Genomic DNA, 461373 nt, shown 5'->3' with positions numbered 1-461373 from the left:
GAGGATCAAGAAGGACTTCAAAGACAATTCTCCCAGGTGCTGAAGCCCTTTATGACGAACGTTCCCGATCCAGAGCTCTCAATCTATCTAATGGGAATTGCGGCCCATGCAATAATCCACACGGTGACGGCAGATAAGCCTGACTTGCTTGGCAATCCAACGTTTGTCAAGGAGGTGGTGACTTTGCTTGAAAATTACCTTTGTAGAACTCAGCTCGAAATTTTGTAGGTGGGGTGAAGCGACGCGATGGCCATTGAGGGCGGAAGGAGTTCAGGATTTGGCGCCGGAGTCTCCTATTCAGGAAAATTGGTGAGCAGCTTGAGAGGAGCGTGACTGGTCGGGCCAAGGAAAGAGGGGGCACCCACAATGAGCACTTTCCGCTCCAATCAATGAGCCTTGAAAACAAGTTCAGAATGGATCAACAGCCCCAATTTTGTATATTTTAGTACACCAATTCGTCCCTTGGTAAATCAGTTTTTAGAGCTGCTTGGCACTCCGAAAACGGTACAACCCTCCTTCATCCATATGAGTGGAGTTAGTCCAATGGTCCTTACCAATACGGCGGTCCGACACGCCAGGCCTCGCGCCAAAAACTACACCCTTCCTGACTTTGATGGCCTTGCGCTTTTCGTGAACACGAAGGGCACCAAGAGCTGGCACTTCCGTTTTTCTTGGGCGGGCAAACAGCCTCGTATTTCACTCGGTACTTATCCTGAAATAGGTCTACGCGATGCTCGCGCTCTGCGTGATATCGCCAGGGCGCTGGTCGCGAAGGGGATCGATCCCCGCGATCAGCGACGCCTTGAGCGCAATGCCAAACTGTTGGCCGAGAAAACACCTTCTTAGGCCGATGTGATGCAGATATTCAGCCCTAGGGGGGTAGGGGCGGGACCGCCCGATCTGACGTCGTGGGCCGCTGGGAATTCAAGCAGCGCTGAACTGGGTTATGCCAACTCTCGGTCCGCCATTGCTGGTCTTGAGCTCGCTCGCATAACTGAAAAAGCCAAGATCGTATCCTTAGGCTTTTCGTCCCAGAGTCACCGTGCTGATCGACGGCATGGTGTGCTCCACTCAAACCTACCTATGTATCCGGATGAATGGAGCTTAGGCTAGAGTTTGGGTTATCAAGATTATGCTAGGATTAGATAGCGCAGATAACTGGTGAGGAGATTTCCATGAGCGTTACAGAGCAGTCGGGCGTCTCCACCTTGGTCGGTACGCCTAAGGAGGCTCGGGCCAGCTTAAGCCGCTCGCATGCGGACCGAGTGCTGGTCGTGTCTTTTGATCAGGTCAACCTCAGCGTATTTGAGGCCTTGGCGGAAAACTTCGCCAACGTGGCCTCCTCAATGTATGAGGTGCTGCAGGAGCGTCAGGACCCTAAGTCGCTCGAGCGACTGGCCGAGGTGTTTGTGACACGTAAGCCGCCTTCGCCTCGCCTGCTCAAGGAAGCGGCAATGCTGGTCCAAGCCCGCAAAGCGGTGTTGGAAAGCGGTGACTGGCTGACCGCCGCGGATATCGCCCAGGTTGCACAGTTGAGTACACGAAACCCGAGTGCCCAGCCCAACAAATGGAAAAAGCAGGGGCAGATCTTTGCCATCAGTCACGGTGGGGTCGATTATTTCCCGGGTTACGGCTTGGATCCGGATGCGGGCTATCGGCCGTTCAAGGCATTAGCCAAAGTCATTGAGGCTTTCGCTGGCCACAAGGACGGCTGGGGTATGGCTTACTGGTTCCGCTCAGATAACAGTTTTCTGGGCGGCAAAAGGCCCCAGGACTTGCTGGCGTCGGCGCCTGATCGGGTGATTGCTGCCGCACTGGATGAGATCCAGGGCATTGTCCATGGCTAAGCAGCGTACCGAGACCAGTGAGGGTAGGGCGACGCCTCCCACGGATTTGGCGGCGTCCGTTACCCCAGCGCCTGCGGCTACGTTGCACGTCACTTTTACCGTGATCGCCAAAGGCGATGTACTTCATCGTGTGCACCAGGATACGTATCAGCCTGATCAATTCAATCCTGGTGTGCACGGCAACGCACGCTTCAGCCCGATCCAGGATGATCAGGGGCGGGCGATTCCCACCTTGTATGGAGGCACGACAGTCGATTGCGCCTTGATGGAGACCGTCTTCCACGACGTTCCCCATACGGCTGGGTTTAAGAGCTTCGACAAAGGCAAGCTGACTCGACAGGTGCATTCTGCCGTCCAGGTTAGCCAACCGCTGCACCTGGTTGATCTGTCCAGCGTGCCCCTGCGGAAACTGGGCATCACTCGCAAACAACTGATCGACACTGAAAAAGATCAATACCCTGCGACGCGCAAATGGGCCGAGGCAATCCACCGTCAGTGTCCAGATGCCCAAGGGCTGTCTTGGGTGTCGCGACAAGATGATTTGGCACGTGCGGTGGTGCTCTTTGGTGACCGGATTCCTGACGGCGCACTCCATCCGCAGGGGGCGTCACGCAGCTTGACCGGCGACTCGACTATATTCGACACGGTGCTCAATCTGGCAGAGCGGATTGGGGTCGTTATCATCGCGGGAAAAAGCTGAGTCAAAATGACCGAACAGTGGCCCCTGGAATCCGCTCTCTGAGGCTGGAATTGCCATTCCCTCAGTCATTAGATCTTGCCGGAAACGGCGAGTTTTTCAATGGGGGTATTAATGGTAATTTCCGTACAAGTTTCACGTAGTGTCTATCGCCAGACTCGTTTCGCGTATATCCCAAGGAAGGGGAGGTGCCTGCCACAGAGCGCAGCAACAACGGTGGCTGGTTCCGTGCTGGCCTAGAAATGCGGAGCTCGTTATGGACGTCAACCCGATGTTAAATGATGAACTGGTGAGCCGGCTGGAAGAGAAAATTCCAGCCATGGCGAAAGGCGCGATTAAGGCGGCCTATATCAATACGTTGGCGGCCGGACTCAGTGTGATGGAAGTCAGGGATGGCATGCTCGTTGAAACAACGGCCGATGGCCTGCACACGGTTATTCGGATGGCCAAGCCCAAGCATAAGGTAGCTTCGGGCAGGATTATCAAGGTGCGCCACCTTTCATAGCGAGAGGTTGAGCGCTGTATCTTAACGACGTCGCCGCGGGGGGGGGGCGGGAAAGAGTGTAGGGCGGACGGAGACGCTAACTCTGTATTGTTGATATTTCTTTAGGGGACACGATAGAAACTGCAATAATATGTAAATTAATGCTATGCAAAGCGAACGCCAGTGCAGAGACGCTCGCTTTACGAGCGTGGTTATTTCCTTGGTTTTGCAACACTCAATGGGTAGACGCCATAACGACCATTTACTGGGTAATAATCACCTTTCGGGTTTTTTGATACAAAGAAAAGATAAGATTTTCCGGCCTCGCAACAGTTGGGTTGGGCTTCAGGGATCGTTCCATTGTATGCGATTTTGATGTTATCCGAGGGGTTGCTTTTTAGCACCTCTATCGGCTGAGTAATGGCTAAGTCGTAGCCAAAATCCTGGTTTTTTTTTTTGAGATTTAGTGACAAATCTAATGAATACGAGATCCGATGAGGAAACTTTATCCTCAAGCGACATTTTCTTTAGCTCCAAGCAAAAAGCAGAGCTCGTCATAAAGCTCATTGCTGCAAAGGCTGTACTGACTGATATAATTTTAGATATTCATATTTCACTCCCTGTGGCCAAGATCTTGAGCTCTTAAAGGCTCTTTCTTTATCTCGGCTCTGACTTTATTCTCATTGGAAACTGCATTGCCTGTGTCGGAGCCAACCATTCTTGGAATCGCATGCCCAACCATCTCGTGCATTAATGCGCCTCCTTGATCTGGGTTTACGCTTCCTCCATCTTGTGCTCCACAACTTGTTATTTCTTTGCCGACAACGACAAGATGGGCAGATCCGACGCCAAATGAAGTAGTTGCAGCGCCTCCATAATCTGAAATACTAACATCTCTTCCCTCTTGGGCGCTATACAATGAATCAGCAAGCTTAATGTATACGGAGTTCTTGCTCGCGATTGCTTGTTCCAGCCTAGCGCTATAATTTTGAGCCTCCAGAAGGGTTGTTGTCTCCGGTAACCTCTAGTCGGTTGGAACTATTAAAGCCAAATATTTTTGATGTGTGGCTATTAATCATGCTTGCAATGATTTTATTATTTCGGCTATCGGCAGATACCGCTTCTCTACCATCTGATCATGGAGCGGGCGTCTGGATCGGTCAGTGAGGCCTGTTTATCCGGCGATTCGTTGAGCTGGATTTCGATCGCTTTAAGCTCTTTCATTTGCGTCTTCAGCTTGGCAATTTTCTCCTCCAGCCGCACGGCGCTGGGCTCGGAGGCTGTTGGCTCTTGCCGATCGGCGGCATCGAGTGCTGTCAGGTAACGGTTGATGCTCGATTCAATTTCTTCCGTTCGCCGCTTCAGTTTGGCGCTGGTGAAATTGCGGTCGCGGTTGTTGACTGCTTTGAATTTACTGCCATCGATGGCGACCAGATGTTCTCCGAACAGTCCCAACTGCTGACAGAGCACAACGAACTGGCGACAGACGCCTCGAATGGCCTTGCTGTTGTCTTTTCGGAAGTTGGCGATGGTCTTGAAATCCGGCATCAAATGCCCGGTCAACCACATCAGCTCGACGTTGCGTTGAGCTTCCCGCTCCAGGCGTCGGCTTGACTGGATGCGGTTGAGATCCGTAGATGTAGATCTTCAACAAGACCGAGGGATTGTAAGCAGGTCGGCCAGTGTCGGCTGGAATGGCACCTTCAAAACCCAGACCCTCTTCGCTGGGCGCGGAGCTCGAAGAGGTTAAGGCTAAACACAAGCGTACGACGTCATGGTTTGCAACGCAGATGGTCAGAGTAGGCCGAGTCGAGTTGACCGTAGTTCATTGCGGGAAGGGGTTCACAACCTCCTTTACGATTCTAATCGCTCATTGGCATTTGGGATCCGGTCGGCCTTCCATCGAACGCTGGCATCGGATCAACCTGAACGCTGCTAGCTAGTAGGGCGGCCCATGCATCACAAGCGAGTTGGTGACGCGCTGCCGCTTCGGCCCAGCGAACGCCCGAAACCTCTCCTGCTGTCACTAGCATCATGAGATGATTCGTTGCTGCATCGACATCCAACAAATGCCTATGCGCTCTGAAGCGGAAATCATCATTGGTGCTCATCGGAGTACTCCACCTAGGATGGGCAGCCATTCCCTTTAGAATCCTGCTTGGAAGTATCGCATACCGCTTTTCATCTGATGAGCCTAATTTTGCCCCCAAATCAAGCAAACGGACGGCCGGAGGATATGGCTTTTTTCGGGATGCAGCTGGCTGAGCCTAGTCCCATCTTCGGTGGGTTCACCGCTGTGTTGCTTCCACCCACTTGCACTCACGGGAGCTCATTCGATGGAAGGTATGGAGCGATTCAGGGAAGAAAGAGTAATTAGCAGCTTGCTTGGCAGAGGTGGCATAAACCCGGTTCTGCCATCTCCTTTCTCTTAATTCATGCGGTAAAAAATAACCCTAACTCGAATGGCACTTACTTAACCTTCTTTGGGTGTCCATTCTTCCTGACCTCGGCCCTTGCTGATCGACGTGTTTTCATCAGCGTGGGGTAAGGCTTGGGCCTTCGTTTTATAGCGCGCGGCTCAATCCTGCCAGGACGTTGACCGACCCGTTTCTGAGCAATCAGCTCAAGCAAATTCAGCAGCCGATCCTTTGCTCTTGAGCCCCATACTGCCTCAACGCCAGGCACAGCTGAAGGCAATGCTTGAAGCTCAGTTCGCGAGGCAGACAGTCGGCTAGCAGAGCTGATTTCGTCATGAGCATCCGTATCAGGTTGTGGGCCAGCAAGTAGACCCACAACTCTTTGACGGCCATGCCCGGTGTCTTGCAGCTCAGTACCTCAAGCCCCAGGGTAGTCTTGAGGTTGCGCGGATCCAATTCCACATGCCATCGGTCCTTGAACAGTGATTTGAGGGCGCTTTTGGCACCTGCTGTGGGCAATTCAAAGTAGTGACCAGGATTTTCCCACCGGCCTTCAACTCACGTACTGTCAGCGTTTCAGGTGCCTCGTCGTAATAGGCCTGACTCATCCAGGACGGCTTTGCCTTGGGCTTTTTCAACTCAACCAAATGATCTTCCGACCCCAAGGGCTTTCCCAACTGAAAGTCCGTGCTACGCCGTCGAGCGCCATATTGTTCGAACACCCCGTCCACGCCTCGATGTTGCAATTCACACAACAAAAAGTAGGTTGCGTAGTAGGCATCGCCCAGCACAATGTCACCTCGTTCCAGAGTATCGAGCATGGTCCTGAGCAGCGTCTGCTCATCATCTCCTTTACCGCGGAAACGTCCCAACGAGGCATCCAAAACAGCACCGCTGGCGAGGCAAACAATTCCCACCACCCGGCAGATGGGAAAGCTCAGTCCGGCTTTCTGCCCACGAGATTGCGGATAGGCCTCTTGGTTGGCCGGCGTATCCGGCAGGGTAACTGTAGTGCCATCCACGAGGCGCACAGGTCGCCCTTTCCAACGCCACGATGACGGAGCCCGGTTGCTCATCGATGACCCCGTGGAGCGCAACAGGGTTGAAACCATCTCCACCGGCAGCCGCGCTCTGGCTTTGCAGTAAGCACCGGTATGAATGCTGTTGGGTTTCAACCCTTCGCAGGAGCGTTTGATAGACAAATCATTCACGGCATTCTGGCAGGAGCGATCGGCGCTCATCGCCTGGGACAAAAACAGGGACAGTGTTTCGGTCGGGGCGAATAGCCGCTGGCGATGCTTGGGTATCGACGACTCGACACCCCGCAATAGCTCTGGATCGGTGAGCAGCTTGAAGAAAGCATGAGCATTGCTGTTCGTGGCGTGCTGGCGTATACGGTGCTGTTGATGACGGACGATTTGGCGTCTACGATTCACTCGGGCTGTGTCCTTGCTTGATCGGTGTGTGTTCGCAACTATCACCGTAGACCAAGGCCAGCCTTTTTTCATTTTTTGCAGGCGTATCAGCTAGTTAGCCGTTAAGTAAGCGATTTAACCCTAACTCTAATTTCCTTGTAGTCCAGGCGAATGGGGGGCGGGGGTTATATTAGTTGCTACTTATAGAGATCAGCCTGAGTAACGGTAGATAGAGCAGCCGTGCTCATGTTTTTGGCTGTCGCTCGCGGGTATTGCCACTAATGTTGCTTCGATTTACTTTAACCCGGACGGTTTTGCAGCGCTTTGGCCATCGGGACTTGGCGCAGTCGGGCTGCTTGCTTGGTATATCTGGGGAATGTTCGTACCCAAACAATGCGTTAGTTTTGGTAAGCATGCAGTTCGCTGCATGAGTATCAATCGATACGGTGATAGGCGTAAGTACTGAGCAACGTAGTGTGACTAACCTAAGCGCTCGTCAGTCAGAGTGGGCCCGGGTAACTGTCAGTGATATGGAAAAACGTTCAGCTTTTCAGTGTGTAGTATGCAAGCATGACTGGGTGGAAGTAGATCAATACAAGAAGAAAGGAGGTTGTTTTCTAATAGATGCAGGGCGAAAAGACTAAAAAGGTCGAATTGAGCTTAAGTAAATTTTACCTGATAATTCTATAGAGTTAAGTGTGATTGTCGGTGCTTCATTGGTTACGTGCTTATTCGAGCTTCGCAGTTATAGGGGGGGGGTCGCTAGATTGGTTTTTATGCTTTCAGCAAGCGTCGTCCATTACATTATAAATTGACACTTAGGCTGTTTCAGGTGGTCGGAACTTAGTGTTGTCGGCCAGCTTGGCATTCATCACTTAGGCCGCCATCTAATTTTTGGCCCCTAGTTTTGCCAGCTCTTGCTTACTGTCCGGCATTTTCTCCGATATTCCATAAAGCGCCACGGACGTTGTTGGCAGCGTCTACAAGCCCTTGCTTTTCCGCTTGTAACGTGAGCTCCATAATGGCGGACTTTAGCCCGAGCTGATTCTCGTTCATTCGTTCCAGCAAGCCTGATAGGGAATATTCATTGGGCATCGGCGTTAGCTCCAATTGGGAGAAACTGAGCATAGCAGCTCCGCCGAAGGTGAGCGGGGCGCAGCTACCGACGCATTTCTGATGATATTGAAGAAGCGGATCGCAACGAACTAGGGCGGTGAGCCGAGCGTCCCTGGTTTCGTTGGGGTAGCCGAACAAAAAAAGCGGACGCATAGCGCTGGTCGGTCTAGCATTAAGTGACGAGCCGCACACCACCCAGCATAATGCTACGGAAGTCGAATCGACTTGTTTCACTGCGTAGTGATATCATTTGGCCTTCAGTTGGCAGGGTTAGGCTCAGCTAGCGTTCATATAATCACAGCTCGTGCGTCGCTAGCGAACGCCAACCGCGCCACACTTGGAGAGGGAATTGTTAAGACATCGCGTTGCGACGACTAAGGCAGCTTTGATCGCTGTATCGGCTCTGCTGGTTACAGTGGTTCCTATGTGGGTGGCTCTTGATACATGGCTTGATCACGAGCTAGCCATGGTGGAACAAGCGGCTGGCAACGATGCCTCGAATTTAACAATAGCATTTGAAGAGCACGTTCAGAGCGTGGTTCGTTATGCTGACGCTTTGCTCCTAGATATACGTGAAGACGTCCTAGAGGATCCTGAAGGGCTAGATGAGGTAGTTAAGGAGGAGCTGGAAGTCTATGGGGACATGTTTGCGCAGGTCGCAATAATAAGAGCGGATGGACAACTGGTATACTCCTCGTTGGGTCCCATATCTGAAGAAATAAATCTAAGCTCCCGTGAGCATTTTCAGGTGCACCGGAATAACCCTTCTCAAGATAAGCTTTTTATTAGTAAGCCGGTGCTTGGCAAGATTTCTGGTGTTTGGTCTATACAATTCACCAGACCAATACTGTCTCTGAATGGATTCGCCGGGGTTATCGTTCTGTCAATTCCCATAAAATTCTTCACGGATTTTTATGAGAAAATAAACATCGGTCAGAATGGTCTTATAGCACTGGTCGGATTGGATAGAGTACCTCGGGCTGCTGCGTCGAAGAATCTTTTGAATGTAAAATTGGAAGGGTTAGTTCTTCCAAAGGATAAGCTATATTTTTACGGCTCGAATCCTAGGGAGGGGGTCATCCGGGAGGCGAGCGCATTTACTGCTATGGATAGTTTGGTTGCGTATCGCAGGTTGAAACAAACAGAGTTAATTGTAATGGTTGAACTTTCGCCAGCAGATTACCTCGCCCCCTATGCTGAGCGCAGGGATTTTTTAGTTTACAGTGCGGGGATAAGTTCAGCGCTTCTGGTTGCCTTTGTTGTGTTTGTTTTTTTTGCCACCAAACAGCATTTAGGAAATGCCGCTGCCCTTAAGCAAGCGCATCAGGCTCTCCAGCATCTCGTTAGCGTCGATCTTTTAACAGGGGCAAGGAGCAGGGGAGATTTTTACGAGGCGCTTACCGTAGAATTCAACCGTGCAAAACGACACAATACAGAGCTCAGTTTAATATGGTTTGACCTTGATCATTTCAAGAAAGTGAACGACACATACGGCCATCCGGTTGGTGATGTCGTGCTGAAACAAATAGCGCGTGTTTGTAGTAACGTGCTCCGGGGACACGACGTGTTTGGTCGTCTCGGTGGCGAGGAGTTTGGTGTCATATTGCCCCATACGGATAGTAAGGAGGCCCTCAACGTGGCCGAGAAATTACGTTTAGCTGTAGAGAACACCAGTATCGGTACGGAACGTGGGACGATCCAGGTCACGATAAGTTTAGGTGTTAGTTCTGCTCTGCCTAGTGGAGATAGTCCTGGTCAACTCGTCGTGCGGGCGGATGATGCTCTCTATAGCGCTAAGCGCGCCGGGCGGAACACGGTGGCCGCTGCCCCTGTCAGTCCGCTAAATAAAAATATTGCTTGAGAGATTAATAAGGGGACGCACAGCAGTGAGTAGAGAGTTCATACTCTAGGCCTCCTGTAGGAATTGCGTTGGGTCTGAGATCATCTGGGTAAACGCCTTTTAAAAATAATGCGACCCCGGCCCTTGGTTGCGTTCAGCTTCCGTTTTTTCCTCGACCATTCTGCTAACGCTCTTGAATGCTGTCGTCAGGTCCAGTGTTTTGTCAGCATCCGTGGTGCTGGCCTCTTTACCTATCGGCTAAGCAACAATCGCCGCATCGTCGATTACCTTCGGTGTGCCCAACTGCTTGTCCTGCGCTCTGGCTCGCTCAACCTATGCCATCGTACGGGCTCGACGTTGGCCCGCTCCAATCTTTGCTGCAGCTGCAAGGCACGGTTAGCAGCGCCTTGCCTACTAATTGCCCGGTTTAAATCTCCGCTAGGCATTTCAGTGGCGCACGTAGTTTAGGCTGCTCTTCCGTCTCCTAGTAGCCGACGCCAAGGGAAACGGAGGTGGTATTTTCTCCTTACGGCTCCGATTGCCGCTGGCTTGATTGTTAAGATCGGCCTATATGGGAATGCCATCCGTTCGATTTGGAAAAACTTACACTAAGTAGGTTGCGGCCTCCTGAATCTAGGCTCTTGAATTACCAAGGCGCTCATTTTAGTTGGTTTGCAAATCGTTCTACTGCACTGACGACTTGCTTCGCTCCCTCTTGAATTTGCACAATCACTGAGCCAGCTTGGTTGGCAAGCGCTAAGCCCTGCTCTGCTTGTTGCTTGCCACCGGCCATATCCTGCACGGCTTTATTTACTAAATCTTGATTTCTGCTCACAACGCCAACAATTTCCTCCGTAGCAGCACTGGTGCGCCCCGCCAACTGCCGTACCTCATCCGCGACCACCGCAAAGCCACGTCCTTGCTCACCGGCCCTGGCTGCTTCAATTGCTGCATTCAGCGCTAGAAGATTGGTTTGTTGAGCGATGCTGCCTATTGTCTGCACCATTGAGCTGATCAGATGCGATTGCTTACCCAAGTCCTCAATGCTCAGGGATGCGGACTGCATCTCCACCGATATACGGCGCATAATATCAACCGTTTCCCGGACAACCGACGCGCCTTCTTGAGCGGTAGAATCCGTGTTTTGAGAGACTTCGTAAGCGATACTTGCCGCTTCGTTCACTTCGGACTCTCTATCTACTTGTTCCGTGATGACAGTGGCAAACTTAACGAATTTATATAACTTGTTTTGCTCATCATAAACTGGGTTGTAGGAAGCTTCGAGCCATATTGTGCGCCCGTGACTATCAACCCGCTTAAATCGTCCGGCGACAAACTCGCCCTTATTGAGAGTCTCCCAAAATGCGGCGTAGGCCGGTGACGACGCTTCATCGTGCCCGCAGAATATTCGGTGATGTTTACCTTTAATCTGATCTAGGGTGTAACCCACTGCTCGAAGAAAGGACTCATTCGCCGTGAGGATTATGCCGTTGGGGTCAAATTCAATTATTGCGGTAGATCGCGAAAGCGCCTTTATAAAGGCTTCGTTCTCTCGGGCGAGGTTCATTGAATCTGTTATATCTCTACCGAAAAATTTGATGCTTATTAACTTGCCGGCATCATTTTTTACCGGTTGCCATAATCCCCATAACCATACCAAGCTTCCGTCGGCGTGCAGGTAACGATAATTATCGCTGACCGAGTGCCCCTTGTCCACCGCCTCACGTAAATTTCGGTAGCAAGGTAAGTTCACAACATAACCGGGGACAATCTCTCTTAAAGGGCGTTTGATAGAGGAGCTTTCATACCCCAGCGCCTTTAGAAATTTTGAATTTGCGTCCACGATGTTAAAATTTTCATCAAGTGTGAGAGTTAATGTCTCTTCAGTCAAACCGGTGAGTAGCTGTTGAAGTACTGCTAGATGTTGCTTTGCTTCTTGCAATTCTTGCTTTAGATGATTGTTAAACATTTCAGGCTCCTGAGGATTCGCCGGTCGTTTCCAAGGTATCGGCCTCTGCGACGCTAGCTTGACTGAGGCTAGCCGTGGGGGGACAAATACAAGGGAGACTGAGGAAATTTTCCGATGAGTGGATAGACGGCTACCAATAACGTCTGTCCCGGGTGTGACAGGCAATACTCAACGAGGCTGAGCCAGTGGGTTTGGTCGCCTTTGGCTGAACAATTTCTCAGAGAGTCCAGGCATCCGCTTGTGCTCAGAGGTCAAAGGCTGGCCTGAGCGTTTAATCCCCAGCCCGTTCTATCCTGTATTTGCGATTAATTTCTATTCAAACTCAGCGAGGCGGTAGAAATATCAAGGTGCTTCGATGCGACAGTCCGGTTTTTGCGATTGGCAGCCGAACGCAAGAATCACTGAAATTGACGGTCGGAACTTTAATGCAGAGGTTTGTGGGTTTCTGGAATGGCCACACAATCGGAATGATCCTTCGCTTTTGTTTCGGTTAGCAAACCATTAAGCCTTTTGAAGATTACGCGAGCATCTTAATCGTGCCCCACAGGCGGAGCGATTCGATCAGGCCTTCATACTTAGCCAATTCAAATGCTAATGGGCGAGTTTCTGGCTATGCGGATTTCGTTGGCAGCAACACGGCCTATCGCACACGGTATGGAATTGAAGACGTGCAATATTAGAAGGTGACGATAGTATATGGCGACGTCGAAGCCGCGTCGTGCCCGTACAGTTGTAGCTGGGCTCTGCCACCAGTAATACTGGCGGCCCCAGGAGCGTACAGCGCTTATTAACTCAGAGACTCCCTTATGTTGCATTGCGCATCGGCCAGTCTTCATGGAAGGGCAGGACAAGACGTTTGTCGGCGACGTACACGAAGCGGTAATGCTTGCAAAGCTTTTGCCCAACCCTTCGGGGGAACCAATGAAATTTGTCGATATCAGCATGCCGGTACAGGATAAAGCCGGACGCTTTATCGGCGTACTGGCCACCCACCTTTCCTGGCAATGGCCCGCAGAAATAGGCCGAACGATGTTCGAGCCTCTGAAAAATAGCCTTCCGGGTTTAGAGTTTCTGGTTGTTAGCAAAGACGGGACTGTCCTGCTCGGCCCCAAGCACCTGATCGGCAAGCCAAGTGAGGCCGGCATAGCTCATAACAGTCAGATCCGATGGTCGGTGAATAAATGGCAGGATGGAAAAACCTATGTGGTGGGATCGGCTGAAAGCAAAGGACTTGATGGTTACCCTGGTTTGGGCTGGACTGTTTTAACGCGTCAGCCGGCAGAAGTCGCCTTTGCTGAGGCAAACGGACTCCGCGCAGAAATACTTCTTTGGGGAGGCATGTTATCCATCGCTTTTGCTGTGCTTGGATGGTTCGTAGCCGGTGTCATTATTGGACCGCCAAACCGAATAGCTGAGGCTGCTACGCTTCTCTCCGAAGGGGCCGATGTAGACATTCCGCTGGTGAAGGGGAGTATTGAAGTAGAAAAGCTGAGCATGGTCATTTTCGACACTTGGTTGAAAGCCTGACGCAAAAGAAGGGGCAATTGGCGCTCATTAAGGGGGTAGCCTATCGCGACAACCCACAACGAGCAGGCCAAGTGAGAGCATCAGCAAGCGACCAGGCGCTATTGCACGCAAAATCGCGAATGAATGCATAACCGATCCTTTTTTTGTTTTGCTATTCGCGCACGTTAAAACACGTGCCCGCTTGAAACATAGCTTACTCATTGGAGTTGCGCCCGAGCTGAAGGTTGATGCTGTTTACGTCTCATCAGGGATGTCACCGGCGGCGTAAAGCGTCCTCTAGTCTAGCGCCTGAAAGACTACCCCTATGGTTTCGCCTAACAGTTTTCCTAGCGCTGGCATGGCGTACATTTCATCTGTGCCGTGTTGACCACCGGCTTCATAAATCTGGCGCCGCCGAATTAAGCACCGGCTTCGGGCGCGCGCACTCTTGGAGCCTTGTGAGCGAATCAACTTGCATCTTCTGCATGTTGAGCGAAAAGAGGGATGTGCTTAGACAGGGCTTTTTGCGCGGCATCGTCCCAGTGATCGAGGTGCATATGAGTGACGAAAACTGCGTCGACGCCGGCGATAACTTCATGAATCAGGCGCTACCGAAGAAACTGTGGGACCAGCTCGGACTGGTCTCCATACTGGATACGATCAACGGCTTATCTGCATGATCTGAACCGCCGTATACGGAACCGTACGTACGGTGGTGTGAGAGGACGGCGGATGTAAATCCGCCTCCTACCCGATCCAGGCAAGGTGTGTCGCTCTATCGCGCTCAAGAGTGGGTGCTGCAGGCTACGGGTTCCACCAGGTGGGTTCGCCCGAGCCTTCCAGGTACTGGCCTTGCTTGGTGATGAAGGTGCGTTTTTGATAGCCAGAGGTGAAGGTGTTCTTCAGGGCCTGGTCCAGCCAGTCCAGCGAGGCTGTCAGCCATTCATCCGACTGAGCGCCAATCGGGTGAAACTCGTACTGGTAGATCCACAGTTCCTTGGGACCGTTGAGTTTTTCATATACGTCCACGGTTGATTCCAAGGTCGTGAGTTCATCGTTTTCGCCCGTGATGATCAGGTACGGAATCTCGACTTTCGGGGCGATGTCATCCAAGGTCATCTTCTGGGACAGCATTTGGATTTGCTCGGTTTCGGTGATGCCCGTCATGAACATCAGGTTCGCCATGAAACTGGGTTGCGCCTGGTTGAGCAAGACGTATTTGTCCCCGAGGTTGGACATGTTGGCGGCGATTGCGCGGATACGAGGCTCTACCGCAGCCGCCCGGGTGGCCCACCAGGATCCCATGCTCGACCCCATGATCACGATTCGGCTGGCATCGATGGCGGGGTGGTCGCTCAGGTAATCGATGACGTGGCTGATGGCGCGGTCGTAGTTGTCCAGCGTCATCTTCAGGCCTTTGGTCAGGCTTTCTCCTTGACCCGGTCCATCCAGCGCGAAGCCGGCCCAGCCACGTGGCAGGATGCGTTGCTCGATTAGCTTATGCCAGTCCTCTTTGAACATATCCATGCCAGGTAGCATGATCACGCAGGGAACTTGTTGAGCGCCGAGAGGCGTTTCCAAAATACCGTGCAAGTGCTTATCCTCGAAAGGCAGGATAACGCGCTCAATCGGATGCTTGGAGTGCTCAATGACCTTTTCAAACGATGAAATGACTTTAGCCAGATAGCGCAGCCGGCGAGGGTCTTCACCGAGAATCGAATAGTGGGTGCGTGCATACAGCAGCGTGGCACGCTCGTAAAGGCGCTTGGCTGTGTAGGCGTATCCGCGACGCTCCCAATGTTGTGCGCGCCCCTCGATCTCACGTGCCGCAGCGGCCCAAGCCGAGGGCAACATGGAGCCTGCTTTCACGGGGTCGAAGACTCGTTTCAAATCGTTGGAGTCATAGCCAATTTGCTCGAAGATCGCGCCCGCGTCGGGGTGCAAAACGTCCAAGCCACCAATTGCCAGGAATGAGTCTAATACCCACCGCTGGCCTTTACGCATGCTGTCCATGATTCGCCTCATTTTGTTGTGTCAAGAAAGTTGGCAAATCGACTATAACAATGAAAAATGTGATCACGCAATAAGCCATCGCTTAGCGATATGGCTAGGTTTCGCTCAAAAACAAGCATTTATCTTAGGAGATGTGATCACAGAGCGCGCCGTTCATCGACACGTTCTACCTTGCGCCTCTATACTCGCGGAAAAGCAATGGCCCCGTCCGGGCGACGGCGGAAATTTAGAATAGGAAGAGGTTCGGAAATGGTAAACCGCAGTACCGAAGCGCCAGGTTTGGGAGACGACACAGATGCGGATTCACCGGCTGCCCGAGTGACCATTGCCGGATTGCGCGACCAGGCTTATCTGGAGTTGGCGACAGCTTTGCGTTCCGGTCGGTTTGCGCCTGGAACCTCTGTCACCATTCGTGGGCTGGCGGCGCAGCTCGGCACCAGTACCATGCCAGTGCGCGAAGCGGTCAGCCGGCTGGTGACGGAAGGGGGGCTGGAGATGCTGCTCAATCGCACGTTGTGCGTACCGACCGTGTCGGTGGAGCGGCTTGATGATCTGATCGAGGCGCGGGCAACGGTTGAGGCGCGTGCTGCCTGGCTCGCTGCCGAGCGGATGGATGCGGCTGCGTTTACCCGGATAAAACGGGCTGCCGAAGCGTACAGCCACGCAGTGGACGAAGAACAGATCATGGCGGCGGTGGCTGCCAACGAGCAGATGCATTTCACAATCTACCGGGCGGCGGCCTCTGAATCACTGTTGTCGATCATCGAGCGGCTCTGGTTGCAAAGCGGGCCTTATATCGCTGCTGTCATGAAGCATATGCACACCGCCAGCAAAAGCCTTCACGATCGTGGTATCGCTCACCACTTCAATATCCTGGCGGCGCTCGCCAAGCGTGATCCTGCTGCAGCGAGCGAGGCGGTCAGGGCGGATATCGTCGACGCGGCGCGCTGGTACAAGGAGCAGATATTTGCCGAGGATGGCTCGTTGCTCGAGCCCATCACCATCAAGCGGGTTCGTCGGGGGCGCAAGCCAGCGGTACATTGACAAGGCTGCAGGCCATCGTTCGACGGATGGCCCGCAGCCCTCTGCCTCAGGTTTTCATATGTTCAGCGAAATCATGGGCCAAGTGCAGGTATTCCATCGCGCCCCAGCCCAACGAGTCGACTTCGTCATCGGTCAGTTGACGAATCACTTTGCCTGGCGTGCCCATGACCAATGATCGCGGAGCAATGCGTTTGCCGGGTGGGATGAGCGAACCGGCACCAATCAACGATTGCCTCCCGATCACGGCACCATCCAGGACGATGGCGCCGATGCCGATCAGTGCGCCGTCTTCGACGGTACAGCCATGAAGTATTGCGCCGTGACCAACTGTCACGCCAACCCCGACGATGACTGGATGGCCCGGATCGGCGTGAATCACGACATGGTCCTGTAGATTGCTGTCCGCCCCGATTTCAATGCGTTCAACGTCTCCTCTTAGTGTGGCGTTGAACCACACTGAGCTTCGCTCGGCCAATTTGACCGAGCCGATCAGCGTGGCATTGGGCGCCACGAAGCAATCGGCGCCCAAGGTCGGTGAAGCGTTTTTATAGGCGAGGATCATGAGGCCTCCGACCGAGCTTCGGTATCACGCAGCAATCGGGTAAGTCGTGTGTCGATGTGCCGCCCACCATCGGTGACCTCTACTGCAAATACCCGGCGCGCCTTTTCCACACTCAGATAACCCTCCTGGACATCCTGGCGGACCTGCTCCGGATCCCGGGTACGCGGATCGCCGTAGCCTCCGCCGCCGCACGAGTAGGAAAGCACGCTTTCACCATCCTTGAGTTTGAGCAGCGCGCCTCCGGCAAGCGCTTCAAGTTCCCCGTTGAGATGGCGCTTGAACTGTTTTGAACTGGCTCCGGGAAGGCCTCCGCGCACGCCCTTAGGACCATTGATGTGGCCGTCGCTGACATAACCCAACTCGATGTCGCAACCCCGGGGACCGAACTCTACAAACATGCTGCGCGCGCCGTTGAAGCGCCCGGAGCCTTCGCTATCGGCGACAAAGCTGCGAGAGCGAACGAAGAGGGGTTGGCGCATTTCATCCAGCTCGACGCTGTCCTGGAAACATAGGCCGGCATTGCCGACATGCCCAATGGTTTGCCAGGCATCGGCGCGTGGGGCTCCAGCGCCTCCGGTAAAGCCCAGGAACAGTTGGTTGATGAATGCTCGGCCAGTCGTCGGGTGAACGCCCGAGATCACGCCGATGGATGGCGGAATGACCGCTCCGCATTCGGCCAGGCCGATCCCGTCTTCCATCTGCGCCAGCGCGGTTTGCACCGAGTTGGCGACGCGGTCGGCCAGGTTGGTCGTGGCCACCGAGCAGGAGGTGGGATGGACGGGAATGCCGACGACACAACCCTCTCGCAGCCGGATGTCGATGCGGCGGAATGAGCCGGCATTTTTCGGAACACTGTGTTCGATGCTGTTGAACAGGCCCACCATGGCGGCGGTGCGTGCGCAGGACTCGCTCAGGTTGAGCCCGCAGGCAATGGTGTCCGGGTTGTCCGTGAGATCGATCACTACTTTGCCTTGTTCGCTATCGACGTTCACTTTGACGTTGATCTGCAGTCCTTCCTCTGGCATGCCGGCGAACAGGGGGTCGTGAGTACTGGTGCTGATCGCTTCGCCGCTGGGCAGCTTCGAAAGGGCGCCGATCATCCGTTGTTCCGAATAATTGAGATAATCGCGGGAGTAGTTCTCCAGCGCGTCCCAGCCCAATTCCTCACCGAGCGCCAGCAGCTCGCGCTCGCCGATGCGCGCCGCGCCCATCATTGCCAGATAATCTCCCCACCACTGCTCGGGGACACGAATGCGCATTTTGCACATGCGAATGACGTCATCGACGTTCTGATAGTTTTCCTGGATCTTGACCGCTGGAAAGATCAGCGCGCCCTCGTGATAGACATCGCGCGCAGAGCCCATATAAGTGGTGGGCTCCGAGTTTCCGCAGTCGGCCTGGTGCGCTTTGGCGACGACGGTAAACCGATGGATTCCTGCGGCGTCCATGACAGGCACCAGGATCGTATGGTCAGCGGGGTGGGAGCAGCCGTGATAAGGCGAGTTATGCAGGAAAGCATCACCACGGTGAAGCTGCGGATGAAAGGCCTTCATGGATTCGCTCATGAGGTCCGGCCCGCACAACACGTGGATAGGCAGGCTTTCAGCGGCAGCCAAGAGTTGGCAGTCGGATGTCACGATGCAGCAGGAAAAATCCCGGGCGATATTGAGCACTCCGGATCGGCCGCTGCGCAACAATGTGTTGGCCATCTTGCGGGCGACACCTTCCAGTCGGTTGGTGATGACAGCCAATTGAACGCCATCGGTGGAAGAGGCGGTTGAGTTCATGGGATTCACTCCTTAGCAGTCACGAGCGGGGATGATTGAGAGGCTGCCGCTAGGGCGGCGCTCGGCGGTGTCACCGGGGTTGAGGACCACGGTGGTGAAGGACGACTCGATGATTGCCGGTCCTTGGATGATCGTGCCCGGCTGCAATGCTTCGAAGCGCTCGACACGGGTGTCGGTGTAGCCGTGGCCGGCAAAGTAGGCGCGGCGCATCGGTTGATGGATCGCACCGGCAACGGAATTCGCCAGGCTCGCACCTTCTACGCGGCGAATTCTGCAGGCAGCGGTAGCACGCCAGCCGACAATCTCGATGGGGGAACCGTCGTCGCGAATGGCAAAGATTTCTTCATGTACCTTATGAAACCGCTCGACCAGATCTGCCAGGTCTCCCGAGTTGGTGACTCGCAGGCCGCGCAACGGAACGTCCAGTTCCCAGACCTGATCCTGATAGCGTGCTTCGGCCCAGAAACTTATCTCCTGCTCCAGGGATGCACGGCCCGGCCCCTTGATAAACCCATCGCATTCATCATGCAGGCCGCTTAGTACCTTGTTCACTCTGTCGTAATCAAAGCGGTCGGTGCGCGTGAAGCAGATGGCCTGGAAGTGTGATGTCAGCTCCGACATCATGGCGCCGGCCGCGCTCATCGTGGCGCCTACCTGCGGAATCACCAGGCGTGGGGACTCCAGACGACGGGCGATGAGCGCGGAATTCAAGCCTGCCGCTCCGCCACCGCCAATCAGTACCGCTTCGCGTGGATTGATGCCTTGGTTGATCGTGATGTCATTGATGGCTTGGACCATGTTTTCCGTGGCGATGGTGATAATGGCCGCTGCCGCGTCTTCGATGCTCATGCCCAATAGATTGGCGACGTGGCTGGAAATGGCGTCACGCGATGCTTGCGCGTCCAGCTTCATGGTGCCTCCCAGGAAGTAGTCCGGATCGATGTATCCCAAGGCCAACGATGCATCGGTAACGGTGGGCTGGACGCCTCCGCGGCGATAGCAGGCCGGTCCAGGCGCGGCGCCGGCGCTTTGAGGGCCGACATGCAACATGCCGCCATCGTCGACCCAGGCAATCGAGCCGCCGCCTGCGCCGACACTCTTCACATCCACCGAGGCGAAGCCGGTCATGATTCCGCGGTAGGGCGGACCGATCCACGTTTCCTGAGAGCGTGGCACCACGCCTCGTCGCACCAGGCTGACGTCGTAAGTAGTGCCGCCGGTATCAGCAATGATGGCGGTGTGCGCGCCTTCGTCGGCCATCGCAAAATAGCGCCCGGCGATGGGCGCCATCGAAGGCCCCGAGTTGATCAAGTGGATCGGTGCTTCCGCCACATGCTCGGCGTCCATCACGCCACCTTGAGAGGTGACAACGACGACGCGGCCAGGGAAACCGGCGTCCTTCAACCGCTGAACCAGGGTATGCATGTAGGCACGCATCATCGGCTTGAGCGACGCGTCGATGCACGCCGATGACGCACGACGGAATTCTCTTGGAATCGGGTTCAGCTGGTGAGACAGGGTGTAGGGCACACCCGGCAAATGAGCATCCAACAGCTCACCGATGCGCCGCTCGTGGCTCGGGTTGACGATCGACCACAGCAGGCAGACGGCAACGGCTTCGACTTCCGCTTGGCGAAGCTTGCCTAGCGTTTCAATCAGTTCGGCTTCATCAAGCGGTTCCAGCTCGGAGCCGTCGGCCAAGAGACGGCCTTGGACTTCCCAAGTAATAGCTCGTGGAACGAATGGCTCCGGGTAAGGGACGGTGAAGTTGAACGGCTCGAGTCGACCTCCTTCACGCAGGGTGAGGATGTCGCGATGACCGCGAGGTACCAGCAACGCGGTGCGTGCGGTATTCGACGTGATGATCGCGTTGATGGCATGCGTGGTGCCGTAGATGAACATTTCGCCTTGCCCGAGCATGGCCTGTCGGTCCATTCCGAGGCCTTGTGCGGCAACTTCCAGGGCGGCGAGTACGCCGCTTATGGGATCGGAAGGAACGGTGGGGGACTTGAACATGTTCAGCTGACCGGTTGGGTCTTCGATGATCAGGTCCGTGAAGGTGCCGCCTGTATCCACTGCAAAACGCATGGGGTGTCTCCTGTAAACGTCCAATCCGGCTCGATGCGCGAGCGTGCTGGGCAGTAAAGGTGAACCAGCTTGTTTATTTTTGTGATCACTGCTAGCCAATCAACTTTGGCGCTTGCGTTCGGCGATCCCCTTTTAATCTAACGTTTTTTTGTCGATAGGGAAGGTCAGCCAGAAAAATATCTTTGTAAAGTGATCACAAATAAGCGTAGGGTAAATGGGTCGAGCCTATTCGCTCGATATCTACCTAATCGAGCGAGGTGCTGAAGATGGCGGTGAAAAAAAAGGTTGCGATTGTGACGGGGGGCTCACAGGGAATTGGCGAGGCGGCAGCGCGCAGGCTGGCGAAGGAGGGATATCACGTGGCGGTCGTGGCCAGCGGCAGCCTGGAGAAGGCGGAGCATGTCGCGGCGTCGATTCGCAACGACGGGGGCGAAGCCCAAGGGTTCGTATGCGACGTGCGCGACGCTGGCGCCGCAACTCGATTGGTTGCCGACGTCATCGAGCGGTATGCGCGTGTGGACCTGCTGGTCAATGCCGCTGGCGTATTCAAGCCGACGCCGGCGGGAGCGGGGGCGTTGGCCGATGCGTACCAGATGATCGACATCAATCTGAAGGGGACATGGAACATGGTCGATGCGGTGGTCCCTACGCTCAAGGCCGCTGGCGGGGGCGGCATCGTCAACATTGCTTCGGTTGCCGGTGTGACCGGGTTTGGGGGGTATGCGATTTATTGCGCCACCAAGGCCGGGATCATTTTGATGACGCGTGCGCTGGCCTGTGAACTGGGGCGTGAAAACATCAATATCAATTGCGTTGCGCCCGGTAATACCGAGACCGCCATCAACGATGACATTCGCAACGACCCCTCCATGCAAGCGGTACGTGACTTCATGACCGCCCGCACGCCCAGCCCACGCACCTTCTCATCTCCGGACGATATTGCCGCGGCGATTTCGTTTCTCGCCTCTGACCAGGCACGGGCCATGCGAGGCAGTTGCTTGTTGATGGACGAAGGTATCTCGGCGGGACTTTAGCGCCCACGGGTGGATCTGTTCGGAGCGGGCAAATGATGGGCATTGGGTCAGAAAACAAGAGAGATGACATGAGCGTGAAAGTCATAGTGACCGGCGGCGCGGACAGCGTAGGGCGGGTAATCGCCGAGGAGTTCCTGCGGCGTGGCGCACGTGTACACATCTGCGACGTGCGCGGCGATGCATTGCGCGAAACGCTGGCGGCCAATCCGGAAATGACCGGTACCTTGGCTAACGTGGGTAACGGTGACGATGTGTTGAAGGTGATCTACGAGTCGCAACGGGCCTTCGGTGACGCAACGATATTGGTCAACAACGTGGGGATAGCCGGACCACGCGCCGCACTCGAGGATATCAGCGACGCTGACTGGCAACAGACGATGGACATAAACCTGGGGGGCATGTTTCGTTTGATGCGTGGGGTCGTCCCCGCGATGAAGCGCAATCGTCATGGCGTGATCATCAATTTTTCGACCGGTTCGACCCGGACTCGGCTACCCATGCGCACGGCCTATGTTGTTTCCAAGGCCGCTGTGGAGTCGCTCACCCTCAATGCTGCGCGAGAACTGGGACCCTTCAATGTCCGTTGTAACGCGATTCTCCCCGGAATGATCGACAACGATCGAATGAAGGGGATCGTTGCGCGGATTGCCGAAGAATCAGGCAGGAGCGTGGCGCAGGTGGAAGAGGACTACCTCAAATACATTTCTTTGCGCAGCAAGGTTCAGCCGCAGGACCTGGCCCAGACCGTCTTGTTCCTGGCGTCTGATGCCGCCTCGAAGATAACCGGAGAGCTGCTCGCGGTGAGCGGCAACGTCGAGTGGGAAATCTGAAAATGACACGTAAAGTAATCCTTACTTGTGCAGTAACAGGCAACGCGCCTTTCAATCCGAAACACCCGGCGATGCCCATCACGCCCGTGCAAATTGCCGACGCATGCATTGAAGCGGCGCGAGCAGGGGCTTCAGTGGCGCACATTCACGTGCGAAATCCAGAGACCGGTGGAGGTAGTCGCGATCCGGCGCTTTTCAAGGAGGTGGTGGACCGTGTGCGTTCCAGCGGAACCGATATCGTCTTGAACCTCACCTGTGGCTTGGGCGCTTTTTTTCTGCCTGATCCTGAAGACGAGGCCCGTGGGCTTCCTGAAAGCGATGTCATCTCCGTTTCCGAACGGGTCAAGCACTTGGAGGAGTGCCTACCTGAAATCGCTTCCCTGGATATCACCACCGGCAACCAGGTGGAGGGGAGCCTGGAGTTCGTCTACCTCAACACAACACGCACGCTGCGGGCGATGGCCAAGCGTTTCCAGGCGCTGGGCATCAAGCCCGAGCTGGAAGTATTTGGAGCGGGGGACATCCTGTTCGGCAAGCAATTGATCGAAGAAGGACTGATCGACGGAACACCGCTGTTTCAAATGGTGTTGGGTGTGTTGTGGGGGGCGCCTGCGACGGCGGAAACGATGATCTACCAGCGCAGCCTGATCCCGGCGAATGCGCAATGGGCGGCATTCGGTATTGCGCGGGATGAGATGCCGATGGTCGCCCAGAGCGCATTGCTCGGTGGCAACGTCCGCGTAGGCCTGGAAGATAACCTTTACCTCAGTCGCGGTGTCTTCGCCACCAACGGTCAACTGGTTGAACGGGCGCGCACGATCATTGAATGCCTTGGCATGTCAGTCGCGACGCCGGCGCAAGCGCGAGAGATCATGGGGCTTCGCGCGCCTCGGTAACTGACCGTGGGCGACAAAAAAGGGCGTGTAGACACGCCCTTTTTTGTGGGTGGAATTCAGTATCAGGGTTGCTGAACGGAATGAGTGATCAAATCGAGACAGGCGCGCTGCCAAGCAACGCGCCCCAGGCATAAGGTTCAGGCGTGGGTCTTGAATTTTGGCAAATTGGCAAAGGCGACGATCGAGCCTGTGAGCAGCAGCGTGCAAATACCCAGCGCGCTGGAATAGCTGCCTGTGGCGTCGTGAAACTTGCCAAGCATCAGCGGGCTCAAGCCGATGCCGGCAATGAAGGCTGCGTATTGCCAGCCAAAGACTTTTCCATACGAGCGACTGCCAAAGTAGCGTGCAACCAGGTAGCCCATCAAGTCGGCCTCGGCCCCCAGCGAAAAACCAATGGCCAAGGCGGCAGGCACGGCGGCCGGCGCCCCCACGAGCGCTAGCAACGTGCAGCCGACAGCGGCTGCCGTAGCCACGCCGATCAGCACGTAGGGCGCAAAGATCCTGTCCGCCAGCGCGCCACCCACCAGGCGCCCGACGATGCCTGAGAGGCCGATCAGGCCGGCGATCGAAGCCGCTTTTAGCGGTTCCATGCCGGCGTCTATCAGCATGGGCACCAAGTGCACGATCAAGCCGCCGATTCCTAGGGAAAAAAGCGCAAGGCCGCACAGTAGCGTGAAAAAAATTGTCTTGCGCTGTGCTGGGTCATGGCCCGATTGAACGGTGGTCGCCGTGCCACCGTCGGAGTTCCGCGAATCCGCAGCCTTTATCAGCACCAGAAAGGGCAGCATGGCGGCTGTAAGTCCGGCAAGCGCTATATATCCAGTTGCCCACCCTGCCTGAGCGATAATCTGTGAAAGCGCTGCGGGGGCAAACGTGGCGGCAAGGCTGGGACCGAGCAACGTAATGCCCAGGGCCAGCCCCTTGGATTGATGAAAATGTGCGGTAATGATGCGGGTATAAGCGACCGGGGCCGCCGCCGCGCCCAGGGCCGCAATGGTTGCATGCAGCGCGTAATAGCCCCACAGGCTACTTAAATGGGTGCCCAAGGCTAAATAGCAAACCGAGGCCGCGACTATCGAAGACGCTGCCGCACGACGCACGCCGATTCGGTCGACCAGTCGCCCCACAACCGGAGAAGCGGCAGCCAGCGTCAGGGTAAAGATGAGGATGGCGGTGGACAGTTCGCCACGACTCCAGCCGAACTGCGCCTGCAGTTTCGGCATGAAGGTTCCAGCGGTGTAGAGGGGCAGCGAAGAGACACCCAAACCGCACCCGAGCAGGCAGGCCAGAAGGATCGGCCATCCGTTTCGAAATTCGTCGAGTTTGCTGGCGGTGGTGACAGGGTGGACAGCGGTTGCTTTGGACATGCGCATGACTCCCGTGAAAGAGAACGGATTCGTCCCGTGAGGACGTCAGTTGTATGGATCAGCTAGAAGAGTTGGAACGGGATGGTGGTCACCAAGCGGGTTTCCGTCATGGTGCCGTCCACTTGGTTTTCACTGGCTCGGTTGATGCCGTACAGGAAAAAGAACTGGGTGTCCTTGAGTGTTCCGCTTTGCACGGTGTAAGTCGCGACCAGCCCGGTTTCGACGTGTTTCTCGTTATCCATCGCGCGAACGTCATATCCAGAGCCGGTGTAATGGGTGCCGTCAATTCCCCAGCCCCAGGCGGTGTAGACCATCAACGTCATACCCGGTACGGCATATTGCGCCATGTCCACGCCATAGCTCACCGCGATGGACTTCTCGTTGGGCCCGTTGAAGTCGGTCAATAACGTATTGGCGAGATAGATCGCGTCGGTTTCGCCGAGATAATCAAAGAACTCGTTGCCACCGACTTCCTGATAGCCGAGCTTCAGCGTGTGTCCAAGATGGTTGAGGCTGAACTCAAGGCTGTAGGTATCGTTGTCGATCGGGCCGAGCTTGCTGGCACCTGTGTCGCGGGTGCGGTAATAGCTCAAGGTGCTGGTCAGTTCGAGTGCCGAAGCGTCGCCCATGTGGTACTCGGCGCTCAGGTAGTGTTGGTTCCATAGATCACGCACGCGAGAGGTATAGAGGCTGGTCTTGAGATGACTGGTGGGTTGATAAACCAGGCCTGCCATGTCGACATGGCTTGCGTCAACGCTCGGATCGCCGTACTCGGTCCGGAAGCGTCTAAGGCTCTGTTGAGTGTAAGGCGAGATGCGGTCGTAAGTGCCGAGGTCAAAGGCTAGGTTACTCAGCTCTTCGCTGTGCAGGGTGACGCCCTGGAAGCTTGAAGGAAGCGACAATACTTCGTTCACGGTGAGCACGGGCGTATAGACATTTTGTCGACCCAGGGTGAGCACCGTATTGGAAATACGCGCTTTGAAGTTGCCCAGACCCAGTTTGCTCCACTGCCCGACAGCATCGCCATCACTGTCTACCAAGGTTCGATTGACTCCCCCGGCAATGCGGTCATGTCGGCGTTCGAGGGCCAGTTGGTTGTAGACCGCGGCTTGTAGTGAAAAACCGACGATGCCCTGGGTAAATCCCGAGCTGTATTCCAGTATCGTGCCTTGTACCCAGGTGTCGGCTCGGCGGGTCGGCTTAAAGGTGCCGCCTGGTTTGGGAATGGCGAAGTAAGTGTTGCGGTCGGAACGCACGTTGGCCCAGAAATTTCGCGTGGTCCCTTTCAGGCTCTGTCCCTCAAAAAAACCTTGTGCACTGTCTTGGGCACTTCCCGAGGCGAGCGTAGTGGGCAAGAAAATCTGCGAGTCGGGTGCGGCTTGCCCGAGTGGGCTGATCAAGCCGGCGATCAATAGGGTTGCGGTAGCCTTGCGACGATTCAAGATGGCGCTCCTCCTGGCGAACTGCGGTGGTAATCGGTACTCGACGAGTGCCGAGACCGACGATTACGGTGGCGCACACGTATGGGACGACTCGGAAGACGTCTTTGTGTGATCACATTAGTGCAGTTGTTATGCCGGAAACTGAGAATTGCGAAGGAGTGTCGTGTTTCGATTTATTTGCTTATAACTGGTCGCTTATAGAACAATTCTTCGAAAATAATGGCAGTTACAGTGCTTCCATCGGTATCGTTGGGCTCGTCAATGGGCCTTTCATTGAGTAAAAATGTAATAAGGTGATCACATATAACGCGCTCTCAGTATTCGGCGCGGGGCCGGCGAAAACCCTTGTACCAGGCGTCGAGGCGCGGATGATTGGCCCCGAAGGGTTGTTCGAGTTGGCGAAGCTATCGCATCAACATTCTTATCTCCAAGGACAGGCCTGGCCTTCGCATCGCCTTCTACGATGAAGAAATATAAAGCGGTCAGCCTTGCAGGCTCCAGGCGCCAATACCTAAAGCCACCGCGCACGCCGCCGATACACCCGATCATGAATCCGCGGACCGCGTCTGCATCGGCATTGACTGTGCCGCGATGCGATGCTTTGCTTGCCGACCGCGTCAATTAAGGAAAAGTGACAGTGATCATAGGTATCGATCTGGGCACCACGAACAGCCTCGTGGCGGCCTGGGACGGCGAACATGCCCGGCTATTGCCCAATGCCCTGGGCAATCTTCTTACCCCGAGCGTCGTTGGCCTCGACGACGATGGCCAGTTGATCGCCGGCGATATCGCTCGGGAACGGCTGCACACTCACCCGCACCTCACCGCTTCATTGTTCAAGCGCTACATGGGCAGTGCCCGTGAAACGTTGCTGGGCGGGCGGGCCTACCGCGCGGAAGAGCTTTCGGCGATGCTGCTGCGCAGTCTCAAGGCTGACGCCGAGCGTGCCTTGGGCGTGCCTGTGCTCGAAGCGGTGATCAGCGTGCCGGCGTATTTCAGCGATGCCCAGCGCAAGGCCACGCGTATAGCTGGCGAGCTGGCGGGCCTGAAGGTCGAAAAACTGATCAACGAACCCACCGCCGCAGCTTTGGCCTACGGCCTGCAACAGCGGGACGAGGCCACTTTCCTGGTGTTCGACTTGGGTGGCGGCACCTTCGACGTCTCCATTCTGGAACTGTTCGAAGGGGTCATGGAAGTGCGCGCCAGTGCCGGCGACAACTTCCTCGGTGGCGAAGATTTCGATGATCGACTTGTCGAGCACTTCATCGCCAGCATCGGCGCCGCCGACCTCCCTGATACTTCACAGCCAGGCATGGCACAGCGATTGCGGCGTGAGGCGCAGCGTGTTCGCCATGCCTTGGGTCAGGCGCCGGTTGCGCGCTTTGTGCTGCGCGAGCAGGCACGTGAGTGGAATCTGGAAGTGACCCAGAGCGATCTGGCGAACATCGCCCAGCCGTTGATGGATCGCCTGCGTGCGCCGATCGAACGCGCGCTGCGTGATGCCCGGATCAAAGTCGCGGACCTGGACGAAATACTTCTGGTTGGCGGCACCACGCGCATGCCGCTGGTGCGCAAATTGGTGGCGACGCTGTTCGGGCGGATCCCGGCGATGCAGCTCAATCCGGACGAGGTCGTGGCGCAGGGCGCGGCTATCCAGGCGGCAATGAAAGCACGCCATGCTTCCCTGGAAGAAGTGGTGCTGACCGATGTCTGCCCCTACACGCTGGGCATCGAAACCTCGGTACAGCTGGGCAACCAATATCAAAGCGGTCACTACTTGCCCATCATCGAGCGCAACACGGTGGTGCCGGTGAGTCGCTCCCGTAACGTGTCGACCCTCAGCGACAACCAGAAAGTGGTCAGGCTGGGCATCTACCAGGGCGAGAGCCGCTTGGTGGCCAACAATATTTTTCTCGGTGAGCTGGAAATCCCGGTGCCGCCGCGCAAGGCCGGGGAGATCACCCTGGACGTGCGCTTCACTTACGATAACAACGGCCTGCTCGAAGCCCAGGTGCATCTGCCCATCAACGGCGAAACCCGCCGGTTGGTCATCGAGAACAACCCTGGCGTGCTGGCCCCGGAAGAAATCGCCCGACGGCTGGCCGCCCTTGAAGCATTGAAAGTGCATCCGCGGGACCAGCAGGTCAATACGTTGCTGCTGGCTCGGCTGGACCGCCTGTATCAGGAAAGCCTTGGCGACGGACGAGATCATATTGCCGCGCTGGCGAACCACTTCCAGCAAATGCTCGACACCCAGGACGAACACCGGATCCGCGAAGCCCGTGGCGACATCAACCTGCGCCTTGCCCACTTCGAGATGGAGAGGTAAGTCATGAGCCATTGGCAAATGATGGGCCTTGCCCCCGATGCGGACGAACGCAGTATCAAGCGCGCCTATGCACGGCTGCTCAAAGTCCATCGTCCTGACGAAAATCCTGATGAGTTTCAGCGCCTGCGCCAAGCGTACGAGGCGACCCTGGCCGAGGCACAGTGTCGCGCGCAGGCTGATGATGAAGGCAGCTATGTTTCGCTAGACGTCAGCGGGTCAACCCCGGACTCTCCCACTGTTGTGCAGGCGCCTGCTCTCGCCATTTCTTTGGACAATATCGACGCCTCAACGCCCATCAGCCCGCCCGAACCGCCCCTTGAACAGATGCAGCAATGGTTGGTCGAGGGCCTGGACCGCCAGGTCATGGACGCGCTTCGCGTTTGGCTGGCAAGTGACTGGCTGTTGCCGTTCGAGCGCCGTCAGCAGTTCGAGCTGAGCGTCCTGGACTGGCTCGAATCCGCGGAAGGCTGGTCGCCGGCCTTTTTCGATGGGGTGTGCAAGGTCATGGGGTGGGATGAAGCCCAGGCCACGCTGCCTTGTGAATATTGGCGTTGGGACCGCCTGATCAGACGGTGCGAGGCGCAAGCCTTTGCCGAGTCTGTGCGGGCGGACCTTGCCAGGTTTGACACCGATAAATTCCACGGGCGGCCGGCCGCTCTGCTGCTGAAACCCTTGGCTGACGGTGACCGCCGTGAATTGGCCGATGGCTTTGACAGCGTTGACTGGCAACGTTTTGCCCAGCTCGCTCAAACGATCGAATATCAGTATCCAGAGGTGCCCGAGCAGCTTGGGTTGCAACCGGTCGATAACTGGCGGGATTGGCTACCCCCGACAAGCTATCGAGGCATCTACCTGTTCCTGTGGGTCGCGCTGTCTGTGGTGCTGATCACGTCGGTGTTCACCGGTCTGATAAGAAAGGATGGGCTGAGTTCGGCGGTTATCATGCCGGTGCTGATGATCGCAGTGAACTGGGTCGGTATGAAGGCCTACGGAATATGGGCGCTGGTGGCTGTGGCAGCGGCCCGGTTGGATGTGCTGCTCAGCCAGTGGTTGGTCCCGCGCCGTTGGTACCGACAGGGCGCCGGGCTGCTGTTGCTGCGCCACATCCTTCCCAGCGCAGCGCCCGCTTTCTTGGCGTACATATGGTCGGGCGGCCCTGCATGGTTGCGGTGGGGAAGCGCGGTCGCTGTGTTCCTTGGTGTCCTCTATTTCACCAACCAAGCGCTGAGCGGCGGTAAGGTTTCCATCTGGGCCCGAGCATGGCGCACCGTTAAACTTCGGGTTGGGCGGCTGCCTTGGCACACGCTGCAACACCCAGGTCTTGTGGTCGTGATTGTTGTGCTGGGGATGGCGGCGACGGTGTACTGGCGTATGAAAGGTGTCGCTTAGGAAAGATTGTTTCAACGTCAGGTGTGCTGACCGGGGGTATCGATAAAGGGGCGTTGATGACATGAAACCAATAGAACGAACCTCGCCCCAAGGACTGGAGACTTACATTCGCGGCGAGCGCCTGGCGGCTTCGGATGATTTGGCCGGCCGCGACGTGTTGGTGCAGATATTCAACCGCGAGCCCCAGGAAGAAAGCTTTATCGTCCCGGCCGTCGCTGAGCCCTTGCTGGTATGGATCATGTCGGGAACCGCGGCGGTGCAGGAACGTACCCTGGGCGGTGAGTGGCAAACCAGCGTCGTGTCCAAGGGCGATTTCTTTTTGACCACATCGGCTGAGCCCTACGAAATGCGCTGGAGCGTGTCTGGCGCAGACGCTTTTGTCGTGATGCATATCTACCTGGGCATCGCGCTGCTGGAGAAAGCCATCGAGGAGACGCTCGGCGGCCCTGGTGCTGTCCGTTTGCGCGAGGTGTCGGGTGGCCGTGATGAGGTGCTGTCCATGCTGTTGGAACAGTTCCGCACGGAACTGACCATTCGCCATGGCAGCAGCGCGCTCTTTCTGCAAGGCCTCGCGCAATGCCTCGCCGTTCACCTTGCCCGTGAGTACCTGGACAATTCGGCGGACGATATCGCCCGTCGCAATGCCTTGCCCGCTTATAAATTGCGGCGCGTATTGACGGACATGGAAGGCAATCTGCAAAAAGAGTTCAGCTTGCGGGCGTTAGCCGAAGCCGCTGACATGAGCGAGTTCCACTTCAGCCGGCTGTTCAAGAAAGCTACGGGGCATTCGCCTTCGCAGTTTTTTATCCGATTGAGAATGGCCCGTGCCCGGCAGCTTCTGTTAGAGACGGATCGCAGCATTATCGATATCGGCCTGGACGTGGGGTACGGCAGCCCAAGCCATTTCTCCCAAGTCTTCAAACGCCAAGTGGGCGTGACGCCGAGCCACTATCGCAAGTGAGCCCGGTCCCGATGAGTTTGTAATCGCGGTCTCCATAAAAAACGCGGTGCAGACAACGCCGCACCGCGTGGATCAAAACAAACATCAGCCGACGGGAATGCTCATGCCGCCGTCCGCCATGACCACCGAACCGACGATGAAACTGGCGCGTTCGGAGTCGAGGAAGCAGACGATTTCAGCAATTTCCTCTGGCGCCGCCGCCCGGCCGATGGGTGCCGATTTACCGTGCTCTTCCAGGAAACCGCGGCCGTCGTCCATGAAATGGTTCAGCAGGTTGGTCACCACGTCGCCGACGCCGATGGCGTTTACCCGGATGCCGTGCTCGATTGCTTCAAGTGCCTGGGTGCGCGTCAGTTGGGCGAGGGCGCCTTTGGAGGCGGTGTAGGCGGCGGTGCCGGGGAAGGCAAAATACGAGGCGTAGGAGGCGATGTTCACGATCGCCCCGGATTTTTTCTTCATCATTGCCTTCATCGCTTCGCGAGAACGATATCCCGGCTGACCTGCTGGAGTTGGAGCTGACAGAGACGTCGTTGATGGCGAACACCGAGCGCACGATCGGGACCTTACGCAATCTGAAGCATCTAGGTGTACAGATTTCCATTGATGATTTCGGGACTGGCTATTCCAGCCTGGCTTATCTACGGCGTTTCCCTATCGACAAATTGAAAATTGACATCGCCTTCATCCGTGACGTAGCGACTAATCCAGACGATGCGGCCATTGTGCTGGCCATTATCCAGATGGCCCATAGCCTGAAGCTCGATGTGGTCGCCGAGGGTGTCGAGACGGATGCACAAATGATGTATTTGCGACGCCACCATTGCGACTATATCCAGGGCTTCTATTTCAGCCCGCCGCTGCCGGTGACGCAAATGGAGAAAATGCTACGGGACGAACAGCATTTGCTGCTACCTGCTGGCACACGGAGGACTCGGCACAAGACATTGCTGCTGGTAGACAATGAACCCCACATGCTGGCTCCCTTGCAACGCTTGCTGCGCCAGGATGGCTACCGTATTTTGACCGCGCAGTCGGCCGCCGAGGGGTTTGAATTGCTGGCACTTAACGAGGTGCAGATCCTTCTGTGCAATCAGCGCTTACCGATCCAGAACGGTAACTGTGGGGTGTTCCTCGACAGCGTCAAGGAACTGTATCCCGATACCTTCCGAATATTGTCTGGAGACACCTGCCGGGAATCAATTGTGGAGGCAATGAATCGTGGTGCGATTTATCGCGTCTATACCAAGCCGTGGGACAACATATTGTTGCGCAACAATGTGCGTGAAGCATTCCGCAGTTATTGCTTGTTGCATAATGTTCGCGCTGATGAGCTGGATGGATGAGTGGCGTTCGCTGTGCTGAGACTTGGCTTGACGGCCCATCGTTACCGCTTACGGCGGGCGCTGGCTCAGAGTCGGAAACGTCATCGCCCAGATGATCCTCAAAAGATGCGTTTGAATCTGGTTTTCTGCTGCGGTTGCCGCAGATGCTGAGCATGCGGCGCGAGGTCAGCCTGCTTTGTGAGCCAATCAAGCCGTCACGCAGCTTGACCGGCGACTCGACTGTGTTCGACACGGTGCTCAATCTGGCAGAGCGGATTCGAGTTGTCGTCATCGCGGGGAAACCAGTGCGGTTGAGATGCTTTTTCCTTCTTTCCGATTTTTGTGGTAAACACTCTCGCCTCAGGAGCGCATCCCCCTGATGTGTCGTTTCGCGAAATTTCTGGCCAGACGGCTGGAACAATGGAGAAAAGAGGTCCGGCATGGAGCCACAGTCGACACATACGCTCATCGCCATGAGCGATGTCTGCCAGTCTTATCCTATGGCGGGGCAAAAAATGCCCGTTCTGCGCGATGTGACGCTCAATATTCGACGTGGGCAAACGTGCGCTATTCTCGGTACATCCGGCTCCGGTAAAAGCACATTGCTGAATATCCTAGGACTCCTTGACCGTCCGGCATCCGGCCAGTTCTGGTTCGCTGGCCGCAACATGATCGAGGCGACGGCTGACGAGCGCGCTCATCTACGCAACCGTGAGATCGGTTTCGTGTTCCAGAGTTTCAATCTGCTTCCTCGCCTAACTGCGCTCGATAACGTTGCCCTGCCTCTTTTCTACCGGGGCTTTACGCGCAGCGAAGCGCGTGAATGCGCGCGGGTCCAAATAGCGCGTGTGGGGTTGGGCGATCGAGCTCATCATCGGCCCGCCGACCTATCCGGTGGGCAGCGTCAGCGTGTGGCGATTGCGCGAGCCTTAGTGGGCAGTCCTTCATTAGTTCTTGCCGACGAGCCGACGGGTAACTTGGACCGTTCAACGGCCCATGACGTGATAAATCTGCTGCTCGGCCTCAACGATGAGAAAGCTGTGACACTAGTCATGGTGACTCACCATGCGCAGTTGGCCGAACGCCTTGAGCGCTGTTTTCAGGTACAGGACGGGATTCTGAAAGAATCTGCGAGCAGACGAGCGATGACGGATGTTTGAAGGTTCGCTTCATCGTCAAGGTCCGGGCCATCTGCAAACACTGATTGAGTCCCTAGACAGCCTGCGCCTCTTGGGACGGCGTTCGTGGTTGGCGATGCTGGGCATTGCAGTTGGCTGCGCGGCGATTGTTGCGCTGCTGAACATCGGTCAGAGCGCCGCGAATGAAGCGATGACGGCTTTCAAGGGGATGGGGGCTGAGAGCATTGTGGCATCGTTTCCATTCTCGCCGCTCAACAGTCGAGCGTTGCCGCCCACGCTTGACACTCGCTTGCTGCTGAAAAAACTCCCTGCCATCGCCCAAGTGGCCCCAACGACATTTCATTCTGGTCAAGTTCGTTACGCAGGGCGAACAGTCGACGCGGTGGTTTTGGGGACGACGGGTGGATTGGCCAGAACCCTGGATCTCAAACTCGCTCAAGGACGCTTTATTTCCGATTTCGATCAACAGGCCACCTACATCGTCGCAGGGGCCAAGGTTGCTCATGAGTTGGGAATCGGTGTACCGGGCAGGCCGCTGATCGCGGGTATGCAGCTTCAGATCGAAGGGTATCTGTTTGAAGTGATTGGTATTGCACGACCTCAGGCTCCGAACCCCTTGATCCCGATTCAGATAGATGAAGCGTTGTTTATACCGATAGAGAGCATGAGGCGGCTTCAGCCGTCTCCACAACTCAGCAGTGTGATTGCCAAGGTGCGCGATGGAGCAGTGATCGCGGAAAGCGCACAGGACTTACGTACTTATCTGGAAGAAGTGCTCAAGGGTCATGACGTTGAGGTTCTCGTGCCACAACAGTTGATCGACAGCCTTACCCATCAATCCAACACATTCTCCTATTTGCTGGCCGGTCTTGGGGGGATTTCCCTCCTGGTCGGAGGGGCGGGCGTGATGAATGTGATGCTCATGAATGTCTCTGAGCGTCGTCGCGAGATTGGCGTGCGAATGGCCCTCGGTGCCCGGGCACGCGACATTCGGATGTTGTTCCTTCTGGAGGCGGCCTGTTTGTCAGTAACGGGCTCACTAGTCGGGGCGGCTGTCGGACTGCTTTCAGCTTTTTTGTTCGTATGGTTTTCAGGGTGGCGATTTACCTTGGCCATTGAGTCTCTGCCGTTGGGAGTGGGAAGCTCCTTGTTGATCGGCCTGTTCTTCGGCCTCTATCCCGCCGTTACCGCGTCTCGCCTGCAACCGGTTCAGGCCTTGCGAGATGATTGAGCACAAGAGATTTTCGATCTTGCTGGGGCTGCTGTGGACGCTATCTGCGTCGACGGTGTTCGCCGCGCTCACGCCGTCTCAGGCATCGATGCCAGGTATCCCTGTGTCGTTGCGAGCTGAAACAATCAATCTGACGTTGGCCGATGCTGTCTATCTGGGGTTGCGAAGCAACCGCTCCATCCGTAGTGCCTACCTTGAGCGTGTAGCGCAGAAGTTCGATTTGCGCGTTGCTGAGGACCTGTTCACACCCAAGTTGGTATTAAGGGGCGACTATCGGGGTGAGCGCAGTGAAAGCGATGGTTCACGCTACCGGCAATTGTCGCCAACGACAACTCTGTTGGGGGAGTTCGGTACACGGCTAAGCCTCTCTTGGGCCAACCAGTCGACCGATAGCAATAATGACGGGCGTACCCGCAGCGATGGTGCGACGTTTACGCTCATACAGCCCTTGCTTCGGGGGGCTGGAGTGGAGGTCACGACAGCGCCGATGCGTTCAGCAAGGCTTTCCGAGTTGACGAACCGTCTTGCCTTGAAAGCGGCGGTGGCGCAAACCGTCACGCAAATCATCACGTCTTACCGTGATGTACTTCGCGCGCAAGAGCAGTTGCATATCGCGACAGAGGCGTTAAGCCGTTCACAGCAGTTACTGGACGTAAACAGAGCCATGATTAATGCCGGCCGTATGGCTCAGTTTGAGATTGTGCAAACCGAGGCTGATTACGCCACTCAGGAGCTGGGAGTTCAAGAATCCCAAAATCAATTGGATGCCTATCGCCTGGAGTTGCTTCAGCTTTTGGCATTAGATCTGGAGTCGCGTATCCAGGCGGTAGAAACGCTGGATGCAACGCCTGTTCAGCTCAGTCGAGTGCAGGCGCTCGATACCGCATTGGAGCAACAGCCTGCTTACCTTGGGCAGTTGATCGCAAATGAGCAGGCCGGCATCAACCTGGCGGTTGCCCGCAATAACCAGCTGTGGGATGTCTCATTGGTCGGCGGAGCAAGCCAGGTCAGTGATCGTTACCCTGATAGAGAAGGGCGCCGTTCGGATCGTCGCTGGGAGGGCTATGCGGGGATCCAGGTCGAAATTCCGATTGGCGATCTCAATCGTCGACAGGAGGTGGTTCGTGCTCAGGTGAATTTGGAGAACCAGGGGATTGAGGCAGTCGAGGCTCGACAGACTCTTGAGCGAGATGTCACGAACGCGGTTCGCACGGTAGGCACGCGCTGGCGCCAGTATGAAATTTCATTGCGTGCGCGGGATCTATCGCGCCGAAAGCTTGATATCGAACGACAGAAGTTACAGGTCGGTCGCTCCAGCAATTTTCAAGTCATCAGTTATGAGACAGATTTTCGTAACGCACAAAATACGAGCCTTGATGCGCTCATAGCCTACCTGAATGCGCGAACGCTGCTGGATCAGGCATTGGGCACCACATTGTCGAGCTGGGATATTGCCCTTAATGATTAAAGAAATCGGATTGGCTTGTCGGCGCAACGTACGTTTGCTCCTAATGGCGGCTTGTATGGTGATGGCGGTCGTTGCGGTGGTGATTGCAATATCTCGGCTTCCTCGGGAGCAAGTCGCGGCGGTCAGTTGGTTCAAGGTGGACTATCAGCCTTTGGAAAATCGACTGGGGCTTGTCGGACGTATCGAGGCTGCGATGCAACAAACCATGTCGTCGCCTTTCGAGGGAATTGTCGCGGACGTTGCGGTAAAGGAAGGTCAACGTGTCGAGCGTGGACAACGCTTGCTGAGCCTGGAGACGACGCAACTGGATATCCAGTTGCGTTCCGCCTTGGCCGAGCAGCTGATCGCCAGGCGCAATGTATTGGAAGTCGAGAGCTGGTCTCAGGGGCAGGATGTCGCTCGGGCAAAACGAACGCTTTCCAGCGTCCAGTCCACCTTGGCTGATAACGAACGCCGATTGGCAGAAACCAGAGTTCTTCTGGACCAGGGGATTGTGCCGCGGATGGAGCTGGAGGCAGTCGAGCAGCAGGTCAGGTCGCAACGTCTAGATCTGTCCGCTGCCCAGTCGGAACTCGGCGAAGTCCTGAAAAAAGGTGGCGAAGAACACCTTCAGATAGTCCAGATGCAATGGGCCAACGCCCAATCACGTTATCAATCGCTGCTTGAGCAGCAGGCACAGCGAGAAGTGCTCGCACCGTTCGCTGGCGTGGTGATCCGTTCTCGTACGCCTCAGGGAAGTGGCGCTAATCTACCGTTTGTACAAAAAGGCCAACGTGTCGGTCAAGGCGTTCCCTTGTTCGAGTTGATCAATATCGAGCAGATGCAGGTTGTTGCACGGGTCGAGGAAAGCGATGTTCACCAACTCCGTGCGGGGCTGCCGGTGGAAATTACCGGTGATGGTTTCGGTGGCATGGTGCTGCATGGTCAGATTGAGAGCGTAGGTGTACAGGGGGTCGATGCGCAGGCCACGTCTGGTGGCGCATTTTATGAGGTGATCGCCTCCATACAGGATATCGCGAGTGAGCAATTGCAGCGATTGCGACTTGGTATGAGTGCGAGGCTGCAAATTGTCACCTATCACCGTGATCGTGGTCTGGTGGTGCCGCTTGAGGCACTGTCTAGCGACAGCCATGGACAATCGATTGTGAACTATCGCCTCACCTTGTCTGAGAAAGTAAGTCAGGTGGTCGTAACGACAGGGCGGGCCATGCCTGGTGGCATTGAGGTAGAAAATCTAGCGCCGGGATATGTTGAGTTGAGATCCTCGTTGTTTTAACAAAATTGCTGGGATTAGTGTTTGCAAACATAAAGTTTATGATACAGTCTTGCTGTTGATAGGGATATCGTAGTATGTGTCACTAAGATTTGTCGTATTTGCGGGATGCAAGAGCACGTCATACGCCTTGAGCATTATTTCTCTCATCATCTAGATGGCTGAGCTGATCTTCTTCGGTGGAAAGGCGCGACTGGACTTTCATATTTCTATAATATGCGAGTTTTTGCTTTTCATCGAGTTGTTGTGGTGTGGAGGGGTTTCGCTGCGCCATGAAAATGTATGTATGGAATTTAAACCAAAAGGAATAAGTGCATGAAGATGTCGAAATCTGTTTTGTCGGTGGTGACTGTTGGTATGTTGGCGGCAGGTTCAGCGCTGGCAGGTCCTCCAGTAGCTGTTACTTTCAAAAATCTTGGAGCCGCCGATGCTACGTACACGATTATTACAAATAATGAAGCCACGACTAATGTAAATTCGGTCCCGAAGCCAGTGACTACTGTCAAGGCGGGTGGTGCTGATACCTATACTGTTCAGAGCAATCTTTCGCCTATTGCCAACTATGCGAACCTGCGCTACACCATTGGCGGGAAGACTTGCACGTTCCTGGCAACCTATGTTGGGACAGTCGGCTCAGGAGGTTCGACTATTCCAAAATGGAACAATACAGCAACGCCTAGCGGTGGCGCAGTGTGTACGGCGAAAGTAACGTCGACCAATATCTCCACCTACGCCTGGTCTGTTGAATTTACCATGAAGTAAGGCCCAAGCCGGGCCTGGCGGTTTGGCTGCTTGCGCAAAGGCTGCCCATGCCGCTGGGCCTGCGCCGGTTTTGTTCGTCCATTCATCGTGAAGCACTACAGTTTTTTTGAGTGCTGCCGATAATAAATTTACTAGCCACGTTTTCAGGAATGGCTGATAACAGGGAGGACATTATCTTGGTCGGTTCAATTAATTCAAATGCGTTTTCTGGTTCGCAGGTTTCCAATGTGACGGCTAGCCAAAATGAATCGCTGACGAAAACTCAGGTGGCAACTGAAAGCGCTGGTATTGGTAGTCATAAGGATACCAGTCGCCTTTCTTCACTCTCTCTACAGTTGAGTGAGAGTGCCGCCCGTGCAACGGCTAGAGATTCGAGTATGAGCAGGAAAGAGCTTGGCGCGAAAGCGAATGAGCTTTTGAGCAAGATTTCCGGTGATGGTTATTTTATCAACAAAAAAGCTAATGATGCTGAGGTGCCTGACACTCAGGATCCTGTGTTATTGGCTCGTGCGGCCAATGCAACGCAGTTTGTCAATGGCAGTGGCAAAAATCCATTTGCGGGCATGTCGAGCGATCAGCTCTCATTGATTATCTATGATGACAGTGGAAGTTTTACGATTAACGAGCGTCGCGCGGCGTGGAGTGAATCGTCCGATCAGGAATATGCCTGGCGCCAAAAGATTGTTGCCAATTCGATCGCTGAATATAATGAAACCGGAAAGCTGACGAAATTCTTTACTGCAGCTCTTGAGCACTATAAGGAGTTGCCCGCTATTGAGCAGGCACAGTACCCAAATAGTTATGAGGCAAAGTTGCAGGGTTGGATAGCACTCGATTTCAACTACAAGACCCATACCGTTGAGGGTAAGGGGAGTCCTCAAGAGGTGATGGACAAGGTCTTGAATCTCGACAAGCAACTGTTTGATGACGCTGGAGCAGATACGGTTTGAGTGCGGCACTCACCCAAGATTGGGCTGTCCAAACAAAATGCGCCGCATCGTCGTAATGCTGGTCACTTAAGCGGAGCAGTTTTATGATCCGCCGGAAACCGGGTCGTTGAAATCTTCACCGTCCTTGGCCCTAAGGCCTTGGACGGTGACCCAGAAATATCCCTCCAATCCTCGATCTTAACTCCGCCCAACGTCTGCCCATTGCTGATATCGGGTTCGCCGCTGCCATGACGATTAACTGAGCGGCGATGTGCCTTGATACCCTCAAAAAACAAGTCCAGAATCAAGTCTTTTCCTGCTCTGGCAAGAAAAGAAACCCCTTAGATTTCAACGAGTCGGACGCCAGATACGAGTCTCGTTTCCCGCTCCAATTATTTTTCTATAGACTTCCATTGAAGTATGTAGAGATCAAAAAAAGAGGCTTTGGTCTCTTTTTTCGTTCCAGTAAAGTCCATTCTGATACATCAACAACCACGATTTTTTAGTACATTTTTTAGTACATCAATTCGACGCTTGGTAAATCAGTTTTCAGAGCTGCTTGGCACTCCGAAAACGGTACAACACTTCTTCATTCATATGAGTGGAGTTAGTAAAATGGTCCTTACCAATACGGCGATCCGGCACGCCAAACCTCGCGCAAAAAACTACACCCTTTCTGACTTTGATGGCCTTGCGCTTTTCGTGAATACGAAAGGCACCAAGAGCTGGCACTTCCGTTTTTCTTGGGCGGGCAAACAGCCTCGTATTTCGCTCGGTACTTATCCTGAAATAGGTCTACGCGATGCTCGCGCTCTGCGTGATATCGCCAGGGCGCTGGTCGCGAAGGGTATCGATCCCCGCGATCAGCGACGCCTTGAGCGCAATGCCAAACGATGTGATGCAGATCTTCAGCCCTAGGGGGGTAGGGACTGAACCGCCCGATCTGACGTCGTGGACTGCTGGGAATTCAAGCAGTGCTGAACTGGGTTATGCCAACTCTCGGTTTACCATTACTGGTCTTGAGCTCGCTCGCATAATTGAAGAGCCAAGATCGTATCCTGAGGCTTTTCGTCCCAGAGTCACCGTGCTGATCGACAGCATGGTGTGCTCCACTCAAACCTACCTATGCATCCGGATGAATGGAGCTTAGGCTGGAGCTAGGGTTATCAAGACTATGCTAGAATTAGATAGCTTAGATAACTGGCGAGGAGATTTCCATGAGCGTTACAGAGCAGTCGGGCGTCTCCACCTTGGTCGGTACGCCTAAGGAGGCTCGGGCTAGCTTAAGCCGCTCGCATGCGGACCGAGTGCTGGTCGTGTCTTTTGATCAGGTCAACCTCAGCGTATTTGAGGCGTTGGCGGAGAACTTCGCCAATGTGGCCTCCTCGATGTATGAGGTGCTGCAGGAGCGTCAGGATCCGAAGTCGCTGGAGCGACTGGCCGAGGTGTTTGTGACGCATAAGCCGCCTTCGCCTCGCCTGCTCAAGGAAGCGGCAATGCTGGTCCAAGCCCGCAAAGCGGTGTTGGAAAGCGGTGACTGGCTGGCCGCCTCAGACATCGCGCAGGTGGCCCAACTGAGTACCCGCAACCCCAGTGCTCAGCCAAATAAGTGGAAGAAACAAGGACAGATTTTTGCCATCCATCACGGAGGGGTCGACTACTTCCCGGGTTACGGCTTGGATCCGGATGCGGGCTATCGGCCGTTCAAGCCATTAGCCAAAGTTATTGAGGCTTTCGCTGGCCATAAGGACGGCTGGGGTATGGCTTACTGGTTCCGCTCAGATAACAGCTTTCTGGGCGGCAAAAGGCCTCAGGACCTGTTGGCATCGGCGCCTGATCGGGTGATTGCTGCCGCACAGGATGAAATCCAGGGCGTTGTCCATGGCTAAGCAGCGTACCGAGTCCAGTGAGGGTAGGGCGACGCCTCCCAGGGATTTGGCGGCGTCCGTTACCCCAGTGCCTGCGGCTACGTTGCACGTCACTTTTACCGTGATCGCCAAAGGCGATGTACTTCATCGTGTGCATCAGGATAAGTATCAGCCTGTTCAATTCAATCCTGGTGTGCACGGCAACGCACGCTTCAGCCCGATTCAGGATGATCAGGGGCGGGCGATTCCCACCTTGTATGGGGGCACGACAGTCGATTGCGCCTTGATGGAGACCGTCTTCCACGACGTTCCCCATACGGCTGGGTTTAAGAGCTTCGACAAAGGCAAGCTGACTGGACAGGTGCATTCTGCCGTCCAGGTTAGCCAACCGCTGCACCTGGTTGATCTGTCCAACGTGTCCCTGCGGAGACCAAACAGTGACCTCTGGAAGCCGCTCTCTGAGGCTGGAGTTGCCATTCATTCGATCTTGCTGAGGAGGGCGGGCTTTTATGGGGGGCGATGGTTCCGTGGACGGTTTATGCAGTGTCGATGGCCAAATACGTCTTGCGTGCACTCCAACGAAGGGACAGTGCTTGTCCCGGAGCGCAGCAATAACACGATGGCTGGCTCCGTGCTGGCCTAGGATGTGGAGCCCATTATGAATGCCAACGAACCGCTGTGTGATGAACTGGTCAGCCGGCTGGAAGAGAAAATTCAAGCGATGGCGAAAGGGGCGATTAATGCGGCCTATATCAATACGCTAGCTGCCGGACTCAGTGTGATGGAAATCAGGGATGGCATGCTCGTTGAAACAACGGCTGATGGTCAGCACAAGGTTATTCGAGTGGCCAAGCCCAAGCATAAGGTAGCTTCGGGCAGGATTATCAAGGTGCGCCGCTTTTCATAACGAGCGGCGAGAGCGCCCGTATCTCCACGATGTCGCCGCGCAGCGCGCGGGAATCTGACACTTCGGCGAGTCCAGCCTTTCTGCTGTGTAGTATAACCGCCAAGCTCGTCGGCGCGTTGGATCCGCTAATCAGTGACCCTGGGCTCTCAGCTTAGCCAAGCCCTGTTTGATATGTCCGGCGTTCTCTCCGATCATTTGCAGCGCACCGCGGACATTCTCGCCGGTGTCTGTCGTACCTTGGCCTTCTACCTTCAAGGTCAGCTCCATTATCGCGGCCTCCAAGGCGAGTTGATTTTGGTACAGCCGCTCAAGGACATCAGAAGTGAATATTCGGTGGGCATTGTTTCGACTCCAAATCGAGGAGACGAAAGCGTAGCAGCGGGAAGGGCGGAAACCAAAGGTTGGCGGGGGCGGCTGAGTATTTTCGGGACCGGGTGGCCCATTCAGCCAAAAGTAGCTATCGAAACTATCCGAAATACCCTATCAGACAGCCAAGCTGACAATCAAACCAAGTATTTTTTGCGAGTGATACGCTCCCGCTCATTGGCGGTATTCCATTGTTTTCCGAGCGCCGTTCTGTCACCAACAAAGCCATAACCTCGGCTGTGGCAGCGGTCAAATTCATGCGAGCCTGGCGAAACTTCTTCAGATGGGCATACGGATTATGCCTGTCATACGCGTCGATGGGGCCAGACTCATAACCATCACCGCCGGTTACCGCTGCGAAGCGACCCGGCAAACAACCCAGTCTGAGCGCCAAAAATGCCCTTGACCGGATCTGGTTCTCCACTGGGTGTTAATGATTGTCTTCCGTCTGGGTGGTCTCCGGCGGCGACTGCAACGGTCGAGATTCCTGCGGGCACCGGCAAGACCGATGCCATGCTGGCTCGCTTATCGCAAAGCGATTGGCAAGGACGTCGGTGCCCGTCCCGTCAGACGCCTTTGGTTCCCAGTTTGATAAGAGATACTTCGCGCAGAGAAACCTCCAAAGGTCGGCGCTATTTCTGTCATAGGACTTAGCCCGATGGTGAGAGCAATCAGCATCAGGGTTGTCGGTTGATACGAATGGGTTCTTCTTTTGATGGTGGTTTGGGCGCGCAGGCTTTGAATTGAGATCGATGGTCTAAAATACTGATCAAGCTACCCGCCACTGCAATCACAACCAGCATCAACATACCGATATCCGAAGATTGCATCGTCTGCTCCTGAGCGATATACCCATTAGGAAAGCGAATTCGTTACGCCATACGCCGCAATGCGAAAACCATTCCCGCACCGACGAAACCCATGCACATGATCAGTACAGGAAAGGACATCCACCAGGGAACGCCGGACGTCATCATGCTGAACTCCGACATTCCGCCGATACTGGCGATAAGGTTCAGAGGAAGGAAAACCACGTTGATCAGCGTGAGCTTACGAAGGGCCCGATTCATGCTGTTGTTCGCAAGGTTGCCGTGCGACTCGATCAGGTTGGCGAACACCTTCGCGTGAATTTTGGCCTGCTGATAGCTTTGTTCGTTTTCAACAATCAGATCGTTAAGCAAATTCAGCTGGCTGTCACTGAAGCCTTGTCGCTGGCCATAGTTTCGCAGCAGCGTCAGAACCGCTCCGTTACTTTGAATCGCATTCACGTAGTACACGAGGCTTTCGCTCAGGTTGTACATTTGAGCCAGCTGCTGGTTGTCCATCGCTCGGGTGAATTGGTGCTGAATCTCTCGAGCAATTTGTTTCACTACCCTCAAATGCCCGAGGTAGTGATGAACGCTTTCAGCGAGTAGCGCCATCAACACATCCACTGGGCCAGTCATTTGCAGATTGTGCTCAAGACTGGACAGCAGCGAGTTGCTCGCACAAATCACCGCCAGCCGCTTTTCACTCAACACCACGCCGAACGATGAGACATTGAATGCTCGCCCATCAAAGCTTTCCGGGCGCTTCCAGATCAGGAACAGGTGATCTGGTTTGATCTCGATTCGAGCCACCTCATCAGGATCGAGGGACGATTCCATCGCTTGAGCGCCAATGCCCAAGCGCCTCTGTAACTCGGATTGCTCGGCTGCGTCCGGGGCGACAGACAGCCAGATACTCGCATCCTCTTCTGATGCGCAGCACAGGGAGCCAGACTGAATGGCGTAACCTTCAATCATCGGTCACCACGCCTGGCCACGGTGTTTCAGTTCCAGCCTTTGCGTGAAGGCCTGCAGTACGCGCCGATAGAGTTCGTCACCCAGCACGGCGTCTTCGATGCCGGCGTCCAGGTTAGGGTTATCGTTCACTTCGATCACCAATACCCGATCACCCGCTTGCTTGAGGTCGACGCCGTAGAGGCCATCACCGATGAGGCGGGCCGTTTTTACGGCAAGCTGCACAACTTCGGGTGGGGCCTGATCCACGGGCACCGCCTCGCACATCCCGTTGATTTCCCCAGGCAATGCCTTGTGGTTGTAAATCTGCCAATGGCCCTTGGACATGAAGTATCTGCAAGCGTAAAGCGCCTCGCCGTTCAGCACGCCGACGCGCCAATCGTATTCGGTGTAGCAATATTCCTGGGCAAGCAGCAGCACGGAATGCTCGAACAACTCCTGGGCAGCAGTGGCCAATGCTTGCGCGTCGATGACTTTGATGACGCCTCGTGAGAAACAACCATCGGGAATCTTCAGCACCAAAGGGAAACCCAGACGACGCCCGACATTCTCGAGCTCTTTAGGACGATCCTTGTAGAGTATTTCCGTTGCCGGCATGCCCAGGCCCCGACGCTTCAACAGATCGGCGAGGTAAACCTTGTTGGTACAGCGAAGAATTGACGACGGATCGTCAATGACCACAAGTCCTTCGCTTTCAGCCTTCTTCGCAAACCGATAGGTGTGATCATCCACTCGTGTCGTTTCGCGGATGAACAGCGCGTCGAATTCAGCGAGGCGCGCATAATCCTTTTTCTCGATCAGCTCGACATCGATACCCAGTTGTTTGCCGGCGTCGATGAAGCGCTCCAATGCCATCGGATTGGAAGGTGGTAGCGCCTCAGCAGGATCATGCAGGATGGCCAGGTCGTATCGGGCAACGCGTTTGGATGCAGGCTGTCGCCAAGTCCTGCGGTTGAAGGCATCCAGCGCGTCAGCGAAGACATGCTGTTGTTCGTCTCGAAGCTTGTGCAATGCCCCAGCTTTGATACCTGCGATCTGCCACGTCTCGCCCCTGCGAAATTCCACCAGCAGGATGGGGCAGGGGAAGGCCTCGAACAGCTGGCGACCGATCTCTTGCAGCGGTTCAATCGATGCCTTGCCGAAGTACAGCGACAGCGTGAAAGCTTCGGTTTCCCCATAGGGGTGGTTGGCCAGCGCTCCCTCCAGCGTGCGCTCAAGATCATTCAGCCCGACGCCGTAAAGCGCTTTGCGTGCCAGCTCGCTGACGGTGCGTATCGAGGGGAAAACCTTGTGCCCGCGGGCCTCGGCCAGCAATGAGCAGTAGTAACCCTGGCCGAGGTATTTGTAGTTGCGGCAGAGGTTGATGACTTGGGTACGGTGAGGAAAATCATCACTGTGTTCAAGGTAATCCTGAGCGAGCATCAGGCTCTCGCTGGGTAGGTAATCGGCCCAGTCATCCTTACGCTCGACGAGGATCAGCAGTCGACTCCCTGAGTGTTTGAGACTGGGAGGTTCCTCACTGAGGGAGATTGTCGAATGCTCGGTTTTGTCTAATACTTCGTTCACGTTGGCTTGCACCGCTGACATGAGTAATGGATCCCTGTTGAAGAAGACGCCGCTTCAATAAATCACGGGCTTCTCGGCCTGTCCCGGTTCGTTACTCAAAAATTACGGTGTTGCCATGTCTTTTGATTTTCGCTTTGCATCGATGGACGATGTCGACGATCTGGTCGAATTGGAGCAGGAATGTTTTACGCTTGACCGATTCAATCAGCGCAACTTCAGCTGGATGCTCAGTCGAGCCAATGCATCTCTGATCGTCGCCACCTCGGGCGAAAAACTTGCCGGATATGCCCTGGTGCTTTTTCACCGAGGCACTTCGCTTGGACGCTTGTATTCCATTGCCGTCAGCCCCGCATGGCGAGGGCATAACCTTGGCCAGCGTCTGCTGGATGAGGCCCAGGCCTGCGCGTTAGCGCGCAATTGCGCATGGCTGCGGTTGGAGGTGCGCGCTGATAACCTCGCCGCCATTCGACTCTATGAAGCGAATGGGTTCCATCGATTCGCAATCGTTGAGAACTACTACGAAGACCACGCTGAGGCGTTGCGCTACGAGAAACGCATCCTGTGTAATGCTCCATCGCCCGCACGCCAGGTGCCCTATTACCAGCAGACCACCGATTTCACCTGCGGCGCTGCGTGTTTGCTAATGGCCATGGCAGCGATCGACGTGAGCCGTCCTATGAGTCGCTCGGAGGAGATACAACTGTGGCGCGAGGCAACCACCGTCTTCATGACAGCAGGGCACGGTGGCTGCAGCCCCCAAGGAATGGCATTGGCGGCATGGCGACGCGGTTATGATGTGCGTCTGGAAGTTAGTCATTTGGGCTCGCTTTTTTTGCACGGCGTACGTAGCCCGCAGAAGAAGTCCATCATGAAGCTGGTTGAGGAAGGGTTTGCCCAAGACTTGACTGAAACAAGTGTTAAACAGGTTCTGGCCTCTACTCTGGATGTCGGCGCTGCATTAGAGGCCGGATTCAAGCCAGTGGTACTGATTAGCAGCTATCGATTCACCCGTTTGAAAGCCCCGCACTGGGTGATCATTACGGGCTGCGACGATGAGTTCGTGTACCTGCATGACCCAGATATTGACCATAGCAAGCTGAAACGCAGCTTGGATTGCCAGCACTTGCCGGTTAGCCATGAAGAATTCCTTCGTATGACTGTGTTTGGTATTCAGCGCGTTCGTGCTGCCGTTATGCTGCGCGCACGCTGAATAGGGGGCATTGAGCGCATTTAGTGGAGCGATGGCACTGGATTCGGACAGGGGCGCGGTGTTTTGGGAGCGTTCAGCGGCACCGGTAAACCAATTATTTTGAGTTATGGCTCAGCCATAACGGTTGCCGATCCATAATTTTTGATTCCGACTTCTACAAGCCGGGCGCGAGCCCTAGATCTGCAATACAATCTTAGGTAATTATCAAAACGAGACCTACCATGTCCAAACTCGCAGAATTCCGTCAGCTCGAAAAACACCTTGCCGAGCAGCTCCAGGCCCTAGAGGCCCTGAAAGGCGATGCAGGCCTGAAGAAAGAAATTGAGTTTGAAACGAAGCTCCGCGATTTGCTCGCAAAATACAGCTACAGCTTAAAAGACGTGATCAATCTGCTTGATCCGCAGGTGGGGCGACGCGCTCCAGCGGCGACTCCAAAAGGTGGCGCGCGCAAAGCTCGTCAGGTGAAGGTCTATAAAAACCCGCACACCGGTGAGATCATTGAAACTAAAGGTGGCAATCATAAAGGTTTGAAAGAGTGGAAGGCCGAACATGGCTCAGACACAGTTGAGTCTTGGCTGACCAAGTGATCGGATATTGAATACAAAGGAGCCCTGCGGGCTCTTTTGGTTCTCGATTTTTTCCCGCTAGCCGCCTGAATCAGTTTCAGATGTTGGTTTGAATAACGCTCCGTGAGCTTTTTCACCGGTCATCTGTTTTCAGTAGGGGGGGCTGAGGTTGGTATTGGCCTCCGTACCATCACCTGCATCTTCGACTGCTTAACGCTGTTGACCAGATATTATGGTCGCATCGGGAGCAATGTACGCCTTGTTGTTCCTGAAGATGCGTAGCGAAACCGCAATTCACACAGCAATAGAGTGCAGGAGTAGGTGCTATTTTGAATTCTGCACGATGTTCCACAGGAAGAACGGATAACCCCGGGCGTAGGTCTTCCTGGTCGAAAAAATAAAGGCTGATATCGCCGTCAGTCTCCACTAGCCCCAACCTCACCTGGCCTAGGTGTTCAACGCCTTGTTGCCGCAACTCCATCAGCAGTTCGCTCGATGAAATGTTCAGCTTCTCTAACGATTTGAGCACGTATTGGCCTTCGCTGATTACTGTCACAGGCAAACCATCAATCCACGCTTCAAATTTCTTGCTCTTCGTCATGATCAGCACGGTAGTGCGGTAAAGGAGCAGAAGCGTTAGAAAAACCACAGCTACTGGCAACAGCGGGACGTCATGGTAAAAGGACACGTCCCCGGCAGCGGAGCCCAGAGTCAGAATAACTACGAGCTCAAAGAGGGATAGCTGTCTTATGCCCCGCCGACCGCTTGATTTTAAGAATAGAAAAACAGCGAGAAAGGCAAAGGTTGCTCGGAAGCCAACCTCTAACAAGAACGACAAAGGGAACTCATCTATCAACATCCGCTGTAGATCGAAGGGTGACATTATTGCCTCTGTAAATCTAGAACGGCCAAGGGTTAGCTGTGTATTCCGTCGCTAGAGTCCAGCGATTCGGAGCACATCTTTTCGTAAATAGAATGCAAGAACGCGTTCAGCATGATGAGGCTAGTCTCACAATGCCTAACGGATTAGGCACCTGCCTAGTTTGAGACGTAGCTGTCCGCCAAAAGACTGATAATCCAGATGGCGTCAGGATTGAAGCCTGAAGCTACTGAGCTCCGCTCGCTCGCCATGTGACATCAGTGACGCCGTACTTTTCAGCTTGAGGCTTTGAGACCAATTTCATTGGCGGACGGCCTGGCTTAGGGATAGGGGTAATGCCTACATCGCAGCTTGCCCAATGCCATGCGTCTGCGTTTCGCATCGTTTTGCTGCGGATGATGAAGGATTTTGGCTCGCCGTGAAGCTTGTAGGCGATGACGAACAGGCTGTTATCCATGAGTGGCTCCTTTTGCTCATAGCTAACGGACTTATCAGGTCGGGAAAAATTCAAATGATTTGTGAATCTCAGATGAGGCGCACAGCGGCGAAAGCCAAACCTTTATCCACGGTTAATCGGTCTGAGAGAACGCTTAACGGCGTGAACCAAAAGGGTAGCTAATGCTCTAGCTTTGACTAACGCGTCCGGGTCATCCTTAACGATGGCTTCAACAGGCATACTCGCTACGTCAGCCTCGTTCGGGTCTTGAACGAGGTTCAAACCACCCACCGCCCCAACCGCAATCGCTCCGTCTGCTCCGTCAGTCCCGTTGCCGGACATGATCACGCTGATCACTCGGGGGCCAAAGACATCAGCAGCAGTCTGAAACAGACGATCAACTGCAGGCCTACTAAAATTCACTTTCGGCCCGTCACTTAAAAAAACCAAGCCAGGAGCCAAAACCTCAAGGTGTTTGTCCGGCGGAGCCAGGTATATACGGCTAGGGAGAATAGCATCATCATTTGCGCCATAAGCTACCGGCATAGATGAGGACTGCTGAAGAATGGTCGCCATCATCTTTGGGCTTGAAGAGTGAGTATGCAAAACGATCAAAATTGCGGCAGGGAATTCCGGTGGCAAACCACCGAGAATTTCTTTCAATGGCTCAATACTTCCCTCTGACCCGCCGATAACTACGATGTCCCTGTACTGGACGATATCGTCTGACATCATTTTCTCTCCTGCTTGGGGGATCGCTACTCTTTATCATGAGAATGTGGCGGGCAAGAAATCGTCCTGCTGAATCCTCGCCATCGAGTGTAGCCTGCCAGCCCAATAACGGCGGTCACCAGAAGACGTCTACAGTCTGTACATGATCTGATGCTTGAGCCACCTTCATCGGGGCATGACGATACTAGCTCGCGTAGCGGATGTGACGAGGCATTAGTGCAACTGGTGCGCAAGCGTCATCCTATGGGTTCAGGCCCCGATGAGCGTGCGTCTCAGGTTTTGGTGATGGGGAAGCCCGGTTGAATGAGCCCGGCCACGGCAACGACCATATCGTCCAGTGACCAAGGTTTGTGCATGAAGACCGTCTCTGTCGGCACAGCGGTAGGGTCGATAAGGTATCCCGAGGTCAGAATTGCCGCGATATGCGGCCATCTGCCCCTGATCATTTCAATAAATTCGGTGCCCTGAACCTGCCCTGGGACGCCATGATCTGCAATGACGAGGAGGCATTTACTGTGTGCTTCTAGCAGGTAGGTTAACGCGTCATCCGCCATATCAAATGCGACTGTCGTAGCGCCTATCTCTGCCAGGATGTCGGTCAGTAGCGATTGTAAGGTTGGGTCATCTTCTATGACGATAACCTCACCTCTAATCGGCAATATTCCTTCCCAATTGACGTTCACGCCCTCACTCCTTAGCTGGACAAATTCAACCTGACTTCGGTGCAGGGTAAGTGTCTGGGCAACACACCTTCCTGACCCCGACGCCAAAGGCGATGGTGTCCACCTAATTTAAGTGGACACCATTTCTAGCCTTTTTAGCGGGTCTTTCCATGCAGCCACAACGCCGTTCCTATTCCAAATCCTTTAAGGCCCAGGTTGTCCAAGAGTGCGCCCAGCCCGGCGCTTCGATTGCTAGCGTCGCGCAGCACCACAACCTCAACGCGAACCTCGTCCATAAATGGATTCGAGTGCAAACGAACAAAGCCATGGCGCTGCAACCTGCTTTCATTCCGCTGCCCTTGCAGCTAGCCGGAGGGCATTCGCAAGCGGCGTCATCGAGCATCTGCGTTGAAATCCAGCACCCGCGTGGCACCGTCAAAGTGAACTGGCCGGCTGAAAGCGCTGCCGCCTGTGCCACCTTTCTGCGAGACCTGTTGCGATGATTCGCATCGACGCCATCTGGCTTGCCACTGAACCGATGGACATGCGTGCCGGTACCGAGACCGCGTTAGCCCGGGTCATTGCTGTGTTCGGTGCGGCGAAGCCGCACTGTGCTTATCTCTTTGCCAATCGCCGTGCCAATCGGATGAAAGTTCTGGTGCATGACGGCGTGGGTATCTGGCTTGCGGCGCGAAGGCTGAATCAGGGCAAGTTTCACTGGCCAGGTACTCGGTACGGCTCGGAAGTCGAACTCGACAGCGAGCAACTTCAGGCCTTGGTGTTAGGGGTGCCTTGGCAACGAGTTGGCGCGGGCGGCGCGATCACAGTGCTTTAGCACCTGCCATTAGCCCATCGGTTTATCGCCGCTGATCGCCTGCTCTGGCACAATCAGCGGCATGAATTCCTCGCCCAACCTCGACCAGATGACACCGGAACAGCTTCGCGCCTTAGCTGAACAAGCTATGCAGTTACTGTCCCAGGTCGACGCAATGGGCCAGAAGATCCAACGCCTTGAAACGGTCAACGAGCAACTTGCTCACGAGATCGCCATCCTCAAGCGACACAAGTTCGCCAAGCGCAGCGAGCAACTGAGCCCCGACCAAGGCAGTCTGCTCGACGATCTGCTCGATACCGATATCGCAGCTATCGAAGCCGAGCTGAAGGCAGCCAATCCGCCGACCGCACCGGCCGAGCCACGTCAGAAGCCCAAGCGTGCACCACTGCCACCGCAGTTCCCACGTACAGTGATCCGTCACGAGCCAGAAAACACCCAGTGCGTCTGCGGCTGCCAACTTCAGCGCATTGGCGAAGACGTCAGCGAGAAGCTCGATTACACACTCGGCGTGTTCACCGTCGAGCAGCATGTGCGTGGAAAATGGGCCTGCCGCCAGTGCGAAACACTGATCCAGGCGCCTGTACCGGCCCAAGTGATCGACAAGGGCATCCCGACCGCAGGCCTGTTGGCCCATGTGATGGTGGCGAAGTTCGCCGACCATTTACCGCTGTACCGGCAGGAGAAGATCTTCGGTCGTGCCGGTCTGGCTATCCCGCGTTCGACACTGGCGCAGTGGGTGGGCCAAACTGGCGTGCAGCTTCAGCCCCTGGTCGATGCGCTGCGTGAACAAGTGTTGGCCCAGGGCGTGATCCACGCCGATGAGACTCCGGTTCAGATGCTTGCGCCAGGCGAGAAGAAAACTCACCGCGCTTACGTCTGGGCCTACTGCACCACGCCGTTTTCGGCTCTCAAAGCTGTGGTTTATGACTTCAGTCCCAGCCGTGCAGGCGAGCATGCGCGCAACTTCCTTGGGCAGTGGAACGGCAAGCTGGTATGCGACGATTTCGCTGGCTACAAAGCCGGTTTCGAGAAAGGCATCACCGAAATTGGCTGCATGGCCCACGCCCGCCGCAAATTCTTCGATCTGCACGTGGCGAACAAAAGCCAACTGGCTGAACAAGTGCTGTGCTCGATTGGCGGCTTGTACGAAGTCGAACGTCAAGCTCGGGACATGAGCGATGAGGATCGCTGGCGAATACGCCAGGACAAGGCAGCTCCAATCATCAAAACGCTGCAGGACTGGATGCTGACCCAGCGCGATCTTGTGCCCAATGGCTCAGCAACGGCCAAGGCCCTGGATTACAGCCTTAAACGCTGGGCAGCGCTCACGCGCTACCTCGAAGATGGGGCCGTGCCCATCGACAACAATCAGGTGGAGAACCAGATCCGACCATGGGCGCTTGGACGCTCAAACTGGTTGTTTGCCGGCTCGCTTCGCAGTGGAAAACGGGCGGCGGCGATCATGAGTTTGATCCAGTCTGCGCGCATGAATGGGCATGATCCGTATGCCTACCTGAAGGACGTCCTCACTCGCCTTCCGACGCAGCGGTCGAGTGAAATTGGTCGATTGTTACCCGATCACTGGCGACCGACGTAGTGGCCAAAAGGTGTGTCACTACAGGTGGGGAATTGCACTCCTCTTGACCAAGCATTTGCGTTGCACTTGCCCATCTCTTCGCATCTTCAACGAAATCGGCCAATAGCGGTCGGTCGACTGATTGGACTGGGACGGTTACGCTGGCGCTTCTCACCTGCACGGAACAGCCTATGACACAGGTATACCAAGGAAGCTGCTTATGCGCTGCCGTCAGTTACGAGCTACTCGTCTCACCAAAAGCAGTGAGTCATTGTCATTGCAGCCAGTGTCGCAAAGGTCACGGGGCAGCATTCGCTTCGTACGGCAGCATTCCGCGTAGCGCGCTTCGAATACTTCGCGGTTCCACCAGCATCAAAACCTATGCTTCGTCAGAGACGGTATTACGCGAGTTCTGCATGGACTGCGGTTCGACTCTGTTCTGGTCACGATCTGAAGGTAAGTTTGCCGACTGGGTCTCGATAGCGTTGGGCACGCTTGATACGCCCTTCCTGCCTCAAAAGCAGAAGCATGTTCATGTCGACTCCGCAGTCCTCTGGTTCAAATCATCTAACCTATGCCCTCAGGTCGACTGACGGCTTTGGGTCGCTTTCTGCCGGTCTAAGTCACCAAGTGTGCTGGTTAAGTCCGATGCAAACGACAGGTCAAGTCGAATACAAATGGTGGGCAAGCCTGTGCAATACCCAGTTGAGAACAATATGAAAGTTCGAAAAGCCTTACTAACCGATGCAAAATCGGTGTCCAAACTCCTGGGCCAGTTAGGCTACCAAGCCTCGCCAAAGCTAATCCGAGATAAGCTTGAGGCGTTAGAATTTAGCGCTCGCGATACCGTGCTGCTGGCACAAGACGGTAAAAACATTATCGGTGTCATAAGTTTACACGTACTTGAACTGTTTCATCAGCCGGGTAGGCTCGGACGCATTACCTCCCTTGTCATTGATGATGACTTCCGAGGACAAGGAGTAGGGGCAATGCTAGTTTCCGCTGCTGACGCGTTTTTTACAGAGCAACTTTGCGTCCGGGCTGAGGTGACTAGCAGTGACCACCGAATACAGGCTCACACTTTTTATCAGCAGCAAGGTTACGCGGTCGACGAGCGTCGGTTTGTCAAACGGTATGATTCTTCAGGGGTATAGTAAGTTTAAATTCGGCGAGCACGTCACCTTGATCAAAATATAAAACTGGTGAGCAGCGTGTATTGCCCGAACGCTTACAGATAACGGCAATGGCCAGTCAGTTTTTTCAAGGTAAAACAGCCTCGCTGAAGATCCACAAAGAGGACGGAACAATCCAGGAGGAACGCACAGTCCGCGTGCAGCAGATCCAAGGAAGTCCAAAAATTAGTTTGGTGATCCGCGGACGCGATGAGTGGCTGTGCAGAGCTTAATCTTGGGCCGTCTTCGCTTGGCAACCGCCATCGCCCCAGTGACACAGAGAAAGCAGTTAGCAATAGCATAGGTTCTCTTATAGCGCGATCTCATTACGATGAGTTAATAGTGAACTGAGCGTAGCGCACGCTACCGGTGTTGCTTGGCGTTCTACGCTCCTTACAGTGGCAGAAGATGGCTCGTGCGTTGGTTGATGTAGGTCAAGATATGTACCCATTCCCGTGCCATTGGAGTATTATGGAGGATTATAGGTATTATCTGTGGCACGAAACTTCGGGTTACACTCTGCGGATACAGACTGAACCGCCCTCTCAGCAAGCACCAGGGCGGGGGAACGTACGTCCAGCAGAGCCGATTGCGGAAATCGCGCCAGCTCCCCTTCGTAAAGCAGGGCGCCTAACCCACCTCTACAGCATGACGTGAATGCCTGCCTCTGTGCTGTGCAGGATCTGAACTCGAGTCTCCGGCGCCGCGCTGTACCGGTTGATCGACTCCACATCGTATTCTCCGAACGATGGCAGCTGACGCCCCGACCCTTCATAAACACCGCAATCCCTCATACTTTACGAATCTCCCGCAGCACGGGGGACTCGCCTATCAGGGATTTTCCTATAAAAATCGGCCCGGAAATTTTTAGAAGTTTAATTGAATGTCCGTACAGGTATTTCGAAAGTCCTGCAGTCCTGCGTTTCAAATTCTTGTACCTATTTCCATGGTGCTTGGTCAAATATGACGTTTTGCTATTGTGGGAATGGGCGAATCCGGGTGCGTCGTCTTTGGAGGCATCCAGCCCCCCCCCCGGGCCCCGGGGAAAAATGCAGATCACCACGAGGCAGCTTTATGAAACCACCTACTTGGCCTTGGTTAGCTTACTGACTAGACGTAAACTTATGGAAAGCCATCAACGTTCTGGCGGCTGAAGATAGTCTGTCAAATCACTTTCACAGCGCGGCCAATGAACTGCACCGGTCCCGTGGGTTTCCCCGTCGGCGAGCCATTGGGATTTTCCAGCGTCAGTTCAAACAGTTGATGGGGCTCCAGCGGCGGTAGTTTATCGAGCGGGACCGACAGCGTTTGTCCAGGCCGGACCAAACCCAGGGATACCGGCGCTTTCCAGTCATCCGCCTTGGTCCAGAATTGCAATGCTTTATCGCTGGGGACCTGAGCCACCGCCAGCGGTATAAGTTGAATTTCCTTGGAGTCGGTCGCTTGAATGACCCATCCAGGTGCCTGGTTTTGCGGCGCTACCAGCACCACCAGGTAAGTGGTTGGGCTGACCGCGTTCGTGCGCGTCAGTAGCAGCGTTCCCAGTAGCAATGTTGCAACGATGCCTGCCCCGGCGAGCCCGCGCCATAACGGAAGAAAATCCCACAATGATCTCGACCGTGGGGCATTCGGCGCTCGCTGACCATGGCTGTCCAGGCTGTTCTGGATACGCCTCCAGACAAGGGGCCCAGGTGTTTGCGGTTCTGCCTGCTCAGTCAAGGCAGCCAGGCGCTGCTCCCAGGCATCGACCGCGTCGCGCAAGGCGGGTTCGTGCGCCAGACGCTGTCGAACCTGCTTGCGCTGATCGGCCGGCAGTGTCCCCAGCACATATTCGCTCGCCAGTTCTTCGATGTTTTCGGGAAGATCATCCTCTGCGCTCGTCGTCATCCCATGCACTCCCGCAACGCCACCAGACTACGTTTGATCCACGCCTTTACGGTTCCCAGCGGTGCGCCCACTTTTTTCGATATTTCGGAATGTGAATAACCGTCCACGTACGCATGAAGTATGCAGTTGCGCCGGGCCGGCTCCAATCGTTCAAGGCAGGTATAGATACGGCCTGAACGAGCCAAGTACTCAAACGTGTCGCTGTTCGACGCGTCAACGGACGCCAACGCGTCCGAGGCCATTTCACTGTGCTCGACGAGCTGAATTTGCCTGGCGTTGTCGCGCACGACATTGAGGGCCAGATGTCGGGTTATGCTGAATATCCAGCCACGGGCCGAGCCTCTGGTCGGATCGAAACTGGCGGCGCGAGTCCATATTTTGATGAAGACGTCATGGAGGATGTCCTCCGCCAACGCCTTATGGCGCACGATTCGCTGAGCAACGCCCATCACGCGTGCGCTTTCCTGATCGTACAAGGCGCGCAACGCCTGTTGGTCGCCTTGGGCGCATGCCGCAAGGTGGGCTTCATAGTCAAAGTAAGGTTCGGGCAAGGACAGGTTTCCAGCCATTGGCAGCAACATGACCCCAAGCCCGGAGGCAAGGGGGTATTCATGGGAGAAGAGTAGCCGACTTTGCCCTGACCACTGGCCGTCGATCGTGCTCTATTGGGCAGCCCAGAATATATAGTCGGCCTGATATTTCACTACCTCACGCTTGCCTTTGTTGGCGCTGGAGCATTCGGTCATCGGCGCTACGCCACCCTTGACGGCCAGCCGCTGGATGTAACTGACCCCGCTCATTGCGCCTTCCCCTTCGGCGGGGTTGGCCTTGACCAGCTGCAAGGGGAGGTCTTTGGGGCTGACCGATGCGACCGCCAATTGGGTTCCGGTGATTTTCGAACCGTCGTTGGCTTGCCATGTTGCAGGTGGTCCGAAATAAGTACCGATAGCCTTGCCGCTTCGATCGTTCAGCAGCGCTTTCGGGCCGATGAAAAACCATTCTGTCTGCCCTGCGGCATTGGCCTTGTCACGGCATTCATAAGTGATTTCTCCGACTCCTGCAGTTTCGAGCGCGACCTTATGCCCGGCCGGGACCTTGATGCTTTCAGGCAAGCCTGCTTGCGCGTAAGCAGCAGGCATCGCGACGAACAGGCAACTGGCAGTCAATGCAGTACCGACAATGCAGAACAATCGTTTAGCGTTCATACAAGCTTCTCCTGAGAATCTGATCAGCGCAGCGGTTCATGGCCGCTACATGTACTACCCTCTGGAACGCGGACTGGATGCACTTGGCTGAATAAAAATATCAACGACCGTTTCAGCGGGGCTCGCAAGGCCGGCAGTCGGTCATGTCGGGCCTGCCTGTTCAGGTTTTTGCTACGCGGTCGATACCTAGGTAAATGGGCGATCAGTGCGTGACTGCCGATGCCGCCATCAGGAGTCTCGTCACCAGGACGATTCACCCTCGTTTTCAATGGAATGGGCATGTCCAGGAATAACCCGCTTTTTGCACTGCTGTTACTGTTCGCGTGCCCTGTCGGGTGGGCGGGGGTGGCCAAGCTTGATGTGGCGATGCACGAAGGCACAGGCCAGCGGCTGCCCGACGCGGTGGTCACGCTGCAAGGCCCGATCGGTGCGCCGTTGGCGCCTCCCGCCGCCAATATGGATCAGCGCAACCAGCAATTTGCGCCCCATGTGCTGGCGGTGCACACCGGCACCCCGATCAAATTCCCCAACAGCGACAACATCCGCCACCAGGTCTACTCGTTTTCGCCGGCGAAGCGCTTTGAGTTGCGCTTGTACGAGGGCACCCCCTCCGAGCCGGTGCTGTTCGATAAGCCCGGCGTGGTGGTATTGGGCTGCAACATCCATGACCGGATGCTCGGCTACGTCTTTGTCACCGACGATCCGCGTTTTGCCGTCAGCGATGCCCAAGGCAATGTGGTGCTGAACGATTTGCCAGTCGGCGAGTACCGCGTGACGCTTTGGCATCCTCGGCTCAAGGGGATGCAACCGATCGATGCCGGTTCTGTGAAACTTCCTGCGGCCGGCCTCAAGCAGAACTACACCCTGACGCTGGAGCCTTTACCTGAGCAGCCCGCAACCGCTCCGGCTTCGACTGCCTTCGGCGATACATTCAAGCGAGCGGCTCGTGAAACTGCGCAATAGTTTCCAGGCGCAAGTCGCAGCGGTGATGATCCTGTTGTCGCTGGGGGTGATCGCCGTGTTGTATTTCAGCGTCAATGCGGCGACCCGTTCTGCGGTGCGTAGCCAGTCCGAGGCGCAGTTGGACGTCGGTACGCGCGTCTTCGAGCGGCTGCTGGAAGTGCAGGGCCGACGCTTGGCCGATGGCGTGCAGTTATTGGCGGCCGACTTCGGCTTTCGCGAAGCGGTGGCCAGCCGGGATGCTGCAACCATCCGTTCAGTGCTGGTCAACCATGGCAAGCGCATCAATGCCAGCGACATGATTCTGCTGAGCATGGACGGCGAGGTGCTCGCCAGTACCCTCGACAACATGCCGGAAGGTTCATTGTTCCAGTACAATGGCGCGCTGCGCCTGGCACAACGTGCGCGCCAGGCCATGGTAATCGTACCGTTGCAGGGTAAACCGCATCTGTTGGTGGAAACGCCCGTACTCGCACCCCTGCCTGTTGCTAGGGTGGTGATGGGTTTCAGCATGGACAAGGCCTTTGCCAGTGAGTTGCGCTCACTCACCAACCTTGAGGTTTCGTTTCTTGCCGTTGATCAACAACGGCCTGGTGAGCTTGTCAGCACGCAACCAGACGTTCTGCGCGGGCCTGTCTCCAGCTTGATGCTCAACTCGTCCAACCGCAACAGCGCGGTACTGACGGAGCACCTGGATCGCAATTTCCTCAGTCAGTTTCTGTTGCTGGCTGACGGTTCGAGCGAATACGATGGGCAAGTAATAGCACTCTTGCAGAGTCCGCTGGACGTGGCCATGCAAGCGTTTGCTCCGCTGGACGAAAAAATCCTGGCGATTACCCTGGTCGCACTGATCGCCTCGTTGGTCGGCGCTTTGCTGTTGGCACGAGGTGTGTCGCGTCCGGTCAAGTCACTGGCCCTGGCGGCGGAGCGCATCGGTCAAGGCGATTACCAGACCCCCGTGGTATTGGAGCGGGAGGATGAACTCGGGGTGTTGGCCAAAGCCGTCAATTCGATGCAAAGCGGCATTGCCGAGCGGGAGCAGCAGCTGGCCCACAACGCCCTCCATGACCCCGTCACTGGCTTGCCCAACCGCGCATTGGCCATGGAGCGCCTGGGCAGTGCAATTGCCGCCAACCGGCCGATTGCCCTGATCTGCATGGGCATCCATAACCTGCGGGCCATCAACGAAACGGTCGACCCCGAAACGGTCGACCGGCTGCTCCGTCAGACCGGCCAGCAAACCCAAGCCCTGTTGCACCCTGGCGACACCGTGGCGCATCTGATCGCCGAGGAGTTCCTGGTTCTGCTCGATGGGATGGACAGCGATGCGGCGGTCGCCTTGGCGGACAGGTTGCAGCAAGTATTGCTCAAGCCCCAGCACATCAACGGCCACGACCTGGCCCTGGACTGCAGGCTTGGAATAGCGGCCTTCCCGGCGGATGGGCAAAACGCGCAGACCCTGCTGGAACGCGCCTCCATCGCCATGAAAGACGCGGCGCAGATGCCAGGTCATCTACAGATTTATCAGCACGGGCGTGATTTGGCCCACCGCCGCCAGATCGCCCTGATTCGAGACTTGCGCCACGCGGCAAACAACGGTGAGCTGCTCCTTCATTACCAGCCCAAGATGGACATTCTGAAGAGTCATGTCCGCCAGGCTGAAGGCCTGTTGCGCTGGCAGCATCCGCAACTGGGCCCGATCTCTCCAGCCGAATTCATTCCCTTGGCAGAACGGACCGGAAGCATTCAGGCACTGACCCATTGGGTAATCAACGAGGGCATGCGCCAGCTCTCGGAGTGGAATGGGCGAGGGTTACGCTTGCAACTGTCATTGAATATATCCGCCGAAGACCTGATCAGCGACGATCTGCCTGTTCGGGTCGTGGCGTTGCTGCGCACGCATCGGCTGCCAGCCGAGCAGCTGGTATTTGAAGTCACCGAAAGCGCTGTCATGCGCGAGCCCGAGCGGGCCTTGAAGAATCTCCATCTGTTGCGCGATTGCGGCATCAGTCTGTCGGTGGATGACTTCGGTACCGGCTATTCGTCCTTGGCGCACCTCAAGCGACTGCCGGTGCAAGAGTTGAAAATCGACCAGTCGTTCGTCCGAGACCTGCATGACACCAGTGAAGATGCGGTAATTGTCCGCTCGACCATCGAAATGAGTCATAACCTGGGGCTCAAGGTCGTTGCCGAAGGCGTTGAATATGAACACAGCCTGAGGTTACTCGAACGTTGGCATTGCGATACCGCGCAGGGCTACCTGATCAGCCGTCCGCTGACCGCCGCGGCGTTCGAGGCCTGGGTGGCGTTGCCTTTGAATCTTCATTCTTCGCTGGTTCATTGAACATCATGACTTTACGTTTGTGGCTATCGATCGCCTGTTGCACAGGACTTGCCCTTCAGGTCGTTTCTGCCGACGACGGGCGTTTGATCGCGACCGGTGGCGCCGCCAGCCTGGAGGGTGCCGCCGGCGGCGGAATTACGCCGTGGGCAGTGCTGGCCGGTTACGGCGAAAAAAACGAGTGGGGGGCGACTGCGTTCGCGACCTCGGTCAATCTGCCGGATTATCGGCTGGATGTCGCCGGGCTGGCCGTGGCCTACGACAACCGGGTCGAGCTGTCTTTTGCCCGGCAGCGTTTCGACCTGGGTTCGCTGGTGAACAAGCTGAACCTGCCCGACGATAACCTCGGCCAAGACATCTTTGCCATGAAGGTGCGTTTGTTCGGTGACGTGATCTACGACGATTTGCCGCAGGTTTCCCTTGGTCTGGAGTACAAACACCAGAACAACTTCCTGATCCCGAGCCTGGTCGGCGCCAGGCGGGACAGCGACACCGAAGGCTATCTGGCTGCCAGTCGGTTATTCATGGGCGGGGCGTTTGGCTACAACCTGCTGCTCAATGGCAGCCTGCGCTACAGCCGTGCCAATGAGCTGGGGTTGCTCGGGTTCGGCGGTGACCGTCGCGATACTCGTAGCGTGCTGAAGGAGGGCTCCCTGGCGGTGCTGCTCAATCCGCGCTGGGCACTGGGCGTCGAGTATCGGCAGAAACCGGACAACCTGTCCTTTGCCGGGGAAAGTGACTGGGCTGATCTGTTCGTCGGTTACTTTCCCAATAAACATCTGTCGGTGGTGCTGGCCTACGCGCGGCTGGGCGAAATCGCGACGCTCGACCGCCAGAACGGCACATATCTTTCGGTGCAGGGGAGTTTTTGATGCGCATTGTCCTGCTGGTGCTGATCGGGCTGTTGAGCGCCTGCTCACAACCCTTGTCCAGGGACGACTCGCTCTATCAAGACCTCGGTGCACAGGCCGGGATCACCCGGATCGTCGAGGGCATGCTGCTGAATATCGCGCGTGATGAACGTATCGTAGAGCGCTTTCGCAAGATTGATATCGAGCGGCTGCGCGACAAGTTGATCGAGCAATTTTGCCTAGAAACCGGCGGCCCCTGCACCTACACCGGTGACAGCATGGCCGAGAGTCACAAAGGGCAGAACATCAGCCGCAGTGATTTTAATGCCTTGGTTGAAGACCTGATTGCTGCGATGGATGAACAGCGTGTTCCGGTGCCGGTGCAAAATCGGCTGATCGCGCGGCTGGTACCGATGCGCGGCGAGATTATCGAGAAGTGAGGGATTCGACCCGTGGTTTAAGCCAGCCCTGTCTCAGGCCTTCACTGGCTCAATCTCGCTGACTGGGTTATTTGTAAGTCCTGCCGGCTCATGGAATTGCGCTTGGGATTTGCCGGCACGCTTAGCTCCATATAACGCTTCATCGGCCTTACCCAACGCGTCAGCAAAGTCGCCCTCGGTCCACAGTGCACCCCCGATACTACAGCCCACTCTGATCACCTCGCCTGCAAGCGGGACCGGTTCTGCGAGCTTTGTAATGATGCGTTGAGCAGCGCTTTGCACGTTTGCCATTGATTCACCCGCCCTCAACCGCAGCAGCAGGACGAACTCGTCACCGCCGTGGCGTACCGCAATGTCACCGTCGCGCACGGTTGCTAAAAGACGTAGGCCAACTGCATGAAGCAGGGCATCACCAACGGCATGTCCAAAACGATCGTTCACTGGCTTGAAGCCATCCAGGTCCAGGCATAACACGCCAAAAGCAGGCTGCTGACCGAGCTCATTTTCTATATTCTTGACGTAGTTCTCCAACGCAGCGCGGTTGGGCAAACCTGTCACCGTATCGCGATAGGCTACCCCCTTGATGAGAGCCAATTGGCCCTTTTTTTGCGTCAGGCTTTCAACCAGGTGCCGAATGATCATGCTTAGCTTTTCTACTTCAATGCTGCCCTTCACCAGCGGAATGTCTGCATCGGCCCCTTCGGAGAGAAGCGTAGCAGCCTCAGCTATTCGATTTAGTGGTCCAGTAATGACACCGGCTACGAACCATCCAAGCACAGCAAAAGCGATGGATAACATGCCTCCCCAAAGAAGTATTTCGGCGCGGAGGCCATTTGCCTCAGCAAAGGCGACTTCTGCCGGCTGACGTGTCACAACGGTCCAGCCCAAACCAGGGTAGCCATCAAGTCCTGTGCTTTCAGCAGCTCCTACCACATAGGTTTTTCCATCCTGCCATTGGCTGACTGACCAGCGAGTTTCACTGTTGTGGTGAATGCCCGCCTCACTAGGTTTGCCGATCAGGTGTTTGGGGCCGAGCAGGACTATACCGTCTTTGCTGATGACCAGAAATTCCAAGCCGGGAAGGCTGTTCTTCAGAGGCTCGAACATGGTTCGACCTATTTCCGCAGCCCATTGCCAGGAAAGATGAGTGGCCAGTACGCCGATAAAGCTTCCGGCTTTATCCTGTACGGGCATGCTGATGTCGACGAACTTCATTGCTTCTCCCGAAGGGTTCGGCAAAAGCTTTGCGAGCATTACCGCTTCGTGTACGTCGCCGACAAACGTTTTGTCCTGCCCCTCCATGAACACAGGCCGATGCGCAATGCTGACGCCTTCAAGCAAACGGCCGGTTGAAGCAACGACAGTGCCTTGGGCGTCGGTGAGCCCGATCCATGAATAGCTCGGAAACTGGGTATTGAGGTGGTTGAGCAGCCTTCTTGCTTCGCCTATGTTCGTAGGGTCGCGCAGTGCCTCCAGTGCGCTCAGGACGCCGAGCTCCTTGGAGCGGCTGTGCATGTCACGATCGAGCCGGTCGATCATTGAGGCGGCATATTCAGCGAGCTGATGCCCTGTCTGTTCTTTATGCCTAGAAATCGCGGATGCGCCAATGACACTGCCAAAGATGCAAGTGAGTACCAGCACGGCGAGGGCGACAATAACCGCAATTTTCGCCCTCAGGCTCTGAAAGGGGAGGAGCTGCATGATAGGTTGATCCAGTAGATCAAACGCCTACGATCCCTGGCATTCTTGCATGGATTATCGGCCAGCATCGCCCTTGCTTTAGCTTCTACGTAATGGTGCTTCGCATGTATCCGAGACTTAAGAGCGCAGCGGCAAGATTGCTCAACCATCGTTCTTCGCCAAGAAGCCATCCAGGTCCAGGCATAACACGCCAAGACTGGCGGCTGGTCGGGTCCATTTTGTGTGTTCAGTCCACGCTGCTGGTGCCCCCTGTGTTGGAAATAGGCCATTAGCGCTTACCATTGAGCGTACACCGCTAGCTTTAAGGCGATCCATCTTCACTGACAGATTCAGGCGCCGTAAACGCTTGTCACCACATGAGGTAAATGAAATATCGACCGCCTCTTGGCCCTATCAGGTGTTCTGGAAGAACAAGGTTTATGCGTGACCATGTTCAGTTGTAGGGCTACTAGGAGGTTGCGCAGCTTTCGGTTGGAAGCTGCGTAGCAATTAGGTCCGCTGCAAAGGTCTTTGGCCGAAGCCATTTCGCTGGTTGACCATCAATGCTAATGCGTACCCAATTATTTGCTTTCCCTAGAGCTGAACCTTGTCTCCAAGCTTCGGCTTGGAGAACGATTTCCGCCAAGTTGATCACGGATTACTAAGCTCGTTTACGGTCACGTACGGATTGGCCGACTGGGCTGGTGGAAGCCTCCCGTCCAAACCTTCAGTCCTGGAACGCTTTATATCCTTTACTGTTGATGCTATCCCGCACTAAACCAGCTTGAGTGGGCAAACAGGTGACCGCGCTCGCGATGAGGGCAGGCAGATCGCTGAACGGATCGATACGCCGTACCGTCGTGAAATCGTAAACAACCCTGGGGGGCAGTGAGGGGAGAGGACAGCGCCTGGGCAGTTTTGAGTAAGACCGAGCAGCGCGAATTTTACGTTTTTTTTACGGAGGCTGTTCCCCGCCGCCGGGATACTAAGCGCGTTTCTGGCGCCCTGGCCCTTATTCATCTTGCGATGATAAGTCCCACGGAAGCCATGTACTTACTCCCGCCGTCAGAGAGAAGCCCCCCGTGAGTGAAACGGCGACCCTTGCACACGAAAACTCACCCTCCAGAACATCCGGCGTCGGCTTGGTCATTGCCGCCGTCGGCGTGGTCTATGGCGATATCGGCACCAGTCCTCTCTATACGCTGAAAGAGGTGTTTTCCGGTCACTACGGTATCCAAGCGAATCACGACGGGGTGCTGGGTATCCTGTCGCTGATTTTCTGGTCGCTGGTCTGGGTTGTCTCGATCAAATACGTGCTGTTCATTCTGAGGGCCGACAACCAGGGGGAAGGCGGCATCATGGCGTTGACGGCCCTGGCCCGTCGCGCGTCGGCACCTTATCCGAACATGAGCAGGATACTGGTGCTGCTAGGCCTGTTTGGCGCGGCCCTGTTCTACGGGGACAGCATGATTACCCCGGCTATTTCAGTGCTTTCGGCGGTTGAAGGGCTCCAGCTTGCCTTTGATGGCGTAGAGAAGTGGGTGGTGCCGCTGTCCGTCATCGTGTTGGTGGCGCTGTTCCTGATACAGAAACACGGCACGGCGCGGATCGGCACCCTATTCGGGCCGGTGATGGTGTTGTGGTTTGTCGTGTTGGGTGTCCTTGGGGTCTACGGTATCGTGCAGCGACCTGAAGTGCTCCAGGCGCTGAACCCGGTCTGGGCAATACGCTTCTTCGTTGTTCACCCAGGTGTCGGCGTGGCGATCCTGGGCGCAGTCGTACTGGCCTTGACCGGTGCGGAGGCGCTTTATGCGGACATGGGCCACTTCGGTCGCCGGCCGATCTCTCGTGCATGGTTCATGTTGGTGCTGCCGGGGTTGGCGCTCAACTATTTTGGCCAGGGTGCCCTGATCCTGGAAAACCCCGAGGCCGTTCGTAATCCTTTTTATCTGCTGGCACCGGGCTGGGCATTGCTGCCCATGGTCGCGTTGTCGACGCTGGCGACCATCATCGCCTCCCAGGCCGTGATCTCCGGTGCTTTTTCCCTGACGCGGCAGGCTATCCAGCTAGGGTATGTCCCGCGCATGTTCATCCAGCACACGTCCAGCCATGAACAGGGGCAAATCTACATCGGCACGGTCAACTGGGCACTCATGGTCGGTGTGGTGTTGCTGGTCATCGGCTTCGAGTCGTCCAGTGCTCTGGCTGCCGCTTATGGTGTTGCAGTCACCGGTACGATGCTGATTACGACGATTTTGGCATCGGCGGTCGTGCTCCTGCTTTGGAAAATACCACGCTGGCTGGCCATTCCGTTGCTGCTAGGTTTCTTGCTGGTAGACAGCCTGTATTTTGCCGCGAACGCGCCGAAGATCTTTCAAGGTGGCGCGTTCCCAGTGATTGCCGGCATCGGTCTGTTCATCTTGATGACGACCTGGAAGCGGGGCCGTAAGATCATCGTCGAGCGGCTGGATGAGACTGCGCTCCCTCTGCCTTTGTTTATTGCCAGCGTTCGTACGCAGCCACCCCATCGGGTGCAAGGTACCGCCGTTTTCCTCACCGCGCGGGCCGATGCCGTTCCGCACGCGCTCTTGCACAACCTGCTGCATAACCAAGTGCTTCATGAACAGGTGGTGTTGCTAACCGTGGTGTCTGAAGACAGCCCCCGGGTGGCCGCTGGCCGACGCTTTGAGGTCGAGGCCCATGGAGAAGGGTTCTTCCGCGTCAGCCTCCATTTTGGTTTCATGGAAGAACCTGACGTGCCGCTGGCATTGAGAGAATGCCATCTCAACGAGCTTGATTTCAGCCCCATGCGGACCACTTACTTTCTCAGCCGCGAGACGGTGATCCCAACCAAGCGCATTGGCATGGCTCGATGGCGCGAAAATCTGTTCGCGTTTCTGTTGAAGAACGCCAACAGCAATCTGAAGTATTTTAAATTGCCGTTGAACCGGGTGATAGAGCTTGGTACGCAGGTTGAGATGTAGGGGACCATATCCTGGGAGACGGGCGAATCAACAAATTTAAGCCAGGCGGGCAGGATCGGAATGCTCTTTTCAGCGCTTACTCGGACCACCAACCTTTTTCCACTTGGCCGTACTGTAAGCCACTGAACCAGCTTTCCAGCTGCACGTCAAAATTGGTGATCTGCGCGAGATTCTCCTGGAGTGGGTCTAAGAGGTCAGCCTGCTTGTGAGCCCAATCAATCCATCTCTGGGCCATTTCGGGATCTGCTAGAGAGGCAAATTTAAGGCTGTCTTCAACACTCTTTATGAACGCCCGTAAGCGCTCGGCGCGTTCCCAGCACTCCGTATGCTTAACGAGTGACCGCCTGAGACGACGCTGTGTTTCCAGATCCTTGTTCCCCCGCCAGTTGCCTCTCCCTGGGTAGCCCCAGGTACGGGGGAATCAGCCTCACTTTTGTCTTTTCCAGCATTTGTGTTCTGTTCATTGTGGGCCCGCCCAGCGGACCAAGTATCGGGACTGCCAAAATCCGAAGCTGAAGAGCCCCCAAAGCTAAAATCATCGCCCGATTTTCCACCGCCGCCGTTGAGCATTGTGTTTACTGGCAGCGCGCCCGCAAGCGCAGTTTTAACGGCTTAAAGTATGAGTTGCAAGGCAGTGTAGCTCGAACGCCTATCTTTTAGTTGTTGTTGTAATAGGTGCGTCACCTCCTCCTGTAAGGAGGAGGTGTGTTAATTGCTTTATTCAGTTTTCAAAGGTTAGGTCATGTAGCTTTATCGCCTCTTCTAGAGATGGCAGCCATTCACAGCGAGATAAAGGACTCTCCTCCATAAAAAGCTCCATTGTGTTTTTTAGAGCGTTTAATTGGTATTCATGCGTTAAAGGTTGGCGGAAGAATTCAACATTTTGAACGCAATGCTCGCCACTATTTAAATTTTCAAAGCAAAAATAAATAGCAAGAGTGTGTGAGTCTATGGTCTTCCATACTTCATGAGGCTTTAGCATGTTATCTCCATTAATCTGATGGGGTCCACTTGCCGCTAGCGACCCGGCCATTAGTATTTGCACGGGAGTTTTTAAATTGCGACACAGTATTGCCTCTGTTGTCAGTAATTACCACTCTATCCCCTTTGACGTGAACGTTGTGTCCCGTATCGTTGTCAACATAGTGTCGGCCTCCTTCAATAACTCTATTTTTGTCCCCCACTTGACGATGAGAATCCGTTTGAGCTTCTTGGGAGCGTTTGTTTCCATGATCAATGCGACCGTCAGTAATGGCAGAGTCATCCTTTGTATCTACCTCCTCGTTGTGAACCCGTCCGGTGGACCAAGTGTTGGGGTTGCCGATGTCTGAGCCTGAAGAGATCCCCCCTGAGTTGAAACTATCAGCCCCCGCTTGATTGCCGCTATTATTGGCTGAATTTAAAATTGCGGTCGCCGACAAAGCTGTATATAAAGCTATTAAGGGGGCGATGAGGAAAGCGTAATTACCATCCGGATCAACGTATTTATACGGGTTGTTATTCGCATAGGTGTAGCGATTGAAGCTATGGAGATTATCCTCTTGGAAGTCGACAGCATCCACCCCCATAAACCGTCCCAGCACCGGATCGTAATACCGGGCCCCCATGTACGACAAACCAGTGGCATCGTCATAGGCTTTGCCGTGGTAGCCGATCTTGTTACTGCTGCTGGGCGCCGAGCGATTCAGCTTGTCCCCATAAGGCTTGTAGTTCTCCTTCCACAGCAGATTGCCAGCGGCATCCGTGGCAGCCATCGGGCTGCCCGAAATGTCATTGTGAAAGTAGGTGATGGTGTCGGCGATGGTAACGGTGTTCAGCATTAGGGCCAGCAGACCTACGCCGAGTTTCTTGCCCAGCTTCTTCAGAGCATCCATGTGTCTCTCTCCTTTTTTCCAGCTCATGGGCTGACCCGCTGGGCGATGCGCTTGTCACCCAGATAGAGGTACTCGGTGAGCACGCCTGCATCCAGTTCGATCAACGGTTTGCCATTGGAATCGTGCATCTCGTAAACCTTACCGCTGGCCTTGGTCACGGCACTGCGGTGGTTAAGGCCGTCATAGCTGTATTCCACCTTTTTCGCAGGAACAGCGCAGTTGATGCAGGTGAGGTTGGGCACGTCATTGTAGGTATAGGTGTTGCCCAGGCTGCTGCTTACGTTGCCATAGGCGTCATAGCCGAAGGTGCTGGCTCGCAACCCACTCACACTGCTGAGACGGTTGCTGGTGTCATAGACGTAGGCGAGACTGGATTGCCCAAGGGTTTGCTTGGTGAGATTACCTCCACCGTCGTAGGTGATGCTGCCCTGGCCCCAGAAGCCGACAGCGCTGGTCAGGCGGTTGATGTTGTCGTAGCCCAGCGTGCGGTTGAAGCTGCTGTCAGCGGTGTCCTTGATTGTGGCCAGGTTGCCGACGCCATCATAGGTGTAGCTGCTGTTGAGGTAGACACCGGCAGTGGCTGTTTTTTGGGTGACGAAATTGGTCGGCCACAGGCGCGCATTCTGACCATAAGTAGATACGGTACCGTTGCTGTAGGTGACGCTTTGAATCAACCCGGACGGCCAATACTTTACGTTGGTAACGTAGCCCGAAACCGTGGTGGGTCGTCCCAGGGCATCGGGTGTGTAGCTCACCACACGACCGGACTGCGGGTAGGTGATGCTGCTCAACTGATCATTGCCGTTGTAGGCATATTTAGCAGTGAACACCTTGCCGTCCAATGCCAGACTTTCCTGGATCAGGTTACCTGCGGCGTCGTATGCAAAGCTGCGATTACCGCCGCTGGCATTGCTGGTCAGCAGTTTACTGTCCTTGTTGTAGGTGTTGGTGATCGCAGGTGTGGTGCCAGGATAGACGGTTGACTTAAGGCGATCGAGAGCGTCATAGGTGTACTTTGTGATGCCCGAAGCGCCCACTTTCTTGGTGATCATATTCCCTGCGATATCACGACCATAGGTGGTGATACCGGTTTCTGGGTTGGTGACACTGATCAGGTAATTGTGGGCGTCATAGCCGTAAGTGCGCTTTCGTCCGCCCTGTGTAACCGCTGTCATAAGACCGTTAGGGCTGCGTTCAATACTCACGTTAGCGGACGCTTCAGGCGCGGCAATGGCCATCAGCAACTGTTTGTCCGGATTACCGTAAGCGCGGTAGGTGTAGGTCGTGGTTTTACCTCGCTCATCCACGACCGACATATTGGCCGGACCATAGGTGCGAGATTGGAAGGTGCCATCGGCATTGGTCTGGCGAGTCAGGCGATTCAGGGCGTCATATTGATAGCGCGTACCGGTCGCCACGCCTGGGTTGGACTCAAACGTTTTTCGGCCCAAGCCGTCATAAGTGAAAGTTCTGGTGACACCGGCCAATGTGACACTGGCGGGGTGGCCGAACGGGCCGTATACCGTTTTCTCCACCAAAGCGCCGCGAGTAGCGGTTTTCGAGGTGGGGGTATAGGCAATGGTTTCGCGGCTGCCCACCGGTGGTGTAAACGACGTCTGGCGGTTCAGACCGTCATAAGTATAAGTAGTGGTTTTACCTTCACCGTTGGTTTCAGAGGTAATATTGCCCACATTGTCCACTACACGGGTAAGGGTAATACCTTCGGGGTGGGTTTCGGTTTGTGCAATGCCCCTTTTGTAGTTTGAGTAGGTATAAACCCTGCCGCCTGGGGTAGTCTTGCTGGCGATGTTGCCTTGAGCGTCATAGCTGAACTTCGTAGTCACCCCATCACGTGTTTCGGTCAGAACCTTGCCATTGGCGTCGAAGGTGCGGGTCATCGAAACGCCAGGAGATACCTCGCTCTTCAGGTGACCGATGATCCACTTGGCGGGGTCGTTGAAGTAACTAAGGGTCGTTGTGCGACTGCCTCCGTTGGGGCCTGCTTCTGTGCGAATTCCTGGGTTGCCATAGATGTCATAGTTAGAATATGTAGTTGTGTAGGTGGTTCCTCCGCGTGTCACAGTTCTCTTCTGTAAATCTGCCGCCCAAATGGCAGCGTCGTGGACGTGTCCTAAGTCGTTTATACGAGTGTAGGAGTTGGCAACAAGTCGAGGCTGCCAGGTATAGGTCTCTAAGGCGCCGTTTGGATAAGTTTTCTCCATCAGGCTACCAACCCGCCATGCGTTGTTTTGGTAGTTTGGGCGCGGGGCGGTGGTGGTAATTGAAAATCCAGGCCCCATATATTTATAAGTTGTGGTGCCCTCCGGTCCGGTTATCTTAGTAGTGTCGTAAGCTCCAGCGCCTCCGCGAGTATACCCATAGGCCCAAGTGTCTCCTGTTGAAAGCGTGCGCTTTTTGATACGCTCCCCTCGCACGAAAACTACTGAGCCGCCGAGCGGTGAATTCCAATTATAAAAGTCATACTCATAGGATATCTTGCCTCCTGACGGGAAGGTGAGGCCGACTAGTTTGCGGCTGGTTACTCCAGCTGTATCTAAAGGGATTGTGTTAGGCAGAGAACTAATGCCGGAGGCGACAAAACTTCCAGGAGCATAGTTGTAAGCCCATGAGGCACCGGTCGGAATTGTGACTTTAGAAAGAGTGCGAGAGTTAAGCGCGTCAGGCGTTAGGTAACTGTACGTCCAAGTTCTACCTGCATTATCAGTCATTGACAAAAGGCGGCCTGAGGCTGGGTCGTATGAGAAATTTACGCTTCTACCATCGCTGGAGGTTATGCTCGACAATAGCCTTGATGGCTTCTCGATTTCGGCGGATGTTGGAGTGTTGTAAACAGTAAGATAGGCATTAACGCTGGCTGTTGAAAGTGCAGAGAACGGGGCGCCGAAATCAATGTACTTATAAGTTAGTATATTCCCGGCTGGATTTTTTGCGGATTTTGCCGACATATAGCTTGATGAGTTTAACGGCGTGGTAAACATGGTATCAATTTCTATTGGCAAATAGTAGTGATCGTCCTTGTGTATACCGTGTTTTCCGATGCGCCGATCAGTGGTGATGTTTCCCATGTCATAGACTACTCCTTGCGGAGATGTGAGCTTTACGTTATTGGATATGCAGTCAACCTTCCAGCCGTTTTTTGTTTGTGCTTTATAATTATCAAGCATATATAAAGTTTGTGTTTCTCCATTCGGCATCTCCAAAGTGGTCATGTGTGGGGGGAAGTTCCAATTGGATGCTCTTCTGTTGGCACAAAGCTCCAGAAGTCCGCTTTCCATGTAGATAGGAGTGTTGCCTTGCATGTTATAGTGATGATCAAAAACTATACGTGGTGCAACATTTAAAGACCAGCCAGGCCCTAGGGCTGCCCATCGGTAGGAAAGTAAATGGGTGGAGGCTAATCCGGTTGAGGCGGAACGCATATCATAGTTTCGCCACACCTCAATATCGAGACCACCATTTCCAGGCAATGAGAGATCTTTATGACGTAGAACAAGGTTTCCTGACCAAGGGTCAACTCGATCAATTTCTCCATAGTCAATTTGATCCACCCGAAGTGGGCGAGTGTCGGTATCAACAGTAGAGCGCGCTTGTACAGTAAAGGGAAGCAGAGCATAAAAAAGTGTCAGTAGTAGGCTGACTCTGATTGATGGTGAAGTTCCACCTAAAGGGATATGATTGGCAATCTTAAATAATCGAAATTTCTTGAGAAGCACGTTGAGTTGGGAGGTGAGATGATATATCAAGAGTAACTCCATTCCATTGGTGGTGTAGGATGTTTTTTGGGGGGAGGCGATGTTATCAACTGTTATATGTTCGCGCCGATCTGAGGCTCCGGTTCAGCCTAGGGCTGAAAGGGCAATGTGCCACCAGTGATCATGGGAAATCAATAGGCCTTTTTAGTAGTCGGTGGGTGTTTATCTCGAATGTCGATTCGAAGCGTCTATGGCTGCCCTCGTCCTTGCGGCGAGCAGCGGCTTATGCTGGTTAAACGTAACCGTGAGGCTTGGAGAGCAGATATGAAGGAGGTGTAGATGGCCATGAGACCGTCACAATTTTTTGTGATCTTCATCGGAGGACGAAGACCCGCTTCTAAAAATTACGCTGTATTGGTCAAAAAGGTGTGGCTAGCCAATAAAACTCCGTTGCCGGCCACTACGGGTTGTTCTTCTCTCGAAAAACTGTTAGGTGCCTGGAGATGGTCGCCACTCCCTGATAAGGCTAGCGAATGACTCCTTAGCTCTGTTTCTTCTGAAGTGTGTTTTAGGGTAGATTTAACTTGTGAATGCCTAAGGTTGTAGGGCTTGTTTGTTTCACCGAAAATAATGGAAGACATTAGGTCGTCAAGCATGTTGGATCATGGGGGGAGGAGGGCCGAGTATCGGCAACAGGGAGCAGCCTTGATCCTCGTGCTGTGGGCTGTCGCGGTTCTTGGTTTATTGATGGCCGGTGTGTTGTCGAGCGTTCGTATTGAGAACCGCCAAAGCCATAACGAGTTACAACGAAGCAAGGCCCTGATCGCCGCTGAAAGCGGCATAGCGTTAGCCGTAAAAAATTTGCTGAACGACCCTGGTGCTTTCATCGCCGATGGAAGAGAGCATCGATACGATCTTGATGGGATTCGCCTGACATTCTCCGCTCGCAGCGAACATGGCAAGCTGGATCTGAATTTCTGTCAACTGGATCACTTTTCCAGCTTGCTTCGATTCATGGGGGCTACGCAACACGAGGCGGCCTCATTTTCAGAACTGCTGTCTCAGCGCCGAATCGAAGGAAAGCCATTAGGTCATTTGGAAGAGCTTTTAGACGTCACATCGATGAATGTCGATCTGTACCGGCGAATTCTGCCACTCGTTACTTTGTGGAGCGGCAGGGGGGTACCGGACGCTGCATTCGCCGCCGAGCCATTGCTTCAAGCACTGCAAAACAAGATTTTGCCAGGCGTCATGAGCAATGCGGGCTCCGTTATCAGTATTGAATCTTCTGCTGAACTGAGTAACGGCTTCAAGGCGGGCCTTGTTGCCACGATTTCGCTCAACCGTAGCGCAGACGGAAGCATGCTTTATAGCGTCTATCGCTGGCAGGAGCGCTAGGTAGGTATTCACATTTGGAATGGTAGTGAAGCTAGGGGCAAACTGATATCATTCGCGTTTTCTAACGTGTTTTCTCCTCGGGAAGCACCCATGTAATCCCTAGTTCAGTGGCGAAATGGATATCACCGCAAGCCTAATAGAGCGTCTGCTCCAGCAAGGAAGCTTAAGTGCTGATGGGTTAGAGCACCTGGTTCGTTTGCGCAGTTCCCAGCCCGAAACTCCTGTTCCAGACCTGCTTAGCCGGCTCGGACTGGTATCAGAAGGGAACCTTGCTGCTGCATGGTCCAGCTCGCTAGGTTGGCCGCGATATAGTGGGCAGCCTGTGACCGAGATTCCTGAGGGGCTCCCTGCGCTTCCACTGCGCTTTCTAAAACACTACGCAGTGGTCCCGGTTGGGTTCACCTCGGACAACGCTCTAGAAATTGTTAGCTCAAGGCCATTGAATGACTATCCATTCAAGGCCATTGAGTACGCGACGGGATTGAGTGTTAGACCGCTGGTGGGCTTGCAAACCGAGGTCGAGCATTTGATCGAGCATCTATATGGGCAGGGTCGAACGGCAATGGGGTCGTTGACTGACCAGTTTGATCATACGGCGCAACTTGACGACATCGATCATCTCAAAGATCTGGCGTCTGAGGCGCCGGTAATTAAGCTGGTGAACCTGATTCTCCAGCGAGCCGTCGAGATGTTCGCCTCTGACGTACATATCGAACCCTTCGAGAATCGTTTGAATGTCCGCTATCGCGTTGACGGTTTATTGCGAGAGTCCGAATCACCTCCGGTCAGTTCCGCAGCGGCGGTCATTTCCCGCATCAAAATCATGGCCAAGCTGGACATCGCCGAGCGGCGTTTACCACAGGACGGTCGAATCGCTTTTAGGGTTCAAGGACGACAACTCGATTTGCGTGTGTCGACTCTGCCAACCAGTTTTGGTGAGTCGGTGGTCATGCGTCTGTTGGACCGGCAAACCATAGCGTTCGAATTCACAAAATTGGGGTTTGATGGCGAGCGCCTTAACCGGTTTCTCGAGGTGCTGCAGCGTCCGCACGGAATCTTGTTGGTCACGGGCCCTACCGGGTCAGGCAAAACTACAACCCTTTATGCTGCGATTTCTCGACTCAATACGGCCGAACGCAAGATCATTACAGTTGAAGACCCCGTGGAGTATCAACTCGAGGGGATCAATCAAATGCAGGTTAAACCGGCAATCGGTTTGGATTTTGCCGGAGCGCTACGCTCCATCGTTCGTCAGGATCCTGATGTGATCATGATTGGCGAAATCCGCGATTTGGAAACTTGCCGTATCGCGATTCAGTCGGCGCTCACCGGGCACTTGGTTCTGTCGACCCTACATACCAACAGTGCCTGTGCCAGTCTGGCTAGGTTGCTGGATATGGGCGTAGAGAGTTACATGTTGGCCTCCACTATCAATGGAGTTTTGGCTCAACGCCTGGTGCGCAGGCTTGATCCGGCTCAGCTTGAGGCCTTTGACGCGCCTGCTGCCGTGATCGCTGAGCACAAACTTGATCAATACACCAACGAGCGCCCAGTCCGGCTGTATCGGCCCAGGTCGGGCGCATCGAATGGTGGGTATCAAGGGCGTGTGGCTATTACTGAATTGCTGGTCATGTCCGACGAGATTCGTACGCTGCTGATGGATAAAGCCGACAGCACTACTGTCGAGCAGGCTGCGCGCAGGGGCGGTCTGCGCACTCTCTATGAAGACGGTCTGCGCCTTGCTTTGGCTGGTGTCACCAGTTTGGAAGAAGTCTTGCGAGTTACGCGGGACGACGGGGCGGTTGTGCCATGACCCTATTTCGCTACCGGGTGTTGGATCGTGACGGCCAGAGCACACGTGGTCAAATGCAGGCGAAGACCATTGAGCAAGCAATCAGCAAATTGCAAGAAGCAGGATTGCTGATCGTGGACATTCGTCCCGCAGTGACGACATTTTTGTCAGGTGGGCTCTTCCAAAAAAAACAGATTCCTGGTGTCGAAATTGTTCGATTCACGCAGCAACTCGCGACACTCCTTGATGCTGGACAGCCTTTAGAAGGTGCTCTGGCACTCCTGGCACGCCAATCAGATAAACGACCCGTTGGCGAACTGATCAGTCGATTACGGGAACAGGTAAAAGGTGGGAGCCTGTTGTCGGCAGCGATGGAGGAAGAAAACGGTACGTTTTCGAATTTTTATCTTAGCCTGATCCGAGCGGGTGAAGCGGCTGGTATGTTGGCTCAAACGCTGGTGCAGTTGTCACATTACCTGGAAAGAACTCAAACCCGAAACCGTGAGTTGGTCAGTGCTTTAATTTATCCGGCTTTCTTAATAGTCGGTGTAGTGGGCTCACTGGCGCTTTTGATGGTGTACGTTGTTCCGCAGTTTGTGCCAATTTTTAGAGACCTAAACATTACACTTCCGCTGCTCACCGAGTTAATTCTTGTATCGGGTGAGTTTCTCATGCAGTGGGGGCTCTATCTGACATTGCTGGCGGTGATCGGTGCGTGGTGGTTCAGCCGGCACTTGCGTGACCCAATTCGACGCTTACCTCTAGATGCACGTCTGCTGCGAATGAAGGTTTGGGGACCGTTACTGCAGGGCATTGAGACGGCACGCTTTGCGTTGACTCTGGGCACGCTTTTGGAAAGAAAAGTTTCGTTGCTCTCAGGGATGAGCATCACCCGGCAAGTCGTTAGCAATCTTGCTATTCAAGGTGCTTTGGAGCGAGCAACCCTTCTGACTAAAGAAGGTTGTTCATTGTCTACGGCCTTGGAGCAGACAAAAGTTTTCCCCGAGTTGGTCGTGCAGATGATTCGAGTGGGGGAGCAGGCCGGGCAATTGAGCGAGATGTTGCTAAAGTTGGCTGATATTTATGATAAAGAAACGCAAAGTACTTTGAAGCGCTTTATGGCCGCGCTGGTTCCCGTTTTGACATTGATTATGACGCTCTTGGTTGCCATCGTCATGTTGGCGATCATGCTGCCGCTGATGAGTTTGACTAGCAATATCTAAGGAAAGAGAAAACAAAATGCGTCAGATCTATCGTATGAAAAGTTTTAGCAACCGTAATAAAGGTTTCACCCTGCTGGAAATGCTCGCCGTCATCGTGCTGTTAGGTATTGTTGCGACTCTTGTCGTGCGCCAGATCGGTGGTGGCGTCGACAAGGGTAAATACGGGGCTGGCAAGGCGCAGTTGGCCAGCTTGAGTATGAAGATCGAAAATTACGCCATGGATGTAGGGAGCGCCCCGGCCAGGTTGGAGGATTTGGTAGTTAAGCCCGCAAATGCTCAGTCCTGGCAAGGACCGTACGCAAAAAAAAGTGACCTACTTGATCCGTTCGGTCATGCATTCGATTACCTAAACCCGGGTGAGCATGGAAGCTTTGACTTGGTGTTCCGGGGGCGCGATGGGAGGCCTGGTGGAACGGGGCCGGATCTGGATTTGGGGAGCTGGGAATAATTGCGCCAGAGCGGTTTCACTCTCCTCGAGATGTTGGCGGTTCTAGTACTGATCAGTATTGCGTTTATGCTACTGGCGTCGGGGATTACACGTGGCCTGGCTCATGCGCGCGAGCGCCAGAGCGTCAATGAGTTGTTGCAGAGTTTACGGCAAGCGCGAACGCAAGCGATAGTTGAAGGGCGTCCTATGTCCCTGCTATTTGACCTGGATAGCACCTGTTATCGCGTCGAGCAGTTTCCACCCCGTTGTTTGAGTGCCGGTACACAATTACGAATAGAAACAGCTGAGGGGCTGGGCAAAGACGTTACGTTGATTTTTTATCCGGACGGCAGCTCAAGCGGCGGCAACCTCAGCTTGAAAAATGAGTCCCGTGAAGCACGTATCGATGTGGGTTGGCTTACTGGCAACGTCAGCCTTGTCGAGCGTGTTCAATGAGGCGTGCTTATAACCCCCAGTCCGGCTTCACCCTTATAGAAATACTGGCAGCGACAGCCCTATTGGCTGTGGCCCTTGGCATTTTCATGAGTAGCATGGGGCAGTCCATGCAGCTGTACACGAAGGACGAGTTAAAAACGCGGATGGGGTTATTGGCCCGATCTTTGATCGTAGACAGGGCCTCCGGCCGACTGGAACCTGGTGTCACCACTGGTCAACAAAGTGGGATTGACTGGCGGCTTGAGTGTACGGAAGGAGAGGTGCTATCGGGCGTTCAGTTGTTCCAGTTAAAACTGATTTTACGTCACGCGGACACTATTGAGAGCTTCAGTACGTTGCGTGTTCAGCCCTTGAATCAAGGGCGATATCCGTGAGGCGAATGAGCGGCTTCACCCTCCTTGAAGTGATGGTGGCGATCAGTCTCCTAGGCATTTTGTTGATGTTAGTGAGCGGAAGTCTTTTGGCCACCAATCGAACCGTCCAAGGTACCGAGTGCTATGCCGTGAGGCTTGACGAGGTGAGAGCGGCTCAACGATTTTTACGTCAGGCATTGCAAGAAACAAGACCTATCGCCTTACCTGAAAAACGTACTCCACAACATCTGTTTGAGGGGGATCCTCAGAGATTACGGTTTTTTGCACCAGTACCATCGGGTGTTGGTGGCAAGTTGAAAATTCACCAACTTGAGTCGTTCAAAACGGAAACAGGTGATTTACAGCTGCGTATTAAGTTTTTCGAATCTGATGGCGTGCAGCCTTGGGGAGGCCCTCAAGTGTTGATGGGTAAGTTGCGTAAGGTCCACTTCAGTTACCGCGGGCTCGATGAAAAAAATTTCAGCACTGGATGGTTGGCGCAATGGCCGTGGCCAGAACGCTTACCACAATTTATCCGAGTCGAGCTTGACGCCGATGGACCAGTGCAATGGCCGTTGATGAGCGTTGCGGTGCGTACAAACCAGCAGTTGGGAGCGGCTCTGTGAAAGGAGAAATGATGTTATTTAGCTCACTTCGCTATCACCTGCGTGAACGTTGGGAAGGGTCGCCTATACCAGCATTTTTTAAGTGGTGGTTCAATGAACTCCTGGCATGCGTGCCATCCACCTGGCGCCATCGGTTGAGCGACCGGAATTTAACTCCGATCGTTCACTGGCCATTAAAAACCCCCTTGGATCATGAGACCGATAGAGCGGTTGTCTTGCTGCTGGCTGCCGATCAAGTTTTGTTGTGCCAACTGCAGTTGCCCCTTCAGAGTGCTCGCAATCTCAAGTCAGTACTGACCTTCGAACTAGATAAATACACGCCTTTCAAGGCAGAGCAGATCTACTTTGATGCACGGACCCGTGCATCTGAAAACCAGGCTCTACTGCAGATATCTCTGGTGCTTATTGAGCGCAGCCGTCTGGATGTGGCGGTACAGTCGGTCGAAGCACAGGGGGCGCGAGTGGTTAGTGTGGATGCAATGGATGAGACGGGGCGCCCGTATGGGGTCGACCTGCTGCCAAGGCAACATCGCGACATTCGGGCGACGCGTTTACGGTATACCAAATATGCTCTCAGTGCGGGCATTGGGTTTCTGGTCCTGTTACTCATGATGACCTGGGTTGGCAATTGCGAAAAAGAGCTCATTGAGATGCGAGAGCAGGTAGTTTCGCTTCGGACTCGAGCAATGGAAGTTGACAGGATGCGCAAGCAGTTGCAGGAGCGCACAGAAATAGAAAAAGCCTTAGTTCTGCAAGATAAGCAAAAGCAAACAAGCGTTGCTTTTCTCAATGAGCTTACCAACTGTGTACCTACAGATACCTGGCTAGAGCAACTAGAGATGCACCTTGACGGAAGTGTCACTCTCAGCGGGCTGAGCCGTCAGTCAAACTTGTTACCCGCTGAGCTTATGCGTTGTGCAGGCCTTGAGAAAGCAACCTTTCAGGGCGGAATTCAACCCGATCGTGAAAGTGGCCTGGAGCGTTTCAATATTGTGGCTCATCGTCGGAAAGCGGGAGTGTAACGCGTGTACAAGACTCGGCGCGCACAGCGATTCTACGCGATCGCCCTAGTGGTCTTGATGGGCACTTTTTTGTATTGGGCACTCCTGCATTGGTGGTTCATCGCGCCGCTACAGCAGATGGCTGAGGAAACGGAAATTCTGCAGGTGTCGTATCAGCGGTTTTCGACGCTGGAAGCACAGCGTGGATTTATCCAGGCTGAACTTGAATCGGTAACCCGACGCCCTCTCCCTAGCGAAGGGTTGTTAACAGCAGATGAGCCTGAAGTCGCGACTGCTCAACTCATGCAACTGGTTTCGGAGCGGCTATCACTTGAGCCAGCAACAGGGATCGCTTGTACCGTACTGAGTCGTAGCCCTCAAACAGCGACCCCGAATGGGCAGCTTCTACAGATCAAGGTCAACGTCGATATGGAATGCGGCATCGAGTCGTTGGCGGGTACCCTCCATAGACTCGAGAGTGAACAGCCCTATTTAGTCGTGGACACGCTTAGCATTCAACGTGCACCCAATTCAACGGAGGCTCAGGATCAGCAGGGTCGTCTAGCGGTGAAAATGCAGGTGAGCGGACTCCTGAGCGCTATGCAGGTTGCTGGACATGAATGAGCGCCTGTATATCTACAGAACGCTGCTGCCCTTGGCTGGCGTTGCAACCACATTACTGGTCCTCTGGATCGTAATGCTTAACGGTGCGGGGGCGACAGTAGAGTGGCGATCTCACGTTACCGTGTCTGCGAAGTTTCCAACGATGGCTGATCAGCCTGAAGTCACGACCTATCGATCCCAACCGACTCTGCAAGAATATCTTCAGGTTTGGTCTGCACCACTGTTTAACTTCGAACGCCAACCCGACGCTACAAACGCCGCGCAACTGATTGAGGCGCCCGCGCCTGCACTGGATAACGTGATACTCACCGGTGTGGTGATCGCCCAGGAGCTGAAGGTTGCATTGCTCAGAGTAAATAACGAAGCGCTTGCGGTGAGAGAAGGGCAATCTCTTCCCAATGGTTGGCTGGTCGAGCGCGTGAGCGAACGGCGGATCGAGTTAGTACATGGACAAACCCGGCAGAGCCTGGAGATCGAAAGTCCCAGGTTACCGATGACTCTCCCCTGAACTCATTATTACTAGTTTTATCAAGGATTTAATTTCGTGGTCAATCGTTTGGCTCTTTCCTGTGTGGCAACGATATTGCTGCAAGGCTGTATTAACCCAGCTACTCAACAAGATGATCGCCTTCTTCACGAAGGTCTCGCCGGAACCGAGGCTGACAATTCATTGGTCAGACCGCTGGGCAAGGTTGCTCCAACCGACAATGCACAGGTTTCCCCGCAGCCTCCGAGGCAGCAGATTATTCGCGGAAACCAACACTTTGTTAGCAAAGTAGCCGCCCGCCCAGAGCGTAAGCCTGAAGAACGTCAGAGCAAGGTAACGTTCAACTTCACCAATCAACCTATTGCTGCTGTGATCAACACCATCCTTGGGGATTTGCTAAATGAGGACTTCAGCATCTCCCAAGGGGTTAGCGGTGATGTTTCATTTTCGACAGCAAAACCTGTAGACAAAGATCAAGCGTTATCGATCCTTGAAACACTGCTGTCTTGGACCAATAACGCGCTGGTACGACAAGGAAATCGTTACTTAGTGGTTCCCGCCAATCAGGCGGTGGCTGGGCAACTGACACCACAATACCGTATGCCAGCTCCAAGCATTGGGTTGAGTGCCAAGTTATTCACCCTTGACTACATCTCTGCCGTGGAAATGCAAAAGCTGCTCAAGCCATTCGCTCGGGAAAATTCATTTCTCCTGATGGATTCTGCTCGCAATATTTTAGTCATGGCCGGTACGGCCGATGAGCTGAATAATTACCAAGACACAATTGATACCTTCGACCTTAACTGGCTCAAAGGAATGTCCATTGGAGTCTACGGTTTGCAGCGCGCCAATGTTGCCGAGCTGATACCTGAGTTGAACCAACTTTTTGGCCCGCGCAGCGGCACGCCCTTGGCTGGGATGGTGCGTTTTCTGCCCATTGAGCGGACCAATGCGATTGTCGCTATTTCCTCTCAGCCGGAGTATCTGGACGAGGTCGGTCGCTGGATCGATACAATCGATCAGGGCGGGGGATATGAGCCCCAAATGTATGTATACGACGTGCGTAATATGAAAGCCACTGATTTGGCCCACTATCTGCGGCAGATCTACGTCAGCAACGCGGTAGAACATAAAGAGCGTGCTCAGGTGGCACCAGGGTTACGCACGATTACTCTTTCATCGAATAAAAATACGGGACGCCTTGGTAGTTTGTCTTCCGCACCTACGAATAGCGATGAACTAGAGCCGAGAGCAGAGTCTTTGGAGTCTGAGGACTTGCAGGAGCAACAGGGTGAAGAGACGCTTGAAGGTAACTCCGCGGTCGTAGGTAAGGCCGAAGACCCTGTACGCATTACGGCGCAAAAGAGTAGTAATCAACTGTTAATACGCTGCCGCCCGACTCAGTGGCAGGAGATCCAGGCAGCGATCCGGAGATTGGATAATCCTCCTTTGCAAGTACAAATTGAGACGAGGATTCTTGAAGTCAGTCTTACTGATGGTATGAATCTAGGCGTGCAGTGGTATCTAGGCCGGTTAGCCGGTAAGTCAGGAACTCCTGGAGTTCAGAATGCCTCAGGCAGTCAAGGAGCTCTGGGGGCAGGCGGCGCTGCACTTAAAGCCACGGATACGCTTTTCTACTCTTTTGTCAGTGATAATCTGCAAGTTGCACTGCACGCTTTGGAGATCAACGGAAATACCCGTGTGCTTTCGGCTCCATCTTTAGTGGTAATGAATAATCAGAATGCGCAGATCCAAGTTGGGGATAATATTCCAATCAACCAAACTACAATAAACTTGGATAATACGTCAGTTAGTACTAGCAGTGTTCAATACATACAGACAGGCGTCATTCTTGACGTCGTGCCTCGGATAAATCCTGGTGGCTTGGTATACATGGATATTCAACAGCAGGTTAGCGATGCTAGCAAGATCGTAGATAGTAACGGTAATCCAAGTATTTCCACTCGTTCCGTATCCACTCAGGTTGCTGTGCAGAGCGGGCAAACAGTTTTGCTTGGAGGGCTTATCAAGCAGGACGAATCTCGGCAGGACAGTCGCGTGCCGTATTTGGGGACCATACCGGGACTCGGCTGGTTGTTCAGCGATAAGCAGAGCAGCCATGGCCGAACTGAATTGATCGTATTAATTACACCGAAAGTCATATCGGATAGTAACGCGGCGAGGGGGGTGACTACTGAATATCGTCAAAAAATGCAGCTTATTCAACCGTTCTAAAAATCAGGTGCTTTAATTAAGCACTGCACGGGAATTAATAGTATTTGCATTGACACAAACTAAGGATTGAAATGAGTGCGCTAATGAGCAATGTCAGATTCGGGCTTCGGGAATTACCAGAGCATGAATGTAAGCCGCATTCGGGGATCAATGCTTGCAATGATGTTCGCTGCAATAAAGTCATGTCTTCTTTTTTTGCGTGCATCGGCCTCACTACGTGGTTATTCGCCTCCCAAGCCGATGCAGAGGATTTCTTATCCACCCCAAACGCAGAACTCAATCCAATACCCTCGGATATAGTCAATGCGGAGCAGATAGAAAATATTGATCCTTGGACTGGGAATTTGCAAATTCGCCATAAGGATTTGGAACTTGCAGGTAACGGCGGGTTGGATATCAAGGTGTGGCGAACGTATGACATGAGTTCAGCATCAGGAAAGCTTTTATCTACTCATAATCAATCATATAGATGGGCGGCCCTCGGGCCTGGCTGGACGTTAAGCGCCGCACCGAAAATTAGCGTCCATAGTCGCTTTAGTGTCACTAGACAAAAAAATGCCCCCGAAACTATTTATTATTATAAATCGGCCCTGTTGCAAGTTTGCAGTGGTGAAGCCACCAATTCGTTTGAGCCAACCCAGCTCATGTTGGAAATGCCCGGCGGGGGAAGTGAAAGGCTTTACAGAACAGGTGGCTATAGAGCGTTAACAAAGTCTGGATGGAAACTAGATTGCCTAAGCAATAAAGTAACGCTGAACGATCCGGAGGGGGTTGTTTATGATTTCGGTTCTATCGCTGAGAGGCAAGTAGGAAGGGTTTATATATCTGAAGGTGACCAGGCCGCAGACTCTGGAGATTATTTGACGCCGCTTCCAGGCAGGACAGAAATTTATATGCTCGCAAAAAGTGCGAGGTCGCCGAACGGAAATTTACTTACCTTTCACTATCAGAGTTTTGGCGGTGCGATTCCTCTTTGGATAATGCCTGCTAGAATACCCCCGTATAACGCCAAGCCATCGTTTATAAGTGGTAATAATTCGGCAAGTATAGAGAGTCCTTCGCAACTACTAACTGCTATTACTTCTAGTGATGGGCGGCAGGTTAACTTTGTTTATGCAAAAGATACAGGGCGCCTAGTCTCAATGAGCGCAAATAACAGAACGTGGACGTACTCGTATCTTACCCCCGACGCTATGAACTCACGGGTTCTCTCCAAGGTCATCTTGCCAGATGGGAGTGTCTGGTCCTACGCTTATGCTCCAGGCGCTTACCTGACAGTTCCAGGGCCGATGCCAAATCCGGACGATACAATAAAGCCGTTGAATGTGAACTCCATTACTAGTAGAAAGCTGGTAGGGATAACCTACCCCGCAGGAGGTGCATCGAAGTACGAATATAGTTTCTCCAACTTGAAGACTAGGTACAAAAACCCGTGGGGAAGCGTAGATTATTATGTGGGTGTCGAGCGCATCGGTAAAAAGACTCTCTCCACTGGTCATCAATGGATATATACCTATGCCCGTGGCAGCAGCGGTATACATGACTCTACTCAAGTCGCCGGCCCAGATGGGGTTACAAGTTATAAATTCTTTGGTCCAAGCTTCAGTCTAACGGATAATGTATGGCGTGTTGGTAGGGTTGCCGAAATAGTATATCCTGGGGGTAGTTCAGAAATTTATAGCTGGGAGCCTAGGGTTTTTTTGAGTGTTGCGACCGAACTAGAAGAACTAGGCAGATTTAAAGATTCTAAAACATGGGCTGCAGATTTGTCGAAAAGGACTATTATTCGAAATGGTGCTGCCTATACCACACAACTATCAAATTATGATAGCTATGGTAAACCAGGTGTCCGTACAGAAATAGGTCCCAACGGAGGCAGTCGCACAACGACCCTTAGTTACTTCAACGACCCCGCCAAGTGGATCATCGGTCACCTGAAGAGCGAGGTATCTCCTGGCGTTTCGATGACCCGCACCTTCGACGCCAATGGCAAGGTTCTGACCGAAACACGTGATGGGGTGACTACGAAGTTCAGCTATGACGCTCAAGGCAACATCGCCAGCAAGACTACCCCAGGCGGCAGGGTTTATACCTACTCAAACTACAAAAGGGGCATTGCACAAACCGAAACCCACCCCGAAGGTATTACCCTTACCCGTGTAGTGGACAATGTGGGCAATATTACCTCTGAAACCAACGGTGAAGGTAAAACCACTACTTATACTTATGACGGTCTGAACCGCCAGACGTCGTTTACACCACCGGTGGGCAGCCGCGAAACCATTGCCTATACCCCCACCTCGAAAACCGCTACTCGCGGCGCTTTGGTGGAGAAAACGGTATACGGCCCGTTCGGCCACCCCGCCAGTGTCACATTGGCCGGTGTCACCAGAACTTTCACTTATGACGGCTTGGGCCGAAAAACGTTTGAGTCCAACCCAGGCGTGGCGACCGGTACGCGCTATCAATATGACGCCCTGAATCGCCTGACTCGCCAGACCAATGCCGATGGCACCTTCCAATCTCGCACCTATGGTCCGGCCAATATGTCGGTCGTGGATGAGCGAGGTAAAACCACGACCTACACCTACCGCGCTTACGGTAATCCGGACAAACAGTTGCTGATGGCCATTGCCGCGCCTGAAGCGTCCGCTAACGTGAGTATTGAACGCAGCCCTAACGGTCTTATGACAGCGGTTACACAGGGCGGACGAAAGCGCACTTACGGCTATGACGCCCACAATTACCTGATCAGTGTCACCAACCCAGAAACCGGTATCACCACCTATGGTCGTGATATCGCAGGGAATATGATCACCAAGAAAGTGGGCGCTTCGGGCATCACAAAGTACACCTATGACGCTCTCGATCGCCTTAAGTCAACCGTCTATCCTGGCACCACACCTGCGATCACCAACACCTACAACAAGGACAGTAAACTGCTGACCAGCAATGCCAGCGGCGGTAATCGCAGCTTTGCATACGACGCCGCAGGTAACCTGATCCAGGAAAGTCTGGCATTGGACGGCAAGGTGTTCACTGCTAAATATGCCTACAACGGCAATGATCAGTTGAGCAGCATCACCTACCCGCAGTCCGGTCGTGTGGTGAGCTACACACCCGATGCCCTGGGACGACCCACCACGGTTTCGGGCTACGTTACCAACGTAAAGTATTGGCCGTCCGGGTTGATTCAAAGCGTCACCTACAGCAACGGTACCGTATCTACTTATGGTCAGAATGCGCGCCTGTGGCCGACCAATTTCGTCACCCAAAAAACAGCCACTGCCGGTGTCTACCTCAACAGCAGCTACACCTATGATGGCGTCGGCAACCTGGCCACAATCAAGGACACCGCTGACAGCAGCTTCAACCGCACGCTGGGCTACGACAACATCAACCGCCTGACCAGCGCTGTCGGCTTCTGGGGCCAGGGCAGCATCACCTACGACGGTGGAGGTAATCTCACCAAGCAAACCCTTGGGCAATCCAGTCTCGCCTACGTCTATGACACCAGCAACCGTCTCAGCAGTGTGAGTGGGTTGCGAGCCAGCACCTTCGGCTATGACGCCTATGGCAACGTAAGCAGCAGCCTGGGCAACACCTATACCTACAATGACGTGCCCAACCTCACCTGCATCAACTGCGCTGTTCCTGCGAAAAAGGTGGAATACAGCTATGACGGCCTTAACCACCGCAGTGCCGTGACCAAGGCCAGCGGTAAGGTTTACGAGATGCACGATTCCAATGGCAAACCGTTGATCGAACTGGATGCAGGCGTGCTCACCGAGTACCTCTATCTGGGTGACAAGCGCATCGCCCAGCGGGTCAGCCCATGAGCTGGAAAAAAGGAGAGAGACACATGGATGCTCTGAAGAAGCTGGGCAAGAAACTCGGCGTAGGTCTGCTGGCCCTAATGCTGAACACCGTTACCATCGCCGACACCATCACCTACTTTCACAATGACATTTCGGGCAGCCCGATGGCTGCCACGGATGCCGCTGGCAATCTGCTGTGGAAGGAGAACTACAAGCCTTATGGGGACAAGCTGAATCGCTCGGCGCCCAGCAGCAGTAACAAGATCGGCTACCACGGCAAAGCCTATGACGATGCCACTGGTTTGTCGTACATGGGGGCCCGGTATTACGATCCGGTGCTGGGACGGTTTATGGGGATCGACCCGGTCGATTTTCAGACAGACAACCTGCACAGTTTTAACCGCTACGCCTATACCAATAACAACCCTTACAAATATGTAGACCCTGACGGACGTTTTGCGTTTCTGGTGGTTCCAGCTTTTTACGCGCTGACTGCGCTTGCGGGCGCACTGACCGTGAACACAATGCTCAACGGCGGCGGTGGACAATCGGGCGATGATTTTAGCTTTGGAGGCTCGCCGGGATCGGCGACGCAAATATCAGATGTTTCAACCTCCACGACCTACAATAGTGAAAGTACCAAAGGAGACCGCGAAGGAAGCGGCTTCCCCGACCGTGAATTGCCGCGAGACCGAAATGGCAATCCTGTTCGAGATCCTGAAGCTGAAGGAGCGCATACTCAACTTGGTCAAAAGGAAGGTCGTCGTGGGAAATACGATCAAGGACGGGAATGGGATGCCAATGGGCGCCCAGTTAAGGACATTGACTTTACGGACCACGGACGACCAAAGAACCACACGAATCCTCATGAGCATCCTTATTTACCCAATCCAACGGGTGGCACGCTTCAGCATGGCCCTGCACGACCATTGCAAAACTAAGTTGAGGATATAGATATGCTTGAAGTGCCGATGTATCGAGTGAATCAGACTCGCGTTCAACTGGCGGGCCTGCTATCTAAGGTGCCAGTGAATAACTGGGTTTGGAGTATTATCGAATTTGATGGCGTTGGCCAAATGCCGTTCAATGATTCGGTTCTTGAGTTTCAGAAGAGATTGCGTGAACAGCCTCACGGCTTAGTTCTGACGTGGAGCGAAATTTCAAGTTTTGCAGAAGCAGTCGAGTATACGATTGATTGCTTAATCGTTGCCGTATCGAGTGTTGAGCAGCTGGAGGTCAATAAACTACTAGCCGATGACTTCCAGGGGTGTGAAATTGCCCTTCGTGCCATTGATAGCACAGAGTGGATTATATTTTCTTCAAATCAAGAACTCTTAGATGAGTTGGAAGTAGTCGCACGATACACCTAGGCTATTGACTATTGTATTCTGTCGTTAAGCCCTTGTACCGATCCGGATATTGGTACCATTTGTGCGTGTGTAGAGTCAGTATCGCATACAACGTGCTGACTCTACTCGGAAGCGTAAAGGCCCCGCCCGACTTGAAGTCGATACGATGATCCTCATCCCAATGAGGCCGGCGTTGGGAGCGGACACCATACGCATAATTGGGATAGACCAGCAGATGGTAGTCCGCCAACGTACGAAGACCGTAATGAGCACCCCTACATGGCCCTCTGTCTAAAAGGTGAATAACGTATGTTATCGAGCACTTTTCATGATGGAAAATTAATATCCATTGCTGTGATGGATGATATTTTGGCTGTGGAGGTTCTCGCACAAGATAAAATAACTAAAATTCAATTGAGCGGGCTGGAAAAGCTACGCGTCACTGATTTCAAAGAAGGTAACATAATAAATGCTGTGCGAGTGGTTCGCCCGAAACCGTCCCCGAGCAATGACGGTGTAGGCAAATCACTGATGAAGTACGCCTATGAATTAGATGATGTAGCTCTTGAGCGCAACGAGAAGTTCACGTTTTTTTGGATAAAAAACTGAAAGAGCATGAGGAAGGCCCGGTCCTAATTCTGGAAATAGAACCCTCCTATGGAGCGTATCTGGTCGCTATCGGAAAAAGAATCTCAGAAGAGGAAACATCTATTTAATTCTTTTTAAGTAAGCCTTATTGTGAGCGCTGTGGCTTTGCTCACCTATAGTCACAGCGTTTCTACGTAGTTACTAATGACATGGAAGGCGACATCCGCCCGCCATGTCAAACTCAGACCATCAATCTAGCTAGAGAGCAGGTTGGAATGAAACTCACTGATGCAACGCTCGTACTGCTACTTGCGGCTCGAATCCATGGGACGGACGAAGCTGTAAGAGCTTCGGCCAAGAGCGTGGTCAAGAAGCTGCCGCGCAGTAGGTGAGTCTTATTTACAAGGTGATAGAGGCAAAAAGCCCGCTCCATCTCGTGGGCTTTCTAGCAGAAAATCTAGACGATTGATGGATTATTAACGAGGAAACACCTTCTGTGCGTTAGCTGAACGTATGACCCTCTTTAGACCTGACGACGTACGCAAGCCTCTAGATCCATCTCACAATGTCATTTTCGCCCCATAGATAGACCTCTTGTCACCTGATGACCTTGATAACGATCCCGCACTGACAGAGATCGCTTGCTGTATGTGATAATGGCTCGGTAATGGCTCGGTAATGGCGCGGATTGGTGCCTGGATTAGGATTGGTATAAGGACTGAACCTGCATGACATGGATGAAGACAGCATCTGCTTCGCGGTGCTGGTATAGCGGGAAGACTCAATGACTCAGGGCGCTTTTCGTAGTTTTCGCTTGGCGAAATGGTTGGGCTCCACCTGTTCATCATTGGATATTGCATCCAATGGATTGATCGCCATCGACTGGGCAGGGCAGACATCGAATGTCTTGATGACTAGCATGCCCAAGCCTCCTCAACTCAATCGGTGGTTGGGTGTCTCTTGTTTAATACTGACGCTGTCCTCTGGCCAATTAAGGGCCATCGGATGGGGTATTAGGCGTCCCGATGACATCTGGCGCGCAGCGTTGCGTGAGTGGTATGGCGAGCGCGTGCTGGCCATCGCCCAAATCCTGAATGCCTTCTATAAAAATCTCCAAGCTCGTGGTTATTGCCGTCGCTCGCAATGGACCGTCCTGCATGCTCGTTTGGTCCAGCTAGCGTAAGCGTACGGGCAAACCGTCTTGCACGACTAAGCCGGACGCCACCTATGCGGCAGCAACTCTGCAATCTCACTTGCCCGCTGCGTAGGCAGGCGCGTCAGCACATCCTTCAGGTAGGCATAGGGATCGTGCCCATTGTTCCGGGCCGACTGGATCAAACTCATGATCGCAGCGGCGCGTTTGCCGCTGCGTAGCGACCCAGCAAAGAGCCAGTTCTTGCGCCCCAGCGCCCAAGGCCGTATCTGGTTTTCACACCAATTATTGTCAATGGGCACAGCCCCGTCATCGAGGTAGCGCGACAGCGCCGTCCAGCGTTTCAAGCTGTAATCCAAGGCTTTGCCAATGGCACGAACCGTTGTGCACGATATCGCGCTGGGCAACCATCCAGGCATGCAACGCATCCATCACCGGTACCGCCTTTTCTTGCCGTATTCGGCGGCGTATGTCCGGTTCCAGATCCTTGATTTCCCCCTCGATCTCGTACAGCGCCTGCATGTAACGCAAGGCTTGCTCAGCCAGCGTGCTCTTGTGAGTGGCATGCAGTTCGAAGAACTTGCGCCGGGCATGAGCCATGCAGCCGATTTCAGTCACGCCGAGTTCGAAGCTGGCCTTGTAACCGCCGAAATCATCGTAGACCAGCTTGCCCTTCCAGTCTTGTAGGAAGTTACGCGCATGCTCGCCGGCCCGGCTGAGGCTGAAGTCGTAAACTACATCCGAGGTTTCGCAAAACGGGCTGGTGGCGTAAGCCCAAACGTAGGAACGATGGGTTTTCTTGGTGCCCGGCATGAGCATTTGCACCGGCGTTTCATCAACGTGAACGACCGGCTGTTCAAGCACCACTTCGCGCAGCGCATCGACCAGTGGCTGCAACTGCACACCGCAGGCGCCAACCCATTGGGCGAGGGTCGAACGCGGGATAGCCAGGCCGGCGCGGCCGAACATGGCTTCCTGACGATACAGCGGCAGATGGTCAGCAAACTTCGCAATCATGACGTGGGCCAACAAGCCCGCAGTCGGGATGCCCTTGTCGATCACCTGCGCCGGCACCGGCGCTTGGATCAGCGTTTCGCAGTCATCACACACCCACTTGCCACGGATATGGCGCTCCACGGTGAACGCGCCAGGTGTGTAATCGAGCTTCTCGCTGACATCTTCACCGATGCGTTTGAGCGCGCAGCCACAGGCGCACTCCGTGCTGTCCGGCTCGTGATGGATCAGCGTGCGGGGAAGCTCAGGCGGCAAGGCGCGACGCTTGGGTTTCTGCTTTTCCTGGGTGGGTGCCGGAGTAACTTGCAGCGACTCCAGTTCCGCTTCAATGGCAGCGATATCGGTATCGATCAGATCGTCGAGCAAACTGGCCTGTTCCGGGCTCATTTGCTCGCTGCGTTTGGCGAACTTGAAACGCTTGAGCTGGGCGATCTCGTGGCTGAGTTTTTCGATCAACGTTTGTCGTGATGGATCTTCTTGTCCATGACCTAGACGGTCTTGCCCATCGTTTCAACTTGCTCGTCGAGCGCCGAGACGCGTTGCAGCAACTGCGCCGCGAGTGCACGCAGTTGTTCGGGGTTCAGTTGGTCGAGGTCGGGGATCGAAGTCATGCCGCCGATCTTGCCAGATCAGCGTAAACAGGACGACAGGCTGATCGGACAATTGCGCTGCCGGATAGGGCATGGTTCGGCTTAGAGGACGGAAATGGCGTTTGCGGGGCCAACTCTCTGCCATGGCAAGCCCAGTATCAAGGCGTGTAGCTGTTCGGCGCTCAGCTCCATTTGTGAACCGTGGCGCGTGCCAGGCCAAGCGAATTTGCCTTGGTGGAGTCGACGCGCCGCCAACCAGATGTCCAACCCGTCGTGCACCAGGACTTTCATGCGGGTGGCGCGGCGGTTGGCGAACAGATAAGCGCAGTGCGGCTGTGCCGCACCGAACACTGAAATCACGCGGGCCATGGCGGTGTCGGTGCCGGCGCGCATGTCCATCGGCTCGGTGGCGAGCCAGATGGTATGTAAGCGCTCCATAAACCCCACCTAGTCAAAAATGGGCGGTGCGTTTAGCTGTGGGATCCGGGCTTGCTGTTCCACGGCAACAGAGCTTCGTAATCTTCGAGCGAGGATGCCTGTGGTAGGCGCTCCAGTGCGTGGCGCAGCCACGCATAAGGCTCTTGACCGTTGGCTTTGGCGGTCTCGACCAGGCTGTAAAGTTGAGCACTGGCCGTCGCGCCTTTGGGCGTATCGCTGAACAACCAGTTCTTCCTTCCGATGACGAAAGGCCGGATTGCGCGCTCGGCGGTATTGTTGTCGATGGGCAGGTAGCCTTGCTCGACGTACCGTTCCAGTTTGCTCCAGTTGTTTGCCAGATAGGTCACAGCCTTGCCCAGTGCATTCTGCGTGGTCATGTATGGGAGCGTTTTTTCCATCCAGGCCTTCAGCTCACTCATCACCTTGAGACTTAAATCCTGACGTCCATTTTTCCGCCCCTCATCGCTGCTCTCTTTGAAGGCGATCTCGATGCCGTATAGCTTGCTGATCAGCTTCAGCGCTATATCCGCCCGGCCTGTCTTGCCTTTGGGTTGCACTTTTTGCGCTTCGACAAACTTACGGCGTGCATGAGCCCAGCACCCTAAACGCTCGACTCCGTCCTGCGCGCCAAGCGCGTTGTAACCGGCGTAATCATCGGTCATGAGATAGCCGCAGTAGCCATCGAGCAGGCGCGTTGGAACCTCCTGCGAGCGGCTGGTGGAGTAGTCAAAAAGGATCACTGGTTTGTCTGGCGGGCCGCCGGTTTGCACCCACATCCAGGACTGACTGCTTGGCTCCCGGTCAGGCTCTTTCAACACCTGCACGCGTGTTTCATCGCAGTGGATGACCCGACTGGCCAAGAGGCTGTCGCGCATTAAATTCAGCAACGGCTGAAAGTGCTCACCGCATTGGATAACCCAGCGAGCCAGGGTCTGACGCGGAATATCGATGCCATGGCGGCCCAGCACTTTTTCAAAGCGGTGGAGCGGCAAACCGTCCACGTATTTGGTGGTCAGCAGCATCGCCAGAACACTTGGGCTAGCCATGCTTTTTTCAATCAGTTGAGCCGGCTTGTCCGCAGTGACCGGGGCCGTCTCGCAGTCGCGGCAACCGTAAACTTTACGAACGTGTTTGTCACTCGGATCTGCATCGGTACGATTTCAAGCTGCTCGCTGACTTCCTCGCCAATGACGTGTTTGCGGCAGCCGCAGGCACACGTCAGTTCATGCTCGGGAAGTTCGTGGATGACTTCGATACGTGGCAGGTCGGCAGGCAGCGGCTTGCGTTTGCCGCGACGCTTGGCCGGAGCGACAACCTCTTCTTCAACGTCTTCGCCGACAGGCTCGGCGATGCTTTCCGCCTCGTTGAAAAGGGCTAGCTGAGGCGTTGCCAGATCGGTTGCCTGCTCGGACTTACGTCCCAACAGGCGCTGGCGCAGCAGCGCGTTTTCTTCTTCAAGATGAACGATGCGGCCCTTGTTAGACTCGCGCTCAATCAGCATCTGCTCTAGCAATTGCTTGAGCAGCGCAGGGTCGTCAGGAAGGTCTTTGGGCATCGAAATCATGCCCTGGATTATACCGAATCAGGCCACGAATCGTGGCGTCAAAACCTGATGGGGACGGTTACGCCAGAGGTCAAAACCGTCGAGCATCCAGTTGAGTTCCTGGACGGTCAGGACTATCGCCTCGTCGCTGGCATCGGGCGATGTTTTAAAGCGCTCGGATTCGAGGCGCTTGAGCCATAGGCAGAAGCCATTGCGCTCCCAATATAAAATCTTCACTCGGTTGCGGGGCTTGTTGAGGAAGACGAAAAGCACGGGGTCAAAAACCGCGACCTTAATGTCCAACTCGACCAGCGCAGCCAAGCCGTCGATGGACTTTCGGAAGTCGACGGGTTTGGGATACAGATACACTTTTTCGACTTTTGCATCGGGTCGCATCATGGCGAACGAGCTCCAGAAAGAATCGGGAGCACAGCATCCGGGATCATTTGGCAGCTTTGAATGTGGGGTTCATGGAGCGCTTACGATGGTATCGATGCGGATCATCGCAGCAGATCTCGCAGAAAGGTGGCACAGGCTGCGGCGTTTTCGGTCGGCCAGCTCACTTTGACGGTGCCGCGTGGGTGCGGGATTTCGAGACAGATAGCCGACGACGCGGCTTGCGAATTTACCCCGGCTAGCTGCAAGGGCAGCGGAATGAAAGCAGGCTGCAGAGCCATGGTTTTCTGCGCTTGGACTCGAATCCATTTATGGACGAGGTTTGCGTTAAGGCTGTGGCTCAGCGCAACGCTGGCAATCGAGGCCCCAGGCTGGGCGCACTCTTGAATGACCTGAGCCTTGAAGGATTTGGAATAGGAGCGGCGTTGTGACTGCATGAAAGACCCGCTTAAAAGGCTGGAAATGGTGTCCACTTAAATTAGGTGGACACCATGGCCTTCGGCGGTTGCGTCAGGAAGGTGTGTTGGCCGGACGCATACAGCATTACTACTTCCTTGGCTTTGCAATATTCAATGGGTAAACGCCATAGCGAGCATTTACTGGGTAATAATCACCCTTCGGGTTTTTTGATACAAAGAAAAGATAAGATTTTCCAACCTCGCAGCAGTTGGGGTGCGCTTCAGGGATGGTCCCATTGTATGCGATTTTTATGACTTCTGACGAATTGCCTTTTAATACTTCTATCGGTTGAGTAATGGCTAGGTCATAGCCAAAATCCTGGCTATTTTTTTGAGTTTTAGTGACAACCCCAATGAATACGAGTTCCGATAAGGAGACTTTATCCTCAAGCGACATTTTTTTCAGTTCTAGGCAAAAAGCAGAACTCGTTATAAAACTCATTGCTGCAAATGCCGTAGTGATTGATATAATTTTGAGGTTCTTCATGTTTACTCCCTATGGCCAAGGTCTTGAGCTCTTAAAGGTTGATTCTTTATTTCGATTCTGACTTTGTTTTCATTAGAAACTGCATTGCCTGTGTCGGAGCCAACCATTCTTGGAATCGCATGCCCGACCATCTCGTGCATCAATGCTCCTCCTTGATCTGGGTTTACGCTTCCTCCATCTTGTGCTCCATAACTTGTTATTTCTTTGCCGACAGTGACGAGATGGGCAGATCCGTCACCAAACGAAGTAGTTGCAGCGCCGCCATAATCTGAAATATTAACATCTCTTCCCTCTTGGGCGCTATACAATGAATCCGCAAGCTTAATGTATACGGCGTTCCTACTTGCGATTGCTTGTTCCAGTCGAGCGCTATAATATTTTGAGCCGCCAGAGGGATTGTTGGCTCCGGTAGCCTCTAGCCTGTTGGAACTATTAAAGCCAAATGTTTTTGATGTATAACTATTAATCATGCTTGCAATGATTCTATTGTTTCGGCTGTCGACAGATACCGCCTCTCTACCATCTGGGTCTACGAACCGGTATGGATTGTTGTTAGCGTACGCATATCGATTAAAGCTGTGAATATTGCTGGGCTGGACCTCTTGCGGATCTACGCTTACAAATCGGCCAATTACCGGATCGTAATATCGAGCGCCCATGTACGACAAGCCAGTGGAGTCATCGTGAGCTTTGCCGTGATAGCCAATTTTATTACTGCTGCTAGGGGCCGATTGATTCAGCTTATCGCCATAAGGTTTATAGTTTTCCTTCCACAATAGCTGGCCCGTTGCGTCGGTGGCCGCCAGCGGGCTGCCTGAGATGTCATTGTGGAAAAATGTGACGGTGTCAGCTATCGCGCCGGTGTTCAGCACACAGGCCAGGAGCGCCACACCGAGTTGTTTGCCCAGTTTTTTCAAAGTATCCATGTGTCTCTCTCCCTGACTCCAGCTCATGGGCTCACCCGTTGAGCGATGCGCTTGTCGCCCAGATAGAAGTATTCGGTCAGGCTATTGCCATTCAGCTCAACCAAAGGTTTGCCATTGGAATCGTGCATTTCGTAGACCTTGCCGCTGGCCTTGGTCACGGCACTTCGGTGGTTGAGGCTGTCATAGCTGTACTCCACCTTGCTTGCCGGGTTAGCGCAATTGATGCACACGAGGTTGGGTACGTCATTGTAGGTGTAGGTTGTGCCCGATCTGCTGGCAACGTTTCCGTATGCGTCGTAGCCAAAGGTGTCGGCCCGCAGCCCGCGCACACTGCTAAGGCGATTATTGGCGTCATAGCTATAGACGAGGCTGGATTGACCGAACGTCTGAGCGGTCAGATTACCGCCGCCGTCATAGGTGATTCTGCCCTGGCCCCAGAAACCAGACGCGCTGGTCAGGCGGTTGATGTTGTCGTAACCCAGCGTGCGGTTGAAATTGCTGTCGACGGTATCGCTGATCGAAGCCAGGTTGCCGACGCCGTCGTAGGTGTAGCTATTTTTGAGGTAAATACCAGCTGTGGCGATTTTCTGGGTAATAAAGCTGGTCGGCCACAGGCGCGCATTCTGGCCATAGCTGGAGACGGTGCCGTTGCTGTAGGTGATGCTTTGAATCAACCCGGACGGCCAGTACTTCACGTTAGTGACATAGCCAGAGACCGTGGAAGGTCGTCCCAACGCGTCGGGTGTGTAACTCACTACGCGACCGGATTGGGGGTAGGTAATACTGCTCAACTGGTCATTGCCGTTATAGGCATACTTGGCCGTGAACATCCGTCCGTCCAACGCCAGCGTTTCTTGGATAACGTTGCCTGCGGCGTCGTAGACAAAGCTGCGGTTTCCGCCGCTGGAATTGCTGGTAAGTAGTTTGCCGTCTTTGTTATAGGTATTAGTGATCGCAGGCGTGGATCCCGGAAAAGTCGTAGTGATCAAGCGACCCAGGGCATCGTAGGTGTATTTTACAGTGCCTGAAGTACCCACTTTTTTCGAAACCATATTGCCAGCGATGTCGCGCCCGTAGGTGGTGGTGCCAGTTTCCGGGTTGGTGACGCTGGTGAGGTAGTTGTGGCTGTCGTAACCGTAGGTGCGTTTGAGCCCGGCTTGGGCTATTGACTCTATTTGATCGTGCGCGTTACGCGTAATGGCAATACTTGCGTTACTTTCCGGCGCAACAATGCCCATCAGCTGCCTTTTATTTGGGTCACCATAAGCTCGAAAATTCAACGTAGTAACCTTTCCGCGCTCGTCAATCGTTGACTGACTGCCTGCGCGGTAGGTAATGCTTTGAAACGTGCTATCGGAGTTTGTGATGCGTAGGACTCGCCCCAAGGCATCATATTGATATCGGGTCCCAGTGGTGACAGCTGGATCAGATACAAATGTACGTCGACCCAAGCCATCGTACTGATAAAGAGTCGTAATGCCAGCCAACGTAACGCTAGCGACACGTCCGAAGGGGTCATATAACGTTTTTTCAACCAGCGCCCCTCGGGTTGCGGTACGGCTGGTAGGGGTGTACTTAATAGACTTAGTTTGACCTATTGGGGGTTTGATAGAGGTCAAGCGATTCATCGAGTCATAGGTGAATGTGGTAGTTACGCCCTCACCATTGGTTTCCGCTACCACATTGCCAGCATTGTCTACAACCCTGTTCACTACGATACTAAGCGGGTTTCTCTCTGTCTGCGGTACCCCTAATTTGTAGTTGTTGTACCTATAAATTGCGCCGCTAGGTATGGTCTCGGACGCAACATTCCCGCTGGCATCATAGGTAAAGCCTGTGGGGACGCCATCCTTAATAACAGATATTACGCGACCGTTAACATCAAAAGTTCGGCTAATTTGACCAGCAGGTGAGGATTCGCTTGCGTGAAGTCCAATAATCCATTTGGTTGTGTTATTAATATAGCCATGTTTGGTTACACGAGTACCGCCTGTTGGATTAATTTCAGTAACGGTGCCAACATTTCCGAACGAATCATAGCCGCCATATGTGGTCTTGTATGTTAGGCCGTCGAATAAAATGTTTTTCTCAGCCAAATCAGCCGCGCGAATTTGAGTATCCATTCCATACCCAAGATCAACAATTATCTCCTTTCCTCCTGTAATGACCCTAGGTTGCCATTTATAGGTTTCTATATTTTTTAATGGATCGATTTTTTCAACTAGCGACCCGATCATCCATAAAGTCTCTTCCGGCGCACCTTGCAAAGCAGTTGTGATTTTATATGATGGTCCAATGTATTTGTATATAGTAGAACCTTCGGGCCCTGTGACGGTCGTAACATCATATGCTCCCTTTAGCCCTTTAACATATGAGTAAGTCCATTTTTCTCCGCTTGATAATGTACGAGAAGAAATTTTTTCGGCTGTATCATAGACGCGCCACCAAAGATGTAGGGAGGGGCGAGCCTCATAATTGCTATAAGTATAAGTGTAATTCACAGACCCGCCAGAGGGGTAGGTGACACCTATTAATTTTCTCGCGGAAATGTTTTCTTGATTTAGCGGAATGGTCCGAGAGCCGTATCCGGAAAGGTACTTCCCTTGGGCGTACTTAAACTGCCACACTTCCCCAGTGTTATATGTTACACGTGAAAGAGTTCGTGAGTTGAGGACGCCAGGAGCTAGATATTCATAAGTTATTTTTTTTCCCGAGTTAGAGGTTGCACTTTTCAATCGACCTGTAACCGTGTCGTGCTCGAAGGAAATGGATCTTCCATCACTTGCAATAATGGAAGCTAATTGCGTTGCTGGTTTTTCATAGTCATTGCATGGATCAGGCAACCTCCAATCACACGAAGCAAAAACATAGCCTTGAGATTGGTCTTGAGGATGTCTTCCGGGCATTGGCCACGGCGCTATAGGCTTTCCAAACGTTTTATAATTGAAAGTCAGCGTGTTCCCACTTAAATCCACAACCCTCTTGGGCAGCATGTAAGTGTCCGTAATTCCAGGCTCAGAGCTTTCTGTGGCTTCATTGAACTCAACTTCAGGGTTTATATATACGTTTCCTATCTTCCGCTCACTTATGTTTCCGTACTCGTACCTGAGCCCTCTAGGCGATGTGGCTGTCACGATGTTGTTTTGGCACTCAACCTTCCAGTTGCTTTTAGTTCTACCTATGTGTCCGCCCACGCTATAAATAGTCTCGCGCCCCCCGCCAGGGACTTCTAAGACCGGGAACTGAGTGTGCCTAGATGTCTTTGTCCATGTGCTTGTGAATTGCGCGTGAGTTTTGTTGGTGGTACATAGATCTACCAACGTGTTATTGAAGTAGCTGAAATAATAGTAATTACCGCTTTGAGCTGTTATGTAGGTATTGGTGACGCTGATTTTTGGCGCAACCTCCAAACTCCAGCCAGGACCAAGTTCGGCCCAACGATATGATATATTCGATGTGAGACCCAGCCCAGCAGATTGCCTCAACATGTCATAACGGCGCCAAACGGTTATATCTAGCCCCCCTTGACCAGGGATCGAGAAGTCTTTTTGGGTTACCAATAGGTTGCCGTTAACCGTATCAACCTTATCAATGACCTCTTCCTCTTTTGTATTGTTAGTAGTGTCAGGCAGCCTGTAGTTGTCATCATTTACATTTGAAGGGTCTTTAATGCCTAGCGCACTAGATATGTTGACCGAGAGGAGCCCAGACAACAAGAGTAGCGCACTTGCAATGTGGGTTGGCTTCATTCTATAGTCCTGATTATTGATGGTGAATATAATTATTAAGCATGGCGCGTAAAATTATTTTTCCATTTTTAGTATCCTTTCTGAGCAAGCATAATGTACGACTTTGTGGTGGGATAACATTGGTCAATTTGCCTGAACGCATTTTAATATAACTCGTTATACCGCTATTCTTGCTTGGTAATATATTAGGCGCGCCGCAGGGAGTACAATTTCTGGAAAAAAAGCCGCGGAACACATTGTAAATACCCTATATCAATAATAGTTTATTCACGCTATCCATAAAGTGGAGAAAGCTCGTCTAAACTCCTTGGCACCAGAGAAGCTAGCGAGCTGTTTAACTACGGCGTTCGGCGAACTGTAAAGCGGGAGGCACACGTTTCGTTGGCTTCTGAGAAAGTTCCTGAAGTAAAACTTCAATACCATCACTACACTTCCTTGTGCGGGCTATTTCTTTCGGAGACGGGTATGGCTTATGGCTATCAGATCAATCTATCAAGATGCATGCCTGCGGCGCAAGAGCTTCGATAGGTAAAAGCAAAAGTAAATCATGTTATCGCTTACATTGTGCCGCTCCAAGCTGCGTAAGCTACGCTATCTTTCATTTTTAAGTTGACAACAAACAACCCCGCTGGTTGCAAGTTGGCTTTATCATGCGCCTTTCAATGAGTTTTCTGCTCAGCAAATTACAAATTGTCAATATGAAAATAACGGTAGGAGCAAGTTTTGCGTGAGATGAAGGGCATGGCGAAGCCGGAAGCGCCGTATTCGGCAATGGTGCTGACTTGGATTGAGGGATTCAAAGCGCGTCTGCTTGGCTGCTGCTGAGCCAATCTGCAATGCAAGCCTCGGTTCAAGTAAATCAGGCGCGTTTTTGTTAACCACGTCTACGCGTCTGCTATATGGCGTAAGCGCAGACCCTGGTGAGATTGGCCAGCCTCCCACTGAGAAATCCCGCTACCACCTTGTAAAAGCGTGGCCATGAACCGCGAAGAAGAGGCGGCTCATGTAGGACGGGGAGGCTACGGCGGGCCACTCCTGGCTCCTCTTCATGCTCTTGAGATTCTGCTATAACCGGGGGCGGACGCTTACCCTGAGAGTGCAATAGCGCCTTCATGTCTGTAGCCATACTGCTGGGTATCCATGTACCAGTAGCACGGCTATGGGCTAAACAATGTTTTGGCGCTCAAAGGCTGCGATTGTTGGGGGCACGTCTGAAAGTGATTTTCCGCCTTCACTTTTTGAGAAACCGAAATCAGCAAATAGCTCATAAAAGGTGGGGTTAACGTTCCGGCAAATGGATTCAATGAGCCTAATCCACCGCATCCGCAACCGGACAGTCTTTGCAAGCCACGGGGTCGCACAGCCTGCAAAACGGAATAGGCTTGATCGAGATCATGCACCAAACTGCGTAGTAGTTTTTCAGTTATCCGGCCAAGATTTTACGCTCATCATGGCCGGCTCCATCTGCCCGATCGAAGTCATGAAGCGGGTGATCGACGACCTGCACCTCAAGGAGATGCAGATCGCCTACGGCATGACCGAAACCAGTCCGGTCTCCACCCAGACCGGCCCGGACGACGATATTGAGCACCGCGTCACCCGTGTCGGCCGCACTCAGCCGCATCTGGAAAGCAAGGTCGTCGATGAGCAGAACCGAATCGTGCCTCGCGGTCAGATCGGCGAACTGTGTACCCGAGGCTACAGCGCAGTGCTCGGCTACTGGAACAACCCGCAAGCGACCGCAGAGGTCATCGACGACGCAGGCTGGATGCACACCGGTGACCTGGCAATCATGGATGAGGAGGGATACCTGAGGATCATCGGGCGTAATAAGGACATGATTATTCGGGGCGGCGAGAATGTTTATCCGCGCGAAATCGAAGAGTTCTTCTTTCCTCATCCTTCGGTGGCGGACTTGCAGGTCATCGGTGTGCCGGACAAAGCCTACGGAGAAGAGATTGTAGCTTGGGTCAGGTTGCATGAGAGGCATCAGGTCAGCGCCGACGAGTTGCGCGAGTATTGCAAAGGCCGGATCGCTCACTTCAAGACGCCGCGCCATTTCAAGTTCGTTGACGATTTTCCGATGACCGTCAGCGGCAAGGGGCATAAATTCCGCATGCGTGATATCAGCGTAGAGGAATTGGGATCACCGAAAAGCGGCGTTTTATAGTCATTGGCAATTCGCCGCATGCAGCTTTAATCGCCAGGATCCGGTTGTGAGCGGCCGTCGAGTCGGCTGCCAATGCGGACTTTGCCGCCCGATGGGCTGTAGATCGAACAAAGTCGCATAGATTCGAGGCCACCCTCTTAGCCCTTGATGCACGCCAAAAACAAGTCCAGAATCAAGTCTTTTCGTATGCGTCCGGCCAAGTCACCTACCCAGCCCTGCAAAGCCAAGACATGGTGTGCACTTAAATTTAAGTGGACACCAGTTCTAGCCTTTTAAGCGGGTATTTCATGCAGCCAACACGCCGTTCCTATTCCAAGTCCTTCAAGGCTCAGGTCATTCAAGAGTGCGCCGAGCCCGGCGCTTCGATTGCCAGCATCGCGCTCAGCCATAGCCTCAACGCAAACCTCGTCCACAAATGGATTCGAGTGCAGACGCAAAAAAGCACGACGCTGCAACCTGCTTTCATTCCGTTGCCTATGCAGCTGGCCGGTGCAAATTCGCATGCTGCATCGCCGAATATCTGCGTTGAGATCCAGCACCCGCGTGGTACCGTCAAAGTGAACTGGCCAACTGAAAGTGCTGCTGCCTGCGCGACCTTTCTACGAGACTTGCTGCGATGATCCGCATCGATTCCATCTGGCTCGCCACCGAGCCGATGGACATGCGCGCCGGTACCGAGACGGCATTGGCCAGAGTGATCGCGGTGTTTGGTGCGGCGAAGCCGCACTGTGCTTATCTATTCGCCAACCGCCGCGCCACGCGCATGAAAGTTCTGGTGCATGACGGCTTCGGGATCTGGCTGGCGGCTCGGCGTTTGAACCAAGGCAAGTTCCACTGGCCAGGTATTCGCCAAGACTCTGAAATGGAGTTGGATACCGAACAACTCCAGGCTCTGGTGTTGGGTCTGCCATGGCAACGCGCCGGCTCCGGCGGTGCGATCACACTGCTTTAACGGCTGCCATTAGCCTATCGGTCTATCGCCGCGAGTTGTCTGGTCTGGCAAAATCGGCGCCATGACTTCGCTCCCCAATCTCGACCACCTTACCCCTGAACAACTGCGCGCTTTAGCGGCGCAGTTGATACAGCGCGTCGAGACGCTCGACCATCAAGTCGACACGCTGGGTAAGACGGTCGAGACGATGGGCAAGAAGATCAACCGCGATCAAACGGTTATCGAGAAGCTAACCCACGAGATAGCACAACTCAAGCGTTTGAAGTTTGCCAAGCGCAGCGAGCAGATGAATCCTGAGCAGGCCGGCTTGCTCGATGATCTAGTCGATACCGATATCGCGGCGATTGAAGCAGAGCTTCAAGCCTTGCAAACAGTGCTGGCTCCGACCGAGAAAAAACAAAAGCCCAAACGCACTGCTTTGTCGGCAGAGTTTCCACGCACGCTAATCCATCACGAACCGGACAACACCCACTGCCCATGTGGCTGCGCACTCAAGCGTATCGGTGAGGACGTCAGCGAAAAGCTGGACTACACGCCCGGCGTGTTTACCGTTGAGCGCCATATCCGTGGCAAGTGGGTGTGTGATGACTGCGAAACGCTGATCCAAGCGCCGGTTCCGGCGCAGGTCATCGACAAGGGCATCCCGACTGCCGGGCTACTTGCCCACGTCATGATCGCCAAGTTTGCTGACCATCTGCCTCTTTACCGTCAGGAATCGATCTTCGGTCGTGCCGGCTTGGCGATTCCACGTTCAACGTTGGCTCAATGGGTTGGTGTGACCGGAGTGCAGTTGCAACCCCTGGTCGATGCACTGCGCATGTCGTGCTTGGGCAGCAGGTTATTCATGCCGATGAAACACCCGTGCAGATGCTCGTGCCGGGCTCAAAGAAAACCCAACGCTCTTATGTTTGGGCATACGCCACCAGCCAGTTCTCGAACTTGGCAGCGGTGGTTTACGACTTCAGCCCCAGCCGCGCCGGCGAGCACGCTCGCAACTTCCTGCAAGACTGGAAGGGCAAACTGGTGTGTGATGATTTTGGTGGCTACAACGCCAGTTTCGAACTCGGCGTGACCGAGATCGGTTGCATGGCCCATGCACGGCGAAAGTTCTTCGAACTGCACGCGACCAACAAGAGCTCGCTCGCCGAGCAAGCCCTGCGCTACATTCAATTGCTGTACGAAATCGAGAGTGAAGTACGCGACCTGGAGCCGGATTTACGCCGTCGAATACGGCAAGAAAGGGGCCGTGCCGGTGATCGATATGCTACATGCCTGGATGATCGCCCAGCGCGATCTCGTGCCCGAAGGTTCGGCTATCAGCAGAGCACTGGATTACAGCCTGAAACGCTGGGCAGCGCTGTCGCGCTACCTCGATGACGGGGACGTCCCCATTGATAATAACTGGTGCGAGAACCAGATCCGGCCGTGGGCACTGGGGCGCAAGAACTGGCTCTTTGCAGGGTCGTTGCGCAGCGGCAAACGGGCGGCGGCGATTATGAGTTTGATCCAGTCTGCGCGGCTCAATGGCTATGATCCGTACGCGTATCTAAAAGATGTCCTCACGCGCCTGCCGACGCAGCGCGCGAGTGACATTGACCAGCTATTGCCGCATCAATGGACGCCCACCTGATCTGCGCAAGGTGTGCTCACCATGCGCTAACATAAAACAGACAAGTCTAGTTCAAGGAAGACATCCAGCATGAAAAGGCAACAACGTACGATCGGAGCGGTGCTTCGAGTTCCTCTCGAAAATGATATGCACACTTATGCCCTGACACTGCCGGAAGCGGACTTCGCTTTCTTCGATGCGCGCTCCAGTGCCCCTATAGCAGACTTAGGAGCCTTGCTCGATCTACCTATTCTATTTACTGTCGCAGTACACAAAAGCGCCTGGTCTCAAGGGCGATGGCTCAAGATGGGTAAAATTGCCCCACCACAGAACCTGCTGGCTCCGCGGCCCATGTTCATCCAGAAAATCATTGGCTTCCAGATATACCTCGGCGGCACCATCACAGCGTCTACCCGAGAAGAGTGTGAAGGCTTGGATCGATGCGAAGTATGGGAGCCCCACCACGTTGAGGATCGCCTAAACGCGCACTATAAAGGTGTCCCATGCAAATGGGAGATATCACAACGAATACGATGAAAATCCGTAACCCTCCGGCGAACTCACCTACCTGATCCCAGCCATAAGGGCGATTCGGTAGGTGAGTTCGCCATCCGCTTACGTCTGTTCTGGCTCCGGCAAGAAAAGAAATCCCTTAGATTTCAATGGGTCGGACGCCAGATACGAGTCTCATTTCCCGCTCCAATTATTTTTCTATAGACTTCCATTGAAGTATGTAGAAACCAAAGAAAGAGGCTTCGACCTCTTTTTTAGTTCCAGTAAAGTCTATTCTGGTACATCAATATCCACGAATTTTTAGTACATTTTTTAGTACATCAATTCGACGTTTGGTAAATCAGTTTTTAGAGCTGCTTGGCACTCCGAAAACGGTACAACCCTCCTTCATCCATATGAGTGGAGTTAGTACAATGGTCCTTACCAATACGGCGGTCCGACACGCCAGGCCTCGCGCCAAAAACTACACCCTTCCTGACTTTGATGGCCTTGCGCTTTTCGTGAATACGAAAGGTACCAAAAGCTGGCACTTCCGTTTTTCTTGGGCGGGCAAACAGCCTCGTATTTCGCTCGGTACTTATCCTGAAATAGGTCTACGCGGTGCTCGCGCTCTGCGTGATATGGCCAGGGCGCTGGTTGCGAAGGGTATCGATCCCCGCGATCAGCGACGTCTTGAGCGCAATGCCAAACTGTTGGCCGAGAAAACACCTTTTTAGGTCGATGTGATGCACATCTTCGGCTCTTAGGGGGGAGGAGCGGGACCGCCCGGGAATTCAAGCGGTGGTGAACGGGGTTGCCAACTCTTTCGGTCTACCATTGCTGGTCTTTAGCTCGCCCGCACACCGGAAAGCCAAGATCGTACCCTTAGACATTTCGTCCCAGAACCACCGTGCTGATCGACGGCATGGCGTGCTCCACTAAACCTACTATGCATCCAGATGAACGGAGCTTAGGCTAGAGCTAGGGTTATCAAGACTATGCTAGGATTAGATAGCGTAGATAACTGGTGAGGAAGTTTCCATGAGCGTTACAGAGCTGTCGGGCGTCTCCACCTTGGTTGGTACGCCTAAGGAGGCTCGGGCGAGCTTAAGCCGCTCGCATGCGGACCGAGTACTGGTCGTGTCTTTTGATCAGGTCAACCTCAGCGTATTTGAGGCGTTGGCGGAAAATTTCGCCAATGTGGCTTCTTCGATGTACGAGGTGCTGCAGGAGCGTCAGGACCCGAAGTCGCTGGAGCGACTGGTCGAGGTGTTTGTGACGCGTAAGCCGCCTTCGCCTCGCTTGCTCAAGGAAGCGGCAATGCTGGTACAGGCCCGCAAAGCGGTGTTGGAAAGCGGTGACTGGCTGACCGCCGCAGACATCGCCCAGGTGGCCCAGTTGAGTACTAGAAACCCGAGTGCCCAGCCCAACAAATGGAAAAAGCAGGGGCAGATCTTTGCCATCAGTCACGGTGGGGTTGATTATTTCCCTGGTTACGGCTTGGATCCGGATACGGGCTATCGACCGTTCAAGGCACTGGCCAAGGTCATTGAGGCTTTCGCTGGCCACAAGGACGGCTGGGGGATGGCTTACTGGTTTCGCTCCGATAATAGTTTTCTGGGCGGCAAAAGACCTCAGGACCTGTTGGCATCGGCGCCTGATCGGGTGATTGCTGCCGCACAGGATGAAATCCAGGGCATTGTCCATGGCTAAGCAGCGTACCGAGTCCAGTGAGGGTAGGGCGACGGCTGCCACCGATTTGACGGCGTCCGTTACCCCAGCGCCTGCGGCTACGTTGCACGTCACTTTCACCGTGATCGCCAAAGGCGATGTGCTTCATCGTGTGCATCAAGATAAGTATCAGCCAGGTCAATTCAATCCCGGTGTGCACGGCAATGCACGCTTCAGCCCGATCCAGGATGATCAGGGGCGGGCGATTCCCACCTTGTATGGCGGCACGACAGTTGAGTGCGCCTTGATGGAGACCGTCTTCCACGACGTTCCCCATACGGCCGGGTTTAAGAGCTTCGACAAAGGCAAGCTGACTGGACAGGTGCATTCTACCGTTCAGGTTAGCCAACCGCTGCACCTGGTTGATCTGTCCAGCGTGCCCCTGCGGAAACTGGGCATCACGCGCAAACAACTGATCGACACTGAGAAAGATCAATATCCTGCGACGCGCAAATGGGCAGAGGCGATCCACCGTCAGTGTCCAGATGCCCAAGGGATGTCTTGGGTGTCGCGACAAGATGATTCGGCACGTGCGGTGGTGCTCTTTGGTGACCGGGTTCCTGACGGCGCACTCCATCCGCAGGGGGTGTCACGCAGCTTGACCGGCGACTCGAATGCATTCGACACGGTGCTCAACCTGGCAGAGCGGATTGGGGTCGTCATCATCGCGGGAAAAGCTGAGTCAAAATAACCGAACAGTGGCCCCTGGAATTCGCTCTCTATGGCTGAAATCGCCATTCATTAGAACTTGCTGAGGAGGGTGGGCTTCTGTGGGATGTCGGTGGTTCCGTAGAGGGTTTTTGCAGCGTCGACGGCCAAATACGTCTTGCCTGCATCCCAAGGAAGGGCGGCGCTTGTCCCAGAACGCAAAAATGACACGATGGCTGGCTCCGTGTTGGCCGAGGATGTGGAGCTCATTATGAATGCCAACCAACCGTTGTGTGATGAACTGGTCAGCCGGCTGGAGGAAAAAATTCCAGCCATGGCGAAAGGCGGGATTAAGGCGGCCTATATCAATACGCTGGCGGCCGGACTCAGTGTGATGGAAATCAGGGATGGCATGCTCGTTGAAACAACGGCCGATGGTTCGCACACGGTTATTCGGATGGCCAAGCCCAAGCATAAGGTAGCTTCGGGCAGGATTATCAAGGTGCGTCACCTTTCATAGCTAGAGGTTGAGCGCCTGTATCTTAACGACGCCGCCGCGCTGCGTGCGAGAAATCTGATGCTTCGGCCTGCTCAGTCTTTGTACTGTGTAGGGAAGAAAGCCATCAAGCTCGCCGGTGCATTGGGTCGTTAAAATTAGTGACCGTTGGCTCTCAGCTTAGCCAAGCCCTGTTTGATGTGTCCGGCGTTCTCTCCGAGGGTCTGAAGTGCACCTCGGACGTTCGCGCCAATCTTTGTTGCACCTTGATCTTCTACCTTCAAGGTCAGCTCCATCACTGCGGCCTCCAAGGCGAGCTGATTTTGGTACAGCCGCTCAAGAACATCAGAAAGCGAATATTCGGTGGGCATTGTTTTGGCTCCAATCGAGAACTCAAGAGCGTAGCAGCGGAAGGAGCGGAAACCAAAGGGCGGTGGGCCGAGAAAGTTGCTGAGATTCAGTGGCAGCAATCGGCCGATAGTGTTGAAAAAGTCGCTCCGTTCAAACTGCCTGGAAAATTGACCGGGAAAACGCCTTTTTTGCACGCTGTTACGTGAAATCTGAGCCCGGAAGCTTCAGCCAAAAGTAAGGACTTCAATCTCAGATGCGTACTTTTCCGCCGTGGATACCAAGGCCGACTTTTTCAACAGAATCGGCCAATAGCTGCCGGTCGTAGAGGGCCGTCTTACCACCAAAAGCAACAGCGCTAATCGGGTGCAATTGCCGCTCATCTCTGATGCTCCGTGCTGCTCACCCCATTGCGTCAGCTCCATGATTGCGGCTTCAAGCGCCATTTGGTTTTGATTGATTTTGAACAGTCGGGAAAGGAGCAGATTTTCATACCACATCGTGGTTCCTCCATGAAAGAGAACAGCGTGGCAGGCAAGCGCTACTCCCGTTCAAGCTGCCTGGCGTCAGATGTCACCGCTTCCATGATAGACATCAGCTCCTCCAGCAGTTCAGAGTAATAACGAGTGACGTAGCCTGCGATGGCTTCGTTGCGCAAGAGGCGGACTAGATAACCTTTAGTCACAACCAAAACCAGCATTGTCTCGCCCAGGGTGTCCTCGACTTGCTTGTAATCATGCTGAAGATTCTCCATCTCCCGTTCCATGCGCGCAATGTCGACGGCACTGACTTCACTCGGCTTTTTTCTCGTCTCAATCAGCATCTCCGGACGAGATGCTGCCAAGACCATTCGCGCATAATTTCGAGTAAAACAGTTCGCTGAAATCATCATTTCAACCGTTTCGATTTGGCGGATGGGTTTCATCTGCCGCAGCGAGCGAAATACGTCCTGCGATACCATGCGAACCTTCAGCATCTCCGCCACTTCAGGCGCTATTCCTTTGAGTAAGTTTTCTCTATCGTGGACTTGATCAACATTGATCCCGAGTACAGCTGCAATTCGAGATGCGCCGATGCCTTTCTTCAGAGCAGATAGGATCATCTTATGCTCTTGAATCGGTGTCAGTCGGTTGATCTGGCGGTTATAGGTGAAGGCTTCATCATCAGTGGAGATCAAGCACAGTGCCTCAATGGCCCCCAATGCCTTGAGCGCCTCTAAGCGAAAATGCCCGTCCAGAAGCAGGTATGAAGCTACTCCCCCTGCGATGAGGGGTTTGGGATGAACCACCAACGGCTCAACGACTCCCAATTCCCTAATCGAGCTCAAGATGCTGGCGTACTTTTTACTGCCTGGTATCAGTTGATCGACCCTACGTGAGGGCAGTATGCGATCTAAAGGAACCGCAATGACTCGATGCTCGAATGCCTGCTTGACCTCTGCCATCACGGCGTCACCCCAAATATTCGGTCAGCGAGTGGTTTGGGCATATCCGGAATATCTTCGTTGCGAAGTAGCGTCTTGAAGTAGTCATCGGCGAGCAATTTGCGCATTGCGGTGACGATAATCAGCAGCCGCTGTTCGTTGATGTCTGACTTTTTAATCATCACCTTCTGGCGTCGGACTTCGTTCTGATAAGCGCTGAGTAGCTTCTGAGGCGTAGGTTTTTCCGTGCGAGGCGCTTGTTGCCCGTATCGTTTGCCAAAAGTTTTACGTCTATCAACCAGGCGGCGCACCCTCATCAACTGTTCGCCTTTGAGTACGCCGCTCTCGTAGGCGTCGATCATTGCCTGCTGCAGATCGACATCCTTGGAGCGAGCAATCTCCACCGCCAATTTTATTGATAACCAACCTTTCTCCACCGCAGCGATTAGTCGTTCTTCTCCATGCCGCAGTAGCACTAGAATTCCTTGGATGTAGCCTGAATCCAAGCAGGTTTTTTCGGCTATCTGCTGGCAGGTATACCCACGCTCTGACAGCATCTGGATTGACATCAAAAGCTCTCGGTTGGTGTGTTTTCGTCGTGCCAGGTTTTCAACCAACCCGATCAGGTACCGATCCGCTTCATTGGCGCTCACCACGATGCACGGAATTTTTCTCTCGCCAAGAGCTTGCAATGCTTCGAAGCGACCTTGGCCACAAACGATTTCATAGGGCTCGGTGCCGCTCGTGGTAGGTGCCACGGTAATCGGGCGTTTCAGACCTAACGCGGAGATGTTTTCAACAAGCCTGGCGAAGACCTGCTTGTTTCGCGCTCGTGGATTGAGCACCCGAATCTCCTCAATTGGCACAAGCTGAATTGTCGTTTCTTCGGCAACGTGCATCAGGGCTCGGCGATGGGTCTCGATAGCAGTCATGCAACCCTCCTAGAATCACTGCGGCGTGAGAGCTCCGAAAGGATATCCAAGGTGTCGAACCGGTAAATTTCGAGGTTGGCCTGATTTCTTTCAGCAAGACGCAGCCGAGGGAAGCCAACATCGATTGTTGGCAGAATGTAGTAATCCAAGGCGGCTTCTTCTCCTTCCTTGATGCGAACCGCGATTGTTAAGTCGGGGCTCAAACCATGTTCGAAGCGGATGCTCCACCTCTTGCTGCCACTCGGTAACACTTGGCAGCGACTCAGCACCAGCGAGATTAATATTTCTTTGTTAACCAAGATGAGGTCAGTGCTCGGATCTACCGAAACGCTACCGCCCACTTCGACAATTTTCTGAGTCGTTTTTTGAAGGAGCAGCGGGTGCATTTGCCTAAGACGTTTGTTGGCTTCGATGTATTTGTAGTCGCGTGCTGGTGAGTATCCGATTAGCGAATAGCACCGAAGCAAGCTCCCAAACCTTTGGAGATATGCGCTACTTGAGGGACATCCTTCTGACTCGTCTATAACTAGGCCTGACAGATATCCAATACGTTGATAGATTGCCTTCAGTGACTGCAGCATTTCCTCATCGGGCATGCGATAGGAGCGCGTTTGGATGATCGATTGAGCACCTTTGAATAGGATGACGCTGACGATGGGACGAAACGCTTCATCCGCTCTGACCCACTCCTCAGGCGGGTTCTGCTTATGTGTTTCCTTCAATTTGAATGAGGTGTGATTCCACACGTTATTGCCAACATACTTTTCATTGATCAGAACCTGATGCACCGTGCCTCTCGACCATAATCTGCCTCGATCATTGAGAATCCCTTGAGAGTTCAGCCAGTTTGCGATTTCGCGTTCGTTCCTTCCTTCCTCGACAAAAAGCCGATAAATGTGATGCACAATCTCAATTTCAGCGGGAGGGCCAGGCACTAAAATGACACGGTCAGTTTGGATGCTTTTATGCTCCCCAATCGCTAGTTCGTTCTTGGCTGCGCCGTGCCCATCGACCATCTGCCGCCTCAATCCGAAACCCGCCGCGCCGCCTTGGCGATACCCTAGCTCAATGAGCCGGGATTGGCCGGCAAAGACCTTAACCGACAATTCTCGGCTGTATTCGCCTGCCATCATGCGCTTCACGCTTTTGAGAATGTTAGATACAGGTGAACCGTCGTTAGTAAACTGCTCTGCGCAGTACTGGACGGATACTCCAGCCTGGCGGCAGCGCACCTCGTAACTGGCGCTCACATCGGGATCTTGAAAGCGACCCCAGCGGCTGACGTCATAGACAAGAACGGTCGAATAATCGGCTAACCCTTTCTCCACGTCATAGAAAAGTTGCTTGAGCGCGTCTCGGCCTTCTAAGCGCAAGCCGCTTTTACCCGCATCGGTGTATATCTTGTTTATTTCCAGAGCGTGAGTCGCTGCGTAAACGCGGATCGTATCGAGCTGATTCTCGGTCGAATATTGCTGATGCTCCGTGGACATACGCACATACGCCGCCGCTAGGGCGGTGCTTGAAGCACTGCTAGTGTTGTACGCGCCAATGAGATTTTGCATCGGCAAGTCCTCGATCTGTTTAGTCGCCGCTGAAGCAAGCAGGTAGGCGTGAACAGTGACTTCGTTTTGTAAAAAGTGGCTCTAATTAAGGTAGAAGACCGGGGAGGGAAAAATGTTCTCGAAAACGGGCAATTCTTTTCTGGCTCAACGGCAGTACGCAGCAGGCATTGCCAGGGCCCTGCATATGGAGCTCGGAGGAACGCACCAGGCGACGAAAACACTGATGAGGTGGACCAATGCAAATGAGAAAACGGTGAAGAACTGGATGGCTGGTAGCAACGGCCCCAGTGGGATGCACTTAGTGGCCTTGGTGAAGCATTCTGACCTAGCGTTGGCAGCTTTTCTTAGGATGGCTGGGAGGCCTCATGCGCTAACAGCTTCGGAGCTACCAGCGCTTAGGCAGAAGCTGCAGACGGTAATTGAGGGTATAGACTCTTATCTTCGTGTTGTAGATGCGGTGCTAGAGTAGATCGGGAGCAGTATCGAATATGGAACCGTTAGTGAGTGCTAACGCCATCCGGTTCCTGGGCTATATTGAAGCCGAGCACCATCAAGGCGCTGCATCATTTCGCCTGCTATCCATGGTGCCTCATCGTTAGCAACGGCAGCGTGATAATCCGCATGTGCACCATGGTCTGCGAGCCATGGCCAGGGATTGGATCAAGATAAGACCCAGCGTCAACCATTTCTGCAAGGCTGCGGCAAAATGATGTCCAGTGGTCGGTTACGCCCGGACATGGCGACGTTTCCCAGCAACCCCGGCAACCCCACGCAATGATCGCGGTGGATGGGGGTGATAAAATGGCGCAGTTCGCTCACTAACCAGGCCGTTCGCAGCACCTAGGCTTGCTCAGCCGCCATGCCCAGCGTGAACGTGCTAGTGGTGACTTTGAACGTGGCGAATCGACCTCCAATAATGCGGTGCGACCTGCGCAGCCGGCAAAAAATCTTACAACAAACAAGCGCAAAGGGCTGCGCGCTTGGTGCCAGACGCTCACCAGGCTATAAAACGATTAGGTCAACGCAACTTCAGGAGGCTTGGTAGGGCGCCGCAAGCTACTGATCCGCTGTGCGTGCTCGGATAGATTCGGCTCACTTTTGAACGATTCTTCAAGAGCCTCTAGGTGCCTCTCCAAGATTTTTATTGAACCGCTAATGTTCGCGGGGTCGAAAGGGATTTTTCCGCTGGCGATGAGAACCAGCGCCAGTTCCCAGGCTCGCTGTGAATTAGTCATTACGCCATTTCCCTATTAACTATTGTGCTATTCGATAACCCAGTTGCAGACCGCGAAGAGGGCGGCGGGAAGTCTTCGTTGAGGGCGCCGAGATGCTCGATTGCGTCACGAAACAGCGACTCGGCTTTTTGACGTATGTGCAGGTACTCTTCGAACATTTCGCAGTCAAAGTCGGGATGCTCCAAGAGATCGAACGCGCGTCGGCTGTATGCGTTCGCCTCATCAAAAAGCCTTTCATTCTGCTCAAGTGCCAAGCGGCGGCAGGCCATCAATTTTTCAGGTGTGTTACTGGGTTTCATCACGGCCATCCTTATCGAGTAGCTCCTTTGGAAACAATGCTGCAGGGGAGCTGAACCTGATACCAGCGACGGGGACGAGCCCGATAGATGTGGGACCCTTACTCTCGGTCCGGGTATCAAACTTGATACCTTTGAAATATCGATAATTTTTAAAGCGCGAGGGCTGAAAATTATCTCTTTCTTAGATGGGCGCTCCGAGATAGAGCGCTGAGTCGTTTCAGCTTTTAAGAGGCTACTGTCATGATCAGACTGGGCGGCAGAGGCGTCGTGCTGGTCGGACTGTCATAGCGGCTCAGCGCGACGGGGTGTCTACGCAACGTCAAGGAGCTGTTAGGACCAAGTGATTTTTCTCTGTGGTTCATTCTGGAGTTGCGTTGGCACTGACGAATGTCTGCTGCGTAGGAAACGATGACTTCCCTTTGCATGTTTCGTCATGGGCGGCCAGATTGAAAGCCAGACGTCGCTCATCTAGTTTTCGACACCGCCCTGCGGTCACTCTGGCTCAATTCTTTGTTTTCTATTACGCATTTTTAGCGTTGTGGAGGACGGCGTCGGATGGCGTTTTGATTGGTCCGGTTGGGATAAAGCAGCTTGGCTTACAGATAAGCGGTCTCCATAGGCTATGTGCCAAGGCTGGGTTGTGATCAAGCTGAACTAACATCACTGACGCGCCGATCGGACGAGACCGCGGAGACGAGTAGAACGTCCGACAGCGTTAGCCCTATCACTGGAACTCGCGCTACAGCTCCGTAGCGCTGAGCTAGCAATTTTTTGCTCACAGCGATTCATCACTGAGGCGGCTATCGCGCCAAGTGGCTTCTATCGGACATGCTCTGGGGCTAGATAAGACCGCCTGCATAACCGCTTAGCAAAATTAATGAACAATCTCAGCGCTCAGACATCGATTCTGTAACTGAACATTTCCGTCTAGGCATCCGGCCTCATGATTCGTAGGGCCGCTGTAGCGGCGGTGAGTCGGCTAATGAGGCGAGTTCCCATGAACGTCAACAACCAGTGCAGCGTCGAGTACAACGGTCTCACCCTCCGTGGGAAGGCTGATCAGCCGCTGATCGATTTCTTGGCAGAGCAGGGCATCGACCTGCCTCACGTCTGCTATCACCGAGCCCTCGGACCGATCCAGACCTGCGATGTCTGTTGGATCGAACATGAGGGCGAGTTGGTCCGCGGATGCTCGCTGCGTTCTGCTGATGGTATGAAGCTGGTGAGCGAAACGCCTTCCGTGAAGGCGGCGCAGGAAGAAGGCATGGATCGGATTCTTGCCAAGCATGAGCTTTATTGCACGGTCTGCGAGCACAACACAGGTGATTGCACGCTCCACAATACCGTCGCCGATATGAACCCCGTGATCCAGCGCTACAAATACCAGCGCAAGCCCTACAGCAAGGATCACTCGAACCCTTTTTATACGTACGACCCCGATCAATGCATTCTCTGTGGGCGTTGCGTGGAGGCGTGCCAGAACGTCGAGGTCAACGAAACGCTGAGCATCGATTTCACCATGGACCATCCACGGGTGTTGTGGGATGGCGGAACCGAAATCGAGGGCTCCAGCTGTGTGAGCTGCGGTCACTGCGTCACGGTTTGTCCCTGCAACGCGTTGCTGGAAAAAACCATGCAGCCGGATGCCGGACCGCTGACGTCGATGCCCGAGGACATCAAGCGGCCACTCATCGACGCGGTGAAAACGATCGAAAACACGGTTGGTGCGCCGCCCATTACTGCTATTTCCGTCATGGACATGCATTGGCGGCAGCCCGAAATCAAACGCACCAAAACCGTGTGCACTTACTGTGGCGTGGGTTGTTCGTTCGAAATGTGGACCCGTGACCGCACACTGCTCAAGGTGCAGCCGGTGGTGGACGCACCGGCGAACGGCATATCGACGTGTATCAAAGGCAAATTCGCCTGGGATTTCGTGAACAGCGAAAAGCGCCTGACCACGCCGCTGATTCGCGAGAACGGTCAGTTCCGCGAAGCGAGCTGGGATGAGGCGCTGACTTTGGTTGCGGGCCGTCTTCTGGCCATAAAACGTGAGCACGGCGCCGATGCCATCGGCTTCATTGGCTCCAGCAAGGCCAGTAACGAAGAAGCTTACCTGACGCAGAAAATTGCTCGCCTGATTATCGGAACCAACAGCGTCGACAACTCTTCGCGATACTGCCAGAACCCGGCGACACAAGGGCTTTTCCGCACGGTCGGTTATGGCGGCGACGCCGGTACGATCGCTGACCTGGAGCAGGCGGATCTGATCGTCCTGGTGGGTAGCAACCTGGCGGAGAACCACCCGGTCATCGCTTCGAAAATCAAGGCCGCGCGAAAGCATCGTGGGCAAAAGCTGCTGGTGGTCGATCCGCGTAAACATGAAATGGCAGAGCGCGCCGACCTGTTCTTGCAGATCCGGTCGAGCACGGACATCGTCTGGGCCAGTGCAATGTCGCGTTACCTGTTCGACCATGGCATGGCGGACACGGCGTTTCTGGAAGAGCGTGTGAACCAGGTGGACAAGTACCGGCGTTCGCTTGAACCCTTTACCCTGCCCTTTGCTTCGCAGGTCACTGGGTTGTCGGAGGCGGATCTGGTCAGCGCCGCGAATATGATCGGCGGCGCCAAGCGGGTCTGTCTGCTTTGGGCGATGGGCATCACTCAGCACAGCCATGGGGCCGACACCAGCACCGCGCTCTCCAATCTCTTGTTGGTCACCGGCAACTATGGCCGCCCCGGCACCGGCGGTTACCCGATGCGCGGTCACAATAACGTCCAAGGGGCCAGCGACTTCGGGTGTTTGAAGAACGTTTACCCCGGTTATGAAAAGGTCACTGACGAAGCGGTTCGAGCCAAGTGGGCAAAGGCCTGGGGCGTGGCGCCCGAACGACTGTCCGTCAAGGTCGGTGAAGACAATTTCCTGATGGTCCAGCATGCCGCCGAGCAGAAGATCAAGGCCATGTATGTGATCGGTGAGGAAACGGCGTTTTCCGACGCCGACACTGAAAACGTGCAGGAGGCCTTCAAGAAACTCGACTTCATGGTCGTGCAGGACATTTTCTTCAGTCGCACCGCGCAGTTTGCCGACGTCGTGCTACCAGGCTGTCCTAACGTTGAAAAGGACGGCACCTTCGTCAACACCGAGCGGCGGATCCAGCGCTTTCATGAGGTGTTCCCGCCGCTGGGCAACAGCCTGCCAGACTGGCGCATCCTGACCGATCTGGCCAAGAGAATGGGCCATGATTGGGGGTATGAACATCCCTCGCAGATCTTTGCGGAGGTGGCCGGCATCTCTACCTTGTTCGCCGGCGCCAGTTATGAGCGGCTGGACGGTTGGAAGTCCCTGCTCTGGCCGGTGAAGCCGGATGGCACCGATACTCCGTTGCTCTATACCGACCGGTTCCACACCGACGACGGCAAGGCTGTACTGTATCCGCTCGAGTGGAAACCCCCGGCGGAAGCGCCCGACAGCGAATTCGACCTGATGCTGGACAACGGACGCATGCTGGAGCATTTCCAGGGCAACAATCAGACGGGACGTGGCGACCGTATCGATTCGTTGTCACCGGACTGGTACGTCGAAATCAGTCCCGAGCTTGCCGCTGAACGGGGCATCGAGGAGAGCACCCGGGTGCGGATCACTTCTCGCCGTGGCTCGGTCACGGTGCCGGTGCTCATCACCGACCGAGTGCGCGGGAAGGTGTTGTTCCTGCCGATTCACCAAGGCAAGCCCGGCATTAATGAACTCACCGGGGAACATCATGATCCAGACGTCAATACCCCGGCCTACAAGGAAACCGCTGTGAAGATGACGGTGCTGAGGGATGCCCCCCAGCCCTCGGTATTGCCACGCGGCAATTTCCGAAACGGCCACCGGACGCCCAACGATGGCGTGGCAGTGGCGGTGAAGTGGGCCAGAGACGACTACGCGCCGATCGACGCACCGGCGCCCCATCCGGAGAGGTTTTGATGGCCGAGCCTATTGATTACAACGTCAAACCGAGCAAGACCGAGCCTGACGCGAAGGACGAGCTCGATCGTCTGGTCCAGAGCCTCCATGAACACGGCGTGCTGCGCATGGCCAATGACCTGGTCTGTGCCAACACGGCGATTACCAAAGTGCTCGTTGATGGCCTGAACAAGGAAGGCACGCTCAACGTCATCCAGAACCTGTCGATCCTGGCGATGGCCCTGTCCCGCGTGCCGCCCGACGAGCTCTACCGGTTGGTCTTCGCGCTGAAGGATGCAGGCGCTGCGGTCAGTCAATGGACCGCGCCGGGCAACGACGACGTCGCGCCGGGCGTGCGGGGTTCCTACCGGTTGTTGCATGACGAATCGCTTTGGCGGGCGATCATGCCGCTCGTGGAAGGCTTGAAAGCGCTGGGTGAGGGCATGAAAAGGCCGGTCGATAAACCGATCAGCCAGTTCTCCGGCAAACCCAGCGGCGCTTGAGCGGGGTCTACCCATGGAATCGGCGGATCCGGCGCTGATGCTGGCGCGGTACCAGTTCGCGTTCACCATCAGCTTTCATATCGTGCTGGCCGCATTTTCCATCGGCCTGGCTAATTACCTGATGGTGCTGGAGGCCCTCTGGCTGTGGCGCAAGCGTCAAGTCTATAGGGACGTCTACCGGTTCTGGTTGAAGATATTCGCCTTGACCGTCGCCGTGGGCACGGCATCCGGGCTGGTCATGGAGTTCGAGTTCGGGACCAACTGGAGCGCGCTGGCCAGCCGGGCAGGGAGCATCCTCGGCCCTCTGATGTTCTACGAAGTCATGGTCGCGTTTTTTCTGGAGGCAGGTTTCATCGGGGTCATGCTGTTTGGCATGAACAAGGTCGGGCCGCGCCTGCATTTTCTTTCCACGTGTGCGGTGGCCGTTGGCTCGTTGTTCAGTGCATTCTGGATATTGTCAGCCAATTCCTGGATGCACACCCCCGCTGGCTTCAGCATTGCCAGCGATGGCCGGTTCGTGGCCGAGGACTGGCTGCAGATCATATTCAATCCGTCGTTTCCCTATCGCATGGTGCACATGAGCATCGCCGCCTTTCTCGGCACAGCTACCCTGGTGGGTGGCGCGGGCGCGTGGCACCTGCTACGGGATAAAACCCATGCGCCCGCGCGAGTGATGGTTTCAATGGCATTGTGGATGGCGGCGGTGGTCGGGCCTATCCAACTCGTGGCGGGGGACCTGCACGGTGAAAACACCCGGGACCATCAACCGCAGAAGCTGGCGGCGATGGAAGGTTCCTGGCGACGCCCGGAAGCGGGCCAGGGGGAACCGCTGAGGTTGTTCGCGATACCTGACCAGGCCAACCGCAGGAATGATTTCGAATTGGCGATTCCCCATCTCGGCTCGCTTTATCTGCACCACAACTGGACCGGCACCATACAGAGCCTTGATGAATTCGCGCCCGAAGACATTCCACCGGTGGCTGTGGTCTTTTTCGCGTTTCGCATCATGGTGGGCATCGGCTTGCTGATCGTGGCACTCGGTGTCGCCAGTCTTTTTCTGCGCTGGCGCGGTGGGTTGTTCGAATGTCGATGGTTGATGCGCTGCACGATGCTCATGGCCCCGGCCGGGTTTGTGGCCATGGTCTGCGGGTGGGTCGTCACCGAAGTCGGACGTCAGCCATTCACCGTCTATGGCTTGATGCGCACCGTTCACAGCAACTCGCAGCAACCGCTTTCATTCGTCGCGGGCAGCACGCTCGCTATCACGGTCGTGTATCTGCTGGTTTTTGGCCTGGGGCTTTTCTATCTGATGCGAGCGATCAGCCGACTGCCGACGAAATCAACGGACGTCAACGAATAAGCGGCAGCGCAACGCGGGGGGAATCGTGATGTTCATATCTGAAGCGCTGTTACCCGATCTGGCGGCCGCTGCGATTGCATTTACTATCATCACCTATGTGATTCTGGATGGCACCGATTTGGGGGTCGGGATTCTCTTCGCAACCCGCCATGATCCTCATGAAAAGCAAATCATGGTCAACTCGATTCTCCCGATCTGGGACGGCAATGAAACCTGGCTGGTGCTTGGCGGCGGCGGTTTGCTCGCGCTTTTCCCCGTGGTTTACAGCGTCTTGTTTTCCGCGCTCTATGTCCCGGTCATTGCGATGCTGCTGGCATTGATTATCAGGGCAGTAGCATTGGAGTTCCGGGCTGACGCGTCTACACGAATGAAGCGCTGGCTCGACATCAATTTCGTGACCGGCTCGTTAATCACGGCCCTTTGCCAAGGCGTCATCATGGGCTCGGTGGTACAGGGTATCGATAACCAAGAGGGCCAGTTCACGGGGGACGGTTGGGAATGGCTGAGTGCATTTCCACTGACGTGTGGCCTGGTGCTGGTGATTGGCTACGCGCTGCTTGGCAGTTGTTGGCTGTACTGGCGCACCGAGGGGGCGCTACAAGCGACGGCCAGAAGGCAGGCGCGCATGCTCGGGTGGCTGGCACTGGCAGGCATCGCAATCATTGTGGTGTGGACCAGTTTGTTGGCACCGTCCTATCGAGACCATCTTCTTCAATCGAACCTGAGCCTGGCGGTTCTATTCATTCAGTGCGCGTTGCTGGTCGGGTTTTACCGGGCTTTTTCCAGTCGCTTTCATTTCCTTCCGTTGTTCGCGGTGCTGGGATGGTTCGGCACGGCGTTCGTTGTCGCGATCATCGCGCTTTACCCATTGATTTTGCCTCCCTCGCTGGCGATCAGCCAAGCGTCTGCTCCAGCCTCAAGCCAGGGCTTTATGCTCATCGGTTTCGCTGTTCTGGTGCCAGTGACGCTGGCCTACAACACATGGGGATTTTGGGTCTTTCGCGGTAAGGTCAAAGCTGAGTCTCTGCATGAATAGCCAGTTTTTCCTGCCGCTCAATAGCAAAAAAATATCTCACTGCAAAGAAACGTAGATAAAAATATATTGCAAGAACTTCCCAAATCTTAAACGCGACTAGTCGCCTTTTCCGGCATCGTGCAGGATTAAAAAACGCGCAGGGGAACGGTAATCCTGCGCGCTGCCCTGCGCGATATTTACTTAGCACGCGCTTCGGCTTGCAGAAATGCGGCGAGATTGTCCCTTGCCTGGCGCTTAAGGGAGCGTCATCGCGAGGTGACCGGTGCAGTTAAATAAAAAACAGCAAGATATAAGACGGCAGGTGTAATCAGCGTGGATCTCTGATTCGCTTGACTAGACAGTTAAGCTTTGAAATCGATAACTGACCAGCGAAAATACGATGAACTCAGAAAGGATACCTTGCAGAACTTTCAAGTAACGCCTTTGGAGCCCCTGTCGCTATAGCGTGACTTTTTGTTGATTTCAGCTAGTGGGCGCTGTCACGTGACAGCGCGTTTGAAAACTCGCGCACTTAGGAGTTAGTGGATTTCGTAGCGATGTTAGTACCGCAACGGAGCCCGACGCCTTTAAAGCTTCGTCAAGATATATTCAACATTCACATATCAGGTAATTCAATCTGGCGCGAACTTCTAGGGTCCTGAAAATCGAATGAGCGCTCTTGAACAGTACGATAAACTACTACGCCCTACAGCGATGTTGGAAAAGGCCAAGGCGAACTACAGGCTTGCGGTAGAGAACTAGGCTTAAGCACTTACATCAGGTCAAGTTCGACGACTGGCGAGACATAACCATCTCCTCGAGAATTTCGCGCACGAGTCGGTTAGTCCCAGTCTCACCGTGGTATTGGATTCGGTCGATGTTAGCGATCGTGAACTGGTGCTCGTCCGGACCAGTCACCTCGACAGACAAGCTACTGTCAGCGTTTATTGAGCAAACGATAGTGCACTGAGGTAGGCGGTTCGAAAGTACTGCTTCAAGTTCGCTTTTACTCATTGTATCCATCGCACATTGCTCCTTCTCATCGCTGAAAGGGGGCAAGAATAGAGCAATCCTGTGCGATGCAAATGGTGGCAAGTTAATGTTAGGGGGCGCCTAGCCCGCGCGGGTACAAGAAAATTGGTGCTACATTGGCACTTCTTTTTAGAAGATTTTTCCACTTTTTTGGATACGAATCTAGCCCGTTGGAGATGAGGATGAAGTGACGAGCTGCCGTGGGTGGCCACGATAAACGCTTACCGTGTCGCCGGGTATCGCGCGGGAACCTTCTACTACGGCACGCTAAGGGTGAGTCTCCGTCGGCCGGGGACAAGGTATCTGACGAACTGGGCCGCAGGGGGACGTACCGAATAGCATATGTGGGCTCCCAACGGGGAGTAAACGTCCATCAGAGTCACCTTGTGTTTAATCAGATAGGCAAAGTAGCTCCGGTTTCCTTCCCATGCGCTATCATTATTCCTATCTCCTTTCGAGGTGTTCGCTTGTTAATTTTTGGTTCGCCATGGAGCCGTAGCTGACAGGCTAGCTCTAGAGGGTGAATTCAGAAAGTGCGCGACCACGACAGGACTTACGTGATGAACACCAAAGCAGACTCGGACGAAGGTCGTCCTCAACGGCAGGACATACAGCCCAGCCACCTGGGCTTCCCAGTCGTAGGTATTGGAGCTTCTGCAGGCGGACTGCAAGCTGTTCAGCACTTCTTCGCGCACATGCCAGCTGACAACGGGATGGCGTTCGTTGTGGTGCTCCACTTGTCTCCCGATCACCAAAGCAGCGCAGGAAAACTGATCGCTAGCCGAACCAAGATGCCGGTCATCCAACTGGTTTCCGCCGTGCCAGTCGAACGCAACCATGTGTATGTGATCTCCCCCGCGCAGCGCCTGTCGATGAATGACGGCTATTTATGTGGCTTACCGCCAATACCAAGAAGTGGTCGGCACGTGACCATAGACCTATTTTTTCGCGATCTGGCGGACGCTCATAAAGAACGCGCGTTTTGCGTTGTATTGTCGGGTACGGGTTCCGATGGTGCCGTTGGCTTGTCGCGTATCAAAGAGCAAGGCGGAGTGACCCTGGCGCAGCTCCCCGAAGACGCCGAGTTTGATGGAATGCCAAAAGCGGCAATCAACAGCCAAAAAGTTGATTTCGTACTGCCAGTTGTCGACATGCCTCAGAAAATCCTGGATCTATGGCAGAACGCCCAACGCATCGAGTTACCGAACGCTCCTGAAGTCCAGCCTGACCCTGCGCCCAAAATCGATGAGCGAGCAGCTGAAAAAGCCGAGCAAGCCCTTCTCGATATTCTAGCCAAACTACGGGCAGGCACTGGCCATGACTTCAGGCATTACAAGCGAGCCACGGTTCTACGCCGTATCGAGCGGCGGATGCAGGTAACGACGCAACCCGATTTACCAGCCTACTATCGTTATCTCTGCGAGCATGCTAATGAAACAAAGGCGCTGCTCGATGACATGCTTATCGGCGTGACCAATTTCTTTCGCGACCGCGAGTCCTTTGAGTCGCTGGAACGCGAAGTTGTGCCACAGCTTTTCGCGCGTCACCAGAAGTCCGAGAGCGTAAAAGAGATCCGTGTCTGGTCAGCAGGTACGTCTACGGGGGAAGAGGCCTATTCGCTGGCTATCCTGCTCAACGACCACAAAGTTGAGAACACATCCGACCTGAACATTCAGGTCTTCGCCAGCGATATAGACGACCGTGCCATAAGCACCGGTCGCGCTGGGTTGTATACTGAAGCCATCGTCACCGATATCCCGCCTACGCGCCTGCGCCGGTATTTCGTAAAGGAGGGCGCCAGCTACCGTGTGCGTAAGGACCTTCGCGAACAGGTGCTATTTGCCAAGCACAGCTTGCTTGCAGACCCACCGTTCTCACAGATCGATCTGATTGTATGCCGCAACCTGCTTATCTATCTCGACCGCGATATTCAACGCGAGATTTTACAGATTTTTCATTTTGCACTGCGCTCGGGTGGCTATCTCTTTCTCGGTAGTTCGGAATCAGCCGATACATGCCCAGAGCTTTTCACTTCTGTTGACAAAAAAAATCGGATTTTTCGCGCCCGTGATCTGAATACTCATAGGCGGCCAGCGATGCCACAGGGCGGATACGTCCGTACGACTTCGATTTCCCAATCCAGTAATACTCAAGTGGCCAAGAAGCCTTCGACCGTCGAACTTTACCAGCGGGCAGCGGAACGTTTCTCCCCACCCAGTATCATCATCAATAGCGAAGCTGACGTCCTTTATATCAGTCAGGGCGCTGGGCGATACCTGCAGCATATGGGGGGGGAGGTCAGCAACAATCTTCTGTCACTGGTAAACGGCGATCTGCGGCTGGAATTGCGTACCAGTATTTTTCAAGCGCAACAGTCCGGGCAATCCGTCCGGGCACGTCCGATCAATCATCAGCTTGACGCTAAGCACTACCAGGTACAGATCGAAGTTCATCCGTACACCGATGCTGAAACCGAGTTGAATTGTTCGTACATCGCGTTTAACGAGCAAGAGATAGACGCGCAAAACATCAGTTCGAATGCCACTGTGCAGTCGGAAAACCAGATGCTCTCGAACCTTGATCGTGAATTGCAGCGTACCAAGCTGCAACTTCAAGACGTGATTGAGCAATCAGAGGTTTCAAGCGAGGAGTTGAAGGCGTCCAATGAGGAAATGCAGGCGATCAACGAAGAATTGCGCTCTGCCTCTGAGGAGTTGGAAACCAGCAAGGAAGAGCTGCAGTCGATGAACGAAGAGCTGCTCACAGTGAACCACGAGCTGAAGATCAAGGTGGAGGAAACAGACCAGGTTAACGACTATTTAAGCAACCTCATCAGCTCCACTGACATAGCCACCGTTTTTGTCGACCGAGAGTTGCGGATCAAATGGTTTACACCGCGCGCCACCGATATTTTCAGCATGCTGGCGGTGGATACAGGGCGCCCTTTGATGGATATCACACATCGCTTGGAGTACGACGAAATGATAGACGATGCGCTATCAGTTTTCGAGTCGCTCAAGGGGGTTGAGCGTGAAATCCCCAGCTCCAACGGCCGTTGGTACATCGTGCGTATTCTGCCCTACCGATCCAATGGCGATCAGATCGGCGGCATCGTCCTGACCTTCGTTGATATCACCTCGCGGCGTGAGGCCGAGCAGGAACTTCGCTTGAGCGAGGAGCGGATGCGTCTAGTTGCGGAAAGCACGCATGACTATGCCATCGTCGTGCTCAACGAAGAGGGTTTCATCACCGAATGGAATGAGGGAGCGCGGCACACCTTCGGTTTCAGCCGCGAGGAAGCCGAAGGCCAGCATTTCCGCTTTATTTTTTCCGTCGAAGACCAACGTGCGGGTATTCCCGAAATTGAGCTCGCAACGGCCCGTACCCATGGTCGTAGCGATGATGAACGCTGGCATGTGCGTAAAGATGGCAGCAGGTTCTACTGCAGTGGCGAGGTGACAGCGTTAGCGAGCAAAGGCTTTCAAGGGTTCGTCAAGATCGCACGAGATCTGACTGACCATATCAAGTTGCACGAAGAGCAGCAGCAGAACCTTAAGGCCTCCCTGAACTCCATCCAGCAAAAGGATCAGTTTTTTGCGGTCATGTCGCATGAACTTAAGCACCCGTTGAACCTCATTCAGCTAAACGCACAGGTGGCCCGCCGGCTTCCGGTAGCGAAGAAAGATCCGACGTTGCAAAAAGCGATCAGCACCATCACCGATGCGGTAGCGAGCCAGGCGCGTATCATTGACGATCTGATGGATGTCGCGCGGGTACGCAACGGCAAGCTCCAGTTGCAATGCAAGCCGCTTGATTTAGTGGTTGTGCTCAATGAAATCCAGCAGGTCATGCTCAAGGCAGAGCCAGGTTGCAAGATCCAATTCAAGACCCCCGAGGAGAGCCTATTCATCCTTGCCGATCAGACTAGGATAGAACAGATCATCTGGAACCTGCTCACCAACGCAATCAAGTTCACGCCGGTTGACGGCACCGTGCAGGTTGTGACCACGAAGCAAAATAAGTCGGCACGTATCGAAGTGATCGACACGGGGCCAGGAATTGAAAAAGATCAGCTGGAACGCATTTTTGAGATGTTTGGCCAAGCCAATCATCGTCCTTCAGGTCAGCACCGGGGTGGGCTAGGGATTGGCCTGGCGCTGGTCGAGCAACTGGTCGAAAGCCATCATGGCCAGATCGAGGCCTTTTCCGAAGGCGCGGGCAAAGGGTCACGCTTCACTGTGGAATTGCCATTGGTCGACGCGCCCGCTGAGCCTATGGGAGATCATCTCGACGAGGACCAAGGTCAGCTAGCAGGAATCAAGGCCTTGCTCTTAGACGATTCGCTTGAAGTTCTGGAAGCGCTACAACTGTTGCTTGAATTGGAGGACGCGCAGGTAATGGCATTTGATCATCCGTCCAAGGCGCTGGCCGTGGCGCAGTCGCAACGCTTCGATGTGGTCATCTCCGACATCGGACTGCCGGACATGGATGGCCATGAGTTTCTTGCTGCGCTACGTAAATTACCGGACTGCGCGACATTGCCAGCAATCGCGCTTACAGGCTACGGCGCAGATGAAGGTATGCGTTACCAAGGGGCGGGTCGATTCGATGCATCTCTTGGTAAGCCAGTCGTACTGGAAGATCTGACAAATCTGGTCTGCGGGCTGGTTGCATCCCATGGAAGAGAGTGATCCTAGCGCGGTTAGCATACGTGATATAGGCCATTGCAATGCGGCATACGTCCTGATGGAAGCCGCAGACAATTGGAATGGCTCACCCGGAATCGGTTTTGCATTATCTGAAGAACATTCCGCAAAGGGAACTCATGAGCGTCTGTTGTGGTTGGTTGCAAGGTCGGTAGCGGAGTCACGTAGCTTCGCTAGTCGTGCGACTTCTAAAAGAGCGACTATCCCAGCATTATCGATTTACAGTGGGCAATATCCGAGACCTAAGAGGCGCTGCCAAAGATGCATGAAAAATGTAACACCCGTTCGATGACATTGGTCGTTGATCAGAGCTGCCGTTAGGATGCTGAGGCCTTAAGCCTTGCGTAGTTAAACGGGCGTCCATTTGCGACAGCAACTCTTTGATATTGCTCGCCCGTTGCGTAGGCAAACGAGTTAGAAGGTGCCTTCAAATACCTGACGCTTGATGGGCGAGGCGATCGCTAATCAGCTTAGAATCAGCCCCGTCATGAGTAGGCTAATACCCTGGCGGGACGTAGGCGGCGGGCTTGAAAGATTCTGTGCCCGACAAGCGCCAGCGAACATTGGAAATACCTAAACGCTCCGCGAGAGGCTTACTGACACGCCTGACTTTTTCTCGGCCGAACTTCGGAATTCGACCCACGCCCGCATCGCAACTCGCCCAATGCCATGCCTCAGCGTTGTTCATGATGTCTGCGCGAATGATGAAAGACTTCGGCACTCCATGTATTTCGTAATCGATTATGTACAGCGTGGCTGAGGGCATCGTTATTCCTCCCGGTGGGGGCTACTGAGTACTTGGAGGGCATTGATTCAGCCCCTCTGACGACGTTGAATGTTGGCGCCGAAGCGCATGCCTAATCTAGCCTTAGCGATGAATATCGGTGCATACACCCCGGCATAGCTAGTGATGCGTGTAGGCGGCGCGGTAACCAAGTGGCATTGGGTTATTGGTGACCCCGTGGCCGGAGCGGCAATGGATAGTAAGGCTGCCGACGACGCTGGCTTTTCCAAAATTGTTGCGGTGGCTGTAATGTGGCCGTGGCGCAAGCAGCGATGCTGCGTACCGTCGTAAAATTTTAAACGATCTTGGATGGCAGTCATTTCTTATTGAGTCGTTTACAACACCATATAGCGGTCATCATCGCCTTCTTAGGACTAGCCGCTCAGTTGTCAATATGTGTTCAAGCTGCGGTTCGGCAATCGCCATATGCATAGCAAGCTGCTGCGCTTGCTCCCACTCTAAGTCGGGCTGGAGCCACACCAAAGCATCCTCCCTGGTAAAGGCCAACACTCTTTGTTGCTCGCTTATGATCTCGCTGTAGGTCACTAGGGCAAGGCCGTCGCAACCATTTGGCGTTTCACTGGCCTGGGCTAGCGCCGCAAGAAAAATCGGTGACGATTGACGGGAGGTCGTATAGGTGAGGCGGCGAGACGGCACAGTCACGTCAGGTTCAAACGTTTCATACCAACCGTCGACTTCTATCAAGACTCTGCCGTCGCGCTTGACCCGGTCAAAGACTTTGGAACGCATCACCAGATGTAAGGGCAGGTGGGTCAGCGGCGGCATCGTGCCCATCGACCAGACGGGCGACCACCCCCAGCGCACCTTGATGCACTCCAGCCGCCCGCCACGGTTGCGTATGGCGCTTACCTGCATGTTCGGCTTGATCACGCTTTGTCGCTCATGCAACGCCGGCGCCGCCGCGGCGTGAAGACCGTCGGCGGACAAGCTTGATGAGTTGGCACTGAAGGGGGCGCGCTGGGCAAAAAAAGCCAGGGAATCCTTGGAAGAAACGGGCTGAACGAAACATTCACACATCGCGAAATCTCCAGGCAGATTTGGACTTCACTCCCGCCGTGAAAACCGCAAGAGACCGATTCGTCTTCCGTGGGCTGCGGCGGTGTTATGTAGCTCCGAGCCGGTGCGCCAACGCTTGGTTCGAAAATCCTTGTCGCGACCGGATGAGTGGAAAATCAAGCGGCATTTCATCCACCTATGCGACCGCTCATCGTCTGCACGGAGCGCTGCGCATTTCCCCAGGGTCGTTCGTTTTGTCCCGCTGTCGTTGTATCAACGGTGTATCGCGTGGCCTCTGATGAAGGAGTTGACCCATGACAAAAATCGACAATCTGCTGGATAACAAGGGGACGCCCCTCAACAAGCAGACCTTTACCTGGCGTGACTTGGCCGGCAAACCGATCAGCAAACTGGATGACGATGCGTTCACCCGAGTGCGAGTGATCTTGATGAACGGCGTCGAATCCGATGCCCTGCGCCTCAAGCATTTCGGCGCGCGTTTCCATAAGGAATTGCAACTGCCCCTGGCGCAGGTGAGGCGCGCCGAGCAGCATCAAATGACCGCCATCAACTGGTTGCTGTCGGCGGACCATTCGCCCCTTGAAACCACCGTGGCCTACGAGCAGGTTGCCATCGAAGTGACCGCCGCCGTCGCCCAGAACGAGCCCGATCCGTATCAGGCACAGACCTACCGCTTCGGCGTGCTGGAAGATTTCGATCACCTTTATCGCTATGCCGCGATGCTCGATCGCCTGGAAGGCAAGGACGCCAACAACATCCTGCAAGGCTACACGGACATCGTGCCCGGCCGGCCCACCAGCGAGCACCACCGTGCTCCCGGCGATGACCTGCGCGATAACTACAAGAAGGAAAACGCCGCGCTGATCACCAAGATTCACGCCGCGCTGATTACCGGCGCGGAGTACCAGACCCACGATTACTACATGAACATCGGCCCGCTGTTCGCCGACCCGGTGGCCCGGGCGTTGTATGCCGAGATTGCCTCGGTAGAAGAACAACACGTTAGCCAGTACGGCTCGCTGCAGGACCCCAGCGAAACATTCATGGAGAAGTGGCTGGTGCATGAAGCGATGGAGGTCTACACCTACGCCAGCTGCGCCGAGCAGGAAGAAAACCCACGGATCAAGGCGATATGGGAACGCTTCCTCGATTACGAACTGGGCCACTTGAACCTCGCCTGCGAGCTGTTCAAGAAGTACGAACGACGCGACCCCGCCGAAGTACTCAGCGGCCAATTGCCGCGCATGATCGAATTCAAGAGCCAGCGTGATTTCGTCCGCGAGACCTTGTCCCGGGAAGTCGATCTGCGCGCCCACGGCATCAACTACGTGCCCAAGGAGCGCGAAGGCCACGCGTCCCTCGACTACCGCGCCCAACTCAACAGCGAAGGCGTACCCGCCAACATCGCTTCGGCCGGCTACACCTTCAAGCCCTGCACCGAACTCAACTCAGTGGGAGAACAGCAATGAGCGAACGCCAAGTCACTATCGGCCTCAATCGTACCGGCGCCCAGATGTCTTCCGAAGACACCGCTCGCCAACTGGAAGCCACCCGACTGTTCCCGGCGGATGTTCCGGGCGATATGAGCGACTACACCGCCGAACGCGAGCGCGCCATACGCGAGGCCGACCTGATCGGCTCGGTGCCGGCGCCGGGGTCGGTCAAGGGCATGGTCAAGACCGCATTGGACAAAACCATCGGCAAGGCGCCGGAAGTGTTGCTGGACAAGCTCGGCGAGCGCCTGGCCTTCGAACGCACCGGCGTGCGGTTGTATGAAGCAATGGTCGCCAAGGCGATGTCCGCCCCCGGCGCCGATCCGGCGTTGGTCGAGACCTTGTGGCAGATCCAGGCCGAGGAACTCGAGCACATGAACATCGTGCGCGAGGCCATCGAAACCCTCGGCGGCGACCCGACTGCCATGACGCCTTGCGCGGACGTGGCGGGCGTCAAGGCGATGGGCGTGCTGCAGGTATTGACCGACCCACGCACGACCGTGTCCCAATCCATGAGCGCGATCCTGACCATCGAGCTGGAGGACAACGCGGCTTGGGAGTTGCTGATCGAACTGGCGAAGAAGGGCGGTCATCCGCTGATCGCCAAGCGCTTCGGGCACGCACTGGAACAGGAGGAAACGCACCTGGCCACGGTACGCAACTTCATCAAGCAAGACCTGCTTGCGCAAGTGAGCTGAGCTTGCTTCCACCTAGCTCCACCCCATCTGGGGTGGACCGCCGGTTCGAACTTTAAAAGGACAACCGCTCATGAGTGAAACCGACCTTGAGATGGAATTGAAAGCCTGGCGGCTTTTGCTCGAGGACGATGCGTATCGCCTGGACTTTCCCGAGGATTATCGCGACACGCTGATTCGGCGCGCCGATGAATTGGTGTTGCAACAATTTATCAGCCTGGAAGATTGGCAACTGCTCAAGGACGCGGCCGATCAGGCTTATCAACTGACGGTGGAAATGCTGGCGCGCAATCAGCGCGATTGTCTCAACCTAGCCTCGTTGTGCCTGCTTGGGAAAGGAGGGACGGGCGAGCGAAAGGAAAGCGGACGGTCGTCTACCCTCGTTCAACGTATGAAAAAGTGAGCGGCTAAGGCTCGGTGTGAGGGGGCGTTGTGGGCGCCAATCAGGCGCAAATGTAACTGCTGATATGCATGGCATTAGCGGCGCGGACGATGCAATCGTGACCTACGTCCTCGGGAGCTATGCCAGATGTCGCCGATGGTTTCTGGATCATTTGACAGGATCACTGCCAAAGCGAAGGCGCCCGTCCCTATGGGCTATGGGTGGAATGAGTTGGCACATCCCGGAATCCCCCTTCTTGGCCCTTGATACTCCCTAAAAACGAGTCCAGAATTAAGTCTTTTCCTGCTTCGACAAGAAAAGAAAACCCTTATTTTTCAACGGGTCGGCCGCCAGATGCGAGTCTCGTTTCCCGCTCCAAGATTCAAAAAAAGCCACTCAGATGAGTGGCTTTTTTTTTGCCTGAATTTTGTATGCAGAGGCGCGAGTTCGTTGCTCCCTCAAAGGGTTCTGGCCGGTGGACGCCCTTGAAAGCCAAACACTCTACGCTGATGTAATCGGGCCGGCGCCTCCAACGCGGGCGCGCTTGGATCATGGCGCCCATATCTGTGCATTACGGGCAAGCCTGGCGCGACCGCCGCGGGGCAACACGTCAAGGATGCGTCCTGACATGGCCTTCTCCACACAAGACAGTGATGAAGTGCTCAGTGAAATCAACGTCACGCCGTTAGTGGACGTGATGCTGGTGCTGCTGGTGGTGTTCATCGTCACCGCGCCGCTACTGACAAACGCCATCCCCATCAACTTGCCCAAAACCGAGTCGGTGGCGCCCGTGGAGCAGAAAGACCCGCTGGTGGGGAGCATTGATGACAAGGGCAAGGTGTTCATCAACAAGGAAGAAATTCAGGCGGATTTGCTCGAGTCGAACCTGCAAGCAGCCAAGGCGAAGAACCCGGATGTCAGCGTACAGCTGCGGACAATGGCGTGAATTATGGCGAGGTGGCTCGGGCCATGGCGTCTATTGAGCGGGCGGGGATTAGCAAGTTATCGGTAATAACGGCGAAGTAGATCAGGATTGTCCCGGCTGCCAGCCCATAGAAAACCAGACCACTGACAAGGCTACCTTCCGTGCCCATGCGTGCCAGGAACGGATCAACATGGCGCTGATGGCCTCAGCGCTCATGCCCGCTTCACGAGACAGATCTCGGCGCTGTGCGATCGGCCCCGTTCGGGGCCCCGACATCACTCGGTTTTCGCCCCCATCAAGGCGTTCAATTCGCCGTATGTATGGGCTTTCAAGGCATGGGTATCGAGTTGGCCATTATCGAGGAAGCTGCTGACCAATGCGCCCATGGCGCCATGTAGAAATTCGGCGATGCTGGAACCTGCACTGAGCCGTCTGACTCCTAGGCGCTTCAATTCGTCGAGGGAGGGCAACCCGTCCCGGGACAGCAGGTTCACTGGCAGTCTGGTTTCCCGGCAGACGGTGGCGATTTCGTCCGCATCGACCACACCGGCGGCAAACAGCCCATCCGCTCCGGCGCTGGCATACAGCGCGGCGCGTTTCAGGAGTTCCTCCAGACGCTGTTCGGCGGGGAAGAGGTTTTTCAGGTAGACGTCCGTCCGTACGTTGACGAATAGCTTGACGCCCGCCTGGTCTGCCACCGTCCTCGCAACGTCAACCTTGCGAGCAAGCAGCTCTGGGGAGTCCAGGCCGTCTTCGATATTGATCCCGACCGCTCCGGCGGCGATAACGGCATTGATCACCTGGCCGACCTGCTTCAGATCATCCGAGTAGCCGCCTTCGATATCCACCGTGAGCGGTACGCTGAGCACCCTGGCCATCGACTTGACGGTGGCACTCAGCAGGTCAAGAGGTAGCTTGTTGCCATCCTGATACCCATGGGACCAAGCCATGGCCGCGCTGCTGGTCGCTACGGCCTTGCCGCCCAGGTGTTCGACGATGCGCGCACCACCCGCGTCGGCCACATTGGCCAGGACCAACAGTCCATTCTGGTGGAGGCGGTGAAAAGCGTTATCCAGTGAGGTCAAGGCAATTCAACTCCTTTGAAATTTTTTTTTCAGTGGCAAGGGGGGCGTCTTGGAGACTGTTATGCAATTTTTTCGAGGGATCTGGCAAAAAGCGAAGCGGCACTGAAAAGAAAAAATGCAGCTTCATTAAATCTTCCGGCCCATCTCAATCACGGTCGCCCTGAGCATTATCAACACTGTCATCTCGTAAACAAGAACGGTTTTTCCGGCATACGTAGTGACATCGACTTTAAACACCGCCCAACCTCGTTCATGATTTGACGCGTGGATAAATGATCGAACGACTTGAGCTGATAGCTTGAGCGTGTCTCCAGGCACCACTGGAGCAACCATCCTGAAGCTATCGATCTTCCCACCCGCCACGACATTTGTTTGAAGCAGCAAGGCTTCACACATCAACCGCTGCGAGATACCGAAGGTTTGCACTCCGCTGGCACAATGCACGCCAAGCGGACTCGAACGGGCGAGGTCAGGATCTATATGGATATCGAGAGGATCGTATTCTGCAGCAAAGGCAATGATCTCTTCCGATGTAATAGGTACGGATTGCCTAGCCGTCCAAATACTACCTGGCGTTAAGTCTTCCCAGTACAGCTCTTTCTCTGCCACGGTAACTCCTGGATTTTTTAGCGTTAGATTCAATGTAACCGAAGGTTGTTGGCCGATAGTGTCGGTGGGCAATGGCCTCGACAATGCTCATAAGCCTCGGCGTGGTTGAATGTTTTGGACAACAATCAAGGCCGCCATCAGAGCCTGGCAGGAGGGGCCATGCGCTTGTTGATAACAAAACCTTCGGGTTGACAGGTCATGTCGGGAAGTCGGAACGTAGACAGAGACTTCAGACTCGTCAGGTTGCCCAAGGCAGACTGCCAAATAGATTTAAAGGTCAACATCAAGTCAGCAGTCAACCACCGGCAGAGAGGAATAAGCGTGCTCATCCAGGACAAGGGGACGACGTCAATTGGACTGGTGCATGAGGCCCTCGAGGGCGCATTGCGGCGCCAGCTGGACACCTCCGTCGCACTGCAGCAAGCACGTATCGACCCGGTACTTCTCACTTCCCCCCAAGCCAGGGTTTCGGCAGCAGCATTTTCTCGCCTATGGGTCGCGCTCTCTGATCTGCTCGACGATGAGTTTTTCGCAATCGATAGCCATCCCATGCGACGGGGCAGCTTCCGATTGATGTGCCAATCCTCGATTGACTGCGAGTCGTTAGAGCAAGCGTTGCGACGGATGCTTAAGTTCCTGCGTCTCGTACTGGACGATATTCACGGTGAGCTGAGTTTTGATGGCGACTGCGCCGTCATCGTTATCCATGACAGCGGCATTGAACGTCGTCTCTTCAGTTATGGAACATGGCTGATCCTGGTCCATGGGCTGCTCTGCTGGCTGGGTAACAGACGCATTCCCATAAAAGAGCTCTGCTTCAGGCCGAATCGACCGCTCGACGATAGCGACTATCGGATGCGCTTCTGTGAAGACATTCAGTTTGGTGCGCCAGTGACGATGGTTCGTTTCGAGCGCAGTTTTCTAAGCCTCAAGGTCGCGCAAAACAAAGCCAGCCTATCGGCATTCTTGAAAGAGTCGCCTGCCAGCCTGCTGGTGAAATATCGTAACGAGGATAGCATCAGCGCCCAGATCCGCCTCAGATTGAGAGGGCTCGATCCGGAGGATTGGCCAGAGCTGGACAAGATGGCGAACACGCTGTGCATGTCTTATTCGACGCTCCAGCGAAGGCTCCAGGCCGATGGGGTCAGTTATCAGCGTTTGAAAGACAATCTGCGCCGTGACATGGCGATCAATCTGCTGTGCCAGCCAAATATGACCGTGACTGAAGTGGCTGCCCTCACGGGTTTCCAGGAAAGCAGTGCGTTTCATCGAGCATTCAAAAAGTGGACAGGGGTGAGTCCCGGCGCTTACCGCCGCTCCAATACTGACGAATCGGGCGAGATTTAAAAGCTTTTCTTGCGGTTATATAAAAGCCCCGCTTCCCCGCCAGATTACCTGCTGTGATCTGCCACTCGCTTCATCCACCCAAACCTCAATGGACCAGGATCAGCCCGATCGTGCCTGGCAAGTCATGGGTGTCCAAAACGGTCACGCACAACGATGCCGTCGGGCATAGGCCGCCGCAAAGGCAACTCCTACGATGCGCTGCAGGTAGCCCTGGCATCGCCTATCAAGCGAGCCAGCAAATCTTCGCACTTCACAAACAAAAACAAGATCGAAGGAGACGCGATATGCAGCCGGTAAACGTCTATACACTCGCGGTTGAATCGAAGTTCAACCGCTTCCATGGGCTCATTCTATTCTGGTGTGTGCTCATCCTGATCATCGATGGCTATGACCTCGCTGTCGTCGGTGCAGCCCTCCCGGCGATCATGAAGGACATGAACATCGATCCAACCAGCGCCGGTGTCATGGCGGGCTCTGCGCTCTTCGGAACGATGCTGGGCGCAATTTTTCTTGGCACGCTGGCGGATCGTATCGGGCGGCCCAGGATGATCGCCATCTGCGTGGCCTTGTTCAGTGTTTTCACGGCTGCGGCAGGCCTCACCAGTGACCCGATCAGCTTCAGCGTTGCTCGCTTCATCGCCGGCCTTGGCATCGGCGGCGTACTGCCCATCTGCACCGCTCAGATGGGTGAATTTTCTCCACTCAAACTGCGTACTCGCTTGGTCACCCTGGTTTTCGCAGGGTACTCCGTGGGCGGTATTCTGGTTGCCCTGACGGGTAAGCAACTCATCGAGAGTCACGGATGGCAGTGGGTGTTTTATGTGGCGTTGCTGCCCGTGCTGCTGATCCCTCTGATCCTGAAGACCCTCCCTGAGTCCATAGGCTACCTGCTCAAGACCGGACGTCAGGAGGAACTACGGGCGATCGCTCGTAAACTGGCTCCGGCTCTGGTTATCGATGAAGACACGCTGATGACCGGGAACGCCACCGTACTGGATAAACAGGAAGCCCCCGTTCGTAATTTATTCAAGGAAGGTCGGGGCTTCAGCACTTTGATGATTTGGGCTGCGTTCATGACGGGCTTGTTCATGGTCTACGCCCTTAACTCCTGGCTAACCAAGCTGATGGCGATGGCGGGGTTCAGCCTGGGTTCTGCGCTGAACTTTGTGATTGTTTTCAACGTGGGGGCCATTGCCGGCGCAATAGGCGGAGGGTGGCTGAGCGACAAGCTGAACATCAAACACGTATTGGTCTGCTTCTACATCATCGGTGCGATGGCGCTCACCATCCTGGGCTACACGCGTTCGACAACGTTGCTGTTTCCTGTGGTGTTCATTGTCGGCGCATCGACGCTGGGTACCCAGTTGCTGGCGTATGCGTACGCGGGCGATTTCTACCCGTCATCGATTCGTTCTACCGGCGTGGGTTTCGCGTCTGGTGTGGGACGGATAGGCGCTATCGTCGCCCCTGTTCTGATCGGCTGGCTGGTGTCGTTGAACCTTGCGCTCGAGAAAAATTTCATGGCCATCAGCCTGGCCGGCCTCATTGGCGCTGTCGCCGTGACCCTGATCAATCAGTCACGCGCCGACTCTACTCAAGTCAGAAAATCCCCGGCCCTGTCGAACTGATGGATGCACCTGCCTGTAGCTGAATGTGTGGAATTGAATGCATGAAAATGAATCGCTTATCCAAACCGCCCATATCGCCTGAACTGCTTGGTCAAACGGTTGATTGGGCGATCGCTTCACGGCGCAGTATTCGGGCCTTTTTGCCCACTCCCGTACCGCGCGAAGACATTGAAGCGATCCTTGATATCGCTCGGTTCTGCGCAACGGGGGTGAACATGCAGCCTTGGCGCGTGCATGTCGTCACTGGAGAAGCAAAGACTCACCTTTCATGTGCCATCGCGGAAATTGACAACGATCCATCACTGAGCAACGACCTTGAAGATGCCTATGACTACTACCCACGCGAGTGGACTTCACCCTATGTGGATCGGAGAAGGCAAGTCGGGTGGGAACTCTATGGACTGCTGGGTATTGCAAAGGGAGACAAGCAGCGGATGCATGCGCAACACGGCCGCAATTACCAGTTCTTCGACGCTCCCGTTGGCCTGATCTTCACCATGGATCGGGTGTTGAAGGAAGGCAGCCTCCTTGACTACGGAATGTTCCTGCAGGCGGTGATGGTGGCGGCGCGCGGAAGGAATCTGCACACCTGCCCACAAGCCGCTTTTTTGAAATATCACCAGGTCATTTCGCAAGCCCTTGCAATCCCCGCAGATCAAATGCTGGTTTGCGGAATGAGCCTTGGATACGCCGACGAGACCAGTATCGAGAACACCTTGGTCACTGATCGGGAGCCGGTGAGCGCGTTTTGCACTTTTCATTACAATAATAAGGAAACGACATCATGAAGCCTGGTGCTTATGAGAGTGGGCTTGATCGCTGCAAGGCCAACCATCTGCCCCTGACGCCACTTGGTTTTCTGGATCGGGCGGCTCTTGTGCACCCGGATCGGGTAGCGGTGGTGCATGGCGAACTGCAACGAACCTGGAGTGAAACCCGCGAACGCTGCTATCGACTGGCCTCGGCGCTTTGCGAAAAAGGCCTGGGAGCAGGGGACACCGTTTCGATTCTGTCTCCCAATACCCCTGCCATGCTCGAAGCGCATTTCGGGGTCCCCCTCAGCGGCGCGGTACTCAATGCGGTCAATTACCGGCTGGATGCCGAAGGTGTGGCATTCATACTGCGTCATGGCGAATGCAAGTTGCTCTTGGTGGATCGAGAGTTTGCTGCGCTGGCGGATGCCGCACTAGCGCTCCTCGAGCATCGCCCGATGGTGATTGATATCAATGATCACCTGGCGCCACTTTGCGCGAGTGTCGGGGACATTGACTACGAAACCTTCATCCGCAGCGGTAGCCCTGATTTCGAAGGCGTATGGCCGGATGACGAGTGGCAGCCGATAGCACTCAACTACACCTCCGGTACAACCGGTGATCCAAAGGGTGTGGTCGCGAGCCATCGTGGCACCTACCTCATGAGTCTGCTGCAGATGACCAACTGGCCGCTTCCGCGGGCGCCTCGTTACCTGTGGACATTGCCGATGTTCCACGCCAACGGTTGGTGTTTTACCTGGGCGATCACGGCAGCGGCGGGCACGCACGTCTGCCTGAGAAAAGTGTGCGCAGAGACGGTGTTTGATGCGATCGATAACCAGGGTATCGATCACTTCTGTGCGGCGCCGATTGTCATGACCATGATTGCCAACGCCGAAGATCGTCCCGCGCTCAAAACGCCGGTTCGAGTGCTGACGGCCGGTTCCCCACCTCCGGCCAGCATACTCAACGCGGTCGTTTCACGAGGCTTCGATGTTGACCACGTTTACGGAATTACTGAAGTGTCCGGCACGCCAATCAGTTGCGTCTGGCAAGACGGGTGGGACGATTTAACGCCCGGTGAGCAAGGCGCCATGCGAGTACGCCAAGGGGCCCGTGCAGCCGCCTTTGAAGGCTTGATGGTGGCTGACGCCGAAACGATGCAGCCAGTAGCACAAGATGGCCAAACAACGGGTGAGCTACTGCTCAGGGGCAACACCGTAATGATGGGTTATCTGAAGAATGACAGTGCAACCCGAAAAGTTTTCAAAGGCGGTTGGTTTCATACAGGTGATGTCGCCGTCGTGCACCCCAACGGCTACGTCCAAATTACCGACCGTTGCAAAGACGTGATTATCTCCGGCGGGGAAAATATCTCGTCTGTAGAGATCGAAGAGGCCATCCACTGTCACCCAGCTGTTCTATATGCCGCGGTAGTCGCTCAGCCTGATGATAAATGGGGTGAAGTACCGTGCGCGTTCGTCGAGCTGAAAGCCGGTATCGAGCCTCCCTCCGAAGCAGAAATAATTGTGTTCTGCCAGGCGCGTTTGGCCCGATTCAAATGTCCGCGCAGAGTGGTTTTTACGGAGTTGCCGAAAACCGCAACCGGAAAAATCCAAAAGTTTTTGCTTCGAGAGCAGGCAGGCAGTCGCGATGCAATTGTCCGTTTGGCTTCGAATGGCTAGGTCGTAGTCGCTTCCATCACATACAAAATAATAAAAATCGGAGCGTTATAAGTGAACCTGAAAAAAATAGGTGCAACGTTGGTGTCTGGCAGCATTGCCCTCAGTGGCCAGGCGTTTGCCGACTTTTCAAGTGACAGCAAAGCCACCTTGGGCATGAGGAGCTTCTACTTCAATAACGACAACCGCGATGGTGTCGCTGCCCCTTCGAAAACCGAAGAGTGGGCGCAGGGGTTCATGTTGGACTTAAAGTCGGGTTATACCGAGGGTGCCGTTGGTTTTGGAGTTGATGCCCTTGGGTTGCTGGGCGTCACCCTGGACAGTGGCGAGGGACGTCATGTTGGCAGCTCGATGATTCCCTCGGACAGTGACAACCGCGCCGTCGACGAGTGGAGCCGGCTGGGGCTGACCGGTAAGGTCAAGATGTCCAGGACCGAACTGCGCTACGGCACCTTGATTCCGAAACTTCCGATTCTGGTCGCCAACGATGGACGGGTGCTCCCGCAAACCTTCGAGGGCGGCCAAATCACTTCGAGCGAGTTCAAGGACCTGACCCTGACGGGTGGGCGCATCGAACATGCAACCGGTCGTGCTTCCACTGATCAGACAGGGCTCGCCGCTATGGGCGGTACGCGTGAAAGCAACCAGTTCGCTTTCGCCGGGGGCGACTGGAAAGTCACCAAGGACCTGACAGCTCAGTACTACTATGCCCAGCTCGAAAACTACTATAACCAACAGTTTTTCGGACTCACGCACACGTTCGCGTTCTCGGACAGCCAATCGTTGAAAACCGACCTGCGCTACTTCCGGACTGACTCGTCAGGTGAAAACAGCTCCGGTACATCGGGCTACCGAATCAGTGGCTACACCAAAAATGGTGATGGCGTTATCGACAATCGTCTCTGGAGTGCTGCATTGATCTACAGCCTCGGCCCTCATGCGATAACGGCCGGCTACCAAAGCGTCTCGGACGGTAGCAGCTTCACCCAGCTCAATCAGGGTAGCCTGGTGGATAAAGGCGCAGGAGGCAGCTCCTTGTACCTGTATACAGATCGTCTGATCCAGAGTTTCACCCGTGCAGGGGAGCGCACATTATTCGGTCAGTATGCCTACGACTTTGCCGCCCTGGGGATCCCGGGTCTGAAAGCCTCGGTCATGTACCTCTCCGGTGACAACATCAAGACGAGATCAGGTGACGATCAGAAAGAATGGGAGAGGGATATCTTCCTGGACTACGTCGTTCAGTCGGGAGCGCTCAAAGGTGTTGGCTTCGGTTGGCGTAACGGAAAATCCAATAGCGAAGCCGCCCGTAACCAGGATCAAAACCGAGTGTTTGTAAGCTACAGCATTCCGCTGCTCTAAGGGCGCAGCATCACCGTATCGAACGCCATTGAGCGGGCGGGAATTAGCAAGTTGTCGGTGGTTACGGCGAAGTAGATTACGACGCGTCAGGTGTAAAGAAAGCCATTCAGGGGAATGGCTTTTTGAGTTTGCCATTGTTCCGACGGCTACACACCTGAAGTGGTTTTGAAAACCCCACTGAGAATAAAGGCATAACGTTCCGGCCGAATGTAAAACGTCGTGCGGTCGCAACAGCGGCCATCGGCGAAATAGGATGTGCGCTCCATGACCAGTAGCGCCGCGCCGCGTTTGACGTGCAGCGCATTGGCCAGGCTTTTGTCAGCCTCCTGGGCGCGGATCGCCAAGTCAGCGCGGATAACCGCCAGACCGGTGATTGATTCGAGGATGGAATAGATCGGCTGGTGTTCGACTTCACTCCAGGCCACGTCGGCCAATTCCGCCGGTAAGTGACTGCGTCCCAGGGCAATGGGTTCGTCATCGACGAGGTGCAGACGCTCCAGTAGCAGGCAGTCGTCTGTTGCTTCAAACAAACCCCGCATGGTTTCTGGAACAGGCAGCAGGGCATGGCTGAGCACCCGCATGCTCGGTTGCAGCCCTTGCAGCAACAACGCCTCATGAAAACTGCGCAACGCATCCAGGCCGTGGCGTACCTGTTTGGCTGCGACGAAGGTGCCTTTGCCTTGCTTGCGCTCCACCACACCGTCGTCGCTGAGCTTGCCCACCGCCAGGCGAACCGTGACGCGGCTCACGCCGAACCGTTCGCCCAACTGCGCCTCGGACGGTAGTTTGCCGCTGGGTTCATAGTCGCCGCGCTGGATTTCCTCCAGCAGTTGATGGGCAATCTGTTCGTAAAGCGAGGTGCTGCTGTCGCGAAGAATGGAGGTGGACACTGTCAGCTTCCATGGCCTTGAGTGGGGGCAGGGCGCCTTCACTTCTAAGGTTATAAAAATAGGTTATTGGGACTGCTTGTATTAATACGTATTATGTCAGGCATTGCCATTGTAGACGACCTGACGACACTTGCCATGCTCAACAACTTTCCGCAGCCGCAAGCCGATGCCCTGACAGTCGCTGATATCAGCTTCCGTTACCCCAATGGGCATGCGGTGTTTTCCTCGTTCAGCCTGAACGCCAAGCCTGGTGAGTTCGTCGCGATTCTCGGGCCATCAGGCTGCGGGAAAACCACGCTATTGAATTTGCTGTCGGGTTTCATGCAGCCGCAGGCTGGGCAGATCACCATCAACCAGACAGCGGTGCGGCCGGAGCGTTCGGAGTTGGGTTACGTGTTCCAGGCGCCGCAATTGTTTCCATGGTTGAGCGCGTTGGAAAACGTCCGTTTCGGCCTGCGGATGAGCGCCCGCACCGACGCCTCGCAGCAGCGCGAACAGGCCTTCCAGTATCTGCGCCTGGTCGGTCTGGAGAGCGCGGCGCATCGGTTGCCGCACCAGCTTTCCGGTGGCATGCAACAGCGCGTTTCCCTGGCCCGGACCCTGGCCCTGGAACCCAGCGTATTGCTGATGGACGAGCCGTTCGCCGCGCTCGATGCCATCAGCCGCAACAGCATGAACGAAGAGACCTTGCGCATCTGGGCCGAACTGGGCCAGACGGTGCTGTTCATTACCCACGACATCGACGAAGCGGTGTTCCTGGCCGATCGGGTCATTGTGCTCAACATCGCCCCCGGGGGGATTCACAGCGAACTGGAGATCCAGTTGCCGCGCCCCCGAACCAACTTGAAAACCCGCCGCCTGCCGGCGTTCCTCGATTACCGCAATGAGCTGATGACCCGCATCGCCCAGGTGATGAACGCGGGAGACGCCACGGTTTACCCCACCCCTCGACTTGAGCTGACAGCATGATCAAACGTTCGCTGCTTGCCCTTACCTTGTCCGCCGCCACGTTGGCCGGCAGCGCATTCGCCGTGGCCGACGAGGCGAAACCCCTGCGCGTGGGCTATGTCTTCGCCATGGCCAACGCCCCGGCGCTGATCGCCGACAAACAAGGTTACTACCGCGAAGAGGGCTTGAATGTCGACCTCAAGGCCTTGGGCGATGGCCCGGTGATCCAGCAGGCATTGGCCGCCGGCGAACTGGACGTGGCCTATGTCGGCACCCCACCGGTGTACCAGTGGTTTTCCCGCGGGCTGCAAAGCCGGATCCTGGCAAAGGTCAATTACGGCCAGGCCGCGGTGATTGTCGACGCCAAGAGCCCGATCACCCAGCTGGAAGCGCTCAAGGGGAAAAAGCTCGCCGGGGTCAAGAAGGGCAGTGGCATGGATGTGCTGCTGCGCGGTTATGTCCTGAAGGAAAAGGCCGGGCTCGATCCTGACAAGGACCTGGACATCATCGACATGCCGCCGGGCAACATGAACGCCGCCCTGGAACGCGGCATTGTCGATGCGGCATTTTCCTGGGAGCCCTTCGTCAGCCAATCGGTGCTGCGCGGTTCGAGCCGGATCCTGCTGGACGTCAACCAGGCGCTGCCCCAGTACCCATGGTACGTGGTGATCGCCTTGCCAAAGACCTTGCAGGAGCGCCCGGACGATGTGGTGAAGCTGCTACGTGCCCACCGCAAGGCGATCGCCTTCCTCAATGAGCACCCCGTCGAATCGAACCGGCTCATCGCCGAGACTTTCAAGCTGGAAGCGGTGCAGGGCATTGACGGCAAGACCATCGCGCCGGAGGCCATCGTCGCCCAAGCGCGGACCCGGCTGGGCTGGTCGGCGGACTTGGAGGAATCGGACATCCAGTTCATCCAGCGCTTGATGAATTACTCCCATGACCTGGGTTTTATCGACACCACGCTCAAGACCGAACAGATCGTGGATACCTCCTACCTGGAAAAATCCGCGCACTGAGTCCGTCATGTCCTTGCCAAAACCGAATTGGGGATGGGCGTCGCTGCCCTTCCTGTTGCTGATCTGGATCGCCCTGGCGAGCCGCTTTCCCACCTACATCCTGCCGCAGCCCTGGGACGTTGCCCGCGAGGCGCTGCGCTGGCTGGGGGATCGTTCGCTGTGGCAGCACCTGCAAGCCAGCGTGTTGGAAGAGCTGGGTGGTTTTTGCGCGGCGGTAATCGTGGCGGTCTTGCTGGGCACGGCAGCGGGCCTGTCTTCGCGCTTTCGCGATTTCATCTCGCCGCTCAACAGCCTGTTCATGGCCATCCCGCCGATTGCCTGGGCGCCGCTGATCATGATCATTTTCGGCTTGGGCTATGTCTCCATCGTGCTGGTGATTTTCATTGCCGCAATGTTCCCCATGGCGGTGACGATCCAGGAGGGTGTGCAAAGCATCCGCGGCGGTGAAGTCCGTGCGGCGCGAACCTTGGGCGCCAACGCCGGGCAACTGTTGGCCCATGTCTATTTGCCGGCGTCGTTGCCGTTCGTGACCGCCGCCTTGCGCATCGGCTTCAGCCAGGGCTGGCGGGCGCTGGTCGCGGCGGAAATGATCGGCGCTTCCCAGGGCATCGGCTGGATGGTCTCCACCGGCGGGCAGATCGGCAACAGCAGCCAGGTGCTGCTGGGCATCGTCGTGATCGGCCTGATTGCCTGGCTCATGGAGAGCTTTGTGTTCCGGCGCATCGAGCGTCACTACCAGAAATGGCGCGTGCAATAAGCATCGCCCCACGTATTCGAACCCTTCAGTGGACCACTGCACGAGGTGTCATGTGAGTAACGTTTTCGATCCCCGCGAAGCCGGGCACTACATCGCCCCGCAAGGCCTGTACGAGCGCAACAAGAAACGTCCATTCCTGGGCAGCGTCCACTGCGACCGTGACACGCTGGTCGCCGGGCAGTGGGATGAAATCACCCTGGTGTACGAGGTCGGCGGCAGCGGCCTGGCCGATGGTGCGTGGCTTAAGCTGGCCTTCAAGTTCTATTCCGACTGGGCCTTGTTCCAGACCTCGAACCCGGCCGGTCCCAACTATGTCAGCGCCGAATACCAAGCCGGTGAGTTGGTTCCCGGCCAGAGCCAGGCCACGGTGCAGCACTTGAAAGTGCGCTTCGATCAGAAGGGCCACGAACGGCCGTTCCAGAAAGCGATCATCATCGACATCATCGACGGGTACCTGAACCCGGGCGATAAAGTCATCATTCGCCTGGGCGACCGACGCCAGGGCGGGGCGGGGACGCGGGTGCAGAGTTTCGTCGAGAAGGACTTCCGTTTCCGCCTGTTCATCGACCCGTTGGGCAGCTCGAAATTTGCCGAGGTGCCGGGCGACCCCTTGCTGGACATCGTGCCGGGGCCGGCGCAGCGTGTGCAGTTGATCGTGCCGCGATTGCTCAGCGCCGGCGAGGCATTCGATGTGCTGTTGCGAGTGGACGATGCGTGGGGCAACACCTGCCGGAACCTGCCGCTCAACGGTGTCTTGACCCTGGTTGACCCGGAGGGCGGCGAGCGCCAACAGCCGTTCACATTGTCGTCCGAAGGGTGGGCGACGGCACGGCTCGAGGCGCTAGACCTCGGTGCCGTGGGCGAGTGGCGGTTGTCCGCGAAGGTGGATGCGCCGTTTGTCGACGGTGCCCAGGCCTTCGTCACTGTCGACCCGGCCGGCACGGCGTTGCGCCCGCTCTACGCCGACCTGCATGTGCACTCCGATGACACGGTGGGCACTAACGACACCCTGTACAACCTTAGCTACGGCCGCGATGTCGCCGGGCTCGATGTCCTCGGCTACACCGCCAATGACTTCAACATCACTGAGCAACGCTGGGACCAGGCGGTCAAGCTGATCCATGAACTCAATGAGCCGGGCCGATTCGTGTGTTATCCCGGCACCGAATGGTGCGGGAACTCCTGTGCGGGCGGCGACCGCAACGTTGTGTTCCTGCATGACCGCAAACCCGAATTCCCTTTCGACAATCAGGGCCGGCTGGTGCGCTCCTTCGAATGGAACGAGTTCACTGCCGGCACCATCAAGCCGGGTGCCTGGCCGGTGGACGAGTTGTACGCTGCCTATGCCAAGGATCCGGAAGGTCACCTGATGATGCCTCACGTCGGCGGACGCCGTTGCAACCTCGACTGGCATCACCCGGAGCTCGAACGGCTGATCGAGGTCGGCTCGGCCTGGGGCCAGTTCCATTGGGTCTACGCCGAAGCGCTGCAGCGCGGCTATCGGGTCGGCGCCGCGGCGAACAGCGATGAGCATCAGGGCCGCTGCGGTGGCGGCGTTCCGGCCACGGCGGTGTTCGGCTCCCGTGGCGGGCTGACCGGCGTGGTCGCCGAGGCGTTCGACCGCGCCAGCGTCGGCAAGGCCTTGCGCGCCCGCCGCACCTTCGCCACGACCGGCGAGCGTTCGTTCGCCAGCCTGCGCCAGGGCAAGCACTTCATGGGCGAAGTCTTCAGCGCCGATTCGAATGCCATTCTGGATTATCGACTGCTGGGGGAGGCGGGTTGGGAACAGGTCGATCTGTTCGATGGCGACCAATTGATCTGGTCGCGCAACCTGCACCAGGAGCTGGGCTACAGCGCACAACGCATTCGCTTGCGCCTGGGCGGCGCACGGATCAAGGATCGCTATCGCGGCGCCTACTGGACCGGCGAAATCCGTATCACCGGCGCGGTCATCAATGGCTTTCGCGCCCTGGGCCTCGATCATCCCGAGCAGACCGTATGGCGCAAGGACGCAACGGTCCTGGCGTTTCGCACCGACACCAATGGAGATACCGACAGCATCGAAATCGACCTGTCGCAACTGGCCGGCGCCACGCTGCAGATCCATAGCCGCATCGACAATTACGTCAAGGTTGGTGACCCGTCCGAACCGCAACCTTACGTACACGCGCCGATGGTGGTCATGGAACTCACCGGCGAACAACTGCTGGCGCAATCGCAAGTGGTCGAAATTTTGCCCGGCGCGGAGTTGAAGATGTCCCTGGAGCGGATGACCGCTGCGCCGTTGCCCCGTGAGTTGCAGGGCAACATTGAGCTGGCGCGGTTGGGGCTTGAAGCAGGGCGAGAACACCCGTTGTTCATCTGCGCCCGGCAGCGCGACCAGTCACGGGTCTGGACGTCTGCGCTGTTTCTTGAGGTGGAGTTGCCAGTACACGCGCAGTTGGACCGGAGTACCCCTTAGTTAGAGGTTAAAAAGTGGTTGATGTGCGCTGCGGATTGAAACCGCAGGTGTTGGCGGTAGCAGCATTTGTTGAATCTTGATTGGTTTCATTCATCGTCCCTATGCATCGTGCATTGCTCTTAGCGATGCAAGTGGCAGCCATCGACCCAAGCGGCCGGTCAGCATTGGTTAAAACAAGATTCTTCAAAGGTTCTTTTTCAAATAGAACAAGATCTATTGCCGCCAGAGCGGTTGTGGCCGGAATTGATCCTGGAGGAAGCGCAAAAATTTGAGCGTTCTCGCGGGCAACCCTTCGCGTTGATGTGTCAGCGCAACAATATTGGCTTCTGGCAGTTTCCAACCAGGCAGTAGTCGTACCAACGTTCCCTCCGCCAGAGCATCGGCAACGTCCCATTCAGAACGCAGAATGATGCCGTTCCCTTCGCAAGCCCATTGCCGAATAACACTTCCATCGTTACAGCTCAACGCTGGGCGGATTCGCACATTGTGTGTTTTTCCCGCACGGGTGAAATGCCAGAGCGTGACGTCTTCGTTGTTCTCCCGCAATGCAATGCACGGCAGGGTAGCCAGCTGGTCGGGGTGTTCCGGCAGACCGTGCTGTTCAATGAAGTCGGGTGAGGCACATACGTAGCGACGGTTGGGTGCAATGGAATGGCCCACCAGGTTGGAGGTGCGCAGTTCCCCAATATGGATAACGACATCAAACCGGTCAGTCGCTTCGACCATAGGTTGTTCGGACAGACTCAATTGAATCTCTAGGTCTGGATGCAGGCGCTGGAAAGCTGCCACCGCGGGGGCCACGTGCAGTCGTCCAAACCCGAACGGTGCATTGATTTTCAACTTGCCGACGAAGCCGCTGCGCCGCTCTTGCAAATCAGCCAGCAGGGAATCGAACTGCTCGACCAGGTCAGCCCCACGCAGGCATAGGAACTCGCCCTCATCGGTAAAGCGCAGTTGCCGGGCTGACCGATCCAGCAATCGAATCGACAGTTTTTTCTCCATTTGCTGAAGTCGTTGGGTCACCGCCGAAGGCGTCAGGCCCAGCTTGCGTGACGCAGCCAACAAACTCTCGCTTTCCCGGATGACCAAGAGAAAACGGATATCAAACGTCTCGTTCATTAAGAATCACTGAATATTAGAATAAGTATTATTAAATTTTAATCTGAAACCGGAGGCTTAGAATAGCGCCATTCCAGGAGACCACACATGTCAGCGTTCACTCATATCGAAACCCCCGCCTTATTGCTGGATCGCGATCGACTCGATGCCAACATCCAACGGATGCGCAATAAGCTGGCCGCATTCAACGTGATATTGCGGCCACATGTGAAGACCAACAAATCGTTGGAAGTCACCGAGCGATTGTTCGCAGGCGGGCGCGGCCCTATCACTGTTTCAACGTTGCGGGAGGCAGATTTCTTTTTCGAGGCCGGGTTTACCGACATCTTGTACGGCGTTGGCATTGCGCCTAACAAGTTCGCTCATGCCGCTGCATTGATCGGCAAAGGCGTACAGCTCAAGGTGGTACTCGACAATCTGGACACCGCCAGGTTACTGGCCGAGTTCGCCGAAACGTCGGGTCATGTCTTTGATGTTCTGCTGGAAATCGATTGCGACGGTCACCGTTCCGGTCTCGACCCGCAATCACCGCTGTTGGTGGAAATTGCGCAGTTGTTGAGGGCCAAAGGCGTCAGGGTCAGCGGCCTGATGACCCACGCCGGCAAGTCCTACGACAGCCAGTCGATTGCGGAAATTGAAGCCAGCGCCCGGCAGGAGCGCGCGGCGATTATCGAGGCCAGCCAACTGCTGACGAGTGCAGATTTCAACCTGTCTATCATCAGTGTCGGCTCGACACCCACGGCACTTTTTACTGAGAACTTATCAGGGGTGACAGAAGTACGTGCGGGTGTGTTCGCCTTCTTCGATCTGGTCATGGCTGGCTTGGGCGTTTGTCAGGTGCAAGATATTGCCGTCTCGGTTCTGACGACGGTCATTGGTCATCAAATTGAAAAAGGCTGGATCATTACGGATGCGGGATGGATGGCGCTTTCTCGTGATCGTGGTACCGCTAAACAAGCGGTCGATCAGGGCTATGGCATCGTGTGTGACGCTGCGGGCCTGCCCATTGGCGATCTGATCGTCAGCGCCACCAATCAGGAGCACGGAATCATTTCATCCCGGGCCGGGAAGCTTGAAGCCTCGAACTTACTGCCCTTGGGCACGCTGCTGCGGATCCTGCCGAATCACGCCTGTGCCACCTCGGCGCAGCACGCGGGTTATCACGTTCTCAGCGAGGGGCGCGGTGTGGGTTATTGGCCACGCATCGCGGGTTGGTAATTAATTCGTTCAACAGAACACACAACTTTGAACGATCAAGGGGGGCAAATGAACTTGATCACAGCAGAGAAACTGCCCGTGCCCGGTGGGCATTATTCACACGGTGTCATGGCAGGAAAACTTCTATTTATTTCCGGCCAGTTGCCGTTTCCGCCTGATACCCGACAATTTCCCGATGGAATAGAAGCCCAGGTTTTTCAGGCAATGGCAAATGTAGAAGCGGTGCTTCAGGCAGTGGGTGCTTCGCTTGATCATTTAATCAGCGTGCAAATATACATCGTTGATGTTGCTCACTGGCCGACCGTGAACCTCGCGTATTCAACGCTCATGGGGCCGCACCGTCCCGCAAGAGTGATCATTCCGTGTGGGCCACTCCATCACGGAGCCTTGGTGGAAATATCAGCAGTGGCTGAAATTTAAATACTTTCAAGAAGGGCAGTCGTCATGAATTCGATTGAAAACAATCTTCAGCAAACTCCTGTGAAACTCGTCCTGTTCGATTTGCTTACCGCTCTGCTGGACTCATGGACGCTATGGAACTGCGTGGCAGGCTCCGATGAAATGGGGCGCGCTTGGCGTATGGCTTATTTGAAGGCGACCTACGGCTGTGGTGCTTACCGGCCTTATGAAACATTGGTCGAGGAGGCTGCGATCAGTGTGGGACTGGGCAAGGAAGCCGCGCAAAATCTGGAGGCGCGCTGGATGCAGTTGCAACCTTGGCCTGAGGCCAAACGTGTGCTCACCGAGTTGGCGCCGCACTACAAACTCGGGGTGGTCACCAACTGTTCGGAGCGGTTGGGGCATATCGCAGCGGATCTTCTAGGCGTGCCATTTGACGTCATTGTCACTTCTGAACAGGCCGGCTTCTACAAGCCCGATGCGCGACCCTACAGGCTCGCTCTGCAAATAGCGGGCGTCGAGCCCGCTCACGCCATATTCGTAGCGGGCTCAGCTTACGATCTGTTTGGCACGCAGAAGGTCGGCTTGCCAACCTTCTGGCACAACAGGATAGGGCTCGATGCGCCCGCAGGTGCGCCTGATCCATTAATCATGCGTCCGACACTCGATAGCCTGGTTGAGGATATTAAAAACCTGAGCGGTAAATAAACGGGGTATTGCTTATTACCGTCATTTTGGTTTTCCATCAAGCGGATCCGCCGCGCGCTGTGAAGTAGCGTTTTTTGCAAGTGCACCGAGAAGCTGCCGGGGATCTTCAGACGATTGATACCGCTGACCCGCACATTGATTATGCGGGAATATCTTTAACAACAGTTGTATCAGCCTCATCTGCCTTGGCCTTCGACAGTTGCTGCTGACCGGTGTCCGCACGGTGGCTTTCAGATACTGCGACTGACGGCCAAGAAGCGAATGCGTGCGACGCTGCTGGCCATTCGGGATGAGCTGAAACGTCGACGCCATGAACCCATCCGGGTTCTGCGGTAGGGGCGGCAGGCAACTGCCGTCCCTACCGCGACCGTATCGGAAGCCACCTTGTAGAAAGGTCTTTCGAAGGATGGGCAATCTCAGGCTCTAAGCGGCTGATCCTTGAAGCAGCTGAACGTGCGCTGACCATCCAACAGGTCAGGGCGCACTTGTAGTCACGAAGTCAGCAAAGCGGCTTTAAGCTAGCGGTTTACGCATAAGTATATCGACCGCGAAAACTCCCAGAACGGCACCCGACGTCCAGCGTTGCGCACGCATAGCCTTTGGGCGGGCGGTAAGAAAACGACTAACTCGCGCTGCAGCCAGTACGATCAGGCCGTTCACTGTGACCGCAATAGCGATCTGCACCAGACCCAACTGCATGTACTGCTGCAGAGTCGAACCTGTTGAGGGATCGATGAATTGGGGGATCAGAGCGGAATACATCAGCGCTATCTTCGGGTTAAGCAAGTTCGTCACCAGCCCCATGGTGAAAAGCTTGCGAGGTGAATGCGGAGGTAGTTCGCGCGCCTCAAACGGCGAAGCGCCTGTCACCATGTTCCAAGCTAGGTAGCCAAGGTAGAATGCGCCCCCAATGCGGACCACGTCGTAGGCCATCGGAACGGCCTTGAAAAGTGCTGACAGGCCGAGGCCTGAAGCAACCAAGTAACATACGAAGCCCAACGCGACGCCTGCCAGCGAGATCATGCCAGCCAGACGTCCTTGCGAAATCGCTCTGGACGTTAGGTAGACCATGTTCGGCCCCGGCGTCAGGACCATGCCCAACGCGATGATCGCTACGCCAATCAGATTCTCCAATGGCATCTCAATATGCTCCTTTTTTCATGATCGAGTCTTTTATCGGCGCAGAGTCGCGCCAGCCTAGGTCTCCACGGTATAGCGCTTGCTGGCTACGTTGGGCAACGGGTCGGACCACAATTTCGTCGATATTTACATGCACTGGCATTTCGGCGATAGAGACGACCACAGAGGCCACATCTTCTGCGGTCAAAGGCCGGTCGACGTCTTGATAGATCGACTCGGCACGTCCAGCGTCGCCTCGCAGGCGATTCAGGGAAAATTCGGGCGTGTGGACCATGCCTGGCAATACCTCGGTGATGCGTACCGGCACTCCCTTCATTTCTAGGCGCAACGACTGTGTCAGGGCCCGTTGCGCACTCTTGGCCGCGCAATAACCGCCGCCCCCTTCATACCCGCCCAGCGCTGCGGTTGACGTAATATTGATCACTGCCCCCTGAGCTTCGATCAGCCGTGGCAGCAACAGTTGAGTCATGCGAAGAGTGCCGAGCACATTGCTGTTAAACATGTCCACCCAGTCCTGAGTCGCACCATCTGCCACATTGTCCAATCCCAGAGCACCTCCAGCGCAGTTCACCAGCAGGTCACAAGTCAGCACTTGGTCAAAATCTTCAGCCTGCGCCCGGCTGACATCCAGCACAATGGCCTGGCCATGAATCTGGTCTGCGAGTGCTGCCAAGCGCTCCCCACGCCTAGCGACCAAGACCACCTGCCAACCGCGCGCTGCTAAGGCTCGGGCGCAGGCCTCACCGATACCGCTGCTGGCCCCTGTCACGACTGCTGTCTTCAAGATTGAACGCTCCATGTGTCGGATAATTGCTGAAAGATCTTTTCGACATCACGCACCAATGCGTGACGATCAAAACTGCGAAGACGCAGGCGGGTTCTCGCGCCCTCATAGACACCACTGGCGTTACGCTCCACGTCCTGCGGTTGAGACCAGTACAGCGTACCCAAATCGTCCTGTGGGGTGCTGCCTCGACGACCAATGATCCAAGCCCCTCGCTCTCCATGCAACGGTCGCCCCCCTCTGCTGCGGTTGCGGGCGTGCTCGCGGTGCTGGCTGGACGCTTCGGTTTGTAGCTCCCATGCGATACCCACCAAGTCAATGTCACGCACTTCTCGCCAGAGAAAGGGAATTTCTGCTCCGCCGACCCGCGCGCCGATCTCGAGGAAATACAATTCGTCGCCATCGTCAAACAGTTCAAGATGAAAGACGATGTTACGTTGCGCTGCGAACGCCGCCAATAACTCGGCAACCCGGCTCGCTATGCGAAGTTCATCCGCGCCTGCCTCCAGTTCTATACTGCCCAGTGGGCTGTCCGGTCCAAAGTCAGCGCAACTGTTCACATAACGCGATGCAGTCAGCACCACGACTTGCTGTCCGTCCCACCAGCCATCCACATGGAGTATCGGTGCTGCGCAAAACACCTGAACCATCATAGGCTCCAGGTGTGGCTCCTGCAGCAGCGCCAAGTCCGACGCCTTGCGCAAGATCCTGACGCCTCGGCTGGCGGTACCTAAGCGTGGTTTGAGGACCAGCGGGTAACCATGCTCGGCCAGCAACCGACTTACTGCTTCCGAGTCATCCGCCGCCACTGCTGGCAAAGCAAAGATCGCCGATTGCCGCCGAGACACATTGAGCATCGTAAGCTTGTCGCGAAAGCGCTCAACCCAGGCAATGGAGTCACCGGGAATGGCCCAGCGCTCGCGAATAGCGGCGGCACTCAGCAAATCACCCTCATTCAGTGCTACAACCCTTTGAGGTACGCCATGAAGTTGGATGATCCTCTCTACCTCGGCCATGACAGCTGCACTGTCGTCGAGTGAATGCAGCGTCGAACTTGATGCCAGCCGCTGCGCGGGGAGGGAGCCAAGTGATTCGGGCGTGCAAATCGCCCGGATTGCCGTTCCTGCCGGAAGCGCGTACTCGTCGTAAAGCGCCTGGCGCCCTACCCAGCGGTGCAGGCAGAGCACGTAGCTCATGCTTTAGGCTCCACGATAAAGTGCACCGCCTCGACCAGTTCGTCCCCGACGCGTACCGCGTCTTCGCGCGAAGAGCCGGTAGCCAGTACATAGCCTGAAACACAGTCAGCAACAGTGTCCAGTGGTGGAATTATGTCGCCTTCGTGTTTCTGGATAACCACTGCCCGCTCGGCGCCACCAAGTTCGAAGAGGAATGGTAGGAACACTAGCGGCGTCTCGCCAGGGCGTGTGTGGCGGACATCGACATCAGGCTTTAGGTCGAGCTCAACCTTGCGCACCTTGCCTGGGGTAGGCACAAAGAATTGGATTGCAGCACCAGCCTTCGGCTTCGGCGACTCCAACGGCAACTCGTCGATGCCGAGCGGAACAGTCAGGAACATTCGGTTGAGATCTAGACCAAAGGCACGGCGAACCAGTTCGGGGGCACCGGAACCGGCAAGGCGCGCGTGAGACTCTAGTACCCGTGGGCCTTTGGCAGTCAAGACGAATTCGCTGTGCGAAGGTCCTTCTTCCAACTCCACCGCGTCGAGCAGGCGGCAGGTCATTTCTTTGAGCTCCGGGAGCCATCTCTCAGCATCGGTACTGGGAGTGCTAACCTCCCATTCAACATACTTATCGTTCATACGGTACTGAGAGTACCCGATTGGCAGGTGACGACGTTTGAAGGAGAAAGAGTCGACACTTACTACCGGACCATCCAAGTACTCTTCGACGATCATGTGGCGCACCTCGGCATCCTTGAGTGCCTGCCAAGCCTTACTGGCGGATGTAGCATCGTCGCAAGGATGAATATGTAAGCTTGCAACGCCTTCAGCAGGCTTGAGCACCGCGCGGCCATGCTCCGAGACGAAGTCGATAACATCCTGGGCACAGGTGACATGGCGGTAAGCAACCGGGCTTAGGTCATGCTCGGCAAGCAGCTTGCGCATGGCCACTTTGTCCTTTAGTAGATGCGCAGTTTTGTACGAAACACCAATAAGCTTGAAGTGGTCGACCACCTTCCCAGTCGATTCGCCCGCCACCTCGGTGGTGGTGATGATGCGATCAAACGGACGTTCACGGTGAAGTGGCTCAAGCACCTTTATGATCGCCTCGGCATCGTCAATACGCGCATGCACTACCTTCTCGCAATGGGCTAGGATTTCCTGTTCATAGTCCCCTTCCTGATGCACCAATACCACATCGATCCCTAGCTCCTTCGCGCCGTGGATAGGTGCAGGACGACCGCCAACAACTGCAATACGCTTATTCATGAGAACTTCCTATTTATGATGAGGTGCTAATGACGAATCAGCTGCCGTAGACCCGGCGTAGCCAGCGCGCTTGGCCGTCGGGCAGAGGTTTGAATGCTTTGCGCCGATGCAGCACGCGGGTGTTTTTGAAAATAAAGAAATCACCTGGCTGGAGTATCAGTTCTATGCCTTGCACTCCTCTCAGCACTTGGCGTAGTAGGGCTAGCGCGGCCTGGGCGTCTGGCCCGATGGCGCTGACGATGTTGTCGTCGAAACGCAGTCGGTATCCATCGCCTCCCTGCTCGAGTATAGGGATCACCCGTTGCTCGCCGTCGTGGCCTTCATTAGACGCCGGTGCATCGAAGGCGAAGGCCGGCTGGCTCAGGCGCTTGATCGCCCAAGCTGGCAACTGAGACAGCACATGGTCGACACAGACGATGTCGGTGGAAGCTTGCTCCTGATTGCGCACGGCAATAAATGCCAGGTAATTTGGTACACTCAGGGCGACATCGTTGGCTTGCTCCTCGAAAGGCCAGTTGGGATTGTCGGTGTGCCATGAGAACTCCAAATCTGAGCCCCAGGAACTCTTAGTGCCCGCGGCATGCCGCACAGGCACCACGTTTCGAACAAGCTTCCCATGGTTCTCGTACTGGACGGCATGTGAACGCACTCCCAGCAGGTTGAGCATGCCGAAATGAAGCAAGTCGAAATCCAGAACGCACTGGGAGTCCGGCAGGAACCCATTGCTGGGTGACCGCACCTCGGTGGAAAGTCCGATGCCACGCAACAGTAATGCTTTGTAACTGCTGGCTGCGAAATCGCCGATCGAACGGATTAGCTTCTCGCCGAGCAACGAACTCAGCCAATGCGCGCCCACCGCTCCAACGCTATCGGCACGGTGGGGCATTCTCGCAAGACGCTCGCGGCAGGCCACCAGCCCGGACAGGTCGACATCGTCAACAGTAAGTACCTGAACCACGGACGCTTGATGCACATCCAGCGCCATAAGACTCATGACTGCCGCTTCAGGTAGGAAACGGCCTTTGGATCCGGGCGATGGGCAAAACGAGCGCTACGCCGGATAAGCACGCCGAGCGGCAAAATCAGATAAAGCAGAACGTAATTCATGATGTACCCTCCCTAGTAAATGAATTGCTCAGTCCAGCGGTACGGTCTCGCGCCAGTCCACCGCTTCCTCGAACTGTGGTTGCTCTGATTTTTCGAGATAAAAATCGCCGATCGCTAGTACGTCCATGTTGGTCCGCATAAAGCAGCGATAGGCCTCGAACGGAGTATTAACGATAGGTTCGCCACGTACGTTGAATGACGTATTCACCAGCACCGAACACCCGGTGCGCTGTTCAAAGCGCTCAAGTAGCATGCGGAAACGCGGATTACGCTGGCGATCCACAGTCTGGACGCGCGCCGAAAAGTCAACATGAGTGATCGCCGGCAGGCTACTGCGCACCACATTAAGCAGATCGATGCCATTGAGTTGTTTCTGTTGCGCAGGAACGGCTCTGCGGATCGCTTGCGCTACCGGTGAAACCACTAACATGTATGGGCTCTCTTCGACGATATCGAAGTATTCCGCCGCATCCTCCTCCAACACTACTGGAGCAAAAGGGCGGAACGACTCACGGAATTTGATACGTAGATTCATCGTCGACTGAGTATCTGAACGCCGCGGGTCTCCAAGAATGGAGCGGTTGCCAAGTGATCGCGGACCGAACTCCATACGTCCTTGGAACCAGCCCACCACGCCGCCTTCTTCCATGCTGATGATGACCCTGTGGTCGAACTCTTCCTGGTTCAGTTGGTGATAAACAGCACCGCACTGATCCAGCTCGGCACGGATCTGCTCGGCGCTGTATTCAGGGCCAAGCAACGAGCCGCTCATACCATCGACTGCCTCGGGCAGTTCTCGGCTGCTAACTTGGCGGCGCCGACGATCAGTAAGCAACGCCGCCCCCAATGAGCCACCAGCGTCACCGGCAGCTGGCTGGATCCAAAGACGTTCGAAGGTGCGCTCACGTGAGACCACACCATTGGCCACACAGTTGAGAGCAACGCCTCCAGCCATGCATAGGTTTTGCTCGCCGGTCAACTCGCGGGCGGTCTTCGCCAAGCGTGAGACAACCAGTTCGGTTACTTTCTGCACTGAGGCGGCGAGGTCGAATTCGCGCTCGGTCAACGGCGCCTCCGACTCGCGTCGCGGACCGCCAAATAGCCGTTCAAAAGCCTCGCCGGTCATCACCTCGCCCCCGATGAATTCGAATTTTTTCCAATCCAGGCGGAAGCTGCCGTCGTTTTTAACATCGATCAGCTCGGCGAGAATACGCTCGGCGTAGACCGGTTTTCCATATGGCGCCAAGCCCATGAGCTTGTACTCCCCGGAGTCCACCTTGAAGCCACAGAAGTAGGTGAACGCGGAATAAAGCAGGCCGAGCGAATGCGGGAAGGATAATTCTGCAACCTTCTCCAACCCCCCGGCCTTACCATGCCAGAGGGTGGTGGTGGCCCACTCGCCTACGCTGTCGATGCATAGGATCGCAGCGCGCTCGAAAGGGCTGGGGAAGAAAGCCGAAGCAGCATGAGATTCGTGATGGCCATGCACCTCAATATGTCTGTCTTTACGGTCGCCCATTTCCCTGAGGTGGCGGAGCACCTCTCGGTCCATGCGGCGTTTGGTTGAGAGCCAATCACCAAGAACAGGAGCATACGTATGCGCTGCTGACAAGCCAGCTACTGCCGCAGTGGCCAGGACCCGTCGGAATTTTAGTGACGGATCCTCGTAGTACGCCACATGATCGATTTGATCCAAGCGCAGGTTCGTTTTGGTCAGCAGATATTCAATCGCCTGACGCGGGAAACCAGGGTCGTGACGGATACGGCTGAAGCGTTCTTCTTGAGCCGCGGCAATGATCCTGCCATCAATCACTAGCGTGGCGGCGCTGTCATGGTAAAAAGCAGAAATTCCGAGCGTGCAGGTCATAGCAGCGACCTCATTCTTTCCTTGAGTTTGTCCAATATGGTTTCCTCCCTGGGTGGATTGAGCGCAACGAATCCGGTACGGATTCGTACCCATAGTTCGTCACGATCTTTTGTACAAAATGCGCTTAGGTAGGCATCAATGCTTGCTGCAGCCCAGGCGGTGTGCCCGGTAGAGATGTTATCGATGGCGTTATGCAGATCGACAAACAGAGTTGGATACCCATAGGCGACCAGCGCCTTGTGGGTACGACGGTAGCCCCCGCCCACTCCGGAAAGCTCCATCGCTAAATTGAGCCCAAGGATTTCCGGGCAGAAGGTCTGCGGATAACGGCCAATTGACAGCCAAAACACCGGTAAATCGAAGTTTTCTTCGAAAAAGCATTTGGAAGCAGCATAGCCGGGGGCAGCCGTGGTCGGCAGTTCGCCATGCACCGCCCGCAGCAACTGGCGATAAATTACCGGGTGGTTCTGCGCTTCCATGCCATTGCCTAGCTCGTCATACAAAGTCTCGAACAGGCGGCTACCGAAGCTCGAGGACGCCAGTGACGGGTGGGCGAAGCCTGCGAGCCACGCACCATCAATCATGGTCAATGGAGCCAGACTGATGATATCTGCGGCCACTTCCTCTCGGCTGGGTAGCTCCTCGGCCTGCTCCAAAGTCTGGTTCGACAGGACATGCTGACGCTGTAACCATGTCCGCAACATTCCTGGGGCCCATTGTTCAGGTAGCGTGCAGCGGCCGTTGGCCACGCCACGTGCGGCGTTGCTCAGCCAACGCTTAACATAGCTGAGGGCGTGGTTTTCCTCGGCCGGGGTCAGCTCCACATGTAGCAGCCGGGGATAAGCTTGGCGCGGCGTAAGGTTGGTTTTTAAGTTTGGTACTGCTACGGGTTCTGAGGCTGCCTCCATGAGCAGACCGTCATCGGTCCATAGCGTGCGAGCAGGATACGGACTTGGTTGGTCAGAATAGGGCAAGCCGGCGATCCAGCGCTCAAGGATGGCAATGTCGTCACGGCTGAAGATCCGGAACATTTTGCTCCGTGGCGACACCAGAGTAGTCAGTAGCGGGCTACGCTCGGGACTTCCTGCGCGTACGTACGAGCTATTCGCCAAGTGATCGAGAAACGCCAACGAATCATCTGCCTCCAGCAGCGGTTTCATCGGCACCTTGTTCAGTCGGGTCTTCTCGTGGTACTGACATGCATCCGGGCGTCGCCGTGTGATTAGGTCGCGAGCAGCCTCCCTCGGATCAAGCCACCTTTCGAGCACCGCGAGCATCGCCGTACTCGCCGTCTCAGTCTGCCAGCGAGCCCACTGATACCCCTGACGCACTCCCTCCATGACCGACGGATCTTCTTGTTCAAGGTACTCAAGCACTGCGGTTTCGGCCAGCTCAGCCAAGTCCTGCGTCGAGTTTGCAGGGTCGTTTCGCAAATCGAGAAAGCGGGCTAGAGAGGGCTGCTCATCGACAATAATGGCGAACATCGGTATCAGCTCACAGTGGCGCAGGTAGAGATTGATACCTAGAATTTGTGGCAAAAACGACTCTGGGAAATGGCCGAGCACAACGAGCATCGACGCAAAGTTGAATGCTCCTTCGCAGATGCTGGAGTCATCGCCTATGCGTTGCGGATCTTCACCGGCATCGGACGGCGCGAACTCTCGCAGCAGCTCACGGTAGCGGTGTATCCGGCTTGCCTCTGGCAGCCCGCTGCCGACGTCTGCCGCATGAATTCGCAAAATATTCATGGCGTAGGGCGCTTCGTTGTTCCAGCTAGCACAGACGGAATGAATCAGGTGCTGACTACCCACCAGCAGCGGTGCGGCTTCGCGCACTGCCTTGGCCCGCAGAACATCAATGCAACCCTCACCATTAGAGACACGCTGGCGCAGCCTGTGCCAGCCCTTTGCTATAGCTTGCAGTCTCTGTGATGCAACCTGCGCCAAGCCAGCGAGCGCTTGAGGAGAGGCAAAGTCGACTCCGCCTGCTTGCTGCGCCGCAGGAACTGCATCAAGGCATGTTCGCAGGCGCGCAGGCGAAAACATACGCCTGGCCTGTTCTCCCGTCTCGGCGCCGAGCAGGCTGGAAAATAATTGCCTATGACTGTTCATCAGTGCATCGGATAGATAGAGGAGTTGTTCTTCTTTTTAGACTTCTTCTTGCGTTTAAAAAGAGACCCAATGGCTTTGCGAATGCGCTTTAACATGCTCTGTTTCCTCAAGCTTTATTGAAGGTGACGATGAATGGCCTGTGCTACCACATCATTTCCAAGGTCGGTAAAGTGGGCTCGATCCACAAAGAACCACTCATCGCCCGGACGTGCCCTTAGATCATGCACCAAGTTACCAAATGGGATTTTTAGTGAATGGCATCCAGTTGCAAGGTTGTCAGCGTACTGTTCCGCTACGGAGGCATCAGAAATATCTCCGTACAAATGTTGCCATGTTCCAAGCCTTGAAATACGATCAAGTTCGTCGAATAGAATCTGCTCTTCGGCACAAGGGTTACGCACCCAAGTTGCCAAAGGCTGCATAACAAAAGATAGCTCCGCGCCTAAAGACTTCGCCAAATACTTCCATGTAGTCAGGCACCGCAGGGTTTCCTGCGTAGCTAGCGCCAAAGTCTGTTCCACCGGGGGAACCGCTGTGGTTTCATTAGGCCACTTCGGAAGTTTCGTTGGAGGCAATTCTGCGCCATGCTCTTCAGCGATGTCGTCAAATTTTTCGTAGTACTCACCACAAAAATAGAAAGGAGGTAAATCTCCTCGAATGAATTCTGGTAGTCGCGACATTACAAGAGTATTGAATCCGCCCATTACTACAATCCGGTGAATTTTCGGCAGGCGATGCATGTGTAGCATGAATAGCATCAACTCTTGTGTGGCATTGAAGCAGTGGCCCGCGAAATTCAACCAAGGAATTTCATCCGGATCATGCGCCGCCAGCCGGCTCACGACCGTGGTGGCATCGCTAGAAGCCCCATAGCCGAGTGCGGGTGAGGCACCAACTAAAATATTAATAGGACCTCCAGCAAAAGCCTCGAGATTGCCAGCGCTAAGTGCGCGACCATCACGATCATGGGCTAAACGAAAGCCAAGCTTATCTGTATTGATTGTGGGAGATTCATAGTTGGCAGCATTGAAGCTCATCACATAGGGCAAATACTGGGAACGACCGCGATTGGCGAAACTATCGTAATCAAGCATTTGCGGGGTCATCTTGACGCGTTCAAGATCTGGATTGTCAAGTGCTATCGGTTTGCGAATCTTAAACATGTTGGATCACTCCAATGACCATAAGTCCATGCGAGTTAATTTTTAGCTTTTTATGGGCGAGCGGGTTCCATGAAGCTATTAACTTATTTAGGTGGCGAGTGTTATTGCCAATGCAAATGCGTTGCGACAGAAATTGAATTCAGTCGGATTCACATGCAAAGTTAGACATCAACTGCTTGTACTATGTAGGTATGGATGATTGTAATGGCGAAAGGTGCTGGTTAATCCGAGGGGTGGATTCAGCACTATATGAGGAGGGGGGTTTCGTAGATCGCTGTCGTGAACAAGCATGCATAAACAATATCCTTTTTGTTAGTTTCGGATCCGACCGAAATGCTACGCAGCATTGCGTTGAGTATAGGTCGCGTTTAAGCCGTGTCAACACCTTAAACGAGAAATTTTGCCTGTTAAACGAAGATTTCATGTTTAGGGGACGACCCTAGGCGTATTGACGCTCATGGCAGAGCGATTGAGTCGCTACTTCTCAAACTGCTAACACATCTGTCAATATTTTTTATTAAATTCAAAGGGCTAGAGAGTGTCTATAGCGTAATCAGCTCAGTGAAATGCCCCCAGATGTCTATCGGTCATATCAATTCGCCACTCCAACATTGAGCTCAGAAACCATGGTACCTGGCGAGACTAGGTGCTGCACTTTGATACCTTTTGGTAAGCGATTACAGGGGGCCATCATTGGGTGAGATAAATGCATCCGCATCCACCTCGTAGAGGACCTCATGATTAATTGCGCATTCCACGCCATCCGGCCACCCAACCCACCAACATCCGGCCACCTATTCCACGGTCATCCGGCCGGGCAGTCGGAGCGCAGCGACGCAGGCTTGCATTGTTAGTCTGAAGCCCCTGCCGTCGTCAATTTCGTTGCGCGCCTGCGCATCGATTCGCCCTTCAGTTCGATCCGATAAGCGTTATGCACCAGCCGATCGAGGATCGCATCGCCCAGGGTCGGATCGCCGATCAGCGCATGCCATTTATCCACCGGCATTTGGCTGGTCACCAGCGTCGAGCGGTTGCCGTAGCGGTCGTCCAGCAGTTCGAGCATGTCGCGCCGTTGCGCAGCGGTAAACGGCGCCAGGCCCCTGTCGTCCAGGATCAGCAAGTCGGTTTTGGCATAACCGGCCATCAGTTTGGCGAAGCGCCCGTCGCCGTGGGCCAAGCCCAGCTCTTCCATCAAGCGCGGCAGGCGCAGATAGCGCACGCTGTAACCGTCGCGGCAGGCCTTATGAGCCAGCGCGCAGGCGAGCCCGTCGGCCCACCGATGATCAGGTTCAGGCCATCGCGCGGCCACTGGCCGCTATCGAGGGAGGAAAGCAAATTTGAGCACAGCCAAGGCTTGGCAATACGATGGGTATGCGTAGATGCCCATCGCACAAGCGTGCCGTCGCACAGAATGTTCAAGCCTTAGCTGTGTGCCGGGATATCAACTTCACGCCCGTTATGCAGTACGACCACCGAGCACTTCAGCCACCCAGTCGGCGATGTACTGGCCGGCGTTGATACTGTTATCGAAGCTCGAATGCTGTACGCCACCCTCGCGCTCGGTGAAGACTTTCAGTTCGCGTTTTGGGCTGTTGACCAATTGTTCGTAAGTGCGGTGTGCCCACTTCAATGGAATCTGCGAATCCTTTTCACCGTGGGTGACCAGGAAGGGAACCTTGATGCGATCCAGGATGCCGTCCAGATGCACATTTTCGGCGATGGCCATGAATTCGTCGGTGTCCTTGGCGCCCCATACCCATGAGACGTGCGGCCAGTAATGCGGGACCGGGAAGCTGCCTTCCTTTTCCAAGCGGCGTTTCTGCACGTCGCGCCAGTCATGATTGGCCCCCCAGACGACACCGCAAGCGAAGCGCGGCTCGAAGGCCACGGCGCGCGGGCAGTAATAACCTCCGAGTGATACGCCTTCCAACCCAATGCGTTTGGCGTCGACATCGTCGCGGATTTCCAACCAATCCACCACGCGACTGGCCCAATGTTCGCTGTCAAAACGCGCAGTCAGGTTATGTAGCCGGAGCGCTTCGCCTGTCCCGGGTTGGTCGATGATCAGCGACGACACGCCACGTTTGGCCAGCCAGGCGGGCAGGCCAACGCGGTATTTCATTTCTTTGGTGGAGTCGAGTCCATTGACCTGCACCAGGATCGGCGCGGGGCCGCTGACACCTTCGGCACGGACCAACAGACCGGAAATATGTTTGCCTTCGTAAGGGATTTCCACGCGCTCGCAGTTTTCTCGTGCCAGGTCGATACCGCGTTGGAACGTGTGCAGAAAGCGCTGGTACAGCTCCGTCCGGCCAGTGGCACCGTGGGCCTGTAGGCGTTCGCAGCTCAGGTAGTAGGTCGCGGCGCGGTTGTATTTTTCACCGGCTGACAGCATTCGCCCCTTGCCTTCGTCTTCTTCAGCCAGGCCGCACAGCTTGTCGGCCATGTTCGCCCAGGTCTCACGAAAAGCCTTGCTGCCGGCGGCGTCCGGTTGCTTGGCGGCTTCCTGCAGCGGCGCGCACATTTCTTCGATTTCGCCGATGCGGGCGCCCATTTCAATGGCCAGGTCGACGGAAAGATTCCACACGTAGTTGGTCGGGAAGTAGCGAAACATGATTGTTATTGTCCTTGTGCAGGCAAAGGCGGGCGGCCAGGGCCGGAGCGGGGATCATCGCCAGACCTGACGGTTCGAAGCAGGCTAAGGGCAGGCCCTTTGTTTGGCCAATCGCGAGTCGGGATGGGAGGTATTGCGAACGGAGATAGAGCCGTGTGCACCGTTGGTCCAAGGGGGGCTACGCACCGCTCAAGCCGCAAATCCGGATACCTGCCATCGTGCTTTGCGATGGCTCATAACGCAGGATGTGATTGGTGTCGTTGAGGTCCGACTCACTAGAGTTGGCGCTGAACCGCGCCGTCGGTTGGCGTTTGGGGACACACAACAACAAGAATAAGGTATCGGCAGATGAGTGAGTCCAGATCCGGCACAGCGATCAGCCTGTGCGCCAAGGGCAGGCTGTTTTTCCACGACCGTGCGAGGGACTGGACATGCTCATATTGAATCGCGTTCTCGGAAACCTGTCGGTGGGGGCCAAGCTATTGCTGGGCTTTGGCTTGGTGCTGCTGGTTACTTTGGGAGTAGCGCTCACGGCTTTTCGTTCCCTGGGTGTGCTGCAGCAACGTGGGGAGCAGTCGCGTCAGGCGTCAGCGGTTCAGGCCCTGATCCTGCGTGCGCGTATCGACGAGAAAGCGTTCGCTTTGGATCTGGCCCCGCAGCGCCTGGAGCAAGTCCGCGAGACGATTGGAAAACTGAATCAGCAACTCGATGATCACCCGATCAACAGCGCAACGCACACCACGGTTCGCACAGCCATCAGCGCTTACCTGGAGCAGTTTCTCGGCTATGCCGATTCGTTGCGTCGGGCTCGCGAAACGCGCCTGCGCATGCAGGCACGGGCGCAGACGGCTGGCGACAGTTTTACCCTGCTGTTTCTCGACCAACTGGATGCGCTTAATGCTCGGTTAGGGCAGGGGACGCCGCCGAGCAGCGATCAGATGGTGTTGCTTGAGCAGACGACCGCGTTGCGGGATAAGCTCGCCAAGCTGCGTGACAGCGAGCTGTACTACTCGCTCGATGGCGAGGAGCGTTACCGCAGCGACTGGGAAATGAGCATGAGTGACCTGCTGGCCGCCATGCAGGCGCTCGATCTTGACGAGCAGCAAGGTGCGTCGCTGCAGGAGGCGAACACTGCCTTGGGCGACTACCGCAAAGCCTTCCTCGAGTTCGTCGACAGCCGTGAGCAAAGTGCGCAAAGCAGTGCGGCGATGAGTGCGCAAACCGAGCAGGTCAGCCAGCTGCTGGCCCAGGCCGATGAGCAGCAAAGGCAGGCGGTCCTGGACGATAATCGCGATGCCGATCGCCAATTGGGTTTGATCACCGTTCTGGCGCTCGCCTTGGGCATTGGCGCTAGTCTGCTGATCCGTCACTTGATTGTGCAGCCGTTGCGCCAGGCTGTGCAGTTGGTCCAACGCGTGGCGGCGGGGGACCTGAGTGATCCGCCGGCAGGCAGTGGTCGTCGTGATGAGTTGGGTCAACTGTTGGGCACCGTGGGCAACATGCTGGGCAGCCTGCGCGGTTTGGTCGGACGCATCGACCGCGGTGTTGGATCGCTCAACGGCATGGCCGGAAGCCTGGCCGAAGTGACCCTGAGTAACAGCCGTGGTGTCGAACACCAACGCCAGGAAACCGAGCTGGCCGCCACCGCCATGCAACAGATGGCCGCCACAGCGCAGGAAGTCGCGCGCAACGCGGCTCAAGCCAGCGAAGCGGTAGCGCATGCCGACCAACAGGCGCGTGAGGGCGATGAGTTGGTGCGTCAGGCGAGTGACAAGATTGACCATTTGGCTGTGGAAATGGGCGGTTGCGCTGAAGCCATGCGGTCGCTATTGGTGGAGAGCGCGGCGATTGGAGGTGTGCTCGATGTGATCAAGGCGGTGGCGGAGCAGACCAACCTGTTGGCGCTCAACGCCGCCATCGAGGCCGCACGCGCGGGCGAGCAGGGGCGTGGCTTCGCCGTGGTCGCCGATGAGGTGCGGGGCCTGGCACGGCGCACCCAGGGATCGACCACGGAAATCGAAGGGTTGATCGTTCGTCTGAGCGCTGTGGCCCAACATGCCGCTGAGCGTTTGCAAGGCAGCCATGTGCTGAGCGATGAAACGGTGGTGCTTGCGGCGCAAGCCTCCCAGGTGCTGGCGCGGATTACCCGGGCGGTGTCCAGCATTGAGCAGATGAACCAACAGATCGCCGCGGCCGCCGAGCAGCAGAGCGTGGTGGCCGAGCAAGTCAGCCAGAGTATGGCGCGGGTGCGCGAAGTGGCCGAGGGCAGTGCCAGGGAAAGCCTGCAACTGCAAGGCTCGACGGCCGACTTGCAACAGGTTGGCGGCGAGCTCAAAGCGGCCGTCGGGCACTTTCGAACCTGACCCGCCTGCGAATAATGACCGCTACTACTGCTCCAGCTCGTTGATGATCTGACTGATTTTCGCCCGCAGCCAACGGTGCATCGGATCTCCCTCCATGGTCCGATGCCAGAGCATGAACTCACGCATCACCGGGATTTTCACCGGTGGTTGCACGATGCGCAGCGGCAGGTAGTTGGCGTAGAGCCTGGCCATGCGCTGGAGCATGGTGGCGATGCGTTGGGTGCCGACGATCAACTGCGGCAGGGTGTTGAAGTCATGGGTCACCACTTCCATGCGACGGGTGAAACCATACTGGCTCATCAGCCATTCCTCGACGCTCAGTTGCCGGTTGCGGCCGAAAATCACCGAGACGTGGCCCATCTCGATGTACTGATCGAGGGTGATGCTGTCGCCTACCAACGTGTTGCCGTCCCATACGACGCAAACATGCTCCTCTTCAAACAGGAGCTGGGAGGGGTGGCCTTCGATGAGGTAGTGCTCGGGCACGATCATCATGTCGGCCTCGCCGCGCATCAGCATCTCGGTGGACGTATCGCCGGGGCCGAGCAGTTCGAAGGTGATGTGCGGGGCTTCCAGGGAGATCTTCTGGATCACCCGGGCAAACAGGACGCTGATCAGATAGTCCGACGTGATCAGGCGAAAATGACGCTTGCTGGTGGCGGGGTCGAACACCGGTTTGGCGGTGATCGAGGACTGGATCGTCAGTAGCACCTGGCGCACCGGCGCCGCCAGTTCACGGGCATAGGGCGTGGGCTGCATCTTGCGCCCGACCTGTGCCAGCAGTTCATCTTCGAAGTAGAGGCGCAGCCTGCCCAGTACGCCGCTGGTGGCGGATTGAGTCATGTGCAGGCGTTCGGCGGCGCGGGTGATGTTCTGCTCTTCCAGTAACACATCCAGCGCCACCAGGAGATTGAGATCCAGGTGGTTAAAGCGCATGGCGGTCTCGATTCTTGTATTTATTTTGTAAATACCTTCCGGCCTTCCTATCGCGGCGTCAAGTCCCGTGAATGGGCGAATCGAACGATGCCTGTTCGATTTTCCATGTCTCTTGCGCTGCGCAGCCAGGTATCGCATTTGCCGATAGGTCGCATCCCGACAAGCGATTAGTCAGCGAGTTTTTGCCCCTTCAGTATCGGCCCCACAGTCGGTTGGCCGTGACGCTTGATCGACTCCAAGTCCAGCCTCGGCAGCGCTTCGCCTGGCACGGTTCCCGTAAGTGGGGTGCTGGCCTGCGCTGAATAATTACAATGGAGCGGTAACTCAATGAACATCATTGGCCTTGATGCCTTGATTTTTGGCGTCGACGATATTCAAGCCTGTACCCATTGCCTGCGTGACTACGGCCTGCTCCCTGTCGATGTCGACAGCGAGGGCGGTCGTTTTGAAGCCCTCGACGGCACCGCGGTGATTATCCGTCGGGCAGACGATGCCAGTCTGCCGGCGGCCATCGGGCCTGCGCCCTCGATTCGTGAAACCGTCTATGGCGTGGCCAGCGTGGCTGACCTCGAGGCCATCGCCGATGAGTTGGGGCGCGACCGCCCGGTGACCCGCGGTGCCGATGGCTCCGTGCACAGCGTGGACGACATGGGCTTTGCCATTGGTTTCCAGATCAGCGTGCGGCGTGCGTACAGCGCGCCCGCCGACCTGACCAATGCGCCGGGCCATGCGCCTCAACGCCCGGTCAATCAGCCTGGCATCAGTCCCGACATGCAGGCCTTGCCGCGGACCCTGTCCCACGTGGTGTATTTCGTGCCGGATGCAGCCAAGGCCGAAGCTTTCTACAAGCGCCTGGGCTTCATGACCACTGACACCTTTGTCGGTGCGGGCCCGTTCATGCGGCCGGCCGGTTCCGATGACCATCATTGCCTGTTCATGATCCAGACGCCGCCACACATGAAGGGTTGCGAGCACTTCACCTTTCACATGGGCAGCGGCACGGAAGTACTGCTGGCCGGACGTCGTTTCGAACAGCAAGGCTGGACCAGCTTCTGGGGGCCGGGTCGCCACCTCTTCGGTTCCAACTGGTTCTGGTACTTCAACAGCCCGTTGGGTTGCCACATCGAATACGACGCCGACATGGACAAGCACGATGACGCCTGGCAAGCGCGCCAAGCGCCGTTGTCGGCGGACAACTCGCAATTGTTCCTGTTCACCTCCAGGGAGAAATGGTTTCCGAGCGGCCCGCCGCCCAAGCAGGCCTGAATGCGGATTTCGTCCATGAGCCACGACGCAATTGTTCTCTGTCGATTGGATGAATTGGTCGAAGGGCAGGCCCGCGGGTTCGATCCCTTGGGTACGGGCAAGGACAGCGTGTTTGCCCTGCGCCATGACGGCGAGGTACGCGTCTATCGCAACAGTTGTCCGCACCTGGACGTGCGGCTGGAGTACCGCAAGGATCGTTTCCTCAGTGTCGATGGCCGCCAGATCGTCTGTTACGCCCATGGTGCCCGGTTCCTTCCCAGCACGGGTCTGTGCGTCTACGGGCCGTGCCTGGGGGAAAGCCTGAGTGCGCTGGGATGGCGAGCCGAGGCCGATTGGCTGGTGCTCGAAGCGGGTCAGTTGGAGGCGTGTGGACCTTAATCAAGGTATCGCGGTAGCTGATACATCGTATCCCTACATGCGATTAGTCAAACGCCTGCTTTGCCGAGAAAGTGGACACAAAGCGGTACTGAATGCGTGCAAACACAGCGAGTCCTGAAGCCTGGTATCGCCCCGGCAGAACGCTCGCGTGAATAACAAGAATAAGAGTGAGACGAGCATGAACGCAGTGAAAAAGGTGCTTATCGTCGGTGGTGGTATCGGTGGTCTATGTGCGGCAATCGCTTTGCGTCGCAAAGGCATAGTCGTCGATCTTGTCGAGCTCAAGGCGCAGTGGACAGTCTACGGCGTTGGCATCATCCAGCAGAGCAACGTCGTGCGCGAGATGGCCAAGTTGGGTGTGTTGGACGGCTACCTGGCTGCTGCCTACGCGTTCGAGGATGTGACCATCAATACCACCGCCGGTGAACAGCTGGCGCGGATCCCTGGTCAGCGCTTGGCCGGCCCCGACTACCCAGCCAACGTCGGCATCTCGCGCCTGGCCCTGCATCAAGTCCTCAGCGAAACCGTTGCTGCCCTTGGCGTCTCGGTCCGTCTGGGCCTGAGTGTCGAGTCGCTGGAGCAGGTAGGCGAGGGCGTTGATGTGCTGTTCACCGATGCCAGTCGCGGTCGCTACGACCTGGTCGTCGGCGCCGATGGCCTGTATTCCCACCTGCGCGGTCTGCTGTTCGGCGAGCAGTACCTGCCGCGCTTCACCGGCCAAGCGGTGTGGCGCTACACCTTTCCACGCGCCGCCGGGATCGATCATCTGGCTACCTTCCAGGGGCCCGCCGGCAATGCCGGACTGGTGCCGCTGGGGCAGGATCAGATGTACCTGTTCATGACCTCCCACGAGCCCGCCAATCCAAGGATAGAGCCTGCCACGCTGGCGTCCCGAATGCGCCGGCGCCTGAGTGGGTTCACCGGGCTGATCGGCGAGCTGCGCGAGCAAATTATCGACAGTGACCGCGTCGTCTATAAGCCGCTGGAGGTGGTGTTCGTCAGCGAGCCCTGGTACCGCGGCCGGGTCGTGCTGATTGGCGACGCGGTGCACGCTACGACGCCGCACTTGGGCCAGGGCGCCGGCATGGCCATCGAAGATGCCGTCGTGCTTGGCGAAGAGTTGGTCGCCGACGGCAGCCTTGAACAGCAGCTCCAACGCTTTATGGCGCGCCGTTATGAGCGCTGCAAATTCATCAGCGACAGCTCGGTATTGGCCGGTGACAAGGAAATGGCCCACGACAGCAGCTTCGACCGGATCGGCCTGGTCAGGCGGATGCTCGACGTTACGGCAGTGCCCATCTGAGGCACCGGCAAAACCAAATTCGCTTTCCCATGGATGTTTCATGCCTGTGCAGGCTTGGCCCGGCTCGACTGCGGGCGCCGTTTCACCAGAAGAGCTGACATACAACAACAATAAAGAGGGTTACTTCGATGGCTACTCGCAAGATCGCTGCGTCGCGGCGCGTCCCCTTCACACTGACCCTTGCGGCCAGCCTGGGGCTTGGTGCGTCGGCGGCCCAGGCCTTCCAGATCGACACCGGCAATCCCGATCTCAGCTTGCGCTGGGACAACACGCTGAAATACAGCGCGGCCTGGCGCCTGAAGGAGCCCAGCAGCAAGCTCAGCGAGGGGCAGACGGCGCTGAACCAGAATGACGGCGATCACAACTTCGGCAAGGGGTTGATCTCCAATCGCCTGGATATTCTTTCCGAGCTGGACATCGGTTTTCACAACTTCGGTGCCCGTCTGAGCGGTGCCGCCTGGTACGACACTGTCTACCAGGACCGCAACGACAACAACGACGCGGCCAGTGCCAACCAGCGTTCGGTGGGCTTCGACGAGTTCACCAGCGACACCCGTCAACTGCATGGAGGTGACGGTGAATTGCTGGATGCCTTTGTCTACTGGAACGGAGAGCTGGCCGACCGTACCTTGTCGGTTCGCGCAGGGCGCCACGGCCTGATCTGGGGCGAGAGCCTGTTCTTCGGCGGCAACGGCATTGCCGGGGCCATGGCGCCGGTGGACGTGGTCAAGGCGCAATCGGTGCCCAACACGCAGTTCAAGGAAATCACCCGGCCGGTCAACCAGCTCTCGACTGCCTACCAACTGACCGACGATGTGTCATTGGGTGCCTTCTACCAGCTGGAGTGGGAGGCCACCCGCTTGCCGGGCGCCGGCAGCTACTTCTCCACCAGCGATACCATCGGCGACGGCAATGAGCGGTTGATCACCGGCGGGCCGTTCCCGGATTTCCTGGGCGGCAATGCCAACAGCCCGGCCGCTTTTTTCCATGGCAAGGACAAGAAAGCCAGGAGTTCCGGCCAGGGCGGCCTGCAGCTCAAGTACAACACCGGGACGACGGATTACGGCCTGTATGCGCTGCAGTATCACGAGAAGACACCCTCGTTGTATTTGAAACCGAATGCCACCGGGCCGAACTTCAGTACCGGGCAAGTCGGTGAATATTCCTGGGTCTACCCGGAAGACATCCGTGTCCTGGGCGCCAGCTTCGCGACCTCCGTGGACGAGTACAGCTTTGCCGGCGAGGCATCGATGCGCTGGAACATGCCGCTGGTGTCCAACGCCCAGACCGTCCTGCCGGGCGTCGACGCGGACAACAACGATGACGCCCTCTACGCGGTTGGCCGCACGGCCCACGTCAACCTCAACGTCCTGGCATCGCTGGGCCCTTCCTTCGTCGCCAATGAAGCCAGCCTGGTAGGTGAGATCGCCTGGAACCGCCTGCTGGCCGTGACCAGGAATCGCGCCGCCCTGGACCCTAACGCCACCGATGACGGCCTGGGCTTGAAGCTGGTGTACACGCCCACCTATCGCCAGTTTTTCCCTGGCGTCGATATCAGCGTGCCGGTGGGCATCAGCTACTTCCCCATGGGCAAGTCGGCGGTGATCAGCGGGTTCGGCCCCGACAGAGGAGGGGACATGAACATCGGCGTCTCCGCCACCTACCTGGACCAAGTGACCGTGGGGCTGACCTACACCCACTTCTACGGTCCCGAGGACACCAGCCTCAACGCCGCCAACCAGTTCAATTACAAGCAGTCGTTGAAGGACCGGGACTACCTGGCTTTCTCCGTCAAGACTACGTTCTAAGAGGATTTGCGCATGACCATTCAGTTCACTCTAAAGGCCTTGTGCTTAACCCTGCTGGCCGCCGCCGCGCCGATGGCCCTGGCCGCCAGCGCCGAACAAGCAGCCGAGCTGGGCAAGACCCTGACGCCCTTCGGTGCCGAGAAAGCCGGCAATGCCGATGGCAGCATTCCGGCTTGGGATGGCGGCTACACCAAGGTCGATCCTGGCTATGTGCCGGGCGGCAAGCGCAGCGATCCGTTTGCCGCGGACAAACCCTTGTACAGCATCACTGCCCAGAACCTGGCCAAGTACGCCGACAAGCTCAGCGACGGCACCAAGGAACTGTTCAAGCGTTTCCCGGACACCTATCGCATTGACGTCTATCCGACCCGACGCACGGCGGCCGCGCCGCAGTGGGTCTATGACAACACGCTCAAGAATGCCACCCGCGCCAAACTGATCGACAGCAGCGCCGGCCTGATTCCCGACGGTGCCTATGGCGGGATCCCGTTTCCGATTCCACAGAACGGCACCGAAGCCATCTGGAACCACGTGTTGAACTGGCGCGGCACCTCGGTGGCGGGGCATTTCCGCCACTATCTGATGACGGCCGACGGCAACCAGGTGATGACGAGCGACGGCCTGTTGACCCAAGAAATGCCCTACTACTTCCAGGAGGGCGGCCCTGAAAACTACTCGGGCGACTACTGGCAGGTGCACTTTGTCAATCTCGGCCCGGCGATTCGTGCCGGCGAGCAGATCCTCGGGCGTGAAAACATCAACGGCGACAAATCCCAGGCCCATGTCTACCTGAGCGGCCAGCGCCGGGTGCGCACGTTGCCCAACGCTTGCTGTGATACGCCGACGCCGTCTACCGCCGGGGTCATGTCCTTCGATGAGTTGAGCGTGTGGGGCGGGCGTACGGACCGGTTCGACTGGAAATTGGTAGGCAAGCAGGAGATCTACGTCCCCTACAACACCAACAAGGTGCAGAACGCTGCCCAACCGCAGGACCTGCTGGGCAAGCACCATCTGAACCCCGATTACGTGCGCTGGGAGTTGCACCGCGTCTGGGTGGTCGAGTCCACGGTGGCCGCCGGCAAGCGCCACCAGTTGCCCAAGGGCCGCTACTACCTCGACGAGGACACCTGGCAAGCCCTGCTCGGCGACCGTTGGGATGCCAGTGGCCAACTGGCCAAGACTCTCTGGTCGCTGCCTTCCGTGCTGCCCGACCTGCCAGGCCTGGTGCAACTGTCTTCCGGTTTCTACGACCTGACCTCCGGTGCGTGGTTTATCCAGAACCTCTATGCGGGTTGCCGGACCAGTATCGCGCAGTTGATCGCTACAAGGCCTCGGAGTTCTCGCCAGCGGCGATGGCGGGGCGCGGCGTGCGTTGAGTCTGAGCTGAGCGTGAAGGGCAGGCCTGTGGGACTGCCCTTGGGATACGAGTGTTTGTCCGAGGTAGGTTATGAACAGAATCAGTCAGGCGAGCGCGTTGCTCTTGGCCCTGTATTTGCCCTTCGCCACGAGTAAGTGCCTGGCCGGGCCAGCTGCGGTGGGCGTGCCGCTCAATACCCCGGCCATGCGGGTACCGGCTGCGCAGAACGGCGTATTGATCGATCTGGCGCGGGCTGGCACACGTCTGGTGGCAGTGGGCGAGCGCGGCCTGGTGGTGTTTTCCGACGATAACGGGCAGAGCTGGCGCCAGGCTTCGGTGCCGGTATCGTTTAGCCTGACGGCGGTGCAGTTTGTCGATGCGCAACAGGGCTGGGCGGTCGGCCACGCAGGCGTGGTGCTGACGACGCATGATGGCGGCGAGCACTGGACGCTGCAGCTCGACGGTGCGCGCGTGGCACAGCTGGAACTGGACGCCGCCAAGGCTGACCAAGCCACCGCTGCCGACCCGGATGCCGCCCTGATCCGGGTACAAAATGCCGAGCGTCTTGCCGCCGATGGTCCAGACAAACCTTTCCTGGCGCTGGAATTCGTCGATGCGCGCCGCGGGTTGATCGTCGGTGCCTATGGTTTGGCGCTGCAGACCACCGATGGCGGTGCTACCTGGCACTCGATGATGGGGCATATCGCCAACCCGAACGGCTTGCACTTGTACGCGATCAGTCGCCAGGGCCCGCGTTGGTTCCTGGCGGGCGAGCAGGGTTACCTGGCGCGGTCGGACGACGACGCGACGTCGTTCAGCCAGTTGGACAGTCCTTACGAAGGCAGTTTCTTCACCCTGCAGAGTCGTGCCGATGGCGCGTTGCTCGTCGCCGGCCTGAAGGGCAACGCCTTTGTTTCCAGCGATGCTGGCGCAAGCTTCCAGCGCCTGTCCGTTCCCGTGCTGATTTCCTTCAACGACGCCACCCGCCTGGCCGACGGTCAGGTATTGCTGGTCAACCAGGCCGGCACGCTGTTTCGCAATGTCGGGCAGACCGGAGCGGCGCTGCTGCCACTGGGCAAACCCTTGGGCAAGCCTGTTTCAAGTGTGATCGAGGCCGCCGATGGCAGCCTGGTCGTTGCCGGTTTCACCGGGCTGCAGCGTCTTGCGCAGCCAGCCACTGCCGCTTCGGAGTGAGGTTATGACGTCCCCTGGTAAGTTTTTCCAGTCCCCTGCGAATGCGTTCGATGACTTTGATCCGCGTTCCGGCTCGGTGCTCGAACGTGCATTGTTCAACCATCGTCTGTGGGTGTTGCTACTGTGCCTGGCAACCACGCTGGTGCTGGGTTGGCAGTCCAGTCGTGTCGAGCTCAATGCCAGTTTCGAAAAAATGATCCCCACCCATCACCCCTATATCGCCCACTACCTTGAGCACCAGCAGGAGTTGAGCGGGCTGGGTAATGCGGTGCGCATTGCCGTGGTCAACAAGCAGGGCGATATCTACGACAGCGCTTACCTCAAGACGCTGCAGGCATTGAGCGACACGATCTACCTGCTGCCCGGTGTCGACCGTGCGTACATGAAGTCACTCTGGACGCCGGCCACACGCTGGGTGGCGGTGACAGAAGCGGGCCTGGAGGGTGGGCCGGTCATTCCGGATAACTATGATGGCGGCACCGCGAGCCTTGCGGCCTTGCGGCGCAATGTGCAGCTGTCCAACGAAATCGGTCAATTGGTGGCATTCGACCAGGCTTCGAGCATCATCCAGGTACCGCTGCTGCAGCGCACCCCCGATGGCCGACCGTTGGACTACACCCGGCTATCGCAACAGCTGGAGTCGGTGCGCAGCCAATACCAGAGCGACAGCATCGACATCCGCATCACCGGTTTCGCCAAGAAAGTCGGTGACCTGATTGCCGGCCTGCGGCAGATCCTGATTTTCTTCGCCGTGGCGATCCTGATCACCACGGTGGTGCTTTATTGGTACACCCGCTGCATTCGCAGCACTCTGTTGGTGGTGTTCTGCTCATTGGTGGCGGTGGTCTGGCAGCTCGGCTTGCTGCCGCTGCTGAATTACCAACTGGACCCCTATTCGGTGCTGGTGCCGTTCCTGGTGTTTGCCATTGGCATGAGCCATGGGGCGCAGAAGATGAACGGCATCATGCAGGACATCGGGCGCGGCATGCACCGGGTGGTCGCCGCACGCTTTACCTTCCGCCGCCTGTTCCTTGCCGGTCTCACCGCGCTGCTGTGTGATGCGGTGGGTTTCGCGGTGCTGATGATCATCAAGATCCAGGTGATCCAGGACCTGGCGATGATCGCCAGCATCGGCGTCGCGGTGCTGATCTTCACCAATCTGATCCTGCTGCCGATATTGCTTTCCTATGTCGGGGTCAGCGGTCGCGCGGCGCGACTGAGCCTGAAAAGCGAACGCGCCGAACAAGCGGGCCAGCATCGCCATGGGTTCTGGCGCTTCCTCGATCTGTTCACCCAGCGCCGCTGGGCGGCGTTGTGCATTGCCCTGAGCCTGGCGTTGGCGACGCTCGGCTTCGTGGTCAGCCTGCAATTGAAAGTCGGTGACTTGGATGCGGGCGCGCCCGAGCTGCGGGCCGACTCGCGCTACAACCAGGATGATGCATTCCTGACCCGGCATTACGGCGCCAGCAGCGATCTGTTCGCGGTCATGATCAAGACCCCTGCCAGCGCCTGTTCGCGCTATGACATCCTGAACAAGGTCGATGCCCTCGACTGGCAGTTGCGCACCTTGCCAGGGGTGGATTCGACCAACTCCCTGGCCTTGCTCAATCGCCGGATGCTGGTGGGCCTGAGCGAAGGCAGTCCGAAATGGTATGAGCTGCAGAACAACCAGGCGATGCTCAACATGGTCACCGCCGGCGCGCCGCGTGGGTTGTACAACGAAGACTGCAGCCTGCTGACCCTGTACACCTACCTTTCCGACCACAAGGCGCAAACCCTCAGCGGCCTGGTGGATCACGTCGAACAATTTGCCGCCGCGAACAATACCGACGAGGTCCAGTTTCTGCTGGCGGCGGGCAATGCCGGGATCGAGGCAGCGACCAACATCGTGGTCAAGCAGGCCAACCGCGAAATGCTGTTCTGGGTCTACGGTGCGGTGATCCTGCTCTGCCTGATCACCTTCCGCTCCTGGCGCGCCACGGTGTGCGCAGTGATTCCGCTGATGCTCACTTCGATCCTCTGTGAAGCCTTGATGGTCTGGCTGGACATTGGCGTCAAGGTCGCGACCCTGCCGGTGATCGCCCTCGGCGTGGGCATCGGCGTCGACTACGCGCTGTATGTGATGAGCATCCTGCTCGGCCATATGCGTCAGGGCACCAGCCTGTCGGAGTCGTATTACCGGGCGCTGCTGTCCACCGGCAAGGTGGTGATGCTGACCGGTGTGACCCTGGCGATCGGCGTGGCCACCTGGATGTTTTCGCCGATCAAGTTCCAGGCCGATATGGGCGTGCTGCTGGCGTTCATGTTCGTCTGGAACATGGTCGGTGCGCTGGTCCTGTTGCCGGCCCTGGCGCACTTCCTGTTGCCGAGCAAGCGTGTGAGCACGGGACCGGCCGAGGCCGAACCCAGCCATCCGACCAGCTTGGCGCTGACGCCTGCCTTAATCGAAGAGGGGGCCTGCGTGAAACATTCGCCGCGCCTGGCTCCGGGGCTCGGTCAGACGGCAACGACGGCCGCTCATCCCGTCGCGTCATAACAACAAGAAAGGACTTTTCCCATGTCTCGTGTGCATCTGTTCCAGCAGTCTCTATGGTTCGACCTCATCGCCGGCCTGAGCGCCTTCGGCATGGCATTTTGCGCGGCGCAATCTGCGGAGGTGCGCGATGAACGTTGAACGCCAGGCGCGGCTGCCGCAATCCTTGTTGCTGTTGCTCGGCAGTTGCCTGCCGGTGCTCGGTGCGGTGCTGCTGGCCCCCATCCTGCCGCAGATGCAGGAACACTTCGCCGGCACACCGGGCGTCGCGGTGCTGGTTCCCATCGCCCTGACGCTACCGGCGCTGATGATTGCCCTGTTGGCACCCTTCGCCGGAATCATCGCCGACCGACTCGGGCGCAAGCCGTTGCTGATCGGTGCGATGTGCCTCTACACCGTCTGTGGCGTGCTGCCGTTCTGGCTGGATTCGTTGCAGGCGATCGTCATCAGCCGCGCCGGCATCGGCGTGGCCGAGGCGGCGATCATGACCTGCTGCACCACGATGATGGGTGATTACTACAGCGGCGCACGACGTGAACGCATGTTCGCCCTGCAAATGGTCGCGACCTCGTTGTCGGCGGCGATCTTCATTGCCGTCGGTGGCGTGCTCGGCGAGCACGGCTGGCGTACCCCGTTTGCCCTGTATGGGCTGGGGCTGGTGTTGCTGCCGCTGATGGCCTGGTTGCTCTGGGAGCCGCGCGGGCATGCGGCCATCGAGAAGAAGGCGATGAGCAGGGCATTCCCCTGGCGCACCTTGGCACCGTTGTATGGCTTGTCTTTCCTGGCGGGCTTGAGCCTGTTCATCGTGCCGGTACAAGTGGGTTATCTGCTCAACCTGCTGCATGTCGAAGGCTCGCAACAGATCGGCTTGACCATGGGCGCCAGTCAATTCGGCGTGCTGGTCGGCGCCCTGGGTTTTCGTCTGTTCAGCGGTGTGCCGGCGCATCGGCAGATGCTTCTGGCCTTCGTCGCGGCCGGGATGGGTGGCGGGCTGCTGGCGGTAGCCGACAGTCACGGGCTGGTGGTGATCGCCGTCCTGATCAACGGCCTGGGCATCGGCCTGATGATGCCGACCTTGCTTACCTGGATCATGAGCCAGGTCGATTTCCAGCAGCGCGGCCGCGCCGCCGGCGGTTTCACGGCGATGTTCTTCGCCGGTGAGTTCGCCAGCCCGCTGGTGGTGCTGGCGATCACCGGTGGGGTAATCGGTGCCTTGCCCGCTGCACTGGGAATTGTCGCGGGCGTTCAACTCGTAGTGGCCCTGGCCTGTCTTCGGTTGCGTGGTGGCGGAACAGCTTTTCCCGCCGCCGTAGCCGCAGAGCCCGATCGCTGACCTGCCCATTCAACGCTTCAACAAAATAAGAACAACGAGGAGAACATCATGAGTTATTTGCTCAACACCTGGTACATCGCTGGATGGGCGGACGAGCTGGCGCCAGGGGCGATGCTTGGCAGAACCATCGTCGAGCAACCGATCGTGTTCTTTCGCAATAGCCAGGGTGTCATCCAGGCGCTCGCCGATCGTTGCCCGCATCGTTTTGCCCCGCTTCACATGGGCAAGATTGTCGACGACAGCGTCCAGTGCCCGTACCACGGCTTGCGTTTCGATGGCAGCGGCCAATGTACGCACAATCCCCATGGCGATGGGGGCATCCCCAAGGCCGCCTGTGTTCGTGCGTTCGCGGTCGCTGAGCGCCATGGGGCGATCTGGGTCTGGCCGGGCGATTCAAGCCTGGCCAACGATGGGCTGATTCCTGATTTTTCCTTCCTCGACGAGGCGCCAACCCACGCCAAGGGGCATGGGTATTTGCCTACGCGCGCGCACTACGAACTGCTGTCCGACAACATCATGGACCTGAGCCACGTTGATTTCCTGCACCCCGATACGCTCGGTGGTGGGGCGTTGTCACGCACCCGCGCCACCATCGAGGAGCTGCCCAACGATCGCGTACGCATCAGTTGGTGGGCACCGGATGATGTGCCTCCACCAGCGTTCGGCGCTCACCTTGAAGATCCAAGCCGGGCTGACGTCTGGGCCGAAGTCATCTGGCACGCACCTGGCCTGATGCTGCTCGGCAGTGGCGCCACGGCGCCAGGGCGCCCCAGGGACGAGGGACCAGTGACATGGAACCTGCATCTGATGACGCCGCAGGACGCGGCCAACACCCATTATTTCTTTGCCAACACGCGAAGTTTCGAGCAGGACAATGCGCAGTTGAATGCCTTCGTCCAGGAGATGTTGATCGGCATTTTCGCCGGCGAAGACAAACCCATGGTCGAGGCTCAACAGCGCCAGATTGGCGAGGTTGAACTGCTTGGCCTCAGCCCTGTGTTGTTGCCAGTCGATGCAGGGGCCGTGCGCTGTCGACGTGTCCTGCGTCGGCTGATCGAAACCGAGCGTACGGCGGCGCAAGCCAGCCCGTCATCAAGTTATGGAAAAGAGGAATCGCGATGAGCTTTCTACGCAACGTCTGGTACGCGGCCGCCTGGGGAACCGAGGTCAAGGCCGGGGAGCTGTTCCAACGAACCTTGCTTAATGAACCCGTGGTTTTTTTTCGCGACACCCAAGGTATCACCCAAGCCATTGCCGACCGCTGCCCCCACCGTTTCGCGCCCCTGGGCATGGGAATCCTCAAAGGCGATGCGGTGCGTTGTCCGTACCACGGCCTGGAATTCGATGGCAGTGGCACCTGTGTGCGTAACCCCCACGGCGATGGTGCAATTCCCAAGGCGGCAAAGGTCAAGGCCTACCCGCTGGTTGAACGCTACAGCCTGTTGTGGATCTGGATGGGCGATGCACAACTGGCCGATGCGACGCTGATTCCGGATTTCAGTTGCATGGATGAAGACCACTGGTATGTCGGCAAGCGCTACCTGCACGCGCGGGCCAACTACGTGCTGGAAACCGACAACATCATGGACCTGAGTCATATCGAGTTTCTGCATCCGTCTACGTTGGGTGGCGATGGCGTCAAGAGCGCGTTGACCAGCGTGCAAGAGGAGGGCAACACCGTTTGGTCCAACCGCCAGACGGTTGCGGAAATCATGCCGGAGTTTCTGTACGCCGCCTGGAACATTCCTCAGGGCACACCGGTGGACCGTTGGATCGATGTGCGTTGGGATGCTCCGGCGAACATGTTGCTGTTTTCCGGCGCCGTGGCGACCGGGCTCCCCAGGGATCAGGGCGTTTCCACACCGATTCCGCATCTGTTCACTCCAGAGACCGAGACCACGACTCACTACTGGTTCTCAGTCTGTTTCCCCAAGGCGATGGGCGAATTTGCCGAGAGATTCGCTGATGAGCAGGCGGCCGCGATCAGCCGGCCCTTTGCCGATGAAGACTTGCCAATGCTCGAGGCGCAGCAGCGCATGATGGGCACTGCATCGTTCTGGGACTTGAAGCCGGTCCTGCTGATCGGTGATGCAGGAGCGGTTCGCGCGCGGCGTGTACTCGATCGCATGATTGCCGCTGAGCAGCCTGCGGGTGCCAAGTGATGATTGAAGTCATCGTTACTGGCAAGCGCCTCGAAGCCAAAGGCATCTACAGCTTCGAACTGGCCCCAGCCGAAGATTCCATGTTGCCTGCCTTCAGCGCCGGCTCGCATATCGACGTGCACCTGCCCAATGGCCTGGTGCGCCAGTACTCGTTGTGCAATCACCCCGAAGAACGCCACCGCTACCTGCTGGGCGTGTTGCTCGACCCGGCGTCTCGCGGCGGTTCGCAGGCCATGCACGAGCAGGTGCACGTAGGTAGCCGGCTGCGCATCAGCGAGCCACGCAACCTGTTCCCACTTGAGCATGGGGCGGGATACAGCGTGCTGTTCGCCGGCGGTATCGGCATCACGCCGATCCTCTGCATGGCCGAGCGCCTGGCGCGGATCGGCGCGCCTTTCGAACTGCACTATTGCGGTCGCTCGGCCGGGCGCATGGCCTTTATCGAGTACATCCGCCGTTCGACATTCGCCGCTTGCGTGCAGGTTCATATGGACGATGGCGAGGCGGTCCAGCGTCTCGACGTCGCTCGGGTTCTGTCCGGGCCAGCCGCCGACCGTCACCTGTATGTCTGTGGCCCCAACGGTTTCATGGAGCACGTGTTGGGCACGGCGCGCGCGCAGGGCTGGGCCGAGGTGCAACTGCACCGCGAGTACTTTACCGCCGCCGCTGCGCCGGCCAGCGAGGCGGGCGGTTTCGAGGTGCAACTGGCTAGCACCGGACAGTGTTTCCAAGTGCCGGCCACGCTCAGCGTCGCCCAGGTGCTGCTGGAGGCCGGCATCGACATCCCGTTGTCTTGCGAACAGGGCATCTGCGGCACCTGCCTCACGCGCGTACTGGAAGGCGAGCCGGACCATCGTGACATGTTCCTGACCGATGCCGAGCGGGCCCGCAACGACCAGTTCACGCCGTGCTGCTCCCGCGCGAAGAGCGCGCGGCTGGTGCTCGATCTTTAAGGTTTTCTCATGAATTCATCGTTACCCGCTGGCGCGTTTCGCCAACTGATTGAGGACTCGAACATGCAACAGCTTCCTGGTTTCAAACGCGTGGTCACCGGGCACGATGCCCAGGGCCAGGCGGTGGTCGCGCTCAGCGGACCAACGCCCAACAGCTTCCCGCTCAAGGCCGTGCCCGGTACGGTTTTCCATGAGATCTGGAGCAGTGACGCCAGCCCGGCCGTGCTGGATAACGGCGACGACCCCACCAACAAGCCGCTTCAACTGAGCCCCGCCCCATTGGGCAGCGTCATTCGCGTGGTGGATATTCCGCCCGACAGCGTGCAGAACCAAGTCAGCGCCGAGGATGCCGCGGCCGCCTTCGCCGAAATTGGCCAGGCTCATGCCGGCACAGGGCAGGCGGACTCCAAGCACAAGCTGATGCATCGCACCGAAACGCTGGACTACGGCGTGGTCACCGAGGGCGAGGTCTGGCTGGTGCTCGATGGCGAGGAGGTGCATCTCAAGCGCGGTGACATCGTCGTGCAGCGCGGCACCAACCACGCCTGGAGCAATCGCACCGAGCAGATGGCGCGCATGCTGTTTGTGCTGCTCGATGGTCGCTTCGCCCCCGAGCTGCAAGGAGAATCGGCATGAAGCTCAGCACCCTGAAAGATCACAGCCGTGACGGTCGCCTGCTGGTGGTGTCGCGCGACCTGGCCTGGGCGGTGGAGGCCAGTGACATCGCCGGGACACTGCAGGAGGCCATCGAGCATTGGCCGAGCGTTGAAGCCGCTTTGCGCGCTCGCTATGACGCCCTGAACGAAGGCTCGCTGGCCGGGGCCTTCGCCTTTGATCCGCAACAAGCCGCCGCACCCTTGCCGCGTGCCTGGCAGTGGCTGGATGCCTCATCGTTTCTCAGCCATGGCGAGCGGATGCAGAAAGCGTTTTCGCTGGACCCGATTGAAGGTGTCGAGCACACGCCGCTGATGTACCAGGGCTGCGGCGATGACTTCCTCGGTGCTCGCGATGACATCGTGCTGCCCAGTGAAACCCATGGCATCGACTTCGAAGGTGAATTCGCCGTGGTGGTCGATGAGGTTCCCATGGGTTGCTCGGCACAAGACGCCATCGACCATATTCGGCTCATTGTGCAAGTCAACGACATCAGCTTGCGCGCACTTGCACCCCGAGAGATGAAGACGGGCTTCGGGTTTATCCAGGCCAAATCCTCGTCAAGTTTCGCCCCGGTGGCAATCACCCCAGACGAGTTGGGCGAAGGCTGGCGCGACGGGCGGGTGCACCTGCCGCTGAGGGTCGAGTGGAACGGCCAGTGGTTCGGTCATGCACACGGTGGTGCCATGCATTTCGGCTTTCATCAATTGATCGCCCACGCAGCGCTGACCCGACGTCTCAGGGCCGGCTGCGTGATCGGTTCCGGCACGGTTTCCAATGCCGACCCCACGGTGGGCGCGGCCTGCATCGCCGAACGTCGTGCCGTTGAGATGATCGAGCACGGTGCGCCACGGACGTCCTTCATGCGCTTTGGCGACCGCGTGCGCATGGAGGTCTTCGATGTGCAAGGGCAATCGGTGTTCGGGGCGATAGACCAGTGTGTCGTGCGCGGAGGCCTCCCATGCGCGTGATGATTACCGGAGCCAATGGTTTTGTTGGCCGGGCGCTAGTGAAACGATTGCTCCAGATCAATGAGTTGCGCGGCCGGTCGATCAGCGCGTTGATCTTGCTGGACAAGGAATTGGTGGGGTTTGCTGAGGATAAACGCCTGCGCCAGCATTGCGGCAGTGTCACCGACGCCGCGCTATTGCGCCGCGCCTTGGCCGATGGCATCGATGTGGTTTTTCACTTGGTCAGCATTCCAGGTGGCGCGGCCGAGCAGCATTATTCACTGGGCTATCAGGTCAACCTGTTGGCAAGTCTGGAGCTGCTTGACCAGTTGCGCGAACAGCCTGGCGTGCCGGTGCTGGTGTATGCCAGCAGCGTGGCGGTGTACGGCGGTGACCTGCCGGCCCGCATGGATGAGCGCGCCGTGCCGCACCCGCAGTTGAGTTACGGTGCGCACAAGGCGATGGTGGAAATGGCGATCAACGACCTTGCCCGACGGGGCGAGGTGGACGGCCGAGCCGTGCGCCTGCCCGGCATTGTCGCCCGTCCACGTGAACCCAACGGCCTGCGCTCGGCGTTCATGAGCGACCTGCTGCACGCCTTTGCTCAAGGTGAACCGTATTGCTGCCCGGTGTCGCCCCAGGCGCAGGCGTGGTGGATGTCCGTGCGGTGTTGCGTGGATAACCTGCTGCGGGCCGCCGAACTGCCCGCCGTTGAGCTTGGCGAGTCACGTGTCTGGCAATTACCGCTGTTGCACCTGTCCATTGCCCAGGTCATGGATGCCCTGGCCGCCGCCTACGGGCAGGAACGCCGCGGGCTGATCAGCTTCGCACCGGACGCTGGACTGCAAGCGTTGTTCGGCAACTTCCCCGCAATGAAAACCCCTCTGGCCCGTGCCCTTGGCTTTCGCCATGACGGCTCGGCTGGCGCCTTGATACGAAACAGTTTGAAAGCTGCTGCCCCGACGCGTCGTGCGCGTGGGCGGGTGGGGCTTGGAGTGAGCGAAAATGCAATCAACTAAACGCCGCCTCGTGGACCTGTCCGTCACCCTGGACAACAATCCCTACACCGATCCGCCGCCATTGCTGCCGAAAATCGACTACATGGACCATCAGCAAGGCTGGCCGGAGATGGCCGCGATGTTTCCCGGCCTGTCCAAGGCGCAACTGCCCGGTGACGAATCCTGGGCGGCTGAGCGCTTGCAGATCACCACGCACAGCGGTACGCACATGGACGCCCCTTGGCACTACGCCTCGACCACGGACGGCGGCAAGCCGGCTTTCGGCATCGATGAGCTGCCGCTGGATTGGTGCTTGCAACCGGGCGTGAAGCTGGACTTTCGTCATTTACCCGATGGCCATGTGGTCAACGCCGCCCAAGTGCAAGCCGAGCTGGAACGTATTGGCCATGTTCTACGGCCGCTGGACATTGTCCTGGTCAACACCCGTGCCGGCGCGCTGTTCGGCCAGCCAGGGTACCTGGACGCCGGGGTCGGCATCGGCCGTGAGGCCACGTTGTACTTGTTGGAGCGCGGCGTGCGCGTGGTCGGCACCGATGCCTGGAGCTGGGATGCGCCGTTCAAGTACACCCGCGAACGCTTCGCCGCCACGGGCGATGCCTCGATCATCTGGGAAGGGCACAAGGCCGGACGCGACATCGGCTACGGCCAGATGGAAAAACTGGCCAACCTGGAATGCTTGCCGGCCTATGGATTCCAGGTGTCCTGCTTTCCCTACAAGATCAGGCACGCTTCGGCCGGTTTCGTCCGCGCCGTCGCGATTTTCGAGGAATGAGCGTGTCGGCGGCCGGCGGGAAAAAGCGTGGCAGCCTGTCCCAGGGGCTTGAGGCGCTGCTGTCGGAGCACATTATCGAGGGCCGGCTGCGTGGCGGTGAACAGTTGCCCACCGAGTCTGCCCTCATGCTGGCGCATGGCGTCAGCAGGACCGTGGTGCGCGAGGCCATGTCGCGTCTACAGGCCGCGGGAATGGTTGAGACCCGCCACGGCATCGGCACGTTTGTGCGCGGCAGCAGCCTGTCGCTGGGGGCCTTCATCGACCCGGCTACCCTCGGCATCATCACTGACTCGCTGGCGATCATGGAGTTTCGGATCGGTCTTGAGGTGGAAGCCGCCGGGCTCGCCGCCCAGCGACGTAGCCCGGATCAGTTGGCGGGGTTGCGGGTGCTGCTCGATCAGCTCGGCCAGCCTGCAGTCAGCGTCAATGATCGGGCCGCGCTGGATTTCCAGTTCCATTTGGGCATTGCCCAGGCGACCGGCAATCACTACATCGCCGACACGCTGCTCAACCTGGGCGAGGTCATCATCCCCCGCAGCCGACTGGATTCCGCGCGCCTGTTTCACGATGAGCCTCAGCACTACGAGCAGCGCATGCAAAGCGAGCACGAACAGATTTACCAGGCAATCTTCAATCAGGACGCTGAGTGTGCGCGTGCCGCGATGCGCCTGCACCTTCAGGACAGTCGCGAGTACCTGGACCAGGCCCGCCAAGCGTTGATGACATGACGGATAACCAGAGCTACCCGGTGCCGGACACGGCCACGCAGCCGCCTGCCACGGCGCTCACCATCATCGATCCTCGCTGGACCTTGTTCGTCCGTGTCGTGGCGGCTGGCAGTCTCAGCAAAGCAGCCGTGCTGCTGGACATGCCGCAGTCCATGGTGAGTCGCAATATTGCCTTGCTCGAATCGCAATGTGGCGAACGCCTGTTCCATCGCACCGGGCGCGGGGTGGTGCTGACCGAGTTTGGCGAGCAGCTGCTGCCCTGTATATCGGATCTTCTGGCGAACGCTGAAAGCCTTGCCGATGACATTCGCAACCTGCGTGGCAAACCAGTGGGGGAGGTGGTCGTGGGCATGTTGCCCTCCGCGGTGCGTCGGTTTGCGGGGACGCTTTTTGCGGCGGTGCGTGCCCAGATGCCCGGTGTGAGATTGCACCTGATCGAGGGCGCGAGCGCTCAACTCGAAGAGCAGTTGCACGATGGTCGTCTGGATATGGCGCTGGTGCTGCGTGAGAGCGAGGCGAGCATCGGCCAAGCCCATCTGCTAGCCAGGCTACCGCTGCACCTGGTAGGACCCGCTGCCGATCCTCTGTTCGGAAATCGAGATATTGCGCTGGAAAATCTATCGGGGCTGCCATTGGTCGTACCAGGGCGACCGCATCTGCTGAGGGCCAGGCTCGATCATTTGGCCGCCGAGCAAGGCGTGGAGCTGTGCGTGGCCGTGGAAGCCGACTCGGTCCAGCTCCAGTACGAAGTCGTCGCGGCAGGCGGAGGCTATGCGATTGCCTCTGTGCTGCCCGGCTCGCTGGATCAACGACTGGTTTCATCGCGCATTATCGAGCCTGTGTTGGAGCGCTTTGTCGTGCTGGTCGAATCGCCCCGGCGCCCCTTGACCCGTGCTTCCCGTGAAGTGCGACGGCTGATTTGCAATCTGTCCATGCCATCGATTTAAGCGATAGCTGCTTTGCATCCCCAGCAGTATTCGGTGGGGGGCGCGCCTCGTAGGGTGTCAGTCAACCAACGACTGATCCCCGATTGCGAGGTTTGCGCCATGCATCATGCCCAAGAACGCCAAGTCATTGCCCCGACGCTTTTTCTCAGTGACGCCGATGTGGCCTCGCTCGCCGACTGGAGCACCGCCGTCGCCGCGCTCGCCGAGGCGTATGCACACCCTGCATCGGATGCCATGGTGCCGCCTCGCTCCATGGCGCGGGGCGATGGCATCTGGCTGCGCAGCCTGAGCGCTGTCCCACCCACTGGCGGCCACATGGGCTGCAAGTTGATCGCGGCCTCCATGCGGGCGCGCTGTGCCAGCTACCTGATCGCGTTGTTCAATCAGCAAACCATGGCGCTCACTGCCCTGATCGATGGCAATCGGGTCACGGGTTTGCGCACGGCGGCAACCGCTGCGCTGGCGGTCGATTTGCTGGCGCCCAAGCGCGGGCTGCGGGTGGGGGTGATTGGCTCGGGGTTCGAGGCCCGTGGCGCGTTGGACTGCCTGAAGTCCGTGCGCGATGTGACTCAAGTCCGGGTGTTCAGCCCAACGCCCGCGAGCCGCGAGCGTTTTGCCGAAAGCTTCAGGCCTGGGCTGGATATCCAAGCGGTGAACAGCGCGCAAGAGGCCGTGCAGGATTGTGATGTGGTGATTTGTGCCGCCCGCAGCCGTGACGAGTCGCCAGTGTTGCAAGGCGCATGGCTTTGCCCCGGCACTACGGTCGTGTCGTTGGGTTCCACCTTGCCTGAGCAACGGGAAGTTGACCCTGTCACGATGGAGCGAGCCGTCTGCATCGTCGCCGATATGCCGCAAGAGGTGCTTCACGATACCGGTGACGCCATTGCTGCGATCAGTGCCGGCGTGTATGTCGCCGACAAATTGGTCGCGCTGTCGGACCTGGTCGCGGGTCGTGTCACCCCACGGCAAAACGAAAGCGACATCGTTCTCTACAAGTCTGTTGGCTCGGCGCTGCAGGACGTCGTCATCGCCCAAGCGCTGTACGAGCGCGCCCGGCAACAAGGCCTCGGCATCGAGTTGCCCGCCAGCATTGTCCCTGTCTCGAAATAACCCCTCCACCGTTCGAAGGAAAATCATCATGGCCACATACAAGAAAGCAGATGCCCGTGCCTGGGCGCGGGAAAACCTGGTGGGCTGCTCGGCGGTCACCATCCCAAGTTTCAGTGCCGACCTGAAGCGACTCAACGAACGTGGCATTCGCCACGACATTGAACATACGGTCGGCCTGGGCTACAGCGCCACGTTGCTGTGCAGCGAACTGGCGATCTCTCCCCAGGAGAACGCGCAGTTCACCGCCTGGGCCCGTGAGTCGGGGAAAAACCTGATCCTGTTCTTCCACGCGGCTTTTGGCACGCTTGCCGAGAATATCGAGGCGGTGAAGCTCGCCGAGAATGTCGGTGCCGACATCGTCCTGCTCTCCTATCCGCCGCAGTTCTGGCCGACCAGCGAGCAGGAAATCTACGACTACACCAAGTCGTTCTGCGACGCCACGGAGCTTGCCGTCATGCTGTTCCCGATCCCGCTCTGGGGCTTCGAGCGCGTGCATCCAGCGGGGATGTCGTTGGAGTTGGTTCGTCGGCTGTTGGCCGATTGCCCGAATATCGCGGCCATCAAGTCCGAGCAAGGGTTTCCGCTGCCGGCGGGCATTTGTGAGATGTATCACCACTTCCGCGATCAGGTGGTGATCAGTTGCCCGATCGAAGGCGACGCAATCCCCTTGATGAGCCTGATGAAACTGCAATTTTCCGGCACCAGCAACACCGCCTGGATGAGTGACTACTACCCGAAAGCGTTCGAGCTGGCACGCACGGGGCGCTTCGAAGAGGCGATGGAGTTGTATTGGAAGGTCAACCCGGCACGCAGCGCCAACGGCGCCGCCGCGCAGAGCTACGCCGGCGGCACCGGGGTGCTCAATCGCACGATGTGGAAATACCAGGACTGGCTCGCCGGCTTCAACGGCGGCCCACTGCGTGCCCCGGCGATGCGCGTGCCGGATCGTTTCATGAAGTCGCTGCGCCAAGGCTTGGTCGCGTCGGGGTTGCCGGTGACTTCGGATCCTGACAGCGCCTTCATGATCGGGCGTCATCCGTGCTGATCGGGAGGGTTGCACAATGAAGCATTTACTCAAGGATCCTACGCTGTGGCGCGACGGTGCGTATATCGCCGGTGAGTGGCTGGCCGAGACGCCGCACGGTCACTACACGCTGCGTAATCCGGTGGATCAAACGGTGCTGGCCGAGTTGCCGCGCTGTCGCGAAGCTGAAGTCCGGCACGCCATCGACGCGGCGCACGAGGCCTTTGGCCCATGGCGTCGGCTGACGGCCAAACGCCGTGGCGAGGTGTTGCGCCGCTGGTATGAGTTGATGGTCGAACATCGCGAGGACATTGCCACGCTGATTACCCTGGAGGAGGGCAAGCCCCTGGAGGAGGCGCGGGGTGAAGTCGATTACGCGGCGTCTTTTGTGCGCTGGTTTGGCGAGGAAGCCACACGGGTGCGCGGTGATCTGATTCCGGGGGTGAAGGACACTCAGCGCATTGTGGTCCTGCGCGAACCCATCGGCGTCTGCGCCGCGATCACGCCCTGGAATTTCCCCGCTGCGATGATTACACGCAAGGCCGCTCCGGCCCTCGCGGCCGGTTGCACCATGGTCGTGAAGCCGGCCAGCCAGACGCCCCTGACCGCGCTGGCACTTGCCGAACTCGCTCAGCGGGCGGGTGTGCCGGCAGGCGTTTTCAGTGTGATAACGGGTAATGACACTCGCGACATTGCCGGTGAACTCACGGCCAACCCGTTGGTGCGCAAACTCACCTTCACCGGCTCCACCGAAGTGGGCCGGCTATTGCTGGCGCAAGCGGCACAGACGGTCAAGAAATGCTCCATGGAACTGGGTGGCAACGCCCCGTTCATTGTCTTCGACGATGCTGATCTGGATGCAGCCGCTGATGGGGTGATGTTGGCCAAGTTTCGCAACGGTGGGCAGTCCTGTATCGGCGCGAACCGGGTGCTGGTGCAGTCAGGGGTTTATGACGCATTGGCGGAGCGCATCGTCGAGCGCATGGCACGCTTGAAGGTCGGCAATGGCCTGGAGCCGGGTGTCCAGGTCGGGCCGTTGATTGATGAGGCGGCGGTAGGAAAATCCCAGGCCCTTGTCGATGATGCACTGGCGCAGGGTGCCCGACTGCTTTCCGGCGGCAAGCCCCATGCGCTGGGCGGCTGTTTCTTCGAGCCCACCTTGTTGGCCGATGTGACCCATGGGATGCGGGTCGCTCGTGAAGAGATCTTCGGTCCGGTCATGCCACTGGTGCGTTTCGACACGGATGACCAAGCCATTGCCATGGCCAACGACAGCGAGTTCGGCTTGGCGGCGTATCTGTTCAGCCGTGACGCGGCGCGTATCTGGCGCAACGCCGCGCGCATCGAGTCGGGCATGGTGGGCATCAACTGTGGCTTGATTTCAAATGAGGTCGCACCCTTCGGCGGGGTGAAGCAGAGCGGCCTCGGGCGAGAGGGATCCCACCTGGGAATCGACGAATTCCTTGAGGTGAAGTACCTGTGCTGGGATGGCTTGGAAAGCGTGTGACGTATGGGCGCGAGCTTGCTCGCGAAGGTGTCGGCACATCCAACATCACTGCCAACTGAGCCACCGCTATCGCGAGCAAGCTCGCTCCCACAGGAGAATGGTGGTGTACCTGGATCTCCTATCCAACCCAAAAACCGTGTGGGTGTTCAGCCATCGGACAGGCTGATCCCCCACACCCATCACCTCCTGCGATACCTCTGATTGTGCAAAGCGATTTCAGCGCGGATAGCCAATTCGATAGTCTCGACGTTGATCCGGCATTGTCAGTCGGAACTTCATGAGCCTGTGGCATTGAGTCGATAGCGCTGCAGAACTCGTCGGTGCGCCATGCAATGTCTGCCCGAGTGAATAAGAATAATTAGGAGAGCGTGATGATTGCAGCAGTCAACAAGGTCCTGGTGATCGGAGGAGGGTTCTCCGGTATGACCGCGGCTATCCAGCTCGCCCGCCAGGGCATCGAAGTGGACCTCGTCGAAATCGATCCGTTGTGGTGTCCCTTGGGAGCGGGGATTACGCTCAGTGGGCCCACGCTGCGAGCGCTTGATACGGTTGGGATTCTGGAACGGGTCGCCGAGGAAGGGTATTTGTCGACCAATTTCGATGTGTTTTCACCGGCCGGCGACCTGATCGTGCAATTGGCGCTTCGACCGCCGGTCAGCGATAAACCGATACCCTGTGGTGGCGGCATCCTGCGCCCGGTACTGGCTCGGATATTTGCCGACAGGACGCGGGAAGTGGGTACCCGTGTGCGCCTGGGCATCACCTACGACAGCGTCATCGAGCATGACGATGGCATTAACGTGTCTTTCACCGACGGGACCACTGAACGCTATGACCTGGTCGTTGCCGCTGATGGCGTGCATTCGCGAACGCGAAAGGACTTTTTCCCGCAAGCGCCTTCGCCAAAACCCATTCATCAGAGCGTCTGGCGCGCGGTGCTGAAGCGTCCGCCGGAAATCGTGCGCCCCACTCATTGGCTGGGTCGCACCAAGGTTGGCGTCAATCCGATCTCCGAAACGCACATGTACATGTTCCTCATGGAAAACCGCGCGTTTTCCGAGTGGATCGATCCGGCCAGTTGGCCGGGTGAAATGGCACGCCTGCTGAGTGAGTTTCCAGCCCCGATCCTGCAAACGCTGGTGCCGCAACTGTACGAGGCGGGCGCCAGTATCGACTATCGTCCGCTGTCCAATCTGTTGGTGCCGCTGCCCTGGCACAAGGGCCGTATCGTGCTGATCGGCGACACGGTGCATGCCACCACGCCGCACCTGGCTTCCGGGGCTGGTATCGGTATTGAGAGCGCCATCGTGCTTGCCGAAGAGTTGCTCGCCAGTAGCAATCTACAGACGGCCCTGAGTCGGTTCGAAACGCGGCGTTGGGAGCGTTGCCAACTCGTGGTCGAGAACTCCGCGCGCCTGTGTGAGATAGAGAAAAGCGGTGGGGACAAGGAAGAGCATGCGCAGATCATGCGTGAGTCCACTGCGACGCTGGCTGAGCCTATCTGAGGGATCGCGACCCTTCTGAATGGAAGGGTCGCGCTGCGGTCTTCAGGAGCAGTGATCGAAAATGACGACCTCTTTGACGTAAGCGAAAAAAGACGCCGATGTCAGCGCCACGCCGTCCTCGGCAAGTTTTTGAAACAGCGCTCGCTGATACTGCCGAAAGGTCGAAAAATCCGCTTCATTTTCAAACCACAGGCTAGAGGCGCCTTCGTATACGGCGATGTTTGGCCCGAAATAGGCCGTCACCTTGTCACCCTCGGGCAGGTACCGGGAGCGAACATACCGGCGTAGGGTGTTCTGGAAGTCGGGCTGTTCCCGGGTAATGCTCTCGTGAGCGGCGTCCCAAGCGTCGAAAAAACGATCGAGCGCCATGGCTGGGTTCTTCTTCAGAAGGATCATCACTTTCCATGGGAGAGGCGCTGTAGCGGTGCTAGCCGTCTCCACTTCATCCATCAATTGAGCGAGTTGCTCGGAAAGGTCCGCGAAGTTCTTTGCATCAGGGCCGACGGTTTGCTGGGTATAGGGATCGCTGAAGGTGCGAATCAAACCCGGCACGTCTTCAAAAAACAGCTCCGTAATAGAGTCTTTGTGGAAGGACTGTGCGTAGGCACTGTCAGTGTCAACTCCGAAAGCCGCGTCAATGACATGGTTCTGCACGTACCGTTTGACGCCTAACGGTTTGGCTTTAGCGATTGCTCCGTGGGTGTGCTCTACATAGTTTAGAAACTCGGCATGCGTCATTCCTGGTTTTCTGCGTACAGCGGCTAGGATCTTAATCATGAGCGCGTTCTCGTTTTTGGCATGGGCGACAAGTCTTGGACCTTAAATGCAATGTGCGCGGGTGTTATTCATCTAGTTGTTTTCCAACACCAAAATATAAGGCCAGGTTTATCCCGCGAACCAATCGGTATTCGTGCTGGTAGGTATCGCGCAATAACATGCGTGAGCAGCCTTGAGTCCGATAGTGCGCCACACACTTCGGCCCGCGCCGACTCAGGTGGTGTCGGCTACAGTTCCTGGTAACCGCAGGAATGTATCTTGACCGCCACGGAATATTGCTCATGACGAAAAGCCCTCCATTCCAATCGCTCGGTTGCGCCGAATGCCGCAACCATGAGGCGCTGGGGTTCGATTTCACCATGGCCTTCCAGCCCATTTTCAACGTGCGGACACACGCTGCGTTTGCTTATGAAGCGTTGGTCAGAGGCGTCAATGGCGAATCGGCTGGCTACATCCTGGGGCTCGTGAACGACAGCAACCGCTACCGATTCGACCAGGCTTGCCGGGTGAAAGCCATCGAGGAAGCTGCAAGGCTGGGCCTGCTGGACATTCCCGATTGCTTGCTGAGCATTAACTTCCTCCCGAACGCCGTATACCGGCCGGAGACGTGCATCCGGGCTACCCTGGAAGCGGCGCGCCTGGCCCATTTCCCACCAGAAAGGCTCATGTTCGAAGTGACCGAAGGCGAGAAGGTGGTCGATCCTGATCACCTCAAATCGATTTTCGTGGAGTACGAGCGCCAGGGTTTCACTACCGCCATCGACGATTTTGGCGCGGGGTATTCGGGCCTTAACCTGCTGGCCATGTTCCAGCCGCAGGTGCTGAAGATTGACATGGCACTGACCCGAAGCATCGATCGAGACTTGGCCAAGCAAGCGATCGTCGAAGGCATCATCCTGGTCGCCAGGCGCTTGGATATCCTGGTCATCGCCGAAGGTGTCGAGACCCGTGAAGAAAGCTCGACGCTTCTAGGCATGGGGATCGAGCTGATGCAGGGATATTTGTATGCAAGACCCGAGGTCGGTCATCTTCCGGCGGGATGCTTTGACTGACGACTCAATCCAGGCGTCTTGCCCGTAATGCGCTTGAATGCGCGACTGAAAGCGGCCTGGGAGGTATAGCCCAAGCGCTGCGCCACCTCTTCAATCGGCAGCCTTTCGAGCGTCAGCCACTGGCTCGCCAGCCGCATTCGCAGCTCGGTCACGTAGCGCAACGGGGCCATGCCAATCGTCATCTGGAAACGGTCAGCGAAGACTGAGCGAGAGGTATTGCATTGCTCCGCCAGCTGCGCAACGGTCCAGTCGCGCCCCGGTTGTTGATGGAGCGCGAGGAGTGCGTTGGCCAAGCGTGGATCGCGCAATGCGGCGACCAGGCCAGAGGCATTACCGCAGGCGCACTCCACCCAACCGCGAACGACCATGGCGGCCACCACGTCGGCCAATCGCGCAAGTATGCCCGCGAAGCCGATACGTGCGGCGCTGACCTCGCGTTCCATGGTGGTCAGGATAGGCACCAGCCCGGGGTAACGCTGGCCGCCGGCATCGATCAGCATCAGGTCCGGCATTAGCCTGCCAAGGCCATGGATGCTGCCCAGTTCAAATTCCATGCAGCCACTGAACAAAACGGTGGGCGGCGTGGGGCTGGCATCGGTTCCGGCATCTACCGCGCTCACGGTATCGCCGAGGGGGGCGCCGTCCAGACGGTCGATGTCTTGAACAGGAACATCCGTATGGGAAAGCAATTGGTGGGCCGCACCTTGGGAGATGAATACGGCGTTTCCAGCAGACAGCGCATACGTTGCCCCGTCTTCCATTTGCAGCACCGCATTGCCGACGGCCAGGAAGTGGAACCAGGCATGCCCGGGTTTGGCAGCGAAGCCCAGGCCGAAGGTTGGACCGGCTTGAATACGCCGGTATTCGACGCCACGCAGGCGCATGCCGCGCAACAGCTCATTGATGAGTTCCGAGGAGAGGGCAAACTGATCGGTAGGCATTATTCAGGTGTTTCAATCAAAAAATAGAGGTTCTTGATCATAGATCATCCAGATTTGCACGCCTAGACTGCGGGTCGCAATGACAATTGGGAGACCCGAGCAATGACTGACTGTGTTTGTAATGCCGTATCCGACAGCCATCTCGGCGCCGGGGCGGATGTTGAACCTGCGACGCCCGCATGGATGCCCGTATTTTCGTTGGCAATGGGCGTGTTTGGATTGCTGACTGCAGAGTACCTTCCGGCCAGCCTGTTGACGCCCATGGCGACCGACCTGGGGGTGTCCGAAGCGTTGGCTGGCCAGGCGGTAACGGTCACTGCCGTGGTCGCACTGTTCGCTGGCCTGCTGGTGCCAGGCCTTACCCGCGGTATCGATCGCCGCTGGGTGCTGCTGGGTTTTTCCACGTTGATGATCGCCTCCAATCTACTGGTCGCCGTTTCCTCCAGTCTCGCGGTGCTGCTGGTCATGCGTATCTTGCTGGGTATCGCCCTTGGCGGGTTCTGGAGCATGGCGGCAGCGGTGGCGATGCGCTTGGTGCCGGGTGCTTTGTTGCCCCGGGCGCTCTCGATCATTTTCAGCGGCATTGCCGTCGGGACGGTGGTTGCGGTCCCGCTGGGCAGTTACCTGGGCGGGCTATACGGCTGGCGTAGCGCGTTCTTTGCAGCGGCGGCAGTCGGCGTGGTGACCCTGGCTTTCCAGTCGTTCACGCTGCCACGCCTTGCGCCGCGCCGGCCGGCACGCCTGCGCACTGTATTGCAAGTGCTGCAGCGCCCGGGCATCGCCATGGGCATGTTCGGTTGTGTGTTGGTGCACAGCGGCCACTTCGCTATGTTCACCTATGTCCGGCCGTTCCTCGAAGGGACCACTGGCATCGGCCCGCAAGGGTTATCGCTGATGCTGCTGGGTTTCGGTGTGGCGAACTTTGGCGGCACGTTGTTAACCGGATGGCTGCTTGAGCGCCGCCCGCTGGCCACCCTGGTGTTGATGCCGACGTTGGTGGGCGTTGCAGCACTGGCGCTGGTTTTGTTGCCGGCCTCGGTGCCGGGGCAGGCGGTGCTGCTGGCGATCTGGGGCTTGGCCTTTGGTGGTGTACCGGTGGCATGGTCGAACTGGGTCGCCAGCGCGGTACCCGATCAGGCGGAAAGCGCCGGTGGCATGGTGGTGGCATCTGTACAGTCGGCCATCGCAACAGGCGCCGCTGCTGGCGGTGCGATGTTCAGCCTCGGCGGCAGCGTCGGCGTATTCGTGGCGGCGGCTGTGTTGATGCTGTTGGCCGCGTTGCTGATTGCGTTGCGGGTCCGGGTTCCTTCTGCCCATGGCAATGCCCAGGCCAGGCCCGCGCTGCACCTCTGATCCTGCTTCCCAGCCGCCCCGATTTCTGAGAAGCGGTGTTATCACGGCGACCTAGTTATCCAAGAAATCCGTGAGTATGTCTGTGGATAACCGCGCTGATGCCAGGCAGGCAGCGCGTTTCAACGGGCGCTCAAAAAATGTACAGGCAGTTTGATGTCATCTTCCGCCGTGGGCGATTGAGTTTAAACAGGGCGCTGAAAACCGGGACCACCTTGCAGGCATGTTCGAGGGAGCCGCCTTCGCTTTCAGTACAGACTTGAGTCGTCAACGCTTCTGAATTGCCTCCGAACCCCTTCTGCGCAGCCTATTCCGGGAAAAGCGTACCCTGCCGGCGCAATGCCACATCAGTCTCTTTATTTGTTCGGGTTGTGACTATTGACACAAATGGTCACATGAATAAATATGACGCGTTTGTCTCGAGAGATCACCATGAATCAGCGCCGCGGCAGGCTTCCGGTTTTTCCTGGCAGGTCTCTACGGGGACCACTGTCAGCCCGTTCAGGGAGCGCTGATATGCCCAGCCTTGCCCAGTTGCTAGCAATTCGTCACGAGCTCCATCCACCTCAGCTGCTGTTTCAAGAGTTCAAATAATGAAAAAAATAATGCTCAAGACCCCACTGGGGCTCGCCGCTCTGCTCGCAACTTCTCATGTGCTTGCCAGCGGATTCGCTCTTAATGAACAAAGCATCAGCGGAATGGGATCGGGGTTTGCCGGTCGTTCGTCCTCTGCTGAAGATGCGAGCACCGTTTTCGGCAATCCGGCAGGCATGTCTCGATTGAAGAGAGAGGAGGTGAGTGTCGGCGCGGCGATGCTTTTCGCGAAGTCCGACATAAGCCAAACCAGCAGCACCTTCGGTGGCCAAGAGGACGGCGATATGGTGCCAGTGACCACGGTGCCAATGGGTTACTACGTCAAGCCCATTGATGAGCACTGGGCATTCGGTGTTGGTTTTTATGTTCCTTTCGGTCTGATCACCGATTATGGCAGCGGTTTTGCCGGGCGTTATTACGCCAACAAAAGCGAGGTCACGACCCTTACGTTCCAGCCCACTGTCAGCTATGCCTTTAACGACAAAGTCTCGATTGGCTTCGGTCCCACCCTCAACCGAATCAGCGGTGAAATATCGGGAATGGTGCCCAATCCACTGAGCCCTGGCCGCAACGATGGAAAACTCAAAAGCACTGGCGACGATACGGCCCTCGGTTTCAACGCCGGGATCCTGGTGCAGGCTACCGACCGGACCCGTTTGGGGATGACCTACCATTCCAAGGTCAGTTACCACTTGGACGCCAAGACCAAGGTCACCGATGGAATTTTCAGCGTGCTGGGCGTCAGTGGCGAAAGCTATGACGCGTCGCTGGATGTGGATACCCCGGAGTCGGTGGACGTCTCGGTGACTCATCAGCTCAACAATGATTGGACCCTGTATGCGGGGAGTACCTGGACGCGTTGGAGTCGCTTCAAGGAACTGACCATCGAGAATTCGGGATTGCCTCCTTTGCTCAGCGGCTCGCTCGGCACCATTACCGAAGAGCAGAATTGGCACGATACCTGGGCTCACGCCATCGGTGCGGCGTATCGGTTGAACAACCAATGGGTGCTTCGCGCAGGTTTGTCGGTCGACCAGTCGCCCGCCAATAACACCAATCGCGGACCGCGTATCCCCACGGGTGACCGCACGGTGATCAGCTTCGGTGCTGGCTGGACACCGGTGGAAGATGTCACGATCGACGTCGCTTATTCTTATCTGCAGGAGGAGAGCGTGCAGGTCAACCACACCTCAGCGACCCGGGGTGCCTACCGTTCCAAGTATCAGAACAGCGCCAATGGCCTGGGTGCTTCGGTCAGCTACCGCTTCTGATGGGACTGCCGCGTTACGGTATCTGAACGACTGGGGGGCACCTGTTGCCTCCCGGTCTTTTAGGCGCGCTCACCGCGTTGAGACTTTCCGATACGCGTTCGGCGACTGTCCAAACCAGCGCCGGAACGCACGCGCGAAGGCTGTAGCATCCGCGTAGCCAAGCTGAAACGCTAGATCCTCCAGCTTCATCTCGGTATTTCCCAACAGTTGCCCGGCGAGTTGTTTACGCTCCGCCTCGACGAGTTTGCGCAAAGTAGTGCCTTCCTCTGTCAGCCTGCGATGCAGGCTGCGCGGCGCCATCGCCAGCTGATTGGCAACCTCTTCAAGGGACGCTGCCAGTCCCGTTGCCCCCAACAGAAGTTGTCGGACCTGGCCGGTGACGCCGCCGACTTGCCGTCTCTCCAGTTGCGCGCGGCACTGCTCTTCCAATAACCGGACCAGATGTGCGTCGTACATCGGCAGCGGCAACTCCGCATCTTGCCGACGCAGCACGATGGCGTTGCGCGAACAGCCATAGTGCGGCGCGATGCCGCTCAGTGCTTCGATTCGGTCCGCGTGCGCCGGCGGGCTGCCTTGAAATTCGAGCCGTAGCAGGCGCAATCCCGACAACGCGAGCTCGTCGAACAGGCGAATGCTGGTCGCCATGTCTCGTTCCAGCAGGAATTGCCGCAGGTGGTGCGGGATCGCTGAGGCGTCGACGCTCGTGCCGTATTCATGCTGATCGCAGAATATCTCCAACCGGCAATACGCCGTGCTCAGCGGCAGGTAGCGCAAGGCGCACTGAACGGCCTCGCGCACATTGCGGCTGGTTCGCAGCGCAAATCCCCAAAGGCCGAAAGTCGCCACGTTGTACCGCAGGCCAAGCTCGAAGCCCAACGCGGGAACGTCCGGCAAAGCCAGCATCAGGTTTTCGATCAGGCGCATCTCCTGCTCACGTGCGATCAGGGCGTCCGCGTCCCGCAGTTGCGCTTCGATGATGCCGGTGCCCAGCAGGCAGGTCTGCGCATCGACGCCATAGCGCGCAGCGAAATTCACCATCACCTGACTGATGGCCACGGGGTGCTTGAAGATCGCGTGCTTTGGTATGCCCATGCCGAAAACTTCTAAGACAACGGTGTGATACGGCCTGGCCAGAAATGCATGGCAATAGGCGTCCCAGGTCCTACTAAGGGTACATGACTACCGACTAAGGTTGCGCAACCCACCAACAATAAGAACGTCCCGGGAGGACGACCATGGATCAGGATCTCGACGCGCTGAATAAAAAAGCCGTTGCCACGGCACGCGAATACACCACTGAACTGGCCTGGCCGACGATGGCACTGGTGCTACTGGTGTGGGCATCGCTTATCGGCGATTTTTATCTGTTCGCGACAGGCCAGTTGTCCCTGCCAACGGCGACACTGATTTATGCCGTTGTCACCTACATGTCCTATACACCCCTGCATGAGGCCGTGCATGGCAATATTCATGGTGCTCATCATCGATTGCGGTGGCTGAATGATCTTTGTGGGTACCTGGTCGCGCCTTTGATGATGGTGCCGTTCTCTACTCACAAGGTCGAGCATTTCACCCACCATCGTTTCACCAACCAGCCGGACAAGGATCCGGACTACGTCGTTAATGGCATGAGCGGTGGATTTCTCGCGTTCCTGGCGTGCGGATTTCGTTTTCTGTGGGTCCAGAACACCTTCCTGTTTCGCGATTATTGGCCGACTGCTCCACGGCGGGTGAAGGCAATCTACATTGCAGAGGTGCTGTTCGCGATCGGCTGGCGTGCCGCGCTCATTGCGTTCATTGAGCGAGAACATACCTGGGTGCTACTGGTGTTCGGCTACTTGGCCGGTGGGTACTTCGTCGCGTACTGGTTCGCCTATCGCCCCCACGTGCCTTACCAGGAGTCCACGCGTTACCGGAACACCAACAGCCTGATCATGCCCGGCTGGATCAAACCGTTGGAGTGGTTCTGGCTCGGCCAGAACCTGCACTCCGTGCATCACCTGTTCCCACGGGTGCCGTTCTATCGCTACCACGCATTGCACCGCCGTATCGAGCCGATCATGCGTGCTCACGGTACGCCGATGATCGGCGCCTTCAATCGACGCAATGTCGACGCTGCTCGACGTCCTGAGTAACAAGGGTTGCGACATATTCTTCGCCATTGGGTGGCGGGATGGTGGTAAAGCAATTGCTCCGCGTGGAGCTGTTGAGATGGAGACCCGCCGGTGCAGCAGCCACTGTGAGCTCTTATGGATCGCTCAGTTGGCTGAAATTCTCCATGGCCGCGCGGAGCGGGCATGTTGAGACTATGCTCATTGCCACTGCAGCAATGTACTGGTTTCAATTGTCGGCCGCCCAAGAAAGGAGTCTGTATGTGCCTGTTTTTTCCTGCTCGGTTCTCTTCGGGAGTGGCCGAATGAGCGGCTTGGTATCCCATATCGTGTGGCGCCTCGCTGGCTGCGTGGCCGGGCTGGCGATGGTTGCCACCCCTCCAGCCCAAGCGGCCGAGGGCGGTATCGCCGACGGCCCGACCGCAAGCTATAGCATTGCCTTCAGCAACTCCTACGCGGGAAGCGATTTCCGCAAAGTCATGGTGAGCAACTGGCAGGAGATCGCGGCCCAGGCGCAAAAGGATGGCTTGATCCGGGAGGCTCCGGTGGTCAGCGCCAATAACTCCGCATCGGAACAAGCGGCCCATATCCAGGACTTGATCGTCAAGGGCACCAACGCCATCGTCATCCTGGCCGCGTCCGACACGGCCCTCAATGGGGTGATCCGCGACGCTTGCAACGCCGGCATCGTGGTGGTCGTGATGGCCAGCCTGGTCACCGAAAGCTGTGTCTATACCGTGGACTACAACTGGTCTGCCATGGGCCGCGTGGAAATCGATTACATCGCCGAGCGCCTCAAGGGGAACGGAACGCTGTTGGAGATTCGCGGCATTGCCGGCGATGCCACCGATAAGAATATCAGCGACGGTATTCGCAAGGCCGCTGGCGACTACCCAGGCCTGAAGTTCGCCAAGACGGTGTACGGGAACTGGACGGCTTCCGTGGCACGCAAGGAGGTGGCGCTGGCGCTGCCGTCGCTGCCCGGCATTGATGCCGTCGCGACTCAAGGGGGCGACGGTTATGGCGCGGCCATGGCGTTCAAGGCGGCGGGGCGCCCATTGCCGATCATCGTGATGGGGAACCGTCAGGATGAACTCGCCCTGTGGAAACAGGAACGCGATGCCAATGGTTACGAGACCGTCTCTGTCTCCGCCTCTCCGAGCGTTTCCCAGGTGGGTTTCTGGGTGGCCCAGCAGATCCTGGCGGGCAAGCAGGTGCCTAAGTTCGTCGAAGTGCCGTTGGTGCGTATCGATGGGAAAGACCTGGACGCCTGGCTCGCCACGATGCCGGTGGGCGGTGCCGCCAATCCTTTCTACAGCCAGGCTTCCGTCGCGGCGATGATCGACGCGGCCATCAACAATAAGGCGTCGCCCACGCCTTTGCCGGAAGTTACCAAACAGTAGTGGCGCGCGGGAAGCGGGGAGGCGCCATGGTGACATTCCAACTCGCCACAGACAGGCCCATTGCCGTCAGGATTGGCCTGGCGGTCGCCGCGCTGGTGTTCCTGATGCTGGCGGTGTCGCTGGTGAACCTCTACGGCCTGCGCGGCATGGTACGTGCGGTGGATTCCGCCAGCCATTCCGCGGAAATCCTGGCCTCGGTCAACGGGGCCACCGGACGGGTGGAAAACTTCATTGCCACCCGCGACCAGGAAAGCCTGTCCCAGGCCGAAGGCATGGTGGCGGCGGCTATCGCCGGTCTTTCCGCCATTCCGGTGGCCGAGGCGCAATCGCTCAAGGGCAGCCTGGAACGGCTCGCCGCGGCGATCGCCACCTTGCGGGCGGCGAGCCTGGCCATGGAGGGTGAAACGGAAAACATGACAGCCCACTACGGCCGGATGCGAGAGGCGACCCTCCTGGTCGAACAGGGCATCGCCGATGGGTTGAAGGGGGTTGAGTCCCGCGCCGTTGAGCACGAAGCGCGGGCGGGCAATATCGAAAGTACTCATCGCATCCTGGATACCCTGCGCAACGGCGAACGGATCATCACCGCCAATGTGGCCAGGGTGCTGGTGACCGGTGACGGGGCGGCCGCCACTGCGGCGCGCAGTGCCGGCGCGGCACTCCAGCCCGTGGTCGAACAACTGCGCGAACTGATGGGGGCGCCACAGGAGCGAGAGACCCTGGATCAATTGGCGACGGCGCTCGCTGCTGCCAGCCGGGCGCTCGAGCATCTTGGCGATGCGCCCAAGCTCCGGGGGGACGAGGCTTTGCGGCATCTCGCTGTCGTCGGGGATGTGGTTGAGCGCCTCGAGACAATGCTGGCTGACGTGGAGGGGCAGGTCGCCCATGACGCAAGCGACATTCAGGCAGCCACCGGTTTGCTGCACAATGCCGCCGCGTTGTCCAAGCGTTTCGCCGAGCGTGTCGCCACCCTGGAGGCGCAGACCTTGTCGTTCCGTCTGTCACCGTCGACCGAGATCGCCAGTTCGGTCGGCGCCATCCTGGACGAGCTTTCCCGTCTCTCTCGGGTTCTCCCTTCGTCCGTGGGGCTGCAAGCCAAGGCTACGCCCCTGACGGTCAGCGATCAGATCGCCGGTTACCGGGCGGCATTCGCCAGGTTCCATCAGGCGAGCAATGCCCTGGGCGGCGCGCGCGATCAGGTTCGCAACGAGGCACGGAGCGCCGGCCTGTTGGTGGCGCGCTTCGCTGGCCAAGCGCGCTCCGACGCCTTGATCCACAATGATCGCAGCATGCTTGCGACAATACTTGCGGGCACCGTCGCCATTCTGCTGGCCGGCGCTATCGCCTGGAGCACGTCGCGATTTGTCGCGCAGCCCATCGTGGCCCTGGCCTCGGTCATGCGCCGGCTTGCCGCCGGTGACCTGAACGCCGAGATCGCCAGCGCCGGACGCGGCGACGAGATTGGCATCATGACCCGTGCCGTACGGGTGTTCCAGGAGAATGCCCTGCGCATCCGCGTGCTGGAGGCCGAAGCCGAGGCCGAACGACAGCAAGTCCAGGCCTCTCTGGAAAGAATGGTCGCCGAACGGACCGACACGCTGCACCAACAAACCGAAGTGCTGGAGGCGCAAGCCGTCGAACTCATTCAGGCGCGCAACCAGGCCGAGACCGCTAACCAGGCAAAGAGTGATTTCGTCGCCACGGTCAGCCACGAACTGCGCACTCCGCTGACCCTCATTCTCGCCCCGCTGGAGCAGCTTTCAGCGGCGACCACCCCGCCAGTGGACTGGCGGGTACAAATCGAACGCGCCCAACGCAATGCGCTGCGCTTGATGAACCGGGTGAATGACATCCTCGATTTCTCCAAGGCCGAAGCGGGCAAGTTTGAACTGTGTCCAACGCCCATTGACTTGAACACGGTGGTGGGTGTGCTGGCCGAGGATGCCGCCATGGTGGCCGAGGGCAAGGGCTGCACCTTGACCGCCAGCATCGATCCCGCGCTCGGCACGGTGTTCCTGGATCCCCGACACTTCGAGAAGATTCTGCTCAACCTGGTCAGCAATGCCATCAAGTTCACGCCCGCCGGCGGCACCGTGCACCTGGCGGTGACGCCAATGGATGGCGAGCGATTCGAACTCGCGGTGCAAGACTCGGGGATTGGCATTGCGCCCGACAAACTGCCGCTGCTGTTCCAGCGGTTTTCCCAGATCGACAATTCCGCCACGCGCCATTACAGCGGCACAGGCATTGGCCTGGCCCTGGTCAAGGACCTGGCCGAACTGATGGGGGGCGAAGTCGGCGTCAACAGCGAGCCCGGACGAGGTTCGCGTTTCTTTGTCCGGCTGCCGCTGGGGGCTGAGCAACACACTGTGCCGACCGAAGCCAGCCATATGCACGAGCGATCGTCGCCAAGCACAACCAGCACGATAGAGCAGCGCCACCTGCGCTTTGACGACGGCCGCCAGGGCAGTCGCAACGACCGGGCATCGACGCCAGGCACAGACGACGAGCAGCATCCGGAACATGCCTTGCGATCCAAAGTACTGGTGGTCGACGACAGCCCGGAAATGCTCAGCTATCTCAGCGAACTGTTGCACGACGACTACATGGTCGCCACCGCAACGGATGGAGAGCAGGCCTGGGCACTGCTGCAGCTTCGCCCCATCGATGTCGTGGTTTCGGATGTGATGATGCCGAAGCTTGACGGCTTTGGCCTGACAGCCCGGATCAAGGCCAGCGCCGGTTTTGCCCATTTACCGGTGATCCTGGTGACCGCCCGCGGTGGTAGCGAGGCGTGCGTCTCCGGGCTGGAGAGTGGCGCCGATGACTACATCGCCAAACCCTTCTCGCCGCTGGAGCTCAAGGCCCGTGTGCGCGCGGCGCTACGCATGAGCCAGGTGCAAACCGAACTGCATGCAAAATCCCGCCAGGCGGGCATGGCCGAAATCGCCACGACCGTGCTGCACAACGTCGGCAACGTCCTCAACAGCGTGAACGTATCGGCAGAACTGGTCAGCAGTCAGATGCGTTCCTCCAAGGCCCAGGGGCTGGGCAAGGTGGCTCAATTGATGAGCGAACACGTCCATGACCTGAGCGATTTTCTCACCAACAACCACAAGGGAAAGATGCTGCCCGATTACCTGCTCAAGCTGGCAAAGGTGGTGACGGAAGAGCAAGAGGGCATCATCGAAGAGCTCGGGCAACTCACCAAGGGCATTGACCACATCAAAACCATTGTCGCGGCCCAGCAGTCCTATGCCGTCGCCGTCAGTATTGTCGAGACAGTGCCAGTCGCAGCGCTGATCGACGATGCCTTGCGCATGAGTGCGGGATTACTGGCGCGCCGGGAGGTGACGGTGGTCAAGGACCTTGCCGACTTGCCCCTGCTGCCGTTGGACCGGCATCGGGTGCTGCTGATTCTGGTGAACCTGATCAACAATGCCAAGCAGGCGTTGGACAGCGTGGTCGATCGCAGCCCATGCGTCACGTTCAGCGCGTTCCTCGCTGACGGAGCATTGCGCATCACGGTGGCCGACAACGGCAATGGGATTGAGCCTGAGCACCTCAAGCGTATTTTTTCCCATGGCTTCACGACGCGCAAAGACGGTCACGGTTTCGGCCTGCACAGCTGCGCGCTGGCCGCGCAGGAAATGGGTGGCAGCTTGACCGTGCACAGCGACGGGGCCGGACAGGGCGCAACCTTTACCCTCGATATTCCTCTTGATGCTTCGCTGAGTCAGCGAAGCACACCGAACCGGCACGTCCAGCCGGTCGACGATATGCCCGCGACCCATGAGTGAAGGTTTTACCCGCCGGACCTGGTGACTGCGATGGGCCGCTGCACGCGCGCGCTGGGCCACAGCAGCGCGGCCAGGCCAATGGCATAGACAACCGCAAACAGCACGTAGGCGATACGGGTGGAAAACAGCTGGGGCGTTTCCGTCGGCAACGGTGATACACCGAGCCCGAACAGGATGAGGAACGTCATGAGCCCTGCGCCGAATACCTTGCCAGCGGTGTTACCCACGGCGGCTTTGCCGGCAAACAGCAGGCTGACCAGCAGCAGGATCAGCGCCACCAGCCACAAGGTCGGCCGCAGTTCGAACAGCGTAAAGGCCAAGGAAGCCACGACCCCACCCAGCAGGTTGACCATCACCAGCCCGAGGGCGCTGCGGCTGCTCATGTCCAGAGAGAGCTGGCTGAGCAACGAGGCCACCGTGATGGGCACGACCATCGCTGTGGCCAATCGTGGATCGCTCAGGCACAGCGCAATCATGGCCAGCAAAATCGCCGCGCTGGCCATGGCCTGGCGAATCACCAGCGTCAGCTCGCGCGGCTGAGCGCGTTGCGGGTCGGCCTGTTCACCCGCAGGGTCGGGCAGCAGCGCATGGGCGCCCCAGGTCAGTAGCAAACCCAGGCTGACCGCCTTGACCAGAACGAGCACGATGGACTCGCCCAGATCGCGCTGCACGGTATCGAGCATCGGCACCACAATGGCAATCACCAGCATCAGCGCCGGTCCCGCGCCGCCCAGTTGTCGGCCTTGGGCGGTAAAGCAGGCGAAATAAAACAGCCACAGCGACGGCAGGAGCACCCAAGGCCGCTCACCGAACATGCCGGTCATACCCACCAGCAGCGCGCCGGTCAGCAGACTCGCCAGCAGCATTATCAATCCCTGGGATAACGCGGGCGGACGGCGGCTGGCCAAGAGGAACTGGGTGGCAAACAAGGGCGCGAGAAAGGGCAGGATGTCACCCAGGACCAGACCCGTGCACAAGCCTACGGTCGCGGCCAGGGCGACGCGCAATCCCTGGCGTTTGATCCGCAGCCGTTCCAGCGCAGCTTGCCCATCAATTGACCCATCAATTGACATAGTTCAGCCAGGCGCCCAGGCGTGTCATCAGTGCCCCCAGCGCGTTAGTCATGGGGTTGTCATCGGTATAGATCACCACGGTTACCTGCGAGCCGTAACGTGGGCCTATCGGGTGCGGTTCCTCCACGATCAGGCGTACGGGAAAGCGTTGCGGGTCGCGCACCCAACCACTCTGGTTGCGCACGGAGGGCAGTGCGGCGTTGCTGCTATCTTGTTGCGCGACACCCCAGCCAACGCTTTCAACATGGCCCTTGAATACCCGGCCCGGCAAGACATCGAACACCAGTTCCGCCGGGTCGTCAGCCTGCACATGCTCCAGGCTGTTTTCCTTGAAGGCCGCAGACACCCATACCGTGCCCCTGTCGATGAAGGTCAGTGCCGGTTGGCCAGCGCTGATGACCTGGCCAATGGCGAGCTGCAGGTTGGTGATTACGCCATCGGCGGGTGCAATGACTTCGGTACGCACCAGATCCAGCCGGGCTTTTTCCAGCGCGGCCAGGGCTTGCTTGAATTGCGGGTTGTCGTTGCCTTTGGGCCCCAGTTGCTGGCGCGCCCGTTCCAGGTCGGCTTGGGCTTTGCTCACGGCCGCTTCGGCGGAGCTCAGCGAGGCTTTGGATTCATCCTGGCGGGCGGGGGCGAACACACCGCGCTCGACCAACTGATTCACCCGCCGGGCTTGCTCGCGTATGTTGTCGCGCTGCGCCCGCGCCGACACCAGCTGTGCCTGGGCGGCATCCACCGAGGCAGTACTGGCACCCAAGGTTTGGCCGGTTTCCTCCAGTCGCGCTTCAGCCTCGTTGACGACAAGTTTGTAGGGTTGCGGGTCGATACGAAACAGCACCTGGCCGGCCTTCACACGGGCATTGTCGAGCACGGCGATTTCTGTCACACGGCCCCCCACCTCGGCAGCCATTTCGACCACATAAGCTTGCACCACGGCTTGTGACGTCGAGGGCGTGCGTCGCTCCATGAAGATGGAGAGGGTGAACAGCACGGCGATCAACATCGCAACGCCTAGCGCAATACGCCGCAATGGGTTGGCTGGCCCAGGCTTTTCAGGCGGCGGTTCAGTCTGGCGTTCAGGCTCGAAGGAAACGGGCGGATTCTGTGTTCCGGGCATGTCGGCACCTGCGAGTCATGGCATTTCAAGAACAGCTGACAGAGCGCCGGGGGGAGGCGATCCGGGCGTTGGTTCAGACCGGGTCGGCGGTCGTGACCCGTGCGGTGCGGATAAACAGCGCGCGCAATTTCTCCCAGAAATTGCCACCCAGGACGAAAAAGCTGCTCACCAACAGTGCATCGCCAAGCAGTTGCAATGCCCAGCTATTGGGACGCAGGCCGGGTGCGAAAGCGTCGACATAGGGTTCGAGAAAGGAGCACACCAAGGGCAAGCAGAACATCACCAAGCCAATACGGTGGCGGGTAACGCTGACCTCCAGCTCGGCGCTGGGCACAAGGCCCGACACGTAGCCGAACACATGTTGCTTGAGCTCCTGGAAACCCGCCTTGCCCATCACCGCGATGACCAGCAGCAACAGCACCTTGTTGATGATGAACAGTGCGCCGGTGATCGCCGCGATGGTGGAGCGGGGGACATCCGCAGCCGCTGCCAGCGGCACCAACAACCACAGCGAGAGCATCAGACAAAGGATGGCGATGCCTAGCTTGAAGCGCCATTTCGCGGACTTTGAGGTTGCCGGGGGCTGAGCCGTGGTCATGCTGCCTTACCTTCGTCTAGAAATTATTGTGGGTAGGGTCTGGAGCAAAACTGAGCTTAGCAGCTGGACTGCTGACGCGTTCTTTTAACAGCAGTCCCTTAGCACCGGACGCTTGACTTAGAGCGCGCTCTAACCAATAGCCTTCTTGTTGCACCGCCAAAACGGCCAGTTCCGTTGTGCGGCTTAAACAAGGAGATAGGCCATGACATTTAAAAAACTTAGCGTTGCAACGGGGCTCGTGCTTTCAGCGTGCGTAACTGTAGCGCCGGCAACCGAGCCGGATAATCGACGAGCAAAGGGCATGGAGACCCTGGAAAAAATCACCGGAGCCACCGGCAACACCGTGGTGAACTCGCTGAGCGACATTTCGCCCGAGCTGGGTGAGTGGATAGTCGATTTCGCCTACGGTGATGTGTTTTCCAGGTCTGGCGTCGCGCTTTGCACACGCGAGCTGGCAACCATCTCGGCCCTCACCGCGTTGGGGAATGCGCAACCTCAACTCAAGGTGCACATAGAGGGGGCCCTGAATGTCGGATGTAAGCCTGAGGAAATCGTTGAGATCATCATCCAGATGGCGGTATATGCTGGCTTTCCAAGCGCGTTGAATGGCATTAGCGCAGCGCGGGAAGTGTTCGCCAAACGAGGCATCAAGATCGCCGCGCGTCCCCAGTAAACGGGCTCCCTGCATGACCACACCGATGGCCAAGGACAGTGCTTATGAACGTCTATCAGACGATTAATCAGGTCGCCAAGCGTACCGGCCTCACGGCGTATACCCTGCGCTATTACGAACGCATCGGTCTGTTGGCACCGGTCGCCCGAGCGGCCGGCGGGCAACGGCTCTATGCACCGACTGATATGGCGTGGCTTGATTTTCTGCTGCGTCTACGCACCACTCACATGACCATCGGCAAGATGCAGATATTCGCCCAACTGCGCAGCGCCGGGGATTCCACGGTTGCCCAACGCCGCCAGATGCTGGAGAGCCATTTACAGGAGGTACAAGCCGAAGTGGTTGCCATGCAAAACGCCGTGGCTGCATTGCAAGTCAAGATTGATTATTACCGTGGGCTTGAAGCGGGGGAGGATGTTTCGCACCTGTTCTAGGAGGGCGGTTGTTCAAATCCGATGATGCTCCAGCAGAAAGTCCACGAACACGCGTACCCGCGCCGGCATCGCCGAGCCACCGACGAACACCGCATGGATCGGCTCCCGGTCTCCGGGGTTCCATTCTTCCAGCAGCGGTATCAGGTCGCCGCGCTGCAGGTCCTCTCTCACGGTGAAATCGCCGATACGCGCGATGCCAGCACCTACCCGTGCGAGTTGTGCCAGTGCCTCACCACTGCTGCATTCGATGTTGCCGCTGACCTTCAAGGAAAACGCTCTACCGTCGCGGGTGAACGGCCAGTTGGGTTCGGCACGCCGGAAGTTGAAGCGCAGGCAGTTGTGCCGGAGCAACTCTTCCGGTTCCCGGGGTGTGCCATGGCGCTCAAGGTATTCGGGCGAAGCCACCACCACCTGACCGGTGTCGCCGATCTTGCGCGCGGTCAGCGGGCTGTCGGGCAGATGGCCAAAGCGTACCGCCACGTCGGCCTGGCCGCCGAGAATGTCGACCACTTCATCGCCCAGGGTGAGGTCGACAACGATATTCGGGTAATGGGCGCTGAAGGCTGCCACCAGAGGAACAATGGTCTGCCGCCCATGACCCAGGGCGGCGCTGACCCGCAAACGGCCCTTGGGCACGCCTTGGTCGGCGACGGCTTCTTCGACCTCGGCCATGTCGGCGAGGATTCGCCGGGCGCCGCGCAGGTAAGCCTCGCCCTCGGCGGTGAAGGTGATCGCTCGCGTGGTGCGCAACAGCAGGCGGGTGCCAAGGCGTTGTTCGGTACGGGCGATGACGCGACTGACCGCCGACGGGGTCAGCCCCAATGCACGTGCGGCGGCCGACAAGCTGCCTTCCTGCGCCACCGTGACGAACATGGCCATTTCACCTGATCTACCGTTGAAGTCCATTTGTGCTCCTTACGCAAAGGTGATTGCCAAAAATGCCATCTACCGCCAGGAAAGGTTGGATCGTAGCATCTGCGGCATAGATGAGGAGCCTTCCAATGCGTATCAATCCACCACTTGTCGCACTCGCCATGGGTGCCTTTGGCATCGGCGTAACCGAGTTCGCCCCCATGGGCATGTTGCCGGGCATCGCTGCCGATCTCGGCGTTTCGATTCCCGCCGCGGGCCTGTTGGTCAGTGCTTACGCCCTTGGCGTATTGCTCGGCGCACCGCTGATGACCCTGACCACCGGGCGGATTCCCCGGCGCTATCTGCTCATCGGACTCATGGCGATTTTCACCCTGGGTAACCTGATGTCTGCGCTGGCGACCGATTACTACAGCCTGATGGTCGCCAGGGTGGTGACCTCACTGAACCATGGTGCGTTCTTCGGCGTGGGTTCCATCGTCGCCGCCAGCGTAGTCGCCCCGGACAAGCGTGCCGGCGCGGTCGCTGCCATGTTCATGGGCCTGACCCTGGCGACCATCGGCGGCGTGCCGCTGGCCGCCTGGTTTGGCGAACTGTTCGGCTGGCGCAGCGCGTTCTGGGGGATTACCGGCCTGGGTGTGGTGGCGATGGCCGCGTTGTGGTTTGCCCTGCCCAATGTGCCTGCGCCGAAAAACATTGGTGTGCTGGCTGAGATCCGGGTATTGGGCCGTGGTCCGGTGCTGGGGGCGTTGGCCCTGACCGTCGTCGGCTCAGGTGCGATGTTCACCGTCTTCACTTACATCGCCCCGATCCTGAGCAGCGAGACTCGTGCATCCACCCCTTTCATCACCGCCATGCTGGTGCTGTTCGGAGTGGGGCTGACGTTGGGCAATATGTGGGGCGGCAAGGCTGCGGATCGCTCGATAGACCGCACCTTGATCGTTTCGCTGAGCGTGCTGATTCTTGTCTTGCTGGCCTTCACCGTATTGATGCGCTGGCCGCTGCCAGCAGCGGTCGCCATCTTGATCTGGGGCATCGCCAGTTTTGCCTTGGTGCCGCCCTTGCAAATGCGCGTGATGGAAGCCGCCAAGGACGCGCCTAACCTGGCCTCGGCCGTGAATATTGGTGCCTTCAACTTCGGCAACGCGATCGGCGCGGCGCTGGGCGGCGCGGTGATCAATGCGGGGTTGGGTTATCCGGCGATTTCCCTGGCCGGAGCGGCAGTGGCTGGCCTGGGGCTGTTGATGGTGTTGGCTTTTGCCTGGCGTTCAAGAGTGGGTGCGGCTGCGGCGGTGTGATGGATACACGGAACGTTTGACCAGACTCCAAGTGGCTCATTAGAGTGGGTAGCCAGACCGGCTGCCGACTGCCATGGACATCCAAATGAGCGACTTATCCCTGCTGCTTGCCTTCATCGCCGCTGCGTCAGTGCTCACGGTGACCCCCGGCGTGGACACCGCCATGGTGCTTCGCGCTACCGCAACTGGCGGTCGACGTTCGGCGGCGATGGCTTCCCTCGGTATCGTGCTCGGCTGCCTGGTATGGGGCGCCGCGGTGTCGCTGGGGCTTGGGGCCCTGTTGCACGCTTCGGAGTGGGCTTACCTTGCGCTGAAAATTGTCGGCGCAGCTTATCTCGTCTGGTTGGGCGTCAAACTGCTGCTGCGACCCAGGACAACGTTGCAAGGGCAGGGGAGCGAGAGCGTGGCCGCGTCTGCGCGTGACGCCTTTATCCGCGGTTTATTGACGAACCTGCTGAACCCCAAGATCGGTGTCTTCTACATCACGTTCCTGCCTCAGTTTGTCCCCAGTGGCGCGAGCGTGGCCAGTTACTCCTTCTTCCTTGCGGCGTTACATGTGCTGTTGACGTTGGCCTGGTTCGGCATTCTGGTGGCGGCGACGGTGCCACTGAGCAATTTCCTGAAACGCCCGGCGGCCCTGAAAGCTCTTGATCGGCTCACGGGCGGTGTTTTTGTCGCGTTTGGGCTCAAGCTGGCGGTTTCCAATCCGGCTTGAGCCGAATGCCGTACTGACAGTAGATGTCGCTCGGCTGCACTGTAGGAGCTGTCGAGCGAAGCGAGGCTGCGATCTTTCCCCAGACATTTGAATCTCAAGCGAAAGATCAAAAAATCGCAGCCTTCGGCAGCTCCTACAGTGCAACCCAGCGGGAGCAAGCTCCCTCGCCACAGGGCCTACCCCGAGCTCTTCGAGGCGGTGCAGCGCGGGCAGGTGTTCACCGACCCGAAGCATTTCGTGGACGCGCAGCCATGTGCTCTGCAAACTAGTCGCTTGGTTTCACCTCCGAACGGCAGGCCGAAGGTGGCAACGGCCACGCTAACCGGTGCCAACCTCCCCGCGGACAACAGAGACAGAGCGCAACAACATGACTATCAAAGTAGGCATCAATGGTTTTGGTCGGATCGGTCGCCTCACTCTGCGAGCAGCGTGGAGCTGGCCAGAGTTTGAATTTGTGCAGATCAACGACCCAGCGGGTGACGCGGCGACCCATGCGCACCTGATCAACTTCGACTCGGTGCATGGCCGTTGGAACAATGAAGCCAGCGCCGAGGGCGACAGCGTCGTTATCGACAATAAGCGCATCAAGGTATCGGCCAACAAAGCGATCGCCGACACCGATTGGTCGGGCTGCGACCTGGTGATCGAGGCCAGCGGCAAGATGAAAACCGTGGCGATTTTGCAGGCCTACCTGGATCAGGGCGTCAAGCGTGTAGTGGTCTGCGCTCCGGTGAAAGAGCAGGGCGCCTTGAACGTGGTCATGGGCGTCAACCAGCACCTGTTCGACCCTGCGTTGCACCGCATCGTCACCGCGGCTTCGTGCACCACCAACTGTCTGGCGCCCGTGGTGAAAGTCATCCATGAAAAGCTCGGCATTCGCCACGGCTCGATTACCACCATCCATGACCTGACCAACACCCAAAGCATCCTCGACCAGCCGCACAAGGATCTGCGTCGTGCCCGTGCTTCGGGGATGAGCCTGATTCCCACCAGCACCGGCTCGGCCACGGCCATCGCCGAGATCTTCCCGGAGCTGCGTGGACGCCTGAACGGTCACGCGGTACGCGTGCCGCTGGCCAATGCTTCGCTGACGGACTGCGTCTTTGAAGTCGAGCGGGCCACGACCGTCGAAGAGGTGAATCAGCTGCTCAAGGAGGCTTCCGAGAACGAGTTGAAGGACATCCTCGGTTTCGAAGAGCGCCCCCTGGTGTCCATCGACTACCGCACCGACCCGCGCTCATCGATCATTGATGCGCTGTCGACCCTGGTCATCAATGGCACCCAGGTCAAACTCTATGCCTGGTACGACAACGAATGGGGTTACGCCAACCGCACCGTCGAGCTGGCCAGGCTGGTCGGTCTGGCCGTCTGAGGAGCGGCCATGAAAGCCTTCTCAGCCCTCGCGCCGCAAGTGCGGCAGTACCTGCTCGTGACGGGTAACTACTGGGCCTTCACCCTCACCGACGGCGCCCTGCGCATGTTGGTGGTGCTGCACTTTCACGCGCTGGGCTACAGTCCGCTGCAAATCGCCGCGTTGTTTCTGTTCTATGAAATCTTTGGCGTGATCACCAACCTGGTGGGCGGTTATCTGGGCGCTCGATTGGGTCTGAACCGGACCATGAACATCGGGCTGGGCCTCCAGGTCGCGGCGCTGCTGATGCTCACGGTTCCGCTGGCCTGGCTGACCATCCCTTGGGTGATGGGGGCCCAGGCGCTGTCAGGGATCGCCAAGGACCTGAACAAGATGAGTGCCAAGAGCTCGATCAAGCTGCTGGTCCCCGATGGGCAGCAAGGCAAGCTCTACAAGTGGGTGGCGATCCTCACCGGCTCGAAGAACGCCCTCAAGGGCGTCGGCTTCTTCCTTGGCGGCGCCTTGTTGGCCTTGGTCGGTTTCAAAGGTGCGTTGCTGGCCATGGCGGCTGTCCTGGCGCTGATCTGGGCCAGCAGTTTGATGTTGTTGAAGAAGGACCTGGGCAAGGCAAATGCCCAACCCAAGTTTCGTGACATCTTGTCCAAAAGCCGGGCAATCAACATTCTTTCGGCGGCGCGGATGTTCCTGTTTGGTGCCCGCGATGTCTGGTTCGTGGTGGCGTTGCCGGTGTACTTGAGCAGCGTCTTTGGGTGGGATTTCTGGAAGGTCGGTGGCTTCCTGGCGGCCTGGGTGATGGGCTACGGCATCGTGCAATCCTTCGCCCCCCACATCACCGGCAAGAAAAGCGGGCATGTGCCGGATGGTCGTGCAGCCTTTGGGTGGGCCCTTGCCCTGGCGGGCCTGCCAGCCTTGATTGCCCTTGGGCTCGACAGCGGGTGGTCGCCACAGACGGTACTGCTCGGCGGCCTCATGGTCTTTGGCGTGCTGTTCGCGGTGAATTCGTCCCTGCACAGCTACCTGATCGTGTCCTATGCCAAGGAAGACGGCGTGTCGCTGGACGTGGGTTTCTACTACATGTCCAACGCCTTGGGACGACTGATTGGCACGGTACTCTCCGGCTGGGTCTATCAGTTGTACGGTCTGGAAACGTGCTTGTGGATCTCGAGCGCCTTCGTATTGCTGGCCGCGCTGATTTCCATGGCATTACCCAGGCATGCCAAGGCGATTTGAAGCTCCTCCGATTTTGTCGGTCAAGGCAGCGCGGCTTCGACCAGTTCGATCCAGTGCCTGACAGGGGTTCGCCCAGCACCGTCGAGGTGGGACTGGCAGCCGATATTGGCGGTGACGATGACGTCGGGGCGTCCGCTTTCCAGGGCATTGAGCTTGTTGTCCCGCAGTTGCCGAGCCAGTTCGGGTTGGGTCAGTGAATAAGTGCCCGCCGAGCCGCAGCACAGGTGGCTGTCGGGCACCGGTGTCAGGTTGAACCCAAGCTTTTCCAGGATCGTTTCGACCGCGCCTCCGAGTCTTTGCGCATGCTGCAATGTGCAGGGGCAGTGAACGGCCAGGCGCTGGTCGCCGTGTACACCGAGCTTATCCAGCGGTTCGCCGCGCAGTACCTCAACCAGGTCCTTGGCCAGGGCGCTGACCTTTGCGGCCTTGTCGGCATACGCCGGATCGCCGCTGAGCAGATGACCATAATCCTTGATGAAGGCACCGCAGCCGCTGGCGGTTTGCACGATGGCCTCGGCACCGCCTTCAATGCGCGGCCACCAGGCGTCGATGTTGCGGCGGGCACGGTCGAGGCCGGTGGCCTGGGCGTTCAGGTGATAGTCCAGCGCACCGCAACAACCGGCCTCGCCAATCGCGGTAACGCTGATCCCCAACCGATCCAGTACCCGTGCAGCCGCCGCATTGGTATTGGGCGACAGGCTCGGTTGCACGCAGCCTTCAAGCATGAGCATTTGCCGGGCATGACGGGTGGTCGGTCGTGGCTTCGCCGGATGTACGTTGCGCGGCAACTTGACTTGCAGCGTGCTGGGCAGCACCGCGCGGAACACCTGGCCACTGCGCACCAGCGCTTTGAACAGCCCGGGATTGGGCAGTACGCCGCGCAACCCTTCGCGCAACAGACGCTGGCCGAGCGGGCGCGGCACTGCCGCATCGACCACCGCCCGGCCGATGTCCAGCAAGTTGTGGTAGTCGACGCCGGAAGGACAGGTGGTTTCGCAATTGCGGCAGGACAGGCAACGATCCAGATGTTGCTGGGTCTTGTGCGTGACCTCGTTGCCTTCCAGCACCTGCTTGATCAGGTAGATGCGGCCCCTCGGGCCATCCAGTTCATCACCCAGCAGTTGATAGGTCGGGCAGGTGGCATTGCAGAAACCGCAGTGCACGCAACTGCGCAGAATGCGCTCGGCTTCTTCGGCGCGGGGTAGCTGGCGGGCGTCGTCGCTCAAAGTGGTCTGCATGGTTCAAAGCTCCGCGTACAGGCGCCCGGGGTTGAAGAGGCCCCGTGGATCGAGTTGACGCTTCAAGTTCCGGTGATAGCGCATCAGGGCGTCGGGCAGCGGTTGGAAGGGGCTGTCGATCAGGCCAGGGGTGTAGCAGGTCGCATGCCCGCCGACTTTCTCCACGACCGAGCGAATGAAGCTCGCTTCGGCCGCGGATTTGAGCCAACGCTGGGCGCCGCCCCAATCGATCAATTGCACGCCCGGCAGGGGCAGCCGAGGCGTGTCGTGGGGCAGGGCGAGGCGCCAAAGAGGCAGGTCCTCATCGAAGAAATTCCCCCGATGTTCGTTGAGGTCTTGCCAGTACGCAGAATCCAGCCGTTCGCCGCCCAAACGGTCATGGGCTGCTGCCACCGAGCCTTCGCCGCCTTCGAGCCTGAGGTGCAGGCGCTGGCCATCGTGACACGCGGCACTGATCGGCAGCGGTTGCTGGCCCCATTCCGCCAGGCGCAACAAGGTCCGGGCGGCGTCCATCTCCAGGCTGATGCTCAAGGTCTGTCGCGGTTTTGGCAGAACCTTGAGGGACACCTCGGTCACCACGCCAAGCGAACCGTAGCTGCCGGCCATCAAGCGCGACAGATCGTAGCCGGCGACGTTCTTCATGACCTCGCCGCCGAAGCGCAAGTGCTTGCCTTGTCCTGTGATGACCCGTGTGCCGAGGATGAAGTCACGCACCGAGCCTGACCATGGGCGCCGTGGCCCTGAGAGTCCGCACGCAATCATGCCGCCGACGGTGGCGTTTTCACCGAAGGCGGGCGGTTCGCAAGGCAGCATCTGCTGCGACGCGTCGAGCACTTCGGACAATTCTGCCAATGGCGTGCCACAACGAGCGGTGATCACCAATTCAGTCGGGTCGTAGCTGACAATGCCCCGGTGCGAGCGAGTGTCGAGTATTTCACCTGCCACGCTACGGCCAAGAAATGCCTTGCTGTTGGCGCCCTGGATACGCAGCGGGGTGGCGTTCTCCAGCGCCTGGTTGACCTGTTCCAGCAGCGCTGCGCTGTCGTCGAAATCCTGTTCGCTGCCCATCAGAAACGCTCCAGGTCGGGGAAGGGCAACTGACCCATATGAACGTGCATGGCGCCGAACTCGGCGCAGCGATGCAGCGTCGGAATGTTCTTGCCGGGGTTGAGCAGCCCGCTCGGATCGAACGCGGCTTTGACGGCATGGAACACGGTCAGCTCATCGCTGTTGAACTGCGCGCACATCTGGTTGATCTTCTCGCGGCCGACACCGTGCTCACCGGTGATGCTGCCGCCAACCTCCACGCACAATTCCAGGATCTTGCCACCCAGCGCTTCGGCGCGATCGAGCTCGCCCGGTTGATTGGCATCGAACAGGATCAGCGGATGCATGTTGCCGTCGCCGGCGTGGAAAACGTTGGCGACCCGCAGCCCATACTCGGTCGATAACGCCGCAATGGCGCGCAGCACACCGGGCAGCTCCCGGCGCGGGATCGTCCCGTCCATGCAGTAGTAATCCGGCGAGAGGCGGCCCACCGCCGGAAACGCATTCTTGCGTCCGGCCCAGAAACGCACGCGCTCGGCCTCATCGCGAGCCTGGCGTACTTCGGTGGCGCCGGCCTGTTCCAATACCTGGCGCACGCGGTTGCAGTCGTCGTGGACGTCGGCCTCCACGCCGTCGAGTTCACACAGCAGGATGGCTTCGGCATCCACTGGGTAGCCGGCATGGATGAAATCTTCGGCGGCGCGAATGGCCAGGTTGTCCATCATTTCCAGGCCGCCCGGGATGATGCCGGCGGCAATGATGTCACCCACGGCGCGACCGGCCTTTTCAACGCAATCAAAGGCCGCCAGCAGCACTTTGGCCGTTTGCGGTTTAGGCAACAGCTTGACCGTGACCTCGGTGATCACCCCGAGCATGCCTTCGGAACCGGTGAACAATGCCAGCAGATCGAACCCGGGCGAGTCGAGGGCCTGGGAGCCCAGCGTCAGGTGTTCGCCGTCGACGGTGAGGATGTCGACCTTGAGCAGGTTGTGCACGGTCAGCCCGTACTTGAGGCAATGCACGCCACCGGCGTTCTCCGCGACATTGCCGCCGATTGAACAGGCGATCTGCGAGGAAGGGTCCGGCGCGTAGTACAAGCCGAACGGCGCGGCCGCCTGGGAAATCGCCAGGTTACGCACGCCCGGTTGAACCCGCGCGGTACGGGCGGCGGGGTCGATGTGCAGGATGTTGTTGAAGCGCGCCATTACCAGCAACACGCCTTTCTCCAACGGTAGCGCACCGCCGGACAAACCGGTGCCCGCGCCACGGGCGACGACAGGCACGTTGCGCTCGTGGCAGAGGCGCAGCACGCCCTGGACCTCGTCGACGTGGCGCGGCAGCACCACCAGCATGGGCGTGGTGCGGTAAGCGGAGAGCCCGTCGCATTCGTACGGCTTGAGTGCTTCGCGCTGATGCAGGATTTCCAGGTCCGGCAGCTGGGCTTGCAGGGCCTGTAGCAGCGCGTTTTTATCGACGTCAGGCAGGGCGCCGTCGACACGTTCATCGTAGAGAATGTTCATGGTTCGTGGCCGACACTCAGTTGTTTTTATGAGAGGTCTGTTCCGATACGGCTGACTTGCATCATTGGCCCGGGGCGTTCTACTGTCTATGGGCTGTTGGGCTGGTCGAACCAGTTTGTCCATCAGGTTATGTTTGTAGGTCGAATAAATTATTTAATAAACAATGATTTATTGATTGGATTTGATGGGCGTAGACCCTGTTCCGAAGCTGGTCATACCAGTTGGAGATTCAATGGACAGCGCAGAAACCAGCCGTAACCCGCAGGTCGCCGACGTGGTCTGTGAACGCATCGAGCGCCTGATCGTCGACGGCGTGCTCAAGACCGGGCAGCTGTTGCCCTCGGAGCGGCGGTTGACGGAAAAACTCGGCGTCTCGCGCACCGCCCTTCGCGAGGGACTGAAGCTGCTGCGCGCCCGCGGGATCATCAAGACCGAGCAAGGCAAGGGCTCATTCGTGGCCGACCTGTCCGGGCACGGCTTGGCCTCGCCGCTGATGCACCTGTTCAGCTCACAGCCACGCACGCTTTATGACTTGTTCGAGGTCCGCAGCCTGCTGGAGGGCGAGTCCGCACGTCTGGCGGCGTTGCGCGGGACCGAGGCGGATTTCGTCCTTATCACCCGCAGCTACGAGGCCTTGCGCGATGCCCACGACCGGTCCCTGGAGGCCAGCGCCCATGCCCGGCTCGACCATGCTTTTCACTTGGCGATCTGCGAGGCTTCACACAATCCGGTGCTGGTGCAAACCTTGCGTTCGCTGACGGACTTGTTGCTCACTTCAGTGTTTGCCTCGGTCAACAACCTCTACCACCGTGAACCGCAGAAGCGTCAGATTGACCGCCAACACGCCCGGCTCTACAACGCCGTGACCGGTCGCCTGCCGGAGCAGGCGCGCAAGGCGGCCATCGCGCATATCCAGAGCATCTGCGAAAACCTCAAGGAAATCGAAAACGAAGAACAACGCCTGGTGCGGGCCACGTTGCGGCTTGAAGGGTGGGCGTAGGTGCAGTCTCTGGAAATTACCGGCAATCGTCGCTACCTCCCGACCGAGCAAGCGCTTCCAGCACTTCAATGGCCCTTTGCGCATCTTCCCGCCCCACGAAGATATGGTCGTGGTAGTAAGCCGCGATGACATTGCAACTGATGCCGGCATTTCCCAAGGCCGTTGCGAAGGCTGCGGTCAAGCCCACGGCATCCAGGGCCGAATGGACGGTCAAGGTGATCCAGGCGGCGACGTAGTCGAAGTCCAGCCCCAAGGCCAAGGCCCTGCTGCGTTCGATGATCACCGTCAGGCCTTCTTTTTCGCGGAAGCTGCCAAGCACCTCTTCGCCTTTGACCAAGTCCGGGTCAGCGACGCAGCAGAAGACGTAATCGCCTTCATTGAGTGATGGGCGCATGCCGCTGAGCAGTTTCGCTATCGATTTTTCGCCTGACATGTCGATTCACCTGGTTGATGGATAAGCGGGCATTCTCAAGGAGTTTTTCGGCAGGTGCTGTTCATAGTGCTGATGATGGATAAGCAAAAGTAATACGAGACGGGTTTCGATGCCGGTGTACAGGTCTCCAACGCCCCGGGGGAATAGGGTCAGCAAACGGCTTTCTTGAAGGGGCGAGCGGATACGCCCCGATAGAATGACACGATGGCGAGCACCTGCACGGTGACGGCTGCTGCCACGACGGCGACGATGGCGTGATCCGGATCGATGAAGACGGTACGCAACAGGCCGAAAAAGGCAGGGGCGAAGGCATAGGTGGCCTGGCTGATCGCAACCATCAGGGCGATCACCCTGGCGGTGTGTTCACGGCTGAATTCGACCTGGGCAATCAGGGGCGGCAAGGACGTCGCATTGCCAATGCCCGAACCGATCAGCACCACGGCTATCCACGCCACCGTCGGATGCAGGTCCAGGCCCAGAAGCATCAGTGTGCCCAGCATCTGGATGGCATACCCGAGACAGGCCAGCTGCCGGCGGTTCATACCTTGGGTCATCAGGCGTGCGGCGACGTATCGCCCGCCCATCGCACTGGCGGTGGCCAGGCCCATGGCGAACGAGGCGTCATGGGCGCCCATGCGTCCCACCAGCATCGAGTACAGGTGCGCGACCAAGCCGATCTGGGCGAACAGTCCCAGGGACATGCCGGCCGCCAGGCTGCGGAAACTGGCCGACCTGAGCGTCTGCAGGGCGTTCCACGGCTTGGCACTGGCGCTAGCCGGCACGGGTTCCGGCTGGTCTGCGTGGTCGGCATGCTGTCCCAGGCCTTGTGGGCTTTTGTTGAAGACCAGGAAGGCGAAGGCGCCGATGAGCAGCACGGCGACGACACTGATCGCCAGCGCCGCCGTGGCAAAGCCGAAGCGCTCGATCAGCCACACCCACAGCGGCGAAAAGATCACGCCCCCCAAGCTGGCGCCGTTGTAGGCCTTGCGCAAAGCCTTGGGCCTTTCCTTGACGTACCACGGGGCGATCAGGGTGTTAACGGCCGCGGCCCCCAATGTCACCCAACCGATACCCGAGCAGACGGCGCCGGCATACAACACCCAGAGCTGGTTGGCTTGAGCCCAGGTGTTCACGCCGATGCTCAGGACGATGCTGCCCAGCAGGGTGATGGTGGGTATGCCGAAGCGTGCATAAAGGCGTGGCAGGTTGGCGATGACTAGCGTGCCGCTGAGAAAATGCACGGTCACGGCGGTCGAGACCTCGGCGATCGGCCAACCCGTGCGCTCCATGACCGCTTGCATGTAGATCGGCGGCCCGTAGAAGCCGATCCCCCAACCGATCACCGCCAGGATGAACGTGCAGGCCAATACGGTTTTTCCAAAAAATCGGGTGCGTGTCATCGCCATCTCCTCCAGAGTGGCTCACAGGCTATGCGCTCGACAGGTTCCTCACTTCGGGCTGCGTCGAATGATGGATGTCGAGCGCGATTGCTTCTTGGATTTGGTTTTCCGCGATGCCGTTGCCTACGGGTACGATGCGCGGGGCGTTGCAACTCGCAACGCTGGAGCACTCCTCTACATGGATGGGAGCTGAGTCTCGATCGCTTGCTTGTCGATAATCGACCAGACCTCGCGGACCCTGCCGTCCTCGAACGCGTAGAAGACGTTTTCCGTGAAGGCGACCCGTGCGCCATTGACCGCAAGCCCCAGGAACTCCCCAGCCGGCGTGCAATTGAATGCCAGGCGAGCCGCCAACTTGGGTGGGTCGACCACCAGGCATTCGACTTCAAAGCGCAAGTCGGGAATGTCCCGATAGTCCGCTTCCAGCATGCTTCGATAGCCATGCAACCCTAATGGTCTCGCGTTGTGAATCACTTGCTGATGCACAAAAAGGCCCAGGTTGTCCCAATCCTGTGCATTCAGGCAGGCGATGTAATCGGTATAAATATCGGCCAGATTTGAAGTCATGGGGACTGACGCTCCGTTACGTGACTGTTTCCAGAGCATAGTCATGCTGCAGCGTCGGGCTGTTCTTCGCGAGGGTCGGGGCTGGGAGGATGTTACAAACTTGCTATTTCCCTTTCGGGCCGATGCCAACAGAAGCGACTATCCTTGCGGACATTGAATCTGAACACTGCCTCCATAAAAAAAGAGACGCCATGACCCATTATGATCGCGCCATCGGCTCCAGACCCGGCACCACACGTGGTGATCGAACCTGTTTGACCAGGTCCCGGTTGCTCAAGACAGTTTCAATGACGGTTTTCTGCCTTTTCACGGCAACGCCTGGATACGGCCAGAATCCGCCAGCGGCAACGGATGCCACGGTGACGGTGGCTCAAGCGCAGGAAATGGTTGCCAAGGCCACCCTCGGCGCCGTGCCCTGGAGCGGTCCTGAAACCGGTCCGCGCGCCCAGCGCGGCAAGAGCATTGCCATTGTCGCAGAAGATATGCGCAACGGCGGTATTGTCGGTGTTGCCCAAGGTGCTCGCGAGGCCGCGAAGGCGATGGGGTGGACGCTGAGGGTATTCGATGGCGCCGGGTCCCCGGACGGGCGTGCAAAGGCCTTTGCCGATGCGCTGGCGGCGAACCCCGATGGCCTCATCCTTTGCGGTGCCGATGCCCTTGAAAACAAGGCGGCGCTGGCCGTCTTCGCCGACAAGGGCGTGCCGGTGGTGGGCTGGCACGCCGGGGAAAAGCCCGGTGCGATTGACGGTACGCCGATGGCCATGAACGTCACCACCGATCCGCTCGAAGTGGCTCGCATCACGGCCATGGCGGCAGTGGCGCAATCAAACGGAAAAGCCGGCGTGGTCATCCTGACCGACTCCAGGTACAGCATTGCCATGGCGAAAGCCAAGGCCATGGAAAACGTGATTCGGGCCTGTCAGGATTGCTCGCTGCTGGAAGTGCGCGATGTCGCCATCTCCGAAAGTCGCGAGAAAATGCCGGCGATCACCACGGAGCTGCTGCAGCGCCATGGCAAGCGCTGGACCCACACGCTGGCCATCAACGATATCTATTTCGACTACGCGGTGGCGACCTTGGCCAGCGCGGCGATACCTCGCGACGGCATCAGCCTGTTGTCGGCCGGTGACGGCAGCGCTTCGGCGTTCTTGCGCATCCAGGAAAAGAACTACCAGACCGTCACCGTGGCCGAACCGCTCAACGTGCATGGCTGGCAGGTGATCGATGAATTGAACCGACTGATGGCCGGCCAGCCAGTGAGTGGCTTCGTGGCACCGGTTCACTTGGTCAATGCCGACAATATCGCCTTCGACGGCGGGAAGAAGCTGTTGTACGACCCAAGCAATGGTTATCGAGACATCTATCGATTCCAGTGGAATCCCTGAGCGGACGTGATTTCACGGCCTATCGAAAACTAATGGCGTCGACCTGTCGATTTCGGCCATGGCCATTCGATTAGTCCGTAGAGCCGCCACACCGACGGCTTGATCCATTCATTCTCAGGAGATACGAGCATGCGATTTATGGTGATCGTCAAGGCCAGTCCGGAGTCGGAAGCCGGAGAAATGCCCAGCGAAGAACTGCTGGCCGCCATGGGCGCCTACAACGAAGAACTGGTCAAGGCCGGGGTGATGCTCGCCGGTGAGGGCCTGCATCCCAGCGTCGAAGGCGTACGCGTGCAGTTTTCCGGCAAGGACCGGACGGTTGTCGAGGGACCCTTTGCCGAAACCAAGGAGCTGATCGCCGGCTTCTGGATCTTCAAGGTCCAGTCGTTGCAGGAAGCCATCGAATGGGTCAAGCGCTGCCCGAATCCGATGGTCAGCGACAGTGAAATCGAAATCCGCCAGATCTTCGAACTCGAGGATTTTGGCGAAACCTTCACCCCCGAGTTGCGCGAGCAGGAAGCACGCTTGCGGGCGCAGCTGTCCGGCCAATCGTGAAGCCGACGACAGGAGGATCCACCATGAGAATCATCCCTTACCTGACTTTCAACGGACGTTGCAAGGAAGCCTTTGCGTTGTACAAGGACGTGCTTGGCGGCGAGCTGTTTTCCATGTCCTTTGCCGAAGCGCCTGAGGACGTCGGCATGCCCAAGGACCCGGACCTGATCATGCACGCCTGCCTGACCGTGGGCCATTTCAGCCTGATGGCCTCCGATTGCCCGCCCGGCCAGCCGTATAACAAGCCGCAAGGGGTGTCGGTTTCCCTCAACGTCGACAGTGTGGAGGAGGCCGAGCGGCTGTTCAAAGGCCTGAGCGCGGGGGGGCAAGTGCAGATGCCCTTGGCGAAGACCTTCTGGGCGGAACGTTTTGGCATGTTCGAAGACCGTTTCGGGATTGCCTGGATGATCAACTGCGAGGGCCGGCAATAAGTCGAACACTGCCTTGGCTGCGATGCGTTGCCTGGCCGTTGGCAGCGCTCGCGACACGCCTCACTTCCTGCCCCTGGATGGACGACGCTGGCGAGCACGCTCGCCAGGGGTTGCCTCCGTCGTGTGAACCTTGCGCCGATCCTGCGTTCACTTATTAGGTTGCCGCTTCAAGTGATCCTATGACCCTTGTGGGAGCGAGCTTGCTCGCGATAGCGGTGTGCCGGCCTCAATCTATGTAACTGATCCACCGCTATCGCGAGCAAGCTCGCTCCCACAGGGGATCAGCCTGAATCTGATGGCTGCCCCCAGTGCCGACAAGGACTTCGCATGCACTCAACCTCATCCACCTTCCCCTTGAACGCCGCCGTCGAACGCGAGCTCAGCCTGCGTGCGGTCAGTACGGGAATCGTCCTCGGTATCCTGCTGACACCGTCCAATGTCTACGCCGGGTTGAAGATCGGTTGGTCGTTCAACATGTCGATCATTGCCTTGCTGATCGGCTATGGCATCTGGCAGGGCTTGGCCAGTCGATCGGTGGAGCGGTTGCCCTGGACGCTGCACGAAAGCAACATCAACCAGACCGTGGCTTCTGCCGCCGCGTCGATCATTTCCGGTGGGCTGGTGGCGCCCATCCCGGCCTACACCTTGCTGACGGGCCAGCAGTTGGAGGCCATTCCCATGGTGGCCTGGGTCTTTTCGGTGAGTTTCCTGGGGATCTGGATTGCCTGGTACCTGCGTCCCTCGCTGCTCAATGACAAGGCTTTGAAATTTCCCGAAGGCATGGCGACCCTGGAAACGTTGCTGCACATCTACAACCACGGCCACGAAGCCGCGACGCGTTTGAAAGTGTTGCTCAGCGCCGCGATGCTGTCCGGGCTGGCCAAGGCGGTCGATACGTTCATGTGGGCTATCCCGCGCTGGTCTCCGACCGCTCAACTGGAACGCCTGACGTTCACTGCGGACCCTTCGCTGCTGTTGGTGGGGTTTGGCGGGATCATCGGTATCCGCGTGGGCCTGACCCTGCTGATCGGCGCCTTGCTGGCGTGGGGCGGGTTGGCGCCGTGGTTGCTGGAGCAAGGCCTGGTGCAGTTGCCGAGCGGTAGCAGCGGCCCGCAATTCGCGGCGCTGGTGGAGTGGTTGTTATGGCCGGGAGTGAGCCTGATGGTCTGCTCGACCCTGGCCTCACTGGCGATTCGCTTGTGGGCATTGCACCGCTCGACCAAGGCGGGCGGCGGGGCGATCTGGACGATCCCCAAGCCTGGGCCGGCGGCCGGTTTCGCCCTGTCGATCATCCTGGTGGTCAGCCTGCAAGTGCTGTTGTTCGGCATCAACGCCTGGATGGCCTTGCTGACCATTCCCTTGGCGATCTGCCTGGCGGCGGTGGCGGCCCGGGTGGTCGGCGCCACGGGCATTCCGCCGATCGGGGCCATTGGGCAGTTGTCCCAGTTGAGCTTCGGCATCGTCGCCCCGGGCCAGGTGCCGATCAACCTGATGAGCGCCAACACCGCCGGTGGTTCGGCCGGGCAGTGCACCGATTTGATGAACGACTTCAAGGTCGGCCGGGCGATTGGCGCCACGCCGCGCAAGCAGGTGATCGCCCAGATCCTGGGGATTTTCATCGGCAGCATCGTCGGCGTGTTGGCTTACCTGGCCCTGATTCCGGACCCGCAAACCATGCTGCTCACCGAAGAGTGGCCGGCCCCGGCGGTCGCCACCTGGAAGGCCGTGGCGCAGACCCTGACCCTGGGCCTGGATTCATTGTCAGCGAGCATTCGCTGGGCGATTTTCATCGGCGGTCTGGTCGGTGTGTCGTTGGGGATTCTCGATAGCCTGCTGCCGGCGCATCGGGCCCGCTACCTGCCAAGCACGGCGGCCCTGGGCCTGGCCTTCGTCCTGCCGGCCTCGGTGTCCTTGATGATGGCCCTCGGCGCGGTGCTGACGTGGCTGGTGAGCTGTCGCTGGCCGAGCCTCACCGAACGTTTCGCCATCACCGCGGCGGCGGGGTTGATTGCCGGGGAGAGCATTACCGGAGTGGGGGCGTCGTTGTGGCAGATGCTTGGGGCCTGATGAGGGTTGTCGGCGAGAAAAGTCGTAATGCTAAGGCTGGCCGAGGCTCTTGGTGGTGACAACTTTGTCGTAACCTTCTACTGGCCGTGCCCCATCGACCACTAATGTACGTTCTTTGCGACACTTGAACTTCACCCCTTTGCGCGGCGCCATGACGCTGGCCGTCTGCATGCACATTGCCTTGGAAGCAAAGGTTGGCCCTGGTTGTCGTTCATCGACACAGCCTTCGTAGCCACTGCAGATCGTCATCACAACAAAATAGACAGTCATCATCTCGGTGTTGCTCCATTGCGTGATGCGAGTGATTACATCCTGTAGCCCAGGTCGGCGGCCCAAACGTTTAGCGGTGATTGCCTGCGGATGATGAGCCTCGGTTCAAGCCCCCAGCAATGGCACATCAGTACCGCGCGTCGGGAATCTGTCGCTGTATTAATATATTTTTAATTGGGTGGATTTTGTGCCAATAAGTTGGCGTCATCCGGGGTGGGAGGGGTAGGCGGGAGAGGTCGGCGGTCAGGCCGCCATCGCGAGCGGGCTCGCTCCCACAGTTGGATTGGGGGATGGCCGGAGAGATAGGTCGGCTGTCAGGCCGCCATCGCGAGCAAGCTCGCTCCCACAGAGGATCAGCCTGAACCCGGAAATGGGCAAACTCAGTTATCGGGAAACGGCAACGAGAGCAGCCAGGCACTGAAGGCATTCAAGGCCGGCAAGTGCTGGTATCGGGTCGCGTAGACCAGGTAATAGCTGCGTCCACTTTCCATCGGTTCGAACAACGCAACCAGGTCGCCGCTTTTCAGTTCATCCTGCACCAGGATTTGCGGAACCAGCCCAATCCCGATCCCCGCCGCCACGGCCTGGATAAGGTGGGCGGTGAGTTCGAAGCTCGGGCCGGAGCGCATGGTGCGGTGATCGACGTTGTGCCGGTCAAACCAATCCGACCAGACACCGGGCCTCGATACGACGTTCAACAAGGCATGCTCGGCAATGTTTGCCGGCGACATGGCCCGGTACTCGGGCAATGCGGTCGGGCTGGCAATCACCACCAGCTTTTCCGTGAGCAACGGATGGGCAATGTAGCCGGGCCACTCTCCCGAACCTGCGCAGATGATTGCGTTCATGTCGTGGGTGGAGGATTGGACGTCCTCGCGGATGATTCGCGAATGTATGTGCACCAGCAGGTCCGGGTGCTTGGCATAGAACTCATGCATCCGCGGCAGCAGCCATTTGGAACCGAGGGTCGGCAGGACGGCCAGGTTCAAGGGGCCGCTGTCGTTCTTGTACGAGATGGCCTGCAACGTTGCGCTTCGAATACGCCCCAGCGCGGCCGCCAGTTCGTGCTGATACAGCGCGCCAGCGGCGGTCAATTCAATCTTTCGGCCTTCGCGGCGGAAGAGTTCGATTTCAAGTTGCGCCTCCAGGGTTTGTACCTGCCGGCTGACGGCGCTTTGGGTCAATGCCAGTTCTTCCGCTGCCTTGGTGAAACTGCAGTGGCGCGCGGCGGCCTCAAAGGCAACCAGCAGCGACATCGAAGGCGTCAGGCGTCTAGGATTCATTCATAAAGCTCATGCAAAGCTAGCAGGAATTACGTTTGCTCCAACCGTACAGGAAGGCAAGAATCATGAAAACCTTGTGCAGCTGCTCGATGCGTCTCGTGCCGAGCATACGTAATGTGAATGCATAGATTAGCTTTTCAGCCTGTAGGAAAAAATCATGATTGCCCGGTTATCGTCTCCTGATCCCCAGAAAGCGACCTATGACGCTTTTCTGAACGCGCTCAAAGTGGCGGGGTTTCAAGGCGAGATTGCCCGCGATCATGGCGACCGGACGGTCTTGGCCACCGACAACTCCATCTACCAGCGATTGCCCCAAGCGGCGGTCTTTCCCCTGGATGAACAGGACGTGATGATCCTGTCGCGCTTGGCCGCCGAGCCCGCCCATCGCACGGTGGTGCTTACGCCGCGTGGTGGCGGCACTGGCACCAACGGCCAATCGCTCACCGATGGTGTGGTGGTCGACCTTTCCCGTCATCTGAGCAACATCCTGGAGATCAACGTCGAGGAGCGTTGGGCCAGGGTCCAAAGTGGCGTGGTCAAGGATCAGTTGAACGCAGCCCTCAAACCCTACGGCCTGTTCTTCGCGCCAGAACTCTCGACCTCGAATCGCGCCACCCTCGGCGGCATGATCAACACGGATGCGAGTGGCCAGGGCAGTTGCACCTATGGCAAGACCCGTGATCACGTTCTCGAACTCTCGACGGTTCTGCTTGGCGGTCATCGCCTCGACAGTTCAGCTATCGACGCGGCGCTTTTGCCAGCCCTGGTCGAACGCCAGGATCGGGTGGGGGACGTCTACAAATGCGCGGTGGACATCGCCGATACCCACGCCGAGCTGATCAGGGACACCTTTCCGAAACTCAACCGCTGCCTGACCGGTTATGACCTGGCCCATCTGCGCGAATCCGATGGGCGCTTCAATCTGAACAGCGTGCTTTGCGGCTCTGAAGGGTCCCTGGGCTTCATCGTCGAGGCCAAGCTGAACGTCCTGCCCATCCCCCAATACTCCATCCTGGTGAATGTGCGTTATGCCGGGTTCATGGATGCCTTGCGTGATGCCAAGGCGTTGATGGCCATGAAACCGCTGTCCATCGAGACCGTGGATTCGAAAGTACTGATGCTGGCGATGAAGGACATTGTCTGGCACGGCGTCGCCGAGTATTTCCCTGAAGACCCCGATACACCGACGCTGGGGATCAATCTCATTGAGTTCAGTGGCGACGACGAAGCGGCGGTCCAGCAGCAGGTCCATGAGTTCGTCCTGCACCTGCAGCGGGATACTTCCGTTGTCCGCTTGGGCCACACCTTGGCGATTGGCGCCGATGCGCTCAAGCGTGTCTATGCGATGCGCAAGCGTGCCGTGGGCTTATTGGGTAACGTCAAGGGCGAGGCCAGGCCCCAGCCCTTCGTCGAAGACACCGCGGTTCCGCCTGAAAACCTGGCGGACTTCATCCAGGCGTTCCGTGCGCTGCTCGATAGCCATGACTTGCAGTACGGCATGTTCGGTCACGTCGACGCCGGCGTCCTGCATGTGCGCCCGATCCTCGACATGAAGGATCCCGCACAGGCCGCTTTGATCCGGCCGATTTCCGATGCGGTCGCGGCCTTGACGCAACAGTATGGCGGACTGTTGTGGGGCGAACATGGCAAGGGCTTGAGGTCGCAATACGTGCCCGATTACTTCGGCGATTTGTACCCGGCGCTGCAAGCGCTGAAGGCGGCTTTCGATCCCTTCAACCAACTCAACCCAGGCAAGATCGCCACCCCGGACACGGTTCCAGACGCTCGGCTGACCCGGGTCGACGAAGTGGAACTGCGCGGAGCCCTGGACCGCACCATTGATGAACGTGTCTGGCAAAGCTATGACACGGCGGTGCATTGCAATGGCAATGGCGCGTGCTACAACTTCGATCCGGATGACGCCATGTGCCCGTCCTGGAAAGCCACACGCAATCGCATTCACTCGCCCAAGGGACGCGCCTCGCTGATCCGGGAATGGCTGAGGTTGCAGGGCGAGCAGGGTGTCGATGTGCTGGCGGCCAGTGAGCGGGCTCGAGGGGCTGGCAGGAAGCAGGGTATTGCGCGTCGGGCCGTGAATAGCCTCGCCCGGAAGATGGGCCAGGCGGATTTTTCCCATGAGGTCTACGAAGCGATGACCGGTTGCCTGGCCTGCAAATCCTGCGCGGGCCAATGCCCTGTCAAAGTGAATGTGCCGGAGTTCCGCTCGCGTTTTCTGGAGCTTTATCACAGCCGCTACCTGCGTCCCCTCAAGGACTACTTGATTGGCTCGTTGGAATACACGGTTCCCTATCTCGCCAGGATGCCGCGCCTGTACAACTTCGTGATGGGCGCCCGACCGGTCCGCTGGGGGCTCGAACGCGTGGCCGGGATGGTCGATAGCCCGCTGCTCAGCCTGGTGGATTTTGCCGCCGTATGCCGGCGCTGGGACGTGGAGGTGGCAACACCTGAACGCCTGGAAGCGCTTTACGGTGAGCAGAGGGAGAAAAGCGTCATCCTCGTCCAGGACGCCTTTACCCGGTTTTTTGAAACGCCTTTGCTCGTGGACTGGGTGGAGCTGATATCGAGGCTGGGCTACAAGGTCTTCCTGGCGCCGTACGTGCCCAACGGCAAACCGCTTCAGGTACAGGGGTTCTTGAAGGCGTTCGAGAAGGCCGCCAGCTTCAATGGCCAGACTTTGCTCAGCCTCCAGCAGTATGGCGTGCCATTGGTGGGGCTCGACCCGGCGATGACCCTGGTCTATCGGCAGGAGTACGCCAAGACACTGACCACCGGCAACGCTCCCCAGGTGATGCTTGCGCAGGAATGGCTGATCGATGCGCTGCCGAACGATCAAACTGTGAAGGCGGACGAGCCTTATCACTTCCTGCCGCACTGCACGGAAAAAACCAATGAGCCAGGCAGCGTCGGGCAATGGCAGAAGATTTTCCAGCGCATGGGCCTGACGCTGAACGTGCAAGCCAGCGGCTGCTGCGGGATGTCGGGCACCTACGGGCATGAAACGCGAAACGCGGAGACCTCCGACACGATCTACGGGCAATCCTGGAAGCCGCTCCTGCAGAAACTCAATCAGTCGGGCCGGGTGGTTGCCGACGGGTATTCCTGCCGCAGCCAGGTCAAGCGCCAAGAGGGTATTACCGTGCTTCATCCTCTGCAGGTTCTGTTGGCGCGGGTGAAAGAGGTGTCGGTCGAACGCGGATAGGTAAAAAAGTCCAATACTGTGTGCTCGTTGCCCCCCTGTGGGAGCGAGCTTGCTCGCGATGGCGGAGGGTCAGTTTGCAGTGATGTTGGATGTGCTGACGCCTTCGCGAGCAAGCCCGCTCCCACAATGGTCCTGAGCTGCATGCAAAGCTCAGGAACACTCAATATCCCCTGTGGGAGCGGGCTTGCTCGCGAAAGCGGTGGGGCAGTTTGCAGCGATGTTGGATGTGCTGACGCCTTCGCGAGCAAGCTCGCTCCCACATTAGATCCGGGTTACGACAGGGAAGGCTTTGCCGAGGCCGCTTGGTCTCAGGACTCGTCCTGCTGATAGGTGCAGCCCACATAAAGGTCGCTGTCCTTGTTTTCGGTGGAGACCACCCGCAGGGTCGCGCCGTTGTCGAGGTTGCGCTGGTAGTCCACGTAGCCGTCGGTATCCAGGGTCTTTTCCAGTTTCAGGGCGCTGGCGAGTTTTTCCGCATCGGCCTTCGGGTTGCTGCTCTTGGCCTGGAGGAAGAAGCTGAAGCGGTCGGTCATCACCAGGGTGGTCGACGACACGCCGTGCACCGTCAGCGCCGCAGTGGCCTGCCAGGCGCCACCGCCCCACGGGGTGTGGGCTTCATCCTTGGCGAGCGACACTTGCTCGGCGTCCACCAGACCGTTGAATTCGCTGACCTGCTGCGCACTGGCCTGGCACTGCGCCAGGGCCTTGAACAGGTCGCTGTGGCTCGGGGTGGCGGCCAAGACAGGGGCGGTGGACAGGCACCCGGCCAGGGCGACGAGACCAAGAGAAATTTTCATGAGGACATCCTTGCTCAGTTGAGTAAAAGTCGATGGGTACCCGAGGTGAATGGCAACGGGCATCAGCCATGAACGGCGGCATGGGCGGCTGGGCTGCGGTCGCAAGCTTGCCATTGCGCGCGTGAATATGCCATCAGGGTAGCTTTGGAAAAAGCCCAGGGGGCCTCATAAACGTGTTGCGCCAGCAGTTGCCTCTCTCCAAGGAGGGCACCGCTTTTGGGCATCGGCAAAGCATGGCCGCTAAAGCCCCCTTTCTGGCCCCGCATAACCTCAACGATGGCGCACGGCTGCCGTAACGTGCATCTGATTGCGCACGTGGAGGGGGGCTGATGAACCGTAGAACCTTTATGCTCGGTACCGCGGGAGTGGGGGCCTTGATGGCAGGGGCGGGGGCGCTGTTGCGGCCGAGCGACCGGGGCGGTCCCTACAACGATTACTTCCGCGCGTTGAATCAGGAGCTCAAGACCCATGGGCCGATGCGGCCCGTGATGCTGATCGACCTCGACCTGCTCGATCACAACATCAATGTGGTCATGCAATCGGTCAAACGTGCCGGCAAGCAGTTGCGCCTGGTGGAAAAATCCCTGCCGTCACCGGGGTTGCTGGCGTATATCGCCAAACGCACCGATACCCGGCGGCTGATGTCGTTTCACCAGCCGTTCCTCAACCACGATGCGATGACCTTTCCCGAGTCTGACATCTTGCTCGGCAAACCCCTGCCGGTACGCTCGGCCGAGTTGTTCTATCAAACCCACAAAGGCGCCTTCGACCCTGCCAGGCAACTGCAATGGCTGCTCGACACTCCGCAGCGGCTGATGGATTACCGGGCATTGGCCCAGGGCCTGGGCATTCGGATGCGGGTCAATATCGAGCTGGATGTCGGCCTGCACCGCGGCGGCGTGTCTGATCAAGCAGTGCTCGGCGAGATGCTGACGCTGATCAGCGCCCATCCGCAGCATCTCGAATTTGCAGGCTTCATGGGGTACGACCCGTTTGTCGGCATGGGCGTGCCCCGGGTCCTCGGTTCGTCCCAGGCCTTGTTCGACCAGGTGATGGTCATTTACAACGGTCATGTGAAGTACGTGCGGGAGCATTTCCCGGCGCTTTGGCACAATGGGCTCACGCTCAATACCGCCGGCAGCCCCAGCTACCGCATGCATGAACAGGAACGCTTGAGCAGCGAAGTCTCGGTGGGGACGGCGTTCCTCAAGCCGACCCACTACGACTTGCCATCCCTGGCCGAGCATGTGCCGGCGGCCTTTATCGCAACGCCCGTGTTGAAGAGCACCGGCCCGGTGAACTTCCCCGCCCTGGATGGCAAGTCCCGATTGTTCTCCTGGTGGGACCCGAATCAGCGCGGGACATTCTTCATCTACGGCGGCAACTGGATGGCCGAGTTCGAGTCTCCCCCAGGGCTGCAAAGCAACGAGCTCTACGGTCGCAGTTCCAATCAGGAAATGGTCAACGGCTCGCCGACGGTAGGGCTGAATGTCGAAGACCAGGTATTTTTAAGGCCAACCCAGACCGAATCCGTGCTGCTGCAATTTGGAGATTTGCTGGCCGTGCGCGGGGGGAAGATTGTCGAAACCTGGCCCGTGTATTGATTGTTGCCTGCGACGTGTTTGGCCATGATCAAATCTTGCCTCGCAGCAGAAACAACATCAGCGCGACCAGGCAGGCGGTCGCCTGAATCCCCCCCTGCGTGGTCATCGGCGCGAAGCTCAAGACCGAGGCCAGCCAGGTGGCCAGCGCAGCCGCCCCCATGGAAAGAAACCCCAGCAGGGCGGAGGCCATCCCGGCTTCCTTGCCGAAAGGGCCCATGGCAATGGCCGTGCCCAGTGGATTGGCCAGGCCCATGCCCCAAAGGAACGTGACCATCGAAAGGGCATACCACCACAGCCCGGGCTCGGTGGGACCGACCAGAAGCAGGCCGCCTCCCATCATGGCGCAGGCTATGCCCAGCAGCGTGACGATCCGGGCGCCAAGACGATGGGCCAGCCGCGGCGCCGCCATGCCGGCGGCGAACACCACAAAGACCGTCGAGGCGAAGTACAAGCCGGTCTGCACCGACGTCAGGCCGAAGCCTTGCATCAGGATGGCGGGCGCCGCCGCGAACGAGGCGAACAGGCCGCTCAGCAGCAGGCCCATGGACAGGGCCGGGAGGATGAAGCGCTTATCCACTGCCAGTCGGCAATAGGCGAGTACCACGCTCTTGGCCGAGTGGGGTGCGCGGCGATCGGCAGGATGGGTTTCCCCCAGGTCGCGCACGTAGAAAAACGCCAGGGCAACAGCGGCCAGTCCCACCAGGATGAAGATGGCACGCCAGCCGAGCGTGACGGCCAGGACACTGCCGGCCAGCGGCGAAAAGCCCGGTGCCGCGGCCGTGGCGATCATGGTCAGCGACAGGGCGCGGGCGAGCGTCTCGCCTTCGAACAGATCCCGGGCAATGGCCCGCGACAGCACCGAGGCTGCGCACACGCCCAGTGCTTGCACGACGCGTCCGGCGATCAGGACGTCGAGGGTGCTGGCAAAGCCGGCGATGACGGTGCCGACGACGAACACCGACAGCCCGCCCAGCACCAGCTTCTGGCGCCCGTAGCGGTCGGCCAGTGGCCCGACCACCAGTTGGCCCAAGGCGAAGGTGATGAAGAAGCTGGACAGCGTCAGGCCGAGCTCGCGAGCGGTCACGCCCAGGTCGTCACCGATCGCCGCAAACGCCGGGAGGATGATGTTGGTGGAGAGCATGCTGATCGCCGCCAGGCCGGCGAGCAGCGCGACGATTCTGCCGGTCAACGGTTGGCTGGAGGCGTGTTGCGTACTGGCTATGGCCAATGAAGTTCGGGCTTCCATACGTCATTTCCTGCGCGTGTGATTGACGTGGACAAAACGTTGATGCCCAACGCGCCGACTTCAGTTCGCGAAGCCGCCGTCGAGTTGATATCCACATGATGATCGTAATATTCTTCAAATATGATGATCGTCATCTCAATCGTCAAGCTAAATATCGGGAATGCGCAGGTGGGGCTGATGAGGGGCAGTGTTTTGCCCCCCTTTGCCAGCGTCATGGCGATGTATCTAGTGGCCTGTGTGGCTAATTCGTGCACTCAACTTCGGCGCCAGAACTTGCCAGTCTGCGTTGCCATTCCTCGCCGTAGCGGGCTACGACTCGTCATGGCGCCTTGCCTGGCAAGCCCTGGCACTCGAATTTGAGTACTCGAATTAACCGTACAGGCCACTAGTCGCAGGTTATTTGTAATGTTGCTCGAACACTGCCAACTGCTCAGGCTTGATCAATTGGAAGGGCACCCAGACGTCCGTTTCCACCGGCTCGCCCTTGATCATCTTGAGGGCTGCCTGGACCGCGCTGGTTGCCTGGGCCTTGGGGTCCTGGAATACCGAGGCGACCAACATCCCGCGCTTGATCGCCGCCAGGCCGTCCGGCAAGCCGTCGATGCCGACAATCGCAACTTCGCCCTTGGCTTTGCCGGCCTGCTGCAAGGCCATGGCGGCACCGATGGCCATCTCGTCGTTGTTGGCGACGATGGCATCGAAACGACTCCCGGCCAATAACCAGTTGCTGGTCAAATCCATCCCTTTGTTGCGCTGCCACTCGGCACTTTGCTGTTCGACGATCTTGATCCCGGGATAATCCTTGAGCACCTGTTTGACGCCTTCGGTGCGGTCGTGGGTAGCGTTTTGCGCCAGGTCGCCCATGATGATCGCCAGGTTGCCCTTGCCGCCGAGTTTTTCGGCCAGGTAGCGCATTTGCAGTTGTCCGGCCTCGATGTCATTGGAGGCCACGGTGACGACGCCTTTGGGCAAGGTGCGCTCGTCCGGATGGCGGTTGACGTAGACCAGCGGCGTCTTCGCGTCGACCGCGGCGCGGGTGATGTTGGCGGTGGCGGAGGTGTCCACCGGCAGGACAATGACCGCGTCCACTTGCTGGTTGATGAACCCCTGGACCTGGTTGAGTTGGCGCACCACATCGCCCTGGGCGTCTTCGAACTGGATTTGCACGTTTTCCTTTTTCGCGGCCTCGTCCAGGCCGTTACGTACGTAGGTCATGAAGTTGTCGTCGATCCTGGCGATGCTGACGCCGATGCGATAGTCGGCGGCGGCCCATTGGCTGAACAGCAACAGCAGGGTGGCGAAAAGCAGTGTGCAACGACGCATGATGGTTATCCTTTTGTTGTTATGGGTTGAAACGTCACCAAGAGCTGAAAATCTGCCGCACGTGTTGAGTGCGTCGGGGCTTTATCCATCAAGCGTGAAGGCCTGCCGGAAACGCTCGAGCGCGACCTCGCTGTCACCGCTGGCCCAGCCTTCCAGGCCGACGACACCGCTGTATCCCATGCCGAACAAGGCCCTGGCAATCGCGGGGTAGCGGATTTCGCCGGTGCCGGGCTCCCTGCGCCCCGGGACGTCGGCCACTTGGATTTCGCCGATGGCGCTGCCGGCGCGCTGGATCAGTTCGATCAGGTTTCCTTCGCCGATCTGGGCATGATAGAGGTCCAGGTTCATCTTCAAGTGCGGGCTGCCCACGGCCTCGATCAGCGCCAGGGTATCGTCAGCACGGGCGAAAGGCGTGCCCGGGTGGTCGACCTCGGTGTTGAGGTTTTCCAGCAGGAACACCCGGCCCGCGTCTTCTCCCAGGCGAGCGATTTTTTCCAGCGTCTTGCAGGCGCTCAACCACATGCGGCCGGTGGTCTGGGCCACGGGTTTGACCGGCAAGCCCTGATCGCCCAGGCCGGTGCCGTGCAGGTTCAGGCTTGGGCAACCCAATTGAGCGGCGACGGCCAGGGATTCCTGGGCGCTGTCGAGCAACTGTCGGATATCGTCGGGGTCAGTCAGGTTGCCCGACAGGTAGCCGGTCATGGAGGTGAAGTCCGCGCCCGTCGCCACGAGGGCCTGGATGTCCTTGGTCGCCCAGTTCCATATCTCGACGCTGAAGCCCAGCGCGTGGATGCGTCTGACCCGTTCGGTAAAAGGCAGGTCGAGGAAGACCATCTCGGCGCTGATCGCCAGTTTGAATGGGATGAAACTCATGACAGCGCTCCTTGCACGCGCACCGTCTTGCCCTGTTGGAAGGACTCGATACAGGCGCGGGCAATGGCCAGTGCTGCCCGGGCATCTTCACCGCTGGCCAGGGGTTTTTCGGCGCTGCGCACACAACTGGCGAAGTGATTGAGCTCGGCCACGTAGGCATCACGCAGCAAGTCGGTGTCCATGCGCTGGGTGTCGGCCTGCACACCATTGGCCAGGTACCGCAGCAAGTCGGAATCGTTGACGTTGCCCATGGTCAGCATGCCGGCGCTGCCGAACACTTCGCCGCGGACATCGTAGCCATACACGGCCTGGAAATTGGCCTCGGCGGTGGCGATGGCGCCATTGTCGAAGCGGATCGTGACCACCGCGGTGTCGAGAAAACCTTTGTCCTTGTAGGCGGGGGCGATCAGGGCATCGGCCATCACAAAGACCTCAACCGCCTCGGCGCCCGGGTTCAGGTAGCGCAGGGTGTCGAAATCATGGATCAGGGTTTCCAGGAAAATCACCCATTGCGGCGACGCGGCCGGGTTGTTCAGGGCCGGGTCCCGGGTCAGCGAGCGCAGCAGTTGTGGCGTGCCGATCCGGCCGGCCATCACATCCAGATGAGCGGTGCGAAAGCTTTTGGCAAAGCGTCGGTTGAAGCCGACTTGTAGCGTCACTTGTGCATCGGCAGCGGCGGCGATGGCGCGGTCCGCTTCGTCCAAGGTGATGGCCATCGGTTTTTCACAGAACACGCTTTTGCCGGCCCGGGCCGCACTGATCACCAGCTCGGCATGGCTGCGCGCCGGCGCGGCAATCAGCACCGCGTCGATGTCCGGGTCATCCAGCAACTGCTGTGGATCGGTATAGACCTTCTGCACGTCCAGTTCTGCCGCCAGGCGTGCGGCTTGGCCGGGGGTAGGGTCGGCGATGGCGGCGAGGCACGCGCCGGGGATGTGCCGGGCGGCGGTCAGACCGTGAAAACTGCCCATGCGGCCGGCACCGATGAGGCCCAGGCGGAGGGTCTTGGATGTGCTCATGAATATGACTCCCTTTATTGTTTTTACGACTCGGCGGCAAGAATGGCCTCGTCTGTTCATGCAGGGAGCAAGTGCTGTGCCAATAGTTAACACATTGATATTCAATGGTTTTTATTTGAATCAATGTTCATGTCGATGACATGTCTATACTGACATGTCGAAAATATGAACATGTGGCCGAACCATGGATCAGCAACCCCTAGCATTGAGCGACGAAGACCGCGATTACCTCACCACGCTTGGCCCAGCGTCGTTGAACGACGGGCCGGGCACGGCGCTGGAGGAGGCCTGGCGAGCGTGCTGGCAAGGGCAGGCCGAGCGCCCAGTCGGGATCCGCCGGATGATTTGGGAATCCTGGTTGCGCAGCGTCAGTGCCGGCCTCGATCCGGAAGACGGCGCGTACCGTTTTGTCGCGCCCGCCGACCTGACCGCGACACTGGCTGCCAACCGAGGGCTGATCGCTGCGGCGGCGCAAGTCATGCGCGGTTTGCTCGCCTATAACCCCAGGGGCCATATCAACCTGACCGATGCCGAAGGCACCACGTTGTACTTCTGCGGCCTGGACCTCACCCCCATTGGCAGTCGACTGCTGGAGTCGGTGCAGGGCACCAATTGCACTGGGCTGGCAATCGTCGAAGATCGCTTGGTGTATGTGCTGGCCGAGGAGAATTTCGGCCTTGGCCTGCGCCAGCGCCGCATGCATTGCGCCGCCGCGCCCATTCGCGATGCCCAGGGCCGGACCCTGGGCATGTTGACCTTGACGGCCGAGCCAGGCTGGTTTCATTTCCATACGCTGGGCACCGTCCAGGCCGCGGCCGAGGCTGTCTCCAGGCAGATGACCCTGCAGGCCTTGCTGGAAGAACAACAGACCGTGCTTGAGGTGCTCAACGAGGGCTTGGTGGTATTGGATGAGCGTGGCTGCATCAAGGCCCTCAACCATTACGCCCGGCAGTTGTTTCGCGTCGGCCATGACCTGCTCGGCAATCCGTTCCAGAGCCTGGGGCAGAGCGAATTGACCGATGCGGTCCTGCTCGGGGGCGGTGACGGGGTGCGTGACTTGGACTGCACCTTTGAACTGCACGATCGCAGCCATCTGGCTTGCCTGGTGTCGGTCTGCCCGCTGGCGCAAGGCGGGCGGATCGTTTCGTTGCGCGAGAACCGACGCATCCGGGAAATCACCCGGCGGATCATCGGCACCCAGGCCAGCTATACCTTTGAAACCATCCTGGGCCGCTCGCAGGCGATTCAGGATGCAATGCACTTGGCGCGGATTGCCAGTCGCAGTGATTCGACCACGCTGATCCTCGGCGAGAGCGGCACGGGCAAGGAGCTGTTCGCCCAGGCCATCCATAACGCCAGCGATCGTCGTGGCGGGCCTTTCGTGGCGGTCAATTGCGGCGCGATTCCGCGAGACCTGGTGCAGAGCGAGCTGTTCGGTCATGTCGAAGGCGCTTTCACCGGGTCGGCTCGCGGTGGGTCGGCCGGCAAGTTTGAACTGGCCGATGGCGGGACGATCTTCCTCGACGAAATCGGTGACATGTCCTTCGATGCGCAGGTCAGCCTGCTGCGTGTCTTGCAGGAGGGTGAGGTGACACGGGTGGGTGCGAAAAAATCGCTGCGGGTCAACGTGCGCATCATCGCTGCCACCCACCGCAACCTGAGTCAGGCGGTGGCCGAGGGGGCTTTTCGCGAGGACCTTTACTATCGGCTCAACGTGCTGAACCTGACGGTGCCGCCATTGCGGATGCGTCGCGAGGATGTGCCGTTGCTGGCGCGGCATTTTCTCGCCCGTTGTGCCCGGTCGCTGCGCAAGACGATGCAGGACGTTTCGCCAGCGGCGCTGGATTTGCTGGGCGCCTATCACTGGCCGGGCAATGTCCGTGAGCTGGAAAACGTCATTGAACGGGCGACGAACCTGGCAATGACCGAACTGATCCAGCCGAGTGACCTTGCGTTGGAAATCAGGCAGCGCGGGCGGCCCTCGATCTGGGCAAATGTGCCAGAACCGCGGACGGCGCCGGATCTGGGCACCCATGAAATGAACGCGATCATTGCCGCCCTCAAGGAGACGCGCGGAAACATCCGCCTGGCTGCCCAACGGTTGAACGTGTCGCGCGGTGGCTTGTACAACAAGATGAATCGATTCGGACTCAAGATCGAAACGTTCCGTTCGGGGCTGGATTGACTTGTCATGACCGAGCGAATACCGATTTGAACGGACGGGAAACAGGTGGGGTCTACGCTGTTCAAGGGTCGTGACAGGAACCAGCTAATGCCTCCAATGAGTATCCAGCCTTTGCTCGAAGAATTGCTTCTGGCCCGCGGCCCCGGCGGGCAGGAAGATGAAGTCCGGGAAATATGTCTCAGGGAGCTGGGCAAGCACTGCGATGAGGTCGTTGTCGACGAGGCCGGCAACATCCGGGGACTGATCAAGGCGTCGGATGAGTCTTCGCAAGCACAGCCCATCAAGGTCATGGCTCACCTCGATGAAATTGCCATGATCGTGAAGAAAACAAGGCCCGACGGTAACTTGGAAGTCGTGGCGCTGGGCGGTGCCCAGCCCATCTGTTTTGGCGTTTGTCCGGTCGACATACTCGGCGATAACCAATGCCTGCCCGGCGTACTGTCTTATGGTTCCATGCATAACACCGGTGGTTCCGCCCAAGGGCGGGATGTGCTGTCAGGGGCGGTGCAGTGGAGCGACGTCCATGTCATCACCCGCTGTTCCCAGGAGGAGCTGACCGCCGCCGGTATCCGCCCCGGCGTGCGCGTGGTGCTCAGCCGGCACTGGCGCCAGCCGTTCCAGGTGAAAGACACGGTCGCCGCCCACTTCCTCGATGACCGGGCGCCCCTGGCGGCCGTGATCACCACCGCGCAGCAGCTGAAAAACAAAAGGCACGCGCTCAAGCAAGACGTCTGGTTTGTCTGCACGACGCTTGAGGAAGAGTCCAACGCCGGTGCGCTCTACGCCGCGGCCCGCGTGCCGGGCGACACCACCATCGCGGTCGAGGTGGGCCCGGTACTGGAGGAGTACGGAACGGTGTTATCGGCAGACCCGATTATCAACACCGGGGACCAAAAGGGTTATTACACCCGCTCTGTCGTGGATGCCCTGGTCAAGGCTGCACAGCGCTCGGGCTATCACCCACAAGTTGCGCTCCTGGTCGATTTCGCCTCCGATGCGAGTGCGATCATGAGTGCGGGAGTGGCCGCGCGAGCGGGGTGCATCGCCATTCCAACGGAAAATACCCATGGCTTTGAAATGGTGCTCCATGAAGGCATCGTTGCGTGTGCGGCGACACTCACTGAGTACCTGCTTCATCCTTCGGGGTGAATACCCGCTGTCTGCCAGCGGACAGTTGATCAACAAGGGTGTCGCCTTACAGGCACCTCCGTTGATCGTATGCACATCTAAAGGGCTGTAAATAAACGAATTATCACTTGGCACGAATCGTGTTGATAGAGCAGTGAGAGGCACCGGGAAAGGGTGCCGAGCCTATCGAGCAGGAGTCCCCATGCCACGTGAAATTCGTTTCAATGCTTTCGAGATGAACTGTGTCGGTCACCAGTCGCCCGGTCTCTGGAGGCATCCCAAGGACCGCGCCTGGCAGTACAAGGACCTGGATTATTGGACCGACCTGGCCAAGCTGCTGGAGCGTGGCAAGTTCGACGGTATTTTCATTGCCGATGTGATCGGCATCTACGATGTGCTCGGTGGCAATGGCGATGCTGCCATCCGCCAAGCGACCCAGGTGCCGGTCAACGATCCGCTGGCATTGATCACGCCGATGGCCCTGGTGACCGAACACTTGGGCTTCGGCCTCACGGCCTCGCTGACCTTCGAGCACCCTTACCCCTTCGCCCGCCGCCTGACCACGCTGGATCACCTGACCAAGGGGCGCATCGGTTGGAACATCGTCACCTCTTATCTCGACAGCGGGGCGCGGAACCTCGGGCAGGCGGCGCTCAGCGATCACGATGCGCGCTATGACTACGCCGACGAATACCTGGAGGTGCTCTACAAGTTGTTCGAAGGCAGTTGGGAGGAGGGTGCCGTGCTACGCGACCGTGAGCGCGGCGTTTTCAGCGACCCGAGCAAGGTCCACGAGATCCGTCACCAGGGCAAGCACTTCCAGGTGCCGGGCATCCACCTCTGCGAACCGTCGCCGCAGCGCACGCCGGTGCTCTATCAGGCGGGGGCGTCGAGTCGTGGCAAGGACTTCGCCGCCGGGCATGCCGAATGTGTGTTCGTTGCGGCACCGTCCAAGGTGATCCTGAAGAAGACCGTGGCCGATATACGCCAGCGCGCTGCCGAGGCCGGGCGCGATCCGCGCAAGGTGCTGATTTTCAACCTGCAGACGGTGATCGTCGACGAGACCGACACCAAGGCGCAGGCCAAATGGCGCGAGCTGAAATCCTACAGCAGCTACGAGGGCGCGCTGGCGCTGATCTCCGGCTGGACCGGCATCGACTTCGGTCAGTACCGGCCCGACCAGGTGCTCAAGCACATCCATACCAACGCTATCCAATCGGCCGTGGAAACGTTCTCCACCGCCGATCCGGACAAGCAGTGGACCGTCCAGGAGTTGGCCGATTGGGTCGGCATCGGCGGCTTCGGCCCGTTGATTGTTGGCAGTGCGCAAACCGTGGCCGACGAGCTGCAGGCGTGGGTTGAGGACACCGATGTGGACGGCTTCAACCTGGCCTACGCCCTGGCCCATGAAACCTTCCGCGATGTGGTTGAGCTGCTGGTGCCCGAGTTGCAACAGCGCGGTGCGTACAAGACCCAATATCGTCCCGGCACCCTGCGGGACAAGCTGTTCGGCGATGGCCCGCGGCTGCCCGCCAACCACCCGGGCGCAGGCTTTAGGGACTTGAATCGCCTGGCCCGGCGCTCCCGCCTCCCTGAGCCGGCCTTGGTTGGCGAGGAGTAAGCCGATGAGTGTCTACGAGCTCAATTCGTCGCCGCCCGACAGCGTGACCGACAGCGCCCTGGCAGCCTTGCACCGCTGGGCCAGAGAACGACCGACGCAGATCGCCCTGCGCCATCGGCGCCTCGGCATCTGGAAGGCCTGGCGTTGGATCGATGTGCAGCGCGAGGTCGAGCGTGTCTGCGATGGCTTGCGCCAGCAGGGCTTTGCGCCGGGCGCGCGACTGGCGCTGAGCGGTGCGTTCGAGCCCAGCCTGCTGATCCTGGCGTTGGCCGCGCGCCAATTGGGTGGGCACAACGTGGTGATCGACCGCGACAGCCGTGGTGAGGATCTACAGCGTCAGTTGCGCCTGGCCCGTCCAGCGTTCGCCTTTGTCCAGCGCCGCGAAAACGTGTCGCACTGGTTGCAGTGCGGCTTGGACGAGGCATGGCCACTGCAGCTGTATTCGGCCCAGGCCAACGCGACGAGTCGCGGCCTGTGGCAGGTGCGGTCGCTGTCGGTGCTGTTTGTCACCGAGGCTCCCACAGCTCAGCGCCAGGGCTGGGCCCAGGTCGCCGGGGACCCGGTGGTGTGGGTCGATGAAGGCACCGAATGGCGCGATGGCCTGGCCCACGTGTTCAGCCGCTGGCTGGAGGGCGGCGAAGGCTTGGCGTTTCCGGAAACCCGCGAGTCAGCCAGCCGCGATCGCCGCGAGATCGCCCCAACCGCCTTGCTGTTGTCCGCTACGCGAGTCGAATCGCTGGCGGCGGAAATCGAAGCGCGCCTGCCGCTGGCAGGCAGTTGGCGACGACGCCTGTGCGAATGGACCCTGGATGATCCGCGACGTGGCCTGCGCCGCTGGCTCAAGGCGCGGGTCCGGCACCTGCTCGGCTTCCAGCGGCTGCGCCGGATCGAGGTGCCGAGCGCACACGCGGACCCCGTGCGGCAAGGTTCTGCGCGGTTGCAGCAATACCTGGAGCGAGCGGCATGAGTGCGCTGCTGGAGGTGCGTAACGTGTCGCTGTCGTTCCGGGGTGTGAAAGCGATTTCCAATCTTTCGTTCAGCGTCAAGCTTGGCGAGATCTGCGCACTGATCGGGCCGAACGGCGCGGGCAAGAGTTCGCTGCTGAACATCCTCAACGGGGTCTACCGGGCCGACGCCGGACAGTTGTTCTTCGCCGCCGAACCGTTGCGCCGCCCGCATCCCTTGAAGGCGGCCCGGCTCGGTATTGGCCGGACGTTCCAGAACAATGCGCTGTTCAAGAAAATGAGTGTGGTGGACAACCTGCTCACTGGCCTGTCGCGTTTCCAGCGGACGTTTTTTTTCGAACAGGCCCTGGGTTTGCCACGTGCCCGGCGCGAAGCGCGGGCGTTCGCCGAGCGTGCCGAACAGGTGCTGGAGTTCCTTGAGCTACAGGCCTGGCGCGACGTCGCCGTGGGCAGCCTGGCCTACGGCCTGCAGAAACGCGTGGAGTTGGGCCGGGCATTGATCGCGCAGCCGACCCTGCTGTTGCTCGACGAGCCGATGGCCGGCATGAACGCCGAGGAGAAGCAGGACATGAGCCGCTTCATCGCCGATATCAATCGTGATCTTGGCACCACGGTGATTCTCATCGAGCACGACATCCAAGTGGTCATGGGCTTGTCCAGCCATGTGGTGGTGCTGGACTACGGCCGCAAGGTCGGCGACGGCTCGCCGGCCGAGGTCCAGGCCAATCCCGATGTGATCGCCGCCTACCTGGGGACGCCTCGCCCATGAATTTCTTTTTGGAAACCCTGGTCGGCGGGTTGCTGGCCGGCACCTTGTACTCGCTGGTGGCCATCGGTTTTGTGCTGATCTACAAGGCCAGCGGCGTGTTCAATTTTGCCCAGGGCGCCATGCTGTTGTTCGCCGCGCTGACCTTCGTCAGCTTGCGCGAGCAGGGCCTGTCCTTTGCCCTGGCGCTACTCCTGACAGTGTTGGTGATGATCGTTGGCGCACTGCTGATCGAGCGCCTGGTGTTGCGGCCATTGGTCAACCGCTCGCAGATTACTCTGTTCATGGCCACCCTCGGCCTGTCGTTCATCATCGAGGGCCTGGCCCAGGGGCTGATGGGCGCCCAGGTGCGGGCGCTGGACCTGGGCATCGAGGATGTTCCGCTGTTCGTCGGCGAGATCATGGTCAGCCAGTTCGACCTGATCGCCGCCGGGGTGTCGGCGCTGACGGTGGCGGTGCTGGCCTTGCTGTTCAACAAGACCCGCATCGGTGTGGCCCTGCGCGCCGTGGCCGACGATACCCGGGCGGCGCTGTCGCTGGGCATCAACCTCAACCGCATCTGGCAGATCGTCTGGGCCGTGGCCGGGGTGGTCGGGCTGGTCGCCGGGCTGCTCTGGGGCGCGCGCCAGGGCGTGCAGTTCTCGCTCTCGCTGGTGGTGCTCAAGGCACTGCCGGTGCTGATCATCGGAGGTTTCACCTCGATTGGCGGGGCCATCGTCGGCGGCCTGATCGTCGGTGCCGCCGAGAACCTCGCCGAGGCATACATCGGCCCGCTGATCGGTGGCGGCATCACGCCCTGGTTCGCCTATTTCCTTGCCTTGATCTTCCTCTACATCCGTCCGTCCGGCCTGTTCGGCGACCGGATCATTGAACGGGTATGACGCCATGACTGCTACTGTTCCGCGCCTGACGGCCAGCTTCGACGAAGCGCCCCTGACCCTGGTGCGCCGCCGCTGGCGACCGGGGCTGCTGCTGTTGTTGCTGGTGGCTTTTGTCGGGCTGCCGTGGCTGGGCAACGACTATTGGCTCAACGCGATCCTGATTCCTTTCCTGGTGTTGTCGCTGGCCGGCCTGGGGCTGAACCTGCTGACCGGCTACACCGGCCAGACATCGGTCGGCGCCGCCGGCTTCATGGCGGTGGGCGCGTTCGCCACCTACGGCCTGTTGCTGCGCGTGCCGGGCCTGCCGTTGCCACTGGCGCTGCTCGGCGGTGGGGTGATCGCCGGGTTGGTCGGGCTGCTGTTCGGCATCCCCAGTTCGCGGATCAAGGGTTTCTACCTGATGGTCACCACGCTGGCCGCGCAGTTCTTCCTGGAGTGGGTGTTCGCCAAGTTCCCCTGGTTCTACAACTACGCCTCGTCCGGCACCATCAGCGCGCCACGCCTGGAGCTGTTCGGCCATCACTTGGGCACCCCGGTCGGTCGCTACCTGCTGACCCTCAGTTGCGTGGTGTTGTTGACCTGGGTGGCGGTCAACCTGGTGCGCAGCCAGGTCGGCCGCAACTGGATGGCGATCCGCGACATGGACACCGCGGCGGCGGTGATTGGGATTGCCGTCGAGCGCGACAAGCGCATGGCCTTCGCAGTGAGTTCGTTTTACCTGGGCATCGCCGGCGCGCTCTGGGCGTTTGCGTACCTGGGGACGGCCAGCGCCGGGAGCTTCGATATCAATCGCTCGTTCCAGATTTTATTCATCATCATTATCGGCGGCATGGGCAGCATCGCCGGCAGTTTCATCGGTGCGGCTTTCATCAGCCTTGTGCCGATCCTGCTCAGCCACGCCGGGCAATGGCTGTTCAACGGCAACGTCGACGCCGGGCAACTGCAGAACCTGCAGAAGGTGCTCTTCGGTGGCTTGATCATCTGGTTCCTGATCAAGGAGCCGGAAGGGCTGGCACGCCTGCTCGGCGACCTGCGCGAACGCATCAGGGTCTGGCCGCTGCGGTTCTGAGCCCCGACCCACCCCCCAACGAACCTTGACCCGACCCAGGGAAAGGAGGTTTCCAACCCCCGGCCGTCATGACGCGGCCAGGCATTCAAACCGAGAAAACCATCATGCATGCAACCCTCAAACGTCGTCTCGCCGCCATCGGACTGACGCTTGGCGCCTGTGCGGCGCTGGCACCGGCTGCCCAAGCGGCGACCAACGAGCAGTTCTTCCCCTTGGCTACCTATCGGGTCGGCGCCTATGCCTCCAGCGGTATTCCGGTGTGGGCCGGAATGATCGACTACCTGCGCTACATCAATGACGTGGAAGGTGGGATCAATGGCGTCAAGCTGGTCTGGCAGGAATGCGAGACCGAATGGACGGCGGAGAAGGGCATCGAATGCTACGAGCGCTTCAAGAATGGCCTCGATGGCGCGCCGGTGGCGGTCTATCAACCCAACGGCGCGCCGGCCGCCTATGCCCTCGCGGACAAGGCCGAAGCCGACAAGATCCCCTTGATCACCCTGGGTTATGGCCGTACCGAAGCCACCGATGGCCGGGTGTTTCCCTACAACTTCCCGGCCATGCTGACCTTCTACAGCGAGGCCTCGGCGTTCATCAACTACGTGGCCGAGCGCGAGGGCGGGCTGGACAAGCTCAAGGGCAAGAAAATCGCCACCGTCTACCACGACTCCGCCTATGGCCGGGAGACCCAGGGGCCGCTGGCGTTGCTGGCGCAGAAGTACGGCTTCGAGAACATCCAGATCGCGGTGGCCGACCCGGGTAACGAACAGGCCGGGCAGTGGCGCCAGGTGCGGCAACTCAAGCCGGACTGGGTGTTCCTGCGGACCTGGGGCGTGTCCACGCCGGTGGCGATCAAGACCGCGGCGCGTTTTGGCTATCCGGTGGAGCGCATCGTCGGCGACATCTGGGCCAGTTCCAACGAAGACGTGTTGCCGGCCGGCGAGGCGGGCAAGGGGTACCTGGCGTTGACCCCCTATCCGGGCGGCGCCGACTTCGAGATCCACCAGCGCATTCGGCAGCACATCCTCGACACCGGTAAGAGCGACCTCAAGGATCCGAAGAGTTTTGGCAGCGTCTACTACAACTCCGGCCTGGTGAATGCCGCCATCGCCGTCGAAGCGATCCGCACCGCGCAGCAGCATTTCGGCAATCGTCCGCTCAACGGTGAGGAGGGTCGCTGGGGCCTGGAGCACCTCGACCTCAACGATGCGCGCCTCAAGGAAATCGGTTTTCTTGGATTGATGCAGCCGCTACGCCTGTCCTGCAGCGACCACGAAGGCGGTGGGGCGGCCAAGGTACAGCAATGGGACGGCCAGCAGTGGAACCTGATCACCGATTGGGTCCAGGCCGACCGCGCCACGTTGCGCCCATTGATCGATGCCAAGGCCGCCGAGTACGCAAAAGAGAAAGGCGTGACCGCCCGCGATTGCGCGGCGCAGTAGCCATCTACAGCGACACACAACCGGGCGCGACTGCGCCCGAGGGGGAAGAAACCATGACCTTTGCGGCCCTTGCCGGCACCGAAAACAGCGAGTTGCTGGCGGTGCAAGACATCGAAGTAATCTACGACGGCGCGATCCTCGCCGTAGCCGGGGTTTCCCTGCGGGTCGGCCAAGGCGATATCGTCGCCCTGCTCGGCGCCAACGGGGCGGGCAAGAGCACCACGCTCAAGGCCATTTCCGGGTTGGTCCAGGCTGATCGGGCGCAGGTCAGCCGTGGACGAATTGTCTTTCATGGACAGGACACCGCCGGCGTTGCGGCCAATCTGCTGGCGCGCCAGGGTATCGTCCATGTTCTGGAAGGGCGACATGTGTTCGCCCATTTGACGGTCGAGGATAACTTGCGCAGCGGCGGTTTCCTGCGCAAGCCGACACGCCGTGAATTGGAACAGGATCTGGAGCGCATCTACGCCTGGTTCCCTCGGCTGAAGACCAAACGCAAGACCCAGGCCGGGCTGACCTCGGGCGGCGAGCAGCAGATGCTTGCCATCGGCCGCGCACTGATGGCCCAGCCTCGACTGGTGCTGCTCGACGAGCCCTCGATGGGGTTGGCGCCGATCCTCGTCGAAGAGATTTTCGCCATCGTCGCGCAGCTCAATGCCCAAGAGGGCATGAGCTTTCTGGTGGCCGAGCAGAACATCAATGTCGCCCTGCGCCATGCCAACTACGCCTACATCCTGGAGAACGGCCGGGTGGTGGGCGAGGGCGATGCTACGGAGCTGGCGGCGCGGGAAGACCTCCAGCACTTCTATCTGGGTGGCAAGGCTCGCTGAGGACGATGCGGCGCAACTGTTCGCGGGGCAACAGTCCCTCGACAGTTTGTCGTTCTCGGGGCTTTCAGGTGTATCCGGGTTATTTATCAACTCATTGAATTTAAATAGTTTTTGAGGTTGGTACGGGCTGTGCTTTAGCGCTGGATAAACCCGTTATGCATGGAGTAGCACATGACCGAGTCACCGTCTTTCGATCTGCCTGGGCAGGCCCATCCGGCGCCGCGCAGTCCGGCCCACATCATCCGCAGCGACGCCGAGGCCATTGAAGTGGCGCATCGCCTGGCCGAGGATTTCGCCCGGGAGGCGGCCTTGCGCGACCGCGAGCGGCGGCTGCCCTGGGAGGAACTGGAGCGCTTTTCCGCCAGCGGGTTGTGGGCGATCCGCGTGCCAAAGGCATACGGTGGTGCCGAGGTGTCCTATGCCACCCTCAGCGAAGTGATCGCGATCATTTCCGCGGCCGATCCCTCTCTCGGCCAACTGCCGCAGAACCATTTCGGCGTGCTCAGCAACCTCCGCCTGACCGGCAGCGAGGAGCAGAAGCGCCGTTACTACGCCAAGGTGTTGCAGGGCTATCGTTTCGGCAATGCCTTTTCCGAAGCGCGCAGCCAGTACGTCACCACGTTCCAGACGCAGATCCGCTTCGACGGCGACACGGCGGTACTCGACGGCGAGAAGGCCTACTGCACCGGTGCGTTGTTCGCCCACATCGTGCCGGTGGCCGGCGTGGATGAGGAAGGGCACGTCCATATCGCCCTGGTCCCACGGGATGCGGCGGGCCTGACGGTGATCGACAGTTGGGACGGTTTCGGCCAGCGCATTACCGCCAGTGGCCAGGTGCGCATCGACGGCGTGCGGGTGCCGGCGAGCGACGTGGTGCCGGCCTGGAAAGCCTATGAGCAACCCACCTCCGACGGCCCGATTTCGCAAATCATCCAGGCTGCGGTGGACACCGGCATTGCCCGTGGCGCCTTCGCCGAAACCCTGCGCGTCGCGCGCCAGGCGCGTCCATGGGTGGACAGCGGGTTGCAACACGGTTGGCAGGACCCGCTTGGCCAGGCGCTGATCGGTGAGTTGGCCTGGCGCCTGCAAGCGGCCGAGGCGATTCTGCGGCGCGCGGCGCACGCGGTCGACCGGGCTGTCGCCGAACCCAGCGAGGAGCGAGTGGCAGAAGCCTCGGTGATCGTCGGCCAGGCCAAGGTGCTGTCCACCGAGATTGCCCTGGAGGCTTCCAGCCGTCTGTTGGAGTTGGGCGGCACCCGCAGCGTCTCGGCCAGCCAGGGGCTGGATCGGTTCTGGCGCAATGCGCGGACCCACACCCTGCACGATCCGGTGCGCTGGAAATATCACTTGGTCGGCAATCAACTGCTCAACGGCATCAAGCCGCAACGTCATTCCTGGAACTGAGGTATTGCCCATGTCCAACTTACATTCCCAAGGCCGTAGCGACTTGGCCCATGCCCGTCATGTCGAGGCGGCGCTGCTCGACTTTCTGCGTGCCCAGAGCGCTCGGCATGAAGCCCTGGTGATTGCCGCAGTCGGCGATTTGCGTATCCGCATCGACGCTGCCGATGCCTTGCTGGAATACGCCGACGAGTCCCAGTCGGCCGCCATCGCCTTTCGCCTGGCCGCCGCCGAGGCCGCGCGCCTGGCCGGCCATGCCTACTTCGAACTGGCCGGTCGCAGCCTGCCGCGTCCCTTGCCGGACAGCCCCGAACCGGCCCTGCTGACCCAGCGTCGGCTGCTTGGCGACCATTACCTCAACGGCGCTGCGTTGGCCGATGGGCAAGGTATTGGTTTGGCCGGGTGAACGTCATGTTCGGCAGCGGAGGCAATGCTGTTCGCTTGAGGCTTGAGGCTTGAGGCTTGAGGCTTGAGGCTTGAGGCTTGAGGCTTGAGGCTTGAGGCTTGAGGCTTGAGGCTTGAGCCATGAGTCATGAGTCATGAGCCTTGAGGTACGAGCCATTGTGGCGAGGGAGCTTGCTCCCGCTGGGCTGCGTAGCAGCCCCGATGCGGCCATCGAGGGTGCCAGATTGCTCGGGCCAACTGGCGCCGGGGGGGCGCTTCGCACCCCAGCGGGAGCAAGCTCCCTCGCCACGGGTTCATCTACTGCCTTGAGTGAGCGGCCGCTTTCTCCGGGGCGCCGCGAACGCTGTGTCAGCAAGCGTGCTTGCGATAGCGGTGGTTCAGTCACATCGATGTTGGACTTGCTGGCCTCTTCGCGGGCAAGCCCGCTCCCACAGGTTTTGCGGTGTGCATGAGTTTTGTGTCTGCTGAAAATCCACTGTGGGAGCGAGCTTGCTCGCGATAGCGGGGGTTCTGTCACATAGATGCCGGCATTTGCCCTTGCCCGCGCTGCCTATAAACCTGATGTGCAGTTTGTCGAGGTACAGATCCTGAAATTATTGTCATGTACTAATCTGTTGGCAGGCACGGTAGAAGTAGTCATCTATATAACCAGCAGAGATAGTCGAATGACGAATCATGAAACCGTTGTCGGCAGAGCCAATGAGGCCGACCTGGATGGGATCCTGGCACTTCAAGAAGCGAACCAGATGGCCCGGGGCGGCTTGCTTTCGGCAAACCTGCCAAGGGATCGCGTGGCAGCGATGATGCAGGAAATGCCTCTGATAGTTGCGCGTCGAGATGGCCGTATCACCGGTTTCCTGATGACTACCACGCGGGGAATGAATGCCGACCTACCGATCGTACAAGCGATGTTCGCCGCTTATCATGGGACGCCGGATGCCTATGTCTATGGCCCGATTTGCGTGGGCGAGGAAGAGCGTGGCAAGGGGCTGGCCCAGCGAATGTTCGCGGTTCTGCGGGATTTCGAGCAGAGGCGTGAAGGCGTTCTTTTCATTCGCAAGGATAATGGACCCTCGCTTCGTGCGCATTTGAAAATGGGTATGAAAGAAGTTGCTTGCTTTCCATTCAACGGGTTCGATTTCGCCGTTTACTCATACATCGGCTAGACATGCAAAGCAGCGGATATCCGATCACCTGAGCGGCAGAAAGAGCTCGGTAATGGCTTCGTTCTCAGCGACGTCCGGAAAGAACGTAATGCGCTGGCAATAGAGCGGGAAATCCCCCGGCTCCTCACCGCTGGCCGGCAGCCAATCCCTGTACAGGTACAGCGCGGCAGGCTCAAGGTTATCGGCGCCACCTTCGACCCGCAGCACGGCACAACGCCCGGCAGGGATACTGCCGGCCTTGATCGCTTCGCCGTTTGGCGTGATGGGTTGGTCCGTCCCTGCGCACAGATCCAATCGATAGTTTTGCGGTGCAGTCGCCCGCGGGTCGGTGTGGAAGACATTGAACGTCGGACTGTTCGGCGGGACCAGGCCGACACTGCGCCGCCAGGCAATGAAGCGTTGGATCGTCGTGCCGATCATCGCGGGATCGCCTCGGTGTTCCATGATGGCGACGGGGGTCGCGGGAACGCTACGAATCTGTACATCGCTGGGCTGATAAGTCGTGGGCATGAAACGGTTCCTCGCGTTGTGCAATGGCGTGAAAGTAATGCCCCAATGCTGCCAGTCGGGCGATTTGCGGAAACTCGAGGGTTGTTGCCCCACGCGTTGTCGAAATGCACGGGCAAAGGCATCAGGCGCACCGTAACCGGCACCCATGGCAATTTCTGTGATCGTTTCATGTTCGCGAAACGCCAGTTTGTAGGAGGCGCGTTTCATTCGGGCGAGTTGGACATAGCGGTGCAAGGGCAGGTTGAACGTCGCCATGAACTGCCGGTGAAAATGGTATTTCGAAAAAGCCGCAACGCCGCTCAACGTATCCAGGTCCAGGCAGTCATCAAGGTGCAGGTCGATGTAATCGAGCACCTTCTGCATCCGGAATCGGTAGTGCTTTTGTATGTCGGTCATGGTCTTTCCCTGTAGAGGACACCAGCATGAGGCCAACCAACATAATGCGCTCGACCGATCTTGCTATCTTGAGCTTGAAACCGCCTGCCGCGCTTCGGTACTCACGACCAGCCAGATGCCGACCCCGGACACGGCCATCCCCACCGCCATCTGCCAGGAAAGTGGTTCGTTGAACATCGCCCAGGCCCAGAGCATGGTAATGGGCGGGCTGAGGTACAGGACACTGGCGACGCGGGTGGCGGTCGTGCGGCGCAGGCACAGCCAATAGAGCCCGTAACCGCCCATTGTCGAAATGCCCGCTGTCCACAAGACGCTCAGTGCAAAGCCGGTGCTGGGTAGCGGGGCCAGGCTGCCATGGACGCCCTCTACCAGGGCGAAGGCCAGGCCCGACACGCAACACTGCAGCCACAGGTTGGGCAGCAGGCCCAGCGATTGTTCGGCGGGCAGGTATTTCTGCCACAGGGTCGCGACGGCGAGCGAGAGCATGCCAAGCAGCGGCAGGCCATAGGCCCACAAGGGTGCGTTGCCCCACGCCAATGCGCCTTGGGTCACCAGCATGACGCCGACCAGCCCGATGAGCAGGCCTGCCCAGACTTGCCAGGTCAGCCGTTGCCGGAGTACGCCGGCGGCCAGCAGCGCCAGGCCCAGTGGCAGCAGGTCGGCGACCAGCGCGGCCAGGCCCGCCGGTACACCCAGGGCAATGCCTTGGGTGATACCGCCCAGGTAGCCCGCCATTGCCAAGAGGCCGACGCCGGCGTTTTTCAACAGCGCGACGGGCGAGGTTCGGCGTAGTTGCCCGGCGACGAAGGGCAGCAGGACGAGCATGACCACGACGCATCGCCAGAACACCACCAGCAGTGCCGGCGCGTAATCGATGGAAAAGCGCGCGCCAATAAAGCCGGAGCTCCACGACACCAGCAAAGCCGCTTCGAGCAAGGGCAGTGGGATCAGCCAATGCCAGGCGGGCCGGGGCCGGGACGTGCAGTTCATCGATTTATTCAGGTTCATGACCACAGGCTACGGAACCCGGCTAATCTAATAAATCAAAATGAAATGCATCAGTTATTCACGAAGATTGAATCATGGCAGCCATACTCGATATCGATTTGATACGTACTTTTCATGCGGTGGCGCAGATCGGGAAATTCAGTGGGGCGGCGGAACAACTGCACAAAAGCCCGGCGGCGGTCAGCGTGCATATCCAGCGGTTGGAAGCGGTGGCGGGCGGTCGGTTGCTCAACCGGGACAATCAATCGGTATCCCTCACCGCGTTGGGCAAGCGTTTGCTCGTGGCGACGACGGAGCTGCTCAATACCCATGACCGGGTGCTGGCCGACCTGCACGGCACCCGTCTGGCGGGACGCATCACCTTGGGGGTGCCGGATGAATATGCCGACCATGTTATCCGCGACATCCTCCCGACCTTCGCCGCCGCGTGGCCCAACGTCGTGCTGGAACTCAAGACCGCGCCAAGTTACGCGCTACGTGACCAGGTGCAGCGTGGCAAGCTCCAGGCAGCGGTGGTTACCCAGCCGAAGGGCCAAGCGGGCACAGAAGCGCAAGTGCTGGTGTCCACCACGCCGGTCTGGGTCGGACCAGTCCACGGGACGGCGGCCTCGCTGGAGCCGTTGCCACTGGCGGTGCATGCGGTGCAATGCCCTTATCGGCAAGCGATGGTGGAAACCCTCAGGCAAAGCGGGCGCAGGACGCGCATCGTCCTGGAAAGCCCCTCCAACCAGGCCGTCAAGGCCTGCGTGGAGGCCGGGTTGGCGATCAGCCTGATCGACCGTGGGCGGGTGACGGATGCGATGCGGATCCTTGAAGGCCTGCCGGTGATCGAGGAGCATGAGGTGGTGTTCATGCGAGGCCAGGCCTCACAGGATGATGAAGCCGTGAACCTGCTTGCCCGTGCCATGCAGCAGTCTTTCCGGCTGTAGAACCGGTCTGGGGACTGCTGCGCAGTCCAGCGGGAGCAAGCTCCCTCGCCACGGTGTTGCGCCCGTACTCAAAAATGAAGTCGTACGCGGCTTTTGTGGCGAGGGAGCTTGCTCCCGCTGGGTTGCGCAGCAACCCCAATGACCGGCTCAAGCCGACAGCGGCGGGGTCCGAGGCGGGACCAGGCGCTTGGAGCCGATCGACTCGAACGCCGATGCCAGTCGCAACAGTTTCGAGTCATCATAGGCGCGCCCGGCAAATGTCAGTCCGACGGGCATGCCGATGTCGGCCATGACGCCCATCGGCACGGTGACCGTGGGCACGCCCAGGTGACGGATGGCGAGGTTGCCGTTGGCGACCCAGACCCCATTGCTCCAGGCGATATCGGCAGAGGCCGGATTGATATCCGCGTCCGCCGGCCCGACATCGGCGACGGTCGGGAAGATCACCGCGTCCAGGCCCAGCCGTTCCATCCAGTCTTCCAGGTCGATCCGGCGTGTTTCTTCGAGCCCCCGCAACCCGTCGGGCAATGTCGGGATCTGGTCCCAAGGCGTGATGCCGCGTTGGGCCATCTTCACGTACTCATCCATGCCGGCGGCCAGGTCGTCCTCGCGGTTGGGCAGGGTGCCCGGGTCGTGGGGGAAGATCTTCGGTCCGTCGACATCGGCCAGGCGATTCAACTGCGGATCACCGTTGGCCCGCAGGAAATCATCGAATGCCCAGGCCGACAGGTCCCACAATTCATGGTGCAGGAATTCCTTGGAAACCAGGCCACGGGTGAACACCGTCGGCGCGCCGGGACGATCGCCCTCGCAATTGGACACCAGTGGGAAATCCACCTCGACCACTTCGGCGCCACAGGCCTCCAGGGCCTTGCGGGCTTGCTCCCAAAGGTCGATCACCGAGGCGCGGGTGATGATGCGCTGCCCCGTCGGGCCGCCGATGCCGGGGGCTTCGGCCGTGCCGGCTTCAGGGTCGGCGTTGATGTACATCCGTGGCACGCCGAACCGAACGCCGGCCAGCGCCCCGGGTTTGCTGGCAAGGCTCGGATACGAGGCGGGGCGAATCGAGTCGACGCGCGGAATCGGCACCCAGGGTTGCAGGCGCCACAGGTCGCCACGGGTGTCCGGGTCCTCGGCCACCACCACGTCCAGCACTTCGAGCAGGTCGGCCATGGTCCTGGCGAAGGGCACGACGACGTCCATGGTTGGCGTCAACGGCCAGTTGCCCCGCACCGAAATCACCCCACGGGACGGCGTGTAGGCGCACAGGCCATTGTTCGACGCCGGGCCGCGCCCGCTCGACCAGGTTTCTTCAGCCAGGCCGAATGCCGCGAAACTGGCGGCAGTTGCGGTGCCCGCACCGTTCGAGGAGCCGGAGGCAAAAGGCGCGGTGAGGTAGTCGCCGTTGTACGGGCTTTCCGCCCGGCCATACACCCCGCGCTGCATCCCGCCGTTGGCCATGGGCGGCATGTTGGTCTTGCCCAGGCAGATGGCCCCGGCGGCGCGCAGCCGTTCGATGGTGAACGCATCGCGATAAGCCACCAAGTCCTTGAACGCCGGGCTTCCGGACGCGGCGGTGAGGCCCTTGACCAGATAACTGTCCTTGGCCGTATAGGGAATGCCGTCGAGTGGACCGAGGGTCTGGCCGTTGGTCCGGCGGGCATCGGAGGCCTGCGCTTCCTTCAGCGCATCCGGGTTGCGCACCACCACCGCGTTGAGGGCGGTGGGCGTGTCGGGGCCGTCGTAGGCATCGATCCTGGCGAGGTAGGCCTGGACAAGCGCTACCGCCGTGGTCTGGCCCGATTCCAGCGCGGCGCGCAGTTGGGCAATGGAAACTTCGGTGATGTCGATCATGCAGTTACCGCCGCGGCAGAAGGATGACGGGGGTGCGGTCCATTGACGTTGGGGCCTGGCACTTCAGGTCATCTCAAGGTGGATATTTATCGGGTTTTGACTACTGTACTACGGAAGATCGAACAAGGGCAGCCCAGGTTTGACGGGATTTTTCTCGAACGTGCCAAAATTTCTCCTCCGTCAGACCTCGTTAAGAAACGGCTTCGGCAGGCGTGATGACTCGCGATTCCCAAGCCGCTGGCGCCGACGATGCGGTCACGTCCGTCGATTGGCGTGACGACGCAGGCAGTTTGGATCACTCAGCCGTTGCTGGACACCCCATGCCGGGTATCCTGAAAGGGTGACTGTGCGGACGACATGTCTGTTTTTGCAAGGAGACCCGACTATGAATCCCCTGTCTTTTGCATCGCCGCCTTATGCCGATCGAGCCGCGGCCGGCCAACGCTTGATAGAACCCTTGGCCCAGTACCGTGGACAGAGCAATGCGATCGTCCTGGCGTTGCCCCGGGGCGGCGTGCCCGTCGCCTGGGCGGTGGCCGACGCCCTGGGGCTGCCCCTCGACCTGATACTGGTGCGCAAGCTCGGTGTGCCGTCTCATCCGGAAGTGGCGATGGGCGCGATTGCCAGCGGCGCCATCCAGATTCGCAACGACGATGCGTTGCGTGCCCATCACGTCGACCAGGCTGCCTTCGATGCGGTGCTCCAGCGGGAAAGGCAGGAGCTGGCGCGCCGTGAAGCGCTTTATCGCGGCAGCCGCCCACCTGTCGACCTGAAACAGCAGGTGGTCCTGCTTGTGGATGATGGCCTGGCCACCGGTGCGTCAATGATGGCAGCGGTCCGTGCGGTACGCCTGCAAAACCCTCTTGCCATCGTGGTTGCCGTTCCAGTGGCGCCGGTCGAAACCGCCGAAGCCTTGCGCAGTGAGGTCGATGAGTTTGTGTGTCCGTTGATGCCCGAGTGGATGCGCTCGGTCGGCGATTGGTACGAAGACTTCAGCCAGACCCCGGACGAAACAGTGGTCGCGCTATTGGACAGGGCCTGGAGCAGGCCTCGTTCATAACCGCTGCGCGAGCTTTTCGATTTAATGCCATGGCTGACGTACGGCACAGGCGCCGTTGTCCTTGAAGAGTTTCCTGAACTCGCGCGCTCAATAGCGATCTAGAATCCATTGAGACCCTGAGCGTTGCAGCCAGGGGGTTTGAGGATGACTGATGTCGAACATTGAAGAGCTCCCCTTGGAAGCCTGTACGCCAAGTGAATATGAAAGCCTGATCGCGATGGGGACGAATGCGCTGGATGCCATTCCCGGTGCGGTGTACCTCTGCGATCGCCAGGGGTGGCTCGTGCGGTATAACAGCGAGGCGGCCGAGCTGTGGGGAAGGGCGCCGGCGCTTGGAGAGAACGGCGACCGCTTCTGCGGCGCCCATCGATTGTTCCTGGCCGACGGAACGCCGCTGGCATTCGAGCACAGTCCGACGGCCTCGGCGCTCGATACCGGCATTGCGCCGCGCAATCAGGAAGTGATCATCCAACGTCCGGATGGCTCGCGGTTCGTGGCGCTTATGAACATCCGCGCCCTCAGGGATCGGCGGGGCGTCATTCAAGGGGTGATCAATTGCTTCCAGGACGTTTCGGCGCACCACGCCATGGCCGAAGAGCTTCGGCGCAAGAGTGCCGACCTGGAAGACTTTTTCGAAAACAGCGCGGTAGGCCTGCATATCGTCAGTGGCGAGGGCATCATCCTGCGCGCCAACAAGGCGGAGCTGGCGCTGCTGGGCTATCCGGCGCAAGAATACATCGGTCGCCACATCACCGAATTTCATGTCGACGAGCCGGTTATTGGCGACATTCTCACCAAGCTGGGCAGTGGCGATCGCCTGGAGAGCTATCCGGCGCGCCTGAGGGCCAAGGACGGCTCGATCAAGCATGTCACGATCACCTCGAACGGCCGGTTCGAGAACGGAAAACTCTTCAACACCCGCTGCTTCACCATCGACAGGAGCAGCGTCCATGCGGCCGAGGCGGCGCGCCAGGACAGCGATGACCGGCTTTCGGCGACCTACGAAGCGGCGACCATCGGTATTGCCGAGGCCGGCATCGACGGCCGCTTGCTCCGGGTGAACGATGCCCTGTGCAACATGCTGGGCCGCTCGCGGGACGAACTCCTGGCGATGACCTTCCTGGATTACACCCACCCGGACTGCATCGCGCAGGATGCCGGGTTGTACGCCCGCCAAGTGGCCGGTGAATTGGATAATTACGTGCTGCGCAAGCGCGCGGTGAAACCCGATGGCGAGGTGGTTTACCTCGACATCCACAGCTCGTCGGTGAGGGACGCCAACGGGACGTTTCGGTATGGCGTGCGGGTGCTGCAGGACGTCACCCTGGCGCGGCGCATGGAAAACCAGGTCCGCGAAAGCGAACGGCACATGCGCAATCTCCTCGAAGCGTTGCCGGCCGCGGTGTACACCACTGATGCCGAGGGGCGTATCACGTTCTTCAACCGCGCCGCTATCGAGTTGTCGGGGCGCACGCCGCAGTTGGGCGAGATGTGGTGCGTGACTTGGAAGCTGTTCAATACCGACGGAACCGCGCTGCCCCACGATCAATGCCCGATGGCGGTGGCGCTGAAGGAAAACCGGCCGATACGCGGCGTCGAGGCGATTGCGGAGCGGCCCGATGGCAGCCGTGTACCGTTCACACCGTTTCCCACGCCTCTGCATGATGCCGATGGAAACCTGGTGGGCGCCATCAACATGCTGGTGGACATTTCCGAGCGAAAGCAGGCGGAAAACCGGCAGAAGACATTGATCGATGAGCTCAATCACCGGGTCAAGAACACCCTGGCCACGGTGCAATCCCTGGCGGCCCAGACCGCGCGCAATGCCGAGGATGCGAAGGACGGCTACCGGCGTTTCGAGGCAAGGCTGTTGGCCTTGTCGCGAGCACACGATCTCTTGACCAAACGGCATTGGGGCCAGACGCCCCTCGACACCCTGGCCCATGAAGTGCTGATGCCTGTCTTCGGGCTTGAGCCTGGCCGTGTGGTGATCAAGGGGGCTGGTGTGGACGTCGGCACCCGCGTGGCGCTCAACCTGACGATGACCCTCAATGAATTGGCGATCAACGCGCTTAAATACGGGGCCATGTCGGTCGAGACGGGCACGCTCGCCGTCACCTGGCAGTTGCAAGCCCAAGGGGACGGAACGCTGTTGACCCTTGACTGGCAAGAGCGAGGAGGGCCAGCGGTAGCCCCGCCGGAACGGGAAGGGCTGGGGTCGCGCCTGATGAAGCGTTGCATCGAGCGCGACTTGGGTGGCACCTTTGAGCTCACCTTTGCTCCACAGGGCGTTTGCTGTCGCTTTTCGTTCCTGATTGGGGTGGCTGGGGCATGACCCCATTGGCTGGAAACAGGGTGCTGGTCGTCGAGGACGAAGGCGCCATTGCCCTATTGATCGAAGAGATGCTGGAGGAATTCGAATGCGAGGTCGTGGCGTCTGTCGCCCGGCTCGCCAAGGCCTGTGAAATCGCCCGCTCGGTGGAGGTTGACCTGGCGATCCTGGACGTCAATCTGGCTGGCGAGCGCGTGTTCCCGGTGGCCGACATTCTTCGTGGTCGCCACATTCCCTTCCTGTTCAGCACCGGCTACGGCGCGAGCGGGCTGCCGGCCGAATACGCCGGATGCCCGGTGCTGCACAAGCCGTTTTCGCAAAATGAATTGCAGCAGAAAATGGCCGTAACGCTGAAGCAAGCCCGCGCAGGCGGCGTAACATCCAGCACTGATGCCAACTGATCCACCGCTATCGCGAGCAAGCTCGCTCCCACACTGGCCGGCGGTGGACCGTGACTGAGTGGCCGCCACAAATCCCCTGTGGGAGCGAGCTTGCTCGCGATAGCGATGGCACAGGCAAAAGCATCGCCAACTGACCCACCGCCATCGCCAGCAAGCCCAACCCTTGGCTTTCAAGCAGACCTCTACGAGACGTCGCCGCTGGACTGTGCTAAATCTCTTACCGGCAACCCACCGCCCTAACCATTCAAGGAGTGAACATGAGTCTCCACGGTCATTACGATCCAAAGAACATCTTTGCGCTGATCCTTCGCGGCGATGCGCCGTGCTACAAGATTTACGAAGACGCCGATGTGCTGGCCTTCCTGGATCTCTTTCCGCAATCGCGCGGTCATGTCCTGGTCATCCCCAAGAATTCCCAGGCGCGCAACATCCTCGAAGTCGAGCCCACAGTCCTCGGCGCAATGATGTCGACCGTGCAGCGCCTGACGCGGATCATCGTGGACGAGCTGCAGCCGGACGGCGTCCAGATCGCGCAGTTCAACGGCGCGGTGGCGGGGCAGACGGTCTACCACATTCACATGCACATCATCCCTCGCTGGGAAGGTGAGGAAGCGGGTGCGCATGGCCGGGGCAAGGCCGATCCCGAGGAACTGGAAAAACTCCAGGCTCGCCTGGTCGCGCGCATTGGCTCAGAGGCCTGACGCTGGAAAAAACCACTTCGCACGCGCTGCCGAGTTGAAGGTTTGATTTAGGGCCCGCGCAGCGCTAATCAGTGGCCGTTCGGGCAGGCGCGCAGCGATACATTCAGCATCGATGCACGCAGGCCCGCCGCCATCGCGAGCAAGCTCGCTCCCACAGGGGATGTCGGGTTGATGGAAAATGGCGGCTGTCCCGGGTCCAAGTGTGGGAGCGAGCCTGCTCGCGATGGCGACAGTACATCCAACAACAATGCACACAGACCCACCGCTTTCGCGAACAAGGTTGTGCACCCCAGCACAAACCCCACCAACAATTCCCTACCCAATCCCTTGCCAACCGCTACCATTGCACGCTGACCTCCCGACACCCCGGACATTCACCTTCATGAAATTGCGCCTGCTGACCGCTGCCTTGTTTTTCACTTGCACCCTGGTTCACGCCGCTGAATCGAAACCCGTTCCGAAAGCCCTTGAACAACAGATCGGGCATCTGGTCGCGCTCATCAAGGACAGCTACGCCACCGGCTATCCCGAAGCGACACTGGTGCAGACCCTGGACACCGGCGAGGACAGCCAGGTCACCCTTGCGGTTTTCACCATCGAGGGTTTCGGCATGGGCAACAACTACAGCCAATACCTGGCCGCCTTCACGCCCGAAGAGAACGAAGAGGGTGTGCCGCACTACAGCCTGTTGGACGTGATGCGCATCGGTGGCGACAGCTGGCGGGCCATCGACAACCTCGATGCCAAGTTGGTCAGCGACCCGACGGGTGAACAGACCCTGATCGACATCCCCGTGATGGAGAATACCGACGAGGATGCGCCGAATTTCCCAAGCCGAGCCGCCGTGATTCACCTGTCCCTGGACGGGGCACAGGCAGTGCGATTGGTTGAGATCAAGTAAAGCGGTACGCCTGATCGGATTTATGCGATTGCGATAGGCGTTGTGACCTCTCTGGAAAGGGCGTTAGCGCTGGACAAACGTTGCAACCTGTTTCGGTGGTGGAACGGTTAAACGAGTTTGTAGGAATCGACGGAGCGAATATTGCCCATTGACTTGCAGGACATTTCCTAGAAAATTCCAGTCCCTTGCGCCTGCTGATTTCGGTGCCTAGTCTTTGTCCACCGCTACCAATTAGCGGTCGGGTTTAGCAGCTCGGAATCACGTTAGGCGCACGGCAACTGCCTTCAGTGCGGGCATTTTTATTGCTCGAATTCTTATGGCGGCTGTGTGCAGGGCATCCTCGGGTGCGCCGGTTTCCTAACGTACCGGTCTGCTAACCTGCGCACGGCTGCCACCCACTCGTTTAGCAGCGAACGTGGCGGCTCCCATAACGTTAGGAGCATTCCATGGACAAACTCATCCCAGACCCACCCGTTCCACCGCTGCACCTGGACATCGCGGCCGACGCCAACGCCGAACGTGTCATCGATTCCTATCTGAACCCCAAACCCGCCCAGCCTGACAAGAAGCCACCTCCGGACCTACTATTCACCGTCGTGGAGGGCGTCGATGCTGAAAGCCTGTTGGCCAACCTCAGCGAAACGTTAGCCTCCGCCAATGCCATGGCCAATGATTTGGCGTTCGATCTGGAGGATTCTCGACGGCATGTTGCACTAGGGCTGCAACAATTGATTGAACTGGGTCTGCTATTGGCAAACCGGGCGCTGGATGTCATCGACCCTAGGTAAACGTACGGTGGAATAGATTCCATTTTTAGCAAGATAGATCGGGTCGGAAGCGAAGGGCTGCTTCCGACCCGAAGCTGCCTTTGCGCCCAAACGAAGAGCCGAAAAAGCTTAACCCCGTCCGGTCAGATTACGGGCCACCTACGAGCCACGGATTGGGTTCGTCAAAGCGAGCCGGTGTCGGCATTTTTCCAGCGAAGAAACCCTCAAACACCATGTGGAATCTCTCGCGGAAATCGTAGATCTGCTTTCTTTTCAGGTTTCGGATCTTGAAGCGATCCTTCCGATCAAAGTGGCATCCGAATAGCAGAGAACTGTAGCTGAATATCTCGAACACCCTATGTGAGAGTGCCTGACTGAAGCTTGTCTCTGTTGCGATTTGATAGAGTGCCCACTCCAGCAGCCAGTATGCTTCACGATCCCAGAGTCCCGCTTCGTGTAATCGTCCGATGAACGAGGCGTCTTCGTATGCTTCGCCCCCAACGAAATTTCTTGCGATCACAGCGTGCGGATCCATGTTAAGAGTTTCCATATCGGATAAGGTCGACAGCGTACCGAGGTGCCCGCTCTCGGACAATCTACAGCGCAACTTCCGCGCCCTACACAGCGGAGCGGTTGGCTAGCCTTTCACCCATGGAGCCCAGGAAATGCAGGTTTTTGAAATTTTACCGCTTGAGGCTATTGGTCCTGTTCGTCTTGGCGCAGCACGCGCTACAGCGAGGCAAAAGATGGCTGCCATCGGATTCCCTCTCGAGCATTCCCAGGACCGCATCGATTATTTTTGCGAATCCTGCGTGCAGGTTTCCCACGGGCCGAACGATGAAGTCAGCTTCATTGGTGTCTGCGGAAACCCGAACGTCACGTTCATGTTCAAGGGAGTCGATGTCTTTGCGCACTCTGCCACACATGTGTTTTCAGTGATGGCTGCTTCGGACAATTCCGGCCAGCACGAATTCTCATCCTATGAATACCTGTTTCCAAACCAAATCCTGACGCTATGGGATGCGGATGAACAATATGACCGCCAAGGAGGAGAAAGCCGTGAAGTCTGGGGTCAGGTCGGCATCGGAACCAGCGCTTACATGGCGGCCATTCGCGCCATCAAGACAGGCATGTGAATGGATCCCGATTGAATGAGAGATGTTTTACAGGGCCATCTTCGAGCAAAACGCGACCCGTTGGGAACGACAGCTTTCGGCCAAGAACGGACGTTTAGAGCAGAGAAATAAATCTGTTCTCTTTTCCGTTCTCTTTTCCCAATGGACATCACCGCGGCGTACGCAGGGCTATCGCGTGGTGCGCGCAGCGCTGTCTACAAAGGCACCTGAGCACTTGGCGCCGCGCAATGAGGCGAAGCATGGACTTCGCGTACGCTAACGTTATGCCTGAATCAATGCATTAAAGAACCACTCGTAGGGTGCCCGTGGGTTGTATTGGGGAAAATACACAACTATCACGGTTAAAGTTACAAGCACCAGCACCACCAACAGCGCGGTAAGTAGCTTTACCGACGTCGAAAGAGGTGGGTTGGGCGGGCCGTATTTATTAATCGCTTTACGCCCCGGAAGCATGAAGAGCGGAAGCGTTATCACAAAGCCGATAACAGGGACTACGCTGAGAATTCCCCATATCGGACTCCAGCCTAGATCACGTGCCCTGCGTACCAGTAGAGACACGTTGAGCAGCATGGCAGGAACGATAACGGTGACACCGACTATCAGCAAAACCACCAGTTGATGGCGCAACCCCACCATAAAGAACGTTAGCAAAATGCACGGAAGAACCAGCACCAAGGGCACATGAATCAGCCAGAAGCGCGCCAGAGAAATACGCCCGGAAAAATCCAAAATCTTGGGGTTTGAAAACGTGACAACCTCGTCGTCAATCAGTTGGGCGTCGCCCGGCTGGTATGGGTTTTCGATTTCGCTGCTGATGCTGCCGAAAACGGGTTCTATCCGGGCCATTTAGTGCTATTCCCTTATGTATGATGGTGCTATTCACGTCACAACGTTTACGCCTCATATCTAATCGAAGGCCGGCATCAAACTCAAGAGAAAAGACGCTATCGTGTAAGGGGGGCTGTATGCACCACAGCATGTGTGGGTCTGTCGCAGGGTGCGCGCAGTGCACCTTATGAAGCTGCTAGTAAGAAGGCGGGTCATGTTCCTACTCTGAACGATGGCTTCTGGGCCGAAAGCTGCCCGTTGTGAACGACAGCTGACGACCCAAAGCACCCACCCGCAAATCACCCCAGGCCATCCACCCTCACACCTGATCCATCGCCTCGCTCACCCACCGATCCTCCCCCAGAAACCCGCCACTCTGGTGGTGCCACAGCCGCGCATAGATGCCGTTCTTGGCGAGTAATTGTGCGTGGGTACCCTGTTCAATGATCCGCCCGTCATCCATGACAATCAGCCGATCCATCGCCGCAATCGTCGACAGCCGATGAGCAATGGCGATGACCGTTTTACCCTGCATCATTTCATCGAGGCTTTCCTGGATGGCCACTTCGACTTCCGAGTCCAGCGCGCTGGTCGCCTCGTCAAGGAGCAGGATTGGCGCGTTCTTGAGCATCACTCGGGCAATCGCGATGCGCTGGCGCTGGCCGCCCGACAGCTTGATGCCGCGCTCGCCCACCAAGGTGTCGTAGCCGGAGTGACCTTGGCGGTCGCTCAGTTGGCTGATGAACTCATCGGCCTGGGCATTGGCCGCCGCACGGCGGATTTGTGCGTCAGTTGCATCGGGTCGGCCGTAGGCGATGTTGTCACGAATGGAGCGGTGCAGCAGGGACGTATCCTGGGTGACCATGCCGATGGCGCTGCGCAGGCTGTCTTGCGTCACGCGGGATATGTCTTGCCCGTCGATACGGATCTGCCCGCTGTCGACATCATAAAAGCGCAGCAGCAAGTTGATGAGCGTGGATTTGCCGGCGCCGGAGCGGCCCACCAGGCCGATTTTCTCGCCCGGGCGGATGTCCAGGCTCAGGCCATCGAGCACCTGGCGTTCACCGTTGTAGTTGAAGCTCACGTTGTCGAAGGTGACTGCGCCGCCGGAGGTCACCAGCACCCCCGCGTCCGGCGCGTCCTGCACCTTGGGGCCGCGAGTCAGGGTTGCCATGCCATCCTGCACGGTGCCGATGCTCTCGAACAGCGAGGTCATTTGCCACATGATCCAGTGCGACATGCCATTGATGCGCAACGCCATGGCGGTGATCGCCGCCACCGCGCCGGCGCCGACGTCGCCCTGGTGCCACAACCAAAGCGCATAGCCACCAGCGGCCATGATCAACCCCACCACTAGCGCTTGGTTGACGATCTCGAACTGGCTGACCAGGCGCATCTGGCGAAAGCCGGTCTGCTTGAAATCCTCCATGGCCGCGCGCGCGAAGTGCGCTTCGCGGTTGGAATGGGAGAACAGTTTCACGGTGGTGATGTTGGTGTAGGCGTCCGAGATCCGTCCGGTCATTGACGAGCGGGCATTGGCCTGTTCCTGTCCGACTTTGCCCAAGCGGGGCACGAAGTAGAGCATGGCCAGCCCGAACAGCACGATCCAGGCCACGAACGGCAGCATCAGTTTCAGGGCGAAGCCGCCGGCCAAGGCGATGATCGCGATGAAATACACGCCGATTCCCGGGGCGATCTCGATCAGGGTGAACAGTACGTCGCGCACGGCCAGGGCCGTCTGCATCACCTTGGTGGTGACCCGGCCGGAAAATTCATCGGAAAAAAACGAAAGGCTTTGCCGCAGCATCAGGCGGTGGAAGTCCCAACGCAGCCGCAACGGCAGATTGATCGCCAATATCTGGTGCTGCACCATCGTACGCAGCGCCACCAGCCCGACGCTCGCCACCATGACGATACCCATGCCCCACAGCACGCGACTTTCCTGCGCTGCCGCGTCACCCCCGGCTTGCCAGGTCGAGAGCAGATCCACCACCTGGCCGAGGAACGAAAACAGCCAGGCTTCGTAGATCGACACGCCGGCGCTGAGCAGCGCAAACGCCAGGATGTAACCGCGGGCGCCCCGGGTGCAGGCCCAAAGGAACCGAGCCAGGCCGTTCGGTGGCGGGGGGACTTCGTCGGGTGGGAAGGGGTCGAGTCTTTGTTCAAATACGCGAAGCATGGTGGTCTCCGAAACGATCAATGACGGAGATTCTGCCATTTAAAGACTGCTTTGAGGGTTATGTGAAGTGGTGGGTATGGCTCTCTTGGCATGTCGCCCAGGATGTTGGGGCAGGGAGGAGGCTAAACAGCGTATTGACATATCGAAAAATCTCGATATTCTCGATGGCATGGAATTGATCGAAATATTCAAAGCGCTCTCGAACCCTACACGCCTGCAAATCTTGAAAGGCTTGAAGGATCCCGCAAAGAACTTCCCTCCGCAGGATGAAGGTGACGTTCTCACGGTGGGAGTCTGCGTCAGCAGTATTCAAGAAGGTATCGGACTGTCGCAGTCAACGGTGTCTGGTTACCTTGCGACGCTGCAACGAGTGGGCTTGGTCGAAGTCCGGCGTATCGGTCAGTGGACCTACTACAAGCGCAATGAAGCAACCATCAGCGCGCTTGCCGAGGTCATAGGGAAAGAACTGTAGTTTTTTTTACCGTAATATATCGAGATATCTCGATATTCCTTTTTATAGATGTGAGGAATTACGATGAAAGCAATGGTACTTAAATCATTCGGCGGCTCGGGATCGTTCGAACTGCGCGATGTGCCCAAGCCTGTACCGCACGCCGGACAAGTCTTGGTCCGAGTGCACGCAACCTCTATCAATCCGTTGGATTACCAGGTTCGTCGTGGCGACTATCCCGACTTGGTGCAACTGCCGGCCATTACCGGACACGATGTATCGGGCGTTGTCGAAGAGGTTGGGCCGGGAGTGACCACCTTCGCTCCAGGGGACGAAGTCTGGTACACCCCGCAAATATTTGACGGGCCAGGCAGTTATGCCGAGTACCACGTTGCCGCCGAAAGCATCATCGGGAAGAAGCCAGCCTCGCTGAGCCATCTCGAGGCGGCAAGCCTGAGCCTGGTTGGCGGGACGGTGTGGGAAGCATTGATCGTGCGTGCGGCGCTCAGAGTGGGGGAAAGCATTCTGATCCACGGCGGCGCGGGGGGCGTCGGGCATGTGGCGATCCAGGTGGCCAAAGCCATGGGGGCAAGGGTGTTCACGACCGTGCGTGAGGCAAACGCCGGGTTCGTCCGAAGCCTGGGAGCCGATGTGGTCATCGACTATGAAAAGGAGGACTACGTCGACGCCATCATGGGGGAAACGGGTGGTCGCGGAGTGGATGTGGTGTTCGACACCATCGGCGGCAATACCTTGTCGCGCAGCCCCGACGCGCTGGCACAGCTTGGCCGCGTTGTCTCGATCGTGGACATTGCGCAGCCACAAAATCTTGTCCAGGCCTGGGGCAAGAATGTGAGTTACCACTTCGTTTTCACCAGGCAGAACCGCGGCAAGCTCGATGACTTGAGCGCATTGGTCGCGCGAGGTCAGCTACGGCCACACGTTGGCGCCGTCTATTCGCTTGCCGATATTGGGCTGGCCCATGCCCGGCTGGAGAGCCCCAACAACGGTGTTCAAGGAAAAATCGCGATAGCGGTCGAGCCTTCGCTGATCCCGTAATTGCGTACGTTTAACCGTTCAAGCCATTTTCGAGGAATACCATGATTTATGAGATCGCTCTGCTCCCTGTCCACAAAGAACGCATTGAAACGTTCAGGCGTGCATTTGCCGAGGTCGCTCCTTTGCTCACCCGGGCAAAGGGTTACGGTGGTCACTTGCTGGCGCAAGGGATCGAGACCCCCGAGCAATTCAACCTGATCGTGCGATGGCAATCACTTGACGATCACACGCCGGGTTTCGAAGCGAGTGAAGACCATCGGATGTTCATGATGGGTCTAGAGGAATATTTTTCGGAGGAGCCGAGGGTCTACCACATCGAGGGGGCCGCTTCCTGTTCACCGTTTCTGACCGAGCAGTGGCGGAATTGACCACCCTCAGGGATTGGAACGCATCCGGCCCTGGATCGCCGTGCGCAGACAACCCCAGGCGATGAATCCGAGGATCAACACCTCGGCCATGCCCACCAGCATGTGGAATGAAAAGGTCAGCGGTTGTTCGGCCCAGTAGAAGGTTGTCATGCCGGTTCGACCGCCGCCGACGCGCAGCCGCCCGCTAAATAGCGCAGGGACCCACGTGATGACGTGACTCAGCTCCAGGACGGCCAGGAAAACACCCAGTAGAAGGAGCAGGGCGCGTGCGGGCGTGCCGAGTTTTTCAGTGGGCTCATGGGCAGGCGTGAGTTCCTGGGTTCTGCGCTGCCTGGCTTCCCTCACCGCCTTGCCGCTGGTTGGGGCTGGAGCGGGTCTGTAGGCTGGCTTCACAGCCGCCGTCGAACCCGCGACGACTTCAGTAGGCACTGCCACGTTCAGGTAGTCGGCCAGTTCACGCAGCCACACGTCGGTGGGTTTACTGCCCGGCACTACCGGAACGTTATCGGTGGTCAGGCGGTGCTCGGTGCCATCGCGCATTACCAGCCACAATTGGGTGTAGGCGGGCTCGGCCTCTTGGCGGCGGCGAAGTTCGAGGCATTTGGGGGTGTCGATTCTAAAGACCGAATGCACACGCTCGCGGCGTCCAAAAAAGTTCCGGGTGCGGCGCTTGCCTTCACCCTCGCGTCGCGATAACAGCAAGGTCTCGCGGACACCGGTGTATACCATCAAGAGGAGGCCGAGGGCAGGGATCAACAGCAGTCCCAGCACAATCAGCAGTGAGAACAGTGGATCGACGTCAGTCTGAGGGGGGCCTCCGTCCGCGACCACAAACACGGCGAACGCTACCGGCGCAATGAAGGCAAGCGCGCCTGTCAGCAGCACGAATGCGCTTTGTACGAGGTTACGCGAGTGGATATGCAGATCATCCTGCGCGGTGCGCTCGAATCGATGTCCGAACAACATGCAGACCTCCTGGTGCGCCGCCTTTGGATCGATCAAGGGATCGTGACAAGCGGTGGCACGCCGCAGGCCTGGATCGTGTAACTACGCCGCGCAGAATACCTCATGCCCAGACGTACCCGCTGACTTCAATGCGTGGCGGGAACGTTCTGTTTTGGCATGAAAAATCGAGCAAACAGCTCGGATTGGGACTTGATATTCAGTTTTGCGTAAATATTGCGGCGGTGAACCTTAATGGTTTCCGCCGAGAGGGAAAGCTTTCCGGCTATTTCTTTGTTGGAAAAGCCGCTGAGTAATAAGCGGAGGACATCACTTTCGCGTGCTGTTATCTGCGTGCCCAGCTGGTTGACCGTTTCTGGCCATAGAGGCGGCTCAGCCAGTGTTTTCTCTACGTCAATTTCAAACCCCATGCGCTGATGCATCAATGCGGTCACCCACGGTTTGATAATGTCGAGCAAGGTTATTTGTTCTTGGCTGAAACGGGCTTTGCTGCCAATAGATAGGCACAACGTTCTGTCGGGGTCGAGCTGGACATTGTATTGTGCTTCGTCCATGGAAATGTATTGGGCGAAATACTTGTGGTAATACTCGGTTTCAAGAAAGTATTCCGGTGCAATATCCAATAAGTGGAAGAAACCGCTCTGTGGGTTTTCCCGATTGGCTATATAAAACGGATCCAGCAAATAAAGACCTTTCACGTAGCGATGAATGAATGCGTCAACTTCTTCCGCATCGGCCACCTCGGGAAGACTGACGACCTGAACCTGTTGGTTGCTGAAAATCAATACCACCCAATTATCGATCTGCACGTATTCATTTAATGTGCGAACCAGTGAACTCCAGAACTCTGGGCGATTCAGCTGCATGATCAGCTTCCCAATCGATCGATGCCAGGCCAGGCTGTGAAGGTCAAACGGCATTTTCTACCCCTTTAGGGTTAGGGCGTTGCAGGTCGAAGGTAAGTATTCGTGGGTATTTACTATTCGGTGGCAGCCGGTATATTCGCTGCCAGGTTTACGATAGCCATGAGGGCATGTCGTCTTGACAAGGATGTTGCATGAGAAAGTCACATTTGCGAACCCTTTTTTCGGCCTCGCTTCTCTGTGTCGGGATAAGTACATCCGTGGCGGCTGCAGAGCCTGGGATGTATCTCTATAACTGGTTCGGGTTGCTGGCGCCGGAGACGCCAAAGGAGTTTGAGCAGGAAACTGGCACGCGAATGCACATGGATGCGTTCGACAGCGCTGAGATCATGCAGAGCAAGGTCATGGCCGGGCGCACCGGGTATGACGTGGTGGTGGCGACCTCCAATGTGTTGCCAGGCCTGATCCAGGCGGGCGTCCTTCAGCCTCTGGATCGTGATCAGCTGAGTAACTTTTCACATATTGACCCTGACATCCTCGCTCAGCTCGCAGTCAATGATCCAGGTAACCGCTACGCCGTGCCTTATTTGTGGGGCACTACTGGCATTGGTTATGACGTGGACAAAGTCAAAGCAGCATTGGGCAATGATGCGCCGGTCAATAGCTGGGATCTGATCTTCAAAGAAGAAAACATCAGCAAACTCCAGTCGTGTGGAGTGGCAATGCTCGACTCTCCCAGTGAGATCATCTCGATTGCCTTGAATTACCTTGGACTCCCTAGCAACAGCAAGAACCCGGATGATTACCAGAAAGCTCAGGCCTTGCTGTTGAAAATCCGCCCCTACGTCCTTTATTTCGATTCGTCCAGAATCGACGCCGACCTGGCAGACGGCAATATCTGTGCTGTTGTGGGGTGGGCCAATGGTGCCCTGGCTGCACAGGCCATCAACGAAAAGGCTAACACCGGACGCAAGATTTCCTACAGTCTTCCTCGCGAAGGCGCGCTTTCCTGGTCGGAGAATCTGGTGCTGCTGAAAGATGCGCCCCATCCCAAGGAAGGCATGGCGTTCATCAATTATATGTTGCGACCAGAAATTATCGCCAAGACCTCAAATCACACGCTGTACCCTAACGCAAACAAAGATGCCGCTGAGTTTGTCGAGCAGAAGTTGCGAGACAACCCTTGGATCTATCCAGACAAAAAGACGGTCGCGACACTTATTCCCCTTGAGCCACTGCCATTGAAACTGGAGCGAATCCGCACGCGGATATGGACCAAAGTGAAGAGTGGTGTGTGACCTGACTTGATTGTCGCCTGTTGCTCGTTGCGTGCCTTGGTTATAGGCGGGCATCGGACGAGCAGCAGGTTTAAAAAGAGAACAGCGGATGTTCAACCCAGCCAATCAAACGCACTTCAGTTTGACCATCGACGGTTTTGCCCACGACTTTCAAGTGCTCGCCTTCACGGGGGAAGAGGCGCTCAGCAGGCCTTACCTGTTCAGCGTGGATTTTGTCAGCGAACGGTCTGACCTGGCGCTTGAAAGCCTCTTCGATCGAGAGGCTTTCCTGGCCTTGGACGCGAAGGGCAATGGCATTCATGGACGGGTCTATCACATCGTTCAAAGCGCTCATGGTCAGCACTTGACGCGCTACAGCCTGGCCCTCGTCCCGCAGTTGTCCTACTTGCGTCACCGCATCAACCGGAGGATTTATCAACAGTTCTCGGTACCGAAAATCGTAGCCTTGATATTGGAAGAACACGGCGTTGTGGGCGACGCTTATCGGTTTCATCTGGGGGCGACCTACCCAGACCGTGAATACTGTACTCAGTACAACGAAACGGACTTGCACTTTGTTCAGCGCTTGTGTGAAGAAGAGGGTATTCACTTTCACTTCCAACACAGTGCTCAAGGCCATGTGCTGGTCTTTGGTGACGATCAGGCGGTTTTCCCCAGGATTGGACAGCCCACTGCTTATGGACAAGCGCGCGACAGGGTGGCCAACGAGCCACTGATCAAGCGCATCAACCTGCGCCTGGGACAGCTCACCCGTCGTATCTCGCACCCACCGCTGGACATTGAAACAGATGACAGGCTGGAGCGTTTCACCGGTCATGAGCACGGCAAGCAGATACGTCTTCGGACCATGGAACGCCGCCACGCGGCTTATCGACAAGCCGAAGGGCAGAGCGACCAGACTCGGCTAATCAGCGGTCAAGTACTGGACATCTCAGGCCATCCGCGCCAGGAGTGGAATGCCCCATGGCTACTGACCCTGGTCGTCCACGAAGGCCGGCAACCCCAGGTAATGAGTGAGCACGTCGCCGGCGGCAACACGGGGAACGAAGAGGACTTCCATCAGGGTTACCGCAACCGCTTTATCGTACTTCCATGGAGTGTGTCCTATCGTCCGCCGTTGGCTCACAAGAAACCGCAGGTACTACGCAACCAGACCGCTGTAGTCATCGCCCTGGAGGAGGAAGAAATCCAGCGTGATCGGCGCTTCGCAAGAATCAAGGTCGAGTTCCCCTGGGATCGTGAAGATCGATTTGACGACAAGAGTCGTTGTTGGCTGAAGAGTGCGTCCGATTGGCGTTGTGAGATGGGGCCGCCCCGGACGGGCATGGAGGTCGTGGTTGCATTTCTTGAGAACGATCCTGATCAGCCGGTGATCAGTGGTTGTTTGTGTTGTCGTTAAGGGCGTTCAGCCGTTGCTTTCCTTTCGGCTGGTGTATCCGTCAGTCGACTGGCTCTATGACTCGCCAGTTAAGCGCAAGCGGTTGCAGCATTGCGCTGTCAGGTTGCATGTCCAGTCGCGCCGAACGTCCGAGTCTTTGTCGTTGAGGGTGGTTGCGGCGTTACGGCAGCAGGATTGGGGCGGTGAGGCTTTCGACATCACCCATCGGGAGTCATGGTTGTAACGATGCTTATGGGCTGCAGCGTAACTGCGCTGGCGGAAGCTAGCCCTCTTAACTAGCGCCGCTGGGCAATCGCCTCGGAATGTTTTTGTACTGCATCGCTGAACGCCACCATGTCGAAGTGTTGCGGATCGTCATGCCCACCAGCATAGAACTGATCGAGCACTGCATGAAAGGCGGGGACCAGCCACTGACCGCGTCGTGCGCTCGCCACTAGGTAAAGCAGCGCGAGCCTTTCATATTGCTTTGCGGTGAACCCCGGAGTCGGCGCGTCGAAGTCATTCGCCACATCTCCGGGCTTCGGGATTTTCGGGGAGCCAACCCGTGGTTGAATGTTCTCCACTCCGACGAACAGCTTCGTCTTGGCCGTTCCATCGGCGCACGATTCGAATTTCGTCGTCGCTATCTGGTCGGCAAAGTCTACCTCGGTAATTGACGCTCCGATGCGATTGGTGAAGGCATGTGCCGCGCGATCAGGATACGCCTTTGGATGACCGCCGAAATTTTTGTTGTAGTTCCAGCTTGCATCGTCCCGGTTCAGCGGGAACTCGCCACGCTTTGGACATGAGGCCGAAGGCCACGCCTCCGAACAGTTGGGTGAGCTGGTGTCGTGAATGATGTAATAGTTTGCCAAGATCGGCTTGTTGATCGGTCCGCCAATATCGGCCGCCTCGATCTTTTGTACATCGAGCAGTGCTTGCACCACCTGGATGCTGGGAGCAGGCTTTCCGGCAATTTCCTTGAGAAATAGCGTGATCGTTTCATCTCCGATGTTGCCCTGACGTTTCACCTCCCGTGTCAGGCAGCTCGCTTGCTGCGCAGCCGTTCCCTCAAACGATTTTTTGTATACGTCAAACTTGCAAGGTCCGGCACGTCCTTCTTGTGAGCTGATCCCCTTTTTTAGGTCGCACTTTGCAGCCCAAGCCGCAGAGCTTCCTGCAAACATCAGCATCAGTACGATATCGCGGATACGCTTTATTCTCTGGACACTTGCCATGACCGCCCTCAACGTCTCGATTGGACTGAATATTGCTATTTGCAGGCCTCTAGCAATTTGATCGCAAGGTCTTTGCTAGGTTGATCAGCCTGCGCAGCAAGTGTCGCTGCTGTGGGAGCGATCTTTTCTTTACAGCTTGCCTGTGCTTGCGCTTGTTGACTGAAGTTTCTTGCGATGTTTTGCGCGGCTAGACCTGTAGCAAACACTTTCCCAATGCCTTGGCCTGCACTGTCGGCGCGCAATAGGGTGTTTGAGTCGAATGCCGAGAAGACTGAGAGAGCGTCATCGCGGCTTAGCACGTTGCTGAGGTTTACGCTTAATGCTTGGACCCTCTGGCGAGCGTGGTCAATCTGCTCCTGGGCATCCTGTATTTTTTTGTCAGAAGCGCCACTGTTGGCGTTTTGCAACGTATTGATATTTTGGGTTTCGGTATCGATTTGTTTTACTAGTAAAGCTGCGAGTTTTTCGCGCTCTGGCGCAGTTAATGATTCTCCTGACTTAACCTCATGGATTTGCTCGGCACCCGTTTTAATGCGCTCAACAACCGGCACATAGGCCGCATCGAGCGTATTCACGCCTATGGATGCAGCGAATTCTCCGGTGCCTGTTCCAGGTGCTGATACATCAACTCCGACGGACGTCTTGGACACAAATATCAATGGTGTTTTACTGGTGCAGCCCGCTATGGCGATGAATGCGAGCACTACGAGGAGTCGATGTTTCAAGGGAGAGTCTCCATGTCATTTGAGCACACGTGGTGGATGGTTTGACCCAGTGCTTCTTTGATCTTTTCGATTTGCCTGTGATTGCGGATGATAAGGATCAGATTGCAGGAGGAAGGGGAGGGAATAACGACGACTTCCTGATTCAAGTACCCAACGTTGTTGGTGCCCTGAATACTCGTTGCGCCAATTCCGAATGCTGAGGTGACGATAGCGCGCGCCGGCATGTCGGTCTGCAGATCGACCGGTCCAAAATTGAGGAAGCGCTGCTGAGTGCTGGCGCCTTTGACGGTGACAACAGAACAGCCACTCGCCAAGCAGGACGTAAGGAATACGCCTATGAGTCGCATTGAGGTTTTCGCCTATAAACGCAGATTAGGACTAGGTTTAGTCTTCGTTTTGATTGCTGTCAAAATAATATCAGTCGCGATTGGTGAACCAAGGCTAGGTTCGGGCAACTCCACAGGGAAAAGGGAAGACCTATAAGAATGGAAAAGGAAGATCCATTAATGGGCAGAATAGCCGCTTTTGGAAAGCTGTCTGTTTCGGTACAGCTCATGGCCGGTTCTCGTCCCCCTTATGTTTTGTCTTTGCTGCTGCGCGTAGGTCGCCGGAGATTATTCAGGTAGTAATCTAACAAAAACCGTCTGACGTCGAATGAAACTAATCATCAAGGCATATTTATATTATTGGTTAGCCAAAGGTGGTGGGTCTAGTGATTGCCGATATGGCTTAAACGGCTCCTTTTTGACCGTTTGTAGCCCACCACGACCAGTAGCCGCACCATCGCAGCAAGCCCGCAATAACCCGTCTAGACTCCATGCGCACTCATTCACTCTCAACCCAGCGCAGGTCGCCGAAGCCTCTTGCCCTGAAGGAGTCCGTCATGCGCTATCGCATTTTCGGCAATACCGGCCTGCGGGTCTCTTCCCTCGCGCTGGGCACTGGCAATTTTGGTAAAGGCTGGGGTTACGGGGCCGACTTGGACGAGGCCCGTAGAATCTACGACGGTTACCGAGAAGCAGGGGGCAATTTCATCGATACGGCCGATCAATATCAATTTGGCCAATCGGAATCCATGCTTGGAGATTTCATGGCGACCGAGCGTGATGAAGTGGTTCTGGCGACCAAGTTCTCGCTGGGTGATTCACCCGGTGCCGGCGTCCTGCGCTCCGGCAACAGCCGCAAAGCCATGCGCAGCTCGGTGGAGGCCAGCCTCAAGCGCCTCAAGACGGATCACATTGATCTTTTGTGGGTGCACATGCCCGATGGCGTAACGCCTATCGACGAAATTGTGCGGGGGCTGGATGACCTGATCCGCTCTGGCAAAGTGCTCTATAGCGGACTGTCGAACTTCCCGGCTTGGCGTGTGGCAACGGCCGCCACCCTGGCGGAGCTTCGTGGTTGGTCGGCGATATCGGCGGTGCAATTGGAGCACAGCCTGGTGGAGCGCTCGGCCGAACGCGAACTCCTGCCAATGGCCGCTGCCTTCAATCTGGGAACCGTCGGATGGTCACCCCTCGGCGGTGGTTTGCTGACCGGTAAATACCGCAAAGGGGAAACCGGTCGTGCGCAGGGTTTGGGGGCGGTGATCCACGATGAGGACAGCGAGCGCAAGACCTCGACGGTGGACGCGGTGTTAGCGATCGCCGAAGAGACCGGCCACACGCCGGGCCAGATCGCAATCGCCTGGGTGCTGGCCAAGGGAACACTCCCGATCATCGGTCCACGCACGCCGGAGCAGATGGCCGATAACCTGGCGTCAATCGAGGTTCAGCTGACGGCGGATCAACTGGCACAGCTGGACGCTGCCAGCGCCATGCCCCTTGGGTTCCCACACGATAAGGTGGCTGCTTCAGCGCCTTCGCTTGCTGGCGGCAAGGCAGACCTCATTGATGCAATGAACCGGGCCGTTCGATGAATCGATCGCGGTGGGGCCGCTTGCATCAACGTTTGAATGTACCGACGCCATCGCGAGCAAGCTCGCTCCCACAGTTGATTGGGGGGCCGACTGAGCAATACGTCGCATCAGCTGCTTGACCTTGAAGTTGGCTTTAAGCTTAACGTGGGCTTCAAGGGCAACGGATTTTTCAGGGGGCGTTATGAGAATAGGCGAACTGGCGAAAATCAGCGGGTTGGCGCCGTCACGCATCCGGTTCTACGAAGCCAGCGGCCTGATCAAGTCCGTCGGGCGCAAAGCCAATGGCTATCGGGATTACGCGCCTGATACCGAGTGGGTTCTGGAGCTCATCACCGGCGCACAGGCTGCCGGTTTCTCATTGGAGGAAATTCGCCAATTGATGCCGATGAATGCCAGCGGCTGGCAGCACGATGAGCTGCTCAGTGGACTCAAGCAAAAGGTTGAGGAGATCGGCGTACTGCAGCAACGGCTGGCCCAGAACAAGGCGCAACTTCTGCTCGTCATCAAGGGCATCGAGGGTAAGCCCGAAGGCATGGCGTGTGCGGACAACGCGCAATTGCTGATCAATCGGCTGCGCGAAGACGGTGTCGTCCATCCTGCAGGCAAGCGTGCGACAGCGTCCTCCAAGGGAAAAAATGCCCGTCAGGCTTCCGAGGCCTGAAGGGCGCAAAAGTTGTCAGCGTTCGCCGATCAGGCTGGCGAGTGGCTTCGGCGCATAGAGCGCGCTCTGGAACTCAGGTACGTATTCATACTTCATCATTTTCCCCAGCTTCAAGGCGCGGATGTAGTTCGAGAGGCTGCCGTCACCTAGCGTGAGCGTGGCCGTATCCGCGTCTCGGCTGGAGCCATGGCTGAGCTGGCGGGAAATCGCATACCCATAGGCCGGTTGGCCCTGATGATCGAGATTGGTGAAGCTGCTGGTGACGATATCGACATTGCGCGAGAGGTCGTCGAGTTTCTTCACTTTGAAGGACACGTCCACGTTTCCGGTCTGGCTGTCGGTGATGTCATAGACCACTGATTGGGCATCCTCTTTGCGGTCGATTCCGGTCAGCCATTTCGGCAGGTTGTAACCGACGACACCGCGTACCCGTGCAAGCTCTGTATTGACCGGCAGCTTGAGCACGTAGCCCCAGAAGTCGCCTGACATCGCCTGGCCAATCAGCGTGAACGGACCCAGGTTGGCATTGCCCGGTTTGCTGGTGATGATCGACACGGCGACTTCGTTATAGGCGTCGTTATCGCAGTGCTCATAGGTGTACGCCGTGAACGCGATCAAGCCGCGGCCTGGCCAGACCTGCAGGGGCTGCACCGCTGCCAATACTTCCGGCGGCATCAGCGCCCGGAGTGCATCCAGATCGGCCGTATAGACCGCCGTGACGCGACTGTTCTGGTAGTAAAAGTTTGGTGAGTACGACTCAAAGCCAATATCGACCTTGTGCTTCTCCAAGCTTTTGAACCAACTCAAATCAACGCCCGGTATTTCTGCTGCAATGACCGACAACGGCGGGTTGGAGCGAAAACGGTCGTACAGGCCACCCTTGACGACAGGCACCGGATGGCCCGCGATATCAATGGTGGTGGTGTCGGTCGGGCGGGTCGTTTCAGGCGGCCCCGCCAACGCAGCGTTGGCAAAAGTGTTGAACAGCAATCCTGTTAAAACGGCGCTTGCGAGTTTCAATCGGTCTTTCTCCGGGAGGGATCTTCGGGGGTTCGGCGTTATGCCGCTCAGTGCATGCTCACCTTGAACCGCGCTTTAAGGTCAACCCCACAAGCAAGGCAAGGCGCACGTGATCGAACGCGTCAAAAGTAAGCAAAAAAAGCGATTGACCTTAAAGTCGACTTCAATCTTAAGGTGGCCTCATACCCAGCTGAGGACCGCTCCATGAATGTGTTCGACACCTTGATGCTTCCCAACGGTTCGACCATCAAGAACCGAATCGCCAAAGCCGCCATGGAAGAAAACATGGCGGACGCCGACCAGGCGCCCTCCGAAGAACTGATGCGTCTTTACCAGGCGTGGGCCGACGGTGGCGCCGGGCTGCTCATCACCGGCAACGTGATGGTCGACGGCCGCGCCATGACCGGACCGGGTGGTGTGGTGTTGCAGGATGATCAGCCGCTGGACAAGTTCAAGCACTGGGCGCGTATTGGCCGATCCGGCGGTGCGCAGTTCTGGTTGCAGATCAATCATCCAGGTCGGCAGATGCAGGCCAACCTTGGGCAAAAAACCTGGGCGCCGTCGGCCGTGCCGTTGGCGCTGGGCAACATGTCCAAGCGTTTCGCCACGCCTCACGCCATGACCCCTGGCGTGATCGAAGAGGTCATCCAGCGCTTTGCCAACACCGCACGCCTGGGCGAACAAGCCGGATTCACCGGTGTGGAAATCCACGCCGCCCATGGTTATTTGTTGAGTCAGTTCCTTTCGCCGCTGACCAATCAAAGGACGGACGAGTGGGGCGGCTCCCTGGAAAACCGGGCGCGGCTGTTGCTCGACATCGTCAAGGCAGTCAGGGCTGTGGTTTCGGCGGAATTCGCAGTAGCGGTCAAACTCAATTCCGCCGATTTCCAGCGCGGTGGGTTCACGGTCGATGACGCCAAGAGGGTGGTCGGGCTGCTCAACGACCTGGGCGTGGACCTTGTGGAATTATCTGGCGGCAGTTATGAAGTCCCCGCCATGCAGGGGGAGGCGCGTGATGGGCGCACCTTGGCCCGCGAGGCCTATTTCCTCGAGTTTGCCCGCGAGATCCAGACCGTCGCCAAAATGCCCGTGATGGTCACCGGTGGCATACGTCGACGTCCGGTGGCCGAAAGCGTCGTGCAAAGCGGTGTGGACATGGTGGGCATCGGAACGGCGTTGGCCATCGATCCTCACCTGCCGCGTGACTGGCTACAGGGCAAAGACAACGCCCCGCAACTGCCGCCGATCACTTGGAAAAACAAGACCCTTGCGGCCTTGGCGAACATGGCGGTCGTGAAGTTTCAATTGCACAAACTGAGTCGGGCCAAAAAGCCCGATCCGAGGGTGTCGCCGTTGCGCGCGCTGATCCTGCAGCAGCTCGCCCTGGCATTTCGCACCCGCCAGTATCGGGGTTGGGTGGAGAAGCGTTCGCCCAGAAGCGGACACTGAGCGCCACGTATTTGCCTAAGGCCTATCGCCTGAGTAGAATGCGATTAATTATCAATCATGTACTTGCCGGGATTCCGATGCGCAGCGATGAAACACTAGGTACTGCAGATCTAGGGCTGCTCTATCGAACCCACCACTCGTGGTTATACGGCTGGCTAATCCGACGCATTGGATGTCGCGATAACGCAGCAGATTTGGCGCAGGACACCTTCGTACGTCTGCTCAAGTCCCGTCAGTCCAGCCCCTTGCGTGAACCACGCGCCTATTTGAGCAGTATCGCCCGCGGACTGATGATTGATCAGTATCGTCGTCGCGAACTCGAACGTGCCTACTTGGAAAGCATCACGTTGCTGCCGCAACACGAGGTTCCCTCGGAAGAGAGCCGACTGATGATTCTTGATGCGCTCGAGCGCATAGACCGCATGCTCGGTATGCTTAAACCGAGAGTTCGCCAGGCATTTTTATTGGCCCGACTCGACGGTCTGACGTGCGCGCAAATAGCCGAAAAGCAGGGCGTTTCCCGCGCGACGGTGGAACGCGATCTGGCCACGGCCCTGCAACACTGCTATCGCTTGCGTTATGTCGAGTCGTGAGTCGCAGGCGCTGGATCCGGCCATTGTCGAGCAGGCGATCCAATGGCTGGTGCGCCTTCGCTTCAATCAAGCCGATGAACAAACACAGCGCACTTTTGAGCACTGGCTCCAGCAGCGCCCGGAGCATGTGTTGGCGTGGCAGCGTGTGGAAACGCTTGGGGATGAATTCGTCGGCGTGCCCGCTCAACTGGCGCGACAAACCCTTGATGGCACCCATCATGGAATGCGGCGGCGCGAAAGCCTGAAGCTACTGGGCCTATTGGCGACTGTCAGCACGGCAGCCTGGCTCGGCCGGGACTACACACCCGTACCCGCGATGCTTGCGCAGCAACGCAGCAACACCGGCGAGCAACGACGCTTCCAACTCGATGATGGCAGCCTTATCCAGCTCAATAGCGATAGTGCCGTCGACAGCGATTTCGACGCCCAGCGACGCCTGATCATCCTGCGACGGGGTGAAATCATCGTGAATGTCGGTGCGGATCAACACTCGCCTCGAGCGAGACCGTTCTGGGTGCAATCCCGTGACGGGATCATGCGCGCCCAGAGTTCCCGCTTTCTGGCACGCGAGCTTGGCGATGGCACTCTGGTCGCGGCTCAGGAAGGATCAGTCACGGTTTTCCCCGGCTCCAGTCAAACGCCTGCGAGCCGTAGCGTCCAGGCAGGCAATCAGCTGCTGTTCACATCAAGTGGCGCCCGAACGTTCAAAGGCAATGGCCTTGATCTATGGAGCTGGGGTGACGGGGTGATCAGTGCAAGCAATATGCGCCTCAATGATTTCATCGTGGAGCTGTCGCGTTATCGCCCCGGGGTACTGCGCTGCGCCGAGGAGGTCGCTGATCGTCGCGTTTCCGGCACCTTCCAGCTCGCCGACAACGATCAGGTCCTGGCATTGATCGCGCAATCACTGCGCTTGCACATTGATTATCGGACCCGCTATTGGGTGACCGTGACTGCTGCCACCTGAGCCCATCGGAACTTTGCGCTACCTGAAAAAGAATGAGGTGCTTTCTCATTCTCGTTCGACCTCTAAGGAAGGCCGGAATACAGGCCAGTCTGCCGATGTCCTTTCTTGGAGCGAGAAAATGAGTTCGTCCCCGGTTTCACAGCGCCACCCATTAAATCGTGCCTTGCACGGTGCGATTTTGGGTTTGATCGTGAGCAGCTACGCATTGCCATCGCTGGCGCAAACCTCGAACGCTGACCACAGCAATCAAGTCAAGCAGTGGAACATCGCTGCCGGCCCACTGGCGCCGGCGCTTGACCGTTTTGCGCGGGAGGCTGGCATCAGTCTTTCCTTCGACGCGTCGAGTGTCGTGAACCGCACCACTGCTGGCGTGAATGGCACGCTCGATACATCGACAGCGCTATCATCGTTGCTGCAGGGGAGCGAATTGCAAATCGAACAGCAAGGCCCGAATGCCTATCTACTGTCCCCTCGACCAAAGCCCGCCGGCCCGCTGGAGCTCGGCGCAACGGACGTCGAGGACTACCGCCTTGCACCCCTCATCATCAACGCCAAGGTCAGGGTCAGTGCCGACGACGACGCCAACTCGGTGGTCGCCCAGGAACTCTGGGTTGGCGGCAAGGTGGCAACCAGCATTCTCAATACACCGGCATCGGTGTCGGTGGTGACCAACAAGGAAATGGAGCAACGCAGCGTGAGCACCACGGAAGAGGCGCTGCAATACACGCCGGGCGTGGTCAGTGACTTCTATGGTACGGATGACCGCAACGACTATTTCCAGATCCGGGGCTTCCAGGCCACCACCTACCGTGACGGCTTGACCCTGAGTTCGATGCGCGGTGTACGCGAAGATCCATTCGCCTATGAACGCATCGAGATTTTGCGTGGCGCCAACTCCACGCTGTTTGGCCCCGCAGACCCGGGCGGTTCGGTGAACTTCGTGACCAAACAGCCGCGCTTCGAGCAGTTTGGCCAAGGCTATGTGACCTACGGTTCGTTTGACCATGTCGAGACAGGCATCGATGTGGGGGATGCGCTGAACGACGAGAAAACCTTGGCTGGCCGCTTTACTGCCAAAGGCCAGAACAGCGACCGCGAGTACGATCACTCACAGGACGACAACCGGTTGGTGATGGGGGGCCTCACCTGGGCACCCACGGATTACACGTCAGCCACCGTGATTCTGGACTATCTGAAAACTGAAAGTTCGCCCAACAGTGGCGGCTATCCGCTGGACAAGGAATACGACCGCAGCAAGTTTTATGGTGAGCCCAGCTACAACTTCCACGATGTCGAGCGCACCAGCCTCAGCGGTAACGTCACCCATGACTTCGACAACGGCTTTGTACTGCGCAGCAATCTGCGTTACAGCAAGTTGACCGATGATTTTGGCTACGTTTATCTCAGCGACAGCGCCGCACGTGTCGGTACTACCGTTGACCGGTATCTGTTTGGAACGGACAGTGAGGCCGACCAATTCAACGGCAATCTGATGCTGCAATACGATGCCCGCTTCGAGAACATCGACAGCAGCAGCCTGGTGGGCGTGGAGTACCTCGATTCGACCACCAAGGAAAGCTCGGTCTACGCCCTGACTACCCCGATTGACATTGCAAATCCCGTGTTTACTGGCGTTCCACGCTCAATCACGCCGTATGCCGTCAACAAGCGAGACGCGACCACCAAGGCCGTGTTTCTTCAGCAGAACCTATCGTTCTATGAGCGTTTCATCGTCACCGCGGGTATGCGCAACGACTCGATGGACCTTACCAGCAAAGGCTTGATATCCACGGAGAAAGACAACTTCTCCGAAACCTCCTACCGAGGTGCGTTGACCTATATCGTCAACGATGAGGTGTCCACCTATGTGAGCATGGTGGAATCCGTCTCGCCGCCTCAGGTTGGCGTAACACCGCAGACGGGCACGCAGTACGAAGTGGGCGTGAAGTATGCGCCAATGGGGATGGACGCACTGTTCTCCGCAGCCGTTTATGACCTGACCCAGGAAAACGTCACCATCGCCGTGGTGCTGCCGAGCGGCATCATTGAGCAACAGACGGTGGGCGAATCGCGGGCCCGTGGCCTCGACCTGGAGGCCAAGGCGCAGGTGACGCAGAACCTCAGCCTGATTGGTGGCTACTCCTATATGGAATCCGAGGTACTGCGCGGTTCGTTGTACGACGGCAGCTCCCTGAAGGGTAATGAGTTCTCCACGGCACCCAAGCATTCCGCTTCGCTGTGGAGTTATTACGACGTGCCCGGCACGGATGTCAGTGTTGGCTTGGGGGCGCGCTACGTCGGCTCTTATTACTTCGATGCAGCCAACTCCGGCAAAAGCGATGGCACCACGCTGTTCGACGCCGCCTTCAACTACGAGATCGCCAAGGGCACCGACCTTGCGGTGAACGTCAGCAACCTGCTGGATGAGCAGCACGTGGTCGGTTCCGGCACAGCGAACTTCTACAACCCGGGTCGCGAGATTACCGCCAAAGTGAGTTACAACTGGTAAGCAGGCGTGTAAGCCCAATGCTGTTCACTTAAGGCAATCGACAAACCCGTGGCGAGGGAGCTTGCTCCCGCTGGGCCGCGAAGCGGCCCCAAAACCTGCCAAGTGCGGCGTATCAGACACACCGCACCCGCCGGTTTACGACTGCTTTGCAGCCGAGCGGGAGCAAGCTCCCTCGCCACAGGGTCATCATTTTTCTTAAGTGAACGGCATTAGGCGTGTAAACCTTTTTCCCATCTAGGAAGCGGTGCCCGTTATACCGCGGGCACCGTCAAGCTTTGCTTTCATCAGTCCTTCCCGCTAAAGTCGGCCCCCGGGCGTTTGCTGCGCCTGCGGTCCGCGCGAAGGGGTCATCCCAAGGCAGGTTCTTCGAGTTTCTCATTCCAACTCCCGGCTTGTCGGCGGACCGAGCCCTGTAAGGAGTTGGCATGCCCGCCACCAACGCTTCCCGTCATCACGGTCTCCTCGATTTACCCTTCCTGCGTAAGCGCGCCAAGCGTCTTTTGAAGGCACTGAAAAACCATGAAGCCGACAATGTGCGTGAGCAATTGCGCGCAATGGGCTTGTCTGGCCCGGACTATCGACTGGCCGACACACAATGGCTGGTTGCCCGTGAGGCTGGTTTCGCCAGTTGGCCCAAGCTGATTGCCCACACCGATGGCGTGACGTTCGCCTCACGTCATCCGGGGTTCGTTGCGACTAACGAAGCGGCGGTCCAGCATTGGCGGTGCGGTAACGACATCGAGCACAGCCTGCGGGTGGCTGGTTTTTCAGGTTCGTTTCATATGTTTGATGATCCGATGGTGATGGGCCCGGTCCCCGCATTACCTGACGATGAATACTGGTCAGTGCGAGCCAATTTCCTGGAACAGGCGTTTGGGCTCTCTCACCGTGATATTCAACAGCGCCAGGCCATGCAGCGTGACGCGCTGGCAAAACTGGACGCGGACAGTGAACTGGTACTGTGGTGCGAGGGCGACGCCTACGATCAATTGTTTCTGGTCCGGTTACTGGCGGGGTTGCCGGCTTTGCCGCGCAGGCTCGAATTGATTGAAATCAGTCGGGTACCCGGCGTGGAACGCTTTATTGGCATTGGTCAGCTTGCCCCGGATTTGCTCCCCTGGCTCTGGTCGCAACGGCGCGCGCTCGGTGAGGACGCCTTGGCATTGGCGCGCGAGGCATGGGCCGCCTATACCGCAGCGGACCCAAGCGACTGGGCAGGCCTTGCAGCAAAATTGCATCCCGCGCTGCCGCTGCTCGGGCCTGCTTTGGCGAGACAACTGCAGGAGCTTCCCGGGGCAGGCGACGGCTTGAGTCTGACTCAGCGGCTGGTGCTGCGTGTGCTCGCCGATCATGGCGAGCTGCCTGCTGGTAAGGTGTTCAGCCATCTAATGATGAGCTATGAGCCTCTGCCTTATCTGGGCGACCTGATGTTTCATGCGCTGCTGCGACCGTTGATCGATGCGCCACACCCCTTGGTGCATGAACAGCCGGGAGGTGAATGGCAGAGGCGCCTTGTTCGTCTCACGGCCTTGGGCGAGCAAATGCTGCTCGGGCATATCAACTGGCTCGATTACGCGCCAGCAGAGCGTTGGGCCGGCGGGGTGCGTATCGTTGCTGATCGGTCACCTTGGGTAGTGAATAGCGACGGTCGGGTGTGGCGTCGCTGAACAAGTCTTCACCTCACGGCCACGCCTCAACATCCACCACAACAAAGGAGCCTCAAATGCCTACCGCTCACGTCTTCATCGCCACCAGCCTGGATGGTTTCATTTCTCGGTCCGACGGTGACATCGACTGGCTCTTGCAACGCGACGACCCATCCGAGGACCACGGCTATCAAGACTTCATCACCGACAAGGATGTCATCGTGATGGGGCGCGGGAGCTATGAAAAGGTACGGACCTCCGACACCTGGTTCTACGACCGGCCCGTGGTGGTGCTGTCCAAACAGTTGGCCGATTCGCCGGTGCCCGAGGCGTTGAAGAATAAGCTGCGCTTCTCCAACCTGGCACCCAAGGCGGTGATGACGGAACTGGCAAGCCAAGGCGTGCAGCGCGTCTATGTGGATGGCGGGCGGGTGGTGCAGTCTTTCCTGCGCGAGGGCTTGGTGACCGATATGGTGATTACCACCGTTCCGGTGTTGATTGGCTCGGGGAGGCCGTTGTTTGGCGGGCTTGAGCAGGATGTGGATTTGAAACTCGTATCCAGCCGCAGCTTTGCGTCGGGTTTGGTGCAATCCACTTACCAATTGCTCTCATGAGCCGCCGGTTCAACGCACACGATCACGGCTTTGCGCGGCCAAATCCAGGGCCTTTTGCATGTCCAGCCGTGCCGAGCGGCCGACGTCCTTGTCGTTGAGTTGGTAGCGGCGTTCCGACGGCAGGATGGGCGCGGTGAGGTCTTCGCCGTCCATCTGTTCGAAGTCGTGGTTTTCGCCGATGGTCATGGCGCTACGGCGTAACAGCATGCGCAATTGCTCGGGTTGCAGTTGCGGGTTGATGGACAGCATCGCCGCCAGCAGGCCCGCGACCATCGGCGTGGCGTAGGACGTGCCGCAATGCACGGCGCTGTCCTGGCCGGCGCGGGTCGTCGAGGCGTGGGCGCAAGCGGCGGCGGTGATGTCGACGCGCATGTCGATGTTCGAGGAGCTGCGCTTGACCGCATAGGCCGGGTCGTCGACGGCAACGCCAGCGTGCTCGCTGCGCTGGTGTCCGCCGACCACCAGCAATTGCTCGGTGATGAAGGAGGAGGGCAGGCGATATTCGTCGCTGCCCGAGAAGGAAGAACCATTACCGGCGGAGTTCACCACGATCACGTCGGGATGCGCCTTGCGCAGCCAAAGGAAAAACTCTTCCAGCAGTTCTTCGTAGCCGCCCATGGCGAGGCCCGAGCGCAGCAGCGAGTCGACGTCATCGCCCTTGATGTCTTTGGCGCCGACGCGGTGGATGCCCCAGCTCCAGTTGAGCACACGCACGCCGTCTTCCACGAGGTTGACCGAGGCGGCGATGTTGGCGGTGATGCCGGCATCGGAGTTACGTTCGACGATGACCTCGAAGCCACCGCTGGCCTTGTCCAGGCCACGGAGGAAACCGGTGTTGCCGTTGTCATCCCAACGTGCGGCGAGGATGCCGGCGACGGTCGTGCCGTGATTGTCCGGTTTGTCTGCATCGCGAGCGTAGACGCAAGTGCGCGGCGGCGAGCAGGCGCCGAGGTCGCCCGCGAAATCCGTCGTGTCGAAGTCCACATCGCGCTCGATCAGGCCAATGCGCACCGGTTGCGGCTGGATGGGTGGCTGACGCCCGGGGATGCGCCGCTGGTAATAGTTCACTGCGTCGAGAAAGCGATTCGCGGCCCATTCGTCGGAGTCCAGGGCGGGTTTTTTCGGTTCCTCAGGATGGGCTGGGGCCTGCTCGGTTTCTTCAGCCGAGGACTCCTCGATCACCACGGCATCTACGCTGGTCTCGCTGCCCAGGCGTAGCACCAGTGCATCGCGCTGCACCAGGTCCTTGGCGGGCAAGCGAAGTTGGTACAGGTTCAGCGGCGCGATGCTGCCGACCACCTTCGCGCCGTACTTGTGGGCCAGGCGCTCGGCTTCCTGGCGGCCATCACGGTCTTCCTCGATCAGCACGCTGACCAGGTCGACGTAGGTGGTCAGGCCGTCCATGTTCTTCGCCACTGCGTCCGGCCCGGCGGCCAGCACGTGACTGTTGCGCAAGGTCAGCCAGGCGGCATTGCTGGTGCGTGAGCCGTCTTGCAGCCAGAGCGGGCCGCTTTGGTAATCGGCGGCGTCCAGGCGCACGCGCAGGTGGTTCCCTTCACGCCGGACCAAGTCCGCGGGTATCGCCTTTGCTCCCAACTTCAGTTGCGGCGTTGCACCACCCAGCCCGCGTGCTGTCAGGCACCAGTCCTGGTGCTGGCTTTGCAGCAGGTCGCCGCAACGTTTCAGGCTTTCCAGGCGCAGCGGTTCCGGCGCAGCGGTCGCCATGCCGGCAGCGAAGGTGAACAGTGCAGCGAGAGCAGTGGATCGTAGGAACATGGGGCCAGGCTTCTTTGCCGAGGGTCTTGTTGCTCCGACTGTGATGTGGCTTGCTTCGTTCAGCGGGATAACGAGATTCAGCGAATACCCATTCCGGTTCAAAAGCTCTCGAGGCGCACTGCAACACCTGCTTGCCGTGCGAGTTCGATCATGGCTTCGACCTGGTCGGTATCGGCAATGAACCCGACATATTCGTCGCCACCAGCGTCCAGGTGCAGGTAGCGTTTGTCGAACGCCATGAGCCATCGGTCGAAATTGGCCAGCGTCTCCGACATCGGCAGCGTGCCCTCATAGCGGTAGGGGCAAGTTTCTTTTACCCCGCTGGCGCTGACCAGATAGGGCACCAGATACTCGAAACCATCAAAACCTCTCCAGTCGACGCCTAGCAACGCCAAGTGTTCGAGCTTCTGGCCTCTGTCTGCATCCAGCAAGCCTTCCACCAGCGCGGTGGCCGGCTCCTGGCCCGAGCCGTAAATGCGCAGCACGCGCCTAACCAACCTGGCACGTTCGGCGTCTGGTATACGGGCCAGTAGGGCTTGGGTAAACGCCTTCAGTTCGGCGCGATAAGGATGCAGCTCCCGCATGATCGCCGCGTCGCTGAGAGTCGTTTCCTCCGGTCGCGGCAGGGTAAAGCGGCCGCCGAACAAGCGATCAAGAATGCCCATTTTCTTTCCGTTCCTTGGGTTGTCGATCTTTTCCAGATCTACGGTTATACGCATCCCACATGAATGCGATACCGGATATCCCGATCAAAAAGGTCTTCCGGGTTTTCGTAGGCTTCTAGTGTTTCCAAGAAGCCCATTCGCTCAAGGCTCACCAGATCTTCGAGGGTCCAATCAAAAGGGAAGTCGCTGGAAAAGCTATCGCCCTGGTGTTCAATCCAATGAGAAACCGGGAAGGGCAGGTAACCGAGCCACTCTGATCGATAGGTGATCTCGTCAGATTCGCCACCGATCACCATGGCGCGGATCTTGTTCTTGATGATTGTTTGGCGTTCATCCATGGTGTTTCGATCCCGATTAATGATTGACTGCGTATTCTGTGTAGAATCCGTTTTCTCCAGAATTCAAAGGATTGAGCCTGCAATCACTTTCCATGTCCGGTACGTTATTGACCTCTCGCAGTTTCCTGCACCCGGTTCTTGATTGAGCGGTTGGACGCTTGGATCAATGCAATATTTCACATCACATCACAACGACAAGGAATGTCACCTAATGAAAACCATCGATCGTGCTTTGCTAGGCTTCGGAATACTGATTCCGTTCTGGCTGCTTTTGGGTGTCGTACTGACTGCGCAAAGCTATCCAGGCTACAGCCATCTGGATCAAGCCATGAGCCAACTAGGCGCTGTTGGAGCACCAACCCACGGCTTCTCTGCCTGGGTGAACAACTTTCCGCTGGGTGTGATGTTCGTGCTTTTCGCAACAGGCGTGGCGAGACGGTTCAAGGCATCGCGGATGGCCTTGCTGAGTGCGGCACTGATATTCGTCCATGGTTTGGCAAGTTTCGCGGCCGGCTATTTTTCCTGCGACCAAGGTTGTGCGCCGATTGAACCGTCGGTCTCCCAACAGAGCCATAACCTGGCGGGTCTGGTGATGTTCATCTCGCTCACCCTTGCGGGGGCGCTGTGGACGTTCCTTGGCAAGTCGCTGCTTTTGTCGTCCAGGTTTGCCATGTTCTCGGCGATCTGCGTAATCCTCGCCATCGTAACGGTGATGCTGATGGCGACGGCAATGGCCGACGGGCACTTGTTTGGCCTGTACCAGCGGCTCAACTACGGGGTTTCGGTGGTTTGGGTTGCGACGTTGGCCGCCGTTGCCCTACAGGATGCCAGAGATAAGCCGCGAGGCGCGGCGGTTCGGGCGCAGGGCTTCAGGGGGCAATGACGAGGCTCAGCCTTCCGGGGAAATAATGGGGGCGTCACTGGCTTCAGCCTCCAATTTCAATCGGTCGGCTTTGCTGATGTATTGATTCTTGTTTTTGGGCGCCAACTTGGCACTGGCTTTCTTGGCGTTAGCCTTTAACAACTGGTTTATTTTCTTGCGGCGATTCATGTTGTTCTGCTCGGCGTGTCGATGTTTGGATGGTATCAGCTTTGCGTTTTCTCAGGATTTTTCCTGACGTTGGCAACGGGCTTCACGCGACGCTCGACAATGATCGAGTCATTCGGGATCACCAAGCGGATTGCCGTTTCCGCGGTGCGCATTTTCAGTGGACTGGCCCCGTCGTCCGCGCTATCCCACGTAATACTTATCCCAAAGCTTGTTCCGGAATCGCTTCTGCGGATCGAACCGCGCCTTGAGTGCGAACAGCCGTTGCGCGCCGGGATAGGCACGCGTGAACTGTTGTCGAGTCGCATGCAGCTGATAAGGCAGGTAATAGGTGCCCCCAAACGCCAGCGCAAGTTCGATCAGTTCGCGCGTCCATACGCCGACCTTTTCGCGGTCGGCCACGCCAACGTATTGCCAGTAATAAAGTACGAATGAAAAGACTTCCTCCCGGGCCCAGGACAGACACGAGTCAGGCGCGGGTGGCGCGTGGCGGATGGAGATGTTTACGGCATCGACATCATGGGCCTTCAGTAGATCGGCCATCTTCATTACAAACGCGTTGAGGTGAGCTACCGGTACGAAATATTCCTGCAAGGCGTAGGTGCTGTTTCGTGTAGCAATCGGTCCGAGGGAGGCGACGTCCCTGCTGGCCTCGTAGTTGCGGCGTACCACCGGGTGGCTGAGGTAGCGCAATGGATCGACCACATCCTTGCGAATCAACGGGCCGCCGGGGAGTCTGGCCACGCCCCACATGATGGTCTGATCGAGCGTGTACGATTGCCCCGGTGCGACCAGCCGGTCCTCGACGGTCAGTGCTTTTTCCGTGGCGCTCCAGGTGATGGCGGTGGCTTGGTCAAAGTGGGGCGGCGCCAGATCCGCATTGTGCAGGATCGCCTGGTCGTTTCCGCGGATCTGGTCATTGAAGAACTGGGGGTAATCGGCAACCGGCATGTGCTGGACCTGGCGTTCCATCGTGACGTTTGTTGCCAGGTCCAGTTCGATCTCGGTAATGATCCCCAGCGCGCCATAACCACCGATGGCCGCGTGAAACAGATCGGTATTCACGGTGCGGGACGCTTCCATGACGGAACCGTCAGCGAGCACCAGTTGCAGGGCGCGTACCGAGTTGCTCATCGGCCCGGCGCCGACGTAACGCCCATGAGCATTGACTGACAGCGCACCGCCGACGGTGAAGTTGGCATAGCTCTGCATGATCTTCACCGACAGATCGTCCGGGTCGATGACGGTCTGGAGGTCGCGCCAGCGCATCCCTGATTGCACGCGTATGACCTTGTTCTCAGGCGAATAGTGGATGACCTGATTGAACTGACGCATATCGAGGTGCAGGCTGTCTTCGCTGGCAATCTGTCCGCCCATGCTATAGCGGCCACCCCCGATGCTTACAGGGCCTGCCCACAGGACCAACGCCTGGCGGATCTCATCGGTGGTGCGCGGAGCCAGCAGACGATTCACCCAGACTGGGTTGAGCAGTGTCACGTCGTTAACCAGGACGCCCGAAGAGGCTGCCCAGCACGACCAGGGGGACAGCACGCCGAAGGCAATCCCGGCCGTGCCAGCCTGAAGCAGGCTGCGCCGGGTGAGGCAGGGCAATGATCTTGAAGGGGGAAGCGCTTGCGCATCGTTGGTCATGCGGTGTCACTCAGTTGGGAATCGAAAATGACCCGCACGTCCGGACTTCGAAGCAGGCTGGCCGGTGTGACGGTACGACGTTGCCAAGGAATTCGGCCGAAATACCACAGCCGCCAGAACGCCAGGTTCGGATTGGCATTATCTTGCAGCAAGGTCGCGAACGTCTCCACTTCACCGAGCTGAACATTAGTTGCTTCATCGATGACCTCACGAACGAAACGAGAGCAGAACTGGCGCCGCGAGCTTATGTTGAAGCCCGTGTCATAGAGCGTACCCAGCCGATGATCCGCGGCGTTCTGAAGTGCCGCGCGTTGCGTGTCGGTGAGAGGTCGCGTGAGCCTCGCCACTGTGCAGCATTCATGCTCGGAGCGCTTGAGAAATCGGCTGAGCGAGGTGGTGCGCGAAAACGGAAACGTGCTTTCCGCAATCACCGGCTCATCGCCGCGGTTGTCGACCACCACGCCCACATGATTCGTCCACGAATTCGTCGCGTTGGCGACCTCCAGGAAGGGCCGCGCGGTGACCCGGATGAACACCATATCGCCAATCTGCAGGTCGCCCATGGAGGGCGCGCCTGATGTTGGAGAATTGTGTGCTGCGTTTTTGCTGAACATGCTGACCTCTCGGCTTTTTTGAGTTTCAAGCATGGGGAGAGGGTGGCGGAATTCGCAACTTATTCGTGGGTAATTCGCTAAGCTGATACCAACAGCATCGGATTTCAATACTTATGACCCAGATTGCCCAACTCATCGCCACCCTGAAACAGCATCTCAAGGCCGCTGGCATGACCTATCGCGATGTTGCTCAAGCGCTCGACCTGTCGGAGCCCAGCGTAAAGCGTCTGCTGGCCAGTGGTCGCTTGACGGTCGAACGCCTTGCACAGTTTTGTGAGTTGCTGGGCATGACGATGGCGGAATTGCTTCAGGAGGCAGAGCGAACGACCCCACGCCTGCACATGTTGACGCTTGAACAGGAAACGCAACTGGTCTCAGACGAAAAGTTGTTGCTGGTGGCGGTGTGTGCGCTGAATCACTGGTCGCTGGAAGACATCGTGTCCGCCTACTGCGTGTCAAAAGCCGAGTGCATCAAGCATTTGTTGGTGCTGGAACGGATGGGCCTGGCGGATCTGAAACCGGGAAATCGCATCAGGTTGCTGGTCGCGCGGGATTTCGATTGGCTGCCGGACGGTCCTATCCGAGGGTTTTTCCTGCGGCAGGGTTTGCCGGATTTCATGGCGAGCCGATTCGACGTCCCCGATGAAACCCTGCACTTTGCCCATGGCATGTTGACGAAGCCCGCTTACGCCCAGTTGCAAGTCGACATCCACAAGTTGCGCAGCAAACTGGCGGCGCTTCACAACGAATCGTTGGCCGCGCCGCTGTCCGAAAAACGTGGGACTGCGCTGTTGCTGGCGATGCGAGTTTGGGAGCCACAGGCGTTCAGGAAGCTTAAGCGGGGGTAAATCGATAGGTCTCTCGACTGGGCCAGATATTACTTCAGATTGCTCTGGAAGAAGGTTGTCAGCTTATCGAAAGGAATGAGCTCGACCCGATCATAAAGATCGACATGGCCAGCTCCGGGAATGATGACCAGTTCCTTGGGCTGACCGGCGAGCTTATATGCCTCCTCGCTGAATTCCCGGGAGTGCGCATCGGCCCCTGCAATGAACAACATCGGATGCGGTGAAATGGTCTCGATGTCATTGAGCGGGTAGAAGTTCATGAACTTGATGTTGCTGGTCAGCGTCGGGTGCGTGGTCAGGTCTTTCGACGAGTTGGATGGCGTGAACTCGCCGCGCGGGGTGCGGTAAAAGTCATAGAATTCACGTTGGATAGGATGAGTGTTGGCGTCCAACTGGTGCACCGTACCGCTGGTATAAAGCGTTTCACCGCCGGCGAACTCGACGTTACGCTGCTGTGTGGCTTGGGCGATGATCGCCCGGCGCTGTTCGAGCGTTTGGGAATGCTTCAACCCGTTGCGATTGACGCCGCCCATGTCGTACATGCTCACTGTGGCGATGGCCTTCATGCGCGGGTCGATCTTGGCTGCGCTGATCACGAAGCTGCCACTGCCACAGATGCCGATCGCGCCAATCCGCTCCTTGTCGACGAAAGGCTGGGCGCTGAGAAAGTCCACCGCGGCACTGAAGTCCTCGGCATAGATATCTGGCGAGACGGCATTACGCGGCCGCCCCTCGCTTTCGCCCCAGAACGACAAGTCCAGGGAAAGGGTCACGAAGCCTTTTTCCGCCATTTTCGTGGCATAGAGGTTGGCGCTCTGCTCCTTGACCGCACCCATCGGGTGGCCGACGACAATCGCCGGACTTCGGGTCTTGCCATTGAGTTTTTTCGGCATGAACAGGTTACCTGCCACGGTCATTTGATATTGGTTCTTGAAGTTGACCTTCTGCACGGTCACGTCATCGCTGGTATAAAAATTATCTGCGCCGTTGGACATATCGGCTCCTATTGCTGTGAGCGAAGTGACAAGAAGGGTGAGTAAAACGATGATTTTTTTCATGGGAAATCCTGTCGATGGGGCGTCATCAGTGTTGGGAAAAGCTCACTTGCACATCTCGTCGGCCCAGCGCTTGAGCCAACTTCGCGGTGTCGTCCACTTGCCCAAGGCGGGTGTAGGCGTAGGTCGAGTTGAAGTTCGTATAAAAGACGACCAGGGTGTCCGTGCCGTACAGCATCAAGTCGCCGTTGCGGATCGTTCCCGGCTTGCTGGCTTCGGCAGGTAGCGCTTGGGGAAGGGTGGCGTATTTCTCGTTACGGTTGAGATCGCTCATCGCCACCGTCAGCGGCAACAACGTGACAAACGCGCGGGTGGCCGCGTTGTCGGCCAAGGTGATGGCGAAGCGCTGTTCGCCGACGGTCATCCACATCACCCTGTTCTCCGTTTTCGAGGGCGCCGACGCGGCACCACTCATCGTGGCGTAGCCGCCAAACACGAGCATTACCGCCAGCAAACCACGCCGGGCCGATCGCATCGCAGTTGTGCATGGGTTTCTGTTCATAGGGTTCATGGTGACTTGGGAACAGTGATGCGACTAGCTAATGAATGCTTAACAAGGCTATAAGCATGGCTAATCAATCTGCTTGAAGTGCTGCTGCCATGGTCAAAAGAAACCTCAACGATCTGCTGTCTTTCGTCACGGTGGCGCGCGAAGGCAGCTTCACGCGAGCTGCCGGCGCGCTGGGCGTCACCCAATCGGCGCTGAGCCAGGCAATCAGTGGGCTGGAAGCACGCTTGCAGATCCGCTTGCTGACGCGGACCACCCGCAGCGTTTCGCCGACCCTTGCGGGCGAACGGCTGTTGCACGCCATCGGTAATCGCTTCGATGAAATAGAAGCCGAGCTGGATAGGCTCACGGAAATGCGCGACAAGCCCGCGGGCACTGTGCGCATCACCTGCGGCGATCATGTCCTGCGCACGACCTTGCTGCCCAAACTGACCGGGCTGCTGCACGATTACCCGGATATCAATGTCGAGTTCGACGTCTGCTACGGATTTCGGGACATCGTGGCGGATCGTTTTGATGCGGGCGTGCGCCTGGGCGATACCATCGACAAGGACATGATCGCGGTCCCGATCGGCCCTGCGTTGCGGATGGCTGCCGTGGCTTCGCCAGCGTACTTTGCCAATCGTGCCGTTCCCGGGCATCCGCGCGACCTGATGAATCATCGTTGCGTCAATCAGCGCATGCCGACGTCGGGCGGGCTCTATGTCTGGGATTTCGAGCGACGGGGCAAGCAGGTGAACGTACGAGTGGACGGCCAACTCATTTTCAACACGTCGACTCATATCGTGCAGGCGGCAGTCGCTGGGCTGGGCGTTGCCTATCTGCCAGAAGAGGAGTTTGAACCTCATCTTCAAGAGGGGCGACTGGTGCGCGTGCTGGGAGATTGGTGTCCGCCATTTTCAGGCTACTATTTGTACTACCCCAGCCGACGGCAACCTTCGCCTGCGTTTACATTGGTTGCCAATGCGTTGCGCCAAGCCGATTAAGGGCGAGCGATGGTTCAAATAAGCGGATCCAACGCATGTCTACTAGTTCAGGCAAACGTTGATTCGCGGATACGACTTTCAAGTAGTCATAGTCGTAACGTTTAGTAACTCATATGCTAGCCCTTATGAGAATCTCGATATCCACCAAGTGATATAGGTTTCAAGGTAATTATTTGACCATGATATGTATTTCAAACCTTGGCGACTGCTCAGGTGTTTTACAGTCAGTGTCCCGGATTTATTTGCTGGGTGTTTTTCGAATACGGTGTCTGATGCTTTCGGAAAGTAGGATATGGAAAATAATCGTCCATTTATAAAGCCGAATTGCGCAGTGCCGGTGTTGCTGTCTATTTTGTAGTAGGGTACTTCAAATATTTTTAAGGAGAATTTTTTCCGCAGAAGACCACTGTTTTTTTCTAAGCTTTCTAAAGTTGTAGGCTTGTAGCCTTGCGCCTCAAGGGAGCTCAAGGTCTGATCAATATGGCCGCAGCTGTTGAAATTATTTATTAGCAGGGGTGGCGACTCCTCGCAAATACGTTCAATACTCACAGGTTCTTGGTATCTGAGCACGATGGCAGCAGAAGCCACAGACATCAGAGCAATTAGTGTTGCTGATGTTTTCGGCAGTTTGAGAATGGCGTTAATAGTATGCATCGTCAGAGCTTGCGTCTGTCCTTAAAATTCTATTGTTAAGAAAGGTCATGCAGTTTTAGGGACGGTTTTCAGGGGGTTGTTGCTCTTGAGCGCGTATGGGACATACGGCTTTACTATCCGGAAGATGATTTTTTCAATCAGGTCCGCAATTTGTTCTGGCAGATAAGGTATTTCATATTGGTTGTGAGGGTGTGTTACGGATTGTTTAAACCGTAACACATGGGAGTTGTAAGCGCTGTTGAGCTCGATCACTAGTTTTAATTGTTACTTATGCTCGCAGCGGCTTTTTTCATGGTTCCAACGGCCGCCTCCATCCAAACATCTGTCTATTTCAATCTGCTCGCAACCTGTTTGAGTAATAAGTAGGAGAAGTAATATGAGTTTTTTCATCTGTTTAATATCTATCCTCAAGTCCGCCGGGTCTGAAAAGGGAGCATAAAGCACCGCAGCTTTGTGCGGGATTATAGAGTCCTCTTGTTCTTCCGTGTTTGTTGGCAATTTGATCGGCTGCGGATGCAGTTGCAGGATCGCCTTTTATGTTCTGATCTGTCCACTCCCGTGCATTACTTATAAAGCATGCCATGTTCGATCCCCCTTGACCTCGCTGGCCTGCTTCGCAGTTTGCTTTGCAGTGGAAGTATTTATCTGCACCTATAGTGTTCGCATCCCTCATGTCGTTGTAGTTTCGACCAAAGTCACCAACTGCTCCTGCTGCCCCCCAGACGTATATAATAGGATCCGAAGTTGGCCTAAGAAGAGCTGCCAAGACTGCTGGAGAATTTATTGCTGCTTGTGCTTGGGCGTATTGACCAAGCTGAACTCCATTCATGCCGCCAACTCCAGGAAAGGTAGCGGCTAACCCCCAGAAGTCAAACTTAGAAATTGGGTTTCCCCCTACGTACCCATAGGTATTAAGGCCACCATTGAGCCCAATCGGATCACTCTGCACATAGCGACCAGTCTCCGGGTCGTAATCCCGAAAATAGTTGTAGTGAAATCCAGTCTCAACATCGTAGTACTGCCCGGGAAAGCGCAGGTTGATTGTCAACGGGCCGCTTGCTTCACTCGTACCGAACGCGGGGGAATCCCACCCCCATATCTTTTCCCGTGCCGCGTTCGTTGCGCTGCGCGGTGTATTGAGGTGATCGCTATGGAGATAGAACACGGTACTATTTGCAGGTGCGCCGTTTGCGCTGTAGGTCACACTGATTCCACCCAAGGGCATCCCTTCGAGCCAGATGTAAAACTGACTCGTCAGTTTCTTGCCTTGGTTATCAAACAGCGTTTCGCCTATTAGCTCTCCACTCAGCCCATACACGAACGTCGTGGTGCGTTGCGGTGTAATTTTCTGCGTGCGCTGGCCGAAAGCGTTGTAGCGGAACTGAGCCTTGATGACCCCATCGATTTTCACGTTGCTCAAGCGGTTCTGTTCGTCATACGAAAACTGCCGGCTGGCACCATTGGTGCGCTCTTCGATCAGGTTGCCCGCCGCATCGGTGTCCACCGAATGAAGGCCTATTTGCATCGACCGATTGCTGCTGGCGCCATACTGATAAAATGTATTTGCGGTGGCATACACCTCGCCATCCACCAGGAAATCGAGCGCTTTGTGGGTGCGGTTGCCTGCCGCGTCATAAACATAGGTCTGCCGTTGGGAAGGGGTGGTTTCTTCTGTCAGGCGATCCAGCGCGTCATAGCTGTAATCAAGGTTGCCAAGTGAACTGCGCTGCATTTGGGTGATATTTCCATGGGCATCATAGGTGTAGGTCTTGCTCTGGCCTGCAACGGTTTGAGCGGTCAGCCGGTAGTCCAGATCGTAGGTACGTTGAAGCGTAGTCCCGTTGGCCCAGGTCAGGCTTTTAAGCGGACCGAAAGGTTGATACGTGATATTGCTGGCGAACGCGGTCGGCTGCCCCGTGCCGCGCCGGACCTGCACATGGCTGATTTGTCCTGTGGTGTTGCGCGAGTAGACGATGCTGAAACCTGTTGGATAATCGATCCTGCTCAACCGATTGGCGACATCGTATCCATAGCCGATCTGTTCTGGCTGAGTCGTTGTATTTGCAGGCGCTGTTTGCCGCTGGGCTGTAACGTTGCCTTGGGCGTCGTAGGTGTAATTCAACACCCCGTTGGCGTCCTCCACGGCTGTCAGTCGGCCGATGCCTTTGTTACCAGCGGCAATCGAATCGTAGTGGAACTGAACGTCCAGTGCCGGGTTCGTTGGATAGCGGCGGGCGGTCAGGCGATTGAGCGCGTCGTAGGTAAAAGTCGTGACCACACCACGCGCGTCCACCTGTTGCGTTACGTTGCCTGCGGCATCGTACTGATAGTCAGTGGCGCCGCTGTCAGGGCTGTTCACCCGCGTCAGGTTTCCCAGGCCGTCGTACTGATATTGAGTGGTTACACCACGTGGGTCGCGGACGTGGGTGAGGTTATCTTGAACGTCGTACTCAAGTTGAGTGATGCCATTAAGCGGGTCAGTATGCGTCACCAATCGGTTCAGTGAATCAAAGGCCCGTTGGTGACTGTGATTGCGGGGATTGGTCAGCGCGATCGGATTATCGTTGAGGTCGTACTGTGTCTGGCTTGTCTGGCCGGCCGCACCCACTGAGCGCAGCAAACGACCCAGTTCGTCGTACACCCATTGATGTTGTTTGGTCAGCTTACCGGTCTTGTCCTGGATCCGTACCGCGGTCCGGTTCCCCATCGGGTCGAGATCAAATTCGATCTGTCCCCCTGCGTTATTGGTCACTCGGATGAGCCGCCTTGCGTCGTCCCATGTGTAAGTCGACCAGCTATTGTCTGCACGAATGATCTTGGTGATGTCGCCCACGGCATTGTGCTCAAGGCGAACAGTGCCGGTAGCGGTACTCAACGACCTCACCCAGCCTTGTGGTGCATAGGTCAGGTTTGTAATAACACCATTGGAATCGACCACTGTCTTAGGGCTGCCGGCGGCGTCAAAGTTGGAAAATGTGGTGGTGTGTCCGAGCGCGTTGATAATGCGTGCCAGGTGTCCTTTGGCATCGTAAGCGTAGCGGGTAATGTCACTGACATCTGTTCGGGGCCCATCTGACGACTCCAGCTGCCCCTGGGTATTGTAGGTGAACGACCAGCCACGTTCGGCAGCTTGGCAAAGAGTAAGGGTGGTAATGGCTCCGCCCAAAGCGAGGGCGAGCAGAGCAACCTTGCATGTCAATGTGTTCATATTCAGATCCTTCTGAATTAACGTGAAATGATTGTTTTACTGAGCTGGCGCCCTTGAGTGTCGTAGGTGTAGTGAATGGAACGATCCGGTTCGTTGATGCGCACTGGGGAATACAGCGTCGGGTGCCATTCGGTGGTGATTGTTCTCGTTTGAGAAGTACCGCTCGCTTCCGTGCGAGAGGTTTCCAGGCCACGGTCGTTGTAGAGATAGGTGGTTATATTGCCGTTGTTGTCGGTCTTTGTTGTCAGCAGACCGCGGGTGTCGTAGGTGAAACTTGAGTTGCTATCGGGGCAGTTGGCCGATGGAAGACCCGCAATGGACTTGATGCGTTTGACGCCTTGAATCAATTCAAATTGATATCGGATTTTCTTACCCAGTGCGTTGATTACCGTTGATGATCCATCAGGGTTGTAGTTGACTGAGATTTTTTCCATACCGGCTGCGTGTTCACTCGTAATGGCACGCCCTTGATCATCATAAGTCCATGTGGCATAACGTACCCCGCGCTCATCAATAATGCCGGTCAGCAGTCTGCTGTCTTTCGGGTCTTCGTAGATGTACTGTTTATTCTCCGTATGGGTCGGATAGGTTTTGGTCATGGAGGTTAGCTGTTTGTAATTGTTATAGGTGTAGCTAATGCTTACGTCACCCGCAATAACGGTAAGAGGTTGTTTTGACGTGTCCTCGGTAAAATTTAAAGTGTTGCCAAAGCCATCAGTGACGGTCGCAATATTGTCTAGATAGGTAATGCTTAGCGCGCTACCTGCTTTAATAAGCGCAGTTAACCTTCCGTTGCTATCAAATTCAAGTGAGCGATTATTGCGGGCGTGATAGCTCCAACGGTCCGACTGATAAACGAGTGTTCCTGTTTCGGGTGGCCTCGCCTCATAAGACGTTCCATTTTTTTCAAAAAACGATCGACTTCCATCAAGGTGAATAAGCGTGATCAAGTTTTCTTCGAAGCTGAGCCTGGATGAATAACTGTGCCGCCATGCTCCATCAACGCTTCTGTAGAATCTTGAGAAGTCAAGTGGATTTGCACTTGGGTGTGAATGCGCAGTTGAGTAATCGTTTTCCGTTTGTATTTTGTAGCCTGTCGCGAAATTTATTGGGTTTCCCGCCAGGCTCAAGGGGCAGCCACTGTCGATGCCTTGAGTCTCGCATTGGCCTGAGGACTTATTGAATTGTTGGTTTTCGGTGCATGTGTTGCCGCTGCGGAGAATGGATACAGCGCCATAAGAGTCGTTTAAGGGGTCCTTGCCATATCTCATGTGGCAATGCCAGATGTGATCCTCCTCCGTTGCCACCGCTGGTGTGTAATTCCAGATTTCTTCGTACTCTTCATATAGCCATCTACAAGCCAATTCGGGTGAGGGCTGTCGTTTTTGAAGATGTGCCGGGAATTGCTGAATCGTCCAATAGTATTCTTCTGCCAACGCTTGGAGGTTTGCTGCAAGTGATAAAAGCAGTAATGAGTACGTAAAAAGCTGTTTGCATAGCATTCCAGAGTTCCTTCTGGTGTTAGGTTGTTGTCCTCCTGGATGATGGCGAGATGGAACGCTGTAAAACGATACATATATATTGTGTTTGTAACCTTGTGTTGTGATCCAGCAAAGCGCTCGCCACGCTGGCAGTCAGGAAAACGGCCAATAGCCACCGATCGCTGTGCGTCGCCTACAATCACTCGTGTATTTGACCTCCCGCTGGCGTAGGACAACTTTCACGTCTAGTCGCTTTCAGAACACGTTTCGTCGTCCATGTGCAATCGCCAACCCCCGGGAGTGGCAAGCTGTGAGGATGCCCCGGACCAGGTGCGCCAAAGACACCTGGCCGGAGAGCGAGAATGGCGATCGGATGTGCCACGCTACCGTGACGTGGGCCGGACGCCGCAGCCAAGACTCCGGACGGCTGCCGCTATGCGGCGGTGTCGTTCGAGATGCCGAGGTACGTTTATGCCCGATGAGACGCTTCACCTGCCTTTGATCCACAGCGTGCTTGCGCGCGAAAAGGACACCCCCGGTGCCTTGCTGCCCATTCTCCATGCCATCCAGGCAGGCTGCGGGTATGTCCCCGACAGCGCCGTCCCGGAGATCGCCCACGCCCTGAACCTCAGCCTGGCTGAAGTGCGCGGGGTCATCAGTTTCTACCACGATTTCCGCACCACGCCGCCGGCGCGCCATACCCTGCGCCTGTGCCGGGCCGAGTCCTGCAAGAGCATGGGCGCCGAAGCCCTGGCTGCGCAGTTGCGCGAGCAACTGGCGCTGGACGATCACGGCACCAGCGCCGACGGCAGTATCAGCCTGCGGCCGGTCTATTGCCTGGGCGCCTGCGTCTGCTCGCCGGCCCTGGAACTGGACGGGGAGTTGCATGCGCGGATCACGCCCGAGCGTCTGCGTCAGTTGGTGAATGACTGCAGGGAGGAGGGCGCATGCTGACGCTCTGTATCCCCCGCGATTCGGTGGCCCGTGCCGTGGGCGCGGACAAAGTCGCGGCTGCCTTGGCCGTTGAGGCTGAACGTCGACAGTTGCCGTTGCAGGTGTTGCGGACCAGTTCCCGTGGCCTCTATTGGTTGGAGCCGCTGGTTGAGTTGGAAACGCCCGAAGGGCGCCTGGGCTTTGGCCCGATTACCGCCCAAGACGTGCCTGCCCTGCTCGATGCGCTGGCCCAGGATCCGGGCAGCCATCCCGCTGCCCTGGGACTGGTGGAGAACATTCCTTATCTGAAAAGCCAGCAGCGCCTGTTGTTTGCCCGTGCTGGCATCACCCAGCCCTTGTCCCTCGATGACTATCGTGCCCAAGGCGGATTTCTCGGCCTGGCCCGGGCGATCCAGATGGATGGCGCCGAGGTGGTTGCCAGCGTGCTGGATTCCGGCCTGCGCGGCCGCGGCGGCGCGGCGTTCCCGGCGGGCATCAAGTGGCGCACTGTGCGTGACGCGCAGGGGCCGCAGAAGTACGTGGTCTGCAATGCCGACGAAGGCGACTCCGGCACGTTTGCCGACCGCATGCTGATGGAAGGCGACCCCTTCCTGCTGATCGAAGGCATGATCATCGCCGGCATCGCCGTGGGCGCGACCATGGGCTACATCTACGTGCGTTCGGAATACCCGGACGCCGTCAGTACGCTGAACGACGCGCTGCACATCGCTCGCGAGGCCGGTTACCTGGGCACGAACGTGAGCGGCAGCGGTCGCGCCTTCGAGCTGGAAGTGCGGGTCGGCGCCGGCGCCTATATCTGTGGCGAGGAAACCGCGCTGCTGGAATCCCTTGAGGGCAAGCGCGGCACGGTGCGCGCCAAGCCGCCGCTGCCGGCGCTGCAAGGCCTGTTCGGCTTGCCGACGCTGGTGCATAACGTACTGACCCTGACCTCAGTACCGATCATCCTGGAGAAGGGCGCGCAGTTCTATCGCGACTTCGGCATGGGCCGCTCCTTGGGCACGATGCCGTTCCAACTGGCCGGCAACGTCCGTCATGGCGGCCTGGTGGAGCGCGCTTTCGGCCTGAGCCTGCGGGAGTTGGTGGAAGGCTACGGCGGCGGTACCGCCAGCGGTCGTCCGCTGAAGGCCGCGCAAGTGGGCGGGCCGTTGGGCGCCTGGGTGCCGCCTTCGCAATTTGATACGCCGCTGGACTACGAAGCGTTCGCCGCCATGGGCGCGATGCTCGGCCACGGCGGTGTGGTGGTCGCCGACGACAGCCTGGACATGGCCCAGATGGCCCGGTTCGCCTTGCAGTTCTGCGCCGAGGAATCCTGCGGCAAGTGCACGCCGTGCCGGATAGGCTCTACCCGTGGGGTGGAAGTGGTGGACCGCTTGATCGCCAGCACCGAAGCCGGTGACCGCCAGGAACAGGCCCTGCTGTTGCAGGACCTGTGCGACACCCTGCAATACGGTTCGCTCTGTGCCCTCGGTGGGATGACGTCCTACCCTGTCGCCAGCGCCCTCAAGCATTTCCCCGCCGACTTCGGTCTGGCGACCACGGAGGCTGACCAATGATCACCATTTTCGATCCCAGCACCGATATCGACCTGGGCACCCCGGCGCGTGACAGCGACGTGCAGGTCAGCCTGACCATCGACGGACGCGAAATCAGCGTCGCCGCCGGCACCTCGGTCATGCGCGCCGCAGCCATGCTCGGCACCACCATACCCAAGCTCTGCGCCACCGACAGCCTGGAAGCCTTCGGCTCCTGCCGCATGTGCCTGGTGGAAATCGACGGCATGCGCGGCTATCCCGCGTCCTGCACCACGCCGGTAACGGAGGGCATGGTGGTGCGCACGCAAACCTCCAAGCTCGCCACGCTGCGGCGCAACGTGATGGAGCTGTACATTTCCGACCACCCGCTGGATTGCCTGACCTGTTCGGCCAATGGCAACTGCGAGTTGCAGACCGTGGCGGGGCAGGTGGGCCTGCGCGAAGTGCGCTATGGCTACGAAGGCGCCAACCATTTGGCCGAGGCCAAGGACGTTTCCAACCCGTATTTCGACTATGACCCGAGCAAGTGCATCGTCTGCAGCCGCTGCGTGCGCGCCTGTGAGGAAATCCAGGGCACCTTCGCCCTGACGATCACCGGGCGCGGTTTCGATTCCCGGGTGGAAGCGGCCGGCGGTGACAATTTCCTCGATTCCGAATGCGTGTCCTGCGGCGCCTGCGTACAGGCATGTCCGACGGCGACCCTGATCGACAAGAGCGTCGTGGAGATCGGCCAGCCGGAGCGCAGCGTCATCACCACTTGCGCCTATTGCGGCGTAGGCTGTTCGTTCCGCGCCGAGATGAAAGGCGAGCAACTGGTGCGCATGGTCCCGGACAAGAACGGCCAGGCCAACCACGGCCATTCCTGCGTCAAGGGCCGCTTCGCCTGGGGCTACGCCACGCACCCGGATCGCATCACCAAACCGATGATTCGCAAGCGCATCAACGACCCGTGGCAGGAAGTCAGCTGGGACGAGGCGGTCACCTACGCCGCCAGCGAACTGCGCCGGATCCAGCTCAAGTACGGGCGCGATTCCATCGGCGGCATCACCTCCAGCCGCTGCACCAACGAAGAAACCTACCTGGTGCAGAAACTGGTGCGCACTGCGTTCGGCAACAACAACGTCGACACCTGCGCCCGTGTCTGCCACTCGCCTACCGGTTACGGTCTCAAGCAGACCCTGGGCGAGTCCGCCGGCACGCAGAACTTCGACTCGGTGATGAAGGCCGACGTGATCATGGTGATGGGCGCCAACCCCACCGACGCGCACCCGGTGTTCGGCTCCCAGCTCAAGCGCCGCTTGCGCCAGGGCGCACGACTGATCGTCATCGACCCACGGCGCATCGACCTGGTGGATTCGCCCCACGCCCGTGCCGAGCTGCACTTGCAACTGCGTCCGGGTACCAACGTGGCGATGCTCAACGCGCTGGCCCATGTGATTGCCACCGAAGGCTTGATAGACCAGCCGTTTGTCGAGGCTCGCTGCGAGGCGACGGACTTCGCCCGCTGGCGCGATTTCGTCAGCCTGCCGGAAAACTCGCCCGAGGTCCTGGGCCCAGTGTGTGGCGTGCCTGCCGAGCAGATCCGCGCCGCCGCACGGCTCTACGCCACTGGCGGCAACGCGGCCATCTACTACGGCCTCGGCGTTACCGAGCACAGCCAGGGCAGTACCTCGGTCATGGGCATTGCCAACCTGGCCATGGCCACCGGCAACATCGGTCGCGAAGGTGTCGGGGTGAACCCGCTGCGTGGACAGAACAATGTCCAAGGCTCCTGCGACATGGGCTCGTTCCCCCACGAACTGCCGGGTTATCGGCACATCTCCAACGAAGCGGTGCGCGCCGAGTTCGAGCAAGCCTGGAACGTGACCCTGCAACCCGACCCGGGCCTGCGTATCCCGAACATGTTCGAGGCGGCGCTGGACGGCACCTTCAAGGCGCTTTATTGCCAAGGTGAAGACATCGCCCAGAGCGACCCCAACACCCAGCATGTGACGGCCGCGCTGTCCGCGTTGGAATGCGTGATCGTCCAGGACATCTTCCTCAACGAGACGGCCAAGTTCGCCCACGTGTTCCTGCCGGGCAGCTCGTTCCTCGAGAAGGACGGCACCTTTACCAACGCCGAACGCCGCATCTCCCGCGTTCGCAAGGTGATGGACCCGTTGGCCGGCAAGGCCGACTGGGAAGCCACCATCGCCCTGGCCGACGCCCTGGGCTACAAGATGCACTACAACCATCCTTCGGAAATCATGGATGAAATCGCCCGCCTGACGCCGACGTTCACCCGCGTCAGCTACGCCGAACTGGAGCGCCACGGCAGCCTGCAATGGCCGTGCAACGATGCCGCGCCGGACGGCACGCCGACCATGCACATCGAGCAGTTCGTGCGCGGCAAGGGCCGCTTCATGCTCACCGGCTACGTGCCCACCGAGGAGAAGGTCAACAACCGTTATCCGCTGCTGCTGACCACCGGCCGCATCCTCAGCCAGTACAACGTCGGCGCCCAGACCCGGCGTACCGAAAACGTGGCCTGGCACGAGGAGGACCGTCTGGAAATCCATCCAACCGATGCCGAGAACCGCGGGATCGTCGATGAAGACTGGGTCGGCATCGGCAGCCGTGCCGGGCAAACGGTACTGCGCGCCAGGGTGACCGAGCGCGTGGCACCGGGCGTGGTCTACACCACGTTCCACTTCCCGGAATCGGGCGCCAACGTGATTACCACCGACAACTCCGACTGGGCCACCAACTGCCCGGAATACAAGGTCACGGCGGTGGAGATCGTGCGGGTCAGCCAGCCTTCGGAATGGCAGAAGCGTTACCAGGCGTTCAGTGATGAACAAGGGCGCCTGCTGAGGGAACGTCGCCATGCCGAGAAAGCGGAGGTTCGTCGATGAGCTCTGAAAGCCTGATCAAGATGGCTAACCAGATCGGCCAGTATTTTGCCACTGAGCCGGACCACGCGGTGGCGGTGCGTGGTGTATACCAGCACATCAAGAACTTCTGGACGCCGACCATGTGTCGCGACTTGATGGCCTGGCAAACGAAACATCCCGACGCTGTCCTGCACCCGTTGGTATTGGCGGCATTGATGGAGTTTGCAGAAGCGGCTTAGTAAGGAAATGCTGTAGAACCTGCGCACAGCCCCGGCCGGCGCCCTCGTCAATGACGAAGGGAACCGACCGGGGCTGTGTGCATTTCAGTTATTGAAAAATCAGTTCCGGGATGGATGAGCTGCCCAGTGTTTCATTTCTTCGGCAATGAAATGATTCACCAGGTCGCTGTACATCTTCTCGATGGCGTCCGGACTCAGGCCCTCGGCCTCGGCCCATTCCCGCCGTGTCGCCAGCATCGCCTTGAAACGCTCCGGTGCCCGTACCGACGTCGCCGACGTCTTGAACTTCGAGGCCGCGAGTACGTATTGAAAACGTTTGCCCAGCAGTTTGATGATTGCCTGATCGAGGGCATCGATTTCGCCTCGGATGTCCTCCATGTTGACGCATTCAGAGGGTTGCTGCCGATTGCAGACGTCCATGTAGATCACTCCTTTGGTTTGAGCAGGATCGGCCCAACCTGGGCCGATGTTCTGATATGGAATTAAAAATCCCAATCCTCGGCGCTGATGACCCGGCAAAAGGGCCCGGCCAGCGTTGTGTTGTGATGGGCGATGATCACTGGCGCCTTCACGTCCAGCGTGTCGGCGCATGTGTGACCATTGGCGATCAGCACGGCATCGAAGCCCAGGTCCCGGGCGGCACGGCACGTGCTGTCGACACAATACTGGGTTTTCATGCCTGCAATCACCACGCCTCCTGCGCCACAGGCCTTCAACTGCTCGGCCAAACCGGTCATGGCAAACGCATTGGGACGGGTTTTTTCGAAGATCACCTCGTTGCCTGCCAGCCGCAATTGCGGCAGCAGTTGCGTCAGTGGACTTCCCGGCTCGATAGGCGAGCCAGGCGGACCGACATGGCGAGCCAGGAAGACAGGGGCACCGGCGCTGCGAGCCTTGGTCAACAGGGCATTTAACGTATCCAGCAGCGCTTCACCTGCCCAAGGTTTATCCGGGCCGTGAAACAACCCAACTTGCATATCGAGAATCAACAGTGCGTGCATCGTGCTTTCCTTGCGTTTGGGCCAGCGACGCAAGGGCAAAAGAAAAGGCCCTTACCATCGACTGGCGGGCCTTTGAGATACGTGTGTTATTCGCTCACGACACCTCACGACCCGCCTGGGCGGTCGTGGTCGTGGTGGTCGAGGTGATCTTTGGGAGATTCATGATGCTGACAATATCGGCACGCCGTTGGGTTTGGCAAGCGGGGGTGTGAGCTTGCTTGTGAAAGCGGTGGCGACTGTGCCGCCGCCATCGCGAGCAAGCTCGCTCCCACAGGTGGCTTGGGTGGCGGCAATATCGAGGCACACCACCGATCAACTGTGGGAGCGAGCTTGCTCGCGATGGCGTTTGACCCGTTAACCGCGATCCCAAAACCGCCGGACTAGTCGCCCGAGTCTTCCGGTTCCAGCGCTTTCAGCCAGCGGTTCTCCGAGCGGCTCAGATGCTGGCGCATCGAGGTTTGGGCACCGAGTACATCCTTGTGGGCCACGGCGCGCAGGATCGCCTCATGCTCGACGACCGCAGCTTCCCACGTCAGGGCATTCTCCGCATGCTTGCTCAGGTGCGCCGAAATCGGGTTGTGTCGTTCATCGAACAGGGCCGTGATGATCCGCACCAGGGCAGAGTTGCCGCTCATCTTGGCCAGGCGCTGATGGAATTTACGGTCATCCTCCAACGGCGGCAGGCCGTTGGCGATGCTTGCACGCATGGCGTCGATGCAGTCCTGCAGATAGCGGTAGTCACTCTTCTTGCCATGCAGACACGCCAGGATCACTGACTCACCTTCGATCAACGCCCGCGCCTGCATCAGTTCCGAAGGGCTCTCGCCCAAGGTCATGCTCGGGTGCTTTGCCTCCTTGGAGATGGCGCGCACGTACACGCCGGAACCCATCTTGATCTCAATGTCGCCGTCTATTTCCAGGGCGATCAGGGCCTCGCGAAGCGACGGCCTGGAGACTCCCAACAATTGGGTCAAATCACGCTCGGGAGGAAGCCGAGCGCCTGGTTTGAAATCCCCCTGGACGATGTAGCTGCGCAGTTGATCGGCGATTTTCTGATACGGCTTGCGTTCGGCGGCGTTGATCGGCGAGACCATGGGGTGAGCGTCCATCGGAGAGTCCGCAAAGGCTACCATAGGCGCTTGATGGTGGGAGCGAGCTTGCTCGCGAAAGCGGCGGTACATTCAGCATTGATGCAAGCTGACCCGCTGCCTTCGTGAGCAAGCTCGCTCCCACAGGGAAAGGGTGGCCTCAATCACATCACCGCACCGATCTGCCAGGGCAGGAACTCGTTATCGCCCAAGCCATTTTCCTCGCTGCAGGTGCGGTGCCCGGACGCGGTCGCCAGCATCAGTCGGAACAACCGCTCGCCCGCCTGTGCAACCGATTCCAGGCCATCGACGATGCCGCCGGCGTTGAAGTCCATGTCCAGCTCCATGCGCTGGAACAGCTGGGTGTTGGTGGCGATTTTCAAGGAGGGCGTGGGCTTGCACCCATAGGTCGAGCCGCGGCCCGTGGTGAAGCAGATCAGGTTCGCGCCGCCCGCCACCTGGCCGGTCGCCGACACCGGGTCGTAGCCGGGTGTATCCATGAACACCAGGCCACGGGTATCGATCGTTTCAGCGTATGGGTAGACGCCCATCAGCCCGCTCGCACCGGCTTTCGCCACGGCACCCAGGGATTTCTCCAGGATGGTGGTGATGCCCCCGGCCTTGTTGCCCGGCGAAGGATTGTTGTTCATGTCACCGTCGTTGTTGCGGACGTAGGCTTCCCACCATTGGATTCGCGCCATCAATTTTTCGGCGATGTCGGCCGACGCGGCGCGCGCCGTCAGCAAGTGTTCGGCCCCATAGATTTCCGGTGTTTCCGAAAGGATCGCCGTGCCGCCCTGTTGCACCAGCAAGTCCACGGCCGCGCCGAGTGCCGGATTGGCCGTGATGCCGGAGTAGCCGTCCGAGCCGCCGCATTGCAAGCCGACGCATAAGTGGCTGGCGGCAACGGTCGTCCGCTGGCATTGGTTGATGAGCGGCAGCATCGCTTCAATGTGGGCGATGCCACGTCGCACGGCGTCGCGAGTACCGCCTTCGTCCTGGATGACCAGGCTGGCCTTGAGCGCCGCGGGGCGATCCCCCAGCTCATTCATCAACGGGGTGAGTTGATTGACCTCGCAACCCAGGCCGATCAACAGCACACCGGCGAAATTGGCGTGATCGGCATAGCCGCGCAAGGTTCGCTTGAGAATATCGATGCCTTCGCCCTTGGCACCCATGCCACAGCCGCTGCCATGGGTGATCGCAACGACGCCGTCGACGTTGGCGAAGTCTCTCAAGCGCTCGGCAGAAAAAGCGTTGGCAATCTGCTTGCAGACGGTTGCCGAGCAGTTGACGCTGGAAATGACCCCGATGTAATTGCGCGTGCCGACGCGTCCATCCTCGCGGACGTAACCTTCGAAGGTCGCGGGGTTCTTGCTCAATGACGTGGGGACATAAACATTCCGTACGCTGTGTTCGGCAGTGGCGGTGGGCATGTCCAGGTTGTGCACGTGGACGTGATCGCCGGGCTCGATGGCCTGGGTGGCCTGGCCGATGGTTTGCCCGTACTTGAGCACCCGCTGGCCGGCCAGCACCCTGCGCAGGGCGATCTTGTGGCCGGACGGAACCGTCTGCCGGGCGATCAGGGTGAGGCCGTCGGCACTCACCGGCTGGCCCTCGAGGATATCGCCTCGGGCCACCGCGACATCATCACCGGGTGTCAAAACAAGCAAAGCAGAAGGCGGGTTCATGGGGCGTCCTCCGATTCCTAGCACTCGATGATTGCCTTGACGACACCTTGCTTGGGGTCGAGCAAGGTAGCGAACGATTGGGGCACGTCGCCCAGCGTCAATCGGTGGGTGTTCAGGGCCGCATCCGGAATCAAGCCGTCGCGCAGGCATTGCTCGACGTACCGGAAGTCTTCCTGGGTGGCGTTGCGGCTGCCCATCAGCGTGGCTTCGCGCTTGTGGAATTCAGGGTCGGAGAACGTGATCGAGTCCCGGACTACCGAGATCATCACGTAGGTGCCGCCGTGGGCGATGAACTCGAACCCGCGCTCCATGGCCCGTGCATTGCCGGTGGCGTCGAAGACCACGTCAAAAAAATCGCCCTCGGTCAGATCGGCCAGGGCCTGCTTGTCGCCTTCGCCGATGGGCACCGCCGCGTGAATGGCCAGGTGTGCCTTGCAGAACGACAGGCGATCCTCACGCGTATCCAGGACGGTGACTTTCGCACCGCGCAGGCTGGCGAAGATCGCCGCCGCCATGCCGATCGGGCCGGTACCGACCACCAGGGCGTGTTTCTGCGCCTGGATGTTCGAGCGACGCACGGCGTGGGCGCCGATCGAGAGGAATTCGATCATCGCGGCCTGGTCCAGGGAAATCCCCGCCGCCTTGTGAACGAACGCATGGGGAACGCTCAGGTATTGGGTGAACGCGCCGTCGCAGTGGACTCCCAGCACCTGGATCTGGGTGCAGCAGTTGGTCTTGCCCTGGCGGCAGGCGATGCAAGTCCCGCAGGACAGGTACGGCATCACATAGACGACGTCACCCACCGCCAGGCCGCTGGCATCGTCGGTACCTTCCACGATCCCGGAGAACTCGTGGCCCATGACCCGCGGATATTCGAGGTACGGTTGGTTGCCGGTGAAGATGTGCAGGTCCGTGCCGCAGACCCCGACGCGCTTGACCCGGATGAGCACTTCCCCGGGTTTCCTGAGGGGGCGCTCACGCTCGATGGCGGTGAGCGAGCCGGGTTCGTTACAGATGATCGTCAGCATGTCGATGCTCCTTGGCTGGCGTCCAGGCAGTCACTGCCTGCAGGCGGGAGGAGGGGTGTGAACACGCGGTTGCCGGGACCAGGGTGCTCTTTTTTGTTGTAGGTGAGCGGTGACCTGCACCAATGACCTTGGCCCGAAACTACAGGCCGAAAAAAATATTGGCAAGACCAATTAATAAAATAATAAATTGGACTGACCAGTGGGGTCGAGGCGTCACGTGGCATTGCATCATTGACTGAACCCAGGCCCATTTCGACAGGTCACTGGTTTGTCAGGAATGAAAAACAGGATGGACCCTCTGATGCGACCTATTGCCCTTACCGGCCTCTCCTTCGCCGCGCTTCTGTGCGTGGCCTGTTCAAGCCAACCGCCCGCCACCTGGAGCTACGCCGACGCCCAGGGACGAGCCAATCTCCCTCCCGACCAGGCCTACCCCGAGCTTTTTGAAGCGGTGCAGCGTGGGCAGGTATTCACCGACCAGAAGCATTTCGTGGACGCATTGCCCAACCGTGATCCGGCCCGGATCCGCGCCGATTACCTGGCCCAACGGGGCCGCGACGGCTTCGATATCAAGGCCTTCGTAAAGGACAACTTCATCGAGTCCGGCGCGGCCGAAAGCCCGGCCCCCAGGCCCGGCGCTCCGATCAAGGAACACATCGACAACCTCTGGCCGGTGCTGAGCCGCTCCTACAGCCAGGTGCCGGCCTACAGCAGTTTGTTGCCATTGCCGCAGCCGTATGTGGTGCCGGGCGGACGCTTTCGCGAGATGTACTACTGGGATTCGTATTTCACCATGCTCGGGCTTGAGCAAAGCGGCGATAAGGCCCAGGTCCGCCAGATGACCGATAACTTCGCCTACATGATCGACACCTACGGTCACATCCCCAACGGCAATCGCACCTACTACCTGAGCCGGTCGCAGCCGCCATTCTTTGCCTACATGGTGGAGTTGCAGGCGCGCATCGAAGGCGACCAGGCCTATGGGCGATACCTGCCGCAGTTGCAGAAGGAGTATGCCTATTGGATGGAGGGCGCCCGGGCGCTCAAGCCCGGTGACGCTGCCCGACACGTGGTCAAGCTCGCCGATGGCAGTGTGCTCAACCGCTACTGGGATGCCAGCCCGACACCTCGACAGGAGTCCTGGTTGCAAGATGTCAGCACCGCCGAACAGGTGCCGGAGCGGCCCAAGGAGGAGGTTTGGCGTGATCTGCGCGCCGGCGCCGAAAGCGGCTGGGACTTCAGCTCGCGCTGGTTGGACGACGGCCATAACCTGGCGAGCATTCGCACCACGGCCATCGTGCCCGTAGACCTCAATAGCCTGATCTATCATCTGGAGCACACCATCGCCAAAGCCTGCGAGACGGTGCAAAACATGGCCTGTGTCCAGGCTTATGGCCGGCGCGCCGAACTGCGCCAGAGGGCCATCGAGAAGCATTTGTGGAATGCCGACAAAGGTTTCTACGTGGACTATGACTGGCAACGCAACCAGCAACGCCAAGGCCTCACGGCCGCGACGCTGTTCCCGCTGTACACGGGCCTGGCCTCTGTCGAGCATGCCAATCGCACCGCCGCTGCGGTGCGTGACGGCCTGTTGCGCCCCGGGGGTGTCGCCACCACCCAGGTCAGCAATGGCCAGCAATGGGACGAACCCAATGGCTGGGCACCACTGCAATGGGTCGCGGTGGAAGGACTGGAGCGCTACCAGCACACCGCGCTGGCGCAACAGATTGGCAGTCGTTTCTTGCAGCAAGTCGAGAACCTCTACGGCAAGGAAAACAAGCTGGTGGAAAAGTACGACCTGTCCGGACGCGGCGATGGTGGGGGAGGCGGCGAGTATGAATTGCAGGATGGCTTCGGCTGGACCAACGGCGTGACGCTCATGTTACTGGGCAAGTATGGCGAGACGTCTCAAAGCCTGGTGGGTAAGTGAATGCCACACGCATCCCCCTCTGTGGGAGCGAGCTTGCTCGCGATGACGGCGTATCAGCCATCTTCAATGCTGCTGACCCACCGCTATCGCGAGCAAGCTCGCTCCCACATTTTTGATCTATGGCTGTCCTCGACTTTTGTGGCGCTACCAGTTCTCTGTGGGAGCAAGCTCCCTCGCCACAGGGCCGATGTTGGATGGACTGGGTGTGATCGGGCACTGAGCCGTTGCGGGCTCGCTACTCATGCACCGTCACCCGGTTGCGCCCGGTCTTCTTCGAGGTATACAGCGCCTGGTCCGCCCTGGCGATCAGGTCGGCGTGGTCGTTCGCGGGCTGGCTCAGGTCGGCCACGCCCAGGCTGATGGTGAAACGGATGGCCTGGTCGTTGTACTGCACCTCCAGCGCTTCGACGGCCTGGCGCATACGTTCGGCAAAAATCCGGGCGCCGGCCTTGTCGGTGTCTGAAAGCACCACGCCGAACTCTTCACCACCATAACGCCCCGCCACGTCGGATTCGCGTACATGCTCGCGTAGCAGCCGGGCGACATGTTCGATGACCTTGTCGCCCGCCTGGTGGCCGTAGGTGTCGTTGACCCGCTTGAAGTGATCGATATCGAGCATCACCAGGCTCAACGCATTGCCGTAGCGCTGGTGCCGGGCATAGGCGGCCTTGAGGTTGCTCTCCCAATGACCGCGGTTGTACAACCCCGTCAGCCGATCGGTGCTGGACAGGAGTTGCAGCTGTGCGTTGGCGGCTTGGAGCTGATGCCGGTTGGTGGCGACGTCGGTGACATCATAGATCACCAGGCAGATGTGCTTGATGGTGTTGTCCGGCGAGCGCAGCGGCAACAGGGTGGTGTTCTGGTACATGAACGCTTCCTGGCCGGTGATCGGCTGGTAGCTCTTGAAGCGCATCAGGTACGGACGCTGCTCCCAGACCGTGAACGCCGGCGTGCCCAGGGTGGCGACGCTCTCCACCTTGCGGCTGAACCATTGGCGATCGATTTCAGGGAACAGGCTGAAAAAATGCTGGTTGTGGGCGTCCTTGGGCTGCACCCCGGAGCGGTTCTCCATGAAGGTGTTCCAGACTTGCACGCGGTACTCGCGGTCGAGCACCACCACCCCGACGTCGATGCTCTGAACGATCGCCAGCAACCAGTGGAACTCGTTCAGATCGATGGATTCGCTCATGGCTCAGTTCATCAGGTAGGCAAGTTTATGGGTCAACCGTTCGATGGAGTCCTCCGTGAACAGCAGCAACAGGTCGAAACGAATATCGTGCCCCTCCAGGCTGTAGCTGATTTCCACCGCCAGGGTCTTTTTCCAGTGCTTGCTGTTGTCCCGGATCAATTCCTCGATGGCGGCGTGCTGGCCGAGAATCTGCGGGTGGCCCTGGGAAAACACCACGTCGATCTGTTCGGCAATGCTGCTCAGGCACGCGCCGATCAAGACACTGGAAAGGTCCAGCAGCATTTCCAGGTCCGAATAGTCGGCGCTCTGGCGCTGCATCAATTGCGCGATATCGGCGATTTCCGAATCGTGAAAGATCAACAAGGCTTCGCCGGCGATGCCGCTGCCGATAAACCCCTGGCAAATGGCGGTGAGTTGCTGGGAACTGCCGACATCGTTCAAGGCCATGTGCAATTCCCCGACCTCGAGGAGGTTGACGTTCGGCACCGGCAATTGCACGAAGACCCCCAGCACCTTGGCGATCAGCGCCGCCGCCCGGCCGATGGCCACGTTGACGGTCTCGCGGAATGCATCGTGGAAACCGATGGCCACGTTCGTGGCCGAACGATTCTGCGGCGGCACCTGCCCGGGTTGGGCCAGTAGCCCCAGCCGCGCCAGCGTCTGGCGCAGGTCGTTTTCGTCGAACGGCTTTTTCAGGAACGCCAGGGCGCCCAACTCCAGCACGCGGCGCACCGCCTCATCCTGGACGTCACCGGAAATCACGATCACCTGCGCCTTCAAGCCCTCGTCGCGCAAGGCGCTCAACACCTGGTAGCCATCCATCTCCGGCATGGTCAGGTCGAGCAACACCACGTGGCCCAGGCCTTGGCGTATGGCGTCCATGGCCTGGCGCCCGTTGACCGCTTCGGTGACCGAAACCGGCCAGTCCGCCGGCAGGGCACGCAACACCTGTTTGCGCGCCATGTTGGAGTCGTCACACACCACCAGAGGGATCAACGACACAAGGACATCCATCGAATTTCAATGGCAGGAGAGGAGGTGTTGCGTACGTCATTCATAGGCTTGCAAAGACCCTTTTGATTAACGAATCGGGTTTATCAAGCGTGGTGTCCAGCACCAGGCACTGCCGGACACGGTTGTATTGAAACTGGACCAATAAGTCAGGGACGTCAACTGCACTTCGTCATCGAATCCTGGGCAAAGCCACGGTCGGCGCGCGATTGGGCGTGGCAGGCGCGGTTTGTGGTCTATAGTTTTCAGCAGGCGGTCGGTGACCCGCAGTCCATCAGTGGGAACAATGCAGGGAGCACACCATGGCGATCCAACGGGCGAGTGTCATGACGTCGGCCCCGAGTGTCGTCCATCGAGAAAACGCCCAAGCCGATGTGACGAACAATCTGTTTCGGCGCGGTTTCGACCAGGCCAGGGAAGCCTATATCCTGTTCCCGTTGCTGGCGGCCCTGCTGCTGTTGCTCATCTGGGCCGGCACCCTGTACCTCATCAAGGTCGAACACGCTCGTGCGCAGCAGGGGATTGCCGAAGCGAGCCTGGAAATCGGCGCCACCTACGAAGCGCAGATCCTGCGGGCGGTGCGTGAGATCGACCAGACCCTCAAGCTGGTCAAGTACACCTACGAGTCCGAGCGGGAGCCCAACCCGTTGCCCAAGCTCAAGGCACGCGGCTTGCTGCCTTCTCCCTACTTGTTTGACGTCAGCGTTGTCGATGCCAGCGGCCGGGTCGTGGCCAGTACCCAGCCGAGCGAGGCCGGAAGCAGGATGGCCAAGGACGCGCTGCAAACGCCAGGGCCGGACACGGCGCTGTCGATTGGCCGCCCGTGGAAAAGCCCGGCGACGGGGGAGTGGACATTGCGTTTCAGTCGGCGGCTCGATGAAGGAAATGGCGGGTTCGCCGGGATCGCCATGATCGAGGTCGACGCGGCCTATTTCGTCAGCAGTTATGACCCCTCGAAACTGGGCGACCACGGCTTGCTCGGCCTGCTGGGCATCGACGGTATCTTCCGGGCACGGCGCAGCGGGGAAACGATCTCGGCCGGTGACCCGATCGATTACGCCAGCGTGGTGCCGGATACGGAAAACACCGAGGCCGTACGCGCGATCAACCCATGGGACGGTGTGCGGCGCTATACCAGTGCCCGCCAGCTCTACGACTTTCCGCTGGCGGTGATCGTCGGTTTGTCCGAGGAAGAACAACTGGCTGCGGTGACCCGGCAAGCGCAGCGCTATCTCTGGCGCGCGGCGGGCGTCAGCCTGCTACTGGTGTTGTTGGCGGGACTTCTCGCGCGGATGAGCTGGCAACTGGCGCAAAGCCGCTTGCGCGCGGGCGAAGCGAAAATTGCCTACGCGGAAAGTGTCGAGTACCTGGCCTATCACGACGGCCTCACGGCATTGCCCAATCGCAGCCTGTTCAGCAAGTTGTTGAGCCAGAGCATCCGTGAGGCCGACCGTTACGATCGGCAATTGGCCGTGTTGTTCCTTGACCTCGACCGTTTCAAGCAAGTCAATGACACCCTCGGGCACGATGCCGGCGATCAATTGCTCATGGAGGTGGCGCAGCGCCTCGAGGCGTGTCTGCGCAGCAGCGATACGGTGGCCCGGTTGGGCGGCGACGAATTCGTGATCCTGCTGCCGGAGCTGTCGGAGGACAACGACGTGGCGAGCGCCGCACAGAAAATCCTCGGCGCGATTGCCCGGCCTTTCAACCTTCAGGGCCAGGAGTTTCGGGTGACTGCCAGCGTCGGGATCAGCGTGTTTCCCCAGGATGGCCTGGACGAGCAGACCCTCACGAAAAACGCCGATATCGCGATGTACCAGGCCAAGCAACGTGGCAAGAACAACTTCCAGTTCTACTCCGCGAAACTGAACGCCGATTCCCTGGAGCGGCTGACCCTGGAGCTCAGCCTGCGCCACGCCCTGGAGCGCCAGGAGTTCCAGTTGCATTACCAGGCCAAGCGGGACATTCGCAGTGGCCAGATCACTGGCATGGAAGCGCTGCTGCGCTGGAATCACCCCGACCTGGGGATCGTGGCGCCCATGCAGTTCATCCCCATTGCGGAAGAGACCGGTTTGATCGTGCCGATCGGCAAGTGGGTGCTCAAGACCGCCTGCCAGCAGAACGTCGCCTGGCAACGACAAGGCCTGCCGCACCTGGGCGTCGCCGTGAACCTCACGGCACGGCAGTTTGCCGATGAGGACCTGCTGACGGATTTGGCCGAGATATTGGCCGAAACCGGTATGGATGCGCGCCTGCTGGAACTGGAAATCGCCGAGCGCCTGCTCATGCAGGACGTCAAGAGGGCGCTGAGTGTGTTGACCGGGCTCAAGCGCCTGCAGGTCCGTATCGCCATCGATGATTTCGGTATCGGCTATTCGTCGCTCTCTGCCCTCGAACAGTTTCCGTTGGATGTCATCAAGATCGACCGTTCGTGTATCTGCGACACCAGCAGCGTGTCGGAAGACAAAGCCCTGACCGAGGCCATCATCGCGATGGGCCGCACCCTCAGCCTGACCGTGGTGGCCCAGGGCGTGGAAACCAAGGAACAGGCCGATTTCCTGCGGGACAATGCGTGCGATGAGTTCCAGGGTTTCTACTTCAACAGGCCGATTCCCGCCGATCAGTTCAAGTTATTGCTGCAGGCCCAGGCAACTGATCCAAACCTCGATCCGTAAGGGCTCGCCATTCATTGCGGCTCGAGCGGCAGCGCCCTGACGCTGTCGTCCAGCTCCCGCGCGTCGATATAGCCGATGGCGTCGGGGTTCTCGGCAATACGTTTCTTGACCTCAGCGCCGCTTGGAACCGCCAGTGGCGGCTGGCCCCTGCCGGTGAAGATGATCTTCGACCAATGCGCCTTGAGCTGGGCTGCGGACTTGCCAGTGATCGTTGTGTAGAACTCATCGCGGGTCGGGGAATCTTCTGTCTGGTCAATGGGAATCGCCTGGCCGCCACCGGGAAAACGACTGGCCTTGCCCAGGAAAATATCCGCCACCTGATTGCGCGCGAGTGTCTTCACCGGGCTGGACGTGGCGACGACCACCACCACGTCGGCCTTGGCGGCAGCACTGGCGGTGCACAGGACGAGCCCCGCCACAGCGAATCCGATGAATCTCACAACCCACATGGCCTGCTCCATCAGAAGACAAAATCCACAGCCAGGCTGATGACGTTGAGCGAGCCCCCCGACGTGAAGTCCGGTTGGGGGTTGATCAACGGACCGACCGAGTTGCCCTTGAAACGTGTGTGATCGAATTGCACTTTGGCGTCCATGTTCCTGGTGAAATCCCAGCGCATACCCAGGGAAAGGGTCTGCTGGCCTTCGTTCGAACCCAAGACCGAATTGAGCGCACCGTTGAGCTCGGCGGCCGTGCCCGCCAAGGCGGGTGGCAAGGCCGCTATCGTCAGGCCCGGGCTGGAGACTTCGGTTTCGGTCCGGGAGCGTGCATAGGTGACGTAGGGGGTGAACGCTTCGATGCGGTACCCGCCGCTGATGTACCAGGCACTGGTCCGGCCCAGGCCGGAGCGGCTATCGAGACGCCCCCATTCACTCATGACGAACCAGTCGCCCGGATCGTAGCTGGCGCCCACGCCGAGAAATTCCACGGGGGTATCATCGGAGTCGTAGCGATCGGCGATGGCGATGCCTTCTGTGCCGAACGCTCTGAACGTATCGAAGAGTGAATTGAACTGCTCCAGGGTCAGGTCGGCTTTCATGTAGGTGATGCGCGTGGTGAGCACGTCGAACTCGGTGGTATTGGTGATTCCCCAGAAGTTTCTCGTCAGTGCCTTGCCGGCCCCGTCGGGCTGCCGGCTGTCGGTCTGGCCGTAGTGAGCCTGCACGGTATTGATGATTGCATCGACATGAAACCGGTAGCTGCCATCGATGCCGTCGCTGCTGGAGATCGGCATCAGGCTGTAGACCTCCATGGGCGCGCGTACCCACGGCAGGGTATAGCCCACTTTACGGGTGTCGGACACCAGGAAGGTCGGCAACACAGTACGGCCAATGCGTGCGTTGAAATCCGGCGTGAATTGGTACTTGATGTTGGCCCACTCGACGAAGGGCCGGTAGCTGTTGTCGTAGCGCTGCTCGGAAATGACCTGCACCACGGCCGAAAGCTGCGGGGTGAAGGTGGCGGTCAGTTGGGCGCCTATCAGGCTGTCGACATCGGCGCTCCAGTTGCGCGAATGCCCGGCGCCGTTGGGCTTGAAGATGCTGGACGTGAAGTCGGCTTTTTTCTCGCTGGAATGGACGATCCCCACCGTGCCGAAACTGCTCAGCGAGAACATCTCGGTAGCGTCGGCACTGGCGCCGCCGGCATACAGCGTCACGACGACCAAGGCCAAGGTATTGGGTTTTTTCACCATGGGTTCAAGGTGACCTCGTTGCGTGGATCGCCATTCGTCTGTTCCTCGTACGGTCGGCTGAAACTGCGCGCCATTACCTAGTCTAGATCGCCAATTTGAGCGTAAAGGTTGCCCCTGTTCCCGGCCCATCGCTATGGGCCTCCAGCGAGCCGCCCATCTCCATGGCCGCCAGGACGCAACTGTGCAGGCCAAAGCCATGGCCATCCTTGCGTGTGGTAAAGCCGTGGGCAAAGATCCGCGTCAGATTCTCGGGCACGATGCCTTCGCCGTTGTCGATGACTTTGATGACCAGGGTGTCGTCCTGGGGAATCTCGCTCTGAAGGATGATTTGAGGGGCCGGCTCCAACCGGTCACCCATCGCCCTGCTGGCGTTTTTTATCAGGTTGATCAGGATCAGCAGCACCCGGTGCTTGTCCAGTTGCAGCAAGGGCGTGTCGGCCAGGTTTCTCACCACGGTGATCCGATGCGCCGCGATGATGCCGGCATTCATGCGCAGGGCATCCTCGATCAGTTCCTTGACCTGCACGGTTTCGGCAAGGCTGGATGGACCTGCATAGGATTGCTGGGCGGCGACGATTTCCTTGATGTGATCGACGCTTTTGCTCAGTTGGCCGAGTTCTTCGGTCATGCTCTGTTGCTCGATCGCCAGTGCGTCCACCAACTGGTTCAGGTAGCCGGGCAACAGCTTGCCTTTGTCGTCGTGGGAGATGAAATCGCCGAGGTCTTCGGCGTGCTCGTTCATCATTTGCACCGCCTTGCCAAGCCCCAAGGCCTTGCTGGTGCGCAGTTTGCGTGTGACCAGGTCGGCGGAGATATTCACGCTGTTAAGCACGTTACCGACGTTGTGCAGCACATTGGTGGCGATTTCCGCCATGCCGGCCTGGCGTGCGGCCGCGGCCAGTTGGACCTGGGCTTCGGCGGCGCGCAAGCGGCTCTGCGCCAGCTGCCAGCTCATCCGGGCGAGCAGGCCCACCAGCAACACCAGCACCAGGCTACCGCCCGCGGCACGCCACAGATAGGTACGCGCTTGCTGGTTCACCGCGGCCAGCTGTTCTTCCTCGGACAACCCGACGATCACCGCCAGCGGAAAATCGTAGAGCTGGCGGGCACTGGTGTAGCGCCGCACGCCGTCCCAACCGTTGATCGAGAGCTTCGCCTCGGTGTTTTCAGTGTCCGGCACCACCGCCGTGTAGTTGACCGCATCGCCGGCCGATACCGTTTCTCCGGTGCGCCGTACGCGAAAGACGCCGTCCGTGCCCAGCAGCCCGAGCGCACCCTGGTCGCCGAGTTTCGAGGCGTCGTAGCTGCTGACGAAATAGGCAGCATCCACTTCGACCCTGGCGATCCCGGAAAGCCTGCCATCCGCGGCATCGAGTCGCCGGCTGAAGCGCAAGCGCCATTCTCCAGTGATTGGGCTTTTCCATGGATGGCTGATGGACAACGAATCGCTGTGCCGCAGCGTTTGCTGTTCATCCGGGTCAGCGATGTTTTCCCGGTCGTTGACCCGCGTGCTCGCCACGAGCCGGCCGTCCGGATTGACCACACTGACGTCGAACACCAAGGCCGGCGGCAACAAGGCCCGCTCCTGGAGGCGGCGCAGGGGATTGGGCTCGTCCTCGGTCTCAAAGGTGTATTTGACCAGCTTGAGGGTCTGATCGATTTCATGGATGGCGCGCAACATTTGCGCTTCGTAGGTAGCACCCATCTCCAGGCTGGCCGTCGCGGCGCTCTGCTGCGCGCGAAGATGTTCAACCTTGATCAGGTAGAGGGTGGCGCTCCAGACAACCAGCAACAGCAGGGCGGCCAGCAGCGGGAACAGGATGTAGGCTTCCTTGGCCTGGTCGAAGAAGCGCCGAAGCGTGCTGGCTTCGGTACCGCCATCGGCTTCTGCACAATGAGCGGTGCCAGGGGCCAACCTCAGTGTCTCGGGCCGCTGGATCGGCATGGCTTGCTCCCTGCATTGTTCGACCGGAGGCTGGTGAGCATCCGACACGGTTACGGCTCGAGGGGGTGTTGCTCCTGAAGGCCCGAGCGAAAGAGCCTGAATGTGTCTGACTATAGACCACAAACTCTGCATGCCAATTGTGCGAAGAGGGATGGAGTGTCGCGCAGGTCATTTGCGCTTTTTCAGGGATCTGATTGCGCAGCAAGAGGGCATATTTTGAATTGAACCCTGTGGCCCAAGTGCATCCTGTGGCGAGGGAGCTTGCTCCCGCTGGGCTGCGCAGCGGCCCCAAATCAGCCACACCGTTTCGCCAGGCACACCGCGGACACCGCTTTTGCGACTGCTGCGCAGCCGAGCGGGAGCAAGCTCCCTCGCCACAGATCTATCTTTCCCATGCTCTATTTCGTAGGCACAGGATGCGGGTTCACACCGCTTGCTTGACCTTGCGATGCACCCACTGCGCCTCGTCCTTCAACTCCAGGACGTGCCAATGGAAGTGCTCCAGGGAAGCGCTGTGCCCGACGCTGATCAGGATCGTGTCCGGCAGCGTCTCCCTGAGCAGCTGATAGCAACGCGCTTCGTTTGCCGCATCCAGCGCCGAGCTGCTTTCGTCGAGGAACAGCACCGTGGGCCTTGCCAGCAGAGCCCTGACGAACGCGCAACGTTGCTGTTCGCCGATGCTGAGGGTCTGTGACCAGTCCCGCTCTTCTTCCAACTGATCGGCCAGGTGTTGCAGGCCGACTTGCTCCATGACCTGGCGTAGCGCGGCATCCTCGTCGCGACGGGGCGGGTTGGGGTACCAGAGCGCTTCGCGCAGGCTGCCCAGCGGCAGGTAGGGTTTTTGCGACAGCGTCAGGGCGCGCTCGCGGTCATAGCCACTCGAGCCGCGAGCGTGATGCCACAGCCCGGTTATCGTGCGGATCAGCGTCGATTTGCCGTAGCCGGACGGCGCGCTGATCATCAGGCTGTCGCCAGGTTTGAGTGACAGGTTGAAACCTTTGAATAACGGCCGGCCATTGGGCAGCCAGATGTCCAGGTCCTTGATATCAAGACCGCTGGCCTGCTGTTCGTGCCTGACCTGGGACTTGACCTCGACGTTATTCAGTCGCTCCTGGAAGCCGACCAAGCGGTCGATCACCGATTTCCATTCCGACAGTTCCGGAAAGACTTCCACGAGATAAGCGATGGCGGCGTGCACTTCACCGAAGGCGGCGCTGATCTGTGTCAGGCGGCCGAGGGGAAAGGCGCCCGCGAAGAACTGCGGTGCCATGATGAACATGGGGATGACCGTGGCGCTGCGCAAATAGAGGGTCGAGTAGCCCATGATCAGTTTCTGCTTTTTCACCAGGGCCCAGAAGTTTTCCAGCGCTGCCTCCAGGCGGAGGTTGAAACGTTGGTTCTCTACGGCTTCGCCCCGGTATTGGGCAACTGAATCGGCGTTTTCCCGCAGGCGGATGAGTGAGAAACGAAAGTCCGCTTCGCGCCGCTGTTGCATGAAGTTGAGGGAAGGCAGCGCGCGTCCCAGCCAGAATGCGACGCCGGTACCCACGATTGCATACACCAGGGCCACCCACACCAGCAGCCCGGGGATGACGAAGGACTCGCCGTTGAAAGGCACGCTGACCAGGCTGGAGGCCTGCCAGAGGATGTGCAGGAACGAAAACAGTGACACCACCGATGTCAGCAGCCCCAGGCTCAACTTGAGGGATTTGATGATGAAGAGGTCGATGTCTTCGGCGATCCGTTGATCCGGGTTGTCGACGTCGGTCTCGGTCAGTTTCAGCTTATGGTAGCGCTGGCTGTCCAGCCACTGATCGAGCATGTTACGCGTCGCCCAACGACGCCAGCGCAGTGTCAGCTTCTGTTGGAAGTGAAACGCGCCGACGGTAAATGCCGCAGTGCCGATCTGCAGCAGGATGAACTGCAGGCTGCCGATCAGAAAACCGTGGTAATCCAAGGCTTGCAAGGCGTTATAGAAATGCAGGTTCCAGAAATTCGTCAGGATGTTGACACCGACCATGCACAGGGTCATCAGCACGGTGGCGAACAACAGCAACAGGGCTGGGTACTTTTCCTCGGATGCCCAGAAAGGCCGCGCGAGACGCCAGAAATTGCGGAGTGTATGCATGGGGTCTTGGTGAGCCTGGTCGCTTACGACGTTGAGTTTGCAGGGGAGGGAGGATAGGATCAGCCAATGCTAATCGTTTGCATTAGTTAGGGAAAGCCACAGGAGCCCCGTTATCGAATTTCCAGAATGGCTTAACCAGGCCTGGCCGCCGATTCAGCGGGTCATCCGGCGCGAACCTGGCGACCAGGCTTTCATTGGGTTAAGCCATGTTACCGACCCTGCCGTGCTGAACCCCTTGCTGTCCCGGTTTGCCCTGCAATACCCGGGGGTGAATCGTGCGGCTGTGGTTTCGCAATGGTCAATGAACTACATGAGCATTGCCTTGCCGGCGGCCCTGGCTTGTGGGCTCACGCGTCAGGGCGCGGTCGATTTCTGGGGTGAGAAAGCGGTGCTGTTCCACGCTGAGGGCGAACCCATGGCGCTGGGGTTGAATGCCCGGCTGCTGCCGCTGTCACCCGAGGGGCGTGCCGCCTACTGGAGTCGGCTGGTCCACGAGCACCTGGCGCCGCTGTTCGTGGTCTTGGCCGCCGCCGGTGGCTTGGCCCCGAAAATACTGTGGGCCAACATGGTCGCCATCTGGGACGGTGCCTTCGCCAGGATGGACCCCGACCTGTCGAGGGAGGGGTTCGCCGAGGCACACCAGTGGTTGGAGCAGGTCACGGTGAACGACGGTCGCCTGAGGCTGCGAGGCCTGCAGCGCATGGTGGATTCCCCAGCGCCGCTGATTTGCCCCCGTCTGCCATTGCGAAAGCATTGTTGCCTGCACTACCAACTGCACGAACCGGTAGAGGGCCAGATGCCGGTGCTCTGTGAATCCTGCCCCAAATTGCATCGCTTGCCTGTGGACGTGCAGGTCAGTTACCTGCACTCCATCTATCAGGACGACTAGCCACGGTTTCAATAGGGCCGCGATCACATCAGGTGTCGGCGGCTTGGGCTTCGACTTGGGTGAGACGGCCGTTCTCGACTTTCAATACCCGGTCGGCCTGGGAGAAGTAGGCGTCATCGTGGGTGATGACAATCACCGTCTTGCCCCGGGCCTTGAGCTCCGGCAACAGCTCCATGTAGAACACCCGCTTGAAGGTCGGGTCCTGGTCGGCCGCCCACTCGTCGAACAGGTAAAACGGTTTGTCGTCGAGATACGCTGAGACCAGCGCCAGCCGTTTGCGCTGGCCGGTGGAGAGCTCCACCGTGGAGAAGCGATCATCGACGATGCTGACCTTGTGCCCCAGGCCCAGCGCCTTGACGTAGCGGGTTGCATCGGCCGTGCGCTGTTCGGCACCCGGGCCATCGTCGCCCAACAGGTGTTCAAACAAATGGAAGTCGGCAAACACGGCGGCGAAGTGCTGGCGGTATTGTTCACGGTTATCGTCGTCCACCTCCACGCCGTTGAGTACGACGCAGCCGGATTCCGGCGCATACAACCCGAGCAGCAGCATGGATAGCGTCGTCTTGCCGCTGCCGTTGCCGCCAACGACAAACACCAGCTCGCCCTGTTCCAGCGTCAGGTCGATTGGCCCGAGCAGGAAAGGGTGGTCCTCATGCTCACCCGGATAGCGGTGACAGACCCCATTGAGCAGCAGGCGCGTCGGCCCCTGGCTGGCGAACGCGTTGCCAACCGGCGCAGCCATCTGGGCTTCGGTGCTCAATTCGGCGTCCAACTGGCGAATGCGAGTCAGGGCGATACTGGCCTGGCGCAAAGAGGGCAGCGCAATCATCAGGTCGGAGATCGGTCGCACCAGATAGAGCAACGTCACCGTGAAACTGGTGAGCACGGTGATCGACTGCGGCAGCCAGAACGGCACGACAAACAGCAGTACGCCCAGGTTGAGGTAAAACAGCAGGGTGCCGAGGTTGGCCACCACCGAATACCCGGCCATGCCGCGCAAAAAACGCACCCGGAACTCATCGGCGCCTGGACGAATGACGCGCTCGACGAACGCTTCGCCACGGGCATTGCTCAGTTGCAGTTCCTTGCTGCCTTCGATCAGGCTGCGAAAGTGCTGGTACAGCACGTCTTTCTGTTGCCGCACCCGCTCCAGGTGGCTCAGCGGTCCGCGCTCGGCCAAGTGAAACGCGATCAGGCCGACCAGCAGGAACAACGCCAGGATCAACAGTAATGACCACGACAGCCAGGCCAGGTAGGCGAAGCACGCCAGCGTCACTACGGCGTTGACAAACAGCAGCGGGACCCACTCGAACGCAGCGGTAAAGGTGTGCACGTCTTCAGTCAGGATCACCAGCAAGCGGTGTTTGCCCAGGGTTTGCAGGCGCTTGAGCGGGGTGGCGAGCAGTTTGCGCGACAAGTCGATGCGCATCTGGAAAATGGCGCTTTGGGTCAAGTGCAGTAACGACAGTTCCGAGCAGAGTTTGCACAGCAACATGCCCGCACACAGTGCGAAGAACCCAAGGGCCAGCTCCGGCAACTGATGCGGGTTGGCCAGCCCACGGTTGATCAGGATCACCAACCCCGCGCTGGCCAGGCCGCCCAGGGCGCCGCTGATGGAAGCCAATGCCAGCAGGCGTGCCGATTGGCGGTAGAGATAAAGAATCAGGTTCATGCGACGGTTTCCGTCGAGGCCGCGGCCAGCGACTCGTTGAGTTGTTCATGGAAGGCAGGCTGCCCGAGGATCGTGTCGTGATCGGCAGCGACTTGATGATGACACGTTCGCTGGCTGATGGCGTCCCATTGCGCAGGCAGCGCCGGGCGCTCGACCAGGGTCTGTTCGGCCCACCACAGGTGCAGGGTCGCCTGCACGGAGGGAACCGAATAACCGTTGACCCAACGACGTGCGTCGGCCATTACATCCAGGACCTGCTCGACGTACGCCAGCGGCGCATTGAGGCTCAGGCCGTTGGCAGGCGTCCATTGCAGCAGGGTGAAACGCAATTGCGCCACGCGATCGAGCTTGGCCGTGGCCGTGCGCAGTTGTATCAACGATTCCGGGGCGAGCGTGGCAAGGCGTTCTCGACTGTCACTGCTCAATTCTTGCTGCACGGTGGCGTACAACGCATCCCAGGCCAGCGTTTCGTCTTCGGCGTGGAACGTGCTGTCGAACAACCCCAACCACTCGACCGTTTGCCCAAGTGCTTCCAGTTGTCGGGCCAGCTCCAGGGCAAGCAGTCCACCCATGGACCAACCGCCCAGGCGATACGGACCTTGCGCCTGAATCTGGCGGATCTGCGGTACATAGGCGTTGGCCAACGCGACGAGGTCCTGGTCGCGTAACGACTCTGGCAACGCAATGCCATACACCGGTATTTCCTGGGACAACCCGGCGACCATCGGCAAATAGTGATGGACCCCGCCCGCTGGCTGATGCAGGCAGAACAGCGGTGTCTGGCCTGCCGTGCCCGGCTGCAAGGCGATAACGGCTGGGCGGTCAGGCTGGGCAATCTGCCCGGCGAGCTGGATCAGCGTCGGGTGCTGGAAGATCACGTTGACCGGCACTTCGATGCCGAGCAGGGCGCGCAACCTCGCGGTCATGCGCACCACCAGCAACGAATGACCACCGAGGGCGAAGAAGTCGTCGTGGCGACCGATGATCTCGACCTCCAGCAGCTCTTGCCAGATCGCCGCGAGCACTTGTTCGACATGACCTTCGGGCGCGGCATAAGCCGCAAGACGGTGGTTCGGTTGCCGGGCTAGCAAGGCACGATGATCGACCTTGCCGTTGGCGGTGCGTGGCAGTTGCATCAGCCACTGGATGTCGGCGGGAATCATGTGCGCCGGCAACAGCGCCGCCAGGGATTCGCGCACGACGCTGGCCTGAAGTTCGGTGGCCGACTCAACGAAAGCGCGCAGGCTGGGTTCGGCCTGGGTCGCGTCCAGCAAGACCACCGCCAGCCTGGCGCCACTGATCTTGCACAGTGCGGTTTCGATTTCCCCGAGTTCGATACGGTAGCCGCGCAATTTGATTTGCGAGTCGGTACGCCCGAGGAACACCAATTGTCCGTCCAGATCCTGCCAGGCGAAATCGCCGGTGCGGTACAGGCGTTGGCCGTTGAGTGCCGGGTGGTTGGCCTGGATAAACTTCTCGGCGGTCATCTGTGGCAGCCCCAGGTACCCTTCGGATAATCCAGGCCCGGCGATATGAATCTCGCCCTTGAGCCCCCGGGCCACAGGCGCGCCCTCGCTGTCGAGCACATACACCCGAGTGTGGGCAATGGCGCGGCCGATGGGTACGGGACCCATGCCCTCGTCAGGTTGACAGAGGGCGACAGTGCTCCATACCGAGGCTTCGGTCGGGCCGTACTCGTTGTACAGCTGCGTGCCGGGCTGGCGGCGATAGTGATGGTTCACCAGGGCGGGCGGGCAGCTTTCGCCGGCGACAATCGCCGTGTTCAGCGGGCTCGGGCTGTCGCCCAGCTCGTCAAGCAACAACGCATACAGCGAAGGCAGCGCCAGCAGGTGCGACACGTTGTGGCTGCGGATCAACCGAGCCAGTTGCAGCGGATCTTTCTGTTCGGTCTCGCTGGCCAGGTGCAGGCAGCCGCCCTGGGCCAGGCTCCAGAACAGCCCGGCGATGGAACTGTCGAAGGCGAACGACGACAGCAACAGAAAACGTTGCACGGGGTGTGGGTAGCCCGCCAGCCGCGCCGCCAGCGAATGCAGGGCGTTGGCGTGGCTGATGAGCACGCCCTTGGGCTGGCCAGTGCTGCCCGAGGTGTAGATCAGGTAGGCCGGTTGCTCCCGCGAGACCCGCGGCGCTTCCCGCAGCGGCACCGTCGACATGGCTTGATCGATGACCAGCGCACTCGGCTGCCAGTCTGTCGGCAGGTCTTGCACACGGGCGCGGTGGGTCAACACCAGGCGTGCCTGGCTGTCGCGCAGAATGTGTTCGATGCGCTCGGTGGGGTAGCTCGGGTCGATCGGTACGTAGCAGGCACCGGCGCGCAGAATCGCAACCAATGCCACCACCGCATCGATGTCGCGCGGCAGGAAATGCGCAACCCGCGCACCAGGCGCCAGGCCTTGGGCAAGCAGTTGCTGGGTCAGGGCGCTGGCGCGCTGATCCAGCTCGGCATAGCTCAAGGTGCCGCTGGGTCCGCTCACGGCCGGGCGCTGGGCCCGCTCGGTGGCGTCGAGGCTGAAGCAGTCGGCCAGGTTGGGCAGCGCGAAGATGGCCGCATACAGCTGTTCCTGCGCCGGACTCTGGGTTGGCGAAGCCGCCAGCGCGCCGGTGACACGTTGCTGCTCGGCGACGCTGCAGGTCGTCAATTGGCCCAGGCTTGCAGAAGGCTCCCGCAGACTGTGCTCGATCACGCTCAGCAGTTGCTCGGCGAGGACCCCGACGTGGGCCGGCGTGTAGAGCGCGGCGTCGAAATGCAGCGATAAGCCATGGGATGAAGACGGCTGGTATTGCAACAGCAGCGCGCAGCCGCAACTGTCGCTGTTCGCCTGTTCGATCCGCCACCCGGCATCGTTCAGGGCGCTGTCGGGCGTCGCCGCGAGTTCGCGAAAACCAACGCCCGTGAGCGATGGCGCGTTGTTCAAGTGGCTTGGGTAGCTGTCGCGGGCATCGTTGAGCAGGCCAATACGTTCGCTCAGTTGCCGGCACAACGCCGCAAACGACACCCCGGGCGGGGTGTCAAGTGTCAGTGGCAGGGGTTCGGAAAACAGGCCGAGGGCATCGCCCAGTACCTCAGGCCGCGCCTGGTTCTCGTAGGCGAGCGTCAAGCGTTCGGCTTCGCTGTAGCGTTGCCACACGGTGACCCAGGCGCCGAGCACAATAATGCCAGGGCTGACACCGAGGTCGTTCGCTTGCCGTTCAAGGCGCTGCCGGATCGCGTCGGCGAGCTGCAATTGCACGCGCTCAGGGGTAAGCACGGCGGAGGACGCCGGGTCCTGCCGATGCCAAGGTAATGGCACGTCGGCAATCATGGCGTTGAACTGCTCCTCCCAGAACCGGCGGCCTTGCTCGTCCACCGACTCCAGGCGCCAGGCCGCGTAGTCGGCGTATTGCAGGGGTGGTGCCTGGGGGGCCGCTTGCAGATAGCCCAGCGCCCATTCTTCGCCGAGATACCCCAGGCTGGTGCTGTCCAGGTGCAACGCCGGCACGTGCAACGTGGCCGATCGGGCGTCCATCTGCAGTTCGATACCCAGCGCCTGCCAATCAGCGGCTGAATCGTCGATCACCTGCATCGGCAGCAACAGCCCCGGCAGTTGCGGGTAGCGGGTGCGCAGGATCTCGTGGCGCTGGATCAGCGCCGATAAACTGCTGGTCAGCCGTGCACTGTCCAACGGTTGTTCACTGCCAATACGCAGCGTGGCCCGCTGCGCTGTCGTCGAGGCCAGGCGGGTTTGTTGCAGGCGCCACAGGCGGGCCTGCTGCGGTGACAGTTCGAAACCTTCAAACGAGGTGTCTTCGTGAGACTGAGTCATGCTGAGACCTGTACAAAAAGGTGGGGAATGAGCGCGAGGAACATTGAATCGAAGCCGATCATTGCTCGGCGTCCTTCACGACAGTGCGACGACGGGCCTGGCCCAGGGCACTCTGGCGCGCGCTGCCGGCTTCACGCAGCGCGGCCTGAGCCTGTTCACGGCGGGTCTGTTGCAGTTGATTGAGTGGCAGCAGCAACCGGGCGACATCGGTGTCGGTGTTCAGGCTCAGTTGCTCCAACAGGCAAATGAACAGGCTGTCGAACAGTTCGATGCAGTCACGGGTGTAACGGCCGGTGTCGTAGTCGTACACCACCAGCAGTCCCGCACCCTCATCCACGACGTTGATCAGCAGGTCCACATCCGAGGCCTGTGGCTCAAGCTCCCGTTCACTGATTGCCAACCCCGGCAGATGCAGGTCCTGCTGGCGGGTGTTCTGCACCACCAGTTTGACCTGGAAGAACGGCGTATACCGGGCGTCTCGCTGTGGCAGCAGGTCAGCCACCAGCGCGTCGAACGGCAAGTCCTGATGGGCAAAGGCCTCCAGCGCCACGCGTCGAGCATCGCCCAGCAACTGGTCAAACGTCTGCTGCGGCGTGACGCGGCAACGCAGCACCAACTGATTGACGAAGAAGCCCACCATGTCTTCGGTCTGCTGTTGATGGCGGTTGGCGATGTCGGTGCCGACCAACAAGTCTTCACGTCCGGTCTGCTGATGCAGCACGACGTTCAGCGCGCTGTGCAACACCATGAACGGCGAGGCGTCGCGAGCTTTCGCCAAGTCGTTGATGGCCTGGGCCAACGACGCCGGCAGGCGACTGCGATGCCGCGCGCACCCGCTGTGATCGCGGGTTTGGGCGCCCGGCAACAACAGCGGCCCCGGGCTGGCTTGCAGCTGCTGACGCCAGTAGGTCAGTTGTTGCTGCCAGACCGGGCCCGGCAGGTGCTTGCGTTGCCACACGGCGAAGTCGGCGTATTGCAGCGGCGGGGTGTCGATACGGGTTGCCGGGCTGCCAAAGCCGGCATAGTCGCTGGCCAGTTGATCCACCAACTGCGCAATGGACCAGGCGTCCACGGCAATGTGGTGCAGGGCGATGGCCAGTACATGGGTCTGCGCGTCCAGTTGCAACAACCGTGCACGCATCAACGGCGCTTGGGTCAGGTCGAACGGTTGGCCGAAGACTTCGGACAGATGTGCCTGGATGGCCGGCTCCCGTTCCTGATGCGGGACCTGTTGCAGATCGGTGACCGGCAGGGCAAACGCCTGTGCGGCCTCGATCCGCTGCCAAGGCTCACCGTGGTCACTGTGTACGGTGCTGCGTAGCACTTCATGACGGGCGATCAATTGCTCGAAGGCCAGGCGCAAGGCTTCGACATTCAGCGCCCCGGTCAACGTCAAGGCGAACGGAATGTTGAAGCCGCTGGAGCCAGGGTTCAACTGTTCGAGGAACCACAAGCGCTGCTGGGCAAACGACAGCGGCAAGGCCTGCGACCGATCCGCCTGGGTGATGGCGGGCAGGGCCAATGGTGCTGTCTGCAAGCGCGCGCTGTCGATGGCACGGGCGAGGTTTTCCAATACCGGATGGTCGAAAACGGTACGCAGCGGCAAGTCCACCGCGAGCTGGCTGCGAATGCGCGAAACCACCCGTGTCGCCAGCAACGAGTGCCCGCCGAGGGCAAAGAAGTTGTCGTCTGCACCGATCGCCGGCACGTTGAGAATCTGCGCCCAGATCGCGCCCAGTTGCTGCTCGGTGTCGCTGCTCAGCGGTCGTTGTTCGATCAGGTTGTTGTCCAGCGTTCGAGCCGTCAGTTCCTTGCGGTCGACTTTGCCGTTGGCGTTCAACGGCAATGCCTCCAGCTGTTGCCAATGGGCCGGCACCATGTAGGACGGCAGGCGTTGGGTCAACCATTCGCGCAGTACCGCCACCGGTGTGTCGTCGCCCGTCCAGTACGCGACCAGTTGCAGGTCGCCGCGCTGGTCGGCGTTGACGATCACGGCCACGGCCTGCACGGCGGGATGACGACCCAGGTGATCTTCGATTTCCCCCAGTTCGATACGGTGGCCGCGGATCTTCACCTGCTGGTCGCGGCGTCCGAGGAACTCGATCACCCCATCTGCGCGCCAGCGCCCCAGGTCACCGGTGCGGTAGAAACGGGCCTCGGGTTCGAACGGGTGCGCGACGAACGCGGCCCGGGTTTTGTCCGGGTCGTTGAGGTAGCCGCGGCCGACCCCCACGCCACCGACGCAGATTTCCCCCGGTACGCCCACCGGCACCGGACGCAGTTGCGCGTCAACCAGGTACAAATGGTTGTTGGCGGTAGGCCGGCCAATCGGCATGGCATTGCCGTCCTCGTCCGGCACTTGGGTCAGCGGGTGGAACGCCACATCGTCCGAGCACTCCGCCGGGCCATAGGCGTTCATCAACGGCACATGGGCAAATCGACGCAGCCAGGCTTGGGCCAGGGCTGGAGGCAGGGCTTCGCCGGTGGGCAGCAACCAGCGCAGTGCCGGCAGTTGTGTGTCGGCGTCAGCGAGGTCGAGCAGGGCGCGGATCATCGTCGGCACGGCTTCTAGCACCGACAGTTGTTGCGCTTGCAGCGCAGCCAGCAGGCGCTCGGGATCATGGGCAATCACGTCCGGCAGGATGTGCACGGTGGCGCCGAGAACCGGTGCGGCGAGGAATTGCCAGACCGAAATGTCGAACGCCGGGGAGGCGGTCTGGGCAATTCGGTCGTCGCTCGACAGGCCCAGCGTCGGCACCTTGCCGAAGATGTTGTTGAGCATGCCCCGTTGTTCGATCATCGCGCCTTTGGGGGTGCCGGTGGAACCCGAAGTAAAGATTACATAGGCTAGGTCGTCAGGGCTGCCGGCCGCAGGCAGCGGCGTACCATCACCGCTCAGCCAGAGGGCTTCGGTGCGCAAGCGTCGCGGTGTTGCAGTACAGGCGGCCAGTGCCGGATCGATGACCGAGTCGGCGCTGTCGCTGGCCAACAGGATCGTCGCCCCGGACAGTTCGAGAATTTCCCCCAGGCGTTGTGGCGGATGCTTGATATCCAATGGCAAGTAGGCGGCACCGGCCTTGAGCACGGCGATCATCATGCTCAGCAGCGGCAGGCCGCGTTCGCCGGCCAGGGCCACCAGGGTGTCACGGCCGGCACCGGTTTCCACCAGGGCCCGGGCCAGGCGATTGGAGCGCTGGTCCAGCTCGGCGTAGCTCAGGCGGTCGGCGCCGCACACGGCAGCGATGCGCTGTGGATGCGCCGCCACCTGGCGGGCGAACAGCTCGGCGTAGGTTTGCTCCAACGGGAAGTCGAGTTCGCTGCGGTTCCAGTCCACCAGCAACGTCTGGCGCTCCTCCGGCGTCAGCAACGACAGCGAAGCCAGGGGGGCCTCAGGCTGGGCGACCATTTGCGTCAGCAACTGGCGCAAGTGGCCTAGCATGCGCTGCACGGTCTCGGTGTCGAACCGCGCGGCATCGTAAGTCAGGCGAATGCCCAGGCGATCGCCGGGGTAAAGCACCACCGTCATTGGATAGTTGGTGTGCACGCGGTCTTCGTAGATGTCGACGTTGAAGTCGACCTGACGATCCGACAGGCCGGCGTCGAACGGCGCGTTTTCGAACACCACCAGGCTGTCGAACAGCGAGCGACCGTGCTCGAGTTCACTCCAGCGCTGAATGTCCACCAGCGGTGCGTGTTCGTAGGCACGCAGCTCGACGTTATGTGCGAACAGCGCTTGCAGCCATGGCACCACGGCTTGTTCATCGTCAACCTTGACCCGCAACGGCAGGCTGTTGATGAACAGGCCGACGATGTCTTCCACGCCGGGCAGGTCGGTGGGACGGCCCGACACCGTGACACCGAACAGGACGTCATCACTGCCACTGTAGCGCGATAGAAGCAGGGCCCACGCGCCTTGGATCCATGTGTTGGGCGTGAGTTGGTGTTGTTGGCACAGCGCGGTCAATGCACGGGTATCGGCAATCGACAGGGTGACGTCAAGGTTGGCCACGGTCTCGACCGCTTGCTCGGTCGTGGCCGGGCGATCCACCACCAGCGGTGTCGGCGCGTTGAAACCGGCCAGTTCGCGGGTCCAGAATTGCTCGGTGACGGACGTGTCCTGGCATTGCAGCCAATGCACATAGTTGCTGAACGATGGCAGCAACGGACGCGCCACCGGCTGGTCGAGTACCCGCGCCTGGTAGTGGGCGAAAAGGTCGGCCATCAACAGGCCGAAACACCAGGCGTCGGTCAGGATGTGATGGAAGCTGCGCACGATCAGGAATTCCTGATCGGCTACCTGGAATACCCGCAGGAACGTCAACGGTGGCCGACGCATGTCGAAACCCTGACGGCATTCAGCGTCCAGCACCGCGTCCAATTGGCGCTGGCGACTCGCCTCGTCGAGGTGCCGCCAGTCGTACCAGGCGAAGGCCGGGTCGGTGTCGTGATAAACGCATTGCAGCGCCGCCTTGCCGTCCTGCCACCAGAAACCGGTGCGCAACATCGGGTGCCGGGCCAGTTGTCGCGCCCAGGCGAACTCGATGGCGCTGCGGTCCAGTTCACCGTCCCAACGATAGCGCTGCTGCATCAGGTAAATGCCACTGTTGGGGCGCAGCAGAGTGTGCAGCAACATGCCTTCTTGCATGGGCGACAGGGGCAGCAAGTCGTCGATGCCGGCCCAGTCGAAGTTCGCGCCCAGGGCGCTGAGGTCGTGACCGGCGGCACGGCACAAGGGGAACGCGTGGGCGCCGGGGGTGACGTGTTCGGCATCGGCGGCCAGCAGGGCCAGACGCTGTTCCAGCACCTCGGCCCACTGTTCGGCGCCTGGGCCACGGCAATCAATGTGCAGTTGACCGTGTCGCAGGCTGACGGACAGGGTCAGTCCCGAGGCGTCGATCGGCGTGCTGCTGGCGATGACGTCGCCCAGCGGCCCCTCATGGACCTGCCACGCGCCGGCCATGACGATATGCACGGTCGGCTGCGGCAGGCTCAGCAGCGGTTCGCGCAAGTACTCGTTGTCGGCCAGGTAACGCAACACGCCGTAGTCATCACCGGTGTTCGGGGCGGCGGCCAGTTGTGCGTCAACCTGTGCAAGCATCTGTGCGGCGCTGGCCGTCGGTGTCACGGTCAGGCGCAGAGGCGCGGGGTGGCTCAGCGCGCCGATGACCGTGGCCGGGTCGAAATCGGTGCGGCTCAAGGCGCTGGTGAGCGGTAGGCGAGCGCGTTCGCAGCGGCCGCGATCCAGGCTTAGCCAGACGTCCTGGCTAGCCGTTTGTTGTGCCAGTTCCGCTGCGACGGCGGTGGCCACCAGTGAGGCCCAAGGTGCGTGGCTGCGGCGTTGCAGCAGATTCAGACGGGCGCTGAGCGGTGCCGAAATCTGCACGCTGCTTTCAGTGGCCGGACCGTCCGGTTGCGGGGTGGACGGCAGGGTTTCACCGGCATATTGCAGCCAGTATTCCCACGCCGGCTCCAACCCGTCTTCATCCTTGGCACGGGTATTTTGATGCTCAGCCCATTCATCCAGATTGCCACCGTGACGCGGCAATTCGATTGCACGGTCGTACTGCGCTTGCGCCACGGCCAACGCCAGGTCCGTCATCAGCAATGCCCATGAACTGGCGTCCAGGCGCAAGGCGTGGGCCACCAACAGCACCGCGTCACCCTGCTCGCAAAGGCAGGCATGCCAGCCTTCGCCGGCGGCGTGGTCCAGCGTGGCCAGGGTGGCTTCAGCCAGCTCGGCCAATGCGCTGGTATCGGCAGTGTTCAGCGACTGGCGACTGGCGCTGACTGGTTTAGGCGTCGTGGGCAGGGTTTGCACCCAGGTACCGTCAGCCTGTGGGGCCAGGCCCACTTGCAGCGCCCGGTGCTGCTGTTGCAGGGCCAGCACGGCACGGCTCAATACCTCGACGCTGACCGGCGCTTGCAGCGCCACGCAACGCCAGTCGGCCTTGAGTGGGCCGGCTTCGAGACGGGCGTGTTGACCCGCTGTCAGCGGTACATCGCGTGCAGCGTTGCAGGTGTCGCGGCTGTAGTTCGTGCCTTGGCTGATCACCGCGGAGATTTCGGCGATGGTGCGGTTTTCGAACAATTGCTTGGGCGTCAGTTTCATGCCGCGCTGGTGGGCACGGGCGATGATCTGCAGGTTGAGGATCGAATCGCCGCCCAGGGCGAAGAAGTTGTCGTGGATACCGACGCGCTCGACCCGCAGCACATCCTGCCAGATCTCGACAAAGGCGCTTTCCACCGCATCCCGTGGGGCTTCGTAGGTGTCCCGGCGGGTCGGGGCGTCGGGCAATGGCAAGCCGGCGATGTCCGGTTTGCCGTTGGCGTTCAGCGGGATGGCATCCAGGGCGATGAAGTCGGCCGGCACCATGTAGTCCGGCACGCGCAGCGCCAGGTCATGGCGCAGCTTGTCGGCGGACATGGAGGTACTGGCCACCAACCAGGCGACCAGGCGTGGCGTCTCCTCGGCCGGTTGTATCACGCGCACCAGCACTTGCTGGATGTTGCTCGACAGGCGTTTGATCTGCGCTTCGACTTCGCCCAATTCAATGCGGTAGCCGCGCAGCTTGATTTGATTGTCGACGCGCCCGAGGAAGGCCAGCTCACCAGACTCCAGCCAACGCACACGGTCGCCGGTGCGGTAGGCGCGGGGCAGGTCGGCCACGGCCGTGAAGCGCGCAGCGGTTTGTGCTGGATCGCCGAGGTAGTCGATGGCCAGGCCTTCGCCGCCCACCCACAGTTCCCCCGGCACGCCGACAGGCACGGCGTGACCGTGGTTGTCGAGTACCCGCAGTTGTCGGTTCGGTTGCGGCTGGCCCAACGGCTGCACACCGACCAGAGGCTGGTCGATGCGCGACAGGCAAATGCCCACGGCGCTTTCGGTCGGGCCGTAGTGGTTGTAGACCGCGAGGTCCGGACGCAGCGCCCGGAGGGTCTCCAGCAATGTGCCTTGCAGCGCTTCGCCACCCAGCAACAAGGCGCGACGCGGGAGCAGATCGGCGTCGGGGTGAGCAGCGAGTAGGCCGTGCAGGTGGTTGGGGGTGAGCTTGACCAGGTCCGGGGTGAACTCGGCAAAACACTGCGCCAGTGCGTTCGGGTCTGCGCGTGTGTCGTCGTCCACCAGCAACAGGCTGCCACCGCTGGCCAGCGCGCCGAACAACTGGGTGTAACCGAGGTCTGCCGCCAGGGTCGAGAGCAGCGCATGGCGCCAGGGTTGTTCCGCCTCGGCGCAACCCAGCTCGGCCAGAATGCCGGTGATGTAGGCGGTGATAGCCCGATGGGACAGGCGTACACCTTTCGGCGTACCGGTGGAGCCGGAGGTGTAGATCACGTAGGCGCAGGCCTGTTGATCCACCGTGGGCAGGTCGCTGCCGGTGGCCCGCGCCGAGGCCTCGATCACCTGCACGGAGGCGCTTTCGAAGGCCGGTGTACCGATGATGAAGTTCACGTCGGCGCTGGCGATCAGCGCACTCAGGCGCGAGGCCGGTTGGCCCAGGTCCAGCGGCAGGAAGCAGCCACCGGCCTGCATCACCGCCAGTAGCGAGATGACTGCGTCGTTGTTGCGGGGCAGCGCCAGCGCGACGCGATCACCCTGTTGCAGGCCGCGCTGGCGCAAGGCGTTGGTCAAGCCGGTCGATGCTTCGAGCAGTTCGCCGTAGCTCAAGGCGCCGTGGGTGTCGCGCACGGCTTCACGCTCGGGATGGCGGCGGGCCTGGGCGGCGATCAGTTCGTGCAGCGGTGCATTGGGCAAATCGAGGGGCGCACCGTTGCCCCAGTGGCGGGTCAGTTGCAGTTCTTGCGTCGGGCACAGGGGCACCTCGGCCAGTGGCCGATTTGCGTCACGGCTCAGTTCTTCGAGCAGCGCTGTCAACTGCATCAGCAGGCGTACGCCGGCCGCGTCGGACAAGCGCTTGCGTTGATGCACCAGATGCAGTTGCAAGCAGTCGCTTTCCATCGACGCGATCAGCGATATCGGGTAGTTGTTGCGCCCGCCAGTGTGGCGCAAGGGCGCGGCGTGTTCGGCGTCTGGCAGGCCGAACAGGCCCTCGTCGATCTGATCCAGTTCCCGGGGGAATGGGAAGTTTTCGAATACGATGATCGCTTCGAACAACTCACCGCCCGGCGGCAGCGCGGTCAACGCCCGCAGGCTCGCCAGCGGTGTGTGTTCATGCTCGCGCATCTCGGCGTTCCAGTCCTGGATGCCAGCCAGCCATTGGCCCACGGTCGGTGCATCGTCCCAACGAACGCGCAACGGCAAGGTGTTGATGAACAGCCCGACCATGCGCTCGACGCCGTTCAGACGCTCTGGGCGCCCGGCCACGGTGACGCCGATCAGGCTCTCATCCGTGCCATTGTGACGGCCCAGCAGGTAAGCGTAGGCCGCTTGCAGCAAGGTGTTGACGGTCAGGTTGTGGTTGCGGGCGAAGCTGGCCAGGCGAGCGGTGGTCGCGGCGTCCAGCCTCAGTGAATGCTCGGTGCAGGGCAGGTGAGCGTCTATCGGGTCGACGAGCAGGCCACGTGGGTCCGACTCGGGCACGCGGGTGGTGTTGGCGAAGTCTGCCAGGCGGCTGCGCCAGAAGTCATCTGACGAAGGGCGTTCACTGAGGTAAGCCACGTAATCCTGGAACGGTCGCACCGTTTCCAGCGCCGCGTGCTGGCCGCGCCGCGCCGCGCGATACAGATCGCGCCAGTCTGCCAGCAGCGAGCCGACGCTCCAACCGTCGAGCAACAGGTGATGGTGCGTCCAGATCAGCGACCACTGTGCTTGGCCGTTCACATCGTCCAGTCGCGCCAGGGTCAGGCGCATCAACGGGGCGGCACCCAGCTCGAACGCCTGTGCGTGATCTTCTGCCGCGAGGGCTGCCAGCTTTTGCGAGTGACCGCGTAGGTCGACTTCCCGGAGGGGCAGGTCGACTTCCTTGAGGATGACCTGATAGGCGTCGTCCAGCTCTTCCCAGAGAAACGCCGTGCGCAACACCGCGTGGCGTTGCATCAGGGCCACCCAGGCCTGGCGGAACGCATCGAGGTCGAGCTCTCCGGCCAGGCCGATGTTCATCTGCTGGTAATAGACCCGGGATTCGGGCGCATAGGCCTCGTGGTACAGCAGGCCTTTTTGCAGCGGGGTCAGCGAGTAGATATTTTCGATTTGGTCATGCATGGCGGCAGTGTTCAATCCAGAAAAGCGAGGAGACACGTGCGCCGCGAACGGCGCACTTCTAAGTCAAATACAGGTCGTGCCGGGGCTCACTTCTTCGGCCCCAGGCGTTTGAGCAAGGTGTCGAGGGTCGCCTGGTTCATGCCTTTGGCCAGCGGGAAATCCGCCGGCATCAGCGAACCGGCCTGTGGGTCGAGGCAGTGTTCGACCAGCGCCTGCAAGCGTTCCAGCAGGCGAGCGGGCAAATGGCTGTCGGCGTTCGGCGTGACGCTGTGCCATTCGACACGCAACACGCCGTCCTCCAGCCAGGCCACCACTTCCCGGGCATGGGTCACTCGGTTCGCCGGGGCGACGTCCGGCGGCGGGGTCAGGGCGCTGGCGCGCAACCAGCCCGCGGGCGTTTGCTCATGCCCCAGGTAGTTGAACAGCACGTCGCCGTGGCTGGCCGGCAACTCACCGCGCTGGCGCAGCAAGCCGTAGCCCAGGCCCAGGCCGGGGACGTCACGCAAGGCTTGCTTGGCGTTGCGCACCTGATCGCCCGCGGCGCCGCTGGCGCTCACGCGCAGCGGGTAGAGGGTGGTGAACCAGCCGACGGTGCGGCCGACGTCCAACCCGGCAAACGGTGCGTCACGCCCGTGGCGCTCCAGGTCCACGACGATGTCACTGCGCTGTTCGACCTCGGCCAGGGTCGCGGCGAGGGCGGCGATCAGCAGTTCTTCCGGTTGCGTGCGGTAAGCCGCGTGGGATTCGGTCAGCCATTGGTGCGTGCGGCTGGCGTCCCAGCGGGCCGACAGGGTCTGGCGCTCGGCGACCGTGGCCATGGGGGGCCGGTTCGCAGAGGCCTGGGCACTCCAGTAGCGATGCTCGCCGGCAACCTTCGCGGCATGGGCTTGAAGGTGCTCGGCCCATTGACGATACGAGGTGGTTTTCGCCGGCAACGTCGGCTGCTCGCCGCGCTCCAGGGCCGCGTACAACTGTTGGAAGTCTTCCAGCAGCGGCGTCCAGGACACCGCATCGACCACCAAGTGATGGGCCACCAGGTACAGGCGCTGCGGCGTGCCTTCCAGCAGGGCTGCGGCAAACAGTGGGCCGTGTTGCAGGTCCAGGCTTTGCGCGATCTGCAGCAGTTGGTCCGGGTGTTCGCAGCAGGTCAGTTGGGCCGGAGCCACTGGCACGATGTGCGCTTGCCATTGACCGTCGACCTCGGTGAAGCGCAGGCGCAGGGCGTCGTGGTGGGCCACCAGCCGGTCCAGCGTGGCTTGGACGATGGCCGGTTCCAGGCGCCGGTCGCTGTCGGCCAGCACCGATTGGTTCCAGTGCGCGGCCTGGACCTGTTGCTGGTCGAAGAACCACTGGTGTAACGGCATCAGCGGCATCGGTCCGGCCACGTCGCCTTGTTCGGCCTGGGTCAGCAGGGCCGTGGTCACGTGGGCCAGGGCCGCCGGGGTCGGCGAACGGAACAGGTCCCGTGGCGTGAGCGAATAGCCCTGTTCACGCAAGCGTGAGATCAGTTTCAGGCCGAGGATCGAGTCACCACCCAAGGCGAAGAAACTGTCCGAGGTGCCGACTTCACGGCCGCCGGTCAAGGTTTCGCCGAGCAGCTCGCCGAACAACTGGCAGAGCAGGCGCTCCAGGTCGTTGCGCGGTGCCGCGTAGTCTTTCTGGGTGTTGGGCAAGGGCAGGGCGGCCAGGGCCTTGCGGTCGATCTTGCCGTTGGTGCTCAGGGGCAGGGCCGGGATGTGCACCCACACCGCTGGCACCATGTAGGCCGGCAGCTCGGTCGCCAGTTGTGTGTCGAGGTCCGACTGCGCGGTGGCACTGCTGTAGAACGCCACCAGGCGGTTGTCGATGACCAGGGTGCAGGCGCCGGTAACGGCCGGCAGGTTCAGCAGCGCCGCGTCGATTTCACCCAATTCGATGCGCTGGCCACGCAGCTTCACCTGATGGTCAAGACGCCCCAGATACTCGATGTTGCCATCGGCCAGGAAGCGGCAGCGGTCGCCGGTGCGGTACAAGCGATCACCGGCCACGAATGGGCAGGCGAGGAAGCGTTCTTCGGTCAGGTCCGGGCGTTTCAGATAACCACGGGCCACGCCGACGCCGCCGATGTACAGCTCGCCGATGCTGCCAATCGGCAACGGTTGCAGGGCTTCGTCGAGGATGTACAAGCGCAGGTTGGCGATGGGCTTGCCGATCGGCACGATCGTATCGTCCGCCGAGCAGCGCCAGACCGAGACGTCGATGGCTGCTTCGGTCGGGCCGTACAGGTTGACCAGCGCCGCCGGGTGTTGACCCATGAAGCGCCGCACCAGGTCCACTGGCAAGGCTTCGCCGCTGGCGAAGACCTGGCGCAGGCTGTGGCAGTCGGCCAGGCTCGGTTCCTCGACAAAGGCACGGAGCATGGACGGTACGAAGTGCAAGGTCGTGACCCGTTCCTGTTGGATCAACTGGCTGAGGTAGGCCGGGTCGCGATGACCGTCCGGACGGGCGACCACCAGGGTCGCGCCGGTGATCAATGGCCAGAAGAACTCCCACACCGATACGTCGAAGCTGTACGGGGTCTTTTGCAGCACACGGTCGTTCGGACCAATCGGGAAGGCGTCCTGCATCCAGTGCAGGCGGTTCATCAAGGCGCCGTGTTCGTTCATCACGCCTTTGGGTTGGCCGGTGGAACCGGAGGTGTAGAGCACGTAGGCCAGGTCGTTGGCTTCGACGCTGATCGGTTCGAAAGCTCCAGCGTCTGGCAACGCATCCAGCGTCCAGGCCTGATGCCCAACGGGCAAGCGCGACAGCCATTGGCCTTGGGTCAAGGTGACCTTGGCGTCGGCGTCTTCGATCAGGAAGGCCAGGCGCGTGGCCGGCAACTCCGGATCCAGCGGCAACCACGCGGCGCCGGCATGGACGATGCCGAGCAAGGCCACGACCATCTCCACCGAGCGCTCCATGCACACCGGCACGATGCTGTCGGTGCCCACGCCGGCGGCGCGCAGGGCCCGGGCGACGGATTGCGCCCGCTGGTCCAGTTCGGCATACGTCAGGCGCTGGCCTTCGAACACCAGCGCCGGGGCGTTGGGGCTCAGGGCCGCTTGCTGGCTCAGGGCGGTGTGCAGGTTGGTCGGGCCGCTGTAGTGACGTTCGGTGGCGTTCCAGCGGTCGAGTTGCTGCTGGTCCTGCTGTTGCGGGAACAGCTCGACCAGGGTCCGCCCAGGTGCGGCCACCAGGGCGTCGAGCAGCGCGCACCATTGAGCGCTCCAGCGTTGCATCGTCGCTTCGTCGTACAAGGCCGATTGGTATTCCAGCGCCAGCGTCATGTCGCTGCCGTCGTCCTGGACTTCCCAGCTCTGTTCGAATTTGGCGTCGATCATCGGCAGCATCTGCTCTTCGACGTTCAGCCCCGGCCACTGGCTGCTGTCGACCCGACCGTAGTTGAGGGAGAACAGCACTTGGAACAGCGGCGTACGGTTCAAGTCGCGATTCTGCGCAATGGCGCCGACCAGGGTGGCAAAGGGCAGGTCGGCGTGGGCCTGGGCGGCGCGCAGGTCGGCCTCGAGGCTGGCGAGCAGTTGCTCGGCCGGGGCCCGCTGGTCGACGTCGCTGCGGATCACCAGGGTGTTGACCAGGCACGCCAGCAAGGTCTGGGTCTGGGCATGGTCACGCTGGTCCGCCGGGGTGCCGAGGCGAATCTCCCGCTGGCCGCTGTAGCGGGCCAGCAGTGCGCTCAGGGCCGTGGCCAACACCACGTAGGTGGTGGTGCCGCGCTGACGGGCGAACTGCCGGATGGCTTCGGCGCGCTGGCTGCCGAGGCGGACAGTCAGTTGCCGGGCGCGACGATCGGCTTCGGCGCCACGTGGATGGTCGATGGGCAGGTCGAGCTGATAGTCGTCCTGGCCCAGGTGGTTTTTCCAATAGTCCAGGCTGGCACTGCGCCGGGCCTGGGTGTCCGGGTGCTGTTGCCACAGGGCGAAATCGACATAGTCGATCTCCAGCGGGGTCCAGGTGGGCGAGTGCCCGTCCAGGCCGGCGGCGTAGGCCTGGGTCAGCTCGTCGATGAGCAACTGCATGGCCCAACCGTCGGTGGCGCTGTGGTGCAGGCACACCAGCAACAGGTGTTCGTCGCTGCCCTGGCGTTGCAGCAGGTGCGCACGCCAAGGCGCGGCGGCGGCCAGGTCGAACGGTGTCATCAGTTCGTCTTGGGCGTTGGCGCAGGTCGCGGCCCAGTCCTGGCTTGCAACGCCAGTGACCGTAAGCGCCGGCCCGTGGTCGTCGATCAGCAATTGCGGCTCGCCGTCGACGTCGACAATCCGGCTGCGCAGCACCAGGTGGCGCTGGCTGACCTGCTCGAAAGCTTCACGCAAGACCTGGACCTGCAGCTCGCCGCGCAAGGTCAGGGCGAATGGCATGTGGTACTCGCGGGACTCCGGCACCAGGCGGCTGAGCATCCAGAAGCGGCGCTGGGCCAGGCCCAGGGGCAGTTGCGCCGGGCGCGGTTGCGCGGTGATCGACTCACCGGGCATGGCCGCGCGCAGGTGCTCGGCCAGGGCCGCGACCGTTGGTTGGGCGAACACCAGCGGCAGGGGCAGGGAAACCCCCAGGCGCTCGCGGACCCGACTGACCAGGCGGGTGGCCAGCAAGGAGTGGCCGCCGAGTTGGAAAAAGTTGTCCTCGATGCCGACTTCCGAACCACCCAGCACTTCGCTGAACAGTTCGCAAAGCACGGTTTCAGTCCCGTCCCGTGGCGCGGTGCGTGGCTGGTCGCTTTGGCTGTGTGGCAGCGGCGTGGCAACCAACGCCTTGCGGTCGAGCTTGCCGTTGCTGTTGAGGGGCAGGCAGTCGAGCTGCACGAACAGGCTGGGTTGCATGTGCACGGGCAGGCTGTCGCTCAAGTCGGCACGCAGGGTCGCCTCATCGGCGTCACCGCACCAGAAACTCACCAGGCGTTGGTCGAGCAACAAGGTGGCGGCGTCGCGAACACCGGCCTGGGCCAGCAGCGCCGCGTCGATTTCACCCAATTCGATGCGCTGGCCACGTAGCTTCACCTGATGGTCGAGACGCCCCAGGTATTCGATGTTGCCATCGGCCAGGAAACGGCAACGGTCGCCGGTGCGGTACAGCCGATCACCGGCCACGAATGGGCTGGCAAGGAAGCGTTCTTCGGTCAGGTCCGGGCGTTTCAGATAGCCACGGGCCACGCCGACGCCGCCGATGTACAGCTCGCCGATGCTGCCAATCGGCAACGGTTGCAGGGCTTCGTCGAGGATGTACAAGCGCAGGTTGGCGATGGGCTTGCCGATCGGCACGATCGTATCGTCCGCCGAGCAGCGCCAGACCGAGACGTCGATGGCTGCTTCGGTCGGGCCGTACAGGTTGACCAGCGCCGCCGGGTGTTGACCCACGAAGCGCCGCACCAAGTCCACTGGCAAGGCTTCGCCGCTGGCGAAGACCTGGCGCAGGCTGTGGCAGTCGGCCAGGCTCGGCTCCTCGACAAAGGCACGGAGCATGGACGGTACGAAGTGCAAGGTCGTGACCCGTTCCTGTTGAATCAACTGGCTGAGGTAGGCCGGGTCGCGATGACCGTCCGGACGGGCGACGACCAGGGTCGCGCCGGTGATCAATGGCCAGAAGAACTCCCACACCGACACGTCGAAGCTGTACGGGGTCTTTTGCAGCACACGGTCGTTCGGGCCAATCGGGAAGGCGTCCTGCATCCAGTGCAGGCGGTTCATCAAGGCGCTGTGTTCGTTCATCACGCCTTTGGGTTGGCCGGTGGAACCGGAGGTGTAGAGCACGTAGGCCAGGTCGTTGGCGTCGACGCTGATCGGTTCGAAGGCTTCAGCGTCTGGCAACGCATCCAGCGTCCAGGCCTGATGCCCGGTTGGAAGGCGCGACAACCACTGGGCTTGGGTCAAGGTGACCTTGGCGTCGGCGTCTTCGATCAGGAACGCCAGGCGCGTGGCCGGCAGTTCCGGATCCAGCGGCAGCCACGCGGCGCCGGCATGGACGATGCTGAGCAAGGCCACGACCATCTCCACCGAGCGTTCCATGCACACCGGCACGATGCTGTCGGTGCCCACGCCGGCGGCGCGCAGGGTCCGGGCGACGGTTTGCGCCCGTTGGTCCAGTTCGGCATATGTCAGGCGCTGGCCTTCGAACACCAGCGCCGGGGCGTTGGGGCTCAGGGCCGCTTGCTGGCTCAGGGCAGTGTGCAGGTTGGTCGGGCCGCTGAAGTGACGTTCGGTGGCGTTCCACTCGATCAGTTGGCACTGACGCTCGGCCGCTGGCAACGGCGTCCAATCACCGAGGCGGGTGTCTGGCGCGTCGAGCATGGTTTCCAGCAGTTGTTGCCACTGTTCCAGCCAACGCCGGGCCGTGGTGTCGCTGAACAGCGCGGCGCGGTATTCCAGCAACACCGACAGCACCTCGCCGTCGTGCACTTCCCAGTTCAGGTCGTACTTGGTGGCCTGGGCGGTCACCGCGCGTTCGCTGACCTGCAACCGGGGCCATGGCTGGCTCGACGCGTCGGCGTTCTGCATGGCGAACAGCACTTGGAACAGCGGTGTCTGGCCGAGGCTGCGCGACGGTTTCAGATGCTCGACAACCTGGTCGAACGGCACGTCCTGATGCTGTTGGGCATCCAGCACACGGTTGCGCACCTGGTCGAGCAAGCCTGCGAAGTCCAGCGCCGGATCCAGGTCGGCGCGCATGACCACGGTGTTGACGAAGCAGCCGATCAGCGGCTGCAGCTCGGCGAATGGACGCTGGGCCACCGGGCTGCCGACCCGCACGTCGCGTTGGTTGGCATAGCGGCCCAGGAGCAATTGCGCGGCGCCGAGCATGAGCATGTACAGCGTGGCCCCGCGTTGCTGGGCGAACTGCCGCAGGCGTTCCACCAGGGCGGGCGGCAATTGCAATTGCACCGCGCCGGCCGTCGGGTCGAGCTGGTTTGGACGGCCCTGTGCGGTCGGCAGGTCCAGCAGGTAGTCGCCGTCCTCCAGTTGGTTGCGCCAGTAGTCCAGTTGGCTGCTGAACGCGGTCTGTTGACCGGGTTCGCGCTGCCAGAGGGCGTAATCGGGGTATTGCAACGCCAGCGCCGGCAGTGTCGCCGGGATGCCTTGGCACTGGGCGGTGTAGCACTGGCGCAGTTCCTCCAGCAGGTTCTGGCTGGAGGCGTCATCGATGGCGCAGTGGTGCACGCTGAGCAACAGCAACGACTGGGCGCCGCCGCTGCGTTGCAGCAACGTGGCCCGGATCGGTACTTCGACGGCGAGGTCGAAACGGCGACCGGTTTCTGTGTGAATCGCCGCGTCGGTCAGTGCCTGCCATTGCTCGTCACTGGCGGCTTGCAGGGTCTTCACCTGCACGGTGATGTCGACCTGCGCGTCGATCGCCAACTGCAATTCGCCGTCGCTATCGCGCACGATGCGACTGCGCAGGATCTCGTGGCGTTGGACCACGCTGTCCAAGGCCGCTTGCAGGGCCTGGGTGTTGAGTTCGCCGTCCAGTTGCACGGCGCTGACCACGTTGTACTCGCCACCGCCGGCGCTCAGTTGTTCCAGGAACCACAAGCGTTGCTGTTCGAACGACAGCGGCAGGCGCGCCGGACGAACCGCCGGGACGAAGGTCGCCGCCGGGGCTTGCAGGGGATCGCCCAGCAGCGCGGCCAAGGCCTCGAGGGTCGGGTGCTCGAACACCGCCCGCAACGGCGGCACGCTGGCGAAGCGTTGGCGCAGGCGGGCGAACAGCGCCGCCGCCAGCAGCGAGTGGCCACCGAGGTAGAAGAAATGGCTGTCGCGGCCGATCTGCGTCGTCGGCACGTTCAGCAACTCGGCCCACAGGGCCGCCAGTTGTTGTTCGGCGGCGCTGCGCGGCGGGTCCAGGGCGTTTGGCGCGGCTTGGATATCCGGGGCCGGCAAGGCCTTGCGGTTGAGTTTGCCGTTGTCCGTCAACGGCAGCTCATCGAGCACCACGAACGCCGAGGGCACCATGTAGTCGGGCAGGGCGGCGCCAATGGTTTTGCGCCAGGCGTGGATGTCGGCCTGCTGGTCGCACGTCACGTAGGCCACCAGGCGCTTGTCGCCAGGCACGTCTTCACGGGCCAGCACCACGGCCTGGCGCACGCCCGGTTGGGCGCCGATCAGGGTTTCGATTTCCCCCAGTTCGACGCGGAAGCCACGGATCTTCACTTGATGATCCATGCGTCCCAGGTATTCGAGCTGGCCGTCGGGCAGCCAGCGCACCAGGTCGCCGGACTTGTACATCCGCGCGCCTGGCAGCGATGAGAACGGGTCTTCGATGAACACCTTCGCCGTCTGCTCGGCGCGGTTGAGGTAGCCCAGGGTGACGCCGGCACCGCCGATGTGCAGTTCCCCCGGGACGCCCACCGGCATCGGATTGAGGAAGGCGTCGAGCACATAGGTGCGCACGTTGGCGATGGGCCGGCCGATGATCGGCCGCTGCGGGAAGTCATCCACCGCGCAGCCGGTGGCATCCACGGTGCATTCGGTCGGGCCATAGGTGTTGAAGAAGCGGCTGCCGGCAATCGACGGCAGGCGTTGCCACAGCTGCGCGTCCACCGCGTCGCCACCGAACAGCACGAAGCGCGGCAGGTACACCTCGCCCCGGCGAACGCCGTCGCTTTCCAACAGCGCCTTGAGCTGTGCCGGGGTGCACTCGAAGGCCTCCAGGCGGGTGTCGCGGAAGAAACCGGCCAGGGCCTCGGGGTCGTAGCGCACGTCTTCCGGGGTCAGGTACAGGCTGTGGCCGTCGAGCAACAGGATCAGTTCGGCCACCGAGCTGTCGAAGGCGAACGAGTAGTTGAAGCTGGTGCGCATCGGCTGGTCGGTGTAGCGGCGATACAAGCCATGGATACGCGCCCAGGCCAGGTTGACCACCGAACCGTTGGTCACCAGGGTGCCCTTGGGCTTACCGGTCGAACCGGAGGTGTACATGATGTAGGCCAGGTCTTGCGGGCCGGCGAGCGGGGCGGGGTTATTGTCCGGCTGGTCGGCGAACAGCGCCGCGTCGCTGTCCAGGCGCAAGCGTGGCAGTTCGACGCCCAGCTGTTCCAGCAGGCCCTGCTGGCCGAGGAACAGCGCCGGTCGGGCGTCTTCGAGCATGTACGCCAGGCGATCCACCGGGTAGGTCTGGTCCAGCGGCACATAGGCGCCACCGGACTTGAGGATGCCCAGCAGGCCGACCAGCAGCTCCAGCGAACGCTCGACACACAGCGCCACCGGGCTGTTCGCGCCGACGCCGCGGCTGCGCAGGTAATGCGCCACTTGGTTGGCCCGACGGTTCAATTCGCCGTAGCTCAGGCTGCGGCCTTCGAAACACAGCGCGTCACGCTCCGGGGTGCGTTCGGCCTGTTGTTCGAACAACTGGGCGAAGGTCAGGTGCGTCGGCACTGCCATTTCGGTACGGTTCCACTCGACCACGGTGCGTTGCCATTCCGTGTCCATCAGCAGCGGCAAGGCGGCGACCGGACGCTGGGGTTCGGCGAGCATGTGTTCGAGCAGGTGTTCCAGGCGGGCGAGGGTCTGGCGAGCACTGTCGGCGACGAACAGGTCGAGGGCGAACATCAGCTCCAGTTGGATCGGCGCATTGGCCGGGCACAGCACGTGCAGGTCCAAGTCGCATTCGGAGTGTCGCAGCGGCGTGTCCAGCGCTTCGAATTCCAGGCCGGGGAAGCGCAACCGCGACTCCATGGCCAGTTGCTGGGCGACCATTACCTGGTACAGCGGCGCATGGCTGAGGCTGCGTGGCAATTGCAGGCTGTCCACCAATTGCTCGAACGGCAGGTCTTGATGTTGCAGGCCACTGCGCAGGCGCTCAGCCACTTGTTTGACCAAGGCAGTGAAGTCCGCTTGCGGCTCGATGTCCGCGCGGATCGCCAGGTTGTTCAACAGGATGCCCAGCAGGCCTTCGGTGCCCGGCTGTTCACGGTGGGTGACCGGCGTCCCGACCAGCACCGTGGCGTCGCCGCTCAAGCGGTGCATCAACACGGCGAAACCGGCGAAGAGGACGGTGAACGGCGTGGTGCCGAGGCGACTGGCGAAGGCTTGCACCCGGCCACTGAGGTCGGCGCTGAGTTCACGCTGGACAATCCCGGCGCGGTAGCTTTGCACCGACGGCCGTGGGTGATCGGTGGGCAAGGCCAGCAATGGGCTGGCATCGCTGTCACGGCGGTCGAGGGTGGTGGTCCAGTAATCGAGCTGGCGCTTGAGTTCCGCGCCTTGCAGGTGCTCGCGCTGCCAGAGCGCGAAGTCGGCGTATTGCAGCGGCAGGGCCGGCAGTTCGGCGGGGGCGCCGTTGCAACGGGCTTCATAACCCAAGGCCAGTTCGCGCAGGGCGATGGTGGCTGACCACGCGTCCGAGACCAGGTGATGCAGGGCGATGCCGAGCACATGCTCGCCCGGCGCCAGGCGCAGCAAGCGTGCCCGTAGCAGCGGAGGGCAGGTCAGGTCGAACGGCTGCTCGAAAGTGTCTTGCAGGGCATTGAACTGCGCGCCTTCGCGCGCGGTGGCGGTCAGGCCCGACAAGTCTTCGAAGGGCAGCGCGATGTCCAGCGCCGGGCTGATGCGTTGGCACGGTACGCCGTCGGTGCTGTGGATGCCGGTGCGCAGGATTTCGTGGCGCACCAGCAGATCGTTGAGGCTGGCGTGCAGCGCCTCGACATTGAGTTCACCCTTGAGGTGCAGGGCAAACGGGATGTTGAACAGGGTCGTGCCTGGTGTCAGTTGTTCGATGAACCACAGGCGCTGTTGCGAGAACGACAGCGGCAGCAACGGCGGGCGTGGCTGGGCCTTGGGTACGCTGGGTGCGTTGGCGTGCGGTGCGGCGGCCTCGGCCTGGCGGGCGCCGATGGCCTCGGCCAGCAAGGCCACGGTTGGCTGTTCGAACAACACCCGCAACGGCAGGTCGAGCTTGAACTGGGTGCGCAGGCGCGCCACGATCTGGGTCGCCAGCAGCGAATGCCCGCCGAGGGTGAAGAAGTTATCTTCCACGCCCACCGTGTCACGCCCCAGGACTTCGGCCCAGATGGATGCCACGGCGGTTTCCAGTGCATTGCGCGGGGCGATGCTTTCCTGGGTGTCGGCCTGCCAGTCCAGCTCGCGGGCAGCGAGGGCCTTGCGATCGACCTTGCCGTTATTGTTCAGGGGCAGTTTGTCCAGGCAGACGAAGGCCGCCGGCACCATGTACGGCGGCAATTGCGTGCGCAGGTGTTCGCTCAGGCCATCACTGCCCAAGTCCTGGTCATGGGCCGACCAGTACGCCACCAGCCAGGCTTCGCCGACGGTGTTTTCCCGCAGCAGGACGGCGGCTTCGCGCACGTTCGGATGCTGGGCGAGACGGTGTTCGATTTCCGTCAGCTCGATCCGGTGCCCACGCAGTTTCACCTGTTGATCGCGGCGGCCGAGGTACTCGATCACGCCGTCTGCTCGCCAGCGTCCCAGGTCGCCGGTGCGGTACAGGCGACCTTCGAGTCGGGGATGGTTGATGAAGGCCTCAGCGGTGCGCTGCGGGTCATGCAGGTAGCCGCGGCCAACGCCGACGCCACCGACACAGATTTCCCCGGCCACGCCAGCCGGCACCGGGCGCAGGGCCTCGTCCAGCACATACAGGCGGTTGTTGGCGGTCGGTTGGCCGATAGGCATGTGACTGACCTCGGCCCCCGGTGCTGTGAAGATCGGCTGGAAGGCCACGTCGTCGGCGCATTCGGCCGGCCCGTAGGCGTTCATCAAGGCGATGTCGGGGAAGCGCGCGAACCAGTCCCGGGCCACGGTTGGCGGCAGCGCTTCACCGGTGGGCAGGACCCAGCGCAGGTCCGGCAGTTGCAACTCGCACGGGCACAGCGCGAGCAGGGTGCGCATCAGGCTCGGGACGATTTCCAGCACGTTCAAGCGCTCGCTGGCGAGCACTTGCAACAGGCGTTGCGGGTCGTGGGCGACTTCATCCGGAAGAATGTGCACGGTGGCACCGAGCACCGGCGCGGCGAGGAACTGCCACACCGAAATGTCGAACGCCACCGACGCGGTCTGGGGAATCCGGTCGGCGGCGCTGAGCCCCAGGGCCGGTACTTTGCCAAAGATGTTGTTGAGCATGCCGCGCTGTTCGATCATCACGCCCTTCGGTGTGCCGGTCGAACCCGAGGTGAACAGCACGTAGGCCAGGCTGTCGGGGCGGGCGAGCACCGGCAATGGCGCGTCGTTGCCACCGGTCCAGCAGGCCTCGGCGAACAGTGCCTTGGGCGCCGGGTCGAGGCCGCTGAGCAGTTGATCGAGCAGGCCGCTGCACCCTTCGCTGGCAACCAGCAACGGTGCGCGGGACAGCCCCAGGATTTCCCGCAGGCGCTCGGGCGGATGATTGACCTCGAGGGGCAGCATCGCCGCGCCGGCCTTGAACACCGCCAGCATCATGGTCAACAGCGCCAGGCCACGGGGGGCGACCAGCGCGACCAGTTGGTCCTCACCGGCGCCGGCCTCGCGCAGGGCATGGGCCAAGCGCGTGGAGCGCAGGTCCAGCTCGGCGTAGGTCAGCGACTCGCCGGCACAGATCGCAGCGACCTGATCACCGCGCTGGGCGACCTGGGCGGCAAACAGCTCGGCGTAGCTTTGATCCAGCGGAAAATCGTGGGGGTTGAGCGCCCATTCGCCCAGCAACTGTTGACGCTCGTCGGCGGCCAGCAGTTCGAAGCTGGCCAACGGCGCGTCGGGGGCGGCGAGCATGCTGCGCACGAGGCTGGCGATGTGGCCCAGCAGGCGCTGCACGGTGGCGGCGTCGAAACGTTCGCGGTCATAGGACACGCGGATGCCCAGTTGTTCGCCCGGCAGGATCACCACGGTCAAGCCGTAGTGGGTGTGCACGCTGTGGTCCATGCCTTCGAGGCTGAACTGGAAGCCGCCTTCGAGGATCTGTTCGTCGATGGGCGCGTTTTCGAACACCAGGATGCTGTCGAACAGGGTCTCGCCCCGGGGAAAATCACTCCAACCCTGGATGTCGGTCAACGGCGTGTGCTCGAAGTCGCGCATGTCGACGTTGAGCTTTTGCAGGTCGCCCAGCCAGTTGCCGAGCGCGGCGTTCGGGTCCACCGAAACCCGCAGCGGCAGGGTATTGATGAACAGGCCGATCATTTCCGCGACGCCAGTCAGGTCGGCCGGACGCCCGGCCACGGTGACCCCGAAGACCACGTCCTGTTGCCCGCTGTAGCGCGACAGCAGCAACGACCACACACCCTGGAAAAACGTGTTCGGGGTGATCCGGCGACTGCGGCAGAACGCTGCCAGCGCCTGGGTTTCCTGTTCGTCAAGGTGAATCAGTTGGTCGTCCACCAGCACCGCATCGGTGTAGCGGTCGCGGGTCACGCCGTTGTCCACGGTCAGTGGCGTGGGCGCGTTGAGGCCTTGCAACTGGCCGCGCCAGAATTGCTCGGCCTTGCCCGCGTCCTGGCGCTGCAGCCATTGGATGTAGTCGCGAAATGGCCGAGGGCTCTTCAGCTCGGGCGTGCGGTCGTTGCACAGCGCTTCGTAGACTTTGAGGAAGTCCACGGTCACAAGGGAAATGCACCAGGCGTCCATCAGGATGTGGTGGAAGCTGCGAATGAATTCGTAGGACTCGTCGGCCAGGCGCACCAGCCGGAAGCGAATCAGCGGTGGCTTGGACAGGTTGAAGCCGACTTTTTGCTCGTCTTCCAGCAGCGTGCGGATCCGCGCTTCCTGTTCATGGGGGGCGAGCCCGCGCAGGTCGAGGGTGTCCAGCGGCACCTTGACCTGGCGATGGATGACCTGCACCGGTTGCTTCTGGCTTTTCCACTGGAAACTGGCGCGCAGGGAAGGGTGCAGCGCCACCACCTGGCGCCACGATTCGAGGAACGCCCCTTCATCGATGGCCCCGCCGATGCGGTAGCGATCCTGCATCAGGTACACCCCGGAGTCTTCGTGCAGCAGGGAGTGGAACAGCATCCCTTGTTGCAGCGGCGACAGCGGGTAAATGTCTTCGATCGGGTTGCCGGTGGTTTTTTCGGTGGTCATTGAAAGCGTCCTGCGTAAAAAGGGGCAACGGTGATGGCGTGGCGAGGTGAAGAACCGTTCACAGGTCGGCCTCGTCCAGTTCGGCCATCAACGCTTGCATTTCGTCATCGGACAGGCCCGAGGCGCTGAATTCGGTGCTGTCGGCGTCCGGCTCGGCGGCGCTCGGGTCCAGCGCTTGCGCGACTTCGGCCATGGCGGCGATGGTCTGGCGTTCGAAGACTTGCTTGGCCGAGAGCGCGATGCCTTGCTCGTGGGCCTGGGCCACCACTTGCAGGCTCAGGATCGAGTCGCCGCCGATGGCGAAGAAGTTGTCGGTGACGCTCACCGTCGAGAGCTTCAAGACCTTGGCGACGATGGCTTGCAAAGTGGTTTCCATGGCGTTGCGCGGCGCCACGTGGGTGCTTTCGTCGAACTGGTCCGGGTCGGGTAACTGGCGGGTGTCGAGCTTGCCGTTGGGCGTGCGCGGAAAGCTCGGCAGGGTCAGCACCAGCGCCGGCACCATGTACGACGGCAGGCGTTCGCCGAGGAAACGCTTGATCGCCTCCGAGTCCGGTGCGTAGGCGTGGGCGGCGAGGATGTAGGCGAGCAGGCGCTTGCCGGCGGCCTGTTCCTGGACGATCACCGCGGCTTCGCGCACGTCGCTGTGGTTGCACAACTGGCGTTCGATTTCCCCCAGCTCGATGCGGTAGCCGCGCACCTTGACCTGATGGTCCTTGCGCCCGAGGAAGGCCAGGCGCCCGTCGGCCAACCAGCATGCCAAGTCACCCGTGCGATAGGCTCGGGTGCCGTCGGCCAGGGTGACGAAGGCCTTGGCGGTTTCTTCGGGCTTGTTGCGATAGCCGCGGGCCAGGGTTGGGCCGGCGAGGACGATTTCGCCCGGCTCGCCAATGCCGCAGGCCGTGTCGAATTCGTTCAGCAGGCGCAGGTCCATGCCGGCGATGGGGCGGCCGATGCTGACGTTCCGGCCTGGCTCCAACACCTCATAGGTGGCCCAGACGGTGGCTTCGGTGGGGCCGTATTCGTTCACCAGCCGTGCATGGGGCAGGGTCTTGCTGTGTTGCGCGATCAGCGATGGCGGACAGGCCTCACCGGCGACGATCCAGCAGGCGAGACTGTCGGTTGCGCCGCTGCGTTGCAATTGATCGAGCAGGGCCTGGTACAGCGACGGCAATGACAGGCCGTGGCTGACCTGATGCTGGGCAATCAATTGCGCCAGGCGGGCCATCTCCAGCTCTTCACCCGGGGCGGGCAATACCAGGCGTCCGCCTTGGGCCAGGGTCCAGAAAATCCCGGCGACCGAACTGTCGAAGGCAAACGACGACAGCAGCAGATAAGCGCGTACCGGCGTCTCATAGGCCGCCATGCGCACCTGGGTCGAGAAGCTCAGTGCGCCGTGACTGATTTCCACGGCTTTCGGCGCACCGGTGGAGCCGGAGGTGTAGATCAGATAGGCGAGGTCGTTCGCGCCCGGCAACGGCAGCGCCGGCAAATCGCCGAGGTCGGGTGTTGCCAGGTCATCCAGCACGAAGCGTTGCAGGTCTGCCGGCACGCTGTCGGCCAGTTCGGCGCTGACCACGATGTGGGCGATGGCGCTGTCGGCGAGCATGTAGGCGCGGCGGTCCGCCGGGTAGGTCGGGTCGACGGGGACGTAGGCGCCACCGGCTTTCAGGACGGCGAGCATGGCGACAATGGCGGCGTTGCCACGGGCGAACAAGATGCCGACCGGCACCCCAGGGCCGATGCCGGCGGCGACCAGTCGATGGGCCAACTGCGTGGCGCAGGCGTCGAGGCGGCTGTAGCTGAGGTCGCCGTGCTGGTCGCTGAGGGCGATGGCGTTCGGTTGCTGGCGAACCTGGCGGGCAATCAATTCCACCAGCGTCACCGGTTCGATGGACGGCACGTCCGCGCCGGTGCCGATCAACTGCGATTGCAGCGCACCACCGAGGGGCAACTGCGCCCAGGCCCGTTGCGGTTCGGCCAGTGCACCTTGCAACAGTTGCAGCCATTGCTCGGCGAGGCAGCCAGCGGCTTCGGCGCTGAGGGCATGGCGGTCGTAGACCAGCTGCGCGTGCAGGCTATCGGGCAATTGGCGCACGTTCAGGCACGCTTTCAGCGGGTTCATCACTGCGCTGGCATGACGCTCCTGGGCATCGCCCGAGCGCCAGGCAAAGGCGTATCCGCCATTGAGGGTGCCGGTGTAGTAGTCCTGCCAGCCAAGTGCCCGTTCCAGGGTGACGGCCACTTGCTTGCTTTGCTCCAGCAAGGTCGCCTGGGCGTCCAGTTCGATGCTCACGGGCAGGCACTGCTCGAACAGGCCCAGGGTGTTTTCCAGTTCCGCACCGCGGCTTTCATGGATCAGGGTGAGCGGCACCTGTTGCTGGCCGGCCAATCGTCCCAGCACCGCTGCCCATGCCGCCAGCAGCAAGTCCGAGCTCAGGGCAGGGTGGCGAGCGAGGTTGGTCGGCAGTGTCAGGTCCAGGCGGGTCGGCGCGAACCCGCCTTCGAGCGTCGTTTCGAGGGGCAGTTGCAAGGCGGCCTGTTCGGTTTCGCCCGAGGGTTTCCAGAAGCTCACGCCTGGATGGTCCGGCGCGTCTTCAACCAGGCTCCAGCGCCATTCGGCGTAGTCGGCGTACTGCAAGGTCTCGGACAGGTCGGTGGCGGTGTCTTGCAGCAATGCGGCGGCCAGCCATTTCAGGCTGGCGAGGTCGAAATGGCTGCTGGCCGCGGCCAGGTCCAGGACCGTTTGTTCATCGTCCAGGCGCACCAGGGTGACGCACAACGGGGTTGTCCAGTCGCGGGGTTGGCTGGCGAATTGGGCCAGGGCGGCGTCCTGGTCGGCGCGGCTGTGTTGACGCAGGTCCCGGAGGTTCACCGCCAGCGCAGCGGTTTCGTCAATCACCTGCACCGGATGGCGCAGGCCAGGCACGGGCATCAGGCGCGTGCGCAGGATTTCACTGCCGGCCACCAACGCCTGCAGGCGGTTGTTCAGCGTATCGATGTCCAGCGCTTGCGAAAGGGACCATTGCAAATGGCAACTGAACGGGTGCTGCGTCGCGCCGTTGATGTGGGGATAGACCGATGCCTGTTGCGGCGAAATACGAAAACCTTGAAGTCCGCTCATGTTCATCTCGACTGGAAAAGGGCTTGAGCCTGGGTCACGCACAGACGCTGGGGCTTGCTGGACACGGGTCAGGCAAGCCTCCTGCGAACGGCGGGTGGCCTCGTTGAATGTCAGACGGCAACGTCGCTCGACAGCAGGGCTTCGGCCATGCCGGTCATGATGGCGCGCTTGCCGGTGAAGGGTTCGCGACCGTGCACGGCGAGCATGTTGTCGATGAACAACACGTCCCCCTGTTGCCAACTGAACCGCACCAGCGAATCGAGGTAGGCCGCGCGCAGCGACTCCAGGACCTCTGGCTCGATGGGTTCGCCATCGCCGTAAAAGGTGTTGGTGGGCAGGTCGAGGTCGTTGAAGTTGCTTTGCAGCGAATCGCGGATTCGCCCAGGCAGGGTGCTGATGTGGAAGAACGTGGCGTGGTTGAACCAGACCTCTTCGCCGGTGCGCGGGTGGCGCACCACGGCCGGACCGCGTTGGCGGGTGCGCAGGCGATTGTTGTCTTTCCATTCCACGTCGATGCCGACGCTGGCGCAGTAGGCTTCCACTTCGCCGCGGTCTTCGGACTGGAACACCGTCTGCCACGGCAGGCCGAAACCGTCGCCGTAGTTGCGAACGTACAGCACGCCTTTTTCCCGGAACCGCGCTTCGATCTGCGGGCTGATCCTGGCCTTCACCGCACGGGTCGAACCAATGGGTGTTTCACCACCGGTCTCGGACGGCACTTGGCAGTAGAAGAACAGCCGCAACGGGAAGCGTGGTGAGTAGGAGTGTTCGTTGTGGGGGAAAATCATCTGGTCGGCCGGGTAGTCGGTCGAGGTGTAGATGTTGCCGCCGACCCGTGTCCGGGGCGAGGCGCGAAACATGTATTCCAGCGCGCCGGGGGAGAGCGCGGCGATCACCTGGTCGAACTGCTCGACGGACGCGACGTTGAAGCCGCGAAACAGCAGGGCGCCGTACTGCAGCAGTTTCTGTTCCAGCGACTCGCGTTCCCGGGCGGCCCAGGCGACCAGGTCGACACCACTGACCGCTGGTTCGATGATCAGGGGCAGGGCGTGATCCGGGCTGAGCAGGCGCTCGGTGACCAACTGTTGTTCCGAGACGCTCATGGCTTTGCGGCGCACGGCGCCGAGTGCGCGTGGCGATGGGGGCACGATAGACATAATTGGCATCCGACTCGGTTAAAGGGGCAAGGAGCGACGTTTGGCTTGCATCATCTGGCTGCGACCGGCCAGCGCCTGGGACTGTTGTCGCTCACGGGCAAAGGCCTGGTCCCAGCTGTCGATGCGCTCGGCCAGCGCCGGCAGCGGCTCGTCCAGCAGGCTGGGGAGTTGCTCCAGCAGGCACGTCCACAGGTGTTGCAGGCGCAGGGCACGGCCTTGGTCGAAGTATTCGCCGCGATACTTGAGCGTCGCGGCGAGACCTTCGTTGCCGTGCACCAGGTCGAGCACCAGATGGAAATCCCCCGGTGCCTGGGCCACGTCCAGCGCGGACAACTGAGCGCCGGCGATGGCGGTCGGGGTCACCCGTGACGGTTGATAGTTGAGCTTGACCTGGAACAGCGGCGAGTGACCGGGCCGGCGCTGCGGCGCGAGGGCCGAGACCACCAGGTCGAAAGGCAGGCCTTGATGGGCATAGGCCAGGCGCGCTTCATCGCGAACCCGCCCGAGGAAACCGCCCAGGGTCGCTTCGCCACGCACGTTACAACGCAGGGTCAACTGGTTGACGAAGAAACCGATGACGTCGTTGTGCTCGGCCAGTGGCCGGCCGCTGACGTCGGTGCCCAGCAAGAATTGCGCTTGGCCACCCAGTTGCTTGAGCACCAGTTGGTAACTGGCGAGCAGCAGCATGAACAAGGTCATGCCTTGTTCACGGGCCAGCGTTGCCAAATGCTCGCAGCGGGCCTGGGGCACGTTGAAGTCCAGGCTGTGTTCGCCCAGGGCCTGGCCGTTGCCGCCCAGTTCCAAGGTCTGGGGCATGCCGGCCAGGTGTTCGCGCCAGAAGTCCTGCTCGCAGGCGATCCGCTGTTCGCTCCAGTGCCGGGCTTCCCACTGGGCGAAATCGAGGTATTGCCCCGGGAGCGCGGCGTCTGTCGAGCCCGCCAGTTCCGCCAGCAGCACTTGCGCCGAACGTCCGTCGAAGGCGATGTGGTGCAGGGTCAGCAGCAGGTCATGCTGTTGCTCATGGCGGCTGAGCAACTGTGCCCGCAGCAGCGGGCCGGCTTGCAGGTCGACAGGGGTGGTGTGTTCATGGGCCAGGCGCTCGTTCAGTGCCTGTTGTTGCTGCGCTTCATTCTGTTCGCGTAAGTCGTGATGGACCAGCGCGACCGCCGTGGCCGGCAACACCTGTTGTTGCGGGCCCTCGACACCGTCGCGGTACACCGTGCGCAACACGCCGTGCCGCGCCACCAGCGCGTTCAAGCGCAGGGCCAGCGCCTCGATGTCCAGTGGACCTTGCAGGCGCAGGTGCAGTACCAGGTTGTGGCGGGTGTCGTCCGGGTTCAGTTGGCGCAGGAACCACAGCCGGCGCTGGGCGAACGATTGATGCCCCTGGCTAAGGTTGGCCCGCGAGGTCGAAGCCTCGGCCGTCGGCGCCGGTTCATTCAGTAAGTCTTGCAGGGCCAGCGCCCATTGTCCCAGGGTGGTTTCCCCAAACAGTTCCTGGGTGTCGAGGTTCCAGCCCAGGTCCTTGTGCAGGCGCGCGGCGAAGTCGGCCACGCCGATGGAGTCCAGGCCTTGGCCGATCAGGCTGAGGTCGAAGTCGGCGGAAAAATACGGATTGACCGCGTGCAGCGTCTGTTCCAGCCATCGGCGGCAGGCGGCCTGGGCTTGTTGCGGCGTTTCGCTCGCCAGGTGCTTGAGCTGGGCAAGGTCCAGGACCTCGCCGGTCGAAGCCAGCGTTGCACCGCTCTGGGCGATGATGCTCAACGTGCCCGCAGCGAGTTGTTTACGCGCACCTTGACGGGCGATCTTGCCGCTGGTGGTCATCGGGATGGTGCCGGCTTGCACCAGCACGATCTGGTCGATGCCGCAGTCGGCGGCTTCGCGCACGGCGTTTTGCATCGACGCGAACAGCGCCGGGTGATGCGCCGGGTCGACGAACTTGCGTTGCGGCTCGGCGACGATCACCAGCTTCTCGCGGCCCAGTGCCGGGTCCATTTCCGAGAAGGCGGCAATGCGTCCGGTACGGATGCCCGGCTCGGCATCGGTAATGGCGAATTCGATGTCGTGGGGGTAGAGGTTGCGCCCATTGAGAATCAGCAGGTCCTTGAGCCGTCCGCAGATCACGACTTGGCCTTCGTGCATGAAACCCAGGTCGCCGGAACGCAGGTAATGCTCCGATGAGCCGACAATTTGGGCTTCAAAGGCTTCGCGAGTGGCCTCGGGATTCTTCCAGTAGGATTCGGCGTTGCTCGGCCCCCTGAGCCAGACTTCGCCGATGCGATCGGCGGCGCATTGCTCGAAGGTGTGCGGGTCGACGATGGCGATGCTGTGCAAGGCTTGCGGGTAACCGCAGGCGACGAATTCCACGGCGGCGGCATCGGCCGCCGCCAGTGCCACGCGACCGGTCTCCAGCACGGCTTTGTCCAGGCGCAGCACCACCGGCAGCGCGTCGGCCGGCGTGGCGCTGACGCACAGGGTGGCTTCGGCCTGGCCATAACCGGGGCTGATGGCCAACGGGTTGAGGCCACAGGCGGCAAAACGCTGGGCGAAAGCTTCCAGGGTGCCGGGGTGGATCGGTTCGGCACCGTTGATGGCGTGTTTCCAGGCGCTCAGGTCGAGCTGCGCGATCAGGTTGTCGCTGACCACGCGGTTGCACAGGGCATAGGCGAAGTTGGGGGCGAAACTGGCGGTGGCGCGGTAGCGACTCAACGCCTGCAGCCAGGTCGATGGCGCATTGACGAAGGTCTGGGACGCCATCAGGTAGCACGGCATGCCGCTGTAGAGCGGGGCCAGCATTCCGCCGATCAAGCCCATGTCGTGGTACAGCGGCAGCCAGTTGACCATGGCGCCGTGTTCGTCGAAATCGTAGGCCTGGCGCATCAGCTCGACGTTGGCGATCAGGTTGCGCTGACGCACCTCGACGCCTTTCGGCGAGCCGGTGGAACCCGAGGTGTATTGCAGGAAGGCCACGGTCGAACCGTCGATAGTCGGGCGTTGCCATTGGCTGGCCGGTGGCGTGCCCAGGTCCTGGACGGTCAGGACATCGACGCGGCCCTGCACCAGTTCCCGCAAGCCTTCGCAATAATCGGCCGGGGCGAGAATCAGCGCCGGCTCGGCGTCCACCACCACGTTACGGACGCGGTCGAGGTGACGCGGCTTGCGCGACGGCGGTGGAAACAACGGCACGGCAATCAGCCCCGCATAGAGGCAGGCACAGAAGGCGCGGGCGTAGTCGAGGCTGCTGGGCAGCATCAACAGCACGCGATCACCCGGGGTATAACGCGCTTGCAGCGCGGCGGCCAGGGAACGGGATTGTTCGTGCAGTTGGGCAAAGGTCAGGGTTTCGCCGATCTCTACGCCGTCCGGCAGAAAATGCAGGGCGGCACGCTGAGGGAAGTGCTGGGCGTTGGTTTCCAGCACGTCGATCCAGTGTTCGAAAGAAAACATGTGCAATTCACGCCATGGCCACGATGACTTTGCGGTCACCGGTGAAAGGATTGCGACCGTGTGCCACCAGTCGGTTGTCGAGCATCAGGATATCGCCGGGCTGCCAGGGAAAACTGACGGCAGTCTCGCGGTAGACCTCGCGCACGGTGTCGAGCAGGTCGTCGGCAATCGGCGAGCCGTCGCCGAAATAGACATGGCGCGGCAGGTTCTCTTCACCCACCGCCGCCAGCAGGCTGGCGCGTACGCTCGGTTCGATGGCCGAGACATGGAACAGGTGCGCCTGGTTGAACCAGACCCACTCGCCGGTCTCGGGATGCTGCTGCACGGCGGCGCAACGTTGGCGAGTGCGCAGGTCGCCATCGGCTTTCCATTCCCACTCGATGTCGTTGTCCTGGCAGTAGCGTTCGACTTGGGCACGGTCCTGGGTGTTGAAGACTTTTTCCCAAGGCAGGTCCAGGGCGCCGCTGTAGTTGCGTACATAAAGCAGCTCGCGGCTGGCGAACAGCTCGCGGATCTCGGCGGGCATGCGCTGGTAGATCAGGCGGCTGTCGGCAATCGGGGTCTCGCCGCCGGTTTCACTGGCCTTGATGCAGTGGAACCAGATGCGTGAGGGCCAGGGGCGGGTGTAGGCCTGTTCGTTGTGCAAGGGGATGAATTGATGGGCCGGGTATTCGGTGGAGCTATAGACCCCGGCGAAGACTTTGCTGCGCGGCGTGGAACCGAATTCGTAACTGGCCAGCGGCGCGCCGAAGCTGGCGGCGAAGCGCTTGAAGTCGATGGGGGTGGCAACGGTGAAACCGCGAAACAGCACGCCGCCTACGGTGGTCAGGACCTGGGCCACGCGGTCGCGAATCGAGGCGTCCAGGTCGTGGATCGACTGTCCCGGTACCCCTTGCACCAGCACGGGTAGCGATTGGGCGCTTGCATCCGTGGGCGCCATTGAAAAAAGCTCGGAACGCCCGTTCAGGTGTTCGATTGAGGTCATCCTTGTGCATCCTCTTATAGCGTCTTCGACCAGTCACAAGACCTTGAAAGCAGGGCAGCGGTCAGTGTTGTAGGACTAGTCTGTAATGTATGTAAGGCAATACAAGGCGACATACTAGGTGTAAATGAGATGGATTATCAATACTATTTATTTAATATTTTTTTTGGATTAGACTCCGCTCCGCTGGCGCCACACAGCCTTCGGCCAGCTCAAAAAAACCAAAAATATCTGTCGCAGGGGAGTGGGGCGTGAATTTCAAAAAGAACACAATTGCGTTGGCTGTAGGGTCGGCCATTGGTCTGAGCAACGGCGCTTGGGCGGCCGAAGAAGCCGCCAAGATGGAGATCGCTCCCATCACCGTAACCGGTGAAAAGATCGACCGCAGCCTCGAGAAGACCCAGTCCAGCGTCGTGGTCGTCACCGACAAGAACCTGCGCGAGCATGGCGACAAGGACCTGGTGGATGTGTTTGCCCGTACGCCCGGCGTCTATAGCCAGGCCGGTAATGAGAACTGGGGGATCCGTGGTGTGCCGGTGTCCGGTTTCGACGACCAGGGCCCGGCGACCCTCAACGGCGCGGTGTCGGTGTACGTCGACGGTGCCGTGCAACCGAACCGCGCGCTGACCTTAAGCCCGGTCCCGCTCTGGGATGCCGAGCAGGTCGAGGTTTTCCTGGGCCCGCAATCCACCACCCAAGGCCGCAACTCCCTGGCGGGCGCGGTGGTGATCCGCACCAAGAACCCAACCTTCGAACCGAGCTTCTCGGCCCAGACCAACGTGGGTAACTACGGCGAGCGCGGTGCGGCCGTGGCGGGTGGCGGTTCGATTGTCGACGATAAGATTGCCGGTCGTATCGCCGTGGATTACAGCGAAGGTGACGGTTACATCCGCAACACCGCGCTTAATGAAGACGCCAACCCGCGTCGCACCAGCAACGTGCGTGGCAAATTGCTGATCCTGCCCAATGACGACACTGACGTCTTGCTGACTTATGCCCATAACGAGCATCGCCAGGGTGACCGCTCGACGATGCGTGGCGCCGATGGCAAGCCGAGCTATTACGACATCTCGTCCAACACCGAGGCTTTCGACAACCTCAAGCAGGACACCCTCAGCGCCAAGGTGGACTACCGGCTGAACGATGCCTGGTCGCTGACGAGCATGACGGCCAATACCAGTTCGGACTACAGCGCTCGCCTGGATTTTGACCAGAGCGCCCTAGCCAACGATGTCATTCTTCGCAAACAGGACGGCGACCTGTTCAGCCAGGAGTTGCGCCTGAATTACGCCTCGGACACGGTGAAAAGCTTCGTTGGCGCGTACTATGGTCGTAGCACTAACAACTTCCATGACCGCTTGTTATCCGGCACTGATCTATTTACGGTCAAGGGTGATACCGAGATTGAAAACAAGGCCGTGTTCGGCGAGATCAACTGGACGTTCGCGCCACGTTGGACACTGATCACCGGCTTGCGTTATGACCACGAGACGAACGACACCGACATCGATCAGGATGATTTTTCCAGCCCGGGTAAAGTCAGCAAGTCGTTTGATGCCGTACTCCCCAAGCTCGGCATCGATTATGAGCTGGCCACTGACCAGTACCTCGGTTTCATGGTGCAGAAGGGCTACCGCGGCGGTGGTGTCAACGTGCGAGCCGGTGGCGGCCACGAGGCTTACGACCCGGAATACACCACCAACTACGAGCTGTCCTACCGCGGTTCGTTCTTTGACAAAACCCTGCGTACCCGCGCCAACCTGTACTACACCGACTGGAAAGACCAACAGGTCAGTATCCTGGAGAACGGTGCCGACTTCGCGCACATCTACAATGCCGGTCGCAGTGATATCAAGGGCCTTGAGGTCTTCGTCGAAAAAGACCTGACCGAACAGCTGACGCTGAACGTCGGTGGTGCCTTCACCGACGGCAAATACAAGGACTTCGTCACGGGCGAAGGCCAGGACATGAGCGGCGAATCGTTCCTTTACTCGCCTAAATACAAACTGTCGGTGGGCGGTGTCTATCGCTTTGACGATCGCCTGATATTCGGCACCGACATTACCTACCAGAGCACCGCGCCTTCGGAGTACCAGTTCGATGCCAGCGGCAAAGTCACCGGCGAGCGCCGCAGCGACAACTACGTGCTGGTGAACTTCAACACCGAATACAAAGTCACCAAGAACGTCGCGGTCTCTGCCTACGTGAAGAACGCGTTCGACAAGGAATACGTCACCAACAACCGCAGCGACGACATCATCGATGTTGGCGCGCCGCGCACGGTGGGGATGATCCTTCGCTACGACATGTAAGTTACGACATGTAGCCCCGGGCGCGGGGAGGCAATCTCCCCGCGCCTGTCCTGCAACGTTCCGGATGTTTGTTTCCAGGCTGTTCGTTCCCTTCCAAACCCAGCCTCCATGGAGGAAATCATGAGTGCTTTTTCGAATGTCACAGCAGGTGGCGCGCAACAGCTACGCCTGTTGCACACCGGTCTGTCGAGTCCCTACTGCCTCGATTCGACGCCGCTGCTGGAGCGTCAGCAACAGCAGGAATCCAACGCTCGCAGTTACCCGCGACGCATTCCCCTGGTGCTTGAAAGGGCCCATGGCATTTATGTGCAGGACAGCCGGGGGCAAGTGTTCGTCGATTGCCTGGCCGGTGCCGGGACCCTGGCGCTGGGGCACAACCATCCGGTGATCGTCGAAGCCATCACCCAGGTCATGGCGGCCGGTGTGCCGATGCATACCCTGGACCTCATGACACCGGTGAAGGACGCCTTCGTCCAAGAAATTTTCGCTTGCCTGCCCAGCGAGTTCGCTCGCCACGCACGCATTCAGTTCTGCGGCCCGAGTGGGGCCGATGCGGTCGAGGCCGCGCTCAAGTTGACCCGTACCGCCACGGGGCGGCATTCGGTCCTGGCGTTCGAAGGGGCTTATCACGGGATGACCCTGGGCACGCTGGCCATCAGCGGCAACCTGTCGCCGAAAAATGCCCTCGGTGCGTTGATGCCCGGGGTACAGCGCCTGCCGTTCCCTCATGATTATCGTTGCCCGTTCGGGGTGGCCGGCGATCAAGCGGTCACGTTGAACGTGCGCTACCTCGAGCATTTGCTCAACGACCCGGAGAGTGGGGTGACCGCGCCCGCGGCGATGATCCTGGAGCCGATCCAGGGCGAGGGTGGGGTGATCGCCGCGCCGGATCGCTGGCTGCAGGAACTGCGTCGGTTGACCCAGGCCCACGGCATTCCGCTGATCGTCGACGAGATCCAGTGCGGCATTGCCCGCAGTGGGCGGATGTTCGGCTTCGAGCAATCGGGGATCACGCCGGACGTCATCACCTTGTCCAAAGCCATCGGCGGCGGGTTGCCGCTGTCGGTGATGGTCTACCACGAGTCGCTGGACGTCTGGCAGCCGGGTGCCCACGCGGGCACGTTCCGTGGCAATCAATTGGCGATGGCGGCGGGTACCGCGACCTTGCGCTTCATCCGCGATCAAGGCCTGGTCCAGCACGCTGAAACGATGGGCGCTCACCTGCAAAAACACTTGCAGGCACTGCAAAGCGAGTTCGCCTGGATCGGCGACGTGCGTGGGCGCGGCCTGATGCTCGGCATGGAAATCGTCGACCCGCAAGGTACTCCAGACGTACAGGGGCATCCGCCGGTGGATACGGCTCGGGCCAAGGCTTTCCAGCAGGCGTGCCTGAAACACGGGTTGATCGTCGAGCTGGGCGGCCGTCACGGCGCGACCGTGCGTTTCCTGCCGCCGTTGATCATCACCGAGCAGGAAATCGATTTTGTGGCGCAAATCCTGTTCCAGGCTGCGAGCACGATCAACGAGCGTCCCGCCGGCTGATCATCCGGTTCGGACCAGCGTCCGGTTTGGACGCTGGCCCGGCCCGACGTGTACTCAGTAGTCCCAGAAGGCCGCTATCCAGCGAAAGGCGTCGCCGTTGACCGCCACCCGGCCAACGGAGGGGAACGGCAGGTGAGTAGCGACTAGCAGCTCGCCGGATGCCGCCGCTTCCTGCATGAGGCGGACCCGAACACGGACCGATTCTTCAGGGTCATGTTCAAAGCCGTTTTGCCAGTCGGGGTGGTCGAAGGCCACCGGGAACAAGGCATCGCCGGCGAACGTCAAGCGCTCCTCGCCGGACGTTACGTGGACCACGCTGTGCCCTGGGGTATGGCCGCCGGTGCGCTTGACGACCACGCCCGGGGCGACCTCGTAGGTTTCCTCGAAGGTGCGCAGTTTGTCGTGGTAGTCGTTCATGAATTGCGCGGCGGTGGCGCGCAGTACGTCCGGTACCGGCGAGGGCATGGCGGTGAGGGAGAAATCCGGTTCGGCCCAGAACGCCACCTCGGTCGCGGCCACGTGGATCCGCAGGTCTGGACGCAGCCGACTCTTCACGTCATCGACCAGCAGCCCGCCAATGTGGTCCATGTGCATGTGGGTAATCACCACGTCGGTCACCGACCCCAGGTCGATACCGGCGGCGGCCAGGCGCTTGGGAAACTGTCCGGCGCGCGGGAAGCCGGGGAATTGGCCGCCGAGCCCGGCATCGACGAGGATAGTCTGCTCGCCGCTGCGCACCACCAGCACGTTCAGCGCCCAATCGAAGGCGTCCGGGCCCAGGAACATTTCCTTGAACCAGGCCGCGCGGGCGGCTGGATCGGCATTGGTGGACATCGTCGAGGTCGGCAGCGGCAGTACCCCATCGCTGACCACCAGCACGTCGATCTCGCCAATCTTCAGGGCGTAGCGCGAAGGGACCAACTCCTCGTACGAGGTCACGTGCAAGCTCATGGTTGAATCCGGATGCATTCCATCCTTGGCGGCAGGGGCGTTCAAATGCGTGGTCATGGTCGTTCTCCGATGGCTTGGGTCAAGGCTTAGGCGAGCACCGCCTCTCTCGGCATGAGAAAGGGGTGTCGCTGGAGAACGAGTCTGCATCCCGTCGAACCGCGCTCGATACCATACGTGGGTATGTTGCGCAGGCGCTTTAGCGTGATTGACCCCAGCAAAAGGTATGGGCATCCAGTGTGTCGGGGCGAGGGCGGCAGATGCGCTATGGATGCAAACTGACCCGCCGCCATCGCGAGCAAGCTCGCTCCCACATTCATTCTCCAGTGGACACAAAGTTTATGTCCAACACAGATCCCCTGTGGGAGCGAGCTTGCTCGCGAAGACGGCGGTACAGTCGATATTGATGCAAGCTGACCCACCGCTTTCGCGAGCAGGCTCGCTCCCACATTCACTCTTCAGTGCATACAAATTTTATGTCCACCACAGATCCCCTGTGGGAGCGAGCTTGCTCGCGAAGACGGCGGTACAGTCGATATTGATGCAAGCTGACCCACCGCCATCGCGAGCAAGCTCGCTCCCACAGAAAAAAGCACGGGGCAGGCTTATGCGGGGTCGTTCCAGCGCTTGAACCACCAGCGCAGCCGGGAGATGGGCTTGCCCTCGGCGTCCAGGGGCCGGCCGTCGTCGGCGTAGGCCTGGGCCGGTTCCAGCAGTTGGCCGTTGAGGTAGCGGGCTTCGACCGCCAGATTGCCGTTGGGGTGCAGGCGGCGATAGCGGCCATCGCGCACGCCGTCGCGATAGACCTCCGCTTCAGCCAGTTGCCCGTCGGGGAAATAGTTGTTCGCCTCACCGTGCAACAACCCGCGGCGATACGTGGCCTGACGCTGCAAGCCGCCTTCGGCCCCGTAGAAACTCGCCATGCCTTGCAACTTTCCCTTTACGAACGGCAGGACCGCCGAGACCTTGCCGTTAGGGTGATACAAGGTGCTGGTGCCTTGCAGTTCACCTTGGTTGTAGTTGAGCTTCGCTTGCGGACGTTGGGCTTCTTCGATCTGCAGCGGGCCGTCGAGCCGGCCATCGACCAGTTGCCCGTCCAGCCGGCTGTCGCCGCGTTCCAGGTCCAGTCTTTTCGTGGTCATCGTTGCGTTCCCATCAGTTGACCTTCACCAGGCCACCCTTGATGGTCAGCATGCCGCCGCCGTCCACGGTCTGTTCGGCGGCCGCCTTGTTCACCAGGCTGATGCCGGCGTCGTTGGTGAGGGTGGTGCCAGCCTTGTTTTCCAATGACGTCCCGGCCTGGTTGCTCAGGGCCGTACCGGCTTTCTGGCTGATGGAGGTGCTGGCCTCGGCCGCCAGGTCCGCGCCGCTCTTGATGGCGAAGCTGCCGCCGCTTTGCAAGGTCAGGGTGCCGCTGACCTTGATGGTCAGGTTGCCGTCCACGGTCAGGCTGTAGTTGCCGGTGACCTTGTGGTCGTAGTTGCCACCGGTGCTGTGGGTCTGGTCCGAGCCCACGGTGACGGTGCGGGTGTCCTTCACGTCGAGGCTGTCGCTGCCGGTCTGGATGGTGACGCTGCGCTTGCCCTTCTCCAAGGTGACGGTTTCGTCGCCGTCCTTCACCGTGCGGGTGCGGGCGTTCTGCACCGTGAGGGTCTCGTCGTGGCCGACGGTGGCGGTGGTGTCGTTGAGCACGTTGATGTTGAAGTCTTTCTGAGCCTGGAGAAACACCTCTTCGGCGTCCTTCTTGTCTTCGAAGCGCAGCTCGTTGAAACCGCCGCCGCCCTTGGACGAGTTGGTCTTGATCCCGGATTGGGTCTGGTTCGCCGGTAGCGAATAGGGCAGGGCATTGTCGCCGTTGTACACGCAACCGGTGACCAGGGGCCGATCCGGGTCGCCGTCGATGAAGGTCACGATGACTTCCTGGCCGATGCGCGGCACGAACTGGATGCCGAAGCCCTTGCCGCTCCAGGGCAAGACCACACGCACCCAACAGGAGGAGGTCTCGTCACTCTTGCCGGTGCGGTCCCAGGGGAACTGCAATTTGATCCGGCCGTATTCATCGGTCCAGATTTCTTCGCCGGCCTTGCCCACCACCACGGCCGTCTGGGTGTGCATGCGCGGTTTTGGCGTGATGCGGGCCGGTCGATAAGCCGTGGCCTTGGGGATCGCTTCGAAGCGGTTGCGATAGCTATCGTGGCTGGCTTCATGGCTGACCGACGTCACCACCCAATCGATATTCAACGTCGTGTCTTCATGGCCGGCGAGGGTGAACCAATACCCCGGCACCAGCCAGCGGCAATCGCTTTCGCCAACGAAACGTTTCTCCTGGCTGCGCAGGCCGTCCACCCGCTGTTTGGTCAGCGCGTCGCCCTGGGCCTTGGCGGTGTAGCCGCCCGGATGCTCATACATCGAACTTGGCCCGGCCACGGCTTCGGCCTGGCTGTAGAGCGAGGTGGTCGGCGTGGTGAACTCATAATCGGTGGCCTGGTAAACCCCGGCCACCGCTTGTAGGCACACCTGCCCCGAACGGATGCCGTGCAGTTCCCGCTCGCCCAGTTTTTGCCCGAGATAATTCACCGTCGGCCCATTGGGAATCGGTGCGAAGGCGTCGTTACTGTCGGCCAGTACCAGCGTGTGCTTGCCGGCTTCATGGCTGAAGAACCAGAAAATCCCGTCTTCTTCCAGCAGGCGCGAGACGAAGGCCAGGTCGGTTTCGCCGTATTGCACGCAGTATTCGCGAGGGGTGTAGCTATCGGTGAGCTTGAGTTGGAAGTCGGTGAAACCGTGGGCCTTGAAAATCGTGGTGACGATATCCGACGTGGCTAGGTTCTGGAACACGCGGTTGTTGCTGGCCAGGCTCAGCCACCAGAGCCAGGGGCGGAGCAAGAGTTGATAGCGCTCGGCGGTGGCGTCGGCGGGAAGTTGGCGGATCTCGGCCACCAGCCCATCCAGCGGGCGCAGCAAGGCGTCTTTGTGCAGGGTGGTGGTCACATGGCTGGCGACGGCGCTGGTGAGTGTCAACGAGGCGCCGTCGTTGATTGCGTTGAGAATGTGCGAGCCCAGTGCGTTGAGGCTTTCTTCTCCGGACAGCGATTCAGGATACAGCGCCGACACCGAGGTGGCGGTAAGGGAGAGGGTGGTGTTGCTGTCAGTGGAGCGGGCCATGGATCAGCTAAATCCCCAGAAACGATAACCTGTGGCGAATCCCTGGCTGTAGGCGGTCGCTACCGCAAGCAGGCAACGTGCGATGCCTTCACTGCCCTCCAGTTTGAACTCACCGAAATTCGGATCGAAAAAGACACAACTGCTGCTCTTTCCAAATAAGACCCAAGGCCTGTAGAAGGCTAGGGAATGTCCTCTCTTGGTGCCTTTGATGGACAGGATGGAATATCGGTGGCCTGAGGTCAGCACTAATTGCCCAAGGGCGAGTGCATCAGCGGCGAAACTTTGCTGCGCGTCCGGTTTTCGTTCTCCCAATGATGCCAACCCTCCAGTTTTCAGAGCCGAGAGTGTCGCTTCGGAGGGGGCGTCGGGAGAATCGCCCTTGACGTCCTTGTACTCGGTCTGGAAATCCGATGCCTGACGCGCGGTACGTTGTCCATGCAGCAGGCCTGTCGTGACGACCGGGTTCACAATTTCCTTGAGGTAGTCGTTACCTTGTTTCTTTGCGATCAACCACGCAGTGCAAACACCTCGACAGATACCTTCCCTGTTCTCGTGGACGAGGTTGATAAAACTGGACTGGCCGAAGTTGTAAATTCCTTCGCCATGTCCCTTGATGGCCTTGCAGATCGCTTCGTAGCTCATAATGCCTCCCTGGTCCGATCCGGTCCTATTCCAACACCCACTCCGCCAACTTCCCCGTCACCTGCGTCATCAACACATTCTCGACATCCCGTGCCCCCGCCGCGCTGCACTTGGCCAACACCGCCTTGACGATTCCCGCATCGAATTCGAACTGCTTGCCCGTCGCCGCCTTATAGCGCCCGCGCAATTTCTCCAACTTCGCCAACACAATCCCTTCCAGCGTCGCTTCATCCAGCGGCCGGTACGCCACCACCGTCATCCGCGCCAAAAACGCCGGGCGGAACGCTTGCAGCAGCACCTTGTGCAAGGCTTCGTTGAAGGCGTCGCTGCCCAGTTGCGCCACTGGCGTGTCCAACAGCAGTTCGGCGCCGACGTTGCTGGTGGCGAGCATCACGGTGTTCTTGAAATCCACCACCAGGCCGGTGCCGTCTTCCATCAGGCCTTTGTCGAAAACGTTGTAGAAAGCTTCGAGCACGTCCGGGTGAGCCTTCTCGATTTCATCCAGCAACACCACGGAATAGGGTTTGCGCCGCACCGCTTCGGTGAGCACGCCGCCGCTGCCGTAGCCGACGTAGCCGGGCGGGGCGCCCTTGAGTTGGCTGACGGTGTGGGCTTCCTGGTACTCCGAGAGGTTGATGCTGATCAGGTTGCGCTCACCGCCGTACAAGGCATCGGCCAGGGCGTAGGCGGTTTCGGTCTTGCCCACGCCGGTGGGGCCCACCAGCAGGAACACGCCGACCGGTTTCTGCGGGTCGGTAAGGCCGGCGCGGTAGGCTTGCAGGCGTTGGGCGATGGTGTTCAGCGCCGTGCCCTGGCCCATGACTCGCTGGCCCATGCGCTGGCCGAGGGTGCGCACGGCATGGGCTTCATCGGCGAGCATCTTGCCCACCGGGATACCGGTCCAGCCGGCGATCACGGCGGCGACGGTCTTGCTGTCGACCTGTTCGGGCACCAGCGGATCGTCCTGGCGAATGGCATCCAGGCCCGCCTCCAGGCGCAGCAGTTCGGCGGCCAGGTGGTCGATGCGATTATCGATCTCGGTGTCGGCTTTTTCGCCGTCGGCGCGTTCGCTCAGGGCGAGCAGTTCGCGCCGGGTGTCGAGCAGTTCGCGCACGGCTTCGCGCTCTTCGCCCCAGCGGGTTTCCAGTTCGCGGATGGCCTGCACGTTGCTGGTCGATTCGCTTTCCAGCAAGGTGATGCGCTCGCGATGATCCAGACCGGTGGCCTGTTCCCGACGCAGGCGTTCGACTTCATCCTTGAGGCTGTTCTGCCGGTGGCGCAGGCTTTCCAGCGGCGGCGGTACGTCGTGCTGGCCGAGGGCAACCCGGGCGCAGGCGGTGTCGAGCACGCTGATGGCCTTGTCCGGCAACTGGCGCCCGGAGATGTAGCGGTGGGACAGCTTCACCGCCTCGTGGATGGCCGCGTCCAACACCTGCACGCCGTGGTGCTGTTCCAGTTTGCTCGCCACGCCCCGAAGCATTTCCACGGCAGTGAGTTCGTCCGGCTCCTCGACTTGGACCAGTTGGAAGCGGCGGGCCAGGGCCGGGTCTTTCTCGAAGTATTTCTTGTATTCCAGCCAGGTGGTGGCGGCCAGGGTGCGCAGTTCACCCCGGGCCAGGGCTGGCTTGAGCAGATTGGCCGCGTCGCTGCCGCCCTCCGCACCGCCGGCGCCGATCAGCGTATGGGCCTCGTCGATGAACAGAATGATCGGTTTCTCGGCGCTGCGTACCGCGTCGATCACGCCCTTGAGGCGTTGTTCGAACTCGCCCTTGACCCCGGCGCCGGCCTGCAACAGGCCCAGGTCGAGTACACGCAGGGTGACTTCCTGCAACGACGGCGGCACATCCCCGGCGGCGATGCGCAGGGCCAGGCCTTCCACCACGGCGGTCTTGCCGACGCCGGGCGCGCCCACCAGGATCGGGTTGTTCTGCCGGCGCCTGAGGAGGATGTCGATGCACTGGCGGATCTCGCCGTCGCGGCCGACGATGGGGTCGATGCGGCCGTTGCGGGCGTCGGCGGTCAGGTCCTGGGTGTACTGGTCCAGCACCGGGTCCTGTTTCTGGGGGACCTCGCCGGGTTTGGCCGGGCGTACGCCACCGACATGTTCACGGGAGCTTTCGGTCCATTCCAATAGATGGGCACGCAGGGCATCGCGGGGAATGCGCAGCAACGACGAGGCGCTGTTGAGCAACAGGCTGCGGCGCTCGTCACGGTCCAGCAGGGCCAGCAGCAACAGCCCCGAGCGGATGCTGTCCAGGCCCAGCACACTGGCCTGGACCACGGCATCTTCCAGCAGGCCGATGGTTTGCGCCGACAGGGCGGGCGTACGGGTGCTGCCGGATTTGAACAGGTCCAGGGCCTTGTTGGTTTCCGTTGCCACCGCGTCACGTTCCAGGCCGAAGCGCGGCAGCAGGCAGGCGAAGTCACCGCCTTCGATGTCGAGCAACTCCAATAACAAGTGTTCGATTTCCACGTAATGATGGCTGCGCTGCATGCAGCGTTGTGCAGCCCGTTCCAGGGCGCGGCGGTTGTCCGGGTTGAGGCGTCCGATCAGGCTGGCCAGTTCCATTTCAGGCGATCTCCGGCTGACGAAGGCGAGTTTCGATCCGTTGCACGGCGAGGGTTGGCTGGCGTTGCAGGCCACCGTTCCAGTTCAACCGTGGCGCGGCCTGGCGGTCCAGTTGCAGTGGGCCGGTGCCGCGGATCAGCAGCACCAGGGTGCAATCCAGGTCAGGGCCGAAGTACAAGGCGTAAAGGCTGGCGAGCAGCGGATGGGCTTCCCCGGTGGGCAGCAATCCACTGGCCTGGGCTGTGCTCAGCGGGCCGAGGGTCAGGCGCACGCCGGCATGTTCGTCCCAGACCCGGGTACCGGCCACGGCGTTGCGACCCAGGCGCAGGTTGCGCCCACCCGGTTGCAAGCGGCTACGGCTGGCCGGCGGGATCTCACGCCAGCCACCTGTGTAGGCGCTCAGCTCCACGGGCAAGCCGAACTGTTCACGGACAATCGCCGCGAACCCCTCCAGGGAGCGCCGGCCATCGGCATACAGCGCGGTGCAGGCCAGGACCGCCGAGTCAGGTGCGGCCTGGCGTTCCTGCAAGGCCTTGGGCAGCAGGCCGGTCAACGCGCGCAGTTGCGCGTGTACGGCGGACGCGCCAGGCGCCGTGAAACCGAGGGCGATGCGATGTTTGCGCATCACCTTGTACAGCAGGCTGAGCAGGCGATGCTGGAACAGGTCGAGGAATTCCGCCGGGGCATGGTCCTTCGCCCGCGCCCGTTGTTGCAGCCATTCCTGATAGGCGTAGGGCAGCGGGCCGTCCGGGCCGCCGAGGCCGAAGATCGGTGTGGTCAACGTGGGCGGCAGGCCGGGTTCCTGGCCCAGGCTCTCCACTTCACTGGCGGCGAACAGCGGCGTCAACGGCCCACGCAGGCGCAAGGCTTCGGCGTGCGGCGCGGTGCCGCTGCCCAGGGGGGCGGCCTGGGGATGTTCGCGCTCGAGCAACAGCAAGGCCTGGAGCCATTCGAAGCGTTGCGGGTCGCGCCGCAGCCGTTCGCTCAGGTTCAGAGCACCAGGGGTTTGCCGGCTTGGGGTTGCCATGTCTTCACCTCCTTGTCGGACTGGACCAGCACGGTGCGCACGAAGCGATTGGCGGTGGCGTAAAGGGAAAAGAACTGCGCCAACACGCCGGAGAACAGCACCGCGCTGCTGCCGACGAAGTGTTGCGGATCCAGTTGCAGGCGCACCTCCAGGCCGTTTCGCCAACCGCGCCAAGCGTCTTCGCCAACATGGGCGATGACCCGCTCGCAGCCCAGTCCCGCGACCCCTTCGATCTGACGGTGGGCGCTGGCTTCGTCCCGCAGGTTGTGCAATTGGAGAATCTCGCGCAGCGCGTCCAGTGCCTGGGGGCCTTCGACCAGCGAAAGATGATTGAGGGTCAGTTGCGACACCAGCCGCCAGCGCGACTCACCGTCCAGGCGCGGCAGGCTTTGCGGGCTGGGTGGGTTGCGCAGGCGCGCCCAGGCCACCGGCCCCGGGCGCTCGAAACCCAGGGGCGTGCCGGCCGGCAGGCTTTGGGCCAGGTGGCGGTTGGTGCACAGCAGTTCGGCGGTGAGGCTGTAGTCGCGAGTGTCGGCCAGCGGGTCGAACTGCGTGTCCACCAGGCTGATCATCAAGTCGGTGCCCAGTCGGTTCGGGCTCATGCCGCTGACCCGGCGCGCATGCCAGTAGCAAGTTTGGTCGTTGCCATGCTGGCTGCCGTAATAGGCCGGCACTTTGCGCACGCCCTGGCTGGAGATGGCGCGCATGCCCCGGATGCTGTGGATCTCGACGCTGTTTTCCCGATGACTGTCGGCCACCAGCCGGTACTCGCTACGGGTGCCGTCCGGGCGCAGCGGTTCGGACGTGCGGGGAAACAGGTTGATCACCGGCGTGCAGCCCAGGGTGATGTCGCTGGCCTGGAGCGGCAGGCGACTGCTGGGCGCGCGGTCGAATACGATGTACAGGTACAAGGACTGGCTGTCACTGGTGGCGCCGGCCAGGGGCAAGTCGAAGAAGCTGAATTTATCCGGAAAGGCAAAGTATTCGGCCAGCAGGCGCATGCCGGGGTGCACGCCGTCTTCGTCTGGCAGCAAGACCTGGTCGCTGGCGAAGCCGACGATCTGCGGCAGGCCAGCCAACGGTTCCGGCACGCTTCCCGGCGCGCCGGCCAAGACCTTGATGGCGTGGGCGCCCAGCAGATCGTACAGCCCGGCGTTGATCATCGGTGACGCCGCCAGGTGCACCCGCAGCGAGTCGATCCCCAGCGCCGACCACTGGCTTTCCCCCAGGCAACGCAATTCCAGGCGCAAGGCCGAGCGGGCCTGGACCACGCCGGTCAATGCCTGGGCTTCATCGCTGCCCAGCAGCAATGCTTCGCTGACCTGTACCGGCCACAAATGGACAGTGGCGGTGGTGCGAAAGTGAATGCTCTGGCCTTTGTCGGTGGTGACGAACAGCGGCGTGTCACGGGGCAGCGGATAGCCCTCGTTCAGGTTGCCTTTGCTCGGGTCGGGTTCGAACTGCACGATGGCGCACGACGGCAAGGGCCGCATGGCCAGCGGGTAAAGCTGTTCGAGCAGGGCATCGCTGAATTCGGCGTAGTCGTCGTCCAGCCGCCGTTGCAAGCGCGCGGCCAGCAGGGCGAATCCTTCCAGCAGGCGCTCGACATGGGGGTCGGGGCACTCTCCGGGGGACAGCTCCAGGCGCCGGGCGACCTTGGGATAACGCTCGGCGAACAGGTTCCCGGCATGACGCAACCAGGTCAGTTCGCGTTGGTAATAGTCCAGCAGTTGCGGGTCAATCGAGTCGCTCATGGCGCACCTCAAGGCCGTCGCCGGCGTGCTCGATGACAAAGGCTACGGGCCAGGCGTGCAGGTCGCCGCGCAGCTCGCCCGACAGCCGTATGCACAGTTGTTGCGGATGGCCTGGCACCGGGCAGACCTCGATCTCGCCCAGGCGCAGGCGCGGTTCGAAGTGGGTGATGGCCTGGCGGATTTCCCGGGTCAGTTGCCGCCGGTCATCGCTGCGCTGTTGTTGCAGCGCGGTCCAGTCGGCGATGCCGTAGTCGAGGATGCTCGGGGGTTCGGTCAGCGTCCGTGGCCCGCGACGGGTATTGAACAGGCGCGACAGCTCGGCGTGCACCGAGTCTTGCAGCGCCTGTCGGTCGAACGCCCGCCCGGTATCGTCCGCCAGGCTGGCCAGGCGTTCGAACAGGGGCGGGCGCAGCCCGAAGCCAGCCATGGGCACGGCTTCCTTACTTGGTCATTTTGTTGGCGGCCAGGTCCCAGGTCGTGCCGGCCGTGCCTTCCTTGGTGCCGTCGTCTTTCTGTGCGGTGAGCTCCCATTTGATCTTGGTGAAATTCAGCGACAGGGTTTCCACGGGTTTACCGCCGGTGCCGCCGCTGACACTGACGTTGGACAGCACGACATTGGTCAGGGTATAGACGATGAAGGGCATGATCTGGCCGCTGCCTTCGGCGGCGTTGCGGCCGATGGTGACGACGGCTTGCGGGATGGGCTTGCCGGCGCAGCAATATTCGTTGAGCGACGGGGTGGAGCTGTCGATGAATTTGGTCAGGGTGAATTCGCCGATGTGGGGCCGGCCGGAGGTGCGCTCCGAGTTGCTGACGTCGTTGGTGACCTGCATGGCCACGTTATGGCTGTAGGACATGACCTCGATCTTGTCCGTGAAACCCTCCAGCAGGCTGTCGCCCTTGATGTCGCCGCCGAGGTCGAGAATGATTGCATCCATTGTGTGGAACTCCTGAAGAAGACGAATGAGGCAGTGCCCGATACCGATGAATTAACCCGTGGCCAAGGCGCTTGCTGTGGCTAGATAGCTTTTGTAGCTGGAGCGCTTTTTGTGGCTGGAGCGCTTTTGTGGCAATGGAGCTTTTGTGGCGAGGGAGCTTGCTCCCGCTGGGTCGCGCAGCGGCCCCTCTTTTTTGGGACTGCTACGCAGTCCAGCGGGAGCAAGCTCCCTCGCCACAAAAAGCTCTCTAGCTACACAGCTACACAGCCACGCCGTGGTCAGGCAGCTACCGGTGGCGGCAACGTCGCCACCAGGCGGATCGAGGCCGTCAGCTCCTCCAATTGGAAGTGCGGCCGCAGGAACACCGTGGCCTTGTAGGCGCCGGGTTTGCCGGCCACCTCCGTGACGTCCACCCGGGCTTCGCGCAACGGATACTGCGCCTTGATCTCTTGCGGCGCGTTGTCGTTGATCAGCACGTAGTCGGCGATCCAGTTATTGAGGTAGGTCTGCACGTTGTCGCGGGTCATGAAGCTGCCGACCTTGTCGCGCATGATCACCTTCAGGTAATGGGCGAAACGCGAAGCCGCGAGCACATACGGCAACATCGCCGAGATCCGCGCGTTGGCGTTGGCCTCGTTGGTGTTGTAGACCTTGGCCTTGTTGGTGGTCTGGCCGCCAAAGAACACCGCCACGTCGCTGTTTTTCTTGTGGCACAGGGAGATGAATCCCAGGTCGTTGAGTTCTTTTTCACGGCGGTCGGTGATCGCCACTTCGGTCGGGCATTTGAGCGACAGGTCGCCGGAACTGGTGCGGAAGGTATGGGCCGGCAAGCCTTCGACTGCGCCCCCGCCCTCGGCCCCGCGAATCGCCGCGCACCAGCCATATTTGGCGAAGGCTTCGGTGATGCGTTGCGCCAGCGTCCAGGCGGCGTTGCCCCACAAGTATTTGCTGTGGTCGGTGCCGTTGACGTCTTCGACGTAGTTGATGCCTTCCACCGGCAAGGTGTCCGGGCCGTAGGGCAGGCGCAGCAGGAAGTGCGGCAGCACCAGGGACACGTAGCGCGAGTCTTCGCTTTCGCGGAAGGCGCGCCACTTGATCAGTTCCTGGCTCTCGAAAATCTTCGACAGGTCCCGGGGGATCGCCAGTTCGGTGAAGCTGGTCATGTCGAACAACCGCGGACTGGCGGCGGCAATGAACGGGGCGTGCGCGGCGGCCGCGACGTTCGAGAGTTTTTCCAGCAGGCCGATGTCCTGCGGATGCCGGCCAAAGGTGTAGTCACCCACCAGCAGGCTGAACGGGTGGCCGCCGAAGGTGCCGTATTCTTCTTCGTAGATTTTCTTGAACAGTGCGCTCTGGTCGAATTCGACGGCTTTTTCCAGGTCGTTCTGCAGTTCTTTCTGGGTGACGTTGAGCAGGCGCAATTTCAGCCGGGTGCTGGTTTCGGTGTTCTGCACCAGCAGGTGCAGGCCGCGCCAGGAGGCTTCGAGCTTCTGCAGTTCGGGATGGTGCAGCACTTCGTTGAGCTGGGCGCTGATCAACTGGTCGATCTGGCTGATGCGGTCGTTGATCATCGCCACCGTGTCCTTGTCGATGGCCATGCCTTCGTCGAGGACCTGGGTGGCGAATTCGGCCAGCATGTCGCGGGCGTAGTCTTGCTGGCTGTCGTCGTGGGCCATGCGGCCTTCGGCGATGATCTTGTCCAGCAGGGACAGGGTCTGGGTCGTGCTCTCGCTGGTTTGAGCGCTGGATGAAGCAGGCATGGCTTTATCTCCCTTGAATGAGGCGCGCGATCAGGCCTGTGGCTCGGCCGGGGCAGGGTCATCGTTGGCGGCGACGGTCGGCAGCTCTGGCGTCGTGTCCTGGGGCCGGGCCGATTTGATCTCCTGCAGGCCTTCGGTGTTGGCGATCACGTCACGCAGCAATTTGTCCAGGTCGTCGTTGCCGTCGAGCTTGGTCAGCAAGTCCCGCAGGCGTTGGCGCGCTTCGAACAAGCGGCGCAACGGCGTGACCTGCTCCACGACCTTCACCGGGTCGAAGTCGTCGATGTGACGGAAGTTGAGCTCGATGTTGAGCTTGCTGTCGTCGCCGCTGAGGGTGTTGTTCACTTGCAGCGTGGCGCGGGGGGAGATGGAAGCGAGCACCTCGTTGAAATTGTCCCGATCGATTTCCGTGAAGCGCCGCTCGTTGAGCTTGGGCAGCGGGTCCAACGGCTTGCCCGAGAGATCGGCCAGAATGCCGACGACCAGTGGCAATTCTTTTTTCTCGATGGCGTTGCCGATTTCCACGTCGTAGGTGATCTGGACGCGGGGAGGACGGACTCTGTCGAGCTTGTGCTGGGTACTTTCTGCCATGGCGGCCGACTCCGATGCATGTGTGGGAGCAATGCATCGGGAGTCCCGCTCATCGCATTCCCTTGCTGATCCGCAGGTTGCAAATGGGCGGCAGAAAACCTGTCATTCCCTTGACGAACCTGGTCCATTCAACCGTGTGGGTCGAACTATCCAAGACGCTAGAACAGGTCTATAAAAAAGCAAGCAAAAACAATTTTTGACCGCTGAGAAAAGGAAGATTCATTTTGCGTGGGTTTTTTTATGGATTTTTTTTGAGCCTGGCACTCACCGGTTGCTCGCTCTTCGCCCCCAGTGTCGACCTCGACAGCTTGACCCTGGACGTCGCTTCCGGCGCCAACGACGACACGCCGATCGCGGTGGATTTCATCGCGGTGAACGACCCGGACCTGCTCAAGCAGCTGTCGGGCATCACCGCCAGCCAATGGTTCGCCGAGCGCGAACAGTTCCAGCGCGACTATCGTCAACTCATGTCGGTGTGGGGGCTGGAGCTGGTTCCGGGGCAATTCATCGACCGTCAACCCTTCCCGTTGGAGGGCCGGCGCGCCGCTGGACTTTTGGTCTTCGCCAGCTATAACACTCCCGGAGCCCACCGGCTTCGGCTGGACGATCAGCGCAAGGCCTGGCTGAAGTTCGACAGTCGCGAGATGACCCTGGTCAACGATGGCCAGCGCGATGACAGCCAGCCTTGAGTGAACCGCGGGCCGCCTTGCGCGGCGACACTGGAATGTCGAAGGGAGTCGTATGAGTCTGTTACCTGACGCGGTGTGCTGGCATGAGGGCATGCAATTGCTGCCCCAGCATTTTCAATTGCAGGGGTTGCGCGCCGAGGCCTTGGCTGCGCATTTCGCCGGGGCTTGCAACCCTTGGTTCTGGGGCGTCAGCCAGTTGGAAGTCGACCCGTCGGCCCTCAGCGCCGGCCAGGTTCGACTGCTGCAATTGCAAGGCACTTTGCCGGACGGTTTGCCGGTCAATCTGCAGGCGGGCGTCGGGCCAACCTTGGAGCTGGACATCAGCGAGGCCATCGATAAGACCGACGACGCCACCGTGACCGTTTACCTGGCTGTCAGCCCGTTGTGGCGCGCCGGCCAACTGCTGCCGCTCAAGGGGCGCATGCAATCGGTGGTCGGTGAAGCGCTGCCAGACCTCACGAGCGGCGAATTTCCCGAGTCAATCACCGTCTGGCGACCGAACCCGAGGCTGTGCACGCAACTGAGCAAGGCCGATTCGATCTGCCTGCCGCTGCTGCGCATCCGCAAGGAGGGCGGCGGTTTCTGGCGCGTGCCGTACACTCCGCCGACGCCGGTCCTGTTGCCGGAGTCGGTCCTCGGTCGGCGGGTCGCCGGGGTGTGCGCCAGGGCTCGGGAAAAATGCATGTTCCTCGCCGGTCGCTTGCGCCAGGCCCAGGCGGCTGGCAACCAGGACGATGCCATGGAAATCCGCCGGCAATTGACCGCCTTGTGGGCGCGCTTGCCGGAAGTCGAAGGGGCGTTGACCACCCGGGTGGCGACGCCCCAGGCACTCTACGGGCTGCTGCTGGGGCTGGCCGGGAGCTGGTCGGCCCTCGATCCGCTGGCAGGCGTCCCGGCCTTCGCGCCGCTGGATTTTCTCGAGTTGCAGCGTGGTTACGAGCCGCTGCTCGACTGGCTGGAAACCACCCTGGAGCTGGTCCGCGCCGGCTATCGCAGCCTGGCCTTCGAGCGCAACGAGCAGGTCTTCTCGATCCAATTGCCGGACGACCAACCGGATCAACGCCTGGTGATCGGCCTGCGCATGCCCAACGGCGCCAGCGAGCAAGCGGCGGCCGACTGGTTGCGCGGGGCGATCATCGCGTCGGCACGGCACGTCCCGCTGCTGAGCCGGCAACGCATGAGCGGTTTGCCCCACCAGGCCATGAGCCGCAACGAACAGGTGGCCTACAGCGTCGGCGACGACACCCGTCTGTTCGTGGTGGCCGCCAGCGGGCAATGGTTCGACGGGCAATTGCCGCTGCACATTGTGGCGCCGGCATCGGCCCAGGCCAGCAGCCCGTGGCAGGTGGTGTTGTTCGTGGCGCAAGCCGGTGAAAGTGCCTGATTGCAAAGGGGAGTCGTATGCCAGACGGAAGTGGCGGGGCGGTTCGGAGTCTGCATGAGGCGCCGCTGAGCAGCGCTTTTCGCCAGGCCTGGCTGAAGTGGTCCCAGGAATGGCAGGACTTGCCCAAGGACAGCGACCCTGCGGTGTTGGTCAATCGGGTGGTGGAGTTTTCCGGGCGCAGCGCCCAGCGTCTGTGGCGGGTAGCCTTCGCCACTGTCGGCGATGCGGCCACCGAGCAGGTCAAGGCGCTGGTCTATGCCTTCGTGGCGTTGGTGGACGAAACCCTGCTGTTCAGCCCCTGGCCTGGGCAATTGGCTTGGCAGCAGCACCCCCTCGAATCGCGCATGTACGCCAGTCGCCAGGCCGGCGAGCGCTTGCCGGCGGCGATCAAGAAATTGCTGGATGAGCAGATGCCCGGCACCCGGGACCTGGCGAATGTCTACCTGCAATGCCTGATCCTCGGCTTCCAAGGGCGATTGCGTGGCGAACCCGGCCAGCTTCAGCAGGCCAAATGGCGCGGGGCGCTGTTCACCTTCGCCTGGCAACACGAGCCCGATTATGTCGATGTCAGCCAACGCCTGGCGCTGTCTTCGGCGGTGCCGCCGGTGCGGATGCCGGTGCAGCAGTCGTTGCCGGACGGCTTGCGGCTGGGGTTGGCGATCCTGGCGATGGTGTTGTTGCTCACCGGCCTGGGACAGGTGTTCTGGCGTGACATTCGCCTGGAGCTCGAACCCGTGCTGCAACTGGGCGAGTCGGTGGTCCAGGAGCAGGACTCATGAGTATGTTCAGTCTCGTTGCCCTGGTGTTGCTCGCCGTTGTCGTGGTGCTGTTGATTGCGGCCCTGGTCTGGTGGCTGCGGACCCAGGGCGGGGCGGCGATCCGCAGTTTCTATGGGGCGGTGCGCCACATGGAGCAGGAGCAGGGCACTCGCGACCGCTATCAGATGCCCTGGGTGATGATGCTCGGCAACGAAACCGACGGTGCCCAGTTATGCGCCCAGTGGCGCTTGCAACCGACCGAGAAGGCGGCCTGGTTCGGGCGCTGGTTTTGCGATGCCGACGGCGCGGCCTTGGTGGTGCCCCAGGCGCTGTTTCTGCCCGATGAGGGCATGAACCGGCAACGGGGCAATTGGTGGCGCCTGCTCGGGCTGATGTTGCGCTTGCGCAGCAAGCGGCCATTGGATGCGGTGATCTGGACCGTGCCGTTCAGCACCCTCGATGACATCGAACACACCACCGAGCTGAGCCTCAAGGTCCGGCGCTGTTTCATCGATCTGTTGCAACGCTTCGGCCTCAGCCTGCCAGTGTATGTCGTGATCACCGGGATGGAAGAACTGCCCGGGTTCCAGGAACTGGTCAGCGCGCTGCCCGCCGAGGCGCGCGAGTCGATGCTGGGCTGGTCGTCGCCGTATTTGCCGGACGCGGCGTGGCAGTCGCAGTGGAGTGACCAGGCCCTGGACCAGGTCAACGCCGCGCTGTCGCAGTCGATCATCGAGATCGGTGCGCTGTCGGGGCAACTGAGTACCGATCTTTATGGCTTGCCGGAGCGTTTCGAAGGCTTGCGGCGGGCTTTGCAGATCCTGCTGGAGCCGGTATTCCAGGGCAATGCCCAAGGCGAGGCGCCGCGTTTTCGTGGGGTGTATTTCACCGCCAGCCAGGCACCTTCCCTCAGCGGCGACGGGTTCACCGCCTCCGACAACGCCCAACGGCAAACCGTATTCGCCCGGCAGTTGTGGTCGCGGCGATTGGTGGCCGAACGGGGCCTGGCCCAGCCGGTGCCACGGATGTTGCGCTTGCGCCAACGCGGGCATCGCTTGGTCGCGGTGGTAGCAATGGTGGTAGGGCTGGTATGGCTGGGGAGCATGGTCTGGGTCTGGCACGATTCAGTGGAAGAAGCCGAGGGACTGTCGCGGTTGATCCTCAGCGCCCATAAGAACCACCTCGTGGTTGACCCTGACGAGCCGCAACTGGAGCCGACCCGGCACAACGTGCAGAACTATTGGAACGTGTTGGAAAAAGCCCCGCGCTGGCGCTTCGTCTCGGTGGTCTTTCCGACTTCGTGGTTCTCTTCCGTGGACACACAACTGGAAAATGGCTTGCGCCTGACCGCCCGGCATCATTGGATATTGCCGCTGCGGGACCTGCTCAACTCAGACCTGGAGCAACTCAAGTCCATCCGCAACACCGAGCGGCGGGGCAACGTCGAGAGCGAAGACCCGGCGCAATGGCAGAGCTACGTGAAAGCCAAGGCGCTGGTGGACCTGGCGGTACGCCTGGAACAGCACAACCAACTGTTCAGCCAAGTGGTAAACGATCCCAAGGCGCCCCTGGACGAACTGGTGCAACTGAGCAACACCGCCTTGTCCCTGGGCCTCAACACCGGCACCTTGAGCCGCGCACACTTCTACAACCGAGTGCTGTTCGACGCCCAGAACAGCGACTTGAAAGGGCTGGATCTGAACGCTGCTCGCCCAGTGGTCTCCGATAATTTCACCGGCCTGATGCAGCGCTGGCTGGACCATTACTTCCTGGCGGACAACTTCGTGCGCCAGGCCGGTTACCTCAAGCTGCACCTGCAACGGCTGGAGGCCGGCAGCGGCAACTCCTTGAGTGAGCTTGAAGACCTGATGGCGCTGATCGACGATTTACAGACGTTGGTCAGCTTGACCAATTCAGCCTGGGGTCGAGGCAAGGGCCAGGACCTGGTGCCCGGTTACAGCCAGATGCTCGACAAGGTCAGCCACAGTGCTTTGCTGGGGCCGGATATCGAGCAGGACCTGGAGAGCCAGGCGGCGAAGTTGCAGCAGAGTTTTCGTGATCAGTGGATTGTCCAGACCGGTTCCCGGGACAACCTGTTGGTGCAGCAGGGCAGCGGCCTGCTGGTCTTGCAAGACCATGTCACGGCGCTGGACGGTGCGGTGCAGGCACTGTTCAAGCGCGATTTCGTGGCGTTGGCGATGCAGAAGGATCCGTCGGACAGCAACCCCGATGCGATGGGCCAGGGCGATGGCAGCGATGATTTTAGCGTCGCCCTGAACTACTTCGCCAGTTACAAGAGCTATGCCAGTGAGGAGCTGCCGCGCATTCCGCCGGATTACCGTGACGCGCTGATGCAGGCCGCCGAAGGTGCTGCGGCACGGGCCATGTGGCTGAGCCTGGACGAAAGCGACGCGTCATTGCCCGGCATGGGTTTCAATGTGCAGACGGCCCAGGCCGTGGCACTGCAAAAAGCCTTCATGGATGTGCACCGCGGCGACCTGGCGATCCGCTTCCAGCGTCTGCTCAATCGCCGGGCGTTGGCGCAGATCAAGAGTGGCCTGGACGAAATCGATGCCCAGCCGCTGTTCAGCCAGCGGGCCGATATCCAACGCTGGGACGGTTCGAAGAACTTCGGCTTGCAGCTCTACGGTGCCAGCGATCCACAAGACTTGAAGCTGAGCCTGAGCCAGCAATTCGGCGTGATGCTGCAGGCCGCCGAGCAGCGAATGCCTGCCCTGGAATGGCTGATCGTCCAGCAGGACAACCTGTCGGCCCTGGAGCACGATCAGGTGGCGCGCTTCATGGCCCTCAACGATGAGTTGCTCAAGTACAAGAACCAGAACCCGGCCAGCTCGGCGGCCCAGTTGGAGCAATTGGTGAGCCGCGACTTTATCGCCATGGACACCGCGTCCTGCGCGCAGATCTTGCAGACCGCCAGCCTGCCCAGCGGGCGCGGTGACCTTGCCCAGCGCACGATTGCCTTGCAGCAGGGCGCCCTGCAGCGCTGCCTGTACTTGCAGCAGGACCAGGCGGCGACCGCCTGGAATGACCTGGCCAACTATTTCAATCAATACCTGGCCGGGCGCTTTCCGTTTGCCCAGGATGTACGGGCCAGCGATGCCGACCCGGCGCGGGTCCAACACTTGCTGGCGTTGATCGACACACGCCTGCCCCTGGCCCAGGCCGGGTTGGCGTTGAGTCAGACGCCGGACCGGCTCGCGGCCGAGGATTTCCTCAACCGTTTGAAACAGGCCGGGACCTGGCTCGGACCGCTGTTCGTACGGGACAAGAGCGGCATTCTTGGCGTGGAGATGGACGTACGCTGGCGGACCGATCGGGATGAAGAGCGCGGCGCCGACCAGGTGATTGCCTGGGGCCTGAACGCCGGCAACCAGCAGATCCGCTACCCCGGCGGTGATCAGCAGAACCTGCGGTGGATGGTGGGGCAGCCCGTGAGCCTGACCTTGCGCTGGGCCCGCAACGGTTACCAGCGTCCGGCCAACGACCCCTTGCAACCGAACCTGGTGGTGCGCGACCTGGAGGCGGGCTGGGAATACCAAGGGCCTTGGTCATTGCTGCGGTTGATGCGCTCCCAGGCGTCAGCCCAGCGCCAACCGAACGTCGACTACACCGATTTTCCCCTGGCCCTGCAATTGCCAGTCACTGCCCAGACCCAGGCGCGCACGGCGGAGCGGACACTGATGTTCGTGCGCCTGTCGTTGATGAGCCAGGGCTCCAAGCTGCCGTTGTCGATCCCGCCGCTGCCGACGCGGGCCCCCCGTTCACCCTTCATGGCGACCTCATCGAGCCCCGCCATCGCCACCCGTGAGGAGGGCCTGTGAGCTTGCCGATATCGCCTTTGCCGGAATTGGTCACTCAGTTGCTTGAGCCGATCAGCGCCGAATCGCCCTGTGGCCAGGACCTGCGCTACGAACCGGAATACGATCAGTTGCGCGAATTGCGTCGGGAGGACGACACCAGCCTGCCCACCGGCGTGTGGCAGTCTTCGATCAAGCGCGCCCTGTGGCCGGACCTGGAACGGCTCGCGAGCACGCTGTTGCTGGAGCGCAGCAAGGACCTGATGATCAGCGCCTGGCTGGGGGAGGCCTGGCTGCACATGGCCGGGCTGGAGGGACTCCCGGGCAGCCTGGCGCTGGTGGCGGGGCTGTGCGAGCGCTATCCGGAGCAGTTGCACCCCCAAGCCGACGAAGGCGACCAGTCGTGGCGGGTGATTCCGCTGGAATGGCTGGCCCGTCGCTACAGCGAAGTGCTGCTGACACGGGTGCCATTGCTCGATGGCCGGGACCCGACGTTCGCCAGTTTCTGCCTGGACGACTGGCAACGCTTGCAGCGCCAGCAGGTGTTGGTCAACGACAGCAAGAACGCCAAGGCCTCGGCGGAGGCGGCGCGCAACGATCACAAGAAACTCAGCGAACTGATTCGCGGCACACCCTTGTCGTTCTGGTTGCATCGCCAGGGCAGCCTGATGTTGAGCCTGCAGCACCTGCAACGGCTCGAAGCCTGGAGCGACGCTTACCTGGGCAGCCTGGCGCCGGGTTACAAATCCTTGCAGGACGTGATGCAGGCGTTGCTGACATTGGTAGAGGAGTTCATCGCGATGCACCCACAGCAACCCACCGTCGTGCCGGTGCAAACGGCCCCGGCGGCTACGTCACCGACATCCCAGCCACAGGCGGCAGTGGCCCAGGTCTTCCAGGAGCCGGCCAATCGTGAAGAGGCCTACCGACAGTTGCTGGTGATCGCCGGTTACCTGGCCCGCACCGAGCCCCACAGCCCGGTGCCCTACCTGATCCGGCGCGGGGTGGAGTGGGGCAACAAGCCGCTGAGCGAGCTGCTGGGTGAACTGATCAGTGCCGATGCCGAGTCCCGGCGGTTGTGGACGCTGCTAGGGGTGCTTTAAGGCTGCGGTTCGGGTAGCGGCACCGGCGTCAGCACCGGTTTGCCGGAAAAGAATGCGTTCAGGTTCTGGCCCACCAGTTCCACAGTGTCCCGCGTCGCTTCCGGCGACAGGCCGGCCACATGGGGGGTCAGCACGACGTTGGGCAGGTGTTTCAACGCGTCTGGCACCTCGGGTTCGTGGTCGAACACGTCCAGGGCGGCTCCGGCGATCCGTCGATGTTCCAGGGCGTGGATCAGGTCGGTGGTGGCGACCACGCTGGCGCGAGCGATGTTCACCAGGAAACCATGGGGGCCGAGGGCATCAAGGGCCTGTTTGTTGATCAATTGCCGGGTGTCCAGGCCGCCGGGCGTGGCGACGATCAGAAAGTCCGAGACCCGGGCCAGCTCCGTGGGCGTGGCGCAGAAGGTGTACGGCACGTCGTTGCGCATCCGCCGGTTATGGTAGCTGACGCTCATGTCGAAGCCGAGGGCGGCCCGCTTGGCAATCGCCATGCCCACCGCGCCCAGGCCCAGCACACCCAGGCGCTTGCCGGCCAGGGAGGGGCGCATGACCTTGGCCCACTCGCCCCGGCGCACACTCGCGTCGGCCCGGGGAATGTCACGCACCAGCGCCAGCAGCAGCGCCATGGCATGGTCGGCCACCGACGACGCGTTGACCCCGGCGCCGTTGGTCACCACGAGGCCCCGGTTGCGTGCGGCCTGCAGGTCTACCTGCTCGTAGCCGGCGCCGATCACGCAGATGATCTGCAGGTTGGGCAGGGCGGCGATTTCTTCCGCCGTCAGACCCAGGGGGCCGCGGGTCAGCACTGCGCTGAAGCGTTCACCGTGTTCGAAGATCGCTGTCTTGCGTTCGGCCGGCGTGGGCGCCAATTCCAAGTGGTAACCCTGCCGCTCGAGAATCGGCAGGTATTCATTGACGGTTTCAACCAGTACCAGAACGGTTGCGGTCATGCTGGGCTCCTGTGGGCGCTTTGTCGAACATCAGGTATTCAACCTGATTGTAGGAGTCGAGGGCAGGGGGAGCTTGGGCTTTTTGGATTCATTTTTTGGATCCTCTTGTCTTTGGGAGCAAAGCTTGCTCGCGAGGCGGCCTGACAGCCGGCCTGGCTCTGGCGGCAACTGTGGGAGCGAGCTTGCTCGCGATGCGATGGCACATCCAGCATGAATGTCGGCTGATCCTCCGCCTATCGCGAGCAAGCTCGCTCCCACAGGGAAGACAGGGAAGACAGGGAAGACAGGGAAATACGGGACCATTTTCATGACAGCCATCTGATCCGCATAACCGCTCCTCAGCTAAGTCTTTGCTTCTGCTCGCTAATCCCGGACAATCGCGCCCCTGTTTCGGCCAGGGCGCTGCCTGTCGGGGTTTTCCGACTCGTCCTGGCCGGGTGCATGTGACCGGAAAACGGAGATCCGACCGGATGAATGATCAGGCCAATAGCGTCGAAGAGCGCTTTGAAACGACAGTCCCAGCCACCCTCAGCCAATGGAGTCGCCAGGACACCACCTGGATGTTGGGTCTGTTTGGCACCGCCATCGGTGCAGGCACTCTGTTCTTACCGATCAACGCGGGCCTGGGCGGTTTTTGGCCGCTGCTGATCCTGGCGTTGCTGGCGTTCCCCATGACGTTTTATGCCCACCGGGGCCTGACCCGTTTCGTGTTGTCCGGTCGTGATGGCGCGGACATCACTGAGGTGGTTGAGGAGCATTTCGGTCTCAAGGCCGGCGCGCTGATCACGCTTTTGTACTTCTTTGCCATTTTCCCGATCCTGCTGATCTATAGCGTGGCGCTGACCAACACGGTGGGCAGCTTCCTGGAGCATCAGTTGCACATCCAGCCGCCCCCTCGGGTCGTGCTGTCCCTGGTGCTGATCCTGGGCCTGCTGGCGGTGGTCCGCTGCGGCGAGCAGGCGATCGTCAAGGCCATGAGCCTGATGGTCTATCCGTTCATCGTGGCGCTGCTGTTCCTGGCGGTGTTCCTGATTCCCCACTGGAGCGGCGGCATCCTGACCACGGCGTCGACGCCGCCTGCACTTTCGGCGTTGTTGCATACCTTGTGGCTGGCAATCCCGGTGATGGTGTTCTCGTTCAACCATTCGCCGATCATCTCGGCGTTTGCGGTGGACCAGAAACGTCGCTATGGCGATAACGCCGAGGAACGCAGTTCGCAGATCCTGTCGCGCGCCCATGTGCTGATGGTGGTGATGGTGTTGTTCTTCGTGTTCAGCTGCGTGCTGACCCTGACCCCGGCGCAACTGGCCGAGGCCAAGGCGCAGAACCTGTCGATCCTGTCGTACCTGGCCAACCACTTCAGCAACCCGACCATCGCCTTTGCCGCGCCGCTGATTGCGTTTGTTGCCATTTCCAAATCGTTCCTGGGGCACTACATCGGCGCCAGCGAAGGCCTCAAGGGCCTGATCGTCAAGAGCGGCCGGCGCCCGGCCCCCAAGACCCTGGACCGCCTCACCGCAGCGTTCATGCTGGTGGTGTGCTGGATCGTCGCCACCCTCAACCCGAGCATCCTGGGCATGATCGAAACCCTGGGCGGCCCGGTCATCGCGGCCATCCTGTTCCTGATGCCGATGTACGCCATCCGCAAAGTCCGGGCCATGGCCCGTTATCGCGGTCAGACTTCCAATGTCTTTGTGGTGTTGGTGGGGTTGGTGGCGATTACAGCGTTGGTCTATTCCTTCTTGGCGTGACCTGTTTTTTGTGGGAGCGAGCCTGCTCGCGAAGGCCATGTCACAGTCGATGAAGATGTTGGATGGGCCGGCCTCTTCGCGAGCAGGCTCGCTCCCACAGGTTTTGCGGTGTATATGAATTTTGTGTTCGCTGAAGATTCAATGTGGGAGCGAGCTTGCTCGCGAAGGCGGTGGCTCGCCGGGCATCGAAATAAACAAGTCATAAAAAAACGCCGCCCCTCACAAGAAGGGCGGCGTTTTTAGTCGGGCGTTTTAAGCGTTAGGCTTGAACGACCGGGATGTTGGCGTTTGCAGCCGCTTCACGGAACTCGGCGATCTGGTCGAAGCTCAGGTAGCGGTACACGTCCGCTGCCATGCTGTCGATCTTGCCGGCGTATTCCATGTACTCCTCGACGGTCGGCAGGCGACCCAGGATCGACGCAACGGACGCCAGTTCGGCCGAAGCCAGGTAGACGTTCGCGCCGTCACCCAGACGGTTCGGGAAGTTACGGGTCGACGTCGACACCACGGTGGAGTTCGGCTCGACGCGTGCCTGGTTACCCATGCACAGCGAGCAGCCTGGCATTTCCATCCGTGCACCGGCCTTGCCGTAGATGCCGTAGTAGCCTTCTTCGGTGAGCTGGTGAGCGTCCATCTTGGTCGGTGGCGACAGCCACAGGCGGGTTGGCAGCTGGCCCTTGACCTGCTCCAGCAGCTTACCGGCAGCGCGGAAGTGACCGATGTTGGTCATGCACGAACCGATGAACACTTCGTCGATCTTCTCGCCAGCAACGCTGGACAGCAGACGGGCGTCGTCCGGATCGTTCGGCGCGCAGAGCACAGGCTCGCTGATGTCGGCCAGGTCGATTTCGATGACTTCGGCGTATTCGGCGTCGGCATCGGCTTCCATCAGTTGCGGGTTGGCGATCCAGGCTTCCATCGCTTGGGCGCGACGTTCCAGGGTACGTGCATCACCGTAGCCTTCGCCGATCATCCAGCGCAGCAAGGTGATGTTCGATTGCAGGTACTCGGTGATCGACTCTTTCGACAGCTTGATGGTGCAACCGGCAGCCGAACGTTCGGCCGAGGCGTCGGACAGTTCGAAAGCCTGTTCCAGGGTCAAGCCTTCCAGGCCTTCGATTTCCAGGATGCGGCCGGAGAAGGCGTTTTTCTTGCCTTTCTTCTCGACGGTCAGCAGACCGTTCTGGATGGCGAAGTACGGAATGGCATGAACCAGGTCACGCAGGGTGATGCCAGGTTTCATCTTGCCTTTGAAGCGCACCAGGATCGATTCCGGCATGTCCAGCGGCATGACGCCGGTGGCAGCGGCGAACGCGACCAGGCCGGAACCGGCCGGGAACGAGATGCCCATCGGGAAACGGGTGTGGGAGTCACCGCCGGTACCCACGGTGTCTGGCAGCAGCATGCGGTTCAGCCACGAGTGGATGATGCCGTCGCCCGGACGCAGGGAAACGCCGCCGCGGGTCATGATGAAGTCAGGCAGGGTGTGGTGGGTGGTCACGTCGATCGGCTTCGGATAGGCCGCGGTGTGGCAGAAGGACTGCATCACCAGGTCAGCCGAGAAGCCCAGGCACGCCAGGTCTTTCAGTTCGTCACGGGTCATTGGACCGGTGGTGTCCTGGGAACCCACGGTGGTCATTTTCGGTTCGCAGTAAGTACCAGGGCGTACGCCTTGGCCTTCTGCCAGGCCGCAAGCCTTGCCAACCATCTTCTGCGCCAGGGTGAAACCCTTGGTGCTTTCAGCCGGTGCTTCTGGCTTCTTGAACAGGTCGAACGCTGGCAGGCCCAGTTCGGCGCGAGCCTTCTCGGTCAGGCCACGGCCAATGATCAGCGGGATACGGCCGCCAGCGCGGACTTCATCCAACAGCACCGGGGTCTTCATTTCGAAGGTGGTGATGACTTCGTCGGTACCGTGCTTGCAGACCTTGCCGGCATGGGGGTACAGGTCGATCACGTCGCCCATGTTCATGTTCGACACGTCGAACTCGATAGGCAGTGCGCCGGCATCTTCCATGGTGTTGTAGAAGATCGGAGCGATCTTGCTGCCGAAGCAGAAACCGCCAGCGCGCTTGTTCGGCACGTAGGGAATGTCGTCGCCGAAGAACCACAGCACCGAGTTGGTGGCCGATTTACGCGAGGAGCCGGTACCGACCACGTCACCGACGTAGGCGATCGGGAAGCCCTGGCCGCGCATTTCTTCGATCTGCTTCATCGGGCCGGTCTTGCCTTGCTCGTCCGGAACGATGCCGTCACGGGCCATTTTCAGCATGGCCAGGGCGTGCAGCGGGATGTCCGGGCGGGACCAGGCGTCCGGGGCAGGGGACAGGTCGTCGGTGTTGGTTTCGCCGGTGACCTTGAACACGCGCAGGCTGATCTTGTCGGCCAGTACCGGGCGCTTCTTGAACCACTCGCCGTCAGCCCAGGATTGCAGCACGGCCTTGGCGTGAACGTTGCCGTTCTTGGCTTTCTCAGCCACGTCGTGGAAGGCATCGAACATCAGCAGGGTGTGCTTGAGTTCTTCGGCGGCGACTGGCGCCAGCTCGGCGTCGTCCAGCAGCTCCACCAGGGTCACGATGTTGTAGCCGCCCTGCATGGTGCCGAGCAGTTCGACGGCACGCTTCTTGTCCAGCAGAGGGGATTGGGCCTGGCCCTTGGCCAGGGCGGACAGGAAACCGGCCTTGACGTAGGCGGCTTCGTCGACTCCAGGCGGAACGCGATTGGTGATCAGGTCAACGAGGAAAGCTTCTTCGCCAGCCGGAGGATTTTTCAGCAGCTCGATCAGGCCTGCGGTTTGTTCGGCGTTAAGCGGCTGGGGAACGATACCCAGGGCTGCACGCTCTTCGATATGTTTGCGGTAGGCTTCAAGCACAGTTATTACCCTCATCAGTGGTCCCAAATGGGTGTCCGGGACGCTCATCCAGAAACTCACGGCACTCATGCGCGTCAGGGGGCTTTTTGGGCCTCCACGCCAGAGTTGCCGGAGTTCCTCACAGAAGCTGCTTTCAAAGTTTTACGCCTGCAGAACGGGAGCTGATGAGGGTTGGCGTTGGGCTTTCCCCGCTGGAAAGACCCTTCGCCAACACCGCTCTGAAGGAACGACTGTGCTCGTGACGCTTTGAAAACAGCTTCTAACGGACATTGGCGCCTTAAAAGGCTGGCTGATTCTACGGGAAAAAAAAATTAAAGGTAAGTTGGGCCGGGAAGTTTGAGGGGTGATCAATCTTAGACAAAGGGCTAACATGCCGGCCTGTCCTGTTTTTGCGTGTGCGTTTCCTTATGCCCAACCAGCTCATCAAGACCCCTTGCGTCGGCCTTTGCTCCACTGTCTACGGTGACCTGGTGTGCCGTGGCTGCAAGCGGTTCCATCATGAAGTGATCCACTGGAACGGCTACAACGAGGAGGAAAAACGCGCGGTGTGGATGCGGCTCGAACAGCTGTTGGTGCAGGTGATGGTGGCCAAGTTGGAGGTTTTCGACCCCGGATTGCTGCGCCAGCAACTGGAGTCACGCAAGATCCGCTTCGTGCCGCACCAGTCGGAATACTGCTGGGCCTATCAGTTGATCGCCCGGGGCGCGCGGGTGATCAATAACCTGGAAGCCTACGGCATGGTGTTGATGCCGGAATTTCGCGATTGGGAACTGCCGGACCTGCGCGATGCCATTGATCGGGAGTTTTTCCTTCTGTCCGAAGCCCACTACCAGCGTTACATCGCGCCGGGGTTCCTGAAGGATGCGATTGGCGGCTGAGCTTTAAAGGCATCGCGAGCAAGCTCGCTCCCACACTGGACTCGGGAAGCCCACAAATTCCCTGTGGAGCGAGCTTGCTCGCGATGGCGATCTTGAGGACAACAAAAACTTCATTCCTTGACCGCCAACTCCACCAGATGATCCTCCACCTCCTGGGGCTTGAGCACCAGTACATCGCTTTCCAGCGTGTCGAGCACAGCCTCGGCGGTGTTGCCGATCAGCACCCCGGACAACCCCGAGCGGGCCACGGTGCCGATGACCGTCACCGCCGCCTGCAGCTTGCGCGCCATGTACGGAATCAAGACATCCGCCGGGCCTTCTTCGATGTGCAGGTGCTGGTCGTCGATGTCGAATTCGGCCTGGAACGCCCGGCATTGCTCGCGGTAGCGGGCCTCGATGGTTTCCTTGAGCTGGAAGGTCGGGTCGGCGGACGAGAGCATTGGCGAGGGATGGGCGCTGATCACATGCAGGTGCGCCTTGGCGAGGAGGGCGATGTCGTAGCCATGGTCGATGATGGTGGAATGCAGGTGGCGATGCTCGCCGTCGGCATTGCCCACATCGACGGCGGCGAGGATCACCTTGTCTTTCCAGGAACCGGCGGTTTTCACCAGCAGCACCGGGGTCGGGCAATGGCGTAGCAGTTTCCAGTCCGCCGGGGTCAGCAGGGCCTTTTTCAATGGGCTGTCGGGGAAATGCTGTTTGATCACCAACCCGCAACCTTCAGCCTGTTGCACGTCGATAATGGTTTCGTAGAGGCTTTCGTTCCACGCCTGCTCGGTGGTGACGCTGTAGCCGTCGGCCAGCAATGCGCTCTTGAGCACGCCGAGCAGGCCGGCATGGTCATGTTTCCTGTCGCACACCAACAGGTGCAGGTGGGCCTGGGTCACCCCGGCGATCAGTTTGGCGCGCTTGAGCGCCAGGCTTTCCGCATGTTCGGGCTCGATGACCACCAGGATGCTGCGAATGGCTTGCATGATCGGCGTTCTCCAATGAAAAGGCTGGCGTTGCTCAACTATAGTTGTTGTGGGCAGTCTAGTTCTTGTGGGGCAGTCTAGTGGCTGTGGGTGTGTCGTCGACTTGATGCATATCAACGGCAGTGACTGGTGGTCTGGGGGCAGGCCGGTATAATCGGCGCCCTTCGCTCGACTACCTTTGCCCGTGAGCCCCATGAATCTTCCCGAAATCCACGAATTCCTTGGTTGCCGCACCCCCGATGCCTGGGTCCAGGCCGCGCTGGCCGACCAGGAAACGTTGCTGATCGACCACAAGAACTGCGAATTCAAGGCGGCCAGCACCGCCCTGAGCCTGATCGCCAAGTACCATTCCCACGTCGACCTGATCAACCTGATGTCGCGCCTGGCCCGGGAAGAGCTGGTGCACCACGAGCAAGTCATGCGCCTGATGAAAAAGCGCAAGATCGGCTTGCGCCAGCTCTCCGCCGGCCGTTATGCCTCGGGGCTACGCAAAGTGGTACGCAGCCACGAGCCGGTCAAACTGGTAGACACCCTCGTCGTCGGCGCCTTCATCGAAGCCCGCAGTTGCGAGCGTTTCGAGGCCCTGGTGCCGCACCTGGACGAGGAGTTGGGCAAGTTCTACTTCGGTTTGCTGAAAAGTGAAGCGCGGCATTTCCAGGGGTACCTGAAACTGGCTTACCAGTATGGCGATGCCAAGGACATCGCCCAGGTGATCGACAAGGTCCGTGAGGCCGAGCGGGAACTGATCGAATCGCCGGATGTGGAATTTCGCTTCCACAGTGGTGTGCCTGCGGCATAGGGCCGTTTGTCCTGACGCCATCGCGAGCAAGCTCGCTCCCACAGTGGATTTAGGAAACCCACACGCCCCCTGTGGGAGCGAGCTTGCTCCGGGCGGCGTTCCGACGATGAGGCCTTCTGCAGCGCTGCCTCTCAACCGGTCAAGCCCAGGCGTTCATGCCATTGGGCAATCGACTCTTCGGGGTAGACCTCGAACTGCTGGTCGCCCTTATGCGCCTCGACCTCCACCCACGGTGCCCTGGACCCGAGCATCAAGTGGGTATGCTCCGGCGGTACCGGCAGCGGCGTGTCGATGGCTGAAGCGAACGGGTGCACCAGCTCCGGCCATTCGGAGCTGAACAGCCACAGCCCCGATCCACACAGGGAACAGAAATGCCGCTCGGCACTGCTGCGGTGGGCGCGCTTATCGCCGTCGTCCTTTAGCCGCGCATGGTAGATCGAGATGTGCTTGCGACCATGCACTTTCAAGCTTCGGGCATCGCCCCCCAGGTTGATTGCATAACCGCCGCCGCCCTGGGTCTTGCGGCAGATCGAGCAGTAGCAACGTTGATAAGGGTAGGGGTGGGCACAGGCCAGGCTGAACGACACGGCGCCGCAGTGGCAGGATCCTTCTAGCTGCATGGGAACCTCCAGTTGGGTTGGGATGTTCATGACAGCCTAGACGGTTGGCCCTGGATTGTTGGCTGCCAGGCGGACGCCATCGCGAGCAAGCTCGCTCCCACATTTAATCTCAGTGAACACAGATGACGCGTACCCAGCAGATCCCCTGTGGGAGCGAGCTTGCTCGCGAAGGCGTCGGTAAAGCCACCATCACTTGGGCACCCGCCACAAATACCACGCCGCCACCGTCCGATAAGGACTCCAGGCCAGGCCGATGTCGATCATCTGCTTGCGGCTGGGCTGTTGCGCCAAGCCCTTGAGCCGTCGATACCCCTCGCGCACGCCAAAGTCATCGGCCGGCAGGATGTCGGGCCGCTCCAGGCTGTAGATCAGCAGCATTTCCACGGTCCAGCGCCCGACGCCGCGCAGGCTGACCAGGCGCTCGATCAACGCTTCGTCTTCCATTGCCCGCGCCGTGGCGTAGTCCGGCACCACCCCGTCCAGGGTCGCTTGGGCGATACCCTGGATGGTTGCGATCTTGCTGGCGGAAAACCCACAACTGCGCAGTTGCGCAACGTCTGTCGCCAGGATCTGCGTGGGGGAGGGGAAGGTCTGCGCCGGGAACAACGCCAGCAGTCGACCCAGGATCGCATCGCCTGCCTTGGCGTGCAGTTGCTGGTAGGCAATCGCCCGGAGCAAGGCTTCATAGGGATCCCGGGCCGGCTTGGGTTGCAGCAGGCAAGGGCCGATCGTCTCGACGTGCCGTCGCCAGTCTTCGTCGAGATTGGCCAGGAAGGCGCTGGCGTCGTGGTAGGGCACGGGCATCAGGTATTCATTCTCCGGGGCGCTCAAAACGCCAGGGGCAGCGAAACCTGCATCGCGGCTTTTTCCAGCCGCAACAGAAACGCCTTGCGCGGCTGGCCGCCACCATAGCCGGTCAACGAGCCATCCGCACCGATCACCCGGTGGCAGGGAATGACGATGGCCAGGCGATTCTGCCCGTTGGCCAAGCCCACGGCGCGGCTGGCACCCGGGCTGCCCAGGGCCGTGGCGATGCCGCCGTAGCTGCGGGTTTCGCCGTAGGGAATTTTTTGCAGTTCAGCCCAGACTCGTATGGCGAATGCACTGCCGGGCATGTGCAGCGGGACGGTGAACGTCGTGAGTTTGCCGGCGAAATATTCGGCCAGTTCGGTTTCGATCTGTTGCAGGTGAGCGTTGTGCCCTGGCGCGACCGTGTAGCCGTAGCGCTGCTGCAGTTCTTCCAGCTCCTTGGTCAGGGCCGGACGGTCGAGGAACTCCAGCAGCACAAGGCCCCGTCGTTCGGCCATGGCCAGCATCGGCCCCAATGGCGTGGTCAGGCGGGTGAACAACAAGGGTTCGCTGAGGGCCGCGCGGCCCGGCGTGATGTGGAAGGATTTGACGAAGGCGTCGCGAAACCCACTCAACGATTCATAGCCGGAATCGAACGCGGCATTGTCGATGGAAGTGCCGTCCTTGATACCGCCCAAGGCAATGCCCAGGCGACGGGTGCGCAGGTAGGCGTGAAAAGTCATGCCGAAATGTTGTTTGAACCAGCGGCGCAGTTTCAGCGGTTCGACGCCTTGCCCCAGCAGCAAGGCGTCGGTCCAGCGCAGGTCGGGTTCGGCGTCCACCGCCTTGAGCAGGGCTTGGATCCAGTCCGGCGCAATGGCAGCAGCGTCCAGCGGCTTGCAGCGCAGGCAGGCGCGGTAACCGGCCGACATCGCTTCGTCGGCGTGGGCGAAGAATTCCACGTTTTCCGGTTTCGGCTTGCGCGCCGTGCAACTGGGGCGACAGAAGATGCCGGTGGTCTTGACCGCAGTGAAGAACACCCCCTCGTAGGCGGTGTCTCGTTCGAGCATGGCTCGGACCATCTCGGCATGGGGCGGGAGCAGCGAGTCGTGTAGGTTCATGAGGCAGAGCATAGAACCGTGCCCTGGACGACTCCACCGAAAAATCGACAGTGAATTTTCCGGTTGTTTGTCGGGTGGTCGCGAACAAAAGTTGAACCTTCGAGTCTTAAAGGTTTACCCGCTGTTTTTGTCTTTCGGAGACATCATGTCCAAACATAAGAAATCCCTGATTGCCGTTGCTGTCTGTGCCTTGGCGTTCGGTGCCTTGGCCTTGTTGCCGGCCGACCTGTCGCCGATCGGTTCGAGCTATGCCGCGGGCAATGGCGGCGGCGGTGGTGGCGGCAATGGCGGTGGTGGCGGTCACGGCGGAGGAAACGGTGGGGGTAATGGCGGCGGCCACGGTGCTGGCATTGGCGGTGGCCAGGGCCATGACAAGTCGGGCGACGCCCGCGGCCTTGGCAAAGGATTGGCCAGCGACCACACCGGCACTCGTACCCGCACCCGGGACCATGGCGTGAGCGGCAAGCACACCGGTGCCACCCGCACCGACCGTACCAGCAAGGCTTCGTTGACGTCGACCATCGCCAAGGACCGTGATACGCGCGGCCTGACCAAGGCGTCGGCGATTTCCACTGCCACGCCAGGCACCCACAACACCAAGGGCCTGACCAACGCGACCAGCTCTTCGATCAAGAACGATCGCTGATCGCCCGAACAAGCCGCGATACCTGCAAGGTGTCGCGGCTTTTTTTCGTCTGTCAGTTATGCATGCCCATCGTGTTCAATATTTCCAGAACACCGGGGTGAACAACACCAGCACCGTCAGGATTTCCAATCGCCCTAGCAGCATGCCGATGGTCAACAGCCATTTTGCTGCATCGGGCAGGGTCGAGAAGTTGCCGGCTGGCCCGATGATGTTGCCCAAGCCTGGGCCCACGTTGCACACCGCGGTGGCGGCGCCGGTCAGGGCGGTTGTCCAATCCAGGCCGATCAGCGCCAGGCCCAGGGCAATGGCCCCAATCGTGATGGTGAAGAAAAACGAAAAGGTCAGTAGCGAGCGGACGATTTCTTCATCGATGGGGTGGTTGTTGTATTTTTTCCGGATCACCGCCCGAGGGTGGATCAATTGCTTCAGGCTGCCCATCAGCAGTGCCCCGGCGACTTGGAAACGGAAGATTTTCAACCCGCCGGCCGTGGATCCCGAGCAACCACCCACGAACGTCAAGTAGAAGAACAACAACAGGGCGAAACTGCCCCACAGCGTGTAGTCACCCAACGCCACGCCCGTGGTGGTGACGACAGACGTGACATTGACGGCCACGATGCGGACCGCGTCCCACCAACCATGATCACTGTTCAGGCTCAGCCAGGTACCGACCACGAGCCAGGTAACGACCAAAAATCCAATGAAGCCCCGAACCTGCTGATCCTTGAGCAATGCGCGCCTGTTGCCCCGCAGTGTCGCGACATACAGCGTAAAGGGCAGCGATCCCGCCATCATGACAACGACTGATACCCAGTGAATGGCCGGTTGCGTCCAGTGCGCCAGGGAAGAGTCGGATGTAGAGAAACCGCCAGTGGAGATCAAGGACATCGCATGGTTGATCGCCTCGAAGGGGGTCATGCCGGCCAGCCACAGCGCCAAGGTCGCGAAGGCGGTCAGCGCGACATAGATCCAAAGAATGTAGTTGGCCGCGACGTGAGAGCGCGGCGTGACTTTTTCCGACCAGTCCGATGATTCGGTCTGGAACAACCGCATGCCGCCGACCCGCAGCAGCGGCAGGACCGCCACGGCCATGCCGATAAAGCCGATGCCGCCGAGCCAATGCAGCATCGAGCGCCAGATCAACAAGCCGGGGGATGCCGTATCCAGCCCGGTGAGGATGGTCGAGCCGGTGGTCGTGATGCCCGACATCGTCTCGAAAAATGCATCGGTGTAACTGATGTGCTGGATGAATACCATCGGCAGGGCGGCGAAGGCGCAGACCACCACCCAACTGGCGGTGGTCAACAGGTACATTTCCCTGGGGCGCATGTGGACATGTTCCGGTCGTCCACGGGCGACCAGGGCGATACCACACACGAAGGTAATCAGGCTCGACCAAAGGAACGCCGACAAGTCATCGTTGCGCTCGTAAAACATCAGCGTGAACAGCGGAATCGCCATGCTGATCGCCAGGGTAATCAGGAAAATCCCGAGGATGAAACCGATGAGACGCAGAACCGCAATCGACATGAGAAACGCCTGATCCATTGAGCCGCACAGTATCGATTTGGTTAATCGGCTACCGCGTAAAGTTTGCGTAAAAAAATAGACGGTGACGCTCGACGACAAGGCAGTTTTCTTCAATACCCCTGGAGCGGGCCCCTTTACCTTTGGGACTCGTTCCTGAACTGAAGAAGATATGTGATGAGCTTGATATTTTCCATGGCGACCTTTGCGCTGGTGGCTTCCATTACCCCGGGCCCGGTCAATATCGTCGCCCTCAGCTCCGGAGCCCGCTACGGATTTCGGGCCACGTTGCGGCACGTGGCCGGCGCCACCCTCGGGTTTGTCCTGCTGCTGGTCTTGATGGGGTTGGGGTTGCATGAAGTGTTGCAGCGTTGGCCGGGGCTTACGCGCGTGGTGCAACTGGCGGGTGTGGCCTTCCTGTTGTTCATGGCCTGGAAACTGGCGATGGACAATGGCGAGCTGGGAGGGCGGGACGAGGGGCGTGCGCCGTCGATGCTCTACGGCGCGCTGATGCAATGGCTCAACCCCAAGGCCTGGCTGGCCTGTGTGGCGGGAATGGGCGCGTTCGTCGCCGATGGCGAGGTGCGGCTGGTGTGGCAGTTTGCGGCGATCTACCTGGTGATCTGCTACGTCTCGGTGGGCTGCTGGGCCTACGCCGGGAGTTTCCTGCGCTCATGGCTGGGGAATCCGGCGACCATGCGCCTGTTCAACCGCGCGATGGCGGTGTTGTTGGTGGTGAGTGCGGTGTATCTGTTGTTGCCGTGAACTGAAGTGGCGGTAACTCGGGCATGGCAGAAGGCGTGCTGTTGTGGCTGCGGTCCGCTCTTTCGAGGCGGGGATGCTGTTGTGGCGAGGGAGCTTGCTCCCGCTCGACTGCGCAGCAGTCGCCCAGAATCGAGGGCTACTGCGTAGCCCAGCGGGAGCAAGCTCCCTCGCCACAGGGGGGGCTCACCCCATTTCCGGTCTGCGGTATCAGCCGCGATATTGCCCGGGCGTCGCCGCCAGGTGTTGCTTGAAGGCGCGCTGGAAATGCGCCTGGTCGGCAAACCCGCTGTCCAGCGCCACGTCGGCGATCAGCTTGCCTTCGCGCAATTGGCGCCGGGCAAACTGGATCCGGCGGTTGACCAGGAAGGCGTGGGGCGTCATCCCGTAATGGCGCTTGAAGGCTCGGCTCAGGTAGGACGGCGACAACTGCGCGGCGGTGCAGATGTCTTCGAGCTTCAAGGCTTCGCTGCAATGGTCATGGATAAATTGCGCCGCACGCATCAGCCCTGGATGACTGCCCCGGTCCGGACGGCCGGCCGGGTTGAGGCGTTGTTGCAGGTCCATGAAAAAAGCCTCGGCGGCGGCGTGCTTGCCGGCCGTGTCGAGTTGCTCGCCCACCAATTGCCCATACAACCGTCCCAACGCGGAAAACAGCTCTGCGTCGCGGCTGTGGGTGGTGGCGAACCCTTGGAAATCGAGGTTTTCGTCAAAGCCGATACGGCGCTGCAGATCCCTGAGCCACTGGGTGTCGACGTACAACATCACGTAGGACCAGGGCTGATCGTCGATCGGGTTGCAGGCATGGACATCGCCGGGGTTCATCAGCACCACCGTGCCGCTTTCCACCTGGAAACTCGAGCGTTCGTGGATATAGGTACTGCGCCCGCCGGTGATCGCGCCGATGGAGAAGTGGTCATGGGAGTGACGCGAATAGCAGACCTTGCGCCCATCGTCGATGGCCCGGGCTTCGATGAAGGGCAGGGCCGCGTCACGCCAGAAGCGTGGGGCGGCGTCAGGGTTGGCGTGCTTCATCGGTCAGCATCCTCGTCGTGAACCTGAGTGGCAGTGTATTAGCCCTGGCCGGCAAATGCCCGTTGGATTTGGCTGTTCGGCTTCAAGGGCCATGGTCCTGGACTAGACTCCAAGCAGTCCCGCCAATGGAGTTCCCGATGCTTGCGCCAGGTAAACCGGACAACGAAGCCGTTCGCCTCAAGAATCTGCACTCGCTCAAACTGCTCGATACTGCACCCGAAGAGCGCTTTGATCGCCTGACCCGCCTTGCCCGACGCCTGTTTGACGTGCCCATCGCCCTGGTGTCGCTGGTGGACGCCAACCGGCAGTGGTTCAAGTCCAGCGCTGGCCTGGAGGCCAGCGAAACCCCGCGGGAAGTTTCGTTTTGCGGGCATGCGATTTTGCAGGATCAGATCCTGGAGATCTGCGATGCGGAACAGGACGAGCGCTTCCACGACAACCCGCTAGTCACGGACACGCCTGGCATTCGCTTCTACGCAGGGCATCCGCTGGGGTTGGAGGATGGCAGCAAGCTGGGCACGTTGTGCCTGCTCGACACCAAGCCGCGCCGGCTCAATGACGAGGAACGCGAACTGCTGCGTGACCTGGCGCGCATGGCCGAGCAGGAAATGGTCGCGGTGCAGATGGCGAGCATGGACGAGCTGACGCTGTTGTCCAATCGCCGCGGCTTCAGGACGCTGGCCCAGCATGCGTTGAGTGTGTGTGATCGCTTGTCGCGACCGGCGACGCTGCTGTTTTTCGACCTCAACGACTTCAAGCCGATCAATGATCGCTATGGACACGCCGAGGGTGACAGCGCGCTGAAAACTTTCGCCGACGTACTGCGCATCGCCTTTCGCGAAAGTGATGTGATCGGTCGTCTGGGCGGTGATGAATTCGTGGCGCTGCTCACGGGTTCTTCCCATGTCGAGACAACGACGATCATGGCGCGGCTCCAGGAAATCCTTCACGAGCGCAATGCGAAGTTGCAGCGCGGCTATGACATTCGGTTCAGCGTCGGCCAGATCGAGTACGACGCCCAGCGCCATCAATCGATCGACAATCTATTGGCTGACGCCGATGCGGCGATGTATGCGCAGAAACAGGCGCTGCGCAGCTAGCACAGGCTAATCCCTGTGGGAGCGAGCTTGCTCGCGAAGGCGTCGGTACATTCAATATCAATGCAAGCTGACCCACCGCCATCGCGAGCAAGCTCGCTCCCACAGGTCATATTGTTCACTTAAGGTCGTCGACAATCCCGTGGCGAGGGAGCTTGCTCCCGCTGGGGCGCGAAGCGGCCCCAAAACCTGCCGAATGCGGAGCGTCAGACACACCGCGCCCGCCGGTTCACGACTGCTGCGCAGCCGAGCGGGAGCAAGCTCCCTCGCCACAGGGCCATATCACCGACATACCGCTATCGCGAGCAAGCTCGCTCACACAGGGAATGGCGGTGCAATCAGGCAATCGACAATAAAAAACGCCGCTTGCCCTTTCCAGGACGAGCGGCGTTTTTCAAGCGTGGTGCGCGTGAAGATTACTCTTCGATATTACCCATGGCGGTGGTGTTGAAGCCGCCGTCCACGTACATGATTTCGCCGCTGATGTCAGAAGCAACGCTATAGATATGTACCGCACCAAGGGTATGGGAAGTACGCAGAATGAATTTTTTGCATCGTGCGATGCAGTTCGTAACTGCAGTGTTGTCCATTATTTGACTTGGCAAGTACCCATATGAATACCGAATTACCTCCAACATTTGTTTATCCCGATGAATTTGGCACCTCACGTGGAAGTGGCAGAGGTCTTCCAAACCCTGCGCCAATGGCGATGATTGGAAAAATGATCCAAGAGCGCAACGTGGCTTACGAACGAGGTCATTGGCCCCAAATGCTTGGGCGTCATCTCGAAGCCATGCGTAATAATCGACCGGTTCGTTATGGACTGGACGGCTTCATCATTGGCGATCTGAAGGTCGCACATGGCGCAGATCTTCTAATGCTGAAAAATCCCGGGCTTGGTACTGCGAGCGCTTGGAAGCTCGGGATAAAAGAAGGAACCAAGATAACCAACACGGAACAGCTGGCAGCCGAGCAGGAATTTTCGGGAGGTGTTTTTACTCCTTTCAGAGCGATCGGTCATTGGTTGCTGGGTAAGGGAAAACCTGCAAGCGTACGACTCGACCGGATCGGAATCAGCCCTGCGCCGAACAAAATTCCCGATTTGATGGCGATTATCAACACGGCGGGAATCGGGTTGACCACCGTCAACCTGAAGGTTCCTTACTCCACTGCTCAGGATTCAAATATCGCAAGGATTTATCTCGGAAACATAACGCTTCAAATTACCGGTCAGGTGACTCGTAATACATCAGGTAGTCTTAAGTTCACCGGTATTGCCAAGGCTTTCTCGGACCGCTATGACGCGAATGTCAGCAACCATCGCGCGGTATTTGATGAAAAAGCGACCACTGCGCTGCGCCAAGTAGGGCGAGTTGCTCGCGCACAGGATTACGAAATAAAAATTACTGGCGAACTTCCGATCAATTTTTCAAGGTGACTCACCATGATGCGCAGCGAGAAGCAACTGGGGGTAGCTGTCATTAGCGTATTGACTGCCTTTGCAATGCTTTTTTTCTTTCCGGCAGACAGCGCGATGGAGAATCCTGGAGACCCCAACGATACTCAAGGTGTACCCGCTGTTTCGATCTACCTGGTCTTGTTGATAATGCTGACAGCTGCATCCATGGCTCTGACAGGAATAGGCAGCGTCATTCAAAGAGTTCTCAGGCGTCGGTCTTTAAAGCTGCGTATTGGCGTGCATGCGCTTGCCAATGCTTCTCTTGCCGTAACGTCACTCTTGGGCGGGATGGTCTCCTTGGCTTATCTGTATGATGCCGTGTCGGGGATACTGGCGGCGTTATTGTTCCTTCTTTCCTTCGCTTTGGTGCTGTTGTCCACCCCACAAAGGCTGAACTAAAAAAGCCGCTTGCCCTTTCCAGGCCAAGCGGCTTTTTTGCTGCAGGATGAAGATTACTCTTCGATATTACCCATGGCGGTGGTGTTGAAGCCGCCGTCCACGTACATGATTTCGCCACTGATGCCCGACGCCAGGTCCGAGCACAGGAAGGCGCCGGCGTTGCCGACTTCTTCGATGGTGACGTTGCGACGCAGCGGGGTTTGCGCTTCGTTGGCGGCCAGCATCTTGCGGAAGTTCTTGATGCCGGAAGCGGCGAGGGTGCGGATCGGGCCTGCCGATACGCAGTTGACGCGGGTGCCGTCCGGGCCCAGGGAGCCGGCCAGGTAGCGCACGCCAGCTTCCAGGGACGCCTTGGCCATGCCCATGACGTTGTAGTTCGGCATGGTGCGCTCGGCGCCCAGGTACGACAGGGTCAGCAGGCTGCCGTTGCGGCCTTTCATCATTTCGCGACCGGCCTTGGCCAGGGCCACGAAGCTGTAGGCGCTGATGTCATGGGCAATGCGGAAACCTTCACGGGTGGTGGCTTCGGTGAAGTCGCCGTCCAGTTGGTCGCCCGGGGCGAAGCCCACGGAGTGCACGATGCAGTCCAGGCCGTCCCACTTCTTGCTCAGCTCTTGGAAGACCTTGGCGATTTCTTCATCGCTGGCCACGTCGCACGGGAAGCACAGCTCAGGGCTCGAGCCCCAGCCTTGTGCGAACTCTTCGACACGACCCTTGAGTTTGTCGTTCTGATAAGTGAAGGCAAGCTCAGCGCCCTCGCGATGCATGGCGGCGGCGATGCCGGATGCGATGGACAGCTTGCTGGCGACACCGACGATCAGTACGCGCTTACCGGCGAGAAAACCCATGTGTTGCTCCTCTTTTCAGGTTATTCGGCAGTTGTTGGGGCCAGGAAGGCGGCCTCCAGCAACTGCTGTGTATAGGGGTGCTGCGGCGCGGCGAATATGCTGCGGGCATCACCTTGTTCGACCACTTGGCCATGCTTGACCACCATCAGCTGGTGGCTCAGCGCTTTGACGACAGCCAGGTCATGGCTGATAAACAGGTACGTCAGGTTGTACTTGGTTTGCAACGACCGCAACAGCTCCACCACTTGGCGTTGCACGGTACGGTCCAGCGCCGACGTTGGTTCATCCAGCAGAATCAACGCCGGCTTGAGCACCAGGGCCCGGGCAATGGCGATACGCTGCCGTTGCCCTCCGGAAAATTCATGGGGGTAGCGGTTCCGGGTTTCCGGGTCCAGGCCTACCTCCTTCAATGCCGCGATTATCGCTTGTTCCTGTTCGGCTTCGGTGCCGATCTTGTGGATCCGCAGGCCTTCGCCGACGATCTGGCTGACGCACATCCGTGGGCTCAGGCTACCGAAGGGGTCCTGAAACACCACTTGCATCTCCCGGCGCAGCGGTCGGACTTGCTGCTGCGTCAGGTTGTCCAACGACTTGCCTTCGAAGCGGATCCCACCCTGGCTGCCGATCAACCGCAGGATTGCCAGCCCCAGGGTGGACTTGCCGGAGCCGCTTTCGCCGACGATGCCCAGGGTCTGGCCCTGGGGCAGGCTGAAGCGGATTCCGTCCACGGCCTTGATGTAGTCCACCGTGCGTTTGAACAGGCCTTTCTTGATCGGGAACCAGACTTTCAGGTCCTCTACCTGCAACAGCGGCGGGCCGACGACATTGTTCGCCGGGGTGCCGCTGGGTTCAGCGCCCAGCAGTTCCCGAGTGTACGGATGCTGCGGCGCGCGGAACAACTCTTCACACGATGCCTGTTCGACGATGCAACCGCGCTGCATGACACATACGCGATGCGCAATTCTTCGCACCAGGTTCAAATCGTGGCTGATCAACAGCAGCGACATGCCCAAGCGCGCCTGCAATTCCTTGAGCAATTGAAGGATTTTCAGCTGGACGGTGACGTCCAGGGCAGTGGTCGGCTCGTCGGCGATCAGCAGTTCCGGCTCGTTGGCCAGGGCCATGGCGATCATCACCCGCTGGCGCTGGCCGCCGGACAACTCGTGGGGCAGGGCCTTGAGGCGCTTGTGGGGCTCGGGAATGCCGACCAGTTCCAGCAACTCAAGGGTCCGGCGGGTTGCGACCTTGCCGCTCAGGCCCTTGTGGATGCCGAGCACTTCATTGATCTGTTTTTCGATGGAGTGCAGCGGGTTGAGGGAGGTCATCGGCTCCTGGAAGATCATCGCGATCCGGTTGCCGCGGATATGGCGAATGGTTTTTTCCTTCAGCCCCAGTAAATCCTGGCCGGCGTACTGGATGGTCCCGGTGGGGTGATGGGCCAGGGGGTAGGGCAGCAAGCGCAGGATCGAGTGGGCGGTGACCGACTTGCCCGAGCCGCTTTCACCCACCAGGGCCAGGGTTTCGCCGCGCTGGATATCGAAACTCACGCCCTCGACCACGCGTTGGCGGCGTTCGCCGACAACGAACTCCACCGCCAGGTCGCGCACTTCGATCAGATTGTCCTGGTTCATATCACTTCCTCGGATCGAAGGCATCGCGAGCGGACTCGCCGATGAACACCAACAGGCTCAGCATCAAGGCCAGTACGGCGAACGCGCTGATGCCCAGCCATGGCGCCTGGAGGTTGGACTTGCCCTGGGCCACCAACTCGCCCAGGGACGGCGCGCCCGGCGGCAGGCCAAAGCCGAGAAAATCCAGGGCGGTGAGGGTGCCGATGGCGCCGGTGAGGATGAACGGCATGAAGGTCATGGTCGAGACCATGGCGTTGGGCAGGATGTGGCGGAACATGATCGCGCCGTTCTGCATGCCCAGTGCTCGCGCGGCGCGCACGTATTCCAGGTTGCGCCCGCGCAGGAACTCGGCGCGGACCACGTCCACCAGGCTCATCCAGGAAAACAGCAGCATGATCCCCAGGAGCCACCAGAAATTGGGCTGCACGAAGCTGGCCAGGATGATCAACAGGTACAACACCGGCAGCCCGGACCAGATTTCCAGGAAGCGCTGGCCGGCCAGGTCCACCCAGCCGCCATAGAAACCCTGCAGGGCGCCGGCGATCACGCCGATGATCGAGCTGAGCAGCGTCAGCGTCAGGGCGAACAGCACCGAAATGCGGAAGCCGTAGATGATCCGGGCGAGGACATCGCGGCCCTGGTCGTCGGTACCCAGCCAATTCATGGCAGAAGGGGGGGCCGGGGCCGGGACCTTCAGGTCGTAGTTGATGCTCTGGTAGCTGAACGGGATCGGCGGCCACAGCACCCAGGCGTCCTTGGCGGCCAGCAGTTCACGGATGTAGGGGCTCTTGTAGTTGGCTTCCAGGGGAAATTCGCCGCCGAACGTGGTTTCCGGGTAGCGCTTGAGGGCCGGGAAGTACCAGCCGTCGTCGTAATGCACCACCAACGGCTTGTCGTTGGCGATCAGCTCGGCGCCCAGGCTCAACCCGAACAGGACCAGGAACAGCCACAGCGACCACCAGCCACGCTTGTTGGCCTTGAACAGTTCGAAGCGACGGCGATTGAGAGGGGACAGGTTCATCTCAATGCTCCCGGCTTTCGAAGTCGATGCGCGGATCGACAAAGGTGTAGGTCAGGTCGCCGATCAGTTTCACCACCAGTCCCAGCAAGGTGAAGATGAACAGGGTGCCGAACACCACCGGGTAGTCGCGGTTGATGGCCGCTTCGAAACTCATCAGGCCGAGGCCGTCGAGGGAGAAGATCACTTCCACCAGCAGCGAGCCGGTGAAAAAGATCCCGATGAATGCCGACGGGAAACCGGCGATCACCAGCAGCATGGCGTTGCGGAAGACATGGCCGTAGAGCACCCGATGGCGGGTCAGGCCCTTGGCCTTGGCGGTGACCACGTATTGCTTGTTGATTTCGTCGAGGAAGCTGTTCTTGGTCAGCAGGGTCATGGTGGCGAAGTTGCCGATCACCAGGGCGGTCACGGGCAAGGCCAGGTGCCAGAAGTAATCGAGGATCTTGCCGCCCATGCTCAATTCGTCGAAGTTGTTGGAAGTCAGTCCGCGCAACGGGAACCAGTCGAAATAACTGCCGCCGGCAAACACCACGATCAGCAGGATGGCGAACAGGAACGACGGGATCGCGTAGCCGACGATGATTGCCGAGCTGGTCCACACGTCGAAATGGCTGCCATGGCGCGTGGCCTTGGCGATCCCCAGCGGGATCGACACCAGGTACATGATCAGCGTGCTCCACAGGCCGAGGGAGATGGACACCGGCATTTTTTCCTTGATCAGGTCGATGACCTTGGCGTCGCGGAAAAAACTGTCACCGAAGTCCAGGCGGGCGTAATTCTTGATCATGATCCACAGGCGTTCGGGCGCCGACTTGTCGAAGCCGTACATGCGTTCGATTTCCTTGACCAACGCCGGGTCCAGGCCCTGGGCGCCACGGTAGGAGGAACCGGCCACCGATACTTCGGCACCGCCGCCGGCGATGCGACTGGTGGCGCCCTCGAAGCCCTCGAGCTTGGCGATCATCTGCTCCACCGGCCCGCCGGGCGCGGCTTGGATGATGACAAAGTTGATCAACAGAATGCCGAACAGGGTGGGAATGATCAGCAGCAGTCGCCGAAATATATAGGCCAGCATCTTGTTACTCCACGCTCGCAGGGGCGGCGACTTGCTGCTCGATGACCTGCTTTTCTACTTCATCGGCCGGTTTGACCTCCGGCTTGACCCACCAGGTGGTGGTGCCGATGTCGTAGGTCGGCGTGACTTTCGGGTGGCCGATGTGGTTCCAATAGGCCACGCGCCAGGTCTTGATGTGCCAGTTGGGGATCACGTAGTAGCCCCATTGCAGGACGCGGTCCAATGCCCGGGCATGGGCCACCAGGCTCTTGCGCGAATCGGCGTTGATCAATTGCTCCACCAACTGGTCCACGGCCGGGTCCTTCAAGCCCATGGTGTTGCGGCTGCCGGGCTTGTCGGCGGCGGCGGACATCCAGAACTCGCGCTGTTCATTGCCTGGCGAGCTGGATTGCGGGAAGCTGCCCACCACCAGGTCGAAGTCCCGGGAGCGTACACGGTTGACGTATTGGGACACGTCCACGCGGCGGATCACCAGTTCGATGCCCAGGTCACTCAGGTTGCGCTTGAATGGCAACAAGACCCGTTCGAACTCGGTCTGGGCCAGCAGAAATTCCAGCACCACGGGCTTGCCTTGGGCATCGACCATCTTGTCGTCGACGATGCGCCATCCGGCCTCCTGCAGCAGGTGATAGGCCTTGCGTTGCTGGTCGCGGATCATGCCGCTGCCGTCACACATCGAAGGCTGGAAGGCTTCGGTGAAGACCTGCTCGGGAATCTTGCCACGCAAGGGTTCGAGGATTTTCAATTCGTCTTCGCCAGGCAGCCCGGTTGCCGCCATCTCCGAATTCTCGAAATAGCTGCGGGTGCGGGCATAGGCGCCATGGAACAGCTGTTTGTTGGTCCACTCGAAGTCCAACAGCAGGCTAAGGGCCTTGCGTACCCGCACGTCTTGGAAAACCGGGCGACGCAGGTTGTAGATAAAGCCCTGCATGCCGGTAGGGTTGCCGTTGGGGATCTGTTCCTTGACCAACCGACCTTCGGTCACCGCCGGAATGTTGTAGGCGTTGGCCCAGTTCTTGGCGGCCATTTCCAGCCAGAAATCGAACTGCCCGGCTTTCAACGCTTCCACGGCCACGGTGTTGTCGCGGTAATAGTCGGTGGTCAGCACATCGAAATTGTAGAAACCACGGTTGACCGGAAGGTCCTTGCCCCAATAGTCCTTCACGCGCTCATAGCGGATCGAGCGTCCGGCCTTCACTTCGGCGACCTTGTAGGGACCGCTGCCCAGAGGGATCTCAAGGTTGCCCTTGCTGAAATCTCGGCTGGCCCACCAATGCTTGGGCAGGACGGGTAACTGGCCGAGGATCAATGGCAGTTCGCGATTATTGGTGTGCTTGAACTTGAAGAGGACCTTGAGCGGATCTTCGGCGATGACTTCGGCGACGTCATTGTAATAGCCGCGGAACATCGGGGCGCCGTCCTTGGTCAGGGTCTGGAAGCTGAAGACGACGTCTTCGGCGCGTACCGGGTGGCCATCGTTGAAACGGGCTTCGGGGCGCAAGTAGAAGCGCACCCAGCCATTGTCCGGGGCTTTCTCGATTTTTTCGGCGATCAACCCGTATTCGGTGAACGGTTCGTCCAGCCCCTGCTTGGCCAGGGTGTCGTAGATCAGACCGATGTCGTCGGCCGGGACGCCTTTGCTGATGAACGGGTTGAGGCTGTCGAAGCTGCCAAACCCGCCTTGGCGGAATATTCCACCCTTGGGCGCATCGGGGTTCACGTAGTCGAAATGCTTGAAATCCGCCGGGTACTTCGGCGGCTCGTTGTACAGCGTCAAGGCGTGCTGCGGCGCAGCGCAGGCCAGCCCGGCGAATAACAGGCTGCTGGCCTGCAGGAGCAGGGCACGTAGAGGCTTCATTGATCTTTCTCCGAAGATTTCAGCCACCAGGCGCTCAGGCCCAGGGTGTAGGGCGGCGTGGTGACGAAGGCGAACCGGTTGCGGTATGCCAGGCGATGATAATTGAGATACCAGTTGGGAATGCAGTAATGCTGCCACAACAGCACGCGATCCAGGGCCTTGCCGGCGGCGACCTGTTCGTCGCGGGTCTGGGCGGCGAGCAGTTTTTCCAACAGGTGGTCGACCACCGGGTTGGCGATCCCGGCGTAGTTCTTGCTGCCCTTGACCCCGACCTGGCTGGAATGGAAGTACTGCCATTGCTCCAGCCCCGGGCTGAGCGTCTGGCCCAAGGTCAGCAGGATCATGTCGAAGTCGAACTGGTCCAGGCGCTGCTTGTACTGGGCTCGGTCCACCGTGCGCAGCCGTGCCTGGATGCCGATGCTGGCGAGGTTTTCGACGTAGGGCTGCAGGATGCGCTCCAGGTTCGGGTTCACCAGCAGGATTTCGAAACTCAGGGGCTGGCTCTCGGCGTTCAGCAGGCGCTGGCCGTTGAGGCTCCAACCGGCCTCCTTCAGGAGTCCCAATGCTTTGCGCAAGGTTTCCCGAGGGATGCCGCGCCCGTCGGTCTTGGGCAAGCTGAAGGGTTCGGTGAGCAGTTCAGGTGGCAGTTGTTCGCGGTACGGCTTGAGCAGTAGCCATTCATGGCCCACCGGCAGGCCGGTGGCGGAGAATTCGCTGTTGGGGTAGTAGCTGAGGGTGCGCTTGTAGGCGCCGCTGAACAGGGTGCGGTTGGTCCACTCGAAATCGAACATCAGCCCCAGGGCTTCACGCACCTTGAGGTCGGCGAACGTGCCGCGCCGGGTGTTCATGAACAGGCCTTGGGTCTGGGTGGGGATCTGGTGGGGAATCTGCGCCTTGATCACGTCGCCGCGGTTGACCGCCGGGAATTGATAGCCGTTGGCCCAGTTCTTGGCCTGGTGCTCGATGTAGATGTCGAATTCACCGGCCTTGAAGGCTTCGAAGGCAACTTCGCTGTCACGGTAGAACTCCACGTCCATGCGGTCGTAGTTGTACTTGCCGCGATTGACCGGCAGGTCCTTGCCCCAGTAGTTCTTGACCCGTTCGAACACCAGTTGGCGACCGGGTTGCACTTTGGTGATGCGATACGGCCCGCTGCCCAGGGGCGGCTCGAAGGTCGTCGCCTTGAAATCGCGGCCTTTCCAGTAATGCTGGGGCAACACCGGCAGCTCACCCAGGCGCAGGATCAGCAGCGGATTGCCCGCGCGCTTGAAGACAAAGCGGATTTTCAGCGGATTGAGAATGTCGACCCGCAACACTTCCTGCAGGTTGGTGCGGTATTGCGGGTGGCCGTCCTTGAGCAGCGTGCGGTAGGAGAACGCCACGTCATAAGCGGTGATGGGCACGCCATCGTGGAACCGCGCCTCGGGGCGCAGGTTGAACACCACCCAACTGCGATCTTCGCTGTATTCCACCGACTGGGCGATCAGGCCATAGCTCGACGTTGGTTCATCACCGGACGGTGCGTACTGGCCGGTGCCGACCATCAGCGGTTCGTTCAGCTCATTGATGCCGTATTGCAGGAAATTTGGAGTGGAAACCGGGCTGCTGCCCTTGAATGTGTACGGATTGAGCGTATCGAAGGTGCCGAATGCCATGACCCGCAAGACTCCGCCCTTGGGCGCTTGCGGGTTGACCCAGTCGAAGTGGGTGAACCTGGCCGGGTACTTGAGCGTGCCGAACTGCGCATAACCATGGCTTTCGCTGATGGTTGCGCTGGCGGGAGAGCTCAAGGCCAGGCTGATCAGGAGCAGGAGGAGGGGACGTATCAAGTCTGAGATCCGATCCAGGCGGCTTGGGCTTTTATGGCCTGTACAGTAACAGCTTGTATCGGCAGGAAAAAGGCGGGGGGCCAAAGCGTCTCGGATTACTCGAAACCGGAGCGAGAACGCTTTGTGGCGAGGGAGCTTGCTCCCGCTGGGTTGCGCAGCAACCCCAAAAGCCGTGACTCAATCCATCTGTCACACCGAGGTGCCAGATTCGGGTCTGCTGCGCAGCCCAGCGGGAGCAAGCTCCCTCGCCACAAAAGCTTCTCGGGCACAAACAGCCCCTTCAATCATCGATGGCTTAGTGCGGCGAGTAAACCGTCAGCATCTGCCCAGGCTTGAGCGCCTTGCCCATTCGCGGGTTCCAGCGCTTGAGGTGCTGCATTTCCACGTTGAAGCGCTTGGCGACCACGTACAGGGAATCACCTTGCTTGACCTTGTACTGGGTTTGCTTCTTCTGGTTCTTGCTGTTGGCGGCCACCACGGTGCTGATGCGCTTGCCGGTGGTCTTGCTGGCCCTGGTGTCCTGCATCACCAAGGTCTGGCCGACCTTGAGCTTGTTGCCGCTGAGTTTGTTCCAGCGTTGCAGATCCTTGGTCTGGACCTTGTTGGCCTTGGCGATCTGGGCCAGGTTGTCGCCGCGCTTGACGCGGTAGGTGCGCCTGGCACCTTCCACTTCGCTGTCGTCGGCGGATTCGAAAACCGGCTTGAGCGAGCGCTGGCCGATCAACTCTTCCGGGCGCATGGTCGACAGGCTGGCAGTCAGCAACTGGGCCTTGGACGTCGGCACCAGCAAATGCTGGGGACCGTCGATGGTGGTGCGCTGCTTGAAGGCCGGGTTGAGCTGGAACAGCTCGTCTTCGTCGATGTTGGCCACCGCCGCGACCTTGGACAGGTCCATGCGCTGGTTGATCTCGACGACTTGGAAATAAGGTTCGTTGGCGATCGGGTTGAGGTTCACGCCGTAGGCGTCGGGCGAGAGCACCACCTGCGACAGCGCCAGCAACTTCGGCACATAGGCCTGGGTCTCGCTGGGCAGCGGCAGGTTCCAGTAGTCGGTGGGCAAGCCCAGTTTCTCGTTGCGCTCGATGGCGCGGCTGACCGTGCCTTCCCCGGCGTTGTAGGCCGCCAGCGCCAGCAGCCAGTCGCCGTTGAACATGTCGTGAAGGCGAGTCAGGTAGTCCAGGGCGGCCGTGGTGGAGGCGGTGATGTCGCGACGTCCGTCGTAGAAGCGGGTCTGGCGCAGGTTGAAGTACCGCCCCGTGGAAGGGATGAACTGCCACAGGCCCACTGCGTGCGCCCGGGAATAGGCCATGGGGTTGTAGGCGCTCTCGATCACCGGCAGCAAGGCCAGCTCCAGCGGCATGTTGCGCTCTTCGAGGCGTTCGACGATGTAATGGATGTACAGGCTGCCGCGCTCACCGGCGTTTTCCATGACGGAAGGGTTGCTGGCGAACCACAGGCGCTGTTGCTCGATACGCGGGTTGACGCCGGCCGTTTCCTGCAATTGGAAGCCCTGGCGCATGCGCTCCCAGACGTCCTGGGGCACTTGGGGGCTGGGTTTCTCGGTGAGCCATACCGGCTTCTGCTTGGCGCGAGCGGCGATATTCGGGGTGTGCGCCGCGTCGGTCTGCGGCAGCTGGCTCGTGCTCTGGCAGCCCGCCAAGGTGGCGGACACAGCCACCGCGATGGCTTGAGCCAAGCGGGTCAATGTGTCTGACTGGACGGACCTGCGTATAGATGACGACATTGGCTGGAAGTAAGTTCCGGGCAAAAATGTCGGCCGATTCTAGGAAGCGCACCCCAACAGGTCAACCTTTCAGAATTTTTGTATCAATCGATAGCTGCCTTAGAACGTATCTTTCCAAGCCCTCAAGGCCGCAAAAACCTCACTCGGCGTCTGGTTTCGCTGGCCGTTCCGTTCGTCCGCTTTTTGTTTAACGGATGTTTCAGCGGTGCGCAGGAATGGATTGGTGAGTTTCTCCAGGGCCAGGGTCGAAGGCAGGGTGATGACGCCTTCGTCGCGCTGTCGTCTGACTTTTTCCAGGCGGGCGGCGATGTCCGGGTTGCCGGGTTCCACGGCAGCGGCGAACTTCAGGTTGCTGAGGGTATATTCATGGGTGCAGTAGACCAGCGTATCTTCAGGCAGGGCGGCGAGGCGACTGAGCGAGTGGTGCATTTGCGCAGGCGTGCCTTCGAAAAGTCGGCCGCAACCGGCGGCGAACAGGGTGTCGCCGCAGAACAGCAGGCCATGGTGGTAATAGGCAATGTGCCCCAGCGTATGGCCGGGCACGGCATGGACATCGAAGTCCCAGCCCAGCACGTGGACCTTGTCGTTATCATTCAGCCCATGGTCCCGCGCCGGGATGTTTTCGCTGGCCGGGCCGTAGACGGTGGCGTTCGTTGCCTTTTTCAGCGCCTGGACGCCGCCGACGTGGTCATGGTGATGGTGGGTGATCAGGATGTCGCTCAGGACCCAACCCGGATGGGCGTCGAGCCAGGCCTGTACGGGCGCGGCATCCCCCGGGTCGACCACCGCGCAGCGCTGGGTGGAGTGATCCTGTAACAACCAGATGTAGTTATCGGTGAACGCGGGCAGGGCACTGATCTGTATCATCGCGGAATTCGCCAAGCGGAAAACAAAGGCGCATCTTAGAACTTCCTGACGCGTTGGAGAATGCAATGACCGATGAAGCGTTCGCTCAGGCTGATCCTGACTGGCTGGCGTTGATCAGCGCCGCCCGTGAATGGCTGTCCGGCCCCGTGGGGCAATTTTTGCTGGATGAAGAACGGCGCATGCTCGAAGACGAGTTGGGCCGGTTCTTCGGCGGCTATCTGGTGCATTACGGGCCGTCGGCGCAAACGCCGCCGTCGGCGCCGCAGGTCCAGCGCAACGTTCGCCTGGGGGCACCATTGCCCGGGGTGGAAATCGTCTGCGAAGAGCAGGCCTGGCCGCTGAGCGAGCATGCCGCCGACGTGGTGGTCATGCAGCACGGCCTGGACTTCTGCCTGTCACCCCACGGCTTGCTCCGCGAGGCCGCCAGCAGCGTGCGCCCCGGCGGACATCTATTGATCATCGGCATCAACCCCTGGAGCACCTGGGGCTTGCGCCATGTATTTGCCCACGACGCCTTGCGCCAGGCCCGCTGCATCTCGGCGTCGAGGGTCGGCGACTGGCTCAACCTGCTGGGCTTCGCGCTGGAGAAACGCCGCTTCGGGTGCTATCGTCCGCCGCTTGCGTCACCCAAGTGGCAGGCACGCCTGGCCGGCTGGGAGCGCAAGGCTGGCGACTGGCAGCTGTCCGGAGGCGGTTTCTACCTGCTGGTGGCGCGCAAGATCGCGGTCGGGTTGCGCCCGGTACGTCAGGCGCGACGCGAGCCGATGGGCAAGCTGATTCCTTTGCCAATGGCCAAGGTCAATCGTCGCCACATCGAGCCGTAACCTTTTTCTGATGGTTCTTGCCGACATTGGGCTGCGGCTTTTGTCGGGCCCGATGGGCGGGCCTTTGCATTTTTTCTGGATAGATTGGCATGAGCGATAGCGTAGAACTCTTCACTGATGGCGCCTGCAAGGGTAACCCCGGCCCGGGTGGCTGGGGCGCGTTGCTGGTGTGCAAGGGCGTGGAGAAGGAACTCTGGGGCGGCGAAGCCAATACCACCAACAATCGCATGGAGCTGATGGGCGCCATCCGAGGTCTGGAAGAGCTCAAGCGGCCTTGTGATGTGCTGCTGGTGACCGACTCGCAGTACGTGATGAAAGGCATCAACGAGTGGATGGCCAACTGGAAGAAACGCGGCTGGAAGACGGCGGCGAAGGAACCGGTGAAAAACGCCGACCTGTGGAAGTTGCTGGACGAGCAGGTAAACCGCCACAACGTCACCTGGAAATGGGTGCGTGGCCACATCGGCCACCACGGCAACGAACGGGCCGATCAGTTGGCCAATCGTGGGGTGGATGAGGTGCGGGGCTATAAGCAGGCTTGATAGGGGCGTTGTCAGGATCTGGACAGGATGACACCCGTGGCGAGGGAGCTTGCTCCCGCTGGACCGGTCCGACGCCTCGGGCGAAGCAGGCCCCTTTCGGCGGTCGCTGCGCAACCGAGCGGGAGCAAGCTCCCTCGCCACAAAAAGCGGTCCCGGGCTAATCCCACCTAATAGCGTGTTAAGATCCGCGCTTTTGCAAGACTGCCCGTTGAGAGCTGAACACTGATGGCCAACAGATCTGTAGTACTGGATACCGAAACCACCGGCATGCCGGTGACCGATGGTCACCGGATTATTGAAATCGGTTGTGTCGAGCTGATCGGCCGGCGCCTGACCGGTCGCCATTTCCACGTTTACCTGCAACCGGACCGCGAAAGTGACGAGGGCGCCATCGGCGTCCACGGCATCACCAACGAATTCCTGGTGGGCAAGCCGCGTTTCGCCGAAGTGGCCGATGAGTTCTTCGAATTCATCCAGGGCGCGCAGTTGATCATCCACAACGCGGCGTTCGACGTCGGGTTCATCAACAATGAATTCGCCCTGATGGGCCAGCACGACCGGGCCGACATTACCCGGCATTGCACCATCCTCGACACCCTGATGATGGCCCGGGAACGCCACCCTGGCCAGCGCAACAGCCTCGATGCCTTGTGCAAGCGCTACGGCGTCGATAACTCCGGCCGTGAACTGCACGGCGCCTTGCTCGACTCCGAGATCCTGGCCGACGTCTACCTGACCATGACCGGCGGCCAGACCAGCCTGTCCCTGGCCGGCAACGCCTCGGACGGCAATGGTACGGGCGAAGGCTCCGGCAACCAGGCCACGGAAATCCGTCGCTTGCCCGCTGACCGCCAGCCCTCGCGGATCATCCGCGCCAGCGAAAGCGATCTGGCCGAGCATGCCGCGCGTCTGGAAGCCATCGCCAAGTCCGCGGGTGCTCCGGCATTGTGGACGCAGTTGGCCGAGTCGCAGGCCGCCACGCACGGATGAAACCTCTTCCTGTGGGAGCGAGCTTGCTCGCGATGATGGTCGTTCAGCTTGCATCAATGCTGAATGTGCCGCCGCCATCGCGAGCAAGCTCGCTCCCACAAGGTTATCCATCGTTCATTTCTCGCCACAATCGCCACGACCTTCTACCCTGAGGGAACGGGCAGGCTACGGATCCCGCTTGATGTGTGAAGATTTGAAAGACAAGGGCAATGGATGGCACCACGCCGTTGGTTGCCTCAAGGAATGAGGACCTTCCCCAGTATGCAACCGGTCATGAATCCCAAGCACCCCGGGTTGTCGGTGCGAGTCGTCGATGACGGCTTTGCCGCCTACATCTGGGGCAGTGACTTCAGTTTTGAAGTCAGCGACTACGCGACGGCGCAGATCGGTCGTCCTGTCAGCCAATGGCCGGTGACGCCCATTGTTCCCTATCGCAAGTGCTATGGCATCGATCCCGAAGAGTTCAGCAGCTTCCGCAACGCTCCGGACAGCGAGATCTTCATGGCCTATCTCGATGACCAGCCGGTAGGGCACCTGGTGATCAGTACCAATTGGAACGGCTATGCCCACATCGACGAGTTGGCGGTGCACGCCCCGGCCCGTCGCCATGGAGTGGCCAAGGCGTTGCTCGACGTTGCCCAGTTCTGGAGCCGCAAGAAAAAACTGCCGGGCATCATGCTCGAGACCCAGAACAACAATCTGGGCGCCTGCCGGCTCTATGAGCGATGCGGTTACGTGCTCGGTGGCATCGACCACCTGCGCTATCGCGGCATTGACCGGCATACCGCCGAAGTGGCGTTGTTCTGGTACCGGTTGTTCGACGACCCACTGGGCATGTCGATCAGTGGCTCAGCAACGCCTCGGCTTGTTCCGTAACCCGCTCCAGCAGCGATTGCAGGGCGGCTGAAGAGGGTGCGCCGTTGAGGCTCAGGGCATAGAGGCCAATCGCGACGGCGGGCGATAGCGGGCAGACATCGAGACCGCCGCCCTTGGCACCCGAGGCGGTGAACGGGTCGACGATGGCAAGCCCTTCGCCGGCCTCGACCATGGCGCGCATCATCTGATGGGTCTGGACGCGGATCTGGATCATCGGCGCCGGACGCAGCGCCGCCAACTTGTGCTCGAACGCAGGGCTCAGCGGGTCATGGCCATCCAGGCCCACCAACGGTTGGCCCGCCAGGTCCTGGATCGAAATGTATTTTTGCCGGGGTTGCAGCCAGCCGTGGGGCGCGAGCAATTGCAGTTTGCCCTGGGCGATCATCTGGCAATGGATGTCGGGATGTTCAGGGTCGTGCAGGCTCAGGCCCAGGTCGCTTTCGCGCAACAGCAGGCTGTGGACGATGTCACGGGTCGGTTGGCTGAGCAGGGTGCACGGCGCATCCGGATGGCGGCGGCGCAAGGCAGCGATGCTCTGGGGCAACAACTGCTGGGCCAGCGGCGGGGTGCAGATAATGCGCAAGGGCGGTGCCTGATGGTGTTTCAGGCTGCTGGCCAGGCGTTGCACCGGTTCGAGCGTGTCGTACACCCGAGTGATGCCGTCGCGCAGTTCAAGGGTTTCCCGGGTGGCCTGCAAACGCCCGCGCACGCTGGCAAACAGCATGAAGCCCAATTGGGCCTCGGCATCGCGCAGGATCGCCTCGACCTCCGCCACCGGCAGTTGCAGCCATTCGGCCGCCGTGCCGAGGTGGCCGGTCTGCAACAGCGCCTGGATTACTTCGATGTGGCGTAAACGCATGCAGGAAATCCATGTTCGGCGGGTGAGCCATTGAGTGGCTGAATCCTAACCCAAGTCCGGGCATGACTTCTGCTCTAACAACCGGTTATAGCGCTATCTGCGCTTCAGGTTCGCTGGTGAAGGTTGCGGCTTCGCGTTTCAGTTCGATGCCTGACTGAACCAGGAGGAATCGGTCCTCGTCGAGTTTGCTGACCCGATCACCGATCGCCAGTTTATAAGTGACGACATCCTTGCCGCTACCGTCCGCAGACGGCTCCGATTCCTGGAACTCATGCACCGAATAGACGCGACCTTCGGCGTCCCGCGCATGAAATTGTCCGACAAGTACTGCTGCCATTGCTTAGAACCTCTGGAAATAGATCACTCGATTTGCGGTTCTGTAGACCTTGCCCAAGCGTGGTAAGTTTTCCTACATGAAAAAAATAGTCGAACCGGCCGGTTTTCGTCGCTCCACTGGTCCAATTGTCACGCCGATCATCTATAACTACAGGCTCCTTTGAGCCGACAGTCGAGAAGCCTCTCATGAGTAACGTGTATACAGTGGCCGTTTTGGTGGGCAGCCTGCGCAAGGCCTCGATCAACCGCAAGATAGCGCTGGCACTGGCTGACCTGGCACCCGCCAACCTCAAGCTGACAATCATCGAGATCGGCGAATTGCCACTTTATAACGAAGACATCGACGTCACGCCGCCGGCAGCCTACACCACATTTCGCCAACAGGTGGGCGCGGCCGATGCCTTGTTGTTCGTCACGCCTGAATACAACCGTTCAGTGCCGGCACCGCTGAAGAATGCCATCGACGTGGGGTCGCGTCCGTACGGCCGGAGTTGCCTGAGCGGCAAGCCGGGCGCAGTGATCAGCGCTTCACCGGGTGCCATGGGCGGGTTCGGTGCCAATCATCATCTGCGCCAGTCGCTGGTGTTCCTTGACGTGCCCTGCATGCAGCAACCGGAAGCCTATTTGAGCGGCGCCGGGACGGCGTTTGACGAGGCGGGCAACCTGTCGGATTCGGTGCGGCCGTTCCTGCAGAAATTCATCGACGCCTATGGCAAGTGGGTCGAGCAGCATAAGAAGGCTTGATACCCCGAGATTCCAGGTAAACCCTGTGGCGAGGGAGCTTGCTCCCGCTGGACCGGTCCGACGCCTCGGGCGAAGCAGGCCCCTTTCGGCGGTCGCTACGCAACCGAGCGGGAGCAAGCTCCCTCGCCACAAATGCATCTGCATCGGCAATTCAATCCGCGCTTTACGGGCTATTCGAATTTTCCATATATTCGCCCCTCGGCAACTTCAGATCATCCTTCGTCATGTCCAATTCCCACAATCGCGTCGACGACTTCAGTTCGAACGCCATGGCTGATTCTCTGCTGACACGTCGCTGCCGATGTCCTCTTTTCAATCCTCCTTCCAAGGCTGTTGTACATGCTGATCGCGTCGTTGATTTTCCTGCTGACCATTACGTTGGTGATCTGGCAGCCCAAGGGGCTCGGGGTTGGCTGGAGCGCGACGTTGGGTGCGCTGTTGGCCTTGTTGAGCGGGGTGGTGCAGGTCAGTGACATTCCCCTGGTCTGGCAGATCATCTGGAACGCCACCGGTACGTTTGTCGCGCTGATCATCATCAGCCTGCTGCTGGACGAGGCCGGGTTCTTCGCCTGGGCGGCCCTGCATGTGGCCCGTTGGGGAAAGGGCAGTGGGCGCAAGCTGTTTGCCTTCATGGTGCTGCTGGGGGCGCTGGTGTCGGCCTTGTTTGCCAATGACGGGGCGGCGCTGATCCTGACGCCCATCGTGATCTCGATGCTGCTGGCGTTGCGTTTCTCCCCGGCGGCGACGCTTGCATTCGTGATGGGGGCTGGTTTCATTGCCGACACCGCGAGCTTGCCACTGGTGGTATCGAACCTGGTGAACATCGTCTCGGCGGATTTCTTCGGCATTGGTTTCAACCGCTATGCGGCGGTCATGGTGCCGGTGAACCTGGTCAGCGTGGCGGCCAGCCTGGCGATCCTGATGTGGGTCTTTCGCCGCGACATCCCGCGGGACTACGACCCCGATCAACTGGACGAGCCGGCGACGGCGATCCACGACAAGGCAACGTTCTACGCCGGTTGGGTGGTGTTGGTGATCCTGCTGCTGGGCTGTTTTGCCCTGGAGCCGCTGGGGATTCCCATCAGTGCGATCTCGGCCGTTTGTGCGGCGTTGCTGCTGGGGGTCGCGGCCTATGGCCACAAGATTTCCACCCGCAAGGCGATGAAGGAAGCGCCCTGGCAGATCGTGATCTTCTCCCTCGGCATGTACCTGGTGGTCTATGGCTTGCGCAACGCCGGGCTGACCGGTTACCTGGCCCAGTGGCTCGATGGATTCGCCGAATATGGCGTGTGGGGCGCGGCGATGGGCACCGGCGTGCTGACGGCGTTGCTGTCGTCGGTCATGAACAATTTGCCGACAGTGCTGGTCGGAGCCTTGTCCATCGATGCCAGCCAGGCCACAGGGGTGGTGAAGGAGGCGATGATCTACGCCAACGTCATCGGCAGCGACCTGGGCCCGAAAATCACCCCGATCGGCAGCCTGGCGACGTTGCTGTGGCTGCATGTGCTGGCGCGCAAGAACATCCAGATCGGCTGGGGGTATTACTTCAAGGTCGGGATCGTGCTGACGGTGCCGGTGTTGCTGGTGACGTTGGCGGCTTTGGCTGTGCGGTTATCCATCTAGACCGCGTTGGCCTCAATCGCGAGCAAGCTCGCTCCCACAGGGGGCAGGCGTGGATTTTCAGTTCTGCAAGCAACACAAATCCACTGTGGGAGCGAGCTTGCTCGCGATGAGGCCCTGGCAGGCGGCACAAGACTCAGCCACTGCCCGGCACATTCGGCCAAAGATCCGCCACCAGGAACACCCGCTCGGCTTCTTCCCACTCGCCCTCGGCGTTTTCGTTCAGGCGTACCATCAACTGCGCCGGCGCCATGGGGTCCAGGGCCATTCGCCAGGCGTCCAGTTGCGCGGTGCTCCAGGTCTGCTCGGCCGGATAATGCGCCGGGGCCAGCCAGGCGGCGCGGGGCAGGGGTTGCCAGCGGCCTGGTGGACGCTGGGCGATGAAGCCGGGCCAGTCCCGCTGGTGCAGCCAACGGCCACGCAAGTGCCTGGGGTGGGCGCCGCTCGGCGGTTCGGCCTCGCCCGGCCAGGGATAGAGCAAGTAGCCGCCGAGCCACAGGTGCGAGCGAAACGATTCGATCCCCAGCGTCGCCAGGGCCTTGCGACTTTCCGGGCGGGCCGAGATTGGCAGTTGGTGTTCGCGCAGATGCGCCAGCTTGCGGTCCAGTCGGTCATGGCAGCCGGGGCCTAGCCATTGCGCGCTGTCGAGTCCGTTGCCCTGTTGCGGACCGAGGTACAGCTTGATCGCCAGTTCCAAGTGATGCACGCCTTCGCCATCGCGCAGCAACAGGTCCAGCTCCCCTAGCGTATGGCCTTCACGCCGGATCGGCAGGTTCGCGGCGATCAATTCGATGCCCGGGGCGTGTTGCGCGGCAAACTGCCACAGCCTTTCGTAATACAGGCCCAGGCGTCGCGTCCGCCCTTGGGACAGGCAATGCAGCAAGGGGTAGCTGTCACGGTCCAGTTGCCGCAACCAGTGTTCGAGTCTTCCAGGCTCCTGCACCCAGTCGCTGCCGGCCAGCGGATGGCGCTGGGGCCAGGGCGTGTCGATGAGCATCGGCGGGGCGATGATCGCCCACGCGAGGTCACGCACTTCGGGATGGCGCAGGCGACGGGGCAGGTCCAGCAATTCAGGGAACAGGATCATCTTGCGAGCATAGCCGTTGCGCTGAAGGCTTAAAGGATTTTGTCTACGGCGCGCTTTCGCCCATAATCGTGTTTTCGCCCGCCGCAGACCTTCGCAGGAGCCTCATGGAGCAATTTCGTAATATCGGCATCATCGGTCGCCTGGGCAGTTCGCAGGTGTTGGACACCGTTCGCCGGCTCAAGCGTTTCCTCCTGGAGCGGCACCTGCACGTGATCCTCGAAGATACCATCGCCGAAGTCCTGCCGGGCCATGGCCTGCAGACCTCGTCGCGCAAGATGCTCGGCGAGGTGTGTGACATGGTGATCGTGGTGGGCGGCGACGGCAGCCTGCTGGGCGCCGCCCGGGCCCTGGCGCGGCACAATATCCCGGTGCTGGGGATCAACCGCGGCAGCCTGGGGTTCCTCACCGATATCCGCCCTGACGAGTTGGAGATCAAGGTCGCCGAGGTGCTGGACGGCCACTACCTGGTGGAAAACCGCTTCCTGCTGCAAGCCGAAGTCCGTCGTCACGCCGAGGCCATCGGCCAGGGCGACGCCCTCAACGACGTGGTGCTGCACCCCGGCAAGTCCACGCGGATGATCGAATTCGAGCTGTACATCGACGGCCAGTTCGTCTGCAGCCAGAAGGCCGACGGCCTGATCGTCGCCACCCCCACCGGTTCCACCGCCTATGCGCTGTCGGCCGGCGGGCCGATCATGCACCCCAAGCTCGACGCTATTGTGATTGTGCCCATGTACCCCCATACCTTGTCTGGGCGACCCATCGTGGTCGATGGCAACAGTGAGCTGAAAATCGTCGTGTCCAAGGATATGCAGATCTACCCACAAGTGTCCTGTGACGGCCAGAACCATTTCACCTGCGCGCCGGGTGACACCATCACCGTCAGCAAAAAAGCGCAGAAGCTGCGCCTGATCCACCCGCTGGATCACAATTACTACGAAGTCTGCCGGACCAAGCTCGGCTGGGGCAGTCGGTTGGGGGGTGGAGGCGACTGATGCTCGATCCTGCGCGCAGTTACGATTTGATCGGCGACGTGCACGGATGCGCCCTGACCCTGGAACACCTGCTGGACCGACTCGGTTACCACAAGCAGGGCGGGGTCTGGCGGCATCCGTCGCGCATGGCCGTGTTCCTGGGGGACATCATCGACCGTGGCCCGCGGATTCGCGAGGCGCTGCACATCGTCCACGACATGGTCATGGCCGGCCAGGCGCTGTGCATCATGGGCAACCACGAGTTCAACGCCCTGGGCTGGAGCACACCGGCATTGCCGGGCAGCGGCCAGCGCTACGTGCGCGAACACACGCCGCGCCATGCCCGCCTGCTCAACGAGACCCTGACCCAGTTCGAGCAGCATCCCGGCGACTGGCATGACTTTCTCAAATGGTTCTATGAGCTGCCGTTGTTTGTCGACGCCGGCCGTTTCCGGGTGGTGCATGCCTGTTGGGATGCGGGCCTGATCGAACCGCTGCGGGGATTGTTCCCGGACGGTTGCATCGACGAGCATTTTCTCCAGGCCTCGGCCGAGTCGGGCAGTTTCGCCTGCACGGTGTTCGATCGCTTGCTGCGCGGCACGGACATGCGCCTGCCCCACGGCCTGACGCTGACCGGTGGCGATGGCCTGACCCGTTCGTTTTTCCGTACCAAGTTCTGGGAAGACAACCCGCAGACCTACGGCGACATCGTGTTCCAGCCCGACGCCTTGCCGGAGCCGGTCGCCCGCACGCCGCTGTCGCCGGACGAAAAAAACAACCTGCTGCGTTATGGCGTCGATGAGCCGCTGCTGTTCGTCGGCCACTATTGGCGCAGCGGCAAACCCGCGCCAATCCGCCCGAACCTGGCTTGCCTGGACTACAGTGCGGTGCTCTACGGCAAGCTGGTCGCTTATCGCCTCGACCAGGAAACCCGCCTGGACCCGCACAAGTTCGTCTGGGTCGATGTCGAACGGCCGGAGGTGGTGCAATGAGTGCTGTCGCGGTTTTGCGCCTGCCCCTGGCAGTCGACCTGAGCGGCTTCGTCAAGCTGCTGCAACGCATGCAGGTGCCCCATCGCGTCAGCGAAGAGGCGGGCGAGCAGGTGCTCTGGGTGCCGGACGAGATCAGTGAGGACGTGCGTTCGTTGTACGCGCGTTTTCCTGCTGGCGATCCCGATCAGCAACTGGAACTGCCGGACACCGCCAGCACGTCCCGGCGCGCGGGGTTCGTCCAGCAACTGGTTCGCAGCCCAGTGACGGCCGTGGTGCTGTTGCTGAGCCTGATCGTCAGCGCGGTTACCCTGCTGGGAGATAATCTAGAGACCCTGCGCTGGCTGACCTTCCTCGAGTTCCGCGTCGTTGGCGACTACATCCAGTTCACGCCATTGGCCGACAGCCTGGCGGCGGGGCAGTGGTGGCGCCTGGTGACGCCGATGCTGATCCACTTCGGTTTCCTGCACATCGCCATGAACGGCATGTGGTATTGGGAGCTGGGGCGGCGGATCGAAGCGCGCCAGGGTGGCATCAACTTATTGGGGCTGACATTGCTGTTCAGCCTTGTCTCCAATTTCGCCCAGTACTTTTTCAGCGGTGCGACGCTGTTCGGCGGGTTGTCCGGGGTGTTGTACGGCCTGCTGGGCCATTGCTGGATCTACCAACTGCTCGCACCGAACCCGGCCTATCACTTGCCCCGCGGGGTGCTGGTGATGATGCTGGTGTGGTTGCTGCTGTGCCTGTCCGGGCTGGTTTCGCTGATCGGTTTTGGTGAGATCGCCAACGCGGCCCACGTCGGCGGGCTGCTCGTCGGCTGCTTCACTGGGTTATTGGGCGGGCTGTTCGCTCGCCGTAAAATGGCCCTTTGACCGGCGCCTGTGTCTTTTGAGAATGCGCGATTGCGCGGAGAACCCATGTCTTCCTTCAACGAAATGATCCAGAACATCACCCCCGATATCTACCGCAGCCTGAAGCTTGCCGTGGAAATCGGTAAATGGGCCGATGGCAACAAGCTCACCGCCGAGCAGCGCGAACTGTCCTTGCAGGCGATGATCGCCTGGGAAATCCAGAACCTGCCCGAAGAAGAGCGCACCGGCTACATGGGCCCGCAGGAGTGCCAGTCGAAAGCCACTGAAGTGCCGAATATCCTGTTCAAGTCGGACGCCATCCATTGATCGAGATTGGCCGCGGTGCAATCAGCAAGATGTCGGCACGCCTGGACGGGCCGACCGTTCAATACGCCTTTCGCCTGGGCGAGGTTGAGGTGCCGGTCAATCCGTTGATCGGCAGCACGATCCGCCTGGAATACCTCGGTGCGATCCACTGCACCCATTGCGGGCGCCGGACCAAGACCAGCTTCAGCCAGGGTTATTGCTATCCGTGCATGACCAAGCTGGCCCAGTGCGACCTGTGCATCATGAGCCCCGAGCGTTGCCATTTCGACGCCGGCACGTGCCGTGATCCGGCCTGGGGCGAGCAGTTCTGCATGACCGATCATGTGGTCTACCTGGCCAACTCCTCGGGCGTGAAAGTCGGCATCACCCGTGCCACGCAGTTGCCGACCCGCTGGCTCGACCAGGGCGCGAGCCAGGCGCTGCCGATCCTGCGGGTCGCCACCCGCCAGCAGTCGGGCTTCGTCGAAGACCTGTTTCGCAGCCAGGTGGCGGACAAGACCAACTGGCGCGCCTTGCTCAAGGGCGACGCGGCGGCGGTGGATTTGCCCGCGATCCGCGACGCGCTGTTCGACAGCTGCGCCCAGGGATTGCAGGGCTTGCAGGAACGATTCGGCCTGCAAGCGATCCAGACCATAGCGGACGTCGAACCCATCGAGATCCGTTATCCGGTGAAGCAATACCCGACCAAGATCGTCAGCTTCAACCTGGACAAGAACCCGATCGCCGAGGGCACGCTGCTGGGGATCAAGGGCCAGTACCTGATTTTCGACACCGGCGTGATCAACATTCGTAAATACACGGCCTACCAGCTCGCCGTGCATCAGTAGAAGGATTCGACCCATGCGCACCGAACAACCGAAGATGATTTACCTCAAGGATTATCAGGCCCCCGAGTACCTGATCGATGAAACACACCTGACCTTCGAGTTGTTCGAGGACCACAGCCTGGTCCATGCGCAACTGGTGATGCGCCGCAACCCCGAGCGCGGCGCCGGGCTGCCGCCGCTGGTGCTCGATGGCCAGCACCTGGAACTGGTCTCGCTCAAGCTCGACGATGCCGACCTGGGGCAGGGCGATTATCAGCTGGACGACAGCCACCTGACGTTGCAGCCCAAGACCCAGGCCTTTACGCTCGACACCACCGTGCGGATCCACCCGGAAACCAACACCGCCCTGGAAGGCCTGTACAAGTCCGGCAGCATGTTCTGCACCCAGTGCGAGGCCGAAGGGTTCCGCAAGATCACTTATTACCTCGACCGCCCGGACGTGATGAGCAAGTTCACCACCACCGTGGTGGCCGAGCAGCACAGCTATCCGGTGCTGCTGTCCAACGGCAACCCGATTGCCAGCGGCCCTGGCGAAGACGGCCGGCACTGGGCGACCTGGGAAGACCCGTTCAAGAAGCCGGCCTACCTGTTTGCCCTGGTGGCCGGTGACCTGTGGTGCGTCGAAGACACTTTCACCACCCTGAGCGAGCGCACCGTGGCGCTGCGCATCTACGTCGAGCCGGAAAACATCGACAAGTGCCAGCACGCCATGACCAGCCTGAAGAAGTCGATGCGCTGGGACGAAGAGGTGTACGGGCGCGAGTACGACCTGGACATCTTCATGATCGTCGCGGTCAACGATTTCAACATGGGCGCCATGGAGAACAAGGGCCTCAACATCTTCAACTCCAGCGCCGTGCTGGCCCGCGCCGAAACCGCCACCGATGCCGCCCACCAGCGGGTCGAAGCGATCGTTGCCCACGAGTATTTCCACAACTGGTCGGGTAACCGCGTGACCTGCCGCGACTGGTTCCAACTGTCGCTCAAGGAAGGCTTCACGGTGTTCCGCGACGCCGGGTTCTCGGCGGACATGAACTCCGCCACCGTCAAGCGTATCCAGGACGTGGCGTACCTGCGCACCCACCAGTTCGCCGAAGACGCCGGCCCCATGGCCCACCCGGTGCGTCCGGACAACTTTATCGAGATTTCCAACTTCTATACCCTGACGGTGTACGAGAAGGGCTCGGAAGTGGTCGGCATGATCCACACCCTGCTGGGGCCTGAGGGCTTTCGCAAGGGCAGCGACCTGTACTTCGAACGCCACGACGGCCAGGCTGTGACCTGTGACGATTTCATCAAGGCCATGGAAGATGCCAATGGCGTCGACCTGACCCAGTTCAAGCGCTGGTACAGCCAGGCCGGCACACCACGGCTGGCGGTGAGCGAGTCCTACGACGCCGCCGCCAAGACTTACAGCCTGACCTTCCGCCAGAGCTGCCCGCCGACCCCGGACAAGATGGAAAAACTGCCGTTCGTGATTCCCGTGGAGCTTGGGCTGCTGGACAGCCAGGGCGCCGAGATCCCGTTGCGCCTGGCCGGTGAAGCGGCGGCAGACGGTACGTCCCGGGTAATCTCGGTGACCGAGGCCGAGCAGACCTTCACCTTCGTCGATATCCCTGAACAACCGCTGCCTTCGTTGCTGCGTGGGTTCTCGGCGCCGGTGAAACTGAGCTTCCCGTACAACCGCGACCAGTTGATGTTCCTGATGCAACACGACAGCGATGGCTTCAACCGGTGGGACGCCGGCCAGCAGTTGTCGGTGCAGGTGTTGCAGGAACTGATCGCCCAGCATCAGCAGGGCGCCAGCCTGACGCTGGATCCGCGCCTGGTCAGTGCGCTGCGCAGCGTACTGTCGGACGAATCCCTGGACCAGGCCATGGTCGCGGAAATGCTCTCGCTGCCAAGCGAAGCCTACCTGACGGAAATCAGCGAAGTGGCCGACGTCGAGGCGATCCACGTCGCCCGTGAGTTCGCCCGCCAGCAGTTGGCCGAGAACCTGTTCGAAGGCCTGTGGCTGCGTTATGAAGCCAATCGCGACCTGTCGAAACGCACGCCATACGTGGCCGAGGCCGAGCATTTCGCCCGCCGCGCGCTGCAAAATATTGCGTTGTCGTATCTGATGCTGACCGACAAGCCTGAGGTGCTGAGCGCGACCCTGGATCAATTCGACACCGCCGACAACATGACCGAGCGCCTGACCGCGCTGGCGGTGCTGGTCAACTCGCCATTCGAGGCCGAGAAGGCCAAGGCACTGGACGTGTTCGCGGAAAACTTCAAGGGCAACCCGCTGGTCATGGACCAGTGGTTCAGCGTCCAGGCCGGCAGCCCATTGCCGGGTGGACTGGCACGGGTCAAGGCGCTCATGGAGCACCCGGCGTTCAACATCAAGAACCCGAACAAGGTGCGGGCCCTGATCGGTGCGTTTGCCGGGCAGAACCTGATCAACTTCCACGCCGCTGACGGCTCCGGTTATCGCTTCCTGGCGGACCTGGTCATCCAGCTCAATGGCTTCAACCCGCAGATCGCCTCGCGACAACTGGCCCCGTTGACCCGCTGGCGCAAATACGACAGCGCCCGCCAGGCCCTGATGAAAGCCGAACTGGAACGCATCCTCGCGTCCGGCGGGCTGTCGGCCGATGTGTTCGAGGTGGTGAGCAAGAGCTTGGCGTAAACAGGCCTGGCGCTGCCTTTTGTGGCGAGGGAGCTTGCTCCCGCTGGCCTGCGAAGCAGGCCCGATCTTGATTCATTTCGCCAGAGAAGGCGTGCGAACCAAGATCAGGGAGTCCTTCGGCCTCCAGCGGGAGCAAGCTCCCTCGCCACATTCATCACCCTCACGAATATCTTCTGATTCACCCTTGATCGATATCTCCCCGGTTAACAAAAGATAACGCGGCGTCGATTGTCAGACCTTTCGAAAGCCCGATAGGATAACGCCAGCTTCCGAAGTGGCTCTAGATTGCAGGTTTCAGGACTATGCTCCAGGAACGGCAACGTACCAAGCCATAACAATAATAATGGGGGAAAGGTCTATGAATGAGCCTGTCATGGCTGTGGGCCGCTGCCGGCCGCCGCTGCTGCGCAGAGTCGCGCTGCTGGCTTCGGCGCTGTCGCTGCTGGGCTCTGCGGTGTTGTCGGCACCGGTGATGGCCGTTGCGGCGTCGACGTCCGATGTCATCTATTCCGTCGAATCGACCAAGGCCAGCAAAACCCTGATGCTCGATGTGGTCCATGCCGGGCAGCGCCTGGTGGCGGTCGGTGATCGAGGGCACATCGTCTATTCCGATGACCAGGGCTCGTCCTGGACCCAGGCCAAGGTGCCGACCCGCCAACTGCTCACCGCAGTCTTTTTCGTGGACGACAAGCACGGCTGGGCGGTGGGGCACGACGCGCAGATCCTCGCCAGCGATGACGGCGGCAGCACCTGGACCAAGCAATTCGAAGACCTCACCCGTGAAGCGCCGCTGTTGGATGTCTGGTTCAAGGACGCCGGCAATGGTTTTGCCGTGGGTGCGTATGGCGCGTTGTACGAGACCACTGACGGCGGCAAGCACTGGGAAGACGCCAGCGACCTCCTCGAAAACGAAGACCAGTTCCACCTCAATGCCATCGCGGCCGTGAAAGACGCCGGGCTGTTCATTGTCGGCGAGGCCGGCAGCATGTTCCGTTCCGCCGACTGGGGCCAAACCTGGGAAAAGGTCGAAGGCCCGTACGAAGGCTCGCTGTTCGGTGTCATCGGCACCGCCCAGCCTTCGACGCTGCTGGCCTACGGTTTGCGCGGCAACCTGTACCGTTCCACCGATTTTGGCGGCACCTGGGAGCAAGTCGAGCTCAAGGCCTCCCGTGGAACGCTGGAGTTCGGCCTGTCCGGCGCCACGTTGCTGACGGACGGTTCCATCGTGATTGTCGGCAACGGCGGCAGCGTGGTGCGCAGCACCGACGACGGCGAGACCTTCAGCGTGTTCAACCGTCCGGACCGAATCTCCGTGGCGGCCGTCACGGCGGCGGGCAATGGCAACCTGATCCTGGCAGGGCAAGGCGGCGTGCGCGCCACCACGTCCACTGGCGCTGAACTGAGCAAATGAGTCAGGCCTGCGAGACGGGCATAAAAACAAGAAGGCGGACCCCATGAGCAGTCATCACCAAGACAAGGCGACGTTCCTCGAACGCCTGATTTTCAACAACCGCCCGGCAGTGATCGTCATTTGCCTGTTGGTCAGCGTCTTCCTGTTCTGGCAGGCCACGCTGATCCGGCCCTCCACCAGCTTCGAAAAAATGATTCCCCTCGAGCATCCTTTTATCGAGAAGATGCTTGAGCACCGCAACGACCTGGCGAACCTGGGCAACACGGTGCGCATTTCCGTGGAAGCCACCAACGGCGATATTTTCTCCAAGGACTACATGGAGACCCTGCGCCAGATCCATGACGAGGTGTTCTACATCTCCGGTGTGGACCGTTCCGGGCTCAAGTCGTTGTGGAGCCCCAGTGTGCGTTGGACCGAAGTGACGGAGGAGGGCTTCGCCGGTGGCGAGGTGATCCCCCAGAGCTATAACGGCTCGGCCGACAGCCTCGACCTGCTGCGCAACAACGTGCTCAAGTCCGGCCAGGTCGGGCGCCTGGTGGCCAACGATTTCAAATCGAGCATCATCGACATCCCGTTGCTGGAGTCCTACCCCGACCCGCAGGACCAGGGCAAGCTGCTTGCCCTCGACTATCGCAAGTTCTCCCATGAGCTTGAAGACAAGATTCGCAACAAGTTCGAAGCCCAGAACCCGAATGTGCAGATCCATATCGTTGGCTTTGCCAAGAAAGTGGGTGACCTGATCGACGGCCTGGTCATGGTGGTGCTGTTCTTCGGCGTGGCCTTCGTCATCACTTTGATCCTGCTGTACTGGTTCACCAACTGCATGCGCAGCACCGTTGCGGTGTTGAGCACTACCCTGGTGGCGGTGGTCTGGCAACTGGGGCTGATGCATGCGGCCGGTTTTGGCCTGGATCCCTACTCGATGCTGGTGCCGTTCCTGATCTTCGCCATCGGCATTTCCCATGGCGTGCAGAAGATCAACGGCATCGCCTTGCAGTCCAGCGAGGCGGACAATGCCCTGACGGCGGCGCGGCGTACCTTCCGCCAGTTGTTCCTGCCGGGGATGATCGCGATCCTGGCGGACGCCGTGGGCTTCATCACCTTGCTGATCATCGACATCGGCGTGATCCGTGAACTGGCCATCGGCGCCTCCATCGGCGTGGCGGTCATCGTGTTCACCAACCTGATCCTGCTGCCGGTGGCGATCTCCTACGTCGGCATCAGCAAGCGGGCGGTCGAGCGCAGCAAGAAAGACGCGACCCGTGAACACCCGTTCTGGCGCCTGCTGTCGAGCTTCGCCAGCGCCAAGGTCGCGCCGGTGTCCATTGCCCTGGCGGTGATCGCCTTTGGCGGCGGCCTCTGGTACAGCCAGAACCTGAAGATCGGCGACCTGGACCAGGGCGCGCCGGAGCTGCGTCCGGACTCGCGCTACAACCAGGACAACAACTTCATCATCAGTAATTACTCCACCAGCTCCGATGTGCTGGTGGTGATGGTCAAGACCAAGGCCGAAGGCTGCTCGCGCTATGAGGCCATGGCCCCGATCGACGAGCTGATGTGGAAGATGCAGAACACCGAGGGCGTGCAGTCGGCGATTTCCCTGGTGACCGTGTCCAAGCAAATGATCAAGGGCATGAACGAGGGCAACCTGAAATGGGAGACCTTGTCGCGCAACCCTGACGTGCTGAACAACTCCATCGCCCGGGCCGATGGCCTGTACAACAACAGCTGTTCCCTGGCGCCGGTGCTGGTGTTCCTCAACGATCACAAGGCCGAGACCCTGGACCGCGCGGTGAAGGCGGTGCAGGATTTTGCCAAGGACAACAACCGCGATGGCCTGGAGTTCATCCTCGCCGCCGGTAACGCCGGCATCGAGGCGGCCACCAACGAGGTGATCAAGGAATCGGAACTGACCATCCTGATCCTGGTGTACATCTGCGTGGCGACCATGTGCATGATCACCTTCCGTTCCTGGGCGGCGACGCTGTGCATCGTGCTGCCGCTGGTGCTGACCTCGGTGCTGGGCAACGCCCTGATGGCCTTCATGGGCATTGGCGTGAAGGTCGCGACCTTGCCCGTCGTGGCGCTTGGGGTGGGGATTGGCGTGGACTACGGCATCTACATCTACAGCCGCCTGGAAAGTTTCCTGCGCGCCGGCTTGCCGTTGCAGGAGGCTTACTACCAGACGCTGAAATCCACCGGTAAAGCCGTGCTGTTCACCGGCCTGTGCCTGGCGATTGGCGTGTGCACCTGGATCTTCTCGGCGATCAAGTTCCAGGCCGACATGGGCTTGATGCTGACGTTCATGTTGCTGTGGAACATGTTTGGTGCGCTGTGGCTGCTGCCGGCGCTGGCGCGGTTCCTGATCAAGCCTGAGAAGCTGGCGGGGCAGAAGGGCAACTCACTGTTTGCCCATTGATCGATGGCAGAACCTTCAGCCCAGCCCAGGTGGCGAACTGATGTGGGAGCGAGCTTGCTCGCGATAGCGGTGTGACAGTCAATGAAGGTGTTGAATGTCCATCCGCCATCGCGAGCAAGCTCGCTCCCACAGGTTTCCATGGACCTCGATCACGGCGCCAACGGTAGAAACCTGCTTTGGGCCAGTGATCGGCCGATCTGTCCACGGTGCACATCGATCACCGCATAGGGGTTGTTAGCCTTGGCGAGCAGTGAGTGATAGTGCTCTCGACGCTGCGCCTTGGTCTTGAGGTGGGCGACGGTATAGTCGGCTTTCGGTGCATCCATCGCTTCATAATGAAAGTGCGCATACCAAAGTGGGAAACCATCACGGTCGTTGACGGCGTATTCCTGAAGGAAATCCTTCCGGGCGCCTGCCAAGGTCTTGCGTTCGCCGAGTCGTGCAACTTGTATCAGGTCTTTTTCGAACAGGTAGCGCAGGTTGCCATCGGTGGGCGGCAAACTCAGGCTCAACTCGGTGCGCAGGGTGCTGCCCCTGTTGGTCAGCCGGGTAATCGCATCCTTCAATTGGATGCTCAGCGCCCCCTCTTCCGGGGTGCGTGGCGTTTGTGAGCTTGCGATGGCGTTGTCGAGTTCGTCGGACAGGACGCGGAATCGGCTCGCTTCATTGTTCAGGATCTCCTCGATTTCCTGAGGATAACGGCAGCGCGTTTTGTAATCTTCGGCGCGGCGCAACCGCTGCTCCAGCTGACCGAGCAGTTTGCGCGCATCGCGGCTTATCGTTTCGACACGCCGCGTTCTGGGTGCTGGGGCGGGTACTGGCGCAGCGGCAGGCTCCGGTTTACGCACATCGACCGGGTCCCACACATCCTCGTGGAGCGAATAGGTGGCGACGACCTCATCATTGATATCCGAGCGCAGTTCGACGACATCTATCGGCAGGCTGGTGCCGGCCGGCTTGAAGTCGCCGATCAAAACCCCATTGTTGCGGGTCTTGATCACTTTTTTCCGCGGGCGTCCCTCGGCCGCGTTGGGACGTTTCGGTGGCTGCTTGACGCGCTCCGGTTCCGGCTCGGGCTTGACTTGGATGGCCAGTTTGCTGGAGGCATCCTGATACAGGCTTTCGACCAGCGCGGTAAGTCGGCTGAAGTAGGGTGGGTTTATATCGTCGGGATAGAGGGTTCTCATGCCCTGCAGATGGTCCAGGGCCCTGGCGTACTGCTCGCTCAGGCTTTCCAGCACTTCCAGTTCGTCGGATGGCGTCAGTTCGTAAGTATGCAGTTCGGAGTGCGTGCGTACCTGTTTTCCAAGCGGCTCGAAAATTCGATACATGTATTCGGCCAGGCCGCCGGAGCGCCTGAGAGATAATAAGTTGAGCGTACTCATTTGCAGGGATTTGGCGGTGATCGAGTTTATCGTGTCCGAGGGACGATTTTTCGTCAGCCGCCTATATTCCTTGGCGCCTGAGGAGCCCTGATTCAAGAGTTTTTCCAGGTACTCCTCATTGAGCTCCAGCCAACGGATTCGCCGAGTATTGATGTCGAGTGTCGTCTCGAGATAGCGCAAATAGCCTTCTCTGTTCATGATCGCAACATCGGGCATAAAGTTTTCTGAAAAGCGCGGGTTTGCTTCGTTGAACGCTTGATGTTCGGTATGGGTCGCTTCAGAGGCGATGCCAGCGTAGCTGGCCACATCCCCCATCAGTTCACGGACGCGGCTCGCGGGCAAGCTGATGTTCAGCTCGTCGCGTTCGGGCATGCTATCGAGCAGTTGGCGGCGAATGTCGATCTGCTGCTCTATCAGTGTGTAGAAGGTTTGACGTACGGGGGCACGCTGCGCTTCGGTGTAGATGCTGCCCTCTTCGAATTTTTTCAGGTCTTGTTCAGCAACTTTCAACGCCGCATATTGGTTGGGTTGTTGGAGCGCGAAGCTGGCCAACTCATCGTTCAGTTCCCGCCTTCTCTGGTCCTTGAGTCGCCGCTGCTCGGCGATGCGCTTGGGCGGCATTCCCCCTCTCAGGCGCAGGCCCAAATCCAGGGACCAGTTCCCCCGACCATCCGACTGCAACGCCGGGCCCGTCTTGAGTGGGTCGAGCGGGTCGACAATCGTCGCGCTGCCGTCGTCTTCCGGGCTGATGCGAAACAGCTTGCCGTCTACCAGGGAGTGCCATTTGTTATCGATCACGTACAGGCCGGTAAGAGGACCGAATTGGCTGGGGGTGGGAAGAGGGTCGGGGCGCGATACCTGCATACGTAGCAGTTGCTCCCGTTGGCTCGGCGACAGTTGTTGGCGGGCACTGGCGAAACTGAAATCGAGGGTTCGGTCGAGGACGCCGGAATGCGCGTCGGGCAGGGTAACGGATCCTTCCAGGGTCTTCGGCTGGGGCGGCGCGGGCCATTGTTCGGCGATGACGCGCGGAGCGGGAGGTTCGATGGCCTGTTCCATGAGCGATTCGGCGATGGGCACACGGGGCGGTACGGGGCTGGCGTGTAGCTGGCTCGCCAGCATGGCGAGGTTGACCAGGAAATCGACGGCGGCAAGTTCCCGTGTCGCAGGGTCTTCGCTCATCAGGGCGGGAATGTCACGACTGGCGCTCGCCATCAAGCTCCATAACCAGACAGTGGCCATGGCCGGACCGCGCAGCAAGGGAAACAGCAGCGCGTTGAACAACAGGCTGCCGCCTTCGAGCAGCACCGCCCACCGGCTCTCGCTGTTGGACACGGAGTTGCGGTCGGCCTGGGTGACCAAGGCTTGGGCATTGCAGCCATACAAGTACTGCAATAGCTCGCCTTGACCCAGGTATTGCAGTAATTCGTCACTCGCGCCGTCGACGGCAAGCGTGGCCGGGGCGGGCTTTTCAGGGGCCGTGAATTCGTCGCCCTGGAGAAAGCGCACGATGTGCGGCTCCAAAAAACCACCGTTGGCGTACACCGGGCGTGCTGCGTCGGGCATCCAGGTCAGGACGCTGGTTTGCAGGTCGCCCGCGGTGGCGATGGCCTGTAGCAACGCCTCGCGCGTGGGAAACTCCAACAGCGAGGGGGCATACAGCGGGCGATACAACAGGTGTGGGCCGGTCTTGGCATCTTGTGCATCGACGATGAACATGTTGCTCACAATGTCGGGCCGGGCCTGGGGCTTGTGCAGGAAAGCCAGGTGTCGCATGACGACGGGTTGGCCACCTACATTTCGACCCTCGGCGTCGGCTTGGAAAACCGCCTCGATGAAGCGCAGCCCTTGGCGAGTCACTCCGTCCTTGCGCGTGAGCATCTGTTGCAGCGCTTCGAGCGGCAACTGCGCCGGGACCTGGTCGGCGAACATTCGCTGATGCTCCCGAGCTTGGGATGAGTCGCCCAGCAATTCTTGTTGCAGGTAGCGAGGATAGGCCGTGCCGATGTCGACTTGCTCGATCAGCCCGTTCTTTCGGGTAATGAAATCCGCTGTCAGCCAGGCTGGCAATGGCAGGCCTTGCCGATGAGTCAGTTTGAAATGACCGCTGGGGCGCGCGACAAGGTTGTCGATGGCCAGGCGAGTCAGGCTCATCGTTCTCTGTTCGCTGATGCCGGCGGTGCCTGGATATCCTGCGGAAACCGTGAAGATCAGCTGGACATCGTCGGGTTGGTACTGGCTGCTGTCGACTTTATCCGGGCTGCTTTCATTGGCTTTGTTCATTTGCCTGAGCAGTGCATCGGCTGTAAAGGCCTTGATGTCGCTGAGCTGGGCTCGGCCTCGACACCCAGTGCCGGCCTGGGCCAGGCTGTATCGCTGGAATCGGCCGCGATCGGCCAGGGATGCGCTTTTCAACCAGTCGGGCAATAGCGGCGCGAGTCGGGTCGATGTGTCAGCTGTCACTCGCGGAGCATCGCGCAGGTATCGCGCCGGGTCGCTCAAATCGTTGTACAGCGCGTTGAGATTCGCCAGGCCGATTCGCGACGGCAGTTTCACGGTCTTCAACTCGGTCAGTTGCTGCTCCAGGATCAGTGCGGCTTGGGTGTCGAAGGCGTGGCCGCCGAGTTCGTAGCGTTGGCAAGTGATCGTCTCGACCACATAGCGATTGGCGATGCGTTCGCGCCAGTGGCGATTGAACGCGTCCAGCGATTCGAAAGCTCGGATCGCGGCGCCCGGACTGCACAGCAAGAGTGTGAGCCCGTATTCGGTGTAATGCTCCAGGAGAAGATCGCTGCTGGGCAGCACTGAAGTGGAAGCGCCTTTGGTCAGTATGCTGTTCAGGCCGTAGGCGTAGACTGCGGAGGCATTGTGCTTGAAACGTTGCGCGCGCTCCGGCCAGCGCACGATCTGCTCCAGCGCCTCGCAGGCAGGCACCGTCAGGCCCGGCTGTTGCAGCCGGCGGATATGCAACGTGGTTCTGAGCGTATCGCTTAGCCACTGCCAACGGCTGGTGCGGTCAGTTGCCTGGGGAAGGGAGGCGGTGTCGGCATCGCCATTCCAATAGCGGGCAAGTGCGTCTTCGAGCCCGAGCGGTACGGTCCAGGGAAGCGCGCGCGCCGCTTTCTCCACCACTTTCGTGTCCAGCCACGAGAGGCGACGGGGGACAGCGTCGGACAGATAACAGTCGAGTTCACCCTGTGAACTGAAATCCAACGGCGTGCCGAGGGCCAGGTAATCGAGCACCAGAGGCATGAAGGGCTGATAGTTCCAGCCTTGGGCGGCCTCATTCGGTGTTGCCAGTTGGACCTTGCCGAGGTCGATGGCCAGCGCGGGGTACGTTTCCCTGAGGGCTTGCTCGAGCATCTGCTGGGCAACCTGTTCGAAGGTCGGGCGGCCGGCGAAGATCGTGCTGATGGTTTGTGCGGCGGTAGAGGGACTGTCGCCCGAGGATAGCGAGGTCATAGGAATTCCTTTTCTTGAACGCATGGCCGTCGGGATGACGACGAGGGTCAAGTGTCGGGATTCCCTTCCTCTGTGTGCGGTATATAGATACCACCCGCTTGGGGCGGGTTGTGTCAGGCTTGGTCGGGATCGTTGCCCAGCACCACGTTCAAGGCGCTGCGGGCATCGTCCAGTTGCACCAGGGTCGCGTGGCGCGCGCCGAGGGCGTCGCGGTTCTCGATGGCGGTGAGGATCGCCTTGTGTCGTGGCATCGCCAGTTCATGCAGGTTGGGCCGCTGGTTGGAGTGTTTGAGCGCTTCGGCGATGGCCACGGACAACATGTTGCATAGATTGGCGAGCAGGTCGTTGTGAGTGGCGTCGGCGATACGACTGTGGAAGTCCAGGTCCGGTTGCAGCAACGCTTCGGGCGTCGGGGCCGCTTCCATGCGCTGGTAGGCTTCGCTGATGGCGGCGATGTCGTCGTCGGTGGCGAACTGGGCGGCGAGGGCGGCGGCGGCGGGTTCGATGATGCTGCGCACGCTGGTGAGCAGGCCGAAGAATTCATTCTGCGGGCTGCTTTGCATCAACCAGTGCAGCACGTCCGGGTCGAGCATGTGCCATTCCCGACGGGCCTTGACCACCGTGCCCACGCGCGGGCGCGAATACACCAGACCCTTGGCGACCAGTACCCGGGTGGCTTCGCGCAGCACCGGGCGGCTGACTGCATACTCTTCGCACAACAGGGCTTCGGCGGGCAATTTATCGTCCGGCTTGAAGCGCCCGGAGACGATCTGCATGCCCAGTTCCTGGACGATGCGCGCATGCATGCTTTTGCGGTCGGAGGGTTTGCGGTAATCCATGGGACGCGGCGCGATCCTGTGCGAAGGGGGTGTTGCGCATGATAGCAGGCGCGGCGATGGCGGGTCGCTAGTGCGATTTTTGATTTGGATACAGACCCATTGTGGGAGTGAGCTTTTTGTGGGAGCTGAGCTTGCTCGCGATGAGGCACTTCCAGTCAACATCTCTGCTGTCTGTTACACCGCTATCGCGAGCAAGCTCAGCTCCCACAAAAGCTCAGCTCTCACAAAGCTTGCTCCCATAAGGGAGACCTGGGTCAGTGCGAGTGACGCGGCACCTCGGCGCCGCGACAGCCCACCAGGAAGTCGAAGTCGCAGCCCTGGTCCGCTTGCAGCACATGGTCAATGTACAACTGGCGGTAGCCGCCCACCAATAACTGTTGCGGAGGTGCGAGGTCGGCCAGGCGCGCGGCGAGTTCGGCGTCGGGGATGTCCAGGTGAAGGCGGCCGCTGGCGCAATCGAGCTCGATCCAGTCGCCTTCCTTCACGGCGGCCAAAGGCCCGCCGGCTGCGGCTTCCGGCGCCACGTGCAGGACGACGGTGCCGTAGGCGGTGCCGCTCATGCGCGCGTCCGAAATACGCACCATGTCCGTCACGCCCTGGGCCAGCAGCTTGGCCGGCAGGCCCATGTTGCCCACTTCAGCCATGCCCGGATAACCCTTCGGCCCGCAGTTTTTCATCACCAGGATCGAGTCGGCGTCCACATCGAGCTCGGGGTCGTTGATCCGTGCCTTGTACTCGTCGAAGTTTTCGAACACCACCGCGCGGCCGCGATGCTGCATCAGCTCAGGAGTGGCGGCGGAAGGCTTGAGCACCGCGCCCAGTGGCGCCAGGTTACCCCGCAGTACGCAGATACCGCCGTCGGCGCGGATCGGGTTGTCGAGGGTGCGGATGACTTCGTCCTGGCCGTAGATCGGCGCGTCCTTGGTATTGTCGCCGAGGCTCTTGCCGTTGACCGTCAGCGCGTTCGGGTGAGGGATCAGGTTGGCTTCACCCAGGCGACGCAGCACGGCGGGCAAACCGCCGGCGTAATAGAACTCTTCCATCAGGAAACGCCCGGACGGCTGCAGGTCGACGATGGTCGGCATGCCGCGCCCGATGCGGGTCCAATCGTCCAGGTCCAGTTGCACGCCGATGCGTCCGGCAATGGCCTTGAGGTGGATCACCGCGTTGGTCGAGCCGCCGATGGCGGCGTTGACACGAATGGCGTTTTCGAAGGCTTCCTTGGTCAGGATCTTCGACAGCTTCAGGTCTTCACGGACCATTTCCACCGCACGCATGCCGGACATGTGGGCCAGCACATAACGCCGTGCGTCCACGGCCGGAATCGCCGCGTTGTGGGGCAGGGAAGTGCCAAGAGCTTCAGCCATGCAGGCCATGGTCGAGGCCGTGCCCATGGTGTTGCAGGTACCGGCCGAGCGGGACATGCCGCCCTCGGCCGCGAGGAAATCGTCAATGGTGATGGTGCCGGCCTTGACCTGCTCGCTCAATTGCCAGACCACGGTGCCGGAGCCAATGTCCTGGCCCTTGTGCTTGCCGTTGAGCATCGGCCCGCCGGTGACGACGATGGCCGGTACATCACAACTGGCGGCGCCCATCAGCAGCGCTGGGGTGGTCTTGTCGCAACCGGTGAGTAGCACCACGCCGTCGATCGGGTTGCCGCGAATCGCCTCTTCCACGTCCATGCTCGCCAGGTTGCGGGTCAGCATGGCGGTGGGCCGTAGGTTCGATTCGCCGTTGGAGAACACCGGGAACTCCACCGGGAATCCCCCGGCCTCGATCACGCCACGCTTGACGTGCTCGGCGATCTGCCGGAAGTGCGCGTTGCACGGCGTCAGCTCCGACCAGGTGTTGCAGATACCGATGATCGGCTTGCCGTGGAACTGATGGTCGGCGATGCCCTGATTTTTCATCCAGCTGCGGTACATGAAGCCGTTCTTGTCGGCGGTGCCAAACCATTGGGCCGAGCGCAGGGAGGGTTTCTTATCAGACATGATCGATTCTCTTATTGTATGACTATATTGTTCTAGCTGAAGCGTAACATAAGCGCAATTTGTGCGGTTTGGAAGTGTTGTTGGGTAAATAGTATTACTATATAGTCCGATTCAACGGAGGGATTGTCCTAGCGGTCATTCGCGAGAGAAATCCCCCGAGGTTCTATAACAACAACAATCGGAGACCGGTCCCATGAGCCAGGAACTGCGGCTTATTCGTCGCATCACTCTCAAACTGATTCCCTTCCTGATCCTGCTGTACCTGATCGCCTACGTGGACCGCTCTGCGGTGGGCTTTGCCAAGCTGCACATGGGCGCCGACATCGGCATCGGCGACGCCGCCTACGGCCTGGGTGCCGGGCTGTTTTTCATCGGTTATTTCCTGCTGGAAATCCCCAGCAACCTGATGCTGGAGCGCTTCGGTGCCCGGCGCTGGTTCGCCCGGATCATGATTACCTGGGGCGCCATCACCATTGGCATGGCGTTCGTGCAAGGCCCCCATAGTTTCTATGTGATGCGCTTTTTGTTGGGCGCGGCCGAAGCCGGGTTCTTCCCTGGCGTGCTGTACTACATCACTCAATGGTTCCCGGTACGCCATCGCGGCAAGATCCTGGGGCTGTTCATTCTCTCCCAACCCATCGCGATGATGATCACCGGCCCGGTGTCCGGCGGCTTGCTGGGCATGGACGGCATCCTTGGCCTCCATGGCTGGCAATGGCTGTTCATTGTCATCGGCCTGCCGGCAGTGCTGTTGACCTGGCCGGTGCTGCGCTACCTGCCGGATGGCCCGCAACAAGTGAAATGGATGGACCAGGCCGAGAAGGACTGGCTGACCGGTGAGCTGAAAAAAGACCTGGAGGAATACGGCCAGACCCGTCACGGCAATCCGCTGCATGCCCTCAAGGACAAGCGTGTGTTGCTGCTGGCGCTGTTCTACCTGCCAGTGACCTTGAGCATCTATGGTCTGGGCTTGTGGTTGCCGACGCTGATCAAACAGTTCGGCGGCAGCGATCTGGTGACCGGTTTCGTGTCCTCGGTGCCGTACATTTTCGGCATCGTCGGCCTGCTGATCATTCCCCGCAGTTCCGACCGCTTGAACGACCGCTACGGTCACCTGGCCGTGTTGTACGTGCTGGGCGCCATCGGCCTGTTCCTCAGCGCCTGGTTGTCGGTGCCGGTGTTGCAATTGGCGGCGCTGTGCCTGGTGGCGTTCGCGCTGTTTTCCTGCACGGCGGTGTTCTGGACCTTGCCGGGACGGTTCTTTGCGGGCGCCAGTGCGGCGGCGGGCATCGCGCTGATCAACTCGGTGGGCAACCTGGGTGGCTACATTGGTCCGTTCGTGATCGGTGCGCTGAAGGAGTACACCGGCAACCTGGCTTCGGGGCTGTATTTCCTGTTCGGTGTGATGGTGTTTGGCTTGGTGTTGACTGGCGTGGTCTACCGCCTGCTGGAGCGCAAGCATGTGTTGCCGGCGGATCAGTTTGCCGCCAGCGCCCGGGGAGCGACACGTACCTGAACTTATTGCAATTGTGGAAGAGAGCTTTTGTGGCGAGGGAGCTTGCTCCCGCTCGACTGCGCAGCAGTCGCAAAACACGCGCTGTGTTTTGCCTGAATGAACGCGGCGCCCGGAGTTGGGGGTGCTTCGCCCCCCAGCGGGAGCAAGCTCCCTCGCCACAAAAGCCTGCTACGCCTATTCATGTTTTTGTTTACAGGGAGAAAACCCATGCGTTTAGTTCAGTTCGAATTGAGTAACGGCGCACGCCGCGTCGGTGTGGTCGAGGGCGATCAAGTGCGCGAAGTGCAGGGCGCCGGCACCGTGCGCGAGCTGGCGCTGGCAGCCATCGAAGCGGGTGTGAAGCTTGAGCAGCAGGTCAACGGCCTGGGCCTGGGTGCAAGCCATGACTACGCGCAGTTGCTCGGTGAGCTGCGCATCCTGCCGCCGCTGGATCACCCGGACCCGGCGCACCTGTTGGTCAGCGGCACCGGCCTGACCCACCTGGGCAGTGCCTCGGCCCGGGACAAGATGCACCAGCAGGCCGGTGACGAAGCGACCATGACCGATACCATGCGCATCTTCAAGTGGGGCGTGGAGGGCGGTAAACCCCAGGCCGGGCAGGCCGGCGTGCAACCGGAGTGGTTCTACAAGGGCGACGGCAGCATTGTCGTTCGTCCGGGCCATCCGTTTCCGTTGCCGCCGTTCGCCGAAGACGCCGGCGAAGAGCCGGAAATCAGCGGCCTGTATGTCATCGGTCACGATGGCAAGCCGTATCGCCTGGGCTTTGCCGTGGGCAACGAGTTTTCCGACCACGTGATGGAGCGCAAGAATTACCTGTACCTGGCCCATTCGAAATTGCGCAGTTGCAGTTTTGGCCCGGAACTTCGCGTGGGTGAACTGCCTCAACATCTGTCCGGGACCAGTCGTATCCTGCGCAACGGCGAAGTGCTGTGGCAGAACGAATTCCTCAGCGGCGAGGCGAACATGTGCCACAGCCTCGAAAACCTGGAATTCCACCACTTCAAATACAGTCAGTTCCTGCGCCCGGGGGACGTCCACGTACACTTCTTCGGCACCGCGACGCTGTCGTTCGCCGATGGCATCCGCACCCAGCCGGGGGATGTGTTCGAAATCAGCCAGGCGGAGTTCGGCGCGCCGCTGGTCAACGGTATTGCCCCGGTGGACGCGGTGTTCAATCCGGGTACTATCGGCACACTTTAAAGGAGACTTGCGATGAACCAGATCCTTGGCCACAACTACATTGGCGGGGCGCGCAGCGCGGCCGGCCAGACCCGCCTGCAGAGCGTCGACGCCAGCACCGGCGAGGCCTTGCCCCATGCATTCGTCCAGGCCACGGCCGAAGAAGTCGATGCCGCCGCCAAGGCCGCTGCCACGGCATACCCGATCTATCGCAGCCTGAGTGCGGCGCGCCGGGCCGAGTTCCTCGAAGCCATTGCCGATGAACTGGACGCCTTGGGCGATGACTTCGTCGCCGTGGTCTGCCGTGAAACCGCGTTGCCAGCGGCGCGGATCCAGGGCGAGCGCGGGCGTACCAGCGGCCAGATGCGTCTGTTCGCCAAAGTGTTGCGCCGAGGCGACTTCTACGGCGCGCGCATTGACCGGGCATTGCCGGAGCGCACGCCGCTGCCGCGTCCGGACCTGCGTCAGTACCGCATCGGCCTCGGCCCGGTGGCGGTGTTCGGCGCCAGTAACTTCCCCCTGGCATTCTCCACCGCCGGTGGTGATACCGCAGCGGCGCTGGCCGCCGGTTGCCCGGTGGTGTTCAAGGCCCACAGCGGCCACATGGCCACGGCAGAACACGTCGCCGACGCGATCATTCGCGCCGCCGAGAAAACCTCGATGCCGGCCGGTGTGTTCAACATGATCTATGGCGGTGGCGTCGGCGAATGGCTGGTCAAGCATCCGGCGATCCAGGCCGTGGGTTTCACCGGTTCCCTCAAGGGCGGGCGTGCCCTGTGCGACATGGCGGCCGCCCGGCCCCAGCCGATTCCGGTGTTCGCCGAAATGTCGAGCATCAACCCGGTGATCGTGTTGCCCCATGCGCTGGAAACCCGCGCCGACAGCATCGCTCGCGACCTGACCGCCTCGGTGGTGCAGGGCTGCGGTCAATTCTGTACCAACCCGGGCCTGGTGATCGGCATTCGCTCGCCGCAGTTCACCGCCTTCACCCAACAGGTGGCCGCGCTGATCGGCGACCAGTCTGCCCAGACCATGCTCAACGCCGGCACGCTGCAAAGCTACGGCAAGGGCCTGCAAAAGCTGCTGGCGCACCCGGGCATCGAACACCTGGCCGGGCGCGAGCAACAGGGCAACCAGGCCCAGCCGCAGTTGTTCAAGGCCGACGCCAGCCTGTTGATCAACGGTGACGAGGCGCTGCAAGAAGAGGTGTTCGGCCCGACTACGGTATTTGTCGAAGTCGCCGACCAGGCGCAACTGACCGCCGCGCTGAACGGCCTGCACGGCCAACTCACCGCGACGATGATTGGCGAGCCGGCGGATTTCGAACAGTTCGGCGAACTGACGCCGTTGCTGGAGCAGAAGGTCGGCCGCATCTTGCTCAACGGTTATCCAACCGGCGTCGAGGTGTGTGATTCGATGGTGCACGGCGGGCCTTACCCAGCGACGTCCGATGCCCGTGGCACCTCGGTGGGCACGCTGGCGATCGATCGCTTCCTGCGTCCGGTGTGCTTCCAGAACTACCCGGACAGCCTGCTGCCCGAGCCACTGAAGAACGCGAATCCGCTGGGGATCCAGCGGTTGGTGGATGGGGTGCCGGGGCGCGAGGCGCTCTGAGGGTTGCGGTGAGGTCGTTACATTCGAGTTGAATGTGCCGGCCTCATCGCGAGCAAGCTCGCTCCCACAGGGGATCTCCAGTGACCGCAAATTTGTGTTCGCTGAAATCCAACTGTGGGAGCGAGCTTGCTCGCGATGGCGATCTACCCGTCGAAATGGCTTTCGAACCTTATGGCCCAAGGCCCACTCCCACATTGGGTTATCATGGCGCTTTCCCAATGACTGACTGATCACCATGACTGCCGTAACCGACACCCTGCTGCAAGCCCTCGAACACTGCGACATGCTGATTATCGATGGGCTGCATGCATTCGATTTCTCCCTCGACGAGCAAGATCAGTTGCACGTCGAGTGCATGAACGGCCGCACCCTTGAGCATTGGCGTTTCACCCCGGCGCAGATGCAGGCCGCGACCTTCGACAAAGCCCTGAAGCATTGGGTCATTACCAGCGATTCGGGCGATCACCACCTGGAATGCGTGGAAGCAACCAGCGGCCACGACGATGAGGACTCCGATCATGAAGATGCGTAGTTTCTGGCCCTTGTTGATGGCCGGCAGCGTGGGCGCCATGGGCGTCCAGGCCGACACCGGCGAGCGCCACCAGTTGTTGGTGGGCTCCTACACGGCGGGCCAGAGCCAAGGCATCTACCGGTTGCAGTTCGACAGCCGCACCGGCCAGATCGACGCCAACCCGTTGCAAGTAATCAAGACAGACAATCCTTCATGGCTGACCCTGTCCAAGGACATGACCCGGCTGTTCGTGGTCAACGAAAACGGGCCGGGCCAGAAAGACCCGGTGGGCAAGGTCAGCAGCTACGCCATCGACCCGAAGACCCACGCCATCAGCCTGATCAGCCAAGTGCAATCCCTGGGCAACGAACCGACCCATTCGAGCTTGAGCCACGACGGCCAGCATTTGTTGGTCAGTAACTATTCCGTGCTGGAAAACCCGGGCGGCACCTTGGTGGTGCTGCCGGTGGGGGCGGACGGCAAGCTGGCGCCAGTGGTCCAATCGGGCAGCCATCAGCCGAGTCGGGTCAATCCCGAGCGGCAGAAATCCGCTCATGTGCATTCCGCGGTGCCTTCACCAGACGGCAACTATGTGTTCGCCAATGACTTGGGGGCGGACAAGGTGTTTGTCTACCGCTACAACCCCAAGGCCAACCCCGAACTGCCGCTGACGCCTGCCGATCCGCCCTTCGTGCAACTGCCGCCGGGCAGCGGGCCGCGCCATCTGTTGTTCAGTAGCGATGGCAAGCATGCCTGGTTGACGATGGAAATGAGCGCCCAGGTCGCGGTATTCGATTACCAGGACGGCCGCCTGACCCAACGCCAGTTGGTCGATCTGGCCGACGGCAAACCCCAGCCGGGTAAGGCAGCGGCAGCGTTGCATGCGTCCAGGGACGGCAAGTTCCTGTACGTCAGCAATCGTGGCACCACCAACGAAATCCTGGTGTTCGCCGTAGACCCGGCTTCTGGCACCTTGAAGGAACTGCAGCGACGCTCCGTCGAGGGTGATCACCCCCGGGAGTTCAGCCTTGATCCAAGCGAAAAATTCGTCCTGGTCGCCAACCAGAAGAGCAACCAGATCGTGGTCATCGAGCGCGATCCAAAGACCGGCCTGGTGGGCAAAACCGTTCAGAAACTGCCCATGGATGCGCCGAGCGATGTGAAATTCCTGGTGCGTCAATAACGCTCAGGCCCCGATTTCAGGGGCCTTCGCCGTTGTATCAACAAGACTGATAGTCGCTAGTATTACAAAGCATTTCAAGGCGAGACGCCTCGGCGCGTAAGTTTGCTTCACGGCCCCACCGGGCAAATCAGCCAACTGAATCCGAGGATTACCGCCATGAACCTGAATCTTTTTTCCGTGATCGCCGCTTCCGCCATCTCCGCCAACGTGGCATTGCCGGCCAGTGCCAGCATCGAGATCAGCGACAAGAAAAACCGCACCCAGAGCTACACCGAGAAGTACCTGCAACAAAGCGCCAATTTCTATGCGGCGCTGGATCATAAGATCCAACACTGAACAACGCTGACCATTGAAGCCTGCGATCTTTTCGTTTCCTACCTGGATCCCGGGGAAGAGAAAAGATCGCAGGCTTCGTGCATAGGGTTGAAAATCACCGTTGTGATATCACATGGCCATGTGTTTAAATTTGACGCTCGTTAATTGACTCCTTACCAATAAGGATCGACACCATGGCGATGCGTCTGGCAGTGATGCTGCTTTTTCTCTATTCCACCCCGATTGTCTCGGCGGCCCAGCCCGTTCCCGGTGAGCTGGAAGTGGCCCGTGAGCGATTGTTGAGTTTGTTGGGCGACTGATTGGCTCAGACAGCAATGGGCTGCATGATTGCCTTTGTGGCGAGGGAGCTTGCTCCCGCTCGATTGCGTAGCAATCGCTAAAAGGGGGCTGCTGCGCAGCCCAGCGGGAGCAAGCTCCCTCGCCACAAAAGCCTCCTTAGCCACAAAAGCCCCTCTTAGCCATAGAAGCTCATTAGCCACAAAAAGTGCGCTAACTGGGCAAATGGTTACTTAGCCATGATCGCCACGAACAGCTCGGAATCCAGAAACCCCTGCAGCCAATCCTGTAGCCGAGGGTAGGGCGCCTGGGCAAACCAGTCGCGGTCGACATGGGCGAACTGCCGTATGAAGGGCAGCACGGCCACGTCGGCCAGGCTCGGGTGCTCCGCCGCCAGGAATGGCCGGGCTTCAAGCAATGCCTCCAGTCTGCGCAGAAAATCTTCGCCCTGGCTACGGTAATGTTCCTTCGAGTACTCGGGATGGCGTTCGGGGTATTTGTAGCGATTCAAGTGAAGCTTGAACACCCGGTCGTTTTCCTCGACCAACGCCGCTGTCAGCGCCTGGCCTTCGGGGTCGTCCCGTAGCCTCCAGTCTTGTGGATCATGCAGGTCCAAGGCCCAGCCCATGATCTCCAGGCTTTCATCGATCACCCGGCTATCGACTTGCAGCACCGGCACCGTGCCTTTGCTGGAGAGGGCGAGCATCTCGGCGGGCTTGGCTTTCAGGCTGACTTCGACAATCGCCACCTCGACCGCGCTGTAGCGCAAGGCCATGCGCGCCCGCATCGCATAGGGGCAACGGCGGAAGGAGTAGAGCGTGGCGCGACTCATTTCACCTCCACCGTGCTCAGCCCGTTGCCCTGGCGCCGCACCTGGATCTGCACCGGAATCCGCTCGTGCATTTCCTGCACGTGGGAGATCACCGCGACCTTGCGACCCTGGGCCTGCAAACCGTCGAGGGCGTCCATCGCCAGTTGCAGCGATTCGGGGTCGAGGCTGCCGAAGCCTTCGTCGATGAACAACGATTCGATCTTCAAGGTGCTGGACGCCATCGACGCCAGGCCCAAGGCCAGGGCGAGGGAGACCAGGAAGGTTTCGCCGCCGGACAACGAATGCACCGAGCGCAGTTCGTCGCCCATTTCCGTGTCCATCACCAGCAGCCCGAGCATGCTGCCGCCGCGCTTGAGCCGGTAGCGGCGCACCAGTTGCCGCAGTTGGGCATTGGCGTGGTGCACCAGCAAGTCGAGGTTGTACGCCTGGGCCAGCTTGCGGAAGCGATCACCGGTGGCCGAGCCGATCAGGGCATCGAGGCGTGCCCAGCGCTGGTATTCGGCGTAGGCCTGGTCGATCTGCTGGGCCAGGGCCTGGTCGGCGTTCTGCCGGCGCTGGTCCTCGGCCTGTTCGGCGCGCAGTTCGGCGCATCGCTGTTCACTGGCGGCGAATTGCGCTTGCAGCTCGGCGAGGGCTTCGGCGAGTTGCTCGGCGGCCAGGTTGCCGTTGTGCTGGGCCTGGTGATTGTTCAGGCGTTGTTCGCGTTCGGTGAGCAGGACGCGGGCCTGTTCGATGGCTTTTTCGCTGTTGAGCAAGCGCTGGCGCAACTGGCTGACCTGATGTTCGTCCAGGCCGAGCAGGGTTTGGAGGGCGGCATCGTCCAGTTCAGGATGGCCGTTGCGCCACTGCGCGATACCCGTATCCAGGGCCTGAAGTTCATGGTCCAGGGATTGTGCCTGTTCCTGGCGGGCCTTGAGTTCGGCGGCCAGTTGCACGAGGTTGTTGCGCAACTGCTGCAACTGCTGATTGGCCGTTGCCTCGGCCTCCCGGGTCTGTTCGAGGCTCTGGTCGAGTTGTTGCTGCCAGTGTTCGGCGCTGATGTGCTCACCGAGCAGTTGCGCGAGTTTTGCCTGGCCGGCCTGCTGTTGCTCGCTCAAGGTGCTGAATTGCACGCGGGCCGCTTCCAGTTGCTGGACGCGGGTCTGCTGGCGGTCCTGTTCTTTTTCCAGGGTCTGCTGGCGCTGGAGCTGTTCGCCCAGCTCGTCGCGTTGCTGGTCCAGTTGCGCCAGGCGCTGGGCGATCTGCTGGTCGAGCTGCAAGAAGGTCGCGGCGGGATCGCTGCGCAAAGCCTGCAAGGTGTCCGCCGGCAGCAGGGTGCTGAAGTGGCTCAATTCCTCGTCCAGGCGCTGGCGGTCGCGGGCCAGCGCTTGCTGCTGGTTGTCCAGGTGCTGTGAGGCCTGTTGGCTGGCGACTTCGGCCTCGCGCAGGCGCTGGCCCATCCGGGCGGCGTCTTGCTGCAGGGTCAGCAGGGCAGCTTGCCGTTGTTCGTCCTGGCTGATGTGCTGGTGCAGTTGGCTGTTCTGCTGGGCCAGCCAGGCGTCGCGCTTGCTCGAATCCTGGGCCAGCAGTTGCGCCGACAACGGGTGGGCTTCCAGGCTGGGCGCCAAGCCCTGTTGCTGGCTGGCGAGCTGTTCCTGCTGCTGTTTGAGCTCCTTGAGCTGGGCCATGACGCCGCTGTACTGCGCCCGTAGCTCGATGACTTTTTCGTTGAGCTGTTCGACGGCTTTGCGGGCGTTGGCCTCTTCGGACTCATCGAAGCGCCCGAGGTTTTCCAGCAGGGCTTCGGGTTGATGATAAGGATGCTCGACGCTGCCGCACACCGGGCAGGGTTGCTTGTCCTGCAACTGGGCGCGCAGTTGCTCGACGCTTTCGCTGCGGGCCAGGCGCTGGCGTGCCAGCAGTTCGCGGGTCACGGTCAGGGCCTGCTCGGCAATGGTCAGTTCGGCCTTGGCTTCGCCGCCCTCACGCACCAAGCGGTCACGTTCCTGCAACGCTTGTTGCTGGCGTTGTTCGAGTTCGGCGCCGCGTTTGTCCAACTCTTGCTGACTGGCCCATAGCCGGGTCAGTTCTTCGAACGCGCGCAGTTGCTTGCGGTTGTCTTGCAGCAGGTTGCCGAGCAATTGGATCTGTTCGGCCACCGCGTCGGGCTCGGCGTCCGCTTCCTTGTACAGTACCTCGAGGTCTTGTCGGCGGCTGGCCAGTTCTTCGGCGGCGCGGGCGGCGCTGTGTTCCAGTGTGGCGAGTTCGGCCTGGCCCTGGTTCAGGCGATTGCCGATCAGCATCAGTTGTTGGAGGCGATCGCGATAGGCGTTCCAGGCGTCGCTCAGCGGCGCCAGGTGGGTGCTTTGCTCAAGTTCGCCGGCGATGCGCTGCAAGCGCTCGGCCACCTGTTTTTGCTGGTCGAGCAAGGTATCGATGGTGCACTGGCCTTCGGTGCACGCCTGTTGCGCCTGTTCCTGGCGCTCGGCGGCCTGGCTGGTGTCCTTGGCGAGGCGGGCCAGGCTGCTTTGCTCTTCAAAGGCCTGGCGCAGCAACGGCGCGCAGTCGCTGCTTTGTTGCCGGGCTGCGGCCTGTGCCAGTTGCGCGGCGTCCAGGCGTTTTTCCAGTTCGGCCTGTTGTTCATGCAAGTCGATCTGCTGTTGGGTGAGCTGCTGGATCTGCCCGGCCAGGGGGTCGAGTTGTCGGCTCAACTCCGTCTGACGAATGAACTGATGGCGCTGGGGCGCCAGTTGTTCCAGTCGGGTCAGTTTCAGGCGTTCGTCGGCCAGGGCGTCCCAATCGACCTGGGCCTGTTGCAACTGCTCTGCGGCGCTGGCGTGTTCGTCCTGCAGCTGGCGCAGGTCTCGCAGCCAGGTGTGTTGCTGTTCCAGTTGCTTGAGCTGCGCCTGCTGGGTCTTGAGCTGCTGCTGGGCGTCATTGAAACGCTGGTCCAGCTCGGCCCGGGCTTCGGGAGCCAGCGGCGTGACGCCGCTGGCCTGGTCCTGCAATTGCCGGTGGCTGTCCTTGGCTTGCTTGGCCTTGTCGAAGGCACGGCGGCCGAGGCGGGTATACAGGGCGGTGTCGGTGAGTTTTTCCAGCAGTTCGCTGCGGTCGTTGTCATCGGCCTTGAGGAACGCGCTGAACTCGCTCTGGGCCAGCAACACGGCGCGGGTGAACTGCTCGAAGTTCAGGCCCAGGGCGGCTTCGAGCTGGGTCTTGTATTCGCCTTTCTGGCTCGCCAGCAGTTGATCGTTGTCCAGGTCCCGCAGGCTCTGGCGGCTGGCTTGCAATTTGCCGCCGGCCTTTTCCCTGGCGCGATTGGCTTCCCAGCGGGCCCGATAGCGGCGCCCATCGATGCCACGAAAATCCACTTCGGCAAAACCGTCGCCGGTGCCACGGCGCAACAGCGTGCGCGGGTCGCCCGTGGCGATCTCGCCATCGACGTCCGGCACCTTGGCGTCGCGCCCGGTGTTGTTGAGACGCGGCACGGCGCCGAACAGCGCCAGGCACAAGGCGTCGAGCAGCGTGCTCTTGCCGGCGCCCGTGGGGCCGGTAATGGCGAACAGGCCGGCGCTGGCCAAGGGCTCGGCGGTGAAATCGATTTCAAAAGGCCCGGCCAGGGACGCCAGGTTCTTGAGGCGGATCGCGAGAATCTTCATGGCTGCTCGCTCTCCATCTGCACGTCTTGCAACAGCACGGCAAAGTCCTTGAGGGTTTGTTCGTCCACTTCGTTGCCGTAGGTGTCCTGCCAGGCGCGGCTGAACAGTTCCTGCGGGCTGAGCTGATCCAGCTCCACCAACGCACCATTGTCATCGGCGCCGCCAGTGCCACCGTTGCCGGCGTACTCGGCGCCAATCCGTACCAGGCGCACGGCCTTGCCTTGCAACGCGGTTTCAACCTGGTGGCGCAGGTCCGGCTGCGGTTCGTCGAGGCGCACCCGCACCTCCAGCCAGGGTTGGCGCTGGATGTCGGCCAGCAGGTCGATGTCGGGCAGCTCCTTGAGTTGCCCGAGAATATCGGCCAGGGGGGCCGGGCCCAGGCGTTGGAGGTTGACGGCCCGGGGAATCAGGCGTGGTTCGACCTTGACCAGGGTCTCGCCGTCCAGCGTGACGTCGAGAATCTGGTGCTGGTAGCCAATCTCCGAGAACGACAGTGGGATCGGCGAGCCGCTGTAGCGGATGCGCTCTTCACCGTTGACCTTTTGCGGCTTGTGCAAGTGGCCGAGGGCGACGTAGCTGATGCTCGGGCCGAACAGGCTGGCGGGCAGGGCCTCGGCGTTGCCGATGATCAGGCTGCGCTCGGAATCCTCGGACACCGAGCCGCCGGCCATGTGCGCATGGCTGACGGCGATCAGCGCCTGGCCTTTCTTGCGCTTGCTGTTGGCAGCAGCGATCAGCCACTCATGCACCTGGCCGATGCCCCGCAGGTAATCGTCACCCAGTTGCGCGCCGGTGACTTCGGCGGGGCGCAGGAACGGCAGGGCCAGGCACCACGCCTTGACCTTGCCCTTGGCATCGGGCAACGGCAACAACAGCCGCTCGACGTCCAATTGGCCGTCGTCCAGCCACAGCACCCGGCCCAACGCGTGGGTGCGCAAGCGGCGCATCAGCGGCGCGGGCAATTCGATGCGCGAGCCGGAGTCGTGGTTGCCGGCGATCATGACAATGGTCAGGTTGGCGTTTTGTTCATGGGCGCTGACGATGAAATCATACAGCCGCTCCTGGGCTTTGACCGGCGGGTTGACGGTGTCGAAGATGTCACCGGCGATCAGCAGCACGTCGGGTTTTTCCTGGCTCAGCTGACGTAGCAGCCAATCGAGGAAGCAGGCGTGTTCGAAATCGCGTTCCTGGCCGTGCAGGTTTTGCCCCAGGTGCCAGTCGGAGGTGTGAAACAGACGCAAGGTGAACTCCAGAAACAGATGATGGCCGCGGTGAAGAGGGGGGCGGCTAAAAGAAGGAGAGTTTACTGGGAAACGGAGGGGAGGATTTGGTCAACTTCATTGGATCTATCTGAACACGACCCTGTGGCGAGGGAGCTTGCTCCCGCTCGATTGCGTAGCAATCGCCAAAAAGGGGCTGCTGCGCAGCCCAGCGGGAGCAAGCTCCCTCGCCACAAAAGCTAAAAAGCTAAAAAGCTAAAAAGCTGTGGAGCTGTGAAGGCTGCAAAACAGAGGTTTGGGCTATTTAGGGTAAAGCGGCGGCAATCCGGAATCACCCGCCGAATCCAGCGCCCCTTCGGTGGGCGGGATGGTACGAATGGCCCGCCACAAGTCTTCGCCTTGCCAATGCTGGCCGGTTTCGCTGTAGAGCGCGCCGTTGAGACCGTCGAGGGCGTCGGACAGCGGCACGAAACGCGCGGCCATGTCGGCCAGGGTTTCCGGTTGCTGGCGGGCCCAGGCGTCAAGGGCTTGGCGGGTGGCGTGGGGGTCGTTGGCCAGGCAGGTGCGCTTGAGGTCGTCCAGCAGGGTGCGTGGGCTCGGTCCGGCCTGGGTCGAGCGCAGGATCGCCGGCTGCCAACGGGCGCGCCACCACAAGCCGAAGCCGAGCAGCGTCGTGCAGGCCAGGATCAGGCTGCTCAGTTGCCAATACCACAGGGTCTCGCTGTCCACCGTGGTCACGATCTGCGTCGTGCTGGCCGGCGTATCCACCATCAGGCTCGGATTGTTCGCCACTTGCAGGGTCCGCGCCGGGAGGCTGGTGCGGTCCAGGTGATCTTCCAGGGTGTTCCACCAGACCACTTCCACCGGGGGCAGCTCGATGGTGCCGCTGCGGTTGGGCACCAGCGCCTCGCGGTCCTCGCGGCTGCCCACCAGCCCGCGTTCACTGCTGCGGCTGCTCAGTACCGGTTGGTCTGGATAACGCCGCAGGCCATTGATCTCGGTGGCCGGCAACGGTGGCAACTGGGCGCTGGCCAGGCCTTCGGCTTCCAGGGTCAGGCTGCGGGTCAGGGAATCGCCGACCTGGCTGTGGGTTGGCTCCGGGCTCCAGCTCTCGCTCAAGGACAGACTGCGTGCCGGCAGCCAGGGCACGTCGGCCGGGTAGCTGGCCGGCTTGGGTTTGACGCTCAGCAGCAGTTGCTCGGAGCTGACTCGCATCAATTGGCCGGGCTTGGGGCCTGAAGGGGCGGCGTTCTGGGCCACCGGTTCGACCAGGGTGGCACTGAAGGTCTGGGCCGGAATCGTCAGCTCGCCGCTGCGCTGCGGGTAGATCCCATAACGCAGTTCGATGACGCCATGGCGCACATCGTTGATGACTTTTTCATAGGTGCGCGATTCGCCCAGTTGTTCGGTGCGCGCATCGGGGATGTGCAATGGCGTGAGGCTGCTGTCGTCGTACAGCGACACCGAATGATAGATGCGCAGGGTCAGGATCGCCTGGGCCTGCACATACACGTCGTGCTGGTCGAGGCTGGCTTCGATGAACACTGGCGCCAGGGTTCCCGAGGCGTTGCGGGTTTCGCTTTCGATGACTTGCAGGGTGATCGGCTGGCTGCTCACTTCGCCCAGTTGCAGCGGCGGAATGACCACGGTGCCGCTTCGACGTGGCAGCAGGGTGATGATCCAGCGAGTGGTGGCGCGGTTCTCGCCGTCGAGGGTCGTCAACTGATTGACCTGGCGGGTGCCGCGCACATCGAACAAGGCCTGGAGCGGGCCCAGGTCGGGTTTGCCGAACAACGTGGCGTCATTGGATTCCAGGGTCAGTTCCACCGTTTCCCCGGAGTTCAGGCGGCTGCGGTCCACACTGGCCGTCAGCTGTGCAGCCTGGGTTCCAGAGGCCCAGAGCAGCAAGGCGAGGAGGTAGGCGGTGAAGCGGGTCATGGGGTTTTTCCCTGGGCCTGATGGCTTTGCTGTTCATACCAGAATTTACGCCTGAGCAGCTCGCCGGGGTTATCCGGGATCTGGCGCAACCATTGTTCCATGGCCTGGCGTTGTTCTTCTTCATTGCGCTGGCCGCCGGCGGGACGCAGCGGCGGCGTGGTGGTCTGTTCGTCAGGCAGCTCGCTACCCGGCACATCCTGGGCGGTGGGCGGCTGTGCGGCCCGTGGGGGCTGGGATTCGTCCGGCGTCGCGGTGGTCTCGGTGGATGGCTGTCCCGGTTCGGAAGACTGGCTCGTCGAAGGGCTATCCAGCGTTTGCTCGGAGGGGGCTGGCTCCTCGTTTTCCGCGGGCTTGGGCTCTGGCGCCGGTGGTGCCTGCTCCTTCAACAGGCTCTGCACCAGCGCCTTGTTGGTCTGGGCCGGGCGCAGGTCGGGTTGCAATTCCAGGGCTTGTTCGTAGGCATCCAGTGCGGCCTCCAGCTCACCGCTCTTGGCCAGGGCGTTGCCACGATTGTAGTGGGCTCGGGCGTCGTTGCCTTCGGCGAAGCGCCGGGCGGCTTCGCTGTATTGACCGGCTTCGTACAGGGCGACGCCTTGCCATTGGCTGTCCTCGAAGCGGGCGGCGGCTTCGGCGGGGCGCTTTTGCTTGAGCAAGTGCTGGCCCTGTTGATCGGCGCGCAACCACAGGTCCTGGAATTCGAAGGCGTGGCCAGTTTGCGGCAACACGAACAGCAGCGGCAGGCAGAACAGCCAGCCTCGACGTCCGGCGCAGGCGGCCAGCAGCAACAATGGCAGGAGCAGCCAATAACCCTGGTCGGCCCAGGTGTCCAGGCGCAACGTCTGGCCGTCACTGCGCAGATGGCGAGGACCGTCCAGCAGGCCCAGGCCGCGCAGGTCGCTGTCATCCAGCCGCGCCGGTCGGTAGCGGCCATCCAGCTCATTGGCGAAGGCCTTGAGGCCCGGGCTGTCCAGGCGCGGCACCAGGATCGAACCCTGGGCATCCTTGAGGTAACTGCCATCTTCCTGGGCCACCGGTGCGCCTTCCCGGGTGCCGATGCCCAGCATCAGCCATTGCGTGGCGGAACCGTCCAGGACTTGGCGGATGCCTTCACGTTCCTGTTCGTTCAACGACGAACCGATCAGCAGGATCCGACCGTGGCCGAGTTCACCCTGGTCCAACAGGGCCATGGCCTTATGGACCGCCAGGTCGGCGCGATGACCGCCTTGGGGCATGATCGACGGCGCGAGGGCTTCGAGCAGGTTGGCGCTGGTGGCCAGGTCGTCGGACAGCGGCACCAGCGTGTGGGCGCTGCCGGCATAGACAATGATCGCGGTCTGGGCATCGCTGCGGTTCTGCAGCAGGTCCAGCAACTTGCGCCGGGCCTGTTCCAGGCGCGTCGGCGGGACGTCGGTGGCGAGCATTTCCGGGGTCAGCTCCAGTATCACCACCAGCGGATCGGCGGGTTTCTGGCTGGTCTGCTCGACCCGAGCCCAGCTCGGCCCCAGCAACGCCAGCACGATCAACAGCCAACCCAGGCCCAGGGCAATCCACGGCAGCCGGCTTTCCCGGCCACTGCCGCCACTGAGCAGCACGGCGTGGAAGGCCGGCGGCAAGATCATCTGCCAGCGGCCCACTCGCTTCTGCCGATGCCACAGTTGCCAGAGCAACCAGCCCAGCAACGGCAGCAGCAACACGAACCAGGGGCGCAGCCAGTGTGGCCAGAGGGCGATCATCGACGCCTCCGCAAGCGCAGCCGCTTGAGCCGTTGACGCCACTCGGTGTGTTGGGCCGGTTTGAACAGCGCCTGGTTAAGCAGGCGCTGCAGTGGATTGTCCGGCCAGCGCACCCTGGCCGCCAGCAGCACGCTCAGCAACAGCGCAACGGTCAGGGGCCAGTGATACAGCGCCAGGGCAGGGCGTGCTTGGGTCGGTTGCTGGGTCACCGGTTCGAGCTGGTCGAGGGTGGCCTTGATCGCCAGCAGTTGCTCACCATCCTGGGCGCGGAAATAACGACCGCCCGTGACCTGGGCAATGTCCTTGAGGGTCGGCTCGTCGAGGTCCAGGCTCGGGTTGACGCCGAGGAAGCCCGCCGTGCCGCTTTGTTCCGGGTCGGCACCGATGCCGATCGGGTAGATTTTCACGCCTTCGTCGGCGGCCAGTTGCGCGGCAGTCAATGGATCGATTTCGCCGCCGTTGTTGGCACCGTCGGTGACCAGGATCAACACGCGACTGTGGGCCGGACGCTGGCGCAGGCGCTTGAGGGCCAGGCCGATGGCGTCGCCAATGGCGGTATTCTTGCCGGCAATGCCGATGCGCGCCTCGTCGAGCCAGCGCCGCACGGTGCGACGGTCGAAGGTCAGCGGCGCCTGCAAGTAGGCCTGGCTGCCAAACAGGATCAGGCCGACCCGGTCACCTTCGCGGCCTTCGAGAAAATCCCCGAGCATGTGCTGGACCAGCGTGAGGCGGCTGACTTCTTCGTCCTTCCACTGCATGTCGGGAAAGTCCATGGAGCCCGAGACGTCCACCGCCACCAGCAGGTCGCGACCGCTGGCGGCAATGGGCAACGGTTCCCCCAACCACTGCGGCCGGGCGGCGGCGATCAGCAACAGCAGCCAGAGCAGGATAAAAGGTGCCTGTTGTCGCCAGGTCGGCAGATTGGCCCGGGCCCGACGGCCCACCAGGCCTTCCAGGTCGCCGAGGAAACTGACCTTGAGCGCCGGCTCGCCGCTGTCGGCCGCCGGCAACACCAGGCGCATCAGCCAGGGCAACGGCAACAGGGCGAACACCCATGGCCAGGCAAATTCAAACATGTTTGCGAATCCAGATTTCCACCGCCTGGGTCAGACCGGCGATGGCTTTGTCGTCGAGCTTGCATTCGGGTTTGTAAGCGCCTTCCACCAGTACCATCCAGCGTGTCAGGCCGGCGGCCGGGCAACGGTTGTCGAGGAAGGCCAGCCATTTGCGCCCGTTGAGGGTGTGGCTCTGGCTGTAGGGGTAATGGTTGCGACACAGACGCTTGAGCAACCCGTTGAGTTGCTGTAGCCAGGCACCGGCCGGCGCGCCGTCGTAGGGTTTGGGCAGCCGGGCGAGTTCGGCCAGGGCGGCCACGCGCACCGGGTCCAGGGGTTGCTCGGTGCGGTCCGTGGTGCGCTTGGCGGGAATGAAGCGGCGCAAATGCCACAGCCCCAGGCCCAGCAGCGGCAACAGCACCAGCAGCAACCACCAGCCCGGCGCGGGTGGCCAGAAGCCGATGGGCGGTGGCGCCATCAACGGTTGCAGTTGATCGAGACTGCTCATCGGCTTTTCCCGGCCCGCTTGGGGTTCAGGTATTCGCGCAGTTGCTCGACCATGTCGCCCTGGGTGCTCAGGGGCATCATCAGGATTCGCAGCTTCTGCGCCAGCAGCTCCCAACGTTCCTGGCGAGCGTCGGCCTGGGCGCGATAGGCCTGGCGCAGCTCGAAATTCAGGGTGTCGAGTTCCAGTTGGGCATCGCGTTGGGCGAAGCGCAGCAAGCCGGCGGCGGGCAAGGCGTGGTCCAGTGGGTCCGACAGCGGCAGCAGCAACAGGTCGCAATGGCGCGACAGCAGGCTCAGTTGCTGCTCGGCGCTGTCGGACAAGGCACGCTCGTCGCAAATCACGATCACCAGGCTGCCGGGCCGCAGCACTTCCCGGGCTCGACGCAGGGCGATGCCGAACGAATCGCGGTCCGGCTCGCCCTCGGTGTGCAGCGATTGGTTGACCCGCACCAGCCGGTTGAGCAATTGCAGAAGGCTCTGTTTGCTGCGCCGTGGCTTGACCTCGTAATGGGTGTTGTTGCCGAACACCAGGCCGCCGACCCGGTCGTTGTGTCCCAGCGCGGCCCAGCCGATCAGGCTGGCGGCCTGGGCGGCGAGCACCGACTTGAACATCAACCCCGAGCCGAAGAACAGCCGATGGCTTTGCTCGATCATGATGAAGATCGGCCGCTCGCGTTCTTCGTGGAACAGTTTGGTGTGGGGTTCCTGGGTCCGGGCGGTGACGCGCCAGTCAATGGTGCGTACGTCGTCGCCGGCCTGGTAGACCCGCACCTGGTCGAAATCCACCCCGCGCCCACGCAGCTTGGAGTGATGCAGGCCGATCAGCGGGCTGCGTTGGCCCGGTGTCGAGAACAATTGCACCTCGCGCACGCGATGGCGCATCTCGATCAGCTCCGAAAGGCTGACGCGGATGCCCGGTGCGGGCGCCAGGGGGTTATTCATGACGCATGCTCAAGCGACAGCGACGACGTCGAGAATCCGCTGCACGACCCGGTCCTGGTCGATGCCGGCGGCCTCGGCTTCGAACGACAGGATGATGCGATGGCGCAGCACGTCGAACAGCACGGCCTGGATATCTTCCGGGCTGACAAAGTCGCGTCCGGCCAGCCAGGCATGGGCACGGGCACAGCGGTCAAGGGCGATGGAACCCCGCGGGCTGGCGCCGTAGGCAATCCACTCGGCCATCTCCGGGTCGAACTTGGCGGGGTTGCGGGTGGCCATGATCAGTTGCACCAGGTATTCCTCCACGGCGTCGGCCATGTACAAGCCGAGGATCTCCTTGCGCGCGGAGAAGATCGCCTGCTGGCTCACGCGACGTTCGGGCTTGGTCTCGCCATTCAACGCTTCACCCCGGGCCTGCTGGAGAATGCGGCGTTCCACGGCGGCATCGGGAAAACCGATCTTGACGTGCATCAGGAACCGGTCGAGCTGGGCTTCGGGCAACGGGTAGGTGCCTTCCTGCTCGATCGGGTTCTGCGTGGCCATCACCAGGAACAGCGGCGACAGCTCATAGGTGCTGCGTCCGACACTGACCTGACGCTCGGCCATGGCTTCGAGCAAAGCCGACTGGACCTTGGCCGGGGCGCGGTTGATTTCATCCGCCAGCACCAGGTTATGGAAGATCGGCCCTTGCTGGAACACGAAACTGCCGGTTTCCGGCCGGTAGATTTCCGTGCCGGTGATGTCGGCAGGCAGCAGGTCAGGGGTGAACTGAATGCGATGGAATTGCGCTTCAATGCCTTCGGCCAACTCTTTGATGGCCTTGGTTTTTGCCAGCCCAGGCGCACCTTCCACCAGCATATGACCGTCGGCAAGCAGGGCGATGAGCAGGCGCTCGATGAGTTTTTCCTGGCCGAGAATCTGCGTTGAAAGAAAGGTTCGCAGCGCCAGCAGCGCTTCACGATGTTCCATCGGTGACTGTTCCTGGAAAGGGTGGCCCCAGGCGTTCGGATAACGCCGGGGCTGGGGGCGTTACTTTAATGCATGGCAGGGGGTGGCGACTAACGGGATTTTGTCTGGTGTGCGGATTTGTGATCGGTTTGGACCTGGCGTGGGAGCGGGTTTGCTCGCGAAGACGTAGTGTCAGGCAACATTTTCGTCGGCTGACCCACCGCCTTCGCGAGCAAGCCCCCACAGGGGGATTGGCGGTGGACGCAGGAGCTGGGAACACCACAGATCCAGTGTGGGAGCGAGCTTGCTCGCGATGACAACGGCACATTCAACTTCAATGCAGCCTGACCCACCGCTATCGCGAGCAAGCTCAGCTCCCACAGGGATTGGCGGTGGACGCAGGAGCTGGGAACACCAGATCCAGTGTGGGAGCGAGCTTGCTCGCGATGACAACGGCACATTCAACTTCAATGCAGCCTGACCCACCGCTATCGCGAGCAAGCTCAGCTCCCACAGGGATTGGCGGTGGACGCAGGAGCTGGGAACACCACAGATCCAGTGTGGGAGCCGAGCTTGCTCGCGATGACGGCGGCACATCCAACTTCAATGCAGCCTGACCCACCGCTATCGCGAGCAAGCTCGGCTCCCACAGGAGTTGGCGGTGAATGACTCAGCTCTTCCATGCCCCCGCATTCACCAGATTCACCGGCCGTTCCCCCGCCAATGCCGCCAGCAGGTTCTCCACCGCACAACGCGCCATCGCTACCCGGGTCTCATGGGTGGCCGAGCCCATGTGCGGCGTCGCTACCACGTTGTCCATCTGTAACAACGGCGAATCGGCATTCAAGGGTTCATGCTCGAACACATCCAGACCGGCGCCACGGATCTGCCGGTTGCGCAGGGCGTCGATCAACGCCGCTTCGTCCACCACTTTGCCCCGGGAGATATTGATGAAGATGCTCTCGGGGCGCATCTGCGCGAACGCCTGGGTGCCGATCAGCCCCTGGGTTTCGGCTGTGAGCGGCAAGGTCAGGCAGATGAAATCCGCCTGCTGCAACAGCGTTTCGAGGTTGCAATAACGGGCGCCGAACCGTTGCTCGACCGCAGGCTTGGGCGAATGGCTGTGGTAGAGCACCGGCATGCCGAAGCCGAAATGCCCGCGTTGGGCCAGGGCTTCGCCGATGCGTCCCATGCCGATGATGCCCAGGGTCTTGCCATGGACATCGCTCCCAAAATGCCGCGGTCCGATGTTTTCCCGCCATTGGCCGGCACGGACCAGGTTGGCCAGTTCGACCACGCGGCGCGCGGTTGCCAGGATCAAGGCAAACCCGGTGTCGGCGGTGGTTTCGGTCAGCACGTCCGGGGTGTTGCTGAGCAGGATCCGGCGTTCGGTCAGGTAGTCGATGTCATAGTTGTCGACCCCCACCGAAACGCTGGCAATGGCTTGCAGGTTCGGCGCCAGGTCCAGCAGCGCCGCATCCAGCTTGAGGCTGGCGCCCAGCAGGCCGTGGGCCGTGGGGAGGGCGGCGCGCAGTTGCGCCAGGCCCTGGGCGTCGAGGCGTTCGATGAGCGTGACTTGGGCCCGCGCTTGCAGGCGTTCCATCAGTTGCGCTGACAGTTTCTTGTACAACACCACGTGCTTTTTCATGGGATTTCCGATTCGTTAGCGGGCAGACGCTGGGTGACGCGTCACGGTTTTGGACACGACCCGGTCGCTGGCGCCGGGCTTGAGGGCGAGGGTCAGTACCACCGACAGCAGCAACGCACCGCTCATCAGCAGGAAGGACATGCCAGGGGAGCCGGTGGTGCCGTTGAGGTAGCCCACCAGGTACGAGCCGCCGAACGAACCCAGCGCGCCCATGCTGTTGATCAAGGCCATGGCACCGCCGGCGACATTGGCCGGGAGAATTTCCGGAACGATGGCGAAGAACGGCCCGTACGGTGCATACATGCACGCGCCGGCGATCACCAGCAAGCCATAGGACCACCAGAAGTGCTCGGCCCCCAGCAGGTAGGAGGCGTAGAACGCGATGGAGGCGATCAGCAGCGGCGGCCAGACGAAACGCTTGCGCTTCTGTGCCTTGTCCGACGCCCAGGACACCACCAGCATGCCAATTACCGCTGCCAGGTATGGCAAGGACGACAGCCAGCCGGCCTCGACCATGTT

356 protein-coding genes and 25 pseudogenes (2 of these 381 only partly in view) are annotated in these 461373 nt (G+C 59.4%); 210 read left to right on the top strand and 171 right to left on the bottom strand.

Annotation, left to right across the window (positions count from 1 at the left end):
* The 5 genes and pseudogenes from J3P85_RS17215 to J3P85_RS17195 form a co-directional block, all read left to right on the top strand.
* A protein-coding gene (locus tag J3P85_RS17215) for a TetR/AcrR family transcriptional regulator (RefSeq protein WP_434702594.1) crosses the window boundary here: on the top strand, window positions 1-228 show its final stretch. The gene continues 402 nt to the left of window position 1, outside the view; 228 of the gene's 630 nt are visible here — the last part of the coding sequence; its start codon lies off the left edge, out of view; its stop codon occupies window positions 226-228.
* A gap of 315 nt (window positions 229-543) precedes the next feature.
* Window positions 544-831 (top strand): annotated as a pseudogene (locus J3P85_RS17210) (Arm DNA-binding domain-containing protein); the annotation flags it as partial.
* A 344-nt stretch (window positions 832-1175) separates the two neighbouring features.
* Window positions 1176-1847, top strand: coding sequence for a hypothetical protein (locus J3P85_RS17205; RefSeq protein WP_434604252.1), 672 nt, complete (start codon window positions 1176-1178; stop codon window positions 1845-1847).
* Complete coding sequence (locus J3P85_RS17200; protein ID WP_434604254.1) at window positions 1840-2547, top strand: RES family NAD+ phosphorylase; 708 nt, start codon at window positions 1840-1842, stop codon at window positions 2545-2547. The genes J3P85_RS17205 and J3P85_RS17200 overlap by 8 nt, the downstream gene beginning before the upstream one ends.
* Window positions 2548-2800: 253 nt before the next feature.
* Window positions 2801-3049, top strand: a complete 249-nt coding sequence (locus J3P85_RS17195) for a hypothetical protein (RefSeq protein WP_434604256.1) — start codon at window positions 2801-2803, stop codon at window positions 3047-3049.
* A gap of 1113 nt (window positions 3050-4162) precedes the next feature.
* On the opposite strand, the pseudogene J3P85_RS17190 reads toward J3P85_RS17195, so the two are convergent.
* The 4 genes and pseudogenes from J3P85_RS17190 to J3P85_RS17175 all read right to left on the bottom strand — a co-directional run.
* A pseudogene (locus tag J3P85_RS17190) lies at window positions 4163-4742 on the bottom strand (transposase); the annotation flags it as partial.
* A 148-nt stretch (window positions 4743-4890) separates the two neighbouring features.
* Complete coding sequence (locus tag J3P85_RS17185; RefSeq protein ID WP_434604261.1) at window positions 4891-5139, bottom strand: hypothetical protein; 249 nt, start codon at window positions 5137-5139, stop codon at window positions 4891-4893.
* A 358-nt stretch (window positions 5140-5497) separates the two neighbouring features.
* Window positions 5498-6881 (bottom strand): annotated as a pseudogene (locus J3P85_RS17180) (IS4 family transposase).
* Window positions 6882-7781: 900 nt separating this feature from the next.
* Complete coding sequence (locus tag J3P85_RS17175) at window positions 7782-7988, bottom strand: hypothetical protein (protein WP_434604264.1); 207 nt, start codon at window positions 7986-7988, stop codon at window positions 7782-7784.
* Window positions 7989-8325: 337 nt separating this feature from the next.
* Between J3P85_RS17175 and J3P85_RS17170 the strand changes: the two genes are divergently transcribed.
* Window positions 8326-9837 carry a sensor domain-containing diguanylate cyclase gene (locus tag J3P85_RS17170; protein ID WP_434604267.1) on the top strand — a complete coding sequence of 504 codons (1512 nt, stop codon included), beginning with the start codon at window positions 8326-8328 and terminating at the stop codon, window positions 9835-9837.
* A gap of 637 nt (window positions 9838-10474) precedes the next feature.
* Here the strand turns inward: J3P85_RS17170 and J3P85_RS17165 are convergent.
* Both J3P85_RS17165 and J3P85_RS17160 read right to left on the bottom strand, forming a co-directional pair.
* Window positions 10475-10912 (bottom strand): annotated as a pseudogene (locus tag J3P85_RS17165) (methyl-accepting chemotaxis protein); the annotation flags it as partial.
* 150 nt (window positions 10913-11062) lie between these two features.
* Window positions 11063-11785 (bottom strand): annotated as a pseudogene (locus J3P85_RS17160) (PAS domain-containing protein); the annotation flags it as partial.
* Between the two features lie 834 nt (window positions 11786-12619).
* On the opposite strand from J3P85_RS17160, the gene J3P85_RS17155 reads away from it, so the two are divergent.
* Together J3P85_RS17155 and J3P85_RS17150 are read left to right on the top strand one after the other, a co-directional pair.
* Window positions 12620-13312 (top strand): hypothetical protein, encoded by a 693-nt coding sequence (locus tag J3P85_RS17155; RefSeq protein ID WP_434702592.1) that lies wholly within the window; start codon window positions 12620-12622, stop codon window positions 13310-13312.
* Between the two features lie 437 nt (window positions 13313-13749).
* Window positions 13750-13971, top strand: coding sequence for a hypothetical protein (locus tag J3P85_RS17150; protein WP_434706447.1), 222 nt, complete (start codon window positions 13750-13752; stop codon window positions 13969-13971).
* A 124-nt stretch (window positions 13972-14095) separates the two neighbouring features.
* Here J3P85_RS17150 and J3P85_RS17145 read toward each other — a convergent pair whose 3' ends face one another.
* Window positions 14096-15304, bottom strand: a complete 1209-nt coding sequence (locus J3P85_RS17145; protein WP_434702591.1) for an alpha/beta hydrolase family protein — start codon at window positions 15302-15304, stop codon at window positions 14096-14098.
* 249 nt (window positions 15305-15553) lie between these two features.
* On the opposite strand from J3P85_RS17145, the gene J3P85_RS17140 reads away from it, so the two are divergent.
* Window positions 15554-16348 (top strand): GntR family transcriptional regulator, encoded by a 795-nt coding sequence (locus J3P85_RS17140; RefSeq protein ID WP_434702590.1) that lies wholly within the window; start codon window positions 15554-15556, stop codon window positions 16346-16348.
* 46 nt (window positions 16349-16394) lie between these two features.
* Here the strand turns inward: J3P85_RS17140 and J3P85_RS17135 are convergent, their stop codons facing one another.
* The 3 genes from J3P85_RS17135 to J3P85_RS17125 are packed head-to-tail and all read right to left on the bottom strand — an operon-like array spanning window position 16395 to window position 20785.
* On the bottom strand, window positions 16395-16910 hold the full coding sequence (locus J3P85_RS17135; RefSeq protein ID WP_434702589.1) for a gamma carbonic anhydrase family protein: 516 nt from the start codon (window positions 16908-16910) through the stop codon (window positions 16395-16397).
* Window positions 16907-18697 (bottom strand): hydantoinase B/oxoprolinase family protein, encoded by a 1791-nt coding sequence (locus J3P85_RS17130; RefSeq protein ID WP_434702588.1) that lies wholly within the window; start codon window positions 18695-18697, stop codon window positions 16907-16909. The genes J3P85_RS17135 and J3P85_RS17130 overlap by 4 nt, the downstream gene beginning before the upstream one ends.
* A gap of 12 nt (window positions 18698-18709) precedes the next feature.
* On the bottom strand, window positions 18710-20785 hold the full coding sequence (locus J3P85_RS17125) for a hydantoinase/oxoprolinase family protein (RefSeq protein WP_434702587.1): 2076 nt from the start codon (window positions 20783-20785) through the stop codon (window positions 18710-18712).
* Between the two features lie 266 nt (window positions 20786-21051).
* Here J3P85_RS17125 and J3P85_RS17120 point away from each other — a divergent pair, with 266 nt between their 5' ends.
* From J3P85_RS17120 to J3P85_RS17110, 3 genes are all read left to right on the top strand, one after another.
* Complete coding sequence (locus J3P85_RS17120; RefSeq protein WP_434702586.1) at window positions 21052-21819, top strand: SDR family NAD(P)-dependent oxidoreductase; 768 nt, start codon at window positions 21052-21054, stop codon at window positions 21817-21819.
* A gap of 68 nt (window positions 21820-21887) precedes the next feature.
* The gene (locus tag J3P85_RS17115) at window positions 21888-22649 is read left to right on the top strand and encodes an SDR family oxidoreductase (protein WP_434702585.1); all 762 of its coding nucleotides are present in this window, start codon (window positions 21888-21890) and stop codon (window positions 22647-22649) included.
* Between the two features lie 2 nt (window positions 22650-22651).
* Window positions 22652-23545: a 3-keto-5-aminohexanoate cleavage protein gene (locus J3P85_RS17110; protein ID WP_434706396.1), complete on the top strand. Its 894-nt coding sequence runs from the start codon at window positions 22652-22654 to the stop codon at window positions 23543-23545.
* Window positions 23546-23682: 137 nt separating this feature from the next.
* Here the strand turns inward: J3P85_RS17110 and J3P85_RS17105 are convergent, their stop codons facing one another.
* Both J3P85_RS17105 and J3P85_RS17100 read right to left on the bottom strand, forming a co-directional pair.
* The gene (locus J3P85_RS17105) at window positions 23683-24912 is read right to left on the bottom strand and encodes an MFS transporter (RefSeq protein ID WP_434702584.1); all 1230 of its coding nucleotides are present in this window, start codon (window positions 24910-24912) and stop codon (window positions 23683-23685) included.
* A 62-nt stretch (window positions 24913-24974) separates the two neighbouring features.
* Entirely contained in the window at window positions 24975-26354 is a 1380-nt protein-coding gene (locus tag J3P85_RS17100; RefSeq protein WP_434702583.1) for an OprD family outer membrane porin, read from the bottom strand.
* Between the two features lie 637 nt (window positions 26355-26991).
* On the opposite strand from J3P85_RS17100, the gene J3P85_RS17095 reads away from it, so the two are divergent.
* From J3P85_RS17095 to J3P85_RS17085, 3 genes are all read left to right on the top strand, one after another.
* Window positions 26992-28683 (top strand): Hsp70 family protein, encoded by a 1692-nt coding sequence (locus J3P85_RS17095; RefSeq protein WP_434702581.1) that lies wholly within the window; start codon window positions 26992-26994, stop codon window positions 28681-28683.
* A 3-nt stretch (window positions 28684-28686) separates the two neighbouring features.
* On the top strand, window positions 28687-30072 hold the full coding sequence (locus tag J3P85_RS17090) for a J domain-containing protein (RefSeq protein WP_434702580.1): 1386 nt from the start codon (window positions 28687-28689) through the stop codon (window positions 30070-30072).
* A 61-nt stretch (window positions 30073-30133) separates the two neighbouring features.
* Window positions 30134-31033 carry a helix-turn-helix domain-containing protein gene (locus tag J3P85_RS17085; RefSeq protein WP_434702579.1) on the top strand — a complete coding sequence of 300 codons (900 nt, stop codon included), beginning with the start codon at window positions 30134-30136 and terminating at the stop codon, window positions 31031-31033.
* An 84-nt stretch (window positions 31034-31117) separates the two neighbouring features.
* Here J3P85_RS17085 and J3P85_RS17080 read toward each other — a convergent pair.
* A pseudogene (locus J3P85_RS17080) lies at window positions 31118-31516 on the bottom strand (SDR family NAD(P)-dependent oxidoreductase); the annotation flags it as partial.
* Between J3P85_RS17080 and J3P85_RS17075 the strand changes: the two are divergent.
* From J3P85_RS17075 to J3P85_RS17045, 7 genes are all read left to right on the top strand, one after another.
* Window positions 31495-32376 carry an EAL domain-containing protein gene (locus J3P85_RS17075; RefSeq protein ID WP_434702578.1) on the top strand — a complete coding sequence of 294 codons (882 nt, stop codon included), beginning with the start codon at window positions 31495-31497 and terminating at the stop codon, window positions 32374-32376. The pseudogene J3P85_RS17080 and the gene J3P85_RS17075 overlap by 22 nt on opposite strands.
* Window positions 32377-32795: 419 nt before the next feature.
* The gene (locus tag J3P85_RS17070) at window positions 32796-33515 is read left to right on the top strand and encodes an ABC transporter ATP-binding protein (protein WP_434702577.1); all 720 of its coding nucleotides are present in this window, start codon (window positions 32796-32798) and stop codon (window positions 33513-33515) included.
* Window positions 33508-34725, top strand: coding sequence for an ABC transporter permease (locus tag J3P85_RS17065; protein WP_434702576.1), 1218 nt, complete (start codon window positions 33508-33510; stop codon window positions 34723-34725). The genes J3P85_RS17070 and J3P85_RS17065 overlap by 8 nt, the downstream gene beginning before the upstream one ends.
* Window positions 34718-36193 (top strand): TolC family protein, encoded by a 1476-nt coding sequence (locus tag J3P85_RS17060; RefSeq protein WP_434702575.1) that lies wholly within the window; start codon window positions 34718-34720, stop codon window positions 36191-36193. Before J3P85_RS17065 ends, J3P85_RS17060 begins: the two co-directional genes overlap by 8 nt.
* A complete protein-coding gene (locus tag J3P85_RS17055) occupies window positions 36186-37469 on the top strand; it encodes an efflux RND transporter periplasmic adaptor subunit (RefSeq protein WP_434702573.1) in 1284 nt (427 codons plus the stop codon). The genes J3P85_RS17060 and J3P85_RS17055 overlap by 8 nt, the downstream gene beginning before the upstream one ends.
* A gap of 312 nt (window positions 37470-37781) precedes the next feature.
* Window positions 37782-38228, top strand: coding sequence for a hypothetical protein (locus J3P85_RS17050; RefSeq protein ID WP_434702572.1), 447 nt, complete (start codon window positions 37782-37784; stop codon window positions 38226-38228).
* A 149-nt stretch (window positions 38229-38377) separates the two neighbouring features.
* Window positions 38378-39178: a hypothetical protein gene (locus J3P85_RS17045; protein ID WP_434702571.1), complete on the top strand. Its 801-nt coding sequence runs from the start codon at window positions 38378-38380 to the stop codon at window positions 39176-39178.
* 62 nt (window positions 39179-39240) lie between these two features.
* On the opposite strand, the pseudogene J3P85_RS17040 reads toward J3P85_RS17045, so the two are convergent.
* Window positions 39241-39428, bottom strand: a pseudogene (locus J3P85_RS17040) (IS4 family transposase); the annotation flags it as partial.
* 344 nt (window positions 39429-39772) lie between these two features.
* Here J3P85_RS17040 and J3P85_RS17035 point away from each other — a divergent pair.
* The 4 genes and pseudogenes from J3P85_RS17035 to J3P85_RS17020 all read left to right on the top strand — a co-directional run.
* A pseudogene (locus tag J3P85_RS17035) lies at window positions 39773-40039 on the top strand (Arm DNA-binding domain-containing protein); the annotation flags it as partial.
* 335 nt (window positions 40040-40374) lie between these two features.
* Window positions 40375-41046, top strand: coding sequence for a hypothetical protein (locus J3P85_RS17030; protein ID WP_434702570.1), 672 nt, complete (start codon window positions 40375-40377; stop codon window positions 41044-41046).
* Complete coding sequence (locus J3P85_RS17025; RefSeq protein WP_434702569.1) at window positions 41018-41668, top strand: RES family NAD+ phosphorylase; 651 nt, start codon at window positions 41018-41020, stop codon at window positions 41666-41668. The genes J3P85_RS17030 and J3P85_RS17025 overlap by 29 nt, the downstream gene beginning before the upstream one ends.
* 15 nt (window positions 41669-41683) lie before the next feature.
* A complete protein-coding gene (locus tag J3P85_RS17020; RefSeq protein ID WP_434702568.1) occupies window positions 41684-41932 on the top strand; it encodes a hypothetical protein in 249 nt (82 codons plus the stop codon).
* Between the two features lie 129 nt (window positions 41933-42061).
* Here J3P85_RS17020 and J3P85_RS17015 read toward each other — a convergent pair.
* The 4 genes and pseudogenes from J3P85_RS17015 to J3P85_RS17000 all read right to left on the bottom strand — a co-directional run bounded on the left by J3P85_RS17015 (window position 42062) and on the right by J3P85_RS17000 (window position 45666).
* Window positions 42062-42273: pseudogene (locus J3P85_RS17015) on the bottom strand (hypothetical protein).
* 702 nt (window positions 42274-42975) lie between these two features.
* Window positions 42976-43128 (bottom strand): hypothetical protein, encoded by a 153-nt coding sequence (locus tag J3P85_RS17010; RefSeq protein ID WP_434702567.1) that lies wholly within the window; start codon window positions 43126-43128, stop codon window positions 42976-42978.
* A 42-nt stretch (window positions 43129-43170) separates the two neighbouring features.
* Complete coding sequence (locus J3P85_RS17005) at window positions 43171-44082, bottom strand: magnesium transporter CorA family protein (RefSeq protein WP_434702566.1); 912 nt, start codon at window positions 44080-44082, stop codon at window positions 43171-43173.
* A 3-nt stretch (window positions 44083-44085) separates the two neighbouring features.
* Window positions 44086-45666, bottom strand: a complete 1581-nt coding sequence (locus J3P85_RS17000; RefSeq protein ID WP_434702565.1) for a RimK family protein — start codon at window positions 45664-45666, stop codon at window positions 44086-44088.
* A gap of 94 nt (window positions 45667-45760) precedes the next feature.
* Here J3P85_RS17000 and J3P85_RS16995 point away from each other — a divergent pair, with 94 nt between their 5' ends.
* Complete coding sequence (locus J3P85_RS16995; RefSeq protein WP_434702564.1) at window positions 45761-46855, top strand: GNAT family N-acetyltransferase/peptidase C39 family protein; 1095 nt, start codon at window positions 45761-45763, stop codon at window positions 46853-46855.
* Window positions 46856-47076: 221 nt separating this feature from the next.
* Entirely contained in the window at window positions 47077-47442 is a 366-nt protein-coding gene (locus tag J3P85_RS16990) for a histone-like nucleoid-structuring protein, MvaT/MvaU family (RefSeq protein WP_434702563.1), read from the top strand.
* A gap of 169 nt (window positions 47443-47611) precedes the next feature.
* Here J3P85_RS16990 and J3P85_RS16985 read toward each other — a convergent pair whose 3' ends face one another.
* The 4 genes from J3P85_RS16985 to J3P85_RS16970 form a co-directional block, all read right to left on the bottom strand.
* Complete coding sequence (locus tag J3P85_RS16985) at window positions 47612-48304, bottom strand: DUF421 domain-containing protein (protein ID WP_434702562.1); 693 nt, start codon at window positions 48302-48304, stop codon at window positions 47612-47614.
* A gap of 223 nt (window positions 48305-48527) precedes the next feature.
* A complete protein-coding gene (locus J3P85_RS16980; RefSeq protein WP_434702561.1) occupies window positions 48528-48758 on the bottom strand; it encodes a DUF6555 family protein in 231 nt (76 codons plus the stop codon).
* Between the two features lie 102 nt (window positions 48759-48860).
* A complete protein-coding gene (locus J3P85_RS16975) occupies window positions 48861-49472 on the bottom strand; it encodes a chemotaxis protein CheB (RefSeq protein WP_434702560.1) in 612 nt (203 codons plus the stop codon).
* A 269-nt stretch (window positions 49473-49741) separates the two neighbouring features.
* Window positions 49742-50152 (bottom strand): response regulator, encoded by a 411-nt coding sequence (locus J3P85_RS16970; RefSeq protein ID WP_434702559.1) that lies wholly within the window; start codon window positions 50150-50152, stop codon window positions 49742-49744.
* A 149-nt stretch (window positions 50153-50301) separates the two neighbouring features.
* On the opposite strand from J3P85_RS16970, the gene tnpA (J3P85_RS16965) reads away from it, so the two are divergent.
* The 6 genes and pseudogenes from tnpA (J3P85_RS16965) to J3P85_RS16940 form a co-directional block, all read left to right on the top strand.
* The gene (gene tnpA / locus J3P85_RS16965; protein WP_434702558.1) at window positions 50302-50634 is read left to right on the top strand and encodes an IS66-like element accessory protein TnpA; all 333 of its coding nucleotides are present in this window, start codon (window positions 50302-50304) and stop codon (window positions 50632-50634) included.
* Window positions 50631-50966, top strand: coding sequence for an IS66 family insertion sequence element accessory protein TnpB (tnpB, locus tag J3P85_RS16960; protein WP_305385121.1), 336 nt, complete (start codon window positions 50631-50633; stop codon window positions 50964-50966). Before tnpA (J3P85_RS16965) ends, tnpB (J3P85_RS16960) begins: the two co-directional genes overlap by 4 nt.
* Before the next feature lie 61 nt (window positions 50967-51027).
* Entirely contained in the window at window positions 51028-52563 is a 1536-nt protein-coding gene (gene tnpC / locus J3P85_RS16955; RefSeq protein ID WP_434702557.1) for an IS66 family transposase, read from the top strand.
* A 170-nt stretch (window positions 52564-52733) separates the two neighbouring features.
* On the top strand, window positions 52734-53135 hold the full coding sequence (locus J3P85_RS16950; protein ID WP_092147704.1) for a GFA family protein: 402 nt from the start codon (window positions 52734-52736) through the stop codon (window positions 53133-53135).
* A gap of 123 nt (window positions 53136-53258) precedes the next feature.
* Window positions 53259-53696 carry a GNAT family N-acetyltransferase gene (locus J3P85_RS16945; RefSeq protein ID WP_434702556.1) on the top strand — a complete coding sequence of 146 codons (438 nt, stop codon included), beginning with the start codon at window positions 53259-53261 and terminating at the stop codon, window positions 53694-53696.
* 68 nt (window positions 53697-53764) lie between these two features.
* Window positions 53765-53904 (top strand): annotated as a pseudogene (locus tag J3P85_RS16940) (DUF2188 domain-containing protein); the annotation flags it as partial.
* 974 nt (window positions 53905-54878) lie between these two features.
* On the opposite strand, the gene J3P85_RS16935 reads toward J3P85_RS16940, so the two are convergent.
* The 3 genes from J3P85_RS16935 to J3P85_RS16925 form a co-directional block, all read right to left on the bottom strand.
* Entirely contained in the window at window positions 54879-55601 is a 723-nt protein-coding gene (locus J3P85_RS16935) for an anti-sigma factor (RefSeq protein ID WP_434702555.1), read from the bottom strand.
* Window positions 55598-56152 carry a sigma-70 family RNA polymerase sigma factor gene (locus tag J3P85_RS16930; RefSeq protein WP_434702554.1) on the bottom strand — a complete coding sequence of 185 codons (555 nt, stop codon included), beginning with the start codon at window positions 56150-56152 and terminating at the stop codon, window positions 55598-55600. Before J3P85_RS16930 ends, J3P85_RS16935 begins: the two co-directional genes overlap by 4 nt.
* 111 nt (window positions 56153-56263) lie before the next feature.
* Window positions 56264-56806, bottom strand: coding sequence for a DUF3455 domain-containing protein (locus tag J3P85_RS16925; RefSeq protein ID WP_434702552.1), 543 nt, complete (start codon window positions 56804-56806; stop codon window positions 56264-56266).
* A gap of 279 nt (window positions 56807-57085) precedes the next feature.
* Between J3P85_RS16925 and J3P85_RS16920 the strand changes: the two genes are divergently transcribed.
* Genes J3P85_RS16920 through J3P85_RS16905 form a run of 4 tightly spaced genes read left to right on the top strand, consistent with a single transcriptional unit; the run spans window position 57086 to window position 61398 of the window.
* The gene (locus J3P85_RS16920; RefSeq protein ID WP_434706395.1) at window positions 57086-57769 is read left to right on the top strand and encodes a methylamine utilization protein; all 684 of its coding nucleotides are present in this window, start codon (window positions 57086-57088) and stop codon (window positions 57767-57769) included.
* The gene (locus tag J3P85_RS16915) at window positions 57753-60110 is read left to right on the top strand and encodes an EAL domain-containing protein (protein ID WP_434702551.1); all 2358 of its coding nucleotides are present in this window, start codon (window positions 57753-57755) and stop codon (window positions 60108-60110) included. Before J3P85_RS16920 ends, J3P85_RS16915 begins: the two co-directional genes overlap by 17 nt.
* 5 nt (window positions 60111-60115) lie before the next feature.
* Window positions 60116-60979, top strand: a complete 864-nt coding sequence (locus J3P85_RS16910) for a DUF3034 family protein (protein WP_434702549.1) — start codon at window positions 60116-60118, stop codon at window positions 60977-60979.
* Complete coding sequence (locus J3P85_RS16905) at window positions 60979-61398, top strand: group I truncated hemoglobin (RefSeq protein WP_434702548.1); 420 nt, start codon at window positions 60979-60981, stop codon at window positions 61396-61398. The genes J3P85_RS16910 and J3P85_RS16905 overlap by 1 nt, the downstream gene beginning before the upstream one ends.
* Before the next feature lie 33 nt (window positions 61399-61431).
* On the opposite strand, the gene J3P85_RS16900 is transcribed toward J3P85_RS16905, so the two are convergent.
* A complete protein-coding gene (locus tag J3P85_RS16900; protein ID WP_434702546.1) occupies window positions 61432-63099 on the bottom strand; it encodes a sensor domain-containing diguanylate cyclase in 1668 nt (555 codons plus the stop codon).
* Window positions 63100-64160: 1061 nt separating this feature from the next.
* Here J3P85_RS16900 and J3P85_RS16895 point away from each other — a divergent pair.
* Window positions 64161-66062: a potassium transporter Kup gene (locus J3P85_RS16895; RefSeq protein WP_434702544.1), complete on the top strand. Its 1902-nt coding sequence runs from the start codon at window positions 64161-64163 to the stop codon at window positions 66060-66062.
* Window positions 66063-66783: 721 nt separating this feature from the next.
* Here the strand turns inward: J3P85_RS16895 and J3P85_RS16890 are convergent.
* Genes J3P85_RS16890 through J3P85_RS16880 form a run of 3 tightly spaced genes read right to left on the bottom strand, consistent with a single transcriptional unit; the run spans window position 66784 to window position 71700 of the window.
* Complete coding sequence (locus J3P85_RS16890) at window positions 66784-67044, bottom strand: hypothetical protein (RefSeq protein ID WP_434702543.1); 261 nt, start codon at window positions 67042-67044, stop codon at window positions 66784-66786.
* Between the two features lie 10 nt (window positions 67045-67054).
* Window positions 67055-67936 (bottom strand): RHS repeat-associated core domain-containing protein, encoded by an 882-nt coding sequence (locus J3P85_RS16885; protein WP_434702541.1) that lies wholly within the window; start codon window positions 67934-67936, stop codon window positions 67055-67057.
* Window positions 67937-67959: 23 nt separating this feature from the next.
* The gene (locus J3P85_RS16880; protein ID WP_434702540.1) at window positions 67960-71700 is read right to left on the bottom strand and encodes a hypothetical protein; all 3741 of its coding nucleotides are present in this window, start codon (window positions 71698-71700) and stop codon (window positions 67960-67962) included.
* Between the two features lie 663 nt (window positions 71701-72363).
* Between J3P85_RS16880 and J3P85_RS16875 the strand changes: the two genes are divergently transcribed.
* The 16 genes and pseudogenes from J3P85_RS16875 (at window position 72364) to J3P85_RS16800 (ending at window position 88495) form a co-directional block, all read left to right on the top strand.
* Entirely contained in the window at window positions 72364-73047 is a 684-nt protein-coding gene (locus tag J3P85_RS16875) for a type II secretion system protein GspK (protein ID WP_434706394.1), read from the top strand.
* A gap of 115 nt (window positions 73048-73162) precedes the next feature.
* On the top strand, window positions 73163-74860 hold the full coding sequence (gene gspE, locus J3P85_RS16870) for a type II secretion system ATPase GspE (RefSeq protein ID WP_434702539.1): 1698 nt from the start codon (window positions 73163-73165) through the stop codon (window positions 74858-74860).
* Entirely contained in the window at window positions 74857-76062 is a 1206-nt protein-coding gene (locus J3P85_RS16865; RefSeq protein ID WP_434702538.1) for a type II secretion system F family protein, read from the top strand. Before gspE ends, J3P85_RS16865 begins: the two co-directional genes overlap by 4 nt.
* A 16-nt stretch (window positions 76063-76078) precedes the next feature.
* Window positions 76079-76510: a type II secretion system major pseudopilin GspG gene (gene gspG, locus J3P85_RS16860; RefSeq protein WP_434702537.1), complete on the top strand. Its 432-nt coding sequence runs from the start codon at window positions 76079-76081 to the stop codon at window positions 76508-76510.
* Window positions 76511-76945 carry a GspH/FimT family pseudopilin gene (locus tag J3P85_RS16855; RefSeq protein ID WP_434702536.1) on the top strand — a complete coding sequence of 145 codons (435 nt, stop codon included), beginning with the start codon at window positions 76511-76513 and terminating at the stop codon, window positions 76943-76945.
* The gene (locus J3P85_RS16850; RefSeq protein ID WP_434702535.1) at window positions 76942-77319 is read left to right on the top strand and encodes a prepilin-type N-terminal cleavage/methylation domain-containing protein; all 378 of its coding nucleotides are present in this window, start codon (window positions 76942-76944) and stop codon (window positions 77317-77319) included. Before J3P85_RS16855 ends, J3P85_RS16850 begins: the two co-directional genes overlap by 4 nt.
* Before the next feature lie 5 nt (window positions 77320-77324).
* Window positions 77325-77924, top strand: a complete 600-nt coding sequence (locus J3P85_RS16845) for a prepilin-type N-terminal cleavage/methylation domain-containing protein (RefSeq protein ID WP_434702534.1) — start codon at window positions 77325-77327, stop codon at window positions 77922-77924.
* Window positions 77867-78946 carry a PilN domain-containing protein gene (locus tag J3P85_RS16840; protein ID WP_434702533.1) on the top strand — a complete coding sequence of 360 codons (1080 nt, stop codon included), beginning with the start codon at window positions 77867-77869 and terminating at the stop codon, window positions 78944-78946. Before J3P85_RS16845 ends, J3P85_RS16840 begins: the two co-directional genes overlap by 58 nt.
* Before the next feature lie 3 nt (window positions 78947-78949).
* Window positions 78950-79549 carry a type II secretion system protein GspM gene (gspM, locus tag J3P85_RS16835; protein WP_434702532.1) on the top strand — a complete coding sequence of 200 codons (600 nt, stop codon included), beginning with the start codon at window positions 78950-78952 and terminating at the stop codon, window positions 79547-79549.
* Window positions 79542-80057: a type II secretion system protein N gene (locus tag J3P85_RS16830; RefSeq protein WP_434702531.1), complete on the top strand. Its 516-nt coding sequence runs from the start codon at window positions 79542-79544 to the stop codon at window positions 80055-80057. The genes gspM and J3P85_RS16830 overlap by 8 nt, the downstream gene beginning before the upstream one ends.
* A gap of 36 nt (window positions 80058-80093) precedes the next feature.
* Window positions 80094-82271: a type II secretion system secretin GspD gene (gspD, locus tag J3P85_RS16825; RefSeq protein ID WP_434702530.1), complete on the top strand. Its 2178-nt coding sequence runs from the start codon at window positions 80094-80096 to the stop codon at window positions 82269-82271.
* A gap of 83 nt (window positions 82272-82354) precedes the next feature.
* The gene (locus J3P85_RS16820) at window positions 82355-86110 is read left to right on the top strand and encodes a hypothetical protein (RefSeq protein WP_434702529.1); all 3756 of its coding nucleotides are present in this window, start codon (window positions 82355-82357) and stop codon (window positions 86108-86110) included.
* A 23-nt stretch (window positions 86111-86133) separates the two neighbouring features.
* The gene (locus tag J3P85_RS16815) at window positions 86134-87030 is read left to right on the top strand and encodes an RHS repeat-associated core domain-containing protein (RefSeq protein WP_434702528.1); all 897 of its coding nucleotides are present in this window, start codon (window positions 86134-86136) and stop codon (window positions 87028-87030) included.
* 15 nt (window positions 87031-87045) lie between these two features.
* Entirely contained in the window at window positions 87046-87459 is a 414-nt protein-coding gene (locus J3P85_RS16810; RefSeq protein WP_434702527.1) for a hypothetical protein, read from the top strand.
* A gap of 288 nt (window positions 87460-87747) precedes the next feature.
* A complete protein-coding gene (locus J3P85_RS16805; RefSeq protein WP_434702526.1) occupies window positions 87748-88047 on the top strand; it encodes a hypothetical protein in 300 nt (99 codons plus the stop codon).
* 254 nt (window positions 88048-88301) lie between these two features.
* Window positions 88302-88495, top strand: a pseudogene (locus J3P85_RS16800) (DUF7740 domain-containing protein).
* Window positions 88496-88815: 320 nt separating this feature from the next.
* Here J3P85_RS16800 and J3P85_RS16795 read toward each other — a convergent pair.
* From J3P85_RS16795 to J3P85_RS16755, 9 genes and pseudogenes are all read right to left on the bottom strand, one after another.
* On the bottom strand, window positions 88816-88947 hold the full coding sequence (locus J3P85_RS16795) for a hypothetical protein (RefSeq protein WP_434702525.1): 132 nt from the start codon (window positions 88945-88947) through the stop codon (window positions 88816-88818).
* A gap of 288 nt (window positions 88948-89235) precedes the next feature.
* A pseudogene (tnpC, locus tag J3P85_RS16790) lies at window positions 89236-90804 on the bottom strand (IS66 family transposase).
* Window positions 90805-90885: 81 nt separating this feature from the next.
* Window positions 90886-91221 carry an IS66 family insertion sequence element accessory protein TnpB gene (gene tnpB, locus J3P85_RS16785; protein WP_434702524.1) on the bottom strand — a complete coding sequence of 112 codons (336 nt, stop codon included), beginning with the start codon at window positions 91219-91221 and terminating at the stop codon, window positions 90886-90888.
* Window positions 91222-91253: 32 nt separating this feature from the next.
* Window positions 91254-92785 (bottom strand): annotated as a pseudogene (gene tnpC / locus J3P85_RS16780) (IS66 family transposase).
* A gap of 18 nt (window positions 92786-92803) precedes the next feature.
* Window positions 92804-93163: an IS66 family insertion sequence element accessory protein TnpB gene (gene tnpB, locus J3P85_RS16775; RefSeq protein ID WP_034127541.1), complete on the bottom strand. Its 360-nt coding sequence runs from the start codon at window positions 93161-93163 to the stop codon at window positions 92804-92806.
* A gap of 101 nt (window positions 93164-93264) precedes the next feature.
* Window positions 93265-93597, bottom strand: coding sequence for an IS66-like element accessory protein TnpA (gene tnpA / locus J3P85_RS16770; protein ID WP_218180050.1), 333 nt, complete (start codon window positions 93595-93597; stop codon window positions 93265-93267).
* A gap of 109 nt (window positions 93598-93706) precedes the next feature.
* Window positions 93707-94105 (bottom strand): hypothetical protein, encoded by a 399-nt coding sequence (locus J3P85_RS16765; RefSeq protein ID WP_434702521.1) that lies wholly within the window; start codon window positions 94103-94105, stop codon window positions 93707-93709.
* Between the two features lie 2 nt (window positions 94106-94107).
* Window positions 94108-95031, bottom strand: coding sequence for an RHS repeat domain-containing protein (locus tag J3P85_RS16760; RefSeq protein WP_434702519.1), 924 nt, complete (start codon window positions 95029-95031; stop codon window positions 94108-94110).
* A 23-nt stretch (window positions 95032-95054) separates the two neighbouring features.
* Entirely contained in the window at window positions 95055-98780 is a 3726-nt protein-coding gene (locus J3P85_RS16755; protein WP_434702518.1) for a hypothetical protein, read from the bottom strand.
* Between the two features lie 1441 nt (window positions 98781-100221).
* On the opposite strand from J3P85_RS16755, the pseudogene J3P85_RS16750 reads away from it, so the two are divergent.
* The 11 genes and pseudogenes from J3P85_RS16750 to J3P85_RS16700 form a co-directional block, all read left to right on the top strand.
* Window positions 100222-100950: pseudogene (locus tag J3P85_RS16750) on the top strand (AMP-binding protein); the annotation flags it as partial.
* Between the two features lie 287 nt (window positions 100951-101237).
* Window positions 101238-101570 carry an IS66-like element accessory protein TnpA gene (tnpA, locus tag J3P85_RS16745; RefSeq protein WP_434702517.1) on the top strand — a complete coding sequence of 111 codons (333 nt, stop codon included), beginning with the start codon at window positions 101238-101240 and terminating at the stop codon, window positions 101568-101570.
* A complete protein-coding gene (gene tnpB / locus J3P85_RS16740; RefSeq protein ID WP_434702516.1) occupies window positions 101567-101902 on the top strand; it encodes an IS66 family insertion sequence element accessory protein TnpB in 336 nt (111 codons plus the stop codon). The genes tnpA (J3P85_RS16745) and tnpB (J3P85_RS16740) overlap by 4 nt, the downstream gene beginning before the upstream one ends.
* Window positions 101903-101963: 61 nt before the next feature.
* Window positions 101964-102437 (top strand): annotated as a pseudogene (locus J3P85_RS16735) (IS66 family transposase); the annotation flags it as partial.
* Window positions 102438-102572: 135 nt separating this feature from the next.
* Window positions 102573-103090: pseudogene (tnpC, locus tag J3P85_RS16730) on the top strand (IS66 family transposase); the annotation flags it as partial.
* Window position 103091: 1 nt separating this feature from the next.
* Complete coding sequence (locus tag J3P85_RS16725) at window positions 103092-103532, top strand: IS66 family transposase (protein WP_434702515.1); 441 nt, start codon at window positions 103092-103094, stop codon at window positions 103530-103532.
* Between the two features lie 69 nt (window positions 103533-103601).
* Entirely contained in the window at window positions 103602-104048 is a 447-nt protein-coding gene (locus tag J3P85_RS16720; RefSeq protein ID WP_434702514.1) for an Imm26 family immunity protein, read from the top strand.
* A 389-nt stretch (window positions 104049-104437) separates the two neighbouring features.
* Window positions 104438-104725 (top strand): annotated as a pseudogene (locus J3P85_RS16715) (Arm DNA-binding domain-containing protein); the annotation flags it as partial.
* 319 nt (window positions 104726-105044) lie between these two features.
* Window positions 105045-105716, top strand: coding sequence for a hypothetical protein (locus J3P85_RS16710; protein ID WP_434702512.1), 672 nt, complete (start codon window positions 105045-105047; stop codon window positions 105714-105716).
* A complete protein-coding gene (locus J3P85_RS16705) occupies window positions 105709-106425 on the top strand; it encodes an RES family NAD+ phosphorylase (RefSeq protein ID WP_434702510.1) in 717 nt (238 codons plus the stop codon). Before J3P85_RS16710 ends, J3P85_RS16705 begins: the two co-directional genes overlap by 8 nt.
* A 228-nt stretch (window positions 106426-106653) precedes the next feature.
* Window positions 106654-106902, top strand: coding sequence for a hypothetical protein (locus J3P85_RS16700; protein WP_434702508.1), 249 nt, complete (start codon window positions 106654-106656; stop codon window positions 106900-106902).
* Between the two features lie 134 nt (window positions 106903-107036).
* Here J3P85_RS16700 and J3P85_RS16695 read toward each other — a convergent pair whose 3' ends face one another.
* From J3P85_RS16695 to J3P85_RS16665, 7 genes and pseudogenes are all read right to left on the bottom strand, one after another.
* Window positions 107037-107249: a hypothetical protein gene (locus J3P85_RS16695; RefSeq protein WP_434706393.1), complete on the bottom strand. Its 213-nt coding sequence runs from the start codon at window positions 107247-107249 to the stop codon at window positions 107037-107039.
* A gap of 204 nt (window positions 107250-107453) precedes the next feature.
* Entirely contained in the window at window positions 107454-107726 is a 273-nt protein-coding gene (locus J3P85_RS16690; protein ID WP_434706446.1) for a hypothetical protein, read from the bottom strand.
* A 41-nt stretch (window positions 107727-107767) separates the two neighbouring features.
* On the bottom strand, window positions 107768-108670 hold the full coding sequence (locus J3P85_RS16685; RefSeq protein WP_434702507.1) for a plasmid partitioning protein RepB C-terminal domain-containing protein: 903 nt from the start codon (window positions 108668-108670) through the stop codon (window positions 107768-107770).
* Window positions 108670-109581, bottom strand: coding sequence for a ParB/RepB/Spo0J family partition protein (locus J3P85_RS16680; protein WP_434702506.1), 912 nt, complete (start codon window positions 109579-109581; stop codon window positions 108670-108672). Before J3P85_RS16680 ends, J3P85_RS16685 begins: the two co-directional genes overlap by 1 nt.
* On the bottom strand, window positions 109578-111143 hold the full coding sequence (locus tag J3P85_RS16675) for a recombinase family protein (RefSeq protein WP_434702505.1): 1566 nt from the start codon (window positions 111141-111143) through the stop codon (window positions 109578-109580). Before J3P85_RS16675 ends, J3P85_RS16680 begins: the two co-directional genes overlap by 4 nt.
* Window positions 111144-111653: 510 nt before the next feature.
* Window positions 111654-111785, bottom strand: a pseudogene (locus J3P85_RS16670) (serine hydrolase); the annotation flags it as partial.
* Window positions 111786-112377: 592 nt separating this feature from the next.
* The gene (locus tag J3P85_RS16665; RefSeq protein ID WP_434702503.1) at window positions 112378-112677 is read right to left on the bottom strand and encodes a hypothetical protein; all 300 of its coding nucleotides are present in this window, start codon (window positions 112675-112677) and stop codon (window positions 112378-112380) included.
* A 997-nt stretch (window positions 112678-113674) separates the two neighbouring features.
* On the opposite strand from J3P85_RS16665, the gene fdhF (J3P85_RS16660) reads away from it, so the two are divergent.
* From fdhF (J3P85_RS16660) to J3P85_RS16640, 5 genes are all read left to right on the top strand, one after another.
* Entirely contained in the window at window positions 113675-116650 is a 2976-nt protein-coding gene (fdhF, locus tag J3P85_RS16660) for a formate dehydrogenase subunit alpha (RefSeq protein ID WP_434702502.1), read from the top strand.
* Entirely contained in the window at window positions 116650-117132 is a 483-nt protein-coding gene (locus J3P85_RS16655) for a DUF1641 domain-containing protein (RefSeq protein WP_434702501.1), read from the top strand. Before fdhF (J3P85_RS16660) ends, J3P85_RS16655 begins: the two co-directional genes overlap by 1 nt.
* A 13-nt stretch (window positions 117133-117145) precedes the next feature.
* A complete protein-coding gene (locus J3P85_RS16650; RefSeq protein ID WP_434702499.1) occupies window positions 117146-118492 on the top strand; it encodes a cytochrome ubiquinol oxidase subunit I in 1347 nt (448 codons plus the stop codon).
* A gap of 28 nt (window positions 118493-118520) precedes the next feature.
* Window positions 118521-119528 (top strand): cytochrome d ubiquinol oxidase subunit II, encoded by a 1008-nt coding sequence (cydB, locus tag J3P85_RS16645; protein ID WP_434702497.1) that lies wholly within the window; start codon window positions 118521-118523, stop codon window positions 119526-119528.
* 1571 nt (window positions 119529-121099) lie between these two features.
* Window positions 121100-125230 (top strand): CheR family methyltransferase, encoded by a 4131-nt coding sequence (locus J3P85_RS16640; protein WP_434702495.1) that lies wholly within the window; start codon window positions 121100-121102, stop codon window positions 125228-125230.
* Between the two features lie 511 nt (window positions 125231-125741).
* Here J3P85_RS16640 and J3P85_RS16635 read toward each other — a convergent pair.
* The gene (locus J3P85_RS16635; protein ID WP_045156200.1) at window positions 125742-126011 is read right to left on the bottom strand and encodes a DUF6555 family protein; all 270 of its coding nucleotides are present in this window, start codon (window positions 126009-126011) and stop codon (window positions 125742-125744) included.
* 375 nt (window positions 126012-126386) lie between these two features.
* Window positions 126387-127067, bottom strand: coding sequence for an SOS response-associated peptidase family protein (locus J3P85_RS16630; RefSeq protein WP_045156201.1), 681 nt, complete (start codon window positions 127065-127067; stop codon window positions 126387-126389).
* A gap of 293 nt (window positions 127068-127360) precedes the next feature.
* Between J3P85_RS16630 and J3P85_RS16625 the strand changes: the two genes are divergently transcribed.
* The 4 genes and pseudogenes from J3P85_RS16625 (at window position 127361) to J3P85_RS16610 (ending at window position 130663) form a co-directional block, all read left to right on the top strand.
* Window positions 127361-128536, top strand: a complete 1176-nt coding sequence (locus tag J3P85_RS16625) for a hypothetical protein (RefSeq protein ID WP_434702494.1) — start codon at window positions 127361-127363, stop codon at window positions 128534-128536.
* The gene (locus J3P85_RS16620; protein ID WP_434702492.1) at window positions 128533-129258 is read left to right on the top strand and encodes a ferritin-like domain-containing protein; all 726 of its coding nucleotides are present in this window, start codon (window positions 128533-128535) and stop codon (window positions 129256-129258) included. The genes J3P85_RS16625 and J3P85_RS16620 overlap by 4 nt, the downstream gene beginning before the upstream one ends.
* Window positions 129259-129328: 70 nt before the next feature.
* Window positions 129329-129658, top strand: a complete 330-nt coding sequence (locus J3P85_RS16615) for a hypothetical protein (RefSeq protein WP_434702490.1) — start codon at window positions 129329-129331, stop codon at window positions 129656-129658.
* Between the two features lie 607 nt (window positions 129659-130265).
* Window positions 130266-130663, top strand: a pseudogene (locus J3P85_RS16610) (ExbD/TolR family protein).
* Window positions 130664-130837: 174 nt separating this feature from the next.
* On the opposite strand, the gene J3P85_RS16605 reads toward J3P85_RS16610, so the two are convergent.
* Window positions 130838-131647: an isocitrate lyase/PEP mutase family protein gene (locus tag J3P85_RS16605; RefSeq protein ID WP_434702488.1), complete on the bottom strand. Its 810-nt coding sequence runs from the start codon at window positions 131645-131647 to the stop codon at window positions 130838-130840.
* A gap of 126 nt (window positions 131648-131773) precedes the next feature.
* A complete protein-coding gene (locus tag J3P85_RS16600; protein ID WP_434702486.1) occupies window positions 131774-132256 on the bottom strand; it encodes a MaoC/PaaZ C-terminal domain-containing protein in 483 nt (160 codons plus the stop codon).
* Between the two features lie 321 nt (window positions 132257-132577).
* On the opposite strand from J3P85_RS16600, the gene J3P85_RS16595 reads away from it, so the two are divergent.
* The 5 genes from J3P85_RS16595 to J3P85_RS16575 all read left to right on the top strand — a co-directional run bounded on the left by J3P85_RS16595 (window position 132578) and on the right by J3P85_RS16575 (window position 139027).
* Entirely contained in the window at window positions 132578-133603 is a 1026-nt protein-coding gene (locus J3P85_RS16595; protein WP_434702484.1) for an AraC family transcriptional regulator, read from the top strand.
* A 284-nt stretch (window positions 133604-133887) separates the two neighbouring features.
* Window positions 133888-135231: an MFS transporter gene (locus tag J3P85_RS16590; RefSeq protein WP_434702483.1), complete on the top strand. Its 1344-nt coding sequence runs from the start codon at window positions 133888-133890 to the stop codon at window positions 135229-135231.
* Window positions 135232-135272: 41 nt separating this feature from the next.
* On the top strand, window positions 135273-136019 hold the full coding sequence (locus tag J3P85_RS16585) for a nitroreductase (RefSeq protein ID WP_434702482.1): 747 nt from the start codon (window positions 135273-135275) through the stop codon (window positions 136017-136019).
* A complete protein-coding gene (locus tag J3P85_RS16580) occupies window positions 136016-137668 on the top strand; it encodes an AMP-binding protein (protein ID WP_434702480.1) in 1653 nt (550 codons plus the stop codon). The genes J3P85_RS16585 and J3P85_RS16580 overlap by 4 nt, the downstream gene beginning before the upstream one ends.
* Window positions 137669-137719: 51 nt before the next feature.
* Window positions 137720-139027: an OprD family porin gene (locus J3P85_RS16575; RefSeq protein ID WP_434702479.1), complete on the top strand. Its 1308-nt coding sequence runs from the start codon at window positions 137720-137722 to the stop codon at window positions 139025-139027.
* 146 nt (window positions 139028-139173) lie between these two features.
* Here J3P85_RS16575 and J3P85_RS16570 read toward each other — a convergent pair whose 3' ends face one another.
* A complete protein-coding gene (locus J3P85_RS16570) occupies window positions 139174-139917 on the bottom strand; it encodes a GntR family transcriptional regulator (RefSeq protein ID WP_434702478.1) in 744 nt (247 codons plus the stop codon).
* Window positions 139918-140052: 135 nt separating this feature from the next.
* Between J3P85_RS16570 and J3P85_RS16565 the strand changes: the two genes are divergently transcribed.
* From J3P85_RS16565 to J3P85_RS16550, 4 genes are read left to right on the top strand one after another with little or no spacing between them, the layout of a single operon-like run.
* Window positions 140053-140886, top strand: coding sequence for an ABC transporter ATP-binding protein (locus tag J3P85_RS16565; RefSeq protein WP_434702477.1), 834 nt, complete (start codon window positions 140053-140055; stop codon window positions 140884-140886).
* A complete protein-coding gene (locus tag J3P85_RS16560; protein WP_434702476.1) occupies window positions 140883-141884 on the top strand; it encodes an ABC transporter substrate-binding protein in 1002 nt (333 codons plus the stop codon). The genes J3P85_RS16565 and J3P85_RS16560 overlap by 4 nt, the downstream gene beginning before the upstream one ends.
* A 7-nt stretch (window positions 141885-141891) precedes the next feature.
* Window positions 141892-142641, top strand: coding sequence for an ABC transporter permease (locus J3P85_RS16555; RefSeq protein WP_434702474.1), 750 nt, complete (start codon window positions 141892-141894; stop codon window positions 142639-142641).
* Between the two features lie 52 nt (window positions 142642-142693).
* Entirely contained in the window at window positions 142694-145102 is a 2409-nt protein-coding gene (locus J3P85_RS16550) for a hypothetical protein (RefSeq protein ID WP_434702473.1), read from the top strand.
* 213 nt (window positions 145103-145315) lie between these two features.
* Here the strand turns inward: J3P85_RS16550 and J3P85_RS16545 are convergent, their stop codons facing one another.
* A complete protein-coding gene (locus J3P85_RS16545) occupies window positions 145316-146221 on the bottom strand; it encodes a LysR family transcriptional regulator (protein WP_434702472.1) in 906 nt (301 codons plus the stop codon).
* An 87-nt stretch (window positions 146222-146308) separates the two neighbouring features.
* Here J3P85_RS16545 and J3P85_RS16540 point away from each other — a divergent pair, with 87 nt between their 5' ends.
* From J3P85_RS16540 to J3P85_RS16530, 3 genes are read left to right on the top strand one after another with little or no spacing between them, the layout of a single operon-like run.
* Window positions 146309-147439, top strand: a complete 1131-nt coding sequence (locus tag J3P85_RS16540) for an alanine racemase (RefSeq protein ID WP_434702471.1) — start codon at window positions 146309-146311, stop codon at window positions 147437-147439.
* Window positions 147440-147487: 48 nt separating this feature from the next.
* Entirely contained in the window at window positions 147488-147859 is a 372-nt protein-coding gene (locus tag J3P85_RS16535) for a RidA family protein (RefSeq protein ID WP_434702470.1), read from the top strand.
* Window positions 147860-147883: 24 nt separating this feature from the next.
* Complete coding sequence (locus J3P85_RS16530; RefSeq protein WP_434702468.1) at window positions 147884-148546, top strand: HAD family hydrolase; 663 nt, start codon at window positions 147884-147886, stop codon at window positions 148544-148546.
* A gap of 21 nt (window positions 148547-148567) precedes the next feature.
* Here J3P85_RS16530 and J3P85_RS16525 read toward each other — a convergent pair whose 3' ends face one another.
* From J3P85_RS16525 to J3P85_RS16475, 11 genes and pseudogenes are all read right to left on the bottom strand, one after another.
* A complete protein-coding gene (locus J3P85_RS16525) occupies window positions 148568-148858 on the bottom strand; it encodes a hypothetical protein (RefSeq protein ID WP_434702467.1) in 291 nt (96 codons plus the stop codon).
* Window positions 148859-149059: 201 nt separating this feature from the next.
* Entirely contained in the window at window positions 149060-149686 is a 627-nt protein-coding gene (locus J3P85_RS16520; RefSeq protein ID WP_116642730.1) for a LysE family translocator, read from the bottom strand.
* A gap of 1 nt (window position 149687) precedes the next feature.
* A complete protein-coding gene (locus tag J3P85_RS16515) occupies window positions 149688-150470 on the bottom strand; it encodes an SDR family NAD(P)-dependent oxidoreductase (RefSeq protein ID WP_434702466.1) in 783 nt (260 codons plus the stop codon).
* Window positions 150467-151666 (bottom strand): ATP-grasp domain-containing protein, encoded by a 1200-nt coding sequence (locus J3P85_RS16510; RefSeq protein WP_434702465.1) that lies wholly within the window; start codon window positions 151664-151666, stop codon window positions 150467-150469. Before J3P85_RS16510 ends, J3P85_RS16515 begins: the two co-directional genes overlap by 4 nt.
* Window positions 151663-152919, bottom strand: a complete 1257-nt coding sequence (locus J3P85_RS16505) for an ATP-grasp domain-containing protein (RefSeq protein WP_434702464.1) — start codon at window positions 152917-152919, stop codon at window positions 151663-151665. Before J3P85_RS16505 ends, J3P85_RS16510 begins: the two co-directional genes overlap by 4 nt.
* A 37-nt stretch (window positions 152920-152956) precedes the next feature.
* Window positions 152957-153913 (bottom strand): TauD/TfdA family dioxygenase, encoded by a 957-nt coding sequence (locus J3P85_RS16500; protein WP_434702463.1) that lies wholly within the window; start codon window positions 153911-153913, stop codon window positions 152957-152959.
* A gap of 141 nt (window positions 153914-154054) precedes the next feature.
* A complete protein-coding gene (locus J3P85_RS16495) occupies window positions 154055-155893 on the bottom strand; it encodes a carbamoyltransferase family protein (RefSeq protein WP_434702462.1) in 1839 nt (612 codons plus the stop codon).
* A complete protein-coding gene (locus J3P85_RS16490; RefSeq protein ID WP_434702461.1) occupies window positions 155890-158004 on the bottom strand; it encodes an iron-containing redox enzyme family protein in 2115 nt (704 codons plus the stop codon). The genes J3P85_RS16495 and J3P85_RS16490 overlap by 4 nt, the downstream gene beginning before the upstream one ends.
* A 113-nt stretch (window positions 158005-158117) precedes the next feature.
* Window positions 158118-159167: a hypothetical protein gene (locus J3P85_RS16485; protein ID WP_434702460.1), complete on the bottom strand. Its 1050-nt coding sequence runs from the start codon at window positions 159165-159167 to the stop codon at window positions 158118-158120.
* Window positions 159168-160017: 850 nt separating this feature from the next.
* Window positions 160018-160493: pseudogene (locus J3P85_RS16480) on the bottom strand (ATP-binding protein); the annotation flags it as partial.
* A 130-nt stretch (window positions 160494-160623) separates the two neighbouring features.
* Entirely contained in the window at window positions 160624-161781 is a 1158-nt protein-coding gene (locus tag J3P85_RS16475; RefSeq protein ID WP_434702459.1) for an alpha/beta hydrolase family protein, read from the bottom strand.
* Between the two features lie 431 nt (window positions 161782-162212).
* Here J3P85_RS16475 and J3P85_RS16470 point away from each other — a divergent pair.
* Together J3P85_RS16470 and J3P85_RS16465 are read left to right on the top strand one after the other, a co-directional pair.
* A pseudogene (locus tag J3P85_RS16470) lies at window positions 162213-163238 on the top strand (methyl-accepting chemotaxis protein); the annotation flags it as partial.
* A gap of 42 nt (window positions 163239-163280) precedes the next feature.
* A complete protein-coding gene (locus J3P85_RS16465; RefSeq protein WP_434706392.1) occupies window positions 163281-164144 on the top strand; it encodes a methyl-accepting chemotaxis protein in 864 nt (287 codons plus the stop codon).
* 24 nt (window positions 164145-164168) lie between these two features.
* On the opposite strand, the gene J3P85_RS16460 is transcribed toward J3P85_RS16465, so the two are convergent.
* Entirely contained in the window at window positions 164169-165080 is a 912-nt protein-coding gene (locus J3P85_RS16460; protein WP_186706207.1) for a LysR family transcriptional regulator, read from the bottom strand.
* A gap of 327 nt (window positions 165081-165407) precedes the next feature.
* On the opposite strand from J3P85_RS16460, the gene J3P85_RS16455 reads away from it, so the two are divergent.
* The 21 genes and pseudogenes from J3P85_RS16455 to J3P85_RS16355 all read left to right on the top strand — a co-directional run bounded on the left by J3P85_RS16455 (window position 165408) and on the right by J3P85_RS16355 (window position 189583).
* Entirely contained in the window at window positions 165408-166346 is a 939-nt protein-coding gene (locus J3P85_RS16455) for a VOC family protein (protein ID WP_434702458.1), read from the top strand.
* A gap of 15 nt (window positions 166347-166361) precedes the next feature.
* Window positions 166362-166724 carry a Rieske (2Fe-2S) protein gene (locus tag J3P85_RS16450; RefSeq protein WP_434702457.1) on the top strand — a complete coding sequence of 121 codons (363 nt, stop codon included), beginning with the start codon at window positions 166362-166364 and terminating at the stop codon, window positions 166722-166724.
* Window positions 166725-166902: 178 nt separating this feature from the next.
* Complete coding sequence (locus J3P85_RS16445) at window positions 166903-168027, top strand: FAD-dependent oxidoreductase (RefSeq protein WP_434702456.1); 1125 nt, start codon at window positions 166903-166905, stop codon at window positions 168025-168027.
* 128 nt (window positions 168028-168155) lie between these two features.
* Complete coding sequence (locus J3P85_RS16440; protein WP_434702455.1) at window positions 168156-169835, top strand: DUF1302 domain-containing protein; 1680 nt, start codon at window positions 168156-168158, stop codon at window positions 169833-169835.
* Between the two features lie 12 nt (window positions 169836-169847).
* Window positions 169848-171211, top strand: a pseudogene (locus J3P85_RS16435) (DUF1329 domain-containing protein).
* Window positions 171212-171282: 71 nt separating this feature from the next.
* On the top strand, window positions 171283-172386 hold the full coding sequence (locus tag J3P85_RS16430; RefSeq protein WP_434702454.1) for a WD40/YVTN/BNR-like repeat-containing protein: 1104 nt from the start codon (window positions 171283-171285) through the stop codon (window positions 172384-172386).
* 4 nt (window positions 172387-172390) lie between these two features.
* Entirely contained in the window at window positions 172391-174922 is a 2532-nt protein-coding gene (locus J3P85_RS16425) for an efflux RND transporter permease subunit (RefSeq protein ID WP_434702453.1), read from the top strand.
* A gap of 127 nt (window positions 174923-175049) precedes the next feature.
* Window positions 175050-176252, top strand: a complete 1203-nt coding sequence (locus J3P85_RS16420) for an MFS transporter (RefSeq protein WP_434702451.1) — start codon at window positions 175050-175052, stop codon at window positions 176250-176252.
* Window positions 176253-176300: 48 nt separating this feature from the next.
* Window positions 176301-177374, top strand: a complete 1074-nt coding sequence (locus J3P85_RS16415) for a Rieske 2Fe-2S domain-containing protein (protein WP_434702449.1) — start codon at window positions 176301-176303, stop codon at window positions 177372-177374.
* Window positions 177371-178414, top strand: a complete 1044-nt coding sequence (locus J3P85_RS16410) for a Rieske 2Fe-2S domain-containing protein (protein WP_434702447.1) — start codon at window positions 177371-177373, stop codon at window positions 178412-178414. Before J3P85_RS16415 ends, J3P85_RS16410 begins: the two co-directional genes overlap by 4 nt.
* Window positions 178414-179367, top strand: a complete 954-nt coding sequence (locus J3P85_RS16405; RefSeq protein ID WP_434702445.1) for a PDR/VanB family oxidoreductase — start codon at window positions 178414-178416, stop codon at window positions 179365-179367. Before J3P85_RS16410 ends, J3P85_RS16405 begins: the two co-directional genes overlap by 1 nt.
* A 63-nt stretch (window positions 179368-179430) precedes the next feature.
* Complete coding sequence (locus tag J3P85_RS16400) at window positions 179431-180003, top strand: cupin domain-containing protein (RefSeq protein WP_434706391.1); 573 nt, start codon at window positions 179431-179433, stop codon at window positions 180001-180003.
* A complete protein-coding gene (locus J3P85_RS16395) occupies window positions 180000-180992 on the top strand; it encodes a fumarylacetoacetate hydrolase family protein (protein WP_434702444.1) in 993 nt (330 codons plus the stop codon). Before J3P85_RS16400 ends, J3P85_RS16395 begins: the two co-directional genes overlap by 4 nt.
* The gene (locus J3P85_RS16390; protein ID WP_434702443.1) at window positions 180983-181990 is read left to right on the top strand and encodes an NAD-dependent epimerase/dehydratase family protein; all 1008 of its coding nucleotides are present in this window, start codon (window positions 180983-180985) and stop codon (window positions 181988-181990) included. The genes J3P85_RS16395 and J3P85_RS16390 overlap by 10 nt, the downstream gene beginning before the upstream one ends.
* On the top strand, window positions 181977-182762 hold the full coding sequence (locus J3P85_RS16385; RefSeq protein ID WP_434702442.1) for a cyclase family protein: 786 nt from the start codon (window positions 181977-181979) through the stop codon (window positions 182760-182762). The genes J3P85_RS16390 and J3P85_RS16385 overlap by 14 nt, the downstream gene beginning before the upstream one ends.
* Window positions 182759-183490 (top strand): FadR/GntR family transcriptional regulator, encoded by a 732-nt coding sequence (locus J3P85_RS16380; RefSeq protein ID WP_434702441.1) that lies wholly within the window; start codon window positions 182759-182761, stop codon window positions 183488-183490. The genes J3P85_RS16385 and J3P85_RS16380 overlap by 4 nt, the downstream gene beginning before the upstream one ends.
* Complete coding sequence (locus J3P85_RS16375) at window positions 183487-184437, top strand: LysR family transcriptional regulator (RefSeq protein ID WP_434702440.1); 951 nt, start codon at window positions 183487-183489, stop codon at window positions 184435-184437. The genes J3P85_RS16380 and J3P85_RS16375 overlap by 4 nt, the downstream gene beginning before the upstream one ends.
* Before the next feature lie 99 nt (window positions 184438-184536).
* Window positions 184537-185547, top strand: coding sequence for an ornithine cyclodeaminase family protein (locus J3P85_RS16370; RefSeq protein WP_434702439.1), 1011 nt, complete (start codon window positions 184537-184539; stop codon window positions 185545-185547).
* A gap of 28 nt (window positions 185548-185575) precedes the next feature.
* A complete protein-coding gene (locus J3P85_RS16365) occupies window positions 185576-186592 on the top strand; it encodes a dihydrodipicolinate synthase family protein (RefSeq protein ID WP_434702438.1) in 1017 nt (338 codons plus the stop codon).
* Between the two features lie 16 nt (window positions 186593-186608).
* The gene (locus J3P85_RS16360; RefSeq protein ID WP_434702437.1) at window positions 186609-188078 is read left to right on the top strand and encodes an NAD-dependent succinate-semialdehyde dehydrogenase; all 1470 of its coding nucleotides are present in this window, start codon (window positions 186609-186611) and stop codon (window positions 188076-188078) included.
* 371 nt (window positions 188079-188449) lie between these two features.
* Window positions 188450-189583 carry an FAD-dependent oxidoreductase gene (locus J3P85_RS16355; RefSeq protein WP_434702436.1) on the top strand — a complete coding sequence of 378 codons (1134 nt, stop codon included), beginning with the start codon at window positions 188450-188452 and terminating at the stop codon, window positions 189581-189583.
* A 42-nt stretch (window positions 189584-189625) separates the two neighbouring features.
* Here the strand turns inward: J3P85_RS16355 and J3P85_RS16350 are convergent, their stop codons facing one another.
* Window positions 189626-190360 (bottom strand): EthD domain-containing protein, encoded by a 735-nt coding sequence (locus J3P85_RS16350; RefSeq protein ID WP_434702434.1) that lies wholly within the window; start codon window positions 190358-190360, stop codon window positions 189626-189628.
* A 281-nt stretch (window positions 190361-190641) separates the two neighbouring features.
* Here J3P85_RS16350 and J3P85_RS16345 point away from each other — a divergent pair, with 281 nt between their 5' ends.
* Window positions 190642-191412: an EAL domain-containing protein gene (locus J3P85_RS16345; RefSeq protein ID WP_434702433.1), complete on the top strand. Its 771-nt coding sequence runs from the start codon at window positions 190642-190644 to the stop codon at window positions 191410-191412.
* Here the strand turns inward: J3P85_RS16345 and J3P85_RS16340 are convergent.
* Window positions 191385-192353 carry an AraC family transcriptional regulator gene (locus tag J3P85_RS16340; RefSeq protein ID WP_434702432.1) on the bottom strand — a complete coding sequence of 323 codons (969 nt, stop codon included), beginning with the start codon at window positions 192351-192353 and terminating at the stop codon, window positions 191385-191387. The genes J3P85_RS16345 and J3P85_RS16340 overlap by 28 nt on opposite strands.
* A 102-nt stretch (window positions 192354-192455) precedes the next feature.
* Between J3P85_RS16340 and J3P85_RS16335 the strand changes: the two genes are divergently transcribed.
* Together J3P85_RS16335 and J3P85_RS16330 are read left to right on the top strand one after the other, a co-directional pair.
* A complete protein-coding gene (locus J3P85_RS16335; RefSeq protein ID WP_434702431.1) occupies window positions 192456-193706 on the top strand; it encodes an MFS transporter in 1251 nt (416 codons plus the stop codon).
* 590 nt (window positions 193707-194296) lie between these two features.
* Complete coding sequence (locus tag J3P85_RS16330) at window positions 194297-195568, top strand: OmpP1/FadL family transporter (RefSeq protein WP_434702430.1); 1272 nt, start codon at window positions 194297-194299, stop codon at window positions 195566-195568.
* Window positions 195569-195637: 69 nt separating this feature from the next.
* Here the strand turns inward: J3P85_RS16330 and J3P85_RS16325 are convergent, their stop codons facing one another.
* On the bottom strand, window positions 195638-196660 hold the full coding sequence (locus tag J3P85_RS16325) for an AraC family transcriptional regulator (protein WP_434702429.1): 1023 nt from the start codon (window positions 196658-196660) through the stop codon (window positions 195638-195640).
* A 143-nt stretch (window positions 196661-196803) separates the two neighbouring features.
* Here J3P85_RS16325 and J3P85_RS16320 point away from each other — a divergent pair, with 143 nt between their 5' ends.
* The 5 genes and pseudogenes from J3P85_RS16320 to J3P85_RS16300 all read left to right on the top strand — a co-directional run bounded on the left by J3P85_RS16320 (window position 196804) and on the right by J3P85_RS16300 (window position 202882).
* A complete protein-coding gene (locus J3P85_RS16320; RefSeq protein WP_434702427.1) occupies window positions 196804-197703 on the top strand; it encodes a fatty acid desaturase family protein in 900 nt (299 codons plus the stop codon).
* 281 nt (window positions 197704-197984) lie between these two features.
* Window positions 197985-199082 (top strand): ABC transporter substrate-binding protein, encoded by a 1098-nt coding sequence (locus J3P85_RS16315; protein ID WP_434702426.1) that lies wholly within the window; start codon window positions 197985-197987, stop codon window positions 199080-199082.
* Between the two features lie 26 nt (window positions 199083-199108).
* Window positions 199109-201373, top strand: a pseudogene (locus J3P85_RS16310) (ATP-binding protein); the annotation flags it as partial.
* Window positions 201365-201970, top strand: a pseudogene (locus J3P85_RS16305) (ATP-binding response regulator); the annotation flags it as partial. The pseudogenes J3P85_RS16310 and J3P85_RS16305, both read left to right, overlap by 9 nt.
* Entirely contained in the window at window positions 201971-202882 is a 912-nt protein-coding gene (locus tag J3P85_RS16300; RefSeq protein ID WP_434706390.1) for a sensor histidine kinase, read from the top strand.
* Between the two features lie 5 nt (window positions 202883-202887).
* Here the strand turns inward: J3P85_RS16300 and J3P85_RS16295 are convergent, their stop codons facing one another.
* The 3 genes from J3P85_RS16295 to J3P85_RS16285 form a co-directional block, all read right to left on the bottom strand.
* Window positions 202888-203955 carry a DUF2955 domain-containing protein gene (locus tag J3P85_RS16295; RefSeq protein ID WP_434702424.1) on the bottom strand — a complete coding sequence of 356 codons (1068 nt, stop codon included), beginning with the start codon at window positions 203953-203955 and terminating at the stop codon, window positions 202888-202890.
* A complete protein-coding gene (locus tag J3P85_RS16290; protein WP_434702423.1) occupies window positions 203945-205075 on the bottom strand; it encodes an HlyD family secretion protein in 1131 nt (376 codons plus the stop codon). The genes J3P85_RS16295 and J3P85_RS16290 overlap by 11 nt, the downstream gene beginning before the upstream one ends.
* A gap of 73 nt (window positions 205076-205148) precedes the next feature.
* Window positions 205149-205595 (bottom strand): transporter suffix domain-containing protein, encoded by a 447-nt coding sequence (locus J3P85_RS16285; RefSeq protein ID WP_434706389.1) that lies wholly within the window; start codon window positions 205593-205595, stop codon window positions 205149-205151.
* A 379-nt stretch (window positions 205596-205974) separates the two neighbouring features.
* Here J3P85_RS16285 and J3P85_RS16280 point away from each other — a divergent pair, with 379 nt between their 5' ends.
* Both J3P85_RS16280 and J3P85_RS16275 read left to right on the top strand, forming a co-directional pair.
* On the top strand, window positions 205975-206346 hold the full coding sequence (locus J3P85_RS16280) for a carboxymuconolactone decarboxylase family protein (RefSeq protein ID WP_225917636.1): 372 nt from the start codon (window positions 205975-205977) through the stop codon (window positions 206344-206346).
* A gap of 44 nt (window positions 206347-206390) precedes the next feature.
* Complete coding sequence (locus J3P85_RS16275) at window positions 206391-206780, top strand: MerR family transcriptional regulator (RefSeq protein WP_434702421.1); 390 nt, start codon at window positions 206391-206393, stop codon at window positions 206778-206780.
* Window positions 206781-206792: 12 nt separating this feature from the next.
* Here J3P85_RS16275 and J3P85_RS16270 read toward each other — a convergent pair whose 3' ends face one another.
* Entirely contained in the window at window positions 206793-207686 is an 894-nt protein-coding gene (locus J3P85_RS16270; RefSeq protein ID WP_434702420.1) for a LysR family transcriptional regulator, read from the bottom strand.
* Window positions 207687-207781: 95 nt separating this feature from the next.
* Here J3P85_RS16270 and J3P85_RS16265 point away from each other — a divergent pair, with 95 nt between their 5' ends.
* From J3P85_RS16265 to arsJ, 4 genes are all read left to right on the top strand, one after another.
* A complete protein-coding gene (locus J3P85_RS16265; protein WP_434702419.1) occupies window positions 207782-208948 on the top strand; it encodes an MFS transporter in 1167 nt (388 codons plus the stop codon).
* A gap of 85 nt (window positions 208949-209033) precedes the next feature.
* Window positions 209034-209663, top strand: a complete 630-nt coding sequence (locus J3P85_RS16260) for a LysE family translocator (RefSeq protein WP_186706241.1) — start codon at window positions 209034-209036, stop codon at window positions 209661-209663.
* Between the two features lie 367 nt (window positions 209664-210030).
* Window positions 210031-211035, top strand: a complete 1005-nt coding sequence (locus tag J3P85_RS16255) for an ArsJ-associated glyceraldehyde-3-phosphate dehydrogenase (protein WP_434702417.1) — start codon at window positions 210031-210033, stop codon at window positions 211033-211035.
* A gap of 9 nt (window positions 211036-211044) precedes the next feature.
* Window positions 211045-212265 (top strand): organoarsenical effux MFS transporter ArsJ, encoded by a 1221-nt coding sequence (gene arsJ, locus J3P85_RS16250; RefSeq protein WP_434702416.1) that lies wholly within the window; start codon window positions 211045-211047, stop codon window positions 212263-212265.
* 20 nt (window positions 212266-212285) lie between these two features.
* On the opposite strand, the gene glcF is transcribed toward arsJ, so the two are convergent.
* Genes glcF through glcD form a run of 3 tightly spaced genes read right to left on the bottom strand, consistent with a single transcriptional unit; the run spans window position 212286 to window position 216070 of the window.
* Window positions 212286-213503: a glycolate oxidase subunit GlcF gene (glcF, locus tag J3P85_RS16245; protein ID WP_434702414.1), complete on the bottom strand. Its 1218-nt coding sequence runs from the start codon at window positions 213501-213503 to the stop codon at window positions 212286-212288.
* A 3-nt stretch (window positions 213504-213506) separates the two neighbouring features.
* Entirely contained in the window at window positions 213507-214571 is a 1065-nt protein-coding gene (glcE, locus tag J3P85_RS16240) for a glycolate oxidase subunit GlcE (protein WP_434702413.1), read from the bottom strand.
* Window positions 214571-216070, bottom strand: a complete 1500-nt coding sequence (gene glcD / locus J3P85_RS16235) for a glycolate oxidase subunit GlcD (protein ID WP_434702412.1) — start codon at window positions 216068-216070, stop codon at window positions 214571-214573. The genes glcE and glcD overlap by 1 nt, the downstream gene beginning before the upstream one ends.
* Before the next feature lie 232 nt (window positions 216071-216302).
* Here glcD and glcC point away from each other — a divergent pair, with 232 nt between their 5' ends.
* A complete protein-coding gene (glcC, locus tag J3P85_RS16230; RefSeq protein ID WP_434702410.1) occupies window positions 216303-217070 on the top strand; it encodes a transcriptional regulator GlcC in 768 nt (255 codons plus the stop codon).
* 16 nt (window positions 217071-217086) lie between these two features.
* Here the strand turns inward: glcC and J3P85_RS16225 are convergent, their stop codons facing one another.
* The 3 genes from J3P85_RS16225 to J3P85_RS16215 form a co-directional block, all read right to left on the bottom strand.
* Window positions 217087-217503, bottom strand: coding sequence for an ACT domain-containing protein (locus J3P85_RS16225; RefSeq protein ID WP_250961458.1), 417 nt, complete (start codon window positions 217501-217503; stop codon window positions 217087-217089).
* A 149-nt stretch (window positions 217504-217652) separates the two neighbouring features.
* Window positions 217653-218903, bottom strand: coding sequence for an MFS transporter (locus J3P85_RS16220; protein WP_434702409.1), 1251 nt, complete (start codon window positions 218901-218903; stop codon window positions 217653-217655).
* Window positions 218904-219077: 174 nt separating this feature from the next.
* Window positions 219078-219470, bottom strand: coding sequence for an ester cyclase (locus J3P85_RS16215; RefSeq protein ID WP_434702408.1), 393 nt, complete (start codon window positions 219468-219470; stop codon window positions 219078-219080).
* 365 nt (window positions 219471-219835) lie between these two features.
* Between J3P85_RS16215 and J3P85_RS16210 the strand changes: the two genes are divergently transcribed.
* The 4 genes from J3P85_RS16210 to J3P85_RS16195 all read left to right on the top strand — a co-directional run bounded on the left by J3P85_RS16210 (window position 219836) and on the right by J3P85_RS16195 (window position 223908).
* On the top strand, window positions 219836-220855 hold the full coding sequence (locus J3P85_RS16210) for a substrate-binding domain-containing protein (protein WP_434706388.1): 1020 nt from the start codon (window positions 219836-219838) through the stop codon (window positions 220853-220855).
* 129 nt (window positions 220856-220984) lie between these two features.
* Complete coding sequence (locus tag J3P85_RS16205) at window positions 220985-221410, top strand: YciI family protein (RefSeq protein WP_434702407.1); 426 nt, start codon at window positions 220985-220987, stop codon at window positions 221408-221410.
* 23 nt (window positions 221411-221433) lie between these two features.
* Window positions 221434-221841: a VOC family protein gene (locus J3P85_RS16200; protein ID WP_186729343.1), complete on the top strand. Its 408-nt coding sequence runs from the start codon at window positions 221434-221436 to the stop codon at window positions 221839-221841.
* A gap of 327 nt (window positions 221842-222168) precedes the next feature.
* The gene (locus J3P85_RS16195; RefSeq protein ID WP_434702406.1) at window positions 222169-223908 is read left to right on the top strand and encodes an OPT family oligopeptide transporter; all 1740 of its coding nucleotides are present in this window, start codon (window positions 222169-222171) and stop codon (window positions 223906-223908) included.
* 30 nt (window positions 223909-223938) lie between these two features.
* On the opposite strand, the gene J3P85_RS16190 is transcribed toward J3P85_RS16195, so the two are convergent.
* Window positions 223939-224181, bottom strand: coding sequence for a hypothetical protein (locus J3P85_RS16190; protein ID WP_434702405.1), 243 nt, complete (start codon window positions 224179-224181; stop codon window positions 223939-223941).
* Window positions 224182-224558: 377 nt separating this feature from the next.
* Window positions 224559-225461, bottom strand: coding sequence for a LysR substrate-binding domain-containing protein (locus J3P85_RS16185; protein ID WP_434702404.1), 903 nt, complete (start codon window positions 225459-225461; stop codon window positions 224559-224561).
* Between the two features lie 157 nt (window positions 225462-225618).
* On the opposite strand from J3P85_RS16185, the gene ydiJ reads away from it, so the two are divergent.
* Window positions 225619-228681: a D-2-hydroxyglutarate dehydrogenase YdiJ gene (gene ydiJ, locus J3P85_RS16180; RefSeq protein ID WP_434702402.1), complete on the top strand. Its 3063-nt coding sequence runs from the start codon at window positions 225619-225621 to the stop codon at window positions 228679-228681.
* Window positions 228682-228989: 308 nt separating this feature from the next.
* Here ydiJ and J3P85_RS16175 read toward each other — a convergent pair whose 3' ends face one another.
* Window positions 228990-229478 carry a hypothetical protein gene (locus J3P85_RS16175; RefSeq protein WP_434702401.1) on the bottom strand — a complete coding sequence of 163 codons (489 nt, stop codon included), beginning with the start codon at window positions 229476-229478 and terminating at the stop codon, window positions 228990-228992.
* Window positions 229479-229876: 398 nt separating this feature from the next.
* Here J3P85_RS16175 and J3P85_RS16170 point away from each other — a divergent pair, with 398 nt between their 5' ends.
* Window positions 229877-231082 carry a DSD1 family PLP-dependent enzyme gene (locus tag J3P85_RS16170; protein WP_434706387.1) on the top strand — a complete coding sequence of 402 codons (1206 nt, stop codon included), beginning with the start codon at window positions 229877-229879 and terminating at the stop codon, window positions 231080-231082.
* A gap of 28 nt (window positions 231083-231110) precedes the next feature.
* Here the strand turns inward: J3P85_RS16170 and J3P85_RS16165 are convergent, their stop codons facing one another.
* The 5 genes from J3P85_RS16165 to J3P85_RS16145 all read right to left on the bottom strand — a co-directional run bounded on the left by J3P85_RS16165 (window position 231111) and on the right by J3P85_RS16145 (window position 235543).
* Window positions 231111-232328: a multidrug effflux MFS transporter gene (locus tag J3P85_RS16165; protein ID WP_434702400.1), complete on the bottom strand. Its 1218-nt coding sequence runs from the start codon at window positions 232326-232328 to the stop codon at window positions 231111-231113.
* Entirely contained in the window at window positions 232301-232543 is a 243-nt protein-coding gene (locus J3P85_RS16160) for a hypothetical protein (protein WP_434702399.1), read from the bottom strand. The genes J3P85_RS16165 and J3P85_RS16160 overlap by 28 nt, the downstream gene beginning before the upstream one ends.
* Before the next feature lie 181 nt (window positions 232544-232724).
* Window positions 232725-233651, bottom strand: coding sequence for a sugar ABC transporter substrate-binding protein (locus J3P85_RS16155; protein ID WP_434702398.1), 927 nt, complete (start codon window positions 233649-233651; stop codon window positions 232725-232727).
* 81 nt (window positions 233652-233732) lie between these two features.
* Window positions 233733-234524: a TIM barrel protein gene (locus J3P85_RS16150; RefSeq protein WP_434702397.1), complete on the bottom strand. Its 792-nt coding sequence runs from the start codon at window positions 234522-234524 to the stop codon at window positions 233733-233735.
* Complete coding sequence (locus J3P85_RS16145; RefSeq protein ID WP_434702396.1) at window positions 234521-235543, bottom strand: Gfo/Idh/MocA family oxidoreductase; 1023 nt, start codon at window positions 235541-235543, stop codon at window positions 234521-234523. Before J3P85_RS16145 ends, J3P85_RS16150 begins: the two co-directional genes overlap by 4 nt.
* A gap of 184 nt (window positions 235544-235727) precedes the next feature.
* Between J3P85_RS16145 and J3P85_RS16140 the strand changes: the two genes are divergently transcribed.
* The 12 genes from J3P85_RS16140 (at window position 235728) to J3P85_RS16085 (ending at window position 249402) form a co-directional block, all read left to right on the top strand.
* Window positions 235728-237728 carry a sigma-54 interaction domain-containing protein gene (locus tag J3P85_RS16140; protein WP_434702395.1) on the top strand — a complete coding sequence of 667 codons (2001 nt, stop codon included), beginning with the start codon at window positions 235728-235730 and terminating at the stop codon, window positions 237726-237728.
* Between the two features lie 96 nt (window positions 237729-237824).
* Entirely contained in the window at window positions 237825-238877 is a 1053-nt protein-coding gene (locus tag J3P85_RS16135) for a M28 family peptidase (RefSeq protein WP_434706386.1), read from the top strand.
* A 181-nt stretch (window positions 238878-239058) separates the two neighbouring features.
* Entirely contained in the window at window positions 239059-240477 is a 1419-nt protein-coding gene (locus J3P85_RS16130; RefSeq protein ID WP_434702394.1) for an LLM class flavin-dependent oxidoreductase, read from the top strand.
* Between the two features lie 4 nt (window positions 240478-240481).
* On the top strand, window positions 240482-241444 hold the full coding sequence (locus J3P85_RS16125) for an AMP-binding protein (protein WP_434702392.1): 963 nt from the start codon (window positions 240482-240484) through the stop codon (window positions 241442-241444).
* Complete coding sequence (locus J3P85_RS16120; RefSeq protein WP_434702391.1) at window positions 241441-242211, top strand: ABC transporter ATP-binding protein; 771 nt, start codon at window positions 241441-241443, stop codon at window positions 242209-242211. Before J3P85_RS16125 ends, J3P85_RS16120 begins: the two co-directional genes overlap by 4 nt.
* Complete coding sequence (locus tag J3P85_RS16115) at window positions 242208-243089, top strand: branched-chain amino acid ABC transporter permease (RefSeq protein WP_434702390.1); 882 nt, start codon at window positions 242208-242210, stop codon at window positions 243087-243089. Before J3P85_RS16120 ends, J3P85_RS16115 begins: the two co-directional genes overlap by 4 nt.
* A gap of 4 nt (window positions 243090-243093) precedes the next feature.
* Window positions 243094-244158: a branched-chain amino acid ABC transporter permease gene (locus tag J3P85_RS16110; protein ID WP_434702389.1), complete on the top strand. Its 1065-nt coding sequence runs from the start codon at window positions 243094-243096 to the stop codon at window positions 244156-244158.
* Window positions 244159-244262: 104 nt separating this feature from the next.
* On the top strand, window positions 244263-245600 hold the full coding sequence (locus J3P85_RS16105) for an ABC transporter substrate-binding protein (protein ID WP_434702388.1): 1338 nt from the start codon (window positions 244263-244265) through the stop codon (window positions 245598-245600).
* 53 nt (window positions 245601-245653) lie between these two features.
* On the top strand, window positions 245654-246430 hold the full coding sequence (locus J3P85_RS16100; RefSeq protein WP_434702386.1) for an ABC transporter ATP-binding protein: 777 nt from the start codon (window positions 245654-245656) through the stop codon (window positions 246428-246430).
* Between the two features lie 171 nt (window positions 246431-246601).
* The gene (locus J3P85_RS16095) at window positions 246602-247834 is read left to right on the top strand and encodes an SfnB family sulfur acquisition oxidoreductase (RefSeq protein ID WP_434702385.1); all 1233 of its coding nucleotides are present in this window, start codon (window positions 246602-246604) and stop codon (window positions 247832-247834) included.
* Window positions 247835-247844: 10 nt separating this feature from the next.
* A complete protein-coding gene (locus J3P85_RS16090) occupies window positions 247845-248237 on the top strand; it encodes a hypothetical protein (protein WP_411387284.1) in 393 nt (130 codons plus the stop codon).
* Between the two features lie 520 nt (window positions 248238-248757).
* Window positions 248758-249402, top strand: a complete 645-nt coding sequence (locus J3P85_RS16085; protein WP_434702384.1) for a GNAT family N-acetyltransferase — start codon at window positions 248758-248760, stop codon at window positions 249400-249402.
* A gap of 24 nt (window positions 249403-249426) precedes the next feature.
* Here J3P85_RS16085 and J3P85_RS16080 read toward each other — a convergent pair whose 3' ends face one another.
* Both J3P85_RS16080 and J3P85_RS16075 read right to left on the bottom strand, forming a co-directional pair.
* On the bottom strand, window positions 249427-250308 hold the full coding sequence (locus J3P85_RS16080; RefSeq protein ID WP_434702383.1) for an AraC family transcriptional regulator: 882 nt from the start codon (window positions 250306-250308) through the stop codon (window positions 249427-249429).
* A gap of 63 nt (window positions 250309-250371) precedes the next feature.
* Entirely contained in the window at window positions 250372-251316 is a 945-nt protein-coding gene (locus J3P85_RS16075) for a DMT family transporter (RefSeq protein ID WP_434702382.1), read from the bottom strand.
* Between the two features lie 74 nt (window positions 251317-251390).
* On the opposite strand from J3P85_RS16075, the gene J3P85_RS16070 reads away from it, so the two are divergent.
* Entirely contained in the window at window positions 251391-252245 is an 855-nt protein-coding gene (locus tag J3P85_RS16070; RefSeq protein WP_434702380.1) for a LysR family transcriptional regulator, read from the top strand.
* Window positions 252246-252392: 147 nt separating this feature from the next.
* Here the strand turns inward: J3P85_RS16070 and J3P85_RS16065 are convergent, their stop codons facing one another.
* Window positions 252393-254099 (bottom strand): amidase, encoded by a 1707-nt coding sequence (locus tag J3P85_RS16065; RefSeq protein ID WP_434702379.1) that lies wholly within the window; start codon window positions 254097-254099, stop codon window positions 252393-252395.
* A gap of 385 nt (window positions 254100-254484) precedes the next feature.
* On the opposite strand from J3P85_RS16065, the gene J3P85_RS16060 reads away from it, so the two are divergent.
* The 6 genes from J3P85_RS16060 to J3P85_RS16035 all read left to right on the top strand — a co-directional run bounded on the left by J3P85_RS16060 (window position 254485) and on the right by J3P85_RS16035 (window position 260282).
* Complete coding sequence (locus tag J3P85_RS16060; protein WP_434702378.1) at window positions 254485-255159, top strand: phosphoribosyltransferase; 675 nt, start codon at window positions 254485-254487, stop codon at window positions 255157-255159.
* 151 nt (window positions 255160-255310) lie between these two features.
* A complete protein-coding gene (locus J3P85_RS16055) occupies window positions 255311-257494 on the top strand; it encodes a PAS domain-containing sensor histidine kinase (RefSeq protein WP_434702377.1) in 2184 nt (727 codons plus the stop codon).
* Window positions 257491-257892, top strand: a complete 402-nt coding sequence (locus J3P85_RS16050; protein ID WP_434702376.1) for a response regulator — start codon at window positions 257491-257493, stop codon at window positions 257890-257892. Before J3P85_RS16055 ends, J3P85_RS16050 begins: the two co-directional genes overlap by 4 nt.
* Window positions 257893-258149: 257 nt before the next feature.
* Window positions 258150-258593 (top strand): HIT family protein, encoded by a 444-nt coding sequence (locus tag J3P85_RS16045; protein WP_434702375.1) that lies wholly within the window; start codon window positions 258150-258152, stop codon window positions 258591-258593.
* A gap of 382 nt (window positions 258594-258975) precedes the next feature.
* Window positions 258976-259494 (top strand): hypothetical protein, encoded by a 519-nt coding sequence (locus tag J3P85_RS16040; protein WP_434702374.1) that lies wholly within the window; start codon window positions 258976-258978, stop codon window positions 259492-259494.
* Between the two features lie 446 nt (window positions 259495-259940).
* On the top strand, window positions 259941-260282 hold the full coding sequence (locus J3P85_RS16035; protein WP_434702373.1) for a DUF6124 family protein: 342 nt from the start codon (window positions 259941-259943) through the stop codon (window positions 260280-260282).
* Window positions 260283-260409: 127 nt separating this feature from the next.
* Here J3P85_RS16035 and J3P85_RS16030 read toward each other — a convergent pair whose 3' ends face one another.
* The gene (locus tag J3P85_RS16030) at window positions 260410-260796 is read right to left on the bottom strand and encodes an Imm41 family immunity protein (RefSeq protein WP_434702372.1); all 387 of its coding nucleotides are present in this window, start codon (window positions 260794-260796) and stop codon (window positions 260410-260412) included.
* Window positions 260797-260926: 130 nt separating this feature from the next.
* Here J3P85_RS16030 and J3P85_RS16025 point away from each other — a divergent pair, with 130 nt between their 5' ends.
* Entirely contained in the window at window positions 260927-261397 is a 471-nt protein-coding gene (locus tag J3P85_RS16025; protein ID WP_188251015.1) for a hypothetical protein, read from the top strand.
* 261 nt (window positions 261398-261658) lie between these two features.
* On the opposite strand, the gene J3P85_RS16020 is transcribed toward J3P85_RS16025, so the two are convergent.
* Both J3P85_RS16020 and J3P85_RS16015 read right to left on the bottom strand, forming a co-directional pair.
* A complete protein-coding gene (locus tag J3P85_RS16020; protein WP_434702371.1) occupies window positions 261659-262243 on the bottom strand; it encodes a DUF805 domain-containing protein in 585 nt (194 codons plus the stop codon).
* Between the two features lie 301 nt (window positions 262244-262544).
* Entirely contained in the window at window positions 262545-264404 is a 1860-nt protein-coding gene (locus J3P85_RS16015) for an ABC transporter ATP-binding protein (protein ID WP_434702369.1), read from the bottom strand.
* Between the two features lie 169 nt (window positions 264405-264573).
* Between J3P85_RS16015 and J3P85_RS16010 the strand changes: the two genes are divergently transcribed.
* The 3 genes from J3P85_RS16010 (at window position 264574) to J3P85_RS16000 (ending at window position 266282) form a co-directional block, all read left to right on the top strand.
* Window positions 264574-264876: an ArsR/SmtB family transcription factor gene (locus tag J3P85_RS16010; protein WP_186704782.1), complete on the top strand. Its 303-nt coding sequence runs from the start codon at window positions 264574-264576 to the stop codon at window positions 264874-264876.
* A gap of 63 nt (window positions 264877-264939) precedes the next feature.
* On the top strand, window positions 264940-265914 hold the full coding sequence (locus J3P85_RS16005; RefSeq protein WP_434702368.1) for a zinc-dependent alcohol dehydrogenase family protein: 975 nt from the start codon (window positions 264940-264942) through the stop codon (window positions 265912-265914).
* Between the two features lie 41 nt (window positions 265915-265955).
* Window positions 265956-266282 (top strand): antibiotic biosynthesis monooxygenase family protein, encoded by a 327-nt coding sequence (locus J3P85_RS16000; protein WP_434702367.1) that lies wholly within the window; start codon window positions 265956-265958, stop codon window positions 266280-266282.
* A gap of 6 nt (window positions 266283-266288) precedes the next feature.
* Here J3P85_RS16000 and J3P85_RS15995 read toward each other — a convergent pair whose 3' ends face one another.
* Window positions 266289-267248 (bottom strand): hypothetical protein, encoded by a 960-nt coding sequence (locus J3P85_RS15995; protein ID WP_434702366.1) that lies wholly within the window; start codon window positions 267246-267248, stop codon window positions 266289-266291.
* Window positions 267249-267373: 125 nt separating this feature from the next.
* Entirely contained in the window at window positions 267374-268165 is a 792-nt protein-coding gene (locus J3P85_RS15990) for a response regulator transcription factor (protein ID WP_434702365.1), read from the bottom strand.
* A 137-nt stretch (window positions 268166-268302) separates the two neighbouring features.
* Between J3P85_RS15990 and J3P85_RS15985 the strand changes: the two genes are divergently transcribed.
* Both J3P85_RS15985 and tssI (J3P85_RS15980) read left to right on the top strand, forming a co-directional pair.
* The gene (locus tag J3P85_RS15985) at window positions 268303-269406 is read left to right on the top strand and encodes a polyamine ABC transporter substrate-binding protein (RefSeq protein WP_411387302.1); all 1104 of its coding nucleotides are present in this window, start codon (window positions 268303-268305) and stop codon (window positions 269404-269406) included.
* Window positions 269407-269494: 88 nt separating this feature from the next.
* Complete coding sequence (gene tssI / locus J3P85_RS15980; RefSeq protein WP_434702364.1) at window positions 269495-270805, top strand: type VI secretion system tip protein TssI/VgrG; 1311 nt, start codon at window positions 269495-269497, stop codon at window positions 270803-270805.
* A 275-nt stretch (window positions 270806-271080) separates the two neighbouring features.
* Here tssI (J3P85_RS15980) and J3P85_RS15975 read toward each other — a convergent pair whose 3' ends face one another.
* The 3 genes from J3P85_RS15975 to J3P85_RS15965 are packed head-to-tail and all read right to left on the bottom strand — an operon-like array spanning window position 271081 to window position 273094.
* On the bottom strand, window positions 271081-272022 hold the full coding sequence (locus J3P85_RS15975) for a hypothetical protein (protein WP_434702363.1): 942 nt from the start codon (window positions 272020-272022) through the stop codon (window positions 271081-271083).
* A 35-nt stretch (window positions 272023-272057) separates the two neighbouring features.
* Window positions 272058-272747 carry a hypothetical protein gene (locus J3P85_RS15970; RefSeq protein WP_434702361.1) on the bottom strand — a complete coding sequence of 230 codons (690 nt, stop codon included), beginning with the start codon at window positions 272745-272747 and terminating at the stop codon, window positions 272058-272060.
* Window positions 272744-273094 (bottom strand): hypothetical protein, encoded by a 351-nt coding sequence (locus tag J3P85_RS15965; RefSeq protein ID WP_434702360.1) that lies wholly within the window; start codon window positions 273092-273094, stop codon window positions 272744-272746. Before J3P85_RS15965 ends, J3P85_RS15970 begins: the two co-directional genes overlap by 4 nt.
* A gap of 536 nt (window positions 273095-273630) precedes the next feature.
* On the opposite strand from J3P85_RS15965, the gene J3P85_RS15960 reads away from it, so the two are divergent.
* Window positions 273631-274665, top strand: coding sequence for an aldo/keto reductase (locus J3P85_RS15960; RefSeq protein WP_434702359.1), 1035 nt, complete (start codon window positions 273631-273633; stop codon window positions 274663-274665).
* Window positions 274666-274846: 181 nt separating this feature from the next.
* Window positions 274847-275326, top strand: a complete 480-nt coding sequence (locus J3P85_RS15955) for a MerR family transcriptional regulator (RefSeq protein WP_434702358.1) — start codon at window positions 274847-274849, stop codon at window positions 275324-275326.
* Window positions 275327-275341: 15 nt separating this feature from the next.
* Here J3P85_RS15955 and J3P85_RS15950 read toward each other — a convergent pair whose 3' ends face one another.
* Window positions 275342-276346, bottom strand: coding sequence for an acetoacetate decarboxylase (ADC) (locus J3P85_RS15950; RefSeq protein ID WP_434702357.1), 1005 nt, complete (start codon window positions 276344-276346; stop codon window positions 275342-275344).
* A gap of 204 nt (window positions 276347-276550) precedes the next feature.
* Between J3P85_RS15950 and J3P85_RS15945 the strand changes: the two genes are divergently transcribed.
* From J3P85_RS15945 to J3P85_RS15920, 6 genes are all read left to right on the top strand, one after another.
* On the top strand, window positions 276551-277795 hold the full coding sequence (locus J3P85_RS15945) for an NADH:flavin oxidoreductase/NADH oxidase family protein (RefSeq protein ID WP_434702356.1): 1245 nt from the start codon (window positions 276551-276553) through the stop codon (window positions 277793-277795).
* A 77-nt stretch (window positions 277796-277872) separates the two neighbouring features.
* The gene (locus tag J3P85_RS15940) at window positions 277873-278388 is read left to right on the top strand and encodes a sigma-70 family RNA polymerase sigma factor (RefSeq protein WP_434706385.1); all 516 of its coding nucleotides are present in this window, start codon (window positions 277873-277875) and stop codon (window positions 278386-278388) included.
* Window positions 278375-279355 (top strand): FecR domain-containing protein, encoded by a 981-nt coding sequence (locus tag J3P85_RS15935; protein ID WP_434702355.1) that lies wholly within the window; start codon window positions 278375-278377, stop codon window positions 279353-279355. Before J3P85_RS15940 ends, J3P85_RS15935 begins: the two co-directional genes overlap by 14 nt.
* Window positions 279356-279473: 118 nt before the next feature.
* Window positions 279474-281864, top strand: a complete 2391-nt coding sequence (locus J3P85_RS15930; protein WP_250961370.1) for a TonB-dependent siderophore receptor — start codon at window positions 279474-279476, stop codon at window positions 281862-281864.
* A 425-nt stretch (window positions 281865-282289) separates the two neighbouring features.
* Window positions 282290-283531: a DUF1835 domain-containing protein gene (locus J3P85_RS15925; protein ID WP_434702353.1), complete on the top strand. Its 1242-nt coding sequence runs from the start codon at window positions 282290-282292 to the stop codon at window positions 283529-283531.
* A gap of 56 nt (window positions 283532-283587) precedes the next feature.
* Window positions 283588-284124, top strand: coding sequence for a dihydrofolate reductase family protein (locus tag J3P85_RS15920; RefSeq protein WP_434702351.1), 537 nt, complete (start codon window positions 283588-283590; stop codon window positions 284122-284124).
* A 9-nt stretch (window positions 284125-284133) separates the two neighbouring features.
* Here J3P85_RS15920 and J3P85_RS15915 read toward each other — a convergent pair whose 3' ends face one another.
* The 3 genes from J3P85_RS15915 to J3P85_RS15905 all read right to left on the bottom strand — a co-directional run bounded on the left by J3P85_RS15915 (window position 284134) and on the right by J3P85_RS15905 (window position 286903).
* Window positions 284134-285900 (bottom strand): S8/S53 family peptidase, encoded by a 1767-nt coding sequence (locus J3P85_RS15915; RefSeq protein WP_434702350.1) that lies wholly within the window; start codon window positions 285898-285900, stop codon window positions 284134-284136.
* Window positions 285901-285998: 98 nt separating this feature from the next.
* Window positions 285999-286565 (bottom strand): DUF6630 family protein, encoded by a 567-nt coding sequence (locus J3P85_RS15910; protein ID WP_434702348.1) that lies wholly within the window; start codon window positions 286563-286565, stop codon window positions 285999-286001.
* A 44-nt stretch (window positions 286566-286609) separates the two neighbouring features.
* Window positions 286610-286903: a hypothetical protein gene (locus tag J3P85_RS15905; RefSeq protein ID WP_434702347.1), complete on the bottom strand. Its 294-nt coding sequence runs from the start codon at window positions 286901-286903 to the stop codon at window positions 286610-286612.
* Between the two features lie 211 nt (window positions 286904-287114).
* Between J3P85_RS15905 and J3P85_RS15900 the strand changes: the two genes are divergently transcribed.
* The gene (locus J3P85_RS15900; protein ID WP_434702345.1) at window positions 287115-287786 is read left to right on the top strand and encodes a DUF998 domain-containing protein; all 672 of its coding nucleotides are present in this window, start codon (window positions 287115-287117) and stop codon (window positions 287784-287786) included.
* A gap of 6 nt (window positions 287787-287792) precedes the next feature.
* Here the strand turns inward: J3P85_RS15900 and J3P85_RS15895 are convergent, their stop codons facing one another.
* From J3P85_RS15895 to J3P85_RS15885, 3 genes are all read right to left on the bottom strand, one after another.
* The gene (locus J3P85_RS15895) at window positions 287793-287954 is read right to left on the bottom strand and encodes a DUF2986 domain-containing protein (protein WP_434702344.1); all 162 of its coding nucleotides are present in this window, start codon (window positions 287952-287954) and stop codon (window positions 287793-287795) included.
* Between the two features lie 180 nt (window positions 287955-288134).
* Window positions 288135-289448 (bottom strand): FAD-binding oxidoreductase, encoded by a 1314-nt coding sequence (locus J3P85_RS15890; protein ID WP_434702343.1) that lies wholly within the window; start codon window positions 289446-289448, stop codon window positions 288135-288137.
* 149 nt (window positions 289449-289597) lie between these two features.
* Window positions 289598-290215, bottom strand: a complete 618-nt coding sequence (locus tag J3P85_RS15885) for a YebB family permuted papain-like enzyme (protein ID WP_434702341.1) — start codon at window positions 290213-290215, stop codon at window positions 289598-289600.
* Between the two features lie 113 nt (window positions 290216-290328).
* Here J3P85_RS15885 and J3P85_RS15880 point away from each other — a divergent pair, with 113 nt between their 5' ends.
* Window positions 290329-291063, top strand: a complete 735-nt coding sequence (locus J3P85_RS15880; RefSeq protein ID WP_434702339.1) for a helix-turn-helix domain-containing protein — start codon at window positions 290329-290331, stop codon at window positions 291061-291063.
* 29 nt (window positions 291064-291092) lie between these two features.
* On the opposite strand, the gene J3P85_RS15875 is transcribed toward J3P85_RS15880, so the two are convergent.
* Both J3P85_RS15875 and J3P85_RS15870 read right to left on the bottom strand, forming a co-directional pair.
* On the bottom strand, window positions 291093-292121 hold the full coding sequence (locus tag J3P85_RS15875; protein ID WP_434702338.1) for an alpha/beta hydrolase: 1029 nt from the start codon (window positions 292119-292121) through the stop codon (window positions 291093-291095).
* Window positions 292122-292146: 25 nt separating this feature from the next.
* A complete protein-coding gene (locus J3P85_RS15870) occupies window positions 292147-292593 on the bottom strand; it encodes a cyclophilin-like fold protein (protein WP_434702337.1) in 447 nt (148 codons plus the stop codon).
* A gap of 125 nt (window positions 292594-292718) precedes the next feature.
* On the opposite strand from J3P85_RS15870, the gene J3P85_RS15865 reads away from it, so the two are divergent.
* On the top strand, window positions 292719-293612 hold the full coding sequence (locus J3P85_RS15865; protein WP_434702336.1) for a LysR family transcriptional regulator: 894 nt from the start codon (window positions 292719-292721) through the stop codon (window positions 293610-293612).
* 123 nt (window positions 293613-293735) lie between these two features.
* On the opposite strand, the gene J3P85_RS15860 is transcribed toward J3P85_RS15865, so the two are convergent.
* The 3 genes from J3P85_RS15860 to J3P85_RS15850 form a co-directional block, all read right to left on the bottom strand.
* Window positions 293736-294266: a hypothetical protein gene (locus J3P85_RS15860; RefSeq protein WP_434702334.1), complete on the bottom strand. Its 531-nt coding sequence runs from the start codon at window positions 294264-294266 to the stop codon at window positions 293736-293738.
* 394 nt (window positions 294267-294660) lie between these two features.
* Window positions 294661-297474, bottom strand: a complete 2814-nt coding sequence (locus J3P85_RS15855) for an RHS repeat-associated core domain-containing protein (protein WP_434702331.1) — start codon at window positions 297472-297474, stop codon at window positions 294661-294663.
* Window positions 297475-297491: 17 nt separating this feature from the next.
* On the bottom strand, window positions 297492-298976 hold the full coding sequence (locus J3P85_RS15850; protein ID WP_434702330.1) for an RHS repeat domain-containing protein: 1485 nt from the start codon (window positions 298974-298976) through the stop codon (window positions 297492-297494).
* 450 nt (window positions 298977-299426) lie between these two features.
* Between J3P85_RS15850 and J3P85_RS15845 the strand changes: the two genes are divergently transcribed.
* From J3P85_RS15845 to J3P85_RS15830, 4 genes are read left to right on the top strand one after another with little or no spacing between them, the layout of a single operon-like run.
* Window positions 299427-299909 carry a formate dehydrogenase subunit gamma gene (locus J3P85_RS15845; RefSeq protein WP_092441683.1) on the top strand — a complete coding sequence of 161 codons (483 nt, stop codon included), beginning with the start codon at window positions 299427-299429 and terminating at the stop codon, window positions 299907-299909.
* On the top strand, window positions 299903-301462 hold the full coding sequence (locus J3P85_RS15840) for a formate dehydrogenase beta subunit (RefSeq protein WP_434702328.1): 1560 nt from the start codon (window positions 299903-299905) through the stop codon (window positions 301460-301462). The genes J3P85_RS15845 and J3P85_RS15840 overlap by 7 nt, the downstream gene beginning before the upstream one ends.
* Complete coding sequence (fdhF, locus tag J3P85_RS15835; RefSeq protein WP_434702327.1) at window positions 301459-304335, top strand: formate dehydrogenase subunit alpha; 2877 nt, start codon at window positions 301459-301461, stop codon at window positions 304333-304335. The genes J3P85_RS15840 and fdhF (J3P85_RS15835) overlap by 4 nt, the downstream gene beginning before the upstream one ends.
* Window positions 304332-304553 (top strand): formate dehydrogenase subunit delta, encoded by a 222-nt coding sequence (locus J3P85_RS15830; RefSeq protein ID WP_434702325.1) that lies wholly within the window; start codon window positions 304332-304334, stop codon window positions 304551-304553. The genes fdhF (J3P85_RS15835) and J3P85_RS15830 overlap by 4 nt, the downstream gene beginning before the upstream one ends.
* Before the next feature lie 99 nt (window positions 304554-304652).
* On the opposite strand, the gene J3P85_RS15825 is transcribed toward J3P85_RS15830, so the two are convergent.
* The 5 genes from J3P85_RS15825 to J3P85_RS15805 all read right to left on the bottom strand — a co-directional run bounded on the left by J3P85_RS15825 (window position 304653) and on the right by J3P85_RS15805 (window position 309361).
* Window positions 304653-304973 (bottom strand): isochorismate lyase, encoded by a 321-nt coding sequence (locus tag J3P85_RS15825; RefSeq protein WP_434702324.1) that lies wholly within the window; start codon window positions 304971-304973, stop codon window positions 304653-304655.
* A 62-nt stretch (window positions 304974-305035) separates the two neighbouring features.
* Complete coding sequence (locus tag J3P85_RS15820; protein ID WP_434702323.1) at window positions 305036-305554, bottom strand: cysteine hydrolase family protein; 519 nt, start codon at window positions 305552-305554, stop codon at window positions 305036-305038.
* A gap of 380 nt (window positions 305555-305934) precedes the next feature.
* The gene (locus J3P85_RS15815) at window positions 305935-306648 is read right to left on the bottom strand and encodes a FadR/GntR family transcriptional regulator (protein ID WP_434706384.1); all 714 of its coding nucleotides are present in this window, start codon (window positions 306646-306648) and stop codon (window positions 305935-305937) included.
* A gap of 158 nt (window positions 306649-306806) precedes the next feature.
* On the bottom strand, window positions 306807-308333 hold the full coding sequence (locus tag J3P85_RS15810) for a UxaA family hydrolase (protein ID WP_434702322.1): 1527 nt from the start codon (window positions 308331-308333) through the stop codon (window positions 306807-306809).
* 17 nt (window positions 308334-308350) lie between these two features.
* Complete coding sequence (locus tag J3P85_RS15805; protein ID WP_434702320.1) at window positions 308351-309361, bottom strand: zinc-binding alcohol dehydrogenase family protein; 1011 nt, start codon at window positions 309359-309361, stop codon at window positions 308351-308353.
* 301 nt (window positions 309362-309662) lie between these two features.
* Here J3P85_RS15805 and treA point away from each other — a divergent pair, with 301 nt between their 5' ends.
* Window positions 309663-311291: an alpha,alpha-trehalase TreA gene (gene treA, locus J3P85_RS15800; protein ID WP_434702319.1), complete on the top strand. Its 1629-nt coding sequence runs from the start codon at window positions 309663-309665 to the stop codon at window positions 311289-311291.
* A gap of 235 nt (window positions 311292-311526) precedes the next feature.
* Here the strand turns inward: treA and J3P85_RS15795 are convergent, their stop codons facing one another.
* Complete coding sequence (locus J3P85_RS15795; protein WP_434575887.1) at window positions 311527-312480, bottom strand: diguanylate cyclase; 954 nt, start codon at window positions 312478-312480, stop codon at window positions 311527-311529.
* Window positions 312481-312483: 3 nt separating this feature from the next.
* Window positions 312484-313494 carry a response regulator gene (locus J3P85_RS15790; protein WP_186704815.1) on the bottom strand — a complete coding sequence of 337 codons (1011 nt, stop codon included), beginning with the start codon at window positions 313492-313494 and terminating at the stop codon, window positions 312484-312486.
* A gap of 299 nt (window positions 313495-313793) precedes the next feature.
* On the opposite strand from J3P85_RS15790, the gene J3P85_RS15785 reads away from it, so the two are divergent.
* A complete protein-coding gene (locus tag J3P85_RS15785; protein ID WP_434702318.1) occupies window positions 313794-316166 on the top strand; it encodes a bifunctional diguanylate cyclase/phosphodiesterase in 2373 nt (790 codons plus the stop codon).
* An 11-nt stretch (window positions 316167-316177) separates the two neighbouring features.
* Here J3P85_RS15785 and J3P85_RS15780 read toward each other — a convergent pair whose 3' ends face one another.
* The 4 genes from J3P85_RS15780 to J3P85_RS15765 all read right to left on the bottom strand — a co-directional run bounded on the left by J3P85_RS15780 (window position 316178) and on the right by J3P85_RS15765 (window position 321932).
* Window positions 316178-316615 carry a phosphate ABC transporter substrate-binding protein gene (locus J3P85_RS15780; protein ID WP_434702316.1) on the bottom strand — a complete coding sequence of 146 codons (438 nt, stop codon included), beginning with the start codon at window positions 316613-316615 and terminating at the stop codon, window positions 316178-316180.
* A gap of 11 nt (window positions 316616-316626) precedes the next feature.
* Window positions 316627-317859 carry a porin gene (locus tag J3P85_RS15775; protein ID WP_434702315.1) on the bottom strand — a complete coding sequence of 411 codons (1233 nt, stop codon included), beginning with the start codon at window positions 317857-317859 and terminating at the stop codon, window positions 316627-316629.
* A gap of 82 nt (window positions 317860-317941) precedes the next feature.
* Window positions 317942-319804, bottom strand: a complete 1863-nt coding sequence (locus J3P85_RS15770; RefSeq protein WP_434702314.1) for an ATP-binding protein — start codon at window positions 319802-319804, stop codon at window positions 317942-317944.
* 424 nt (window positions 319805-320228) lie between these two features.
* Window positions 320229-321932: an ABC transporter ATP-binding protein/permease gene (locus J3P85_RS15765; RefSeq protein ID WP_434702313.1), complete on the bottom strand. Its 1704-nt coding sequence runs from the start codon at window positions 321930-321932 to the stop codon at window positions 320229-320231.
* Between the two features lie 226 nt (window positions 321933-322158).
* Between J3P85_RS15765 and fhuF the strand changes: the two genes are divergently transcribed.
* On the top strand, window positions 322159-322821 hold the full coding sequence (gene fhuF, locus J3P85_RS15760) for a siderophore-iron reductase FhuF (protein WP_434706383.1): 663 nt from the start codon (window positions 322159-322161) through the stop codon (window positions 322819-322821).
* Between the two features lie 28 nt (window positions 322822-322849).
* Here the strand turns inward: fhuF and J3P85_RS15755 are convergent, their stop codons facing one another.
* From J3P85_RS15755 to J3P85_RS15720, 8 genes are all read right to left on the bottom strand, one after another.
* On the bottom strand, window positions 322850-324493 hold the full coding sequence (locus tag J3P85_RS15755; protein WP_434702312.1) for a cyclic peptide export ABC transporter: 1644 nt from the start codon (window positions 324491-324493) through the stop codon (window positions 322850-322852).
* A complete protein-coding gene (locus J3P85_RS15750) occupies window positions 324490-328317 on the bottom strand; it encodes a non-ribosomal peptide synthetase (protein ID WP_434702311.1) in 3828 nt (1275 codons plus the stop codon). The genes J3P85_RS15755 and J3P85_RS15750 overlap by 4 nt, the downstream gene beginning before the upstream one ends.
* Before the next feature lie 58 nt (window positions 328318-328375).
* Window positions 328376-337477, bottom strand: coding sequence for an amino acid adenylation domain-containing protein (locus J3P85_RS15745; protein ID WP_434702310.1), 9102 nt, complete (start codon window positions 337475-337477; stop codon window positions 328376-328378).
* Window positions 337478-337563: 86 nt separating this feature from the next.
* Window positions 337564-351498, bottom strand: a complete 13935-nt coding sequence (locus J3P85_RS15740; protein ID WP_434702309.1) for a non-ribosomal peptide synthase/polyketide synthase — start codon at window positions 351496-351498, stop codon at window positions 337564-337566.
* A 58-nt stretch (window positions 351499-351556) separates the two neighbouring features.
* Entirely contained in the window at window positions 351557-354619 is a 3063-nt protein-coding gene (locus J3P85_RS15735; RefSeq protein WP_434702308.1) for a non-ribosomal peptide synthetase, read from the bottom strand.
* Between the two features lie 110 nt (window positions 354620-354729).
* The gene (locus tag J3P85_RS15730; RefSeq protein ID WP_434702307.1) at window positions 354730-355776 is read right to left on the bottom strand and encodes a TauD/TfdA family dioxygenase; all 1047 of its coding nucleotides are present in this window, start codon (window positions 355774-355776) and stop codon (window positions 354730-354732) included.
* A gap of 18 nt (window positions 355777-355794) precedes the next feature.
* Window positions 355795-359223 (bottom strand): condensation domain-containing protein, encoded by a 3429-nt coding sequence (locus tag J3P85_RS15725; protein WP_434702306.1) that lies wholly within the window; start codon window positions 359221-359223, stop codon window positions 355795-355797.
* A gap of 7 nt (window positions 359224-359230) precedes the next feature.
* Window positions 359231-360208, bottom strand: coding sequence for a TauD/TfdA family dioxygenase (locus J3P85_RS15720; protein WP_434702305.1), 978 nt, complete (start codon window positions 360206-360208; stop codon window positions 359231-359233).
* A gap of 248 nt (window positions 360209-360456) precedes the next feature.
* Between J3P85_RS15720 and J3P85_RS15715 the strand changes: the two genes are divergently transcribed.
* Complete coding sequence (locus J3P85_RS15715; RefSeq protein WP_434702303.1) at window positions 360457-362517, top strand: TonB-dependent receptor; 2061 nt, start codon at window positions 360457-360459, stop codon at window positions 362515-362517.
* A gap of 120 nt (window positions 362518-362637) precedes the next feature.
* Window positions 362638-364059: a diaminobutyrate--2-oxoglutarate transaminase gene (locus J3P85_RS15710; protein ID WP_250963370.1), complete on the top strand. Its 1422-nt coding sequence runs from the start codon at window positions 362638-362640 to the stop codon at window positions 364057-364059.
* Window positions 364060-364113: 54 nt separating this feature from the next.
* Here J3P85_RS15710 and J3P85_RS15705 read toward each other — a convergent pair whose 3' ends face one another.
* The 11 genes from J3P85_RS15705 to tssB form a co-directional block, all read right to left on the bottom strand.
* A complete protein-coding gene (locus J3P85_RS15705) occupies window positions 364114-365067 on the bottom strand; it encodes an MBL fold metallo-hydrolase (RefSeq protein ID WP_434702302.1) in 954 nt (317 codons plus the stop codon).
* 545 nt (window positions 365068-365612) lie between these two features.
* Window positions 365613-366149, bottom strand: coding sequence for a toxin-antitoxin system YwqK family antitoxin (locus J3P85_RS15700; RefSeq protein ID WP_434702301.1), 537 nt, complete (start codon window positions 366147-366149; stop codon window positions 365613-365615).
* A gap of 13 nt (window positions 366150-366162) precedes the next feature.
* Window positions 366163-368172: a type VI secretion system tip protein TssI/VgrG gene (gene tssI / locus J3P85_RS15695; protein ID WP_434702300.1), complete on the bottom strand. Its 2010-nt coding sequence runs from the start codon at window positions 368170-368172 to the stop codon at window positions 366163-366165.
* 3 nt (window positions 368173-368175) lie between these two features.
* Window positions 368176-368814, bottom strand: coding sequence for a YopT-type cysteine protease domain-containing protein (locus J3P85_RS15690; protein ID WP_434702299.1), 639 nt, complete (start codon window positions 368812-368814; stop codon window positions 368176-368178).
* Window positions 368815-368839: 25 nt separating this feature from the next.
* On the bottom strand, window positions 368840-371383 hold the full coding sequence (tssH, locus tag J3P85_RS15685; protein WP_434702298.1) for a type VI secretion system ATPase TssH: 2544 nt from the start codon (window positions 371381-371383) through the stop codon (window positions 368840-368842).
* Window position 371384: 1 nt separating this feature from the next.
* Complete coding sequence (gene tssG / locus J3P85_RS15680) at window positions 371385-372410, bottom strand: type VI secretion system baseplate subunit TssG (protein ID WP_434702297.1); 1026 nt, start codon at window positions 372408-372410, stop codon at window positions 371385-371387.
* Complete coding sequence (gene tssF / locus J3P85_RS15675) at window positions 372374-374164, bottom strand: type VI secretion system baseplate subunit TssF (RefSeq protein WP_434702296.1); 1791 nt, start codon at window positions 374162-374164, stop codon at window positions 372374-372376. The genes tssG and tssF overlap by 37 nt, the downstream gene beginning before the upstream one ends.
* On the bottom strand, window positions 374148-374591 hold the full coding sequence (gene tssE / locus J3P85_RS15670) for a type VI secretion system baseplate subunit TssE (RefSeq protein ID WP_434702295.1): 444 nt from the start codon (window positions 374589-374591) through the stop codon (window positions 374148-374150). Before tssE ends, tssF begins: the two co-directional genes overlap by 17 nt.
* 13 nt (window positions 374592-374604) lie before the next feature.
* Complete coding sequence (locus tag J3P85_RS15665; protein ID WP_186704839.1) at window positions 374605-375102, bottom strand: Hcp family type VI secretion system effector; 498 nt, start codon at window positions 375100-375102, stop codon at window positions 374605-374607.
* Window positions 375103-375380: 278 nt separating this feature from the next.
* Window positions 375381-376862, bottom strand: coding sequence for a type VI secretion system contractile sheath large subunit (gene tssC / locus J3P85_RS15660; protein WP_186704840.1), 1482 nt, complete (start codon window positions 376860-376862; stop codon window positions 375381-375383).
* Window positions 376863-376892: 30 nt separating this feature from the next.
* Complete coding sequence (tssB, locus tag J3P85_RS15655; RefSeq protein WP_207967163.1) at window positions 376893-377453, bottom strand: type VI secretion system contractile sheath small subunit; 561 nt, start codon at window positions 377451-377453, stop codon at window positions 376893-376895.
* A gap of 224 nt (window positions 377454-377677) precedes the next feature.
* Here tssB and J3P85_RS15650 point away from each other — a divergent pair, with 224 nt between their 5' ends.
* From J3P85_RS15650 to tssA, 5 genes are read left to right on the top strand one after another with little or no spacing between them, the layout of a single operon-like run.
* On the top strand, window positions 377678-378142 hold the full coding sequence (locus tag J3P85_RS15650) for a type VI secretion protein (RefSeq protein ID WP_207967162.1): 465 nt from the start codon (window positions 377678-377680) through the stop codon (window positions 378140-378142).
* Between the two features lie 52 nt (window positions 378143-378194).
* A complete protein-coding gene (tssK, locus tag J3P85_RS15645; protein ID WP_186728517.1) occupies window positions 378195-379526 on the top strand; it encodes a type VI secretion system baseplate subunit TssK in 1332 nt (443 codons plus the stop codon).
* Window positions 379527-379543: 17 nt separating this feature from the next.
* Window positions 379544-380305, top strand: a complete 762-nt coding sequence (locus tag J3P85_RS15640; RefSeq protein ID WP_434702293.1) for a DotU family type IV/VI secretion system protein — start codon at window positions 379544-379546, stop codon at window positions 380303-380305.
* The gene (locus tag J3P85_RS15635; RefSeq protein WP_434702292.1) at window positions 380302-384126 is read left to right on the top strand and encodes a type VI secretion system protein; all 3825 of its coding nucleotides are present in this window, start codon (window positions 380302-380304) and stop codon (window positions 384124-384126) included. The genes J3P85_RS15640 and J3P85_RS15635 overlap by 4 nt, the downstream gene beginning before the upstream one ends.
* On the top strand, window positions 384123-385205 hold the full coding sequence (tssA, locus tag J3P85_RS15630) for a type VI secretion system protein TssA (RefSeq protein WP_434702291.1): 1083 nt from the start codon (window positions 384123-384125) through the stop codon (window positions 385203-385205). Before J3P85_RS15635 ends, tssA begins: the two co-directional genes overlap by 4 nt.
* Here tssA and J3P85_RS15625 read toward each other — a convergent pair.
* On the bottom strand, window positions 385202-386155 hold the full coding sequence (locus J3P85_RS15625; protein WP_434702290.1) for a 2-hydroxyacid dehydrogenase: 954 nt from the start codon (window positions 386153-386155) through the stop codon (window positions 385202-385204). The genes tssA and J3P85_RS15625 overlap by 4 nt on opposite strands.
* Before the next feature lie 470 nt (window positions 386156-386625).
* On the opposite strand from J3P85_RS15625, the gene J3P85_RS15620 reads away from it, so the two are divergent.
* On the top strand, window positions 386626-387906 hold the full coding sequence (locus J3P85_RS15620) for a serine/threonine transporter (RefSeq protein WP_434702288.1): 1281 nt from the start codon (window positions 386626-386628) through the stop codon (window positions 387904-387906).
* 259 nt (window positions 387907-388165) lie between these two features.
* Here the strand turns inward: J3P85_RS15620 and acnB are convergent, their stop codons facing one another.
* Window positions 388166-390775: a bifunctional aconitate hydratase 2/2-methylisocitrate dehydratase gene (gene acnB, locus J3P85_RS15615; RefSeq protein ID WP_092348756.1), complete on the bottom strand. Its 2610-nt coding sequence runs from the start codon at window positions 390773-390775 to the stop codon at window positions 388166-388168.
* A 407-nt stretch (window positions 390776-391182) separates the two neighbouring features.
* On the opposite strand from acnB, the gene J3P85_RS15610 reads away from it, so the two are divergent.
* Complete coding sequence (locus tag J3P85_RS15610) at window positions 391183-391653, top strand: DUF1289 domain-containing protein (protein ID WP_109756018.1); 471 nt, start codon at window positions 391183-391185, stop codon at window positions 391651-391653.
* 110 nt (window positions 391654-391763) lie between these two features.
* Here J3P85_RS15610 and J3P85_RS15605 read toward each other — a convergent pair whose 3' ends face one another.
* Window positions 391764-392627, bottom strand: coding sequence for a universal stress protein (locus J3P85_RS15605; RefSeq protein WP_186728522.1), 864 nt, complete (start codon window positions 392625-392627; stop codon window positions 391764-391766).
* A gap of 193 nt (window positions 392628-392820) precedes the next feature.
* Between J3P85_RS15605 and J3P85_RS15600 the strand changes: the two genes are divergently transcribed.
* Window positions 392821-393426 carry a tRNA-(ms[2]io[6]A)-hydroxylase gene (locus J3P85_RS15600; RefSeq protein ID WP_186704851.1) on the top strand — a complete coding sequence of 202 codons (606 nt, stop codon included), beginning with the start codon at window positions 392821-392823 and terminating at the stop codon, window positions 393424-393426.
* A 131-nt stretch (window positions 393427-393557) separates the two neighbouring features.
* Here the strand turns inward: J3P85_RS15600 and J3P85_RS15595 are convergent, their stop codons facing one another.
* From J3P85_RS15595 to J3P85_RS15585, 3 genes are all read right to left on the bottom strand, one after another.
* Window positions 393558-394046 carry a GFA family protein gene (locus J3P85_RS15595; RefSeq protein WP_434702287.1) on the bottom strand — a complete coding sequence of 163 codons (489 nt, stop codon included), beginning with the start codon at window positions 394044-394046 and terminating at the stop codon, window positions 393558-393560.
* Window positions 394047-394235: 189 nt separating this feature from the next.
* The gene (locus J3P85_RS15590; RefSeq protein WP_434702286.1) at window positions 394236-394850 is read right to left on the bottom strand and encodes a DNA-3-methyladenine glycosylase family protein; all 615 of its coding nucleotides are present in this window, start codon (window positions 394848-394850) and stop codon (window positions 394236-394238) included.
* 23 nt (window positions 394851-394873) lie between these two features.
* A complete protein-coding gene (locus J3P85_RS15585; protein WP_434702284.1) occupies window positions 394874-395956 on the bottom strand; it encodes a bifunctional transcriptional activator/DNA repair enzyme AdaA in 1083 nt (360 codons plus the stop codon).
* A 145-nt stretch (window positions 395957-396101) separates the two neighbouring features.
* On the opposite strand from J3P85_RS15585, the gene J3P85_RS15580 reads away from it, so the two are divergent.
* Window positions 396102-396602, top strand: coding sequence for a hypothetical protein (locus J3P85_RS15580; RefSeq protein WP_434702283.1), 501 nt, complete (start codon window positions 396102-396104; stop codon window positions 396600-396602).
* Window positions 396603-396677: 75 nt separating this feature from the next.
* Here the strand turns inward: J3P85_RS15580 and J3P85_RS15575 are convergent, their stop codons facing one another.
* Window positions 396678-398132: a TrkH family potassium uptake protein gene (locus tag J3P85_RS15575; protein ID WP_434702282.1), complete on the bottom strand. Its 1455-nt coding sequence runs from the start codon at window positions 398130-398132 to the stop codon at window positions 396678-396680.
* A gap of 174 nt (window positions 398133-398306) precedes the next feature.
* Between J3P85_RS15575 and J3P85_RS15570 the strand changes: the two genes are divergently transcribed.
* A complete protein-coding gene (locus J3P85_RS15570; RefSeq protein ID WP_434575951.1) occupies window positions 398307-398894 on the top strand; it encodes a LysE family translocator in 588 nt (195 codons plus the stop codon).
* Between the two features lie 207 nt (window positions 398895-399101).
* Here J3P85_RS15570 and J3P85_RS15565 read toward each other — a convergent pair whose 3' ends face one another.
* The gene (locus J3P85_RS15565; protein ID WP_434702280.1) at window positions 399102-399926 is read right to left on the bottom strand and encodes an AraC family transcriptional regulator; all 825 of its coding nucleotides are present in this window, start codon (window positions 399924-399926) and stop codon (window positions 399102-399104) included.
* A 137-nt stretch (window positions 399927-400063) separates the two neighbouring features.
* Here J3P85_RS15565 and J3P85_RS15560 point away from each other — a divergent pair, with 137 nt between their 5' ends.
* Window positions 400064-401026 carry a diguanylate cyclase gene (locus tag J3P85_RS15560; RefSeq protein ID WP_434702279.1) on the top strand — a complete coding sequence of 321 codons (963 nt, stop codon included), beginning with the start codon at window positions 400064-400066 and terminating at the stop codon, window positions 401024-401026.
* A gap of 413 nt (window positions 401027-401439) precedes the next feature.
* Here the strand turns inward: J3P85_RS15560 and J3P85_RS15555 are convergent.
* Window positions 401440-401517: pseudogene (locus J3P85_RS15555) on the bottom strand (hypothetical protein); the annotation flags it as partial.
* Between the two features lie 119 nt (window positions 401518-401636).
* Here J3P85_RS15555 and J3P85_RS15550 point away from each other — a divergent pair.
* Both J3P85_RS15550 and J3P85_RS15545 read left to right on the top strand, forming a co-directional pair.
* Complete coding sequence (locus tag J3P85_RS15550) at window positions 401637-402461, top strand: lipid II-degrading bacteriocin (protein WP_434702278.1); 825 nt, start codon at window positions 401637-401639, stop codon at window positions 402459-402461.
* Between the two features lie 6 nt (window positions 402462-402467).
* Window positions 402468-402881, top strand: a complete 414-nt coding sequence (locus J3P85_RS15545; protein WP_434702276.1) for a hypothetical protein — start codon at window positions 402468-402470, stop codon at window positions 402879-402881.
* 53 nt (window positions 402882-402934) lie between these two features.
* Here J3P85_RS15545 and fabI read toward each other — a convergent pair whose 3' ends face one another.
* The 8 genes from fabI to gloB all read right to left on the bottom strand — a co-directional run bounded on the left by fabI (window position 402935) and on the right by gloB (window position 413754).
* A complete protein-coding gene (gene fabI / locus J3P85_RS15540) occupies window positions 402935-403729 on the bottom strand; it encodes an enoyl-ACP reductase FabI (protein ID WP_186704859.1) in 795 nt (264 codons plus the stop codon).
* A gap of 20 nt (window positions 403730-403749) precedes the next feature.
* A complete protein-coding gene (locus J3P85_RS15535) occupies window positions 403750-405360 on the bottom strand; it encodes an ABC transporter ATP-binding protein (protein ID WP_434702275.1) in 1611 nt (536 codons plus the stop codon).
* A gap of 1 nt (window position 405361) precedes the next feature.
* On the bottom strand, window positions 405362-406381 hold the full coding sequence (locus tag J3P85_RS15530) for an ABC transporter permease (RefSeq protein WP_434702274.1): 1020 nt from the start codon (window positions 406379-406381) through the stop codon (window positions 405362-405364).
* A gap of 1 nt (window position 406382) precedes the next feature.
* Complete coding sequence (locus tag J3P85_RS15525; RefSeq protein WP_186704862.1) at window positions 406383-407456, bottom strand: microcin C ABC transporter permease YejB; 1074 nt, start codon at window positions 407454-407456, stop codon at window positions 406383-406385.
* 4 nt (window positions 407457-407460) lie between these two features.
* A complete protein-coding gene (locus J3P85_RS15520) occupies window positions 407461-409314 on the bottom strand; it encodes an extracellular solute-binding protein (protein ID WP_434702273.1) in 1854 nt (617 codons plus the stop codon).
* Window positions 409311-411143 (bottom strand): extracellular solute-binding protein, encoded by a 1833-nt coding sequence (locus J3P85_RS15515; RefSeq protein WP_434702271.1) that lies wholly within the window; start codon window positions 411141-411143, stop codon window positions 409311-409313. The genes J3P85_RS15520 and J3P85_RS15515 overlap by 4 nt, the downstream gene beginning before the upstream one ends.
* Before the next feature lie 295 nt (window positions 411144-411438).
* The gene (locus J3P85_RS15510; protein ID WP_434702270.1) at window positions 411439-412887 is read right to left on the bottom strand and encodes a transglycosylase SLT domain-containing protein; all 1449 of its coding nucleotides are present in this window, start codon (window positions 412885-412887) and stop codon (window positions 411439-411441) included.
* A gap of 99 nt (window positions 412888-412986) precedes the next feature.
* Window positions 412987-413754 carry a hydroxyacylglutathione hydrolase gene (gene gloB, locus J3P85_RS15505; RefSeq protein WP_434702268.1) on the bottom strand — a complete coding sequence of 256 codons (768 nt, stop codon included), beginning with the start codon at window positions 413752-413754 and terminating at the stop codon, window positions 412987-412989.
* A gap of 65 nt (window positions 413755-413819) precedes the next feature.
* Between gloB and J3P85_RS15500 the strand changes: the two genes are divergently transcribed.
* The 4 genes from J3P85_RS15500 (at window position 413820) to J3P85_RS15485 (ending at window position 416986) form a co-directional block, all read left to right on the top strand.
* A complete protein-coding gene (locus J3P85_RS15500) occupies window positions 413820-414578 on the top strand; it encodes a class I SAM-dependent methyltransferase (RefSeq protein ID WP_046062777.1) in 759 nt (252 codons plus the stop codon).
* A gap of 89 nt (window positions 414579-414667) precedes the next feature.
* On the top strand, window positions 414668-415120 hold the full coding sequence (gene rnhA / locus J3P85_RS15495; RefSeq protein WP_030142629.1) for a ribonuclease HI: 453 nt from the start codon (window positions 414668-414670) through the stop codon (window positions 415118-415120).
* A 225-nt stretch (window positions 415121-415345) separates the two neighbouring features.
* Window positions 415346-416110 (top strand): DNA polymerase III subunit epsilon, encoded by a 765-nt coding sequence (gene dnaQ / locus J3P85_RS15490; RefSeq protein ID WP_434702266.1) that lies wholly within the window; start codon window positions 415346-415348, stop codon window positions 416108-416110.
* A 261-nt stretch (window positions 416111-416371) separates the two neighbouring features.
* Window positions 416372-416986 carry a GNAT family N-acetyltransferase gene (locus J3P85_RS15485; protein ID WP_336072526.1) on the top strand — a complete coding sequence of 205 codons (615 nt, stop codon included), beginning with the start codon at window positions 416372-416374 and terminating at the stop codon, window positions 416984-416986.
* On the opposite strand, the gene J3P85_RS15480 is transcribed toward J3P85_RS15485, so the two are convergent.
* Entirely contained in the window at window positions 416952-417845 is an 894-nt protein-coding gene (locus J3P85_RS15480; RefSeq protein ID WP_434702265.1) for a LysR substrate-binding domain-containing protein, read from the bottom strand. The genes J3P85_RS15485 and J3P85_RS15480 overlap by 35 nt on opposite strands.
* A gap of 85 nt (window positions 417846-417930) precedes the next feature.
* Window positions 417931-418182 carry a hypothetical protein gene (locus J3P85_RS15475; RefSeq protein WP_186704870.1) on the bottom strand — a complete coding sequence of 84 codons (252 nt, stop codon included), beginning with the start codon at window positions 418180-418182 and terminating at the stop codon, window positions 417931-417933.
* A 185-nt stretch (window positions 418183-418367) separates the two neighbouring features.
* On the opposite strand from J3P85_RS15475, the gene J3P85_RS15470 reads away from it, so the two are divergent.
* Window positions 418368-418925, top strand: coding sequence for an NADPH-dependent FMN reductase (locus tag J3P85_RS15470; RefSeq protein WP_434702264.1), 558 nt, complete (start codon window positions 418368-418370; stop codon window positions 418923-418925).
* Window positions 418926-419264: 339 nt separating this feature from the next.
* Window positions 419265-420548, top strand: coding sequence for an arsenic transporter (locus J3P85_RS15465; protein ID WP_434702263.1), 1284 nt, complete (start codon window positions 419265-419267; stop codon window positions 420546-420548).
* 133 nt (window positions 420549-420681) lie between these two features.
* On the opposite strand, the gene J3P85_RS15460 is transcribed toward J3P85_RS15465, so the two are convergent.
* The gene (locus tag J3P85_RS15460; protein ID WP_434702262.1) at window positions 420682-421632 is read right to left on the bottom strand and encodes a DUF1853 family protein; all 951 of its coding nucleotides are present in this window, start codon (window positions 421630-421632) and stop codon (window positions 420682-420684) included.
* A 104-nt stretch (window positions 421633-421736) separates the two neighbouring features.
* Between J3P85_RS15460 and J3P85_RS15455 the strand changes: the two genes are divergently transcribed.
* The 8 genes from J3P85_RS15455 to J3P85_RS15420 all read left to right on the top strand — a co-directional run bounded on the left by J3P85_RS15455 (window position 421737) and on the right by J3P85_RS15420 (window position 432101).
* Window positions 421737-422627, top strand: a complete 891-nt coding sequence (locus J3P85_RS15455; protein ID WP_003180647.1) for an NAD(+) kinase — start codon at window positions 421737-421739, stop codon at window positions 422625-422627.
* A complete protein-coding gene (locus tag J3P85_RS15450) occupies window positions 422624-423598 on the top strand; it encodes a metallophosphoesterase (RefSeq protein WP_411387498.1) in 975 nt (324 codons plus the stop codon). Before J3P85_RS15455 ends, J3P85_RS15450 begins: the two co-directional genes overlap by 4 nt.
* Complete coding sequence (locus J3P85_RS15445) at window positions 423595-424467, top strand: rhomboid family intramembrane serine protease (protein ID WP_186704873.1); 873 nt, start codon at window positions 423595-423597, stop codon at window positions 424465-424467. Before J3P85_RS15450 ends, J3P85_RS15445 begins: the two co-directional genes overlap by 4 nt.
* Before the next feature lie 45 nt (window positions 424468-424512).
* Complete coding sequence (locus J3P85_RS15440; protein WP_030142618.1) at window positions 424513-424773, top strand: YeaC family protein; 261 nt, start codon at window positions 424513-424515, stop codon at window positions 424771-424773.
* The gene (locus J3P85_RS15435) at window positions 424770-425600 is read left to right on the top strand and encodes a DUF2797 domain-containing protein (RefSeq protein ID WP_434702260.1); all 831 of its coding nucleotides are present in this window, start codon (window positions 424770-424772) and stop codon (window positions 425598-425600) included. The genes J3P85_RS15440 and J3P85_RS15435 overlap by 4 nt, the downstream gene beginning before the upstream one ends.
* Before the next feature lie 13 nt (window positions 425601-425613).
* Window positions 425614-428271 (top strand): aminopeptidase N, encoded by a 2658-nt coding sequence (gene pepN / locus J3P85_RS15430; RefSeq protein WP_434702259.1) that lies wholly within the window; start codon window positions 425614-425616, stop codon window positions 428269-428271.
* Between the two features lie 358 nt (window positions 428272-428629).
* Window positions 428630-429682 carry a WD40/YVTN/BNR-like repeat-containing protein gene (locus J3P85_RS15425; protein ID WP_434702258.1) on the top strand — a complete coding sequence of 351 codons (1053 nt, stop codon included), beginning with the start codon at window positions 428630-428632 and terminating at the stop codon, window positions 429680-429682.
* A 43-nt stretch (window positions 429683-429725) separates the two neighbouring features.
* A complete protein-coding gene (locus tag J3P85_RS15420; protein WP_207965261.1) occupies window positions 429726-432101 on the top strand; it encodes an efflux RND transporter permease subunit in 2376 nt (791 codons plus the stop codon).
* A 149-nt stretch (window positions 432102-432250) separates the two neighbouring features.
* Here J3P85_RS15420 and J3P85_RS15415 read toward each other — a convergent pair whose 3' ends face one another.
* From J3P85_RS15415 to J3P85_RS15405, 3 genes are all read right to left on the bottom strand, one after another.
* Window positions 432251-436948, bottom strand: a complete 4698-nt coding sequence (locus tag J3P85_RS15415; protein WP_434702257.1) for a dermonecrotic toxin domain-containing protein — start codon at window positions 436946-436948, stop codon at window positions 432251-432253.
* Between the two features lie 113 nt (window positions 436949-437061).
* The gene (locus J3P85_RS15410; RefSeq protein WP_434702256.1) at window positions 437062-437787 is read right to left on the bottom strand and encodes a FadR/GntR family transcriptional regulator; all 726 of its coding nucleotides are present in this window, start codon (window positions 437785-437787) and stop codon (window positions 437062-437064) included.
* Window positions 437788-438041: 254 nt separating this feature from the next.
* Window positions 438042-439778: an IlvD/Edd family dehydratase gene (locus tag J3P85_RS15405; RefSeq protein WP_053184808.1), complete on the bottom strand. Its 1737-nt coding sequence runs from the start codon at window positions 439776-439778 to the stop codon at window positions 438042-438044.
* A 193-nt stretch (window positions 439779-439971) separates the two neighbouring features.
* On the opposite strand from J3P85_RS15405, the gene J3P85_RS15400 reads away from it, so the two are divergent.
* The 7 genes from J3P85_RS15400 (at window position 439972) to J3P85_RS15370 (ending at window position 446416) form a co-directional block, all read left to right on the top strand.
* Window positions 439972-441294 carry an MFS transporter gene (locus J3P85_RS15400; RefSeq protein ID WP_434702255.1) on the top strand — a complete coding sequence of 441 codons (1323 nt, stop codon included), beginning with the start codon at window positions 439972-439974 and terminating at the stop codon, window positions 441292-441294.
* A 207-nt stretch (window positions 441295-441501) separates the two neighbouring features.
* Window positions 441502-442494 (top strand): AraD1 family protein, encoded by a 993-nt coding sequence (gene araD1 / locus J3P85_RS15395; RefSeq protein WP_434702254.1) that lies wholly within the window; start codon window positions 441502-441504, stop codon window positions 442492-442494.
* Between the two features lie 12 nt (window positions 442495-442506).
* Window positions 442507-444087: an aldehyde dehydrogenase (NADP(+)) gene (locus J3P85_RS15390; RefSeq protein ID WP_434702253.1), complete on the top strand. Its 1581-nt coding sequence runs from the start codon at window positions 442507-442509 to the stop codon at window positions 444085-444087.
* A 235-nt stretch (window positions 444088-444322) separates the two neighbouring features.
* Window positions 444323-444619, top strand: a complete 297-nt coding sequence (locus J3P85_RS15385) for a DUF5629 family protein (RefSeq protein ID WP_434702252.1) — start codon at window positions 444323-444325, stop codon at window positions 444617-444619.
* Window positions 444606-445781, top strand: coding sequence for a lactonase family protein (locus J3P85_RS15380; RefSeq protein WP_434702251.1), 1176 nt, complete (start codon window positions 444606-444608; stop codon window positions 445779-445781). The genes J3P85_RS15385 and J3P85_RS15380 overlap by 14 nt, the downstream gene beginning before the upstream one ends.
* Before the next feature lie 156 nt (window positions 445782-445937).
* The gene (locus tag J3P85_RS15375; protein WP_434702250.1) at window positions 445938-446117 is read left to right on the top strand and encodes a hypothetical protein; all 180 of its coding nucleotides are present in this window, start codon (window positions 445938-445940) and stop codon (window positions 446115-446117) included.
* 173 nt (window positions 446118-446290) lie between these two features.
* Window positions 446291-446416 carry a hypothetical protein gene (locus tag J3P85_RS15370; protein WP_272971873.1) on the top strand — a complete coding sequence of 42 codons (126 nt, stop codon included), beginning with the start codon at window positions 446291-446293 and terminating at the stop codon, window positions 446414-446416.
* A 206-nt stretch (window positions 446417-446622) separates the two neighbouring features.
* Here the strand turns inward: J3P85_RS15370 and J3P85_RS15365 are convergent, their stop codons facing one another.
* The 11 genes from J3P85_RS15365 to J3P85_RS15315 form a co-directional block, all read right to left on the bottom strand.
* Window positions 446623-447225, bottom strand: coding sequence for a glutathione S-transferase (locus J3P85_RS15365; RefSeq protein WP_434702249.1), 603 nt, complete (start codon window positions 447223-447225; stop codon window positions 446623-446625).
* Window positions 447222-450863 carry an AAA family ATPase gene (locus tag J3P85_RS15360; RefSeq protein WP_434702248.1) on the bottom strand — a complete coding sequence of 1214 codons (3642 nt, stop codon included), beginning with the start codon at window positions 450861-450863 and terminating at the stop codon, window positions 447222-447224. Before J3P85_RS15360 ends, J3P85_RS15365 begins: the two co-directional genes overlap by 4 nt.
* Complete coding sequence (locus J3P85_RS15355; protein WP_434702247.1) at window positions 450860-452104, bottom strand: exonuclease SbcCD subunit D C-terminal domain-containing protein; 1245 nt, start codon at window positions 452102-452104, stop codon at window positions 450860-450862. The genes J3P85_RS15360 and J3P85_RS15355 overlap by 4 nt, the downstream gene beginning before the upstream one ends.
* Before the next feature lie 279 nt (window positions 452105-452383).
* Entirely contained in the window at window positions 452384-454021 is a 1638-nt protein-coding gene (locus J3P85_RS15350) for a BatD family protein (RefSeq protein WP_434702246.1), read from the bottom strand.
* Window positions 454018-455754: a tetratricopeptide repeat protein gene (locus tag J3P85_RS15345; protein ID WP_434702244.1), complete on the bottom strand. Its 1737-nt coding sequence runs from the start codon at window positions 455752-455754 to the stop codon at window positions 454018-454020. Before J3P85_RS15345 ends, J3P85_RS15350 begins: the two co-directional genes overlap by 4 nt.
* Window positions 455751-456830, bottom strand: a complete 1080-nt coding sequence (locus J3P85_RS15340; protein WP_434702243.1) for a vWA domain-containing protein — start codon at window positions 456828-456830, stop codon at window positions 455751-455753. Before J3P85_RS15340 ends, J3P85_RS15345 begins: the two co-directional genes overlap by 4 nt.
* Window positions 456823-457317 carry a DUF4381 domain-containing protein gene (locus tag J3P85_RS15335; RefSeq protein WP_411387378.1) on the bottom strand — a complete coding sequence of 165 codons (495 nt, stop codon included), beginning with the start codon at window positions 457315-457317 and terminating at the stop codon, window positions 456823-456825. Before J3P85_RS15335 ends, J3P85_RS15340 begins: the two co-directional genes overlap by 8 nt.
* Window positions 457314-458258, bottom strand: coding sequence for a DUF58 domain-containing protein (locus tag J3P85_RS15330; RefSeq protein WP_434702241.1), 945 nt, complete (start codon window positions 458256-458258; stop codon window positions 457314-457316). Before J3P85_RS15330 ends, J3P85_RS15335 begins: the two co-directional genes overlap by 4 nt.
* Before the next feature lie 9 nt (window positions 458259-458267).
* Window positions 458268-459227: an AAA family ATPase gene (locus J3P85_RS15325; RefSeq protein WP_039589986.1), complete on the bottom strand. Its 960-nt coding sequence runs from the start codon at window positions 459225-459227 to the stop codon at window positions 458268-458270.
* A 649-nt stretch (window positions 459228-459876) separates the two neighbouring features.
* Complete coding sequence (locus J3P85_RS15320; protein ID WP_434702239.1) at window positions 459877-460854, bottom strand: NAD(P)-dependent oxidoreductase; 978 nt, start codon at window positions 460852-460854, stop codon at window positions 459877-459879.
* Between the two features lie 15 nt (window positions 460855-460869).
* A protein-coding gene (locus tag J3P85_RS15315; RefSeq protein ID WP_434702238.1) for an MFS transporter crosses the window boundary here: on the bottom strand, window positions 460870-461373 show its end. It continues 792 nt past the right edge of the window; the window shows 504 of its 1296 coding nt (coding positions 793-1296); its start codon lies off the right edge, out of view; its stop codon occupies window positions 460870-460872.

This window comes from Pseudomonas sp. Z1-12, assembly GCF_051132015.1.
Lineage (GTDB): Bacteria > Pseudomonadota > Gammaproteobacteria > Pseudomonadales > Pseudomonadaceae > Aquipseudomonas > Aquipseudomonas zanjanensis.
The sequence above is the reverse complement of the archived record's forward strand: the minus strand, read 5'-3'. Positions and strand labels throughout refer to the sequence as shown.

Excerpts from the sequence above, each read along its gene's own strand:
- J3P85_RS15925 (WP_434702353.1), top strand. The coding sequence starts at position 282,290 with ATGCCCGCCACCAACGCTTCCCGTCATCACGGTCTCCTCGATTTACCC.
- J3P85_RS15735 (WP_434702308.1), bottom strand. The coding sequence starts at position 354,619 with ATGAGCGGACTTCAAGGTTTTCGTATTTCGCCGCAACAGGCATCGGTC.
- J3P85_RS16555 (WP_434702474.1), top strand. The coding sequence starts at position 141,892 with ATGTCCTTGCCAAAACCGAATTGGGGATGGGCGTCGCTGCCCTTCCTG.
- J3P85_RS16380 (WP_434702441.1), top strand. The coding sequence starts at position 182,759 with ATGAGCGTGTCGGCGGCCGGCGGGAAAAAGCGTGGCAGCCTGTCCCAG.
- J3P85_RS15415 (WP_434702257.1), bottom strand. The coding sequence starts at position 436,948 with ATGACCTCGCTATCCTCGGGCGACAGTCCCTCTACCGCCGCACAAACC.
- J3P85_RS17195 (WP_434604256.1), top strand. The coding sequence starts at position 2,801 with ATGGACGTCAACCCGATGTTAAATGATGAACTGGTGAGCCGGCTGGAA.
- J3P85_RS15425 (WP_434702258.1), top strand. The coding sequence starts at position 428,630 with ATGAATGAGCCTGTCATGGCTGTGGGCCGCTGCCGGCCGCCGCTGCTG.
- J3P85_RS16520 (WP_116642730.1), bottom strand. The coding sequence starts at position 149,686 with ATGCCATTGGAGAATCTGATTGGCGTAGCGATCATCGCGTTGGGCATG.
- treA (WP_434702319.1), top strand. The coding sequence starts at position 309,663 with ATGCGACCTATTGCCCTTACCGGCCTCTCCTTCGCCGCGCTTCTGTGC.
- J3P85_RS16975 (WP_434702560.1), bottom strand. The coding sequence starts at position 49,472 with ATGATGTCAGACGATATCGTCCAGTACAGGGACATCGTAGTTATCGGC.
- J3P85_RS16585 (WP_434702482.1), top strand. The coding sequence starts at position 135,273 with ATGAAAATGAATCGCTTATCCAAACCGCCCATATCGCCTGAACTGCTT.
- tnpB (WP_034127541.1), bottom strand. The coding sequence starts at position 93,163 with ATGATGCGACCCGATGCAAAAGTCGAAAAAGTGTATCTGTATCCCAAA.
- J3P85_RS16020 (WP_434702371.1), bottom strand. The coding sequence starts at position 262,243 with ATGGCCCGGATAGAACCCGTTTTCGGCAGCATCAGCAGCGAAATCGAA.
- J3P85_RS16805 (WP_434702526.1), top strand. The coding sequence starts at position 87,748 with ATGTTATCGAGCACTTTTCATGATGGAAAATTAATATCCATTGCTGTG.
- J3P85_RS16890 (WP_434702543.1), bottom strand. The coding sequence starts at position 67,044 with ATGCTAAAGCCTCATGAAGTATGGAAGACCATAGACTCACACACTCTT.
- J3P85_RS16700 (WP_434702508.1), top strand. The coding sequence starts at position 106,654 with ATGAATGCCAACCAACCGTTGTGTGATGAACTGGTCAGCCGGCTGGAG.
- J3P85_RS15790 (WP_186704815.1), bottom strand. The coding sequence starts at position 313,494 with ATGGATGTCCTTGTGTCGTTGATCCCTCTGGTGGTGTGTGACGACTCC.
- J3P85_RS15770 (WP_434702314.1), bottom strand. The coding sequence starts at position 319,804 with ATGCCGATCCAGCGGCCCGAGACACTGAGGTTGGCCCCTGGCACCGCT.
- J3P85_RS15560 (WP_434702279.1), top strand. The coding sequence starts at position 400,064 with ATGCTTGCGCCAGGTAAACCGGACAACGAAGCCGTTCGCCTCAAGAAT.
- glcD (WP_434702412.1), bottom strand. The coding sequence starts at position 216,070 with ATGAACATTCTCTACGATGAACGTGTCGACGGCGCCCTGCCTGACGTC.
- J3P85_RS16405 (WP_434702445.1), top strand. The coding sequence starts at position 178,414 with ATGATTGAAGTCATCGTTACTGGCAAGCGCCTCGAAGCCAAAGGCATC.
- J3P85_RS16100 (WP_434702386.1), top strand. The coding sequence starts at position 245,654 with ATGACCTTTGCGGCCCTTGCCGGCACCGAAAACAGCGAGTTGCTGGCG.
- J3P85_RS16130 (WP_434702394.1), top strand. The coding sequence starts at position 239,059 with ATGCCACGTGAAATTCGTTTCAATGCTTTCGAGATGAACTGTGTCGGT.
- J3P85_RS17055 (WP_434702573.1), top strand. The coding sequence starts at position 36,186 with ATGATTAAAGAAATCGGATTGGCTTGTCGGCGCAACGTACGTTTGCTC.
- J3P85_RS16255 (WP_434702417.1), top strand. The coding sequence starts at position 210,031 with ATGACTATCAAAGTAGGCATCAATGGTTTTGGTCGGATCGGTCGCCTC.
- J3P85_RS16085 (WP_434702384.1), top strand. The coding sequence starts at position 248,758 with ATGCCGGCATTTGCCCTTGCCCGCGCTGCCTATAAACCTGATGTGCAG.
- J3P85_RS16500 (WP_434702463.1), bottom strand. The coding sequence starts at position 153,913 with ATGAGTCTTATGGCGCTGGATGTGCATCAAGCGTCCGTGGTTCAGGTA.
- J3P85_RS17145 (WP_434702591.1), bottom strand. The coding sequence starts at position 15,304 with ATGGACAGCATGCGTAAAGGCCAGCGGTGGGTATTAGACTCATTCCTG.
- J3P85_RS16450 (WP_434702457.1), top strand. The coding sequence starts at position 166,362 with ATGAGCCACGACGCAATTGTTCTCTGTCGATTGGATGAATTGGTCGAA.
- J3P85_RS15705 (WP_434702302.1), bottom strand. The coding sequence starts at position 365,067 with ATGACCACGCATTTGAACGCCCCTGCCGCCAAGGATGGAATGCATCCG.
- arsJ (WP_434702416.1), top strand. The coding sequence starts at position 211,045 with ATGAAAGCCTTCTCAGCCCTCGCGCCGCAAGTGCGGCAGTACCTGCTC.
- J3P85_RS15470 (WP_434702264.1), top strand. The coding sequence starts at position 418,368 with ATGAGTAACGTGTATACAGTGGCCGTTTTGGTGGGCAGCCTGCGCAAG.
- J3P85_RS17010 (WP_434702567.1), bottom strand. The coding sequence starts at position 43,128 with ATGCAATCTTCGGATATCGGTATGTTGATGCTGGTTGTGATTGCAGTG.
- J3P85_RS15870 (WP_434702337.1), bottom strand. The coding sequence starts at position 292,593 with ATGCGATCGGCCCGGCGTGGTTTGCTGGCGGTAATGCTCGTGTTTGGC.
- J3P85_RS15410 (WP_434702256.1), bottom strand. The coding sequence starts at position 437,787 with ATGGATTACCGCAAACCCTCCGACCGCAAAAGCATGCATGCGCGCATC.
- J3P85_RS16280 (WP_225917636.1), top strand. The coding sequence starts at position 205,975 with ATGGAGACCCTGGAAAAAATCACCGGAGCCACCGGCAACACCGTGGTG.
- J3P85_RS17030 (WP_434702570.1), top strand. The coding sequence starts at position 40,375 with ATGAGCGTTACAGAGCAGTCGGGCGTCTCCACCTTGGTCGGTACGCCT.
- J3P85_RS15755 (WP_434702312.1), bottom strand. The coding sequence starts at position 324,493 with ATGAACCTGATTCTTTATCTCTACCGCCAATCGGCACGCCTGCTGGCA.
- J3P85_RS15595 (WP_434702287.1), bottom strand. The coding sequence starts at position 394,046 with ATGCAGCTAGAAGGATCCTGCCACTGCGGCGCCGTGTCGTTCAGCCTG.
- J3P85_RS16640 (WP_434702495.1), top strand. The coding sequence starts at position 121,100 with ATGAACACCAAAGCAGACTCGGACGAAGGTCGTCCTCAACGGCAGGAC.
- J3P85_RS15780 (WP_434702316.1), bottom strand. The coding sequence starts at position 316,615 with ATGTGGGTTGTGAGATTCATCGGATTCGCTGTGGCGGGGCTCGTCCTG.
- J3P85_RS15830 (WP_434702325.1), top strand. The coding sequence starts at position 304,332 with ATGAGCTCTGAAAGCCTGATCAAGATGGCTAACCAGATCGGCCAGTAT.
- J3P85_RS16590 (WP_434702483.1), top strand. The coding sequence starts at position 133,888 with ATGCAGCCGGTAAACGTCTATACACTCGCGGTTGAATCGAAGTTCAAC.
- dnaQ (WP_434702266.1), top strand. The coding sequence starts at position 415,346 with ATGGCCAACAGATCTGTAGTACTGGATACCGAAACCACCGGCATGCCG.
- J3P85_RS15530 (WP_434702274.1), bottom strand. The coding sequence starts at position 406,381 with ATGAACCTGTCCCCTCTCAATCGCCGTCGCTTCGAACTGTTCAAGGCC.
- J3P85_RS16530 (WP_434702468.1), top strand. The coding sequence starts at position 147,884 with ATGAATTCGATTGAAAACAATCTTCAGCAAACTCCTGTGAAACTCGTC.
- J3P85_RS15455 (WP_003180647.1), top strand. The coding sequence starts at position 421,737 with ATGGAGCAATTTCGTAATATCGGCATCATCGGTCGCCTGGGCAGTTCG.
- J3P85_RS15475 (WP_186704870.1), bottom strand. The coding sequence starts at position 418,182 with ATGGCAGCAGTACTTGTCGGACAATTTCATGCGCGGGACGCCGAAGGT.
- J3P85_RS15905 (WP_434702347.1), bottom strand. The coding sequence starts at position 286,903 with ATGGATGAACGCCAAACAATCATCAAGAACAAGATCCGCGCCATGGTG.
- J3P85_RS17185 (WP_434604261.1), bottom strand. The coding sequence starts at position 5,139 with ATGAGCACCAATGATGATTTCCGCTTCAGAGCGCATAGGCATTTGTTG.
- J3P85_RS16995 (WP_434702564.1), top strand. The coding sequence starts at position 45,761 with ATGTCTTTTGATTTTCGCTTTGCATCGATGGACGATGTCGACGATCTG.
- J3P85_RS15345 (WP_434702244.1), bottom strand. The coding sequence starts at position 455,754 with ATGATCGCCCTCTGGCCACACTGGCTGCGCCCCTGGTTCGTGTTGCTG.
- J3P85_RS16410 (WP_434702447.1), top strand. The coding sequence starts at position 177,371 with ATGAGCTTTCTACGCAACGTCTGGTACGCGGCCGCCTGGGGAACCGAG.
- J3P85_RS15400 (WP_434702255.1), top strand. The coding sequence starts at position 439,972 with ATGAGCCAGGAACTGCGGCTTATTCGTCGCATCACTCTCAAACTGATT.
- J3P85_RS17205 (WP_434604252.1), top strand. The coding sequence starts at position 1,176 with ATGAGCGTTACAGAGCAGTCGGGCGTCTCCACCTTGGTCGGTACGCCT.
- J3P85_RS15500 (WP_046062777.1), top strand. The coding sequence starts at position 413,820 with ATGACCGATGAAGCGTTCGCTCAGGCTGATCCTGACTGGCTGGCGTTG.
- J3P85_RS16945 (WP_434702556.1), top strand. The coding sequence starts at position 53,259 with ATGAAAGTTCGAAAAGCCTTACTAACCGATGCAAAATCGGTGTCCAAA.
- J3P85_RS16145 (WP_434702396.1), bottom strand. The coding sequence starts at position 235,543 with ATGAGCACATCCAAGACCCTCCGCCTGGGCCTCATCGGTGCCGGCCGC.
- J3P85_RS16415 (WP_434702449.1), top strand. The coding sequence starts at position 176,301 with ATGAGTTATTTGCTCAACACCTGGTACATCGCTGGATGGGCGGACGAG.
- fdhF (WP_434702327.1), top strand. The coding sequence starts at position 301,459 with ATGATCACCATTTTCGATCCCAGCACCGATATCGACCTGGGCACCCCG.
- J3P85_RS15570 (WP_434575951.1), top strand. The coding sequence starts at position 398,307 with ATGAGCTTGATATTTTCCATGGCGACCTTTGCGCTGGTGGCTTCCATT.
- J3P85_RS16070 (WP_434702380.1), top strand. The coding sequence starts at position 251,391 with ATGGCAGCCATACTCGATATCGATTTGATACGTACTTTTCATGCGGTG.
- J3P85_RS15995 (WP_434702366.1), bottom strand. The coding sequence starts at position 267,248 with ATGTTGTTCGGACATCGATTCGAGCGCACCGCGCAGGATGATCTGCAT.
- J3P85_RS15620 (WP_434702288.1), top strand. The coding sequence starts at position 386,626 with ATGAATGATCAGGCCAATAGCGTCGAAGAGCGCTTTGAAACGACAGTC.
- J3P85_RS16465 (WP_434706392.1), top strand. The coding sequence starts at position 163,281 with ATGCTGGGCAGCCTGCGCGGTTTGGTCGGACGCATCGACCGCGGTGTT.
- J3P85_RS16680 (WP_434702506.1), bottom strand. The coding sequence starts at position 109,581 with ATGACTGCTATCGAGACCCATCGCCGAGCCCTGATGCACGTTGCCGAA.
- J3P85_RS16260 (WP_186706241.1), top strand. The coding sequence starts at position 209,034 with ATGAGCGACTTATCCCTGCTGCTTGCCTTCATCGCCGCTGCGTCAGTG.
- J3P85_RS16165 (WP_434702400.1), bottom strand. The coding sequence starts at position 232,328 with ATGGAAGCCCGAACTTCATTGGCCATAGCCAGTACGCAACACGCCTCC.
- J3P85_RS16705 (WP_434702510.1), top strand. The coding sequence starts at position 105,709 with ATGGCTAAGCAGCGTACCGAGTCCAGTGAGGGTAGGGCGACGGCTGCC.
- J3P85_RS16390 (WP_434702443.1), top strand. The coding sequence starts at position 180,983 with ATGCGCGTGATGATTACCGGAGCCAATGGTTTTGTTGGCCGGGCGCTA.
- J3P85_RS15975 (WP_434702363.1), bottom strand. The coding sequence starts at position 272,022 with ATGGCAAGTGTCCAGAGAATAAAGCGTATCCGCGATATCGTACTGATG.
- J3P85_RS15915 (WP_434702350.1), bottom strand. The coding sequence starts at position 285,900 with ATGTTCCTACGATCCACTGCTCTCGCTGCACTGTTCACCTTCGCTGCC.
- J3P85_RS16795 (WP_434702525.1), bottom strand. The coding sequence starts at position 88,947 with ATGCTAGTCATCAAGACATTCGATGTCTGCCCTGCCCAGTCGATGGCG.
- J3P85_RS15875 (WP_434702338.1), bottom strand. The coding sequence starts at position 292,121 with ATGAAAAAAATCATCGTTTTACTCACCCTTCTTGTCACTTCGCTCACA.
- tnpA (WP_434702517.1), top strand. The coding sequence starts at position 101,238 with ATGCAGCCAACACGCCGTTCCTATTCCAAGTCCTTCAAGGCTCAGGTC.
- J3P85_RS17135 (WP_434702589.1), bottom strand. The coding sequence starts at position 16,910 with ATGATCCTCGCCTATAAAAACGCTTCACCGACCTTGGGCGCCGATTGC.
- J3P85_RS16340 (WP_434702432.1), bottom strand. The coding sequence starts at position 192,353 with ATGCCTACCGATCAGTTTGCCCTCTCCTCGGAACTCATCAATGAGCTG.
- J3P85_RS16625 (WP_434702494.1), top strand. The coding sequence starts at position 127,361 with ATGACAAAAATCGACAATCTGCTGGATAACAAGGGGACGCCCCTCAAC.
- J3P85_RS16810 (WP_434702527.1), top strand. The coding sequence starts at position 87,046 with ATGCTTGAAGTGCCGATGTATCGAGTGAATCAGACTCGCGTTCAACTG.
- J3P85_RS17175 (WP_434604264.1), bottom strand. The coding sequence starts at position 7,988 with ATGCTCAGTTTCTCCCAATTGGAGCTAACGCCGATGCCCAATGAATAT.
- J3P85_RS16910 (WP_434702549.1), top strand. The coding sequence starts at position 60,116 with ATGACTTTACGTTTGTGGCTATCGATCGCCTGTTGCACAGGACTTGCC.
- J3P85_RS15340 (WP_434702243.1), bottom strand. The coding sequence starts at position 456,830 with ATGTTTGAATTTGCCTGGCCATGGGTGTTCGCCCTGTTGCCGTTGCCC.
- J3P85_RS15320 (WP_434702239.1), bottom strand. The coding sequence starts at position 460,854 with ATGAAAAAGCACGTGGTGTTGTACAAGAAACTGTCAGCGCAACTGATG.
- ydiJ (WP_434702402.1), top strand. The coding sequence starts at position 225,619 with ATGATTGCCCGGTTATCGTCTCCTGATCCCCAGAAAGCGACCTATGAC.
- fdhF (WP_434702502.1), top strand. The coding sequence starts at position 113,675 with ATGAACGTCAACAACCAGTGCAGCGTCGAGTACAACGGTCTCACCCTC.
- J3P85_RS17060 (WP_434702575.1), top strand. The coding sequence starts at position 34,718 with ATGATTGAGCACAAGAGATTTTCGATCTTGCTGGGGCTGCTGTGGACG.
- tssG (WP_434702297.1), bottom strand. The coding sequence starts at position 372,410 with ATGGCAACCCCAAGCCGGCAAACCCCTGGTGCTCTGAACCTGAGCGAA.
- J3P85_RS15825 (WP_434702324.1), bottom strand. The coding sequence starts at position 304,973 with ATGGACGTCTGCAATCGGCAGCAACCCTCTGAATGCGTCAACATGGAG.
- J3P85_RS15880 (WP_434702339.1), top strand. The coding sequence starts at position 290,329 with ATGACCCAGATTGCCCAACTCATCGCCACCCTGAAACAGCATCTCAAG.
- J3P85_RS15805 (WP_434702320.1), bottom strand. The coding sequence starts at position 309,361 with ATGCTGACGATCATCTGTAACGAACCCGGCTCGCTCACCGCCATCGAG.
- J3P85_RS15960 (WP_434702359.1), top strand. The coding sequence starts at position 273,631 with ATGCGCTATCGCATTTTCGGCAATACCGGCCTGCGGGTCTCTTCCCTC.
- pepN (WP_434702259.1), top strand. The coding sequence starts at position 425,614 with ATGCGCACCGAACAACCGAAGATGATTTACCTCAAGGATTATCAGGCC.
- J3P85_RS16355 (WP_434702436.1), top strand. The coding sequence starts at position 188,450 with ATGATTGCAGCAGTCAACAAGGTCCTGGTGATCGGAGGAGGGTTCTCC.
- J3P85_RS17130 (WP_434702588.1), bottom strand. The coding sequence starts at position 18,697 with ATGAACTCAACCGCCTCTTCCACCGATGGCGTTCAATTGGCTGTCATC.
- J3P85_RS16285 (WP_434706389.1), bottom strand. The coding sequence starts at position 205,595 with ATGCTCTCGCTGTGGTTGTTGGTGCCGCTGGCAGCGGCTGCGGATGTC.
- J3P85_RS16045 (WP_434702375.1), top strand. The coding sequence starts at position 258,150 with ATGAGTCTCCACGGTCATTACGATCCAAAGAACATCTTTGCGCTGATC.
- J3P85_RS15765 (WP_434702313.1), bottom strand. The coding sequence starts at position 321,932 with ATGCATACACTCCGCAATTTCTGGCGTCTCGCGCGGCCTTTCTGGGCA.
- J3P85_RS16295 (WP_434702424.1), bottom strand. The coding sequence starts at position 203,955 with ATGTCAATTGATGGGTCAATTGATGGGCAAGCTGCGCTGGAACGGCTG.
- tnpB (WP_305385121.1), top strand. The coding sequence starts at position 50,631 with ATGATTCGCATCGACGCCATCTGGCTTGCCACTGAACCGATGGACATG.
- cydB (WP_434702497.1), top strand. The coding sequence starts at position 118,521 with ATGTTCATATCTGAAGCGCTGTTACCCGATCTGGCGGCCGCTGCGATT.
- J3P85_RS15795 (WP_434575887.1), bottom strand. The coding sequence starts at position 312,480 with ATGAGCGAATCCATCGATCTGAACGAGTTCCACTGGTTGCTGGCGATC.
- J3P85_RS15745 (WP_434702310.1), bottom strand. The coding sequence starts at position 337,477 with ATGCATGACCAAATCGAAAATATCTACTCGCTGACCCCGCTGCAAAAA.
- J3P85_RS15330 (WP_434702241.1), bottom strand. The coding sequence starts at position 458,258 with ATGAATAACCCCCTGGCGCCCGCACCGGGCATCCGCGTCAGCCTTTCG.
- J3P85_RS16425 (WP_434702453.1), top strand. The coding sequence starts at position 172,391 with ATGACGTCCCCTGGTAAGTTTTTCCAGTCCCCTGCGAATGCGTTCGAT.
- J3P85_RS16175 (WP_434702401.1), bottom strand. The coding sequence starts at position 229,478 with ATGAAAATTTCTCTTGGTCTCGTCGCCCTGGCCGGGTGCCTGTCCACC.
- J3P85_RS15585 (WP_434702284.1), bottom strand. The coding sequence starts at position 395,956 with ATGAACCTACACGACTCGCTGCTCCCGCCCCATGCCGAGATGGTCCGA.
- J3P85_RS17110 (WP_434706396.1), top strand. The coding sequence starts at position 22,652 with ATGACACGTAAAGTAATCCTTACTTGTGCAGTAACAGGCAACGCGCCT.
- tssK (WP_186728517.1), top strand. The coding sequence starts at position 378,195 with ATGAGTCTGTTACCTGACGCGGTGTGCTGGCATGAGGGCATGCAATTG.
- J3P85_RS16615 (WP_434702490.1), top strand. The coding sequence starts at position 129,329 with ATGAGTGAAACCGACCTTGAGATGGAATTGAAAGCCTGGCGGCTTTTG.
- J3P85_RS15550 (WP_434702278.1), top strand. The coding sequence starts at position 401,637 with ATGAATACCGAATTACCTCCAACATTTGTTTATCCCGATGAATTTGGC.
- J3P85_RS16675 (WP_434702505.1), bottom strand. The coding sequence starts at position 111,143 with ATGCAAAATCTCATTGGCGCGTACAACACTAGCAGTGCTTCAAGCACC.
- J3P85_RS16540 (WP_434702471.1), top strand. The coding sequence starts at position 146,309 with ATGTCAGCGTTCACTCATATCGAAACCCCCGCCTTATTGCTGGATCGC.
- J3P85_RS15710 (WP_250963370.1), top strand. The coding sequence starts at position 362,638 with ATGAGTGCTTTTTCGAATGTCACAGCAGGTGGCGCGCAACAGCTACGC.
- tnpA (WP_434702558.1), top strand. The coding sequence starts at position 50,302 with ATGCAGCCACAACGCCGTTCCTATTCCAAATCCTTTAAGGCCCAGGTT.
- J3P85_RS15730 (WP_434702307.1), bottom strand. The coding sequence starts at position 355,776 with ATGTCTATCGTGCCCCCATCGCCACGCGCACTCGGCGCCGTGCGCCGC.
- J3P85_RS16665 (WP_434702503.1), bottom strand. The coding sequence starts at position 112,677 with ATGAAACCCAGTAACACACCTGAAAAATTGATGGCCTGCCGCCGCTTG.
- glcF (WP_434702414.1), bottom strand. The coding sequence starts at position 213,503 with ATGCAGACCACTTTGAGCGACGACGCCCGCCAGCTACCCCGCGCCGAA.
- gloB (WP_434702268.1), bottom strand. The coding sequence starts at position 413,754 with ATGATACAGATCAGTGCCCTGCCCGCGTTCACCGATAACTACATCTGG.
- tssH (WP_434702298.1), bottom strand. The coding sequence starts at position 371,383 with ATGGAACTGGCCAGCCTGATCGGACGCCTCAACCCGGACAACCGCCGC.
- J3P85_RS15605 (WP_186728522.1), bottom strand. The coding sequence starts at position 392,627 with ATGCAAGCCATTCGCAGCATCCTGGTGGTCATCGAGCCCGAACATGCG.
- J3P85_RS16400 (WP_434706391.1), top strand. The coding sequence starts at position 179,431 with ATGCAACAGCTTCCTGGTTTCAAACGCGTGGTCACCGGGCACGATGCC.
- J3P85_RS16505 (WP_434702464.1), bottom strand. The coding sequence starts at position 152,919 with ATGAATAAGCGTATTGCAGTTGTTGGCGGTCGTCCTGCACCTATCCAC.
- J3P85_RS16225 (WP_250961458.1), bottom strand. The coding sequence starts at position 217,503 with ATGTCAGGCGAAAAATCGATAGCGAAACTGCTCAGCGGCATGCGCCCA.
- J3P85_RS16055 (WP_434702377.1), top strand. The coding sequence starts at position 255,311 with ATGTCGAACATTGAAGAGCTCCCCTTGGAAGCCTGTACGCCAAGTGAA.
- J3P85_RS16080 (WP_434702383.1), bottom strand. The coding sequence starts at position 250,308 with ATGACCGACATACAAAAGCACTACCGATTCCGGATGCAGAAGGTGCTC.
- J3P85_RS15845 (WP_092441683.1), top strand. The coding sequence starts at position 299,427 with ATGCCCGATGAGACGCTTCACCTGCCTTTGATCCACAGCGTGCTTGCG.
- J3P85_RS16935 (WP_434702555.1), bottom strand. The coding sequence starts at position 55,601 with ATGACGACGAGCGCAGAGGATGATCTTCCCGAAAACATCGAAGAACTG.
- tssI (WP_434702300.1), bottom strand. The coding sequence starts at position 368,172 with ATGGCCCGCTCCACTGACAGCAACACCACCCTCTCCCTTACCGCCACC.
- rnhA (WP_030142629.1), top strand. The coding sequence starts at position 414,668 with ATGAGCGATAGCGTAGAACTCTTCACTGATGGCGCCTGCAAGGGTAAC.
- J3P85_RS16300 (WP_434706390.1), top strand. The coding sequence starts at position 201,971 with ATGAGCCAGGTGCAAACCGAACTGCATGCAAAATCCCGCCAGGCGGGC.
- J3P85_RS17155 (WP_434702592.1), top strand. The coding sequence starts at position 12,620 with ATGGAAGGGCAGGACAAGACGTTTGTCGGCGACGTACACGAAGCGGTA.
- J3P85_RS16630 (WP_045156201.1), bottom strand. The coding sequence starts at position 127,067 with ATGTGTGAATGTTTCGTTCAGCCCGTTTCTTCCAAGGATTCCCTGGCT.
- J3P85_RS15635 (WP_434702292.1), top strand. The coding sequence starts at position 380,302 with ATGAGTATGTTCAGTCTCGTTGCCCTGGTGTTGCTCGCCGTTGTCGTG.
- J3P85_RS16690 (WP_434706446.1), bottom strand. The coding sequence starts at position 107,726 with ATGTGGTATGAAAATCTGCTCCTTTCCCGACTGTTCAAAATCAATCAA.
- J3P85_RS16495 (WP_434702462.1), bottom strand. The coding sequence starts at position 155,893 with ATGACCTGCACGCTCGGAATTTCTGCTTTTTACCATGACAGCGCCGCC.
- J3P85_RS16545 (WP_434702472.1), bottom strand. The coding sequence starts at position 146,221 with ATGAACGAGACGTTTGATATCCGTTTTCTCTTGGTCATCCGGGAAAGC.
- J3P85_RS16510 (WP_434702465.1), bottom strand. The coding sequence starts at position 151,666 with ATGAGCTACGTGCTCTGCCTGCACCGCTGGGTAGGGCGCCAGGCGCTT.
- J3P85_RS15385 (WP_434702252.1), top strand. The coding sequence starts at position 444,323 with ATGACTGCCGTAACCGACACCCTGCTGCAAGCCCTCGAACACTGCGAC.
- J3P85_RS16220 (WP_434702409.1), bottom strand. The coding sequence starts at position 218,903 with ATGACACGCACCCGATTTTTTGGAAAAACCGTATTGGCCTGCACGTTC.
- J3P85_RS16120 (WP_434702391.1), top strand. The coding sequence starts at position 241,441 with ATGAGTGCGCTGCTGGAGGTGCGTAACGTGTCGCTGTCGTTCCGGGGT.
- J3P85_RS15325 (WP_039589986.1), bottom strand. The coding sequence starts at position 459,227 with ATGGAACATCGTGAAGCGCTGCTGGCGCTGCGAACCTTTCTTTCAACG.
- J3P85_RS15990 (WP_434702365.1), bottom strand. The coding sequence starts at position 268,165 with ATGCCGTTTGACCTTCACAGCCTGGCCTGGCATCGATCGATTGGGAAG.
- J3P85_RS16385 (WP_434702442.1), top strand. The coding sequence starts at position 181,977 with ATGCAATCAACTAAACGCCGCCTCGTGGACCTGTCCGTCACCCTGGAC.
- J3P85_RS15520 (WP_434702273.1), bottom strand. The coding sequence starts at position 409,314 with ATGAAGCCTCTACGTGCCCTGCTCCTGCAGGCCAGCAGCCTGTTATTC.
- J3P85_RS15600 (WP_186704851.1), top strand. The coding sequence starts at position 392,821 with ATGAATCTTCCCGAAATCCACGAATTCCTTGGTTGCCGCACCCCCGAT.
- J3P85_RS17050 (WP_434702572.1), top strand. The coding sequence starts at position 37,782 with ATGAAGATGTCGAAATCTGTTTTGTCGGTGGTGACTGTTGGTATGTTG.
- J3P85_RS16525 (WP_434702467.1), bottom strand. The coding sequence starts at position 148,858 with ATGGCGTCGACGTTTCAGCTCATCCCGAATGGCCAGCAGCGTCGCACG.
- J3P85_RS16345 (WP_434702433.1), top strand. The coding sequence starts at position 190,642 with ATGACGAAAAGCCCTCCATTCCAATCGCTCGGTTGCGCCGAATGCCGC.
- J3P85_RS16330 (WP_434702430.1), top strand. The coding sequence starts at position 194,297 with ATGAAAAAAATAATGCTCAAGACCCCACTGGGGCTCGCCGCTCTGCTC.
- J3P85_RS16820 (WP_434702529.1), top strand. The coding sequence starts at position 82,355 with ATGAGCAATGTCAGATTCGGGCTTCGGGAATTACCAGAGCATGAATGT.
- J3P85_RS17200 (WP_434604254.1), top strand. The coding sequence starts at position 1,840 with ATGGCTAAGCAGCGTACCGAGACCAGTGAGGGTAGGGCGACGCCTCCC.
- J3P85_RS15405 (WP_053184808.1), bottom strand. The coding sequence starts at position 439,778 with ATGTCTGATAAGAAACCCTCCCTGCGCTCGGCCCAATGGTTTGGCACC.
- J3P85_RS16370 (WP_434702439.1), top strand. The coding sequence starts at position 184,537 with ATGCATCATGCCCAAGAACGCCAAGTCATTGCCCCGACGCTTTTTCTC.
- gspG (WP_434702537.1), top strand. The coding sequence starts at position 76,079 with ATGCGTCAGATCTATCGTATGAAAAGTTTTAGCAACCGTAATAAAGGT.
- J3P85_RS16315 (WP_434702426.1), top strand. The coding sequence starts at position 197,985 with ATGAGCGGCTTGGTATCCCATATCGTGTGGCGCCTCGCTGGCTGCGTG.
- J3P85_RS16040 (WP_434702374.1), top strand. The coding sequence starts at position 258,976 with ATGAAATTGCGCCTGCTGACCGCTGCCTTGTTTTTCACTTGCACCCTG.
- J3P85_RS16050 (WP_434702376.1), top strand. The coding sequence starts at position 257,491 with ATGACCCCATTGGCTGGAAACAGGGTGCTGGTCGTCGAGGACGAAGGC.
- J3P85_RS16010 (WP_186704782.1), top strand. The coding sequence starts at position 264,574 with ATGGAATTGATCGAAATATTCAAAGCGCTCTCGAACCCTACACGCCTG.
- J3P85_RS15335 (WP_411387378.1), bottom strand. The coding sequence starts at position 457,317 with ATGAGCAGTCTCGATCAACTGCAACCGTTGATGGCGCCACCGCCCATC.
- J3P85_RS16445 (WP_434702456.1), top strand. The coding sequence starts at position 166,903 with ATGAACGCAGTGAAAAAGGTGCTTATCGTCGGTGGTGGTATCGGTGGT.
- J3P85_RS15480 (WP_434702265.1), bottom strand. The coding sequence starts at position 417,845 with ATGCGTTTACGCCACATCGAAGTAATCCAGGCGCTGTTGCAGACCGGC.
- J3P85_RS15945 (WP_434702356.1), top strand. The coding sequence starts at position 276,551 with ATGAATGTGTTCGACACCTTGATGCTTCCCAACGGTTCGACCATCAAG.
- J3P85_RS16125 (WP_434702392.1), top strand. The coding sequence starts at position 240,482 with ATGAGTGTCTACGAGCTCAATTCGTCGCCGCCCGACAGCGTGACCGAC.
- J3P85_RS16000 (WP_434702367.1), top strand. The coding sequence starts at position 265,956 with ATGATTTATGAGATCGCTCTGCTCCCTGTCCACAAAGAACGCATTGAA.
- J3P85_RS17120 (WP_434702586.1), top strand. The coding sequence starts at position 21,052 with ATGGCGGTGAAAAAAAAGGTTGCGATTGTGACGGGGGGCTCACAGGGA.
- J3P85_RS16290 (WP_434702423.1), bottom strand. The coding sequence starts at position 205,075 with ATGCCCGGAACACAGAATCCGCCCGTTTCCTTCGAGCCTGAACGCCAG.
- J3P85_RS16205 (WP_434702407.1), top strand. The coding sequence starts at position 220,985 with ATGCGATTTATGGTGATCGTCAAGGCCAGTCCGGAGTCGGAAGCCGGA.
- J3P85_RS16830 (WP_434702531.1), top strand. The coding sequence starts at position 79,542 with ATGAATGAGCGCCTGTATATCTACAGAACGCTGCTGCCCTTGGCTGGC.
- J3P85_RS15895 (WP_434702344.1), bottom strand. The coding sequence starts at position 287,954 with ATGAATCGCCGCAAGAAAATAAACCAGTTGTTAAAGGCTAACGCCAAG.
- J3P85_RS15420 (WP_207965261.1), top strand. The coding sequence starts at position 429,726 with ATGAGCAGTCATCACCAAGACAAGGCGACGTTCCTCGAACGCCTGATT.
- glcE (WP_434702413.1), bottom strand. The coding sequence starts at position 214,571 with ATGGGCAGCGAACAGGATTTCGACGACAGCGCAGCGCTGCTGGAACAG.
- J3P85_RS16845 (WP_434702534.1), top strand. The coding sequence starts at position 77,325 with ATGAGCGGCTTCACCCTCCTTGAAGTGATGGTGGCGATCAGTCTCCTA.
- J3P85_RS16350 (WP_434702434.1), bottom strand. The coding sequence starts at position 190,360 with ATGATTAAGATCCTAGCCGCTGTACGCAGAAAACCAGGAATGACGCAT.
- J3P85_RS16710 (WP_434702512.1), top strand. The coding sequence starts at position 105,045 with ATGAGCGTTACAGAGCTGTCGGGCGTCTCCACCTTGGTTGGTACGCCT.
- J3P85_RS16135 (WP_434706386.1), top strand. The coding sequence starts at position 237,825 with ATGAGTATCCAGCCTTTGCTCGAAGAATTGCTTCTGGCCCGCGGCCCC.
- J3P85_RS15485 (WP_336072526.1), top strand. The coding sequence starts at position 416,372 with ATGCAACCGGTCATGAATCCCAAGCACCCCGGGTTGTCGGTGCGAGTC.
- J3P85_RS15725 (WP_434702306.1), bottom strand. The coding sequence starts at position 359,223 with ATGTTTTCTTTCGAACACTGGATCGACGTGCTGGAAACCAACGCCCAG.
- J3P85_RS16565 (WP_434702477.1), top strand. The coding sequence starts at position 140,053 with ATGCTCAACAACTTTCCGCAGCCGCAAGCCGATGCCCTGACAGTCGCT.
- J3P85_RS15910 (WP_434702348.1), bottom strand. The coding sequence starts at position 286,565 with ATGGGCATTCTTGATCGCTTGTTCGGCGGCCGCTTTACCCTGCCGCGA.
- J3P85_RS16035 (WP_434702373.1), top strand. The coding sequence starts at position 259,941 with ATGGACAAACTCATCCCAGACCCACCCGTTCCACCGCTGCACCTGGAC.
- J3P85_RS16015 (WP_434702369.1), bottom strand. The coding sequence starts at position 264,404 with ATGCTTCGCGTATTTGAACAAAGACTCGACCCCTTCCCACCCGACGAA.
- gspE (WP_434702539.1), top strand. The coding sequence starts at position 73,163 with ATGGATATCACCGCAAGCCTAATAGAGCGTCTGCTCCAGCAAGGAAGC.
- J3P85_RS15720 (WP_434702305.1), bottom strand. The coding sequence starts at position 360,208 with ATGACCTCAATCGAACACCTGAACGGGCGTTCCGAGCTTTTTTCAATG.
- J3P85_RS15445 (WP_186704873.1), top strand. The coding sequence starts at position 423,595 with ATGAGTGCTGTCGCGGTTTTGCGCCTGCCCCTGGCAGTCGACCTGAGC.
- J3P85_RS16075 (WP_434702382.1), bottom strand. The coding sequence starts at position 251,316 with ATGAACCTGAATAAATCGATGAACTGCACGTCCCGGCCCCGGCCCGCC.
- J3P85_RS17025 (WP_434702569.1), top strand. The coding sequence starts at position 41,018 with ATGAAATCCAGGGCGTTGTCCATGGCTAAGCAGCGTACCGAGTCCAGT.
- J3P85_RS15955 (WP_434702358.1), top strand. The coding sequence starts at position 274,847 with ATGAGAATAGGCGAACTGGCGAAAATCAGCGGGTTGGCGCCGTCACGC.
- J3P85_RS16755 (WP_434702518.1), bottom strand. The coding sequence starts at position 98,780 with ATGAAGCCAACCCACATTGCAAGTGCGCTACTCTTGTTGTCTGGGCTC.
- J3P85_RS16420 (WP_434702451.1), top strand. The coding sequence starts at position 175,050 with ATGAACGTTGAACGCCAGGCGCGGCTGCCGCAATCCTTGTTGCTGTTG.
- J3P85_RS16455 (WP_434702458.1), top strand. The coding sequence starts at position 165,408 with ATGAACATCATTGGCCTTGATGCCTTGATTTTTGGCGTCGACGATATT.
- fabI (WP_186704859.1), bottom strand. The coding sequence starts at position 403,729 with ATGGGTTTTCTCGCCGGTAAGCGCGTACTGATCGTCGGTGTCGCCAGC.
- tssI (WP_434702364.1), top strand. The coding sequence starts at position 269,495 with ATGTTCAACCCAGCCAATCAAACGCACTTCAGTTTGACCATCGACGGT.
- J3P85_RS16365 (WP_434702438.1), top strand. The coding sequence starts at position 185,576 with ATGGCCACATACAAGAAAGCAGATGCCCGTGCCTGGGCGCGGGAAAAC.
- J3P85_RS16190 (WP_434702405.1), bottom strand. The coding sequence starts at position 224,181 with ATGATGACTGTCTATTTTGTTGTGATGACGATCTGCAGTGGCTACGAA.
- J3P85_RS16325 (WP_434702429.1), bottom strand. The coding sequence starts at position 196,660 with ATGGGCATACCAAAGCACGCGATCTTCAAGCACCCCGTGGCCATCAGT.
- J3P85_RS16720 (WP_434702514.1), top strand. The coding sequence starts at position 103,602 with ATGAAAAGGCAACAACGTACGATCGGAGCGGTGCTTCGAGTTCCTCTC.
- J3P85_RS16490 (WP_434702461.1), bottom strand. The coding sequence starts at position 158,004 with ATGAACAGTCATAGGCAATTATTTTCCAGCCTGCTCGGCGCCGAGACG.
- J3P85_RS16950 (WP_092147704.1), top strand. The coding sequence starts at position 52,734 with ATGACACAGGTATACCAAGGAAGCTGCTTATGCGCTGCCGTCAGTTAC.
- J3P85_RS16650 (WP_434702499.1), top strand. The coding sequence starts at position 117,146 with ATGGAATCGGCGGATCCGGCGCTGATGCTGGCGCGGTACCAGTTCGCG.
- J3P85_RS17020 (WP_434702568.1), top strand. The coding sequence starts at position 41,684 with ATGAATGCCAACGAACCGCTGTGTGATGAACTGGTCAGCCGGCTGGAA.
- J3P85_RS17000 (WP_434702565.1), bottom strand. The coding sequence starts at position 45,666 with ATGTCAGCGGTGCAAGCCAACGTGAACGAAGTATTAGACAAAACCGAG.
- J3P85_RS15465 (WP_434702263.1), top strand. The coding sequence starts at position 419,265 with ATGCTGATCGCGTCGTTGATTTTCCTGCTGACCATTACGTTGGTGATC.
- J3P85_RS15885 (WP_434702341.1), bottom strand. The coding sequence starts at position 290,215 with ATGTTCAGCAAAAACGCAGCACACAATTCTCCAACATCAGGCGCGCCC.
- J3P85_RS15700 (WP_434702301.1), bottom strand. The coding sequence starts at position 366,149 with ATGACCACGAAAAGACTGGACCTGGAACGCGGCGACAGCCGGCTGGAC.
- J3P85_RS15360 (WP_434702248.1), bottom strand. The coding sequence starts at position 450,863 with ATGAAGATTCTCGCGATCCGCCTCAAGAACCTGGCGTCCCTGGCCGGG.
- J3P85_RS15370 (WP_272971873.1), top strand. The coding sequence starts at position 446,291 with ATGGCGATGCGTCTGGCAGTGATGCTGCTTTTTCTCTATTCCACCCCG.
- J3P85_RS15610 (WP_109756018.1), top strand. The coding sequence starts at position 391,183 with ATGCCCAACCAGCTCATCAAGACCCCTTGCGTCGGCCTTTGCTCCACT.
- tssE (WP_434702295.1), bottom strand. The coding sequence starts at position 374,591 with ATGGCTGGCTTCGGGCTGCGCCCGCCCCTGTTCGAACGCCTGGCCAGC.
- J3P85_RS16030 (WP_434702372.1), bottom strand. The coding sequence starts at position 260,796 with ATGGATCCGCACGCTGTGATCGCAAGAAATTTCGTTGGGGGCGAAGCA.
- J3P85_RS16140 (WP_434702395.1), top strand. The coding sequence starts at position 235,728 with ATGGATCAGCAACCCCTAGCATTGAGCGACGAAGACCGCGATTACCTC.
- J3P85_RS17085 (WP_434702579.1), top strand. The coding sequence starts at position 30,134 with ATGAAACCAATAGAACGAACCTCGCCCCAAGGACTGGAGACTTACATT.
- J3P85_RS16980 (WP_434702561.1), bottom strand. The coding sequence starts at position 48,758 with ATGGATAACAGCCTGTTCGTCATCGCCTACAAGCTTCACGGCGAGCCA.
- J3P85_RS15460 (WP_434702262.1), bottom strand. The coding sequence starts at position 421,632 with ATGATCCTGTTCCCTGAATTGCTGGACCTGCCCCGTCGCCTGCGCCAT.
- J3P85_RS15665 (WP_186704839.1), bottom strand. The coding sequence starts at position 375,102 with ATGGATGCAATCATTCTCGACCTCGGCGGCGACATCAAGGGCGACAGC.
- J3P85_RS15545 (WP_434702276.1), top strand. The coding sequence starts at position 402,468 with ATGATGCGCAGCGAGAAGCAACTGGGGGTAGCTGTCATTAGCGTATTG.
- J3P85_RS15750 (WP_434702311.1), bottom strand. The coding sequence starts at position 328,317 with ATGACTCAGTCTCACGAAGACACCTCGTTTGAAGGTTTCGAACTGTCA.
- glcC (WP_434702410.1), top strand. The coding sequence starts at position 216,303 with ATGGACAGCGCAGAAACCAGCCGTAACCCGCAGGTCGCCGACGTGGTC.
- J3P85_RS16335 (WP_434702431.1), top strand. The coding sequence starts at position 192,456 with ATGACTGACTGTGTTTGTAATGCCGTATCCGACAGCCATCTCGGCGCC.
- J3P85_RS16395 (WP_434702444.1), top strand. The coding sequence starts at position 180,000 with ATGAAGCTCAGCACCCTGAAAGATCACAGCCGTGACGGTCGCCTGCTG.
- J3P85_RS16580 (WP_434702480.1), top strand. The coding sequence starts at position 136,016 with ATGAAGCCTGGTGCTTATGAGAGTGGGCTTGATCGCTGCAAGGCCAAC.
- J3P85_RS15510 (WP_434702270.1), bottom strand. The coding sequence starts at position 412,887 with ATGTCGTCATCTATACGCAGGTCCGTCCAGTCAGACACATTGACCCGC.
- J3P85_RS15785 (WP_434702318.1), top strand. The coding sequence starts at position 313,794 with ATGGCGATCCAACGGGCGAGTGTCATGACGTCGGCCCCGAGTGTCGTC.
- J3P85_RS16685 (WP_434702507.1), bottom strand. The coding sequence starts at position 108,670 with ATGGCAGAGGTCAAGCAGGCATTCGAGCATCGAGTCATTGCGGTTCCT.
- J3P85_RS17065 (WP_434702576.1), top strand. The coding sequence starts at position 33,508 with ATGTTTGAAGGTTCGCTTCATCGTCAAGGTCCGGGCCATCTGCAAACA.
- J3P85_RS17045 (WP_434702571.1), top strand. The coding sequence starts at position 38,378 with ATGGCTGATAACAGGGAGGACATTATCTTGGTCGGTTCAATTAATTCA.
- J3P85_RS17090 (WP_434702580.1), top strand. The coding sequence starts at position 28,687 with ATGAGCCATTGGCAAATGATGGGCCTTGCCCCCGATGCGGACGAACGC.
- J3P85_RS16560 (WP_434702476.1), top strand. The coding sequence starts at position 140,883 with ATGATCAAACGTTCGCTGCTTGCCCTTACCTTGTCCGCCGCCACGTTG.
- tnpB (WP_434702516.1), top strand. The coding sequence starts at position 101,567 with ATGATCCGCATCGATTCCATCTGGCTCGCCACCGAGCCGATGGACATG.
- J3P85_RS16920 (WP_434706395.1), top strand. The coding sequence starts at position 57,086 with ATGTCCAGGAATAACCCGCTTTTTGCACTGCTGTTACTGTTCGCGTGC.
- J3P85_RS15640 (WP_434702293.1), top strand. The coding sequence starts at position 379,544 with ATGCCAGACGGAAGTGGCGGGGCGGTTCGGAGTCTGCATGAGGCGCCG.
- J3P85_RS15590 (WP_434702286.1), bottom strand. The coding sequence starts at position 394,850 with ATGCCCGTGCCCTACCACGACGCCAGCGCCTTCCTGGCCAATCTCGAC.
- J3P85_RS16760 (WP_434702519.1), bottom strand. The coding sequence starts at position 95,031 with ATGGATACTTTGAAAAAACTGGGCAAACAACTCGGTGTGGCGCTCCTG.
- J3P85_RS16060 (WP_434702378.1), top strand. The coding sequence starts at position 254,485 with ATGAATCCCCTGTCTTTTGCATCGCCGCCTTATGCCGATCGAGCCGCG.
- J3P85_RS16840 (WP_434702533.1), top strand. The coding sequence starts at position 77,867 with ATGGCCGTTGATGAGCGTTGCGGTGCGTACAAACCAGCAGTTGGGAGC.
- J3P85_RS15930 (WP_250961370.1), top strand. The coding sequence starts at position 279,474 with ATGAGTTCGTCCCCGGTTTCACAGCGCCACCCATTAAATCGTGCCTTG.
- J3P85_RS16200 (WP_186729343.1), top strand. The coding sequence starts at position 221,434 with ATGAGAATCATCCCTTACCTGACTTTCAACGGACGTTGCAAGGAAGCC.
- J3P85_RS15810 (WP_434702322.1), bottom strand. The coding sequence starts at position 308,333 with ATGAACCCGCCTTCTGCTTTGCTTGTTTTGACACCCGGTGATGATGTC.
- J3P85_RS15365 (WP_434702249.1), bottom strand. The coding sequence starts at position 447,225 with ATGAGTCGCGCCACGCTCTACTCCTTCCGCCGTTGCCCCTATGCGATG.
- J3P85_RS16865 (WP_434702538.1), top strand. The coding sequence starts at position 74,857 with ATGACCCTATTTCGCTACCGGGTGTTGGATCGTGACGGCCAGAGCACA.
- J3P85_RS15965 (WP_434702360.1), bottom strand. The coding sequence starts at position 273,094 with ATGCGACTCATAGGCGTATTCCTTACGTCCTGCTTGGCGAGTGGCTGT.
- J3P85_RS16925 (WP_434702552.1), bottom strand. The coding sequence starts at position 56,806 with ATGAACGCTAAACGATTGTTCTGCATTGTCGGTACTGCATTGACTGCC.
- J3P85_RS15350 (WP_434702246.1), bottom strand. The coding sequence starts at position 454,021 with ATGACCCGCTTCACCGCCTACCTCCTCGCCTTGCTGCTCTGGGCCTCT.
- J3P85_RS15940 (WP_434706385.1), top strand. The coding sequence starts at position 277,873 with ATGCGCAGCGATGAAACACTAGGTACTGCAGATCTAGGGCTGCTCTAT.
- J3P85_RS15740 (WP_434702309.1), bottom strand. The coding sequence starts at position 351,498 with ATGACCACCGAAAAAACCACCGGCAACCCGATCGAAGACATTTACCCG.
- J3P85_RS16655 (WP_434702501.1), top strand. The coding sequence starts at position 116,650 with ATGGCCGAGCCTATTGATTACAACGTCAAACCGAGCAAGACCGAGCCT.
- J3P85_RS16265 (WP_434702419.1), top strand. The coding sequence starts at position 207,782 with ATGCGTATCAATCCACCACTTGTCGCACTCGCCATGGGTGCCTTTGGC.
- J3P85_RS15985 (WP_411387302.1), top strand. The coding sequence starts at position 268,303 with ATGAGAAAGTCACATTTGCGAACCCTTTTTTCGGCCTCGCTTCTCTGT.
- J3P85_RS16375 (WP_434702440.1), top strand. The coding sequence starts at position 183,487 with ATGACGGATAACCAGAGCTACCCGGTGCCGGACACGGCCACGCAGCCG.
- J3P85_RS16620 (WP_434702492.1), top strand. The coding sequence starts at position 128,533 with ATGAGCGAACGCCAAGTCACTATCGGCCTCAATCGTACCGGCGCCCAG.
- J3P85_RS16185 (WP_434702404.1), bottom strand. The coding sequence starts at position 225,461 with ATGAATCCTAGACGCCTGACGCCTTCGATGTCGCTGCTGGTTGCCTTT.
- J3P85_RS16765 (WP_434702521.1), bottom strand. The coding sequence starts at position 94,105 with ATGAAGAACCTCAAAATTATATCAATCACTACGGCATTTGCAGCAATG.
- J3P85_RS16320 (WP_434702427.1), top strand. The coding sequence starts at position 196,804 with ATGGATCAGGATCTCGACGCGCTGAATAAAAAAGCCGTTGCCACGGCA.
- J3P85_RS16850 (WP_434702535.1), top strand. The coding sequence starts at position 76,942 with ATGAGGCGTGCTTATAACCCCCAGTCCGGCTTCACCCTTATAGAAATA.
- J3P85_RS15775 (WP_434702315.1), bottom strand. The coding sequence starts at position 317,859 with ATGGTGAAAAAACCCAATACCTTGGCCTTGGTCGTCGTGACGCTGTAT.
- J3P85_RS17105 (WP_434702584.1), bottom strand. The coding sequence starts at position 24,912 with ATGTCCAAAGCAACCGCTGTCCACCCTGTCACCACCGCCAGCAAACTC.
- tssB (WP_207967163.1), bottom strand. The coding sequence starts at position 377,453 with ATGGCAGAAAGTACCCAGCACAAGCTCGACAGAGTCCGTCCTCCCCGC.
- tnpC (WP_434702557.1), top strand. The coding sequence starts at position 51,028 with ATGAATTCCTCGCCCAACCTCGACCAGATGACACCGGAACAGCTTCGC.
- J3P85_RS16275 (WP_434702421.1), top strand. The coding sequence starts at position 206,391 with ATGAACGTCTATCAGACGATTAATCAGGTCGCCAAGCGTACCGGCCTC.
- J3P85_RS16635 (WP_045156200.1), bottom strand. The coding sequence starts at position 126,011 with ATGCCCTCAGCCACGCTGTACATAATCGATTACGAAATACATGGAGTG.
- J3P85_RS16360 (WP_434702437.1), top strand. The coding sequence starts at position 186,609 with ATGAAGCATTTACTCAAGGATCCTACGCTGTGGCGCGACGGTGCGTAT.
- J3P85_RS16270 (WP_434702420.1), bottom strand. The coding sequence starts at position 207,686 with ATGGACTTCAACGGTAGATCAGGTGAAATGGCCATGTTCGTCACGGTG.
- J3P85_RS16090 (WP_411387284.1), top strand. The coding sequence starts at position 247,845 with ATGTCCAACTTACATTCCCAAGGCCGTAGCGACTTGGCCCATGCCCGT.
- J3P85_RS15440 (WP_030142618.1), top strand. The coding sequence starts at position 424,513 with ATGTCTTCCTTCAACGAAATGATCCAGAACATCACCCCCGATATCTAC.
- J3P85_RS17115 (WP_434702585.1), top strand. The coding sequence starts at position 21,888 with ATGAGCGTGAAAGTCATAGTGACCGGCGGCGCGGACAGCGTAGGGCGG.
- J3P85_RS15575 (WP_434702282.1), bottom strand. The coding sequence starts at position 398,132 with ATGTCGATTGCGGTTCTGCGTCTCATCGGTTTCATCCTCGGGATTTTC.
- J3P85_RS17140 (WP_434702590.1), top strand. The coding sequence starts at position 15,554 with ATGGTAAACCGCAGTACCGAAGCGCCAGGTTTGGGAGACGACACAGAT.
- araD1 (WP_434702254.1), top strand. The coding sequence starts at position 441,502 with ATGCGTTTAGTTCAGTTCGAATTGAGTAACGGCGCACGCCGCGTCGGT.
- tssC (WP_186704840.1), bottom strand. The coding sequence starts at position 376,862 with ATGCCTGCTTCATCCAGCGCTCAAACCAGCGAGAGCACGACCCAGACC.
- J3P85_RS15390 (WP_434702253.1), top strand. The coding sequence starts at position 442,507 with ATGAACCAGATCCTTGGCCACAACTACATTGGCGGGGCGCGCAGCGCG.
- J3P85_RS15860 (WP_434702334.1), bottom strand. The coding sequence starts at position 294,266 with ATGCATACTATTAACGCCATTCTCAAACTGCCGAAAACATCAGCAACA.
- J3P85_RS16885 (WP_434702541.1), bottom strand. The coding sequence starts at position 67,936 with ATGGATGCTCTGAAGAAGCTGGGCAAGAAACTCGGCGTAGGTCTGCTG.
- J3P85_RS15380 (WP_434702251.1), top strand. The coding sequence starts at position 444,606 with ATGAAGATGCGTAGTTTCTGGCCCTTGTTGATGGCCGGCAGCGTGGGC.
- J3P85_RS17005 (WP_434702566.1), bottom strand. The coding sequence starts at position 44,082 with ATGATTGAAGGTTACGCCATTCAGTCTGGCTCCCTGTGCTGCGCATCA.
- J3P85_RS15820 (WP_434702323.1), bottom strand. The coding sequence starts at position 305,554 with ATGCACGCACTGTTGATTCTCGATATGCAAGTTGGGTTGTTTCACGGC.
- J3P85_RS16005 (WP_434702368.1), top strand. The coding sequence starts at position 264,940 with ATGAAAGCAATGGTACTTAAATCATTCGGCGGCTCGGGATCGTTCGAA.
- J3P85_RS16695 (WP_434706393.1), bottom strand. The coding sequence starts at position 107,249 with ATGCCCACCGAATATTCGCTTTCTGATGTTCTTGAGCGGCTGTACCAA.
- J3P85_RS16440 (WP_434702455.1), top strand. The coding sequence starts at position 168,156 with ATGGCTACTCGCAAGATCGCTGCGTCGCGGCGCGTCCCCTTCACACTG.
- J3P85_RS15580 (WP_434702283.1), top strand. The coding sequence starts at position 396,102 with ATGTCCAAACATAAGAAATCCCTGATTGCCGTTGCTGTCTGTGCCTTG.
- J3P85_RS16025 (WP_188251015.1), top strand. The coding sequence starts at position 260,927 with ATGCAGGTTTTTGAAATTTTACCGCTTGAGGCTATTGGTCCTGTTCGT.
- J3P85_RS16215 (WP_434702408.1), bottom strand. The coding sequence starts at position 219,470 with ATGACTTCAAATCTGGCCGATATTTATACCGATTACATCGCCTGCCTG.
- J3P85_RS15535 (WP_434702275.1), bottom strand. The coding sequence starts at position 405,360 with ATGAACCAGGACAATCTGATCGAAGTGCGCGACCTGGCGGTGGAGTTC.
- J3P85_RS16430 (WP_434702454.1), top strand. The coding sequence starts at position 171,283 with ATGAACAGAATCAGTCAGGCGAGCGCGTTGCTCTTGGCCCTGTATTTG.
- tssF (WP_434702296.1), bottom strand. The coding sequence starts at position 374,164 with ATGAGCGACTCGATTGACCCGCAACTGCTGGACTATTACCAACGCGAA.
- J3P85_RS15815 (WP_434706384.1), bottom strand. The coding sequence starts at position 306,648 with ATGGTCTCGCCGATCAACGCCGCCGAACGCAAGCCGTATCAGAAAATC.
- J3P85_RS16065 (WP_434702379.1), bottom strand. The coding sequence starts at position 254,099 with ATGATCGACATCACCGAAGTTTCCATTGCCCAACTGCGCGCCGCGCTG.
- tnpA (WP_218180050.1), bottom strand. The coding sequence starts at position 93,597 with ATGCAGTCACAACGCCGCTCCTATTCCAAATCCTTCAAGGCTCAGGTC.
- J3P85_RS16095 (WP_434702385.1), top strand. The coding sequence starts at position 246,602 with ATGACCGAGTCACCGTCTTTCGATCTGCCTGGGCAGGCCCATCCGGCG.
- J3P85_RS16105 (WP_434702388.1), top strand. The coding sequence starts at position 244,263 with ATGCATGCAACCCTCAAACGTCGTCTCGCCGCCATCGGACTGACGCTT.
- J3P85_RS16460 (WP_186706207.1), bottom strand. The coding sequence starts at position 165,080 with ATGCGCTTTAACCACCTGGATCTCAATCTCCTGGTGGCGCTGGATGTG.
- J3P85_RS15855 (WP_434702331.1), bottom strand. The coding sequence starts at position 297,474 with ATGAACACATTGACATGCAAGGTTGCTCTGCTCGCCCTCGCTTTGGGC.
- J3P85_RS16115 (WP_434702390.1), top strand. The coding sequence starts at position 242,208 with ATGAATTTCTTTTTGGAAACCCTGGTCGGCGGGTTGCTGGCCGGCACC.
- J3P85_RS15525 (WP_186704862.1), bottom strand. The coding sequence starts at position 407,456 with ATGCTGGCCTATATATTTCGGCGACTGCTGCTGATCATTCCCACCCTG.
- J3P85_RS16485 (WP_434702460.1), bottom strand. The coding sequence starts at position 159,167 with ATGTTTAAGATTCGCAAACCGATAGCACTTGACAATCCAGATCTTGAA.
- J3P85_RS15935 (WP_434702355.1), top strand. The coding sequence starts at position 278,375 with ATGTCGAGTCGTGAGTCGCAGGCGCTGGATCCGGCCATTGTCGAGCAG.
- J3P85_RS16535 (WP_434702470.1), top strand. The coding sequence starts at position 147,488 with ATGAACTTGATCACAGCAGAGAAACTGCCCGTGCCCGGTGGGCATTAT.
- J3P85_RS15840 (WP_434702328.1), top strand. The coding sequence starts at position 299,903 with ATGCTGACGCTCTGTATCCCCCGCGATTCGGTGGCCCGTGCCGTGGGC.
- J3P85_RS16990 (WP_434702563.1), top strand. The coding sequence starts at position 47,077 with ATGTCCAAACTCGCAGAATTCCGTCAGCTCGAAAAACACCTTGCCGAG.
- J3P85_RS16150 (WP_434702397.1), bottom strand. The coding sequence starts at position 234,524 with ATGAGTTTCATCCCATTCAAACTGGCGATCAGCGCCGAGATGGTCTTC.
- J3P85_RS16195 (WP_434702406.1), top strand. The coding sequence starts at position 222,169 with ATGCACTCAACCTCATCCACCTTCCCCTTGAACGCCGCCGTCGAACGC.
- J3P85_RS16900 (WP_434702546.1), bottom strand. The coding sequence starts at position 63,099 with ATGCAGCTCCTCCCCTTTCAGAGCCTGAGGGCGAAAATTGCGGTTATT.
- J3P85_RS15900 (WP_434702345.1), top strand. The coding sequence starts at position 287,115 with ATGAAAACCATCGATCGTGCTTTGCTAGGCTTCGGAATACTGATTCCG.
- J3P85_RS15625 (WP_434702290.1), bottom strand. The coding sequence starts at position 386,155 with ATGACCGCAACCGTTCTGGTACTGGTTGAAACCGTCAATGAATACCTG.
- J3P85_RS15920 (WP_434702351.1), top strand. The coding sequence starts at position 283,588 with ATGCCTACCGCTCACGTCTTCATCGCCACCAGCCTGGATGGTTTCATT.
- J3P85_RS16815 (WP_434702528.1), top strand. The coding sequence starts at position 86,134 with ATGGATGCTCTGAAGAAGCTGGGCAAGAAACTCGGCGTAGGTCTGCTG.
- J3P85_RS17070 (WP_434702577.1), top strand. The coding sequence starts at position 32,796 with ATGGAGCCACAGTCGACACATACGCTCATCGCCATGAGCGATGTCTGC.
- J3P85_RS15375 (WP_434702250.1), top strand. The coding sequence starts at position 445,938 with ATGAACCTGAATCTTTTTTCCGTGATCGCCGCTTCCGCCATCTCCGCC.
- J3P85_RS15565 (WP_434702280.1), bottom strand. The coding sequence starts at position 399,926 with ATGAAGCACGCCAACCCTGACGCCGCCCCACGCTTCTGGCGTGACGCG.
- J3P85_RS16985 (WP_434702562.1), bottom strand. The coding sequence starts at position 48,304 with ATGTCACCCTTCGATCTACAGCGGATGTTGATAGATGAGTTCCCTTTG.
- J3P85_RS15865 (WP_434702336.1), top strand. The coding sequence starts at position 292,719 with ATGGTCAAAAGAAACCTCAACGATCTGCTGTCTTTCGTCACGGTGGCG.
- J3P85_RS17125 (WP_434702587.1), bottom strand. The coding sequence starts at position 20,785 with ATGCGTTTTGCAGTGGATACAGGCGGCACCTTCACGGACCTGATCATC.
- J3P85_RS16905 (WP_434702548.1), top strand. The coding sequence starts at position 60,979 with ATGCGCATTGTCCTGCTGGTGCTGATCGGGCTGTTGAGCGCCTGCTCA.
- J3P85_RS16110 (WP_434702389.1), top strand. The coding sequence starts at position 243,094 with ATGACTGCTACTGTTCCGCGCCTGACGGCCAGCTTCGACGAAGCGCCC.
- J3P85_RS15690 (WP_434702299.1), bottom strand. The coding sequence starts at position 368,814 with ATGAGCTACGAAGCGATCTGCAAGGCCATCAAGGGACATGGCGAAGGA.
- J3P85_RS15850 (WP_434702330.1), bottom strand. The coding sequence starts at position 298,976 with ATGCTATGCAAACAGCTTTTTACGTACTCATTACTGCTTTTATCACTT.
- J3P85_RS16475 (WP_434702459.1), bottom strand. The coding sequence starts at position 161,781 with ATGTTTCGCTACTTCCCGACCAACTACGTGTGGAATCTTTCCGTCGAC.
- tnpB (WP_434702524.1), bottom strand. The coding sequence starts at position 91,221 with ATGGAGCGCTTACATACCATCTGGCTCGCCACCGAGCCGATGGACATG.
- J3P85_RS16155 (WP_434702398.1), bottom strand. The coding sequence starts at position 233,651 with ATGCGTCGTTGCACACTGCTTTTCGCCACCCTGCTGTTGCTGTTCAGC.
- J3P85_RS16160 (WP_434702399.1), bottom strand. The coding sequence starts at position 232,543 with ATGACGCTGGCAAAGGGGGGCAAAACACTGCCCCTCATCAGCCCCACC.